412 protein-coding genes, 8 tRNA genes, 3 rRNA genes, 1 other RNA gene, 9 pseudogenes and 1 riboswitch (2 of these 434 only partly in view) are annotated in these 456560 nt (G+C 59.8%); of the genes and pseudogenes, 226 read left to right on the forward strand and 207 right to left on the reverse strand.

What is annotated here, in order from left to right; genetic code table 11:
• Positions 1-2750, reverse strand: the 5' portion of a protein-coding gene (locus tag ABIA48_RS17920) for an Lhr family helicase (RefSeq protein ID WP_429490303.1). Its footprint begins 1567 nt before the window's first position; only the first 2750 of its 4317 coding nucleotides appear in the window; it begins with the start codon at positions 2748-2750; its stop codon lies beyond the left edge, outside the window.
• 306 nt (positions 2751-3056) lie between these two features.
• Between ABIA48_RS17920 and ABIA48_RS17925 the strand changes: the two genes are divergently transcribed.
• A complete protein-coding gene (locus ABIA48_RS17925) occupies positions 3057-3941 on the forward strand; it encodes a sugar nucleotide-binding protein (RefSeq protein WP_007984441.1) in 885 nt (294 codons plus the stop codon).
• Positions 3934-4863, forward strand: a complete 930-nt coding sequence (locus ABIA48_RS17930) for an NAD-dependent epimerase/dehydratase family protein (RefSeq protein ID WP_429490305.1) — start codon at positions 3934-3936, stop codon at positions 4861-4863. The genes ABIA48_RS17925 and ABIA48_RS17930 overlap by 8 nt, the downstream gene beginning before the upstream one ends.
• A gap of 186 nt (positions 4864-5049) precedes the next feature.
• Here the strand turns inward: ABIA48_RS17930 and ABIA48_RS17935 are convergent, their stop codons facing one another.
• The 5 genes from ABIA48_RS17935 to ABIA48_RS17955 form a co-directional block, all read right to left on the reverse strand.
• Positions 5050-5748, reverse strand: coding sequence for an OmpW/AlkL family protein (locus ABIA48_RS17935; protein WP_429490307.1), 699 nt, complete (start codon positions 5746-5748; stop codon positions 5050-5052).
• A gap of 233 nt (positions 5749-5981) precedes the next feature.
• Positions 5982-6500, reverse strand: coding sequence for a DUF3299 domain-containing protein (locus tag ABIA48_RS17940; protein WP_429490309.1), 519 nt, complete (start codon positions 6498-6500; stop codon positions 5982-5984).
• Positions 6501-6511: 11 nt separating this feature from the next.
• Complete coding sequence (locus ABIA48_RS17945) at positions 6512-7777, reverse strand: ABC transporter permease (RefSeq protein WP_429490311.1); 1266 nt, start codon at positions 7775-7777, stop codon at positions 6512-6514.
• Between the two features lies 1 nt (position 7778).
• A complete protein-coding gene (locus ABIA48_RS17950; RefSeq protein ID WP_429490313.1) occupies positions 7779-8489 on the reverse strand; it encodes an ABC transporter ATP-binding protein in 711 nt (236 codons plus the stop codon).
• A 135-nt stretch (positions 8490-8624) separates the two neighbouring features.
• Positions 8625-9215, reverse strand: coding sequence for a DUF2796 domain-containing protein (locus ABIA48_RS17955; protein ID WP_429490315.1), 591 nt, complete (start codon positions 9213-9215; stop codon positions 8625-8627).
• Positions 9216-9350: 135 nt separating this feature from the next.
• Between ABIA48_RS17955 and ABIA48_RS17960 the strand changes: the two genes are divergently transcribed.
• Positions 9351-9692 (forward strand): hypothetical protein, encoded by a 342-nt coding sequence (locus ABIA48_RS17960; protein ID WP_429490317.1) that lies wholly within the window; start codon positions 9351-9353, stop codon positions 9690-9692.
• 93 nt (positions 9693-9785) lie between these two features.
• Here ABIA48_RS17960 and trxA read toward each other — a convergent pair whose 3' ends face one another.
• From trxA to ABIA48_RS17975, 3 genes are all read right to left on the reverse strand, one after another.
• Positions 9786-10658 carry a thioredoxin gene (gene trxA / locus ABIA48_RS17965; protein WP_429490319.1) on the reverse strand — a complete coding sequence of 291 codons (873 nt, stop codon included), beginning with the start codon at positions 10656-10658 and terminating at the stop codon, positions 9786-9788.
• A 173-nt stretch (positions 10659-10831) separates the two neighbouring features.
• Positions 10832-11485, reverse strand: a complete 654-nt coding sequence (locus tag ABIA48_RS17970) for a class I SAM-dependent methyltransferase (RefSeq protein ID WP_095941938.1) — start codon at positions 11483-11485, stop codon at positions 10832-10834.
• Positions 11482-11946: a YbaY family lipoprotein gene (locus ABIA48_RS17975; protein ID WP_277532158.1), complete on the reverse strand. Its 465-nt coding sequence runs from the start codon at positions 11944-11946 to the stop codon at positions 11482-11484. The genes ABIA48_RS17970 and ABIA48_RS17975 overlap by 4 nt, the downstream gene beginning before the upstream one ends.
• Before the next feature lie 127 nt (positions 11947-12073).
• On the opposite strand from ABIA48_RS17975, the gene nrdR reads away from it, so the two are divergent.
• From nrdR to ABIA48_RS18035, 12 genes are all read left to right on the forward strand, one after another.
• Positions 12074-12538: a transcriptional regulator NrdR gene (nrdR, locus tag ABIA48_RS17980; RefSeq protein WP_003228656.1), complete on the forward strand. Its 465-nt coding sequence runs from the start codon at positions 12074-12076 to the stop codon at positions 12536-12538.
• Entirely contained in the window at positions 12535-13668 is a 1134-nt protein-coding gene (gene ribD, locus ABIA48_RS17985) for a bifunctional diaminohydroxyphosphoribosylaminopyrimidine deaminase/5-amino-6-(5-phosphoribosylamino)uracil reductase RibD (protein WP_429490322.1), read from the forward strand. Before nrdR ends, ribD begins: the two co-directional genes overlap by 4 nt.
• A gap of 47 nt (positions 13669-13715) precedes the next feature.
• Positions 13716-14381, forward strand: a complete 666-nt coding sequence (locus ABIA48_RS17990) for a riboflavin synthase (protein WP_104451298.1) — start codon at positions 13716-13718, stop codon at positions 14379-14381.
• Positions 14382-14397: 16 nt separating this feature from the next.
• Positions 14398-15489 (forward strand): bifunctional 3,4-dihydroxy-2-butanone-4-phosphate synthase/GTP cyclohydrolase II, encoded by a 1092-nt coding sequence (gene ribBA, locus ABIA48_RS17995; protein WP_007984459.1) that lies wholly within the window; start codon positions 14398-14400, stop codon positions 15487-15489.
• Between the two features lie 91 nt (positions 15490-15580).
• A complete protein-coding gene (ribH, locus tag ABIA48_RS18000) occupies positions 15581-16057 on the forward strand; it encodes a 6,7-dimethyl-8-ribityllumazine synthase (protein WP_003228649.1) in 477 nt (158 codons plus the stop codon).
• A complete protein-coding gene (gene nusB, locus ABIA48_RS18005) occupies positions 16054-16554 on the forward strand; it encodes a transcription antitermination factor NusB (protein WP_007970164.1) in 501 nt (166 codons plus the stop codon). Before ribH ends, nusB begins: the two co-directional genes overlap by 4 nt.
• A 21-nt stretch (positions 16555-16575) precedes the next feature.
• The gene (gene thiL / locus ABIA48_RS18010; RefSeq protein ID WP_429490325.1) at positions 16576-17541 is read left to right on the forward strand and encodes a thiamine-phosphate kinase; all 966 of its coding nucleotides are present in this window, start codon (positions 16576-16578) and stop codon (positions 17539-17541) included.
• Positions 17538-18041: a phosphatidylglycerophosphatase A family protein gene (locus ABIA48_RS18015; RefSeq protein ID WP_007984461.1), complete on the forward strand. Its 504-nt coding sequence runs from the start codon at positions 17538-17540 to the stop codon at positions 18039-18041. The genes thiL and ABIA48_RS18015 overlap by 4 nt, the downstream gene beginning before the upstream one ends.
• Before the next feature lie 38 nt (positions 18042-18079).
• A complete protein-coding gene (locus tag ABIA48_RS18020) occupies positions 18080-18817 on the forward strand; it encodes a substrate-binding periplasmic protein (RefSeq protein WP_429492882.1) in 738 nt (245 codons plus the stop codon).
• 251 nt (positions 18818-19068) lie between these two features.
• Positions 19069-19686: a GTP cyclohydrolase II gene (gene ribA, locus ABIA48_RS18025; RefSeq protein ID WP_007984463.1), complete on the forward strand. Its 618-nt coding sequence runs from the start codon at positions 19069-19071 to the stop codon at positions 19684-19686.
• Positions 19683-20102: an MFS transporter gene (locus ABIA48_RS18030; protein WP_429490327.1), complete on the forward strand. Its 420-nt coding sequence runs from the start codon at positions 19683-19685 to the stop codon at positions 20100-20102. The genes ribA and ABIA48_RS18030 overlap by 4 nt, the downstream gene beginning before the upstream one ends.
• Positions 20102-20902 carry a cobalamin-binding protein gene (locus tag ABIA48_RS18035; protein ID WP_429490328.1) on the forward strand — a complete coding sequence of 267 codons (801 nt, stop codon included), beginning with the start codon at positions 20102-20104 and terminating at the stop codon, positions 20900-20902. The genes ABIA48_RS18030 and ABIA48_RS18035 overlap by 1 nt, the downstream gene beginning before the upstream one ends.
• A gap of 108 nt (positions 20903-21010) precedes the next feature.
• On the opposite strand, the pseudogene ABIA48_RS18040 reads toward ABIA48_RS18035, so the two are convergent.
• The 4 genes and pseudogenes from ABIA48_RS18040 to ABIA48_RS18055 form a co-directional block, all read right to left on the reverse strand.
• Positions 21011-21494, reverse strand: a pseudogene (locus ABIA48_RS18040) (TonB-dependent receptor domain-containing protein); the annotation flags it as partial.
• A 164-nt stretch (positions 21495-21658) separates the two neighbouring features.
• Positions 21659-23557 carry a 1-deoxy-D-xylulose-5-phosphate synthase gene (gene dxs / locus ABIA48_RS18045; protein WP_429490329.1) on the reverse strand — a complete coding sequence of 633 codons (1899 nt, stop codon included), beginning with the start codon at positions 23555-23557 and terminating at the stop codon, positions 21659-21661.
• Between the two features lie 91 nt (positions 23558-23648).
• Positions 23649-24536, reverse strand: a complete 888-nt coding sequence (gene ispA / locus ABIA48_RS18050; protein WP_007984469.1) for a (2E,6E)-farnesyl diphosphate synthase — start codon at positions 24534-24536, stop codon at positions 23649-23651.
• Positions 24533-24775: an exodeoxyribonuclease VII small subunit gene (locus tag ABIA48_RS18055; protein ID WP_007970180.1), complete on the reverse strand. Its 243-nt coding sequence runs from the start codon at positions 24773-24775 to the stop codon at positions 24533-24535. Before ABIA48_RS18055 ends, ispA begins: the two co-directional genes overlap by 4 nt.
• A gap of 369 nt (positions 24776-25144) precedes the next feature.
• Between ABIA48_RS18055 and ABIA48_RS18060 the strand changes: the two genes are divergently transcribed.
• The 7 genes from ABIA48_RS18060 to ABIA48_RS18090 all read left to right on the forward strand — a co-directional run bounded on the left by ABIA48_RS18060 (position 25145) and on the right by ABIA48_RS18090 (position 36579).
• Positions 25145-25936 (forward strand): YfaP family protein, encoded by a 792-nt coding sequence (locus ABIA48_RS18060; protein ID WP_429490332.1) that lies wholly within the window; start codon positions 25145-25147, stop codon positions 25934-25936.
• A gap of 39 nt (positions 25937-25975) precedes the next feature.
• Positions 25976-27688 carry a DUF2138 domain-containing protein gene (locus ABIA48_RS18065; protein WP_429490334.1) on the forward strand — a complete coding sequence of 571 codons (1713 nt, stop codon included), beginning with the start codon at positions 25976-25978 and terminating at the stop codon, positions 27686-27688.
• A complete protein-coding gene (locus ABIA48_RS18070; RefSeq protein WP_204933522.1) occupies positions 27685-28323 on the forward strand; it encodes a DUF1175 family protein in 639 nt (212 codons plus the stop codon). The genes ABIA48_RS18065 and ABIA48_RS18070 overlap by 4 nt, the downstream gene beginning before the upstream one ends.
• Positions 28320-32879, forward strand: a complete 4560-nt coding sequence (locus tag ABIA48_RS18075) for an alpha-2-macroglobulin family protein (RefSeq protein ID WP_429490336.1) — start codon at positions 28320-28322, stop codon at positions 32877-32879. The genes ABIA48_RS18070 and ABIA48_RS18075 overlap by 4 nt, the downstream gene beginning before the upstream one ends.
• A gap of 1 nt (position 32880) precedes the next feature.
• The gene (locus ABIA48_RS18080) at positions 32881-34497 is read left to right on the forward strand and encodes a DUF2300 domain-containing protein (protein ID WP_429490338.1); all 1617 of its coding nucleotides are present in this window, start codon (positions 32881-32883) and stop codon (positions 34495-34497) included.
• Positions 34498-34500: 3 nt separating this feature from the next.
• The gene (locus ABIA48_RS18085; RefSeq protein ID WP_429490340.1) at positions 34501-35313 is read left to right on the forward strand and encodes a YfaP family protein; all 813 of its coding nucleotides are present in this window, start codon (positions 34501-34503) and stop codon (positions 35311-35313) included.
• Positions 35314-35565: 252 nt separating this feature from the next.
• Positions 35566-36579: a PDDEXK nuclease domain-containing protein gene (locus ABIA48_RS18090; RefSeq protein WP_310061274.1), complete on the forward strand. Its 1014-nt coding sequence runs from the start codon at positions 35566-35568 to the stop codon at positions 36577-36579.
• A gap of 282 nt (positions 36580-36861) precedes the next feature.
• Here the strand turns inward: ABIA48_RS18090 and ABIA48_RS18095 are convergent, their stop codons facing one another.
• The 9 genes from ABIA48_RS18095 to exaC all read right to left on the reverse strand — a co-directional run bounded on the left by ABIA48_RS18095 (position 36862) and on the right by exaC (position 46443).
• Positions 36862-37608, reverse strand: a complete 747-nt coding sequence (locus ABIA48_RS18095) for a LexA family transcriptional regulator (RefSeq protein WP_429490342.1) — start codon at positions 37606-37608, stop codon at positions 36862-36864.
• A gap of 230 nt (positions 37609-37838) precedes the next feature.
• On the reverse strand, positions 37839-38366 hold the full coding sequence (gene ppa, locus ABIA48_RS18100; RefSeq protein ID WP_204933516.1) for an inorganic diphosphatase: 528 nt from the start codon (positions 38364-38366) through the stop codon (positions 37839-37841).
• Positions 38367-38479: 113 nt separating this feature from the next.
• The gene (locus ABIA48_RS18105; protein ID WP_429490344.1) at positions 38480-39292 is read right to left on the reverse strand and encodes a zinc-dependent peptidase; all 813 of its coding nucleotides are present in this window, start codon (positions 39290-39292) and stop codon (positions 38480-38482) included.
• A 4-nt stretch (positions 39293-39296) separates the two neighbouring features.
• On the reverse strand, positions 39297-39953 hold the full coding sequence (locus ABIA48_RS18110) for a DedA family protein (protein ID WP_429490346.1): 657 nt from the start codon (positions 39951-39953) through the stop codon (positions 39297-39299).
• Positions 39954-40280: 327 nt separating this feature from the next.
• Positions 40281-40742, reverse strand: a complete 462-nt coding sequence (locus tag ABIA48_RS18115) for a GNAT family N-acetyltransferase (RefSeq protein WP_007990572.1) — start codon at positions 40740-40742, stop codon at positions 40281-40283.
• 114 nt (positions 40743-40856) lie between these two features.
• A complete protein-coding gene (gene eutC, locus ABIA48_RS18120) occupies positions 40857-41690 on the reverse strand; it encodes an ethanolamine ammonia-lyase subunit EutC (RefSeq protein WP_429490348.1) in 834 nt (277 codons plus the stop codon).
• Positions 41687-43081: an ethanolamine ammonia-lyase subunit EutB gene (locus ABIA48_RS18125; protein ID WP_429490350.1), complete on the reverse strand. Its 1395-nt coding sequence runs from the start codon at positions 43079-43081 to the stop codon at positions 41687-41689. Before ABIA48_RS18125 ends, eutC begins: the two co-directional genes overlap by 4 nt.
• Before the next feature lie 191 nt (positions 43082-43272).
• On the reverse strand, positions 43273-44646 hold the full coding sequence (gene eat / locus ABIA48_RS18130) for an ethanolamine permease (RefSeq protein WP_429490352.1): 1374 nt from the start codon (positions 44644-44646) through the stop codon (positions 43273-43275).
• Between the two features lie 276 nt (positions 44647-44922).
• Positions 44923-46443 carry an acetaldehyde dehydrogenase ExaC gene (gene exaC, locus ABIA48_RS18135; protein ID WP_277532115.1) on the reverse strand — a complete coding sequence of 507 codons (1521 nt, stop codon included), beginning with the start codon at positions 46441-46443 and terminating at the stop codon, positions 44923-44925.
• A gap of 432 nt (positions 46444-46875) precedes the next feature.
• On the opposite strand from exaC, the gene ABIA48_RS18140 reads away from it, so the two are divergent.
• The 4 genes from ABIA48_RS18140 to ABIA48_RS18155 all read left to right on the forward strand — a co-directional run bounded on the left by ABIA48_RS18140 (position 46876) and on the right by ABIA48_RS18155 (position 51233).
• Positions 46876-48789, forward strand: a complete 1914-nt coding sequence (locus tag ABIA48_RS18140; protein WP_429490354.1) for a sigma-54-dependent Fis family transcriptional regulator — start codon at positions 46876-46878, stop codon at positions 48787-48789.
• 188 nt (positions 48790-48977) lie between these two features.
• Positions 48978-50327: a UDP-N-acetylmuramate:L-alanyl-gamma-D-glutamyl-meso-diaminopimelate ligase gene (mpl, locus tag ABIA48_RS18145; protein ID WP_204933509.1), complete on the forward strand. Its 1350-nt coding sequence runs from the start codon at positions 48978-48980 to the stop codon at positions 50325-50327.
• Positions 50324-50956: a flavin prenyltransferase UbiX gene (ubiX, locus tag ABIA48_RS18150; protein ID WP_429490357.1), complete on the forward strand. Its 633-nt coding sequence runs from the start codon at positions 50324-50326 to the stop codon at positions 50954-50956. The genes mpl and ubiX overlap by 4 nt, the downstream gene beginning before the upstream one ends.
• On the forward strand, positions 50949-51233 hold the full coding sequence (locus ABIA48_RS18155; RefSeq protein WP_429490359.1) for a YceK/YidQ family lipoprotein: 285 nt from the start codon (positions 50949-50951) through the stop codon (positions 51231-51233). Before ubiX ends, ABIA48_RS18155 begins: the two co-directional genes overlap by 8 nt.
• Positions 51234-51385: 152 nt before the next feature.
• On the opposite strand, the gene ABIA48_RS18160 is transcribed toward ABIA48_RS18155, so the two are convergent.
• The 3 genes from ABIA48_RS18160 to ABIA48_RS18170 all read right to left on the reverse strand — a co-directional run bounded on the left by ABIA48_RS18160 (position 51386) and on the right by ABIA48_RS18170 (position 54343).
• A complete protein-coding gene (locus ABIA48_RS18160) occupies positions 51386-52027 on the reverse strand; it encodes an oxidoreductase (RefSeq protein ID WP_429490361.1) in 642 nt (213 codons plus the stop codon).
• Between the two features lie 27 nt (positions 52028-52054).
• Positions 52055-53773, reverse strand: a complete 1719-nt coding sequence (locus ABIA48_RS18165; RefSeq protein WP_429490363.1) for a C13 family peptidase — start codon at positions 53771-53773, stop codon at positions 52055-52057.
• Between the two features lie 114 nt (positions 53774-53887).
• Positions 53888-54343 carry a MaoC family dehydratase gene (locus tag ABIA48_RS18170; protein ID WP_429490365.1) on the reverse strand — a complete coding sequence of 152 codons (456 nt, stop codon included), beginning with the start codon at positions 54341-54343 and terminating at the stop codon, positions 53888-53890.
• A gap of 193 nt (positions 54344-54536) precedes the next feature.
• On the opposite strand from ABIA48_RS18170, the gene ABIA48_RS18175 reads away from it, so the two are divergent.
• The 3 genes from ABIA48_RS18175 to ABIA48_RS18185 are packed head-to-tail and all read left to right on the forward strand — an operon-like array spanning position 54537 to position 56213.
• A complete protein-coding gene (locus tag ABIA48_RS18175; protein ID WP_150726950.1) occupies positions 54537-54899 on the forward strand; it encodes a CidA/LrgA family protein in 363 nt (120 codons plus the stop codon).
• Positions 54896-55612, forward strand: a complete 717-nt coding sequence (locus ABIA48_RS18180) for an LrgB family protein (protein ID WP_204933504.1) — start codon at positions 54896-54898, stop codon at positions 55610-55612. The genes ABIA48_RS18175 and ABIA48_RS18180 overlap by 4 nt, the downstream gene beginning before the upstream one ends.
• A 10-nt stretch (positions 55613-55622) precedes the next feature.
• On the forward strand, positions 55623-56213 hold the full coding sequence (locus ABIA48_RS18185; RefSeq protein WP_429490368.1) for an LON peptidase substrate-binding domain-containing protein: 591 nt from the start codon (positions 55623-55625) through the stop codon (positions 56211-56213).
• Positions 56214-56225: 12 nt separating this feature from the next.
• On the opposite strand, the gene ABIA48_RS18190 is transcribed toward ABIA48_RS18185, so the two are convergent.
• Complete coding sequence (locus ABIA48_RS18190; protein WP_429490370.1) at positions 56226-57542, reverse strand: bifunctional DedA family/phosphatase PAP2 family protein; 1317 nt, start codon at positions 57540-57542, stop codon at positions 56226-56228.
• 191 nt (positions 57543-57733) lie between these two features.
• A complete protein-coding gene (locus ABIA48_RS18195) occupies positions 57734-58432 on the reverse strand; it encodes a DNA-3-methyladenine glycosylase (RefSeq protein WP_429490372.1) in 699 nt (232 codons plus the stop codon).
• A gap of 189 nt (positions 58433-58621) precedes the next feature.
• Here ABIA48_RS18195 and ABIA48_RS18200 point away from each other — a divergent pair, with 189 nt between their 5' ends.
• The 13 genes and pseudogenes from ABIA48_RS18200 to ABIA48_RS18260 all read left to right on the forward strand — a co-directional run bounded on the left by ABIA48_RS18200 (position 58622) and on the right by ABIA48_RS18260 (position 71208).
• Positions 58622-59893, forward strand: a complete 1272-nt coding sequence (locus ABIA48_RS18200) for a glutamate-5-semialdehyde dehydrogenase (RefSeq protein WP_007990600.1) — start codon at positions 58622-58624, stop codon at positions 59891-59893.
• Position 59894: 1 nt separating this feature from the next.
• Positions 59895-60584 (forward strand): nicotinate-nucleotide adenylyltransferase, encoded by a 690-nt coding sequence (nadD, locus tag ABIA48_RS18205; protein ID WP_429490374.1) that lies wholly within the window; start codon positions 59895-59897, stop codon positions 60582-60584.
• A 71-nt stretch (positions 60585-60655) separates the two neighbouring features.
• A complete protein-coding gene (gene rsfS, locus ABIA48_RS18210) occupies positions 60656-61150 on the forward strand; it encodes a ribosome silencing factor (RefSeq protein ID WP_007975896.1) in 495 nt (164 codons plus the stop codon).
• A 9-nt stretch (positions 61151-61159) separates the two neighbouring features.
• On the forward strand, positions 61160-61627 hold the full coding sequence (rlmH, locus tag ABIA48_RS18215) for a 23S rRNA (pseudouridine(1915)-N(3))-methyltransferase RlmH (RefSeq protein WP_003185785.1): 468 nt from the start codon (positions 61160-61162) through the stop codon (positions 61625-61627).
• 12 nt (positions 61628-61639) lie between these two features.
• Positions 61640-63537, forward strand: a pseudogene (gene mrdA, locus ABIA48_RS18220) (penicillin-binding protein 2).
• A gap of 31 nt (positions 63538-63568) precedes the next feature.
• Positions 63569-64672: a rod shape-determining protein RodA gene (gene rodA, locus ABIA48_RS18225; protein WP_429492884.1), complete on the forward strand. Its 1104-nt coding sequence runs from the start codon at positions 63569-63571 to the stop codon at positions 64670-64672.
• Positions 64673-64689: 17 nt separating this feature from the next.
• On the forward strand, positions 64690-65700 hold the full coding sequence (gene mltB / locus ABIA48_RS18230; protein WP_429490376.1) for a lytic murein transglycosylase B: 1011 nt from the start codon (positions 64690-64692) through the stop codon (positions 65698-65700).
• On the forward strand, positions 65700-66707 hold the full coding sequence (locus ABIA48_RS18235; RefSeq protein WP_429490378.1) for a septal ring lytic transglycosylase RlpA family protein: 1008 nt from the start codon (positions 65700-65702) through the stop codon (positions 66705-66707). The genes mltB and ABIA48_RS18235 overlap by 1 nt, the downstream gene beginning before the upstream one ends.
• A gap of 185 nt (positions 66708-66892) precedes the next feature.
• Complete coding sequence (locus ABIA48_RS18240) at positions 66893-68050, forward strand: D-alanyl-D-alanine carboxypeptidase family protein (protein ID WP_108231160.1); 1158 nt, start codon at positions 66893-66895, stop codon at positions 68048-68050.
• An 87-nt stretch (positions 68051-68137) separates the two neighbouring features.
• Positions 68138-68413, forward strand: a complete 276-nt coding sequence (locus ABIA48_RS18245; protein ID WP_007990615.1) for a DUF493 domain-containing protein — start codon at positions 68138-68140, stop codon at positions 68411-68413.
• On the forward strand, positions 68413-69060 hold the full coding sequence (lipB, locus tag ABIA48_RS18250) for a lipoyl(octanoyl) transferase LipB (protein ID WP_204933497.1): 648 nt from the start codon (positions 68413-68415) through the stop codon (positions 69058-69060). The genes ABIA48_RS18245 and lipB overlap by 1 nt, the downstream gene beginning before the upstream one ends.
• Positions 69061-69085: 25 nt before the next feature.
• Positions 69086-70084 (forward strand): lipoyl synthase, encoded by a 999-nt coding sequence (gene lipA / locus ABIA48_RS18255; RefSeq protein WP_162130289.1) that lies wholly within the window; start codon positions 69086-69088, stop codon positions 70082-70084.
• Between the two features lie 173 nt (positions 70085-70257).
• The gene (locus ABIA48_RS18260) at positions 70258-71208 is read left to right on the forward strand and encodes a S66 peptidase family protein (RefSeq protein WP_429490381.1); all 951 of its coding nucleotides are present in this window, start codon (positions 70258-70260) and stop codon (positions 71206-71208) included.
• 129 nt (positions 71209-71337) lie between these two features.
• On the opposite strand, the gene ABIA48_RS18265 is transcribed toward ABIA48_RS18260, so the two are convergent.
• From ABIA48_RS18265 to leuS, 5 genes are all read right to left on the reverse strand, one after another.
• Positions 71338-72660 (reverse strand): lytic murein transglycosylase, encoded by a 1323-nt coding sequence (locus ABIA48_RS18265; RefSeq protein WP_429490383.1) that lies wholly within the window; start codon positions 72658-72660, stop codon positions 71338-71340.
• Positions 72661-72721: 61 nt separating this feature from the next.
• Positions 72722-72886, reverse strand: a complete 165-nt coding sequence (gene arfA / locus ABIA48_RS18270) for an alternative ribosome rescue factor ArfA (RefSeq protein ID WP_007990624.1) — start codon at positions 72884-72886, stop codon at positions 72722-72724.
• A 140-nt stretch (positions 72887-73026) separates the two neighbouring features.
• On the reverse strand, positions 73027-74064 hold the full coding sequence (gene holA, locus ABIA48_RS18275; RefSeq protein ID WP_429490385.1) for a DNA polymerase III subunit delta: 1038 nt from the start codon (positions 74062-74064) through the stop codon (positions 73027-73029).
• Between the two features lie 39 nt (positions 74065-74103).
• The gene (gene lptE, locus ABIA48_RS18280) at positions 74104-74709 is read right to left on the reverse strand and encodes an LPS assembly lipoprotein LptE (RefSeq protein ID WP_204933493.1); all 606 of its coding nucleotides are present in this window, start codon (positions 74707-74709) and stop codon (positions 74104-74106) included.
• Positions 74710-74796: 87 nt separating this feature from the next.
• Positions 74797-77403, reverse strand: coding sequence for a leucine--tRNA ligase (gene leuS / locus ABIA48_RS18285; protein ID WP_429490387.1), 2607 nt, complete (start codon positions 77401-77403; stop codon positions 74797-74799).
• Between the two features lie 281 nt (positions 77404-77684).
• Here leuS and ABIA48_RS18290 point away from each other — a divergent pair, with 281 nt between their 5' ends.
• Both ABIA48_RS18290 and ABIA48_RS18295 read left to right on the forward strand, forming a co-directional pair.
• Positions 77685-78005, forward strand: coding sequence for a hypothetical protein (locus ABIA48_RS18290; RefSeq protein WP_103396538.1), 321 nt, complete (start codon positions 77685-77687; stop codon positions 78003-78005).
• Positions 78006-78109: 104 nt separating this feature from the next.
• Complete coding sequence (locus tag ABIA48_RS18295) at positions 78110-78868, forward strand: YdcF family protein (protein WP_429490390.1); 759 nt, start codon at positions 78110-78112, stop codon at positions 78866-78868.
• A 140-nt stretch (positions 78869-79008) separates the two neighbouring features.
• Here ABIA48_RS18295 and lnt read toward each other — a convergent pair whose 3' ends face one another.
• The 5 genes from lnt to miaB all read right to left on the reverse strand — a co-directional run bounded on the left by lnt (position 79009) and on the right by miaB (position 84424).
• Positions 79009-80532 (reverse strand): apolipoprotein N-acyltransferase, encoded by a 1524-nt coding sequence (lnt, locus tag ABIA48_RS18300; protein ID WP_429490392.1) that lies wholly within the window; start codon positions 80530-80532, stop codon positions 79009-79011.
• Between the two features lie 8 nt (positions 80533-80540).
• Positions 80541-81380, reverse strand: coding sequence for an HlyC/CorC family transporter (locus tag ABIA48_RS18305; RefSeq protein WP_429490394.1), 840 nt, complete (start codon positions 81378-81380; stop codon positions 80541-80543).
• A 5-nt stretch (positions 81381-81385) separates the two neighbouring features.
• Entirely contained in the window at positions 81386-81880 is a 495-nt protein-coding gene (gene ybeY, locus ABIA48_RS18310) for an rRNA maturation RNase YbeY (RefSeq protein WP_429490396.1), read from the reverse strand.
• Entirely contained in the window at positions 81873-82880 is a 1008-nt protein-coding gene (locus tag ABIA48_RS18315; RefSeq protein ID WP_007993992.1) for a PhoH family protein, read from the reverse strand. The genes ybeY and ABIA48_RS18315 overlap by 8 nt, the downstream gene beginning before the upstream one ends.
• Positions 82881-83095: 215 nt before the next feature.
• On the reverse strand, positions 83096-84424 hold the full coding sequence (miaB, locus tag ABIA48_RS18320) for a tRNA (N6-isopentenyl adenosine(37)-C2)-methylthiotransferase MiaB (RefSeq protein ID WP_429490398.1): 1329 nt from the start codon (positions 84422-84424) through the stop codon (positions 83096-83098).
• 133 nt (positions 84425-84557) lie between these two features.
• Between miaB and ABIA48_RS18325 the strand changes: the two genes are divergently transcribed.
• Entirely contained in the window at positions 84558-84887 is a 330-nt protein-coding gene (locus tag ABIA48_RS18325; RefSeq protein ID WP_003185742.1) for a DUF1820 family protein, read from the forward strand.
• Between the two features lie 171 nt (positions 84888-85058).
• On the opposite strand, the gene ABIA48_RS18330 is transcribed toward ABIA48_RS18325, so the two are convergent.
• From ABIA48_RS18330 to ABIA48_RS18345, 4 genes are all read right to left on the reverse strand, one after another.
• Positions 85059-85613 carry a tetratricopeptide repeat protein gene (locus ABIA48_RS18330; protein ID WP_429490400.1) on the reverse strand — a complete coding sequence of 185 codons (555 nt, stop codon included), beginning with the start codon at positions 85611-85613 and terminating at the stop codon, positions 85059-85061.
• Between the two features lie 224 nt (positions 85614-85837).
• Positions 85838-87121 (reverse strand): glutamate-1-semialdehyde 2,1-aminomutase, encoded by a 1284-nt coding sequence (hemL, locus tag ABIA48_RS18335; RefSeq protein ID WP_429490402.1) that lies wholly within the window; start codon positions 87119-87121, stop codon positions 85838-85840.
• A gap of 10 nt (positions 87122-87131) precedes the next feature.
• Positions 87132-87755 (reverse strand): thiamine phosphate synthase, encoded by a 624-nt coding sequence (gene thiE / locus ABIA48_RS18340; protein ID WP_429490404.1) that lies wholly within the window; start codon positions 87753-87755, stop codon positions 87132-87134.
• Positions 87756-87786: 31 nt separating this feature from the next.
• Complete coding sequence (locus ABIA48_RS18345) at positions 87787-88584, reverse strand: hydroxymethylpyrimidine/phosphomethylpyrimidine kinase (RefSeq protein WP_057713171.1); 798 nt, start codon at positions 88582-88584, stop codon at positions 87787-87789.
• 282 nt (positions 88585-88866) lie between these two features.
• Here ABIA48_RS18345 and ABIA48_RS18350 point away from each other — a divergent pair, with 282 nt between their 5' ends.
• The 4 genes from ABIA48_RS18350 (at position 88867) to ABIA48_RS18365 (ending at position 95360) form a co-directional block, all read left to right on the forward strand.
• The gene (locus ABIA48_RS18350) at positions 88867-91251 is read left to right on the forward strand and encodes a 7TM diverse intracellular signaling domain-containing protein (RefSeq protein ID WP_429490406.1); all 2385 of its coding nucleotides are present in this window, start codon (positions 88867-88869) and stop codon (positions 91249-91251) included.
• A gap of 74 nt (positions 91252-91325) precedes the next feature.
• On the forward strand, positions 91326-92975 hold the full coding sequence (locus ABIA48_RS18355; RefSeq protein ID WP_429490408.1) for an acyl-CoA dehydrogenase family protein: 1650 nt from the start codon (positions 91326-91328) through the stop codon (positions 92973-92975).
• A 175-nt stretch (positions 92976-93150) separates the two neighbouring features.
• Positions 93151-94650 carry an AMP nucleosidase gene (gene amn, locus ABIA48_RS18360; RefSeq protein WP_177318985.1) on the forward strand — a complete coding sequence of 500 codons (1500 nt, stop codon included), beginning with the start codon at positions 93151-93153 and terminating at the stop codon, positions 94648-94650.
• Between the two features lie 71 nt (positions 94651-94721).
• A complete protein-coding gene (locus tag ABIA48_RS18365; protein ID WP_007990660.1) occupies positions 94722-95360 on the forward strand; it encodes a pseudouridine synthase in 639 nt (212 codons plus the stop codon).
• Here the strand turns inward: ABIA48_RS18365 and ABIA48_RS18370 are convergent.
• Positions 95355-95564, reverse strand: a complete 210-nt coding sequence (locus ABIA48_RS18370) for a DUF2788 domain-containing protein (RefSeq protein ID WP_007975837.1) — start codon at positions 95562-95564, stop codon at positions 95355-95357. The two genes, ABIA48_RS18365 and ABIA48_RS18370, sit on opposite strands and share 6 nt — an antisense overlap.
• Positions 95565-95764: 200 nt before the next feature.
• Positions 95765-96244, reverse strand: coding sequence for an Lrp/AsnC family transcriptional regulator (locus ABIA48_RS18375; protein WP_007937367.1), 480 nt, complete (start codon positions 96242-96244; stop codon positions 95765-95767).
• Between the two features lie 436 nt (positions 96245-96680).
• On the opposite strand from ABIA48_RS18375, the gene ABIA48_RS18380 reads away from it, so the two are divergent.
• A complete protein-coding gene (locus ABIA48_RS18380) occupies positions 96681-97724 on the forward strand; it encodes a DUF6515 family protein (RefSeq protein ID WP_429490411.1) in 1044 nt (347 codons plus the stop codon).
• On the opposite strand, the gene ABIA48_RS18385 is transcribed toward ABIA48_RS18380, so the two are convergent.
• Both ABIA48_RS18385 and ABIA48_RS18390 read right to left on the reverse strand, forming a co-directional pair.
• The gene (locus ABIA48_RS18385) at positions 97718-98614 is read right to left on the reverse strand and encodes a cation diffusion facilitator family transporter (protein ID WP_108231178.1); all 897 of its coding nucleotides are present in this window, start codon (positions 98612-98614) and stop codon (positions 97718-97720) included. The two genes, ABIA48_RS18380 and ABIA48_RS18385, sit on opposite strands and share 7 nt — an antisense overlap.
• A gap of 40 nt (positions 98615-98654) precedes the next feature.
• Positions 98655-99074 (reverse strand): hypothetical protein, encoded by a 420-nt coding sequence (locus ABIA48_RS18390; RefSeq protein WP_008022979.1) that lies wholly within the window; start codon positions 99072-99074, stop codon positions 98655-98657.
• 109 nt (positions 99075-99183) lie between these two features.
• Here ABIA48_RS18390 and hrpB point away from each other — a divergent pair, with 109 nt between their 5' ends.
• Positions 99184-101700: an ATP-dependent helicase HrpB gene (hrpB, locus tag ABIA48_RS18395; protein ID WP_429490414.1), complete on the forward strand. Its 2517-nt coding sequence runs from the start codon at positions 99184-99186 to the stop codon at positions 101698-101700.
• Positions 101701-101857: 157 nt separating this feature from the next.
• On the opposite strand, the gene ABIA48_RS18400 is transcribed toward hrpB, so the two are convergent.
• Complete coding sequence (locus ABIA48_RS18400) at positions 101858-102778, reverse strand: LysR substrate-binding domain-containing protein (RefSeq protein WP_429490415.1); 921 nt, start codon at positions 102776-102778, stop codon at positions 101858-101860.
• Between the two features lie 226 nt (positions 102779-103004).
• On the opposite strand from ABIA48_RS18400, the gene ABIA48_RS18405 reads away from it, so the two are divergent.
• The 5 genes from ABIA48_RS18405 to ABIA48_RS18425 all read left to right on the forward strand — a co-directional run bounded on the left by ABIA48_RS18405 (position 103005) and on the right by ABIA48_RS18425 (position 108883).
• The gene (locus tag ABIA48_RS18405) at positions 103005-104495 is read left to right on the forward strand and encodes an aldehyde dehydrogenase (protein ID WP_429490417.1); all 1491 of its coding nucleotides are present in this window, start codon (positions 103005-103007) and stop codon (positions 104493-104495) included.
• 21 nt (positions 104496-104516) lie between these two features.
• The gene (locus ABIA48_RS18410) at positions 104517-105887 is read left to right on the forward strand and encodes an aspartate aminotransferase family protein (protein WP_204933475.1); all 1371 of its coding nucleotides are present in this window, start codon (positions 104517-104519) and stop codon (positions 105885-105887) included.
• A gap of 375 nt (positions 105888-106262) precedes the next feature.
• Positions 106263-107249, forward strand: coding sequence for an ABC transporter substrate-binding protein (locus tag ABIA48_RS18415; protein ID WP_310061439.1), 987 nt, complete (start codon positions 106263-106265; stop codon positions 107247-107249).
• 9 nt (positions 107250-107258) lie between these two features.
• Positions 107259-108062, forward strand: a complete 804-nt coding sequence (locus ABIA48_RS18420) for an ABC transporter permease (RefSeq protein ID WP_007990681.1) — start codon at positions 107259-107261, stop codon at positions 108060-108062.
• Entirely contained in the window at positions 108050-108883 is an 834-nt protein-coding gene (locus ABIA48_RS18425) for an ABC transporter ATP-binding protein (RefSeq protein ID WP_007990682.1), read from the forward strand. Before ABIA48_RS18420 ends, ABIA48_RS18425 begins: the two co-directional genes overlap by 13 nt.
• A gap of 130 nt (positions 108884-109013) precedes the next feature.
• On the opposite strand, the gene ABIA48_RS18430 is transcribed toward ABIA48_RS18425, so the two are convergent.
• Positions 109014-110093 carry an endonuclease/exonuclease/phosphatase family protein gene (locus ABIA48_RS18430; RefSeq protein ID WP_429490420.1) on the reverse strand — a complete coding sequence of 360 codons (1080 nt, stop codon included), beginning with the start codon at positions 110091-110093 and terminating at the stop codon, positions 109014-109016.
• A 66-nt stretch (positions 110094-110159) separates the two neighbouring features.
• Entirely contained in the window at positions 110160-110834 is a 675-nt protein-coding gene (locus ABIA48_RS18435; RefSeq protein WP_277532014.1) for a YciC family protein, read from the reverse strand.
• A gap of 178 nt (positions 110835-111012) precedes the next feature.
• Here ABIA48_RS18435 and ABIA48_RS18440 point away from each other — a divergent pair, with 178 nt between their 5' ends.
• The 3 genes from ABIA48_RS18440 (at position 111013) to ABIA48_RS18450 (ending at position 113022) form a co-directional block, all read left to right on the forward strand.
• On the forward strand, positions 111013-111789 hold the full coding sequence (locus ABIA48_RS18440; protein WP_429490423.1) for a DUF2076 domain-containing protein: 777 nt from the start codon (positions 111013-111015) through the stop codon (positions 111787-111789).
• Between the two features lie 125 nt (positions 111790-111914).
• On the forward strand, positions 111915-112394 hold the full coding sequence (locus ABIA48_RS18445) for an NYN domain-containing protein (protein ID WP_429490425.1): 480 nt from the start codon (positions 111915-111917) through the stop codon (positions 112392-112394).
• Positions 112395-112416: 22 nt separating this feature from the next.
• Positions 112417-113022: a 3'-5' exonuclease gene (locus ABIA48_RS18450; protein ID WP_429490426.1), complete on the forward strand. Its 606-nt coding sequence runs from the start codon at positions 112417-112419 to the stop codon at positions 113020-113022.
• A gap of 136 nt (positions 113023-113158) precedes the next feature.
• Here ABIA48_RS18450 and ABIA48_RS18455 read toward each other — a convergent pair whose 3' ends face one another.
• Complete coding sequence (locus ABIA48_RS18455; RefSeq protein WP_007990688.1) at positions 113159-113611, reverse strand: Lrp/AsnC family transcriptional regulator; 453 nt, start codon at positions 113609-113611, stop codon at positions 113159-113161.
• A gap of 163 nt (positions 113612-113774) precedes the next feature.
• Between ABIA48_RS18455 and yedA the strand changes: the two genes are divergently transcribed.
• Together yedA and ABIA48_RS18465 are read left to right on the forward strand one after the other, a co-directional pair.
• Positions 113775-114707, forward strand: a complete 933-nt coding sequence (gene yedA, locus ABIA48_RS18460) for a drug/metabolite exporter YedA (RefSeq protein WP_429490429.1) — start codon at positions 113775-113777, stop codon at positions 114705-114707.
• A 63-nt stretch (positions 114708-114770) separates the two neighbouring features.
• Positions 114771-116111: a DEAD/DEAH box helicase gene (locus ABIA48_RS18465; RefSeq protein ID WP_015096940.1), complete on the forward strand. Its 1341-nt coding sequence runs from the start codon at positions 114771-114773 to the stop codon at positions 116109-116111.
• Positions 116112-116228: 117 nt separating this feature from the next.
• On the opposite strand, the gene ABIA48_RS18470 is transcribed toward ABIA48_RS18465, so the two are convergent.
• Together ABIA48_RS18470 and ABIA48_RS18475 are read right to left on the reverse strand one after the other, a co-directional pair.
• Complete coding sequence (locus ABIA48_RS18470; RefSeq protein WP_429490431.1) at positions 116229-117470, reverse strand: TIGR03862 family flavoprotein; 1242 nt, start codon at positions 117468-117470, stop codon at positions 116229-116231.
• Positions 117471-117752: 282 nt separating this feature from the next.
• The gene (locus tag ABIA48_RS18475; RefSeq protein WP_429490433.1) at positions 117753-118673 is read right to left on the reverse strand and encodes a histone deacetylase family protein; all 921 of its coding nucleotides are present in this window, start codon (positions 118671-118673) and stop codon (positions 117753-117755) included.
• 90 nt (positions 118674-118763) lie between these two features.
• Here ABIA48_RS18475 and ABIA48_RS18480 point away from each other — a divergent pair, with 90 nt between their 5' ends.
• From ABIA48_RS18480 to ABIA48_RS18490, 3 genes are all read left to right on the forward strand, one after another.
• Positions 118764-119333 (forward strand): GNAT family N-acetyltransferase, encoded by a 570-nt coding sequence (locus tag ABIA48_RS18480; protein ID WP_429490435.1) that lies wholly within the window; start codon positions 118764-118766, stop codon positions 119331-119333.
• A gap of 106 nt (positions 119334-119439) precedes the next feature.
• Positions 119440-120309 carry an acyl-CoA thioesterase II gene (tesB, locus tag ABIA48_RS18485; protein WP_429490437.1) on the forward strand — a complete coding sequence of 290 codons (870 nt, stop codon included), beginning with the start codon at positions 119440-119442 and terminating at the stop codon, positions 120307-120309.
• Entirely contained in the window at positions 120306-120899 is a 594-nt protein-coding gene (locus tag ABIA48_RS18490; protein WP_310061477.1) for an HAD family hydrolase, read from the forward strand. The genes tesB and ABIA48_RS18490 overlap by 4 nt, the downstream gene beginning before the upstream one ends.
• A 121-nt stretch (positions 120900-121020) precedes the next feature.
• Here ABIA48_RS18490 and ABIA48_RS18495 read toward each other — a convergent pair whose 3' ends face one another.
• Both ABIA48_RS18495 and ypfJ read right to left on the reverse strand, forming a co-directional pair.
• Complete coding sequence (locus ABIA48_RS18495; protein WP_429490439.1) at positions 121021-121980, reverse strand: alpha/beta fold hydrolase; 960 nt, start codon at positions 121978-121980, stop codon at positions 121021-121023.
• Positions 121981-122874: a KPN_02809 family neutral zinc metallopeptidase gene (gene ypfJ, locus ABIA48_RS18500; RefSeq protein ID WP_429490441.1), complete on the reverse strand. Its 894-nt coding sequence runs from the start codon at positions 122872-122874 to the stop codon at positions 121981-121983.
• Positions 122875-123040: 166 nt separating this feature from the next.
• Between ypfJ and ABIA48_RS18505 the strand changes: the two genes are divergently transcribed.
• On the forward strand, positions 123041-123817 hold the full coding sequence (locus tag ABIA48_RS18505) for an IclR family transcriptional regulator (protein WP_007990707.1): 777 nt from the start codon (positions 123041-123043) through the stop codon (positions 123815-123817).
• A gap of 125 nt (positions 123818-123942) precedes the next feature.
• The gene (locus ABIA48_RS18510) at positions 123943-124827 is read left to right on the forward strand and encodes a DMT family transporter (RefSeq protein ID WP_429490443.1); all 885 of its coding nucleotides are present in this window, start codon (positions 123943-123945) and stop codon (positions 124825-124827) included.
• 262 nt (positions 124828-125089) lie between these two features.
• Here the strand turns inward: ABIA48_RS18510 and ABIA48_RS18515 are convergent, their stop codons facing one another.
• Positions 125090-126427, reverse strand: coding sequence for an MFS transporter (locus ABIA48_RS18515; protein WP_429490445.1), 1338 nt, complete (start codon positions 126425-126427; stop codon positions 125090-125092).
• Positions 126428-126695: 268 nt separating this feature from the next.
• Here ABIA48_RS18515 and quiC point away from each other — a divergent pair, with 268 nt between their 5' ends.
• Positions 126696-128594, forward strand: coding sequence for a 3-dehydroshikimate dehydratase QuiC (gene quiC, locus ABIA48_RS18520; RefSeq protein ID WP_429490447.1), 1899 nt, complete (start codon positions 126696-126698; stop codon positions 128592-128594).
• A gap of 102 nt (positions 128595-128696) precedes the next feature.
• On the forward strand, positions 128697-129374 hold the full coding sequence (locus ABIA48_RS18525) for a TetR/AcrR family transcriptional regulator (protein WP_429490449.1): 678 nt from the start codon (positions 128697-128699) through the stop codon (positions 129372-129374).
• Positions 129375-129406: 32 nt separating this feature from the next.
• Here the strand turns inward: ABIA48_RS18525 and ABIA48_RS18530 are convergent, their stop codons facing one another.
• From ABIA48_RS18530 to ABIA48_RS18540, 3 genes are all read right to left on the reverse strand, one after another.
• Positions 129407-130261 carry a shikimate dehydrogenase gene (locus tag ABIA48_RS18530; protein ID WP_429490451.1) on the reverse strand — a complete coding sequence of 285 codons (855 nt, stop codon included), beginning with the start codon at positions 130259-130261 and terminating at the stop codon, positions 129407-129409.
• A 5-nt stretch (positions 130262-130266) separates the two neighbouring features.
• Positions 130267-130707 (reverse strand): type II 3-dehydroquinate dehydratase, encoded by a 441-nt coding sequence (gene aroQ, locus ABIA48_RS18535; protein WP_007990916.1) that lies wholly within the window; start codon positions 130705-130707, stop codon positions 130267-130269.
• 140 nt (positions 130708-130847) lie between these two features.
• Complete coding sequence (locus ABIA48_RS18540; RefSeq protein ID WP_429490453.1) at positions 130848-131759, reverse strand: LysR substrate-binding domain-containing protein; 912 nt, start codon at positions 131757-131759, stop codon at positions 130848-130850.
• A 226-nt stretch (positions 131760-131985) separates the two neighbouring features.
• Here ABIA48_RS18540 and ABIA48_RS18545 point away from each other — a divergent pair, with 226 nt between their 5' ends.
• Entirely contained in the window at positions 131986-132414 is a 429-nt protein-coding gene (locus tag ABIA48_RS18545; RefSeq protein ID WP_429490455.1) for a DUF4160 domain-containing protein, read from the forward strand.
• Positions 132411-132857, forward strand: coding sequence for a DUF2442 domain-containing protein (locus ABIA48_RS18550; protein ID WP_429490457.1), 447 nt, complete (start codon positions 132411-132413; stop codon positions 132855-132857). The genes ABIA48_RS18545 and ABIA48_RS18550 overlap by 4 nt, the downstream gene beginning before the upstream one ends.
• Positions 132858-132914: 57 nt before the next feature.
• On the opposite strand, the gene trmA is transcribed toward ABIA48_RS18550, so the two are convergent.
• Positions 132915-133994, reverse strand: a complete 1080-nt coding sequence (trmA, locus tag ABIA48_RS18555) for a tRNA (uridine(54)-C5)-methyltransferase TrmA (RefSeq protein ID WP_429490459.1) — start codon at positions 133992-133994, stop codon at positions 132915-132917.
• Positions 133991-135286 carry an NCS2 family permease gene (locus tag ABIA48_RS18560; protein WP_429490461.1) on the reverse strand — a complete coding sequence of 432 codons (1296 nt, stop codon included), beginning with the start codon at positions 135284-135286 and terminating at the stop codon, positions 133991-133993. The genes trmA and ABIA48_RS18560 overlap by 4 nt, the downstream gene beginning before the upstream one ends.
• A 221-nt stretch (positions 135287-135507) precedes the next feature.
• Between ABIA48_RS18560 and ABIA48_RS18565 the strand changes: the two genes are divergently transcribed.
• Together ABIA48_RS18565 and ABIA48_RS18570 are read left to right on the forward strand one after the other, a co-directional pair.
• The gene (locus ABIA48_RS18565; RefSeq protein WP_429490463.1) at positions 135508-135954 is read left to right on the forward strand and encodes a DUF4879 domain-containing protein; all 447 of its coding nucleotides are present in this window, start codon (positions 135508-135510) and stop codon (positions 135952-135954) included.
• 68 nt (positions 135955-136022) lie between these two features.
• The gene (locus ABIA48_RS18570) at positions 136023-136574 is read left to right on the forward strand and encodes a DJ-1 family glyoxalase III (protein ID WP_429490465.1); all 552 of its coding nucleotides are present in this window, start codon (positions 136023-136025) and stop codon (positions 136572-136574) included.
• Between the two features lie 5 nt (positions 136575-136579).
• On the opposite strand, the gene ABIA48_RS18575 is transcribed toward ABIA48_RS18570, so the two are convergent.
• The 3 genes from ABIA48_RS18575 to ABIA48_RS18585 all read right to left on the reverse strand — a co-directional run bounded on the left by ABIA48_RS18575 (position 136580) and on the right by ABIA48_RS18585 (position 138494).
• On the reverse strand, positions 136580-136867 hold the full coding sequence (locus ABIA48_RS18575; protein WP_007990901.1) for a HigA family addiction module antitoxin: 288 nt from the start codon (positions 136865-136867) through the stop codon (positions 136580-136582).
• A 13-nt stretch (positions 136868-136880) separates the two neighbouring features.
• Entirely contained in the window at positions 136881-137159 is a 279-nt protein-coding gene (locus tag ABIA48_RS18580; RefSeq protein ID WP_429490467.1) for a type II toxin-antitoxin system RelE/ParE family toxin, read from the reverse strand.
• Between the two features lie 84 nt (positions 137160-137243).
• The gene (locus ABIA48_RS18585; RefSeq protein WP_429490469.1) at positions 137244-138494 is read right to left on the reverse strand and encodes an MFS transporter; all 1251 of its coding nucleotides are present in this window, start codon (positions 138492-138494) and stop codon (positions 137244-137246) included.
• A 470-nt stretch (positions 138495-138964) separates the two neighbouring features.
• Between ABIA48_RS18585 and ABIA48_RS18590 the strand changes: the two genes are divergently transcribed.
• The 3 genes from ABIA48_RS18590 (at position 138965) to ABIA48_RS18600 (ending at position 141675) form a co-directional block, all read left to right on the forward strand.
• Positions 138965-140401, forward strand: a complete 1437-nt coding sequence (locus ABIA48_RS18590; RefSeq protein ID WP_310061527.1) for a cytochrome ubiquinol oxidase subunit I — start codon at positions 138965-138967, stop codon at positions 140399-140401.
• 3 nt (positions 140402-140404) lie between these two features.
• Complete coding sequence (cydB, locus tag ABIA48_RS18595) at positions 140405-141412, forward strand: cytochrome d ubiquinol oxidase subunit II (RefSeq protein ID WP_429490472.1); 1008 nt, start codon at positions 140405-140407, stop codon at positions 141410-141412.
• Positions 141413-141507: 95 nt separating this feature from the next.
• A complete protein-coding gene (locus ABIA48_RS18600) occupies positions 141508-141675 on the forward strand; it encodes a DUF2474 domain-containing protein (protein WP_007975773.1) in 168 nt (55 codons plus the stop codon).
• 64 nt (positions 141676-141739) lie between these two features.
• Here ABIA48_RS18600 and ABIA48_RS18605 read toward each other — a convergent pair whose 3' ends face one another.
• Both ABIA48_RS18605 and ABIA48_RS18610 read right to left on the reverse strand, forming a co-directional pair.
• Positions 141740-142864 (reverse strand): methyltransferase, encoded by a 1125-nt coding sequence (locus ABIA48_RS18605; RefSeq protein ID WP_429490474.1) that lies wholly within the window; start codon positions 142862-142864, stop codon positions 141740-141742.
• Positions 142865-143039: 175 nt separating this feature from the next.
• On the reverse strand, positions 143040-143753 hold the full coding sequence (locus ABIA48_RS18610; RefSeq protein WP_429490476.1) for an autoinducer binding domain-containing protein: 714 nt from the start codon (positions 143751-143753) through the stop codon (positions 143040-143042).
• A 294-nt stretch (positions 143754-144047) separates the two neighbouring features.
• Between ABIA48_RS18610 and ABIA48_RS18615 the strand changes: the two genes are divergently transcribed.
• Positions 144048-144824, forward strand: a complete 777-nt coding sequence (locus tag ABIA48_RS18615) for a ferredoxin--NADP reductase (protein WP_429490478.1) — start codon at positions 144048-144050, stop codon at positions 144822-144824.
• 42 nt (positions 144825-144866) lie between these two features.
• Here ABIA48_RS18615 and mscL read toward each other — a convergent pair whose 3' ends face one another.
• Complete coding sequence (gene mscL, locus ABIA48_RS18620) at positions 144867-145280, reverse strand: large-conductance mechanosensitive channel protein MscL (protein WP_108231214.1); 414 nt, start codon at positions 145278-145280, stop codon at positions 144867-144869.
• 641 nt (positions 145281-145921) lie between these two features.
• On the opposite strand from mscL, the gene radA reads away from it, so the two are divergent.
• Entirely contained in the window at positions 145922-147289 is a 1368-nt protein-coding gene (gene radA, locus ABIA48_RS18625) for a DNA repair protein RadA (RefSeq protein ID WP_204934943.1), read from the forward strand.
• Positions 147290-147417: 128 nt separating this feature from the next.
• On the opposite strand, the gene ABIA48_RS18630 is transcribed toward radA, so the two are convergent.
• Complete coding sequence (locus ABIA48_RS18630; RefSeq protein WP_429490481.1) at positions 147418-147786, reverse strand: PilZ domain-containing protein; 369 nt, start codon at positions 147784-147786, stop codon at positions 147418-147420.
• Positions 147787-147947: 161 nt separating this feature from the next.
• On the opposite strand from ABIA48_RS18630, the gene ABIA48_RS18635 reads away from it, so the two are divergent.
• The 3 genes from ABIA48_RS18635 (at position 147948) to yjiA (ending at position 151361) form a co-directional block, all read left to right on the forward strand.
• Positions 147948-150014, forward strand: coding sequence for a carbon starvation CstA family protein (locus tag ABIA48_RS18635; protein WP_429490483.1), 2067 nt, complete (start codon positions 147948-147950; stop codon positions 150012-150014).
• A 15-nt stretch (positions 150015-150029) separates the two neighbouring features.
• On the forward strand, positions 150030-150227 hold the full coding sequence (locus ABIA48_RS18640) for a YbdD/YjiX family protein (RefSeq protein ID WP_007895266.1): 198 nt from the start codon (positions 150030-150032) through the stop codon (positions 150225-150227).
• 162 nt (positions 150228-150389) lie between these two features.
• Entirely contained in the window at positions 150390-151361 is a 972-nt protein-coding gene (yjiA, locus tag ABIA48_RS18645) for a GTPase (protein WP_429490485.1), read from the forward strand.
• Positions 151362-151482: 121 nt separating this feature from the next.
• Here yjiA and ABIA48_RS18650 read toward each other — a convergent pair whose 3' ends face one another.
• The 5 genes from ABIA48_RS18650 to ABIA48_RS18670 all read right to left on the reverse strand — a co-directional run bounded on the left by ABIA48_RS18650 (position 151483) and on the right by ABIA48_RS18670 (position 159901).
• On the reverse strand, positions 151483-152193 hold the full coding sequence (locus ABIA48_RS18650) for a GntR family transcriptional regulator (protein ID WP_429490487.1): 711 nt from the start codon (positions 152191-152193) through the stop codon (positions 151483-151485).
• A gap of 25 nt (positions 152194-152218) precedes the next feature.
• Positions 152219-152923 carry a FadR/GntR family transcriptional regulator gene (locus tag ABIA48_RS18655; protein WP_204934949.1) on the reverse strand — a complete coding sequence of 235 codons (705 nt, stop codon included), beginning with the start codon at positions 152921-152923 and terminating at the stop codon, positions 152219-152221.
• 66 nt (positions 152924-152989) lie between these two features.
• On the reverse strand, positions 152990-154303 hold the full coding sequence (locus tag ABIA48_RS18660) for a C4-dicarboxylate transporter DctA (protein WP_429490489.1): 1314 nt from the start codon (positions 154301-154303) through the stop codon (positions 152990-152992).
• 272 nt (positions 154304-154575) lie between these two features.
• Entirely contained in the window at positions 154576-155829 is a 1254-nt protein-coding gene (glyA, locus tag ABIA48_RS18665) for a serine hydroxymethyltransferase (RefSeq protein ID WP_007990482.1), read from the reverse strand.
• Positions 155830-156052: 223 nt separating this feature from the next.
• Complete coding sequence (locus ABIA48_RS18670; RefSeq protein ID WP_429490492.1) at positions 156053-159901, reverse strand: sensor domain-containing protein; 3849 nt, start codon at positions 159899-159901, stop codon at positions 156053-156055.
• A gap of 283 nt (positions 159902-160184) precedes the next feature.
• Between ABIA48_RS18670 and ettA the strand changes: the two genes are divergently transcribed.
• Together ettA and gdhA are read left to right on the forward strand one after the other, a co-directional pair.
• Entirely contained in the window at positions 160185-161849 is a 1665-nt protein-coding gene (ettA, locus tag ABIA48_RS18675) for an energy-dependent translational throttle protein EttA (protein WP_429490494.1), read from the forward strand.
• 370 nt (positions 161850-162219) lie between these two features.
• Positions 162220-163557, forward strand: coding sequence for an NADP-specific glutamate dehydrogenase (gene gdhA, locus ABIA48_RS18680; RefSeq protein WP_429490496.1), 1338 nt, complete (start codon positions 162220-162222; stop codon positions 163555-163557).
• Here the strand turns inward: gdhA and ABIA48_RS18685 are convergent.
• The 3 genes from ABIA48_RS18685 to ABIA48_RS18695 all read right to left on the reverse strand — a co-directional run bounded on the left by ABIA48_RS18685 (position 163554) and on the right by ABIA48_RS18695 (position 166960).
• Positions 163554-164048 (reverse strand): GreA/GreB family elongation factor, encoded by a 495-nt coding sequence (locus ABIA48_RS18685; RefSeq protein WP_429490498.1) that lies wholly within the window; start codon positions 164046-164048, stop codon positions 163554-163556. The two genes, gdhA and ABIA48_RS18685, sit on opposite strands and share 4 nt — an antisense overlap.
• Positions 164049-164369: 321 nt before the next feature.
• Positions 164370-166223, reverse strand: coding sequence for a DUF4105 domain-containing protein (locus tag ABIA48_RS18690; protein ID WP_429490500.1), 1854 nt, complete (start codon positions 166221-166223; stop codon positions 164370-164372).
• Positions 166224-166471: 248 nt separating this feature from the next.
• A complete protein-coding gene (locus tag ABIA48_RS18695; RefSeq protein WP_007990470.1) occupies positions 166472-166960 on the reverse strand; it encodes a DUF3015 domain-containing protein in 489 nt (162 codons plus the stop codon).
• A 278-nt stretch (positions 166961-167238) separates the two neighbouring features.
• Between ABIA48_RS18695 and ABIA48_RS18700 the strand changes: the two genes are divergently transcribed.
• Both ABIA48_RS18700 and ABIA48_RS18705 read left to right on the forward strand, forming a co-directional pair.
• A complete protein-coding gene (locus ABIA48_RS18700) occupies positions 167239-169677 on the forward strand; it encodes a Lon protease family protein (RefSeq protein WP_429490502.1) in 2439 nt (812 codons plus the stop codon).
• 302 nt (positions 169678-169979) lie between these two features.
• Complete coding sequence (locus ABIA48_RS18705) at positions 169980-170321, forward strand: hypothetical protein (protein ID WP_007990466.1); 342 nt, start codon at positions 169980-169982, stop codon at positions 170319-170321.
• Between the two features lie 6 nt (positions 170322-170327).
• On the opposite strand, the gene ABIA48_RS18710 is transcribed toward ABIA48_RS18705, so the two are convergent.
• The gene (locus tag ABIA48_RS18710) at positions 170328-172157 is read right to left on the reverse strand and encodes a hypothetical protein (protein ID WP_429490504.1); all 1830 of its coding nucleotides are present in this window, start codon (positions 172155-172157) and stop codon (positions 170328-170330) included.
• A gap of 171 nt (positions 172158-172328) precedes the next feature.
• Between ABIA48_RS18710 and ABIA48_RS18715 the strand changes: the two genes are divergently transcribed.
• The 3 genes from ABIA48_RS18715 (at position 172329) to ABIA48_RS18725 (ending at position 174050) form a co-directional block, all read left to right on the forward strand.
• Positions 172329-172817: a TIGR00645 family protein gene (locus ABIA48_RS18715; RefSeq protein WP_429490506.1), complete on the forward strand. Its 489-nt coding sequence runs from the start codon at positions 172329-172331 to the stop codon at positions 172815-172817.
• Between the two features lie 203 nt (positions 172818-173020).
• On the forward strand, positions 173021-173311 hold the full coding sequence (locus ABIA48_RS18720) for a DUF6482 family protein (protein ID WP_310061589.1): 291 nt from the start codon (positions 173021-173023) through the stop codon (positions 173309-173311).
• A gap of 121 nt (positions 173312-173432) precedes the next feature.
• Positions 173433-174050, forward strand: a complete 618-nt coding sequence (locus ABIA48_RS18725) for an FKBP-type peptidyl-prolyl cis-trans isomerase (protein ID WP_007970907.1) — start codon at positions 173433-173435, stop codon at positions 174048-174050.
• A gap of 135 nt (positions 174051-174185) precedes the next feature.
• On the opposite strand, the gene ABIA48_RS18730 is transcribed toward ABIA48_RS18725, so the two are convergent.
• The 3 genes from ABIA48_RS18730 to ABIA48_RS18740 form a co-directional block, all read right to left on the reverse strand.
• Entirely contained in the window at positions 174186-174443 is a 258-nt protein-coding gene (locus tag ABIA48_RS18730) for a PA4570 family protein (RefSeq protein WP_007996439.1), read from the reverse strand.
• 205 nt (positions 174444-174648) lie between these two features.
• Positions 174649-174990: a zinc ribbon domain-containing protein YjdM gene (locus tag ABIA48_RS18735; RefSeq protein WP_008028840.1), complete on the reverse strand. Its 342-nt coding sequence runs from the start codon at positions 174988-174990 to the stop codon at positions 174649-174651.
• 184 nt (positions 174991-175174) lie between these two features.
• Positions 175175-176143: a polyprenyl synthetase family protein gene (locus ABIA48_RS18740; RefSeq protein WP_007990455.1), complete on the reverse strand. Its 969-nt coding sequence runs from the start codon at positions 176141-176143 to the stop codon at positions 175175-175177.
• A 239-nt stretch (positions 176144-176382) separates the two neighbouring features.
• Between ABIA48_RS18740 and rplU the strand changes: the two genes are divergently transcribed.
• From rplU to ABIA48_RS18765, 5 genes are all read left to right on the forward strand, one after another.
• Positions 176383-176697 (forward strand): 50S ribosomal protein L21, encoded by a 315-nt coding sequence (gene rplU, locus ABIA48_RS18745; RefSeq protein WP_007950961.1) that lies wholly within the window; start codon positions 176383-176385, stop codon positions 176695-176697.
• A gap of 35 nt (positions 176698-176732) precedes the next feature.
• Positions 176733-176990, forward strand: coding sequence for a 50S ribosomal protein L27 (gene rpmA / locus ABIA48_RS18750; RefSeq protein WP_003281574.1), 258 nt, complete (start codon positions 176733-176735; stop codon positions 176988-176990).
• 195 nt (positions 176991-177185) lie between these two features.
• Entirely contained in the window at positions 177186-178409 is a 1224-nt protein-coding gene (gene cgtA / locus ABIA48_RS18755) for an Obg family GTPase CgtA (protein WP_007970919.1), read from the forward strand.
• A 137-nt stretch (positions 178410-178546) separates the two neighbouring features.
• Positions 178547-179665 (forward strand): glutamate 5-kinase, encoded by a 1119-nt coding sequence (gene proB / locus ABIA48_RS18760; RefSeq protein WP_429492886.1) that lies wholly within the window; start codon positions 178547-178549, stop codon positions 179663-179665.
• 12 nt (positions 179666-179677) lie between these two features.
• Entirely contained in the window at positions 179678-180142 is a 465-nt protein-coding gene (locus tag ABIA48_RS18765) for a CreA family protein (protein WP_204934251.1), read from the forward strand.
• A gap of 183 nt (positions 180143-180325) precedes the next feature.
• Here ABIA48_RS18765 and rpsT read toward each other — a convergent pair whose 3' ends face one another.
• Entirely contained in the window at positions 180326-180604 is a 279-nt protein-coding gene (gene rpsT / locus ABIA48_RS18770; protein WP_007970922.1) for a 30S ribosomal protein S20, read from the reverse strand.
• Positions 180605-180856: 252 nt separating this feature from the next.
• On the opposite strand from rpsT, the gene murJ reads away from it, so the two are divergent.
• The 6 genes from murJ (at position 180857) to ispH (ending at position 188375) form a co-directional block, all read left to right on the forward strand.
• The gene (gene murJ, locus ABIA48_RS18775; RefSeq protein ID WP_429490510.1) at positions 180857-182395 is read left to right on the forward strand and encodes a murein biosynthesis integral membrane protein MurJ; all 1539 of its coding nucleotides are present in this window, start codon (positions 180857-180859) and stop codon (positions 182393-182395) included.
• Positions 182396-182525: 130 nt separating this feature from the next.
• On the forward strand, positions 182526-183464 hold the full coding sequence (ribF, locus tag ABIA48_RS18780; RefSeq protein WP_429490511.1) for a bifunctional riboflavin kinase/FAD synthetase: 939 nt from the start codon (positions 182526-182528) through the stop codon (positions 183462-183464).
• A gap of 13 nt (positions 183465-183477) precedes the next feature.
• Complete coding sequence (ileS, locus tag ABIA48_RS18785) at positions 183478-186309, forward strand: isoleucine--tRNA ligase (protein WP_429490513.1); 2832 nt, start codon at positions 183478-183480, stop codon at positions 186307-186309.
• A complete protein-coding gene (gene lspA / locus ABIA48_RS18790) occupies positions 186302-186814 on the forward strand; it encodes a signal peptidase II (protein WP_007970932.1) in 513 nt (170 codons plus the stop codon). The genes ileS and lspA overlap by 8 nt, the downstream gene beginning before the upstream one ends.
• Positions 186815-186821: 7 nt before the next feature.
• Entirely contained in the window at positions 186822-187259 is a 438-nt protein-coding gene (fkpB, locus tag ABIA48_RS18795) for an FKBP-type peptidyl-prolyl cis-trans isomerase (RefSeq protein ID WP_172435403.1), read from the forward strand.
• A gap of 168 nt (positions 187260-187427) precedes the next feature.
• Positions 187428-188375, forward strand: coding sequence for a 4-hydroxy-3-methylbut-2-enyl diphosphate reductase (ispH, locus tag ABIA48_RS18800; protein ID WP_102701727.1), 948 nt, complete (start codon positions 187428-187430; stop codon positions 188373-188375).
• Here the strand turns inward: ispH and ABIA48_RS18805 are convergent.
• Complete coding sequence (locus tag ABIA48_RS18805) at positions 188344-188883, reverse strand: GspH/FimT family pseudopilin (RefSeq protein ID WP_429490516.1); 540 nt, start codon at positions 188881-188883, stop codon at positions 188344-188346. The two genes, ispH and ABIA48_RS18805, sit on opposite strands and share 32 nt — an antisense overlap.
• Before the next feature lie 130 nt (positions 188884-189013).
• Here ABIA48_RS18805 and ABIA48_RS18810 point away from each other — a divergent pair, with 130 nt between their 5' ends.
• From ABIA48_RS18810 to thiO, 7 genes are read left to right on the forward strand one after another with little or no spacing between them, the layout of a single operon-like run.
• Positions 189014-189487: a GspH/FimT family pseudopilin gene (locus ABIA48_RS18810; protein WP_429490518.1), complete on the forward strand. Its 474-nt coding sequence runs from the start codon at positions 189014-189016 to the stop codon at positions 189485-189487.
• Entirely contained in the window at positions 189484-189933 is a 450-nt protein-coding gene (pilV, locus tag ABIA48_RS18815; RefSeq protein ID WP_429490520.1) for a type IV pilus modification protein PilV, read from the forward strand. Before ABIA48_RS18810 ends, pilV begins: the two co-directional genes overlap by 4 nt.
• The gene (locus ABIA48_RS18820; RefSeq protein WP_429490522.1) at positions 189930-190637 is read left to right on the forward strand and encodes a PilW family protein; all 708 of its coding nucleotides are present in this window, start codon (positions 189930-189932) and stop codon (positions 190635-190637) included. Before pilV ends, ABIA48_RS18820 begins: the two co-directional genes overlap by 4 nt.
• A gap of 10 nt (positions 190638-190647) precedes the next feature.
• On the forward strand, positions 190648-191127 hold the full coding sequence (locus tag ABIA48_RS18825) for a pilus assembly PilX family protein (RefSeq protein WP_429490524.1): 480 nt from the start codon (positions 190648-190650) through the stop codon (positions 191125-191127).
• Positions 191114-191527, forward strand: coding sequence for a hypothetical protein (locus tag ABIA48_RS18830; protein WP_429490526.1), 414 nt, complete (start codon positions 191114-191116; stop codon positions 191525-191527). The genes ABIA48_RS18825 and ABIA48_RS18830 overlap by 14 nt, the downstream gene beginning before the upstream one ends.
• Before the next feature lie 14 nt (positions 191528-191541).
• Complete coding sequence (locus ABIA48_RS18835) at positions 191542-191943, forward strand: type IV pilin protein (protein WP_204934262.1); 402 nt, start codon at positions 191542-191544, stop codon at positions 191941-191943.
• 56 nt (positions 191944-191999) lie between these two features.
• Entirely contained in the window at positions 192000-193100 is a 1101-nt protein-coding gene (gene thiO / locus ABIA48_RS18840) for a glycine oxidase ThiO (RefSeq protein ID WP_429490528.1), read from the forward strand.
• Positions 193101-193195: 95 nt separating this feature from the next.
• Here the strand turns inward: thiO and ABIA48_RS18845 are convergent, their stop codons facing one another.
• From ABIA48_RS18845 to ABIA48_RS18860, 4 genes and pseudogenes are all read right to left on the reverse strand, one after another.
• Positions 193196-194530, reverse strand: a complete 1335-nt coding sequence (locus ABIA48_RS18845; protein WP_429490529.1) for a sigma-54-dependent transcriptional regulator — start codon at positions 194528-194530, stop codon at positions 193196-193198.
• Positions 194527-194829: pseudogene (locus ABIA48_RS18850) on the reverse strand (hypothetical protein); the annotation flags it as partial. The pseudogene ABIA48_RS18850 and the gene ABIA48_RS18845, both read right to left, overlap by 4 nt.
• A 46-nt stretch (positions 194830-194875) precedes the next feature.
• Entirely contained in the window at positions 194876-195109 is a 234-nt protein-coding gene (locus ABIA48_RS18855; protein ID WP_429490531.1) for a PP0621 family protein, read from the reverse strand.
• Between the two features lie 125 nt (positions 195110-195234).
• Positions 195235-196257, reverse strand: a complete 1023-nt coding sequence (locus tag ABIA48_RS18860) for an outer membrane protein assembly factor BamD (protein ID WP_429490533.1) — start codon at positions 196255-196257, stop codon at positions 195235-195237.
• A 151-nt stretch (positions 196258-196408) separates the two neighbouring features.
• On the opposite strand from ABIA48_RS18860, the gene rluD reads away from it, so the two are divergent.
• The 7 genes from rluD (at position 196409) to ABIA48_RS18895 (ending at position 201503) form a co-directional block, all read left to right on the forward strand.
• Positions 196409-197371, forward strand: a complete 963-nt coding sequence (gene rluD / locus ABIA48_RS18865; RefSeq protein WP_007990414.1) for a 23S rRNA pseudouridine(1911/1915/1917) synthase RluD — start codon at positions 196409-196411, stop codon at positions 197369-197371.
• Positions 197368-198093, forward strand: coding sequence for a peptidoglycan editing factor PgeF (gene pgeF, locus ABIA48_RS18870; RefSeq protein WP_429490535.1), 726 nt, complete (start codon positions 197368-197370; stop codon positions 198091-198093). The genes rluD and pgeF overlap by 4 nt, the downstream gene beginning before the upstream one ends.
• A 130-nt stretch (positions 198094-198223) precedes the next feature.
• Entirely contained in the window at positions 198224-200788 is a 2565-nt protein-coding gene (gene clpB / locus ABIA48_RS18875; protein ID WP_429490537.1) for an ATP-dependent chaperone ClpB, read from the forward strand.
• Positions 200789-201088: 300 nt separating this feature from the next.
• A tRNA-Asn gene (locus ABIA48_RS18880) sits at positions 201089-201164 on the forward strand.
• A gap of 9 nt (positions 201165-201173) precedes the next feature.
• Positions 201174-201250: transfer RNA gene (locus ABIA48_RS18885), tRNA-Pro, on the forward strand.
• Positions 201251-201255: 5 nt separating this feature from the next.
• Positions 201256-201331: transfer RNA gene (locus tag ABIA48_RS18890), tRNA-Lys, on the forward strand.
• Positions 201332-201426: 95 nt separating this feature from the next.
• Positions 201427-201503 (forward strand) — tRNA-Pro (locus ABIA48_RS18895).
• Positions 201504-201677: 174 nt separating this feature from the next.
• On the opposite strand, the gene ABIA48_RS18900 is transcribed toward ABIA48_RS18895, so the two are convergent.
• The 3 genes from ABIA48_RS18900 to ABIA48_RS18910 form a co-directional block, all read right to left on the reverse strand.
• A complete protein-coding gene (locus ABIA48_RS18900; protein WP_429490539.1) occupies positions 201678-202976 on the reverse strand; it encodes an NAD(P)/FAD-dependent oxidoreductase in 1299 nt (432 codons plus the stop codon).
• A gap of 60 nt (positions 202977-203036) precedes the next feature.
• Positions 203037-203210, reverse strand: a complete 174-nt coding sequence (locus ABIA48_RS18905) for a DUF3094 domain-containing protein (protein WP_429490541.1) — start codon at positions 203208-203210, stop codon at positions 203037-203039.
• A gap of 104 nt (positions 203211-203314) precedes the next feature.
• Positions 203315-203941, reverse strand: a complete 627-nt coding sequence (locus ABIA48_RS18910) for a DUF1780 domain-containing protein (protein WP_007970534.1) — start codon at positions 203939-203941, stop codon at positions 203315-203317.
• Between the two features lie 219 nt (positions 203942-204160).
• Between ABIA48_RS18910 and ABIA48_RS18915 the strand changes: the two genes are divergently transcribed.
• The 3 genes from ABIA48_RS18915 to ABIA48_RS18925 are packed head-to-tail and all read left to right on the forward strand — an operon-like array spanning position 204161 to position 208013.
• Positions 204161-205504, forward strand: coding sequence for an aromatic acid/H+ symport family MFS transporter (locus ABIA48_RS18915; protein WP_429490543.1), 1344 nt, complete (start codon positions 204161-204163; stop codon positions 205502-205504).
• 3 nt (positions 205505-205507) lie between these two features.
• Positions 205508-206728, forward strand: coding sequence for a benzoate/H(+) symporter BenE family transporter (locus ABIA48_RS18920; protein WP_429490545.1), 1221 nt, complete (start codon positions 205508-205510; stop codon positions 206726-206728).
• A 16-nt stretch (positions 206729-206744) separates the two neighbouring features.
• Positions 206745-208013 (forward strand): OprD family porin, encoded by a 1269-nt coding sequence (locus ABIA48_RS18925; protein ID WP_429490547.1) that lies wholly within the window; start codon positions 206745-206747, stop codon positions 208011-208013.
• Between the two features lie 8 nt (positions 208014-208021).
• Here ABIA48_RS18925 and ABIA48_RS18930 read toward each other — a convergent pair whose 3' ends face one another.
• Positions 208022-208264: a DUF2790 domain-containing protein gene (locus tag ABIA48_RS18930; RefSeq protein WP_007990398.1), complete on the reverse strand. Its 243-nt coding sequence runs from the start codon at positions 208262-208264 to the stop codon at positions 208022-208024.
• 121 nt (positions 208265-208385) lie between these two features.
• On the opposite strand from ABIA48_RS18930, the gene ABIA48_RS18935 reads away from it, so the two are divergent.
• On the forward strand, positions 208386-209318 hold the full coding sequence (locus tag ABIA48_RS18935) for a LysR family transcriptional regulator (RefSeq protein ID WP_429490549.1): 933 nt from the start codon (positions 208386-208388) through the stop codon (positions 209316-209318).
• A 71-nt stretch (positions 209319-209389) separates the two neighbouring features.
• The gene (locus ABIA48_RS18940) at positions 209390-210079 is read left to right on the forward strand and encodes an energy-coupling factor ABC transporter permease (RefSeq protein ID WP_429490551.1); all 690 of its coding nucleotides are present in this window, start codon (positions 209390-209392) and stop codon (positions 210077-210079) included.
• Between the two features lie 35 nt (positions 210080-210114).
• Here the strand turns inward: ABIA48_RS18940 and yacG are convergent, their stop codons facing one another.
• Genes yacG through ABIA48_RS18960 form a run of 4 tightly spaced genes read right to left on the reverse strand, consistent with a single transcriptional unit; the run spans position 210115 to position 213023 of the window.
• Positions 210115-210315, reverse strand: a complete 201-nt coding sequence (yacG, locus tag ABIA48_RS18945) for a DNA gyrase inhibitor YacG (RefSeq protein ID WP_218432541.1) — start codon at positions 210313-210315, stop codon at positions 210115-210117.
• Positions 210312-210935 (reverse strand): dephospho-CoA kinase, encoded by a 624-nt coding sequence (gene coaE, locus ABIA48_RS18950; protein WP_429490553.1) that lies wholly within the window; start codon positions 210933-210935, stop codon positions 210312-210314. Before coaE ends, yacG begins: the two co-directional genes overlap by 4 nt.
• Positions 210932-211804, reverse strand: a complete 873-nt coding sequence (locus ABIA48_RS18955) for a prepilin peptidase (protein ID WP_429490555.1) — start codon at positions 211802-211804, stop codon at positions 210932-210934. The genes coaE and ABIA48_RS18955 overlap by 4 nt, the downstream gene beginning before the upstream one ends.
• A 1-nt stretch (position 211805) precedes the next feature.
• Positions 211806-213023 carry a type II secretion system F family protein gene (locus ABIA48_RS18960; protein WP_429490557.1) on the reverse strand — a complete coding sequence of 406 codons (1218 nt, stop codon included), beginning with the start codon at positions 213021-213023 and terminating at the stop codon, positions 211806-211808.
• Positions 213024-213250: 227 nt separating this feature from the next.
• On the opposite strand from ABIA48_RS18960, the gene ABIA48_RS18965 reads away from it, so the two are divergent.
• Complete coding sequence (locus ABIA48_RS18965; RefSeq protein ID WP_429490559.1) at positions 213251-213673, forward strand: pilin; 423 nt, start codon at positions 213251-213253, stop codon at positions 213671-213673.
• A gap of 366 nt (positions 213674-214039) precedes the next feature.
• Positions 214040-214396 (forward strand): BON domain-containing protein, encoded by a 357-nt coding sequence (locus tag ABIA48_RS18970; protein ID WP_007990383.1) that lies wholly within the window; start codon positions 214040-214042, stop codon positions 214394-214396.
• A 223-nt stretch (positions 214397-214619) separates the two neighbouring features.
• On the opposite strand, the gene ABIA48_RS18975 is transcribed toward ABIA48_RS18970, so the two are convergent.
• The 17 genes from ABIA48_RS18975 to dksA all read right to left on the reverse strand — a co-directional run bounded on the left by ABIA48_RS18975 (position 214620) and on the right by dksA (position 235792).
• Positions 214620-214913, reverse strand: coding sequence for a DUF2845 domain-containing protein (locus ABIA48_RS18975; RefSeq protein ID WP_429490561.1), 294 nt, complete (start codon positions 214911-214913; stop codon positions 214620-214622).
• A complete protein-coding gene (locus tag ABIA48_RS18980) occupies positions 214913-217873 on the reverse strand; it encodes a DUF748 domain-containing protein (RefSeq protein ID WP_429490563.1) in 2961 nt (986 codons plus the stop codon). The genes ABIA48_RS18975 and ABIA48_RS18980 overlap by 1 nt, the downstream gene beginning before the upstream one ends.
• Before the next feature lie 93 nt (positions 217874-217966).
• Positions 217967-218983, reverse strand: coding sequence for a class I SAM-dependent rRNA methyltransferase (locus ABIA48_RS18985; protein ID WP_429490565.1), 1017 nt, complete (start codon positions 218981-218983; stop codon positions 217967-217969).
• Positions 218984-219166: 183 nt separating this feature from the next.
• The gene (locus tag ABIA48_RS18990) at positions 219167-220036 is read right to left on the reverse strand and encodes an oxygenase MpaB family protein (RefSeq protein WP_429490567.1); all 870 of its coding nucleotides are present in this window, start codon (positions 220034-220036) and stop codon (positions 219167-219169) included.
• A 144-nt stretch (positions 220037-220180) separates the two neighbouring features.
• Positions 220181-222118, reverse strand: coding sequence for an acetate--CoA ligase (gene acs / locus ABIA48_RS18995; protein WP_429490569.1), 1938 nt, complete (start codon positions 222116-222118; stop codon positions 220181-220183).
• A gap of 230 nt (positions 222119-222348) precedes the next feature.
• Positions 222349-224013, reverse strand: coding sequence for a glucose-6-phosphate isomerase (gene pgi / locus ABIA48_RS19000; RefSeq protein ID WP_429490571.1), 1665 nt, complete (start codon positions 224011-224013; stop codon positions 222349-222351).
• Positions 224014-224237: 224 nt separating this feature from the next.
• On the reverse strand, positions 224238-224618 hold the full coding sequence (panD, locus tag ABIA48_RS19005) for an aspartate 1-decarboxylase (RefSeq protein WP_108216463.1): 381 nt from the start codon (positions 224616-224618) through the stop codon (positions 224238-224240).
• 196 nt (positions 224619-224814) lie between these two features.
• Positions 224815-225675, reverse strand: a complete 861-nt coding sequence (gene panC, locus ABIA48_RS19010) for a pantoate--beta-alanine ligase (RefSeq protein ID WP_429490573.1) — start codon at positions 225673-225675, stop codon at positions 224815-224817.
• Positions 225672-226472 carry a 3-methyl-2-oxobutanoate hydroxymethyltransferase gene (panB, locus tag ABIA48_RS19015; protein WP_429490575.1) on the reverse strand — a complete coding sequence of 267 codons (801 nt, stop codon included), beginning with the start codon at positions 226470-226472 and terminating at the stop codon, positions 225672-225674. Before panB ends, panC begins: the two co-directional genes overlap by 4 nt.
• Positions 226473-226836: 364 nt before the next feature.
• Entirely contained in the window at positions 226837-227322 is a 486-nt protein-coding gene (folK, locus tag ABIA48_RS19020; RefSeq protein ID WP_007990944.1) for a 2-amino-4-hydroxy-6-hydroxymethyldihydropteridine diphosphokinase, read from the reverse strand.
• 3 nt (positions 227323-227325) lie between these two features.
• On the reverse strand, positions 227326-228726 hold the full coding sequence (locus tag ABIA48_RS19025) for a polynucleotide adenylyltransferase PcnB (RefSeq protein ID WP_007990946.1): 1401 nt from the start codon (positions 228724-228726) through the stop codon (positions 227326-227328).
• Between the two features lie 72 nt (positions 228727-228798).
• Entirely contained in the window at positions 228799-229143 is a 345-nt protein-coding gene (locus tag ABIA48_RS19030; protein ID WP_429490578.1) for a hypothetical protein, read from the reverse strand.
• A gap of 455 nt (positions 229144-229598) precedes the next feature.
• Positions 229599-231038, reverse strand: coding sequence for a sigma-54-dependent transcriptional regulator (locus tag ABIA48_RS19035; RefSeq protein ID WP_429490580.1), 1440 nt, complete (start codon positions 231036-231038; stop codon positions 229599-229601).
• Positions 231039-231060: 22 nt separating this feature from the next.
• On the reverse strand, positions 231061-234015 hold the full coding sequence (locus ABIA48_RS19040; RefSeq protein WP_007990065.1) for a sensor histidine kinase: 2955 nt from the start codon (positions 234013-234015) through the stop codon (positions 231061-231063).
• Positions 233999-234175 (reverse strand): hypothetical protein, encoded by a 177-nt coding sequence (locus ABIA48_RS19045; protein ID WP_003176118.1) that lies wholly within the window; start codon positions 234173-234175, stop codon positions 233999-234001. Before ABIA48_RS19045 ends, ABIA48_RS19040 begins: the two co-directional genes overlap by 17 nt.
• Before the next feature lie 77 nt (positions 234176-234252).
• A complete protein-coding gene (gene gluQRS / locus ABIA48_RS19050; protein ID WP_429490582.1) occupies positions 234253-235149 on the reverse strand; it encodes a tRNA glutamyl-Q(34) synthetase GluQRS in 897 nt (298 codons plus the stop codon).
• Positions 235150-235351: 202 nt separating this feature from the next.
• Complete coding sequence (dksA, locus tag ABIA48_RS19055; RefSeq protein ID WP_007995322.1) at positions 235352-235792, reverse strand: RNA polymerase-binding protein DksA; 441 nt, start codon at positions 235790-235792, stop codon at positions 235352-235354.
• 332 nt (positions 235793-236124) lie between these two features.
• On the opposite strand from dksA, the gene ABIA48_RS19060 reads away from it, so the two are divergent.
• Positions 236125-237297 (forward strand): pyridoxal phosphate-dependent aminotransferase, encoded by a 1173-nt coding sequence (locus ABIA48_RS19060; RefSeq protein WP_429490584.1) that lies wholly within the window; start codon positions 236125-236127, stop codon positions 237295-237297.
• Positions 237297-238010, forward strand: coding sequence for a DNA/RNA nuclease SfsA (gene sfsA, locus ABIA48_RS19065; RefSeq protein WP_429490586.1), 714 nt, complete (start codon positions 237297-237299; stop codon positions 238008-238010). The genes ABIA48_RS19060 and sfsA overlap by 1 nt, the downstream gene beginning before the upstream one ends.
• Here sfsA and ABIA48_RS19070 read toward each other — a convergent pair.
• The 4 genes from ABIA48_RS19070 to ABIA48_RS19085 form a co-directional block, all read right to left on the reverse strand.
• Positions 238007-238324 carry a Rieske (2Fe-2S) protein gene (locus ABIA48_RS19070; protein ID WP_429490588.1) on the reverse strand — a complete coding sequence of 106 codons (318 nt, stop codon included), beginning with the start codon at positions 238322-238324 and terminating at the stop codon, positions 238007-238009. The genes sfsA and ABIA48_RS19070 overlap by 4 nt on opposite strands.
• Positions 238325-238704: 380 nt before the next feature.
• Positions 238705-238977, reverse strand: coding sequence for a TfoX/Sxy family protein (locus tag ABIA48_RS19075; RefSeq protein ID WP_007971093.1), 273 nt, complete (start codon positions 238975-238977; stop codon positions 238705-238707).
• Positions 238978-239222: 245 nt separating this feature from the next.
• On the reverse strand, positions 239223-239567 hold the full coding sequence (locus ABIA48_RS19080; protein WP_007990076.1) for a pentapeptide repeat-containing protein: 345 nt from the start codon (positions 239565-239567) through the stop codon (positions 239223-239225).
• Between the two features lie 91 nt (positions 239568-239658).
• Positions 239659-241215: an AAA family ATPase gene (locus ABIA48_RS19085; protein ID WP_429490590.1), complete on the reverse strand. Its 1557-nt coding sequence runs from the start codon at positions 241213-241215 to the stop codon at positions 239659-239661.
• Positions 241216-241330: 115 nt separating this feature from the next.
• Between ABIA48_RS19085 and mrcB the strand changes: the two genes are divergently transcribed.
• The 17 genes and pseudogenes from mrcB (at position 241331) to ABIA48_RS19170 (ending at position 260603) form a co-directional block, all read left to right on the forward strand.
• Complete coding sequence (mrcB, locus tag ABIA48_RS19090) at positions 241331-243649, forward strand: penicillin-binding protein 1B (RefSeq protein WP_429490592.1); 2319 nt, start codon at positions 241331-241333, stop codon at positions 243647-243649.
• 16 nt (positions 243650-243665) lie between these two features.
• The gene (locus ABIA48_RS19095; protein ID WP_429490594.1) at positions 243666-244403 is read left to right on the forward strand and encodes a tetratricopeptide repeat protein; all 738 of its coding nucleotides are present in this window, start codon (positions 243666-243668) and stop codon (positions 244401-244403) included.
• Positions 244403-244738 (forward strand): YqcC family protein, encoded by a 336-nt coding sequence (locus tag ABIA48_RS19100; RefSeq protein WP_429490596.1) that lies wholly within the window; start codon positions 244403-244405, stop codon positions 244736-244738. Before ABIA48_RS19095 ends, ABIA48_RS19100 begins: the two co-directional genes overlap by 1 nt.
• 483 nt (positions 244739-245221) lie before the next feature.
• Positions 245222-246946: an acetolactate synthase 3 large subunit gene (locus tag ABIA48_RS19105; RefSeq protein ID WP_108232442.1), complete on the forward strand. Its 1725-nt coding sequence runs from the start codon at positions 245222-245224 to the stop codon at positions 246944-246946.
• Positions 246947-246948: 2 nt separating this feature from the next.
• Positions 246949-247440: an acetolactate synthase small subunit gene (ilvN, locus tag ABIA48_RS19110; protein ID WP_003205610.1), complete on the forward strand. Its 492-nt coding sequence runs from the start codon at positions 246949-246951 to the stop codon at positions 247438-247440.
• A 45-nt stretch (positions 247441-247485) separates the two neighbouring features.
• Positions 247486-248502, forward strand: coding sequence for a ketol-acid reductoisomerase (gene ilvC / locus ABIA48_RS19115; protein WP_003228216.1), 1017 nt, complete (start codon positions 247486-247488; stop codon positions 248500-248502).
• Between the two features lie 144 nt (positions 248503-248646).
• Positions 248647-249501 carry a CDP-diacylglycerol--serine O-phosphatidyltransferase gene (gene pssA, locus ABIA48_RS19120; protein ID WP_007990089.1) on the forward strand — a complete coding sequence of 285 codons (855 nt, stop codon included), beginning with the start codon at positions 248647-248649 and terminating at the stop codon, positions 249499-249501.
• 58 nt (positions 249502-249559) lie between these two features.
• Positions 249560-250573 (forward strand): protein-methionine-sulfoxide reductase catalytic subunit MsrP, encoded by a 1014-nt coding sequence (gene msrP / locus ABIA48_RS19125; protein WP_429490599.1) that lies wholly within the window; start codon positions 249560-249562, stop codon positions 250571-250573.
• Positions 250573-251193, forward strand: a complete 621-nt coding sequence (gene msrQ, locus ABIA48_RS19130; RefSeq protein WP_429490601.1) for a protein-methionine-sulfoxide reductase heme-binding subunit MsrQ — start codon at positions 250573-250575, stop codon at positions 251191-251193. The genes msrP and msrQ overlap by 1 nt, the downstream gene beginning before the upstream one ends.
• Before the next feature lie 487 nt (positions 251194-251680).
• Positions 251681-253217, forward strand: a 16S ribosomal RNA gene (locus tag ABIA48_RS19135).
• Between the two features lie 81 nt (positions 253218-253298).
• A tRNA-Ile gene (locus ABIA48_RS19140) sits at positions 253299-253375 on the forward strand.
• Between the two features lie 30 nt (positions 253376-253405).
• Positions 253406-253481: transfer RNA gene (locus ABIA48_RS19145), tRNA-Ala, on the forward strand.
• Positions 253482-253726: 245 nt separating this feature from the next.
• A 23S ribosomal RNA gene (locus tag ABIA48_RS19150) occupies positions 253727-256618 on the forward strand.
• A 156-nt stretch (positions 256619-256774) separates the two neighbouring features.
• Positions 256775-256890, forward strand: a 5S ribosomal RNA gene (gene rrf, locus ABIA48_RS19155).
• Together the 16S, 23S and 5S rRNA genes with 2 tRNA genes alongside form the textbook arrangement of a ribosomal RNA operon.
• Before the next feature lie 145 nt (positions 256891-257035).
• A complete protein-coding gene (locus ABIA48_RS19160; protein WP_429490603.1) occupies positions 257036-257695 on the forward strand; it encodes a paraquat-inducible protein A in 660 nt (219 codons plus the stop codon).
• Positions 257682-258307, forward strand: a pseudogene (locus ABIA48_RS19165) (paraquat-inducible protein A). The gene ABIA48_RS19160 and the pseudogene ABIA48_RS19165 overlap by 14 nt, the downstream one beginning before the upstream one ends.
• Positions 258300-260603, forward strand: a complete 2304-nt coding sequence (locus ABIA48_RS19170) for an intermembrane transport protein PqiB (protein ID WP_429490605.1) — start codon at positions 258300-258302, stop codon at positions 260601-260603. The pseudogene ABIA48_RS19165 and the gene ABIA48_RS19170 overlap by 8 nt, the downstream one beginning before the upstream one ends.
• Positions 260604-260812: 209 nt before the next feature.
• Here ABIA48_RS19170 and mksF read toward each other — a convergent pair whose 3' ends face one another.
• From mksF to mksB, 3 genes are read right to left on the reverse strand one after another with little or no spacing between them, the layout of a single operon-like run.
• On the reverse strand, positions 260813-263653 hold the full coding sequence (gene mksF, locus ABIA48_RS19175; RefSeq protein WP_204931926.1) for an Mks condensin complex protein MksF: 2841 nt from the start codon (positions 263651-263653) through the stop codon (positions 260813-260815).
• Positions 263650-264351, reverse strand: coding sequence for an Mks condensin complex protein MksE (gene mksE, locus ABIA48_RS19180; protein WP_007981789.1), 702 nt, complete (start codon positions 264349-264351; stop codon positions 263650-263652). Before mksE ends, mksF begins: the two co-directional genes overlap by 4 nt.
• Complete coding sequence (gene mksB, locus ABIA48_RS19185) at positions 264341-265615, reverse strand: Mks condensin complex protein MksB (protein WP_429490608.1); 1275 nt, start codon at positions 265613-265615, stop codon at positions 264341-264343. Before mksB ends, mksE begins: the two co-directional genes overlap by 11 nt.
• A gap of 236 nt (positions 265616-265851) precedes the next feature.
• Here mksB and ABIA48_RS19190 point away from each other — a divergent pair, with 236 nt between their 5' ends.
• Complete coding sequence (locus ABIA48_RS19190; RefSeq protein ID WP_429492888.1) at positions 265852-266598, forward strand: energy transducer TonB; 747 nt, start codon at positions 265852-265854, stop codon at positions 266596-266598.
• Positions 266591-267043, forward strand: coding sequence for a ribosomal protein S18-alanine N-acetyltransferase (gene rimI, locus ABIA48_RS19195; protein ID WP_007981794.1), 453 nt, complete (start codon positions 266591-266593; stop codon positions 267041-267043). Before ABIA48_RS19190 ends, rimI begins: the two co-directional genes overlap by 8 nt.
• A 101-nt stretch (positions 267044-267144) precedes the next feature.
• Here the strand turns inward: rimI and ABIA48_RS19200 are convergent, their stop codons facing one another.
• On the reverse strand, positions 267145-267549 hold the full coding sequence (locus ABIA48_RS19200; protein ID WP_429490610.1) for a serine kinase/phosphatase: 405 nt from the start codon (positions 267547-267549) through the stop codon (positions 267145-267147).
• A gap of 169 nt (positions 267550-267718) precedes the next feature.
• On the opposite strand from ABIA48_RS19200, the gene can reads away from it, so the two are divergent.
• Positions 267719-268363 (forward strand): carbonate dehydratase, encoded by a 645-nt coding sequence (gene can / locus ABIA48_RS19205; protein WP_007981797.1) that lies wholly within the window; start codon positions 267719-267721, stop codon positions 268361-268363.
• Between the two features lie 6 nt (positions 268364-268369).
• Here can and ABIA48_RS19210 read toward each other — a convergent pair whose 3' ends face one another.
• From ABIA48_RS19210 to ABIA48_RS19220, 3 genes are all read right to left on the reverse strand, one after another.
• Entirely contained in the window at positions 268370-268894 is a 525-nt protein-coding gene (locus ABIA48_RS19210) for a lysine methyltransferase (protein WP_429490612.1), read from the reverse strand.
• A 144-nt stretch (positions 268895-269038) separates the two neighbouring features.
• The gene (locus ABIA48_RS19215; protein WP_429490614.1) at positions 269039-270211 is read right to left on the reverse strand and encodes a hypothetical protein; all 1173 of its coding nucleotides are present in this window, start codon (positions 270209-270211) and stop codon (positions 269039-269041) included.
• A gap of 190 nt (positions 270212-270401) precedes the next feature.
• Positions 270402-271820, reverse strand: coding sequence for a short-chain fatty acid transporter (locus ABIA48_RS19220; protein WP_310053866.1), 1419 nt, complete (start codon positions 271818-271820; stop codon positions 270402-270404).
• Between the two features lie 200 nt (positions 271821-272020).
• Between ABIA48_RS19220 and ABIA48_RS19225 the strand changes: the two genes are divergently transcribed.
• The 5 genes and pseudogenes from ABIA48_RS19225 (at position 272021) to ddlA (ending at position 276665) form a co-directional block, all read left to right on the forward strand.
• Positions 272021-273334 (forward strand): MFS transporter, encoded by a 1314-nt coding sequence (locus ABIA48_RS19225; RefSeq protein ID WP_429490615.1) that lies wholly within the window; start codon positions 272021-272023, stop codon positions 273332-273334.
• 208 nt (positions 273335-273542) lie between these two features.
• A pseudogene (locus ABIA48_RS19230) lies at positions 273543-274181 on the forward strand (PAS domain-containing protein); the annotation flags it as partial.
• Positions 274182-274334: 153 nt separating this feature from the next.
• Positions 274335-274769, forward strand: a pseudogene (locus tag ABIA48_RS19235) (methyl-accepting chemotaxis protein); the annotation flags it as partial.
• Positions 274770-274923: 154 nt separating this feature from the next.
• Complete coding sequence (locus ABIA48_RS19240) at positions 274924-275523, forward strand: flavin reductase family protein (RefSeq protein WP_429490616.1); 600 nt, start codon at positions 274924-274926, stop codon at positions 275521-275523.
• A gap of 47 nt (positions 275524-275570) precedes the next feature.
• A complete protein-coding gene (gene ddlA, locus ABIA48_RS19245; protein ID WP_429490617.1) occupies positions 275571-276665 on the forward strand; it encodes a D-alanine--D-alanine ligase in 1095 nt (364 codons plus the stop codon).
• 60 nt (positions 276666-276725) lie between these two features.
• Here the strand turns inward: ddlA and ABIA48_RS19250 are convergent, their stop codons facing one another.
• The 3 genes from ABIA48_RS19250 to ggt form a co-directional block, all read right to left on the reverse strand.
• Entirely contained in the window at positions 276726-277097 is a 372-nt protein-coding gene (locus tag ABIA48_RS19250; protein WP_204931949.1) for a helix-turn-helix domain-containing protein, read from the reverse strand.
• Positions 277098-277100: 3 nt separating this feature from the next.
• Positions 277101-277403 (reverse strand): type II toxin-antitoxin system HigB family toxin, encoded by a 303-nt coding sequence (locus tag ABIA48_RS19255; RefSeq protein ID WP_310053881.1) that lies wholly within the window; start codon positions 277401-277403, stop codon positions 277101-277103.
• A gap of 175 nt (positions 277404-277578) precedes the next feature.
• Positions 277579-279411 (reverse strand): gamma-glutamyltransferase, encoded by a 1833-nt coding sequence (ggt, locus tag ABIA48_RS19260; RefSeq protein ID WP_429490618.1) that lies wholly within the window; start codon positions 279409-279411, stop codon positions 277579-277581.
• Between the two features lie 166 nt (positions 279412-279577).
• Between ggt and ABIA48_RS19265 the strand changes: the two genes are divergently transcribed.
• Positions 279578-280687 carry a DUF2817 domain-containing protein gene (locus tag ABIA48_RS19265; RefSeq protein ID WP_429490620.1) on the forward strand — a complete coding sequence of 370 codons (1110 nt, stop codon included), beginning with the start codon at positions 279578-279580 and terminating at the stop codon, positions 280685-280687.
• 110 nt (positions 280688-280797) lie between these two features.
• Here the strand turns inward: ABIA48_RS19265 and ABIA48_RS19270 are convergent.
• From ABIA48_RS19270 to ABIA48_RS19295, 6 genes are all read right to left on the reverse strand, one after another.
• Positions 280798-280874 (reverse strand) — tRNA-Met (locus ABIA48_RS19270).
• Positions 280875-280961: 87 nt separating this feature from the next.
• Entirely contained in the window at positions 280962-282416 is a 1455-nt protein-coding gene (locus tag ABIA48_RS19275; RefSeq protein ID WP_429490622.1) for an amidase, read from the reverse strand.
• Between the two features lie 62 nt (positions 282417-282478).
• Entirely contained in the window at positions 282479-283525 is a 1047-nt protein-coding gene (locus ABIA48_RS19280; protein WP_429490624.1) for an extracellular solute-binding protein, read from the reverse strand.
• A 27-nt stretch (positions 283526-283552) separates the two neighbouring features.
• Complete coding sequence (locus tag ABIA48_RS19285; protein WP_007981818.1) at positions 283553-284359, reverse strand: ABC transporter permease; 807 nt, start codon at positions 284357-284359, stop codon at positions 283553-283555.
• A complete protein-coding gene (locus tag ABIA48_RS19290; RefSeq protein ID WP_429490626.1) occupies positions 284359-285282 on the reverse strand; it encodes an ABC transporter permease in 924 nt (307 codons plus the stop codon). The genes ABIA48_RS19285 and ABIA48_RS19290 overlap by 1 nt, the downstream gene beginning before the upstream one ends.
• A gap of 15 nt (positions 285283-285297) precedes the next feature.
• Complete coding sequence (locus tag ABIA48_RS19295; RefSeq protein ID WP_429490628.1) at positions 285298-286416, reverse strand: ABC transporter ATP-binding protein; 1119 nt, start codon at positions 286414-286416, stop codon at positions 285298-285300.
• Positions 286417-286642: 226 nt separating this feature from the next.
• Here ABIA48_RS19295 and ABIA48_RS19300 point away from each other — a divergent pair, with 226 nt between their 5' ends.
• Positions 286643-287548 carry a LysR substrate-binding domain-containing protein gene (locus ABIA48_RS19300; protein WP_429490630.1) on the forward strand — a complete coding sequence of 302 codons (906 nt, stop codon included), beginning with the start codon at positions 286643-286645 and terminating at the stop codon, positions 287546-287548.
• Between the two features lie 15 nt (positions 287549-287563).
• On the opposite strand, the gene ABIA48_RS19305 is transcribed toward ABIA48_RS19300, so the two are convergent.
• On the reverse strand, positions 287564-289621 hold the full coding sequence (locus ABIA48_RS19305; protein ID WP_429490632.1) for a methyl-accepting chemotaxis protein: 2058 nt from the start codon (positions 289619-289621) through the stop codon (positions 287564-287566).
• Between the two features lie 333 nt (positions 289622-289954).
• Here ABIA48_RS19305 and ABIA48_RS19310 point away from each other — a divergent pair, with 333 nt between their 5' ends.
• Entirely contained in the window at positions 289955-291172 is a 1218-nt protein-coding gene (locus tag ABIA48_RS19310; protein WP_429490634.1) for an MFS transporter, read from the forward strand.
• Positions 291173-291356: 184 nt separating this feature from the next.
• Here ABIA48_RS19310 and ychF read toward each other — a convergent pair whose 3' ends face one another.
• The 8 genes from ychF to ABIA48_RS19350 all read right to left on the reverse strand — a co-directional run bounded on the left by ychF (position 291357) and on the right by ABIA48_RS19350 (position 298274).
• Positions 291357-292457: a redox-regulated ATPase YchF gene (gene ychF, locus ABIA48_RS19315; protein ID WP_096509090.1), complete on the reverse strand. Its 1101-nt coding sequence runs from the start codon at positions 292455-292457 to the stop codon at positions 291357-291359.
• A gap of 22 nt (positions 292458-292479) precedes the next feature.
• Positions 292480-293064, reverse strand: a complete 585-nt coding sequence (pth, locus tag ABIA48_RS19320; RefSeq protein WP_007973893.1) for an aminoacyl-tRNA hydrolase — start codon at positions 293062-293064, stop codon at positions 292480-292482.
• Between the two features lie 169 nt (positions 293065-293233).
• The gene (locus ABIA48_RS19325) at positions 293234-293833 is read right to left on the reverse strand and encodes a 50S ribosomal protein L25/general stress protein Ctc (RefSeq protein WP_429490637.1); all 600 of its coding nucleotides are present in this window, start codon (positions 293831-293833) and stop codon (positions 293234-293236) included.
• A gap of 142 nt (positions 293834-293975) precedes the next feature.
• Positions 293976-294917 carry a ribose-phosphate pyrophosphokinase gene (locus tag ABIA48_RS19330; RefSeq protein ID WP_003171603.1) on the reverse strand — a complete coding sequence of 314 codons (942 nt, stop codon included), beginning with the start codon at positions 294915-294917 and terminating at the stop codon, positions 293976-293978.
• A gap of 46 nt (positions 294918-294963) precedes the next feature.
• A tRNA-Gln gene (locus ABIA48_RS19335) sits at positions 294964-295038 on the reverse strand.
• 36 nt (positions 295039-295074) lie between these two features.
• Entirely contained in the window at positions 295075-295926 is an 852-nt protein-coding gene (gene ispE / locus ABIA48_RS19340; protein ID WP_429490639.1) for a 4-(cytidine 5'-diphospho)-2-C-methyl-D-erythritol kinase, read from the reverse strand.
• 1 nt (position 295927) lies between these two features.
• The gene (lolB, locus tag ABIA48_RS19345; RefSeq protein WP_429490641.1) at positions 295928-296545 is read right to left on the reverse strand and encodes a lipoprotein insertase outer membrane protein LolB; all 618 of its coding nucleotides are present in this window, start codon (positions 296543-296545) and stop codon (positions 295928-295930) included.
• Positions 296546-296549: 4 nt separating this feature from the next.
• The gene (locus ABIA48_RS19350) at positions 296550-298274 is read right to left on the reverse strand and encodes a tetratricopeptide repeat protein (protein WP_429490643.1); all 1725 of its coding nucleotides are present in this window, start codon (positions 298272-298274) and stop codon (positions 296550-296552) included.
• A gap of 234 nt (positions 298275-298508) precedes the next feature.
• Between ABIA48_RS19350 and hemA the strand changes: the two genes are divergently transcribed.
• The 6 genes from hemA to ABIA48_RS19380 all read left to right on the forward strand — a co-directional run bounded on the left by hemA (position 298509) and on the right by ABIA48_RS19380 (position 303884).
• The gene (hemA, locus tag ABIA48_RS19355) at positions 298509-299798 is read left to right on the forward strand and encodes a glutamyl-tRNA reductase (protein ID WP_429490645.1); all 1290 of its coding nucleotides are present in this window, start codon (positions 298509-298511) and stop codon (positions 299796-299798) included.
• Positions 299795-300877 (forward strand): peptide chain release factor 1, encoded by a 1083-nt coding sequence (prfA, locus tag ABIA48_RS19360; RefSeq protein ID WP_007981853.1) that lies wholly within the window; start codon positions 299795-299797, stop codon positions 300875-300877. The genes hemA and prfA overlap by 4 nt, the downstream gene beginning before the upstream one ends.
• A complete protein-coding gene (gene prmC, locus ABIA48_RS19365) occupies positions 300878-301708 on the forward strand; it encodes a peptide chain release factor N(5)-glutamine methyltransferase (protein WP_429490647.1) in 831 nt (276 codons plus the stop codon).
• Positions 301702-302457 (forward strand): molybdopterin-synthase adenylyltransferase MoeB, encoded by a 756-nt coding sequence (locus ABIA48_RS19370; protein ID WP_429490649.1) that lies wholly within the window; start codon positions 301702-301704, stop codon positions 302455-302457. Before prmC ends, ABIA48_RS19370 begins: the two co-directional genes overlap by 7 nt.
• On the forward strand, positions 302450-303241 hold the full coding sequence (gene murI, locus ABIA48_RS19375) for a glutamate racemase (protein WP_429490651.1): 792 nt from the start codon (positions 302450-302452) through the stop codon (positions 303239-303241). Before ABIA48_RS19370 ends, murI begins: the two co-directional genes overlap by 8 nt.
• Positions 303242-303365: 124 nt before the next feature.
• Complete coding sequence (locus ABIA48_RS19380) at positions 303366-303884, forward strand: acyloxyacyl hydrolase (protein WP_277531721.1); 519 nt, start codon at positions 303366-303368, stop codon at positions 303882-303884.
• A gap of 143 nt (positions 303885-304027) precedes the next feature.
• On the opposite strand, the gene ABIA48_RS19385 is transcribed toward ABIA48_RS19380, so the two are convergent.
• The 7 genes and pseudogenes from ABIA48_RS19385 to ABIA48_RS19415 form a co-directional block, all read right to left on the reverse strand.
• On the reverse strand, positions 304028-304333 hold the full coding sequence (locus ABIA48_RS19385; protein WP_007981864.1) for a YkgJ family cysteine cluster protein: 306 nt from the start codon (positions 304331-304333) through the stop codon (positions 304028-304030).
• 105 nt (positions 304334-304438) lie between these two features.
• Positions 304439-305215 (reverse strand): SDR family NAD(P)-dependent oxidoreductase, encoded by a 777-nt coding sequence (locus tag ABIA48_RS19390; protein WP_429490654.1) that lies wholly within the window; start codon positions 305213-305215, stop codon positions 304439-304441.
• Positions 305212-305310 (reverse strand): annotated as a pseudogene (locus ABIA48_RS19395) (nuclear transport factor 2 family protein); the annotation flags it as partial. The gene ABIA48_RS19390 and the pseudogene ABIA48_RS19395, both read right to left, overlap by 4 nt.
• Positions 305311-305312: 2 nt before the next feature.
• Positions 305313-306776, reverse strand: a complete 1464-nt coding sequence (gene phrB / locus ABIA48_RS19400; protein ID WP_429490656.1) for a deoxyribodipyrimidine photo-lyase — start codon at positions 306774-306776, stop codon at positions 305313-305315.
• Complete coding sequence (locus ABIA48_RS19405; protein ID WP_429490658.1) at positions 306777-307718, reverse strand: MerR family transcriptional regulator; 942 nt, start codon at positions 307716-307718, stop codon at positions 306777-306779. It lies immediately after the preceding gene.
• Positions 307718-308251, reverse strand: a pseudogene (locus ABIA48_RS19410) (YbgA family protein); the annotation flags it as partial. The gene ABIA48_RS19405 and the pseudogene ABIA48_RS19410, both read right to left, overlap by 1 nt.
• Positions 308252-308456: 205 nt before the next feature.
• Positions 308457-309443, reverse strand: coding sequence for an NAD(P)/FAD-dependent oxidoreductase (locus ABIA48_RS19415; protein ID WP_429490660.1), 987 nt, complete (start codon positions 309441-309443; stop codon positions 308457-308459).
• Positions 309444-309639: 196 nt separating this feature from the next.
• On the opposite strand from ABIA48_RS19415, the gene ABIA48_RS19420 reads away from it, so the two are divergent.
• Both ABIA48_RS19420 and hemH read left to right on the forward strand, forming a co-directional pair.
• On the forward strand, positions 309640-310542 hold the full coding sequence (locus ABIA48_RS19420; RefSeq protein ID WP_429490662.1) for a TIGR01777 family oxidoreductase: 903 nt from the start codon (positions 309640-309642) through the stop codon (positions 310540-310542).
• 13 nt (positions 310543-310555) lie between these two features.
• Complete coding sequence (gene hemH / locus ABIA48_RS19425) at positions 310556-311578, forward strand: ferrochelatase (RefSeq protein WP_204932001.1); 1023 nt, start codon at positions 310556-310558, stop codon at positions 311576-311578.
• A gap of 103 nt (positions 311579-311681) precedes the next feature.
• Here hemH and ABIA48_RS19430 read toward each other — a convergent pair whose 3' ends face one another.
• Together ABIA48_RS19430 and upp are read right to left on the reverse strand one after the other, a co-directional pair.
• Positions 311682-312956: a uracil-xanthine permease family protein gene (locus ABIA48_RS19430; protein WP_204932003.1), complete on the reverse strand. Its 1275-nt coding sequence runs from the start codon at positions 312954-312956 to the stop codon at positions 311682-311684.
• 2 nt (positions 312957-312958) lie between these two features.
• Complete coding sequence (upp, locus tag ABIA48_RS19435; RefSeq protein ID WP_429490665.1) at positions 312959-313597, reverse strand: uracil phosphoribosyltransferase; 639 nt, start codon at positions 313595-313597, stop codon at positions 312959-312961.
• A 164-nt stretch (positions 313598-313761) separates the two neighbouring features.
• On the opposite strand from upp, the gene ABIA48_RS19440 reads away from it, so the two are divergent.
• The 4 genes from ABIA48_RS19440 (at position 313762) to ABIA48_RS19455 (ending at position 315803) form a co-directional block, all read left to right on the forward strand.
• Positions 313762-314319: a hypoxanthine-guanine phosphoribosyltransferase gene (locus tag ABIA48_RS19440; RefSeq protein ID WP_007981338.1), complete on the forward strand. Its 558-nt coding sequence runs from the start codon at positions 313762-313764 to the stop codon at positions 314317-314319.
• 3 nt (positions 314320-314322) lie between these two features.
• Complete coding sequence (locus ABIA48_RS19445) at positions 314323-314796, forward strand: WbuC family cupin fold metalloprotein (protein ID WP_429490667.1); 474 nt, start codon at positions 314323-314325, stop codon at positions 314794-314796.
• 170 nt (positions 314797-314966) lie between these two features.
• Entirely contained in the window at positions 314967-315452 is a 486-nt protein-coding gene (locus tag ABIA48_RS19450) for a hypothetical protein (RefSeq protein WP_007981334.1), read from the forward strand.
• 63 nt (positions 315453-315515) lie between these two features.
• The gene (locus ABIA48_RS19455) at positions 315516-315803 is read left to right on the forward strand and encodes a PA4642 family protein (protein ID WP_204932007.1); all 288 of its coding nucleotides are present in this window, start codon (positions 315516-315518) and stop codon (positions 315801-315803) included.
• A 155-nt stretch (positions 315804-315958) separates the two neighbouring features.
• On the opposite strand, the gene mqo is transcribed toward ABIA48_RS19455, so the two are convergent.
• Together mqo and ABIA48_RS19465 are read right to left on the reverse strand one after the other, a co-directional pair.
• On the reverse strand, positions 315959-317467 hold the full coding sequence (mqo, locus tag ABIA48_RS19460) for a malate dehydrogenase (quinone) (protein WP_429490669.1): 1509 nt from the start codon (positions 317465-317467) through the stop codon (positions 315959-315961).
• Between the two features lie 737 nt (positions 317468-318204).
• Complete coding sequence (locus ABIA48_RS19465) at positions 318205-318444, reverse strand: hypothetical protein (RefSeq protein WP_429490671.1); 240 nt, start codon at positions 318442-318444, stop codon at positions 318205-318207.
• Between the two features lie 202 nt (positions 318445-318646).
• On the opposite strand from ABIA48_RS19465, the gene ABIA48_RS19470 reads away from it, so the two are divergent.
• Positions 318647-319231 carry a YajG family lipoprotein gene (locus ABIA48_RS19470; RefSeq protein WP_007981326.1) on the forward strand — a complete coding sequence of 195 codons (585 nt, stop codon included), beginning with the start codon at positions 318647-318649 and terminating at the stop codon, positions 319229-319231.
• Positions 319232-319424: 193 nt separating this feature from the next.
• Here ABIA48_RS19470 and ABIA48_RS19475 read toward each other — a convergent pair whose 3' ends face one another.
• Positions 319425-319631 carry a hypothetical protein gene (locus ABIA48_RS19475; RefSeq protein ID WP_277538037.1) on the reverse strand — a complete coding sequence of 69 codons (207 nt, stop codon included), beginning with the start codon at positions 319629-319631 and terminating at the stop codon, positions 319425-319427.
• A 192-nt stretch (positions 319632-319823) separates the two neighbouring features.
• Between ABIA48_RS19475 and ABIA48_RS19480 the strand changes: the two genes are divergently transcribed.
• The gene (locus tag ABIA48_RS19480) at positions 319824-320102 is read left to right on the forward strand and encodes a hypothetical protein (RefSeq protein ID WP_429490673.1); all 279 of its coding nucleotides are present in this window, start codon (positions 319824-319826) and stop codon (positions 320100-320102) included.
• 159 nt (positions 320103-320261) lie between these two features.
• Here the strand turns inward: ABIA48_RS19480 and ABIA48_RS19485 are convergent, their stop codons facing one another.
• The gene (locus ABIA48_RS19485) at positions 320262-321425 is read right to left on the reverse strand and encodes a 1-acyl-sn-glycerol-3-phosphate acyltransferase (RefSeq protein WP_429490675.1); all 1164 of its coding nucleotides are present in this window, start codon (positions 321423-321425) and stop codon (positions 320262-320264) included.
• A gap of 142 nt (positions 321426-321567) precedes the next feature.
• On the opposite strand from ABIA48_RS19485, the gene ABIA48_RS19490 reads away from it, so the two are divergent.
• The 3 genes from ABIA48_RS19490 to ABIA48_RS19500 are packed head-to-tail and all read left to right on the forward strand — an operon-like array spanning position 321568 to position 322679.
• On the forward strand, positions 321568-321750 hold the full coding sequence (locus ABIA48_RS19490; protein WP_007981317.1) for a CPXCG motif-containing cysteine-rich protein: 183 nt from the start codon (positions 321568-321570) through the stop codon (positions 321748-321750).
• A gap of 9 nt (positions 321751-321759) precedes the next feature.
• A complete protein-coding gene (locus ABIA48_RS19495) occupies positions 321760-322020 on the forward strand; it encodes a putative signal transducing protein (protein ID WP_310053940.1) in 261 nt (86 codons plus the stop codon).
• 35 nt (positions 322021-322055) lie between these two features.
• A complete protein-coding gene (locus tag ABIA48_RS19500) occupies positions 322056-322679 on the forward strand; it encodes an SOS response-associated peptidase (RefSeq protein WP_007981312.1) in 624 nt (207 codons plus the stop codon).
• Positions 322680-322792: 113 nt separating this feature from the next.
• On the opposite strand, the gene ABIA48_RS19505 is transcribed toward ABIA48_RS19500, so the two are convergent.
• Positions 322793-323635, reverse strand: a complete 843-nt coding sequence (locus ABIA48_RS19505) for a methyl-accepting chemotaxis protein (RefSeq protein WP_429492890.1) — start codon at positions 323633-323635, stop codon at positions 322793-322795.
• A 12-nt stretch (positions 323636-323647) separates the two neighbouring features.
• Positions 323648-324934 (reverse strand): annotated as a pseudogene (locus ABIA48_RS19510) (HAMP domain-containing protein); the annotation flags it as partial.
• Between the two features lie 272 nt (positions 324935-325206).
• On the opposite strand from ABIA48_RS19510, the gene ABIA48_RS19515 reads away from it, so the two are divergent.
• Positions 325207-326025, forward strand: a complete 819-nt coding sequence (locus ABIA48_RS19515; RefSeq protein WP_429490678.1) for a M48 family metalloprotease — start codon at positions 325207-325209, stop codon at positions 326023-326025.
• 132 nt (positions 326026-326157) lie between these two features.
• On the opposite strand, the gene ABIA48_RS19520 is transcribed toward ABIA48_RS19515, so the two are convergent.
• From ABIA48_RS19520 to ABIA48_RS19530, 3 genes are all read right to left on the reverse strand, one after another.
• Positions 326158-326742 carry a TMEM165/GDT1 family protein gene (locus ABIA48_RS19520; protein ID WP_008016665.1) on the reverse strand — a complete coding sequence of 195 codons (585 nt, stop codon included), beginning with the start codon at positions 326740-326742 and terminating at the stop codon, positions 326158-326160.
• Between the two features lie 89 nt (positions 326743-326831).
• Positions 326832-326955, reverse strand: a riboswitch (yybP-ykoY riboswitch).
• Between the two features lie 51 nt (positions 326956-327006).
• The gene (locus tag ABIA48_RS19525; protein WP_429490680.1) at positions 327007-328005 is read right to left on the reverse strand and encodes a methyltransferase; all 999 of its coding nucleotides are present in this window, start codon (positions 328003-328005) and stop codon (positions 327007-327009) included.
• 33 nt (positions 328006-328038) lie between these two features.
• The gene (locus ABIA48_RS19530; RefSeq protein WP_429490682.1) at positions 328039-329004 is read right to left on the reverse strand and encodes a 2-hydroxyacid dehydrogenase; all 966 of its coding nucleotides are present in this window, start codon (positions 329002-329004) and stop codon (positions 328039-328041) included.
• Between the two features lie 91 nt (positions 329005-329095).
• Between ABIA48_RS19530 and ABIA48_RS19535 the strand changes: the two genes are divergently transcribed.
• From ABIA48_RS19535 to ABIA48_RS19565, 7 genes are all read left to right on the forward strand, one after another.
• Complete coding sequence (locus ABIA48_RS19535) at positions 329096-329725, forward strand: LysE family translocator (RefSeq protein ID WP_429490685.1); 630 nt, start codon at positions 329096-329098, stop codon at positions 329723-329725.
• Between the two features lie 161 nt (positions 329726-329886).
• Positions 329887-331569 (forward strand): fatty acid--CoA ligase, encoded by a 1683-nt coding sequence (locus ABIA48_RS19540; RefSeq protein WP_429490687.1) that lies wholly within the window; start codon positions 329887-329889, stop codon positions 331567-331569.
• Between the two features lie 338 nt (positions 331570-331907).
• Positions 331908-333809, forward strand: a complete 1902-nt coding sequence (locus tag ABIA48_RS19545) for a DUF1302 domain-containing protein (protein WP_429490689.1) — start codon at positions 331908-331910, stop codon at positions 333807-333809.
• Positions 333810-333837: 28 nt separating this feature from the next.
• A complete protein-coding gene (locus tag ABIA48_RS19550) occupies positions 333838-335202 on the forward strand; it encodes a DUF1329 domain-containing protein (RefSeq protein WP_429490691.1) in 1365 nt (454 codons plus the stop codon).
• Positions 335203-335378: 176 nt separating this feature from the next.
• On the forward strand, positions 335379-338117 hold the full coding sequence (locus ABIA48_RS19555) for a LuxR C-terminal-related transcriptional regulator (RefSeq protein ID WP_429490692.1): 2739 nt from the start codon (positions 335379-335381) through the stop codon (positions 338115-338117).
• Positions 338118-338203: 86 nt separating this feature from the next.
• Entirely contained in the window at positions 338204-338845 is a 642-nt protein-coding gene (locus tag ABIA48_RS19560; RefSeq protein WP_429490694.1) for an MBL fold metallo-hydrolase, read from the forward strand.
• A gap of 103 nt (positions 338846-338948) precedes the next feature.
• On the forward strand, positions 338949-339689 hold the full coding sequence (locus tag ABIA48_RS19565) for an OmpA family lipoprotein (RefSeq protein WP_007989831.1): 741 nt from the start codon (positions 338949-338951) through the stop codon (positions 339687-339689).
• Positions 339690-339934: 245 nt separating this feature from the next.
• Here ABIA48_RS19565 and ABIA48_RS19570 read toward each other — a convergent pair whose 3' ends face one another.
• The gene (locus ABIA48_RS19570; protein ID WP_429490696.1) at positions 339935-340369 is read right to left on the reverse strand and encodes a YhcB family protein; all 435 of its coding nucleotides are present in this window, start codon (positions 340367-340369) and stop codon (positions 339935-339937) included.
• A 144-nt stretch (positions 340370-340513) separates the two neighbouring features.
• Here ABIA48_RS19570 and ABIA48_RS19575 point away from each other — a divergent pair, with 144 nt between their 5' ends.
• From ABIA48_RS19575 to ABIA48_RS19590, 4 genes are all read left to right on the forward strand, one after another.
• Positions 340514-341143 carry an alpha/beta hydrolase gene (locus ABIA48_RS19575; RefSeq protein WP_429490698.1) on the forward strand — a complete coding sequence of 210 codons (630 nt, stop codon included), beginning with the start codon at positions 340514-340516 and terminating at the stop codon, positions 341141-341143.
• Positions 341144-341167: 24 nt separating this feature from the next.
• On the forward strand, positions 341168-342523 hold the full coding sequence (locus ABIA48_RS19580; protein WP_429490700.1) for a tryptophan--tRNA ligase: 1356 nt from the start codon (positions 341168-341170) through the stop codon (positions 342521-342523).
• 90 nt (positions 342524-342613) lie between these two features.
• The gene (gene zapE, locus ABIA48_RS19585; RefSeq protein ID WP_007998226.1) at positions 342614-343708 is read left to right on the forward strand and encodes a cell division protein ZapE; all 1095 of its coding nucleotides are present in this window, start codon (positions 342614-342616) and stop codon (positions 343706-343708) included.
• A 436-nt stretch (positions 343709-344144) separates the two neighbouring features.
• A complete protein-coding gene (locus ABIA48_RS19590) occupies positions 344145-345062 on the forward strand; it encodes an IS110 family transposase (protein ID WP_429487394.1) in 918 nt (305 codons plus the stop codon).
• Between the two features lie 140 nt (positions 345063-345202).
• Here the strand turns inward: ABIA48_RS19590 and ABIA48_RS19595 are convergent, their stop codons facing one another.
• From ABIA48_RS19595 to ABIA48_RS19615, 5 genes are all read right to left on the reverse strand, one after another.
• Complete coding sequence (locus ABIA48_RS19595) at positions 345203-346198, reverse strand: asparaginase (RefSeq protein WP_429490703.1); 996 nt, start codon at positions 346196-346198, stop codon at positions 345203-345205.
• Between the two features lie 78 nt (positions 346199-346276).
• Positions 346277-347479, reverse strand: a complete 1203-nt coding sequence (locus ABIA48_RS19600) for a hypothetical protein (protein WP_429490705.1) — start codon at positions 347477-347479, stop codon at positions 346277-346279.
• Between the two features lie 16 nt (positions 347480-347495).
• Positions 347496-348383, reverse strand: a complete 888-nt coding sequence (locus ABIA48_RS19605) for a nitrilase family protein (protein WP_429490707.1) — start codon at positions 348381-348383, stop codon at positions 347496-347498.
• 204 nt (positions 348384-348587) lie between these two features.
• On the reverse strand, positions 348588-350537 hold the full coding sequence (locus ABIA48_RS19610) for a flavin monoamine oxidase family protein (protein ID WP_429490709.1): 1950 nt from the start codon (positions 350535-350537) through the stop codon (positions 348588-348590).
• 175 nt (positions 350538-350712) lie between these two features.
• Positions 350713-351633 carry a GlxA family transcriptional regulator gene (locus ABIA48_RS19615; protein ID WP_178120848.1) on the reverse strand — a complete coding sequence of 307 codons (921 nt, stop codon included), beginning with the start codon at positions 351631-351633 and terminating at the stop codon, positions 350713-350715.
• 221 nt (positions 351634-351854) lie between these two features.
• On the opposite strand from ABIA48_RS19615, the gene ABIA48_RS19620 reads away from it, so the two are divergent.
• On the forward strand, positions 351855-352991 hold the full coding sequence (locus tag ABIA48_RS19620; protein ID WP_429490711.1) for an acyl-CoA dehydrogenase family protein: 1137 nt from the start codon (positions 351855-351857) through the stop codon (positions 352989-352991).
• A 105-nt stretch (positions 352992-353096) separates the two neighbouring features.
• On the opposite strand, the gene ABIA48_RS19625 is transcribed toward ABIA48_RS19620, so the two are convergent.
• The gene (locus tag ABIA48_RS19625) at positions 353097-354137 is read right to left on the reverse strand and encodes an NADP(H)-dependent aldo-keto reductase (RefSeq protein WP_007989856.1); all 1041 of its coding nucleotides are present in this window, start codon (positions 354135-354137) and stop codon (positions 353097-353099) included.
• A gap of 245 nt (positions 354138-354382) precedes the next feature.
• On the opposite strand from ABIA48_RS19625, the gene rplM reads away from it, so the two are divergent.
• The 7 genes from rplM to ABIA48_RS19660 all read left to right on the forward strand — a co-directional run bounded on the left by rplM (position 354383) and on the right by ABIA48_RS19660 (position 359271).
• Positions 354383-354811 (forward strand): 50S ribosomal protein L13, encoded by a 429-nt coding sequence (rplM, locus tag ABIA48_RS19630; protein WP_003228062.1) that lies wholly within the window; start codon positions 354383-354385, stop codon positions 354809-354811.
• A gap of 14 nt (positions 354812-354825) precedes the next feature.
• Complete coding sequence (gene rpsI, locus ABIA48_RS19635; protein ID WP_003228056.1) at positions 354826-355218, forward strand: 30S ribosomal protein S9; 393 nt, start codon at positions 354826-354828, stop codon at positions 355216-355218.
• 268 nt (positions 355219-355486) lie between these two features.
• Positions 355487-356080 (forward strand): ubiquinol-cytochrome c reductase iron-sulfur subunit, encoded by a 594-nt coding sequence (gene petA, locus ABIA48_RS19640; RefSeq protein ID WP_277531659.1) that lies wholly within the window; start codon positions 355487-355489, stop codon positions 356078-356080.
• A complete protein-coding gene (locus ABIA48_RS19645; RefSeq protein WP_007989860.1) occupies positions 356080-357291 on the forward strand; it encodes a cytochrome b in 1212 nt (403 codons plus the stop codon). The genes petA and ABIA48_RS19645 overlap by 1 nt, the downstream gene beginning before the upstream one ends.
• Complete coding sequence (locus ABIA48_RS19650; RefSeq protein ID WP_007989862.1) at positions 357291-358073, forward strand: cytochrome c1; 783 nt, start codon at positions 357291-357293, stop codon at positions 358071-358073. Before ABIA48_RS19645 ends, ABIA48_RS19650 begins: the two co-directional genes overlap by 1 nt.
• Positions 358074-358223: 150 nt before the next feature.
• Positions 358224-358841, forward strand: a complete 618-nt coding sequence (locus ABIA48_RS19655) for a glutathione S-transferase N-terminal domain-containing protein (protein ID WP_007989864.1) — start codon at positions 358224-358226, stop codon at positions 358839-358841.
• Positions 358842-358857: 16 nt separating this feature from the next.
• Positions 358858-359271 (forward strand): ClpXP protease specificity-enhancing factor, encoded by a 414-nt coding sequence (locus ABIA48_RS19660; RefSeq protein ID WP_007989866.1) that lies wholly within the window; start codon positions 358858-358860, stop codon positions 359269-359271.
• Positions 359272-359322: 51 nt separating this feature from the next.
• On the opposite strand, the gene ABIA48_RS19665 is transcribed toward ABIA48_RS19660, so the two are convergent.
• The 4 genes from ABIA48_RS19665 to ABIA48_RS19680 form a co-directional block, all read right to left on the reverse strand.
• Complete coding sequence (locus ABIA48_RS19665) at positions 359323-359901, reverse strand: BON domain-containing protein (protein WP_007989868.1); 579 nt, start codon at positions 359899-359901, stop codon at positions 359323-359325.
• Entirely contained in the window at positions 359898-360491 is a 594-nt protein-coding gene (locus ABIA48_RS19670) for a phosphoheptose isomerase (protein ID WP_007972584.1), read from the reverse strand. The genes ABIA48_RS19665 and ABIA48_RS19670 overlap by 4 nt, the downstream gene beginning before the upstream one ends.
• A gap of 104 nt (positions 360492-360595) precedes the next feature.
• Positions 360596-360958 carry a YraN family protein gene (locus ABIA48_RS19675; RefSeq protein ID WP_204932062.1) on the reverse strand — a complete coding sequence of 121 codons (363 nt, stop codon included), beginning with the start codon at positions 360956-360958 and terminating at the stop codon, positions 360596-360598.
• Positions 360958-362769: a penicillin-binding protein activator gene (locus ABIA48_RS19680; protein ID WP_429490716.1), complete on the reverse strand. Its 1812-nt coding sequence runs from the start codon at positions 362767-362769 to the stop codon at positions 360958-360960. Before ABIA48_RS19680 ends, ABIA48_RS19675 begins: the two co-directional genes overlap by 1 nt.
• Before the next feature lie 177 nt (positions 362770-362946).
• Between ABIA48_RS19680 and rsmI the strand changes: the two genes are divergently transcribed.
• From rsmI to lpxC, 18 genes are all read left to right on the forward strand, one after another.
• Positions 362947-363852, forward strand: coding sequence for a 16S rRNA (cytidine(1402)-2'-O)-methyltransferase (rsmI, locus tag ABIA48_RS19685; RefSeq protein ID WP_429490718.1), 906 nt, complete (start codon positions 362947-362949; stop codon positions 363850-363852).
• A gap of 75 nt (positions 363853-363927) precedes the next feature.
• Positions 363928-364281, forward strand: an RNA gene (rnpB, locus tag ABIA48_RS19690) — RNase P RNA component class A.
• Positions 364282-364637: 356 nt separating this feature from the next.
• Positions 364638-365093, forward strand: a complete 456-nt coding sequence (mraZ, locus tag ABIA48_RS19695; RefSeq protein ID WP_007989875.1) for a division/cell wall cluster transcriptional repressor MraZ — start codon at positions 364638-364640, stop codon at positions 365091-365093.
• Complete coding sequence (gene rsmH, locus ABIA48_RS19700) at positions 365090-366037, forward strand: 16S rRNA (cytosine(1402)-N(4))-methyltransferase RsmH (protein WP_007989877.1); 948 nt, start codon at positions 365090-365092, stop codon at positions 366035-366037. The genes mraZ and rsmH overlap by 4 nt, the downstream gene beginning before the upstream one ends.
• A complete protein-coding gene (gene ftsL / locus ABIA48_RS19705) occupies positions 366034-366327 on the forward strand; it encodes a cell division protein FtsL (RefSeq protein WP_007989879.1) in 294 nt (97 codons plus the stop codon). Before rsmH ends, ftsL begins: the two co-directional genes overlap by 4 nt.
• The gene (locus ABIA48_RS19710; RefSeq protein WP_177318981.1) at positions 366327-368066 is read left to right on the forward strand and encodes a peptidoglycan D,D-transpeptidase FtsI family protein; all 1740 of its coding nucleotides are present in this window, start codon (positions 366327-366329) and stop codon (positions 368064-368066) included. The genes ftsL and ABIA48_RS19710 overlap by 1 nt, the downstream gene beginning before the upstream one ends.
• A complete protein-coding gene (locus ABIA48_RS19715) occupies positions 368066-369529 on the forward strand; it encodes a UDP-N-acetylmuramoyl-L-alanyl-D-glutamate--2,6-diaminopimelate ligase (protein ID WP_429490721.1) in 1464 nt (487 codons plus the stop codon). The genes ABIA48_RS19710 and ABIA48_RS19715 overlap by 1 nt, the downstream gene beginning before the upstream one ends.
• On the forward strand, positions 369522-370889 hold the full coding sequence (locus tag ABIA48_RS19720; RefSeq protein ID WP_429490723.1) for a UDP-N-acetylmuramoyl-tripeptide--D-alanyl-D-alanine ligase: 1368 nt from the start codon (positions 369522-369524) through the stop codon (positions 370887-370889). Before ABIA48_RS19715 ends, ABIA48_RS19720 begins: the two co-directional genes overlap by 8 nt.
• Positions 370889-371971: a phospho-N-acetylmuramoyl-pentapeptide-transferase gene (mraY, locus tag ABIA48_RS19725; protein ID WP_429490725.1), complete on the forward strand. Its 1083-nt coding sequence runs from the start codon at positions 370889-370891 to the stop codon at positions 371969-371971. The genes ABIA48_RS19720 and mraY overlap by 1 nt, the downstream gene beginning before the upstream one ends.
• Positions 371972-371977: 6 nt before the next feature.
• Positions 371978-373324, forward strand: coding sequence for a UDP-N-acetylmuramoyl-L-alanine--D-glutamate ligase (gene murD, locus ABIA48_RS19730; RefSeq protein WP_429490727.1), 1347 nt, complete (start codon positions 371978-371980; stop codon positions 373322-373324).
• Positions 373321-374538 carry a putative lipid II flippase FtsW gene (gene ftsW / locus ABIA48_RS19735; protein ID WP_007989890.1) on the forward strand — a complete coding sequence of 406 codons (1218 nt, stop codon included), beginning with the start codon at positions 373321-373323 and terminating at the stop codon, positions 374536-374538. The genes murD and ftsW overlap by 4 nt, the downstream gene beginning before the upstream one ends.
• Positions 374528-375598 (forward strand): undecaprenyldiphospho-muramoylpentapeptide beta-N-acetylglucosaminyltransferase, encoded by a 1071-nt coding sequence (gene murG / locus ABIA48_RS19740; RefSeq protein WP_429490729.1) that lies wholly within the window; start codon positions 374528-374530, stop codon positions 375596-375598. Before ftsW ends, murG begins: the two co-directional genes overlap by 11 nt.
• Positions 375591-377051, forward strand: coding sequence for a UDP-N-acetylmuramate--L-alanine ligase (gene murC, locus ABIA48_RS19745; RefSeq protein WP_429490731.1), 1461 nt, complete (start codon positions 375591-375593; stop codon positions 377049-377051). The genes murG and murC overlap by 8 nt, the downstream gene beginning before the upstream one ends.
• Positions 377048-378031: a D-alanine--D-alanine ligase gene (locus tag ABIA48_RS19750; RefSeq protein WP_007989896.1), complete on the forward strand. Its 984-nt coding sequence runs from the start codon at positions 377048-377050 to the stop codon at positions 378029-378031. Before murC ends, ABIA48_RS19750 begins: the two co-directional genes overlap by 4 nt.
• 4 nt (positions 378032-378035) lie before the next feature.
• Positions 378036-378905, forward strand: coding sequence for a cell division protein FtsQ/DivIB (locus ABIA48_RS19755; protein WP_429490733.1), 870 nt, complete (start codon positions 378036-378038; stop codon positions 378903-378905).
• 15 nt (positions 378906-378920) lie between these two features.
• Positions 378921-380180, forward strand: coding sequence for a cell division protein FtsA (ftsA, locus tag ABIA48_RS19760; protein WP_007989901.1), 1260 nt, complete (start codon positions 378921-378923; stop codon positions 380178-380180).
• 73 nt (positions 380181-380253) lie between these two features.
• Positions 380254-381447 carry a cell division protein FtsZ gene (gene ftsZ / locus ABIA48_RS19765; RefSeq protein ID WP_007989903.1) on the forward strand — a complete coding sequence of 398 codons (1194 nt, stop codon included), beginning with the start codon at positions 380254-380256 and terminating at the stop codon, positions 381445-381447.
• Between the two features lie 112 nt (positions 381448-381559).
• Entirely contained in the window at positions 381560-382471 is a 912-nt protein-coding gene (lpxC, locus tag ABIA48_RS19770; RefSeq protein ID WP_007939852.1) for a UDP-3-O-acyl-N-acetylglucosamine deacetylase, read from the forward strand.
• 177 nt (positions 382472-382648) lie between these two features.
• Here lpxC and ABIA48_RS19775 read toward each other — a convergent pair whose 3' ends face one another.
• From ABIA48_RS19775 to ABIA48_RS19805, 7 genes are all read right to left on the reverse strand, one after another.
• Positions 382649-384151, reverse strand: coding sequence for a GGDEF domain-containing protein (locus ABIA48_RS19775; RefSeq protein ID WP_429490735.1), 1503 nt, complete (start codon positions 384149-384151; stop codon positions 382649-382651).
• Between the two features lie 246 nt (positions 384152-384397).
• Positions 384398-384622 carry a hypothetical protein gene (locus ABIA48_RS19780; RefSeq protein ID WP_429490737.1) on the reverse strand — a complete coding sequence of 75 codons (225 nt, stop codon included), beginning with the start codon at positions 384620-384622 and terminating at the stop codon, positions 384398-384400.
• A gap of 249 nt (positions 384623-384871) precedes the next feature.
• Entirely contained in the window at positions 384872-386236 is a 1365-nt protein-coding gene (locus tag ABIA48_RS19785) for a heavy metal sensor histidine kinase (protein WP_429490739.1), read from the reverse strand.
• Positions 386226-386903 carry a heavy metal response regulator transcription factor gene (locus ABIA48_RS19790; RefSeq protein WP_007989910.1) on the reverse strand — a complete coding sequence of 226 codons (678 nt, stop codon included), beginning with the start codon at positions 386901-386903 and terminating at the stop codon, positions 386226-386228. Before ABIA48_RS19790 ends, ABIA48_RS19785 begins: the two co-directional genes overlap by 11 nt.
• 9 nt (positions 386904-386912) lie before the next feature.
• Entirely contained in the window at positions 386913-390014 is a 3102-nt protein-coding gene (locus ABIA48_RS19795; protein ID WP_429490742.1) for a multidrug efflux RND transporter permease subunit, read from the reverse strand.
• Positions 390011-391171, reverse strand: coding sequence for an efflux RND transporter periplasmic adaptor subunit (locus ABIA48_RS19800; RefSeq protein WP_429490744.1), 1161 nt, complete (start codon positions 391169-391171; stop codon positions 390011-390013). The genes ABIA48_RS19795 and ABIA48_RS19800 overlap by 4 nt, the downstream gene beginning before the upstream one ends.
• A 597-nt stretch (positions 391172-391768) precedes the next feature.
• A complete protein-coding gene (locus ABIA48_RS19805; protein WP_007972623.1) occupies positions 391769-392737 on the reverse strand; it encodes a LysR family transcriptional regulator in 969 nt (322 codons plus the stop codon).
• Positions 392738-393067: 330 nt separating this feature from the next.
• On the opposite strand from ABIA48_RS19805, the gene ABIA48_RS19810 reads away from it, so the two are divergent.
• From ABIA48_RS19810 to ABIA48_RS19825, 4 genes are all read left to right on the forward strand, one after another.
• On the forward strand, positions 393068-394567 hold the full coding sequence (locus ABIA48_RS19810; RefSeq protein ID WP_429490746.1) for an efflux transporter outer membrane subunit: 1500 nt from the start codon (positions 393068-393070) through the stop codon (positions 394565-394567).
• Between the two features lie 139 nt (positions 394568-394706).
• Positions 394707-396899 carry an FUSC family protein gene (locus ABIA48_RS19815; protein ID WP_429490748.1) on the forward strand — a complete coding sequence of 731 codons (2193 nt, stop codon included), beginning with the start codon at positions 394707-394709 and terminating at the stop codon, positions 396897-396899.
• A complete protein-coding gene (locus ABIA48_RS19820) occupies positions 396889-397089 on the forward strand; it encodes a DUF1656 domain-containing protein (RefSeq protein WP_015096751.1) in 201 nt (66 codons plus the stop codon). The genes ABIA48_RS19815 and ABIA48_RS19820 overlap by 11 nt, the downstream gene beginning before the upstream one ends.
• Positions 397090-397113: 24 nt before the next feature.
• Entirely contained in the window at positions 397114-397977 is an 864-nt protein-coding gene (locus ABIA48_RS19825; RefSeq protein WP_429490751.1) for an efflux RND transporter periplasmic adaptor subunit, read from the forward strand.
• 226 nt (positions 397978-398203) lie between these two features.
• Here the strand turns inward: ABIA48_RS19825 and ABIA48_RS19830 are convergent, their stop codons facing one another.
• The 4 genes from ABIA48_RS19830 to ABIA48_RS19845 all read right to left on the reverse strand — a co-directional run bounded on the left by ABIA48_RS19830 (position 398204) and on the right by ABIA48_RS19845 (position 401700).
• Positions 398204-399688 (reverse strand): hypothetical protein, encoded by a 1485-nt coding sequence (locus ABIA48_RS19830; RefSeq protein WP_429490753.1) that lies wholly within the window; start codon positions 399686-399688, stop codon positions 398204-398206.
• Positions 399689-399840: 152 nt separating this feature from the next.
• Positions 399841-400239 (reverse strand): DUF4440 domain-containing protein, encoded by a 399-nt coding sequence (locus tag ABIA48_RS19835; protein WP_429490755.1) that lies wholly within the window; start codon positions 400237-400239, stop codon positions 399841-399843.
• Positions 400240-400376: 137 nt separating this feature from the next.
• Positions 400377-401201 (reverse strand): SDR family oxidoreductase, encoded by an 825-nt coding sequence (locus ABIA48_RS19840; protein WP_429490756.1) that lies wholly within the window; start codon positions 401199-401201, stop codon positions 400377-400379.
• Between the two features lie 34 nt (positions 401202-401235).
• Positions 401236-401700, reverse strand: coding sequence for a multidrug transporter (locus ABIA48_RS19845; RefSeq protein ID WP_310054032.1), 465 nt, complete (start codon positions 401698-401700; stop codon positions 401236-401238).
• A gap of 251 nt (positions 401701-401951) precedes the next feature.
• Here ABIA48_RS19845 and ABIA48_RS19850 point away from each other — a divergent pair, with 251 nt between their 5' ends.
• Entirely contained in the window at positions 401952-404666 is a 2715-nt protein-coding gene (locus tag ABIA48_RS19850; protein ID WP_429490759.1) for an RHS repeat domain-containing protein, read from the forward strand.
• Positions 404667-404744: 78 nt separating this feature from the next.
• Complete coding sequence (locus ABIA48_RS19855; RefSeq protein WP_429490761.1) at positions 404745-407456, forward strand: RHS repeat domain-containing protein; 2712 nt, start codon at positions 404745-404747, stop codon at positions 407454-407456.
• A gap of 73 nt (positions 407457-407529) precedes the next feature.
• On the opposite strand, the gene ABIA48_RS19860 is transcribed toward ABIA48_RS19855, so the two are convergent.
• The 13 genes from ABIA48_RS19860 to yaaA all read right to left on the reverse strand — a co-directional run bounded on the left by ABIA48_RS19860 (position 407530) and on the right by yaaA (position 425730).
• The gene (locus tag ABIA48_RS19860) at positions 407530-408981 is read right to left on the reverse strand and encodes a mannose-1-phosphate guanylyltransferase/mannose-6-phosphate isomerase (protein WP_429490763.1); all 1452 of its coding nucleotides are present in this window, start codon (positions 408979-408981) and stop codon (positions 407530-407532) included.
• A gap of 213 nt (positions 408982-409194) precedes the next feature.
• Positions 409195-409851 (reverse strand): alginate O-acetyltransferase AlgF, encoded by a 657-nt coding sequence (locus ABIA48_RS19865; RefSeq protein ID WP_310054037.1) that lies wholly within the window; start codon positions 409849-409851, stop codon positions 409195-409197.
• A 14-nt stretch (positions 409852-409865) separates the two neighbouring features.
• On the reverse strand, positions 409866-411041 hold the full coding sequence (locus ABIA48_RS19870; RefSeq protein WP_429490765.1) for an alginate O-acetyltransferase: 1176 nt from the start codon (positions 411039-411041) through the stop codon (positions 409866-409868).
• Positions 411042-411052: 11 nt separating this feature from the next.
• The gene (locus ABIA48_RS19875) at positions 411053-412618 is read right to left on the reverse strand and encodes an MBOAT family O-acyltransferase (RefSeq protein WP_429490767.1); all 1566 of its coding nucleotides are present in this window, start codon (positions 412616-412618) and stop codon (positions 411053-411055) included.
• 216 nt (positions 412619-412834) lie between these two features.
• Positions 412835-413956, reverse strand: coding sequence for a mannuronate-specific alginate lyase (locus tag ABIA48_RS19880; protein ID WP_429490768.1), 1122 nt, complete (start codon positions 413954-413956; stop codon positions 412835-412837).
• Positions 413957-413964: 8 nt separating this feature from the next.
• Positions 413965-415413 (reverse strand): alginate O-acetyltransferase, encoded by a 1449-nt coding sequence (locus tag ABIA48_RS19885; protein WP_429490770.1) that lies wholly within the window; start codon positions 415411-415413, stop codon positions 413965-413967.
• Between the two features lie 10 nt (positions 415414-415423).
• Positions 415424-417013: a mannuronan 5-epimerase AlgG gene (gene algG / locus ABIA48_RS19890; protein ID WP_429490772.1), complete on the reverse strand. Its 1590-nt coding sequence runs from the start codon at positions 417011-417013 to the stop codon at positions 415424-415426.
• Between the two features lie 26 nt (positions 417014-417039).
• A complete protein-coding gene (locus ABIA48_RS19895) occupies positions 417040-418521 on the reverse strand; it encodes an alginate export family protein (RefSeq protein WP_429490774.1) in 1482 nt (493 codons plus the stop codon).
• Positions 418518-420023 carry an alginate biosynthesis TPR repeat lipoprotein AlgK gene (gene algK, locus ABIA48_RS19900; RefSeq protein ID WP_429490776.1) on the reverse strand — a complete coding sequence of 502 codons (1506 nt, stop codon included), beginning with the start codon at positions 420021-420023 and terminating at the stop codon, positions 418518-418520. The genes ABIA48_RS19895 and algK overlap by 4 nt, the downstream gene beginning before the upstream one ends.
• Positions 420024-420038: 15 nt before the next feature.
• Positions 420039-421208, reverse strand: coding sequence for a PilZ domain-containing protein (locus tag ABIA48_RS19905; protein ID WP_429490778.1), 1170 nt, complete (start codon positions 421206-421208; stop codon positions 420039-420041).
• Positions 421209-421244: 36 nt separating this feature from the next.
• Positions 421245-422726, reverse strand: a complete 1482-nt coding sequence (alg8, locus tag ABIA48_RS19910) for a mannuronan synthase (RefSeq protein WP_007994047.1) — start codon at positions 422724-422726, stop codon at positions 421245-421247.
• 95 nt (positions 422727-422821) lie between these two features.
• On the reverse strand, positions 422822-424138 hold the full coding sequence (locus ABIA48_RS19915; protein WP_108228519.1) for a nucleotide sugar dehydrogenase: 1317 nt from the start codon (positions 424136-424138) through the stop codon (positions 422822-422824).
• 812 nt (positions 424139-424950) lie between these two features.
• Positions 424951-425730: a peroxide stress protein YaaA gene (gene yaaA / locus ABIA48_RS19920; RefSeq protein WP_429490781.1), complete on the reverse strand. Its 780-nt coding sequence runs from the start codon at positions 425728-425730 to the stop codon at positions 424951-424953.
• 267 nt (positions 425731-425997) lie between these two features.
• Between yaaA and ABIA48_RS19925 the strand changes: the two genes are divergently transcribed.
• Together ABIA48_RS19925 and ABIA48_RS19930 are read left to right on the forward strand one after the other, a co-directional pair.
• Positions 425998-427122, forward strand: coding sequence for a polysaccharide deacetylase family protein (locus ABIA48_RS19925; RefSeq protein WP_429490783.1), 1125 nt, complete (start codon positions 425998-426000; stop codon positions 427120-427122).
• Between the two features lie 337 nt (positions 427123-427459).
• Positions 427460-428854, forward strand: coding sequence for a PhoH family protein (locus tag ABIA48_RS19930; RefSeq protein WP_007989953.1), 1395 nt, complete (start codon positions 427460-427462; stop codon positions 428852-428854).
• A gap of 124 nt (positions 428855-428978) precedes the next feature.
• On the opposite strand, the gene ABIA48_RS19935 is transcribed toward ABIA48_RS19930, so the two are convergent.
• Together ABIA48_RS19935 and ABIA48_RS19940 are read right to left on the reverse strand one after the other, a co-directional pair.
• Positions 428979-430202 (reverse strand): MFS transporter, encoded by a 1224-nt coding sequence (locus ABIA48_RS19935; protein WP_429490785.1) that lies wholly within the window; start codon positions 430200-430202, stop codon positions 428979-428981.
• Between the two features lie 170 nt (positions 430203-430372).
• Positions 430373-430816 carry an HIT family protein gene (locus ABIA48_RS19940; RefSeq protein WP_429490787.1) on the reverse strand — a complete coding sequence of 148 codons (444 nt, stop codon included), beginning with the start codon at positions 430814-430816 and terminating at the stop codon, positions 430373-430375.
• A gap of 739 nt (positions 430817-431555) precedes the next feature.
• Between ABIA48_RS19940 and moaC the strand changes: the two genes are divergently transcribed.
• The 4 genes from moaC (at position 431556) to ABIA48_RS19960 (ending at position 433788) form a co-directional block, all read left to right on the forward strand.
• Positions 431556-432029, forward strand: a complete 474-nt coding sequence (gene moaC, locus ABIA48_RS19945; RefSeq protein WP_007972660.1) for a cyclic pyranopterin monophosphate synthase MoaC — start codon at positions 431556-431558, stop codon at positions 432027-432029.
• Positions 432026-432268: a molybdopterin converting factor subunit 1 gene (gene moaD, locus ABIA48_RS19950; RefSeq protein WP_075945584.1), complete on the forward strand. Its 243-nt coding sequence runs from the start codon at positions 432026-432028 to the stop codon at positions 432266-432268. Before moaC ends, moaD begins: the two co-directional genes overlap by 4 nt.
• Before the next feature lie 3 nt (positions 432269-432271).
• Complete coding sequence (gene moaE / locus ABIA48_RS19955) at positions 432272-432724, forward strand: molybdopterin synthase catalytic subunit MoaE (RefSeq protein ID WP_429490790.1); 453 nt, start codon at positions 432272-432274, stop codon at positions 432722-432724.
• A 287-nt stretch (positions 432725-433011) separates the two neighbouring features.
• Complete coding sequence (locus ABIA48_RS19960; RefSeq protein ID WP_429490792.1) at positions 433012-433788, forward strand: ABC transporter substrate-binding protein; 777 nt, start codon at positions 433012-433014, stop codon at positions 433786-433788.
• A 116-nt stretch (positions 433789-433904) separates the two neighbouring features.
• Here ABIA48_RS19960 and ABIA48_RS19965 read toward each other — a convergent pair whose 3' ends face one another.
• The 5 genes from ABIA48_RS19965 to ABIA48_RS19985 all read right to left on the reverse strand — a co-directional run bounded on the left by ABIA48_RS19965 (position 433905) and on the right by ABIA48_RS19985 (position 439224).
• Complete coding sequence (locus ABIA48_RS19965; protein WP_007989964.1) at positions 433905-434546, reverse strand: helix-turn-helix transcriptional regulator; 642 nt, start codon at positions 434544-434546, stop codon at positions 433905-433907.
• Positions 434547-434636: 90 nt separating this feature from the next.
• Positions 434637-435764: an NAD(P)/FAD-dependent oxidoreductase gene (locus ABIA48_RS19970; RefSeq protein WP_429490794.1), complete on the reverse strand. Its 1128-nt coding sequence runs from the start codon at positions 435762-435764 to the stop codon at positions 434637-434639.
• A gap of 146 nt (positions 435765-435910) precedes the next feature.
• A complete protein-coding gene (locus tag ABIA48_RS19975; protein ID WP_429490796.1) occupies positions 435911-436855 on the reverse strand; it encodes an ornithine cyclodeaminase family protein in 945 nt (314 codons plus the stop codon).
• Between the two features lie 123 nt (positions 436856-436978).
• Complete coding sequence (rhlB, locus tag ABIA48_RS19980; protein WP_429490798.1) at positions 436979-438469, reverse strand: ATP-dependent RNA helicase RhlB; 1491 nt, start codon at positions 438467-438469, stop codon at positions 436979-436981.
• 98 nt (positions 438470-438567) lie between these two features.
• Positions 438568-439224, reverse strand: coding sequence for an alpha/beta hydrolase (locus ABIA48_RS19985; protein WP_429490800.1), 657 nt, complete (start codon positions 439222-439224; stop codon positions 438568-438570).
• Positions 439225-439691: 467 nt separating this feature from the next.
• Here ABIA48_RS19985 and ABIA48_RS19990 point away from each other — a divergent pair, with 467 nt between their 5' ends.
• The 4 genes from ABIA48_RS19990 (at position 439692) to ABIA48_RS20005 (ending at position 443871) form a co-directional block, all read left to right on the forward strand.
• The gene (locus tag ABIA48_RS19990; protein ID WP_310054074.1) at positions 439692-440723 is read left to right on the forward strand and encodes an amino acid ABC transporter substrate-binding protein; all 1032 of its coding nucleotides are present in this window, start codon (positions 439692-439694) and stop codon (positions 440721-440723) included.
• 65 nt (positions 440724-440788) lie between these two features.
• Positions 440789-441970, forward strand: a complete 1182-nt coding sequence (locus tag ABIA48_RS19995) for an amino acid ABC transporter permease (RefSeq protein ID WP_429490803.1) — start codon at positions 440789-440791, stop codon at positions 441968-441970.
• Positions 441971-441980: 10 nt separating this feature from the next.
• On the forward strand, positions 441981-443078 hold the full coding sequence (locus ABIA48_RS20000) for an amino acid ABC transporter permease (RefSeq protein ID WP_429490805.1): 1098 nt from the start codon (positions 441981-441983) through the stop codon (positions 443076-443078).
• A gap of 28 nt (positions 443079-443106) precedes the next feature.
• Positions 443107-443871, forward strand: a complete 765-nt coding sequence (locus ABIA48_RS20005; RefSeq protein WP_007989979.1) for an amino acid ABC transporter ATP-binding protein — start codon at positions 443107-443109, stop codon at positions 443869-443871.
• A 64-nt stretch (positions 443872-443935) separates the two neighbouring features.
• Here ABIA48_RS20005 and ABIA48_RS20010 read toward each other — a convergent pair whose 3' ends face one another.
• Positions 443936-444418 (reverse strand): type II toxin-antitoxin system MqsA family antitoxin, encoded by a 483-nt coding sequence (locus ABIA48_RS20010; RefSeq protein ID WP_429490808.1) that lies wholly within the window; start codon positions 444416-444418, stop codon positions 443936-443938.
• Positions 444415-444726: a type II toxin-antitoxin system MqsR family toxin gene (locus ABIA48_RS20015; protein ID WP_429490810.1), complete on the reverse strand. Its 312-nt coding sequence runs from the start codon at positions 444724-444726 to the stop codon at positions 444415-444417. Before ABIA48_RS20015 ends, ABIA48_RS20010 begins: the two co-directional genes overlap by 4 nt.
• Positions 444727-444892: 166 nt before the next feature.
• Between ABIA48_RS20015 and ABIA48_RS20020 the strand changes: the two genes are divergently transcribed.
• Entirely contained in the window at positions 444893-445552 is a 660-nt protein-coding gene (locus ABIA48_RS20020; protein WP_310054084.1) for a FadR/GntR family transcriptional regulator, read from the forward strand.
• A complete protein-coding gene (locus ABIA48_RS20025) occupies positions 445542-446846 on the forward strand; it encodes a CynX/NimT family MFS transporter (RefSeq protein ID WP_429490812.1) in 1305 nt (434 codons plus the stop codon). The genes ABIA48_RS20020 and ABIA48_RS20025 overlap by 11 nt, the downstream gene beginning before the upstream one ends.
• Before the next feature lie 16 nt (positions 446847-446862).
• On the opposite strand, the gene ABIA48_RS20030 is transcribed toward ABIA48_RS20025, so the two are convergent.
• The 5 genes from ABIA48_RS20030 to ABIA48_RS20050 all read right to left on the reverse strand — a co-directional run bounded on the left by ABIA48_RS20030 (position 446863) and on the right by ABIA48_RS20050 (position 452797).
• Positions 446863-447513, reverse strand: coding sequence for a DUF1120 domain-containing protein (locus ABIA48_RS20030; RefSeq protein WP_429490814.1), 651 nt, complete (start codon positions 447511-447513; stop codon positions 446863-446865).
• An 82-nt stretch (positions 447514-447595) separates the two neighbouring features.
• Positions 447596-448210, reverse strand: a complete 615-nt coding sequence (locus ABIA48_RS20035; RefSeq protein ID WP_429490816.1) for a DUF1120 domain-containing protein — start codon at positions 448208-448210, stop codon at positions 447596-447598.
• Between the two features lie 85 nt (positions 448211-448295).
• Positions 448296-449438, reverse strand: a complete 1143-nt coding sequence (locus tag ABIA48_RS20040) for a DUF1120 domain-containing protein (RefSeq protein WP_429490818.1) — start codon at positions 449436-449438, stop codon at positions 448296-448298.
• 10 nt (positions 449439-449448) lie between these two features.
• Positions 449449-451929: a fimbria/pilus outer membrane usher protein gene (locus ABIA48_RS20045; protein WP_429490820.1), complete on the reverse strand. Its 2481-nt coding sequence runs from the start codon at positions 451927-451929 to the stop codon at positions 449449-449451.
• Positions 451930-452068: 139 nt separating this feature from the next.
• The gene (locus ABIA48_RS20050) at positions 452069-452797 is read right to left on the reverse strand and encodes a fimbria/pilus chaperone family protein (protein WP_429490822.1); all 729 of its coding nucleotides are present in this window, start codon (positions 452795-452797) and stop codon (positions 452069-452071) included.
• A gap of 473 nt (positions 452798-453270) precedes the next feature.
• Here ABIA48_RS20050 and ABIA48_RS20055 point away from each other — a divergent pair, with 473 nt between their 5' ends.
• The 4 genes from ABIA48_RS20055 (at position 453271) to ABIA48_RS20070 (ending at position 455833) form a co-directional block, all read left to right on the forward strand.
• Complete coding sequence (locus ABIA48_RS20055) at positions 453271-453897, forward strand: response regulator (RefSeq protein WP_429490824.1); 627 nt, start codon at positions 453271-453273, stop codon at positions 453895-453897.
• Positions 453898-454017: 120 nt separating this feature from the next.
• Positions 454018-454488: a nuclear transport factor 2 family protein gene (locus ABIA48_RS20060; RefSeq protein WP_429490826.1), complete on the forward strand. Its 471-nt coding sequence runs from the start codon at positions 454018-454020 to the stop codon at positions 454486-454488.
• Positions 454489-454528: 40 nt separating this feature from the next.
• A complete protein-coding gene (locus ABIA48_RS20065) occupies positions 454529-454813 on the forward strand; it encodes a GIY-YIG nuclease family protein (protein WP_007990002.1) in 285 nt (94 codons plus the stop codon).
• An 84-nt stretch (positions 454814-454897) separates the two neighbouring features.
• Positions 454898-455833, forward strand: a complete 936-nt coding sequence (locus ABIA48_RS20070) for a glutathione S-transferase family protein (RefSeq protein ID WP_429490828.1) — start codon at positions 454898-454900, stop codon at positions 455831-455833.
• A gap of 65 nt (positions 455834-455898) precedes the next feature.
• Here the strand turns inward: ABIA48_RS20070 and ABIA48_RS20075 are convergent, their stop codons facing one another.
• Together ABIA48_RS20075 and yejK are read right to left on the reverse strand one after the other, a co-directional pair.
• Complete coding sequence (locus tag ABIA48_RS20075; RefSeq protein WP_429490830.1) at positions 455899-456249, reverse strand: glutaredoxin family protein; 351 nt, start codon at positions 456247-456249, stop codon at positions 455899-455901.
• A protein-coding gene (gene yejK, locus ABIA48_RS20080; RefSeq protein ID WP_007990009.1) for a nucleoid-associated protein YejK crosses the window boundary here: on the reverse strand, positions 456249-456560 show its 3' portion. The gene runs 693 nt beyond the window's last position; the window shows 312 of its 1005 coding nt (coding positions 694-1005); the start codon falls outside the window, past its right edge; its stop codon occupies positions 456249-456251. Before yejK ends, ABIA48_RS20075 begins: the two co-directional genes overlap by 1 nt.

A 456560-nucleotide genomic window follows, 5' to 3' on the forward strand; every position in this document is an offset into this window, starting at 1 on the left:
GCCTCGATATCGGTGATGCACGCCAGGCTCATCAACGCTTCGTGCATTTCATCGACACCGGAGGGCGCTGGCCAGGCTTCGTCGCGCACGGCGGCAATCGCCTCGGCGTCCAGCGCACCGAGATCATCGGTGGATTGCGGGTCGCTCCAGCGGCGATTGAGCACCGCTTGGGTGCGGCGTTCCTCCAGCGGTGCATCGTCGAGGAAGGTGTAGGGGCGGGCGCTGAGAATTTCCGCCGCCAGCGGCGAAGGCGCCGGCAAGTCGCGGCTGATCAGGCGAATGTCGCCGCGTTCCATACGCCGCAACAGTGCCAGCCAACCTTGGGTGTCCATGGCATCGTGCAGGCAATCGTCGAGGGTCTGCTCCACCAGTGGATGGTCGGGAATCTCCCGTTCGCCGGCGAGGTTTTCCACGCAGGCGATCTGATCGGGAAACACGCTGGCGATCAGGTCTTCGCTTTTCATCCGCTGGATTTGCGGCGGGACTTTGCGCCCGCCGCTGTAGCGCGGCAGGGCCAGGGCCACGCCGGCATTCCAGCGCCAGCGCACGCCGAACAGCGGCGCGTCGAGCACGGCTTGAATCAGGATGTGCTCGGCGCTGTTGCTGTGCAGGTAGCGCCAGACTTCGTCCAGTTCAAAGCTGTGGCTGGTGGACAGCGACAGCACGATGGCGTCTTCGCTGGCGGCGGCCTGCAATTCGAAGTTGAAGGTGCGACAGAAACGCTTGCGCAGGGCCAGGCCCCAGGCGCGGTTGATGCGGCTGCCGAACGGTGTGTGAATGACCAGTTGCGTGCCGCCTGACTCGTCGAAAAAACGCTCCATCAACAGCGTGTCTTGCGACGGCAGGGCACCCAGCGTTTGTCGCGCACGGGCCAGGTAATCCACCAGTTGTTCGGCGCCGGCGACGTTCAGGCCCAGGGTCTCGGTCAGCCAGTCGAGTGCTGGCTGCAAGTTGCCTGGCGCAGCACCCAGCAAGTCGTCGAGTTGTGCCTGCAAGCGCGCCACCGCCGAAGACAATTCGGCACTGCGCCCCGGTGCTTCCCCGAGCCAGAACGGAATGGTCGGCGGCTGACCCTGGGCATCCTCGACCCGGACCTTGCCGGTTTCCACGCGCAGGATTCGATAGGAGGTATTGCCCAACTGGAAGACATCCCCGGCAATGCTTTCCACCGCGAAGTCTTCGTTGATGGTGCCAATGTTCAGCCCTTGAGGCTCCAGCAGCACGCTGTAGTCGGCATTGTCCGGAATGGTCCCGCCACTGGTCACTGCGGTCAGTTTCGCGCCACGGCGCCCGCGCAGGGTGCGGCTCACGGCGTCGCGGTGCAGGTAGGCACTGCGGATGCCCTGACGCCCGTTGTAACCCTCGGCGAGCATCTGCAGCAGCGCCTGGTAGTGTTTGTCGTCGAGCCCGGCGTAGGGCGAGGCACGGCGCAACATCTCTAGCAGCGCTTGCTCCGGCCACTCCTGGCAACTGACCTCGGCGATGATCTGCTGTGCCAGCACGTCCAGCGGCGCTTGCGGGATCAACAAGGTGTCGAGTTCACCCCGGCGCACGCAGTCGAGCAGGGCGGCGCATTCGATCAAGTCGTCGCGGGTGGTGGCGAACAAGCGGCCCTTGGGCGTGCCGCCGACCTGGTGCCCGGAACGGCCGACCCGTTGCAGAAAACCGGCAATCGAACGCGGCGAGGCGATCTGGCACACCAGGTCGACGTCGCCGATGTCGATCCCCAGTTCCAGCGATGCCGTGGCGATCAGTACTTGCAGGTCGCCGCGCTTGAGCCGCTGCTCGGCGTCCAGGCGAAATTCCTTGGCCAGGCTGCCGTGGTGGGCCGCGACGGCGTCCTTGCCCAGGCGTTCGCTCAGGTGCCGGCTCAGGCGTTCGGCCAGGCGCCGGGTGTTGACGAAAATCAGCGTGGTCCGGTGCTCGCGGGCGAGGGCGGCGAGGCGGTCGTAAACCAGTTCCCAGACATCGTTGGCCATCACGGCCGACAGCGGCACGGGCGGCACTTCGATGTCCAGGTCGCGGGGGCGGGCGTGGCCGATGTCGATGATCTCGCACGGACGGTCGCGACCGACCAGGAAGCGCGACACCGCTTCGATGGGCTTTTGCGTGGCCGACAGGCCGATGCGCAGAAGCGGTTCCGGGCAGAGTGCTTGCAGGCGTTCGAGGCTCAAGGCCAGATGACTGCCGCGTTTGCTGGCGGCCATGGCATGGATCTCGTCGACGATCACCGTTTGTGTGGTGCCGAGCATCTGCCGGCCGGAATCAGAACCGAGCAGCACGTACAGGGATTCCGGGGTGGTCACCAGAATGTGCGGCGCCGTCTTGCGCATCGCCGAACGGTCTTTTTGTGGCGTGTCACCGGTGCGTACTGCGGTGGTGATCTGCAATTCGGGCAGGCCCATCACGCGCAATTGCCCGGTAATGCCGGCCAGCGGGTTTTGCAGGTTGATCTGGATGTCGTTGGACAGCGCCTTGAGCGGCGAGACGTAGACCACCAGGGTTGCGTCGGGCAGGCCTTCGGCGGATTCCAGGCCGCGGTGCACCAGGTCGTCGATGACGGCGAGAAAGGCCGTGAGGGTCTTGCCGGAGCCGGTGGGCGCGGCGATCAGGGTCGAGCGGCGCTGGCGGATCAACGGCCACGCCCGGGCCTGGGCGGCGGTGAGCGCTGGGAATGTGTGGCTGAACCAGGCGCTGACGGCAGGGTGAAAGCCGCTCAGGGCACTGTCTGCGGGGATGGGCAGGTTCATGCAGCAAGTTATGCGGGTGGGGGCTGAAGATGCAAGTACCGCTCGGGGATCTCTGTTGACTGACAGGGCCCCATCGCGAGCAAGCTCGCTCCCACAGGGGGGCGGTGTTCACAAAACCATTGTGGGAGCGAGCTTGCTCGCGATGAGGCCAGTGGCAGCACCACAAATCCCGGACATCTACACTTTACGGATGACGGTTGCGCACTAAACCCGCAAAATGCAACGATTCCGGCAATTACCAACGACATCGCCTGGGCGCGGTGTCGATAAAGCCATTGTTCCAATCAGACTGGGCCTGCTGACTCTATGCGAATGCGCCTTATGTTACTGGGCGGCGGAAATGCCCTTGGGCAGGCGCTGATTCGCCTCGGTGCGGAGGAAGACATCGGTTTCCTCGCACCCCGCCCGCCCGAAAACGGCTGGGACGCCGCGAGCCTGACACAACTGCTCGACGACACCCGTCCCGATGCGTTGATCAACCTTGCCTACTACTTCGACTGGTTCCAGGCCGAAGCAGTCAGCGAACAGCGCCTGGCCGGGCAAGAGCGTGCGATCGAGCGCCTGGCGGAACTGTGCCAGCACCACAACATCGTTCTGCTGCAACCTTCGAGCTATCGAGTATTCGATGGCTCCCGCGCCACCGCCTACAGCGAAAAAGACGAACCGGTGCCCCTGGGCCTGCGCGGCCAGGCCTTGTGGCGGATCGAGCAAAGCGTTCGCGCCACCTGCCCGCAACACGTGCTGCTGCGTTTCGGCTGGTTGCTGGATGACAGCCCGGACGGCACCCTTGGGCGCTTCCTCGCCCGCGCCGAACAACCCGAAGAACTGCTGATGGCCGATGACCGGCGCGGCAATCCGACACCGGTCGACGATGCTGCCCGCGTGATCATTTCAGTGCTCAAGCAACTCGATTGCGCCGCGCCGCTGTGGGGCACCTACCACTATGCCGGGCATGAGGCGACCACGCCGCTGGCGCTGGGGCAGGCGATACTGACCGAAGCCCGCAGCCTGCATCCGCTGGCCATCGAAGCCCCGACCGCCCAGGCCCACGCCGCGTGTCCGGATGCTGCGCAAGAGCCGCAACACGCGGTATTGGCCTGCAAAAAAATTCTGCACACCTTCGGAATCAAACCGCGCGCCTGGCGTGCGGCGCTTCCCGCTCTACTGGACAGGTTCTATCGCCATGGCTGACGGTCCCGTTTTGATCACCGGCGGTGCCGGTTTCATTGGTTCGCACCTGACTGACGCCCTGCTTGCCAAGGGCCATGCGGTGCGGATTCTCGATGACCTGTCCACCGGCAAGCGCAGCAATCTGCCGCTGGATAATCCGAAGGTCGAACTGATCGTCGGCGACGTGGCCGATGCGGCTGTGGTCGCCCAGGCGATGACCGGTTGCAGCGCCGTGGCGCATCTGGCCGCCGTGGCTTCGGTGCAGGCCTCGGTGGACGATCCGGTGCGCACGCACCAGAGCAACTTCATCGGCACGCTGAACGTCTGCGAAGCCATGCGCCAGGCCGGGGTCAAGCGCGTACTGTTTGCTTCCAGCGCGGCGGTGTATGGCAACAATGGCGAAGGTGAGTCGATCGACGAAGACACGCCCAAGGCACCCTTGACGCCTTATGCGGCGGACAAACTGGCCGGTGAACATTACTTCGATTTCTACCGCCGCCAGCATGGGCTGGAGCCGGTGATTTTCCGCTTCTTCAACATCTACGGCCCACGCCAGGATCCGTCCTCGCCGTACTCCGGGGTGATCAGCATTTTCAGCGAGCGCGCGCAAAAGGGCCTGCCGATCACCGTGTTCGGAGATGGCGAGCAGACCCGGGATTTTGTCTACGTCGAAGACCTGGTCGACTTGCTGGTGCAGGCCATCGAAAAGCCCCGGGTCGAAGTCGGTGCGGTCAACGTTGGCTGGAACCAGGCGACGACCCTCAAGCAGATGCTCGAAGCGCTCGAAGCCGTGGTTGGTCAGCTGCCATCAGTGAGCTACGGTCCGGCGCGCTCCGGTGACATCCGCCATTCCCGGGCGAATAACCGGCGTCTGCTGGAGCGCTTTCACACCTCCTCGCAAACACCGATGAGCGTGGGGCTGGCGCGGTTGCTGGGGCGATAGATCGCTCCCCCGCGGACATGAAAAAGGCGCCTTTTTACAGGCGCCTTTTTCACGGCCGGAATTTACGTTAAAGCGGGTAGATTCCCTGTGGCGAGGGGGCTCGCCCCCGTTCGACTGCGCAGCAGTCGTCGTCATTTTTAAGTCTAATCAACACCAAGCCTCATTCACCACCACGTGAACGTTCTATCAGAACTTGTAGCCCAGACCGACCATGTACACAAACGGATCGACATCGACGTTGACCTTGGCGCGGGTGCCCGGTGCAATTGAGTTGTTTTCAACGGTGGCGCGGGTGTCGATGTCGATGTAGCGCACCTGGGCGTTGAGCAAAATGTTGTCGGTCAGCATGTAGTCGGCACCGACCTGCCAGGCCAGGCCCCAGGAGTTCTTCGCCTTGAAGTTGCTGAAGCCGGCGGACTTGGCTTCGCTGCTGAGGCTTTCGTCGTAGATCCAGGTGTAGTTGATGCCACCGCCGACGTACGGCTGGAAAGCTGACTTCGAATCCAGCGGGTAATAGACCACGCTCAGGGTTGGCGGCAGGTGTTTCAGTGAGCCGAGTTTGCCGTTGGCAGCCGGCAGGGCAGTGCCTTTGAGTTTCACATCATGCTCGAACGGAGTGGCGGCGAGCAGTTCGATCCCCCAGTTGTTGGTAAGCATGTAGGCGAAGTTCAGGCCCAGCTGCGTGTCGCTGTCCATGGTCGCCTTGCCGCCCAGATTGGTACCGGCCAGCGGACCCTGATCGACCTTCACGCTGGAGCTGTCGGCCTTTGGATTAACGGTGATGGCGCCCGCACGAAGGATGATGTCACCGGCCTCGTGGGCGTAGGCGAGCGGGGCTGCGAGCGCGAGGGCAACCAGCGTGGCGCTGAGCATGGACTTGTTCATGGGGGCTCCAGAGGACGTTAAAAATGTTCGATGTCCAATGGTAAGGTGCCTAACGAATCGGTCTTTTGATGCAGCTCAATGAATGTGGGAAGGGAGTGGTTTTTGTGGTGTTGCTGATGGCCTCATCGCGAGCAAGCTCGCTCCCACAGGGGATTTGAGTCGAGACACAGATCAAGTGTGGGAGCGAGCTTGCTCGCGATGACTGACTTTCAAGCAACCCATGACTACCGGATTCACTCCGGCAATTCATACAGGTAAATCTTGTCCGCCTCCATCTGATACCCGGCATCCGCCAACTCGCTGGTGGACGCCTTGACCTGCAGCGCACCTTCGATCCAGTACGGCTGATACAACTCGTCGAGCTTCACGCCGACTTCGCTTTTGACGTGCACGATCTGGTTCGACGGCGGTGGCGGTACGTGGATGCAGGCGCCGAAATACGGCACCAGCAGAAACTCGGTGGTGCGTCCTTCCTCGCTCACTTCCAGCGGCACGATGTAGCCCGGCAGGCGAATGTTCTGGCCATCGAGGGCCTTGACCACCGGTGCATTGGGCATGTCCTGCCTGGCGGCGGGTGCCGACTCGGCCGACAGCGCATTACTCATCTGCGACAGGTCGTGCAACGGCGTCATGTTCGGTATTTCTTTCGGCGCATCCGGCGGAATCATCTCCGCCCAGGTCAGGTCTTTTGGCTGGGCCGCCCACAGGGGCAGGGCGACCAGCATCAACAGCGCAAGTACAGCGCGGGGCATTTTCAACGTCCTCATAAGCGGATCGACAGGCCATCGGCCAGGGATTGGCGATAGGCGCGCCAGGCCGGCACGCTGCCCATCAGCAGCGCGGCGATCAGGATGCCACCGAGCAGTGTCCATTCATATTCGCTGGGCCAGGACAGTGGCAGGTACAGACCGTAATTGGCCTGCACATAACCCTGGGCCGCCGCGATGCACACATACAGCAACGCCACACCGGCGATCACACCCGACAGCGCCAAGGCAAAGGCTTCCAGCACCAACAGCGTTGCGATGTGCCACGGTCGTGCGCCTACCGAACGCAGGATCGCCATCTCCCGGCGTCGCTCGTTGAGGCTGGTGAGAATGGCCGTGAGCATGCCGATCAACCCTGTCAGCACCACAAACAGCGAGACCACGAACAAGGCTTTTTCTGCCGTGCCCATCAAGCTCCACAGCTCTTGCAACGCCACGCCCGGCAGGATCGCCAGCATCGGCTCGCCGCGGAATTCGTTGATTTCGCGCTGCAGGGCAAAGGTTGAAATCTTGTTGTTGAGGCCGAGCATGAACGCGGTGATCGCTTGCGGCGTCAGGTCCATGTTGCGCGCCTGATCGGCCGTGATGCGACCCTCGCCCCGGGCCGGCACGCCGTTGTGCCAGTCGATGTGAATCGCTTCCATGCCGCCGAGGCTGATGTGCAGCGTGCGGTCCACCGGGGTGCCGGTGCGCTTGAGAATGCCGACCACGGTGAACGGCTTGTCGTCGTGCTTGACCAGGCTGATCGCCGCCACGCCGTGGGCCAGCACCAGTTTGTCGCCGAGTTTGTAGTGCAGCGCATCCGCCACTTCGGCGCCGAGCACCACTTCGAACGGGTCGGTGGCGAAGGCCCGGCCATCGGCCAGTTCCAGGTGTTGCTGGCGGCCGTACTGGTAATGCTCGAAGTAGGCTTCGGTGGTGCCCATCACTCGGTAGCCGCGATGGGAATCGCCGAGGGACATCGGGATCGCCCACTGCACTTTCGGGTTGTTGGCGAAGTGTTCGAAGCTGTCCCAGCGAATATTGTTGGTGGCGTTGCCGATGCGGAATACCGAGTACAGCAACAGGTTCACCGAGCCTGAGCGGGCACCGACAATCAGGTCGGTGCCGCTGATGGTGCTGGCGAAACTGGCCTTGGCTTCGGTGCGCACGCGCTCCACCGCCAGCAGCAGGCACACCGACAGGGCGATGGCGAACGCCGTGAGGATCGCGGTGAAACGGCGGTTAGCCAGGCTGGCCATGGCTAGACGAAACAAATACATCTCAAACCTCGGACAGGATGGCGGCGCGATTGAGTTCGGCCAGCGACAGGTTGTGATCGAACAGCGGCGCCAGGCTCTGGTCATGGCTGACGAACAACAGGCTCGACCCGGCTTCGCGGCACTCGGCGAACAGCAGGCGAATGAAGTTTTCGCGGGCGTCGTAATCGAGGGCCGAGGTCGGCTCGTCGGCGATCACCAGTTCCGGTTGACCGATCAGCGCGCGGGCGGCGGCGACCCGTTGCTGCTGGCCGATGGACAGCGAGTCGGCGCGTCGAGCGAGGATGTTTTCATCTTTCAAACCCAGGTGGGCGAGCAGCGTCGCGGCCGCTTTGTCGACGCTGCCGTGACGCTGTTTCGCCCGTTCGGCACGCAGTTTCGAGAAGTGGCAGGGCAGTTCGACGTTTTCACGCACCGACAGAAACGGCAGCAGGTTGAACTGCTGGAAGATGTAGCCGGTGTGATCGACGCGGAAGTGATCACGGGCGCCGGCCGACAGTTGCGTCAGCTCCTGGCCGAGCAGGCGGATGCTGCCGCGATCGGGCTTTTGCACGCCGCCGAGCAGACCGAGCAGGGTGGTCTTGCCGCTGCCGCTGGGGCCTTTGAGAAACAGGGTTTCTCCGCGCTCCAGGCGAAACGCCGGGATGTCCAGCAGTGGCGGGTGACCGGGCCAACTGAAGCCCAGGTTGGACAGTTCGATGAGTGCTTGGGTCATGTGAAACCGGTCAGGTTGGTGGTGAACCCCTGTGGGAGCGGGCTTGCTCGCGAATGCGGTGTGTCAGAGACATTGATGCAAACTGATACGGCGCCTTCGCGAGCAAGCCCGCTCCCACATTTGATTTGCGGTGGATCAGAATTTCAGGGTGGCCGACTTGGCCGTCACTTCAACCCCTTGCTGTCCGCTCGGGCCGATCAGTTGTACCTGAACTTTCCGGGTGGCCGGGAACGTGTTGAAAATGTTCGCCAGGTCCAGGGTCTTCAACGCGTCTGGCGTGGCGCAGGTGAACTGATAGCGGGCGTGGATTTCGCTGTGATCATGGTGATGTTCGTGGCCGTCTTCGTCCTTGGCGTCTTCATCAGGGTCATCGTCGGCATCGGGCTGGTCACCGAACAACGGGCTTTCCAGTTCCTGGTTTTCCACCACGCAACCGGCGGCTTTCGGCAGGTTGAACAGGGTCAGGGGTTGCTCAAGCCGGGTACGTACGGCGACGACTTTGGCTTTGTCTGCATCGCTGGTGGCGACATGCTCGAAACCCACCAGGTTCATGGCCGGACTTTCCAGCTCCAGCTCCAGGGTCTTGCCGTCCAGCACAGCATTCAGGCGCCCCACGCCATGTTCGTGGGCACCCAGGCTGCCATGCTCATGATCGTGTTCGTCGGCAGCATGGGCGACAACCAGCGGCAACATGGCAAACGGCAGAGCGAGAAGCAGACGGCGCATGGCGAGTCTCCGAAAAGTAAAATGAATAAATTGTTATGTAATCTTATAACGTAAGTGCGGAGAGTTTGACTGCCTGCTTGGCGTTGCACAAGTCCCATGGGAGCATGCAGGGAAGAAATGTGCGGGAGCAGACCTATGTTGCGAATTCGCGGAAGCATCGGCGACTGGCCGGTGGATTTGAGCCTGGAAATGGACGATGCGGACTGGGCGCGACTAGGGGCGCAGTTGCAGGTGGAAAAATCCGCAGTCAGCGCGCCGGCGGCGAAACCGCTGAATCAGGATGATGCGCTGTGGCAGATCGCCCGGGATTTGTTGCGCAAGGCAGGGCAACTCAGCGGGCCGGATCTGCTCGATCAACTCGAAGGCCTGACCGGCAGCGCGGCGGCGGGCAAACGCCTGCTGGTGCGTTTGCGCCATTGTGCGGATGTGAAAGTGGAAAGCGGCGGCGATACACCGTTGTACCGCTGGTTGTTGTAGGAGCGAGCTTGCTCGCGAAAGCGTCGTGTCAGTCCAGGATAATGTGACTGATATACCGCCATCGCGAGCAAGCTCGCTCCTACAAGGTGGCGCTTAGTACAACGCAGCAAACAACTTGCGACGGTACGTGCTCACCAGCGGATGATCGTTGCCCAGCAACTCGAACACCTGCAGCAAAGTCTTGTGCGGCAAGCCTTCGCTGTAGCTGCGGTTGCGGACGAACAGCTTGAGCAGTGCATCCAGAGCGGCGTCGTACTGCTGACGGGCCAGTTGCTGGATCGCCAATTGATAAACTGCTTCATCGTCCTGGGGATTTTTCGCCAGCCGGGCCTTCAGGTCGGCGGCATCCGGCAAGTCTCTGGCCAAACCGAGAAACTTGATCTGCGCCTTGGCACCGGCCAGCGCGGCCTTGTGTTCGTCGCTCTTGACCGCATCCAGCACGGCTTGCGCTTCGCCCAGTTCACCGCGCTCGGTCAGGCAGCGGGCGTACAGGATCAGCGCCTTGGCGTTGGTGTTGTCTTCACCCAGCAGCACTTTGAGCAAGGCTTCGGCATCGGCAAAGCGGCTTTCATCGAACAGCGCCTGGGCCTGTTCGAACGGATCGGCGGCGGCCGGTGGCGGCATCTGCACATGGGGTTCGAGCAGGGCGCGCACGGCGGATTCCGGTTGTGCACCGGCAAAGCCGTCGACAGGCTGGCCGTCCTTGAACAGCACCACGGTCGGCAAGCTGCGGATGCCGAAGCGGGCGACGATGTCTTGCTCGATGTCGCAGTTGACCTTGGCCAGCAGTAACTCACCCTGATAGCTCTCGGCAATGCTCTGCAACATCGGCATCAGCACTTTGCAGGGCGCGCACCATTCGGCCCAGAAGTCCACCAGCACCGGCTTGTGGAAAGAGTTCTCGATCACCGACTGGTCGAAATCGGCAGTCGTGGCGTCGAAGATGTACGGCGTTTCCTGACTCATGGGCAATCTCGTAGAAGCGTGAATGGGGCAACTATACGGCTTGGTGGGGGCACGCCGAAAGCGGGGTAGTCGTGAGAGGTATGTTGCCTGACCGGACGCCTTCGCGAGCAAGCCCGCTCCCACAAGCAGAACGCATTCCAATGTGGGAGCGGGCTTGCTCGCGAAGCTTTTAGCTAGCGCTGCGCGTGGTACAAGCTCACATGCCGAAACTCGTGGGGCTCGGCCAGATCCGGCAGGGTCATGGCCTCAAGCATTTCGATGCGCCGGTACAACGGATGGCGAAAATCCCGCACTCGAGAGTCCGCCACCAGCGCCTCTCGGCCGCGACTGAGGAACTGGTCGAGCAGCGGCAGGTTCGCCCGGTCGTACAACACGTCCGCCACCAGAATCAGATCGAAGCGATCGGCCTCGGCGAAAAAGTCCGTCGAGTAGTTGAGCTGCACGTCGTTGAGCTCGGCATTCGCCCGGCACGCGGCAATCGCCAGCGGGTCGAGGTCGCAGGCCAGCACTTCCAGCGCGCCGGCCTTGGCAGCGGCAATCCCCGCGACGCCGGAACCCGCGCCGAAATCCAGTACCCGCTTGCCTTTGACCCAATGTGGGTTTGCGGCCAGATAACGGGCCACGGCCAGACCGCTGGCCCAGCAGAAACTCCAGTACGGTGGTTCATGCAGGATGCGCCGGGTTTCTTCCGGGCTGAAGGCGCGGTCCATGTTGTCGCCGTCGATCAGCCACAGTTGCAAATCTGTTTCCGGCAACGGGCAGGCTACCAGTTGTGCATCGCCGAGCAATTCAGCCAGGGCCCGTTGCAGGTCGAGCGGTGCACTCATGGGGCTTTGACGAATTGCAGTTGGCCCAGGGCCTGGGTGGTCGGCTGGGTAATCAACTGCGACGGCAGGTGCAGGATCAACTGGCCGGACTGACTGGCGCGGCCTCGCAGTTCAACGCGGGCACCGACCGGGAAGGATTCCGGATTGAAGCGCAGGTGAAACGGCAGCGCCTGGTTGTTGCCGATCAGGCTGGAACTGGCGAGTAATTGTTGCGGGCGGTCTTTTTCGTCGATCACCAGCAGCGCCAGCTCGACTTCAGCGCCGGCCGGCACACCTAGCAAGGTGCCGCTCAATTCGCGCTGATACGCGGGCAGCGGGCCAAGTTCGGCAGCCTCCCGGGCCTTCTTCTGTGCTTGCTGCGGCGCCGGGCCTGGCGTTGGCGGCTGGGGCTTGGGTGCATCGCTGCCGCAAGCCACCAGCAGGCTGAAAACACTGAGCAAAATGAGCGGGCGTAACGACATTGGTGGCTCCATAAAGCTGAATTCCATGGATCAAGTGATCATCCCGTCTGTATACCGCAAACCCTATGGCTTGTCTTGCCACGGGGATGCGCTACCATGGCCCTCCCTTTTTTTGTTGCCTGCCACCATGCACTGTCCCTTCTGCGGTGCCAACGACACCAAAGTCATCGACTCGCGTCTGGTCGCCGAGGGCGAACAGGTGCGCCGCCGGCGTGAATGCCTGGCCTGCGGCGAGCGTTTCACGACGTTCGAGACGGCTGAACTGGTGTTGCCGCGCCTGATCAAAACCGACGGCAGTCGCCAGCCGTTCGACGAAGAAAAACTCCGCGCCGGCATGCAGCGTGCGCTGGAAAAGCGCCCGGTGAGCGTCGAGCGCCTCGAATCGTCGCTGGTGCACATCAAACACAAACTGCGTGCCACCGGCGAACGCGAGGTCAAATCCCTCGTGGTCGGCGAACTGGTGATGGCCGAGCTGCAGAAGCTCGACGAAGTCGCCTACATCCGCTTTGCCTCGGTCTATCGCCGTTTCCAGGACCTCAACGAGTTCCGCGAAGAGATCGATCGCCTGGCCCGTGAACCGGTGAAAGAATGACCACGCCCGCAGAACTTGCCATCCTCGACGCTCATTTCATGGCCCGTGCCCTGGAACTGGCGCGCAAGGGGCATTACACGACGCACCCCAATCCGCGTGTAGGTTGCGTGATCGTGCAGGGCGGGCAGATTGTCGGTGAAGGCTGGCACGAGCGCGCCGGCGAGCCTCACGCCGAAGTCCATGCCCTGCGCGCCGCCGGTGAGCAGGCGCGTGGCGCTACCGCTTATGTGACGCTTGAACCTTGCAGCCACCACGGTCGTACGCCGCCCTGCGCCGATGCGCTGGTGAATGCCGGTGTGGCCCGCGTGGTCGCGGCGATGCAGGACCCGAATCCGGAAGTCGCCGGTCGTGGCCTGCAACGCTTGGAACAGGCCGGCATCGTCACCGAAAGCGGCGTGCTGGAGGGCGAGGCGCGCAAGCTCAACCAAGGCTTCCTCAAGCGCATGGAGCACGGCTTGCCGTTCGTGCGGGTCAAGCTGGCCATGAGCCTCGACGGGCGTACGGCGATGGAAAGTGGCGAAAGCCAGTGGATCACCGGCCCGGCTGCACGTTCGGCGGTGCAACGCCTGCGCGCCCAGGCCAGCGTGGTGCTGACCGGCGCCGACACGGTGTTGGCGGACAACGCACGCTTGACCGTGCGTGCCGATGAGCTCGGACTGGACGCCGAACAAACAGCACTGGCCATGAGCCGGCCGCCGTTGCGCGTGCTGGTCGACGGTCGCCTGCGGGTGCCGCTGGATGCACCGTTCTTCAAGGCCGGCCCGGCGCTGGTTGCCACCTGCGTGGCGGTGGAAGAGCAATACGCCAACGGCCCGGAATGCCTGATCGTGCCCGGTTACGATGGCCAGGTCGACCTGCGTCAGCTGCTCGTCGAACTCGCCGCCCGTGGCGCCAATGAGGTGTTGGTCGAGGCCGGTCCGCGTCTGGCGGGTGCTTTCGCTCAGCTCGGGCTGGTGGACGAGTTCCAGATTTTCATCGCCGGCAAGTTTTTGGGCTCTTCGGCGCGGCCGCTGCTGGACTGGCCGCTCGCGCAAATGAAGGATGCGCCGGAACTCAAAATCACCGAAATTCGTGCAGTTGGCGATGACTGGCGAGTCATCGCCATCCCAGTGCCAGCAGCAAGCGTATAATTTCCGGCCATCGCTATAGCGCTGGCTTTGTTCTCGAGGAGAACCTCATGTTTACCGGCATCATCGAATCCATCGGCAGTATTCGTGCATTGACCCCAAAGGGCGGTGATGTGCGGGTTCATGTCGAAACCGGCAAGCTCGACCTGAGCGACGTCAAGCTGGGCGACAGCATCGCGGTCAACGGCGTATGCCTGACCGCCGTTGAGTTGCCGGGCAACGGCTTCGCCGCCGACGTCAGTCGCGAAACCCTCGACTGCACCGCCATGAACGACCTGAAAAGCGGCAGCCCGGTCAATCTGGAAAAAGCCCTGACCCCGACCACTCGCCTCGGCGGGCACCTGGTCAGCGGTCACGTCGATGGCGTGGGCGAAGTGGTTGCCCGTACCGAAAACGCGCGCGCCGTGGAATTCCGCATTCGTGCGCCCAAGGACCTGGCCAAGTACATCGCCCATAAAGGCTCGATCACCGTCGACGGCACCAGCCTGACCGTGAACGCGGTCGATGGCGCCGAGTTCCTGCTGACCATCATTCCGCACACCCTGAGCGAAACCATCATGGCGTCGTACCAGCCTGGCCGCCGGGTGAACCTGGAAGTGGATTTGCTGGCCCGTTACCTGGAGCGCCTGTTGCTGGGCGACAAGGCCGCAGAGCCTACAAAATCCGGAAACATCACTGAAAGCTTTCTGGCCGCCAACGGCTACCTCAAATCCTGACTCAAGGGGGTGCCTTGTGGCGCTCAATAGCATCGAAGAACTGGTTGAAGACATCCGCCAAGGCAAGATGGTCATCCTCATGGATGACGAAGACCGCGAGAACGAAGGCGACCTGATCATGGCCGCCGAGTGCTGCAAGCCCGAGCACATCAACTTCATGGCCAAGCACGCCCGTGGCCTGATCTGCATGCCGATGAGCCGCGAGCGCTGCGAGCTGCTCAAGCTGCCGTTGATGGCACCGCGCAACGGCTCCGGTTTCGGCACCAAGTTCACCGTGTCCATCGAAGCCGCCACCGGCGTGACCACCGGCATTTCCGCCGCCGACCGTGCGCGCACCGTGCAGGCTGCTGCCGCCCGTGATGCCAAGGCTGAAGACATCGTCAGCCCGGGTCACATCTTCCCGCTGATGGCCCAGGCTGGTGGCACCCTGGCCCGCGCCGGTCACACCGAAGCGGCCTGCGACCTGGCGCGCATGGCCGGTTTCGAACCGAGCGGCGTGATCTGCGAAGTGATGAACGACGACGGCACCATGTCCCGTCGCGCCGAGCTGGAAGCTTTTGCCGCCGAACACGACATCAAGATCGGCACCATCGCCGACCTGATTCACTACCGGATGATCCACGAACGTACCGTTCAGCGGATTGCCGAGCAGCCACTGGACAGCGAACTGGGCCAATTCAACCTGGTGACCTATCGTGACTCGGTGGAAGGCGACGTGCACATGGCACTGACCCTGGGCAATGTCTGCGCCGAAGAGCCGACCCTGGTTCGCGTGCACAACATGGACCCGCTGCGCGACCTGCTGATGGTCAAGCAACCGGGCCGCTGGAGCCTGCGCGCCGCCATGGCCACGGTTGCCGAGGCCGGCAGCGGCGTGGTGTTGTTGCTCGGTCACCCGCTCGATGGCGACGTGTTGCTGGCGCATATCCGCGAAACCGCCGATCACGCAGCGGTGAAAAAACCGACCACCTACAGCACTGTGGGTGCCGGTTCGCAGATTCTGCGGGACCTGGGCGTGCGCAAAATGCGCCTGATGTCGGCACCGATGAAATTTAATGCGATATCCGGTTTCGATCTGGAAGTTGTAGAATACGTGCCCTCCGAATAATGACCGGTTGTTTCCGGCCCTGAATTCGCGGCAAATAAATCACTGAGGGGCGCGTAGAAGACGCGTCCCGGCTCTTTAAGAGATCTAACGAATGACCCTGAAGACCATCGAAGGTACCTTCATCGCCCCTAAAGGCCGCTACGCTCTGGTAGTGGGCCGTTTCAACAGCTTCGTCGTTGAAAGCCTGGTCAGCGGTGCAGTTGATGCCCTGGTTCGCCACGGCGTAAGCGAAAGCGACATCACCATCATCCGCGCACCTGGCGCCTTCGAAATTCCGCTGGTTGCACAGAAAGTCGCTCAAAAGGGCGAGTTCGCGGCAATCATCGCCCTGGGCGCAGTCATTCGTGGCGGCACTCCGCATTTCGAATACGTGGCTGGCGAATGCACCAAGGGTCTGGCCCAGGTGTCCATGGAGTTCGGTGTACCGGTTGCATTCGGCGTGCTGACCGTTGACTCCATCGAGCAAGCCATCGAGCGTTCCGGCACCAAGGCCGGCAACAAAGGTGCTGAAGCTGCCCTGTCCGCTCTGGAAATGGTCAGCCTGCTGGCGCAGTTGGAGGCCAAGTGATTAGCGACGATAGCGATCGTTTCAACCCGCGCGATCCAAAGCCTGCGGATGCCGGCAAGCCATCGAAAAGCGCCAAGCGCCGCGAAGCCCGTCAGCTCGCGACTCAGGCGCTGTACCAATGGCACATGGCCAAGCAGTCGCTGAACGAGATCGAAGCGCAGTTCCGGGTCGATAACGATTTCAGCGATGTCGACGGCGCGTATTTCCGCGAAATCCTGCACGGGGTTCCGCAGTTCAAGACCGAAATCGACACTGCACTCAAGCCATGCCTGGACTTGACCATCGAAGAGCTGGACCCGGTTGAACTGGCGGTTCTGCGCCTGTCCACCTGGGAGCTGCTCAAGCGCGTCGATGTGCCGTACCGCGTTGTGATCAACGAAGGTATCGAACTGGCCAAGGTCTTCGGTTCCACCGATGGCCACAAGTTCGTCAACGGTGTGCTCGACAAGCTGGCCCCGCGTCTGCGTGAAGCTGAAGTGAAGGCGTTCAAGCGCTGACCGGCGCTTGAGTTGCTGCCAATGGGCGAGTTTGAGCTGATCCGCAATTTCTTTGCCGCCGCGCCTTGTGCGCAAGGCGGCGAAGGCGTTGCCCTCGGGATCGGCGATGACTGCGCCTTGCTGGCTGTTCCTCCCGGGGAACAGTTGGCGATTTCTACCGATACGCTGGTGGCCGGCGTGCATTTCGCCGATCCCTGCGATCCCTTTCTGCTCGGTCAGCGTTCGCTGGCCGTGGCCGTCAGCGACCTGGCTGCCATGGGCGCCACTCCGGTTGCCTTTACCCTTGCCCTGACCTTGCCGACGGTAACCGCCGATTGGCTGCATGCTTTTGCCCGTGGTTTGAACCAGATGGCGCAAAGCTGCGGCGTGGCGCTGGTGGGCGGTGATACGACCCGTGGGCCGCTGAGCCTGACCATGACCGTGTTCGGGCGTGTACCGGGCGGTCTGGCGTTGACCCGCAGCGGTGCACAACCGGGTGATCTGCTGTGTGTCGGTGGCGACCTGGGCAATGCCGCCGGCGCCTTGCCATTGGTGCTTGGCCAGTGCACGGCCGACGCGAGCATTGCCGGGCCGTTGCTGGCGCATTACTGGTCGCCGCAACCGCAGCTCGGATTGGGGCAGGCGCTGCGGGGCAGGGCCACTTCGGCAATGGATATCTCCGACGGTCTACTCGCGGATTGCGGGCATATCGCGCTGGCCTCGAAGGTCGGTATCGAAGTCGAGCAGGAGCGTTTACCGCTGTCGCAAAGCCTGGTCGACTTTCTCGGTCAAGCGGATGCACAGGTGGCGGCCCTGAGCGGAGGCGACGACTACGTCCTGGTTTTCACCTTACCGTCCGTCGAGTTACCACTATTGCTGGCCGACGGCTGGCCGATCCATGTGATTGGGCAGGTGGTGACGGGGCAGGGCGTGAGGCTGCTGGACGCCGATGGCCAAGACATCACCCCGCAAACCCGGGGCTATCAACATTTTCGGGAGTCACTGTGACAGATCATCCCAAACAGGTCCCGGCGGAATTCGTACCGCCGTCGGTCTGGCGTAATCCGTGGCATTTCCTGGCGTTCGGCTTCGGCTCGGGCACCTTGCCAAAGGCGCCCGGCACTTGGGGGTCGTTAGTTGCACTGCCGTTTATTCCGTTGTGGCAGATGCTGCCCGACTGGGGTTACTGGCTGATGCTCGGCATCACCATGCTGTTCGGCTTCTGGCTGTGCGGCAAAGTGGCCGACGATTTACGGGTACACGACCATGAAGGCATCGTCTGGGACGAAATGGTCGGCATGTGGATCACCCTGTGGCTGGTGCCGGAAGGTTGGCAATGGTTGCTCGCGGGCTTCTTGATGTTCCGCTTCTTCGACATCCTCAAGCCGTGGCCGATTCGCTGGATTGACCGGCACGTACACGGTGGCGTCGGCATCATGCTGGATGATGTGCTGGCTGGGGTGTTTGCCTGGTTGGGGATGCAGGGACTGGTGTGGTTTTTCGCCTGACCGGAGAGGTTATGAGGCGTAAATCGGGAGAACTGGGGATGGCTCGACGCGGGTTGATGGTGCTGGTGTTCGCCTTGTTTTGCTCACTCGTCCAGGCGGGTGAGGTCGCGACGACGCCGTCCGTGATCCGTCTGGCCAGCGAAGACTGGGAAGACTACACCGCGGCTGACGGTCATGGGTTGGGTTGGGACGTGCTACGGCAAGTGTTTGAGCCGGCGGGCGTCAAGCTAGACATTCGCACCGGGCCCTACTTGCGCTCCCTGGGTCTGGCCGAACGGGGTGAGGTCGATGCCTGCGTCGGTTCCTATCGTGACCAATCCGAGGACGTGCTTTATCCCCATTGGCGCTTCGACACTGATCACATCTATGCCTTGGGCCTGGCCAGCAGCCCGGTACCTACCCCGGAAACACTGGGCAATTATCGGCTGGCCTGGGTCCGCGGCTACGATTACCAGCATTACTTGCCCAATGTGCGCCACTTCGACGAAGTGATACGGCGTACCGGCATCGTGTCGATGCTGACCCACAACCGCGTCGACTTCTATATCGATGCCCTGACCGAAGTCGATTACGTCCTCAACCGCGCCAAGGATCCGTCCCAGCTGCGGCGCACCCATATCGCAGAGTTGCCGCTGTATCTGTGTTTCGCCAAGACCGCAAAGGCCCGGAGCCTGATGGCTTTGTTCGATCAGCGCATGGAGCAACTGGTGAAAAACGGCGAGCTGAAACCCATTTTCGAGCGCTGGAAACAGCCTTATCCGTTTGATTCGAACTGACCCGGTTCTTACGGCTGATGATGTACCCATTGTGGGAGCGGGCTTGCTCGCGAAAGCGGTGGGTCATGCAACATTGATGTCGACGGACACACCGCCTTCGCGAGCAAGCCCGCTCCCACATTGATTGCAGTGCGGCGTATATCAAACATTTTGATAGTTATCGCCGATAATTCAGCCTAAGCGTCCTCCGGAACCTGCTGTTACAATGCCGGCTCTGCGAATCTTCAGACTTTTAGATCAGGAGCACACCGGTGCCTGTCGTTTTTGTCGCCGCTTCCAAGCTGCCAACGCCTTTTGCGCAATTCACCATGCACGGCTTTCTCGATGAGGCCACCGGCCGCGAGCACGTTGTGCTGAGCCTGGGTGAGTTCGCCGACGGTGCCCCGGTACTCGGCCGGTTGCACTCCGAATGCCTGACGGGCGATGCCTTGTTCAGCCAGCGTTGCGACTGCGGCTCGCAACTGGAGGCCGCCTTGCAGGCCATCGCCCGCGAAGGTCGTGGTGTTTTGCTCTACCTGCGTCAGGAAGGCCGGGGCATTGGCCTGCTGAACAAGATCCGCGCCTATGAGCTGCAGGACGGTGGCGCCGATACCGTTGAAGCCAACGAGCGCCTGGGTTTTGCCGCCGATCAGCGTGACTATGCCATGTGCCTGCCAATGCTGGAGCACCTGGGCGTGAAGTCACTGCGCCTGATGACCAACAACCCGCGCAAGGTCAAAGCCCTGACCGACATGGGGATCGCGGTCGCCGAGCGCGTGCCGCTGCACACCGGCCACAACCCGCATAACCGACTCTATCTGGCGACCAAGGCCAGCAAGCTCGACCACATGATGGGCAATGAGCATCAGGGCGAGGTAGACCGGGCGTGACCCGCGGTCAGGTGCGGCGGCGACTGTCCGTCAACTGGTGGCAATACCTGGCACTGGCCTTGTTGCCGCTGTTTTTGATCAACGCGGTGTTCGGCCAGACCGAAGCCATCCTGCCGGTGCTGGCGATGCCGTTGTTCATCGCCGGTGTAGCCTCGATGTTTGTCAGCCTGAAGTTTTTCGGCGCCTACAAACACGCGCTGATCGCCACCCAGAAAGCCCTCGATACCCCTGAAGAACCGGCCGCCTGGGTCAGTCTTGCAGCCAAGCGTCGCACGGCATTCCTTGCCGCCGGTCTGCCGGCCTGGATCGCTGCCCTGGCAGTGTTCGTCGGTCTCGAAGCGGTGCCGCTGATGCTGCTGGCGCTGTCGACCGTCGTGCTGTTCTACCTCTACCGTATTCCGCGTCAACTCGGTTGATGCGTGCGGTCTGGCTGGCGCTGTTGCTGCTGGCCGCCAGCGGCTCGGCAGTCGCGGTCGAGCGGGTTGTCAGCCTTGCGCCATCGCTCTCTGAAATTGTCGTTGAACTGGGTTCCGCCGACCTCCTGGCCGGTGTGCTGGACGCCGGTGAACGCCCCGCCGAACTCAAGAACCTGCCGTCCGTTGGCCGCTATGGCCAGTTGGACATGGAGCGCCTGCTCAGCCTGAAACCCGATCTGTTGCTGCTATGGCCCGGCAGCGTCGGCCCGGCCCAGCGTGATCAGCTCGAGCGCCTGAATATTCCCACTTTCGTCGCCGAACCCCACAGCCTGGACCAGCTCGCCGCGCAGATCGAGGCCATTGCCGCTCAGCTCGGTCGGCCTGAACGCGGAATTTCATTGGCCACCGATTTACGTCGGCGGCTGGATGAATTGCGCCAACGCTATCGGCGGGATCAGCCATTACGGGTGTTCTATCAGGTGTGGGATCGACCGCTGTACACCGTCGGCGGCGAACAGATCATCAGCGATGCGCTGGAAGTCTGCGGCGCACACAACGTGTTTGCCGACCTGAGGCTGCCAGCACCGCAAGTCAGTGTGGAGGCCGTGTTGCAGCGTAATCCCGAGGTGATTCTGGCCAGCGATCAGGCGCAACTTGATGCGTGGAAAGCCTGGCCACAGGTGGCGGCGGTAACACAAGGGCAATTGCGCCTGGTCACGGACAAGGGGTTGGAACGGCCGAGTGGGCAGATGATCGAGGCGACTGCAAAGCTTTGTCATTTGATTGCGCCAGACCGCTGAGGCCGAGGTGCCTTCATCGCGAGCAAGCCCGCTCCCACAGGATCGCGCTAAACCTGTGGGAGCGGGCTTGCTCGCGAAGAGGTCGGCCCAGACAGTACAAGGTCCGGATCAGATCTCCGGCGTCCACGTCACCCCGAACATCCACGCCCGACCTTCCTCGCGGTTACCTTGGTAGCTGTACAACGCCCGGCTGTAACCGTTGTCCAGCAGGTTATCGACCTTCAGTTGCAGCCTGATTTCACGATGTGTCGCGATCCCGCGGGTCGATGATCGCCACGCCAAGGTTGCTCTGCCAGCCAGACAATTCCTGCTTCAATACCGCTTCAAAACCGTTGATCCGCGCCGAGGCAACGTTCTCTGGGCGCGAGTTGCTGCCGAAGATAATCGCGTCTTCAAGGTCGGTGCGATACAGCGAAGCCTCCAGACGACTGCTCTCGGTCAACTGGCTGCGCCATTGCAGTTCATAGCTTTTCGAGGTTTCAGGCTTCAGGTCCGGGTTGCTGAAGTCGGGGTAGTACAGATCGTTGAACGTCGGCGCGCGGAAGCCTTCGCTGTAGGTCAGCAGCTGGCCAGCCGGCAGCAGAGCCAGCGTCAGGGCCAGGGGGGAGAGTTTCATTGGCAGTCCGTTGGTGCTTCGTGGCGCACACAAATCAAATGTGGGAGCGGGCTTGCTCGCGAAGGCGGAGTATCAGTCAACTTTCCGGTTGAATGATCCGACGCTTTCGCGAGCAAGCCCGCTCCCACAGGGTATTGCGATTAAATGTTAAGTAGTTGCAGGCGCTCGCGGATCGAAGCCTCGATCCCGGCTTCATCCAGCCCACACTCGGCCAGCATTTGCGCAGGCTTGGCGTGTTCGACGTAAATGTCCGGCAAGCCCAGGTGCAGCATCGACTTGAGGATGTTTTCCCGGGCGAGGAATTCGCTGACTGCGCCACCGGCACCGCCCATGATCGCGTTTTCTTCGACGGTCACCAGTAGCTCGTGGCTACCGGCGATTTCGCGAACCAGCTCTTCATCCAGCGGCTTGACGAAACGCATGTCGACCACCGTCGCATCCAGCGTTTCGGCGACTTTCAGGGCTTCGGCCAGTTGCACGCCGAACACCAGCAGGGCGACTTTGCTGCCCTGGCGGCGAATCACACCCTTGCCGATCTCGATCGGTTCGAGGTCTTTCTCGATGGTCGCGTTCGGGCCATTGCCGCGTGGATAACGCACAGCCGCCGGGCCTTCGTACAGGTGACCGGTGGTGAGCATTTTGCGCAGCTCGTTTTCATCGCTCGGGGTCATCACCAGCATGCCCGGGATGCAACGCAGGAACGACAGGTCGAAGCTGCCCGCATGGGTCGGACCGTCTTCGCCCACCAGACCGGCGCGGTCGATGGCGAACAGTACGTCGAGATTCTGCACGGCGACGTCATGTACCAACTGGTCGTAGCCGCGCTGCAGGAAGGTCGAATAGATGGCCACTACCGGTTTGGCGCCTTCGCAGGCCATGCCGGCCGCGAGGGTGACGGCGTGCTGCTCGGCAATGGCCACGTCGAAATAGCGCAGCGGGAAACGTTCGCTGAACGCGACCAGGTCTGAGCCTTCCTTCATCGCCGGGGTAATCCCGACCAGGCGCGGATCGGCAGCCGCCATGTCGCACAACCATTCGCCGAACACACCGGAGTATTTCGGCCCGCTGGCCTTTTTCGGCGCAGCGGCCGGGGCGTCCAGCGGTTCGAGTTTGGTGATGGCGTGGTAACCGATCGGGTCGACTTCCGCCGGGGCGAAGCCTTTGCCTTTCTTGGTGACGACGTGCAGGAACTGCGGGCCTTTCAGATCGCGCATGTTGCGCAGGGTGGCGATCAGGGTCGGCAGGTCGTGGCCATCGATGGGGCCAATGTAGTTCCAGCCCAGCTCTTCGAACAGCGTGCCGGGAACCAGCATGCCTTTGGCATATTCTTCGGTCCGGCGAGCGATTTCCCAGGCACCGGGCAGGCGCGACAGCACTTTCTTGCTGCCTTCGCGCATGCTCGCGTAGGTGCGGCTGGAAAGGATTTTCGCCAGATAGTTCGACAAGCCGCCGACGTTGCGCGAGATCGACATGTCGTTGTCGTTGAGGATCACCAGCATGTTGGCGTCCACTTCCGGCGCATGGTTCAGCGCCTCGAACGCCATGCCCGCGGTCAGCGCGCCGTCGCCGATCACCGCAATGGCCTTGCGATCACTGTTCTGCAGGCGGGCGGCGATCGCCATGCCCAGCGCCGCACTGATCGACGTGCTGGAGTGACCGACGCCAAAGGTGTCGTACTCGCTCTCGGAGCGGCGCGGGAAGGCCGCGACGCCGTCCTTTTGGCGCAGGGTGCCCATGCGCTCGCGACGACCGGTGAGGATCTTGTGCGGATAAGCCTGATGACCCACGTCCCACACCAACCGGTCGTCCGGGGTGTCGAAGACGTAATGCAGCGCGATGGTCAGCTCGATCACACCCAGGCCGGCACCGAAATGCCCACCGGTCTGGCCGACCGTGTAGAGCAATTCCAGGCGCAACTCATCGGCCAGGGTTTCCAGCTCGGCTTCGCCTAACCGGCGCAGGCCGTCCGGCGTGTTCGCGCGGTCGAGCAGGGGCGTGGTTGGGCGTTTGCGGGGAATCTCATGAAACGTCGTGGGCATCAGGCGAATCGTTATAGGTATAAAAGATGCGGCAGTTTACCTGATGCTTCGTCCCCTGCCCACGCGTTGGTTTTTTTTGGCGGATACGCCGTCAACTGCGGCGATCGACGATATACCGGGCCAGATCACGCAACGGCTCGGCCGCCGCGTCAAACGGTCGCAGTGCATGCAGGGCCTGGTCGCGCAACTCCAGGGCATAGGCCTTGGCGGCGTCGAGGCCGAGCAGGGCCGGGTAGGTCGGTTTGTCCCGGGCAATGTCGGCGCCCTGGCGTTTGCCGAGGGTTTCGGTATCGCTTTCGACGTCGAGAATGTCGTCCTGGACCTGGAATGCCAGGCCGATGGCCTGTGCATAAGTCTGCAGGGACTTGAGTTCGTCCTTCTCGGCACGGCCGCTGGCCAATGCGCCGAGTTTAACGCTGACCTCGATCAACGCGCCGGTCTTGTGCCGATGCATGTATTCCAGGGCTTTCTGGTCGAGCTTCAGGCCGACCGAACCGAGGTCGATGGCCTGACCGCCGACCATGCCCGCCGGGCCTGCCGCCAGTGCCAGGGCGCTGACCATTTGCAGGCGGATTTCGGCCTCCGAAGTGCTCAGGCGTGGGTCGAGCAGGGCGCTGAAGGCCAGGCTCTGCAAGCCGTCGCCGGCGAGGATCGCGCAGGCTTCATCGAATTTCTTGTGGGTGGTTGGCTGGCCGCGACGCAGATCGTCATCGTCCATGGCCGGCAAGTCGTCATGCACCAGCGAGTAGGCGTGGATCAGTTCCACCGCACAGGCCGCGCCGTTGGCTTGCTCGGGTTTGCCGCCCAACGCTTCGCACGCGGCGTAGGCCAACAGTGGGCGCACGCGTTTGCCGCCATTCATTACGCTGTAGCGCATGGCCTCGTACAGCCGCGCCAGCTCTGGGCTCGGTGCCGTGAACAGGGTTTCCAGGGCCGCATTGACGCGGGCCTGGCTGGTTGCCGAGTACGCTGCAATCATTCTGGCTGATCCGCGTCGAAGGGTTCCTCGGCCAACTCGCCATCACGCTCGAGCAGCACCTGAACCTTTTGTTCGGCCTGGGCCAGCGCCGCCTGGCAATCGCGGGTCAGACCGATGCCTTGCTCGAAAGCGGCCAGCGAGTCTTCCAGCGACAATTCGCCATTCTCCAGACGCTCCACCAGCGTTTGCAGGTCGGCGAGGGACTGTTCGAAATCCAGTGCAGCTTTTTTGCGGGCCATGGCGGCGATTTCCGGTTGACGTTAAACCGGCGCGACACTAGCAGATAGGGGGTTCATGGGCAAATGAGCGGGGTGATTGGAGCTGTGATTTGCGGCGAGCCACAAAGTTAGTGGTCCTCAAGTGTACTGAGGACTATTCGGCTCACTTTATGAGCCGAATAACATCGCTATTCGGCTCACCGTTCCCGCTTCCGTGATTCTCACCGCAATTTCAGAGCCATCCGATTGTTAAAAAATAACCAACTGGCTAACCTTCGCGCCATCTACGACCCAACGATCACGGGTCTTTCAGACGAAACGCAGTATCCACATCTGTAACGCGCCGAGGATCAGGCGCAAGGTTTCGTCATGCATGGCAGGAGGCGTCACATGCGCTCGTTTCTTTTGCTGCTGGTCGGGTTGGCTATCGCGCCGGTGATTCTGGCCGCGCCGGGTGCCGAGTTGTCGGAGCCGGTGGGTGGCTGGCGTTACAACGGTTTGCCGGACCGCAGTGAAACCCCGCAAGTCGCCTATCCCACGCCGCCGATTGACCGAGGCGTACAGCGCAATCGCACGATGATCGAAGGCGAGCTCAAGGCCCTCGGCACTCAACGCGGACCGCACACCTTGGCGGTCAACGGCAATCCGCTGAACCTCTACACCGATGAGCAAGGGCGCTTCGCCCGGCCGTATGCGTTTGGTGCCGGCTCCAACAGCGTCGAAATCCGCAGCGCCGAAGGTCAGTCCCTCAAGCGTGTGCAATTCTATGAAGCCAACAACCTGCGCACACCGGCAAGGATTCGCGTGGTGCTGGGTTGGGACGATCCGAAGGCCGAACTCGACCTGCACATCATCACGCCGGACGGCCAGCATGCCTTCTGGGCGCACTCGGCCTTGACCAACGGTGGCGGCCTCGACCCTGACGGCGTCGATGGCCCGGGTCCGGAAATGTTCACCATGACCGCACCGCTGCACGGCACCTATCTGGTTTACGTGAACTATTGGGGCAACTTCGGCAGCGGCGGCTATAACTTCGATGAGACCGGCAACCAGAATGAGGTGATTACCTCGCAGATCAACCTGGTGCTCAACGAAAACACCGTCGATGAAAAGCGCGAAACGTTCATCGTGCCCCTGCGCGCAATCGGCGACCTGCTGCTGGTCAAGACTTTCAACTACTAAGCATCCCCGCTCCACGGATGAACATCGGGTTTTGTGAACATGAGTGAAAACACCGTTTCCCCGGCCGCCAACGCACCCGTGGCCAAACCTTCCCGGCGTTGGCCGGCGCTGCTGGCCGGGTTGTGTCTGGTGGCGGGTGTGGCGGGTGGCCTGGGGTGGTTCATGCATAAGTCCAGGGCCCCCGTCATCGTGCTGGCCAGCGACAAGCTCGGGATGAGCCGGCCCGATGGCCTGCTGGAAACCCGTTCCCTGAGCCAATTGCCCAAGGACCTGCTGGCAGTGCCGTTCCTCAAGGAAACCCTGACCGAAGATTTCGTCTTCTATTACGAAACCCACGCCGATCGCCTGGGTTTGATCGGCAGTCTGCGGCGGATCATCTACGAACATGACCTGAAGTGGCAGGACACCCTGATCGAGCAACTGTTCGATCAGCCTGCCGACGTAGCGTTGTGGCGCGGGGCGGATGGGCGGCTCAAGGATTTCCTGCTGGTGATGGATCGCGGCGGGTTGGCCAAGGTGCTGGAACCGCTGGCCAAAGTGGCGCTGGACGACTCGCAATTGAGCAAAGTCGCTGACGTGAAAGTCGGTACCGACGACGTGACGCTCTATCAACTCAGTTACAACGCGAGCAAGGCGCTGCTGTTTGCGTCCCATGGCGACAAACTGGTGGTGCTGTCCAATCCGGCGAAACTCTACGACCCGCAAAGTGGTGCTGCACAGGAAAGCGGCAGCGTTTCGACCCAAGCCATCGCAGCCCTGCTCAATGGCGACCAACTGTTCCCCGAAGCCTTCGGCCTGCCACCGCGTGTGCCGCAGGTGAAGCAACGCCTGTCGGTGAACGCCAGTGTGCTGGCCATGGGGTACCAGCGTTTCATTCCGAACTTTGTCGGTCTGCGCTTTGACATGGACGACACGGGCTGGCGCAGCTTTCTGGCCATGGATGAACTGGAAAATCAGCCGGACTTCGATTTCAAACCGATCTGGCAAGCCATGCCCATGGGGGCCAGCGCTTGCGTGGCGTTGCCGCTGGCTGCCGAACAACAGAAACCGCTGCTGGTGAAACTCGGTGCCGAAGAGAAGGTGGCCCAGGCGCTGACGGAGCACATGGCTGGCGCGGCGGGCCTGTGCTGGTATGCCGATTCGCGGTTGTACACACCCTTGCTGGTGGCCAGCCTCAACGATGACGACAGCGGCAAACTCGATGGGGATTTGGGCAACCTGTTCGGCTCGATGGTCGGCGCCTACGAGAACAACGTCGAAGACGGTGCCTTCCCGGTGGTGGAAAAACAGGAAGGCCGAAGCCACCAGTGGCAACGTCAGGTCAGTTCCAGTTTCGGTCCCTATGCGGCCAAGGAGGCTGTAGACCCTGACGCCATCAGCGGCAAGGCGTTCATGAAAGTCAGCCTGGCGCGCCATGGTTCAACGCTGCTGTTTTCCCTCGACGACAAGCTGGTGGACAAGGCCCTCGGCACCCTCGATAAACGCTTCCCGCCGATGGCCGACGTGGTGCCCAAAGACCTGTTGATGCCGGTCTATTTCGGCCCGGACTCCATGGCGCAACTGATGCAGCAGGAAACCCTCGACAGCCTGCCCCAGGACATGGAACCGGTGTTCTACAACGCTGCGCAAACCTACCTGATCCCGAAACTTCGCAAGCTCGGCGGCTACGGCAAATATGCCCTGACCTTGCCCGAAGGCAGCGAGCCCGACGGCCACTGGCAGTGGCTGCCGCTGGAGTGGAAAGCGCTGTGACAGCATTGATCCGCAGTCTCGGCCTGTTGGCGTTGTTGCTGAGCACGGGCGCCCGCGCTGTCGAGACACCGCCGCTCGACCCGCAGCAATCCCAGGTGTTCCGCGCCTGGTTCGTGCGCATCGCCCAGGAACAATTGAGCCAGGGCCCGAGCCCGCGCTGGTATCAGCAGGATTGCGCCGGACTGGTGCGCTTCGCCGCCAATGAAGCGCTGAAAGTCCATGACGACAAATGGCTGCGCAGCAATGGCCTGTCCAATCGTTACCTGCCGCCGGAGCTGCCGTTGAGCGATGCCCAGCGCGGTCTTGCCCAGCAGTGGCAACAGGGCGGCGGCAAGGTCGGGCCCTACGTCAATGCGATCAAATTGATCCAGTTCAACAGCCACCTGGTCAGCCGCGATGTGTCACAGGCGCGACCGGGCGACCTGATGTTTTTCGATCAGGGCGACGACCAGCACCTGATGATCTGGATGGGCCGCTACATCGCCTATCACACCGGCACCACCACACCCACCGACAACGGCATGCGTTCGGCAAGCCTGCAGCAACTCATGACATGGAAGGACACCCGATGGATACCCGACGCAGCCAACCCCAACTTCATCGGCGTCTATCGACTGAATTTTCTCTCCCAATGACCGGTGTCCGCATGCTGCGTTTTCTGTCTTTGATGTTGGTATTGGTGTTGCCTTTCTCGGCGGTCAACGCCGAAGATTCGGTCCCGTCCAGCGGCTATGCGCCAGTGGCCGGCGAGAGTTTTTTCCTGCTGGCCGACAGCAGTTTTGCCAGCGATGAACAGGCGATGGTGCGCCTCGAAGCACCGGGTCGCGACTATCGCCGGTTTCGCATGGAACCCTACGGCGGCGCCGATATCCGGGTGTATCGCATCGACAAACCGCTGGATTTCCTCAAGCGCCAGAAGAACCTGCATCGGGTGGTCAGCGATGGTCAGTTCAAGGGTGAAGGCCTGTCCAACACCCTCGCGTACCTGTGGGACAACTGGTATCGCAAATCCCGTCGGGTGATGCAGCGGGCGTTTTCCTACGAGTCGCGTAAACAAGTCACCGAGGAAGTGCCGGAACTGAAGATGGGCAATGCGATGGCCGCGCCAACGCCCTACGATGCGCAGCCGCAATTCGCGCTGATACCGGGTCTGCCGGTGGTCAGCCAGTTCCGTTATCCGTTGTGGCAGGCCAAGCCGATCCAGCCACCGACAGGGGTGAATCTGGCCGGGTCTTCCAGCGAGTTCGTCAGCGTTGCGCCGGGCAACGTGTACATCCCGTTGGGCAATCTCAAACCGGGTCTTTATCTGGTGGAAGCACTGATCGGCAAGTACCGCGCGACCACCATGGTGTTCGTCTCCAACACCGTGGCGGTGAGCAAGATTGCCGGTGACGAATTGCTGGTGTGGGCTGCACGCAAACACGAAGGCAGCCCGGTGCCGAAGGTCAATGTGTTGTGGACCGATGGCCTCGGCGTAATGAGTAGCGGCGCCACGGATAGCGACGGCTTGCTGCGCCTGAAACACGTCAGCCCCGAGCGTTCGTTCGTGATCGGCGAGGACGAAGAGGGCGGAGTGTTCGTCTCGGAAAACTTCTACTACGACAGCGAAATCTACGACACCAAACTCTATGCCTTCACCGATCGGCCGCTGTATCGGCCGGGGGATTGGGTGTCGCTGAAAATCGTCGGACGCGAATTCAAGAATGCCCGGGACTCGGTGCAGCCAAGCGCTGCCGACGTCAACGTGACTGTGCTGGATGCGACTGGCACGGCACTGCAATCCCTTAATCTGAAACTCGACTCAAAGGCCGGCACCCAAGGCCGGTTCCAGTTGCCGGACAACGCCGTGGCCGGTGGTTATGAACTGCGTTTCAACTACAAGGAGCAGGCTTACAGCAGCGCCTTCCGCGTCGCCGAATACATCAAGCCGCACTTCGAAATTTCGCTCAATCTGGCCAGGCAGGATTACCGCACGGGCGAGCCGGTCAAGGGTAATCTGGTGCTGCTGTACCCGGACGGCAAACCGGTGGCCAATGCGAAATTGAGCCTGAGCCTGCGCGCCCAACAGCTGTCGATGGTCGACAACGAACTGCAATACCTCGGGCAATTCCCGGTGGAGCTGACCAGTACCGAACTGACCACCGACGCCAAGGGCAGCGCGTCCCTCGAATTGCCGGCCGCCGACAAACCGAGTCGCTACATGCTCACCGTGTTCGCCAGCGACGGCGCGGCGTATCGCGTGAAAACCACCAAGGAAATCCTTATCGACCGCGGTGCGGCGAATTTCCGTTTGAGCGCGCCCCGGCGCTTCAGCGCGGTGGGTGAAAAGGTTGCGTTCAGCTACGCCCGCGAAGGCGAGCAGGCCGACGTCGTTACGCCAGGCAGCTACGGCTGGGTACGTCTGGAAGACCAGAGCACCGGCGAAGGCAAACTCACGGCAACCGACAAAAGCTTCACACTGGCCTTCGACCGGCCGGGCACCTACAACCTGACGCTCAAGGATGACCACGGTCGCGTGGTCGGCGCCACTGGGCATTCGGTCACCGGTGAAGGTGTCAAAGCCGTACCCGGCACCGTGGAAATCGTCCTCGACAAGCCCGAATACATCGCAGGCGATGAAGCGCTGGCGCTGATCACTTTCCCGGAACCCGTGAGCGATGCGCTGCTATCTCTGGAGCGCGACAAGGTCGAAACCACCGCGTTACTTTCCAGAGGCGGCGACTGGCTGAAGATGGAAAAACTCAGCGATACCCAATACCGCGCGCGCATTCCGGTGAAGGACGGTTTCGCGCCGAACCTGACCTTCTCGGTGCTGTACACCAAGGGCGGCCAGTACAGTTTCCAGAACGCCGGCATCAAGGTGATCACGCCACAGATCGACGTGGCCATCGTCACCGATAAAGAAGCCTACCAGCCGGGTGAAACCGTCTCGGTGGACCTGAGTACCCGGTTCGCCGGCAAGCCGATTCCCGCGCATCTGACGGTCAGCGTGGTCGATGAAATGGTCTACGCCTTGCAACCTGAGGTCGCGCCGAGCATCGACCAGTTCTTCTATCACCCGCGACGCAACAATGTGCGCACCAGCGCCAGTTTGTCGTTCATCAGTTATGACGTTGCCTTGCCGGGCAGCCCTGGTGCACCAGGCAAAGCCAATCGCAGCGAGCGCGGCGTGAAAGTGCTGGAGCGGCCGCGTCGCGAGGATGTCGACACGGCTGCCTGGCAACCTGAATTGCTGACTGACGCCAACGGCAAAACCCGTTTCACCTTCAAGATGCCCGACTCCCTGACCCGCTGGCGCATCACCGCCAGGGCCATCGCCGATGACGGTCAGGTCGGGCAGAAGAAGCAATTCGTGCGCTCGGAAAAACCGCTGTACCTGAAGTGGAGCGGCCCGACCCGATTCCGCGCTCGCGACAAACCGGACCTCGGTGTGTTCGCCTTCAGTCAGGCCGAGAAACCGGTCAAGGCCGAACTGGTGACCCGTTACGCCGGCAACGAACAGCGCGTGCCTGTGACCCTGAACAGCGGCATCAACTACATTCCGTTGCCAACCATTGAACTGGTCAATGGCGAGTGGAGCGCCGAGCTGGTGCAGGACGGCAAAACCGCTGACGCCCTGGCGGTGCGCCTGAGCGCGACCGGTGAAGGCTGGCAGGTGACTCAAACCCGGAGCCTTGATGTGGCTGAGGGCGATACGCCGCTGACATTGCCGACAGACGCCAGCGATATCCGCCTGCGTCTGGACGACAGTCCACAAGCGTTGTTCCGTTCTGCACTCGACGATCTGTTGAGCTACCCCTACGGCGGCGTCGAACAGACCGCCAGTCGTCTGTTGCCGTTGAGCATCGCCTACCCGACGCTGGCGGCGAATCCGCAGATCCGCGATCGCTTGCGCCTGATCATGCAAAACAGTCGCCTGCGCCTGGTGCAAATGGCCGGTCCTTCGGCGTGTTTCACTTGGTGGGGCATGGACGGCGAGCCGGATGCGTTCCTCACCGCTTACGCCTATTACGCCGACTGGCACGCCAGCCGGGTGCTGGAACTGAGCCTGCCGCCAGAGCATTGGCAGCGGGTGCTGGAGGTCTACGCCAAACAGGCGAATAACACACCGCTGTTGCAGCGGGCGCTGATTCTGTCGTTCGCCAAACAGATGCAGTTGCCGGTCAACACCTTGCTCAGTGGCTTGCTGGAAGACCTGGCGAAAGCAGGCGAGGGCGCTGCCGCGAACCTGATGGAGGACGGCGAAGACAGCCTCATCATGAGCGATCCGGATTCAGTCTTGGGGCTGGCTGCTGCACGAGTGCTGACGGCATCGCTGGCCAGGCAATCGAAGGTCGTTTTGCCGGACGCGTTCAATCGGCAACTGGCCGACGCGCAGCAACGACTGGCCGTCAGTTCCCAGCCGTTTGCCGAAGCGCTGAACCTGTCGTTGCAACCCTTCGATCAGGCTCACGCCCAGGCCTTGCTGCAACGCTTGCTGCCACAGCAATCGACACTGGAACGGGCGCTGGCGTTGATCTGGCTGCAACGCAGTATCGAGCAGGCATCGCCCACTATTGCATTGGCGCCGGGTGAAGGCTGGAAGAAACAGTACGGGGTTTCTGGCGAGATGTATTGGACGTGGCAGGGGCCTGCGCCAGTGCCGACGGTATTGACGCTGACCGGCGCGCAAGAGCGTCCGCTGCGCGCTGCGTTGAGCTACCGCAGCCAGCAGCCGGTGGTCGATCCGATGGCCGTGACCATCACCCGTCGTCTGTCGCGACTGGTGCCGGGGGATGAAGCCTTCATCTTCAAACTCGAAGCGGTCGGTAACGCGCCGCTTTCGAGCGACAACCTCTATCTCGACGAAGTGATCATCACCAGTAAAGCCGCCAGACCGTTGCGCTACGGCATGCTTGAAGTGCCGTTGCCCCCCGGCGCCGATGTCGAGCGCACCACCTGGGGCATCAAGCTCATGGGCAAGGCCGGCACCGAGCCGACGGCGCTGGAGAAGGCCCGTTTCGAACCGGGGCAAATGGCTTATGCCATTCCGGTCGATGCCTTGAGCGGCGAATTGCGTCTGCGGCATTTGGTGCGTTTCTCGCAGAAGGGGCAATTCAACTTGCCGCCGGTGCGTTTCACTCAGGTTTATGCGCCGCAGCATCAGGCACTGGAACAAAAGGCAGCCCTTGGCCAGGTCACGGTTCACTGACGTGCACAGGCTGCTGGGGTGGCTGCTGTGTTTGATTCCTGTGCTGGCAACGGCGCAGGACGAACCGCTGCGCCTGGCTTTCAACGGCGATTTGTCGTCGCTGAGCCGAACGCAGGTGATCGCCCGCGAGCCGTTGCCGCCGACGTTGCAGACGCCGCTGGGCAGTGTGTGGAAGTTGTTCGTCTACGCCTGGCTGGTCGATACCGGCGCACGTGAGCCGGCTTATGAATGTCGCGGCCAGTCGAAGGAAGAGGTTTATTGCTGCACGGCGGGCGGCAGGATCGAGCGTGATCAGGCGTTGGTGAAGTCATGCGGTTTGTATTTCGAACCCGCGCGGCTGGGCATCAGCGATGCAGGTTGGCGGGCGTATTGGCAGGCGCATCAAGCACCGCAATGGCTGCTGGATTTACCGTCGTTGCAACCGGCTACACGGGTTTCGGTGGCAGAACTGTTGAAGGTGTTGGCCGTGTTGCCGGCGCAGGATCAGGCCCGGCGTGTGCTGCTCGACGTTGTAATTAATGCCGCCGATGGCAACGTCGTCGGCGAACTCGGTAGCCGTCTGCGCGTGAAGACCTGGAGCTGGTCAGCGGATCAGGATGCCGCGTCGCGCCAAGGCGGGTTTGCCGGCTGGACGGCGGACGGTACACCGATCTGGGCCGGAGGACGGGGCACCAGTCAGCGGGTACTGCGTGATTACGCGCAGGCATTGTCTACGGTGATTTCTGTTGCATGGCCTGCGGATGCAGGGAAATGTGTAGAGGTCGGCCTGTTTTCCCGCTATCCACTCAAGCGCGTGCTGTCAGAGGGTCGTGTGGTGTCCTCCGGGGCGTTACGGGGTGACTACCGCGTCGAATTCGCCAATGGTAATGCGCTGGATATTCACAGCGACGGCGAAGTATTTCTGCTGAACGACAAGCTTGTGGCTCGTCTCGATCGCGAAGAGTACGTCGCCCGTGTGCTCCAGCGCGAAGCCAGTGCAGAACCGGTCGAGGCCGCCAAAGCCCTGGCCGTGGCCATCCGCACGTACCTGCTGCAAAACGCCACGCGCAGTGGTGACTGCCTGAGCATCGACGACAGCAGCAGCCGTCAGCGGGTCGCACCACGTCCGGCGTCGCCCGAGTCTCGCGACATTGCCGCGTGGACCGGCGACCTGATTCTGGCTGGCAGCACCGTCACCTACCATTCCGATCAACCCGGCCCGGACAAAATGTCCTGGCAGCAAGCCGTCGAACAGGCCCGTGCCGGCCAGCGCTACGACGCTATCCTGCTGCACGCCTACCCACGCGCCAGTCTCAGTCGCTGGGACAACCCGGTCGCGTCCTGCGAAGCGTTGCCCGTCGCGCAAGACTGGCTGCAGAAACAACGACGCGGCTGGCGTGCGCGGTTGGAAAGCGAGGTCGGCTACAACGAGGTCAGCACCTTCGCCGTATGCCGCCTGGCCTTCGGTCGCCCCTATGTCGACCGCGAACGCCAGCGTATCTACGTGCGCGGCGCGCAGACGCTGCAAGACCGTCTCGACCTGACCCACGAATACCTGCACCTGGCCTTCGAAGCACACCCCAACGGCCAGGATGAAACCTACATCGAAGGGCTCGCCCGCCACCTCTTGCTGGAATAGGCCATGAAACTCCGTTATCCACAGGTCTTGCTGTTTCTCCTTTCGCTGACGGCATTGCCGTGGGCGATGGCTTTGGACAGCGTCAAACTCGACACCCCTGCAGGTGGCTGGCGCACCGGCGCGGCTGAAGGCGAAGGGGAAAACTTCCGGCAGACCGTCAACTACCCGGCCTCCTCGGTGAACACCCCGACAGGGCAGGCCAACACGGCACGCATCAGCGGCCAGATCAAAGCCACAGCCAAATCCGCAGAACCCGGCCGGCTGATCGTCAACGGGGTGAGCATGCCGCTGAAAGTCGACCCGGCCGGCCGCTTCGATCGCCCGTTCTCATTCCCCAACGGCAGCAACAGTGTCGAAGTGCGCAGCCCTGATGGCCAACAACGTCATCGCACACAATTGCTCAACCGCAGCGGCGGTGCGACCCCGGCCAAATTGCGCGTATTACTGTCGTGGGACAGCGACAACACCGACCTCGACCTGCACCTGATCACCCCTGACGGCGCGCACATCTGGTACGGCGACCGCGTCGCCCCCAACGGCGCGGCGCTCGACGTCGACGTCACCACCGGCTACGGCCCGGAAATCTTCGCCATGCCCGCGCCGATCAAGGGGCAATATCTGGTCTATGTGAACTACTTCGGCGGCGGCTACAGCAGTGATGAAGAGGGGCAGGAAGACGCTGTACAAGCGCTGACCACGGCACAGGTGACGGTGATTACCGAAGAGGGCACGCCGAGCGAGAAGATGGAGACGTTTCTGGTGCCGATGCGGGCGGTGGGGGAGTTGACGTTGGTGAAGTCGTTCAGCTATCCGTGATCCTTGGCACCATACCGTAGGGGGCCGTTGAGCTTGAAAGCGAAGTCCGCCCGGCAGGGCTTCTTCCGGGGTAAAGATAGCGGTGTTTGGACGGGGTGGATTTGGCATCGGCCGTTTTGGCCTGGCAAGTGTTCTATGAGCGGGATGAAGGCTCGTCAGCGTTGTTTCATGCAGACATACATTGTGAGTGTTCCTGCGTCGATATCCGGAGTACTTGAAAGGACTCGCCCACTGACATGGAAATGCCCCGCCGTGAATGATCTCAGTAGCAATACTTCCCTCGACTCAGCTTTCAGCGAAATTACCCAACTGATTGTGACCGCGCGACATCGCGCCATGCAGGCGGTCAACACAGAGCTGATTGAACTGCACTGGCAGGTTGGAGCCTACATCAGTCGCAAAATTGAAGCGGCGGAGTGGGGTGATGGGGTGGTGGCTCAATTGGCCACTCACCTCGCTCATACTCAGCCCGGACTGCGGGGCTTTACCCGGCCTAACTTGTTTCGTATGCGTCAATTTTTCGAAGCGTACAGGCATGACGTAAAAGTCTCAGCACTGCTGAGACAATTGCCTTGGACACACAACATGATCATCCTCAACCAGAGCAAACGCCCGGAGGAACGTGAGTTTTACCTGCGCATGGCGATCCAGGAAAAATGGTCAAGCCGGGAGCTTGAGCGTCAGTTCAAGGCTGCACTGTTTGAACGCTCGGTGGTCAGCCCGGCAAAAGTATCAGCACCGCTGCGACAAATTCATCCCCAGGCCCTGGACGTGTTCAAGGACGCCTACGTGGTCGAGTTTCTGGCGTTGGAGCGTGGTCATGCAGAGACGGATTTGCATGGAGGTCTGCTGCACAAGCTCAGGGACTTTCTGATCGAACTGGGCAGGGACTTCTGCTTTGTTGGTTCGCAGTATCCCTTGCAGGTAGGTGGGCGTGACTTTGCGCTGGATCTGTTGTTTTTCCACCGTGGGCTGAACTGCCTGGTGGCGATTGAACTCAAGGTTGGGCGCTTTGAACCGGAATATTTGGGGAAGATGGATTTTTATCTTGAAGCGTTGGACCGCAATGTCCGCAAGCCGCACGAAAATCCGGCACTCGGCGTATTGTTATGTGCGTGCAAAGAGGACGAAATCGTCGAGTACGCCCTGAACCGCTCGCTGTCTCCGGCCTTGATCGCGGAGTACCACACCCAATTACCAGACAAGAAACTGTTGCAAGCCAAGTTGCAGGAGTTTTATGCGCTGAACACTGAAGAAATTGAGTGATTGTTGTCGTTGATCACTTTCTTTGAGGCATTAAAAAGCCGGCTTGTGGCCGGCTTCTCGGGGACTGGCTTGGATCATTTTTGGTAAACCGCGCCAGCCTTCAAAACGTACATCCGGATCTTGCGTCCGGCTGTGGGACTCGGCGAGAAAATCATCTGCCTTGTCGGTGCGATCTGAGCCGCGGGGCGGGTCGATGCGCAAATGTGGGGCGCAGCATACTGATTTTTTTGAAGAATTCCCAGCTTGGTGTGCGGGGTAAAGGTATTACGGTGATCTGGATCACTACAGAAATGGTACTTCCGGCCTGCGCTTGTTCAGCGTCGACCACCAGAACACCCAACCCAATACTCGGATGTTCTGTTCCTCGATTTGTGCAGCCCTGAAGATTTCGTCCGGGTGCTCGGCGCTGTTGTGGCTGCGCATGCGCAACGCGTTACCGGGGACTCGATGCAGGTATTTGATTCGTAACATGCCGTCGTGCTCGATTGCATAGATTTCGCCATCGATAATTTGCGTTAGTCCGCGATCAATGGCGAGCATTGAACCGTCTTCAATTTTCTCGGCCATGCTGTTGCCAATCATATGGGCGCAGATGGCGTCGGCGTGGTTGATTTCCAGGGAGTCGAGGTGGCTGCGGGGCAATCGGATGGATTGGCCAGGATCTTCGACGACGTGGGTTTTGTTGGAGCCTGGGGCCGTGGCGGTTTCTTTGAAAAGGGGCAATTCGACGTCGGTGGGCTCGATGACCGTGTAGACACCGCGGATGGCCTGGGCGTCGAAAGTGTTGCCAGTCTCGTCGAGCAGGCGCAGGTGTCTGGCGTCTTTCGGACCTTCACCGGTTTTCAGCCATTCACTGTTCACGGAGAGTCGCATGGCGACTTCTTCCATGCAGTGGGCGGGCACACCGCGGGTGTACCAGTTATGGACATTTTGCGGCGCCGTGTTCAAAAATTCGGCAAAACCTGATGTCGTGATGTTGGCAAGTCGAAGGAGCGCTCGAAAGCGTGGGCCGCTAGTGTTCTTTTTCATAAACACGAGTCTACGGAGGCGGAATAAGGCTTTGAATAAACGAGCTGTTCAAATTCGAGGGAAATTTAAGACTTGATGTAAGACGTAAACGGCGAAAATTAAACAAGAAAAAACCAAACCAGAGGTTCTTTAAACACAATGTTTAAGTGGTGCTTTCCAAACGCCCACAAAAAACCCCGGATCGCCCGGGGTTTTTCTTGCCGCTTGCCGCTAAAAGCTTGCAGCTGCTCTTAGCCTTTATAGGCAGCAACCGACTTGGTGATCGCTTCGCGGGCGGCGTCTGCACCGTCCCAGCCTTCAATTTTCACCCATTTGCCTTTTTCGAGATCTTTGTAGTTCGCGAAGAAGTGCTCGATCTGCTGGATCAGCAGCGCTGGCAGATCGGTGTATTCCTTCACATCGACGTACAGCTGGGACAGCTTGTCGTGTGGGACTGCGATGACTTTGGCATCGCCGCCGCCGTCGTCGGTCATGTTCAGGATGCCGACTGGACGCGCGCGGATCACCGAACCTGGAGCAACCGGGTAAGGGGTTACAACCAGCACGTCGAGGGGATCACCGTCGTCAGCCAGGGTGTTCGGGATGTAACCGTAGTTGGCCGGGTAGAACATTGGGGTGGCCATGAAACGGTCAACGAACAGGCAATCGCTGTCTTTGTCGATTTCGTATTTGATCGGCGCGTGGTTGGCCGGAATCTCGATCGCGACGTAGATGTCGTTCGGCAGGTCTTTGCCAGCCGGAATCTTGCTGTAGCTCATTGGGCGTTGCCCCCGTTAGTTGACCAAAAACACTTGGCCGGATTGGCCAAAAAGTGGCGGCGATTATAGGCATATTCCTGGATCGACGCCATGTACCAGAAGTCGTATGGCGCTCACTGGTGTGCCTGATAGACAGGGTCTTGCGCCTGAAGTTGCTTCAACCTCGCCAGCGGGTCCTGGCGATAGAACAGCTTCAACTGCTGGTACACCTGTGGATAAGCCTCGTGCAGCAAATCCGGGGCGCTGAAGAAGTATTCGCTGGTGACGGCGAAGAATTCGCCGGGGTTTTCCGCGGCGTACGGGTCGATGGCGGTTTCGGCATCGGGATTGCGGTCCAGTTGCCGGTTGAGGTCTTCGTAGGCCGCTTGCATGACGCTGGCCCATTCGCTGACCCGCATGTCAGGGTGCAGCGGCGGCAGGCCGTTGGCATCACCGTTGAGCATGTCGAGTTTGTGCGCCAGTTCGTGGATCACCAGGTTGTAGCCCTCCCAGCCACCGCTGGACATTACGCCGGGCCAGGCGAGGATGATCGGGCCTTGCTGCCAGGCCTCACCGCTGTGTTCACCGTCCCATTCGTGTTCGACGCCGCTGGCATCGCGATGGCGCTGGGGGCTGAGGAAGTCGTCGGGATAGAGAATGATTTCGTGGAAGCCCTGATACCAGTTCAGGTCGCCGAGGTGCAGCAGCGGTAGTTGCGCCTGGGCGGCGAGCAACAGGCGTTGTTCCTGATGCAGTTCGACACCGGGCAGGGCAGTCAGGTGCTTGTCTTCGAGGAACAGTACGCAGGCTTCGCGCAGCCATTGGTCTTCGGCGGCGCTGATGCCATCGAGAAAACTCAGGTGATGGCGCACCCGTTGCCACATGTCATCGGCAATCGGGTGCCTGGCCAGGATGCGCCGGCGACGCCAGGCGCTCAGGGACCACATCGTGTCAGCGCGATTCGGCTTTGGAGCTCGAACCCGCCAGGCGGTTACGCACGATGCTTATGATCATTGGCAGCAGCGACACCAGGATGATGCCGACTACCAGAAGCGACAGGTTCTTCTTGATGAACGGCACGTTGCCGAAGAAATAGCCGAGCGTCACCAGACCGCCGACCCACAGGACAGTGCCGAAGACACTGAAGGCAAAGAAACGCGGATACGGCATTTTCCCCACACCGGCGACGAATGGTGCAAAGGTGCGGATGATGGGCAGGAAACGCGCCAGGGTCACGGTTTTGCCGCCATGTTTGTCGTAGAAATCGTGGGTTTGTTGCAGGTAATCACGACGGAAGATCTTCGAGTCCGGATTGCTGAACAGTTTTTCACCCGCCGTTCGTCCAATGATGTAGTTGGTGCTATCACCCAGAATCGCCGCCAGCATCAGCAGACCGCCAAGCAGTACCGGGTCCATGCCGCCACCGGCCGCCACGGCACCGGCGATGAACAGCAGCGAGTCGCCCGGCAGGAAGGGTGTAACCACCAGGCCGGTTTCACAGAAGATCACCATAAACAGAATGGCGTAGATCCATGCCCCGTAGTTGGTTACAAGCATGTCGAGGTAGACGTCGAGATGCAGGACAATGTCGATTGGGTTGAAATCCATGGAAAGCACCTGTGGTAATGGCCCGACTCAGCAGGCCTGTGCGGATGACTTTGAGTAAGACTACAGATAAGGGTAGTTTTTCTTACAAGCCGGGAAGATCGGGATTATACGAGGCGAGAGGTGAAAATCGCGTCGAGATTGTAGCGAGGGATGTCGTGGTTTTTTACCGTGGCGCAAAATATTGTGGCGAGGGGGCTTGCCCCCGTTGGGTTGCGAAGCAGCCCTAATATCACTTATGCCGATTCCCCAGGCTAGCGATTGCGACTGCTTCGCAGCCGAACGGGGGCAAGCCCCCTCGCCACAGAGGCTCGTCCCGCTGCTGCAACCTTACAGTTCGTCGCTGATCGGCAGCACATAGTTCTTGAATTCGGTGTCTTCCTTGAATCCGATGGACTCGTAGGTTTTCTGCGCGACTTCGTTGTTGCTGCTGGTGGAAACACGCATGCGCACGGCATTGGTTTCCTTGGCCATTTTTTTTGCGGTGCGGATCAGGTTATCGGCCACCAACTGACGGCGGGCGTCTTCGGCGACATAGATGTCGTTGAGGATCCACACGCGTTTGAGTGAAAGCGATGAAAAGCTTGGATACAACTGGCAGAAGCCCATCAGTTTGTTGCTGTCGTCATCGGATAGCGCCAGGTAGATCACCGATTCCTTGCGACGCAGACGTTTCTCGAGGAACGCCCGGGACGAGTCCGGATACGGCAGGGAACCATAAAACTCGCGATATTTGACGAACAATGGGGTCAGCAGGTCCAGGTGTTCGAGGGTCGCTTGAATAATCCGCATGGTAGGTCTCGTCTTCAAGTGGCTGTCTTACGTCTCTGACGGCGATGGGAAACCCTTGGCGGCCGCGCCACGATCCTGCCTGAAACTGGTACGAATGTGCAATGCGCAAGCGGTTCAGGCACTCGGCGGGCCGAGCAGGAAATTACCTTTCATGTCAGTTCCCGCGTCTGACTCCAGTGTCTGAATCTGCGCCTCGTCCTTCAGATTGACCCCTGACAACTGCCGCCGGCAGGCTTCGCGCATTAAATACAGCAAACGGTGTGCCGCCATGCTGTAGCTCAGCCCTTCGAGCCGGACATTGGAGATGCAATTGCGCCAGGCATCCGTCAGGCCGACCTTTGGATTGTAGGTGAAATATAAACCCAGGCTGTCCGGGGAACTGAGGCCAGGGCGTTCGCCGATGAGGATCACGGTCATTTTTGCGCCAAGTAACTCACCGATCTCGTCGGCGACCGCCACCCGGCCCTGTTCCACGAGTATGACGGGCGCGATGGTCCAGTCGTCTGCCATTTGCTCTTCGAAGCGCGCCAGAAACGGCAGGGTGTGGCGATGGACGGCCAGTGCCGACAGGCCGTCGGCGACCACAATCACCAGATCCACGCCACCCGGATGGGTCGCCGCGTAATCACGCAGGGTCTGCGCCGATGCATCACTGAGTTTTCGCCCCAGGTCGGGGCGTTGCAGGTACATGTTGCGATCCGTCGCCGCGCTGTGCAGCAACAGGCTTTCGCGTCCGCGTTCGGCCAATTGCGAGTTGAGTGCTGCATGATCGAATGGCAGATGCACCGCATCCCGCGCCTGAGCATGGGCGTACTGGAAGTCCAGTTGTGCGTGGGTGGGAATGCTGGTGCCGGTTCGGCCCAAGGCAATCCGCGCTGGGGTCAGACGCCGTAGTTCCAGCCATGGGTTGTGGGGATCGAAGGGTAGTTTATCCATGTCATTGCTCATCCCAATTGCGCCAAGGCCTGCCGAAAGGCTGGCGGCAGGCTGTCGCCGAAGAGAATCCGGCCGTCCGCTTGAGTGAAAATGCCCATTTTCGCCAGCCATTGTTCGAACTCCGGTGCAGGCTTCAGGCCCAGAGTCTGGCGGGCATAGAGCGCGTCGTGGAACGAAGTGGTCTGGTAGTTGAGCATGATGTCGTCGGAGCCCGGGATACCCATGATGAAGTTGATCCCCGCCACGCCCAGCAGGGTCAGCAGGGTGTCCATGTCGTCCTGGTCGGCTTCGGCGTGGTTGGTGTAGCAGATGTCGCAGCCCATGGGCACACCCAAAAGCTTGCCGCAGAAGTGGTCTTCGAGGCCGGCGCGGATGATCTGTTTGCCGTTGTACAGGTATTCCGGGCCGATGAAGCCGACGACGGTGTTGACCAGAAACGGTTTGAAATGTCGTGCCACGGCGTAGGCGCGGGTTTCGCAGGTTTGTTGATCGACGCCGTGATGGGCGTTGGCCGACAGCGCGCTGCCCTGGCCGGTTTCGAAATACATCAGGTTTTGCCCGAGTGTGCCGCGATTGAGGCTCAATCCTGCGTCGTAACCTTCCTGCAATAGGTTGAGGTTGATGCCGAAACTGGCGTTGGCCGCCTCGGTGCCGGCAATCGACTGGAACACCAGGTCCAGCGGCACGCCGCGATTGACCGCTTCAATCGAGGTGGTGACGTGGGTCAGCACGCACGCCTGGGTCGGAATCTCATAGCGCTGGATGATCGCGTCGAGCATTTCCAGCATGGCGCAGATCGAGGCGATGCTGTCGGTGGCCGGGTTGATGCCGATCATTGCATCGCCGTTGCCGTGCAGCAGGCCGTCGAGAATGCTTGCGGCAATGCCGGCCGGCTCGTCGGTGGGGTGGTTGGGTTGCAGGCGCGTGGACAGGCGCCCGCGCAGCCCCAGGGTACCGCGAAACTTCGTGACCACGCGGATCTTCTGCGCCACCAGTACCAGATCCTGCACGCGCATGATCTTCGACACGGCGGCGACCATTTCCGGAGTCAGGCCGGGAGCCAGCGCGCGCAGGCTGTGTTCGTCGGCCGCGTCACTGAGCAGCCAGTCGCGAAAACCGCCGACGGTGAGGTGACTGACGACCGCGAAGGCTTGTTTGTCATGGGTGTCGATGATCAGTCGGGTGACTTCATCGGACTCATAGGGGATCAACACTTCCTGCAGGAAGTGGGTGAGCGGGATGTCGGCCAGGGTCATTTGAGCGGCCACGCGCTCGCCATCATTAAGGGCCGCAACGCCGGCCAGAAAATCCCCGGAGCGCGCCGGACTGGCCTTGGCCATCACTTCCTTGAGGCTGTCGAAGCGATAGGTCCGGGCGCCGACGGTATGGGCGAATGCAGCCATGGGGCGGTGTCCTCCAAAAAATACTGCAATCTGCTTTTCCTGTGGGAGCGGGCTTGCTCGCGAATACGGTGTGTCATTCAAAATAAATGTCGACCGACACGACGCCTTCGCGAGCAAGCCCGCTCCCACACGGGAATTGTGTGCACTTCAATAATGCAGGCGCCGGGCAGTGGGCCCGGCGCCGGTGCATTTCATATACCTTCGAGCATAGCGTCTGCCGGTGCCTCGGAACGTTGCTTGGCGGTCAGCTGGAAATACAGGTAACCGGCAACCATGAAACCGAGGAAAATCAGGCCGATCAAGGTGTTGAACCACGCCATTGCCACCAGGCACACCACTGCCAGAAACAGTGCGATCCCCGGCACGATCGGATACCCCGGGGCGCGGAAGGTGCGTTCCAGGTTCGGCTCGGTTTTACGCAGTTTGAACAGGCTCAGCATACTGATGATGTACATCACGATGGCGCCGAATACCGACATGGTGATCATTGCCGCCGTCAGGGTCATGCCTTGCAGGTTGACCAGGCCATCGCTGTAGATCGCCGCAATGCCGATCACACCGCCGGCCAGAATGGCCCGGTGTGGCGTCTGGAAACGCGAAAGTTTGGCCAGGCCTTTGGGCAGGTAACCGGCGCGAGCCAGGGCGAAGAACTGCCGGGAATAGCCAAGAATGATTCCGTGGAAACTCGCCACCAGGCCGAACAGGCCGATCCATACCAGCATGTGCATCCAGGTCGAATTATTGCCAACCACGGCTTTCATCGCCTGGGGCAGCGGATCGTTGATGTTCGACAGTTGACGCCAGTCGCCAACGCCGCCCGCCATCACCATCACGCCGATGGCCAGGAACACCAGGGTCAGAATGCCGCTGACGTAGGCCTTGGGGATGGTGCGTTTCGGGTCCTTGGCTTCTTCGGCGGCCATGGCTGCGCCTTCGATGGCGAGAAAGAACCAGATTGCGAAGGGAATGGCGGCGAAAATGCCGGGAATCGAAGCCATCGTGAATTCGTTGGCGCCTGACCAGCCATTGAGCACAAAGTTGCTAAAGCTGAAGCCCGGTGCGACCACGCCCATGAACACCAGCAGTTCAGCGACGGCCAGCACGGTGACCACAAGTTCGAAGGTGGCCGCGATGCTGACGCCGAGGATGTTCAAGCCCATGAACACGAAATAGGCGCCAACGGCGGCGATCTTCGGGTCCAGTTCCGGGTATTGCACGTTGAGGTAGGCGCCGATGGCCATGGCGATGGCCGGTGGTGCAAAGACGAATTCGATCAGGGTGGCGATGCCGGCGATCAACCCGCCTTTTTCACCAAAGGCCCGGCGGCTGTAGGCAAATGGCCCGCCAGCGTGGGGAATCGCAGTCGTCAGTTCAGTGAAGCTGAAGATGAAGCAGGTGTACATCGTCGCCACCATCAGTGCGGTGACGAGAAAACCCAGCGTGCCTGCGGTGCCCCAGCCGTAACTCCAGCCGAAATACTCGCCGGAGATCACCAGGCCGACAGCAATCCCCCATAAATGCAGGGTGCCGAGTGTGGGTTTGAGCTGTGTGGAAGAAGTAGTCATAAGTCCTCTCTATTTTTTTATTCTTCGATCTTTTGGACTTTCGGGTACGAAGGTTTGGGTGGAACGCTGAATAACGGGTACGCAAGGCCCGTGCCAGAGCGGCCAGGCTTTGGGTGTCGTGTGTTATCAATGACGCTTTCGCGAGCAAGCCCGCTCCCACAGAGGACTTGGTTCGCTCCACATTGCTCAAATGAGCACAAATCCAATGTGGGAGCGGGCTTGCTCGCGAAGGCGGTAGAAAGGGCGACACAGAAACACCTGTGTCGCCCCGGTCTTTTAGAAGAAGCCCAACGGATTGATGTCGTAGCTCACCAGCAGGTTTTTGGTCTGCTGATAGTGGTCGAGCATCATCTTGTGGGTTTCACGGCCGACGCCGGACTTCTTGTACCCGCCGAACGCGGCGTGCGCCGGGTACAGGTGGTAGCAGTTGGTCCACACGCGACCGGCCTTGATGGCACGGCCCATGCGGTAGGCGCGGTTGATGTCGCGGGTCCAGAGGCCGGCACCCAGGCCGAACTCGGTGTCGTTGGCGATGGCCAGGGCTTCGGCTTCGTCCTTGAAGGTGGTGATGCTCACCACCGGGCCGAAGATTTCTTCCTGGAACACGCGCATTTTGTTGGTGCCTTTGAGCAGGGTCGGCTGGATGTAATACCCGCTCGCCAGGTTGCCCTCGAGTTTTTCCACCTTGCCGCCGGTCAGCAGTTCGGCGCCTTCGCCCTTGGCAATTTCCAGGTACGAAAGGATTTTGTCGAATTGCTGCTCGGACGCCTGGGCGCCGACCATGGTCTCGGTGTCCAGCGGGTCGCCACGTTTGATTTGCAGGACCTTCTTCATCACCACTTGCATGAATTCGTCGTAGATCGACTCCTGCACCAGGGCACGGGAAGGGCAGGTGCAGACTTCGCCCTGGTTGAAGAACGCCAGCACCAGGCCTTCGGCGGCTTTCTCGATGAAGGACGGTTCGGCCTTCATGATGTCTTCGAAGAAGATGTTCGGCGACTTGCCACCCAGCTCCACGGTGGACGGAATGATGTTTTCCGCCGCGCATTTCATGATGTGCGAGCCGACCGGGGTCGAGCCGGTGAAGGCAATCTTGGCAATGCGCTTGCTGGTGGCCAGCGCTTCGCCGGCTTCTTTGCCGAAGCCTTGCACGATGTTCAGCACGCCCGGTGGCAGCAGGTCGCCGATCAGTTCGACCAGCACGGTAATGCCCAGCGGGGTTTGTTCGGCAGGCTTGAGGACCACACAGTTACCGGCCGCCAGAGCCGGAGCGAGTTTCCAGGCGGCCATCAGGATCGGGAAGTTCCACGGGATGATCTGCCCGACCACGCCCAGCGGTTCATGGATGTGATAAGCCACGGTGTTGCCGTCGATTTCGGCAGCGCTGCCTTCCTGGGCACGCAGGCAACCGGCGAAGTAGCGGAAGTGGTCGGCGGCCAGCGGGATGTCGGCGTTGAGGGTTTCACGCACGGCCTTGCCGTTGTCCCAGGACTCGGTGATTGCCAGGGTTTCCAGATTCTGCTCGATGCGGTCGGCGATTTTCAGCAGCACCAGCGAGCGCGCCTGGGCGGAGGTGGCACCCCATGCATCGGCAGCGGCGTGGGCGGCGTCCAGGGCCTTGTCGATGTCTTCGGCCGTGGAACGGGGGAATTCGGCAATCGGTTGGCCATTTACTGGCGAGGTATTGGTGAAGTACTGACCTTTGACAGGCGCGACGAACTCGCCGCCGATGTAGTTACCGTATTTGCTCTTGAACGAAACGATAGCGCCTTCAGTACCGGGGTGAGCGTAACGCATGGTGGTCTCTCCTTGCTTTTGTGCTTATAGGGAGTCGCGCATGTGCGCTTGCTTTAAGCGTAGAGCAAGGGCCGGGCCAGTGCCGTGCATGTCAGGCAAATCAAGGCCTTGCGTAGTTTTTGTCGGACGGCCGGGTGGCACCTGTGACGCTTTCGGTACGGCTCCCCGTGACACTTTGTACCGTTTTTGGCACGGTGTGTGACCGAGCGGTCTTGCCGGCATTGCAATGCGGGCCGGGCTGGAGGATGCTCGGCATCACATAACGCAATGCACATGTAGCATCTGCCGAAGGCTGCGTTCGAGGGCGAAGCACTCGCTTCGGTTCGGCAATGCAATCCGGGACACAGGTTTACGACCGCTCCGCGCCCGAACGCAGCCTGCGGCAGCTGCTACATGGAGGCGAGCCAGATCTTTCTGGGAGAATAATAAGAAATGCACGACAACCACTTGAGTCGCCATGCCCAGCAAGTATTGACCGTGACCCAGGGCAAGGCCCACCTGCACGGCCCCGGCAGCGATCCGTCCATCGCCCGTTCCTGGCTGCGCTGCCTTGAGGACTATCACCTCGATCCGGCCCTGAGCATCGCACCGACGGTGCTGGAACATGGCCGTGTCCTCGAAAGCCGCGAACGCTTGCAGCAAGTGCTGCACATCGCCGGCAATGAAATGACCAGCCTGCACCAGCAACTCTCCGGCGCCGGCCATGCGGTCTTGCTGACCGACGCCCGCGGCGTGATCCTCAACTGCGTCACCGCGCCCGCCGAACGGCAGATTTTCGAACGTGCCGGGCTCTGGCTCGGCGCCGACTGGAGCGAGGCCTGCGAAGGTACCAACGGCATCGGCACCTGCCTGGTGGAGCGTCAGTCGCTGACCATCCATCAGGACGAACACTTTCGCGGCCGCCACACCGGCCTGACCTGCTCGGCGAGCCCGGTCTTCGATCCCCATGGCGAATTGCTGGCGGTGCTCGACGTGTCGTCGGCGCGGCGTGATGCGTCGCGGCAAAGTCAGTTCCACACCATGGCGCTGGTCAACCTGTCGGCGAAGATGATCGAGAGCTGCTACTTCCTGCGCTGCTTCGACAACCAATGGTTGCTGCGTTTTCACTTGCAGGCCGAGTCCGTCGGCTTGTTCAGCGAAGGGTTGCTGGCGTTCGATGGCGAAGGGCGCATTTGCGCGGTCAATCAAAGTGCGCTGAACCTGCTGGGGCATATTCGCGGCGGCTTGCTGGGTAAACCGGTGGAGGCGTTTTTCGATTGTTCGCTCGATGAGTTGTTGGGGCGCGCGAGCATTAATGCCGCGGCCAGTTGGCCGTTGCGCACCCGTGATGGTCGCAAGCTGTTCGCGGTATTGCGCGGTGAGGCGCGGCGGCCGCTGCCGACTCCGGCGGTGCCTGCTCCCACGGTTGCACAAGCACCGCGCCTGTCGGGCATTTGCCTGGACGATGCGGCGTTGCAGGCGGACTTCCGCAAGGCCTTGCGCGTCTACGAGCGCGACGTGCCGTTGCTGATCAATGGCGAAACCGGTTCCGGCAAAGAAGCCTTCGCGAAAGCGGTGCACCACGCCAGCCAGCGGGCGGAAAAAGCTTTCGTCGCCCTCAACTGCGCGGCCATTCCCGAAAGCCTGATTGAAAGCGAGCTGTTTGGTTATCGCGGCGGCAGCTTTACCGGTGCGCGCAAGGAAGGCATGCGCGGCAAGTTGCAGCAGGCCGACGGCGGGACATTGTTCCTCGATGAAATCGGTGACATGCCACTGGCCCTGCAGACGCGGTTGCTGAGGGTGCTGGAAGACCGGCAAGTGGTGCCGATCGGTGGCGAGCCGGAATCGGTGAATGTGCGGATCATCAGTGCCACTCACCGCAACTTGCTGGATCGTGTGCAGGACGGCAGCTTCCGTGAGGATTTGTATTACCGGCTCAACGGGCTGGAAGTTGCATTGCCGGCCTTGCGTGAGCGCAGTGACAAATCCCGGTTACTCGATTTTCTGCTGGCCGAGGAAGCGGGCGGAGAAACCGTGTTGATCGACGGGCCGGCGCGGGAGGCTCTGCTGGGCTTTGCCTGGCCGGGCAACGTGCGGCAATTGCGCAATGTGCTGCGTACGTTGGCAGCGCTGTGTGAAGACGGGCGGATCGGTCTGGAAGATTTGCCGGCGATGATTCGACAGGCGCGGCCGGTGGTGTCGACGATTGAAGAGGTGTCGGAGCATCCGCTGGAAGATGCCGAGCGGCTGGCGTTGCTCACGGCGCTGGGGCAGACGCGCTGGCATATGACGCATACGGCGGAGCAGCTTGGGGTCAGTCGCAATACCCTGTATCGCAAGCTGCGTAAGCACGGTATCGCCCGGTAAACCGTGTCGCGGCCATTCGCGAGCAAGCCCGCTCCCACATTGGTTTTATAGTGAACACAACTTTGTGAACACCTCCGAGCAAAATGTGGGAGCGGGCTTGCTCGCGAAGGCGTCTTCAGATCTGAAACATCAGGTGCGATTTTTCCAACCCTACGCTAACCTGCGGCCATGTTTTAAGAGGTCGACTAATGCACATTCATATTCTGGGTATCTGCGGGACTTTCATGGGCTCGATGGCGGTTCTGGCCAAAGAGCTGGGCCATCACGTGACCGGCTCCGATGCCAACGTCTATCCGCCGATGAGTACTCAACTGCAAGCCCAGGGCATCGAGCTGACCCAAGGCTACGACCCGGCGCAACTTGATCCGGCCCCCGATCTGGTGGTGATCGGCAACGCCATGTCGCGGGGCAACCCGGCCGTGGAGTACGTGCTGAACAAAGGCCTGCCTTACGTCTCCGGCCCGCAATGGCTGGCCGATCACGTGCTGCAAGGTCGCTGGGTGCTGGCGGTTGCCGGTACGCACGGCAAGACCACCACCAGCAGCATGCTGGCCTGGGTGCTGGAGTATGCGGGCATGGCCCCGGGCTTCCTGATCGGCGGCGTACCGCAAAATTTCTCGGTGTCGGCACGCCTGGGCGATACACCGTTCTTCGTCATCGAAGCCGATGAATACGACAGCGCATTCTTCGACAAGCGCTCCAAGTTCGTGCACTACCGTCCGCGCACCGCGATCCTGAACAATCTGGAATTCGATCACGCGGACATCTTCCCGGACCTGCCGGCCATCGAGCGGCAGTTCCATCACCTGGTGCGGACCATCCCGAGCGAGGGCCTGGTGATTCATCCGACCACTGAGCCAGCCTTGTTGCGCGTCATCGAAATGGGTTGCTGGACCCCGGTGCAAACCACCGGTGCCGGCGGTCAGTGGCAGGTCAAGCTGCTCAGTGAAGATGGCTCGAAGTTCGAAGTGATGTTCGACGGTGTTGCCCAGGGTGTGGTCGAGTGGGACATGACTGGCCAGCACAATGTCGCCAACGCCCTGGCAACCCTTGCTGCCGCACGCCACGTCGGTGTGGTGCCGTCCATGGGCATCGCCGCGTTGAGTGCCTTCAAAAGCGTGAAGCGCCGGATGGAGAAAGTCGCGGAAGTCCGTGGCATCACCATTTATGACGACTTCGCTCACCACCCGACCGCTATTGCCACCACCCTCGACGGCCTGCGCAAGCGCATCGGCGATGCACCGCTGATGGCGATCATCGAGCCGCGTTCCAACTCGATGAAGCTCGGCGCGCACCGTGACGGTTTGCCGGAAAGCGTGGTCGATGCCGATCAGGTGATCTGGTACGCACCGGCCAACCTCGGCTGGGACCTGGCGGGCACTGCGGCGCTGTGCACTGTGCCGTCGATTGTCAGTGATTCCCTGGAAGGCATCATCGAGCGCGTGAAGAGCCAGGCCCAACCCGGTACTCACGTGGTGATCATGAGCAACGGCGGCTTCGGTGGCCTGCACGGCAAACTCGCCGAGGCGCTGAAATGAACAACGGCCCGGACCGCATCACCCTGGCGATGACCGGCGCTTCCGGCGCCCAATATGGTCTGCGCCTGCTCGACTGTCTGGTGCGGGAAGATCGTGAAGTGCACTTCCTGATTTCCAAGGCTGCGCAACTGGTGATGGCCACCGAAACCGACGTCACGCTGCCGGCCAAACCGCAGATGATGCAGGCTTTCCTCACTGAATACACCGGCGCTGCCGCCGGGCAGATTCGGGTGTACGGCAAGGAAGACTGGATGGCGCCGGTGGCTTCGGGTTCCGGCGCGCCAGCGGCGATGGTGGTGGTGCCGTGTTCCACGGGCACGTTGTCGGCCATCGCCACCGGCGCCTGCAACAACCTGATCGAACGGGCCGCCGACGTGACACTGAAAGAGCGTCGGCAGTTGATCCTGGTGCCCCGTGAAGCGCCGTATTCGAGCATTCATCTGGAGCACATGCTCAAGTTGTCGAACATGGGCGTGACAATCCTGCCGGCATCACCGGGCTTTTATCATCAGCCGCAAACCATCGACGACCTGATCGATTTCGTCGTGGCACGGATCCTTAACCAGCTGAATATTCCTCAGGACATGTTGCCGCGCTGGGGCGAGCATCATCTGAACAGCGATGAATAAGTGGCTGGTGGTTGTGCTGGCGCTGCAATTGGCCGGGTGCGCGACGGCGCGCACGCTCGATGCGGCCAAGCCGGGTGCGCCGGTGGTGTACTCGGGGACTCGCCTGGATTTGTACGCGATGAACGGTGGGTGCTGCGCCAAGGACCGTTTCGGAGCCGAAGCACCGAGCTACCCGGGTGTCGATCTACCGGCGAGTGCGTTGCTGGACACGCTGTTATTGCCGTTGTCGTTGTTGACGGTGATTGGGGTGAACTTTCAGGCGACGGGTGGGATGTAGGGGAGTGTTGTGGCGAGGGGGCTTGCCCCCGTTCGGCTGCGCAGCAGTCGTAAATCCTGTGCACGCGGAGCAACAGATAAATCGAGTTGACTGGTTTTGGGGGCTGCTTCGCAGCCGAACGGGGGCAAGCCCCCTCGCCACAGGTCCGCGGCTTATTTGCCTAACTTCCTGAGTTCATCCGACTCGACAATCCGCACGCCATCCTGCTCTTCAAGCGCCAGGCGCCACATTGCGCGGGCCAGCTGGCACGCTTCGATGCCGTGGTATTTGCCAGGAATCAGTCGTGACAACGGCCCTGCGACTTTTTCGGCCAGGCGCGGCTCAGCGCGATCTCCCAGCAACAGCGAAGGGCGGCAAATAGTCAGCTGCGGCCAGTTCTGCGCGCGCAATGCGTACTCCATCTCGCCTTTGACCCGGTTGTAGAAAATCGGGGATCTGCGATCGGCTCCCAGAGCACTGATCACGATCAGGTGCCGTGCGCCCATCTCCCGTGCGCGTTTGGCAAAGGCCACAACCATGTCCAGGTCCACCGCACGGAACGCTTCTTCCGAGCCCGCCTGTTTGATGGTGGTGCCCAGGCAGCAGTAGGCGATGTCGACACGACCGTTCAGCTGCGGCAGAAACACCGCCGGGTCGCCGACCGGGTTTTCAAGGTGGGGATGCTTGGCCAAAGGCCGGCGTGACGGCGCCAGTACCCGCGAAATCGTTGGCTCGTTAAGCAGGCGATCAAGCAGATGTTCACCCGTCAAACCGGTGGCTCCGGCGATCAGCACATGCTGTGGCGTCAAGTACATAGTGTTTCTCCCTTGATACTGTTCAGCTTAGTTGCTGTTTGCATCCTTGCTTTCCATAGATGCACTTTGCAGTGCTTTTCGTGCCTGCTGTTTACGCAAAAGTTGCCAATGCGAGAGGACGGTTCTCGGTGCCCAGATCTGTGGTTCGGACGCCTCGAAACCGTCTGCCAGTTCACGTTCGGCGACAGTGGCCTTGGCCAGTTTGAAGGCTTGTTCAAGATCATCGGTCTGGTTCAGGGCCTGGGCGAACAGGGCATCGCCGAAGTAGGTGAAGTTGGCTTCCTCCGAGCAGCCGAAGGACACCCGGTCGCCCCGCGAGGCCGTTATGATCAGGGTCCGTTCATCCTTGAGGGCGGGGATGAAACCGCCGGAGTAGCAGGACGAAATCACGATGATCTTGTCGCGGTTTTTCAATGGGGCGAGCACGGCGGCCATTTCGTCGGCAGGCAGATCCGCCAGCTCCATGCGCGGCTGGTCAAGCACCAGCTCGTGTTCGCTGGTGCCATGGCTGGACAGGTAAATGAAAATCAGGTCTTCCGGCCCGCTGCGTTCGGCCAGCGTCAGGGCGGCCCGGCGCAGGTTTTCCCGGGTAGCCATCGGGCGGTCGGCGAGGTGGTCTCGATGGTTTACCAGGCGAATCTGGCCGAAGGTGCCGAAACGGGTGGTGAGCATATTGGCGACGTAGTCGGATTCGCGCAGAAACACGCTTTGCTTGCCATCACCGCCCAGGGTCAGCGAATACAGTTCCACCGCCGGGGTCGAGGGCGGAACGTTGGCCAGCGCTGCGTCGAGCAAGCGCCCCTGTGCCAGCAGGCCGAGTTCCAGTGTGTCTGGCAACAATTTGCCGTCGGCGTCGCGCACGCGCTGGCCGTTGATCCAGGTGCCGCTGAGCACGGTGCCATCGGTCAACACCAACGTACCGCGCCCTTGATAACTGTCGTTGTCGAACTGGCCGGTGTAAAAGCTGCCGTCGGGCAGGTTCAGTCGGCCCTGGCCGGAAAAGCGCCAGTCGTTGAACTGGCCGATGTAGTGGCTGCCGTCAGTACCGATCAACTCGCCCTTGCCATTCAGCGAGCCTTCCTTGAACTGACCCAGCCAGACATCGCCGTCGGCGTTTTCGTAGCGGCCCTTGCCGTGCAGTTGATTGTTCTTGAAGCTGCCGACATAGATGTCGCCGTCGGCGCTGTTGAAAGTCCCGTTGCCTTCGAGCTGGCCGTCGACGAAATGCCCGGTGAACTGATTGCCGTTGCCGTCGCCGCGCTGGCCTTCGCCATTGGGTTTGCCGTGGGCGAACTGGCCCTGATAGGAACTGCCGTCTTCGAGCTCGAGGCGACCCAGACCGGCGTATTGATCGGCCTTGAACTCGCCGCGATAGCTCATGCCGTTTTCTTTGAGGGTGCCTTCGCCGTCGCGCCGGCCGGCCTTGAAACCGCCGCTGTAGTTGCTGGCGTTGGTGGTCAGTGCCCCCTGGCCGTCGAACAGTCCCTGCTTGAACTGCCCGCGATAGACTTCGCCATTACTGCCATGCCATTCGCCCTGGCCGTGCCACTGGCCTTTATCGAATTCGCCGGCGTACCAGCTGCCGTTCGGATAGTCGATACGCCCCTTGCCTTGCAGCAAGCCATTGACCAGGTCGCCGCGATAACGTCCGCCGTCCGGCAGGCGCGCGTCGGGGGGCAAAGGCGATTCGCCGTTGCCGCAAGCGGTGAGCATCAGGGTCAAGGCAAGGAGTGCAAGTGGGCGCATAGCGGATTCCGGGCAATTAGGCGAGGGAGTATGCCGCAGCCATGTGTCCTTATATAGGGCGAGGTACCGCGAGAGGGCGCGAAACAGCATGAGCTGCTTCGCATCCAGGAGGGGTTACACGAAGCACAGGGACAGTGGTTCGGCGATATACGCCGGTTTGTCCGAACCTTCGATTTCCAGGGTGGCGGTGGCCTTGAGCAGCCATTGGCCGGGTTTCTTCTCGGTGACTTCGGTCAGGTCGACCTTCAGGCGCACTTTCGAATTGACCTTGACCGGCTGGATGAATCGCACACTGTCGAGGCCGTAGTTGACCACCATCTTCAAGCCTTCGGGCATGACGAGGATGTCTTCCATCAGTTTCGGGATCAGCGACAGCGACAGAAAGCCGTGAGCGATGGTGCTGCCAAATGGCGTTTGCGCGGCTTTGACCGGGTCGACGTGGATGAACTGAAAATCTCCTGTGGCTTCGGCGAACAGGTTGATGCGGTCCTGGTCGATGGTGAGCCATTCGGAACGTCCAAGTTCCTTGCCGACATAATCTTTGAGCTCTGCAACTGGAACATAGGGCATTGAGACTCTCCTTGGGTTCATCGGTTTTATAGTTTTGAGATGGGGGAGGTTGACCTCCCGGATTACCAATGTAGATCAACATGGCCAAACGCTCCGGTCAACTGACCATGCTTTTGGCGAATGCCGATCTATAGCGCGAGCATGCTTATAATGCCCGGCCAATGCGAATGACGGATTTTGCAGGAGATCAACAATGTTGTTACGGGGCCTGACGTGGCTGGTGTTGTTCCAATTGCTCGGCACTGCGATCAATCATTTGTTTTTGCCGGTGCTGCCGGGGCCGATTGTGGGGTTGCTGCTGTTGCTGGTGTACCTCATCTGCAGGGGCCAGGTCGGCGAGCCGCTGAACCTGGCGGCCAGCAGCCTGTTGCGCTACCTGCCGCTATTGCTGGTGCCACCGGCCGTGGGCGTGATGGTTTATGCCGCTGACATTGCGGCTGACTTCTGGGCTATCGTTGGGGCGCTGGTGTTGTCGCTGCTGCTTTCGATGGCCTTCGCCGGGGTGCTGATGCAGCGCATGGTCAAGCGTCACGCTCAGCCAGAGGACGGCCAATGATCTTCGACTGGCACGGCGCCTGGACGTCAGTGATTCACCATCCGTTGTTCGGCATCGGCATTACCCTTGGCGCCTATCAACTCGTGCTGGCGGCGTTCGAGAAAACCCGCTGGATCTTTTTGCAGCCGGTGCTGGTCTCCATGTTACTGGTGATCGGCGTGCTGCTGGGCTGCGGCCTCACCTACGCCGAGTACCGCAAGAGCACCGAGATTCTCAGCATCCTGCTCGGCCCGGCCACGGTTGCATTGGCGGTGCCGCTTTACCTCAACCTGCGTCGGATTCGGCAGTTGTTCTGGCCGATATTTACTACGCTGGTGATAGGTGGTGTCGTGGCCACCGGCATGGGCGTGTTGCTGGGCTGGTGGTTCGGTGCCGAGCACATGATCCTGATGACCATGGCGCCGAAGTCGGTGACCTCGCCGATTGCGATGCTGGTGGCTGAGCAAATCGGTGGCGTCGCGGCGCTGGCGGCGGTGTTCGTGTTGATTACAGGCGTGATCGGCGCGATCTTCGGCCCGAGCCTGTTGACCCGCCTCGGTGTCCACAGTTCCGAGGCTCGCGGCATGGCGCTAGGCATGACCGCCCACGCGGTCGGCACGGCAGTGGCGATGCAGGAAAATGAAGAGTGCGGCGCCTTCGCGGCGCTGGCGATGAGTCTGATGGGCGTGGCCACGGCGGTGTTGCTGCCGTTGGCGGTGTCGATGGTGGTGTAAGGAAATGTCTATGAGTCTGCCGCTTTTTCCGCTCAACACAGTGCTGTTTCCCGGTTGCATCCTCGACTTGCAGATTTTCGAGGCGCGTTACCTGGACATGATCGGCCGCTGCATGAAACAGGGCGGCGGTTTCGGCGTGGTGTGCATCCTTGACGGCGAAGAAGTCGGGATCGCCCCCGCCGGTTACGCCCTGGTCGGGTGCGAGGCGCTGATTACCGATTTCAAACAGCAGGACAACGGCCTGCTGGGGATCCGGGTGAAGGGCGGCCGGCGCTTTCACGTTTTGCGTACCGAAGTGCAGCGCGATCAGTTGACCGTGGCCGAGGTCGAGTGGCTGGAAGATGAGCCGGAGCAACCGCTGCAGGACGAGGACGCCGATCTGGTGGCGTTGCTCAAGGCCCTGGCTGAACACCCGATGGTCGAAGCCTTGAACATGGGCACCGAAGCGACCGGGCAGCAGTCGCTGGCCAATCAGTTGGCGTACCTGTTGCCATTTGCCGAACTGGACAAGATCGACCTGCTGCAACTCGATGATCCGCAGCAACGACTGGATGCCATACAGGCGTTGCTGGACGAGTTGCAGGGAGAGTTGTTTGCCTGACGAGCGTTTTTGCTAATACGCATACCGCAACATCGTGTGCGGCAAATGCCGCAATACGAAGAAGCCGAACAATGCCACCAGTGCCGGCAACACCAGCCACCAGACCCTGGGTGGCAGGGCGTTGAGCGGCTCCTTGCGCTGAACCAGCCACAGGCTGGCTGCACAGACACACGCCGCCAGCATCGCGCCGGCCATGACATCGGTCGGCCAGTGCGCGCCGAGGTACACCCGCGACAAAGCAATCGCCATGGCCGGCAAACAGGCCACCAGCAACCAGGTCAGGCGCATTCGTGGCGGCTGTCCGCGGCCGGCCAGTACGGCGAGCGTCAGGAACAGCGCAAAAGAACCCGATGCATGGCCACTGGGCATGCTGTAGCTGGTCAGCGGATCGCTCAGCACTTCGGGGCGCACGCGAGCAAAGAACTGTTTGGTCGCGGTATTCGCCAAGGCAGTGCAGAGCAGGGTGCTTGCGGCAAACAACGCGGGGCGCCATTGGCGCATCAGCAGCAGCAAAGCAGTCAACAGCGCGCTGAGCAGCAGCATGTTGCGGAACTCGCCGATCAGCGTGAAGACCACCGCGACCTCATCGAGCATCGGGCTGCGATGTTCTTGCACCAGCGTCATCACCCCTTGATCGAGGGCGCTCAGGTGCGGAAAGCCGATAAACAGCGCCACCAGAATCAGGCAACTCATGCCGGCAATCAGTGCTGTAGCCCGGCGATGCTGGCGCAGGCTGCTGGTGGCACTCAGCCCCACCATCACGGCAATGCTGCCGACAACGATTCCGGCCTGAGGCCAGAAACCTTCAGGTAGCGGCAAGCGAATCGCCGCGCCGGTGGCCCAGCCAGGCAGCAGATAGGCCACCGACCACCCTGCACCGGCCAGCAGGCTGACGGCGATGAACCGCGGGAAAGGCATGTCGCACATGCCGGCGACCATTGGCAGCATTGGCCGCAACGGTCCGATAAAGCGGCCGACCAGCAGGCTGGCGATGCCATAGCGCTGGAAATAAGTCTCGGCCCCGGCAATCCATTCCGGGTGATGGCGCAAACCGGGCAGGCGCCGGATGTTCTGGTGAAAGTGCCGTCCAAGGAAATACGAAACCATGTCACCCAACACACCGGCGAGGAAGCCCAGCAGCAAGGTTTCACTCAGCGGCAACGCACCGCTACCGGCAAGCACCGCAACGGTGAACAGTAAAACCGTGCCGGGGACGATCAGCCCGGCAATCGCCAGGCATTCCACAAAGGCCACCAGAAATATTGCCGCCGCCAGCCATTGCGGGTTGACCGTCAACCAACCGGTTACGCTATCGAGCCATTGGCCCATACAAACCACTCCATTGAAATCAATTGATCCTGCTGATCGAACGCAATCTTCAAAACACCACTAACCCCTGTGGGAGCGGGCTTGCTCGCGAAGGTGGTCTTCCAGCCAACATTGATGCTGCCTGATACGCCGCCTTCGCGAGCAAGCCCGCTCCCACATTGGGTCCGGTTTATTTCAAGACCTGACAAGTGTCATGACAGTACAAAATAATCGCGACCTTCGACCTGGCCCCGTCGTAGCGGGTTTCGCGTGCAATAAGCCGTGTAGGCACCGTCGACGAAGCGGTACATCAAGTGCTCGTCGCGCCCGTGGGGGATGCCCAGACGCGTGGTCTGGATGATGTGGGCGGGCGACTGGCCGACGTCTTCCACCAGCAACACCTCATGGTCGAAACGCTTGGCGTCCCAGACCGGCACTTTCAAGCCCATTGCCTTGCAGAGCAGGGTTTGCCCGGCACAGAGCTTTTGTGACGGGCGAGGGTGTCCCTGGGCATCGGGATTGTTCAATAGCATCTGTGCCAGGCTGGCCGACCCGCTCAATTCATCGACCCACGGATAGGCGGACTTGATCAGCACGGCGTTACCGGGCCCCTGGGCGCTGAAGTTCAGGGAATCGCCGCCCCGGGCGTAATACATATAGATGTGGCCGCCATCCAGAAACAAAGCCTTACGTTTTTCTGTGTAGCCGAGGGAGGCGTGGCTGCCTTTTTCTGCGCAGTAATAGGCTTCGGTTTCGATGATCCGGGCGCTGAGCCACAGGTCGCCCACTCGATGGCGAATGACTTTGCCCAGTAAGTCCCGGGCCAGAATTTGCGCGTCGCGGTCGAAAAACGCGTCGGGGAGACCCTTGGGCAGGCTCGCAGCGGACGCTCGAACAGTCAGATTGGACATGATGACCGGTGTTTGTCAGGGCTGAATGAGTCGTGATGATAACAATTTGCGGCTTAATCCCGGCTGAACGTCGGCAAATACTCATCGATTTCGACCATCCGCCCGTCACCGCTGTTAGTCCCGGGACGCGACAGCTATAATCTGCCGCTTTACTCTTTACCAAGACCTTATCAAAGACCACGCCAGACCATGACTGAGTCCGTTCTTGATTACATGACCCGTTTGGGTTGCGCTGCCCGCGAAGCTTCCCGCGTGATCGGCCGCGCCAGCACGGCGCAGAAAAACCGCGCCCTGCAGGCTGCCGCCAATGCGCTGGACGCTGCCCGCGCCGAGCTGACGGCGGCCAATGAACTGGATTTGGCCGCCGGTCGCGCCAGTGGCCTTGAGCCGGCGCTGCTCGAACGACTGGCGCTGACCCCGGCGCGTATCGACGGCATGATCGTTGGCCTGCGCCAGGTTGCGGCACTGCCGGACCCGGTTGGCGCGATTCGCGACATGAGCTTCCGCCCGTCCGGTATCCAGGTCGGCAAGATGCGCGTGCCATTGGGTGTGATCGGAATCATCTACGAGTCGCGGCCGAACGTGACCATCGATGCCGCGAGCCTGTGCCTGAAGTCCGGTAACGCGACCATCCTGCGTGGCGGTTCCGAAGCCATTCATTCCAATCGAGCCATCGCGGCCTGCATTCAGCGTGGCCTGGCCGAAGCCGGTCTGCCGGCCGCCGTGGTGCAAGTGGTCGAAACCACGGATCGCGCTGCCGTCGGCGCGCTCATTACCATGCCTGAATACGTCGATGTCATCGTGCCGCGCGGCGGCCGCGGCCTGATCGAACGTGTCAGCCGTGACGCCCGCGTCCCGGTGATCAAGCACCTGGACGGCATTTGCCACGTTTACGTGAGTGAGCATGCCGATCTGGCCAAGGCCCAGCGCATTGCGTTCAACGCCAAGACTTACCGTTATGGCATCTGCGGTGCCATGGAAACGCTGTTGGTGGATCAAACCGTTGCCAGGGATTTCCTGCCGGCGATGGCGGCACAGTTCCGCGAAAAAGGCGTCGAACTGCGCGGTTGCGAGCGTACCCGGGCAATCATCGATGCCGTGGCCGCTACCGAAGAAGACTGGAGCACCGAATACCTGGCGCCGATTTTGTCGATCCGGGTGGTCGACGGACTGGACCAGGCCATCGAGCACATCAATCATTACGGTTCCCATCACACCGATTCGATTGTCAGCGAACACCAGGGCGACACCCGGCGTTTCGTGGCTGAAGTCGACTCCTCGTCGGTGATGATCAATACCCCGACATGCTTCGCCGATGGTTTCGAATACGGATTGGGTGCCGAGATCGGCATTTCTACTGATAAGCTGCACGCCCGCGGCCCGGTGGGCCTCGAAGGACTGACCTGCGAGAAGTACATCGTGGTCGGCGACGGGCAGTTGCGCGGACAGGAGCCGGCCTGACTTGGGCGACTTCGACCCGTCAGCCCCGGTCACCGCCAGCGAGCCAGCCCCTCGCCGCATTGGCGTGCTGGGCGGAACGTTCGACCCGGTGCACATCGGCCATTTGCGCGGTGCGCTGGAAGTCGCCGAAACCCTGGCGCTCGATGAGCTGCGACTGACACCCAGTGCCAGGCCGCCCCATCGGGATACGCCGCAGGTGTCGGCCAAAGACCGTCTGGCGATGGTCGAGTGCGCGGTGGCCGGTGTGGCACCGTTGGTGGTGGATGCCCGCGAATTGCAGCGGAACAAACCGTCCTACACCATTGATACCCTGGAACTGATGCGCGCCGAACTGACCGTATCCGACCAGGTTTTTCTGCTTTTGGGCTGGGACGCTTTTTGCGGCCTGCCCACTTGGCACCGCTGGGAAGAGTTGCTCCAGCATTGCCATATCCTGGTGTTGCAACGCCCGGATGCCGACAGCGAACCGCCGGATGCCTTGCGCAACCTGCTGGCAGCGCGCTCGGTGAGCGACCCGCTGGCCCTCAAGGGGCCGAGCGGACAGATTGCATTCGTCTGGCAGACACCGCTCGCGGTATCCGCCACCCAGATCCGTCAACTGCTGGCCAGCGGTAAGTCGGTACGTTTCCTGGTGCCCGACGCGGTCCTGGCCTACATCGATGCGCACGGACTTTACCGTGCGTCGAACTGAATAGGAGTGCTTCAAGGCACGTGGCAACAACGTGTATCGAAGCCCCGAACTACGAGCAAAACGAGTTTTATATGACGAGCAACAACGAAAGCAAAGTAAAACGCAAAGGCACATTCAAGAGTGCCCCGCTGCCGGAAAAAGTCCTCGCCGCCGAGCCGCCTAAAGGCGACGAGCTGGTCAAGATCGCCGTAGCCGCCCTGGAAGACGTCAAGGCCCAGGACGTGCTGGTGATCGATGTTCGCGACAAGCAGAGCATCACTGACTACATGATCATCGCCACCGGTACCTCCAACCGCCAGATCGGCGCGATGCTGGACAAGGTTCGCGAGGCCGTCAAAGCCCTGGGCATCAAGCCGCTGGGTGAAGAAGGCAAGGGCGACAGCGACTGGGTTCTGCTGGACATGGACGACGTGATCGTCCACATGATGACTTCCAACGCCCGTCAGTTCTACGACCTGGAGCGCCTGTGGAAAGGTGCCGAGCAGAGCCGTGCGGCCGATGGCAAGCACCACAGCCCTGAAGTTGGTCACGAGCACTTCAACAAGCTCAACAAAGACCAGGAATAAGGGACCGCTGTGCGACTGCGACTGATCGCCGTCGGTTCACGCATGCCCAAATGGGTGGAAGAAGGCTGGCATGAATATGCCAAGCGTCTTCCGTCCGAGCTGGCGCTGGAACTGGTGGAAATACCGCTCAACACCCGTGGCAAGAACGCCGACGTGGCCCGTTTCATCCGTCAGGAAGGCGAAGCCATGCTGGCCAAGGTCGGGCCGAACGAGCGGATTGTCACTCTCGAAGTCCATGGCAAACCCTGGAGCACCGAGCAACTGGCGGTCGAACTCGATCGCTGGCGGCTGGACTCGCGTACGGTCAACTTCATGGTCGGCGGCCCCGAAGGGCTGGCACCGGAAGTCTGTGCCCGGGCTGACCAGCGCTGGTCGCTCTCACCGTTGACGTTGCCACACCCGCTGGTGCGGATCCTGATCGGCGAACAGCTGTATCGTGCCTGGACCGTGTTGTCCGGCCACCCTTATCACAAGTAGTTCTGCGCTCTCATGACCCAGCCGATCCGCATCAAGGACCACGAAAAAGACGCCCGCCTGGTGCGTGGCCGCGTCGTGTTCGGGGCCATTGCAGTGGTGGCGCTGATTGGCGTGTTGATCGCGCGCCTGTATTTCCTGCAGGTGATCCAGTACGACTACCACTCGACCCTGTCGGAAAACAACCGCGTCCATGTGCAGCCGATTCCGCCGACTCGCGGCTTGATCTTCGACCGCAATGGCGTAGTGATTGCCGACAACCGGCCGAGTTTCAGCCTGAGCATGACCCGCGAGCGTTCCGGCGACTGGCAGCAGGTGCTCGACGTGATCGTCGAAGTGCTGGAGCTGACGCCCGAGGACCGGGTGATTTTCGAGAAGCGCATGCGTCAGGGGCGCCGGCCGTTCGAGCCGGTGCCGATCCTGTTTGAGCTGACCGAGGAGCAGATCGCCCGGATCGCCGTGAACCAGTTCCGCCTGCCGGGCGTGGAAGTGGTCGCGCAACTGGTTCGTCACTACCCGCAGGGTGCACATTTTGCGCACTCGGTGGGCTACATGGGGCGGATCAACGAGAAAGAGCTCAAGTCTCTGGACCCGGTCAGTTACAGCGGCACCCATCAAATCGGCAAGACCGGCATCGAGCGCTTCTACGAGCCGGAGCTGCACGGTCAGGTGGGTTACGAGGAGGTCGAAACCAACGCTCGGGGCCGTGTATTGCGGGTGCTCAAGCGTACCGAACCGATTTCCGGCAAGGACATCGTCCTGAGCCTGGACATCAAATTGCAGGAAGCCGCCGAAGCCGCGCTCGGTGGTCGTCGTGGTGCGGTGGTGGCCCTTGATCCGAAAACCGGCGAGGTGCTGGCGATGGTCAGCCAGCCGAGTTTCGACCCGAACCTGTTCGTCACCGGCATCAGCTCCAAGGCCTATTCCGAGCTGCGCGACTCCATTGACCGGCCGCTGTTCAACCGCGTATTGCGCGGTCTGTATCCGCCGGGCTCGACCATCAAGCCGGCGGTAGCGATTGCCGGCCTGGATTCCGGCGTGGTGACCGCGTCGACCCGGGTGTTCGACCCCGGCTACTACATGCTGCCCAACTACGATCACAAGTACCGTAACTGGAACCGCACCGGCGATGGGGTTTTGTCGACCTCGACACGGCGATCATGCGTTCCAACGACACCTACTTCTATGACCTGGCGCACAAGCTGGGGATCGATCGGTTGTCGTCGTACCTGTCCAAGTTCGGCATCGGTCAGAAGGTTTCTCTGGACATGTTCGAGGAGTCGCCGGGTCTGATGCCGACCCGCGAATGGAAGCGCGCGACCCGCCGCCAGGCATGGTTCCCGGGTGAAACGCTGATTCTCGGTATCGGTCAGGGCTACATGCAGTCGACCCCCCTGCAGCTGGCCCAGGCCACCGCGCTGGTGGCCAACAAAGGCATCTGGAACCGTCCACACCTGGCCAAGACCATCGAAGGCGAGAAGCCGGTGGATCAGAATCCGATGCCGGACATCATCCTGCGTGATCCGTCTGACTGGACCAAGGTCAACCACGGTATGCAGCAGGTGATGCACGGGGCTCGTGGTACGGCGCGCAAGGCCTCGATTGGTGCGCAATACCGGATCGCCGGCAAGAGCGGTACGGCCCAGGTGGTTGCGATCAAACAGGGCGAGAAGTACGACCGCTCCAAAGTTCAGGAGCGCCACCGCGACCACGCCTTGTTCGTCGGCTTCGCGCCGGCCGACGACCCGAAAATCGTGGTGTCGGTGATGGTCGAGAACGGCGAGTCCGGCTCCGGCGTCGCCGCGCCGGTAGTGCGTCAAGTCATGGACGCCTGGCTCCTGGGCGAGGACGGCCGATTGAAGCCCGAATACGCCAGCCCTATCAGTGCAGAGGCAACCGCCCGTGATGAATAATTTTGATCGCATGCTCTCCAGCGAGGATGTGATGCGTCGTCGTGCGACGCTGCTGCAACGCCTGCACATCGATGGCCCGCTGCTGATCCTGTTGCTGACCCTCGCTGCCGGCAGCCTGTTCGTGTTGTATTCGGCCAGTGGCAAGAGCTGGGACTTGCTGGCCAAACAGGCCACCTCGTTCGGCATCGGTCTGGTGTCGATGATCGTCATCGCTCAGTTCGAACCGCGCTTCATGGCCCGCTGGGTGCCGATCGGCTATGTGATCGGCGTGCTCTTGCTGGTCGTGGTGGATGTCATGGGTCACAACGCCATGGGCGCCACGCGCTGGATCAATATTCCCGGCGTGATTCGCTTCCAGCCCTCGGAATTCATGAAGATCCTGATGCCGGCAACCATCGCCTGGTACCTGTCCAAGCGCACCTTGCCGCCGCAGCTCAAGCATGTCGGCATCAGTCTGATACTGATCGGCATCCCGTTCATTCTCATCGTGCGCCAACCGGACCTCGGCACTTCGCTGCTGATCCTGGCCGGCGGCGCTTTCGTGCTGTTCATGGGCGGTTTGCGCTGGCGCTGGATCCTCAGCGTGCTGGCTGCGGCCGTTCCCGTGGCGGTTGCCATGTGGTTCTTCATCATGCACGACTACCAGAAGCAGCGAATCCTGACATTCCTCGACCCGGAGAGCGATCCGCTCGGTACCGGTTGGAACATCATCCAGTCCAAGGCCGCCATCGGCTCCGGCGGTGTGTTCGGCAAGGGCTGGTTGCTGGGCACCCAGTCGCACCTGGACTTCCTGCCGGAAAGCCATACCGACTTCATCATTGCCGTAATGGGTGAAGAGTTCGGCCTGGTGGGGATCTGCGCGCTGTTGATGATCTACCTGCTATTGATCGGCCGCGGCCTGGTGATTACCGCCCAGGCACAGACATTGTTCGGCAAGTTGCTCGCGGGCAGCCTGACCATGACGTTTTTTGTTTATGTTTTCGTCAACATCGGTATGGTCAGTGGCCTGTTGCCGGTGGTGGGGGTGCCGTTGCCGTTCATTAGCTACGGAGGAACTTCGCTGGTGACGCTGCTGTCAGCGTTTGGGGTTTTGATGTCGATCCATACCCATCGCAAGTGGATCGCGCAGGTTTGAATAAGGTGAAATTTTCAATGCAAGTAATGCGTGGCTGGGCGACTCGATACGCGCCATGGGTCGGCCTGGTAAGCATCCTTGGCACCGTGCAGGAAGCGTTGGCCAGCGACTACGAAGGCTCACCCCAGGTGGCCGAATTCGTCGGTGAAATGACCCGCGACTACGGTTTCGCCGGTGAACAATTGATGGGCGTGTTCCGCGAAGCCGAGCGCAAGCAGTCGATTCTGGACGCCATCTCGAAACCCGCCGAACGGGTCAAGCAGTGGAGCGAATATCGCCCGATGTTCATCACCGATGCGCGCATTGCCCGGGGTGTGGACTTCTGGCGTCAGCACGAGGCGGTGTTGGCCCGTGCCGAGCAGGAATACGGCGTGCCAGCCCAGGTGATTGTCTCGATCATCGGCGTTGAAACCTTTTTCGGCCGCAATACCGGAAATTTCCGGGTGATCGATGCCTTGTCGACCCTGGGTTTCGACTATCCTCCCCGTGCCGAGTTTTTCCGCAAGGAATTGCGTGAGTTCCTGCTGCTGGCCCGCGAAGAGCAGGTTGATCCGTTGACGCTCAAAGGCTCCTACGCCGGCGCAATGGGATTGCCGCAATTCATGCCGAGCAGTTTCCGCGCCTATGCGGTGGATTTCGACGGTGATGGCCATATCAACATCTGGACCAATCCGGACGACGCCATTGGCAGTGTCGCCAGTTACTTCAAACGTCATGGCTGGGTCGCCGGCGAACCGGTGGTCAGCCGCGCCGACATCCGTGGCGAGCAGGTCGACGAAGGTTTGACCACTGGAATCGAGCCGACGAAAACCGTCGGGGAGTTGCGAGCCCTGGGGTGGTCAAGTCATGATGCGCTGCGCGATGATATGCCGGTTACCGCATTCCGCCTGGAAGGCGACAATGGCCCCGAATACTGGATGGGCCTGAAGAATTTTTACGCGATCACGCGTTATAACCGCAGCGTGATGTACGCCATGGCCGTACATCAACTGTCTGAACAGCTGGTCCAAGCACGGGGCGTCAAGTAATGCGGGCATTGCCTATGAGTAAACCCCTGAAGCTGCTGGCATTCGCCGCGTTGGCAGCGCTGGTTGCCAGTTGTTCGACCAGCCGCGCCCCGGCGCAGAAATCATCCACCGCCGTGCGCTCGGCGCCGGGGCTGGACATCAACCGCGCCCACAAGGATGGCGCGCCATGGTGGGATGTCGATGTGTCGCGCATCCCGGACGCCACGCCGACCCTGCACACCGGCCCGTACAAGGCCAACCCGTACACCGTGCTGGGCAAGACTTACTTCCCGTTGCAAGAGTCCAGGACCTACGTGCAGTCGGGTACGGCGTCCTGGTACGGCACCAAGTTTCACGGTCAGAACACCGCCAACGGCGAAGTGTATGACCTGTACGGCATGAGTGCCGCGCACAAGACATTGCCACTGCCGAGTTACGTTCGGGTGACCAACCTGGACAACAACAAGAGCGTGATCCTGCGAGTCAACGACCGCGGGCCGTTCTACTCGGACCGGATCATCGACCTGTCCTACGCCGCGGCCAAGAAGCTCGGTTATGCCGAAACCGGCACCGCGCGGGTCAAGGTCGAAGGCATCGACCCGCAGGCGTATTGGGCGGCCAAAGGCCGTCCGGCACCATTAATGCTCAATGAACCGAAAGTCGCGCAGAATAGCGCCCCGGTGATCACGGCCTCGGCCGGCACCGTCGAGCAATGGACACCGCCGCCGCAGCAACACGCTGCCGCGGTCGTGCCGGTGCAGCTTGATGCAAAAAAAAACGCTTCTGTACCAGCCTCTGGCCAGTATCTGCAGGTGGGCGCGTTCGCCAACCCGGACGCTGCAGAACTCCTGAGATCGAAGCTCAGCGGGATGGTGAGCGCTCCGGTGTTCATCAGTTCGATCGTGCGCAATCAGCAGACCCTGCATCGGGTTCGCCTGGGCCCGATCGGATCGCCGGGTGAAATCCAGCAGGTGCAGAACAGTGTGCGCCTGGCCAATCTCGGTTCGCCGAGTGTGGTCACGGAATAAGCAACACGTAGAACTTGATTGACGATTCACCAGCGATTGGGGGGTGAATCAGGTTGTTGGCTCGTTGAAGAACAAAAGCCCGGCAAGGGTTACAGAGTGAGCAACTGAACACGCGATGACTCGTTAGAAAGTCATCTGATTAGTTTTGCCCTTGGGCAGTTTCCATTAGCGATTTCGAGAGACGGATGAACATCACCACCTTTGCCAAACGCCTGTTCCTGCTAGTCCCGCTGCTCCTCTCACCTGCCGCGTTCGCGGTCGAGATGATGCCGTCGCCACCGCAACTGGCCGCCAAGGCCTACGTGCTCATGGATGCCAGCAGCGGTAATGTGCTGGTCGAGAACAACGGTGACCAGCGTCTGCCACCGGCCAGCTTGACCAAGCTGATGACCGCGTACATCGCGACCCTGGAAATCCGTCGTGGCCAGATTGGCGAAAACGATCCGGTGACCGTCAGCGAAAACGCCTGGCGTACCGGCGGTTCGCGGATGTTCATCAAGGTCGGCTCGCAGGTCACCGTCAGCGACTTGCTGCACGGCATCATCATCCAGTCGGGTAACGACGCCAGTGTCGCGCTCTCCGAGCACATCGCCGGCAGCGAAGACGCCTTCGCCGACCTGATGAACAAGACCGTCGCCGACCTGGGCATGACCAACACCCACTTCATGAACCCGACCGGCCTGCCGAACCCGGAGCACTACTCGTCGGCTCACGACATGGCTGTGCTGGCGCGCGCGATCATCCACGAAGACCCGGCTCACTACGCGATCTACTCGCAGAAAGAGTTCTTCTGGAACGGCATCAAGCAACCCAACCGTAACCTGCTGCTGTGGCGCGACAAGACTGTCGACGGTCTGAAAACCGGCCACACCGACGAAGCAGGCTACTGCATGGTGTCTTCGGCTGTACGTGATGGCATGCGCCTGATCGCCGTGGTGTTCGGCACCAACAGCGAAGTGGCTCGTGCCGCAGAAACCCAGAAACTGCTGACCTACGGTTTCCGCTTCTTCGAAACCCAGACCTTCTATCAGAAGGGTGCCGAGCTGGCCCAGGCGCCTGTCTGGAAAGGCTCCACCAATCAAGTCAAGGCCGGCCTGGCCGAAGACCTGACCATGACCTTGCCGAAAGGCCAGCTGAAAAAGCTCGCTGCCAGCATGACCATGAACCCGCAACTGATCGCGCCAATCGCCAAGGGCGACGTGATCGGTAAAGTCGAAGTGAAACTGGACGACAAGGTGGTGCACAGCGCTGACCTGATCGCTCTGGACGCTGTCGAGGAAGGTGGTATCTTCCGCCGCATGTGGGATAGCATCCGTCTATTCTTCTACGGCTTGTTCAACTGAATTTAGTGTGCACCTGCATGGCCCCGTGCTGATCCAGTACGGGGCCATGCCCGTCGCCACGGCTTACGCTCAAGAGGCCGTTACGCCATGACCGATACCGAAGTAAAGGCGCCAAAGATCGAATTCCCGGTCACTGACTATCCCGTTAAGGTAATCAGCGATACCGGTGTGGGCAACAAGGACAAGATCATCAAGATCGTCGAGAAACACGCCAAGATCAACGATGAGCGTGTTGACGAGCGCCAGAGCAGCAACGGCAAATACACCACCATTCAGTTGCACATCGTCGCGACCGACCAGGACCAGCTGTACAACATCAACAGCGAACTGCGGGCCACCGGTTTCGTACACATGGTGCTGTGATGTCTGGCACGCTGGGCTTTCGCGAGCTTGGCCAGATGGCTTACGAGCCGGTCTGGCATGCCATGCAACGCTTTACCAACGAGCGCGGCAGCGATGCCGCCGACGAAATCTGGCTGGTGGAACACCCCCCGGTGTTCACCCAGGGCCAGGCGGGCAAGGCCGAGCATCTGCTGCTTCCCGGTGATATTCCGGTGGTGCAGGTCGACCGTGGTGGTCAGGTGACCTACCACGGCCCCGGCCAACTGGTGGCATATCTGCTGCTGGACGTACGCAAGCTCGGTTTTGGTGTGCGCGATCTGGTCACCCGGATGGAGCAATGCCTGATCGAGCTGCTCGCCAGTTACGGCGTGACCGCTGCAGCCAAGCCTGATGCACCGGGTGTTTACGTCGACGGGGCGAAAATCGCTTCCCTGGGTCTGCGGATCCGCCACGGTTGTTCCTTTCATGGCCTGGCCTTGAACGTGGACATGAACCTGGAACCGTTTCGACGGATTAATCCCTGCGGCTACGCCGGGCTGGCGATGACCCAGCTGAGCGATCACGCAGGATCGATTGAATTTGCCGAGGTAAGTGCCCGGCTGCGCGCGCAGCTCGTCAAACACCTCGACTATGCTGAGCAGACGACCCTGACGGGCGGAATCGACTGATATGACTACTGATGCAGTGCAAACCATGATCCCGACGCTTGATGTCACCGAGCGCCCGGCCCCGCGTCCCAAGGTTGAAGCCGGCGTCAAGCTGCGCGGCGCCGAGAAGGTTGCACGCATCCCGGTGAAGATCATTCCGACCACCGAACTGCCGAAGAAACCTGACTGGATTCGTGTACGCATCCCGGTTTCGCCGGAAGTCGACCGCATCAAGGCCTTGCTGCGCAAACACAAGCTGCACAGCGTCTGTGAAGAAGCGTCCTGCCCGAACCTGGGCGAGTGCTTCTCCGGTGGCACCGCGACTTTCATGATCATGGGTGACATCTGCACCCGTCGTTGCCCGTTCTGCGACGTCGGCCACGGCCGTCCGAAGCCACTGGACGTCAACGAGCCGGAAAGCCTGGCCATCGCCATCGCCGACCTGCGCCTGAAGTACGTGGTGATCACCTCGGTGGACCGTGATGACCTGCGCGACGGCGGTGCCCAGCACTTTGCCGACTGCATCCGTGAAATCCGCAAGCTGTCGCCGAACGTGCAGCTCGAAACCCTGGTTCCGGACTACCGTGGCCGCATGGACATCGCGCTGGAAATCACTGCTGCCGAGCCACCGGATGTGTTCAACCACAACCTGGAAACCGTGCCGCGCCTGTACAAGGCTGCGCGTCCGGGTTCGGACTACCAGTGGTCGCTGACCTTGTTGCAACGCTTCAAGCAGATGATGCCGCACATTCCGACCAAGTCCGGCTTGATGCTGGGCCTGGGCGAAACCGACGAAGAAGTCATCGAAGTCATGAAGCGCATGCGCGAACACGACATCGACATGCTGACCCTGGGCCAGTACCTGCAACCGTCCCGCAGCCACTTGCCGGTGCAGCGCTTCGTGCACCCGGACACCTTCGCCTGGTTCGCCGAGGAAGGCTACAAGATGGGCTTCAAGAACGTTGCTTCGGGTCCGTTGGTACGCTCCTCGTATCACGCCGACGAGCAGGCCAAGCTGGTCAAGGCCGAGCTGATGTCGTCCTGATCGACGGTGAAACATAAAACGCCCGCAAGGTTTCAAAGCCTTGCGGGCGTTTTTTTGCCTGGCCTGTGGCACTGGCCGTATTTTTCTGCAACTTGCGGGGCGACGGACCCTCTTCTGTTTGTCCCCGTTCCTGACTACTGTGTGCTGAAGTTTTCACGCAGGGAGATTCACGGATGACCGCTCGACCGATCCACAGCCTTTGCCCTCAAGCTCTCGTCCCGGCACTGCCGTCGGAAGGCATGATCGGCGTTATTGCACCTGCCGGTCCCGCGGCGCTGGACACCGACAAGGCGCTACGATGGATGCGTGCCCGGGGTTATTCACTGAAAGTGTTTCCCGGGGTCTACGAGAAAGACGGCTATCTGGCCGGCAGTGATGATGTGCGCCTGAACGATTTGCACGCCGCGTTCGCGGATCGTGACGTCGATGCCATCATTTGTCTGCGCGGCGGATACGGCACGCCCCGGCTGCTCGATCGTATCGATTTCAAGTTGTTGCGTGACAACGCCAAGCCGTTCGTCGGCTACAGCGACATTACTGCGCTGCATTTGGCAATCAGCCGATATGCAGGCTTCGTGACGTTTCATGGGCCGATGCTCAATGCCGACCTGCTGGGTGACAAGCAACAACCTACAGAGTCTTCCTTCTTCAACATGTTGCGAGGGCAGGTGACGGCGGGCACAGTGCTGGCGCACCCGGTGGCCTACCCGCTGACCACGATCGAGCCGGGCGTTGCCCATGGACGCTTGCTCGGCGGCAATCTGGCCATGATTACCGCAACCATGGGCACGCCTTATGAGATGGATGCCGAGGGCGTCATTCTGTTGATCGAGGACATCAACGAGCCGCTGTATCGCATCGACCGGTTGCTGACCCAGCTACGGCTGGCAGGTACGTTGCACAAGCTGCGCGGCGTGTTGGTCGGGGATGTGGCGGGTGTCGAGGTGAGCGCGCTGGAGCGGTTGCTCAAGCAGACCTTCGAGGCATTGAAGATACCGGTACTGTCCGGATGGCGCAGCGGCCATTGCGACCCGAACCTGACGTTGCCCATGGGGGCGTTGGTGCGGTTGGATGCGGGGAACAAGGAGTTGGTGCTGGAGCAGGACGTGGTGGTCAGGCGCTAGATTTTCGCTGTCTGTCAGTCAGTCTTCGCGAGCAAGCCCGCTCCCACATTCGACCGTATTCCCATGCAGGAACGCGGTTAAATGTGGGAGCGGGCTTGCTCGCGAAAGCGGTTTCAGCCGTACAGTTAACTAGCGGCTACGCAAACCTTCCAGCAACTTGTGCGTCGGATAGCCATCCGCCGGCCAGCCAAACGACTGCTGGGCGCTGCGGATCGCCTTGCGGGTATTGGCGCCAATGATCCCGTCGGCGGTGCCGGCGTCGTAGTTTTGCGCGCTCAACAGGTTTTGCAGTTCGATCCGCTCGGTACGGCTCAGTGGCAGGTCATCTTTTGGCCACATGCCGCTGATCAAGCCTGCGCCATTGAAGCGTTCGGACAACAGGCTCACCCCCAAGGCGTAGGACGACGAGTTGTTGTACTTGAGAATCGCACGGAAGTTATCAAGCACCAGGAACGCCGGGCCACGATAGCCGGCCGGCAACAGCAGTGCTGCGGACAGTTGCTCCGAGCCGGCTGGGACCTGGCCGCCGTTGGGCAGCGTAATGCCCAGTTGCCGCCATTCGGCGACACTCTTGCGAATCGTGCCATCGGCCAGTACATAGTTGAAGCCGCTCGGCAGCTGGACTTCAAAGCCCCACGGCTGACCTCGCTGCCAGCCTGAGCTTTGCAGGTAGTGCGCGGTCGAGGCCAGGGCGTCGGCCGAGCTGCCCCAGATATCGCGGCGCCCGTCACCATCGAAGTCCACGGCATGGGTGTTGTAGGTGGTCGGGATGAATTGGGTCTGGCCCATGGCGCCGGCCCAGGATCCGAGCATCTTCTCGGGTTCGATATCGCCTTGTTGCAGGATTTGCAGGGCGGCAATCAATTGCGCGTGGGCGAAACCGGGGCGACGGCCTTCGTAGGCCAGGGTCGCCAGCGAGTTGATCACCGACTTGCTGCCCTGGAACTGGCCAAAGTTGCTTTCCATTCCCCACACGGCTACCAGCGCCTGACGGTCAACGCCGTAACGCTGCTCGATGCTTTGCAGGATGTCAGCGTACTGGTTGATCAGCGACTGGCCTTTATGGACCCGCAGCGGCGACAAGGCGCCATCGAGGTATTCCCACACCGGTTTTGCGAACTCCGGTTGGCTGCGATCGGCACGAATCACACTGGGGTCGAAACTGACATTGGCGAAAGCGCGATCAAACAGATCGGCACGGATACCGGCGGCCAGGGCATCATTGCGGAAACCCGCCTGCCATTCGGCAAAGGTCTGGGTTGGCTGGATGTCGAGGTTCTCACCCGTCGGAACCACAGGCGGAACAACCGCCGGGGCGGTGGCGACAGGGAGCGTCTGAAGCGGCTGAGCGTCGGCTGCGGTCGGTTTTTCCGCACAGGCGACAAGCAAAACAAGGCTGGATGCAGCGATCAATTGGCGTAAGTGCCAACGACGGAGGAGACAAAGGGGCATGCACGGGTCCAGGGAGTACGAATCAGGTACAGACCTTACCATGTCAAAGGGGTGTTCTGCTTTACGCAGCCAGAAAGTAAGAAGCCTCCCAGCTGTCAGACTGGAAGGCTTCGCGGCGGTAACTGCCTTTGCCCTTGGCGGGGCGTTCCTGGCGGCTGCGGAACAGTGGCTGGGCGATGATGGATTTGGCCTTGTTGGGGCCGTGTTTTGACGGCTTTTTGCTCATGATCGGATCTCACGGGAAGGTGGGTTTTGCGGGGGAAATAATCTGCCGAAGTCGGGGTTCTGTCTATAGCGCGGATGGATCAGTGTTTTGCAGAAAGCATCTGTAGCAGCAGGCTTCGCCAGCTGCTACAGAAAGTGCGATTACTCTGCAGGCAGCGACAATTTTTGTCCGGCCATCAACAGCGTCAGTCGACTCAGGCTCATCCACGGCGAACCGGCCGCCTGGCCCTTGATCTGCGCGTCGATGCGCTGTGCTTCGAGCAGCAGTTGCCCCCAGCGTTGCGCCGAGTAGCGTTGCAGCGCTTTGCTCATCAACGGTTTGCGTTTGTCCCAGATCGGAGGTTTGGCCTGGCTGAAGGCCTTGTCCAGCGGCGTCCCCTGGCTGTATTGCAGCGAAATATTGGCCAGCAGGCGCAACTCCCGGGCCAGGGCCCAGAGAATCACCGGCGGCTCGACGCCTTCGCCGCGCAAGCCTTCGAGCATGCGCAAGGCATGGGCCGCTTCGCCATTGAGCACCGCATCGGTCAGGCCGAAGACGTCGAAGCGCGCACTGTCGGCCACCGCAGCCTGCACGGTTTCAACGGTGATCTGACCCCCTTCGGCCATCAGTTTGAGCTTTTCGATTTCCTGGGCCGCGGCCAGCAAGTTGCCCTCGACCCGCGCTGCGATCAGCTCAACGGCGTCCTGGCTGGCGGAAAGCCCGGCCTGGGACAGGCGTTGGCGAATCCAGCTCGGCAGCTGGCCGACATCGACGGGCCAGATCTGCACGAACTGGGTCTGCTGTCCTTCGACCAGCGCTTTGCCCCACTTGGTCTTCTGCGCGCTGCCATCGAGTTTCGGCAAGCTGATCAGCAGCACGGTGTCGTCGGCCGGGCGCGAGCAGTATTCGATAAGCGCGGCAGCACCTTTGTCGCCGGGTTTGCCGGAAGGCAGGCGCAGTTCCAGCAGGCGTTTTTCGGCGAACAGCGACATGCTGGCACCGGCTTGCAGCAACGTCCCCCAGTCGAAACTGGCGTCGGCGGCAAACACCTGGCGTTCATCGAATCCCTGCTGACGGGCGGCTGCGCGAATAGCGTCGGCTGCTTCCTGGCACAGCAGCGGGTCATCGCCGCTGATGATGTAGACCGGCGCAAGGGCGCCTTGCAGGTGTTTGGCGAGTTGGGCGGGGGCGAGCTTCATAAGAGAGGGCGAACGGGGCGCCTGAGCGCCCCGTACGTCTTACTGCTGCGGCAGTTCGACAGGCGACTGACGCGGGGTTTCCGCTTCAGCCTTCTTTGCCGCTTCCAGTGCCGCGGCATCAGCCTTGGCCCTGGCTTCGGCAGTCTGTTGCAACTGATCCAGTTGGCCAGGGTTCAGTTGTTGCAGGCGCAGCATCATGCGTTGAACCAGCTCGCGGCGGGCCTCTGTCCGGGCCGTTGCGGCTTCCTGGTCGGAACCCACCAGGTTGTTGCCGTCGTGCATGTAGATTTTCTGCACTTCAAGCTTGTCGCTCATCAGTGGCAGGTCACCGCGACCACGGATGTCGTAGTTCAACACGGTGGTCACCTGGTACTCGCCAGCACGACCGGCACCGGCGTAGCTGAGGATGCGTTGGCTTTCCTGCTCATTGGTCAGCACCAGTTTGTAAGGTGCGCCGTTATAGACCTTGACGCCGCTGCCTATCAGTACCTGACGCAATTGGGTCACGGTTTCGCCATAGGCGTTGCGGGCACTCAGGTCGAGTTCCTTGATCGCCAGTTCGTCGGTGCCGGTGCCGCGCAGCTGGAAACCGCAGGCGCTCAACAGAACCGCGAGGCCCATCACCAGCAGATTGCGTTTGATCATCTTGTTGCTCCCCTTGAAACCATGTGGGCCGATCAAGCGGCCCGAAAGGTTTTACTCGGCGCCAGGCTCACCTGGCGCCTGATCCAATTAGCTGGCGACGATATTGACCAGTTTCCCGGGCACTACGATCACTTTCCGAATGGTCAGACCGTCGACGAAACGCAGGACGTTCTCGTTGGCACGGGCGGCGGCTTCGACTTCTTCACGGCTGGCACTGGCCGGCATTTCGATCTGGCCACGCAGTTTGCCGTTGACCTGGATGACAAGCGTCAGGCTGTCCTGCACCAGTGCGCTGTCGTCCTGCACCGGCCAACCGGCGTCGATCACAGGATCAGCGTGACCCAGTTGATTCCACAGCTCGTGGCTGATGTGCGGCGTGATCGGAGCCAGCAGCAGAGTCACGGTTTCCAGGCCTTCGTGAATCAGTGCGCGATCCTGTTCGGTGCTTTGCGCGGCTTTTTCCAGCACGTTCATCAGCGTCATGACCTGAGCAATGGCGGTGTTGAACTTGTGGTTCTGGCCGACGTCCTGGCTGGCCTGCTTGATGGCCAGGTGGATCGAGCGACGAACGGCTTTCTGCTCGTCATTCAGGCTGGCGACGTCCAGTTTGCCCGGCAGGCCCTGAGTGACGTGCGCTTGAGCCAGACGCCAGACGCGCTTGAGGAAACGGTGCGAACCTTCTACGCCGGAGTCAGACCATTCCGCGCTCATGTCAGGTGGCGAGGCGAACATCATGAACAGGCGGCAGGTGTCTGCACCGAACTGGTCAATCATCGACTGTGGGTCGACGCCGTTGTTCTTTGACTTGGCCATTTTCTCGGTGCCACCGATTTCCACCGGCAAACCGTCAGCTTTCAATTTTGCGCTGATAACCTTGGCTTTGCTGTCACGCTCGAGTTCGACGTCGGCCGGGTTGAACCAGGTGTAAGCGCCATTGGCTTCGCGGCGATAGTAAGTCTCGGCGATCACCATGCCCTGGGTCAGCAGGTTCTTGAACGGCTCGTTGGAGCTCACCAGGCCTTCGTCGCGCATCAGCTTGTGGAAGAAACGTGCGTAGAGCAGGTGAAGGATCGCGTGTTCGATACCGCCGATGTACTGGTCAACCGGCAGCCAGTGGTCGGCCGCCGATTTTTCTACCAGGCCACCTTCATAGTGCGGCGAGGCGTAACGGGCGTAGTACCACGAGGACTCGACGAAGGTGTCCATGGTGTCGGTTTCACGCTTGGCCGGCGCGCCGCATTTAGGGCAGCTGCACTCGTAGAACTCGGGCATGCGCGCCAGTGGCGAACCGGCGCCATCCGGCACCACGTCTTCCGGCAGCACGACAGGCAGTTGATCTTCCGGCACCGGCACGTCACCGCAAGTGCCGCAGTGGATGATCGGGATCGGGCAACCCCAGTAACGCTGGCGGCTGATGCCCCAGTCGCGCAGGCGGAACTGGGTACGCGAGGCGCCCAGTTCTTTCTTGATCAGCGCGACTTCGATGGCGTCGAAGGCACCCGCGAAGTCGAGGCCATCGAACTCGCCGGAATTGATCAGCGTGCCGTACTCGCCGTAGGCGTCTTGCCATGGTGCCGGGTTGCTGTCACCGGAACTGGTGCGCACGACCGATTTAACCGGCAGGTTGTACTTGTGGGCGAATTCGAAATCGCGTTCGTCGTGGGCCGGAACCGCCATCACCGCACCGTCGCCGTAGTGCATCAGCACATAGTTGGCGACCCATACCGGCAGTTTCTCGCCGGTCAGCGGGTGCTCGACGAACAGGCCGGTTGGCAGGCCTTTTTTCTCCTGGGTGGCGACGTCGGCTTCGGCCACGCTGCCGCCCTTGCATTCAGCGATGAACGCTTGCAGCTCAGGATTGTTCTGCGCGGCCAGGGTCGCCAGGTGGTGTTCGGCGGCCACGGCAACGTAGGTTGCGCCCATCAGGGTGTCCGGACGGGTGGTAAAGACTTTCAGTGCGCCGGTTTCGCCGATGGAATCGACGTTGTACGGGAACTGCACTTCCATGCCGCGGGACTTGCCGATCCAGTTGCGCTGCATGGTCTTGACCTGTTCAGGCCAGCCAGTCAGTTCGTCGAGGCTCTCCAGCAGCTCATCCGCGTAGGCGGTGATCTTGAAGTAATACATCGGGATTTCGCGCTTTTCGATCAGCGCGCCGGAACGCCAGCCGCGACCGTCGATCACCTGTTCGTTGGCCAGGACGGTCTGGTCGACCGGGTCCCAGTTCACGGTGCCGCTTTTTTTGTAGATCACACCTTTTTCGAACAGACGGGTGAACAGCCATTGTTCCCAGCGGTAGTAATCCGGCTTACAGGTGGTCACTTCGCGCGACCAGTCCACCGCCAGGCCCAGGCTGCGCAGCTGGCTTTTCATGTAGGCGATGTTTTCGTAGGTCCACTTGGCGGGCGCTACATTGTTCTTCATCGCGGCGTTTTCCGCCGGCATGCCGAAGGCGTCCCAACCCATTGGTTGCAGAACATTCTTGCCTTGCATGCGCTGGTAGCGGGAGATCACGTCGCCGATGGTGTAGTTGCGCACGTGCCCCATGTGTAGCTTGCCGCTGGGGTAAGGGAACATCGACAGGCAGTAGTAAGTCTCCTTGCCTGGCTGTTCACTGACTTCAAAGGACTTTTGCTCGTCCCAGAACGACTGGGCGGCGGCTTCGATTTCACGGGGCTGATATTGTTCGTGCATGGCTACTTTTGAACTGAATAGGGGTGGCCTAATCCTCTTCAATGCAACGCTGGACGCTGATCTCGCCACATTGGCGTTTTCGATGCCCAGCCGAGCTGGAAGTGGAGTTACAGGAAGCGCCGTAGCATACATGACCGCGCTCTGCCGAGGGAAACCCTGATTGCTGCCGCACGTCCTGCAAAAACCGCTGCGAGGGCCGTTGGTCGCGGCGTTCAGCCGGTTTGTTCATGGAAGCTAAGCTCTAACTGGGGAGTAGGTCTTATCTTCCAATGAGGTGAGGGATGGTTGAGTCACAGCAAAAAGCTACAAAACCGGAGCTATACGAAAGGCTGATCGATCGTTTGGCCTTGGCCCTGGATGCGGCAAAAACCGCTAGCCGGTTGCGCGACGAACGCCCTCTGGAACTGGAACTGCGTGGCCTGAGCCCCGCAGAGTTTGCACTGGTCAAGGCGTATCTGGATCGCAGTGAACGTGAGACGCACGGATGCTTGTCTGAGGCGGTAAAGCAGCTCGATGCACCACGTTCAGCCAAGATCATCTGGCTCAAGGACAAGGTTCCCGGCAGAGACGCGGTAAAGGTCCGGTCTTTGCAGTTCAAATAGGGCACAGAGCCATGCTCCATGATTTTTTGAAGCATAGTCCCTCTGTATTGATTGTCGCATTGCGCTAACCCACTTAGGCTTCGGGCATCTCCGGGAGATGCTCGATGCTTTTTCGTTATTTCGTAAAACAACTTCTTTTGCCACCTGGCGTTCTTTTGCTGCTGCTTTTGCTTGCCTGGTGGTTGCGCCGCTCAAGGCCAAGGCTTGCCGGTGCGTGCTTTGCTCTGGGGCTGGGTGGTTTCTGGCTGATGAGCCTGCCGGTGGTGGTGCAGTGGAGTGCCGGCCTGCTTGAACGTGAGCCACCGCTGGCCCGCGATGAATGGACAGTCATGGGGCAACGCGCGGACGCGATCGTGATCCTCGGTTCGGGGCGCGAGCGCGGTGACGTGGCCTGGGGCGCCGACCAGCCCACGGGTGTTGGCCTGGAGCGCCAGCGCTTTGCCGCGCGACTGGCCAAGGCTTCCGGCCTGCCGGTACTGACCAGCGGCGGCTTGCATTACGGCACGCCACCCAGCGAGGCGCAGATGATGGCTGACTCCTTGCGTGATGATTTTGGCGTGACCGTGCGCTGGCAGGAAGGGCGCAGCCGCACGACCTGGGAAAATGCGCAGTTCAGCGCCGAAGTGTTGCTTCCACAGGGTATCAAGCGTGTGGTGCTGGTGACTCACGCCTGGCATATGCCGCGAGCGGCCTGGAGTTTCCGCAAGGCCGGATTTGAGGTGGTGCCGGCGCCAGTAGGATTTCTGGGTGGCGACAACGCGCGGCCACTGGGTGGCTGGATGCCGGAGTTCAAGGCGATCTGGCAGAACGGGCAGTTGATGAACGAGGCGGTGGGGCAGATCGGTTATTCGTTGTTCTATTGAGGTGATGTCGGCACTGATTGATGCGGTGCCTGTGATGCCGCCTTCGCGAGCAAGCCCGCTCCCACACTGGGATCTAAGTCGGTCACAGTATTTGTGTACGACGCCGATCAAATGTGGGAGCGGGCTTGCTCGCGAAGCTCTTAAACGGTTTTGGCCATCCGGCTCGCAATCAGCGCCCAGCCAAACAACAACACGCAGACTATGAGCAATGGCCACGAGCGCCATTCCAGGTACGGCGTGAGATTGTGCATCGGCACCACTTCGCCATACAGGATGCCGCGTTCGAACTGCGGGATCTGATCGGTAATCTGACCGAACGGGTTGATCAGGCCGGACACGCCATTGTTGGTGGCACGGATCATCCAGCGGCCGGCCTCCAGTGCACGCATCTGCGCCATCTGCAGGTGTTGCAGCGGACCGATGGAGGTGCCGAACCAGGTGTCGTTGCTGATGGTCAGCAACAGGTCGCTACGGGCGGCAAGGCTGGCGGCGAATTCCGGGTAGACCACTTCATAGCAGATGAACGGCGCGATCTGATAACCCTTGGCCTGCAGCAGAGGCTGATCGGCCGGGCCGCGGGCAAAGTCCGACATCGGCAGGTCGAAGAAGGCGATCAGCCCGCGCAGCACATCCTGCAGCGGAACATACTCACCAAACGGCACCAGTTTTTGCTTGAGATAAGTGCCGTCGCCTTCACCGGTAACGGTGATGCCATTGAAGAAGCGCTTTTCGTGGTGTACTTCCATGCGGACCGGGACACCGGTGATCAGCGCCGATTTACGCTCGGCCGCGAAGCTGCCCATCATGTTCAGGTAGCCCTCGGCGGACTCCTTGAGCACCGGGATCGCCGTTTCTGGCCAGATGAGCAAATCGACGCGTTTGGAGCTGAAGCTCATGTCGCGGTACAGCGCCAGTTGCGCGTTGAGCTGCGCCGGGTCCCACTTCATGCTTTGTTCGATGTTGCCCTGAATGGCGGCAACGCTCAGTGGCGGGCCTGAGGGGCTGGTCCAGGCGTGGTGCTTGAGTGCCATCCCGACCAGCCAGGGGCCGGCCAGCAGCAATATACCGGCAACGATAAAGCCTTTGCGCCCCGTGCGAACCAGGCGCAGGCCGTTGTAGATCAACGCCGCAGTCAGGGCCAGGGTGAACGAAATCAGCCACATCCCGCCGATGGGCGCGAGCCCGGCCAGCGGGCCGTCGAGCTGGCTGTAACCGGAATACAGCCACGGGAAACCCGTCAGGAACCAGCCGCGGAAGGCTTCCTGGGCGACCCACAGCGCAGCGAAGGCCAGGGCGTCGGCCAGCGGCGCCTCATTGCGGCGCAGCCAGCGCGTCCAAATCCAGGCGGGCAGCGCAAAGAACCAGGCAATCGCCGCCGTGAAGATCAACATCAGGAAACCGGCCAGCAACACCGAGGCGCCGCCGAAATGGTGAATGCTGTAGTAGATCCAGCTGGTGCCGGCACCGAACAGGCCGAAACCGAAACACCAGCCGCGACCCAGTGCCTGGCGTGGGCTCAGCTCGCGCAATCCGGCATAGAACAGGCCGACGGCGAGCAGTGCCAGTGGCCAGATATCGAACGGCGCCAGGGCCAGGGTGGTGATTGCACCGGCCGCCACGGCCAGCAGGTTACCGGGCCAGCCGGGGCGGGTTGTCCAGCGCATTTCAATCCTTAGCGAGCAATGGGCGTCAGGCGAAGCAAGTGAATCCGACGGCTGTCGGCGTTCAGGATGCGGAAACGGTACGGGCCGATTTCAGTGATTTCGTTCCGTTTTGGCAAATGCCCGAACGCGCTCATCACCAGGCCACCAACGGTATCGAACTCGTCGTCGGAGAATTCACTGTCGAAAAACTCGTTGAAGTTCTCGATCGGTGTCAGGGCCTTGATCAGGAAATCACCGCTGGGCAGCGGCTTGATGTAGCTGTCTTCTTCGACGTCGTGTTCGTCTTCGATATCGCCGACGATTTGTTCCAGCACGTCTTCGATGGTTACCAGGCCGGCCACGCCGCCGTACTCGTCGATGACGATGGCCATGTGGTTGTGGTTGGCGCGAAATTCACGCAGTAGCACGTTAAGGCGCTTGGACTCCGGCACGAAGGTGGCCGGGCGCAGCAGGTCCTTGATGTTGAAGCTCTCGCCGTTCTCCTTGAGGATCAACGGCAGCAAGTCTTTGGCCAGCAACACGCCCATCACGTCATCGTGGCTTTCGCCGATGACCGGGTAACGGGAGTGGGCCGATTCGACCACGGCCGGCAGAAACTCGCGGGGTGTCTGGGTCGCCTTGATGCTGACCATTTGCGAGCGCGGGACCATGATGTCCCGGACCTGCAAGTCAGCCACCTGGATGGCGCCTTCGACGATGGCCAGCGCTTCGCTGTCCAGCAGTTTGTTCTGGTGTGCATCGCGCAGCAGCTCCAGCAGCTCCTGGCGGTTTTTCGGCTCGTGGGCAAAAGCCTGGGTGAGCTTACCCAGCCATGACTTCTGCCCGTTGCTCGATCGATCTTCGCTCATAGCGATTACTCTGAATCCTTTGTTGTTTCGGTAGGGGATAAATCGGTTTCGTCGTCCGCGTACGGATCGGGAAAGCCCAATTCTGCAAGCAACGTTCGTTCCAGTGCTTCCATCTCTTCGGCTTCGTCGTCATCAATATGGTCGTAACCGAGCAGATGCAAGCAGCCGTGAATCACCAGGTGCGCCCAATGGGCCTTGAGTTGCTTGCCCTGTTCGGCGGCTTCACGCTCGACCACGGCTACGCAGATCACCAGATCGCCCAGCAGCGGGATGTCGAGGAACTCATCCGGCACATCGGCCGGGAATGACAAGACGTTAGTTGCGTAATCCTTTTGCCGCCAGGTGTGGTTCAACTCGCGGCCTTCGGCTTCGTCGACCAGACGAATGGTCATCTCCGAATCGGCGGTACGCTGGCGCAGCGCCAGTTCGCACCATTGGCGGAACTCGGCTTCGCTGGGGGCGCTGGCTTCGGTGGCGATTTGCAGGTCAAGCTCAAGCATCGCGGCGGCTATCCTTGGCGGCTGCATCATCGGTCGCATGGTTTTCGAAACGCTCGTAGGCTTCGACGATGCGCTGCACCAGCGGATGGCGCACGACGTCCTTGGGCTGGAAGTGGGTGAAGCTGATGCCCGGCACATCCTTGAGCACTTCGATCACGTGGCGCAGGCCGGACTTGGTGCCGCGTGGCAGGTCGACCTGGGTGATGTCCCCGGTGATGACGGCCGTGGAGCCGAAGCCGATCCGGGTCAGGAACATCTTCATTTGTTCGACCGTGGTGTTCTGGCTTTCGTCGAGAATGATGAAGCTGTTGTTCAGCGTACGACCACGCATGTACGCCAATGGTGCGACTTCAATCACTTGGCGTTCGATCAGCTTGGCGACGTATTCGAAGCCGAGCATTTCGTAGAGCGCGTCATAGAGCGGGCGCAGGTACGGGTCGATCTTTTGGGCGAGATCGCCGGGCAGGAAACCGAGCTTTTCACCTGCTTCGACCGCCGGACGAACCAGAAGGATGCGGCGAATCTGCTCGCGCTCCAGCGCATCGACCGCGCAGGCGACGGCCAGGTAGGTCTTGCCGGTACCGGCCGGACCGATACCGAAGTTGATGTCGTTACCGAGGATTTCCTTCACATAGCGTATTTGATTCAAGCCACGGGGGCGAATCATGCCTTTCTTGGTGCGAAGGGCCACGGACGGTTCGGCGGGGGAGTGGTTGTCCAGCTCTTCGACGGCCGATTCCTGCAGGAACAGGTGAACCATGTCCGGCGACAGCTCGGTACCCTTGGTTTCCCGGTACAGGCGGCGCAGGAGGTTTTCCGCGGAGGTGGTGTGTTTGGGTTCGCCGATCAGCTCGAACTGGTTTCCGCGATTGCGGATCTCGATGGTCAGGCGCTGTTCGATCAAGCGCAAATGCTCGTCGAATTGCCCGCACAGATTGGCGAAGCGGCGAGCTTCAAAAGGCTCGAGGATGAAACGATGTGGTTCTATGGGTGCGTTCAAGGTCGTATTTAGCCGCCCTGGGGCAATTGGGATGAAATCAAGGATAACGCCAGTGGCGTGGGTGCGAAAGCTCTTAAATGAGGCAACCCGATTCCCGTCTCTGACGCTGTACCTGTGGGAGCGGGCTTGCTCGCGAAGGGGGAGTGTCAGTCGACATTAATGGTGCTGACAGACCGCCTTCGCGAGCAAGCCCGCTCCCACAGGGATATTCGATGTTACTGGATCAGCGAACCCCGCAGTGAGTGCGGCTGTGCGGCATCGATGTGCACGTCGGCGAACTGGCCGATCAGGGTCGGATTGTCGCAGCGGAAGTTGACGATACGGTTATTCTCGGTCCGGCCTTGCAGCTCGCCGGGGTCTTTTTTCGAGTAATCGGTCACCAGGATCCGCTGGATCGAACCGACCATTTGTCGGCTGATCTCGAAGCCTTGCTGGTTCAGGCGATGTTGCAGGGCGTTCAGGCGTTCTTTTTTCAGTTCTTCCGGGGTTTCATCGGCCAGGTCGGCGGCCGGTGTGCCCGGGCGCTGGCTGTAGACGAATGAGTAGGAAAAGTCGAAACCGACGTCGGCAATCAGCTTCATGGTTTGTTCGAAGTCTTTTTCGGTCTCGCCCGGGAAGCCAACGATGAAGTCCGAACTGATGCAGATCCCCGGCACGGCGGCGCGCAGCTTGCGCAGTTTGGATTTGTATTCCAGTGCGGTGTGGTTGCGCTTCATCGCCGCGAGGATGCGGTCCGAGCCCGATTGCACCGGCAAGTGCAGGTGCTTGACCAGCTCCGGCACGTCGGCATGGGCCTGGATCAGGCTGTCGGAGAATTCCAGTGGATGCGACGTGGTGTAACGGATGCGGTCGATGCCATCGACAGCGGCGACCACGCGGATCAGCTCGGCCAGATCAGCCAGGCGCCCGTCATGGGTGAGGCCGCGATAGCCGTTGACGTTCTGTCCCAGCAGCGTCACTTCGCGCACGCCGTTTTCGGCCAGGTGAATGATCTCGGCAATCACGTCGTCGAACGGCCGGCTGACCTCTTCGCCGCGGGTGTAGGGCACCACGCAGAACGTGCAGTACTTGCTGCAACCTTCCATGACCGACACGTAAGCGCTCGGGCCGTCGATGCGCGGCTCGGGCAAATGGTCGAATTTTTCGATTTCCGGGAACGAGACGTCGACTTGCGGCAGCTTGCTGATGCGCGCGGCGTTGATCATTTCCGGCAGGCGATGCAGGGTCTGCGGGCCGAAGACCACGTCGACATATGGCGCGCGGTCACGGATGGCTGCGCCTTCCTGGCTGGCCACGCAACCGCCGACGGCGATCACCATGTCCGGATTGGCCAGTTTCAGTTCGCGCCAGCGTCCGAGTTGGGAATAGACGCGGTCCTGTGCACGTTCGCGGATCGAGCAGGTGTTGAGCAGGATCACGTCGGCGTCTTCAGCGCGGGCGGTGACTTCCAGGGCCTGATGTTCGCCCAGCAGATCGACCATGCGCGAGCTGTCGTACTCGTTCATCTGGCAACCGTGGGTTTCGATGTAAAGCTTCTTGGCCATGGAAAGAGTCATCACCTGATTCAAAGAACCGCGCATTATAGGGAACATGTCCCGAGGTTCCTACCGTTGCGCGTCCGACGGCTGTGCTATAGTTCGCGCCCTCATTTTTACCCCGATTTGTTACCCGCCCACCATGACCAAACGTGAAGCTCCAATCTACAAGGTGATTTTCCTCAACCAGGGCCAGGTGTTCGAAATGTACGCCAAGCAGATCTATCAAAGTGATCTGTGGGGCTTTCTGGAAGTGGAAGAGTTCGTCTTTGGCGAGCGCACGCAAGTGGTCGTCGATCCGAGCGAAGAAAAGCTCAAGGCTCAGTTCGAGGGCGTGGTGCGCAGTTTTGTGCCGATGCATTCGATCGTGCGTATCGACGAAGTCGAGCGTCTGGGGACACCGAAAATCAGCGAAGCCCGTGGCGCGGTCGGCAATGTCATGCCGTTTCCGATGCCGATGCCTGAGAAGTAAGGCTCTGTGGTGTGGTGAGCATTGTGGCGAGGGGGCTTGCCCCCGTTGGGTCGCGAAGCGGCCCCAAATCCGGCCACAGCATTCTTCCAGGCATACTGCATTTTTCGATTTTACGACTGCTGCGCAGCCGAACGGGGGCAAGCCCCCTCGCCACAGGGGGCCGAGTTGCTGTCAGGGCAGTGGCGCGAAAGGCGTGCGCCCGTCAGCGCTTTGCAATTCCATCAGGTATTTACGGAAAATTTGCCCGAGCACCTGGGTAGCAAGCTCCAGCTCTTCGCGGGGCATTTTTTCGGTGACTTCGTCGGCGGTATCCAGGGCATCTTCGGCGCCATTGACCGCCGCCATCTTCAGCAGGATATAAGCCTGGACGTTATTGGCCTGCACGCCTTCACCGTGGAAGAACATGGTGCCGAGCTTGAATTGCGCCTGGGCATGGCCTTGCAATGAAGCCTTTTCGAAATAGCTCAGGGCTTGATTGAGGTCGCGTGGCGCGTTTTTACCTTCGTAGTAGAACTCACCCAACTCGTATTGCGCTTGCGCATCCCCTTCATCCGACGCTTTCCGGCAGGCGGCGAGCGCCTGTTCCAGATCTTGCGGCTGGGTATTGAGGGTGCAGCGACCCATCGCTGGGATTAACAACGAGTTGCCGCCTGCTTGTGCGTGCGCGAGCAGGGGCTGAAGAAGCAACAGGCAGCCCAGTGCAAGGGTGCGGCCGGTGCGGTTCATGGGAATCGACTTACCTCTGAAGGGCGCGCGGACCCATCGAGGGATCCAATAAGCGCGCATTATGAAATAAGCAGGGGCAACCTTACAAAGTCTTTACTCGTTTTTCTGCTGCGCGGGAAATTTATCGCCCACTTTGCGGAGGATTATTTGCAGGTGGGTAGGAAAAGACGCGGGAATGTAGGCGAAAGCTGACGCTGGCAATGGCCAACGTCAGCCATTCAGCGTTACTTCAAGGCCGCGAAGGCGCGCTCGGCGGCATCCAGGGTCAGCTTCAGTTCAGCTTCGCCATGGGCGATCGAGGTGAAGCCGGCTTCGAATGCGCTCGGTGCCAGGTAGACGCCACCCTCCAGCATCAGGTGGAAGAAACGTCCGAACAACGCTGCGTCGCTGGCCATCACGTCATCGAAAGTAACGATGTCGTCGGCGCCGCTGAAGTACAGGCCGAACATGCCGCCGGCCTGAGTGGTCACGAACGGAATGCCGGCCGCATCGGCGCGCTGTTGCAGGCCGTCGAGCAGGCGCGCGGTGTAGTCGGTCAGCTCGGCGTGGAAGCCCGGACGGCTGATCAGGCGCAGGGTGGTCAGGCCGGCGGCCATCGCCAGCGGGTTACCGGACAGCGTACCGGCCTGATAGACCGGGCCCAGCGGGGCGATGCGCTGCATGATTTCACGCTTGCCACCGAAGCAGCCGACCGGCATGCCGCCACCGATGATTTTGCCGAAGGTGGTCAGGTCCGGGGTTACGCCGTAATAAGCCTGGGCACCGCCGAGGGCGACACGGAAACCGGTCATCACTTCGTCGAAAATCAGCACCACGCCGTGTTTGTCGCACAGGGTCCGCAGGCCTTCGAGGAAGCCCGGTGCCGGCGGCACGCAGTTCATGTTGCCAGCCACTGGCTCGACGATGATGCAGGCTACATCCTGACCCACTTCGGCGAGCATGTTCTCAACGGCATCGATGTCGTTGAACGGCAAGGTCAGGGTGTGTTTGGCGAATGCCGCCGGTACACCGGCCGAGCTCGGTACGCCTTGGGTCAGTGCGCCGGAACCGGCCTTGACCAGCAGGCTGTCGGAGTGACCGTGGTAGCAGCCTTCGAATTTGATGATGCTGTCGCGGCCGGTGAAGCCTCGGGCCAGGCGGATAGCACTCATGGTCGCTTCGGTGCCGGAACTGACCATGCGCACCATTTCCATCGACGGCACGAGCGAGCAGACCAGGTCGGCCATCTGCGTTTCCATCTCGGTCGGGGCGCCGTAGGACAAGCCGTGCTCAAGCTGCTTGCGCACCGCGTCCAGCACGTCCGGATGGCTGTGGCCGAGGATCATCGGGCCCCAGGAGCCGACGTAATCCACATAGCGCTTGTTGTCTTCGTCGGTGACGTAGGCGCCTTCGGCGTGTTTGAAGAACAACGGCGTGCCGCCGACGCTCTTGAACGCGCGAACCGGTGAGTTCACGCCACCGGGAATGTGTTTCTGGGCATTGGCAAACAGCGTTTCGGAACGAGACATGATCGGGCTCTCAGATTTTAAGTAATTCGTTAAAAGCGCGGGCACGGCGGGTGACTTCAGCCGTGCTCTCGGCGCCGAACAGGCCATGCACCACGGCCAGCAGATCGACCCCATGGGCCACCAACGGGGCGGCGTTGTCCAGGGTGATGCCGCCGATCGCGCAGATCGGCAAGTGCAGTTGCTGGCGGGCCTGATCGAGCAGTTCGAGGCTGCAGGTCGGTGCGCCAGGCTTGGTATTGGAATTGAAGAAGCGACCGAAGGCGACATAACTGGCGCCTTCTTTGGCGGCCTGTTCGGCAAGTCCCACTTGCGCGTGGCAGGTCGAGCCAATGATCGCATCGCGCCCCAGCAAGGCACGAGTCGGCGACAACGGACCATCGGTCTGGCCCAGGTGCACGCCGACGTTCAGGCGTGCCGCCAGTTCGGCGTCGTCGTTGATGATCAACTGGGTCTTGTAGCGTTCGCACAAGTCGCGCAGGGCTTCGGCTTCACGCAGGCGGCGGGCCTCGTCGCTGCTTTTGTCGCGGTATTGCAGCAGGGTGACGCCGCCTTCCAGCGCCGCCTCCACGTACGAAAGAAATTTACCGGCCAGCAACTGGCTATCGGTAATGGCGTACAGGCCACGTAGTTTCATCGGACAAGCCTCACCGCATTACAAATAGAAGTTACGAACAGAAATCCAGTGGCAAACGGCGCGGCACGAACTGGCCTTTGCCCAACTGTTCGGCATCACGCAGGGTGCGCCATGTGTAGTTAAGCGCGGTCTGCACGGCGCTGGCGAGGTTTTCGCCCTGGGCCAGACGACCGGCCAGTGCACTGGCCAGGGTGCAACCGGAACCGTGATAACTGCCCGGCAGGCGCTGGCAGGTAAAGGTTTCACGCAAGCCGTCGCGGCTGTACAGGCGATTGTGGATTTCGGTTTCGTCGCCATGGCCACCGGTGATCAGCAGGTGTTTGACGAACGGCAAGAGTTTTTCAGCGCACTCGTCCGCAGTGCCTTCGGGCAGTTCGGCGAGGATACGGGCTTCAGGAAGGTTAGGGGTTGCAATGATCGACAAGGGCAGCAGGCGTTCGCGCATGGCGTAGCCGACTTCGTCCTTGCCCAGGCGTCCGCCGCCGCCGGCACGCAGCACCGGATCGCAGACCACTGGCAAATGCGGATGCGCTGAAAGCAGTTCGACCACGGTGTCGACCATTTCCAGGGAACCGAGCATGCCCAGTTTGACCGCCGCGACTTCGGAGTCGTTGAGCACGGCGTTGGCCTGGGCCAATACCCACTCACGGTCGAGGACGCGGAAGTCAGTGACATTGACGGTGTCTTGCACGGTCAGGGCGGTGACGGCCGGAGCCGCATGGCAACCCTGAGCGAGCAGGGCTTCGATATCTGCCTGCAAGCCGGCGCCACCACTTGGGTCGTGGCCGGAGAGACAGAGGACAACGGGGCGAGAGCTGTAGATATTCATGGTGCGCGAGCTTACCACCAAACGTCGATTTTCGGGTGTGGTGACATCCAGTCTGCCTGTTCCATTGTGGCAGTGATTTCCTTGCCGCTGGTTATGTTCTGGTAGTGTCGCTGTAACGCCCGTTCTAGAGCCTTTGTAGGAAAAATTTCAATGGTGTTTAATCGCCGCCAACGGCTATGCTAGAGTGGATCCAAACCAATAACAGGTGATACCGGTTTTACGTCTACTCAAAAGGAATGGGGGGCTTCCTGACAGAACCGGACAGGCCACGCTGGGGCTTCAATGCGCTATTTGCTGATGTTGCTGTTGTGTTTGCCCCTCCTGGCAAACGCCGTCGAGTTCGACGAGTTCACTCAAAGCCTCCCCTTGGGCCGAACCCTGCAAGTCTATGAGGACGCAGGTGGCCAGGCGACCATCGCGGATATCCGTGCGCAAGCGGCAGCCGGCAACTTCAAAGCGCATCACAAGGACACGCTCAACGCCGGGTATTCGCGTTCAGTGTTCTGGCTGAAAATCGATCTGCATTACCGCCCGACCAATCCGGCGGCGCAACGGACCTGGCTGTTGGAGCTGGCCTATCCGCCCCTCGATCGTCTTGATCTCTATTTACCTGATGCTGCCGGTCACTATCAGTTGATCAGGCAGACCGGCGATGCCTTGCCGTTCGCCAGTCGCGAGATCCGTCAGAACAACTATTTGTTCGACCTCACCTTCAAGCCTGATCAAGCCGAAACCGTATTCCTGCGCTTGCAAAGCGAAGGCTCGATCCAGGCGCCTGTGACCTTGTGGTCGAGCACCGCGTACCTCGAAGAGCAGCCCGTGCGCCTTTACGTACTGGGATTGATCTACGGCGTGTTGCTGGGGATGCTGGTCTACAACCTGTTCATCTACCTCAGCGTGCGTGACACCAGTTACCTCTACTACATCTTCTATATCGCCTCGTTCGGCTTGTATCAGCTGTCGGTAAACGGTGCGGCCGTGCAGTATTTCTGGTCGGACAACCCTTGGTGGGCCAACGCCGCGACGCCGTTTTTCATTGGCTGTGCGGGACTGTTCGGCAGTCAGTTCGCCCGTAGTTTCTTGCAGATGGCCACCCACAGTCGCTGGCTCGACCGCTTGTTGCTGGCGCTGGTCGCCTTTAGCGCGCTGGTGGTCGGCCTGTCATTGATGACCGGTTACGCCCTGGCCCTGCGCCTGGCCACGACCCTGGCACTGACGTTCACCGTAGTGATTTTTTCCGCGGGGATCTTTGCCTGGCTGCGGGGCCTGCGGGTGGCGCGGTATTTCATCATTGCCTGGTCGGCGTTTTTGCTCGGCGGCATCGTCAATACGCTGATGGTGCTGGGATACCTGCCAAACGTGTTCCTGACCATGTATTCCAGCCAGATCGGCTCGGCCATCGAAGTGGCGTTACTGTCCCTGGCACTGGCCGACCGCATTAACGACATGCGCGAGCAGCAGGCGCAAACGCTATTCGACGCCAGCCAGAAGCTTGAAGTCCTCAACCAGCAACTGGCTCGCAGTAACAAGCTCAAGGACGAATTCCTGGCCACCCTGACCCATGAACTGCGCACGCCCATGAACGGTGTGATCGGTTCGCTGGAACTGATGCAGACGGTCGAAATGGACCCTGAGCTGGAGCAGTATCAGCAGACGGCTGCGGGATCGGCCCGGGACATGATGCGCATGGTCAACGGCATCCTGACCCTCACCGAATTGCAGGCCGGCAAGCTCAAGGCCTCGGCCGACACCTTCAGTTTGCGCGGTATGGTCGAGGCCCTGCGCATGCAGTTCGAGGGCAACGCATCGAGCAAATCGCTGGACTTCAAGGTCGATGTCGCGCCAGGTGTGCCGGATCGCTTGCACGGCGACAACGTCAAGATCGCGCAGTGCCTGGAGTGTCTGCTGGATAACGCCATCAAGTTCACCCGCATCGGTGGCCTGGCCCTGCGGGTGACCGCCAAGACCATCGAGCCCGATCGGCTGGCGTTGACCTTTGCGGTGATCGACACGGGCATTGGTTTCACTGATTTGGGTGAGGCCACGATGTATCAACGGTTCTTCCAGCTCGATGGCTCGATGACCCGTGAGTACGGTGGCCTGGGCGTTGGCCTGGCGATTTGCCGACAATTGATTGAGTTGCTGGGTGGACGCCTGACGTATCGCACCGAGCCAGGACGCGGCAGCCGGTTTCAGCTTGATGTTGAGGTCGGGCTGTCGGTGGCCGAACGTCCGGTGACGCCGTTGATGCCCCGGGATTTTCCGCGCCTGCGCTTGCCTCAGGATTGTGCCGTGCTGTTGGTGGATGACAACGGCATCAGCCAGTTGGTGATGCGCGGCATGTTGCTCAAGCTGGGTTTTCGCGTACGCACCGCCGACAGCGCCGACGTCGCGCTCGATCTCTTGCAGCGCGAAGGGTTTGACGCGGTGCTGGTCGATTGTCAGTTGCCGCTTCAGGACGGTGTGTCGGTGTGCTGTCAGATCCGAGCGTTACCCGCTTATGCCGAGCTGCCACTGTTCATGATCGCCATGGGCCGTGACTGTGAGCGCTGCCCGACCGGCGCGTTGATTGATTACTTGAGCAAACCGGTGAAATTCGAAGACTTGCAGGCCGCGCTCTACCGCCACGTGCTCTGCTCGCAACAGGGCGAAAGCGCCGGCAGTTAGGCGTGTATGACACTTTGTTCGGCCGTGGGGCGGTGCTTAACTGAAGTCCCTTGGCCGACCAAAGGAGCCCTGTCATGAACCTGCATCAGTTCGCCGAAACCCACGAAGTCACTAATCAGCCACCGTCACTGGATGGTGCCAACCTGTACCGCATCGACTTGCCGTTGCAGGAATGGTCGCGACGGTTCGGGGCTGGTTGGGCCGAATCGCGGATCGACGCCTACGGCGCGCTGGCCGGTGGCCCGTTGATGGAAGCCGGGTTCCTGGCCAATCAGAACAAGCCGGTGTTCAACAGCCATGACCGGTTTGGTCATCGCATCGATCTGGTGGAGTTTCATCCGGCCTATCACCAGTTGATGCGCACGGCGGTCGAGCACGGCCTGACCTCGCTGCCCTGGGCGCACCCGCAGAATGGCGCGCATGTCGCCCGCGCTTGCATGTCGTATCTGCACAGCCAGGCCGAAGCCGGCAGTGGCTGCCCGTTGACCATGACCTTCGCCAGTGTCCCGGCCATGCGTCTGCAACCGGATCTGGCGGAAAAATGGCTGCCGAAAATCCTCGCCACCGAATACGACCCGCGCAACGTCGCAATGGCCCACAAGGCCGGGGTCACCATTGGCATGGCCATGACCGAGAAGCAGGGCGGCACCGATGTCCGGGCCAACACCACCAAGGCGTATCCGGTCGGCGCCAGCGGTCCTGGCCAGGCCTATGAACTGGTCGGCCACAAATGGTTCTGTTCGGCGCCGATGTGCGACGCCTTCCTGACACTGGCGCAGACCGACAAGGGCCTGACCTGCTTCCTGTTGCCGCGCCATCGTCCGGACGATACGCGTAATCAGTTCTACATCCAGCGCCTGAAGAACAAGCTCGGCAATTGCTCCAACGCCTCCAGTGAAGTGGAGTTTCGTGGCGCACTGGCGTGGATGATCGGTGAGGAGGGCCGTGGCGTTCCGACGATCATCGAGATGGTCGCCATGACCCGCTTCGATTGCATGGTCGGTTCCAGTGCGCTGATGCGTCAGGCATTGACCCAGGCCAGCCATCACTGCGCCCACCGTTCGGTCGGCGGCAAGCTGCTCAGCGAACAGCCCTTGATGCAGAACGTGCTGGCGGATCTGGCGCTGGAAAGCGAAGCTGCCCTGGCCTTGAGCCTGCGCATGGGCCAGGCGCTGGATCATCTGGATGATTCGCAGGAAGCCAAATTCGCCCGGCTGGTGACGGCGGTGGGCAAGTACTGGATCTGCAAACGGGCGCCGGCGATGATCAACGAAGCCGCCGAATGCATGGGCGGCGCGGGTTATGTCGAAGAAAGCATCCTGCCAAGGCTTTACCGCGAGGCGCCGGTGAATTCGACGTGGGAAGGTTCCGGCAACGTGCAATGCCTCGACGTGCTGCGTGCCCTGTCGAAGGAGCCGGGCGTGCTCGATGCGCTGTTCAGCGAGCTGGGCGATGGCCAAGGTGACAAGCGCCTGGCTGCGCACATCCATCAATTGCAGGCGGCCTTCAAGGACACCCGTGACATTCAATACCGCGCCCGGCAATTGACCGAGGACATCGCGCTGGGGCTGCAGGCCAGGTTGTTGCTGGAGGCGGGTAACTCCGCCGTCAGTGATGCCTTCATCGCCAGCCGCCTGAATGGTGGCGGCCGCGTGTACGGCGCGTTACCGCGTGGGCTGGATGTGGAAGCCATTGTCGCTCGCTCGACTCCGCAGGGTTTCTGACCACGATTAACCTGGCACCGCAAACCCCTGTGGGAGCGAGCTTGCTCGCGATGACGGATTAACATTCAATAATGATGTTGACTGATACGCCGCTATCGCGAGCAAGCTCGCTCCCACAGTTGTTCTCTGTTTACAGTCAATGCCACTGTTCCCGTGAAGCAACGATGCAGGCAAGATGAAGGTCTGCAAGTCAGAACACAGGATGCTGATCGTGACCGAAGCTTTTATCGTCGTTCAAACTGCCGAGCAAGCCGTGGATCGGCTTGCGTTCTTGCACAATCGTGCAACCACCGCGTTGAGCCAGGCGCTCAAGCGTTACCTCAAGGATCGCGTCGAGCCTGATGCCGAGCAGCGAGCGTTGTTCCGTTATCCCGAGCTGCGTCTGACCTACCATTGTCAGGGTGAAGTCCCGCAGACCACCCGTGCCTACGCCAAGGTCCAGCTGCCGGGCACCTACAGCGTCACCGTCACCCATCCGTCGGCATTCCGTAAATACCTGCTGGAACAACTCGTGCCCTTGATGCACGACTTCACCGTGACCGTGGAAGTCGGTGTCAGCCAGCAGAACATCCCGTATCCGTATGTGGTCGAGCAGGGTGATGAACTGGCGGGTTCCGGCGTCACCGCTGCCGTGCTGGCGCGGGTGTTCCCGAGCACCGACCTGTCGGCCGCGACCGACGGCATCGCCGACGGTTTGTACGATTGGGAAAACACCGATCCGCTGCCCCTGGCCCTGTTCGATGCCGCACGGGTGGATTTCTCCCTGCGCCGGCTGGTGCATTACACCGGCAGCGACTGGCGTCATGTGCAGCCGTGGATTCTGCTGACCAACTATCACCGCTACGTCGACCAGTTCATCGTCCATGGTCTGGAGCAACTGCGCAAAGACCCGCGTTTCGTGCGCATGGTGTTGCCGGGCAACGTGATCATCGAAAAGAGCATGGATCACGGCGAGGCTTCGGCAATCGCCGCGGGCGTGGTCTGGCACCGCTACCAGATGCCGGCCTACCACCTGATCGCCAGCGATGGCCACGGCGTGACGCTGGTGAATATCGGTGTCGGCCCGTCCAACGCCAAGAACATCACCGATCACCTCGCCGTTTTGCGCCCGCATTGCTGGCTGATGATCGGCCACTGCGGCGGCCTGCGTCAGTCGCAAACCATTGGCGACTACGTGCTGGCCCACGCTTACATGCGCCGCGACGGCATTCTCGACCGGGTGGTGCCGCCGAACATTCCGATTCCGGCCTTGGCCGAGGTGCAGCTTGCGCTGCAGCAGGCGGCGGCCAATATCACTGGCGAGAGGGGCGACGAGCTGAAGAAACGCCTGCGTACCGGTACCGTGTTGACCTACGACGACCGTAACTGGGAATTGCGCTGGGCCCAGGAACGTCCGCTGATCAACCTGTCCCGCGCCGTGGCGGTGGACATGGAAAGCGGCACCATCGCAGCCCAGGGTTATCGTTTGCGGGTGCCGTACGGCACGTTGCTGTGTGTATCGGACAAGCCGCTGCACAGTGAAATCAAGCTGCCGGGTTCGGCCAACGCGTTCTATGAGCGCGCGGTCAGCCAGCACTTGAAGATCGGTATCGAGGCGGTGGACCTGTTGCGCACCGAACTCAACTCGTTGCACTCGCGCAAACTGCGCAGCTTCGACGAGCCGCCGTTCCGCTAACGGTTGTCATGGTCATTTGGCGGTCAGGGCACTAGCATTAGCAGCCCTGACCGTTAGATGTTTCCTTTCTCATGTCTCGTCCTCCTCAACGTCCCGTTTCCCGCCGCCCTGGCACGAAACCGTCGCCTGCAGCCCCGCGCCGTGTTGCCAAGGCACCACCGGCCGAGCCGAAGCTGATCCTGTTCAACAAACCCTTCGATGTGCTGACGCAATTCAGTGACGGCGAAGGGCGCGCAACGCTCAAGGACTACATCGATGTACCGGGAATTTATCCGGCGGGGCGGCTGGACCGCGACAGCGAAGGTTTGTTGCTGCTGACCAACGACGGTCAACTTCAGGCGCGAATTGCCGACCCGAAGCACAAACTGGCCAAGACCTATTGGGTGCAGGTCGAGGGCGAGCCGAGCACCGAGCAGTTGCAGCGCCTGCGTGACGGCGTCGAATTGAATGACGGCATGACCTTGCCCGCCGAGGCGCGGCAATTGGACGAGCCCGAGCTGTGGCCGCGCAATCCGCCGGTGCGCTTTCGCAAAAGCGTGCCGACCAGTTGGCTGGAGTTGGTGATTCGCGAAGGGCGCAACCGGCAGGTGCGGCGCATGACCGCTGCGGTCGGGTTGCCGACCTTGCGCCTGGTGCGGGTCAGAATCGGTGACTGGACAATCGAAGGGCTCGATCAGGGCCAGTGGAAAGAAGTACCGGCGCGCTTATAGGGCGCCGGATTCGATCAGGCCGATCACCACGCTCTTGATGATGAACGCCGCCACGCCCAGGCCCAGCACGAAGAACAGGATGAACGAGCCAAAGCGCCCGGCCTTGGACTTCTTCGCCAGATCCCAGACGATGAAACCCATGAAAATGATCAGGATCGTGACCAGTCCGGTCATCATCCATTCTTCAAAAACTGCAGGATCCATCGAACATCTCCAGCGCGGGCGAGGCTAAAAGGGCGCGGCGATTATACGCCTCGCTGGCTGCGTGCAGTATTGACCTGCGTCGGTGTGTCGCAGTCATTCGTCGCCTGTGCCGGCCTCTTCGCGAGCAAGCCCGCTCCCACATTGGATCTTCTGACCGATAGAGATCAACTGTGGGAGCGGGCTTGCTCGCGAAGGCGTTCTCAGCTGCGCAGATGAGTCAGCGGCAACTCAGTGCTGTTGAGCACCTGGTTCAGCACAAAACTCGAGCGCACGCTGGTCACCCCTTCAATCCGGGTCAGATGCCCGAGCAGCAGTTTCTGGTAGTGATCCATGTCCGGCACCACGACCTTGAGTTGATAGTCGGCATCCATCCCGGTCACCAGGCTGCATTCGAGCACTTGGGGCAGGGTACGAATGGCTGCTTCAAAGTTTTCGAAACGCTCCGGTGTGTGACGGTCCATGCCGATCAGCACATAGGCCGTCAGGCTCAGGCCGAGCATTTTGCGGTCGAGCAGGGCGACCTGACGGGAAATGTAGCCGTCGTCTTCCAGTTGCTTGACCCGCCGCGAGCACGGCGAAGGCGACAGGCCGATGCGCTCGGCCAACTCCTGATTGGAGATGCGTGCGTCTCGCTGCAATTCCGCCAAAATACTCAGGTCGTAACGGTCGAGTTTGCTCATCAATCTGTCCTTTGTCGTAACTATTGCGACAGATTATCTATCCAGGGTTAAAAATTGCGCAAGTGATGTTTAATTCAGCAATCTTCGCAATCTTCTGCCGGCGCTCCCGGCCTATTCTTATCACCAGAATCACTGCTCGGACAAACAGTCCAGTGCGACTCGCCCAATCAGGCCAGTCGCGGCCGCCACCCCCACCGGGGATGTGCCGGCCCCCGAGCTACACACTGTCCAGAAGACGGCGTGAGGTGAGCCGACGTCAAAAGCGTTGAGCCAGGACGAAGTTCTCCAAGGGGAGGCCGACGGGTCTCCCCTTTTTCTTGCCTGAGATTTGTTGCCGGCTCTCAATAAATAAGTTGCGCGACTGATAACCTGATGCAGAACCGGCCTGAGGTTTTCCAGTCTTACGTACAGGCCCTAACCCATCGTGAGGAAAAGCATGAAGTCGCGCATCTGGCGTTTAGCCGGTGTCGGTTTGCTGTGTGCCAGCGTCGCTGCGCAAACGCTGGCCGATGAACAGCAAAACCGTGGTCATGATGGCGAACAACATGGCCAGGATGGTCGTCAGGGCAACAATCAGGGCCATGGCGGCAACAACCAGCCGTCGCCGCAAAACAGCCAGCAGCAGAATCAGCCCCGTGCGCAGAATAACGACAACCGCCACAGCGAGCACAATGGCCAGAACCAGCATCAGAACAATGGCCAGTGGCAGCCCCGTCCAGCGCCGGATTTCAACAGCCCGGTTCGCTCGCCACCTCCACCGCCGCAGTTGCCGGCCACTGACATGCCGATCCAGCCCCGTCCCGACACTGTGCGCCAGACCCAGCAGCCGCAGCGCGGTTACTACCAGGATCAGCCGCGTCGCAACAATTACAACCAGCACTGGAGTGGCTACACAAACGCACCCTCCTATGACAATCACTGGCAGGGGCGCTCGAGTGGCTATGGTAACGGCTGGGGGGCAGGCCCCAGATATCGCCCCGGCCAAGTGATCGACCGGTTCCCCGAGCGCCACTTCCGCGTACCTTACCGTGGCATGGATTACTACTATTCCGGTGGCTACTGGTATCGCCCGCTGGGCCCGCGTTATGAGGTGGTACAGCCACCGCGCGGGATTCGCGTCAGATACCTGCCCGATTACGCCCAGCAGGTATGGATTGGCGGGACGCTGCTGTTCCTCGCGGCCGGTTCGTATTACGCCTACCAGGAGAGCACTCAGGACTACGTCGTGGTCGAGCCGCCAGTTGGCCAATCGCAACCGCCAGCCGGCAGCAATGGTTATGACGTGGAGGCGTATCCGGCCAACGGTCAGTCGCCGGAGCAGGTCGGTCGGGATGGCTACGAGTGTTATCAATACGCGGTGCAACAGAGTGGTTTCGATCCACGAACCGCCACCTACCAGCCAGACCCGTCGGTGGTGCAAGCCTACCGACAGGCCCAGGGCAACTGCCTGAGCAGTCGTGGTTATCAGGTGAATTACTGAGTGCGGGCGGCTTTCACCACTTCCCGCGGGTCGGCGTGCACCAGCACTTCGGCGCGCGGGTAGGCGCTGTGAATGGCCGCGGCAGCCTGATCGCTGATGCCGTGGGCGACTGACAGCGTCAGTTCCCCCGGCAACTCCAGATGCAACTGCACAAACCACTGGTTGCCGGAGATCCGTGTACGCAGGTCATGCGCCCCCAACACACCGGGCACGCTGCACGCCAGTTCCAGCATGTGCTGGCTGACATCCGGCGGCAGTTCTTCATCCATCAACACCGCAAAGCTCTCCCGGGCGATCCGCACCGCGCTCCATAGAATGTAGGCGGCGATGCCCAGGCCAAACCAGGCGTCGACCTGATACCAGCCAAACCCGGCCAGTACCAGTGCCAGCAGAATGCTGCCGTTGAGCAGCATGTCCGAACGGTAATGCAGCGAGTCGGCACGCACGGCGTTGGAGCCGGTAGCCTTGATCACCCGATGTTGCAACATCAGCAAGGCCAGGGTCAGGGCGAGCGAGAACACAATCACACCGATGCTGATCAATGGCGCGCCGATCGGTTCGGGATGTTTCAGCCGATCGTAGGCCTGCAATGCAATCAGTACCGAACTGCCGCCAATGAACAACGCCTGGGCCATGCCCGCCAATGACTCGGCCTTGCCGTGCCCGTAGCGATGATCATCGTCGGCGGGGCGCAGGGCGTAATGCACCGCCAGCAGGTTGAGCAATGACGTGACGCCGTCGAGTGCCGAGTCGGTGAGCCCGGCGAGCATGCTCACCGAGCCGCTCAGCCACCAGGCGATGGCTTTGGCGACGATCAACGTGCACGCCACCGCCACCGAGGCACGGGTCGCCAGCCGCAGCAGGCGGCCATGTTCGGAGCTGGAGGTCATAGTGGCCATCGTTTCTTGAGAATCCTTTCGCGTGTAGGGATTACGCAGCGGGTTGCAGGCCGAACATCGCCAATTGCTGGGCGCTGCCCTTGCTCTGGATCAGACGTGGATCGTCCAGCGGGAAGCTGCGGCCCAGTTCGCTTTCCAGAATAGTCTGCAACTTGCGGTTATCGACTTTGCCGTCGGGGCCGATGGCGTCTTTGAGTTTTTGCGGGTCGACCTGGGCGGTCTTGCCCGGCTCGAAATAAATCGCGCCGGTGGCGAAGTCCACGGCAAACGCGATCAGGCCGGGGATGATGTAGAACAGCAGGCCCACGGCGTCGAGCGCGGCGATGGCCGGGTCGATCTTGCCTTCGATCTGGCCACGACGATCGGGGTAGAAGATCGAACCGCAGGCGGTCACTTGAGTCAGCAAGGTTGCGACCAGAACACCGCCAATCAGGCGAAAGGGAGCACGCATATGAAATCTCCTGGGTAATCTCGAAACGAAACATCGTCGGTATGAATTAAGACCCTGACGAACGCCTTGCAGTTCGCCGTTATACTCGGCCCTCTGTTTTGGAGCCAGCATGATTTCTTTGCCGATTGATGAAGTTTTACCCGCCCTGCGTGAAGCCCTTACTACACGCCACGAAGCCGTGCTTGAAGCTCCGCCCGGCGCCGGTAAAACCACCCGCGTGCCTTTGGCCCTGCTCAACGAACCGTGGCTGGCCGGGCAGACCATCCTGATGCTCGAACCCCGCCGGTTGGCCGCACGCGCAGCGGCGGAACGGCTGGCCAGTGAGCTGGGAGAGAAGGTCGGTGAAACCGTGGGTTATCGCATTCGGCTCGATAGCAAAGTCGGCCCCAAAACCCGCATCGAAGTGGTCACCGAAGGCATTCTCACCCGGCGCTTGCAGGATGATCCGGCGCTGGAAGGCGTGGGCCTGCTGATCTTCGACGAATTTCACGAGCGCAGCCTCGACGCTGACCTGGCCTTGGCCCTGAGCCTTAATGGTCGCGAGCTGTTCCGGGACGATCAGCCACTGAAAATCCTCTTGATGTCCGCCACACTTGAAGGCGAACGCTTGGCCGGGTTGCTCGACGACGCACCGATCCTGCGCAGCGAAGGGCGCATGTTCCCGGTGGCGATGCGCTGGGGCCGGCCGTTCCAGTCTGGTGAATTCATCGAGCCGCGGCTGGTGCAGACCATCCTTGAAGCTTTGAACGACGAGACCGGCAGCGTGCTGGTGTTCCTGCCGGGGCAAGCGGAAATCCGTCGCGTGCATCAGCAGTTGGCCGATGCGTTGGGCGATAACCCACAGTTTTTACTGTGTCCATTGCACGGTGAACTGGACCTGGCCGCACAACGGGCCGCGATCGATCCGGCACCGGCGGGCAAGCGCAAAGTGGTGCTGGCGACCAACATCGCCGAAACCAGTTTGACCATCGACGGCGTGCGCGTGGTGATTGATGCCGGTCTGGCGCGGGTGCCGCGTTTCGACCCCGGCAGCGGCATGACCCGCCTCGATACCCAGCGCATCTCGAAGGCTAGCGCCACCCAGCGCGCGGGCCGGGCCGGGCGCCTGGAACCGGGCGTGTGTTATCGCTTGTGGTCACAGGATCAGCACGAGCAGCTGGCGGCCTACGGCAGCGCGGAAATTCTCTCGGCGGATCTTGCCGGACTGGCCTTGCAGCTGGGGCGCTGGGGTGTGACGCCGGGGCAACTGGTGTGGCTTGATGTGCCGCCCGCCGCCGCGTATGCGCAGGCCCAGGATTTGCTCGAACGCTTGGGTGCACTGGAGGGCGAAGCGTTGACCCGTCACGGTCAGGCCATGGCCGAACTGCCGGCGCATCCACGCATCGCGCATTTGCTGTTACGCGGCCAGGCACTGGGTCTGGCGGACATGGCTTGCGACGTCGCGGCACTGCTCGGCGAGCGCGATATCTTGCGTGGCGGCGGGGCGGACTTGCACAGCCGACTGGTGCTGCTGTCTGGCGAAGAGCGCGCCGCACGCGGTGCCCAAGGGGGCGTGCAGCGCGCACGGCAACTGGCGCGGCAATATCGTGGTTACCTGCGCGGCAAAGCCGCGGAGCCGGTCAGCGATCCGGATCACCCGCGTTGGCTCGGTGCCTTGCTGGCGCTGGCCTATCCCGACCGCGTTGCCCAGCAGCGGCGGGCCGGTGGCGCGGAATATCGCTTGGCCAACGGGCGTGCCGCACTGTTTGCCGAGGCCGACAGCCTGATGAAGCAGCCGTGGCTGGTGATCGCCGATCTGGGCAGTCGTCAGGGCCAGCGTGAAGAGCGGATTTATCTGGCGACGGACTTCGACCCGACGCTCTTCGATTCAGTGCTGGCCGAGCAGGTGCGTTGCGTCGATCAACTGGATTGGGATGAGCGCGAAGGTGTGCTGCGGGCCGAGCGTCAGCGCAAGGTCGGTGAACTGATCCTCAGCCGCGAGCCGCTCACCGGCCTCGACGAAAGCGCCCGCAGCCAGGCGCTGGTGAATCTGGTGCGGCGCAAAGGTCTGGAGCTGTTGCCATGGACCCCGGAGCTGCGTCAGTGGCAGGCACGAGTGGCGTTGTTGCGGCAACTGGACCTCGCCGGCAAGGGCGAGAGTGAGTGGCCGGATGTCAGCGATGCAGCGTTGCTCAAAAGCCTGGAACACTGGCTGATGCCGTATCTGGGCAAGGTTTCGCGGCTCAGTCACTTCGCCAATCTCGACCTGTCGAGCATCGTCCACAACCTGCTGCCCTGGCCGTTACCGCAACGGCTGGACGAGCTGGCGCCGCATCATTTGATCGTGCCGTCGGGCTCGTCGATTCGCCTGGATTACAGCGAACAGCCGCCGATCCTGGCGGTGCGTCTGCAGGAGTTGTTCGGCCTGGCCGAAACCCCGCGCATCGCCGGAGGGCGGCAAGTGGTCAAGCTGCATCTGTTGTCCCCGGCGCGGCGGCCGGTGCAGGTGACACAGGATCTGGCGAACTTCTGGCGTAGCACCTACGCCGAGGTGAAGAAGGATTTGAAGGGGCGCTATCCGAAACATTATTGGCCGGATGATCCGCTGGTGGCCGAAGCGACTGCGCGGATCAAACCCCGGAAATAATATCGAAGGCTTGGCTTGAAACTGTGGCGAGGGGGCTTGCCCCCGTTGGGTCGCGGAGCGGCCCCAAATGCTGCTACAGAGTTGTGTCAGACTCACTGCATGTAATGGATTGCGACTGCTTCGCAGCCGAACGGGTCAAGCCCCCTCGTCACAGAAGTTACTGTGATCGTTCGGACTTGGCGGTCAGTTGTTCGCGGCAATAGTCAGCGAACAACTGCGCCGGTTTGGTCAGTTGCCCGCGCTTGAGCCAGGCCGCCACCAGTCCGGAACCGGTGACGTCTTCGGCGATGTCCACGCACATCACTTTCTGCCCGTCGTAGGTGCACTCCGAATGTGGTTTGGTCACCAGGATCGAGAAGCCGAATCCTTGTCCAACCATGCCGCGCACCATCTCGATCGATGGCGAGCTGAAGGCAATGCGCGGGGTCAGGTCCAGCTCTTCGAACAGGCTGACGAAATAGGTCCGGCTCGGTTGCACGTCCAAAAGAATCATCGGTTCCAGGCACAGGTCCCGCAGTGAGACTTGTGCCTGCTGGGCAAAACGGTGATCGGCCGGCAGCAGCGCGTAAGGCCGTTGCGCCGGCATCAAGGGTTCGGTTGCGATGGTGCCGTCGAGGTCATGTTCATAGAGGATCGCCAAATCGAACGCGCCGGACGTCAGGCCTTGCACCAGCTCTTGCTGCTCGCCGTCGCGAATGCGGATTTCCACCCCCGGATACAACGCCGAAAACCCGGCGATCAATTGCGGCAGGTACAGCGGCGCGACGGTTTCGAAACAGCCGATATCGATCTGCCCGGACACCACGTCATTGTCGGCCAGGGCGTTCTGTTCGAACTCCTTGGCCATGCGCAGCAGTTCCTGGGCCTTGCGGTAAAAGCGTGCACCGCTGGGGGTCAACGATACGCCCTGAGCGTGATGGCGAATCAGCAGTTGCACACCGAAGCTGTCTTCCAGCCCTTTGATGGCCGTGGAGATCGACGGCTGGGCGATGTACAGCTTGCGCGAGGCCTCGGCGACGCTGCCGCATTCGACGGTGGTGATGAAGTATTTCAGTTGACGCAGATTGTAGGCAGCCACAGCAAACCTCGGGGGAGAACGGATCAGGCATCCTGGCAATTTGCGCGCCACCCCTATCCGCTCGGGTAGCGATTTGTTGTGGTTGAACAATAACTACATGCTGCGCCAGAAGGGAGATTGGCTACGTAGTTTTTTCTTGGCCTGCGAACACATTTTTACTGGTTTTCCACCGCTTGGGCCTGAGCGACTATCCAATACACAAGAATGTCCTCTGGAGCATCTGAACGTGTTCGAGCTTGAGTATTGGCAACGCAAGGCCGCTTCCCTGCGGTTTCCCGACCAGGCTGTGATCGATGGCCAGCGCCGTGCGGCGCAGTCGGGGCAGACTTTCGCTGCGATTAACCCCGCCACCGGGCAATGCCTGGCCAATGTCGCGGCCTGTGGCGAGGAAGACGTGAACGCGGCGGTGCGCAATGCGCGGCAGGTGTTTGAAGCCGGCACCTGGTCGGCACGTTCGCCGACCGAACGTAAACAAGTGCTGTTGCGCCTGGCCGACTTGATCCTTGAAAACCGTGAAGAACTGGCGCTGCTCGATTCGCTGAACATGGGCAAGCCCGTCGCGGACGCCTATAACATCGACGTGCCGGGTGCCGCCGGGGTGTTCCGCTGGTACGCCGAGAGCCTCGACAAACTCTACGATCAGGTCGCGCCGAGTGCGCAGAACGTATTGGCGACCATTACTCGCGAAGCCCTCGGCGTGGTCGCTGCCGTGGTGCCGTGGAATTTCCCTCTGGACATGGCGGCGTGGAAACTCGCCCCGGCTCTTGCCTCCGGGAATTCGGTCATTCTCAAACCGGCCGAGCAGTCGCCGTTTTCCGCCTTGCGTCTGGCTGAGCTGGCGCTGGAGGCGGGTATTCCGGCCGGTGTACTCAACGTGCTGCCGGGCCTCGGCGAACAGACCGGCAAGGCCCTCGGCCTGCACCCGGATGTCGATTGCCTGGTGTTCACCGGCTCCACCGAAGTCGGTAAATATTTCATGCAGTACTCGGCGCAATCGAACCTCAAGCAGGTATGGCTGGAGTGCGGCGGCAAGAGCGCCAACCTGGTGTTCGCCGATTGTCAGGACCTGGATCTGGCCGCCGAGAAAGCCGCGTTCGGCATCTTCTTCAATCAGGGCGAAGTCTGTTCGGCCAACTCGCGATTGCTGGTGCAGCGTTCGATTCATGACGAGTTCGTCGAACGCCTCAAGGCCCAGGCCGAGCGCTGGCAGCCGGGCGATCCGCTGGACCCGTCGAGCGCCGCCGGGGCCATCGTCGACAGCCGTCAGACCGAGCGCATCATGAAGTTCATCCAACAGGCCGAACAGCACGGCGCGAGCAAAGTGTGTGGCGGTCGGCAGTCGATCTTCAACGGCTCGGACAACTTCATTCAGCCGACGATTTTCACCGGCGTGACGCCGGACATGCCGCTGTTTCGCGATGAAGTATTCGGCCCGGTGCTGGCCGTCACAGTGTTCGACGACGAGGCCCATGCGTTGCAATTGGCCAACGATAGCGTCTACGGTCTGGCGGCCTCGCTGTGGACCGACGACCTCAACCGCGCCCACCGCGTGGCGCGACAATTGCGAGCGGGCACGGTGTCGGTCAACAGCGTCGATGCGCTGGACGTGACCGTACCTTTTGGCGGTGGCAAGCAGTCGGGTTTCGGCCGCGACCTGTCCCTGCATTCATTCGATAAATACACCCAGTTGAAGACCACCTGGTTTCAATTGCGCTGATAACAAAACGGAGAACTGGCGATGACCACACCACGTGAAACCCGCGACTACCAGGCCGCCGACGCTGCGCACCACATCCATGCGTTCGTCGATCAGAAAGCCCTCAACGACGAGGGACCACGGGTGATGGTCCGTGGCGAGCGCCTGCATCTGTGGGACAACGACGGCCGGCGTTACCTCGACGGCATGTCCGGGTTGTGGTGCACCAACCTCGGTTACGGGCGCAAGGACCTGGCGGCCGCGGCGAGCCAGCAACTGGAACAGCTGCCGTACTACAACATGTTTTTCCACACCACCCACCCGCAGGTGATCGAGCTGTCCGAGCTACTGTTCAGCCTGCTGCCGGGGCACTACAGCCACGCGATCTACACTAACTCCGGCTCCGAAGCCAACGAGGTGTTGATCCGCACGGTGCGTCGTTACTGGCAGGTGCTCGGCAAGCCCGAGAAGAAAATCATGATCGGCCGCTGGAACGGATACCACGGTTCGACCCTGGCCGCGACGGCATTGGGCGGCATGAAGTTCATGCACGAAATGGGCGGCATGATTCCGCACATCGAGCACATCGACGAGCCGTACTTCTTCGCTCACGAGGGCAACCTGACGCCAGCCGAATTCGGTTTGCGCGCGGCACAGCAACTGGAAGCGAAGATTCTCGAACTGGGTGCGGACAAGGTCGCAGGCTTCATCGCCGAACCGTTCCAGGGCGCTGGCGGGATGATCTTCCCGCCGGAAAGCTACTGGCCGGAAATCCAGCGCATCTGCCGCAAGTACGACGTGCTGCTGTGTGCCGATGAAGTGATCGGCGGCTTCGGTCGTACCGGCGAATGGTTCGCCCACGAGTACTTCGGTTTCGAGCCGGACACCCTGTCCATCGCCAAGGGGCTGACCTCGGGTTACATCCCCATGGGCGGCTTGATACTGTCGAAGAAAATGGCCTCGGTGCTGGTGGAGCAGGGCGGCGTGTTTGCCCACGGCCTGACCTATTCCGGACACCCGGTGGCGGCGGCGGTGGCGATTGCCAACCTCAAGGCGCTGCGCGATGAAGGCGTGGTGACGCGGGTCAAGGATGACATCGGCCCGTACCTGCAACAGTGCCTGCGCGAAGTGTTCGGCAAGCACCCGCTGGTGGGCGATATCCAGGGCACCGGCATGGTCGCGGCGCTGCAATTGGCTGAAGACAAAAACAGTCGCAAGCGTTTTGCCAACGAGAACGATATCGCCTGGCGTTGCCGCACGATTGGCTTCGAGGAAGGGGTGATCATTCGCTCGACATTGGGCCGGATGATCATGGCGCCGGCGTTGATTGCCAGTCGTGAAGAGATTGACGAACTGATCGCCAAGACCTTGAAAGCGCTGGATCGAACGGCGCAGGAATACGGCCGGCTCTGATCGTGTAGCGTTCTTTCGGGCCTCTTCGCGAGCAAGCCCGCTCCCACATTGGATTTGTGTCTGACACCGATCCCCTGTGGGAGCGGGCTTGCTCGCGAATGCTATGGCCCATTCAACATAGTTCCAGCACCTTGCACTCACCCCGTGCATCCCCGCCGACAGCGCCCTTTCGCAGTGCGCGCTAACGAGTTTTTTCATCGTTCGCATCCACATATTTCCTCATTTTCCTAATCCCGCCCTTGGGCCAACATCGATCTCGCCAGCCCGCCGAATGCTGCCCGCCGAAGGGTCCCTCAGAGACCACAGGCAGCAGCCGATTCAGGGCTCGCCGTACTGCCCATGACAAAACTAAATCAACAGCTTTGGGAGTGCTCCATGATCAAGTCCTTGCTTACCCGCGTTGCCCATCCACTGGCGATCACCGCCATCGCCGCGACGGTCGCCACCAGCGCCCAGGCCGGCACCCTGTCCATCGGTCATACCACCTGGGTCGGCTACGGCACCCTGTACCTGGCCCAGGACCTTGGCTACTTCAAGGAAAACGGTTTGACCGTCGAGTTGCCAGTGGTCGAAGAAGCGGCGATGTACATGGCCGCACAAGCTTCCGGCGAGTTGTCCGGCTCGGCGTCGACCATCGACGAGGTGCTCAAGTACCGTCCGCAATTCTGCTTCAAGGCCGTGGCCGCGCTGGACGACAGCCATGGTGGCGACGGCGTGCTGGTGGGCAAGGACGTCAAGAGCCTGCAAGAACTCAAGGGCCAGGCCGTGGCGGTGAACGAAGGGTCGACCTCGCAGTTCTGGTTGTCGTATCTGCTGAAAAAGAACGGCATGAAAATGAGCGACATCACCGTGCAGAACATGACGGCCGACGATGCCGCCACCGCGTTCATCGCCGGTCGCGTACCCGCCGCCGTGACCTGGGAGCCGCACCTGTCGATGGTGCGCGACAAGAAACAGGGCAAGGTGCTGATCGACAGCAGCAGCACGCCGGGGGTGATTGTCGACGTGGTGGCATTGAACTGCACCGTCATCGAAAAACAGCCGGAAGACGTCAAGGCACTGGTGGCCGGTTTGTACAAAGCCGTGCAGTACACCAAGGATCATCCACAGGAAGCCTACAAAATCATGGCCAAGGGTGTCGGCGGTTACCTGGCCGATCCGAAGGAACTCGAAGCGGCCGCCCAAGGCGTGCGTTTCTATGATCAGGCCATGAGCGAAAAACTGTTGGGCGCGCCGGGCAAGCCGGGTGACAGCGCACCGCTGATCAAACTGGCCAACGAGACCGCCAGCGAGCTGCAAGGCAAGCCCTACAACGTCAGCAATGACGATCTGATCGACAACCGTTTCGTCACCCCCCTCTAGGAGGTTTGCATGTTCAAGCGCAATTCATGGCTGAGCCGCTGCATCACGCCCAAGACCGGCCTGCCGGTCTCGGTGATCTGGAGCGCGAGCGGTCTGGCCTGGGTGCTGCTGGTCGGCCTGTGGGCTGGCTTGTCTTACGGTGGCGTGGTGCCGGGCATGTTCCTGCCGACGCCGGGCGCGGTGGTCGAAGCCGCCGTACGTCTCGGTCGCGACGGCACCCTCGGCCAGCATGTGTGGGCCAGCGTCGAAGTGGTGATGGTCGGTTTCATTGTGTCGTCCCTGGTGGCGGTGCCGCTGGGATTGTTGATGGGCAGTTTCCGCATCGTCCAGGCCTTCCTTGAGCCGCTGGTGAACTTCATTCGCTACCTGCCGGTGACCTCGTTCGTGCCGCTGTTCATCCTGTGGATCGGCATCGGCCTGGAGCAGCGGGTATCGGTGATCATCTTCGGTGTGTTCTTCCAGCAACTGGTGATGATCGCGGACGTGTCCAAAGGCATCTCCAAGGACCTGATCAACGCCTCCTATACCCTCGGTTCCAATCGCCGCGATGCGGTGCTGCACGTGATCGCCCCCGCTTCCCTGCCAGGCGTGCTCGACACCCTGCGCGTGACCATGGGCTGGGCCTGGACTTACCTGGTGGTCGCCGAACTGGTCGCCGCGTCCAGTGGCCTGGGTTACCTGAGCCTCAAGGCCATGCGCGGCTTTCAGGTGGATGTGATCTTCCTGGCCATCGCGATCATCGGCCTGCTGGGCCTGGTCACCGATCAACTGTTCCGTTTTCTCCGTCTGAGGATCACCGCATGGGCTCAGTAACCGCCGCCACTCATCGTTTTGTCGCCCCCCAGGCTGCCCCGGTGAACGCGCCTCGGCTGCAAGTGGACAAGGTCAGTCTGAGTTACAGGAAACCCGATGGCGGCACGTTCACTGCGTTGCAGGAGGTGTCGTTCGAAGTGCCGGACCAGCAGTTCGCCGTACTGGTAGGACCCTCGGGTTGTGGCAAGTCGAGTCTGCTGTATCTCACTGCCGGTCTGGCCGAACCGACCTCCGGCGAGATTTACGTCGGCGGCCAACAGGTGGAAGGCCCCGGCGCGGATCGCGGCATGGTGTTCCAGAGTTACACGCTGTTCCCGTGGCTGACCGTGCGGCAGAACGTCGAGTTCGGCCTCAAGCGTCGTGGCATGCCAGCGGCGCAACGCAAGGATATCGTCGACTACTACGTCAACGAAGTGGGCCTGAGCGGTTTTGCCGACAACTACGCCAAGCAGTTGTCCGGCGGGATGATGCAACGCGTCGCCATTGCACGCGCGCTGGCCAATGACCCGCAAATCCTGCTGATGGACGAACCCTTCGGCGCCCTCGACAGCCAGACGCGCCTGCAAATGCAGCAGTTGTTGCTGCGGGTGTGGGGCAACAGCAAGAAGACCGTGTTGTTCGTGACCCACGACATCGACGAGGCGATTCTGCTCGGCGACCGGGTCTACGTCATGGGCGCCAGGCCTGGGCGGATCAAGCAGATCCTCGATGTACCGATCGAACGTCCACGCAACCTGGACATGGTCATGGAGCGCTCGTTCATCGAGATGAAACGCGAGATCTTCGGGCTGCTGCATGATGATCTGGAAGAGGTGCATTAAGTCTGGTTTGCACAGCTCTGTGTGGGAGCGGGCTTGCTCGCGAAGAGGGCGTGTCAGTCGACTTCCCAGGTAGCTGATACACCGCCTTCGCGAGCAAGCCCGCTCCCACAGGTATTGTGTTGACTCGGGGTCAGGGCGCAGCCGGCAACAGGAACCGGGCAATCACCGGCAAGTGATCGGAGATACGCAACGTATCGTCTTGCCTCACCATGGCTTCGACCCGTTTGAGCCGCGGACTGTAGAACAGGTAGTCGACGGTCCGGTCGGGGCCGTTCAGCTGCGGGTCGTTCGGGTAGTGGGTCAGCCAGCGCTCGCGGTCGATACCACTGGCTTCGTTGTTGGTCGGGATCATCGGGTACTTGTCCCACAGCACATGCAACGCACTGTCGGCGGAGTAGGGTGTGCGTTGTGCATCGGGCAGGCGTCGATACTGGCCCAACGGCAACAGGTTGAAATCCCCGCCGATCAGCCACGGCGTGCCACGGCTTTCGAATTTATCGAGGGCCCTGGCCACGGCGTTCACCTGGTCTTGCAAGGCATTGTCGGCTTGGGTGGCGCGGTCCAGATGGGTATTGAGCACCGCCAACTGCCCGCCATCACTCAATGGCAAGTAGCTCACCAGCAAGGCGTCTCTGGGTTTGAATTGGCGGCTGACCGGATTGCCCGGATCGACGGGCAGTTGCAGGCGTTCGGCATGTTCGATCTGGTAGCGGCTCAGGGTCGCCAGTTGCCGGCCGACGCTGCCGAAAATGTGTGGGTTCGGCACGAAGTCGGCCTTCCAGTCGAAGGCGCTGGTGCCACACGGATACAAATCGGCGAGCCGTTCCTGCAGCAGTTTGAGCTGGTGCTGGTAATTGCTGGCTTTGGCGCCGTCGTCCAGCTCCTGCAACAGTACGATGTCCGGTTGTTCGTCGCGAATCACCCGCGCCACTTCGTCGAGGCTGAAGGCCATGTCTTCCGGTGTGGGGCGTTCGTCGGTGCCGGCGGCCAGGTCGTTCCAGAACACGTAACGCTTGCCGGCCAGGTACTGGACGTTCCAGGTCATTACCTTCAGCGCCTGCCCGGGGACCAGGGTGGGAGCCTGGGCACTGCAACTGACGGGCAATACTTCTTTGGCGTCGGGGCGCCAGGTCAGGCTGTAGATCATCACGGCGATCAGGCCGATCACGACCAACAGGCCCAGCAGGGTGTAGCGCAGTAGACGGGTCATGGCTCGGCTTATTAGCGTTACAAAATTGTTCCCGAGCATACCCGAGAGCGATGGCTGCGCCCAAGGTCAGAGCGAGCTGTCATTGCTCTCAGGCAACGGGTTGATCAGCATGAACAGACGGAACAGCACCACGCTGGTGAACAGCTGCAGGAAACTGTGGGCGCTGTCGATCAACAGCAAGATCACCGGGTTTTGCGGTTCCGGATACGCCGCCAGGGTTACCCCCTTGAGCAGCCACAACGGTCCCATCACACACAAAATGCACAGCAGGATGCGCAGAAAGTGACCTTGGGTCATGCGCAGGCTTTCCTTCATGGCTGCCAGCGGCGCCAGGCCCCGCAACACCAGCAGGTATTCACCAAACGCCAGGGTCACCATCAGGTAGATGCCCGGCAGAAAGTACAGCGACAGGCCAAGCAGAATCAGCACGGTATTGAGCGCCGTCAGCAGGGCGAAGCGTGGCCACAGGCTTGCCGCCATCGCCAGCAGGTCGCGGTTGCGCGGCGACTCGCCTCGGCTGCGGGCGTTGAGAAACAGAATCAGCGCGGCGGTGTACAGCGGGTACACCAGCAGGCCGACGATCACGCTGATACCGGGGAAACTGTCCGGCTCGGTGGAGTGGCCGACCACTTGTTGCAGCAGCGCCTCAAGCATCACCAGCGGCAGGCACAGCTGCACGATCTGGTTCAGATTGCGCTTGAAGAAATACAGCGAGTCACGCAGGACATCTAACGGATTCATCAGTTGGTATCGCAGGTTGGACGCAGTGGCTCACTTTAACCGATCAAGCACTCGGGGACGCAAACGTAAACGTTCGGTAAAGGTCATTGAAACATATTGTTTCAGCCTCCATTAAGGTTGAGCACCTTATCCTCAGTGGATAAAGGCAACGATTTCCCCGGCAATCTACGAGGTCGCCATGAACAGCGAAGAACAAACCCTGATCGATGGACTGTTTTCCCGGCTGCAACAGGCCGAAACGGACGCAGCCCCGCGCGATGCCCAGGCCGAGGCGCGAATCAAGGAACACCTGACGCGCCAGCCAGCGGCAGGTTATTTCATGACCCAGGCGATTCTGGTGCAAGAGGCGGCGATCAAGAGCCTCGATGAACAGAACAGGCAACTGACCCAGCAAGTTCAGCAATTGCAGGCCGAGCTGCAACAGGCCAAGGCTCAGGCAACCCCGGCTCCGGCAGCGGGTAGCGGTGGATTTTTGTCGAGCATCTTTGGCGGCAGCTCTCGTGAGCCACAGCCGGCGCCCACCCAGAGCGCACCCCCATCAAGCGGTGGCTGGCGTGAGCCGGGGCGTTCGTCGTTTGGCGCGCCACCGCCCCAGCAGAACTTCGGCTCCCCGCAGCAAAACTTTCCACAGCAAGGCTATGCGCCGCAACAGCAGGCCCCGGCAGCGGCCGGCAGCAGTTTCCTCGGTGGCGCATTGAAAACCGCGGCCGGTGTCGCCGGCGGCGTGATGCTGGCCCAAGGCATCAGCAGTCTGTTCCATCACAATCAGCAACCGGAAATCGTTGAGGTCATCAAGGAAGAGCCGGCCCAGGTCAACGACCAGGGCAACAACGGCTGGGGCGATGACCAGCGCATGGCCGGTAATGATTCCTATGGCAACGATCAGGGTGGCTTCAGCGACGCTGACTACAGCGATGACTCGTTATTCGGCGGCGACGACGATTCCTTCGTCTGAAACATCTGTGGCGAGGGAGCAAGCTCCCTCGCCACATAGCCGATTATTCGCGGAACAATCCTTCGGGCTGGCATACTGGGCGACTTTTCGGGCCTGGTGCCTGATTCAGCCTTTGAGGAATACCGGTGAAAAAAATCGCAGTGTTCGCCGACGTCCAAAACCTCTATTACACCGTGCGTCAGGCCTATGGTTGCCATTTCAACTATGCCGCGCTGTGGGCTGATATCAGCAAACAGGGCGAGATCGTCGAAGCCTACGCCTACGCCATCGACCGTGGCGACAGCAAACAGCAGCAGTTCCAGCAGATCCTGCGCAACCTCGGTTTCATCGTGAAGCTCAAGCCTTACATCCAGCGCAGTGATGGTTCGGCCAAGGGCGACTGGGACGTGGGCATCACCCTCGACATCATGGATGCCGCCGACCATGTCGACGAAATCGTGCTGGCCTCCGGCGATGGCGACTTTGACATGCTGCTCGAACGCATCATCAGCAAACATGGCGTGCAAGCGGTGGCCTACGGCGTACCGGGCCTGACCGCCAACTCGCTGATCCGCGCCGCCAGCCGCTACGTGCCGATCGAAGGCGCGTTGCTGCTCAAGAATTGATTTTTACGGAGTTGAACCAGGTTTGGAACGCATAGCAGTCATCGACTTTGAAACCACCGGGATCTCCCCGAGCAGCAGCTGCCGGGCCACGGAAATTGCCGTGGTGATCCTTGAGCAGGGGCGCATCGTCGAGCGTTACCAAAGCCTGATGAACGCCGGCGTGCGCGTCCCGGCTTTCATCGAGCAGCTCACCGGCATCAGCAACGCCATGCTGCGCACCGCGCCATCGGCGGAGCAGGTGATGAACGAGGTTAATGAATTCGTCGGCTGCACTCCGTTGCTCGCGCACAACGCGGCATTCGACCAGAAGTTCTGGGACTTCGAACTGGGGCGAATCAAACGCACCCGATTGCAGAACTTTGCCTGTTCGCTGCTTTTGGCCCGGCGCCTGATGCCCGCCGCGCCGAACCACAAACTCGGCACCCTCACCACGTTTGCCAACCTGCCCCACACCGGCAAGGCCCACCGGGCCATGGCCGATGCCGAGATGGCGGCCAACCTGATGGCGCACCTGGAGAAAGAGTTGCTCCACAAGCATGGCTTGCGCGAGCTGTCCCATGACTTGCTGTGCACGTTGCAGAAGGTCCCGGCGGCGAAAGTGGGCGAACACCTCAAGCGCTATCGCTGATCCCGAACTCACCACAAATCCCCTGTGGGAGCGGGCTTGCTCGCGAAGGCTTTTTTTCATTCAACATTGCTGTCGACGGATACACCGCTTTCGCGAGCAAGCCCGCTCCCACATTTGTTCTTCAGTGGTCTTGGGGTTATTTGCCATTCCCTTCGATATGCCCCAGCGGCACCCGCTTCTCTATCGCACTCGACAGCACTATCGACGTCTTGCTGAACCCGAACGTGGCAATCCGGTTAATCAACTCTTCCAGCTCCGGCATCGAGCCCACCGCCGCTTGCATGATCACGCAGGGATCGCCGGTTACCCGATGGCATTCGGTCAATTGCGGGATTTTGATCAGGTCGTCGTAGGCTTTCTGGTTGCCGTGCTGGTTCAGGCGCAGTTCGATCACGCACTGGATCGGCAGGCCGAGCTTGGCCATGTCGACTTTTGCCTGATAACCGGTGATCACGCCGCTGGCTTCCAGTTTGGCCACGCGCTCGGCCACGGCCGGGGCTGACAGGTTGACCTTGCGCGCCAGGTCCGCGTAGGACGCGCGACCGTTTTCCAGCAGGGCGCTGAGCAGCATGCGGTCGTATTTGTCCATGGGACGACTCCTGAAAATGGCTGACTTTCGAAAGCACGGTTTATTGCAAGAATCTCCGTGTTTTGAAAAGTGTACCGGTGCGATAAACAGGTTTTGTAACTTATTTTCCGCCGTTGGCCTTTCTAGAATAGCCGTTCACTTGTCTTGCCTGCGAGCTGCCCCCATGCCTGGCCCACGTCGCTTTCCCTTACCGCTGATCGCTGCCTTCTTCGCGCTGTACGTGATTTGGGGCTCGACCTATCTGGTGATTCGCATCGGTGTGGAATATTGGCCGCCGCTGCTGCTCGCCGGGATCCGTTTCGTCATCGCCGGGACCATGATGTACGCCTTCCTGCGCTGGCGCGGGGCGCCGGCACCGACCTGGGCGCAGTGGAAAGCGGCCGGGGTCATCGGCATTTTGCTGTTGGCGTGTGGCAACGGCGCGGTCAGCGTGGCTGAACACACCGGCGTCGCTTCGGGTGTGGCGGCGCTGGCGGTGGCGACGGTGCCGCTGTTTACCTTGCTCTGTGGATATTTCTGGGGCGCGCGTAATACCCGTCTCGAATGGGCCGGGATTGTGCTCGGGCTGATCGGTATTGCCATGCTCAATCTCGGCTCTAACCTGCAATCGAGCCCGTTGGGCGCGGCGTTGCTGATATTCGCGGCGGCAACCTGGACCTTTGGCTCGGTGTGGAGCAAACACCTGCCGCTGCCTCAAGGGGCAATGGCCAGTGCCGTGGAAATGCTGGTGGGCGGCGTAGTCCTGCTGATCGGCAGTGCGGTCAGCGGTGAACATCTGGAAAAGGTGCCGCCAATCGAAGGCTGGGCAGCCTTGGCGTACTTGACCGTGTTCGGTTCGATCATCGCCTTCAACGCCTACATGTACCTGTTGAAGCATGTGCGTCCGGCGGCGGCCACCAGTTATGCCTACGTCAATCCTGCGGTGGCGGTGTTGCTGGGGATTGTGTTTGTCGGCGAGACCATCGGCATCGAAGAAGCGCTGGCCATGCTGGTGATCATCAGTGCGGTGGTGCTGATTGGCCTGCCGCAGTGGCGGCGCAAGCCGGAACGGCCAGTAGTGGCGGCGGTGCCGACGACAGAATCCGGTGTGAATTAGGGTAAACTGCGCGCCATTGCACACTCGTTGCACAACCGCGCTGATTTTTCCTACGGTACTCTCATGACTTTCGCCACCCTTGGCCTGATCGAACCCTTGCTGCGCTCCCTCGAGACGCTCGGCTACCAGACTCCGACGCCGGTTCAGGCGCAAGCCATTCCGGCGGTGCTGGCCGGTCGCGACCTGATGGCCGCCGCCCAGACCGGCACCGGCAAGACCGCCGGTTTCGCCCTGCCGCTGTTGCAACTGCTGGCGATGGAAGGGCCGAAAGTCACCGCCAACTCGGTACGTGCGCTGATCCTGGTGCCGACCCGCGAACTGGCCGAGCAGGTTCACGAAGCCGTGCGCCAGTACGCCGAGAACCTGCCGTTGCGCACCTACGCGGTGTACGGCGGCGTCAGCATCAACCCGCAAATGATGAAGCTGCGTAGCGGTGTCGACCTGCTGGTGGCGACCCCGGGCCGTCTGCTCGACCTGTTCCGCCAGAACGCTTTGAAGTTCAACCAGCTGCAAACCCTGGTGCTGGACGAAGCCGACCGCATGCTCGACCTGGGCTTTTCCGAGGAGCTGGCGAACATTTACCGCGCGCTGCCGAAGAAACGTCAGACGCTGTTGTTCTCCGCGACCTTCTCCGATGACATTCGCCTGCTGGCCGGGCAAATGCTCAACGATCCGCTGAGCATCGAAGTCAGCCCGCGCAACGTGGCAGCCAACACCGTCAAGCAATGGATTGTGACGGTGGACAAGAAGCGCAAGCCGGAGTTGTTCGTGCACCTGATGCGCAAGGGCAAGTGGAAGCAGGTGCTGGTGTTCGCCAAGACCCGCAACGGCGTCGATGCGCTGGTGGAAAAACTCCAGGGCCTGGGCATCAATGCCGACGGCATCCACGGCGACAAACCCCAGGCGACCCGTCAGCGCGCACTGGACCGTTTCAAGGCGAGTGAAGTGCAGATCCTGGTCGCCACCGACGTGGCCGCCCGTGGTCTGGACATCGAAGACTTGCCGTTGGTGGTCAACTTCGACCTGCCAATCGTGGCCGAGGACTACATCCATCGCATCGGTCGTACCGGCCGCGCGGGTTCGACCGGCGAAGCGATTTCCCTGGTGTGCGCCGATGAAGTGAATCTGCTGTCGGCCATCGAGATGCTGACCCGCCAGACGCTGAAGCGGCAGAACGAACCGGATTTCGAGCCAGAGCACCGAGTGCCTGACACCGATGCCAGTGGTCAGGTCGTCAAGAAACCGAAAAAACCGAAGAAGCCGAAGGCTTCCGGCGGTGGCGGTGGTAAACGCAATCTGGGCAAATGGGTGGATAGCGGAGAGGTTGCGCCGGCGGAGCCTTCGATCAAGCCTGTGCGCAAAGTGCCGGTGTTCAATACTGGTCCGCGTAAGCGTAAGCCTTGATTACACGCAGCGTCTGTTAGGCCGCCTTCGCGAGCAAGCCCGCTCCCACAGGGGATTTGTGCACGACACAGATCCAGTGTGGGAGCGGGCTTGCTCGCGAAGGGCGCGCCTCGGTCTTCAAACCTGGCGCTGCAACCACTCCACCATCCCCAACCCCGCCGCTCGCCCACTGGCGAAACACGCAGTCAGCAGATAGCCGCCCGTCGGCGCTTCCCAATCAAGCATTTCCCCGGCGCAAAACACGCCAGGCATTTGCTTGAGCATCAATCGCTCATCCATCGCCTCGAACAGCACACCGCCAGCGCTGCTGATGGCCTCGTCCAGTGGACGGGTTTTCACCAGTGTCAGGGGCAATGCCTTGATCGCGTTTGCCAGCAAGGCCATATCGGCAAAGCACTCGACACTGGTCAGTTCACGCAACAGCGCCGCTTTTACCCCATCGATGCCCAACTGACTGTGCAGGTGTTTGGCCATGGAGCGTGACCCCCGGGGTTTGCTCAATGCCGCCTGAATTTTATCCACAGGCCGGCCGGGCAGCAGGTCCAGATGAATCGTTGCCGAACCGTGCTGGTTGATCGCCTCGCGGATCGGCGCCGACAAGGCGTAGATCAAACTGCCCTCGATCCCGGTGGCGGTGATCACGCATTCGCCGAGCCGGGGCACGTCATCGTTGAGACCGATGGCGATATTTTTCAGCGGCGCGCCGGCAAATTTGCTGACCATCAATTCGCTCCAGGCCTGCACCTCGAAGCCGCAATTGCTCGGTTGCAACGGCGCCAGTCCTACGCCGTGTTGCTCCAGTGGCAGCATCCATGCACCGTCCGAGCCCAAGCGCGACCAACTGCCGCCACCGAGGGCGAGCAGGGTGGCCTCGGCTTGAACGGTTTTTTCGCCGTCCGGGCTGTCGATGCGCAAACCGCCACGCTCGTCCCAGCCGAGCCAGCGGTGGCGGGTGTGGATAACTACACCGCTGTCGCGCAGGCGCTTGAGCCAGGCGCGCAGCAGCGGAGCGGCTTTCATATCGGTGGGGAACACCCGGCCGGAGCTGCCGATAAAGGTTTCGATGCCCAGGTTGTGAATCCACTGGCACAACGCATCGGCACCGAAGCTGCGCAGCAGCGGCGCGATCTGCGGGGCACGTTCGGCGTAGCGCGAGAGAAACGCCGGGTAGGCTTCGGAGTGAGTGATGTTCATACCGCCGACACCGGCCAGCAGGAATTTTCGCCCAACCGAAGGCATTCCGTCGTACAGGTCGACCTTGATCCCGGCCTGGCTCAACACTTCAGCGGCCATCAAACCGGCAGGGCCGCCGCCGATGATGGCGACATTATGGGAGAGGGCTGACGAGGATTGAGTCATGGAGTGCGCTGCGGTCTGACGGGACAAGTCGGGCATTCTATCAGCACAGCCCCATGTGGGAGCGGGCTTGCTCGCGAAAGCGGCGTGTCAGCCAACATCAATTTTGACTGACAGATTGCATTCGCGAGCAAGCCCGCTCCCACATTTGAGTTGTGGTGTGATTAAGGTCTGGTTAAAAAACAACCATCACTCGGAAGCCTATACGTAGTGTGCGCTGTAGGCCCTTTCACTCAGGTTATCCACAGGCAGTTCCACAGGCATTGTGGGTAAAGCATCCACAACTCAGTGACAACCTGATGACTGCCAGACGCGCTGGGCACTGTGATGAAGGATGCCGTGACGGCGGGCCAGGGCCTGGCGGTCCTTGCTGTAGCCGCCGCCGATCACCCCGACCACCGGGATGTCGCGGCCCAGGCAATGGCGCATCACGCTTTCATCGCGGGCGGCGACGCCTTCGTCTGTCAGCTTCAGATAACCCAGGGCGTCGTCCTTATGCACATCGACCCCGGCGTCATACAGCACCAGGTCCGGTTGGTAGAGCGGCAGCAGGTAGTTGAGCGCATCGTCCACCACTTTCAGGTAATCGGTATCACCCATGCCGTTGGGCAGCGGAATGTCCCAGTCACTTTCAGCCTTGCGTGCGGGAAAGTTCTTCTCGCAGTGCAGGGAAACGGTCACCGCTTCCGGGGTGTTGTGCAGAATCCGTGCGGTCCCGTCGCCCTGATGCACGTCGCAATCGAAGATCAGCACCCGATTCACCCGGCCGCTTTCCAGCAGGTAATGGCTGATCACTGCCAGGTCATTGAAGATGCAGAACCCGGCCGGGTAGTCGTAGTGCGCGTGGTGGGTGCCCCCAGCCAGGTGACAGGCCAGGCCATGTTCCAGCGCCTGCTCGGCCGCCAGCAGCGAACCGCCGACTGCGCGCACCGTGCGCCGGGCCAGGGCTTCGCTCCAGGGCAGGCCGAGGCGGCGCTGGTCTTCGCGGGACAATTCGCCACTCATGTAGCGTTCGATATACGAAGGGTCATGGGCGAGGGCGAGAATGTCTGCGGGACACAGATCAGGGCGCATCAAGTCGACGTCACGGGTCAAGCCGCTGTCCACCAGGTGATCGCGCAGCAGGCGAAACTTGTCCATGGGGAAGCGATGATCCGCCGGAAATTCGGGGCTGTAGTCTTCGTGGTAGATCAGGGGCAGGGGCATGACTGATTTATCTGGAAAGCATCCGGGAATGAGAGAAGGATCCTACCAGCGTTGTAGACTGGCGACATTGAAATGGAGGGGCGGCGCACGATGGAGCCAATTCTGGAACTTGAAAGTGCACGACTGCTGTTGCGCCAGTGGCGTGACGAGGATTTGCCGGAGTTTGCGGCGATGTGTGCCGATGCGCAGGTGATGCGCTACTTCCCGGCGATCATGAGCCGGCTGGAAAGCGCATCATTGATCGGGCGAATCCGTGGTCATTTCGCCGAGCATGGTTTTGGTCTCTGGGCCTTGCAGCGAAAAGATTCCGGCCAGTTCATCGGGTTTACCGGGCTCAGCGTGGTCGGATTCGACGCACCATTCACCCCCGCCACAGAAATCGGCTGGCGCCTGGCCCGCGAACACTGGGGCCTCGGTTATGCCAGTGAAGCGGCGTGGACCGCTCTGCGCTGCGGCTTCGACCGCTTGCCGCTGAAAGAGGTCGTGGCCTTCACGACGCAAACCAATCTGCCGTCGGAGAAAGTCATGCAGGCCATCGGCATGCACCATGATCCGGCGGATGACTTCGACCACCCGCGTCTCGACGCCGGTCACCCATTGCGTCGGCATGTGCTGTACCGCATCAGCCGTGAGCAATGGCTGCAAACCTTGCATGGATAAGCTGGCACGGACGTTTACAATGGCGACTATCTTGGCCGGTGCCAGAAACTGAATCGACCGTTGCAGCCAAGACTGCACGGCATTGTTTTGCGTGAGGAGAGTCTGAATGAGCCAAGTGTTGGATGATCTGGTCGACCTGCTGAGTCTGGAACCGATCGAAGAAAACCTGTTCCGCGGTCGCAGCCAGGACCTGGGTTTTCGCCAGCTGTTTGGCGGCCAGGTGCTCGGCCAATCGCTGTCGGCGGCCAGCCAGACGGTTGAAGAGGCGCGCCATGTGCACTCGATGCACGGCTACTTTTTGCGTCCGGGCGATGCCAAGTTGCCGGTGGTTTACTCCGTTGACCGCGTGCGCGATGGCGGCAGCTTCAGTACGCGCCGGGTGACGGCGATCCAGAAGGGCCACCCGATCTTCACTTGCAGCGCCTCGTTCCAGTACGACGAAGAAGGCTTCCAGCACCAGACCGAGATGCCGAAGGTGGTCGGCCCGGAGAACCTGCCGTCGGAGCTGGAACTGACCCAGCAACGTGCACACCTGATCCCCGAGCACATGCGTGAAAAGCTGCTGTGTCCGAAGCCGATCGAATTCCGCCCGGTGACCGAGAAAGATCCGTACAACCCGCTGCCCTCCGACCCGATCAAGTACGTCTGGTTTCGCGCCGATGGTGCCTTGGCCGACTCGCCGGCGCTGCACAAGTATTTGCTGGCCTACGCATCGGACTTTGGCTTGTTGACCACCTCGATGCAGCCCCACGGCAAATCGGTGTGGCACAAGGACATGCAGGTCGCCAGCCTCGATCACGCACTGTGGTTCCACCAGGACTTGCGCGCCGATGACTGGTTGCTCTATGCGATGGACAGTCCGTGGGCCGGCAACTCCCGCGGGTTCTCCCGTGGCAGCGTGTTCAACCGCGCCGGGCAACTGCTGGCATCGGTCACCCAGGAAGGCTTGATCCGTCACCGCAAGGATTGGGCATGAGCCTGGCCGACGTGCATCACTGGGTGTTCGACATGGACGGCACCCTGACGGTGGCCGTGCACGATTTCGCGGCGATTCGCGTAGCCTTGGCGATTCCTGCCGAAGCCGACATCCTGACCCATCTCGCCGCACTGCCGGCCGATGAAGCCGCTGCCAAGCATGCGTGGCTGCTGGAGCACGAGCGGGACCTGGCCCTCGGTTCGCAACCGGCGCCGGGAGCCGTGGAGCTGGTGCGTGAGCTGGCCGGGCGCGGTTATCGCCTGGGCATTCTCACGCGCAATGCCCGGGAGCTGGCGCATGTCACGCTGGAGGCCATTGGCCTGGCCGACTGCTTCGCGGTCGAGGACGTGCTGGGCCGTGATGAAGCACCGCCGAAGCCGCATCCGGGCGGTTTGCTGAAACTGGCAGAGGCCTGGAACGTGCCGGCGAGCGAGATGGTGATGGTGGGCGACTACCGCTTCGATCTCGATTGCGGGCGAGCGGCGGGAGCGCGGACTGTGCTGGTGAACCTGCCGGATAATCCTTGGCCGGAATTGACCGATTGGCATGCGGCGGATTGTGTCGAGTTGCGGCAGATGCTGTTGGCTTGAGGAAGTGCTTGGCTGAACTGACGCCTTCGCGAGCAAGCCCGCTCCCACAATTTTTGAACGACACAGATCCAGTGTGGGAGCGGGCTTGCTCGCGAAGGGGCAGGCCCAGGCATTACAAGAGTCATTGCCCAAACAACGCCTTCTGCCCCTCCGGCGACGTAAACATCCCGTCCCCGTTATGCCCGACTCCGGGCACTTCAATCAGTTGCTGATTCAACCCTTGCGGTTGCAGCCGCTTCAGATAGTCAAAGTAAAAACGCCCGCGGGCCAATCGATAAGGTCCCTGCGCCTTGGCCTCGCAGCTTTTATCCAGCGCCGGATGATTCGGGTCGGTGTCCTGCTGGCCCAGTAGGTAAACGATGTCACGCTTGAGGTACTTTTCCTGCAGTTGAGCGGGAGTTTGTCCTTCGGCGTAAGCGGGCAAATCCGTCAGCCCATATTTCCAGCGATTGAATTGCGGGCAACCCGCGTGGCTGAACGCCACCGGCCGACGCTCATCGAAATAAGCATAGGAAGACGGGTTGGCAATCACGTATCGCACCTGCACGCCGGACGCTTCGAGGGCTGGCTGATCATGACCGAGCAACGCATAGCGCTGTACCACCTGCGCGCCGCCGGAGTGACCGGCGATGACGATTTGCTTCACATCCGGAAACTGTTGGCGGTCGCCCAGGCGGGCGATGATTTCGTCCAGCGCCTGGTAGGAGCTCAGGCGAAACGGCGCGGTGGATTCGCCGCCGGCCATCCACTCGTTGCCCTGCCAGCGTAAAACCGTGTCCGCCACCGGTTGCAGCGCAACGTCGGTTTCATTGAGAAATTGCGGTGCGATCACCAGGGTCGTTGCACTTTGCCCGGCCAGTTCGGTCGCGTGTTCTCCGCTCTGGAGATAGGTTTGCGCGTTACGCAAGCGACCGTGGAGGATGATCAGCACCCGTTCGATTTTTGCCGGGGCGGGGCTGATGCCCACCGCGATTTCACCTGATTTCAACAGCAGGCGTCCGGGACTGATCTCCTTGACCCCATGCTCGGCGGCCTGGGACGTTGCGCATGTAAACAGAACAACCAAAAACCACTTCTTCATTTACAGATTTTTCGCCGCAAAGGTATCGCACTGGCCAGCCTGGCCTTGGGCGAAACCGGTTTTGAACCAGCGCACCCGTTGCGCTGACGTACCGTGGGTGAAGGAGTCCGGCACCACGCGGCCCTGACCTTGTTGTTGCAAGCGATCATCGCCGATGGCGTTCGCTGCGTTCAGGGCTTCTTCGATGTCACCGGGCTCCAGCCAGTTCAGGCGTTTCTGCGCATTGTTGGCCCAGACGCCGGCCAGGCAATCGGCTTGCAGTTCCTGACGGACCAGCAATCCACCGTCGCCTTCCATCTGCCGGCCTTGTTGGCGTGCTGCCTGAATTTTCGCGGAAACCCCAAGAAGGGTCTGCACATGGTGTCCGACCTCGTGAGCGATCACGTAGGCCTGAGCGAAGTCGCCCGCAGCGGAAAAGCGTTGGGACATTTCCTGGAAAAACGCCATGTCCAGATAGACCTTCTGGTCCGTCGGGCAATAGAACGGGCCGGTCGCCGACGTGGCCAGACCGCAGGCCGAATTCACGCGGTTGCTGAACAGAACCAGGGTCGGGTCTTTGTATTGACGGCCGGCCTGCTGGAAAATTGCACCCCAGGTGTCCTCGGTATCGCCGAGGATCGAACGGACGAATTCGGCCCCTTCATCATTGGCCGGTGGCGCCTTGCGAGTCTGGTTGGTAGCGGGCGCCGATTGCTGTTCCATTTGCCCGGTCAGTTGCCCGAGGATTTGCAGTGGGTCCTGGCCGGTGATCCAGCCGATGCCGACGATCAGGAGGATCGCCGTCAGGCTCAAGCCCTTGCCGCCGCCAAAACGCATGCCGCCGCCACCGCCGCCCATGTCATCACCACGGGCATCGACAACGTTGTCGCTGCGTCGGCCTTTTCTCCATAGCATGTGGGAATCCTCTTCTGTTCCGGGTAAAGCTCCGTGCGATGAGTGTTGCTGCCAAGTGGGAGCGGCGCCAGTCCGGTCGTCAGACTACCGGTTGTGCAAGTGGTTCCGAATTTTGCTTCGTGGGGCTTCTCTTCTAGAATCAGCCAAACTTTGTTTGGGACCTACCATGGCTGGCAGTCAGATCGAACGTGTCTTCAGCGTGCTGGAAAGCCTGACCGGTGAACCCCAGGGTTTGCCGATGCAGACGTTGGCCGATCAATTGGATATTCCTAAAAGCGCAACTCACCGGATGCTCGCCGAACTGATCCGCCTGGGGTATGTGCGGCAGAATCCGGACAACCTGCGCTATCACTTGTCGACCAAACTGGTGGCCATGGGCTTTCGATATCTGTCTGGCAGCGGTGCGGATATCGTTCAGCCGGTGCTCGATCGTCTGGCTGGGGAAACCGGTGAACTGGTGCGTCTGGGGGTGATCCAGGGTGAGCGACAAGTCTGGATCGCCAAGTCCCAGGGGGCGCGCTCGGGCCTGCGCTATGACCCCGACATGGGCCGGGATGCGCCTCTGTTCTACACGGCTTCCGGGCATGCGTGGCTGGCTTGCATGAGTGATGCCGAGGCGCTGTCACTGGTTGAGCGGCAAGGGACCGGGTTACCTCAAGACGTCGGGCCGAATGCGCCGCGTTCGAACATTGAGCTTCTGGAGCGGTTACGCCTGGCGCGCGAGCAAGGCTACGCGTGGGTCGAGGAAAGTTCGGCGGTGGGCACCTCGGCAATTGCCGCCGTGGTGCGTCATCCACTGGATGGTCGGGTCATCGGTGTGCTCAGCATTGCCGGGCCGAGCGCACGAATGCCCGGCGCGCGATTGCATGAGTTGGCGCCGACCTTGTTGAAGTATGCCGAAGAGCTTTCACTGGCGAGCCAGGCGTCAGAGTTGTTTAGTTGAACGCGATGTCTGCTTGAATAAACAGTGTGCGGTATTCGCACACTTTGTTATGTCGTTGATGTCATAAAATGGAACCGGGTTCTAAATTGATTGCGTCTCGCCTCATTCCATAAAAGGACCTCGTCTTGTCGTCGCCCAGCAGCACTCCGCTTTCCGGCGTCAATCAGCCCTTCAAAGGGATCCTGCTGATCGTTGTCGCAACCTTCCTGTTTTCCAGCCACGACGCCTTCTCCAAATACCTCTCCGGTTTCTATCCCATCGTTATGGTGGTCTGGGCGCGTTACGTGGTTCACACCTTACTGATGGCGGGGATTTTCCTGCCGCAATCCGGGCTGCGGGTCCTGCGTACCAAACGGCCATTGCTTCAGTTGATCCGGGCGCTGTGCCTGCTGGGCACCAGCCTGTTCTTCACCACGGGTTTGCAGTACATCCCGCTGGCCGAAGCCACGGCGGTCAACTTTCTTGCGCCAGTGCTGGTGACGGCGCTTTCGGTACCGTTGCTGAAGGAGCGGGTGACGCGTGGTCAGTGGATCGCGGTGATTTGCGGATTCATCGGGGTGCTGATCATCGTTCACCCCGGGGGAGATCTGTTTACCCCGGCGGTGTTGCTGCCGTTCTGCTCGGCGCTGTTTTTCTGCTTTTATCAACTGCTGACGCGCAAGCTCAGCGAGATTGACAGCCCGACTACCAGCAACTTCTTCGCCGGCTTGTGCAACACGCTGGTGATGAGTGCGCTGGTGCCGTTCTTCTGGCAGACGCCGAACCTGGTGCATGGCGCGATGATGCTGGCGCTGGGGGCCTGCGGGATGACGGCACACCTGTTCCTGACCCAGGCTTTCCGCCTCGCGGCACCGGCGCTGCTGGCACCGTTCAGCTATTGCCAGATCATTTTCGCCGGCCTGCTGGGCTGGTTGCTGTTTTCCCATACACCGACGTTGACCACCGTGATCGGCATCGCCGTGATTTGCTGCAGCGGTTTGGCGGCTGCGTGGCAGCAAAGCCGTCGCTGAAAGAGAGGCGTCAGGCCTAATGTCAGTCAGTAAAGCGCTAACGCGATCTGTAGCAGCTGCCGAGCCTGCGAGGCGGCGTTCGGCTGCGAAGCAGTCGTGAGTCCAGCTGACGCGGTCTGTCTGACGTACCGCAATGACTGATTTTACGACTGCTTCGCAGCCGAACGCAGCCTCGCGGGCTCGGCAGCTGCTACAAAGGGTGTCGCGGTTTGACTGGCATTAGGCGTCAGGCCTGAAATCAGGCCTGACGTGGTAGGGCGTATTACTCAGTGACGGTCGGAATTTTGCGCGGTGCCATGAAGTACATCCAGGTCAGCGCGATGAAGTACATCGCCGGAATCAGGGTGAACAGCACGGTGTAATTGTTGTTGGTGACGGTCAGGATGTGGCCGACCAACTGGGTCATGAACATCCCGCCAATCGCTGCGCACATGCCGCCGAAGCCGAATACCGTGCTCATCATGTGTTTGGGCGTGTAGTCCATCACCAGGCTCCAGATGTTGGCGGTCCAGGCCTGGTGTGCGCCGATGGCCAGGGAGATGGCAAACACCGCGACCCACAGGTTGCTGGAGCCGGCGGCCATGATCACGCCGATGATGCAGCAGGCGAACAGCAGCATCGACATCAGCCGCGCCTTGATCGGGTTGATCCCGCGGCCGATCAGGAACGAGGAGAGGATGCCGCCGCCCACGCTACCGAAGTCGGCAGTGAGGTAAATGATGATCAGCGGAATACCCATCTGGGTCACGTTGATGCCCAGGTTGTATTGCTGATTGAGGAACGGCGGCAGCCAGTACAGGTAGAACCAGAACACCGGCGCGGTCATCGAGTAGGCGAGGGCGAAGGCCCAGGTGCCACGCATGCGCAGGATTTTTGAGAACGGCACGCGGGATTGTTCCGGTTCGACTTCATTCTGGATGTAGTCCAGTTCCGACTGTTTGACGCTCGGGTGGTCTTCCGGGTTGAAGTACTTCAGGCCCCAGAACAGCAGCCAGACCCCGCCCAGCGCCGACATGCACAGGAACGCGGCCTGCCAGCCCCAGACGTGCAGGATCAGTGGCAGCAGCATCGGCGTGAACATCGCGCCGACGTTGGTGCCGGCATTGAAAATACCGGTGGCTACAGCACGCTCGCCAGCCGGGAACCACAGCCGCGTGGTTTTCACGCAAGCCGGGTAGTTGGCGGCTTCGGTCAAGCCGAGGATGAAGCGGCAAACCATGAAGCCGACCGCCGAAGTGGCCAGGCCGTGGGCGCCGGTCGCCAGGCTCCAGAGCAGTACGGCGCAGAAGAACACACGCTTGACGCCGACCCGGTCGATCAAGCGGCCCTGCAGCACGAAGCCGATCGCGTAACCGACCTGGAACCAGAAGTTGATGTTGGCGTAGTCCATCGCCGTCCAGCTCATTTCCTTGGCCAGGATGGGCTGCATCACACCCAGGGCGGCGCGGTCGATGTAGTTCAGGGTGGTGGCGAAAAACACCAGCGCCAGCATGCCCCAACGGGTTTTGCCGACTGCCATGGCGCCGCGAATCTTGTTGCCGATGCCACCGGCAGTGACGTTCATGGCCGGAGCCATGGGTGAGCTTTGGGAAGGAATCATGTGTACCACCCGTTTTTTGAATTTGTTATTTGGTGTTTTGGACATCGCGGCCGGTGCTGCGTGTCCGGACTCAATGTGGTGTCGATGTTGGGCAGTGGACAAAAAATCGTCAATTCGCCAACCACCATTGTGTTCGATAATCGAACACAAAACTAACCGGGTAGTACACTTTGAATTGCCCAATGAAAAGCCCGGCTCAATAATCCGCTCACTCTTTTAAAAGCGGCGCAAATTCCCTGTAGCCGAAGCCTCCACCGGGAGTCGAAATATGCAGCGTTCCATTGCCACCGTGTCCTTGAGCGGCACCCTGCCGGAAAAGCTCGAAGCCATTGCCGCCGCGGGATTCGACGGCGTCGAGATTTTCGAGAACGACCTTCTCTACTACGACGGCAGCCCGCGGGAAATTAAACAGATGTGCGCCGATCTCGGGATCGCCATCACCCTGTTTCAACCGTTCCGCGATTTCGAAGGCTGTCGGCGTGATCGTCTGCCGCGCAATCTGGAGCGCGCCGAACGCAAGTTCGACCTGATGCAGGAGTTGGGCACTGACCTGGTGCTGGTGTGCAGCAACGCCTCGGCCGAGTCCATCGGTGATGAACGGATTCTGGTCGACGACTTGCGGTTGCTGGCCGAGCACGCCGGGGCTCGTGGTCTGCGCATCGGTTACGAAGCGCTGGCCTGGGGCCGGCATGTGAACACGTATCAACAGGTGTGGAACATCGTGCGTCAGGCCGATCACCCAAGCCTTGGCGTGTTGCTGGACAGCTTTCACACCTTGTCGCTCAAGGGCGACCCAGGTGCTATCGCCGAGATTCCCGGCGACAAGATTTTCTTCGTGCAAATGGCTGACGCGCCGATCCTGGCCATGGATGTGCTGGAGTGGAGCCGGCATTTTCGCTGCTTCCCGGGCCAGGGTGAATTCGATCTGCCAGGGTTCCTCGCGCCGATCATCAAGAGCGGGTACACCGGGCCATTGTCGCTGGAAATCTTCAATGATGGTTTCCGCGCCGCGCCGCCACGGGCCAACGCTGCCGACGGCTTGCGCTCGTTGTTGTACCTGGAAGAGAAAACCCGCGAGCGTCTGGCGCAGCAAGACAAGCCTGCGCCCAACCCCGGGATTCTGTTCGAAACGCCCAAGGCCAGCGAGTACAACGGCATTGAGTTTCTGGAGTTTGCCGTGGACGAAAGCCTCGGCGCCAAGCTCTCCCATTGGCTGGAGCGGTTGGGTTTCGTCAAGGCCGGGCAGCATCGCTCCAAGAGCGTGAGCCTGATGCGCCAGGGCGATATCAACCTGATCCTCAACTCCGAACCGTACTCCTTCGGCCACAGCTTTTTCGAGGCCCACGGCCCTTCGTTGTGCGCCACCGCCGTACGGGTCAAGGACAGCGCCAGCGCACTGGCCCGAGCCGTGGCCTACAAGGGCCAGCCCTATCGCGGACTGGTCGGCCCCAATGAACTGGAACTGGCGGCGGTGCGTGCGCCGGATGGCAGCCTGATCTATCTGGTGGATCAGCACGCCGATGTTTATGGCACTGACTTCAATCTGTACCCGGCGGCGGCCGGCGGCGGTCTCAAGCGCATCGACCACATGGCCATGGCGTTGCCGGCCGACAGCCTCGATAGCTGGGTGCTGTTCTATAAAAGCCTGCTGGATTTCGAAGCGGACGATGAAGTCGTGCTGCCGGATCCCTATGGTCTGGTCAAGAGCCGTGCGTTGCGCAGCCGCGACAGTTCTATCCGCTTGCCACTGAACATTTCCGAGAACCGTAACACCGCGATCTCACACGCGCTGTCGAGTTATCGCGGCTCCGGTGTGCATCACATCGCCTTTGATTGCGATGACATCTTTGCCCAGGTCAGCGGTGCAAAAGAGGCGGGCGTGCCGCTGTTGGATATCCCGCTCAACTACTACGATGACCTGGCGGCACGGTTCGATTTCGACGACGAGTTCCTCAGCGAACTGGCCTACTACAACGTGTTGTACGACCGCGACACCCAGGGCGGTGAGCTGTTTCATGTGTACACCGAGCCGTTCGAGGGGCGATTCTTCTTTGAGATCATCCAGCGTAAAAACGGTTATGCCGGCTACGGTGCGGCCAACGTCGCGGTGCGCCTGGCGGCCATGGCCAAATCCCGGAGCGGCGCACTGCGTCAGGCGAAGTTGTAGGAAATTCGTAAACGCGGGATTAAACGTGGGCTGCGTGGCTTCCTTCACCGTGTTGCGCAGCCCATAATCGCCAGCCTGTGCAGTGATGGCCGTGAGCCCGCAATGACAATGAACTCAGAACTCCCCGCAGCCTCCGTCGAATCGGGTGTCGAGCCGCGCAAGAGTCGCAAGAACAACCCGGAAAAGACCCGCGAAAACATCCTGCAGGAAGCGATTGTCGAATTCGTCCAGCAGGGGCTTTCCGGGGCTCGTGTCGATGCCATCGCCGAGCGTATCCACACCTCCAAGCGCATGATCTATTACTACTTCGGCAGTAAGGAGCAACTTTACGTCGAGGTTCTGGAAAAACTTTACGGCGACATTCGCCGCACGGAAAACCGCCTGCACCTGGTCGAACTGGCGCCGGTGGAAGCGATCCGGCGTCTGGTGGAATTCACTTTCGATCACCATGACCGCAACGTCGATTTCGTGCGCATCGTCAGTATCGAGAACATTCACAACGCCGAGTACGTGAAGCGCTCCGATACGATCAAGGCGATGAACAACACCATCCTCGATTCACTGGGCGAGATTCTGCGTCGCGGTGTCGGGCAAGGGCTGTTTCGTGCCGGTCTTGATCCGCTGGATGTACATCTGTTGATCAGTTCGTTCTGCTTCTATCGCGTCTCGAACCGCCACACAATTGGTGAGATTTTTCAGATCGACCTGCCGGACGAACGCATCAAACAGCGTCATCGCGAGATGATTTGCGAATCGGTGCTGCGCTACCTGCAGGCCTGATGCGGGGTGAGGGGATTGCCCCCTCACTTCATTCAGCCGTTCATGCTCTGGAAATGCTCAAGCATCCGTTGGGCATCCGGCACCACGCCGCTGAACAATTCGAACGCCTTCACCGCCTGAAACACCGCCATGTTGCCGCCGTCCAGTGTCCGGCAACCCAGTGCACGGGCGTTTCGCAGCAATTCGGTTTCCAGCGGGAAGTAGACGATTTCCGCCACCCACAATTCGGCCCGCAGCAGCTCGACCGGCACCGGCGTGCCTGGCAGTTTTTTCATGCCCATCGGCGTGGTGTTCACCAAACCGTCAGCCTGGGCCATGGCGCTGGGCAGGTCATACCCGGCCACCGCTCGAGCGATGTCGAAATGCTGATTGAGATTGTCGGCCAAATCCTGGGCGCGACGGATGTCCACGTCAAAAATGCTCAGCTGTTGTACGCCTTCTCTCAACAACGCGTGGGCCACCGCCGCACCTGCACCGCCGGCGCCCATTTGTACGACACGTTCAACGGCAACGCCTTGCAAGCCCCGGCGAAAACCCTCGGCAAAGCCCAGGCAATCGGTGTTGTGGCCGATGCGTTTGCCGTCCTTGAGCACCACCGTGTTGACCGCGCCGATGCCCTGGGCTTCCGGCGAGAGTTCGTCGAGCAGCGGGATGATCGCCTGCTTGCATGGAAAGGTGATGTTCAGTCCGGTGTAGTTCATCCGCTCGGCAGCCATCAACAGGTCGGGCAGGGCGTTGCTATCGAGCTTCAACTGATCAAGATCAATCAGGCGATAGAGGTAGCGCAGCCCCTGGGCATCGCCTTCGTGCTCGTGCAGCGCCGGAGTGCGGGAAGCCTGGATGCCGGCGCCAATCAGCCCGGCCAGTATCACGTGGTTCTGAGTCACGGCGATCACCCCTTCAAACGTTGACTGAAATGCTCCAGCGCCAGGCGATAGCCATGGCTGCCGAAACCGGCCAGTACGGCGGTGGCAATGCCTGAAACGAAGGAATGGTGGCGGAAGGATTCGCGAGCGTGGACGTTGGACAGGTGGACTTCGATCACCGGCAGTTCACTGGCGACCAAGGCATCGCGGATCGCAACGGAGGTGTGGGTCCACGCGGCAGGATTGATGACGATCCCGGCGCAGCGACCGCGGGCGGCGTGAATCCAGTCGAGCAATTCGCCTTCATGGTTGGTCTGGCGAAACTCCACTGCCAGGCCGAACTCTTCGGCGGCACGTCCGCACAGGGCCGAAATGTCTGCCAGGGTTTCGTGGCCGTAAGTCGCCGGTTCACGGGTGCCGAGCAGGTTCAGGTTCGGGCCGTTAAGCACCAGAACGATAGGGGACATCGGAATCTCTCCACTTATTATTTTTGGAGTCGGCCGAGGGTTTCAGCCGGTGGAGATAAATTGTACCAACTGGTTAATTCGGTCAATTGAAGAGAAGGCACCCTGGCTGTTTGTGGGCGGTGATCGGACACTTTCGCAGGTCAGCGCGGCAGGTGCTCCACGAGGAAATCGATAAACGCCCTCAATCGCAGTGGCACATGACGACTTTGCGGGTACAGCAAGGTAAACGGCCGCGAGCGCCCACCATAGGGCTTGAGCACTTCCACCAGCGAACCGTCGGCCAGTTCCTTTTCAACGATAAAACGATAGGTTTGAAACAACCCCGCCCCGTGTTTGGCCAGGGTCACACCGCCCAGTACATCGTCGGAACAACTGAGGCTGCCTTCGGCCAGAATCTCCCGGGGTACGCCTTCTTCGTTGAACAACCAGGCAATACGCCGGCCGCTGCTGGGCAGTTCGTACTGAATGCATTCGTGGTTTTCGAGGTCGTCGAGGGTTTGTGGAATGCCGGCCCGCTTCAGGTAGTCGGGGCTGGCGATCATCACCAGGGCGGCATCTTCCAACTGTCGGGCGATCAGGCCGGAATCCGGGATGGCTCGCACACGAATCGCCATGTCGTAGCCTTCGCCGACGAAATCGATGTTGCGATTGCTGATGTGCGACTCGACCTTCACTCCCGGATATCGCGTGCGGAACTCGGGCAGCAGCGGCAGGATTCGATGATGTGCGTAAGTGGTCGGAATACTGATGCGCAAGGTGCCGGACGGCACTTGCTGCTGGCCCATGACCTCGCGCTGGGCCTCGACCAGTTGCGCAAGGGCCTGGCGACATTCTTCGTGATAACGGCGACCGCTGTCGGTCAACTTCACACTGCGCGTGGTACGCGCGAACAGGCGCACGCCCAGGCGTTCTTCCATGCGCGACACCGAGCGGCTCACCGCGGCAGGCGTTACTCCCGCCACCAGCGCAGCGGCGGTAAAGCTGCCAGCCTCGGCTGCGAGACAAAACAGCTCGATGCTGCCCAACTGAAGATCGTCGAATTGTCGCTGCATGATTGATGACACCGGGGATCAAATGAAGAAACTGGATCAGTATTTATCAGGTGCCAGCGTCGTAATGAAAGGATTTCTTACCAATTCGCGTGGTGTTCCGCAGGCCCGGGAAGCGCCCGGACGCTAGCCTGTGGACGGAAGAAAGGATTCGACTGCCAATGCCAACGGTCGGATTTTCCAGGGAATGCCGGATCCTCGGATTCATAAACCTAACGGATGGGTTAGCATGAAGGTATGCAGTTACAAAGGACTGTCGGTGGTGATCATGTTGCGGGACGAGCATTGCCCGCCTCATGCGCATGTGGAAGCAGATACGTGGAGTGCGAGATTCAGGTTCAGCTTCTGGCACAACGGTGTCGAGCTTTGGGATGTTGTTCCGCTTTCGCATCGACCACCGTTGGCGGTGCTTGAGGGGTTGCGCCAATCGCTCAAGCAACCTGCCCATTTACGGCGCGCCCGTGGCATCTGGTGGCGAAAATTACAAACGGCTTGTCTTGATAATCAATTGTGGGACTGGCAAAGCAACGAAGTCGTTGTGGTGAAAAGGGTTGTAAGTACCACCAATATGATTGGATCGGCTTGCTACGAACCGGAATCGAACAAGACGTTGCTGTCCCTGATAGGTGCACAGGAAAGTGTGGAGATCGAGTTATGAAAACGATAAAAGCCAAGGTTCAGGCCGATAACCCCGTAACGGAAAGTAGCCTGGGCAGAGCCATTGAACGTGGCGAATTACGTAGAAAAAACAGCCTGCAAGCGATAGCGGTTACCTACCTGGCCCCCTGTCTGGCCGTCAGCTTCGAAGACGGCAGCGGCGTATTGTTGCCCGTGGCCAACTATCCGGAGTTCGATGATTTCGAAATCGGTGATTTCGCCAGCCTGACCGTCGGCCATGCGGGTACTGCACTGTGCCATGACGGCAAGGACCTGCATGTATCTATCGCCGGGATGATTTCTGCGAGCAAGCCGCTGATGACCATGGCGGCCTCGGTCGTCGCTTCGCGCAATGGTCGCCAGAGTAGCGCCGCAAAGTCTGAAGCCGCACGGGCCAACGGCAGGAAAGGCGGGCGCCCGCGCAAGGTCGATGTTGTCTTGTAAGTGCCAGGCACAAAAAAGCCGTCGTGAAGACGGCTATTTTGTGCCTGGCACTCGCCATCAACGCCGGGTCAACAACACCCCGGATTCCATGTGATGGGTCCACGGGAACTGGTCGAACATTGCGCATCGGGTGATGCGGTGGGTGTCGTGCAGTTGGGCGATGTTGGCTGCCAGGGTCTCCGGATTGCAGGAGATGTACAGGATGTTATCGAAGCGCCGGGTCAGCTCGCAGGTGTCCGGGTCCATGCCGGCGCGAGGTGGATCGACGAACACGCTACCGAACTCGTAGCTCTTGAGGTCGATGCCGTGCAGGCGACGGAATGGACGCACTTCATTCAGGGCTTCAGTCAACTCTTCGGCGGACAAGCGCACGAGAGTGACGTTATCCACAGCGTTTTCGCTCAGGTTGCTCAATGCTGCATTGACTGAGGTCTTGCTGATTTCAGTGGCCAGCACTTTGCGCACGCGGGTGGCGAGCGGCAGGGTGAAGTTGCCGTTACCGCAATACAACTCCAGCAAATCATCGGAGCGATCCCCGAGCGCATCGTACGCCCAGTTGAGCATCTTCTGGTTCACCGTGCCGTTAGGCTGAGTGAACGCGCCTTCCGGCTGGCGGTAGCTGAAGGTCCCGCCGCCGACGTCCAGCTGCTCGACTACGTAATCGTGGCCGATGACTTCGCGCTTGCCCTTGGAGCGGCCAATGATGCTGACGTTCAGGTCCGCGGCCAGTTTCGAAGCCGCGGCGTGCCAATGCTCATCCAGCGGGCGGTGATAACACAGGGTAATCATCGCATCGCCGGCCAGGGTGGTCAGGAACTCGACCTGAAACAGCTTGTGGCTCAGGGCGGCGCTGGCTTGCCATGCAGCCTTGAGCTGCGGCATCAACTGGTTGATGCGCAGGCTGGCAATCGGGAACTCTTCGATCAGGATTGGCGTGCGCTTGTCTTCCTGGGAAAACATCGCGTAATGACGCTCGCCGGCTTCGCGCCACAGGCGGAACTCGGCGCGCAGGCGGAAGTTTTGCAGCGGTGAATCGAAAACGGCTGGCTCCGGTGCATCGAACGGGGCCAGCAGGTCACGCAAGCGCTGGACCTTGTCTTCGAGCTGAACGGCATAGGCCTGGGAATCGAAAGTCATGCGTTGAACCAACCCAGCTTGATCACGAACAGAATCGACAGGATCACCAGCGCCGGGTTCAGCTCACGGCCACGACCGGACATCAGCTTGATGGCGGTCCAGGAAATGAAACCGAAGGCGATGCCATTGGCGATGGAATAAGTGAACGGCATTGCCAGCGCGGTGATCACCACCGGCGCGGCGACGGTGATGTCGTCCCAGTCTATTTCGGCCAGGCCGGATGTCATCAGCACGGCGACGAACAGCAAGGCCGGTGCAGTGGCGAAGGCTGGAACGCTGGCGGCCAGTGGCGAGAAGAACAGCGCCAGCAGGAACAGGATCGCGACAACGACGGCGGTCAGGCCGGTGCGGCCACCGGCACTCACACCGGCGGCGGATTCGATGTAGCTGGTGGTGGTCGAGGTACCCAGCAGCGAACCGGCCATGGCCGCGGTGCTGTCGGCGATCAGGGCACGGCCCATTTTCGGCATGTGACCGTCTTTGCGCATCAGGCCCGCGCGCTTGGCGACGCCGATCAGCGTGCCGGAGTTATCGAACAGGTCGACGAACAGGAAGGCGAAGATCACGCTGACCAGACCGATATCCAGCGCGCCCTTGATGTCCAGTTGCAGGAAGGTCGGGGCCAGCGACGGTGGCATCGACATCACGCCGCCGAACGGGGTGAAGCCCACCACGATCGAAACGATGGTCACCACCAGAATGCCGATCAGCACCGCGCCGCGCACGGCGAGTGCTTCAAGTGCGACGATCAGGGCAAAACCGAGGGTGGCGAGGATCGGAGCCGGTTGTTTCAGGTCACCGAGGCCGACCATGGTCGCCGGGTTGCTGACCACAATACCGGCGTTATGCAGGGCGATCAGCGCCAGGAACAGGCCGATACCGGCAGCAATGGCCGAACGCAGTGGCAGCGGGATGCTGTTGATGATCCATTCACGGATGCGGAAGATCGACAGCAGGAAGAAGCACACCGCCGAGATGAACACCGCGCCCAGTGCCACTTGCCAGGTATGGCCCATGTGCAGGACCACGGTGTAGGTGAAGAAGGCGTTCAGGCCCATGCCCGGCGCGAGGGCGATCGGGTAGTTGGCGATCAAGCCCATGGTCGTGGAGCCGATGGCGGCTGCCAGGCAGGTGGCGACGAACACCGCGCCCTTGTCCATGCCGGTTTCGCCGAGGATGCTCGGGTTGACGAACAGAATGTAGGCCATGGCCAAAAAGGTCGTGAGGCCCGCCAGAATCTCGGTCCGCACGTTGGTGTTGTGTGCCTTGAGTTGAAACAGCCTTTCCAGCATGTCTGCTCCCCGTGGCGCGCCGGGCGCCGTGAATGTATCGACCTCAACAGCAAAGCACAGGCAGCAGAACGCGCCTGGAAATTACTGTGGGCCGGAAAAAGCCGCGCATCATACCAGTAGCTTGGGAATATGGCTGCTTATGGCGGTGATCGTCGTCGATGTTTTGCGACAAAGCCAAGTGCGCCATACTGCGCGCTGGTTTTTTGGGGGATGGGTCCTGCATGAAAAAGCGTCTGGTTGTCGCCTTCGCCGTATGGATGGCGTTGTTTCTCGGGGCTCAAGCGGCAGTGGCAGCTTCGGCTGCGCCACTGACGCAATTGAAAGTACTCAAAGTCGCGTCGCCGTCCTGTGGCGTTGAAAATATCGACGAAGGGCAAACCCGGACGCGCTGCGATCACAATGGTCCGAACATCATGGTGTACGTGCTGGAAGTGGGTTACGGGCGTGAAGCCCATGTCGCCCTCGACGGTTTCGAGGTGAACGGCACGCGGACGCCGGTTTGCGCGTTCAAGAACGGCAACCTGACCAGCTGCACCCCCGGGGAAAAAACCGTCGGCTATTTGTATGCCCTCGATCTGGCGGGCAAGCAGGAAGGCACTCTGACCTTCAGCAATACCTCGATCAACGCCCCCGGCAACACGATGTCGACGCAACTTTACATCAAGTAACCGCAAGCCTCGAACAAGGGTCAGGAAAGCTGACTACGCTTTAAAGATCACTCTGCGGACAGTACCTGATGACCTTTCGAGCCTTGATTGCCCTCGCCGAGGGCACCGACGACCTGCAAACCGTGACCCTGATCGACGTGTTGCGCCGTGCCAAAATAGAAGTGGTGGTGGCCAGCATCGAAGGGCGGCGCATGCTCACCTGCGCCCGCGGCACTCGCCTGACCAGCGATGCCATGCTGGTGGATTTGCTGGCGCAACCGTTCGACCTGATTGCCCTGCCGGGTGGCGCCGTGGGCTCGCAGCATTTGGCAGCACATCAACCTCTGCAACAATTGATCAAGGATCAGGCGGCAGCCGGTCGCCTGTTCGCCGGCATCGCCGAAGCGCCTGCCGTGGCGCTTCAGGCCTTTGGTGTGTTGCGTCAACGACGCATGACTTGCCTGCCCTCGGCCAGCCATCAACTGTTGGGCTGTAACTTCGTCGATCAACCGATAGTGATCGATGGCAATTGCATCACCGCCCAGGGCTCGGCTGGCGCATTGGCATTTGCCCTGGCGCTGGTGGAGCAACTCTGCGGAAAAGCCACACGTGCGGCGGTGGCAGGGGAGTTGTTGGTTTAGAAGACTCAGGCGTGCGTGGCGATAGGTTTGATATTCGGCTGTTCACGCTGTTCCGCTTGCCAGAGATCGTAGTCGGTCTGGACCCCAAGCCACATCCGCGCTTTACCGATTCCAGCCCTTTCCAGTCGCACCGCCAGGTCCGGGCTGATCGGCGCATGGCCGTGCAGGACCCGGGAAAGATGCGGGCGAGCAAAACCCAAATGGCGGGCCAACTCAGCGACGCTGATACCTAACCCGGGTAACACATCCAACAATAGTGTTTCACCAGGGTGGGGCGGGTTGTGCAAGGGCATGTCCTGCCTCCTGTCAGTGGTAGTCCAGATAGTCGACAAGTTCGATATCGGAACCGATGAAACGAAAAACAATACGCCAGTTCCCTGAATCGCTCAGTGACCAGTAATTGAACAACTCACCCTTGAGCGGGTGTAAGCGCCATCCCGGAAGGTCGAGGTCGCCAGGTGCAGTCGCGCGGTCCATAAACTGCAACATCCGCGACAGACGCTTCGCATGATCTGCACGAATCCCACGAGTCGAACCTGTTTCATAGAAGCCCCGAAGGCCCTTGTGCTGAAAGGATTTGATCATGGGTGGAGTGTAAGGCGATACATTACACTTTATGCGTTAACTATGTATTGCACCTTGTCAGCCAATTTGTGCCTGAGAGTTGTTTCAGGCTTTCGCCTCTTCCTTCTCTTCATCTTTAGCCACGTGCATGCGATCGCGGCGGGCCAGTGTCGGGAACAGTTTGACCCACGCTCCGGTCACCACCAGCGTACCGATCCCGCCCATGACCACGGCTGGCACGGTACCGAACCAGTGGGCGGTCAGACCCGATTCGAATTCACCCAACTGGTTCGAAGCACCTATGAACAAGCCGTTCACGGCGCTGACCCGGCCGCGCATTTCATCCGGGGTTTCCAGTTGTACGAAAGACGCGCGAATGACCATGCTGATCATGTCTGCCGCGCCCAGTACCACCAGCACCGCCAGGGAGAACCAGAACGAGGTCGACAGGCCGAAGGCGATGGTTGCCACGCCGAAGATGCCCACGGCGGTGAACATCACCCGCCCGACGTTGCGCTCCACGGCAAAACGCGCCAGGAACAGCGACATCAACAGCGCGCCCACCGCCGGTGCCGAGCGCAACAGGCCGAGCCCCCACGGGCCGGTCAGGAGGATGTCCTTGGCGAACACCGGCAGCAGCGCCGTGGCGCCCCCCAAGAGCACCGCGAACAGATCGAGGGAGATCGCCCCGAGAATGTCCGGACGACTGCGAATGAAGCGGATGCCTGCCAGCAGTGAATCCAGAGTGGCTTTGCCCTTGTTCAGTGGCGTTTGCCGGGCCGGCAGGTTGAGCATCAGCGAACAGGCGATGACGTACAAAAGCACCGTCGGGCCATACACCCAGACGCTGCCGAAGGCGTAGAGCAAACCGCCGAGGGCCGGGGCGACGATGGTGGCCGATTGCTGGGCCGATTGGGCGGCGGCCACAGCGCGGGGAAACAGCGCACTGGGCACGATGCTTGGCAGCAGGGCCTGGGTGGTCGGCATTTCAAAGGAGCGAGCGGCACCGAGCAGGAAGGCGAGGATAAAGATCATCTCCCGGGTGACATGCTCGGTCGCGCTGCCGATGGCCAGCGACAGGGCAATCAGTGCCTGCAAGGACTGGCAAATCGCCGCAACCTTGCGCCGGTCATAGCGGTCGGCGACGTGCCCGGTGTGCAGCATGAACAGCACGCGTGGGGCGAACTCGACCAGGCCAACCAGACCCAGGTCGAGCACGTTGCCGGTTAATTGATACAGGTTCCAGCCGATGGCCACAGTGAGCATCTGGAAGCCGCTGGCGGTAAATACCCGGGCCAGCCAGAACGCAAGAAAAGGGCGATGGTGACGTAACAGCACGGGCTCTTGGCTGGGCATCTGCGGGAAAATCTGGGGTGAGGGGAAAAGCGAGGTTATCACCAACCTGTAACAGAAAGTTGCCATGACAAAAAATTTAGTTAGCAAGACATCGATTTTCCTGTGGGAGCGGGCTTGCTCGCGAAGGCTGAGTGTCAGTCAACATTGATGTTGAAGCTGATGCCCCCTTCGCGAGCAAGCCCGCTCCCACAGGAAATGTATTTCAGCTCGTGACCAAGGCCGTGAGGCAACTTGTCACGCGGCAAAAGACCACGCGGTTCATCCCCGAAATTGGGACTACTCTTTCAACGTTGATTGATCCAGATCAAAACCCACAAAAGGAATTGATCCGGCGGCCGCAAGGCCAGACTCCCTGCGTTGTGATGCGTGCAAAAAAAAGAACAAACAGAGATTCGCCACACTCCATTTCCGTGGGGGCCGTGGGTGCAGGCTTCCAGCCAGCAGCCGTACTACCTGACAGAGGAAGACTTATGTTCGGTTTAGAGGCACTTGATCTCGCCCGAATTCAGTTCGCGTTCACCATCTCGTTCCACATCCTGTTTCCGGCCATCACCATCGGCCTGGCGAGTTACCTGGCGGTACTCGAAGGCCTGTGGCTGAAAACCCATAACGACACTTACCGTGACCTCTACCATTTCTGGTCGAAGATCTTTGCCGTCAACTTCGGCATGGGGGTGGTTTCCGGTCTGGTGATGGCCTATCAGTTCGGCACCAACTGGAGTCGCTTCTCGGACTTCGCCGGTTCCGTGACGGGGCCGTTGCTGACCTATGAAGTGCTCACGGCGTTCTTCCTCGAAGCCGGATTCCTCGGCGTCATGCTGTTTGGCTGGAACAAGGTCGGGCGCAAGCTGCACTTCTTTGCCACGGTCATGGTCGCCATCGGCACACTGATCTCGACGTTCTGGATCCTGGCCTCCAACAGCTGGATGCAGACTCCGCAGGGTTTCGAAATCGTCAATGGTCAGGTCATACCCACAGACTGGCTGGCGGTGATCTTCAACCCGTCGTTCCCGTACCGCCTGATGCACATGGCCACGGCGGCATTCGTGGCGACGGCGTTCTTCGTCGGCTCCTCGGCGGCCTGGCATTTGCTGCGCGGCAAGGACAACCCGGCGATCCGCAAAATGTTGTCGATGGCCATGTGGATGGCCCTGATCGTCGCGCCGATCCAGGCAGTCATCGGTGACTTCCACGGCCTGAATACGCTTGAGCATCAGCCGGCAAAGATCGCCGCAATCGAGGGACACTGGGAAAACAAGGGCAATGAGGCGACTCCACTGATCCTGTTCGGCTGGCCGGACATGAAGGAAGAAAAAACCAAATTCGCCGTCGAAATCCCGTACCTCGGTAGCCTGATCCTCACGCACTCCCTGGACAAACAGGTACCGGCGCTCAAGGAGTTCCCGCCTGAAGACCGACCAAACTCAACCATTGTGTTCTGGTCGTTCCGGATCATGGTCGGCCTGGGCATGCTGATGATTTTCACCGGTTTGTGGAGCCTGTGGCTGCGCAAGCGCGACACGCTCTACACCTCGCGGCCGTTCCTGTACCTGGCGTTGTGGATGGGGCCGTCCGGCCTGATCGCGATCCTCGCCGGCTGGTTCACCACGGAAATCGGCCGTCAGCCGTGGGTGGTCTACGGCTTGATGCGTACGGCGGATGCGTCGTCCAACCATAGCTTCATGCAGATGAGCATCACCCTGATCCTGTTTGTCGTGGTTTATTTCGCGCTGTTTGGCGCCGGTCTTGGCTACATGATGCGCCTGGTGCGCAAGGGGCCGAAGACCGACGAAGGCAAAGAAACCAACGACGGCGGCCCCGGCCAGAAACGCACACCGGCCCGTCCGTTGTCCGCCGCCGACGACGATCACGCCGATGCCGGCCACAGCCTGACCAAGGAGATTTGAATCATGGGTATTGATCTTCCGCTGATCTGGGCCGTGATCATCATCTTCGGCATCATGATGTACGTGGTCATGGACGGTTTCGACCTGGGCATCGGCATTCTCTTCCCGTTCATCAAGGGCAAGACCGACCGCGATGTGATGATGAACACCGTCGCCCCGGTCTGGGATGGCAACGAGACCTGGCTGGTGTTGGGGGGCGCGGCGTTGTTCGGCGCATTTCCGCTGGCCTATTCGGTGGTGCTTTCGGCGTTGTACCTGCCGCTGATCCTGATGTTGGTCGGGTTGATTTTCCGCGGTGTGGCCTTCGAGTTCCGCTTCAAGGCCCGGGACGACAAGCGCCATCTGTGGGACAAGGCGTTCATCGGCGGTTCGCTCACTGCGACCTTCTTCCAGGGCGTTGCGCTCGGAGCGTTCATCGATGGCTTGCCGGTGGTCAACCGGCAATTCGCCGGTGACTCACTCGACTGGCTGACACCGTTCACGATGTTCTGTGGTGCGGCGCTGGTGGTGGCCTATGCGTTGCTCGGATGCACCTGGCTGATCATGAAGACCGAAGGCAAGTTGCAGGAACAGATGCATGACCTGGCACGGCCATTGGCCTTCGTGCTGCTGGCGGTGATTGGCATCGTCAGCATCTGGACCCCGCTGGCCCATGCAGAAATCGCCGCACGCTGGTTCACCCTGCCGAATCTGTTCTGGTTCATGCCGGTGCCGATTCTGGTGCTGGTCACGATGTATGGCCTGATCCGCGCCGTGGCCCGCAATGCGCACTACACGCCGTTCCTGCTGACCCTGGTGCTGATCTTCCTCGGTTACAGCGGGTTGGGCATTAGCCTGTGGCCGAACATCATCCCGCCGTCGATTTCGATCTGGGATGCCGCCGCGCCGCCGCAAAGCCAGGGCTTCATGCTGGTGGGCACGCTGTTCATCATCCCGTTCATCCTGGGCTACACCTTCTGGAGCTACTACGTGTTCCGCGGCAAGGTCACCCATGAACACGGTTACCACTAGCCTTATAGAAAACCTGTAGGAGCGAGCTTGATCCGGGCGGCGCTCCGATGATGGCGTCGGATGCGACGCCATCAATCTTGAAGAGGATTGACGTTATGGCCGCCAAACATTCCCTGCACGACATTGAAGAAGCCGAAAAAAAGCCACTGTGGCAGCGGCTCGGCTGGCTGGCCCTGATCTGGGTCGGCAGCGTGGGCGCATTGTTCATCGTCGCCAGCCTGATGCGCCTGTTCATGAACGCGGCGGGCCTGACCACGCACTGACATCCCTCCCGTGGCCTCAGGGCACGGTTTTACAACCCTCCGACCGGAGGGTTTTTTTTGCCTGTTACTTGCGCGCCTTGAGGATCACGAATTTCGGATTGGCCGCCACTTGCTCGACGCCACGGAACAACCGCGCCAGCTTGCTGTGATAACCCAGGTGACGATTGCCGACGATGTACAGCGCGCCGCCCACGACCAGCGCTTCGCGCGCTTGCTGGAACATCCGCCAGGCCAGGAAGTCGCCCACGACTTGTTGCTGGTGAAACGGTGGATTGCACAGCACGACGTCAAGCGATTGCGGTTCCTGGCCGGCCAGGCCATCGCCGGCACGCACGATCACTTCCCGCCCGGCCAACGCAGCGCGCCAGTTTTCGGCGGCCGATTGCACGGCCATGAACGACTCGTCCACCAGCGTGTAGTGGGCCTCGGGGTTTTGCAGGGCGCAGGCGATGGCCAGAACGCCGTTGCCGCAACCAAGATCGGCGACCCGCGCCGAGCCGAGGTTTTTTGGCAGGTGTGGCAAAAACGCCCGGGTGCCGATATCGAGGCCTTCGCGACAAAACACGTTCGCGTGGTTGATCAGTTCGATGGCCGGTTCGTCGAGTTGATAGCGGGTCGGGAAGGGGGATATGGCGGGCACTTTGTTTTCAGCGGTTGCGATCAACAACCGGGCCTTCTTCACCGCCAGCGAGGCTTGCACTGGTCCGATGTAACGCTCCAGCAAATCCCCCGCCGCCCGGGGCAGATGCTTGATCATGGCCGCGGCAACCACTTGGGCGCCGGGAGCCAGTTGGCCTTGCAGGCGGATCAGTTGTTCTTCCAGCAGCGCCAGGGTCTTCGGAACACGAATGAGCACCCGGTCGAACGGCCCGACAGGGGCTTCGCTGGCGGGCACACTTGCCACCGCATCAAACGCCAGGCCGTTGCGCATCAGGTTCTTTTCCAGGCCCTGGAAGGCCAGGAACGAGTCACCGCTGCTGACCACCTGCACCTTGCCCGCCAGGCTGGCCGCCAACGCACCGAAACTGTCATTGAGCACCAGTACCCGGATGTCCGACGTCGGCTGCTGTTCGGCCAGATGATTGAGCAGGTATTCATCGGCCGCATCGAAAGCCTGCAGCGGTTCGTTCTGCTGTTCGGGCTGGCGGATCAGGTCGAGGCTGGCGAAGGGTGTTTCGAGCAAAGGCATGGGGCGGGGCTCTGGGTAATCAACGGATGTCCCGCTGCCCGAAGGCGTTGGAGCGGGCGGAGCCGTCCGAGTGCACTGCGTCGTGCAAGTCTGCACGCGATCACTCAGGAAGGACCGCAAATGGTACGTTTTTTTTGACTGGATTACCCGCAGGTTTTCCCGGAATCGGGTGCTTTCAGATGGCCCCGGACCGGGTTGCGGCGATGACTGCCGCAATCTTGTTGTTGACGCCGAGCTTCTCGATAGCCCTGTGCACATGAAAGTTGACGGTGCGCTCACTCAGATTGAGGATCCTGGAAATTTCATAGGCCGTCTTGCCATCGGCAGACAGTTTCAATACTTCGAGTTCCCGCCGTGACAAGGAAGGAGCCTGAGGGCGAGCCGGTCTTTTCGGCTGCATCCCGGTCGCCAGAGCGTGCAGATGGCGACTGATGAACACCGCGAATCCAAGGTTCTCGTACAGCTCATAGGCTGAAATCGGGCAGTGGCTTCTGGCCAGACTGAAAATACTGTTCAGACCGGTTTTCTCATCGTGGATCGCATGGGACCAGCCATGCTGCAAGCCTTGTTGCTGCAGCAACTGCCATAGCCATGGCGTCTTGAAAAAAAGCTCTTCACTCCAGAGAACCGGCAACATTGAGTGATTGCAGTGCGCCACTATTGGGTCTATTTGCGTGGCGTTGCTTTTTTTATATTGGAAATTCCACTCATGGGGAAAATTGTTCAGGTTTACCGTACTGGCTTCGGCCCCGACTGAGTTCGAGGTAATTGAAAAGCCACAAAATTTATACCCAAGGTTTCTAGCGAAGTTGAGTGCGATTTGATAGGCAGTATTGATCTCTTGCGTGTGTGACAATTGTTTGAGCTGTGACTCCTTCCAGATTTCCATACAATGATCTCCATTCGTATGTGTTTCGAGTGCGTGTTGGATCCAAAATTCGGCACGTCACGGAGTGTAGGACAGTTCCTACGGTGATGCTTCGACAATTTTGCTCTTTTGACTGTTGGAAAAGTGTGTTCCAGGTTCTTAGGTACTGGATCAGTTATAAAATGCCATGTGTCATTTTATACTTGCAGCTGTGTGTCGCATTTAATCATCGATCATTAATATCACTACAAATTGTCGGTGTTTACGCTGCTTTCTTTGCGGGACACTGGAGGTATCTTTTGATTGGAGCCTGCCATGTCCGTCAGTGAAGAAAAATTTACGCGCCAGACCTTGTTTGAGGTTCATCCGCTGACCCCGAACCTGTTTACCCTGCGTGCTACCCGGGATGCAGGGTTTCGTTTTCGATCGGGGCAGTTTGCCCGATTGGGCGTCACCAAGGCTGACGGCAGCACGGTGTGGCGTGCCTACTCCATGGTGTCCTCGCCCTTTGACGAATTCCTCGAGTTCTTTTCCATTGTCGTACCGGGCGGTGAGTTCACCAGCGAGCTCAGCCGGCTGGGTGTTGGCGATGCATTGCTGGTCGACCGCCAGGCCTTCGGCTACCTGACACTGGACCGTTTTGCCGATGGGCGCGATCTGTGGTTGTTATCCACAGGCACGGGCGTGGCGCCGTTCCTGTCGATACTCCAGGACTTCGAAGTCTGGGAGAAATTCGAGCGGATCATCCTGGTCTACAGTGTTCGCGAAGCCCGGGAACTGGCTTATCAGGAGCTGATCGCGGGGTTGACCCAACGTGAGTATCTGGCGGAGTACGCACACAAACTGCAATTCATTGCCACAATCACTCGTGAACAGCATCCTGGTGCATTGAACGGGCGGATCACCACGCTGATTGAAACCGGCGAGCTGGAGCGCGAAGCGGGTGTTGAGCTGACGTCCGAACATTCACGGGTCATGCTGTGCGGCAATCCGCAGATGATCGATGACACGCGCAAGCTGCTTAAGCAGCGTGGCATGCACTTGAGCCTCAGTCGGCGACCTGGCCAGGTGGCAGTGGAAAACTTCTGGTAAGAAAAACGGCGCCTCAAAGCGCCGTGTCTTTCACTAATGCGGTCAAGGCCTGTTGTTTTGGGTCTTTAGCAAGTCACGGATCTCGCCCAGCAACTCTTCTTCCTTGGTTGGAACCGGTGGCAGGCTAGGGGCCACGGCCTCTTCGCGCTTCAGGCGGTTGATGGCTTTGACGCCCATGAAGATTGCGAAGGCGACGATGACGAAGTCGATGATGGTCTGGATGAATTTGCCATAAGCCAGCACCACCGCTGGAGTGGCGCCCTCCGCTGCCTTGAGCGTTATGGCCAGATCACTGAAGTCCACGCCCCCGATCAGCATCCCGATTGGCGGCATGATCAAGTCACCGACAAACGACGTAACGATCTTGCCGAAGGCCGCACCGATGATGATGCCGACAGCCATGTCGACCACGTTGCCTTTGACCGCGAAGGCCTTGAACTCATTTAGCACGCCCATAGGTTATTTCCTTGTTACAGATGAGGTTGGTGATCGCAGTGTAAATCAGCAAATCGAATCTTGCTCAAGTCAACCGCCGGCCGTGCTTGTCCGCAATCGATCCGGGCGGTGTTGAAAAAATCACCGATTGATCTCATCCATGGGCTGGCCCGCTCTTCTGCGGCTATTCGCATAAGGTTTTTACAGCGGTATGGTTCACTTGCGTAAGTGAACCAAGGTCGAGATACCATCCTTGAATCGAGATGTTGAAGTTAATCGGGTAGTGGGTGGGCAAGAGCCTGAACTGAAAGTTAATTGCAGTATGGCAATATGAACTGTTTCGTTAATTGAGAGTTTGTGTAGGAAATTTTATGTCTCTCAGAGTTAATGGCTGCGTTTTGTGTGAATGTTGTCTGGGTTGTGCATTAAGTATGTTGGTGAATAAGGTTTGTACAGGTTTTAAGCCGGGCGGTGAGATATGCCCCTAGAGTTTGTTGGATGTGTTCAATAAAAACTTATACAAGCTTTTTGTATGGCAGGCATATGTTGGTAACTCTGAGTTTAATGAAGCTATTTGAAATGTCCAAAGGGGTTGCAAAATATCTGGCCGCACTCCTGCGCCTCGGCTGAGCTATCATCGCGTTTTTTTGCCGGGAGTTCCGATGGCCAAGGCCAAGCGCATGTACGGCTGCACCGAGTGCGGCTCAACCTTCCCCAAATGGGCCGGCCAGTGCGGTGAGTGCGGGGCCTGGAACACGCTCACCGAAACCATGGTGGAAAGTGGCGGGGCCGCTGCCCCCAGCGGGCGTACCGGCTGGGCCGGCCAACAGGCGCAGATCAAGACCCTGGCCGAAGTCAGTGTCGAAGAAATTCCGCGTTTCTCCACTGCTTCCAGTGAGCTGGACCGGGTTCTGGGTGGCGGTCTGGTGGATGGCTCGGTGGTGCTGATAGGCGGCGACCCGGGCATCGGCAAGTCGACCATTCTGTTGCAAACCTTGTGCAACCTCGCCAAGAGCATGCCGGCGCTGTACGTCACCGGTGAGGAATCCCAGCAGCAAGTGGCCATGCGTGCGCGGCGCCTGGGGTTGCCTCAGGATCAACTGCGGGTCATGACCGAAACCTGCATCGAAACCATCATTGCCACGGCCCGTCAGGAAAAGCCCAAGGTGATGGTGATTGACTCGATCCAGACGATCTTTACCGAGCAACTGCAATCGGCACCGGGCGGCGTATCCCAGGTGCGTGAAAGCGCGGCACTGCTGGTGCGTTATGCCAAACAGAGCGGTACGGCGATTTTCCTGGTGGGCCACGTCACCAAGGAAGGCGCGCTGGCCGGCCCTCGGGTGCTGGAGCACATGGTCGACACCGTGCTGTATTTCGAAGGCGAGTCCGACGGGCGCCTGCGTCTGCTGCGGGCGGTGAAGAACCGTTTCGGCGCAGTCAATGAACTGGGCGTCTTCGGCATGACCGACAAGGGCCTGAAGGAAGTCTCCAACCCATCGGCGATTTTTCTGACCCGCGCCCAAGAGGAAGTCCCGGGCAGTGTGGTGATGGCGACGTGGGAAGGTACGCGTCCGATGCTGGTAGAGGTTCAGGCGCTGGTGGACGATAGTCACCTGGCCAACCCGCGTCGGGTCACGCTGGGGCTGGACCAGAACCGGCTGGCGATGTTGCTGGCGGTGCTGCACCGTCATGGTGGCATTCCGACCCACGATCAGGACGTATTTCTCAACGTAGTCGGAGGGGTCAAGGTGCTGGAAACGGCGTCCGACCTGGCGTTGATGGCGGCGGTGATGTCCAGTTTGCGCAATCGGCCGCTCCCTCACGATCTGCTGGTGTTCGGTGAAGTCGGGCTTTCCGGTGAGGTGCGTCCAGTGCCGAGCGGTCAGGAGCGTTTGAAAGAAGCCGCCAAGCACGGCTTCAAGCGGGCCATCGTGCCCAAGGGCAATGCGCCGAAAGAGGCACCGGCGGGGTTGCAGATTATTGCCGTCACTCGCCTGGAACAGGCACTCGATGCATTGTTCGAATAGTTTCGGGTTAATACACAATCCTGTGGGAGCGGGCTTGCTCGCGAAAGCGGTGTGTCAGTCAACAGAGATGCTGAATCTAATGGCCTCTTCGCGAGCAAGCCCGCTCCCACAATGATTTTCGCTGATGGCTAGATCTCGATCAGGGCACCGAGTTCTCGCTCCAGCTCCTGCGGATCAGCGAGGTTGAGCTCGATCAATCGCCGCAGGCGCTCGATGGACTCCAGGCTGATGTGCAGGCAGACAAAGCCGAGTTGGCCATGGTCGTCGTGGGCCAGTTGCACATCCATGCAGATGTCGACCTCTTCGCTCAGATGAATGTCGACTAGAAATTTCTGCTGCGGATTGCCCAACCATGGATCGGGTCGCTCGATCAGCAACCCCTTGAGCGACAGATCAATCAATTTCACCGGCCAGATGGATTCGCCCTGACTCAGCTCGGTTCGGGCATCGAACGCAATACGTTTGAAGCGGCGACGTTCGGCAGGGTGCTCGCTCATGGCGCGATCCTCGGAAATGTACGCTGACTATAGACTTGCATTATCAATGGCTGCCACTGCGCGCAGGTGTCTAGACCAATGTGGGGGTATGGCCTTTGCCGTCAGGAGAGCTAAACTCGGGGGTGATGGTCTTTCTTGTCCACTCTGGCTGGAATCATAAAATGAAAAATAATAATAGCCCGCTACGCCATTTGCCTTGGCTGATGCTGGCAATCGTAGGTGCGTGCGCCCTGGGCGTCGTGGCATTGCGCCGAGGCGAGGCAATCAACGCCTTATGGATTGTGGTCGCTGCCGTGGCCATCTATCTGGTCGCCTACCGCTATTACAGTCTGTTCATCGCTAACAATGTCATGCAACTCGATGCGCGACGGGCCACTCCCGCTGTGCTCAACAATGACGGTCTGGACTACGTGCCGACCAACAAGCACATTCTTTTTGGTCACCACTTCGCGGCCATCGCCGGTGCAGGGCCGCTGGTCGGCCCGGTGCTCGCGGCGCAGATGGGCTATCTGCCCGGCACGTTGTGGCTGATCGCTGGCGTGGTGCTGGCCGGTGCCGTTCAGGACTTCATGGTCCTGTTCATGTCCACCCGCCGCAACGGCCGTTCCCTCGGCGACATGGTCCGCGAGGAAATGGGTCGCATCCCCGGCACCATCGCGCTGTTCGGCTGCTTCCTGATCATGATCATCATCCTCGCAGTGCTGGCGCTGATCGTGGTGAAAGCCCTGGCCGAAAGCCCTTGGGGCATTTTCACGGTGATGGCGACCATCCCGATCGCGATGTTCATGGGCATCTACATGCGCTACATCCGCCCGGGCCGCATCGGTGAAATCTCCGTTATTGGCGTGCTGTTGCTGCTCGGTTCGATCTGGCTCGGCGGGCAGATTGCCGCGGATCCGGTGTGGGCCAAGGCGTTCAGCTTCACCGGCGTACAAATCACCTGGATGCTGATCGGCTACGGTTTCGTCGCGGCGGTACTGCCGGTGTGGCTGATCCTGGCGCCGCGTGACTACCTGTCGACCTTCCTGAAAATCGGCACCATCGTCGCCCTGGCCATCGGCATCCTGATCACCATGCCCGAGCTGAAAATGCCGGCGCTGACCCAGTTCATCGATGGCACCGGTCCGGTGTGGAAGGGCGGGCTGTTCCCGTTCCTGTTCATCACCATCGCCTGCGGTGCCGTGTCGGGTTTCCACGCGCTGATTGCTTCCGGCACCACGCCGAAGCTGCTGGATAACGAAACCAACGCCCGCTACATCGGTTACGGCGGCATGCTGATGGAGTCGTTCGTGGCGATCATGGCCATGGTCGCCGCCTCGGTGATCGAACCAGGCGTGTACTTCGCCATGAACAGCCCGGCGGCGGTCGTCGGTGGGGATGTGGTGGCGGTAGCGACAGCGGTCAGCAACTGGGGCTTTGCCATCACCCCGGACGCTCTGCAAGCGGTGGCCCATGACATCGGTGAAATCACCATCCTGGCCCGTGCCGGTGGTGCGCCAACCCTGGCGGTCGGGATCGCACAGATCCTGCACAGTGTTCTGCCGGGTGAAAACACCATGGCGTTCTGGTACCACTTCGCGATCCTGTTCGAGGCGCTGTTCATCCTGACCGCGGTCGACGCCGGTACCCGTGCCGGGCGCTTCATGCTCCAGGACTTGCTCGGCTCGTTCGTGCCGGCCCTGCGCCGCACCGAATCCTGGACCGCCAACCTGATCGCCACCGCCGGTTGCGTGGCCATGTGGGGCTGGTTGCTGTACCAAGGGGTGATCGACCCGTTGGGTGGCATCAACACCTTGTGGCCGCTGTTTGGTATCTCCAACCAGATGCTGGCCGGTATCGCGCTGATGCTCGGCACCGTGGTGCTGATCAAGATGAAACGCCAGCGCTATGTCTGGGTCACCATGTTGCCGGCGGTATGGCTGCTGATTTGCACCTCCACGGCCGGCTTCATCAAGCTGTTCGATGCCAACCCGGCGATCGGCTTCCTGTCGCTGGCCAGGAAATACAGCGATGCGCTGGCCAACGGTCAGATCCTCGCCCCGGCCAAGGACATCACGCAGATGCAGCACGTGATCTTCAACGCCTACACCAACGCAACGCTGACTGCGCTGTTCCTGTTCGTGGTGTTCAGCATCCTGTTCTATGCGCTCAAGATCGGTATCTCCGCCTGGGGCAGCAAAGAACGTACGGATAAAGAATCGCCATTCCAGGCGCTGCCGGAAGCGTGATCGAGGATTTGCAGCATGTTCAATGACTTGAGTCGCCTCGGTAAATACCTCGGTCAGGCTGCGCGCCTGATGGTCGGCATGCCCGACTACGACAATTACGTCGAGCATATGCAGACCAAACACCCGGACAAACCGGTGATGAGCTATGAGATGTTCTTTCGGGAGCGTCAGGAAGCCCGTTACGGTGGCAAGGGTGGGCCGAAGTGCTGTTGATCCGGTTGTCGGATTAACAGCAATCCCTGTGGGAGCGGGCTTGCTCGCGAAAGCGATGTGTCATTCAACATTCATGTCGACTGACACAACCTCTTCGCGAGCAAGCCCGCTCCCACATTTGTTTTGTGTTGTGTTTTCATCTTGTGAAAAAGGAGATCCAGTTTGTCCTCTCCCATCCCGGTCACGATCCTCAGCGGCTTCCTCGGCGCCGGCAAGACCACCCTGTTGCGCTATCTGCTCAAAGCCGAGCATGGCCTGAAAATCGCCGTGATCGAGAACGAATTCAGCGACGCCGGCATCGACACCCAGTTGTTGGGTGATGAACCGGTGCAAGTGATGACGCTGTCCAATGGCTGCGTCTGCTGCACCATCCATACGGACCTGACCAAGGCCCTCTATCTGTTGCTCGAGCGTCTGGACCGGGGCGACATCGCCTTCGACCGCCTGGTGATCGAGTGCACGGGGCTGGCTGACCCGGCACCCGTGGCGCAAACCTTTTTCATTGATGAGGAGTTGCGCGAGCGCTATATCCTCGATGGCATCATTACCTTGGTGGACGCGGCCCACGCCGAACTGCACCTGACCCAGACCATCGCCCAGGCGCAAATCGGTTTTGCCGACCGCTTGCTGGTGAGCAAGCGCGATCTGGTGGACGAGCCGACCTTCACGGCGTTGAGCGAGCGCCTGACCCGCATCAACCGTCGCGCCCCGATTCGCGTGGTTGACCACGGCAGGATCGACCTCGCCGAACTGCTCGATGTACGCGGCTTCAACCTCAATGCCGACCTCGGTGGCGGTGTGAGTTTGCGACCAGTCAGCCAGGCACCGTCCATCGACCGTATTTCCAGCCTGGTGCTGCGCACGGACAAGGCACTGGATATCGACAAGCTCAGCGAGTTCATGAACGAACTGCTGGAGGAGCATGGCAAGCAGTTGCTGCGCTATAAGGGCGTGTTGAACATCCTGGGCGAGCCGCGGCGGATGGTGTTTCAGGGTGTCCTGAAGTTGTACGGATTCGATTGGGACACGGAGTGGGCTGACGATGAATCGCGTGAAAGCGTGATCGTGTTTATTGCTGACGATTTGCCGGAAGAGAAGATTCGTGAGGGGTTTGCACGGGTTGCAGCGGAGTAAGGCTGGTGTTTTTCAGTTTCTGAAAGGGCCTCTTCGCGAGCAAGCCCGCTCCCACAGTTGACCGCGATTGTCCTGAATGAGCTCGGTCAACTGTGGGAGCGGGCTTGCTCGCGAAGGTGATCTAACTAGTAACACGATGTTGGACTTGCACAGGTTTCAGGCTTAACAATATTTCTTCCAGACAATCCAGATGCCGGTTCAGCAAGGCTTGCGCCTTTGCTGCATCTCCACACTCCAGCGCATCCAGCATCTGGGTATGCATCTGCCACGCGCAATAATCCTCTATTTGTCCATCAAACTGCGCAAGTGCTAGCGCGGTCATTGGAACCAGGCTGCCGAGAAAATGCGCCAACGGTGCATTCTCCGCCATGGCTGCCAATCGCAGGTGGAACTCACCGGACAACCGAAGCACTGCGCCACGCTGGCCGAAGTCCAGGCATTGACGTTGCTGATCAATTATTTCGCGAAGAGGCTTCAAATCCAGAGGTCGCTGACTGGCCAGATGCACCAGCATGATTTCGGTCAACCGCCGGGCATGCAGCGTCTGCCGGATTTGCTCGATATCCGATACCGCGACCCGAGGGCGGTGATGGGGGCGAAGGACGATGATCTGCTGATGGGCCAGGCGCGTCAGCACGCTACGAATTTCACTTCGGCGGGCACCGAACATCTGCCCCAGACTGTCTTCGGTAAAGCGGCTGCCCGGCAGGAGGCGCCGTTCAAGAATGGCGTCGAAGATCTGTGAATAAAGATCGTCCGCCAACGGCTTCCCGAAGCTTTGTCGAGGGAAGGGCAGGGCAGTGAGTGATTGCGCTGTGGCGAAGCTGTTCATGGCCAATCTCCAGTTCGAAGAGGTTTCAACTGCCGAGGTTGTCTTCCGGGATGTTCAGTTCGATGCCCATGCGCTGGCCTTCGCGCAAAATGTGCCGACGCATCTCGGCGCTGGCCTGGGCGCTGTTCTTGCTGCGGATCGCGCGCACCACGGCTTCGTTTTCTTCAAGGCGTTCGGCCAGGTGCTCCGGGGAGTTGCGCAACACTTCGGCGCTTTGCTTGAGGGCATTGCTGGTTTGCTGGACCACGCTCTGGAAGATAGGGTTCGACGTCAGGGTGAACAGCTCTTCGTGGAACGCGATGTAGGCGTTTACGCCGGCTTCACTATCATTGGCCTCCAGGGCTTCGCGCATGTCCATCAGGGTAAGGCGCAGTTGCCCGACTTCCTTGCTGCTGATGGACTGTGCCACGAGGCCGACGATGAACGGCTCCAGGGTGTAGCGTAGTTGCAGCACGTCTTCCAGGCTCGCTGCCGCCACTGCGCTGTCATGCACCTGGCTGTCGGCGAGATTGGTCTCAAGCACCACCACGCCTTTACCCGGCATCGAGCGCACCAGTCCGAGGGTTTCCAGAACGATGACGGCCTCACGCAGGCTCGGACGGCTGATACCCAGTTGTTCGGCCAGTTCACGTTGCCCCGGCAGCATGTCGCCGGAGCGCCACTGACCGCGGGCCAGCGCGGCCCGAAGTTTTTCTACGACTGAATTTACAACGGTCGACGAGGTAATCACTGTTCGCTCCATGAGCATTAAAAAGTGGTGAAGGTGTGCCGACAAGGCCGCCGGCACACCGTTGATTCAGAAATCCTGCTGATGGGCCGGTGCCACCGGTTTTCGCGGCTGGAAGGTATAACCCGCCTGACCGGAAAGTACTTTGTTCGCCCGCTGCACATCGATGTCCTTTTCCCAGCGAGCGATGGCCACGGTGGCGACGCAATTGCCGATCAGGTTGGTCAACGCCCGGCCAATGCCCATGAACCAGTCCACGGCCAGAACCAGGACCAGACCCACGACCGGAATCGCCGGGATCGCTGTCAGGGTGGCCGCCAGGATCACCAGCGCCGAGCCCGGAATACCGTGCGCTCCCTTGGAGGTGATCAGCGACACCAGCAAAATGGTCAGCAGGTCGGTCATCGCCAGTGGCGTACCGGTGGCATTGGCGATGAACACGATGGCCAATGTCAGGTAGATCGAGAAGCCGTCGAGGTTGAACGAGTAGCCGGTAGGAATCACCAGCCCGACTGTCGAACTGCCGATGCCCAAGTGTTCAAGCTTGCGCATGATTTGTGGCAACACGGCATCGGATGAGGCGGTGCCCATGACGATCAACAGTTCTTCACGCAGGTACTTGAGCAACGGCCACATCCGCAGCCCGGAAAGGCGCATCACCAGGCCGAGAATCAGCGCCACGAAGGCTGCGCAGGTCAGGTAAAACAGGCCGACCAGGCTGCCCAAATGCTGCAGTGAATCCAGGCCATATTTGCTGGTAGTGAAGGCGATGGCACCGAACACGCCGATCGGTGCCAGGCGCACGATCATGCCCATGATGCGGAAAATCACGTGGCTGAGTTCATTGATCAGCCGCGAAATACCCGACGCGGCCTCGCCCACCAGATTCAGCGCACTGCCGAACAGCACGGAGAACAACAGGACCTGCAGGATGTTGTTATCGGCAAAGGCGCCGATCACAGACGTCGGAATCAGGTCCATCAGGAACTGCGTGGTGGTGTGCATATGCTGCCCGCGCTGGGCGATATCGCCGATGTCGGCGGTGGAAAGCTGCTCCAGATGAATGTTCGCGCCGCTGCCGATGCCGGTGCTGAAGGCGAACACCAGGCCGATCACCAGAGCGATGGTGGTCAGCACTTCAAAGTAGATCACCGATTTCAGGCCGATACGGCCAACCTTCTTCAGGTCGCCGGCACCACTGATGCCGCTGACCACCACGCAAAACACGATCAGGCCAATGAGCATTTTGATCAGCTTGATAAAGCCGTCACCGAGTGGTTTGAGCTGAGCGGAGTATTCGGGAAGGGTCAGCCCGCAGACGATGCCGAGCACCAGTCCGAGAACCACTTGGAGGAAGATTGAACGCGAGCACCATCTGAGCATGGGAGGAATCCTGGTCGGTGTCCTGGCTGCCGTACGCTGCGCGTATCAGCTTCAGGGCTTAATTATTGTGGTCTTACCGGTATGTCCAGTGCAGGCGCAGTCTAGGCGCTGTTTTTGGGTGTTCGCAAGCAAAAATTAAGAAATTGGCATGACCGGTCTTACCAGTTGATTGAAATCCCCGGATTAGAGCCTTTTGCCGATTTAAAAAATACGGACGAAAAAAAACCGGCCATCACTGGCCGGTTTTTCATGACTGCGGTCTAGCCGGCTGATTAAGCGCCGTACACCGGCAGCTTCTTGCAGATAGCCTTGACCTTCTCACGAACGGCATCGATCACCGCTTCGTTGTTCAGGTCAGCCAGGATGTCGCAGATCCAGCCAGCCAGTTCCTTGCACTCTGCTTCCTTGAAGCCACGAGTGGTCACAGCCGGAGTGCCGAAGCGCAGGCCGGAGGTGACGAACGGGGAGCGAGGGTCGTTTGGCACCGAGTTCTTGTTCACGGTGATGAACGCTTTGCCCAGAGCGGCGTCGGCGTCTTTACCGGAGATTTCCTGCTTGATCAGCGACAGCAGGAACAGATGGTTTTCAGTACCGCCGGAAACCACGTCGAAACCGCGCTCGATGAACACGCTGGCCATGGCCTGGGCGTTTTTCACCACTTGTTGCTGGTAAGCCTTGAACTCAGGCTGCAGCGCTTCCTTGAAGCAAATCGCCTTGGCTGCGATCACGTGCTCCAGCGGGCCACCCTGGGCGCCCGGGAATACCGCGGAGTTCAGCTTTTTCTCGATGTCGGCGTTGGCGCGAGCCAGGATCAGGCCGCCACGCGGACCGCGCAGGGTCTTGTGGGTGGTGGTGGTCACGACGTCAGCGAATGGAACCGGGTTCGGGTAGACGCCAGCGGCGACCAGACCGGCCACGTGGGCCATGTCGACGAACAGGTAGGCACCTACCTTGTCGGCGATTGCACGGAAGCGCGGGAAGTCGAGGATCTGCGAGTAGGCAGAGAAACCGGCCACGATCATTTTTGGCTTGTGCTCTACGGCCAGGCGCTCGACTTCGTCGTAGTCGATCAGGCCGTTGCCGTCGATACCGTACTGGATGGCGTTGTACAGCTTGCCGGAGGACGAAACGCTGGCGCCGTGGGTCAGGTGACCACCGTGGGCCAGGCTCATGCCCAGGATGGTGTCGCCAGCAGACAGCAGGGCCAGGTAAACGGCGCTGTTGGCTTGCGAGCCGGCGTGCGGTTGAACGTTGGCGTAGTCGGCGCCGAACAGCTCCTTGGCACGGTCGATAGCCAGCTGCTCGACGATGTCTACGTACTCGCAACCACCGTAGTAGCGCTTGCCCGGGTAGCCTTCGGCGTACTTGTTGGTCAGTACCGAGCCTTGAGCTTCCATCACCGCAGGGCTGGTGTAGTTTTCCGAAGCGATCAGCTCAATGTGCTCTTCCTGGCGCTGAGCTTCTTGCTCCATGGCGGCAAAGAGATCGGCGTCGTACTTGGCAATAGTCAAATCACGGCTGAACATGGCGGTCCTCAGGGATCGGGGGCGGAAAAGGGGGGCATTCTAACCCAATGGGTTTTAGATGGCATATGAAACGACATCATGTCGCAGACAAGCGGGCTTCATGACGGGATCAGTGGTGACTGTGCGGGCCTCTTCGCGAGCAAGCCCGCTCCCACATTTGGAATGCGTTCCCCTGTGGGAGCGGGCTTGCTCGCGAAGGGGCCGCCCGCATCACCGCAAGGCTTCAGTCGAACATGAACAGCGCATCATTGCTGAACTGCCCTTCGAACTTGTTGGCCGGCATGGGTCGCCCGAACAGGTAACCCTGCACCTCATCGCAACCATGCTCACGCAGGAAATCCAGCTGCTCGTGGGTTTCCACACCTTCGGCGATCACCGCCAGGTTAAGGCTGTGGGCCATGGCGATGATTGCCCGGGCGATCTGCGCATCCTGCTCGCCCGATGGCAGGCCGTCGACGAAGGTGCGGTCGATTTTCAGCACGTCGATAGGGAACTGCTTGAGGTAGTTGAGCGATGAGTAGCCGGTGCCGAAATCGTCAACCGCAATGCTCAGTCCGAGGTTTTTCAGACCATCGAGGATCTGCATCGCCTCGCTGACTTCGCGCATCAGGATACTTTCGGTCAGTTCCAGTTCCAGGCACGCCGGCGGCAGGCCGGTTTCCTTGAGGATGGTGGCGATCCGGGTGCCGAGTTGGCCGTCGGAGAACTGCCGCGCGGAGATGTTCACCGACACTTTCGGCACCCGCACCCTGGCCTGATGCCAGGCCTTGAGTTGACGGCAGGCCTCGCTGATCACCCAGTCGCCGACATCCACCACCAACCCGAGCTCTTCGAGTACCGGTATGAAATCCCCCGGCGGCACCAGCCCGCGACGCGGGTGACGCCAGCGCAACAGCGCCTCGGCACCGGTCAGGCGTTTGCCGTCGCCGCTGAACTGCGGCTGGTAATACAGCACGAACTCGTTCTGTTCCAGGGCATGGCGCAAGTCGCTTTCCAGTTCCAGTCGCTCCAGGGCGCTGGCGTTCATGTCTGCCTGATAGAACTGAAAGTTGTTCTTGCCGCGCTCCTTGGCGTGGTACATCGCGGTGTCGGCGTTCTTCATCAACTGGCTGAGCTCGTTGCCGTCCTGCGGGCTCAGGGCGATGCCGATACTGGCCGTGACAAAGAACTCACGGCCTTCGAGCACGAACGGTGTCACCAGGCTGGCAAGAATCTGCTCGGCCACATGAATCGCCCGGTTCAAGGCGATTTCACGGTTGGCCCGCGGTTGCAGGAGCAAGGTGAATTCGTCGCCACCCATGCGCGCCACCGTGTCGTCATCGTCAACGCAACCCAGCAGGCGCGTGGCCATTTCCTTGAGCATGCGGTCGCCGGCGGCGTGACCCAGGGAGTCGTTGATCGGTTTGAAGCGGTCGAGGTCGAGGAACATCAGCACCACCCACGACTTCTGCCGTTCGGCCGATTGCAGTGCCGTGTGCAGGCGATCCTGGAACAGCGATCGATTGGGCAGGTGCGTCAGGGCGTCGTAGTAGGCGAGGCGGTGAATCCGCTGCTCGCTGGCCTTGCGCTCGCTGATGTCGCTGAAGAAACACACATAACTGGCCAGGTCGCCTTCGTCGTCGAGCACGGCGGTGATCCCGACCCAGGCCGGGTAATGCTCGCCATTACGGCGTTTGAGCCAGACTTCGCCTTCCCAGGTGCTGTGCTGGCTCAATTGCTTGAGCACATACCGCAGGTGGGCTTCCTGCTGCTCGTCGACGGTCAGAATGTTCGGCAACTGGTCGAGCACCTGCTCCACGGCATAGCCGCTGACACGACTGAAGGCTTCGTTGGCCTGGACGATGTAGCCGGCCGGGTCGGTGATCAGGATCGCCGAGGTCGAGTGTTCGAATACCGTGGCGGCCATGCGCAAGTCTTTCTCGGCCCGGCGTTGCTGGCTGATGTCGCGGCCGACGCCCAGCACGCCTTCGAAACCACCGTGCTCGTCCCAGACCAATACCAGGCGCAGTTCTATCGGGATCTTGCGCCCGTCGGCCCGCAGGCAATCGAACAGAAACAGTTGGGTTTGCACCTGGCTGCGCAACAGCGTCAGTTGGTCCGGTTTATCCAGCGCTTTGCTGACCCGCTCCATCAGGTGATAGATGCCGGTCAGTTGTTGCGGGTTGGCGATGGTCGATTGCCAGCCGTTCTGGAAAATCCACTCGGCGTCGTAACCCAGCACGGCTTGTACCGAAGGGCTGACGTAATTGAGGTTCAGGCGGCTGTCGGTGGAGAAGATCACGTCGCTGATGCTTTCGGCGAGCATGCGGTAGCGCTGCTCGCTGTCGCGCAGGGATTCGCTGGCTTCGATCTGGTCGGTAATGTCCTTGGCCACGCCGATGATCCGCGTGACCTGGTCCTCGTTGTCCCGCGCCAGTGCCTGCTCGCGAATCTCGAAGCGTCGCCACTGGCCGTCCCGGTGACGGAAGCGCAACTGGCACTGCATCAACTGGTGATAACCGGCCTGGCGCTGGACCTGGCGGGAGCGATGGTAATAGTTGGCGTCTTCGGGATGCAGGAGGATTTCCCAGAAGTATTCGCCCATCTGTTGCAGTTCGGTGCGGTTGTAACCCAGCGTCTGGCCCAGATGGTGGTTGCTGTAGATCATGCGCTGGCTGATCACATCTTGCACATACAGGTGATCCGGTACCGTGCGCACTACGTCCGACCAAAACCCTTCGCGCTCCTGCAGTGACAGTTCGATGAGCTTGCGGCTGGTGATATCAGTGATGCTCAGGATCACTGCTTTATAGTCGTCCTGGGTTTGCGGCAGACGCAGCACCAGCCACAGGTGCTGGTCGCGACCGCTGGCGTCCTGGATTTTTATTTCCAGCTCAAGCTGTTGCTGCTGGTTGAGCACCGCGTCGAGCACCTGGTTGCCGATGGCGGTGCCGTCCTGCGGATGGCCGTCGATCAGCAATTTCCAGGCTTTGTCGGCGCTATCGACATTCAGTAGTTGCAGCGCGACCTGGTTGACCTCGGTGATCCGCAGTTCCTGCAGCAGTTGCTGGCGTTGTTGCGCAATCGCCAGCCACGCGTGCAGTTGTTCGCTGCCCTGCCATTGTGCCTTGTCGAAAAAAACCTTGAGCCCGGATATGTCGAGGACGCAAAGGGCCACGCCGGTGCCTTCGAAAATGTCCTGGTAACGTCGGCGGCCTTCATTCAACTGGCGCTGACCCCGGCGCGTGTTTAGCAAGGCGACGAACGGCAGCATGGAAAACGCCAGGCCCAGCAGGCATTTGCCGATGAACGCCGGTAACAGTTCTTCCAGCACTCGCTGGCGGTCGAACAGCCCGCGCAGTTGCCAATCGCTGTTGCTCAACGGAACGGTCAGCACGCTGTTGGCAATATCGTCGGTGGTCAGTGTCCCCCGATTGACGGAGGGCAGCACTTCGTCGCGGCTGACGATCTGGTGATTGATGCGGTTTTCCACCAGCCACAACGGGCGACCGCCGGCATCGCTTTGCTTGGTCAAGGACGAAAAGAAGGTGGGCGCCAGGCGCAAGGCCCAGTAGCCGCGGGAACTGCCGCTGGCCTGATGTAACAGTAAATGCACGACAGAACCGTCGGTGGCATTGCTGAAGTAGTGCGCCTGGGCGTGGCTGCGGCGTATCAGTTCACCCAGGTAGTCGCTGTCATCGCTGTCGGGGGCGCTGTCACGGATGACTTTTCCCGAGGGGCTGAGCAAAGCCAGGCTGCGCAAATCAGGCAGCGACTGTTGCAGTTTGCGTAGCAGCGCCTGCAGTTCATCGGCGTCTTGCGGTTGCTCGACGATCGGCAACAGGTTGAGGGCGATCTGCGCGTTGAGCGCCATGTTCAGACTGACCTGCGCGGCCAGATCGGCGGTGTAGTCGATGGTGTACTGACGCTGGTTCTTCTGGGTTTCGCGCAATTGATCGAGCAACTGCCAGAACAGTAGTGCCAGCAGCAATAATACGAGTGTCGCCAAGGCGCCCTTCAAGGTCCCGCGCAGGGGGGAGCCGGGCGCTGTGGCCGGCGCGCTGGAAATCAGGGGCGGAGGGACATTGGACAAGCTGTAATCCTGCGGTTTGGCTGGACTGGCGCGACGTGCACTATAAGCCGGACGCCCGAAGGGCGGCTAGCATGCCTTGAGTTGTGGCTAAGTGCCAGTCCCTGCCCGTCGGCTGGACTGCCATCGGTCATTAAGGTAGCTTTGCCGGTTACGCGGGAGCGTTCCAGCTCCTAGGCTTTTTCAGCGCGCCTGCATTGAAAACTCTCAATCGGACGACGCGCACAGCCTGGCCAGGCATCGCCTGTACCCTATTCATTCATCAGTCACTGACCCTAGGTTCTCCATGGCTCAATACGTATTCACCATGCATCGGCTGGGCAAAGTTGTTCCGCCGAAGCGGGAAATCCTGAAAAACATTTCTCTGTCGTTCTTCCCCGGCGCCAAGATCGGCGTGCTCGGCCTCAACGGTTCGGGCAAGTCCACGCTGCTGAAAATCATGGCTGGCGTCGACACCGAGTTCGAAGGCGAAGCCCGCCCGATGCCGGAACTGAACATCGGCTACCTGCCGCAGGAACCCCAACTGGATCCGGCCAAGACCGTGCGTGAAGTGGTCGAGGAAGCGGTCAGCGTGATCAAGGACGCCCAGGCCCGCCTGGACGAGGTCTATGCGGCCTATGCCGATCCGGATGCCGACTTCGACAAGCTGGCCGCCGAACAGGCCAAGCTCGAAGCGATCCTGCAAGCCAGCGACGGCCACAACCTGGAGCGTCAGCTGGAAGTCGCCGCCGATGCGCTGCGTCTGCCGGCCTGGGATGCCAAGGTCGAACACCTGTCCGGTGGTGAAAAGCGTCGTGTGGCCCTGTGCCGTCTGCTGCTGTCCGCACCGGACATGCTGCTGCTCGACGAACCGACCAACCACCTGGACGCCGACTCCGTTGCATGGCTCGAGCACTTCCTGCACGACTTCCCGGGTACCGTGGTTGCTATCACGCACGACCGTTACTTCCTGGACAACGTTGCCGGCTGGATTCTGGAACTCGACCGCGGCGCGGGCATTCCTTACGAGGGCAACTATTCGGGTTGGCTTGAAGCCAAGTCCGATCGTCTGGCTGCCGAATCCAAGCAGCAGTCGGCCCACGAAAAAGCCATGAAGGAAGAGCTGGAGTGGGTGCGCAAAGGCGCCAAGGCCCGCCAGTCGAAATCCAAGGCTCGTCTGCAACGCTTCGAAGAAATGCAATCGCAGGAATTCCAGAAGCGCAGCGAGACCAACGAGATCTACATCCCGGCCGGTCCACGCCTGGGCGACAAGGTCATCGAATTCAAGAACGTCACCAAGGGCTACGGCGACCGCGTACTGATCGACAACCTGTCGTTCTCCATGCCTAAAGGCGCCATCGTCGGCGTGATCGGCGGTAACGGTGCCGGTAAGTCGACCCTGTTCCGCATGCTGATGGGCAAGGAAACTCCGGATTCGGGCAGCATCGAAGTCGGCGAAACCGTGCAACTGGCTTGCGTGGATCAGAGCCGCGAAGACCTCGACGGCAGCAAGACCGTGTTCCAGCAGATTTCCGACGGTTCCGACCAGATCCGCATCGGCAACTACGAGATCCCGTCGCGGACCTACGTCGGTCGCTTCAACTTCAAGGGCGGCGATCAACAGAAGTTCGTCAAGGACCTGTCCGGTGGTGAGCGCGGTCGCTTGCACCTGGCCCTGACCCTGAAGGAGGGCGGCAACGTCCTGCTGCTCGACGAACCGTCCAACGACCTCGACGTTGAAACCCTGCGTTCCCTGGAAGAAGCCCTGCTGGACTTCCCGGGCGCCGCCATTGTGATCTCCCACGACCGGTGGTTCCTTGACCGCGTCGCGACTCACATCCTGGCGTACGAAGACGACTCGCAAGCGGTGTTCTTCGAAGGCAACTACACCGAGTACGAAGCCGACCGTAGAAAGCGTCTCGGCGAAGCGGCTGCCCAGCCACACCGGGTGCGGTACAAAAAGCTGGCCTGATTTCGGGTTGGTTGCAAAGAGCGGGGCCTTCGGGCTCCGTTTTTTTTTTGCGTTTTTTCAGTGAGACCGAGCAGCGGCCTTCGCGAGCAAGCCCACTCCCACAGGGTTTTGTGAAAGGCACACCCCTCAATTCAACACCGACCTCCTGTGGGAGCGGGCTTGCCCGCGAAGGCGGTACTCCTGATGGTGCAGGAATTGAATTGTGAATCCCCATTCAGGTGCAATATCACGCTAAAAAGCGGTCTGTTTTATATCGTGTGCACCATTTAATTTCATAAATGCGACATTTCGCTCTGTTCTTGTGCGCGAATCGTTTGTTACAGTCCGGCTCAATTTCTTCCAACGACAATAAATTTGCCGAGACTTTTCCATGATCGAATCCGTCGAATCCTTCCTTACCCGCCTGAAAAAACGCGATCCGGACCAGCCTGAATTTCATCAGGCCGTGGAAGAAGTACTACGCAGTCTGTGGCCATTTCTTGAGGCCAATCCGCATTACCTGACCTCGGGCATTCTGGAGCGCATCTGCGAGCCGGAGCGGGCGGTGGTGTTTCGGGTTTCCTGGGTCGACGATCAGGGCAAGGTCCAGGTCAATCGCGGTTTCCGCATCCAGATGAACAGCGCGATCGGCCCGTACAAGGGGGGCCTGCGTTTCCATCCCTCGGTGAACCTTGGCGTGCTGAAGTTCCTTGCGTTCGAGCAGACGTTCAAGAACTCGCTGACCTCGTTGCCCATGGGCGGCGGCAAGGGTGGTTCGGACTTCGACCCCAAAGGCAAAAGCGACGCGGAAGTCATGCGCTTCTGCCAGGCCTTCATGAGCGAGTTGTACCGCCACATTGGTGCGGACGTTGACGTGCCGGCCGGCGACATCGGCGTGGGGGCTCGCGAGATTGGTTTCCTGTTCGGTCAGTACAAGCGGCTGAGCAACCAGTTCACCAGTGTGCTGACCGGCAAGGGGCCGAGCTATGGCGGCAGCCTGATTCGCCCGGAAGCCACCGGTTTCGGTTGTGTGTACTTCGCCGAAGAAATGCTTAAGCGCCGTGGCCTGGCGGTCGAGGGCAAGCGCGTGGCGATTTCCGGTTCCGGTAACGTCGCGCAATACGCGGCGCGCAAGGTCATGGACCTGGGGGGCAAGGTGATCTCACTGTCCGACTCCGAGGGTACGCTGTACTGCGAGAGCGGTTTGACCGAGGAGCAATGGCTGGCGGTGCTGGAGCTGAAAAACGTACAGCGCGGGCGGATTCGTGAGCTGGCTGGCCGTTTTGGCCTGGAGTTCCGCGCCGGTCAACTGCCATGGAGCCTTGGCTGCGATATCGCGTTGCCATGCGCGACGCAAAACGAACTGGACGCCGAAGCCGCTCGCACCTTGTTGCGCAATGGCTGCATCTGTGTGGCTGAGGGCGCGAACATGCCGACCACCCTTGAGGCGGTGGACCTGTTCATCGAGGCGGACATTCTGTTCGCGCCGGGCAAGGCGTCCAATGCCGGTGGTGTGGCGGTGAGCGGGTTGGAGATGTCGCAGAACGCCATGCGCCTGGCGTGGACCGCTGGCGAAGTGGACAGCAAACTGCACGCGATCATGCAGTCGATTCACCACGCCTGCGTGCATTACGGCGAAGAGAACGGCCAGGTCAACTACGTCAAGGGCGCGAACATTGCCGGCTTCGTGAAGGTCGCCGATGCCATGCTGGCCCAGGGCGTGGTTTAAGTCGGTTCGATACGGATCACTTCAATCATTTGATCCCCGGCCGGGCGCTGCCACAGCACTTCGTCGTTGAGTCGTGCACCGAGCAGTGCCCGACCCAGCGGCGAACCCCAATTGATCAGGCCGTGGGCGGCATCGGCCTGATCTTCACCCACCAGTTGTACCCGACGTTCGGTGGCGTGTTCATCGGCGTAGGTCACCCAACTGCCGATCTGCACTTTTTCGGTCGAGGTCGCGGCGGGTACCACCTGAGCACTCCCCAAGCGCTGCTTGAAGTAACGCAAATCACGCTCGAGATCGGCCAGGCGCTGCTTGTCGGCCTGCTCGCCTTTTGCCGATTGTTCGGCATGCAGGGCTTGCAGTTCGGCGACTTTGCCCTGCAACAGGCTCAGGCCTTGTGGCGTTACGTAATTGGGCTGCGCGCTGACCTGTCGTTCGACAGGCTGATCGGCTTGCGCAGCGGCGTTATCTTCATTGACGAAGGCACGGCTCATGAAACTCTCCCGGTATAGGGTTTTGGCCATGGTCGCAGGCATTTGGTTTCACTGGATGTCTGAAAGCGACTTACGGCGAGTGATAAGCCCGGGCAGCGTCCTGGTCCTTCTGCTGCCAGGCCAATACGCGGTTTATAAGGAAAGTCTAGAAGTGGATGCGCTGGGTGTTTGTGAAAGGCGTGCGATCAATCCGTCGGCAAACGACGATTCCCTGTGGGAGCGAGCTTGCTCGCGATGAGGGACTGACATTCAACAAGTGTGTTGGCTGAACGGCCGCTATCGCGAGCAAGCTCGCTCCCACAGGGTGAGTGGTGTGTCAGGTCAGTAGTGATACCACTTCAGCTCAAGCATCACTTCGTTCTCGGCCGTCGCCAAATGGCTGAATTCGCGTTGGGCGCTCAAGCGCAGCCCCAGATTGCGGGAAACTTCCCATTGCTGATTCAGGCTCAGGCTACGGCGCACTTCACCATTGGTGAAGTAATCGCCCTTGGCTTCGAGGCTCAAATTGCCCAGCGGGTTTTTCCACAGCACACCACTGTTGAAACCGGCGGCCGGCGCAATAAATGCGGCGAAGTCGTTGTTGTGCTCGATACGCACGGTGCCCAATGCAAAGCCGAGCAAATCGTCGTCCAGTTGCCAGGTACCGCCGCCACCACCGTTGACGTGGCTGACCAGGGTTTGGTCATCGTACTTGCCCGGCACCCGTTCCAGACCACCGGTAACTTGCCATGACAGCGGTTGCAGCAACTCGTTACGCGGGGTCAGGGAGCGGATGGTCGCCAGGTCCAGTCGCTGCACTTGCCAGTCATTGCCTTCGTACTGGCGCAGTTTCAATTGCAGGATTTCAATCTGCGCGCCAAGGGGAAAGCTTTCGCTGTTGTCATTGAGGTCGTGATAAGCCATGCGCAAGCCGTACTCGCCAAAGGCTCTATCTCCACGAGTGCCAAGGCCCAGCTGCCAGGTGCGGGACTCGTGGCCGTCTTCCGGCAGGCCGGGTTGCGGGATATCCAGCTCTGGTGCCGGGTTCTGGTTGATCGCCCGCAGCAGTTCGAAGCTACGCTGGGCGCGCGCCGGGTCGCGTTCCTGGCCATTGGCGCGGTAACGCTCCAGACGATAGGCCGCGTCGATGATCAGCGCCTGGCGTTCGCGGGGTTGTGCCTTGAACGCCGGGTCCTGCAATTGTTTCTGATCGGCGCTGACTTTCAGCACCCATTGCTGCTCTTCGGGGTTCAACGGCTTGGCGCGACTGAGCAACTCGCGTTCCCGGGACGGGCGATACTGGAAGGACTCCACCAGTCCGGCATTTTTCACGGCTTTGACGGTGTCGGTCGGAATGGCTGTGAGCGGGAATTGCTCGGTCAGGCGCAGACTCGGGCGGGCTACTTGCAGCAGTTCCAGCAAGCGGTATGAGCAGTTTTCGTCGAAGAAGAAATAGTCGAATTTGATCTGTTTAAGCTCCCAGACGTGCTCGACCATGCGCGCGGTTTCCTGCCGGGTCAGGTTCAGGCGGTATTCCCACAGGTCGCGGTTTTCCAGGCTGCGGTATTCCGAGAGTTTTTCCTGATAGGGCACCAGCGCGAACAGGCCTGGATAGCCGCCCATCAGGCCTTTCCAGGCATAGAGGATGCTGTTGTCCGAGCCCTCGATGTAGGCGCCGAAGTTGATGGCGTAGCTGAGCAGCGAAGTCTTGTCGCTCTTTACATCGGCCTGGTCGATGCGCAGCAGGGTGTGGCCGAACATCGAGGACGGGCTGTTCAGGTAAGCCGCCGGGAAGATCATCACCGCACTGTCGGGTGAGACGTCCTTGAACCATTGCTTGAACCCGGCGCAGTCCGGCGTCGGCAGGCCGGTCAGGCCGAGTTGTTCTTTCAGCCAGCGGGTGCGGGCCGGGTAGACACATTGCGCGTGTTGTTCACCGGCACTGGCCGGGGCGTACAAGGCTTGTACGGTCGCCGCCAGTTCATGGTCCGGATGTTCATTGCCATCGGCGGCGAGGAAGAATTTCCTGTCACTGACATAGCTGCGCCAGCCACCGAGCTTGGCGGTTTCGTAATGGCCCAGGGATATCCAGAAAGGGTCGTTGGCCAGTTGCTGCAAACGTTGTGGATCGATGTGAGGCGCGGCGGACAGCGGGGCGCAGGCACACAGCGCCAGCCAGGCAAGGCGTTTGAACATAGATGGCAACTTAATCGATAGAAACCGAGCCCCGAACAGGGTATCGCCAGTCAGTCAAACCCATTCCATGTGGGAGCGGGCTTGCTCGCGAAAGCGGTGGGTCAGTCAACATCATCGTCAATTGATACACCGCATTCGCGAGCAAGCCCGCTCCCACAGGTTTTGCATCTTGACTCACCGACGCGCCCAAAAAGGGGCAGATCCAAAAAACAAAACCCGCTTCCCGAAAGAAGCGGGGCGGGTCGAGCTTATGCCGGTGTGGCGTACTTGGCCAGACGAGGGTCGGCTTTGAGCACGGCCAGGGTGTTGGTATGCACGTCTTCGGCAGTCACGTCAGCCTTGCTGAAGATCTGCTGGAAGTGCTCGTGAGTGACGGCGGCGAAGTGCGCACGGTCTTCCGGCGCCACGCCCAGTACCACGGCGTAGGTGGTCAGCGCTTCGCCCTGCCCCTTGGCCATGTCCTCGGACAGCTCGTTCATCATGCCATTCATGGCAAACCAGGATTTGCCGCCATAGGTCAGCGACGCATTGGTTGCACAACCGTTGGTGCCGGAGGTCATGCCGAAAGTTGCGTTGCCGGAAGTGCCGTTGGTGGTGGATGCCAGGAAGTGAGCCGGAGTACCACGCTGACCTTCGAACAGCATGTTGCCCCAACCGCAATCCGGGCCGCCCGGGGCCTGAGCCATGGCGTTAATGGATACAGCGGCGAAGAGAGTACCAAGAAGAATCCGTTTCATAGCTTTGTTCTCTTTTATGTGCGTACCAATAGACAAAGGGTCTGGCCCGTCTGGTGCCAGTGGGCCGGGCAATAGTCCAGCCGCGCAGTCTGGAGTTTAGGCACGATCATGGGGTTCCGTGATTTTTTGCAAAACATTCATGGGAAACCGCGGCGCAAGCCCGGTCCGCCTGGGGTTGGCGGATTGTCTATGCACAGGCCTGCGGCACTCCTTGCCAGTCGGGCATGGGCAGCGCCAGAATGCTGCCATCTGCCCCGCCTGATTGTTAAGGAAGCCCGATGCCTGATCCTGTTGCTGCCAGCTTGCGTCTAGCGCCCGAAGCGCTGACCCGTCCGTTTTCCGCTGAACAGTTCAGCTTCTCTACCACCAATGATCTGGAGCCCTTTCGCGGTGTGCTTGGCCAGGAACGTGCGGTCGAAGCCTTGCAGTTCGGTGTGGCCATGCCACGCCCCGGTTACAACGTGTTCGTCATGGGCGAGCCCGGCACTGGCCGGTTCTCTTTCGTCAAACGCTACCTCAAGGCCGAAGGCAAGCGCCTGCAGACTCCGGCGGACTGGGTCTACGTCAACAATTTCGACGAGCCTCGCGAGCCGCGCGCTCTGGAACTGCCGTCGGGCAGCGCCGGCGCCTTCATCGGTGACATCAACGGTTTGATCGACAACCTGCTGGCGACGTTTCCTGCAGTCTTCGAGCATCCGTCCTATCAGCAGAAGAAAAGCGCCATCGACCGCGCCTTCAACCAGCGCTACGACAAGGCCCTGGACGTCATCGAGCGTCTGGCACTGGAAAAGGACGTCGCGCTCTACCGCGACGCCAGCAATATCGCCTTCACCCCAATGGGCGATGGCAAGGCGTTGGACGAAGCTGAGTTCGCACAACTGCCGGAAGCCGAGCGCGAGCGTTTTCACGAGGATATTTCCGCGCTGGAGGAGCGTCTGAACGAGGAGCTCGCCAGCCTGCCGCAATGGAAGCGTGAGTCGAGCAATCAGCTGCGCCACCTCAACGAAGAAACCATCACCCTGGCGTTGCAGCCATTGTTGTCACCCTTGTCGGAGAAGTACGCCGAGAACGCCGCGGTGTGCGGTTATCTGCAAGCCATGCAGGTGTATTTGCTCAAGACCGTAGTCGAGCAATTGGTGGATGACAGCAAGACCGACGCTGTCGCCCGCAAGTTGCTGGAAGAACAATACGCACCGAGCCTGGTGGTCGGTCACTCGGCCAGCGGCGGCGCGCCGGTGGTGTTCGAGCCGCACCCGACCTACGAAAACCTCTTCGGTCGTATCGAATACAGCACCGATCAAGGCGCGTTGTACACCACCTACCGCCAGTTGCGGCCGGGTGCGCTGCACCGGGCCAACGGCGGTTTCCTGATCCTTGAAGCGGACAAAATGCTTAGCGAGCCCTTCGTGTGGGATGCGCTGAAACGCGCCCTGCAATCGCGCAAGCTGAAAATGGAATCGCCGCTCGGTGAACTGGGCCGCCTGGCCACCGTGACCCTGACGCCGCAACATATTCCATTGCAGGTCAAAGTCGTCATCATCGGTGCCCGTCAGCTGTATTACACGCTGCAAGACCTCGATCCGGACTTCCAGGAGATGTTCCGCGTCCTGGTGGATTTCGATGAGGACATCCCGATGGTCGACGAGAGCCTGGAGCAGTTCGCCCAGTTGCTCAAAACCCGTACTTCCGAAGAAGGCATGGCACCGCTGACCGCCGATGCGGTGGCGCGCCTGGCGACTTACAGTGCGCGTCTGGCCGAGCACCAGGGGCGCTTGTCGGCGCGTATCGGTGATTTGTTCCAACTGGTCAGCGAGGCAGATTTCATCCGCCATCTGGCCGGCGATGTAATGACCGACGCCGGGCACATCGAACGGGCGCTCAAGGCCAAGGCCACGCGGACCGGGCGGGTTTCGGCGCGGATTCTCGATGACATGCTGGCCGGGATCATCCTGATCGACACCGCGGGTGCGGCGGTCGGCAAGTGCAACGGCTTGACGGTGCTGGAAGTCGGCGACTCGGCCTTTGGTATACCGGCGCGGATTTCCGCCACGGTGTACCCGGGCGGCAGCGGCATCGTCGACATCGAGCGCGAGGTCAACCTCGGCCAGCCGATTCACTCCAAAGGCGTGATGATCCTTACCGGTTATCTGGGCAGCCGTTACGCCCAGGAGTTTCCGCTGGCGATTTCCGCGAGCATTGCCCTGGAGCAATCCTACGGTTATGTCGATGGCGACAGTGCTTCCCTGGGCGAAGCCTGCACCCTGATTTCGGCCTTGTCGAAAACCCCGCTCAAGCAGTGCTTCGCCATCACCGGTTCGATCAACCAGTTCGGCGAAGTGCAGGCGGTGGGCGGGGTCAACGAGAAGATCGAGGGCTTCTTCCGTCTGTGCGAAGCCCGCGGGTTGACCGGCGAGCAGGGGGCGATCATTCCGCACGCCAACGTCGCCACGTTGATGCTCGACGAAAAAGTACTGGCCGCGGTGCGTGCCGGGCAGTTCCACGTTTATGCGGTACGCCAGGCTGACGAAGCCTTGAGTTTGCTGGTTGGCGAACCGGCCGGCGCGCCGGACGAGAATGGCGAATTCCCTGAAGGCAGCGTGAACGCACGGGTGGTGGAACGCCTGCGGGTTATCGCGGAAATGATCAGCGAGGATGATCTCAAGGAAGCCGAGAAGGAGTTGGCGCAAGAAGCGTTGGCAGAAACCAAGCCTGCGTGATGCAGTAACCCATGTGGGAGCGGGCTTGCTCGCGAAAGCGGCGTATCAGTCAACATAAATGTTGAATGAAAAGACGCCTTCGCGAGCAAGCCCGCTCCCACATTTTGTATATGGAATGCCCCAAAAGCGTCGTCGAAATGACGTCAACATTCACACTATGACCATTCGGCGCCTTTCGGTTTCGTCCGGCCTGCAAGCCGGACTTTTCTTCTATTCTCAGCTCAGGGATGTCGACAGTAATCACAGGATCGAAACAGCCTTCCCATGGGGGCTGAATACCGGATCTACCGAGGGTCGCCGCCATGTCGCGCAACCTCTGCCTCACCCGTCAATGCCTGGGCCTTGTGACCCGTATCGAGTGTTCCATCCGTCCATTGGCGGGAGATACGGGCATGTGGACTCTGCTGTTCGCCGCCGGAATGGCCGGTGAACAACCTTCGGCCATCAAGGCCCAAGGACCTTTTCATGGCCCGTTCGTGGCTGAATCGATCCTCGATACCATCGTTGAAAGCCTGACCTTGCATGGCTATGAACTGGCCGATGACCCGCAAATCTGGTGCCTGCACCTGCAAGCCCAATTGCGGGAAATCAATGGCGGTCGCTGCCGTAACGTGGGGGGCTTCGAGTTTCAACCCGAGCACTGAGTCGCACTATTGATCAAGGCGAGACACGTCGGCCTTGTCGAGTTTGACCTCGAAACCATACTGCACGGTGTCGAGGTCAGTGCGTTGATAGGTTTCCAGGCGCGTAGGCTGCCCGTAGAAGTAATGCACGGCAAACTGCGCCCGGCCCTGTGCGCTCGTGTCATGGCTGACCGATAGAATCTCCTTCAAGTAATTGCCGCTGTCGTCCTTGGCGAAAAAGCGCCAGTCCTGGGCGGGAAACGCCTTCAGGTCCACCACCAGCGCATTGTCTTTGAGCTCGAGTCCCTTGGGCAGTTGACGGGCATCGACGGTTTGTTTGTCGACCGTGGCCAGGAACAGCGGCATCGAGCCCACTGCATAGGCCGGCGTTTCCGGAAACAGATTCAGATCGTAAGTGATGGTGCCGCGCAGGGGATCGATCTGGTACGCCTCAGGCGGCAGCTCGATCGGCTCGTCGCGTTTGCCACCCGCGTCTTCGGTAAAGAAACTCACCGGGCTTTCACCGGGGTTGAAGGATGTGCCGAGCAGTTCATCGTTGAAGCTGCGCAGATGAGTGAATTCGATTCGCGCAGCGCTGGGGTCGTCGACCGACTGACTGATGCTGACGTTCTTTTTCAGCTGCTCTTCACTCAGCGTTGCCCCTTTGAGCCACTCTGCCGCCTGGTCGTCATAGACCACCACGGGCAGGTTCAAAGGCTGGATGGACTTGTCCGTGGTAATGGCATCGAAGCGCCGGACCGGCAGGTCCAGATTCTTGCGGGTGACCGTGACGGCGGAAAAATCCAGCATGCTGACTTCAAGGGTTTCGATCGTCCCGTTGAAGTACACCTTGGAATAACGGCGGGCCTGCTGTTTCTCAAAGGTGCGCTGTTCTTCGTCGAGCTGTTTTTCCAATGCCTCGCTCCAGCTCTTTTGTTGCTGCATTTTCGTCAGCTGTTTTTGATAGAAGGCAATTTGCGCCGCCGTTTCGTTGATGGAACCCGAGCGTGAGATGAATTGCCCTGTGCTGTCCCTGGCCTGGACAATAAGCGGGTTCAACGGTGTTTCTGCGACTTCCGGGGCCAGCGGCCTACTGTTGTTGTATTCGATTTCCGCGAAGTTGTTTTCAAGCTTGAGCAGGGTAACGCTGAGGTTGTCGTTGGTGCGGGTCTGGCCCACATCCTTCTTCGTCAGGTTGAAGCTGTAGAGCCGGCGTGGCGCGATGACTTCGACTTTACCTTGCAGGCTCACCGGTTGCGGCTGCTGCTTTTTGTCGATGTCGAGGCCTTCGATGAAGGGGTAGGCCACGGTCAGGTCATCGGGGTTGGTCAGGTTGGAACTTGATGGGCTCAACTGGATGCCAGGGTCGGTTTCCGACCATTCCGGCTGGAACGCAATCACTCGTTTGTTGCTCAGCGTAACCGACTGCCATTCCAGGCCATGGGGAAACAAAAACGCGGCAGGAACGCTGAACGTGAAGGGGAACACCGGTTGCAGGTCGGTCAAGTAGTCGGAGCTGGAGTCCTTTTGCAGTACGAACAACCCGTTGATGTAGGTGTCAACCAGGGCTTGTGGCGTGGGATAGTGCTTGAGCATGGCGAGGGCGTCTTCGCCGTATTCGGTTTCCACCGGTTTGCTGTCGAGCTTGAGTTGCGCGCGTTCGAGTAGCAGCAGCGAGCCGCCCAGTTCCGACACGGCATCCTTGAGCTTCGGATCCTGGATGGCGTCCAGCGACTTTTCGAACTGCGCGGTTTTTTCTTCGAGGCTGACCTGGCGTTTTTCATCGCTGGGTGAGCAGCCGCTTAGCAGCAGCGCCAGGCAAATTCCGGCACTCGTCAAAGGCAATCGCACATCCATTCCCAGTCTTCCTGTCCGATATCACTGAACGGTCAATGATTTGGACACTAGCAGAAAAACTTTGATACACAGGCGCAGGTGGCGGATTTTTCGACGGTTTCTGGCTGCTTCTAGGTATAGACGGGCGGCTGTTATACTCGCGGCCATTTTTAAGTCCGCCTGTGAGATTCAATGGAACGCTTTATCGAAAATACAATGTACGCCTCGCGCTGGCTGCTGGCGCCGATCTATTTCGGCCTGTCCCTCGGGCTGCTGGCGCTGGCACTGAAATTCTTCCAGGAAGTCTTTCACGTTATCCCGAACGTGTTTTCGATGGTTGAATCGGACTTGATCCTGGTGCTGTTGTCGCTGATCGACATGGCGCTGGTGGGCGGTTTGCTGGTGATGGTGATGATTTCCGGCTACGAGAACTTCGTTTCGCAACTGGACATCGACGACAGCAAGGAGAAACTCAACTGGCTGGGCACCATGGACTCTTCATCGCTGAAGATGAAAGTGGCCGCGTCGATCGTGGCGATTTCGTCCATTCACCTGCTGCGCATCTTCATGGACGCCAAGAACGTCGATCCTGAGCATCTGCAGTGGTACGTGATCATCCACATGACTTTCGTGGTATCGGCATTCGCCATGGGTTACCTGGATAAAGTCACCAAGCACTGATTTCAACTTCCATTGTGGGAGCGTGGCTTGCCCGCGATGGCATCACCTCGGTCTAACGATGAACCGCAGTGATGCCATCGCGGGCAAGCCACGCTCCCACAGGGTTGCAAAACAGACGGGCGGCGTCGTTTGTGGCTTGTGCTTTGATGCGCCGAGGCCTATCCCTGTAACTATGTTGGCTCGCCGCTGTGTGAGGTGCGTTCATGACCCTGCAAGAGTTGAATGCGTATGCCGTCGCCGGGAAGGTCGATGAGCTGAACCTGATCTCCATGGAGGGGGGCATCTACCTGCTGGAAGCAAGGATGCATGGCGCGGCGTACCCCCTGAGCGATACGCACGGCCATATGATGAGCCTGCGCTCGGTGGAGCATGCCCGTGATGTGCTGCGCTCCTTTCCCAAGTTGCATTTCAACCTTGTGCACACGGTCGTGCATGACGAAATGTGCGGGTTGGTTGCCGATGTGGAAGAAAATCTGAAGGTTCCGATCGCCTGACGTCCCTCATCAATGGCATGACATCTGTGCTAGTCTGCTGGCCCTTTTGGTTCCGGGCGCTCCGGGACGCGCTGTGCACGCATGGCAAGTTCCCGAGCCGTCCGCACAGCGGAGCAGTGTCATGTCCGAAGTAAATCTGTCCACCGACGAAACCCGCGTCAGCTACGGTATTGGCCGTCAGCTGGGCGATCAACTGCGCGACAACCCGCCACCGGGCGTAAGCCTGGATGCGATCCTGGCAGGTCTGACCGACGCATTCGCCGGCAAGCCAAGCCGTGTGGGTCAGGAAGAAATGTCCGCCAGCTTCAAAGTCATCCGCGAAATCATGCAGGCCGAAGCTGCAGCCAAGGCTGAAGCGGCCGCTGGTGAAGGCCTGGCTTTCCTGGCTGAAAACGCCAAGCGTGAAGGCATCACCACGCTGGCTTCCGGCCTGCAGTTCGAAGTTCTGACCGCTGGCGAAGGCGCCAAGCCATCCCGTGAAGACACCGTGCGTACTCACTACCACGGCACCCTGATCGACGGCACTGTGTTCGACAGCTCCTACGAGCGCGGCCAACCTGCAGAATTCCCGGTTGGCGGCGTGATCGCCGGCTGGACCGAAGCCCTGCAACTGATGAACGCCGGCAGCAAATGGCGCCTGTACGTGCCGAGCGAACTGGCTTACGGCGCTCAAGGCGTTGGCGGCATCCCGCCGCACAGCGTACTGGTGTTCGACGTCGAACTGCTCGACGTTCTGTAAGACCTGGCCCGATATAGCGTCGGGCTAATGTGGGAGCGGGCTTGCTCGCGAAGGCGTCCTTTCAGGCGACAAACAGTTTGCCTGACCTACCGCTTTCGCGAGCACGCCCGCTCCCACAGTTTTTTGCGGTGATTTTCATATTTCGATCTTGTGGTGCAGTTCACTGTGCGGGCGCAACGCCCGGGCATAGCAGAACAGAAACAGATTACGCACCAGTTCCTTGAGCACCACCGGTTCGCTGGAACTCAGGCTGCTGACGTCCAGGTCACCCTGATCCTGCAGCTCGTTCAAGGCTTCCTCTTCAAGCACGGCACAGACTTCCCCGGTTTCCCGATGCAGGATCCTGAGGTAAGGGTGTGGTCGGTCCAGCCAGGCATCGATCAAATAAGTCATGGTTCTCATCTCCACTGAGGGTTTTATGAGAATAATTCTTATTCATCAAATAGCAAGGGCCTATTGGCGGTTTGCACTTTTTTCCAGGTAAAGATTGCGGCAGGTCAAAACGACTGGCGTTTGGCAATTGCGCGGATTTACTGGGTGAAGCGGGGGGAGGGTGGGGCACCATCCCACGCCGGGCGCGGGATGGAATACAGCAGGTTCAGACTTTTCTGACGAACTCGGACTTGAGTTTCATCGGGCCGATGCCGTCGATCTTGCAATCGATGTCGTGATCGCCATCGCACAGGCGGATGTTCTTGACCTTGGTGCCGACCTTGACCACCAAAGACGTGCCCTTGACCTTGAGGTCCTTGATTACGGTGATGGTGTCGCCGTCCTGCAGGACATTGCCGACCGAATCCTTTTTCACTGCGTCATCGGACGCCGCTTCGGCTTCACCGCTGGCAGACCATTCGTGGGCGCACTCCGGGCAGATCAGCTGGGCGCCGTCTTCATAGGTGTATTCGGAATTGCATTTTGGGCAGGGTGGCAACGTGCTCACTAAGGCTCCTTGGATTCAGGATCGCTAAAAAGCGCACATTATATAGGGTTTCTGGCAGGAGGGGGCAACGCTGAAAAACCTGTGGAAGCGGGCTTGCTCGCGAAAGCGGTGTGCCAGGCAACTTGTTGGTTGACTGAAGAAACGCATTCGCGAGCAAGCTCGCTCCCACAAGGGATATTCGTTGTCAGTGCGTACGCGCGACCGCGAATTCGCTCAGTTCAACCAGTGCATCGCGGTATTCGCTGGCGGGCAATGCTTCGAGGCACTTGATGGCGCGGGCCACATAATCGCGGGCCAGTTGCGCGGTGTACTCAAGCGAGCCCGAGGCTTCCACGGCTTCGCGGATGCTTTCCAGGTCTTCGATCCCACCTTTCTGGATCGCTTTGCGCACCAGGGCGGCCTGTTCCGGCGTACCTTCACGCATGGTGTAGATCAGCGGCAGGGTCGGCTTGCCTTCGGCCAGATCGTCACCGACGTTCTTGCCCAGGGTTTCGGCGTCGCCTTTGTAATCGAGCAGGTCATCGACCAATTGGAAGGCCACGCCCAGGTGGTCGCCGAATGTGCGCAGGGCTTCGGCCTGTTCCGGCGTGGCTTCGCACAGGGCCGCAGCACTGTGGGTCGAAGCTTCGAAGAGCATCGCGGTCTTGCCGCGGATGACTTCCATGTAGGTTTCTTCGGTGGTACTGGCGTCACGCACCTTCGACAGCTGCAACACTTCGCCTTCGGCGATGATGCGCGTGGCTTGCGAAAGGATCTTCATCACCTGCATCGAGCCCAGCTCGACCATCATTTCGAAGGAGCGCGAGTACAGGAAGTCACCCACCAGCACACTTGGCGCGTTGCCCCACATGGCGTTGGCGGTCGAGCGGCCACGGCGCATGCCGGACATGTCGACCACGTCGTCATGCAGCAGGGTAGCGGTGTGCAGGAACTCAATGGTGGCGGCCAGCAGGCGCAATTGGTCGCCTTCGCGGCCAAGGGCCTTGCCACACAGCAACACCAATAAAGGACGCAGGCGTTTGCCGCCGGCCGAGGTGATGTAATCGCCGATTTTCGATACCAGCGGCACTCGGGAAGTCAGCTGCTTCTTGATGATGCCGTCGACGGCGCTAAAATCGTCCGCCACCGCGCGGTAGAAAGCTTGGGGTTGCATCAGCGACAGTTGCTCCAGAAGGGTTGCGCGGCATGCTAGGACCCACGCCTGCAGGTGTCAAGGCACGATGGACGGCCCCTTGCAAGGCGCTCGTGCCTTGCGTACAATCGCGCACCCTGAACTTCCTGGGCAGCACCTGCCTTACGCAATTGCAAGCGGGCCTCCAGCCCCATGCAGCCATGCCAGCCAATACCTCTTCTTATAAAGAGCTGGGTGAGCAGGATTATCGGAGAAATACCATGTCTTATGCAGTAATCGTTACTGGCGGCAAGCAGTACAAAGTCGCCCCAGGTGAATACCTGAAGATCGAAAAACTGGAAGTCGCTACCGGCGAATCCGTTACCTTTGATCGCGTTCTGTTGGTTGCCAACGGTGACGACGTGAATATCGGCGCTCCAGTTGTTGCTGGCGCTACCGTTGTGGCTGAAGTGATCTCCCAAGGTCGTCACGATAAAGTCCGCATCATCAAGTTCCGTCGCCGTAAGCACCACATGAAGCGTATGGGCCACCGCCAGTGGTACACCGAGATCAAAATCACCGGTATTCAGGCTTAATTTCAGCCTAATTCCTCACTAGGAGAATTGAACTCATGGCACACAAAAAAGCTGGTGGTAGTACCCGTAACGGTCGCGACTCAGAAGCCAAACGCCTTGGCGTGAAGATGTATGGCGGCCAGGCTATCAAGGCAGGCAACATCATCGTGCGTCAGCGCGGCACCCAATTCCACGCTGGCTACGGCGTTGGCATGGGTAAAGATCACACCCTCTTCGCTAAAGTCGAAGGCGTGATCAAGTTCGAAGTAAAAGGCGCCTTCGGTCGTCGTTACGTGAGCGTAGTCGCAGCTTAATTGCGCGATCGCTGGAAAAGCCCTGTCTCGCGACGGGGCTTTTTCGTTTGTGGGGTGAGTCTCTTGCAAAGCTGTTTGTATGGGCTGTCGGCGTACGATGTAGGTATCGTGGTTTGGGGTCGCTGCGCTCATTTTTGCAAGAGTCTTATGTCTTGATTGTTTTTCGGCTCGTCCGTATGGCGAGAGGCGTTTGTTATGAAGTTTGTTGATGAAGTATCGATTCGAGTAAAGGCCGGTGACGGCGGCAATGGCTGCATGAGTTTCCGTCGCGAAAAATTCATCGAAAACGGCGGTCCGAACGGTGGTGATGGTGGTGACGGCGGTTCCATCTACATGATGGCCGACGAAAACCTCAACACCCTGGTGGACTACCGTTACACCCGGCACTTCGATGCCGAGCGTGGCTCCAACGGTGGCAGCACCGACTGCACCGGTAAAAAGGGTGAGGATCTGATCCTGCGTGTACCGGTTGGTACTACGGTGATCGACTCGGCCACTCAGGAAGTGATCGGCGACCTGACCAAGGCTGGCCAGAAGTTGCTGGTGGCGCACGGCGGCTGGCACGGCCTGGGCAACACCCGTTTCAAATCCAGTACCAACCGTGCGCCACGCCAGACCACGCCAGGCAAGCCGGGCGAGCAGCGTGACCTGAAACTGGAAATGAAAGTGCTGGCGGACGTGGGTCTGCTGGGCTTGCCGAATGCTGGCAAAAGTACCTTTATCCGTTCGGTGTCGGCCGCCAAGCCGAAAGTCGCTGACTATCCGTTCACCACGCTGGTGCCGAACCTGGGTGTGGTCAGTGTCGATCGCTGGAAGAGCTTCGTGGTCGCGGACATTCCGGGTCTGATCGAAGGTGCTTCCGATGGCGCGGGCCTGGGGATTCGCTTCCTCAAGCACTTGTCGCGTACTCGCCTGCTGTTGCATCTCGTCGACATGGCGCCGCTGGATGAAACCAGTGCCCCGGACGCCGCTGAAGTTATCGTCAGTGAATTGACCAAGTTCAGCCCGTCTCTGGCGGAGCGCGATCGCTGGCTGATCCTGAACAAGTGTGACCAGATCCTTGATGAAGAGCACGATGCTCGCGTCAAGGAAATCGTTGATCGCCTGGAATGGACGGGGCCGGTTTATGTGATCTCGGCGATTGCCAAGCAGAACACCGAGCGCCTGTGCCACGACATCATGCGTTATCTGGAAGATCGTGCCGATCGCCTGGCCAACGATCCGGCCTACAAGGAAGAGTTGGCTGAGCTCGATCAGCGCATCGAAGATGAAGCCCGTGCCCAGTTGCAGGCGCTGGACGACCAGCGTGCCCTGCGCCGCAGTGGTGTGAAGTCGGTTCACGACATCGGCGACGATGATTGGGACGAAGAAGATGTGGATGACGAAGACGGTCCGGAAATCATTTACGTGCGTGACTGATTCGTTGCGATAAACTTAAGCGCCGCTCAATCGAGCGGCGTTTTGGTATCTGGAAATCGATTGTTGGTCACGAATAACCACGAATAACGTCACGGGCAGTGCCAGGTCGCGCTGCCCTCAAGCTAAGGTTGAAGATGATGCGGAGCAAGGTGACAGGTGCGCAGCGTTGGGTCGTGAAGATCGGCAGCGCTTTGCTGACGGCGGACGGCAAGGGCCTGGATCGCGCGGCAATGGGTGTCTGGGTTGAGCAGATGGTGGCCTTGCATGAGGCGGGTGTCGAGCTGGTGCTGGTGTCCTCCGGGGCGGTGGCGGCTGGCATGAGCCGTTTGGGCTGGACCTCGCGACCCAGTGCGATGCACGAGCTTCAGGCCGCCGCTGCAATCGGCCAGATGGGGCTGGTGCAGGCCTGGGAGTCGAGCTTTGCCAAGCATGGCCGGCATACCGCACAGATTCTCCTGACCCATGACGACCTGTCCGACCGCAAGCGCTACCTGAATGCCCGCAGTACCTTGCGCGCATTGGTCGAGCTCAAGGTCATTCCGGTGATCAACGAGAACGACACCGTGGTCACCGACGAAATCCGCTTCGGCGACAACGACACCCTGGCGGCGCTGGTGGCGAACCTGGTCGAGGCGGACTTGCTGGTGATCCTCACGGATCGCGATGGCATGTTCGATGCTGATCCGCGCAACAATCCGGATGCCCAACTGATCTACGAGGCGCGCGCCGATGATCCGGCCCTGGATGCGGTCGCCGGTGGTACGGGTGGTGCGCTGGGGCGTGGCGGCATGCAGACCAAGTTGCGTGCTGCGCGTCTCGCGGCGCGTTCTGGTGCTCATACCATCATCGTCGGTGGGCGCATTGAACGCGTACTGGATCGCCTCAAGGCCGGCGAGCGCATCGGCACCTTGCTTTCGCCAGAGCGCGGCATGCTGGCGGCGCGCAAACAGTGGCTGGCCGGGCATCTGCAAACCCGTGGCACTCTGGTGCTGGATGCGGGGGCGGTGACTGCATTGTCCCAGGGTAACAAGAGCTTGCTGCCGGTTGGGGTCAAATTGGTGCAGGGCAGCTTCCGCCGCGGTGAGATGGTGGTCTGCGTGGCGCCGGACGGTCGCGAGATTGCTCGGGGCCTGGCCAACTACAGTGCCCTGGAGGCACAAAAAATCATCGGTCAATCGTCTGAGGCGATTGTCGGTCTGTTGGGTTATATGGCGGAGCCGGAACTGGTTCACCGCGATAACCTGATTCTGGTTTGAAGGAATACCTGAATGCGCATGGCAAAAGGATTATTGGGGTTGCTGCTGGCAATGCCGCTGCTGGCTTCGGCCGAGGAAATTGGCCAGGTGTCGACGGTGTTCAAGTTCGTCGGGCCGAATGATCGGATCGTGGTCGAGGCTTTTGATGATCCCAAGGTCGAGGGTGTGACCTGTTATCTCTCTCGCGCCAAGACGGGTGGGGTGAAAGGTGGGCTTGGGTTGGCCGAGGATCGTGCCGAGGCGTCTATTGCTTGCCGGCAGGTCGGGCCGATCAGCTTCAAGGGCGAGCTCAAGGATGGTGAAGAGGTGTTCAAGGAGCGCACGTCCCTGGTGTTCAAGACCATGCAGGTGGTGCGCTTCCTCGACAAGAAGCGCAATACGCTGGTGTATCTGGTGTACAGCGATCGCTTGATCGAAGGTAGCCCGCAGAATGCGGTGACGGCAATTCCGATTTTGCCGTGGGCGCACGCCCAATAATTTGACGCAAAACAAACTGTGGGAGCGGGCTTGCTCGCGAAGGGGTCGTGTCAGCCGACATTTATGCTGAATGACACAGCGCCTTCGCGAGCAAGCCCGCTCCCACATTTTTTTTGTGGTGCCTGCTAAATCACAGGCAATAAAAAACCGACCCTGAGGTCGGTTTTTTAATGAACGAGTCGCTTAGGCAGCAGCGGCAACGTTCAGGGCCTTGACGTGGCCATTCAGGCGGCTCTTATGACGAGCGGCCTTGTTCTTGTGGATGATGCCTTTATCGGCCATACGGTCGATAACTGGCACAGCCAGAACGTAAGCGGCTTGAGCTTTGGCAGCGTCTTTTGCGTCGATGGCTTTAACTACATTCTTGATGTAGGTACGAACCATGGAACGCAGGCTGGCGTTGTGGCTGCGACGCTTCTCAGCCTGTTTTGCACGTTTTTTGGCGGAAGGTGAGTTGGCCACCGTCGAGCTCCTCGAAAGACTTTTTAGGAAATAGCAAACAAAATAGGCCGCGAATCATGCCGATGAGTTGAAGTCTTGTCAAGGGCGCTTGAAACGTTCCGCTAAGTGGTAGGCGTGGTGCGACGGGATATTTCTTTCCGGCGTGTGACCTGTAAACTCGCGAGCTTTGGCTCTGTGCTGTTGCGGCGCGGAGTATCGCACAAGTAGGCGCGTAGTTCGCCTGCTGTTTATCGACAGGCACAAACTCTTTCCATGAATCTGCTCAAATCGTTGGCCGCCGTCAGCTCTATCACGATGCTTTCCCGTATTCTCGGGTTTGTTCGTGACACCCTCATTGCGCGCACATTTGGCGCGGGAATGGCGACCGACGCCTTCTTTATCGCCTTCAAATTGCCCAATCTGCTGCGGCGGATCTTTGCCGAAGGAGCGTTTTCCCAAGCGTTCGTGCCGATCCTTGCCGAATATAAAAGCCAGCAGGGTGAAGAGGCGACCCGAACCTTCATTGCCTATGTCTCGGGTCTGCTGACGCTGGTGCTGGCACTGGTCACGGTGTTGGGCATGATCGCTGCACCGTGGGTGATCTGGGTGACGGCACCGGGTTTCACCAATACCCCGGAAAAATTCGAACTGACATCAAGCCTCTTGCGGGTGACCTTTCCCTACATCCTGCTGATTTCCCTGTCGTCGTTGGCCGGAGCGATCCTCAACACCTGGAACCGCTTTTCGGTGCCGGCCTTTGTGCCGACCCTGCTCAACGTCAGCATGATCATATTTGCGGTGTTTCTGACGCCGTACTTCGATCCGCCGGTGATGGCACTCGGCTGGGCGGTTCTGGCGGGTGGCCTGGCGCAGCTTCTCTATCAACTGCCGCACCTGAAAAAGATCGGCATGTTGGTGCTGCCTCGCCTGAATCTGCGTGACACGGGCGTCTGGCGGGTAATGAAGCAGATGTTGCCGGCCATTCTCGGGGTGTCGGTGAGCCAGATTTCGCTGATCATCAACACCATTTTTGCCTCGTTCCTGGTGGCCGGTTCCGTTTCGTGGATGTATTACGCCGACCGTTTGATGGAGCTGCCGTCCGGCGTGTTGGGCGTGGCGCTGGGGACGATTCTGCTGCCGACCCTGGCCAAGACCTATGCCAACAAGGATCGTCACGAGTATTCGCGCATCCTCGACTGGGGCCTGCGCCTCTGCTTCGTATTGGTGTTGCCTTGCTCGCTGGCATTGGGGATTCTGGCGGAACCGCTGACGGTTTCACTGTTCCAGTACGGGCAGTTCAATGCGTTTGATGCATTGATGACCCAGCGTGCCCTGATCGCGTATTCGGTCGGATTGCTCGGGATTATTGTGATCAAAGTGCTGGCGCCCGGCTTTTATGCGCAACAAAACATCCGCACACCGGTGAAAATCGCGATTTTCACCCTGGTGGTCACCCAGCTGTTCAACTTGATGCTGATCGGGCCGCTGGCTCACGCGGGCCTGGCCTTGGCGATCAGTGCCGGCGCCTGTCTCAATGCCGGGTTGTTGTTCTATCAACTGCGTAAGCAGCAGATGTACCAGCCGCAACCGGGCTGGGCAAAGTTCGGTTTCAAGTTGCTGGTCGCGGTGGCCGTGATGTCCGCGGTACTGTTGGGTGTGATGCACTTCATGCCAGCCTGGGACCAGGGGCACATGCTCGAGCGCTTCTTGCGACTGGGGGTGTTGGTAGCCGCGGGTGTGGTGGCTTATTTCGGCATGTTAGTGTTGATGGGGTTCCGTTTGCGCGACTTCAATCGCAAGGCGCTGGAATAGAGGTTCGGGCCTTGATAAACATGGGCGGGCCGGCGGTTTTGTCGGCTCGATCACTTTGGGTTACGGTGTTGCCTGTCGTCGGCCGCCGGGTGTGGTTATAATCGACCACTTTATGAGCAAGAAGCGCGTTATGCAGCTGGTTCGAGGCCTCCACAATCTGCGCCCCCAGCATCGGGGCTGTGTCGCCACTATTGGCAACTTTGACGGTGTACACCGTGGCCACCAGGCTATCCTGGCGCGGCTGCGTGAACGTGCGCTCGAGTTGGGCGTGCCCAGTTGCGTGGTGATTTTCGAGCCGCAACCGCGCGAGTTCTTCGCTCCGGAGACCGCACCGGCCCGCCTGGCCCGTCTGCGGGACAAGCTGCAGCTGCTGGCGGCAGAAGGTGTCGACCGGGTTCTGTGCCTGGCGTTCAACCAGCGCCTGAGCAAGCTCAGCGCCAGCGAGTTCGTCGACACCATTCTGGTGGATGGCCTTGGCGTCCAGCACCTGGAGGTCGGGGATGACTTCCGTTTCGGCTGTGACCGCGCGGGAGATTTCGATTTCCTGCAACAGGCCGGCATCGTTCAGGGCTTTACCGTCGAGGCGGCGCAAACCGTCGAGCTGGACGGTATTCGCGTCAGCAGCACTCAGGTCCGCAATGCCCTGGCCGCAGCTGATTTTGCCTTGGCCGAGCGACTGCTAGGTCGGCCGTTCCAGATTACCGGGCGGGTGCTGCACGGCCAGAAGCTGGCTCGCCAGTTGGGTACGCCTACGGCCAACATACAACTCAAGCGCCGTCGCGTTCCGCTTTCCGGGGTTTACCTGGTCAATGTCGACATCGACGGCAAGACCTGGCCAGGCGTCGCCAACATCGGCGTACGGCCAACGGTACAAGGTGATGGCAAGGCCCACCTCGAAATACATCTTTTAGATTTTGCCGGCGATCTGTATGACCGGCGTTTAACGGTGGTTTTCCACCACAAGCTGCGTGAAGAGCAGCGTTTCGCCTCTCTGGAGGCGCTGAAAACGGCGATCAACGCGGATGTCGCCGCCGCCCGTGCACTAGCCGCACCTAGCGCCCATCGCTAATGAAGAGCCTTAAATGACCGACTATAAAGCCACGCTAAACCTTCCGGACACCGCCTTCCCAATGAAGGCCGGCCTGCCACAGCGCGAACCGCAGATCCTGCAGCGCTGGGACAGTATTGGCCTGTACGGAAAGTTGCGCGAGATTGGCAAGGATCGTCCGAAGTTCGTCCTGCACGACGGCCCTCCCTACGCCAACGGTTCGATTCACATCGGTCATGCGCTGAACAAGATTCTCAAGGACATGATCATCCGCTCGAAGACCCTGTCGGGTTTCGACGCGCCTTATGTTCCGGGCTGGGACTGCCACGGCCTGCCGATCGAACACAAAGTCGAAGTGACCCACGGCAAGAACCTGGGCGCGGACAAAACCCGCGAACTGTGCCGGGCCTACGCCACCGAGCAGATCGAAGGCCAGAAGTCCGAGTTCATCCGCCTGGGCGTGCTGGGTGACTTCGCCAATCCGTACAAGACCATGGATTTCAAGAACGAGGCCGGTGAAATCCGTGCCCTCGCCGAAATCGTCAAGGGCGGTTTCGTGTTCAAGGGCTTGAAGCCTGTGAACTGGTGCTTCGATTGCGGTTCGGCCCTGGCCGAAGCGGAAGTCGAGTACGAAAACAAGAAATCCTCGACCATCGACGTGGCCTTCCCGATTGCCGACGAAGTCAAACTGGCTGCCGCCTTCGGTCTGCCAACCCTGGGCAAACCGGCTTCGATCGTGATCTGGACCACCACCCCGTGGACCATCCCGGCCAACCAGGCGCTGAACGTCCATCCGGAATTCAACTACGCCCTGGTCGACGTCGGCGACAAGTTGCTGGTCCTGGCTGAAGAACTGGTCGAATCGTGCCTGGCGCGCTACTCGCTGGAAGGCTCGGTCATCGCTACCGCCACCGGTTCCGCGCTGGAACTGATCAACTTCCGTCACCCGTTCTACGACCGTCTGTCCCCGGTTTACCTGGCCGACTACGTTGAACTGGGCGCCGGCACCGGCGTGGTTCACTCCTCGCCAGCCTACGGCGTGGACGACTTCGTGACCTGCAAGAAGTACGGCATGGTCAACGACGATATCCTCAACCCGGTCCAGAGCAACGGTGTCTACGTGCCGTCGCTGGAGTTCTTCGGCGGCCAGTTCATCTGGAAGGCCAACCCGGCCATCGTCGACAAGCTGACCGAAGTCGGTGCGCTGCTGCACACCACCGTCATCGAACACAGCTACATGCACTGCTGGCGCCACAAGACCCCGCTGATCTATCGCGCCACCGCGCAGTGGTTCATCGGTATGGACAAGCAGCCGACTACCGGCGACACCCTGCGCGTGCGTTCGCTCAAAGCCATCGAAGACACCAGGTTTGTCCCGGCCTGGGGCCAGGCGCGCCTGCACTCGATGATCGCCAACCGTCCGGACTGGTGCATTTCCCGTCAGCGCAACTGGGGTGTGCCGATCCCGTTCTTCCTGAACAAGGAAAGCGGCGAACTGCACCCGCGCACCGTCGAACTGATGGAAGAAGTTGCCAAGCGCGTCGAAGTCGAAGGCATCGAGGCCTGGTTCAAGCTGGACGCCGCCGAACTGCTGGGTGATGAAGCGCCGCAGTACGACAAGATCAGCGACACCCTGGACGTCTGGTTCGACTCGGGCACAACGCACTGGCACGTCCTGCGCGGTTCGCACCCGATGGGCCACGAAACCGGTCCACGCGCCGATCTGTACCTGGAAGGCTCGGACCAACACCGTGGCTGGTTCCACTCGTCGCTACTGACCGGTTGTGCCATCGACAACCACGCACCGTATCGTGAACTGCTGACCCACGGCTTCACGGTCGACGAGTCCGGCCGCAAGATGTCCAAGTCTTTGGGCAACGTGATTGCGCCACAGAAAGTCAACGACACCCTGGGCGCCGACATCATGCGTCTGTGGGTTGCCTCTACCGATTACTCGGGTGAAATGGCGGTTTCCGAGCAGATCCTGCAACGCAGTGCGGATGCCTACCGGCGTATCCGTAACACCGCGCGCTTCCTGCTTTCCAACCTGACCGGCTTCAACCCGGCCACCGACCTGCTACCGGCCGAAGAAATGCTGGCGCTGGACCGTTGGGCCGTGGACCGTACTCTGCTGCTGCAGCGTGAACTGCAAGAGCACTACGGCGAATACCGCTTCTGGAACGTGTACTCGAAGATCCACAACTTCTGCGTGCAGGAGCTGGGCGGTTTCTACCTCGACATCATCAAGGACCGCCAGTACACCACTGGCGCCGACAGCAAGGCCCGTCGCTCCTGCCAGACTGCGTTGTTCCACATCAGCGAAGCGCTGGTGCGCTGGATCGCGCCGATCCTGGCGTTCACCGCTGACGAACTGTGGCAGTATCTGCCGGGCGAACGTAACGAGTCCGTCATGCTCAACACCTGGTACGAAGGCCTGAGTGAACTGCCGGAAGGCTTTGAGCTGGGTCGCGCCTACTGGGACCGCATCATGGAAGTGAAGGTCGCGGTCAACAAAGAGATGGAAATCCAGCGTGCAGCCAAGGCTGTCGGAGGCAACCTGCAAGCCGAAGTGACGCTGTTCGCCGAAGACGCGCTGACCGCCGACCTGGCCAAGCTGAGCAACGAATTGCGTTTCGTGCTGATCACTTCGACCGCCAGTGTCGCGCCATTGGCGCAGGCACCGGCCGATGCCGTGGTCACCGAAGTCAGCGGCCTGAAGCTGAAGATCGTCAAGTCGAGCTACGCCAAGTGCGCTCGTTGCTGGCACTGCCGTGAAGACGTCGGCGTGAACCCGGAGCATCCGGAAATCTGCGGTCGTTGCGTCGACAACATCAGCGGCGCTGGCGAGGTTCGCCACTATGCCTAATGCCGTTGGCCGTTTCGGACGGCTGAGCTGGCTCTGGTTGAGCTTGCTGGTCCTGGTCATCGACCAGGCCAGCAAGTTCTATTTCGAAGGCAAGCTCCAGATGTACCAGCAGATCGTAATCATCCCCGATTACTTCAGCTGGACCCTGGCCTACAACACTGGCGCGGCCTTCAGCTTTCTGGCTGACAGCTCCGGCTGGCAGCGGTGGCTGTTCGCGCTGATCGCGGTTGTGGTCAGTGCGGTACTGGTGGTGTGGCTCAAGCGTCTGGGGCGCAACGAAACCTGGCTGGCGGTCGCGCTGGCCCTGGTGCTCGGTGGCGCGCTGGGCAACCTGTATGACCGCATTGCCCTGGGCCATGTGATCGATTTCATCCTGGTGCATTGGCAGAACCGCTGGTATTTCCCTGCGTTCAACTTTGCCGACAGCGCAATTACCGTTGGTGCGGTGATGCTGGCACTGGATATGTTCAAAAGTAAAAAGACCGGAGAAACCGTTCATGACTGAACAGGTATTGGCTGAGCAACGCATCGGCCAGAACACGGAAGTCACCTTGCATTTCGCATTGCGCCTGGAGAACGGCGACACGGTGGACAGCACCTTCGACAAGGCCCCTGCGACCTTCAAGGTCGGTGATGGCAACCTGTTGCCAGGTTTCGAAGCGGCCCTGTTCGGTTTCAAGGCCGGTGACAAGCGGACGCTGAGCATCGAGCCGGAAAACGCCTTCGGCCAGCCCAACCCGCAAAACGTGCAGATCATCCCGCGCTCGCAGTTCCAGGACATGGAACTGTCGCCAGGTTTGCTGGTGATCTTCAACGATGCGGCCAATACTGAATTGCCGGGCGTGGTTAAAGAGTTCGACGACGCGCAAGTGACCATCGACTTCAACCACCCGCTGGCAGGCAAGACGCTGACCTTTGACGTGGAAATCATTTCCGTCAAAGCACTGTAAGGCATCATGGGGCAGCTTCTGTTGCCACCTGACCCTGTGGGAGCGAGCTTGCTCGCGATGAGTGCCTGACATTCAATATTGATATTGACTGACACTCCGCCATCGCGAGCAAGCTCGCTCCCACAGTTAGTTTTTCATTGTTTTCGCGCGCAAGACACGAGGCACAGCATGCAAATCAAACTCGCCAATCCCCGTGGCTTCTGTGCCGGTGTGGACCGGGCGATCGAAATCGTCAACCGCGCCCTGGAAGTCTTCGGGCCGCCGATCTACGTGCGTCACGAAGTGGTCCACAACAAGTTCGTGGTCGAAGACCTGCGCTCCCGTGGCGCGATCTTCGTCGAAGAGCTGGATCAGGTGCCGGACGACGTCATCGTGATCTTCAGTGCTCACGGCGTTTCCCAAGCCGTGCGCAGCGAAGCGGCTGGCCGTGGGCTGAAAGTGTTCGACGCCACGTGCCCGCTGGTGACCAAAGTTCACATCGAAGTGGCGCGTTACAGCCGTGACGGCCGTGAGTGCATTCTCATCGGCCACGCCGGTCACCCGGAAGTCGAAGGCACCATGGGCCAGTACGACGGCAGCAATGGCGGCGCAATCTACCTGGTCGAAGATGAGAAAGATGTCGCGGCGTTGCAGGTGAACAACCCTGAAAAACTCGCGTTCGTGACCCAGACCACACTCTCGATGGACGATACCAGCCGCGTCATCGACGCCCTGCGTTCACGCTTTCCGGCCATCGGCGGACCGCGCAAGGACGACATTTGCTACGCCACGCAAAACCGTCAGGACGCGGTCAAGCAACTGGCCGACGAGTGCGACGTGGTGCTGGTGGTCGGCAGCCCGAACAGCTCCAACTCCAATCGCTTGCGCGAATTGGCAGAACGCATGTCCACTCCCGCCTACCTGATCGACGGTGCCGAAGACCTGCAAAAAAGCTGGTTCGACGGTGTCGAGCGTATCGGCATCACCGCTGGCGCATCCGCCCCGGAAGTCCTGGTGCGCGGCGTGATCCAGCAGTTGCAGGCCTGGGGTGCCACCGGTGCCGATGAACTGGCCGGTCGCGAGGAGAACATCACGTTCTCGATGCCTAAAGAGCTGCGCGTTCGTTCATTGCTCTGAGTTTTTTCCTTTCTTCGCATAACGCCTGTTCAGCCTCATCGCTGCGCAGGCTGACGCGGCCGGTCCGTGCCAACACCACTTGATGTTGGCTTACCGGTTTGCGAACTGCGCAAATATGTAATGTCCCTCCAAACAGTGGCTCGCCCTGGCCACTGAATCGTACGAAACGATCGATCGGACCGTTCCCCGCAATCGGCACTCGTGTGCCGCTCCGACGTTCGGCCAACAGTAGATTGTTACTGTCCTTATCGCCCTTGCCGCTGATATCCAGAATGATCCGCCAGCCCTGGCTCCAGTCGCCATCGATGGCGTGAATCACCACGGCCTGGTTACGGACGATGGCTTCGGTTCGGGCGGTGCGAATACCACTGAAAAGAGCCTGCGCCGCCTGCTCCCTTTGGTTCGACTCGATCAGCGTTGCGAACGCCGGAGTGACCAGATGCAGAACAATTCCTGTAATTGCCAGTCCCATGAGCAGTTCGATCAGGCTGAAGCCTTGTTGCCGCATGACATCTCCCTCCGTGGCGTGCTGTGGCTCGCGCAATCCCTGCGCGATAAATGGCAACGCAAACGCACTGCATCGCTCGGATGTTGTGCCGCGTAAAAGCAGGTATAGCCGAAGGAAACAGAAGGCCCCGATGGATCATCGTACAAAAGGTTTCACGCTGATCGAGTTGCTGGTCGCGATCACGATCCTGCTGATTCTGCTGACTCTGGCTGTCCCGGCGTTTACCCGCTCGATGCAAACAACCAGGGCCGATACCGAAATCGTTGACCTGCAACGAGCCCTGAATTTTGCCCGGCTCGAAGCCATTGAGCGGGGCAATACCACACGGGTGCGCCCGACAGCCGGTGGGGATGTCTGGAGTGGGGAACTGACGGTTTACGACAGTACTGGCGCTTTGGCCAATGTATTACGGGTTGTTCCAGCGTTGAGCCGCGGCGCAACTCTGGCGCTAACCTCAGGTGTGACTGCCATCGATTTCAACAGTATGGGCGGGTTGTCATCACCGTCCTCAGAGGTGGTGATCAGCTATGGACGGGGCGCGCAAAGCAGGACGCTGACAGTGTGTTTGAACGGACGAATTCTATTGGGTGGGAGTTGCGGATGAAGGCATGGAGCAACCGCACGCAGGAGGGCATGACGCTGGTCGAAATCCTGGTGGCGTTAGTCATTCTGGGAGTGGGGTTACTGGGGGCAGCGGCGTTTCAGCTCAATGCGCTGAAGTACACGGACAGCGCGCGTATGACCAGTCAGGCCAGTTTTATCGCCTACGACATGCTGGACCGCATTCGCGCCAACGCCGTTGCGGACTACACCATTGCGCCACCGGCTTCGGGCAATCCAGGCGTTACCCGGGATCAGGACCTGTTTGACTTCAAATCCAACATAGTCAGCTCACTCGGTGCCACCGCGACGGGCAGTGTCACCGTCAATCAGCAGGTGTACACCATCACGATTTTCTGGGACGACTCACGGGCTGCGAATGTTGCCGACTCGCGGCGCAGTTTTGTCCTGAGCAGCCGCGCTGCCATCGACCCGGTGGTGACTCCTTGAGCCGTTGTAGCAAAGGCTTTGGCCTGGTCGAGATGCTGATCGCCCTGGCATTGAGCCTGATTGTGGTGCTGGGCGTGGTACAGGTTTTCATCGCGGCGAAGAACACTTATCTCAGCCAGAATGCTGCCGCGAACATGCAAGAGGACGCACGTTTCGTGTTGAGCAAAATGATTCAGGAAATCCGCATGGTCGGGATGTTCGGTTGTCTGGAAACGATCACCGATTCAAGTAAGAAAGGTGATTTCCATGCCAGCCAGCTAACGCCGATCCGTTGGGACAATGGCAGTCGCAAGTTGACTCTGGTTACGGCGGATGTCGGCGGCAATGGTGGCAAGCCGGACTGGACCGTGCTTTCCGACTGTCTAGACAATTCGACGGCTTACAGCGACGGTCCGACTCCAGTGGCAGGGCAACTGGCATTTCCGATACGGCGGCTGATTTACAGCTTCAGCAAAAACCAACTGTTTATGAAGGGCGGGGACGCACCATCGCAGGTATTGGTGAACAACGTAGGTGCTTTTGACGTGAGCTTTGGCTTGGCCAGCACGGCCACTGATCTGGCTGCTTCTCGCTACAGCAGCAACCCGCCGGACTCCGCGCTGATTCGTAGCGTTCGTCTGAGTCTGACCCTCTTCGATCCGAACCACCGGGTGAGCGATCAAACCTTCAACGTCGTGGCCGCTCTGCGCAACCGCTTGCCATGAGAGGGAGCCAATGAATCGTTCTGTCATGAAGTATTACACCCAGCGCGGCATGGCACTGCTGGTCAGTCTGGTGTTCTTGCTCCTGCTGACGCTGATTGGTCTTTCATCGATGCAGAGCGCCACCCTGCAGGAAAAAATGGCCGGTAGCGTCGCCTTGCGCAACCAGTCGTTTCAAGGCGCTGAAGCGGCATTGCGGGTGGGGGAGAGTGCAGTGCAACGGGACAGTTACGCACTGCCGGTTTGCAGCGGTATCGTTCAATGTGCACCACCGTCCGAGTCTTCGACGATTACTGCTGCCGGCTTCAGCGCCACTTCCGGCGTGACCTGGATTGCATCGGGCAATGGCTTTTATGGCGTGCAGAACATCGGTGTCAGTCGAAATGCGGTGAATGTGCCCATCAATACCCCGGCGACGTTGTATCGGGTAACGGCGGTAGGCATCGCGGGCCATTCGCGCAGCGTGGTGGAGAGCATCTATGCGAAGTACTGAGCGACCGGTCAGATTGTGGTCACGACTGTTTGGGGGCGTGGTCGCGCTTAGCTTGCCAGTGTTGGCGCATGGCGCCACGCTATCGGATTTGCCGGCGCTGAACCGGCCAACCTGTCTGGCAAATGGCAATTGGTACGGTTTCTACCACAGCAATCAGAGGTTGAAAGCCGTCTGCCTGAAGCTGCCCGCTGCGATCGGCGTTAAGATGCTCGACAGCAACGACGATGGCGTGGTCGACAACATGGACGCGCTATCCGATGGCGTGGTCTTTATCGGAGAGCATTCGACCCAGGAGGCCAGCGACAATGGCGGGGTTGTGAACGATTCCACTGGCGACGATACGCCGGGGATGGAAAAATCCGGCGGCAGCCGTCGCATCATGTGGCGACAAATACAGTAAGTGAGAGTTGAGGCATGCGTAGTTCCAACCGCGGTTTTACCCTGATCGAAATCATGATCGTGATTGCGATCATCGGGATTGTCATGACCTTTGCCGCCCCGAGCTTCACCGAGTACCTGAACAAGGGTCGCCGCGCAGAAGTGGCCGGCCTGCTCTCGGAGCAGGCACAGCTCCTGGAACGCTTCTACTCGCAGAAAAATGCCTACACCGATGCGACGGGCCTCAGTGCCGGCAATGATTACTACACCATCACACCGACCCTGGCTGACCAGACCTTCCTGCTGACGGCTGTGCGTAAGGCTGGCACGAGCATGGCCACTGACAAGTGCGGTGATCTGACCATCACCAACACCGGTGTCCTCGGCATGGTCAACGCAAAAACCGGCCTGACCAGCAAAGACTGCTGGGGGCGCTGAATTTCTTTTCGGGTGCCTTTTGCACCCCCCTGTCTATTTAACGGTTGGATCAGAACATGACCAGGCAACAGCAAGTGGTGATTGTCGGCGGCGGTGTGATTGGTTTGCTGACGGCCTTCAATCTCGCGTCAGAAGTGCAAAGCGTTGTGCTGCTGGATCGCTCGAACGTCGGCCAGGAATCGTCCTGGGCCGGTGGGGGCATCGTTTCGCCGCTTTACCCGTGGCGCTACAGCCCGGCAGTCACCGCGTTGGCTCACTGGTCCCAGGATTTTTATCCACAGTTGGGTGAGCGGCTGTTTGCCGCTACCGGTATTGATCCTGAAGTGCACACCACAGGTCTGTACTGGCTGGACCTGGACGATGAAGCCGAAGCGCTGGCGTGGGCTGCCCGGGAAAATCGTCCGCTTGGCGCGGTGGATATTTGCGCAGTACACGACGCCGTGCCGGTGCTGGGCAGTGGTTTTTCCCGGGCGATCTACATGGCTGATGTTGCCAACGTGCGTAATCCGCGACTGGTGAAGTCACTCAAGGCTGCGTTGCTGGCGCTGCCGAACGTGACAATCCATGAGCAGTGCGAAGTCAGCGGGTTTGTTCGTGACGGCGACAAAGTAGTCGGCGTGCAGACCTCCACAGGTACTGTTCTGGGCGATCAAGTTGTCCTGACGGCGGGCGCCTGGAGCGGTGACTTGCTCAAGCTCCTGGATCTGACGCTGCCGGTCGAACCGGTGAAAGGCCAAATGATTCTCTACAAGTGCGCGGCAGATTTTTTGCCGAGCATGGTTCTGGCCAAAGGCCGATATGCGATACCCCGGCGCGATGGGCACATCCTGATCGGCAGCACGCTGGAACATGAAGGCTATGACAAGACGCCAACCGGGTCGGCTCTGGAGAGCCTCAAGGCCTCTGCGGTGGAATTGATTCCGGCACTGGCCGATGCTGAAGTGGTCGGGCATTGGGCCGGTTTACGTCCGGGTTCACCCGAAGGCATTCCTTACATCGGTCGGGTGCCAGGGTTTGAAGGGCTGTGGCTCAACTGCGGGCACTACCGTAACGGATTGGTGCTGGCGCCCGCATCGTGCCAGTTGTTTGCCGATGTGATGCTGGGCCGGACGCCGATCATTGATCCGGCACCTTATGCGCCTGCCGGAAGACTTTGAAACAGGCACAAAAGATCGCAGCCTGCGGCAGCTCCTACAGGAGGCGCGCTCCCATCATGTAGGAGCTGCCGCAGGCTGCGATCTTTTTTAAAGTCTCAATCCAGTCCCAACTTCTTGAGCCGGTAACGCATTGACCTGAATGAAAGATTCAACCGCTGAGCCGCCGCCGTGCGGTTCCAGCGGGTTTCTTCCAGGGCCTGGAGCAGCAGCTGGCGTTCGACGTTTTCCAGGTAAGTTTCCAGATTGTCGATCTGTGTCAGGTCCGGTACGCCACCCTCAACCCCACAGTTGCCTTCAGCCAGACGCAAGTCGCCGGCTTCGATCTGGTTGTTCTCGCACAACGTGTGTGCCCGTTCGAGCATGTTTTCCAGTTCCCGCACGTTGCCCGGGAAACGGTAGCTTTTCAATGCATCAAGGGCTTGCGGATGGAGTATTGCCGCGGGTTGGCCAGTGCCGGCGACCAAGCGCTTGAGCATGTGGCTGGCCAGTGTTTCGATGTCGTCGCGGCGCTCGCGCAAGGGCGGGACCCGCAACTCGATCACGTTCAAACGGTAGTACAGGTCCTGGCGGAAGCGTTCGGCGGTGACTTCGGCGTCAAGGTCCTTGTGCGTGGCGCAGAGAATGCGCACATCGACCAGCACTTCCTGTTGCCCGCCGACGCTGCGCACGGCTTTTTCCTGAATGGCGCGCAGCAACTTGACCTGCATCGCCAGCGGCAAATCAGCCACTTCGTCCAGGAACAGGGTGCCACCATGGGCGGCCTGGAACAGGCCGGGCTTGTCCTCGATGGCGCCGCTGAAACTGCCTTTGCGATGGCCGAAAAACTCGCTCTCCATCAGTTCGGAAGGAATCGCACCGCAGTTGATCGGTATGAATGGCCGGTTGGCGCGGGGGCCTTGATCATGGATCAGCCGCGCGACCAACTCCTTGCCGCTACCGGATTCGCCACTGATATACACCGGCGCCTGGCTGCGGGCCAGTTTGGCGATGTGCTTGCGCAGATTGCGCATGGGCAGTGAATCGCCCAGCAAGCGGCGCTCGAGGGCGACGCTGGAAGCCGGAAGCAGGGCGCTGGTGACCAGTTCGCGCAGGCGCGTAAGGTCCACCGGTTTGGTCAGGAAGTCGAATGCCCCGGCCTTGAGCACATTGATCGCGGTTTCGAGGCTGGCATAGGCGGTGATCATCGCCACTTGGACCCGAGGGTGACGTTGCTGGATGTGCTGCACCAGCTCCAGGCCGGTACCGTCCGACAACTGCATGTCAGTCAGGCATAGATCGAAGGTTTCGCGATTTAGCAGGGATTGCGCTTCGCCGACGTTGCGGGCGTTAAACGTCTCCAGTTTCATCCTTCCCAGGGTGATTTCCAGGAGTTCGCGAATGTCCGGTTCGTCATCGACGATCAAGACTTTTTGTCGTGGTCTCGTGTTCAACGTGGGGGCCGTCCGTGAGCAAAGGTAACGCAAAAGCAGCCGCTTTCCTGGCGTGCCTTGAAGTCTAGGCGGGACAGAGTGCTTTCGCCCGGCTGGCCGGACGGATAAAGCCCCAAGCCCCTGATATGGGGGGCTGGGGCTTCGTTATCGAGTATTTCCAGTGGTTTCAGGTCGAGCCGTGGCAGCGACATTTGCTCGCGGCGCCGCAGTTGCAGGACGTTTTTGATTACCCGGTTCATTCGCAGAGTGTGGTCTTGAATAATCTGCGTCAGACGTCGATCGACGCCTTTGAGTTCCTTGGGTATGCGCGATAGTGCTCAATCAGTCGCCAGTTCGGGTGGCATGTCAGCGGCCACTGGAGCCCTTGTCTTGCTCGAGATGAGCCTGGCTGCAATACCACCGTTGGTCGAGGCTCAGCGCACGGTCACGGGGCAGGTGAACGCCGCAATGGGCGCAGCGGACCATGGGCGCCGCTTCCCGTTCGTCGGGGGACCTGGGGGTGGAAGCCTGACCCTTTAATTTGCGCCAGAACCATACTGCAGCGGCAATCAGGGCGATCCAGAACAATAAACGAAGCATGATGAGCTGCTATTCGAATGATGATCCGGCAGTTTAGCCAAGGACCTGTCAGGCGCACAGTGTAATAAATCAATGAAATAAAAAAGGGAGACTCGAAAGTCTCCCTTTTTACACAACCCGAGGTGTCAGTCGAACACGCCGAAGGTCATGTAGCTGAACCACGAACGGTCGCTGTTGTTGCCTTGCGCTTCGTGATCTTCTTCTTCGACCGCGTCGCCATTGCCGTCTTTAGGCTTGAGCTCGCTCGGGATCGCGTCCTTGGCGTCCTGGAACTGCCGCTGTACGTCCTGGTTGGCGCGGGTTTCGCCCGGTGGCAGCGGCGGACGGGATTCGATCAGGCCCAGGGTCGCCTTGCTCAGCCACGAACGGTTGTCGGCTTCGGCCACGGTCGGTACGAATTGACCGTCCACCAGCGTCGGGTGGTTCGGGTAGTTGAGCTTCAGGGTTTCCAGGCTGGTGGCCGCCAATTCGTCCAGGTGCAGGCGCTGGTAGGACTCGGTCATCACCGCCAGGCCGTCGCCGACCGAAGGGGTTTCCTGGAAGTTTTCCACCACGTAACGACCGCGGTTCGCAGCGGCGACATAGGCCTGACGGGTCAGGTAATAGTCGGCCACGTGAATTTCGTAGGCCGCCAGCAGGTTGCGCAGATAAATCATGCGCTGCTTGGCGTCTGGCGCGTAGCGGCTGTTCGGGAAGCGGCTGGTCAGTTGGGCGAATTCGTTATAGGAGTCGCGGGCGGCGCCCGGGTCACGCTTGGTCATGTCCAGCGGCAGGAAACGCGCCAGGAGGCCAACATCCTGGTCGAAAGAAGTCAGGCCCTTGAGGTAGTAGGCATAATCGACGTTCGGATGCTGTGGGTGCAGGCGAATGAAACGCTCAGCAGCGGACTTGGCCGCTTCTGGCTCGGTATTCTTGTAGTTGGCGTAGATGAGCTCGAGTTGCGCCTGGTCGGCATAACGACCGAACGGATAACGCGATTCCAGAGCCTTCAGCTTGGCGATGGCACTGGTGTAGCTACTGTTGTCCAGGTCTTTTTGAGCCTGTTGGTACAGCTCGACTTCACTGAGGTTTTCGTCTACGACTTCCTTCGATGAGCAAGCAGCGGTCAATGCGAGGATGGCGATCAGCAGCAGGTGTTTCACTTGCATGGCGGCTTGCGTCCCTATGACGGCCGCTGTCTTGGGCGTGGCCGTCCTGTTATGATGAGCGCCCCGTTGTATAGCCTCGGGGCAAAAGACGCCGTATTTAACCACAAGCGCGCAGCCGAAACCAAAGGCTGTGCCGACGCCTAGTCTGAGCATGTCCGATAAAATTGAACTTCGCGCAGAGGTGCCGTCCGAATTGGGCGGCCAACGCCTCGATCAAGTCGCCGCACAACTATTCGCTGAGCACTCGCGCTCGCGCCTTTCCGCCTGGATCAAAGACGGCCGCCTGACTGTGGATGGGGCGGTTATCCGCCCGCGAGACATCGTTCACGGTGGCGCCATCCTTGAGCTGACTGCCGAGCAGGAAGCTCAGGGCGAATGGGTCGCTCAAGACATTGCCCTGGACATCGTCTACGAAGACGACGACATCCTGGTGATCAACAAGCCTGCGGGCCTGGTGGTGCACCCGGCTGCCGGTCACGCCGATGGCACCTTGCTCAACGCGTTGCTGCACCACGTGCCGGACATCATCAATGTGCCCCGCGCCGGTATCGTGCATCGCCTGGACAAGGACACCACCGGTCTGATGGTGGTGGCCAAGACCATTCAAGCGCAGACGCAGCTGGTTACACAGTTGCAGAGCCGCAGCGTCAGCCGGATCTACGAGTGCATCGTGATTGGTGTGGTGACCGCTGGCGGCAAGATCAATGCGCCGATCGGTCGTCACGGCCAGCAACGCCAGCGCATGGCCGTGATGGAAGGTGGCAAGCAAGCCGTCAGCCATTACCGCGTGCTCGAGCGTTTCCGCTCCCACACCCATGTGCGGGTGAAGCTGGAAACCGGTCGTACACACCAGATTCGTGTGCACATGGCGCACATCAACTACCCGTTGGTCGGAGATCCTGCTTACGGTGGTCGTTTCCGTATCCCGCCGGCCGCCAACCCGACCATGGTCGAGTCGTTGAAAAACTTCCCGCGTCAGGCCTTGCATGCACGGTTCCTGGAGCTGGATCACCCGACGACCGGTAAGCGCATGAGCTGGGAATCGCCGTTGCCGGAAGATTTCGTCTGGTTGCTGACCCTGCTCAAGCAAGACCGCGAGGCGTTCATCGGATGAGTGACTGGCTGATTCCTGACTGGCCCGCGCCGGCCGGGGTAAAAGCCTGTGTGACCACCCGTGCGGGCGGCGTTAGTGTGGCGCCGTTCGACAGCCTCAACCTCGGCGATCACGTCGACGACAACCCTGAAGCGGTTGCCGAGAATCGCCGTCGTTTGACCGATCATTTCTCCATTCAACCGGCCTGGCTGCAGCAGGTCCACGGCATCGTCGTGGCCCATGCCGACCCGAACCAGGTGATCACCGCCGACGCCAGTTGGACATCGACCCCCGGCATCGCCTGTGCGGCAATGACCGCCGATTGCCTGCCGGCATTGTTTTGCGATCGCGCCGGAACTCGCGTTGCGGCAGCCCATGCCGGTTGGCGCGGGCTGGCGGCGGGTGTGCTGGAAGCGACCCTCGACAGTCTGGCCGCACCTCCCGACGAGGTGCTGGTCTGGCTCGGCCCGGCCATTGGCCCGCAAGCCTTTGAAGTCGGGCCGGAAGTGCGTGAGATCTTCGTTCAGCAGTTGCCGCAAGCGGCGGAAGCTTTTGTCCCGAGCCAAAACGCCGGCAAGTTCATGGCCGACATCTATTGGCTGGCACGTCTGCGTCTCGCGGCTCGTGGTGTAACGGCCGTCTACGGCGGCGGTTTCTGCACCGTAACCGACCCACGCTTCTTTTCTTACCGCCGCAGTCCTCGCACTGGTCGGTTTGCCTCCTTGGTTTGGCTCGAACGCTAGACTTGTCTGACCTGCATCAACGTCACGACGCTTGAAACTCCCAGAATCGACCACATCTATTGTGGTATCTGGCAGGTTTCTTCATTCAGGATGTTTTATAGGTCCGGCCTGCTCAAAAGGAAGGTGACCCATGCGTATAGACCGTTTAACCAGCAAACTGCAGTTAGCGTTGTCCGATGCCCAATCCCTGGCTGTCGGCCACGATCATCCGGCCATTGAACCGGCGCACTTGATGCAAGCCTTGCTCGAGCAGCAGGGCGGCTCGATCAAGCCCCTGCTGATGCAGGTGGGCTTCGACGTCAACAGCTTGCGTAAAGAGCTGACCAAAGAGCTCGACCAGCTACCGAAAATCCAGAATCCGACCGGCGATGTGAACATGTCGCAGGATCTGGCGCGCCTGCTCAATCAGGCCGATCGTCTGGCCCAGCAGAAAGGCGACCAGTTCATCTCCAGCGAGTTGGTGTTGCTCGCCGCCATGGACGAAAACAGCAAGCTCGGCAAACTGTTGCTCGGCCAGGGCGTGAGCAAGAAAGCCCTGGAAAATGCGATCAACAACCTGCGCGGTGGCGAGGCCGTCAACGACCCTAACCACGAAGAAGCACGACAGGCACTGGATAAATACACCATCGACCTGACCAAGCGCGCCGAAGACGGCAAGCTCGATCCGGTGATCGGCCGAGACGATGAAATTCGCCGGACCATCCAGGTGCTGCAACGTCGCACCAAGAACAACCCGGTGCTGATCGGTGAGCCTGGCGTGGGTAAAACCGCCATCGCCGAAGGCCTGGCCCAGCGCATCATCAATGGTGAAGTGCCGGATGGCCTCAAGGGCAAGCGCCTGTTGTCCCTGGACATGGGGGCGTTGATTGCCGGTGCCAAGTATCGCGGTGAGTTCGAAGAACGGCTCAAGGCGTTGCTCAATGAGCTGTCGAAGCAGGAAGGGCAGATCATCCTGTTTATCGACGAACTGCACACCATGGTCGGCGCCGGTAAGGGCGAAGGTTCGATGGATGCGGGCAACATGCTCAAGCCGGCACTGGCCCGCGGTGAACTGCACTGCGTGGGCGCCACCACGCTCAACGAGTACCGCCAATACATAGAGAAGGACGCCGCGCTCGAGCGACGTTTCCAGAAAGTGCTGGTGGACGAGCCGAGCGAAGAAGACACCATCGCCATCCTGCGTGGCCTCAAAGAGCGTTATGAGGTTCACCACAAGGTGGCGATCACCGACGGCGCGATCATTGCCGCAGCCAAGCTCAGTCATCGTTACATCACGGACCGGCAGCTACCGGACAAGGCCATCGACCTGATCGATGAAGCCGCCAGCCGTATCCGCATGGAGATTGACTCCAAGCCGGAAGTGCTGGACCGCCTGGAGCGTCGTCTGATTCAGCTGAAGGTGGAATCCCAGGCGCTGAAGAAAGAAAGCGACGACGCGGCGAAGAAGCGTCTGGAAAAACTGCAGGAAGAAATTGCTCGTCATGAGCGTGAGTACTCGGATCTCGAAGAAATCTGGAACTCGGAAAAAGCCGAGGTACAGGGTTCGGCGCAGATCCAGCAGAAGATCGAGCAGTCCCGTCAGGAACTGGAAGCGGCCCGCCGCAAGGGCGACCTGAACCGCATGGCCGAGTTGCAGTACGGGGTGATCCCGGACCTTGAGCGCAGCCTGCAAATGGTCGACCAGCATGGCAAACCCGAAAACCAGTTGCTGCGCAGCAAGGTGACCGAAGAAGAAATCGCCGAAGTCGTGTCGAAGTGGACCGGTATTCCAGTGTCGAAAATGCTCGAAGGCGAGCGCGAAAAACTGATGAAGATGGAAAGCCTGTTGCACCAGCGTGTGATCGGCCAGGATGAAGCGGTGGTGGCGGTTTCCAACGCAGTGCGGCGCTCCCGCGCCGGGTTATCCGACCCGAATCGCCCGAGCGGCTCGTTCATGTTCCTCGGCCCGACCGGTGTCGGTAAAACCGAGCTGTGCAAGGCGCTGGCCGAATTCCTCTTCGATACCGAAGAGGCGATGGTGCGGATCGACATGTCCGAGTTCATGGAGAAACATTCCGTGGCTCGCTTGATTGGTGCTCCTCCAGGCTATGTAGGCTATGAGGAGGGCGGTTATTTGACTGAGGCGGTGCGTCGCAAGCCTTACTCGGTGATCCTGCTGGACGAGGTCGAGAAGGCGCACCCGGATGTGTTCAACATCCTGTTGCAAGTGCTGGAAGATGGCCGTCTGACCGACAGCCATGGCCGTACGGTGGATTTCAAGAACACCGTGATTGTCATGACGTCCAACCTGGGCTCGGTGCAGATTCAGGAATTGATCGGCGATCGTGAGGCGCAGCGTGCGGCAGTGATGGATGCGATTTCCAGCCACTTCCGGCCGGAGTTCATCAACCGGGTCGACGAAGTGGTGATCTTCGAGCCATTGGCGCGGGATCAGATCGCCGGCATTACCGAGATCCAGTTGGGTCGTCTGCGTAGCCGCCTGACCGAGCGCGAGCTGAAGCTTGAGCTCAGCCCTGAAGCCATGGACAAGCTGATCGCGGTCGGTTACGACCCAGTGTATGGCGCACGGCCGCTCAAACGAGCGATCCAGCGCTGGATCGAGAACCCGCTGGCGCAGCTGATTCTCTCCGGTCGATTCATGCCGGGCGATACAGCTCACGGTGTGGTGGAAAACGACGAAATCGTCTTCGTCTGATCCATAACGGCAACAAAATCGAAAAGGCCTCGCATTGCGAGGCCTTTTTTTCGTTAGGCTGTTGAACTCAAAGGAAAAGGCTTGTAAAGTGCGCCCCGCAGTAAGTCACCCGTCAGGGTTTCTGCTCCCCAAGCAGGAATCCAAAATAAGTTGCAAATCATTAACTTGAAAGCAATTTAGGGGGTTGACAGAGGTTCTGAAGATTGTAGAATAGCGCGCCTCAGACACACGAACGCAGCGATGCGAACGGGTTGAAGGGAACGCTGTAAAGCTTCAAAGTTGTAAATTGAAATGTGTAGTTCCGTGATAGCTCAGTCGGTAGAGCAAATGACTGTTAATCATTGGGTCCCAGGTTCGAGTCCTGGTCACGGAGCCAATTTCAAACCGGGGTATAGCGCAGTCCGGTAGCGCGCCTGCTTTGGGAGCAGGATGTCAGGAGTTCGAATCCCCTTACCCCGACCATTTTTGGGTCGTTAGCTCAGTTGGTAGAGCAGTTGGCTTTTAACCAATTGGTCGTAGGTTCGAATCCCACACGACCCACCATTTTTGAAACCAGTTAGCGCTGGAATCGAATCTTAAGATCAGACGCCAAAAGCTCTGTTCGCAGGAGGCGCCTTTAAAAGGTGCCTTTTTTTTACCGGGGTATAGCGCAGTCCGGTAGCGCGCCTGCTTTGGGAGCAGGATGTCAGGAGTTCGAATCCCCTTACCCCGACCATATTAAAAATCCTCGTATCGAAAGATACGGGGATTTTTTTTGCTTTCAAAAATACTGGGCGTGCCGCAAAACCCTGTGGGAGCGGGCTTGCTCGCGATGACGGTGTATCAGGCGACATTGATATCGACAGAAAGGACGCCATCGCGAGCAAGCCCGCTCCCACAGGGGGTTGTTTTAGTGCAGCTTCAGGCGAGGCTCGGTGCCGCGTCCGATCTTGCTGCCGAGCATCAGCATTGCCGTGCGGAACGGTCCGTACAGCGCCATCTGGTGCATACGGTACAGCGACACGTAGAACATCCGCGCCAGCCAGCCTTCGAGCATCACGCTGCCGGTGAGGTTGCCCATCAGGTTACCCACAGCCGAAAAACGCGACAGCGAGATCAGCGAGCCGTAGTCGGTGTACTTGTACTCCGGCAGTGCCTTGCCTTCGATGCGCAGTTTCAACGATTTGGCCAGCAACGAAGCCTGTTGGTGAGCGGCCTGGGCGCGTGGCGGCACATTGCGGTCGCTGCCCGGTTGCGGGCAGGCGGCGCAGTCACCGAACGCGAAGATGTTCTCGTCACGGGTGGTTTGCAGGGTTGGCAGCACTTGCAGCTGATTGATGCGGTTGGTTTCCAGGCCATCGATGTCCTTGAGGAAACCCGGTGCGCGAATCCCCGCGGCCCAGACTTTCAGGCTGGCCTTGATCACGTTGCCATCGGCAGTAAGCAGGCTGTCTGCCGTCACTTCGCTGACCGCGGCATTGGTCATGACGTTGACCCCGAGTTTCTCCAGGGTTTTATGCACAGGCCCGCCAATTCGCTCCGGCAGCGCCGGCAGTACCCGTGGACCGGCTTCGATCAGGGTGATGTGCATGTTTTCCGGTTTGATCCGGTCCAGGCCATAGGCTGCCAATTCATGGGCGGCGTTGTGCAGTTCGGCGGCCAGCTCGACCCCGGTGGCACCGGCGCCGACGATGGCCACGCTGATTTGCTCGACCACGTCGGTTTGCCCTGCGTGCGCGCGCAAATAGTGATTGAGCAGTTGCTGGTGGAAACGCTCGGCCTGTTTGCGGGTGTCGAGGAACAGGCAGTGTTGCGCCGCGCCCTGGGTGCCGAAATCGTTGGTGGTGCTGCCGACGGAGATCACCAGCGAGTCGTAAGGCACTTCGCGCGCCGGTACCAGTTCCAGGCCGGCTTCGTCATAGGTGGCGGCCAGCTGGATTTTTTTCTTCGCGCGATCGAGCCCGCTCATGCGTCCCAGCTGGAACTCGAAGTGGTTCCATTTGGCCTGGGCCACATAGTTGAGTTCGTCTTCGGAAGAGTTCAGGGAACCGGCCGCCACTTCGTGCAACAACGGTTTCCAGATGTGGGTCAGGTTCGCGTCGACCAGCATCACACTGGCCGTGCCGCGCTTGCCCAGAGTCTTACCCAGACGGGTAGCCAACTCCAGACCGCCGGCGCCGCCGCCAACGATGACAATACGATGAGTCATGGGGATATCTCGCAAGGCTAAAAGAAATCGGTGCAGTCAACCGCGCGAGCGCAAGGCAGCTCATAGCGTCAGGTAACTGATAAGTCGGCTCAACAGGCCCAGACCAATGGTCACTGCCAATACCAGTACAAGGAGCATCCACGGCCGGAAAGGCCGGCGATCGACTTGGTGCTGGGACAACTGCAGGTACTCTTCGACATGCTTTTGGTCGTCGGGGTTCAGGCGGCTGGTCATATCGGGCCTCGTCAGGGGTAGACGTTGCTGAATGTGTAGAAGCTACAGGGAAATTATTCAGCTGTGAACGGAGCTTAGCTGCTGACCGGGGAAAGGCTCGAGGCTCACAGGCTGATCCCGACGTCGAACACAATGCTGCGCCCCAGGTTGCTGCGCAAGAAGTCCGGTGCATCCGGGTGGGCGAACAGCACGCGGGCGAATGTCGGCCCGACCAATGACAGCGAGCGCCAGCCCTGGCGCAGGTATTCGGTCGGCGGCGGGAAATGGCTGTTGAGGTCCAGCACTTCGCGTTTCAGGCTGGCGAAGGCAATGATATCCAGCTCACCCAGATCCATGCCGCGTTCTTTGTAGTTGTGCGCTTTTTTGCGCAAGGTCGGCGCCAATCGCAGCAAGAACTCATTGGCAGGGATACGTCGTGGCTTGGCCTCGCGGCGCACCAGTTGGCTCAGGGAAAACGCGCTGCGTCGGCGTTGCAGTTCGTCGCGCCATTCATCGTTGAGTCGCCGGCCCTCGTCGAGCACGAAGAACACCTCGAAACTGGCATCGCGAAACAACACGTCCGGCGGCTCTCCGGCGGGGGCGAACTCATCGGCGCGATAGGGAATGTTCAAGCCTTGCAGCAGGCGCTGGCAAACCCAACGCTCACGCTCCCACTTGCGGGCATTGGACAGGAACGCGTTGGCCTGCTCAGCCGCGATGGTCAGCAGGCGTAAATAATCTGAGTCATCCATAGGCCCAAGCTTAGCGTTCAAATGTGATCGCAAAGAAGACAATTTGTCGGAGTGGCTCTATGCCTTCCGTTCCCATGCCCGTTTCAGGGCCCTGCACAAAATGGATAGTGATCTGCGCGCACTGGCTATTGCCACGTATCGGGCGGCTCTACCCTCGGCTGTACGGACGTAAGCCGTGTTACCGCCGCTCTAAAAAAACAACAACAAGAGATAGATGCCATGCGCAAGATCGACGTACATGAGGTTATCGACAACGCTCGTTTCAACCGCTTTCACTGGATGGTGCTGTTCTGGTGTGCCCTGATCATCATCTTCGACGGTTACGATCTGGTGATCTACGGCGTGGTCTTGCCGATGCTGATGAAAGAGTGGGGGCTCAGTCCTCTGCAGGCCGGTGCATTGGGCAGCTATGCACTGTTCGGCATGATGTTCGGCGCGCTGTTCTTCGGACCGCTGTCGGACAGGATTGGCCGCAAAAAAGCCATCACGGTCTGCGTGATGCTCTTCAGTGGCTTCACCGTGCTCAATGGATTCGCCCGCAACCCCACCGAGTTCGGCCTCTGTCGCTTCATTGCCGGGCTCGGCATTGGCGGCGTGATGCCTAACGTCGTGGCACTGATGAACGAGTACGCGCCGAAAAAAATCCGCAGCACTCTGGTCGCGATCATGTTCAGCGGTTACTCGGTGGGCGGCATGCTGTCTGCCGGGCTGGGCATTGTGCTGATCCCGGGTTTCGGCTGGCAGTCGGTGTTTTACGTGGCGGTCCTGCCGTTGCTGTTGTTGCCGCTGATCATGTATTTCCTGCCCGAATCGGTGGGCTTCATGTTGCGTCAGGGGCGTCATGAAGAGGCGCGCAATATTCTTCAGCGGATTGATCCGGCCTACGTCGCGCAAGTGTCTGATCAATTGCACATGGCCGAAGTGAAAGGCACGGGCACCCCGGTGTTGCAGTTGTTCCGTGAAGGCCGTGCACTGCGCACGCTGATGCTGTGGCTGGCGTTTTTCTGCTGCCTGTTGATGGTGTACGCGCTGAGTTCCTGGCTGCCGAAACTGATGGCCAACGCCGGTTACAGCCTGGGTTCGAGCCTGTCGTTCCTGCTGGTGTTGAATTTCGGGGCGATCTTCGGCGCGGTCGGTGGCGGGGTGCTGGGCGACAAACATAATCTGCCGAAAGTGCTGGCGGTGTTTTTCGCCATGGCGGCGGTGTCGATCACGCTGTTGGGCTTCAACAGCCCGACGCCGGTGTTGTACCTGCTGATCGCCATTGCGGGTGCCACCACCATTGGCTCGCAGATTCTCTTGTACGCCTGCGCCGCGCAGTTTTATTCCATGACGATTCGTTCTACCGGTCTGGGCTGGGCGTCGGGCATTGGGCGCAACGGGGCCATCGTCGGTCCGCTGCTGGGTGGTGCCTTGCTCGGGATCAGCCTGCCCCTGCAACTGAATTTCATGGCGTTTGCCGTGCCCGGTGCGGTGGCGGCCCTGGCCATGACCGTGTTCGCCATCAGCAGCCGACGCAGCGCTGCAGGTGTCAATCCTGCGTTGTCAGCGACCGGTGCCTGAATCATGAAAGCGTTTTTCCAGGACTTCTCGCTGTCAGCCGCCGTGGCTGGATTCATTGCCACGGTGATTTCCTATGCCGGTCCATTGGTGATCATCTTTCAGGCAGCAGAGGCGGCGCATCTTTCGCGGGAAGTGTTGTCGTCCTGGATCTGGGCGATCTCCATTGGCAGCGCCGTGCTCGGTATCGGCTTGAGCCTGCGCTACCGCGTTCCGGTGATCATCGCCTGGTCGGCGCCGGGCTCGGCGTTGCTGGTGACGCTGTTGCCGGACATCTCCATGGCAGAGGCGGTGGGGGCTTATCTGGTCAGCAGCCTGATCATTTTCCTGGTTGGCATCTCGGGGGCTTTCGACCGGATCATCAGCAAGCTGCCCGCCGCCATCTCGGCGGCGATGCTGGCGGGGATCCTGTTCAGTTTCGGTACCGGTTTGTTCGTGTCGATGCAGCACAAGCCGGTGCTGGTCCTGGCGATGTTTGCCAGCTACCTGATCTGCAAGCGTGTGGTGCCGCGTTATGCGGTGATGATGGTGCTGCTGGTGGGGTGTTCGATTGCCGCGTTCACCGGTGATTTGCATCGTGAAGCGCTGGTGATCGGCCTGGCCACGCCAGTGTGGATCACGCCCGAGTTCAGCCTGGGCGCGATCCTGAACATCGCCCTGCCGCTGGTGATGGTGGCGCTGACCGGTCAGTTCGTGCCCGGCATGGCGGTGCTGCGCGCCAGCGGTTATCCGACGCCAGCGAGCCCGATCGTCGCCAGTAGCGCGCTGGGCACGGCATTGCTGGCGCCGTTTGGTTGCCATGGACTGAATCTGGCGGCGATCACCGCGGCGATCTGCACCGGTCGCGAAGCCCACGAAGATCCTCGCAAACGCTACGTGGCCGGGGTCGTCGGCGGCCTGTGTTACCTGCTGTTGGGAATCTTCGGCGCCACGCTGGTCTCGCTGTTTTCAGCGTTCCCCAAAGAGTTGATCGCGGCGTTGGCCGGGCTGGCCTTGTTCGCCGCCATTGCCGGCGCGTTGACGGGCGCAATGGCGGTGCCGAGCGATCGCGAAGCCGCGCTGGTGACCTTTCTGGTCACGGCTTCGGGCATGTCGTTGTTCGGTTTGTCCGCGGCGTTCTGGGGGCTGATTTTCGGCATGCTCACCCATGTGCTGTTGAGCGTCCGTCGTCCCGTTCCCTGTCGCAAATCCTCTGCAACTGAAGTCCTTCAACCAGTCGATCAATAACAATAAGAGAAAAACGATGAAACAGATTCTCCCAACAACCGGTTCGGCGTTGTCCCTGGCTGTCGTCTCGAGTTTTTCCACGGGTGCAATGGCGGCTGAAACCGGCTTTGTCGAAGACACCACCGCGACGTTGCAGGCGCGCAATTACTACTTCAGCCGCGACTATTCCGACATCGTTGGCGCCAACCAGCAATCGAAGGCTGAAGAGTGGGCCCAGGGTTTCATCCTCAACGTGAAGTCCGGATACACCCAGGGCACCGTCGGGTTTGGGGTGGATGTCATCGGCTTGCTCGGCCTCAAGCTCGACAGCGCCCCGGACCGGACCAATACCGGTTTGCTGCCGGTGCAGGACGACGGCCGCGCGGCGGACAACTACAGCCGTCTGGAAGGCGCGTTGAAGATGCGCTACTCCAAAACCGAGCTGAAAGTCGGTGAACTGCAACCCAATCTGCCGGTGTTGGCGTTCAGCGATATTCGCCTGCTGCCGCCGAGTTATCAGGGCGCAAGCATCACCTCCAGCGAGATCAATGGCCTGACGGTGCAGGGTGGTCACTTGAGTTCAACCAGCCTGCGCAACGAGGCAGGCGACGAAAAGATGCAAGCGATGCTGGGGCACGTGCCGCAGCGCCAGGTCAGCAGTGACGGTTTCAATTTTGCCGGCGCTGATTATGCTTTCAACGACAAGCGCAGTTCGGTCAGCGCCTGGTACGGGCAACTGGAAGATATCTACAACCAGCGTTTTCTGGGTTTAAAGCACAGTGAGCCGGTGGGCAACTGGATCCTCGGCGCCAACCTCGGTTACTACGATTCGCGCGAGGACGGCAAAAAACTGCTGGGCAACATCGACAACCAGGCGTTCTTCTCGTTGCTGTCGGCCAAGCGTGGCGGCCATACGTTTTACGTCGGCTATCAGGGCATGTTCGGTGACAGTGCGTTCCCACGGGTGTTTGCCAACATCTCGCCGCTGGGCAACGAAGTACCGACCTATGAGTTCGCCTTCACCGATGAACGTTCCTGGCAGGCGCGCTACGACTACGACTTCGCGGCGCTCGGCGTACCGGGGCTGACCAGTACGGTGCGCTACATCAGCGGCAACAATGTCGATACCGGCAAGGGCTTTGAAGGCAAGGATCGCGAGCGTGACCTGGACATCGGCTATGTGCTGCAGAGCGGCAGCCTCAAAGGTTTGGGCATTCGCGTGCGCAATGCGATGGCACGTTCAAACTACCGCAGTGATATCGACGAGAACCGCTTGATCCTCAGCTACACGTGGACCTTGCTATGAGCCACTGATCACAGGTCGCTGGTGCAATCACCGATGACGTCGTAGGTCACGCGGTGGGTCTGGCCCTGATGATCGACGTACACCATGGTTGCCGGGACAACCCCGCACGCGGTCGCGGTGTTCGACACAGAAACCACGCTGGCGATGTCCAGTGGCTGCGCCGGGTTGTACAGGACTGCGAGGGGTTCGTTGCCAGCGGCCATGGCCGAGGTGGCGATGACGGTCAGCAACAGGCTGATCAACGTTTTCATGTTGGCGTGCTCCGTGTCGGTTCTGATGTTTGAATTTTAGTCTTTGCCACCGATGGATAAAGGAGCGAACGCCGGATGCAGCCTTACATAAAACGTAACAGTCATCGCCCGAGGGGGGCTTATGGATGTGCTTAACAACTTGCGCGTGTTCATCCGGGTGGTGGATTGCGCCAGTTTCACCGGGGCTGCCGATACGCTGGATCTGTCGACCGCGCAGGTATCCCGATTGGTGGCGGATCTGGAGGAACATGTACAGGCGCGTCTGCTGCAACGCACCACGCGGCGCTTGGGCCTGACCGACGCCGGCGAGCGTTTCCTGCTGCGCAGCCGGCAAATCGTCGAGGCCATGGATGAGGCAACGGCCGAGGCCCGTGGCGCGCATATCAGTCCGGCCGGACGCCTGCGGGTGCACAGCATGAACGGCCTGGGTGTGCTGCTTACGCCGTTGATCGCCCGCTACAGCGAGCTATATCCCGATGTGGTGTTCGAGCTGACCTTGTCGCAGCGCAATCCCGATCCGCTGGAGGAGGGTCACGATGTGGTGATTTCGATAGCGCCCGAACTGGCCGACTCGCAAATGGTTGCGCAGGCCGTCGGGCAAATCTATAGCGTGCCCTGTGCCTCCCCGGACTATCTGCACCGTCGGGGCGTGCCGCAGCAGCCGCTGGCGCTGAGCGATCATCAATGCCTGCGCATGCTCGACCCGTTGTACAGCGATCAATGGCTTTTCCAGGACGAGCACGGCGAGCACGCCGTCAGCCCGGCCAAGACCTTTCAGTGCAATGTTGCCGAGTCGATGGTCAAGGCTTCGGAGGCGGGCATGGGCATCAGCCTGCTGCCGTTCTACACCGCGACGCGGCCCTTGAGCGACGGCACTTTGCTGCGCGTGTTACCTGCATGGCGCCTGCGCGAACGCAATGTGTATGCGCTGTATCCTTCGCGACGCTTTCTCGATGCCAAGGTGCGCACCTGGGTGGACTTTCTCAAGTCAGAGCTACCGAAGCTGTTTGCCGACCATGACGCGGTGATGAACGATCCGCGGCATTGGGCGTGAAGTCGAAGGGCAGGCGAGCGGCGGTGTAGACTGAGGGGCCGTTGTTCTTCGCCCAGGAGGCGCGCGTAGCCATGATCGGTGCAGAGTTGCTGTCATCGCAAACCCTTGCGGCCGGCTGGCTGATCTATGTGCCGGTGTTGATCTGGGCGATCTGTCGTGCACCGTGGGTTGAACTGTTTACCGACAGCCGTCGTCAGCATCTGCTGTTTGGAACGGTGTTTGCGCTGTTTCTGTTGTGGCTGGTGCGGCGCGACTTTGATACCGGCGTGTCGTACCACTTCATCGGCATGACAGCGGTGACGCTACTGCTGGACTGGCCGCTGGCGCTGCTCGGCGGGTTGGTTGCACAAACGGGGCTGGTGCTGCTCGGCCGACAGGATCTGGCGGCGGTCGGGGTCAATGGCGCGCTGTTGATTGCGCTGCCGGTGCTGGTCACCGAGTGTTGCGCGATTCTGGTGGAGCGTGCTCAGCCGCGAAATCCCTTTGTGTATATCTTCGTGTCCGGCTTCTTTGCGGCGGCGCTGTCGGCGTTGCTGTGCCTGCTGCTGGCGCTTTGGTTGTTATGGTTCGACGAGCGTTTTGCCATGCCGTACTGGCTGGAAGATTTTGTCGGATATCTGTGGCTGATCATTTTTCCCGAAGCGTTTATCAACGGCATGATCGTCAGTGCGCTGGTCGTGTTTTGTCCGGAGTGGCTCGAGACGTTCAACCGCACTCGCTACCTATCGGCTCCCTGGAAGGACGACGATCCCAAGTCCTGATCCACATCAAAACCTGGAATCGTCCATTCGATGGATCAGTGGCGCGGGTCGAAGTCGCCGCTGAACATCTCATCCTCGGCATCGGGGGGCACTGGAATCTTGTGTTCTTCGGACGCCCAGGCGCCCAGGTCGATCAGTTTGCAGCGATCGGAGCAGAATGGCCGGAATTTGCTCTCGGCGGTCCATTCCACGGGGGCGCCGCAGGTTGGGCATTCGACGGTTGTTGGTTGGCTCATGACTGGCCTCCACGCAAAGAAAGATAAAAGTGATGCAGGCGTTCGACCTCGCTGTGCAGCCAGGCAAGGTCGCGGTCATTGACCACGACGTCGTCGGCATGGCTCACGCGATCCTGACGGCTGGACTGGGCCTTGAGGATCGCCTGGACTTGCTGCTCGCTGGTCTGGTCACGTTGCAGGGTACGTTCGATCTGCAACTGTTCGGGCGCATCGATCACCAGCACCCGTTGGGTCATGGCGTATTGCCCGGACTCGATCAGCAGCGGTGAAACCAGAATCGCATAAGGCGATTTTGCCAGCGCCAGGTGATGAGCGATTTCCTCGCCGATCAGTGGATGCAGGAGGGCCTCCAGCCAGCGGCGTTCTTCAGGTACCTCGAAGATCAACTTGCGAAGCGCAGCGCGGTCCAGTTGTCCGTCGGTCTGCAACACACCGGGACCGAAGTGAGCGGCGATTTGTGCCAGTGCCGGGCGGCCAGGTTCAACTACCCAGCGAGCGGCATGATCGGCATCGACCACATGCACGCCCAGATCGATGAAGTGTTGGGCAGCCGCACTTTTACCGCTGCCGATGCCGCCGGTCAGGCCGAGAATCCAGGGTTTTTCCACAGGGGTATTCATTTCAAACCGACAAACTGCCAATAGAGGTCGGTTATTTGACCACCCCAGAGCAAGGCAATCCAGCCGGCAATGGCCAGATAGGGACCGAAAGGGATCGGCGTCGAGGTTTTTGCATTGCGCAAGCGCAGGGTTATCAGCCCGATAATGGCCCCTACCAGCGAGGACAGGAGGATGGTCAGCGGCAAAATCTGCCAGCCACCCCAGGCGCCCAGCATCGCCAGCAGCTTGAAATCACCGTGACCCATGCCGTCCTTGCCGGTGATCAGCTTGAACAGCCAGAACACCGACCACAGCACGCTGTAGCCGGCTATCGCCCCCCACAGCGCCTGGTGCAACGACACGAACAGGCCGAAGCTGTTGACGACCAACCCCAGCCACATCAATGGCAGCACCAGCACGTCCGGCAATATCTGATGTTCGGCGTCGATCAGGCTCATCGCCAGCAACCCCCAGCTCAGGACCAGCACCAGGCAGGCCGGCCAACCGAAGCCGAAGTGCCAGGCAACAAACGCCGACAACAGGCCGCAGGCCAATTCAGTCAACGGATAGCGCGGGCTGATCGCCGCCGCGCAGGCTGAACAACGACCGCGCAAAAACACATAACTGAGCAGCGGGATGTTTTCCCAGGCGCGGATCCGGTGACCGCAGTGCGGGCACTGGGAGTGGGGCAGCATCAGGTTGTAGGTCGGCAGTGGCGTTTCGCCGGGCAGCCCGAGGATGTCATGGGCCTGCTCACGCCAGTCGCGTTCGAGCATTTTCGGCAGGCGCCAGATCACGACATTGAGGAAACTGCCGACCAGCAGGCCGGTGATGCCTGCGAGAAGGACAAAGGCCAGCGGATAGTGAATCAGGATTTCATTCAAGGGCATGTCAGATCGCTGAGCCGAGTTGGAAGATGGGCAGGTACATCGCAACTACCAGGCCGCCGACGATAACACCCAGCACCACCATGATGAACGGCTCCATCAGGCTGGTGAGGCTATCGACCATGTTATCGACTTCGTCTTCGTAGAACCCCGCGACTTTGTCGAGCATAGCGTCCAGCGTACCGGACTCTTCGCCGATGGCGGTCATCTGTATCGCCATGTTCGGAAAGATACCGGACGTACGCATGGCGAAATTCAATTGCATGCCGGTCGAGACGTCCTGCCGGATGCGCAATACCGCACGCTTGAACACGATATTGCCGGTTGCGCCGGCCACCGATTCCAGTGCTTCCACCAGCGGCACGCCGGCAGCGAAAGTGGTCGACAGCGTGCGGGCAAATCGGGCTACGGCGGACTTGTACATCAACCTGCCCACCAGCGGCAGTTTCAAGAGCCAGGTGTCCATCCGGTCGCGAAAGGCCGGGGATGTCCTGGAGGCGTGGCGCACACCGAAGATCACCGCGATCAGCACGCCGAGAACCGCCCACCACCAGGCCTGCATGAATTGCGACAGGCCAATGACCATCACGGTGAAGGCCGGCAGTTCGGCGCCAAAGCCCTTGAACACCGACTCGAACTGCGGCACGACGTTGACTAGCAGAATCCCGGTGACAACCGCCGCGACGAACACCACCACCAGCGGATAGGTCATGGCTTTCTTGATCCTGGCCTTGAGGCTTTCGCTTTTTTCCTTGTAGGTCGCGACCCGCTCCAAAAGGGTGTCGAGGGCACCGGCCTGCTCGCCGGCATCCACCAGGTTGCAATACAGTTCATCGAAATACTGCGGCTTCTTGCGCAGGGAGGCAGCGAAGCTGTTGCCTGCCGCGACTTCCTGTTTCAGATCGTCCACCAGCTTGCGCATGGCCGGATTGTCGAAGCCCTCGCCGATGATGTCGAACGACTGCAACAACGGCACGCCAGCCTTCATCATTGTCGCCATTTGCCGGGTGAACAGGGCGATGTCCCGGGCCGTGATGCGCTTGCCCATGTTGAACAGCGAATGTTTTTTTTTGCGAACCTTGCCGGGACTGATGCCTTGCTTGCGCAGTTTCGCCTTGATCAGCGCCGGGTTTTGAGCGCTGAGCTCGCCGTTTACCTTTGTGCCTTTGCGGTCGATGCCTTCCCATGCATACACGCTGATTTTCGCTGCCTTGACCGCCATGTTCAGTCCTGGGTAATTCGGTTGAATTGCTCTTATAGCCTAGTCAAACGACAGAGCCAAACCAGTAAGGGTGAGGTGACAAAAAACGTCAGATAGTGCTGATCCTGATGGTAGGAAAGGGCTTTGCGGCTGCCACGGTCCCTGCCAACAGGGGCTTTTGGCCTTGGCACAGGCTGTGCTGCCATGGGGCAGATCATGAGCTTTCGACTCATGCATGGAGGCTGAATATGCACCAACAAAAAGGTTTTACCCTGATCGAGTTGCTTATCGTGGTGGCGATCATCGGGACCCTGGCAACACTGGGTCTGCCGATGTATTCCAAATACCAGACGCGGGCCAAAGTCACGGCAGCACTGGCCGAGCTGACTGCAATGAAGGTGCCGTTCGAGGATGTGATCAATCAGGGGGACACCCCGACAATTGCCAACGTGGCGCCCGCCGGCGCGACATCGACTAACAACTGCGCCCTGTCTGTGACGTCTCCAACGCCTGAAGGAGAGGGATCAATCGTTTGTACGTTGCGGAATGCCCCGGGGGTGGTCCTGGGCAAAACCGTCACCCTGACACGGGACGAAACCAAAGGCTGGTCGTGTAAAAGCACCGTCTCCCAGGATTACTTGCCTAAAGGGTGTTCCGGTTCTGCGTCATGAATCCCCGCCATCGCGTAATGCCGATCAGTTAAGCCACAACGCAATCCGTAGCAGCCGGACGCAGCCTTCGGCAGCTGCTACAAGGAAGGCGTAGCGGTACCGCCATTGCGGGTTTTTTTGTTTGTCGGCTGTTGTCAAAAGCTCAGAAATTCAGGGCGTTAGGAACTTTCCATAAACCCGCAACTTGCATGCAGCGTTTCTGCTTGTCGTGCATTTTGCATGATTCCGGGAATTGGATGATCTTGTAACGTATTGATTTTAAAGGTTTTATCTCTTCTTCAAAGTTGGCACAACGTTCGCAATATCCTTGGTAACCCTGCCGACAAGACACCCGGCAGACTTTCCAGAAAAACAGGAGTTACTCGTATGAAGAAGTTCGCTATCGCTGCCGCTACTGCTACCGCGCTGACCCTGACCATGGCAAACGCGGCATTCGCCCAGACTACTCAAGCCACCCAGGCTCCCATGACCCTGGCGGCGGGTGAAATGACCAAGGCTACAGAAGCTACTTCCGATACCTGGATCACCACCAAAGTCAAAGCCGACCTGATGACCGAAAAAGGCATTCCAGGTAGCGACATCAAGGTTGAAACCAACAAAGGCGTGGTATCGCTGTCGTCGACCACCGCCGTGACCGAAATGCAAAAAGACACGGCTGTGGCCATCACCAAGAAAATCAAGGGCGTCAAGGCGGTCTCCGCTGACGGCCTGAAAGCCGAGTAAGGCAAGACTTCTCGCCTGGACCGGGAGAAGGCGCGACAGACGGGCCGAGTCATACGTCTGTTGCAACCTGAGCGTTCATGCGAAGGGCCCCGCGCATTTTTGCCGGGGCCAAATCAATTGTGGGAGCGGGCTTGCTCGCGAAAGCGGTTTTTCATTCAACGTCTGTGTTGAATGTCAGTCCGCCTTCGCGAGCAAGCCCGCTCCCACATTGAGTCGTGGTTAATTAATTGCCGCGTTTACTGGTGATCTGCTTCAGCCGATTACCTTCGAACCGCAAGTATTGATACATCCCGCCATTGGGTCCGTAGGTCCATTCCTCGACCTGAAACTCCTCGCGCCGATCGGCACTGCGCTTGTAACCCAGCAAGTCGCGGCTGACCGGCTCGCCGCATTTCTGCAGGACTTCACTCGAGCGATCACCGACGCTGATCAATTGGCTGCCACAGCGCAGGGTATCGTCCGCCCAGGCCTGACTGGCGGATAGCACCAGAACCAGGCAAGCCAGCCGCCATATCATCACTCGGCATCCAGATGCATCGGCGTCACCACGCGGCCGTCACTTTGCGCCTCGCCCAGATTGGCATCGATGAAGTACACACGGTTATCTTCCAGCTGGGCCTTGTCGACCAGATAATCCTTGATGCTGCTGGCGCGTTCCTGGCCCAGTTGACGTAACAGCACGTCGCTGGAACTCCAGAACTTGATCACCTCGGCACGCATTTTCGCGGTGCGCTCTTCCTTGCCCAGGTCCTTCCATTCGGCAGGGGGCTGGGTTTTCAGGCGGGTGCGGTAGATGCCTTCGAGCAGCGGGCCTTTTTCCCCGTCCGGTACTTCCAGCAACGAAGCCTGGGCCGGGACCTTGTCGCCACGACGCTGGAGCATTTTGTAGTAGTTGTACTGGTATTCACGCTCCAGGCGTTGTTCGGCGATCAGCGGGCCATCGCTGCTCTGGGCGGCGGTGCCTTCGATTTCCAGGCGCAGGGCCGGGCGTTCCTTGAGCGCTTTTGACAGTTTGTCCAGGGCGCCTTCAGCGTCCTTGCCCAATTCACTGGAACCGGCTGCGAATGAAACGCTGCCCAGGTCTTCCGAGCCACCACCGTTGACCAGCCCGCCAATGAGTTTGAACGGCGCTGCCGCGGCTTTGACGATCAGGTTGCGCAGGGTCTGCCAGATAATCGGCATGACGCTGAACTGAGGGTTGTTCAGGTCGCCGCTGACCGGCAGTTCGATGGAGATCTTGCCGTCGACATCCTTGAGCAAGGCAATGGCCAGTTTCAACGGCAGGCTCACGGCATCCGGGCTGTCGACTTTTTCACCCAGTTGCAGTTGTTCGACCACCACTTTGTTCTCAGCTTTGAGCAGACCCTTGGTGACCTGGTAATGCAGGTCGAGATTGAGCCGGCCTTTGCGGATACGGTAGCCGGCGAACTTGCCGGAATAGGGCGTCAGCGTGGTCAGTTCCACACGTTTGAAGCTGGTGGCGATGTCGAGACTGGCCATCGGGTCGAACGGATTGACCGCGCCCTTGATGGTCACCGGCGCGTAGCGGTCGACCTTGCCCTTGACGTCGACACTGGCCGGTTTCGGCTGGCGGCTGTCGATGGTGCCAATTTGCCCGTTGAGCTGCTGGATGGCGGTGGCGAAATTCGGCGTCAGGCTGAAGTCGGCGAAGTTGGCCGAGCCATCATTGATGAAAATGCCGCCGATGTGGATGCCCAACGGCTTTTCGTTGCTGGCCGGTTTGCTCGCCGCCGGTTTTGCCCCGGAGTCCGCCGGTTGCGGAATCAGCAGGTCATCGATGTTGGTGGTGCGATCATCGTTGATCATGAAGCGCACATAGGGCTGGAACAGGTTGATCTTGTCGATCGACAGGCTGTCCCCATGCTGATAGTTCAGGCCTTCGACCACGACCTGTTGCCACTTGAGGAAGTCGCGGGTTTTCAGGGTGTCCAGGGTATGCAACTGATCGACCTGGGCGCGGCCGGTGACGCTGAAGGCCAAGGGCTCGGTGCTTTTCAGGTCGACCGCCAGATCGCTGCCGAGCATGCCGCTGCGCAGTTCCAGGCGAATGAACGGCGTGATGTAGGACTGGGCAACCCGCAGGTCGATGTCCTTGGTCTGCACCTTCAGCCTGGCGCTGACCGGCGCCAGGTTGACCTCGCCGTCGGCCAGGATCTTGCCTTGCTTGCCCACGCCGGTATCGAGCTTGAGGGTAAAGGGTGAACCGTTGAGGCTGTCGAAGTTCTGCAGGTCAAGGTTCAGCGGGCCCAGTTCCAGGGCGACGGCGGGTTGGGCCTTGCGGTCGGCCAGATGCACCTGGTAGTCGCGCAACTGCACATCCTTGAGCAGCACCTGCCAGGGTTTGCCTGGTGCGGCCGGCTCAGGTTTCGGTGAGTCTGCCGCCGCCGGAGTGCTGGCCGGTTCTGCGTCCGCCTTGGCTTTGGCGGCGGCGGGTTTGGACGGCTGGCTGGCGAACAGTTTCTGCCAGTCGAGTTGGCCGTCTGATTCCAGCGCCGCCCAGGTTTCCAGTTTGTTGCTGCGGATCTTGCCGACCACCACTTGCTGCTTTGCCAGGTCCACGGTGGTTTCGCTGACGTCCAGGCGCTCAAGCTTCACCAGCGGCCGGCCATCCGGGGCCTTGATCGCGAAGGGGGCGATGTTGACCGCTACGTTGCTCAGTAGCAGTTCGGTTTCCTTGGCCAGACTGAATTTGTAATCGGTACTGATGCTCATGACGCCGTTTTCGAGGTCCAGGGGCACGGCATCGCGCACATAAGGCCAAAAGGCTTTCATCTTGCCATCGGTGATTTTCAGCTTACCTTCGGAGGCGATCGGGATCAGGCTGAAGTTGCCGGTCCAGTCGATCTGTCCGCCATTGGGGCCGACGGCCACCAAGGTCATGTCGGCACTGTCATCGGGCAGGGTGCTGAGGTTCTTCAGCTCGAAATCGAGTGTGTCGTAGATAAATTCGATGGGCTCGCTGGGCCGGGCATCTTCAAAGTGCACGGCGCCGCCGGCCAGTTTGATCCGCTCGATGCGCAGCGGAAACGGCTTGGCATCCGGGTCGGCCGGTGTGGGTTCGCTCGCTGGCAGCTTGAACAGCCCCAGCAGATTGAGTTGGCCGTCCTTGCTGAACAGGATTTCGGTCTTGGGCTTGTCCAGTTCGACATCGGACAGGTGCACCGCCTTGGTCCACAGGCTGTCGAATTGCAGATTGGCGTACAGGCGTTCGAAAGCGACCTGCTCCTTGCCGGGCTCGCCGATGTTCAAGCCCCAAAGGGTCAGTTCAAGGCTGAACGGATTGAACTCGATCCGCTGGATCGTGGCGGGTGTGGTGGCGTAGTTGGCCAGTTGCTGGTTGGCAACGCGCAACGCGACACCCGGTAAAATCAGAAAACCCAGCAAGCTGTAGAGGGCCAGAGCAGTCAACAAGGCGCCGATGGCGCGAATCAATCCTTTGTACATGTGCGGCTTCATCTGTCTGGATCGGAGTGCCTTGGAGTATGGCACGCGTTTCCGGTTCCCAAGTGATTGGCCTGATCAGGAAGTTTCAGATTTCTCCCACAGCGGTCAGAGCTGCAGGATCAGGGTTTTCAGCGGTGGTTGCTGATCCATCGACGGGAAGTCGGCGCCTGGCTTCATCACGCTCCACTCACGCACCGGCCGCCCGGCCTTCTCTGCGCAACGCAAGACCTGGTCGCGCCAGTCGTCCATGCTGACTTTCGCCAGGTTGTTGCAACAGATCAGCACGCCATTGTCGGCGGTGGTTAGCAGGGCCGGCTTGAGCAGGCTCTGGTAGTCACGCAGCAGGTCGACGGTGCCGAATGCGCTCTTGGCCCAGGCCGGTGGGTCCAGCAGTACCAAATCGTACTGACGCTGTTCCAGGCGCTGATAGCTCGGCAGTTTTTGCCCGCGGCGCTGGCTGATCGGCAGGCCGGCCAGTTGGCGAATGGCCGGGAAGTAGTCGGACTGGATAAATTCCATGGCCGGCAACTGCGGGTTGAGTTGGCCGTTCTCCCGGCCAACCGCCAGATTGCCTTCGGCGAAGTCCAGGTTGCAGACCTCGCGTGCGCCACCGGCGGCGGCACTGAGGCCGACACCACAGGTGTAGGCGAACAGGTTCAGCACGCTTTTGTTCTTGCTGTGATCCTTGACCCAGCCGCGGGTATTGCGCAGGTCGAGGAACAGCAGCGGGTCTTGTCCGGCGTGGCGACCCCGTACCCGATAGTTCAGGCCCCATTCATGGCCGACCAGGTCTTGCAGCGCGGCTTCGTCGGCGCGGTAGACGGTGTCTTCGCGATCGATACGCGAGTTGCCACGGGAACGGTCGTTGTAGACCAGCAGGGTGTCAAAACCCAGGTGTTGGTTGATCGCATCGTGCAGTTGCAGCAGCGCCTCGCGCTCCAGCGGCTGGTGGAAACTCTGTACCAGCAATTGCGGGCCGTAGCGATCGATGGTCAGGCCACCGGCACCTTCCTGGCTGCCGTGGAACAGGCGATAGCAATCGGTGCCTTGCTGGTGCAGTTCGGCGAGCAGGTCCTGGCGTTGATCGAGGGCGGCGCGCAGCGCCTGATTCAAGGAAGACATGCTGGGCGCCTTGCAGGAGAGAATTGGGCGCGGGAGTTTAACAGTTTTGGTGCGGGACCGAGGCGCGGCCTTCGCGAGCAAGCCCGCTCCCACATCGGATTTTCTGTGAACATAAAACTTGCATTCGACATAGATCCAATGTGGGAGCGGGCTTGCTCGCGAAGCTTTTGATCTTTGTTCTTTCTAAGTAATCCCCATCCGCCGCTTCGCCCGCTGCACCGATCCGTTACGCACCGCCCAGCGCAGCATCGGCGCGCTGCGATTGACGCTGGCGCGGATCAGCGTGCGTTGCAGCGGGCTCTGGCTGACGCCGAGCATATCGCTGGCCCAGTCAGGCAGCAGATCGATCCCGGCCTGCATCATCAATCCGCCGAAAGGCTTGGCCAGGCGGCTGGGGGAGGGCGCGTTCAACAACAGGCGCAGGACTTCGCGACTGCGTTCATCGCACAGCAACTGTGGACGCATGCGCTCAAGGTAGTCGGCAATTTCCTGTCGCGAACGGGGCACATTCCGGGCCCCGAGGCGTTCGGCGATCAGGGCAATTTCAGCGTAGTAGCGATCCTGGTCGACCGGGGACAGGTGCGGATTGCGATAGCGCAAATGCGCGGCCAGGAAGTTGCTGACTTCCGCCACGTGCACCCACGTCAGCAATTCGGGATCGCTGGCAGCGTAGGCGCGTCCATCCGGCGCCGTGCCTGTGATCTGCAAATGAATGGTGCGGACTTTTTCGATCAGCCAGTCGGCGTCCTGTCGAGAACCGAAGGTGGTGCCGGAGATGAACTGCCCGGTGCGGCGTAAACGGCCGAGCATGTCTTCACGAAAATTCGAATGGTCCCAAACCCCGGCCAATGCCAGAGGATGCAGGGCTTGCAGCATCAGGGCGCTGATGCCACCGATCAGCATGCTGCTGAAGTCGCCATGGACTTGCCAGCTCACCGAGTCTGGCCCGAACAGGCCGGGGTCGCCCTTGGGGTTTTCCAGGTCGAGTTTACCCAGGGACAAACCGCTCAGGCTCATGATCTGGGTTTCGATGCGGGTGCGGATGAATTCCATGACGACTCTGTAATTTTCTGTGGGAGCGAGCCGGCTCCGGGCGGCGTTCCGACGATGGACTTCAACGGTAACGCGTTTCTCCTGAATGTACGCGGCGCACTTGAGTTCATCGCGAGCAGGCTCGCTCCTGCAAAGGCCGGTACGTTATTGATTCAGGCGTTTATCGATCAGCCCTTGCACCACGCTCGGATCGGCCAGGGTCGAAGTATCACCCAGATTGTCCAGTTCATTGCAGGCAATCTTGCGCAGAATGCGCCGCATGATCTTGCCCGAGCGGGTTTTCGGCAAGGCCGGCGCCCACTGGATCAAGTCCGGTTTGGCGAAACTGCCGATTTCCTGGCTGACGAGGGCCAGCAGTTCTTTTTTCAACTCGTCGTTGGTTTCGACGCCGTTCATGGGCGTGACGAAGACATAGATGCCCTGGCCCTTGATGTCGTGTGGGTAACCGACCGCAGCGGCCTCGGCGATGCTCTCGTGCAGTACCAGGGCGCTTTCCACCTCGGCGGTGCCGATACGGTGGCCGGACACGTTGATCACATCGTCGATGCGCCCGGTGATCCAATAGTCGCCATCCTCATCGCGCCGCGCGCCATCGCCGGTGAAGTAGTAGCCGGGGTAGGGTTTGAAGTAGGTGTCGACCATGCGCTGCGGGTCGCGATAGACGCTGCGGATCTGCGCCGGCCAGCTGGACTTTATGACCAGTACGCCGCTGCCGGCGCCTTTGATTTCCTTGCCATGTTCGTCGAGCAACACCGGTTGCACACCGAACATCGGTTGCGTGGCGCAACCGGGCTTGATCCGCTGGGCGCTGACCAGCGGGCTGAGCATGATGCCGCCGGTTTCGGTCTGCCACCAGGTATCGACGATCGGGCAGCGCTCTTCGCCGACCTCATGGAAGTACCACTCCCACGCTTCCGGGTTGATCGGCTCGCCGACCGTACCGAGTAGTCTGACGCTGGCGCGGGATGTTTGCTTCAACGGTCCGGGGCCTTCGCGCATCAGTGCGCGCAGGGCTGTCGGGGCGGTGTAGAAAATGTTCACCTTGTGCTTGTCGATCACCTGCCAGAAACGCGAGGTACTCGGGTAGCTCGGCACGCCTTCGAAGATCAGCGTGGTCGCACCGTTGGCCAGCGGACCGTAGACGATGTAGCTGTGACCGGTGACCCAACCGATATCGGCGGTGCACCAGAAGACCTCGCCGTCGCGGTAGTCCAGCACGTACTTGAAGGTCATCGCTGCTTGCAGCAGGTAGCCACCGGTGGTGTGCAGCACGCCCTTGGGTTTGCCGGTGCTGCCGGAGGTGTAGAGGATGAACAGCGGGGCTTCGGCGTCCATCGGCTCGGGCGGGCAATCGGCGCTGGCATCGCGCAGGGCCTGCTGATACTGGATGTCCCGCCCTTCGACCCGGTTCACTTGTCCTTTACTGCGCTCGACCACCAGCACGGTGCTCACGTCCGGGCAGCTTTGCAGCGCCTTGTCGACGTTTTGCTTGAGTGGCACGACCTTGCCGCCACGCACGCCTTCGTCCGCGGTAATCACGGTGCGGCAGTCGGCGTCGAGAATACGGTCACGCAACGAATCCGGGGAGAAGCCGCCGAACACCACCGAGTGCACCGCGCCAATGCGGGTACAGGCAAGCATGGCGTAGGCCGCCTCGGGAATCATCGGCATGTAGATGCACACGCGGTCGCCTTTTTTCACGCCACGGCTTTTCAGCACGTTGGCCAGGCGGCAGACGTTTTCATGCAGTTTTTTGTAGGTAATGGTGGTGGAGTCGGCAGGGTCGTCGCCTTCCCAGATGATGGCGACCTGATCGCCGCGTTTTTCCAGGTGTCGGTCGATGCAGTTGTAGCTGACGTTCAATTGCGCACCGGCAAACCAGCTGGCTTCACCGGTTTTCAGGTTGTAGCGCTGGACGGTTTCCCAGGGCGCGATCCAGTCGAGAAAACGCGTGGCCTGTTCGGCCCAGAAGGTGCTGGGGTGTTCGACGGATTGGCGGTACAGGCGCTGATAGTCGTCTTGACTCAATTGTGCAGCCCGGCGGACGGCATCGGCTTTGGGGAACGTGCTGATATCGAACATGACGGTTCCTTATGCTTGTTTTGCGACAAGGATAAAGATGCGCCGAGAGGTCAATGGGTTCAAGTCGGATGCAAAACAACTGTGGGAGCGGGCTTGCTCGCGAAGAGGGCGGTACATTCAACATTCTGGTTGACTGAACCACCGTCTTCGCGAGCAAGCCCGCTCCCACATTGGATATTCATTGCCCACAGAGTTTGTGCTCAACACACACTTTGTGGGCTGGCTTCAAATCAACCGCGGTGACGACCACGGAAGTAATTGATCAGCCCTTGGGTCGAGGCGTCCTCGGCCGGGGTTTCTTCGCTGCCGACCAGGCGGTTGTAGACGCCTTTGCCCAGCTCTTTGCCCAGCTCCACGCCCCACTGGTCGAAGGCATTGATGCCCCAGATCACACTTTGCACAAAGACTTTGTGTTCGTACATTGCCACCAGAGCGCCGAGGCGACGCGGGCTGATGCGTTCGACCACCAGGGTGTTGCTCGGACGGTTGCCCGGGATCACCTTGTGCGGCGCGAGTTTGTGCACCTCTGCCTCACTCATGCCTTTGTCACGCAGCTCGGTTTCAGCCTCGGCAAGGGTCTTGCCGAGCATCAGCGCCTGGCTCTGCGACAGGCAGTTGGCGTACAGCCACTGGTGGTGGTCGGACACCGGGTTGAAGCTGACGATCGGCACGATGAAGTCGGCCGGGATCAGTTGGGTGCCCTGGTGCAGCAACTGGTGATAGGCGTGCTGACCGTTGCAGCCGACGCCACCCCAGATCACCGGTCCGGTGTCGGTTGAAACTGGTTTGCCGTCCTGGCGCACGCTCTTGCCGTTGGATTCCATATCCAGCTGTTGCAGGTGCTTGGTGATGTTACGCAGGTAGTGATCGTATGGCAGGATCGCGTGGCTTTGCGCGCCCCAGAAGTTGCCGTACCACACGCCGAGCAAGGCCAGCAGCACCGGCATGTTCTGTTCGAACGGTGCGCTCTGGAAGTGCTGGTCCATGGTGTAGGCACCGGACAGCAACTCCTTGAAGTTGGACATGCCGATGGCCAGGGCAATCGGCAAACCGATGGCCGACCACAGCGAGTAGCGCCCGCCAACCCAGTCCCACATCGGGAAGATGTTCTCTTCGCGGATGCCGAACGCTACCGCAGCGGCGTTGTTGCTCGATACCGCGATGAAGTGGCGATACAGCTCGGCTTCCGAACCACCCTGGGCCAGGTACCAGGCACGGGCGGCCTGGGCGTTTTTCAGCGTTTCGAGGGTGTTGAACGATTTCGACGAGACGATGAACAGCGTGGTCTCGGCGCGCAGCTTCATGGTCAGTTCGTGGAACTCGCTGCCGTCGATGTTCGCCAGGTAATGGCAACGCACGCCTTTCTGGGCGTAGGACAGTAAGGCTTCGGACACCAGCTCCGGGCCGAGGAAGGAGCCGCCGATGCCGATGTTGACCACGTCGGTGATCGGCTTCTCGGTGTAACCGCGCCACAAACCGTCGTGGATACGGCCGACGAGATCGGTGATCTGGTTCAGTACCTTGTGCACTTCCGGCATCACGTTGACGCCGTTGACCGACAGCTTGTCGCCAACCGGGCGGCGCAGGGCGGTATGCAAGGCTGGACGGCCTTCGGAAGAGTTGACGATTTCGCCGTCGAACAGCGACTTGATCGCGCCCTTGAGGTCGACTTCGTTGGCCAGGCCCACCAGCAGATTGCGGGTCTCGGCGTTGATCAGGTTCTTCGAGTAGTCGAGAAACAGGCCGCAACTGCTGAGGGTGAATTGGGTAAAACGCTGCGGATCGGCATTGAAGGCTTCGCGCATGCTGAAATCCTGCATGGCTTGGCGGTGTTCATTCAACGCTTGCCAGGCGGGCAGAGCGGTCACGTCATGAGGAGTGCGGTAATACGCCATCGCTGCGGGTTTCCTTTTTACTTGAACGGCCTTTAGAACACTAAAAATCCCGGGGCGCTATGGATGGGCGTTCCGGTCAACTGCGTCGACACGATTTCATGGCGCAGGGCGAATACAGTAAACCCCGCGCAATGATCTGTCTTGACTTTGTCTGACCTGCTTTCTGTACTTTTTTAACATCGAAATCAGGAACGGTCCGACAAACGGAAGAGACAGGACTCGGATCAGGCGACCTGAACCGGAATGGCGTTGCTGGTGTGGCTCAGTTCATTGCCCGGCGCCATGTAGAGCATGCGCGGCTTGAAGTTGAGCAGCTCGGCTTCGCTGTAATGGGCGTAAGCGCAGATGATCACGCGATCGCCAACCTTGGCCTTGTGCGCGGCGGCACCGTTGACCGAGATCATGCGTGAACCTTCTTCACCCCGGATGGCGTAGGTGGTGAAGCGCTCGCCGTTGTCGACGTTGTAGATCTGGATCTGTTCGTACTCATGGATGCCGGACAGGTCCAGCCATTCACCGTCGATGGCACAGGAGCCTTCGTAATCGAGTACAGCGTGGGTGACTTCGGCGCGATGCAGCTTGGCTTTGAGCATGATGGCGTGCATGAGTGTTTCCCAGGTCGGAATCGAACGGCGGGCAGTTTGCCCGAAGGCTTAAGAGGCAGCAATACAGTCTGTTTGGGCGCAGAAGCCCCACTGTGGGAGCGAGCTTGCTCGCGAAAGCGGTGGGTCAGTCAACATCTATGCTGAATAACAAACCGTATTCGCGAGCAAGCCCGCTCCCACATTTGTTTTGTGGTGTTCAGGCTGGGGTGTCGAGGTTCAGGTGCAGATTGTCGATCAACCGTGTCGTACCGAGGAACGCCGCCACCAGAATCACCAGGTCGCGATCCTGCGCCGTCGCCGGGCGCAGGGTCCGTGCATGGCGGATTTCCAGATAATCAGGACGCAGGCCAGCCGTTTCGAGCTGTTTGATCTGCGTGTCGATCAGCGCCGGGTAATCGCGTTCGCCCTGCTTGATCGCCTCACCGATCGCATTCAGCGTGCGGTAGACCACCGGTGCTACAGCACGTTGCTCTTCGCTGAGGAAACCGTTGCGCGACGACAGCGCCAGGCCATCGGTTGCGCGAACAGTGGGCTCGCCGATGATCTGGATCGGCATGTTCAGGTCATGTACCAGCGCGCGAATCACCGCCAGTTGCTGAAAGTCTTTCTCGCCGAAAATCGCCAAGTCCGGCTGGACCATGTTGAACAGCTTGCTGACCACCGTCGCCACGCCTTCGAAATGCCCCGGACGGCTGGCGCCGCACAGACCTTCGGACAATTGCGGGACACTGACGCGGGTCTGGCCGGCCATGCCATCGGGATACATCTCCTCGACGGTTGGCGCGAACAACAAATGACAACCGGCCTGGAGCAGTTTCTCCTGGTCGGCGGCGAGGGTGCGCGGGTACTTGTCGAGGTCTTCGCCAGCACCGAATTGCAGCGGATTGACGAAAACGCTCGCGACCACGAAGTCCGCCCGTTGGGAGGCTTTGGTCACCAGTGCAACGTGGCCGCTGTGCAGGTTGCCCATGGTCGGCACAAAGGCAATGCGCTTGCCTTCGCTACGGGCACGGGCCACGGCGGCCCGCAGTTCGCGTACGGTTTTTACGGTGTTCATGCAGAGAATCCGTGTTCGATCCCAGGGAAAGTCGCCGCCTTGACTTCAGTCACGTAGGCATTCAGTGCAGCTTCAATGCCGGTCTGGCCAGCCATGAAGTTTTTCACGAATTTTGGCACGCGGCCAGTAATGGACAGCCCCAGCATGTCGTGCAGAACCAGCACCTGGCCATCGGTGCGATTGCCGGCGCCAATGCCAATCACCGGAATCTTCACCGCCTGGGTGATTTCTTCTGCCAATTCACTGGGGACGCATTCGAGCAGCAACATGGCCGCGCCCGCCTGTTCCAGGGAAATCGCGTCGGCACGCATCTGCCGCGCCTGGTTTTCATTGCGACCCTGGACCTTGTAGCCACCAAGGATGTTCACCGATTGCGGCGTCAGGCCCATATGCGCGCATACTGGGACGCCGCGCTCGGCCAGCAGGCGAATCGAATCGGCCAGCCACAACGCCCCTTCAACCTTGACCATGTGCGCGCCGGCCTGCATCAACAGGGCGCTGTTGGTCATGGCTTGTTCGGTGGTGGCGTAGGCCATGAAAGGCAGGTCGGCGAGGATCAGGGCATCGCTGTTACCGCGTTTGACGGCGGCCACGTGATACGCCATTTCTGCGGTGGTGACAGGCAAGGTGCTGTCGTGGCCCTGCAAAACCATGCCGAGGGAGTCGCCCACCAGCAGCACTTCGACGCCGGCCTGATTGCAGGCATGGGCGAAGGTCGCGTCGTAGCAGGTCAGCATGGTGATCTTTTCACCTTTTTGCTTCAGACCTTGCAGGGTGGTCAGGGTGATGGCTGGCATGAAAAGTTCCTCATTCAGGCGCTGTGGAAACTACTGCGAGTAACGCGCGTGATTCTTCGTTAAATACAGGCGCACGTTCTTTTGTCGTGCTTTTAAGGCCTGGATTGCGCCCTTAAACGCCGTGTTGGCGGCAGCGGGACGCCTATAGTCGTGAGGAGAACGAGGGAAGTCAATTGCGTGTGTTACCGCATTGTTACGGGTGGGGTGTTACCGGGGTAACTGATGCGATTCAGCAGCAGATCTTGTGCTCGACACAAACCCAATGTGGGAGCGGGCTTGCTCGCGAAAGCGGTGTTTCAGCCAACATTGATTCTGGATGACACACCGCTTTCGCGAGCAAGCCCGCTCCCACAGGGGATTTCGGTCAATTTTGGGGCAGGCGTTCCAGGCCGACGAACGGGCATGCCTTGAGCAGTTCGGCCAAGGTCCGGCCATCGGCCAGTCGCAGGTCCGCAGGTGCCAATTCCGCGAGCGGATACAACACGAAGGCTCGCTCCTGCATGTGGTAATGGGGAACCTTGAGGCGCGGTTCGTCGATCAGGCGGTCACCGAACAGCAAAATGTCGAGATCCAGCGTTCGCGGTCCCCAGCGCTCAAGGCGCTCGCGACCCTGGCCGTTTTCGATGGCCTGCAAGGCATCGAGCAAGTCCAGCGCTGCCAGCGTGCTGTCGAGAGCGGCCACCGCATTGGTGTAGCGCGGTTGGCCAGGTAGCAGCGAGTCACTTTGATAAAACGCGGACACCCCGACCAGCTCCGATTGCGGCAACTGCGCCAGCGCCTCGACGGCACTGCGCAATTGTTCGGCGGGGTCAGCCAGATTGCTGCCCATGCCGATGTAGATGCGTTCCATGGATTACTCGCCCGTGGTGCTCGAAGCGCCAGCGGCGCGTTTGCGCTTGGAACCACCGCTGCGGCGACGCTTGCGCGGCGCGCCGGTGCCTTCGTCCTTGCCGCTGAGGTCGCGAATCATGTCACGGCGCTCACTGTCGTTGGCGTCCTGATAGTCCGTCCACCATTCGCCCAGGCCATCGGTCTGCTCGCCAGCGCTTTCGCGCAGCAGCAGGAAGTCGTAGCCGGCGCGGAAACGTGGATTGTCCAGCAGCAGATCGGCACGCTTGCCGCTGCGGCGCGGCAGGCGCTCCTGCATGTCCCAGATCTCGCGGATCGGCATGGTGAAGCGTTTCGGAATCGCAATCCGCTGGCACTGTTCGGCGATCAGTTCGTGCGCCGCTTCCTGCATCGCCGGAATCGGCGGCATGCCACGCTCCTGCAGGCGCAAGACGCGGGCTGGCAGGGCGGGCCAGAGCAGGGCTGCAAACAGGAACGCCGGGGTGACCGGTTTGTTCTGCTTGATCCGCAGGTCGGTATTGATCAGAGCTTCGCTGATCAGGGTGTGGGTGTACGTCGGGTTGTATTCCAGTGCTTCGGCGCTGGCCGGGAACAGTGGATCGAACAACTGCAAGTCGACCAGCATTTCAAACGTATCCGCGGCATGGCCGGAGAGGAACAGCTTGAGCACTTCTTCGAACAGGCGAGCCGACGGGATCTCGCGCAGCATTGGCGCCAGGTCGCGGATCGGCAGGGCACTGTGTTTTTCGATACCGAAGTTCAGCTTGGCAGCGAAACGCACGGCCCGCAGCATGCGTACCGGGTCTTCCTGGTAGCGTTGCTTCGGATCGCCGATCAGGCGGATCAGGTGATTGCGGATGTCGTGTACGCCGTTGGCGTAGTCGAGGATGCGTTCGCTGACCGGATCGTAATACAAGGCATTGATAGTGAAGTCGCGACGTTGCGCGTCTTCCTCCAGGGTGCCATAGACGTTATCGCGCAAGATGCGCCCGCTTTCGTTGCGGGAAGACTGGTTGCTGTCTTCCTCGTCTTCGTTTTGCGGGTGATTGGCGCGGAAGGTCGCAACTTCGATGATTTCGCGGCCGAAGTGGATGTGCACCAGTTTGAATCGGCGCCCAATGATCCGTGCGTTACGGAATTCGGCCCGCACCTGCTCGGGTGTGGCGCTGGTGGCAACGTCGAAATCTTTCGGTGTGATGCCCAGCAGCATGTCGCGCACGCAACCGCCAACCAGGTAAGCCTGATAACCGGCGCTCTGCAGGCGTTCAACGATATTCACCGCGTAACGGCTGAATTGCGCCTTTTGCAGCGAATGTTGGCCGCTGTTGAGCACTTCAGGCGTGCTGCGAATGTGTTGCGTAGGACGCTTGGGAGAACGGAATGACTGGAACAGCTTCTTCAGCATGGGATGCACTGTTTGAAGGAATGTTCGGCCATAACAGAAGAATGACCGCATGATGGGCGGGGATTCTAGCATTTAGTCGGGGGATGGTGTAGGAAGCTGCGCAAGCGCGTGAAGGACGTCTCTTAACGACATAAATGGCTGCCTGTAGCAGCTGTCGAGCAGCGCGAGGCGGCGTTCGGCGGCGAAGCCGTCGTGAAACCTGAATTTGCGGTGTGTCAGAAGGAACGAGTTGCCTGGATTTACGACGGCTTCGCCGCCGAACGCAGCCTCGCAGGCTCGGCAGCTGCTACATGCCAAACGCCAGAAACCACAAGGGGAGCCGAAGCTCCCCAAGAAGTAGTTGCATGCTCTATTTTTATTTTTGGTTTCGGGCTTCTTGTTTTTGTTGAGTGCCCTCGCCATGAAGCTTTCCTTCATGACCCTCCCAATCGGGAGCCAAGAGCAAACGGATTGCTTTGGTCGCTGAATTGCAGTGATCTTTCGATCCAACCAGTACAGGCTCTGTCTTAAGACAGTTTTTTGTTGTTCTCAGCCTGGTCGTGGGGCTAGCCCCAAATACAACGCCTCTCCAAAAGAATCAGTTAGCTGCGCCTCTCGCCGTCTTGTTTTTATTGTGCGTGAGTCGATTCGTCTTATTTTTATTGTTTTGTGCATTGCTTGTTATTGTTCTTGTACCAAACATATAGCAGGGTGCGTGCCAACTTTTTCAAAACCCAATAAAACAAGGGGTTAGGCCGATTGCCAGGTATTTCAAGGGCCAAAAAAAGCCGGGGCTTCGTTACCGTAAGCCCCGGCTTCTGTTACGTGAAAAAACTGAGGTAACAGTTTTTTCCACAAAGTCATGTGTTACCCGCACATGAGACAGGTGCGGTTCAGCTTTCGCTGGCCACCCCGGTCTTGCGACGCGGGATGCCCAGGCGCTGACGGCGCTCCCACAGGCATTTGCGGCTGACTCCGAGTTTGCGGGCCAGTTCGGTTTCGGTCATGTGGTCCTGATGCTCGAGGACGAAATGCTGGAAATAGTCTTCCAGGGAGAGGTCTTCGGTCGGTTCGTGGTTGTTGTTACTGGCACTGCCGTTGCCCTGTTGTGGGGGCAGGCCAATGAACTCATCGTCTTCCAGGTCGCCCAGCTCGATGTCGATGCCCAGCAGGTCGGCGGAAATTTCCGGGCTTTCGCACAGGATAACGGCGCGCTCGACGGCGTTTTCCAGTTCACGAACGTTGCCCGGCCAGGAGTAGTGGCGAATGGCTTGCTCGGCATCCGCGGCGAACTTCAGGTCGGTGCGGTTGATTCGCGCACTTTGCCGCGCCAGGAAGGCATTGGCGATTTCGTTGACGTCGGCACCGCGCTCGCGCAGGGCTGGCAGCTTCAGCGCGATAACGTGGAGGCGGTAATACAAGTCTTCCCGGAACTGGCCGATTTTCGCCAGGCTCTTGAGGTCGCGGTGAGTCGCGGCGATCAGGCGCACATCGACTTTTTGCGACTGCACCGAGCCCACCCGGCGAATTTCACCTTCCTGCAATACGCGCAGCAAGCGAGCCTGGGCTTCCAGCGGCAGTTCACCGATTTCGTCGAGGAACAAGGTGCCGCCGTCCGCCGCTTCTACCAGGCCGGCGCGCCCGGCGCTGGCGCCAGTGAATGCGCCTTTCTCGTGGCCGAACAATTCGGATTCGATCAGGCTTTCCGGAATAGCCGCGCAGTTCACCGAAATCATCGGCGCCTTGGCGCGTTTGGACAGGTTGTGCAGGGCGCGCGCCACCAACTCTTTACCGGTACCGGATTCGCCCTGGACCAGAACGTTGGAATCGGTCGGTGCCACTTTGCGGATCTTGCCGTACAGGTCCTGCATCGGCGGGCACGAGCCGATAATGCCGATTTCACCGTTGCTGTTGTCGGCACCGGATTTCGCCGAACCATTGGCGGCTTTGCCGGCAACGGCTTCACCGCCGGCCTGTACCGTTTGCCGGTCACGCAGGATTCGCGCGGCGGCTTGCAGCATTTCGTCGTGGTCGAACGGCTTGGCAATGTAATCGACAGCGCCCATTTTCATCGAGTCGACTGCCGAGCGCAGGCTCGCATAGCTGGTCATGATCAGCACTGGCGTGCCTTGGGCGAGCTTGATCAACTCCGTGCCAGGCGCGCCCGGCAGGCGCAGGTCACTGACGATCAGGTCGAACGAGGGAATGGTGAAGCGTTCTTGTGCTTCCTGCACTGAACCGGCTTCGCTGACCTGGTACTGGTTACGTTCCAGCAGGCGGCGCAAGGCGGAGCGGATAATGGTTTCGTCTTCGACGATCAAAATGTGCGGCATTGATTCGATACTCTCGACGGTCTCAGTTCACAGCGGACGTCGCTTCGACATGACGCGGCAAGGTAACCCTGATTCGGGTGCCGCGTTGGCTTTGAACATCAGCCGGGCTGTCGATGGTGATTTGTCCATAATGCTCTTCAACGATGGAATAGACCAGTGCAAGGCCCAGACCGGTGCCTTCGCCAGGGTCTTTGGTGGTGAAGAATGGTTCGAACAATCGGTCCATGATGCTCGACGGAATACCGCTGCCTTCGTCCTCCACGATCAGATCGACCGTGTGTTCGCCGGCTTCGCTCTTGACCCGTACCGCACTGCCGGGAGGCGAGGCGTCACGGGCGTTTGAGAGCAGGTTGATCAATACCTGGGCCAGCCGCTGCGGGTCGCCTTCGACCCAGTGTTCGGGGTCGCACAGGTTGTAGAACTGCACCTCGAAATTGCGCCGGTTCAGGGCCAGCAGGCCGATGGCATCCTGGGCCACTTCGGCCAGACAGACGGGCTCGTCGCTGTGCTGATGGCTGCCGGCATGGGCAAAGCTCATCAGCGACTGGACAATGCGTGATACGCGTTTGGTTTGCTCGAGGATCTGCCCGCTGATTTCCTTCAGCTCACCGTCTTCTTCACGTTCTTCGCGCAGGTTCTGCGCCAGGCACGCGATACCGGTGATCGGATTGCCGATTTCATGGGCCACGCCAGCCGCCAGTCGACCGATGCTCGCCAGGCGCTCGGAATGCACCAGTTTGTCCTCGAGCATCTGGGTTTCGGTCAAGTCTTCCACCAGCAACACCAGGCCACTGTTACCCGGTGCGAGCGGTTCGTCGATCGCCGCTTTGTGCAGGTTCAGCCAGCGAGTCTGGCCGTCGAGGGCCAGGTGCTGCTTGTGCAGGTGTTCGTCCGGCAGATTGATGAAACCTTGCAGCAACTCCTTCCATGGGTCGGCAATGGTGCTCAGGCGCGAACCGACCACACGCTGTGCGGCGATGCCGGTAAGCTCCTCCATGGCTTTGTTCCACATGAGGATTTCCTGATCCTTGGCCAGCGAGCACACGCCCATCGGCAATTCCTGCAGCGTCTGGCGGTGATAGCGGCGCAGGGCATCGAGTTCGGCGGCCAGGCCGGTCAGGCGCGAGTGGTAGTCCTCGAGGCGACTTTCGATGAAGTGGATGTCTTCGGTGACGTAGTTTTCGCCGCCAGCCTTGTACGGCAGGAAGGTTTCGACCATGTCCTGGGCCACGCTCGGCCCCATCAGGCCGGAGAGGTTGGCTTCGATGCGGTCACGCAAGCGACGCAGGGCATACGGCCGGCGTTCGTCGAATGGCAGATAAAGGTCGCGCAGGGCCTGTTCCACTTCTTTCTGTGCCGCTTTTGCACCCAATGGTTTTGCAAGCTGTGTGGCAAATTCCTGGGGCGAGGCGGCGTGCAGTTCGCGGCGCTGCGGGCGACGCACGTTGTCCACGGCACAGGCTTCGGCGGCGCTGGCCTCTTCGGTGCTGGCGTTGGTGAACAGCGAAATCAGGGTAAACATCAGCACGTTGGCTGCCAGCGAGGCAATCGCCGCCATGTGCCAACTGGTGTCGTCCAGCACGTAGATCATGTTCAGCAACGGAATGTAGAAACCTTGCAGGTTGCCGACCAGCGGCAACAGCATGGTCACCAGCCACACCAGAATTCCCGCCAGCAAGCCGGCGATGAAGCCGCGACGGTTGGCGGTCGGCCAATACAGGACCGACAGCACGCCCGGCAGGAACTGCAGCGTGGCGACGAACGCGACAATGCCGAGGTTGGCCAGGTCCTGTTCGGCACCGAGCATCAGGTAGAAGCCGTAGCCGGCCATGATGATCGCGACAATCAGCGCCCGGCGGGTCCACTTCAGCCAGCGGTAGATGTTGCCTTCGGCCGGAGGCTGATACAGCGGCAGCACCAGATGGTTCAAGGCCATCCCGGACAGCGCCAGCGTGGTGACGATGATCAGGCCACTGGCGGCGGATAGCCCGCCGACATACGCCAGTAATGCCAAAGCCTTGCTGTTGGCGGCGATGCCGATGCCCAGGGTGAAGTATTCCGGATTGGTGGTAGCACCCAGTTTCAGGCCGGCCCAGAGAATCAGCGGCACCGCCAGGCTCATCAGCAGCAGGAACAGCGGCAAGCCCCAGCTCGCACTGACCAGCGAGCGCGGGTTGAGGTTTTCAGTAAAGGTCATGTGATACATGTGCGGCATCACGATCGCCGAGGCGAAGAACACCAGCAACAGCGTACGCCACGGGCCTTCCTGCAAAGGCGTGTGCAGGGCAGCGAGCGCGGTCTGGTTTTGCAGCAGCCAAAGCTCAAGCTGTTGCGGGCCATCGAACACGCCGTAAAGCGCATACAGCCCGACACCGCCGAGGGCGATCAGCTTGATTACCGATTCGAAGGCAATCGCGAACACCAGGCCTTCATGCTTTTCGCGGGTGGCGATGTGGCGGGAGCCGAAGAAAATCGTGAACAGCGTAATCAATGCGCAGAAGCTCAGGGCCACGCGGTGCTGGACCGGCTCGCGGGTGAGGATGCCGATGGAGTCGGCGACCGCCTGAATCTGCAAGGCCAGCAACGGCAATACGCCGACCAGCATGAAAATCGTGGTCAGCGCACCGGCCCAGGTGCTGCGAAAGCGGAAGGCAAACAGGTCCGCCAACGACGACAGTTGATAGGTGCGGGTGATCTTCAGTATCGGATAAAGCAGCACCGGCGCCAGCAGAAAGGCCCCGGAGACACCCAGGTAGCTGGACAGAAAGCCATAGCCGTACTGATAGGCCAGGCCCACGGTGCCGTAAAACGCCCAGGCGCTGGCGTAGACGCCCAGTGACAGGGTGTAAGTCAGCGGGTGGCGAATGATCGCCCGGGGGATCATGCCCCGTTCACTGATCCAGGCCACACCGAACAGCACCGCCAGGTACGCGGCGCTGATCAGGATCATCTGGGTCAGGCTAAAGCTCATCGGCATCTTTTTGACTCTGCAGGATGAAGGTCACGACGATCAGAATCAGCCAGAGCAGATAAGGGCGATACCAGGCGCCAGTGGCGTCGATCCACCAATCCATGATGGCTGGGGAAAACAGGTAAATCCCCACTACCAAAAGCAGGACCAAGCGATAGATGTACATCCCGGCCTCTCTTTTTTATGCACGTGCCCGAAAACGTGCGGCGATGGTAACGGATGGGCGCGCCACTGCAAGTGCGATCACAACAGCTGTGCCTCGGGCAGGCTCAGTGTGCGCGGGATCAACGAGGCATCCCAGTGGGCAATGCCCCAATTCAGCACTTCCCGTGGCGTGGCATCAATCAGTTCGGTTCCCGGGTTCTGTCCCAGTGCGCGTAGCGCCCGCAATAACAGCGGCGTTGCCTGATCCTCGGTCAGCGGCGGCGAACGGTAGGATTTACCGAGTTTGTTGCCATCTGGCTGGGTAATCAGCGGGATATGCAGATAACGCGGTTGAGGCAGGCCGAGCAGTTCCTGCAGGTAGAGCTGGCGGGGCGTGGAGTCCAGCAGGTCGGCACCGCGAACGATGTCGGTGATGCCCTGCCAGGCATCGTCCAGGACCACGGCCAATTGATAGGCATAGAGCCCGTCGCGGCGGCGGATCACGAAATCGCCGACTTCCCGGCCCAGATGTTGGCGGTACTCGCCCTGCACCCGGTCGATGAAATGGTATTCCAGTTCCGGCACGCGCAGGCGGATGGCAGCATTGTCAGTGCCATGACCGGCATTGCGGCACAGGCCCGGGTAAATGCCGTGATACGGCTCCAGCTGTTTGCGTGAGCAAGTGCAGGCGTAGGCCAGGCCGTGATTGAACAGGCGATCGAGTACCTCGGCGTAGGCATCGTGCCGCTCGCTTTGGCGAACCAGGTCGCCATCCCACTCGAAACCGTAGCTTTCCAGTGCCTTGAGAATGGCCATCTGGGCGCCGGGTTCCTCGCGGGGCGGGTCAAGGTCCTCCATGCGCATCAGCCAGCGTCCGCCCACCGAGCGCGCATCAAGGTAGGAGGCTAGCGCTGCGACCAGTGAACCGAAATGCAGGTGGCCACTGGGCGTGGGGGCGAAGCGACCGATGTAAGTGGGGGAGGCGATGGCAGTCATGGGGGCAATATTACGTTGTCCTGGCTTGCGCAAATCACCTGTGGGAGCGGGCTTGCTCGCGAAAGCGGTAGGTCGGGCGGCATTAATGTTGAAGCTGATGGCCCCTTCGCGAGCGAGCCCGCTCCCACAGGTTTGCTGCTGAGGAGAATTTTAGAAACAAAAACGGAGCGTTCGCACGCTCCGTTCTTCGTTCAAGTCGCCATTACTTGCCGACTTGCTTTTCCTTGATTTCCGCCAGGGTCTTGCAGTCGATGCACAGGTCGGCGGTAGGGCGCGCTTCGAGGCGCTTGACGCCGATCTCGATGCCGCAGGACTCGCACCAGCCGTACTCTTCGTCTTCGATCAGTTGAAGTGTCTTGTCGATCTTCTTGATCAACTTGCGTTCACGATCGCGGGCACGCAGTTCGAGGGCGAATTCCTCTTCCTGGCTGGCACGGTCTGCCGGATCAGGAAAGTTGGCCGCTTCGTCCTTCATGTGGTCCACGGTCTTGTCGACACCTTCCATCAGCTCTTTTTTCCACTGATTCAGAACCTTGGTGAAGTGCTTGCGCATGGGCTCGCCCATGTACTCTTCGCCGGCTTTCTGAACATAGGGCTCGAAGCCGCTGATCGTCTGGTTTTGCTGCTTTGCTTGGGTGGACATGAAATAGACCGCCTCTACTCTTGTAATCCATCTGCGCAGGATTGCTCCATCACCGGCACCTGCCGGCCCTGCGGCTGCAAGCGGGCGAACTTACCAGATCAACTCGGGCCGCGCTACTCCCGGATGTCGAGCTCGCGGCACAGGGTGCTTGCCAATGATGACAAACTGTTGTCTGGTAGCTCTGGAGCCTGCTCAATTATTGATTTTAGTCAAACCTTGCGCTCGCGCTTGAGTCGTTTGTGACTGGGGTTACAAGGCCTCTGACCGCTTTAGGTTCTCGCTCGTTCCTGCGCTTGGGTAGAATCGTTTTTTTTTCCGTTGAAGGAAGGCCAATGGCTCAGTCCTACAGTGCCCGCAGTCGCGCGATCGAACCTTTCCATGTCATGGCGCTGTTGGCGCGGGCCAACGAATTGCAGGCGGCCGGCCATGACGTGATCCACCTGGAAATCGGTGAGCCGGACTTCACCACCGCCGAACCGATCATCCAGGCCGGCCAGGCTGCTCTGGCGGCAGGGCGGACCCGTTACACCGCCGCACGCGGCATTCCAGAGCTGCGTGAGGCCATTTCGGGCTTTTACCAGCAACGTTATGGTTTGAACATCGACCCGCGGCGGATCCTCATCACACCCGGCGGGTCCGGAGCGCTGCTGCTGGCCAGCGCTTTGCTGGTAGACCCCGGTAAACACTGGCTGCTGGCGGACCCTGGCTACCCCTGTAACCGGCACTTCCTGCGATTGGTCGAAGGTGCGGCGCAACTGGTGCCAGTCGGTCCGGATGTGCGTTATCAGTTGACACCTGGCCTGATCGAACGTCATTGGGACCATGACAGCGTCGGTGCATTGGTGGCGTCGCCAGCCAATCCGACCGGCACGATCCTGACCCGCGACGAGTTGGCGAAGCTGTCTGTCGCGATCAAGGAGCGCCACGGCCATCTGGTGGTCGACGAGATTTATCACGGCCTGACCTATGGCACCGATGCGGCCAGTGTGCTGGAAGTTGACGACAGTGCATTCGTTCTGAATAGTTTTTCGAAGTATTTCGGGATGACCGGTTGGCGACTCGGATGGCTGGTGGCCCCCGACGCTGCCGTCGGAGAGCTGGAAAAACTCGCCCAGAATCTCTACATCAGTGCTCCGAGCATGGCGCAGCACGCTGCGCTGGCCTGTTTCGAGCCGGCAACCATCAGCATTCTCGAAGAGCGTCGCGCCGAGTTTGGCCGGCGTCGGGATTACCTGCTGCCGGCCTTGCGTGAAATGGGTTTTGGCATTGCCGTGGAGCCGGAAGGGGCGTTCTACTTGTACGCCGATATCAGCAAGTTCGGCGGCGATGCCTTCGCGTTCTGTAAACATTTTCTCGAAACCGAACATGTGGCGTTCACCCCAGGGCTGGATTTCGGGCGTTATCAGGCCGGGCATCACGTGCGCTTCGCCTATACGCAAAATCTTCAGCGGTTGCAGGAGGCGGTCGAGCGCATCGCTCGTGGATTGCGGAGCTGGCAAGGCTGATGCGTTTTCATCCTCCCCTCGAAGAGGGTCGCCTGATCCGTCGTTACAAGCGTTTTCTCGCCGACATCGAAACCGTTGACGGCGAGTTGCTGACCATTCACTGCCCGAACACGGGCTCGATGCTCAATTGTCAGGTCGAGGGCGGGCAGGTCTGGTTCAGCCGCTCCAACGACCCGAAACGCAAGTTGCCTGGCACTTGGGAGATTGGTGAAACCCCGCAAGGGCGGCTGTTTTGCGTGAACACTGCCCGCGCCAATGGTTTGATCGAAGAGGCGCTGCGAGCGGGCGTCATCACAGAACTGAACGGCTTTACCGGGCTCAAGCGCGAAGTGGCTTACGGTCAGGAAAACAGTCGCATCGATTTCCGCCTCGATTATCCCGACGGGCCGGCCTACATCGAAGTCAAAAGCGTGACCCTGGGTTTCGACGGTACGGCGGTGGCGGCGTTTCCCGATGCGGTCACCCAGCGTGGCGCCAAGCATCTGCGGGAGCTGGCCCATCTGGCCAGGGACGGTATTCGCGCGGTGCAGCTGTACTGTGTCTGCCTGACCGATATCGAGGCCGTGCGCCCGGCGCAGGAAATCGATGCGGCTTATGCGCAAGCCTTGCGTGAAGCTGTGGCCTGTGGGGTTGAGGTATTGGCTTACGGTGTGCGGTTGAGCCACGAAGAAATGCGGGTCGACCGGCGTCTGGACGTGTTACCGGGTGGCTAAAGGCTGATCCAGATCCCTTGTTCATCCTCGCGACAGCTCACGCCGGTCAAGGCTTGCCCCGCGCAGGGGCCGGCGACGCATTCACCGTCTTCGATCAGAAACAGTGCGCCATGGGTGGCGCACTGGATCAGGCTGTTGCTGGGGTCGAGAAACTGGTCGGGATGCCACTCCAGGCCGACGCCCCGGTGCGGACAGCGATTGATATAGACATAAACCTGTCCACTACGGCGCACCGCAAAAAACTTTTGGCCATCAATGTCGAACCCGCGACTGCTGTCATTGGCCAGTTCGGCACCTGCGCAAAGCAACTTCATGTCTATCCTCGGTCCTGCGGCTCGTGACCGGACATGTCCGAGCTTAAGTATTGAATGCTATCAAATGGCTGACTTGCCCGTGGAATCCTTGGAAGGAAGCTACGCCTGACCCTGTCGGTACTTTTCAACAGGCAAAAAAAGACCCGGCAAGAGCCGGGTCAAATAACCGTGATTAGCCTGATGAGGAGATAATCCGAGAGTCCGAACCAAGGGCTTTTCAGAATATCGACCAGTCTCGCGACCAGTTGTGATAATCATATCGATTCTCATTACCAAGTCAACCGCTGTTTTTTGATTTCTTTGCGATTCGTCGAATTTACTTCTACAGGCCCTGTAATCATTGAGTTTCCGGTTGAAAAGCTTCAGAAATATTTACCGGATCAGTTCTTGTGGCGTGAAGAGATAGCTTCCAGTTGTTTGTTCAACGCTTCCTTGCGCTCGGCAGGAATGTCATTCCAGTGAACGTCCATCAGGGCACCTTCAATTGCGTACAACAACACCTTGGACGCCCGAAAACCGCGCGTGCGCACGGCCCGATAAGCATCCACCGCCCCGAGGCGACGCAAGTCCGACGCGCTATGGATGCCCACGGCATGCAGCCATTGCGCTGACGTCTTGCCAAGATTCTTCAGGTGTTGCAGTTCATCATTCATCAAGCCTCCTTGCGATGGCCGAATGGAGAGCGTGGGCAATCTTCTGAGGAGTGTAGCCATCAGTAGGAAACGCGTGATTGTTTGCTGGTTTTCGGCGCAAATGCTTCTAAGAGGCGAGTATTGGCAGAGTGTGAAAAATCCGCGAACACGGAAGGAAAAGGCGGGGAATGATCATGAATTACGGGTGAGCATCCCCGTAGTCCAGCGCTGCGAGGGGCGCTGGACGTATCAGTCCGCGACGTTGATCAGCGGGTGCGATAGCGCAAACGTGTGCCGAAGTTCATCGACATCAGGATTTCGTCGGCACTGAGCTCCACTGGAAAGTAGGCGCCGGAGATTTGCGCATGGGCCAGGCTCGCGCCTTCCAGGTTCGCTTTGCTGAAGTCGATGCCGCGCAAGTCGGCGGAACGGAAGTAAGCGTTGCTGAAATCCACACCGTCGGCATTCAACTCGCGCAGGTCCAGCCCCCGGAAGTCTCCACCCGCCATGTCGATGGGGCCATCCTTGGGGCGCTCACTGTTGAAGCCTCTGATGTCGTCTTTGTGCAGCAGGGCATAAAGCGGTGTGTCGAGAAGTTTCGGCTGGCTCATGTCGCATCACCTGATGGTTTTATGACGCCAGTATAGTGCCACTATTTGACAGTCGTGAAGCCAGCGCGGGCCTCACGACTGAAATAGTTTCTTACAGACCCGGAAGACGCTGGCGAATTTGCGCGACAACGGTATCGAGCGTCCCGCTTTCATTGGTCTGGACGCGCTTGCTGCAGAGGATTTCTGCGGGGGTCAGCGCTTCACGGCTGGCTTGTTGGGCTGCGATAACGGCCAGGGTGGCATCGGACGGGTCCTTTTTGTCTGCCTGGCGCAAGGCCAGCCAGCTTTCGATCACGGCCTGTGGCGCATTGCAGTCGAGGATCAGGAACGGTGCGCCCGTGGCCTCGGCAACCTTCGCAGCACTGTCGCGCTGATCACGCTTGAGGTAAGTGGCGTCGACCACCACCGGGAAACCCGCGCGCAGAATGACGTCGGCGATTTCGTGTAGACGGGCATAGGTGGCGGTGCTGGCGTCGGCACTGTAGATGCCGGCCTGTACGTCATTCTCGACGGTTTGCTCGCCGAACAGGCGCTTGCGCTCGACATCGGAGCGCAGGCGAATCGCGCCCAGGGCTTCGACCAAACGCATGGCGACATGGCTCTTGCCGACAGCGGAAACACCGTGGGTAATGGCCATGAAGCGCGAAGGAATAGTGCTGTAGCTTTCCGCCAGGTTGGCGTAGTTGCGGTACTGGCGCAGGGTCGTGGCGCGCTGCACCGCAGTCGCTTCTGCCGGCATGCTGAACAGGGCGACCTTGGCGCGAACCAGTGCGCGGTAAGCTTTATAGAAATTCAGCAGTTCGAGACCGCGATAGTCGCCGGTCAGCTCCAGGTACTGGCTGATGAAACGCCGCGCCAGGCACTTCAGTCCGCGATCTTCCAGGTCCATCGCCAGGAAGCCGGTGTCGGCATAAACGTCGGTAAAGCGAAACGGTTCGTTGAACTCGATGCAGTCGAAGATCACGACCTTGCCGTCGATCACGGTGGCGTTGCCCAGGTGGATATCACCATGGCATTCACGAATGAAACCTTCGGCCTTGCGCTGGGCGAACAGCGGTTTGAGGCGCTCGAAGCTGCTTTCGGCCCAGGCTTGCAGGGCGTCGAGTTGCAACAGGTCAACTTTATCGCTGAGGAACGGACGGATCTGTTCGAAGTTCTGCCGCACCGGTGCCATGACGCTGTCCGGTGTGCCTGCTTCGTGTCCGGCCGGCACTTTTGGTGCGCTGAGGTGGAAGCGAGCGATTTGCTCAGCCATCTCGTCGATGTGCGCGGTAGTCAGTTCGCCATTGGCTTGAAGGGTGCTCAGTAATCCGTTTTGCGGGAACTGGCGCATTTTCAGTACATATTCGATGGCCGGGCCTTCGCCACCCAATTGCGGAGCCTCGGCGCTGCCGGTGACGGGCAGCACTTCCAGGTACAAATCGTCGGTCAGGCGCTGGTTCAGGCGCAGCTCTTCAGCGCAAAAATGTTCGCGAGCCTCAAGGCCGGTAAAGTCGAGAAAACCGAAGTTGACCGGTTTCTTCACTTTATAAGCGAAGGGGCCGGTGAGAATGACCCAGGAGATATGGGTTTCGATGACCTGGAATCCTTCTACCGGGTGCGGGTAGAGGGCAGGGTTTTGCAGGGCAGCGATCAAGGTCTGGCTCACAGGCGATCCTTCAGAGTCTGGAAAATCAAGGCCGTCATTATGGCTGCAAGTCCGCTTGACGCAAACCTCGGAGCGCTCCTGTTGAGTATGAATAAAGTGCGTATAATCCGCCGCCATGACTCGTACTCGAACTCCCCGTACCCCAAAAAAACCACCCTCCAGGGGCCTGCGCCCGTGGCTGGGCTGGGCCATTAAACTCAGTCTGGTTGGCCTGGTAGTGCTGGCCGGATTCGCCGTTTACCTTGATGCAATCGTCCAGGAGAAGTTCTCCGGCAAGCGCTGGACGATTCCGGCCAAGGTTTACGCACGTCCGCTCGAGCTGTTCGTCGGACAAAAGCTGAGCCGGGATGATTTCCTGACCGAGCTCGATGCCCTGGGTTATCGCCGTGAAAGCGTGGCCAACGGTCCGGGCGCGGCGTCGGTCAACGGCAATACCGTTGACCTGAACACCCGTGGCTTCCAGTTCTATGAAGGCATGGAGCAGGCACAACCGGTGCGGGTGCGCTTCTCCGGCGATTACGTGGCCGAGTTGTCGGGCGCAAAAGGTTCGAAACTTTCGGTGGTGCGCCTGGAGCCGCTGCTGATCGGCGGTCTGTACCCGAAAAACCTCGAGGACCGGATCCTGATCAAGATCGATCAGGTGCCGCCGTATTTGCTCGACACCCTGGTGGCGGTCGAGGATCGCGATTTTTACCATCACTTTGGTGTTTCGCCGAAGTCGATCGCCCGGGCGATCTGGGTCAATGGCTCGTCCGGGCGCATGCGCCAGGGCGGCAGTACCCTGACTCAGCAGTTGGTCAAGAACTTCTATCTGACCAACGAGCGCAGCCTGAGCCGCAAGCTCACCGAAGCGATGATGGCGCTGCTGCTTGAACTGCATTACGACAAGCGCGAAATCCTTGAGGCTTACCTCAACGAAGTGTTTATCGGGCAGGACGGCCAGCGCGCGGTGCATGGTTTCGGTCTGGCCAGTCAGTTCTTCTTCAGCCAGCCGCTGGCCGAACTCAAGTTGCATCAGGTGGCGTTGCTGGTGGGCATGGTCAAGGGGCCATCCTCCTACAATCCGCGCCGTAATCCGGAGCGCGCCCTTGAGCGGCGTAACCTGGTACTCGATGTGCTGCAGGAGCAGGGCGTCGCGACTGCCGAGCAGGTTGAGGCGGCGAAGAAAATGCCGCTGGGCGTGACCAAGCGCGGCAGTCTGGCGGACAGCTCGTTCCCCGGCTTTCTGGATCTGGTCAAGCGTCAGTTGCGTGAAGACTATCGCGACGAAGACTTGACCGAGGAAGGGCTGCGGATCTTCACCAGTTTCGACCCGATCCTGCAGATGAAGGCTGAGGCCTCGGTCAACGACACCTTCAAGCGTCTGTCGGGGCGCAAGGGTTCCGATGACGTCGAAGCGGCAATGGTCGTGACCAATCCGGAGACCGGTGAAGTGCAGGCCATGATCGGCAGTCGCCAGGCCAGTTTTGCCGGGTTCAACCGGGCGCTGGATGCTGTGCGGCCGATTGGCTCGCTGATCAAGCCGGCGGTTTATCTGACGGCGCTGGAGAAGCCGAGCCAGTACACATTGACCAGTTGGCTGTCGGACGAGTCCTTCTCGGTCAAGGGCGCCGATGGTCAGGTCTGGAAACCGCAGAACTACGATCGTCGTTCTCACGGTACGGTCTTCCTCTATCAAGGTCTGGCGCATTCCTACAACCTGTCGACCGCGCGTCTCGGTTTGGCGGTCGGTGTGCCGAACGTCCTGAAAACGCTGGCGCGCCTGGGGGTGTCTCGTGAATTCCCGGCCTTCCCGTCGATGTTGCTCGGCGCTGGCGGGATGACGCCGATCGAAGTGGCGACCATGTACCAGACTCTCGCCAACGGCGGCTTCAATACGCCGATGCGCGGGATTCGTAGCGTGCTGACTGCCGAGGGCGAGCCGCTCAAGCGTTATCCGTTCCAGATTCAGCAGCGATTCGATCCGGCCTCCATTTACCTGATCCAGAGCGCCATGCAGCGTGTGATGCGTGAAGGTACCGGCAGCTCGGTTTACAACGTGTTGCCAAGGACCCTGACCCTGGCGGGTAAAACCGGTACCAGTAACGACTCGCGAGACAGTTGGTTTGCCGGTTTCAGTCAGGACTTGCTGGCGGTGGTCTGGCTGGGGCGCGATGACAACGGCAAGACGCCTTTTACCGGCGCCACCGGAGCCTTGCAGGTCTGGACCAGCTTCATGCGCAAGGCCGACCCGTTGCCGCTGGACATGCCGCAGCCGGATAATATTGTTCAGGCCTGGGTCGATTCCCGTACCGGGCAAGGTTCTGACGCCGGTTGCCCAGGTGCCGTGCAGATGCCGTATATTCGCGGCAGCGAACCGCCTCCCGGCGTCGCTTGCGGTGGTGAAAACCCTGCTGAGTCGGTGATGGATTGGGTCAAGGGCTGGATGAATTAAGCAAAGAGGGTTTCAAGTGAACAAGTGGTTGATTCCAGCGGTTGCCGCCGTAGCTTTGCTCAGCGGTTGCTCCACCGTACAACGTGGCTCGATCCCGGTCGTGGACTCCGGCACCGCCGTGTCCAACAGTGAGCGGATCTCGGCCAATGGCGGCTTCCGCCAGACGACCGTCAAGCGCCCTGCACAGGGACAGTCCCGGACACAGGCGATTCCGCAAGGTGACAGCGGTGTAGTGGTAATGGTGCCAGGCGCGGCAACGACTTCAACGCCGATCAGCACCACGCCGATAACCCCGGGTCCGATCACGCCGGGGCCGATTGACACGTCGCCGATTCAATCGACGCCGATCAATCAGGGCAGCTACAACATGCCGTCGTCGCCGAGCGGGATTCCATCGGCCAGTTCGGGCGGACTTTCTGCGGACGAGCAACTGGACGGCCCGGTATTGGCCTTGCTGACCACCGCTCAACAGCAACAGGCGAGCGGTGATCTCAATGGCGCCTCCTCCAGCCTCGAACGCGCCCAGCGCGTTGCCCCGCGTGAGCCGCAGGTGCTTTATCGCCTGGCGCAGGTGCGGATGGCTCAAGGCGATGCGGCGCAAGCCGAGCAGTTCGCTCGCCGTGGGTTGACCTTTGCCAATGGCCGTCCGGCCCTTCAGGCCAACTTGTGGGAACTGATTGGTCAGGCGCGTGAAAAACAGGGTGACTCCCAGGGCGCGGCATTGGCTCGTCAGAAGGCCAAGGTAACGGGGTGATGGACGCGCGTTTTCTAAAAATCGCCGATCAACTGTTGTTGATCGAGCGCGAGTTGCGGGTGCAAGGATGGTGGGATGAAGTCTCGCCATCCGCTGAAGCGCTTTCCAGTGTCGAGCCGTTTTCGGTCGATACACTGGATTTCGAGCAATGGCTGCAATGGATCTTCCTGCCACGCATGAAGATGATCCTTGAACAGGATTTGCCGCTACCCAACGCTTCGGGCATTCAGGACATGGCTGAAATGGTCTTTGCCGGACGCAATGTCCAGGGCAAGGACCGGCAGTTGCAAGTGTTGCTCAAACAGTTTGATCAGTTGATCACAGCGTCTCGCTGAGCCAGAAGCTGCCAGCGTCCGCTGGCAGTTGTTCACAATATCTCTTTATTTTGTCGGCCGCTGCAGGGGAAGTGCATGCGCGTGCCAATTTTTTGCCAAAAGTTGCGCAATCGAAGCTAACACAGGGCTGATTTACGGGTTTTTTCTTGCGTTCTCATGTGCTTAGTAGAATAAAGCACATAGACGACTTGACTTGCGAAGGACGAAACAGAAGAATCCAAAGTCCGCTGTACAGGGACTGCCAGAAGCAGACCCTCTCAGCAGATCATGAGGCGCATATCCGCGTCGACCTGTTACACCCGCAACGCGTTACCTCGCGCTGGGTGGGAAAGGCCCGCAACACTTGGGACGATCCCAATACTTGCTCAGTCAGTGCTGACGTAGTCGGCGACCACCGTCGCTCATGCTCTGCCGAGAAGTAAACCTATTAAGACCCGTCCCATTTTTCGTGGGCGGTATTCTGGCGTTTTAGAGGTGAGCAACGTGGAGCTTTTATCTGGCGGTGAGATGCTCGTCCGCTTTTTGCGCGACGAAGGCGTCAAATATATCTACGGGTACCCGGGTGGTGCTCTTCTTCATGTTTACGATGCCCTGTTCAAAGAACCGGAAGTGACCCACATCCTGGTTCGTCACGAACAAGCGGCTACCCATATGGCTGACGGCTACGCCCGTGCCACCGGTAAAGCCGGTGTGGTACTGGTGACTTCCGGGCCTGGCGCGACAAACGCCATCACCGGTATTGCCACGGCCTACATGGACTCCATTCCGATGGTGGTCATTTCCGGCCAGGTGCCGAGCACCATGGTCGGCACCGATGCGTTCCAGGAAACCGACATGATCGGTATCTCCCGACCGATCGTGAAGCACAGCTTCATGATCAAGCACGCGTCGGAAATCCCGGAAGTCATGAAGAAAGCCTTCTACCTGGCGCAATCCGGTCGTCCTGGTCCGGTCGTTGTCGATATCCCGAAAGACATGACCAACCCGGCCGAGAAGTTCGAATACGTCTTCCCGAAAAAAGCCAAGCTGCGTTCCTACAGCCCGGCTGTTCGCGGTCACTCCGGTCAAATCCGCAAGGCGGCAGAAATGCTCCTGGCGGCCAAGCGCCCTGTGTTGTACTCGGGCGGCGGCGTGATCCTTGGTGGCGGTTCCGCACCACTGACCGAACTGGCGAAGATGCTCAATCTGCCAGTGACCAATACCCTGATGGGCCTCGGTGGCTACCCTGGCACCGACCGTCAGTTCATCGGCATGCTCGGCATGCACGGCAGCTACACCGCCAACCTGGCGATGCACCATGCTGACGTGATCCTCGCTGTCGGCGCGCGTTTCGACGACCGTGTCATCAACGGTGCGTCGAAGTTCTGCCCGAACGCCAAGATCATTCACATCGACATCGACCCGGCTTCGATCTCCAAGACCATCAAGGCCGACGTGCCTATCGTTGGTCCGGTTGAGAGCGTCCTGACTGAAATGGTCGCGATCCTCAAGGAAATCGGCGAGACCCCGAACAAGGAGTCCGTTGCCAGCTGGTGGAAGCAGGTTGACGAGTGGCGCGGTGATCGCGGCCTGTTCCCGTATGACAAGGGCGACGGCAGCAAGATCAAGCCGCAAACAGTGATCGAAACCCTGTGCGAAGTGACCAAGGGCGACGCCTTTGTGACCTCCGACGTTGGTCAGCACCAAATGTTCGCCGCGCAGTACTACAAGTTCAACAAGCCGAATCGCTGGATCAACTCTGGTGGCCTCGGCACCATGGGCTTCGGTTTCCCTGCGGCCATGGGCATTCAGTTGAGCTTCCCGGATGCGGACGTCGCCTGTGTAACGGGCGAAGGCAGCATCCAGATGAACATTCAGGAACTGTCCACCTGCCTGCAATACGGTTTGCCGGTAAAAATCGTCATCCTGAACAACGGCGTGCTGGGCATGGTTCGGCAGTGGCAGGACATGAGCTATGGCAGCCGTCACTCGCACTCCTACATGGAGTCGTTGCCTGACTTCGTCAAGCTGGCTGAGGCCTATGGTCACGTCGGCGTACGCATCACTGAATCGAAAGATTTGAAGTCGAAGATGGAAGAGGCGTTCGCCATGAAAGATCGCCTGGTAGTGATCGATATTTCGGTCGATACCAGCGAGCACGTCTACCCGATGCAAATCAAAGACGGCTCCATGCGCGATATGTGGCTGAGCAAGACGGAGCGTACCTAATCATGCGGCACATTATTTCCTTGCTTCTGGAAAACGAACCTGGCGCTCTGTCTCGTGTGGTTGGTCTGTTCTCGCAGCGCAACTACAACATCGAAAGCCTGACCGTTGCGCCGACCGAAGACCCGACCTTGTCGCGTCTGACGCTGACCACAGTTGGCCACGATGAAATCATCGAGCAGATCACCAAGAACCTGAACAAGCTGATCGAAGTGGTAAAACTGGTCGACCTGTCGGAGAGTGCTCACATCGAGCGCGAACTGATGCTGGTCAAGGTCAAGGCCACCGGCGCCCAGCGCGCCGAGATCAAACGCACTACCGATATTTACCGTGGACAGATCGTCGATGTCAGCGCCAGCGTGTATACCGTTCAACTGACCGGTACCAGCGACAAGCTCGACAGCTTCATTCAGTCCATTGGCACCGCCTCGATTCTGGAAACCGTCCGTAGTGGCGTGACCGGCATTGCCCGCGGCGACAAAGTACTCAGCATCTAAACCAAATTAGCGAACGGCCTGAACGGCCTGATATAGGGGAAATTCATGAAAGTTTTCTACGATAAAGACTGCGACCTGTCGATCATCCAGGGCAAGAAAGTTGCCATCATCGGTTACGGTTCCCAGGGTCACGCTCAAGCGTGCAACCTGAAAGACTCCGGCGTTGACGTGACTGTTGGCCTGCGTAAAGGTTCGGCTACCGTTGCCAAGGCTGAAGCCCACGGCCTGAAAGTGACCGACGTTGCTTCCGCTGTCGCGGCTGCCGACCTGGTCATGATCCTGACCCCGGACGAATTCCAGTCCTCCCTGTACAAGAACGAAATCGAGCCAAACATCAAGAAAGGCGCCACCCTGGCCTTCTCCCACGGCTTCGCGATCCACTACAACCAGGTTGTGCCGCGCGCAGACCTCGACGTGATCATGATCGCGCCGAAGGCCCCAGGCCACACCGTACGTTCCGAGTTCGTGAAGGGCGGCGGTATCCCTGACCTGATCGCTATCTATCAGGACGCCTCGGGCAACGCCAAGAACGTCGCTCTGTCCTACGCGGCCGGCGTTGGCGGCGGTCGTACCGGCATCATCGAAACCACCTTCAAGGACGAGACTGAAACCGACCTGTTCGGCGAGCAAGCCGTTCTGTGCGGCGGTACCGTTGAACTGGTCAAAGCCGGTTTCGAAACTCTGGTCGAAGCTGGCTACGCGCCGGAAATGGCCTACTTCGAGTGCCTGCACGAACTGAAGTTGATCGTTGACCTCATGTACGAAGGCGGCATCGCCAACATGAACTACTCGATCTCCAACAACGCCGAATACGGCGAGTACGTGACCGGCCCGGAAGTCATCAACGCCGAATCCCGTCAGGCCATGCGCAACGCCCTGAAACGTATTCAGGACGGCGAATACGCCAAGATGTTCATCAGCGAAGGCGCTACCGGCTATCCTTCGATGACCGCCAAGCGTCGTAACAACGCCGCTCACGGTATCGAAATCATCGGCGAGCAACTGCGCTCCATGATGCCGTGGATCGGTGCCAACAAGATCGTCGACAAAGCCAAAAACTAAGTCACGCACTTGTACGAAAAAACGCGGCCCAGGCCGCGTTTTTCGTTTGGGAGGCCGGTTCTGGTATAAAGCTGCATCGTTTGCGGCCGAACCGTCGTCCCAGACACCTGTCCAAACTTTCCACCCCGTTGCAAGGTAATGTCCATGAGCGAACGCCCCGAAGAGCCAAACCAGGCTTCTGACGCCGAAAGCCTGCTGCCCATCGATGAACATGTCGAGGAAGGGCATGACGCTGAAGGTCGTAAAGTCCGGCATCGTGGTATCTATCTTCTGCCGAATCTGTTCACCACTGCGAACCTGTTCGCGGGGTTCTATTCCATCATCAACTCGATGAGTGCCCAGGCTGCCTTGAGCGCCGGCGACTCGGTCAATGCGAGCAAGTACTTTGCTTTTGCAGCCATCGCGATTTTCGTTGCCATGGTGCTCGATGGCCTCGATGGTCGCGTCGCTCGCATGACCAATACCCAGAGTGCCTTCGGCGCCGAATATGATTCGCTGTCGGACATGGTTGCCTTTGGCGTTGCGCCGGCATTGCTGGCCTTTGGTTGGGCCTTGGGTGACATGGGCAAGGTTGGCTGGATGGTCGCCTTCATTTATGTCGCGGGTGCGGCGTTGCGTCTTGCACGCTTCAATACTCAGGTCGGTACGGCGGACAAGCGCTACTTCATCGGTCTGGCCAGCCCGGCAGCTGCGGGTGTTGTTGCAGGCATTGTCTGGGCGTTCAGCGATTACGGCATCCAGGGTTCCAAAATGTCTTTCCTGGTTGCGTTGATGGTGGCTGCGGCCGGCATGCTGATGGTCAGCAACATCAAGTACAACAGCTTCAAGGAGCTGGACCTGAAGGGGCGGGTGCCATTCGTTGCGATACTCGCGGTGGTACTGGTGTTCGCGGTCGTGTTCAGTGATCCGCCGCGCATCCTGTTGCTGGTGTTTCTCGCCTATGCAGCCTCCGGCCCGTTTCAATACCTGTTACGTCTTCGTCGTAACAAGAGCGTGTAATTTCCCTCATACTCCGCAGTCTATGGGTGCATCTGTCCTCCAGAGCTGCGGAGTAACCATGCTGATCAAAGTCTCCAAAGCGTCCGACTGCCATGAGTCGGACGTCACGCCTGAATCCCTCTATCTATCTCGGCGCAATGTGCTCAGTGCCACGGTTGCCGGCTTCGCTTTGGGCAGCCTGCCCCAATGGGCCAGCGCTGGCGATGCTGCGCGTTACCCGGATGTTGATCCCGGCAAGGCGCCTTCCTGGTTCAGCGAAAAGCTTCCGGCTACCCGGTGGGGCGCGGTCAACGTCAAGGATGAGGCGATCACGCCTTTCAAGGATGCGACTCATTACAACAACTTCTACGAGTTCGGCACCGACAAGGGGGATCCTGCTGCCAATGCCGTCACGCTGAAGACGGAGCCGTGGTCGGTGGTAGTGGACGGGGAGGTGGGCAAGCCGGGGCGGTATGCGCTGGAAGACTTCATGAAACCGTATCAGTTGGAAGAGCGAATCTACCGCCTGCGCTGTGTGGAAGCTTGGTCGATGGTCCTTCCCTGGATCGGTTTTCCCCTCTCGGCGTTGCTCAAGGAAGTCGAGCCGACCTCGAAAGCCAGATTCATCCGTTTCGAAACCCTGCTGGATCCCAAAAGCATGCCGGGCCAGCGTTCCGGTTTTGCCTTGATCGACTGGCCATATATAGAAGGGCTGCGTCTGGATGAGGCGATGAATCCGTTGGCGATTCTTGCCGTTGGAATGTACGGGCGTGAGTTGCCTAATCAGAACGGTGCGCCGCTGCGTTTGGTAGTGCCTTGGAAATATGGCTTCAAGAGCATCAAATCCATTGTCCGCATCAGTCTGGTCAGCGAGCAGCCGAAAACGACCTGGCAGAGCATTGCTTCGGATGAATATGGCTTTTATGCGAATGTGAACCCCGCTGTTGATCATCCTCGCTGGACTCAGGCTCGTGAACGCCGTCTGCCCAGCGGTTTGTTCAAGCCCAATGTACGCGACACGCAAATGTTCAACGGCTATTCAGAAGAAGTCGCTTCTCTATATACGGGGCTCGACCTGAGGAAGAATTACTGATGCGTCATCCGTTTTGGCGTATCGGCGTCTTTGTCGTGGCGCTGGTGTGGCCGCTGCTGTGGTTGTACCAGGCTTGGGAAGAACTCCTCGGGCCGGATCCAGGCAAGGTGCTGGTGGACCGATTGGGTTTGGGGGCGCTTGTTCTGCTGCTTGTAACGTTGAGCATGACGCCTTTGCAGACGCTCACCGGTTGGTCGGGGTGGTTTGCTGTACGGCGACAGTTGGGGTTGTGGTGTTTTGCCTATGTGCTGCTCCACCTCAGTAGTTATTGCGCATTCATTCTTGGTTTTGACTGGTCGCAGCTGGGTGTCGAGTTGCGCAAGCGGCCTTACATTATTGTCGGGGCGCTGGGCTTTCTTGGTTTGCTGGCATTGGCGGTGACGTCCAATCGATATAGTCAGCGACGATTGCGGGCGAGTTGGAAGAGGTTGCATCGTCTGGCTTATGTAATTCTTGGACTCGGATTGCTGCATATGCTCTGGATTGTGCGTGCGGATCTGAAAGAGTGGGCGATCTATGCATGTATAGGTGCGCTGCTGTCAGTGCTGCGGCTACCGCCTTTAGCCCGTCGAATCCCGCGTTTAATGGCTAAAAAGGCCTCTTCTGCCAAAAAGGCGTAAATAGGTGTTGACGGCAGATCTCAGGTGTCTATAATTCGCCCCACTTCCGGCGCAGTCGAAACGGAAAACTCCTTGGTAAACAAAGAGTTACGCAGTTTTCGGCAGTCAGTTGCTTCAGGTCATCGAAGCCGAAAGGAAGTTGAAAAAGAGGTGTTGACAGCAGCGAGTAACGCTGTAGAATTCGCCTCCCGCTGACGAGAGATCGGAAGCGCAAGTGGTTGAAGTTACAAAGGAAACTTTGAAAACTTCGGAAAATAATCACTTGACAGCAAATGAGGCTGCTGTAGAATGCGCGCCTCGGTTGAGACGAAAAGCTCTTAACCAACCGCTCTTTAACAACTGAATCAAGCAATTCGTGTGGGTGCTTGTGGAGTCAGACTGCTAGTCAACAGATTATCAGCATCACAAGTTACTCCGCGAGAAATCAAAGATGTAACCAACGATTGCTGAGCCAAGTTTAGGGTTTTCTCAAAACCCAAAGATGTTTGAACTGAAGAGTTTGATCATGGCTCAGATTGAACGCTGGCGGCAGGCCTAACACATGCAAGTCGAGCGGATGAGAGGAGCTTGCTCCTTGATTCAGCGGCGGACGGGTGAGTAATGCCTAGGAATCTGCCTGGTAGTGGGGGACAACGTTTCGAAAGGAACGCTAATACCGCATACGTCCTACGGGAGAAAGCAGGGGACCTTCGGGCCTTGCGCTATCAGATGAGCCTAGGTCGGATTAGCTAGTTGGTGAGGTAATGGCTCACCAAGGCGACGATCCGTAACTGGTCTGAGAGGATGATCAGTCACACTGGAACTGAGACACGGTCCAGACTCCTACGGGAGGCAGCAGTGGGGAATATTGGACAATGGGCGAAAGCCTGATCCAGCCATGCCGCGTGTGTGAAGAAGGTCTTCGGATTGTAAAGCACTTTAAGTTGGGAGGAAGGGCATTAACCTAATACGTTAGTGTTTTGACGTTACCGACAGAATAAGCACCGGCTAACTCTGTGCCAGCAGCCGCGGTAATACAGAGGGTGCAAGCGTTAATCGGAATTACTGGGCGTAAAGCGCGCGTAGGTGGTTTGTTAAGTTGGATGTGAAAGCCCCGGGCTCAACCTGGGAACTGCATTCAAAACTGACAAGCTAGAGTATGGTAGAGGGTGGTGGAATTTCCTGTGTAGCGGTGAAATGCGTAGATATAGGAAGGAACACCAGTGGCGAAGGCGACCACCTGGACTGATACTGACACTGAGGTGCGAAAGCGTGGGGAGCAAACAGGATTAGATACCCTGGTAGTCCACGCCGTAAACGATGTCAACTAGCCGTTGGGAGCCTTGAGCTCTTAGTGGCGCAGCTAACGCATTAAGTTGACCGCCTGGGGAGTACGGCCGCAAGGTTAAAACTCAAATGAATTGACGGGGGCCCGCACAAGCGGTGGAGCATGTGGTTTAATTCGAAGCAACGCGAAGAACCTTACCAGGCCTTGACATCCAATGAACTTTCCAGAGATGGATTGGTGCCTTCGGGAGCATTGAGACAGGTGCTGCATGGCTGTCGTCAGCTCGTGTCGTGAGATGTTGGGTTAAGTCCCGTAACGAGCGCAACCCTTGTCCTTAGTTACCAGCACGTTATGGTGGGCACTCTAAGGAGACTGCCGGTGACAAACCGGAGGAAGGTGGGGATGACGTCAAGTCATCATGGCCCTTACGGCCTGGGCTACACACGTGCTACAATGGTCGGTACAGAGGGTTGCCAAGCCGCGAGGTGGAGCTAATCCCACAAAACCGATCGTAGTCCGGATCGCAGTCTGCAACTCGACTGCGTGAAGTCGGAATCGCTAGTAATCGCGAATCAGAATGTCGCGGTGAATACGTTCCCGGGCCTTGTACACACCGCCCGTCACACCATGGGAGTGGGTTGCACCAGAAGTAGCTAGTCTAACCTTCGGGAGGACGGTTACCACGGTGTGATTCATGACTGGGGTGAAGTCGTAACAAGGTAGCCGTAGGGGAACCTGCGGCTGGATCACCTCCTTAATCGACGACTCAGCTGCTCCATGAGCTCCCACACGAATTGCTTGATTCATTGAAGAAGACGATAAGAAGCAGCCCGAAATTGGGTCTGTAGCTCAGTTGGTTAGAGCGCACCCCTGATAAGGGTGAGGTCGGCAGTTCGAATCTGCCCAGACCCACCAATTTTGTGTGGGAAACGCCTGTAGAAATACGGGGCCATAGCTCAGCTGGGAGAGCGCCTGCCTTGCACGCAGGAGGTCAACGGTTCGATCCCGTTTGGCTCCACCACTACTGCTTCTGTTGTAAAAGCTTAGAAATGAGCATTCCATCGAGACGATGATGAATGTTGATTTCTAGTCTTTGACTAGTTCGTTCTTTAAAAATTTGGGTATGTGATAGAAAGATAGACTGAACGTTACTTTCACTGGTAACGGATCAGGCTAAGGTAAAATTTGTGAGTGGCTCTTAGGAGCGCAATCGAATTTTCGGCGAATGTCGTCTTCACAGTATAACCAGATTGCTTGGGGTTATATGGTCAAGTGAAGAAGCGCATACGGTGGATGCCTTGGCAGTCAGAGGCGATGAAAGACGTGGTAGCCTGCGAAAAGCTTCGGGGAGTCGGCAAACAGACTTTGATCCGGAGATGTCTGAATGGGGGAACCCAGCCATCATAAGATGGTTATCTTGTACTGAATACATAGGTGCAAGAGGCGAACCAGGGGAACTGAAACATCTAAGTACCCTGAGGAAAAGAAATCAACCGAGATTCCCTTAGTAGTGGCGAGCGAACGGGGACTAGCCCTTAAGTGGCTTTGAGATTAGCGGAACGCTCTGGAAAGTGCGGCCATAGTGGGTGATAGCCCTGTACGCGAAAATCTCTTGGTCATGAAATCGAGTAGGACGGAGCACGAGAAACTTTGTCTGAATATGGGGGGACCATCCTCCAAGGCTAAATACTACTGACTGACCGATAGTGAACTAGTACCGTGAGGGAAAGGCGAAAAGAACCCCGGAGAGGGGAGTGAAATAGATCCTGAAACCGTATGCGTACAAGCAGTGGGAGCCCACTTTGTTGGGTGACTGCGTACCTTTTGTATAATGGGTCAGCGACTTATTTTCAGTGGCGAGCTTAACCGAATAGGGGAGGCGTAGCGAAAGCGAGTCTTAATAGGGCGTCTAGTCGCTGGGAATAGACCCGAAACCGGGCGATCTATCCATGGGCAGGTTGAAGGTTAGGTAACACTGACTGGAGGACCGAACCGACTACCGTTGAAAAGTTAGCGGATGACCTGTGGATCGGAGTGAAAGGCTAATCAAGCTCGGAGATAGCTGGTTCTCCTCGAAAGCTATTTAGGTAGCGCCTCATGTATCACTGTAGGGGGTAGAGCACTGTTTCGGCTAGGGGGTCATCCCGACTTACCAAACCGATGCAAACTCCGAATACCTACAAGTGCCGAGCATGGGAGACACACGGCGGGTGCTAACGTCCGTCGTGAAAAGGGAAACAACCCAGACCGTCAGCTAAGGTCCCAAAGTTATGGTTAAGTGGGAAACGATGTGGGAAGGCTTAGACAGCTAGGAGGTTGGCTTAGAAGCAGCCACCCTTTAAAGAAAGCGTAATAGCTCACTAGTCGAGTCGGCCTGCGCGGAAGATGTAACGGGGCTCAAACCATACACCGAAGCTACGGGTATCACTTAGGTGATGCGGTAGAGGAGCGTTCTGTAAGCCTGTGAAGGTGAGTTGAGAAGCTTGCTGGAGGTATCAGAAGTGCGAATGCTGACATGAGTAACGACAATGGGTGTGAAAAACACCCACGCCGAAAGACCAAGGTTTCCTGCGCAACGTTAATCGACGCAGGGTTAGTCGGTCCCTAAGGCGAGGCTGAAAAGCGTAGTCGATGGAAAACAGGTTAATATTCCTGTACTTCTGGTTATTGCGATGGAGGGACGGAGAAGGCTAGGCCAGCTTGGCGTTGGTTGTCCAAGTTTAAGGTGGTAGGCTGAGATCTTAGGTAAATCCGGGATCTTAAGGCCGAGAGCTGATGACGAGTTACCCTCTGGGTGACGAAGTGGTTGATGCCATGCTTCCAAGAAAAGCTTCTAAGCTTCAGGTAACCAGGAACCGTACCCCAAACCGACACAGGTGGTTGGGTAGAGAATACCAAGGCGCTTGAGAGAACTCGGGTGAAGGAACTAGGCAAAATGGCACCGTAACTTCGGGAGAAGGTGCGCCGGTGAGGGTGAAGCATTTACTGCGTAAGCCCACGCCGGTCGAAGATACCAGGCCGCTGCGACTGTTTATTAAAAACACAGCACTCTGCAAACACGAAAGTGGACGTATAGGGTGTGACGCCTGCCCGGTGCCGGAAGGTTAATTGATGGGGTTAGCTAACGCGAAGCTCTTGATCGAAGCCCCGGTAAACGGCGGCCGTAACTATAACGGTCCTAAGGTAGCGAAATTCCTTGTCGGGTAAGTTCCGACCTGCACGAATGGCGTAACGATGGCGGCGCTGTCTCCACCCGAGACTCAGTGAAATTGAAATCGCTGTGAAGATGCAGTGTATCCGCGGCTAGACGGAAAGACCCCGTGAACCTTTACTATAGCTTTGCACTGGACTTTGAATTTGCTTGTGTAGGATAGGTGGGAGGCTTTGAAGCGTGGACGCCAGTTCGCGTGGAGCCATCCTTGAAATACCACCCTGGCAACTTTGAGGTTCTAACTCAGGTCCGTTATCCGGATCGAGGACAGTGTATGGTGGGTAGTTTGACTGGGGCGGTCTCCTCCTAAAGAGTAACGGAGGAGTACGAAGGTGCGCTCAGACCGGTCGGAAATCGGTCGTAGAGTATAAAGGCAAAAGCGCGCTTGACTGCGAGACAGACACGTCGAGCAGGTACGAAAGTAGGTCTTAGTGATCCGGTGGTTCTGTATGGAAGGGCCATCGCTCAACGGATAAAAGGTACTCCGGGGATAACAGGCTGATACCGCCCAAGAGTTCATATCGACGGCGGTGTTTGGCACCTCGATGTCGGCTCATCACATCCTGGGGCTGAAGCCGGTCCCAAGGGTATGGCTGTTCGCCATTTAAAGTGGTACGCGAGCTGGGTTTAGAACGTCGTGAGACAGTTCGGTCCCTATCTGCCGTGGACGTTTGAGATTTGAGAGGGGCTGCTCCTAGTACGAGAGGACCGGAGTGGACGAACCTCTGGTGTTCCGGTTGTCACGCCAGTGGCATTGCCGGGTAGCTATGTTCGGGAAAGATAACCGCTGAAAGCATCTAAGCGGGAAACTTGCCTCAAGATGAGATCTCACTGGAACCTTGAGTTCCCTGAAGGGCCGTCGAAGACTACGACGTTGATAGGTTGGGTGTGTAAGCGCTGTGAGGCGTTGAGCTAACCAATACTAATTGCCCGTGAGGCTTGACCATATAACACCCAAGCAATTTGCGAACTCGGAAGAGGCCAGATTGCGGTGTGTGAAGACGCAATGAACCGAAAGTTCGAGATGCTCACAAAACACCAAACTATCACCTACCCAATTTGCTGAAGCGAGGCCAGCCGGTCACGACTCAGTACCCGAATTTCTTGACGACCATAGAGCATTGGAACCACCTGATCCCATCCCGAACTCAGCAGTGAAACGATGCATCGCCGATGGTAGTGTGGGGTTTCCCCATGTGAGAGTAGGTCATCGTCAAGATCAAATTCCGAAACCCCAATTGCGCAAGCAGTTGGGGTTTTGTTTTTGTGCGTGAAAAAACAGCGCTGACCGTTGCACATTTTGCACAGTTATTTTCAGCCCATGGCACTAGAATAGGCCCAACTTCTTCAGAGTCAGAGCCTTTATGCCGGATCCGGTTGACGCCCCAGGGCTGTCAGAATTACCGCTAGACAATCTGGTTGCCTGTCATGAGTGCGACCTGCTGATGCGCAAACCCGTACTCGCCCACGGCGAAAAAGCCCTGTGCCCGCGCTGTGGCTACGAGCTTTATGCCCATCGCTACAACGTCGTACAGCGCAGCCTTGCCTTGGTCATCGCCGCCTTGATGTTGTTTATTCCGGCGAACTTTTTACCCATCATGCAACTCAATCTGCTCGGGCAATCTTCGCAAGACACTGTCTGGAGCGGTGTTGTCGCCCTTTTTGATACAGGCATGCAAAGCGTTTCAGTGGTCGTGTTCCTGTGCAGCATGGGGATCCCGCTGCTCAAGCTACTGTGCCAATTGGCCGTATTGTTGAGTATCCGTTTTGATGTCGGACGCAGCTACGGCTTGTTGCTCTATCGGATTTATCACCACATACGCGAATGGGGGATGCTCGAGGTTTACTTCATGGGCGTGCTGGTGGCGATCGTCAAGCTGGCAGATATGGCAGCAATCACCGTGGGCCTCGGCCTGGCGTGCTTCATTGGTTTGTTGCTGATTCAAGTCTGGCTGGAGGTCGTGATGTCGCCTCACCAGATCTGGCAAGCGTTATCAGGAGAGGATGCCCATGCGGGCGATTGATGCAGGCATTCTGATTTGCAAGGAATGTCATGAATTGAACAGGCAGGAAGCTGATACCGAGATGAGCAAGTCTGTACACGCTGCGGAGCGTTGGTGCATGCCCGCAGCCCGAATAGCCTGGTGCGAACCTGGGCATTGCTGATTACAGCCGCCATTCTTTACATACCGGCCAATTTGTTGCCGATCATGACCGTGAACTCCCTGGGCAAAGGTGCGCCCAGCACGATCATGGCCGGTGTGATCGAGTTGATGCACTACGGAATGTTCCCCATTGCGGCCGTGGTGTTTATCGCCAGTATCGTGGTGCCCACGTTCAAGCTGGTGGGCATCGCTCTGCTGCTGTTTTCCGTGCAGCGTCGTCAGCCCCTTTCGGCTCGCCAGCGTATCTGGATGTACCGTTTCATTGAATTCATCGGCCGCTGGTCGATGCTCGATATCTTTGTGATCGCCATCCTCGTGGCGGTCGTGAATTTTGGGCGGCTTGCCAGCATCGAAGCCAATCTTGGCGCCATCGCTTTCGCCACAGTGGTGATTCTGACGATGCTTGCCGCAGTAACTTTCGATCCCCGACTGATTTGGGATAACACGGAGTCGGACGACGACCATGACTGATTTGCCTGTAGCGAAAACCCGACCGGCCTCGAACTGGTCTGCCATTTGGGTGTTGCCCCTGATCGCCTTGATCATCGGGGGCTGGCTTGGCTGGCGTGCCTATAACGAGACCGGTATCGAGATTCAGGTGCGTTTTGAGAGTGGCGAAGGCATTCAGGCCAACAAGACCGAAGTTGTCTATAAAGGCATGCCGGTCGGCAAGGTCAAAAGCCTGAAGCTCGATGACGAGGGCAGTTCCAAAGGTGTGATCGCCAGCATCGAAATGAACAAGGATGTGGAGCAATACCTGCGAACCAGCACGCGTTTCTGGCTTGTGAAGCCGAGCGTGACTCTGGCTGGTATTACTGGCCTCGAGACGCTGGTTTCGGGCAACTACGTTGCGATCAGTCCGGGTGAGGGTGAACCGGTTCGCAAGTTCAAGGCCCTGGTTCAGGAGCCACCGCTCTCCGATGCCCAGCCGGGTCTGCACCTGACCATCAAGGCCGATCGCCTGGGTTCGCTGAACCGTGGCAGTCCAGTGTTCTACAAACAGATCAAGGTGGGGCAGATCAAGAGCTACGTGCTCTCCGAAGATCAGAGCACTGTCGAGCTCAAGGTCTTCATCGAGCCGACCTACGCCAAACTGGTGCGTAAACACACGCGTTTCTGGAATGCCAGTGGCATCAGCATCGACGCCAATCTGTCCGGTGTGAAAGTGCGCAGCGAGTCCCTGGCCAGCATCGTCGCCGGTGGTATTGCGTTCGCTACGCCTGAAAACCGCAAGGACAGCCCGCCGACCGACCCAAGCCTGCCGTTCAGACTCTATGAAGATTTCGATGCGGCGGCAGCCGGTATCCGGGTGAAGGTCAAGCTCAGCGACTTTGAAGGCTTGCAGGCCGGTCGTACGCCGGTGATGTACAAAGGCATTCAGGTCGGCAATCTCAAGGCGCTGAAGGTCGATCCTGACCTGTCCGGGGCCACCGCCGAGTTGACGATGGACCCGTTGGCCGAGGATTACCTGGTCGAAGGCACACAATTCTGGGTGGTCAAACCGTCGATTTCTCTGGCGGGGATTACCGGCCTTGAGGCGTTGGTCAAAGGCAACTACATCGCTGTGCGACCTGGCGACAAGGGGTCGGCACCACAACGGGAGTTTGTGGCGCGAGCCAAGGCGCCGCCGCTGGATCTGCGTGCGCCCGGCCTGCATTTGGTGTTGTTCACGGAAAATCTCGGCTCGCTGGAAGTCGGCAGCCCGGTTCTCTACAAACAAGTTAAAGTCGGCTCCGTGCAGAGCTATCAGTTCTCACGCACCAAAAAACAACTGATCATTGGTGTGCACATCGAGAAGGAATACGAAGGCCTGGTCAACGCCTCGACGCGCTTCTGGAACGCCAGTGGCATCACCCTCACGGGCGGGCTGACCGGTGGGGTCCAGATTAAAAGTGAATCGTTGCAGAGCTTGATGGCCGGCGGCATTGCCTTCGAGACCCCACGAGACAAAGCCCCGTTGCAAAAGCGTGTGCCACGTTTCCGTCTGTTCGCCAACCATGAAGAGGCCACGCAGAAAGGCGAAGTCATCACGATCAAGCTGGATCGCGCTGATGGCTTGCGTACCGGCACTCCGATTCGTTTCAAAGGTCTGGATGTCGGCAAGGTGGAAGGCGTTGATCTCAGCGAGGATCTGCAATCGGTGCTGCTGACCGCACGGATTACCGAAGTGCCGGAGCGCATCGCCCGGGTCGGTAGTCAGTTCTGGGTGGTCAAGCCTGAACTGGGCCTGATCAAGACGTCCAACCTCGAAACCCTGGTAACCGGGCAATACATCGAGGTGCAGCCGGCGCCGAAGAATCTGGGACCGCAGAAGAACTTTGTCGCTTTGGTCACTGCGCCGGAAACGGCCAAGCAGGAAGCGGGACTGAGTCTGGTGCTGAGCGCCGCTCGTCGAGGTTCGCTGAAGGCCGGCGTGCCGGTGACCTATCGCGAAATAACAGTGGGCAAGGTGACTGGTTATGAACTGGGAGAGACCGCTGATCGTGTGTTGATCCATATTCTGATCGAGCCGAAATACGCGCCACTGGTACGCAGCGGTACGCGGTTCTGGAACACCAGCGGTTTCGACTTCGATGTCGGCCTGTTCAAAGGCGCAACGGTGCGAACTGAATCCCTGGAAACGATGATTCAGGGCGGTGTCGCCTTCGCCACGCCGGATGGCGAGCGCATGGGTAGCCCGGCAAGACCGGAGCAGACGTTCGCACTGTTCGACAAATTTGAAGAGGAATGGCTGGGCTGGGCGCCGAAGATTAGCCTTGGTAAATAACAGGGATTTGATTGGGCGTCTGTGATGACGCCTTCGCGGGCAAGCCCGCTCCCACAGGGGCTGGGTGGTTCCTGAAGAAATGCGATCAAATGTGGGAGCGGGCTTGCTCGCGAAGAGGCCCTTGAACTCACTGAAAATCTGATTCAGCGCCCATAAAAAAGGCCGCGATCCATTGGATCGCGGCCTTTTTACTGCCTTCGATTCAAGCCTCAGACCGCGTCCAGCTCCGGTTCATCCGCTTGTTCGTTGACCGTTGCCTTGACCTGGTCGTGACGACGGATGTACTTCCAGTCCGCCTCGTCGATGTAGATGCCGGCCGGGCCGCTGCCGCCTTCCAGGTCGATGGCGACACTGGCGCAGACCTGCGGCTTCACGCTCGCCAGAATCGGCACGAAGCCCAGTTGCAGGCTGGTTTCCAGCAAGGCGGCCTGGTTCTTCTCATCGATGTCCGCCGCCTCGTCAAGGTAGTACGGCAGGCGTACGCGACCGGCCTGGTCACGGTCCATCAAGTGCAGCAACAAATACATGTTGGTCAGCGCCTTGATGGTCATGGTGGTGCCGTTGGAGGCGGCGCCGTCGATGTCGGTGTGGATCACCGGTTGGCCGTTGACCTTGGTGATCTCGAACGCCAGCTCGAACAAGTCCTTGAGGCCGAGCTGGTTGTGGTTGGCCGCCACCAGTCGCGCCAGGTATTCCTTGGCTTCTTCGTTCTTGTTGTCCTGCTCGGCGCTTTGGCTGAGGTCGAAGACCGACAGGGTTTCGCCTTCCTCGTACTGGCCGGCACTGTGGATGATCTGGTCGATGTGCTTGAGCGCTTCCTTGTTCGGTGCAAGCACGATGCGGAAGCTTTGCAGGTTGGAGACCTGGCGTTTGTTGATCTCGCGGTTGAACAGTGCCAGTTGGTGCTCGAGGCTGTCGTAATCGCTACGGATGTTGCGCAGGGTCCGGGCGATGTCCGTCACGGCGGCACGGCGAGCCTTGCCCAGGGTCAGGGCTTCGTCGGTGCGGTGCGCATAGGCGTTGATCAACAGTTGCAGGCGACGCTCCATATCGTCTTCGCTGTCGAACTTGGCCACGCCTTTGAGGCGCACCTGAGCGTACAGCGCTTCGATCTGGCCATCGGCCCGCAGCAGGCCTTGCCAACTGTCCTGATAGTCATTGAGCAGCGGCAGCAGGTTGTCCATGGAATCGTCGACCGGGTCCATGAATGGCGTGCCGAAAGGCAGGTCTGCCGGCAACAGCTGACGGCGGCGCAGGGCGTCGTCGAGGGTGCGTTGCTTGGCTTCCATGTCGCCGATCTGCCGGCCAACCAGTTGCAGCTTGGCCGACAGTTGCTGGACGCGCTCGGTGAAGGCATCGCTGGAACGCTTCAATTCGTCTTGGGCGGCTTCCATCTGCGCCAGTTGTTCCAGCTTGTCGCCTTCCTCGGCGCTCAGGGTTTGCGCGCGGCGGAAATCTTCCAGGGCTTTCTGTGCATCGAGCACTTGCTGGTACAGGGCCTCGGTCTGGGTTTTGCTCGCGGCGCGGTCGGCAGCCACGGCTTGCTGGGTTTTCAGTTGCTTGAGTTCTTTTTCCAGACGTTCTTTCTGGTCGCGCAGGGCCGCTCGGTCAGCCAGGGCCTGCAATGCCGGTGGTTCGATGTGCGAAATGTCGATCGACAGGCCCGGCACCTCGAAACGTTCGCCTTTGAAACCGTCGAGGATCAGCTCTACGGATTTGACCCACTCGCCATCGTCGTCAAGGGTGATGCCGTGTTCGCCCAGCGGCAGGCTGAACAGTGCGCTGTTGAACAGGCGCATCAGGCGTTCGACGTCTTGCTGCGAGAATTCTTCGCGCAGGCGGGCGTAGCTGTTGTTGTCTGCGTGGTCGAGTTGCTGCTTGACCGACTTCAGGCGTTTTTCCAGGTCGCGCAGACGCTCTTCCAGGTCCTCGGCGCTGAACTGGCGGGATTGCGCCAACGCACCGGCGAGTTCGTCGTGGGCATCCTTGGCCGCGAGCAGTTGCTGCTCCAGCACCTTGACGTCATCGATCAGGGCAAAGCGATGCTTGAGCACCGACAGTTCGCCGAGCCAGCGCTGGATGCCGGTGATTTCCCGCTCCAGGCGCATCAGTTCCTGAGTGCCACCGCGCTGGTCGTTTTGCAGGGCGTCCTGTTCGTTGCGGTAGTGCTCGGCCTGAATGGTCAGCTCTTCCTTGCGCGCACTGGCGTAGTCCGACCAGGTGCCCAGCAGCGAATCGAGCAACGGCGAGATCCGGTGCAGTTTGCCGCGCAGGACGTCGCGTTGCTTCACGCCGTTGGCCAGGGCTTCGACCAGTGGGCCGGCGGCGACCAGCGAGTTGTAGTCCTGTTCCATGCGTCGCACATCGCGGAACGCTTCTTCGCACGCGGCGATGTAGTCGACGCTGCCGGAACGCAGGCTGTGTTCGAACGCATCAAGGAATAACTGCTTGAGCTTGGCCGCAGTGATTTCGCGCATGTGCAGCAGGTTGATGAACAGCGCGCGGAAGGTCTTCAGGCTCTGCTCGCTGGTGGAGCGCAATGGAATCAGCGTCAGGTCCAGCGGAATCGAGGTGTGGCCACCGACCAGCAAACGGCGCAGTTCGTCCGGCTTGAGTTCATAGGCTTTCAGGCCTTCGCGTTCAAGGTTGGTGAACAGTTCTTTCTGGCGCAGGCAGGTGTCGTTCTTCTGGTAGTGGGCCAGGTCCAGTTTGCCGGCATAGGCAAAGAACTGGTGACCAAAACCGCCGCCCGGGCCGCGGCCGACCACACCGATCACGTGTGGACCGTGGGGCAGGTTCACTTCCACCAGGATGTAACTGGTGTCCGAGGCGAAGTAGAAGCGCCGGGATTGTTCCAGGCTGTACTTGCCGAAGCTCATGTCCGACATGCGTGCCAGGATCGGGAACTGCAAGGCGTTGATCGAGGCGGATTTACCGAGGTTGTTCGCGCCGTACACCGACAGTGGCTCTTCCAGCGGGAACAGGCCGAGGCTGTAGCCGGCGGTGTTCAAAAGGGCAAAGCGGCGGATGCCGTAACGTTCCTTGCTCATGCGTCGAGCTCCTGTTCTTCGGCAATGGCGCGGGCCAGGGCGTCTTCTTCGCTCTCGTCCGCAAACTCAGCGAGGTCGAGCGGGTCGTCGGTCTGCAGCAGTTTTTCGTCACTGTCTTCGTCGATCAGCACCGGCACCGGCAACGGCAGGACGCTGTGCAGGCTGGCGGCCAGATCGCGGTCCTGCTGCACCGACAGGCAGACGTCGAGGAAGCGGTGCATCGGCGGCAGGAAGCGGTAGATGCCGTTTTCTTCGCTGGCGAAACCGAGCTGGGTCATGCGGCGCATGATCTTTTCTTCCAGCTCGTCCTGGGTCTGCACTTCGGCCTGGATGAACAGGTCGCGGTATTTTTCCAGCAGCGACGGCAACTCATCGCGCCCCAGGCTGCCACCGTCGAGCACGGCGATCGGGTCTCGGCCCTGATCGGCCAGATGCTCGACGAGGATGAAGGTGAACAGCGCCAGACGCTGGGCGGTCTTGTTCACCGCTGCCGCCGCGAGGTCCGGCACGAAGTAGTAGAAGCCGCGGGTGTCGCAGACCAGTTCAAAGCCCAGGGCCTTGAATAACGTGCGGTACTGGTCCTGGAAGTTCGACAATTGTGCGTACAGCTCCGGATCACGGCGGCTGACGTGGTAACCCTTGAACAGCTCGCGAAAGATCGGTGCCAGTTGGGACAGTTCGGAAAGATCAAGATGCATAGTGGGTGCTCGCAGAATCCTCGGCGGTGTCGCTGACCGAGAGCAGGGCGAAGGAGCGCAGGCTGACCTGGTGCTCGTGAGTATGGTATTCGCGACGTTCCAGACGCTCGCGCTTGAAGCGTTTTTCTCGCGACAGGCGCGAGAACCAGTAGAGCAATTCGTCGGTGGCGCCGTCCGGTTCCTGCTCCAGCAGCCAGGTCATCAGGTCCGGCATCGGCAGAGCGTCTTCGCAGCGTTCGAGCATTTCCCGAACCGTGCGTGGCGCCCGTGGGGCTTCGCCTTTTTGCGTTTTGTGGGCCTTGGGGAAACGCGCCGGTTTCGGTTCGAAACGCGCCAGGGCATAAACATAGGCTTCGACCTGGCTGGCGCTGCCGAGGAAAGTGCTTTGCGGGCGGGTGAACATCGGCATCGCCGCCTGCGGTACGGCGTCGATGCCCTTGCGGCGGATCATCGACAGGGCCAGCGCCGCACCACGGGTCACGGCGTTGTGCCGGCGGGCTTCTTCACGCAGTGGCAACAGCAGCTCGCGGGCATGACGCAGGGTCAGTTGAGCGCTGGTCTGCATTTCGAGGATGCGCGCATGAGTGCGCAGCAGCATGTCGTCGTCGACCAGGTGGCCGAGGCGTTGCTGCTCGGAGAGCATCTTCAGCAGGACGGTTTCGACCTTGCGCACGCCTTGTTCGAAGGCGCCGTCGGCGTTCACCAGATCAATCATCGGCTCGACGTATTCGTCCCAGGTCGCCAGCACTTCCGCGTAACGCTGGCGCAACGGAATCTGCCGGTCGCTGGTTTTCGCCCGTTCGGCGACGGCCACCAGTGCCTGTTCGTCGTTATCGAGTTTTTTCAGCACGTCACGCACGCGCATGTCGAGCAAGCGCAACTGTCGCGCCAGGTCGTTGCCATCGCGGATCTCGAAGGCGTCCTGGATGTAGCCGGCCAGGCGCTCAAGGTGGCGCAGGTAGGCTTCGATCTCCAGGCACAGGCCCAGACGGTGTTCACGGCGCAGATAGGCGAGGAAGTCGTGAATCTGCGCATTGAGCTCGAAACGGTTCGGGCTTTTGGCCACGGGAACCAGGATGTCGAGGCGAATCCACACATCCAGCAGGCTGGTAATGTCCTGCGGCGTACTGTCCAGTTGCTGGGCGGCCAGTTGCGTGCGCAGTTCGTTCAGGCTCAGTGTGCCTTGGTCGAAGTGCTCGCACAGTGGCTCCAGAAGTGCCCAGTGTTCAGCGAGGGCGCGCAAGACGCGCTTGGGTTCGATCATCGGAATGGCCGGCTGGTTGGCGATTAAAAGCCGCGATTGTACTGCATCGGGGGCAATGCGATTCACTCTCGGGACGGGCTGTCGCCATTTTTCATAGGTGGAAAGACTATCGGTGAAGTCTATCGATCAACTGCGGGCGATCTTGTGCGAACGGCGGTAGAATCAGCGCACTTTAGTTATCCACAAGTGGCCGACCTTTGCTTATCGAGTCCCGTCGTCGCGCTTATCTGGCCGCCATGCAGGTGGTCAACTGGCTGCCGCGCACCGAATTGCCCTTTGCTGCGCCTTCCCGGCCCGAGCTGCTGGAGATGCCCGAGCCGGTTGTGGTCGCGCCTGTCGTGTCCGCTGTCGTGGCTGAAACGCCCGTGGCGCCGGCGGTCAAACCGGCCGAGCGGGTGAAGATCGAGGTGCCGCGGCCGTCGCTGGCGAGCACGCGCACCGGTGCCAAACCGGTGGAAGAGGCCGAAGAGGCGCCCGTCGCGGTCAAGGCGCCGATCGTGCCGCCCCCGCGTTTCGCCCTGCAATTGCTGCGGGCCGGGCGTTGCCTGCTACTGGTGGAGTTACCCACAGGCGAACCCTTCCAGACTCGCGATCCTGCTTACCTGCTGCTTAAAGACATGCTGCGCGCTGCCGGTCTGCCGGACAGCCCGCAGATCGTCGGCGAGCCGGTACGCTGGCCGTTGCTGGTGCGTGGCACGATGGATCAAGGCCCGGAAGCGGCCCGCGACTTCGTGCAAGGTTTTCTCTCGGTGCGCATGGAAGAAACGCCATGCGCCTGCTTGTGGCTGATCGGCTTGCCCGCCGTGCGATTTGCCGGCGAAGCGGATGCCGGGGCGTTCAATCGCGAGTTGCAGATCGAAGGGCTGGGCTCGGCCTGGGCGGTGCCGGGCCTGGAATTATTAATGGAAGAGCCACAGCGTAAGGCTGATGTCTGGCAAGCCATGCGTCGGCTGATGGCGCGCTGGAAAGAATCGAATGAGTGACGCTGTATCGTTTCGCCCGATGACCGAGGCGGACCTGGAAGCCGTACTGAAAATCGAATACGCGGCCTACAGCCACCCCTGGACTCGCGGGATTTTTCTCGATGGCCTGGGCAAGTATCAGATCTGGCTGATGTTCGAAGGTCAGCAACAGGTAGGCCACGGTGTGGTGCAGATCATCCTCGACGAGGCGCACCTGCTGAATATTACGGTCAAGCCGGAAAACCAGGGTCGTGGCCTGGGGCTGACATTGCTTGAGCATTTGATGTCGATTGCCTACAAGGCCGACGCCCGGGAGTGTTTCCTGGAAGTGCGCGACAGCAATACTGCGGCGTTCAAGCTGTATGAGCGCTACGGTTTCAACGAGATCGGCCGGCGTCGGGATTACTACCCGGCGGTGGGCGGGCGCGAAGATGCGGTGGTCATGGCCTGCACTTTGGTGGATTGAGCTTAGAAAGCTTCGCGAGCAAGCCCGCTCCCACATTTGGAATGCATTCCCCCTGTGGGAGCGGGCTTGCTCGCGAAGGCGGCTGAACAGGCACTAAAAAACTATCGCTTGCCGTCCATCGGATCGCGCAGCGCCAGTTCCGCTTCATCCAGGCCACTGCCACCGCCAATTTCGTCCTCGTCGACGATGCTCAGGTCCCAATCCGCACGACGATCATTGCCCGCCTCATGGGCATCCCGGGCGCCGTCTTCACGGATCAGGGTTTCCGGGCTCAGGTCATCGTCGGTAGGTTGATGGTCATCGGTCGAGGCACCGGTCAGGCCCGCTTCACGTATGCGCTGGCGTGGCATCAGCTGCTCGCGCTCTTTTTCCGGCAGTTCGTCACCGATTCTGGCGCCGGGTTCTTCGGTATCGAAATCCAGCTCATGCACCGAGCCCATGCGGTCTTCGTCGTCATCGATGGGTTCCGGTTGCACCGCATCGTACGGACGTCGTGAATCATTCATGGCAATTCCTCATACTGTAGGCCCTACTACGGTTGACCCACGTGGCGACCGAGAATTCCACCGGCATGGAGCCCCGTGTTCCGGATCAGGAGAGCATCTGCATTTTCGCGCGTGACCCCGACGGGCGGTCGTCTGTCAAAGCAGCGCATCATTCTCGAGGCTTCATTGCATGAACGAATTACAAGATCTGATTGATAACAACGAGCGTTGGGCCGCTGCGATCAAGGAGGAAGATCCTGACTTCTTCGCCAAGCTGGCCCGCCAACAGACACCGGAGTTCCTGTGGATCGGCTGTTCCGACGCCCGGGTGCCGGCCAACGAGATCGTCGGCATGTTGCCGGGCGATCTGTTCGTCCACCGTAATGTGGCCAACGTCGTGCTGCACACCGACCTGAACTGCCTGTCGGTGATTCAGTACGCAGTCGATGTGCTCAAGGTCAAACACATTCTCGTCACCGGTCATTATGGCTGCGGTGGTGTGCGCGCCGCGATGCAGGATCGCCAGTTCGGTTTGATCGACGGCTGGCTGCGTTCGATTCGAGACCTCTACTACGAGAAGCGCGAAGAGCTGGCCAAACTGGCCACCGAAGAGGAGCAGGTCGACCGCCTCTGCGAACTCAACGTGATTCAGCAAGTGGCCAACGTCGCTCATACCAGCATTGTGCAAAATGCCTGGCACCGCGGGCAGAGCCTGTCGGTCCACGGTTGCATCTACGGCATCAAGGACGGTCGCTGGAAAAGCCTGAACACCACCATCAGCGGATTCGAGCAATTGCCGCCGCAATACCGCCTGCGGCCGGTCGACTCGCAATAAAGTCCGTCAATTGTGGCTTTGCCGACGCCAGCATTGCAGAAACCGCTGGCCGTCGGCGTTTGGCGACTCATCGTAACCGGTGATCCAGCCCCGACAGTTATACGAACCGCAGCGACAGGCAAACTGGCGCAGCAGTTTGTCTTCAGTGGCGGCGTAGTCCATCGACAGCCAATCGCCCTTTTGCAGGTCTTTCAACGCCCACAGCCACAGTTCACTCATGTCCAGAAAGACATTCGGGTCGCAGGAGTGTCGCAGCAGCCCACAGAAGCGCGGGTCGTAGACATGCACACCAGGCGCCAGTTGCCGTGTATGCCGGCAGCGATAGGGCAGCAAATGCCCCGATACCCGGCAGACTCGGCTGATACGGGGGAATTCGCGTAGCGCCACGGCGGCCTTTGCCGTGCCTTTGTCGTTGGTGAGGATTTCAAAATCGTCCAGAGACGGAAATCCGAGGTGAAGGGGGAGCTCCGCGAAGGGATAAACACCCGCGGGTGGCGGTGCGAGAGACTTGCGCAATGCATTGGCTTTCATAACGATCCTTGTCTGCTCGGTGCTGCGACTTCCTTGCGCCGACGGTCCTGTCAGCGCTGCAGCACATGGGTTCAGCCCAAGCCTCTCGCAGATACTACGGGCGGTCTACTGTCATAAGTGACAGATTGATAGCCGTTCATCGGGCTACAACGGCGGAGCAGGTTTCGCAGTGGCTGGCGCCGGTGCCTTGAGTTGTTTGAGCTGGGACGCGATCGAAGCTGTCGCGCATTTACCCACTGCCTGTTGGGGCGTCAGATTGCGGATCGAGGTGTAGAACAGCTCGCAGGTTTTTTCTTTCCGGGCCACTTGCCAGGTTTGCGTGCAGGTATTGAGCTCGACGTCTGGATTGCTGTCCGGCTGGCGGCCCATGGCGGCCTGCCAGCACGCAGCACTCAAATCCTGGCCCATGACCTTCAGGCCTGCCGCATCGGCCTTGGCTTGGGCATCACTGCCGGTATAGTTTGCCGGATCGGCGGCATACCAAATGTAACTCGGGTGGTTGGAGCCCAACACGGGTACGTTCACGCCATTTTCCGGGTTGATTTGGACCAGGCCCAACACGTTCACCGTCGGCCCGTATTGCTCTTTGATCCAGTTACGCACCGGCGCGCCGAAGGCGACCATCGGCAATGCTGCGCCGCTGGCGTTCAGGCTGACTTCCTTGACCATGGTGGTTTGGTAATCCTTGAAGTAGCCGTAGACGCCCTCCAGGTCCTTGCCTGCGTTGGATGGGGCGGCGATAGGGGCGATGTCGACAATGGTCTGAAAACCTGGCGTCTGCTCGGGCGGGATGCCATTGGCGGTCAGCAGCGTGGCCCAGCGATCCGTGGTGGCGGACCTCAGGTAATCCTGGGCCTGGGTCAGCGAATAGTCTGGCGGGAAGTGCAGCAGTTCGACGCTTTTGCGGTTTTCCAGGGCCATGCCCAATGGCAGGAACAGGTACCAGCTATATGCCCACTTGCCATCGGCATTCAGTTTACTGGCGCCGTTGTAGGCCAGATCACCGGCGTCGAGCAGTGCGGCCAGGGGCTTTTCATAGCCGTTGGGTACGCCACTGATTTCTGCATGGAGCTGATTGTTATCGGTCTTGACCAGTACCTTCGCCCCGCTATAGCCATCACGCTCCACGCTTTGGGTCAGGTAATGCTCGACGGTTTGTTCAAGCGTCCAGTTGCGAAAGCAGATCACGTTGCAGTTGTTGGGATAGGCGAAGAGACGGGTAACGCGTTCGGTACTACCCAGTTTCAGGGCGACATCGGCGTGGGCAGCGGCACTCAGGGTGAGGGCCGCGAGGGTGAGTCCTGCAAGTTTCAACATGCTCAGATCCTTGTCAGCGTGGGTTCCCGGTAGCGGGGTACTAAGTACTGAAACCGCTGGTGGCACCTTTCAAATGTGGGAACGGGCTTGCTCGCGAATGCATTGGATCAATCACCTCCACGTTGATTGACACACCGCCTTCGCGAGCAAGCCCGCTCCCACATGTATTTCCGTAGGTTGTAAATTCAGGCTATGGCATCACCGGCGGCGTATAGGCCAGCGTCGTCCCCAACACCCAGAGTAGCAGCAGCACCAGCGGCGTGTGCACCAGCAACTGCACGAACGAGAAGCCGATCAGGTCCCGCGCCTTCAGCCCCAGCACACCGAGCAACGGTAGCATGTAGAACGGGTTGATCAGGTTCGGCAAGGCTTCGGCGGCGTTGTAGATCTGTACGGCCCACCCCAGGTGATAGTTCAGGTCATTGGCCACCTGCATGACGTATGGCGCTTCGATGATCCACTTGCCGCCACCGGACGGAATGAAGAAACCGAGGATCGCCGAGTACACGCCCATCAGCAGGGCATAGGTGTCATGGGAGGCAATACTGACGAAAAAGGTCGAGATGTGGTGCGCCAGGGTCTGCGCATCGGCGCCTTTGACCGTGGTCATCAATGCAGCGATCGAGCCGTACAGCGGGAACTGGATCAACACGCCAGTGGTGGTCGGCACCGCGCGGGACACAGCGTCCAGTAAGCTGCGCGGACGCCAGTGCAACAGGGCACCCAGCATGATGAACAGGAAGTTGTAGGTGTTCAGCCCGGAAATCGCACTGATGGCCGGTTTGGTCGAAAACTCATGGAACAGCCACCCGGCTGCCAGCAACACCAGCAGAATTGTCAGCAACGGGCTGTATTCCAGCCATTCGCCGGGGCGGGTGCGCGGTTGCAACGGTGGCAGGTTGAAACTCGGGTCGACGCCGCAGGCCTTGGCGTCTCGCGCCGAGTTTGGGCCCGGGGCGGTGGCATAGGCGATGATCAGGGAAATCACGATCAATGCCAGCAACATGACACCGGACTGCCAGAGGAAAATTGTCTGAGTGAACGGGATCACCCCGGTGATCGACAGAATCGATGGCGGCAAGCTGGCCGGGTTGGCCTGAAGTTGCGCCGCGGACGACGACAGGCCCAATGCCCACACGGCACCCAGGCCCAGGTACGCGGCGGCACCGGCGGCGCGGTAGTCCATTTTCAAATCGGTGCGACGGGCCAGGGCGCGCACCAGCAATCCGCCGAACACCAGGGACAAGCCCCAGTTCAGCAACGACGCGACCATGGAAATCAGGGCGACCCAGGCGACAGCAGAGCGGCCGTTTTTCGGGATTTTCGCCAGACGGTCGATCAGTTTCACTGCCGGTGGCGAACTGGCGACCACATAACCGCCGATCACCACGAAGGCCATCTGCATGGTGAATGGAATCAGGCTCCAGAATCCGTCACCGAACGCCATGGCAGCGTCGGTGGGTTTGGCTCCCATCGCCATGGTGGCCAGGGCCACGATAATCACTGCCAGGGCAGCAAACACCCAGGAGTCAGGAAACCAGCGTTCGGCAAAACTTGAGCAGCGCAGGGCAAAGCGGGCGGAGCGGCTATCTTCGATATCAGCGGCCACGGAGGTACCTCGGATTTTTATGTTTGTTGTGGTCTTCGGGGCAGTAGCGGCCCGTCTGGACAGACGCCAACATTAATTCAACCCGAGGATTTTTGCGGGGCTGTTTTGTGGCTATGGGACTTTGGTCTAACGGGTTGTTCGCCAGCGCGTTTGCGTAGACCATGGGCGCCTTGGTTTTTGCCTGTGCCAGAGTTCTTTACATGACTGCCAACACCGATTCGCGCCCGGCGCCGTTCAGCCGCTCGGACTACAAGACCCTTGGGCTCGCCGCCCTCGGCGGGGCGCTGGAAATCTACGACTTCATCATTTTCGTGTTTTTCGCCCTGACCCTCAGCCAGTTGTTCTTCCCGCCGGAAATGCCCGAGTGGCTGCGCCTGCTGCAAAGCTTCGGGATTTTCGTCACCGGTTATCTGGCGCGACCGTTGGGCGGCATCCTGATGGCGCACTTCGCCGATCGTCTGGGGCGCAAGAAAGTCTTCAGCCTGAGCATCCTGATGATGGCGTTGCCGTGCCTGCTGATCGGGATCATGCCGACCTACGCGCAAATCGGATATTTCGCACCGTTGCTGCTGTTGGCTCTGCGCATCCTCCAGGGCGCGGCGGTGGGTGGCGAAGTGCCGAGTGCCTGGGTATTCGTCGCCGAGCACGCGCCCGTCGCCCATCGCGGCTATGCCCTGGGTTTCCTGCAGGCGGGGCTGACCTTCGGCTATTTGATCGGTGCATTGACCGCAACCTTCCTGGCGCAGGCATTCACTGCAGCGGAAATTCTCGATTACGCCTGGCGTTACCCGTTTCTGCTGGGCGGCGTGTTTGGCGTGATTGGCGTCTGGCTGCGTCGCTGGCTCAGCGAAACCCCGGTGTTCACGGCCATGCAGGCGCAACGCGAGGCAGCCGCCGAACTGCCGCTGCGCACAGTCTTGCGCGAGCATCGCCTGGCCATTTTGCCGGCGATGATTCTCACCTGTGTACTGACCTCGGCGGTGGTGGTGTTCGTGGTCATCACCCCGACCATGATGCAGAAGACCTTTGGCATGACCGCCAGCCGTACCTTCGCCTTGAGCGCACTGGGCATCGTGTTCTTGAATATCGGCTGCGTGCTCGCCGGGCTGCTGGTCGACCGCATCGGTGCCTGGCGCACGGTGATGCTCTATAGCCTGCTGCTGCCGCTGGGCATCGGTACGCTGTATGCCTGCCTGATCATGGGCGGCGACTGGATCGGTCTGGCCTACGCCGTGGCGGGGCTGGCCTGCGGGGTGGTCGGCGCGGTGCCATCGGTGATGGTCAGCCTGTTCCCGGCGCGGATTCGCGTCTCGGGCATCTCGTTCACCTACAACATTGCCTACGCGGCGTGGGCAAGTGTCACGCCGTTGTTGTTGATCGGCCTGATGCCGTGGAGTCCATGGATCTGTGTGATGTTCAGTGCAGTGATGGGAGCAGTGGGCGTGGGCAGTGCGGCGTATTTCGGTACGCGGATGCCGAGAATCGCAGGCTGTTCTGCCGCGAGCGCGCATTGATTGTGCGACTTGGAAATATTTTTTGTAGGACAAGCCTGAAGCACGCTTAAGAAAATGTTTCCAAGGCCGATGGTTAGGCTGCATATCGCTTTCTACCCCAGTCCATCGGTGCTTTCCCATGTTCAATAAACGCTTGAAGCAGGAGCTGTCGGCTCTTCGTGAAGAACTCTCCAGCCTCCAGCAAGTGAAGGACAGTCTGGAAAGCGAGATGCTGGTGCTGACCCTCGACAGCGATGGACGGGTTCAGTCGGTCAATCAGAACTTCCTTGGCGAAATGCATTACAAGAGCGCCGACCTGATTGGCCGACACATCGACGACTTCGTCCCGGATCACGTCAAATCCGACGAATTCCAGCTGCGTTTCAAGAACGCGCTGACCCGTGGCGAGCACTTCGCCGGTGCGGTGCGCCTGTTGCGCGGCACGGGTCAGGAAGCGTGGTTGCGCTCGATCCTGCAACCGGTGCGCTCGGCGGATGGGCGGATCAAGCAATTTTCGATTTTCTCCAGCGACCTGACCCGCACCATCGAGACCTCCCGCGAACACGAGAACCTGATCGGTGCGCTGGTTCGCTCCACGGCGGTGATCGAATTCGACCTCAACGGCAACGTGCTGACCGCCAACGACCGCTTCCTCAACGGTATGGGCTACAGCCTGGCGCAGATCAAGGGCAAGCATCACCGTAGCTTCTGCCTGCCGGAGGAATACAACAGTGCCGAGTACCAGAACTTCTGGCGCCGCCTGAACACGGGCGAGTACGTGGCCGACCGTTTCAAACGTGTCGACAGCCATGGTCGGACGGTCTGGCTGGAGGCGTCCTACAACCCGGTGGCCGATGCCAACAATAATCTCTACAAGGTGGTGAAGTTCGCCACGGTGATTACCGATCAGGTCAATCAGGAACAAGCCGTCGCCGAGGCCGCCAACATCGCCTACGGCACCTCGCAACAAACCGACCGAAGCGCCCAGCGCGGTAATGCCGTGGTGACCCAGGCCGTGGACGTGATGCGTGATCTGGCCAAACATATGCAAACCGCCGGCGATGGCATCGAAGCCCTGAACGAGCAGTCGCTGGTGATCGGTACCATCGTCAAAACCATCAGCGGCATTGCCGAGCAGACCAACCTGCTGGCGCTCAATGCGGCCATCGAAGCGGCGCGTGCGGGCGAGCAGGGGCGGGGGTTCGCCGTGGTGGCGGATGAAGTCCGGCAACTGGCTTCGCGCACCAGCCAGGCTACCGACGAAATCGTCCTCGTGGTGCGGCAAAACCAGGACATGGCGCGCAATGCCGTGGCGCTGATGGCCGATGGCAAGCTTCAGGCCGAACAGGGCCTGGCGCTTGCGGCGGAAGCGGGTACGGTGATTGTCGAGATCCAGGACGGCGCGCAGAAAGTGGTCAATGCGGTGGGGCAGTTTGCCAATCAACTGACTAACTGACCTGCGATCAGCTCTTGGTGGGAGCGGGCTTGCTCGCGAAAGCGGTGTGTCATTCAACGCAACTGTGACTGAACTGACGCCTTCGCGAGCAAGCCCGCTCCCACAGGGTTACGTGGGCGCTACAATCGGCTCTTTTCCCCTGGAGCAGACTTCCATGAGCGTTTCCCACCGCCGTCCGGTTCCCTTGTCCAAGGCTTATCGTCTGCTCAATCATGGCCCGACCGTGCTGGTCAGCGCCGCCCACGGTGGCCAGCGCAATATCATGGCGGCAGCCTGGGCCATGCCGCTGGATTTCGAACCACCGAAAATTGCCGTGGTGCTCGACAAGTCCACCTGGACTCGCCAGTTGCTGGAAGCCTCGGGCACGTTTGTGTTGAACGTTCCTTGCGCTGCCCAGGCCGACATTGTGCAGACCGTCGGTTCGACCTCCGGCCTGGAGTTGACCCAGGATCAGGGGCGCGACAAGTTTTCGACCTACGACTTGCAGACCTTCACCGGTGAATCGGTCGATGCGCCGATGCTCGAAGGCTGCGTGGCCTGGCTGGAATGTCGCCTGTTGCCGGAGCCGAACAACCACCAGCAATACGATCTGTTCCTGGCCGAAGTGATTGCCGCCCAGGCCGACGAGCGCGTGTTCAGCGAAGGCCGCTGGCACTTTGAAGGGCAAGATGCCTTGCGCACCTTGCACCACGTGGCGGGCGGGCACTTCCTGACCATTGGTGAGCCGGTGGACGGCAAGACCTTGCAGCCGTAAGGTTTCGACTATTCAAGCGGTAAGCACACTCACCAAGAGGCCAGGCGATGAGAAAACTGCGTGTAGGGATAATCTTTGGCGGGCGTTCGGCAGAGCACGAAGTATCGTTGCAGTCGGCGAAGAATATTGTCGACGCCCTCGATCGTTCACGCTTCGAACCGGTGCTGATCGGCATCGACAAACAAGGCCACTGGCACCTCAACGACCCTTCCAACTTTTTGCTGAATCAGGAAAACCCGGCGCTGATCGCCCTCAATCAGTCCAATCGCGAACTGGCTGTCGTACCGGGTAAAGCCAGCCAGCAACTGGTGGAAACTTCCGGCCAGGAGTTGCTCGGCCATGTCGATGTGATCTTCCCGATTGTCCACGGCACTCTCGGTGAAGACGGTTGCCTGCAGGGTTTGCTGCGCATGGCCGATCTGCCGTTTGTCGGCTCCGATGTGCTCGGTTCGGCTGTCTGCATGGACAAGGACATCAGCAAGCGCCTGCTGCGCGATGCCGGCCTGGCCGTGACGCCGTTCGTGACATTGACCCGCGCCACGGCGGCGCGCACCGGGTTTGCCGAGGTTCAGTCCCGGCTCGGTTTGCCGCTGTTCGTCAAACCGGCGAATCAGGGCTCTTCCGTGGGCGTGAGCAAGGTTACCGACGAGGCCGAATACGCCTCGGCGGTGGAACTGGCCTTGAGTTTCGATACCAAGGTGTTGATCGAATCTGCCGTCAGCGGCCGCGAGATCGAATGCGCGGTTCTCGGCAATGAAGAGGCCGTCGCCAGTGGCTGCGGCGAGATCGTGGTGCACAGCGGGTTCTATTCCTACGACAGCAAATACATCGACGACACAGCCGCTGAAGTGGTGGTGCCGGCCAATATCAGCGTCGAGGCCAGCGAACGCATTCGCGCCCTGGCCGTCGAGGCATTTCAGGTGCTGGGTTGCTCCGGACTGGCCCGCGTCGATGTGTTCCTGACCGACAGCGGCGAAGTGCTGATCAACGAAATCAATTCGCTGCCCGGCTTCACCCGCATCAGCATGTACCCGAAACTGTGGCAGGCCACCGGCATGACCTACAGCGAACTGGTGACGCGATTGATCGAGCTGGCGCTGGAAAAGCACCAGGTTCGGCGGGGGTTGAAGATCAGTCGGTGAGCGGAGTGCTGCGTCGAGGGTCTTGTCTGTAGGCGTGATTGCAAGAGCGGCTGACGCTGATCAAACGGGCTTAACCGGTTTGATCAGGCTCTGCGCGGGTATCCCGAATAGCTCGTGCAGTTTCCAGATCATTGGAAGCGTCAACGCTCGCTTGCCATTGAGTACTTCATAAACACGATTTGTGCGACCGATAGCGGGTGCAAGATCGGCGGCGGAAAGGCCGGACTGCTCCATACGGAACTTGATGGCATCGATCGGATTGGGTAAGTCGACCGGGAAGTGCTTCGACTCATACGATTCGATCAGCGTAATCATGATGTCAAAGTAATCTCCCTCGGGAGTGCCAATCTCTGGTTCATTATCAAACAATGCAGACACACTCTTGAGGGCGGCGCGGTAATCCTCTTCGGTGTGAATCGGGCGAATGTTCATGGGTTACTCCATTTCGACGTTATCGGCGTCGACCGTGTCGTACTGCTTGTGAGTGCCGACGAATTTTATGTACACGGCACCGAAGCGATAAGCCACGGCGACTACCAGCCTGAAGTCGTTACCCTTGATGTTGAACACGACTCTGCGACTTTTGAGGATACTGGCTGTAGCGAAGTGCAGCTTTATGTCAGCAGGCGCTTTCCAGACTGCATTTCTTACCTCATCAATCCAGGCCAATAAGGGTTGCTCCGCGCTCGGGTATCTCTCCCAAAATTGCTTCAGTTGATTGATGGCGATGATTCTCATGGCATGATCCTAGTCCCGTTGTGGGACTGATGCAAGTCTGTGGAGGCGCAGAAACTCTAACCAAGCTGCCGTTATTTGCGGGTAGGAAAAGGCTGCATGAGTGAGGCGACCTGGACTCTTTACCTATAAAAAGGGCCTACCACCCGGTAAGCCCTTTCTCATTCCTGCGTGCGATTCAATCCCCCAGCGCTTGCCCCTCACGCCGCGGGTCGGCACCTCCCGTGAGTGACGCTTTCCCCTGGGCGTCCTTCACCCGAACGATCGCCTGGGTTCCGCTGGTCATGTCGATCTCGCTCACGTTGTGACCTTTGTCTTTCAGCGCCTGAATCAGTGTCGGGCTGAATTGTCCCTGTTCCAGTTCGGTCGGGCCATTGCGGCTGCCGAAGTTGGGCAGGTTGATGGCGGCTTGCGCATCGAGGTTCCAGTCGAGCAGGCCGATGGTGGATTTGGCCACGTATTCGATGATTTGCGAGCCGCCGGGGGAGCCGACGGTGGCGAGGAACTCGCCGCTCTGGCGGTCGAAGATCAGGGTCGGGGCCATGGATGAGCGCGGGCGTTTGCCGGGTTCGACGCGGTTGGCGACTTTCTGCCCGTTTTCCTCGGGGATGAACGAGAAGTCGGTCATCTCATTGTTGAGCAGGAAACCCTGAACCATGATGTGAGAGCCGAACGCCGACTCGATGGTGGTGGTCATCGACACGGCGCCACCTGCGTCATCGACGGCCACCACTTGCGAGGTGGAAATCCGCAGCGGCGAACGGTCTGGCGCGTAGGCCACCTGGATGCCCGGCGGGGTGCCGGGCTTGGCCGTGCCCATGCTGCGTTCGCCGACCAGGGCGGCGCGGCTGGCCAGGTAAGCCGGATCGACCAGACCCTTGACCGGCACGGGGACAAAGTCGGTATCGGCGACGTATTGAGCGCGGTCGGCGTAGGCCAGGCGTTCGGCTTCGGAGATCAGGTGCACGGCTTGCGGGTCGGGTTCTATGCCGGCCGGTGCCGTGGTCTTGAGCGGTTTCAGCGGTGCCAGCGCCAGGCGCTTGTCGCGAGTCTCCAGGGCCTGCAGCGTGCCGAGGATTTGCGCCACGGCGATGCCGCCCGACGACGGCGGTGGCATGCCGCAGACCTGCCAGCGCTTGTAGTCGGTACACAGTGGTGCGCGTTCCTTGGCCTGATAGTTGGCGAGGTCGCTCACGGACAAGCTGCCGGGATTGGCGTGGCCCTGAACCTTGGTCACGATCTCTTGGGCGACCGGGCCTTTGTACAAGGCATCCGGGCCTTCATGGGCGATGCGTTGGAACACGGCGGCCAGTGCCGGGTTCTTCAGCCTGGTGCCGACGGCTTTAGGGCTGCCATCGGCATTGCGCAAGTAAGCCATCATTTCCGGCGAGCGTGACATGGACGAATCCGCAGCGATCAACTGGTGCAGGCGTGGCGAAATGGCGAAGCCTTGTTCGGCGAGCTGGATGGCCGGTTCAAATAGCTGCGCCCAAGGCAGGCGTCCGTGTTTTTGATGGGCCAGTTCGAGGGCGCGCAGCACGCCGGGGGTACCCACCGAGCGACCACCGATTTGCGCCTGGGTGAACCCCATCGGTTGTCCGTTGGCTTGCAGGAAAAGTTTCTCGGTGGCGCCGGCCGGGGCGGTTTCACGGCCGTCGTAAGTGCGCACGGCTTTACCATCCCAAAGTACGATCAAGGCGCCGCCACCGATGCCCGAAGACTGTGGCTCGACCAGCGTCAACACCGCTTGCATCGCAATCGCGGCATCGATGGCCGAGCCGCCCCGACGCAGCATTTCCCGCCCGGCTTCGGCCGCCAGCGGGTTGGCCGCCGCGGCCATGTATTTCTCGGCATGTTGAGTTTTCAGGTCGGTGCGAAAGCCCGAAGCGCTTTCCGGAGCGAGCGGAAGCGTCGGCACTGAAGCGTTGTTGCACGCGGTCAGGGTCAAGGCGCCGGCGAGCAGAACCAGGGCTGGCAAGTGAAAGCGGCGTAAAGGGAAGTTTGAGAACACGTGGGGTACTCCGTCCATTGGATCTACGATCAATGGACTTTATCGGCCGACCGGGAGGGACGCAAACCAGGTCCCACGGCAGCGACGTTTTTGTCCTTCATCAATGGCAGGATTTTCTGTAGGGTCGTTGCCAACAGACAGGCCAGAAAATCAACAAGAGGCAGACATGCAAACCGAGTTTCCAGCGCAACCCGGCTATCGCACCCAGCGTGAACAGTTCCTGGCCGCCGCGACCACGGCAGGCGCAACGCTGACGGAATATCCACACCCGCTCACAGGGCCGTTCGGCGAATCGCTGAGTACCGATGTGGCGGTGCTCGGTGATCCGGGCGCCAAGCGCCTGTTGATTGCGCTGAGCGGCACTCACGGGGTTGAAGGCTTCTATGGCTCGGGCTGCCAGATCAAATGGCTGCAGGAGTTGGGCAAGCGTTCCCTGCCAACGGATGTCGCCGTGGTCATGATCCATGCCATCAACCCCTGGGGCATGGCGTGGTTGCGCCGGGTCAATGAAGACAACATCGACCTGAACCGCAATCACCTGGATTTCCAGCGACCGCTGCCAGACAACCAGGCCTACAACGCCTTGCACGAAATCTATGCCTGCCCGCAGTTGCACGGCCCCGCGCGAGATCGCGCCGATGCCATGCTCGACGAGCAGATTCGCCAGCACGGCTGGACGGCGGTGATGTCGATTGTCGAGGGCGGTCAGCATGCTCATCCCGATGGTCTGTTTTTCGGCGGGCTGGCACCGAGCTGGTCGAACCGCACGCTGCACCGGATCCTGCAACAGCACGTGGCCCATGCCGAAGTTGCAATGTGTTTCGATTTGCACACCGGTGCGGGTGAATACGGTCATCCGATGTTGTTGACCATCACTGAGTCCGCTTATCCGGCACTGCCAGATGCACAGGCGATCTACGGGCCGTGGCTCTACAGCCTGCAAACCGGCGCCAATACCGTGAGCGAAACCGGCGTGGCGGCGACGGCCACCGGCTACACCTCGCAGGCGTTGATCGATGCGCTGCCGCAGGTGCGCTTGATGCCTTTCGTCATCGAGTGCGGGACGTATCCGGGGCCGGACGTTCACCGCCATTTGCGTGATGACCACTGGCTGCATCTGCACGGCAATCCGAGTGATGCAGTAGGGCGCGGGATCAAGCTGAACCTGCTGGAGCAGTTCTATCCGGCCGACAGTGATTGGCAGGCGATGGTCTGGTTACGGACGTGGCAGATCTGGGAGCGGGCGCTGTCCGCATTGCCGACGGTTCGTAGCTGATACGACGTGACGGGGTGAGTGCATGCGGTGCAGGATTTCCTGACACCGCAGTGGGCTTTTCTCGAGGCATAAAAAAACGGCCTACCTTTCGGTAAGCCGTTTTTAGTACTTGGTGGCTACACAGGGACTTGAACCCCGGACCCCAGCATTATGAATGCTATGCTCTAACCAACTGAGCTATGTAGCCAAGTGGCGCGCATTATTCACCGGTAACGGGGATGCGTCAAGCACAAATCTAAAATATTTCTCTGCGCTTTCAACCGTTTATCAAAATCTACCTTCCAAGCAGTGGTGAAGGGCAGCGCTGGAACCAGCGGCTGGCCTGTTCATAGGCGTGCGCCAATTGCAGGACAGCGAAGTCGGCCTGGTGTCTGCCGATGATTTGCAGGCCCATGGGCAGACCGTTCTGGTTGAAGCCCACTTGCACGTTAGCCACCGGGCAACCGGACAAGGTGCCGGGAATCACCACCTCCATCCAGCGGTGATAGGTGTCCATCGTCACGCCTTCGATGGAGGTGGGCCACGGTTGAGTCTTATCGAACGCAAACACCTGAGCGCTGGGCAACAACAGGTAGTCGTATTGTTCGAATAGCCTGGAGATCGCCCGATACCAGTCGCTGCGCGTCACCGAGGCGGCAAACACATCGGTGGCCGAGAGTTTCAGGCCGTTCTCCACTTCCCAGCAGGCTTCCGGTTTCAACAGTGCACGTTTTTGCGGGTCGGCATAAGCCGCGCCCAACGAGCCGGCGACCATCCAGTGGCGCAACGTCCGCCAACTGCTCCACAGCTTCTCTGGCGCGAATTCGGACTGTACGGGCTCGATATGGCAACCCAGGCTTTCGAAATCGCCAAAGGCCTTTTCGCACAGCGAGAGGATGCCTTTTTCCATTGGCAGGTAGCCGTTGAAATCGCCGAGCCAGCCCAAACGGGTGCCTTTGAAGTCCCGATCCAGCGGCGCCGCAAATGCGCTGCCGGACTCGGCAATCGACAGCGGCGCCCGCGCATCGGCCCCGGCCTGCACCGACAACAGCAACGCCGCATCGCGCACGCTGCGGGCCATGGGTCCTTCGTAGCCGAGTTGATCGATAAACAGATCGGCACTGTCATCGAACGGCACACGGCCCTGGGACGGACGGAAACCGAAGATGTTGTTGAAGGCGGCCGGGTTGCGCAGCGAGCCCATCATGTCGCTGCCATCGGCCACCGGCACCAGGTGCATGGCCAGCGCCGCCGCCGCGCCGCCGCTGCTGCCGCCAGCGGTTTTGCTCGGGTCATAGGCGCAGCCGGTGGCGCCAAACAGCGGGTTATAGCTTTGCGAGCCGAGACCGAATTCCGGCGTGTTGCTCTTGCCGATGATGATCGCGCCGGCGGCTTTGATCCGTTCGACCATGATGCCGTCGCGCTCGGGAATGAAGTCCTTGAACAGCGGCGAGCCGAAGGTGGTACGGATACCGCGGGTCAGGGACAGGTCCTTGATCGCGTGTGGCAGGCCGTGCATCCAGCCGCGATACTCGCCACGGGCCAGTTCGGCGTCGCGCTGATCGGCCTGGGCCAGCAGGTCTTCCGGCGCTTGCAGGCTCACCAGTGCGTTGACCTGCGGGTTGAAGCGTTCGATATGGGCAAGATAAGTCTGCATCACTTCCCGGCAGGAAACCTGGCGCAGGCGGATGCGTTCGGCGAGTTCATGGGCCTGCAACAGGACCAGTTCGCTGATGTTGTTAGAAGTCATTGCAAGCGGCCTTTCAGACGGCTGGAAAAACGCCCCGTCATTGTGCGCCGGGGCGGCAGGGATCAACGCATCAGGTTGGTCCAGAGACGGTCGGCCAGGCGGATCGCGCCTTCGCCGCAGGTCTTGCTGAACACCACCTGGGTGCCTTCGGGAATGTGCAGTTCCGGAGCGTCTTTCAGTCCGGCGTCGAGGAACGGTTCCACACCTTTGATTGGGCTCTGGTGCTTGAGGAAGTTCTGGGTCATTGCGGCGTTTTCAGGCTGGCTGAGGAACGCGATGAAGACCTTGGCGTTCGCCGGGTTCTTGCTGCCAGTCGGGATGACCATGTTGTCGACCCAGGCCAGCACGCCTTCTTTCGGGTACAGGTACTTCAGGCCCGGCTTCATCTCCCGGGCGCGCATCGACGAACCGCCCCAGAAGGTCGACATGTCGATTTCACCCGAGGCGAGGTTTTCGCGGATCGAGCCAGCCTTGGAGCTGTAGGTTTTGACGAACGGTTTCTGCGCCTTGAGCAGGGTCAAAATCTGCTGCATCTGTTTCGGGTCTTCGCTGCACAAAGGAATGTTCAGGTACAGGCTGGCCATGTCCACTACATCGCTGACCGAATCGAACATGTTGATCCGCCCTTGCAGCTCGGCTGGCGGCTCGTAAAGCACTTTGTAGCTGTCGGCAGGGCCTTTGTAGCGCCCGGTGTCGAGCACCACGCTGGTGGTGCCCCAGATGAACGGCACGGAATAGGCGCCTTCCGGGTCCCAGGTCGGTTTTTTCAGGTTGTCGACGACGCCGGCGTAGTAGGGTTCGTTGACCGGATCGAAACGCTCCAGCAGTTTTTCCTTGATCAGGATCGGAATGAACTGGTGCGACGGGATCGCCACGTCGTATCCGGCACCGCCCTGTTTCAATTTGGCCAACAGGGTTTCGTTGGAGTCGTAGGAGTCGACGGTGACTTCGATGCCGGTCTGCTTCTGGAATTTGGCGAGAATTTCCGGCGAAAAGTAACCGCTCCAGCTCACCACGTTGAGTTTCTCCGCGGCTTGAGCGCTGCCAGCCATGGTCAGCGGTAAAGTCAGGAACAACGAAGTGCCGATGCTTTTAATCCACTTGCTCATGCTATTTCCCCACAGTACGTAGAAGGTTCAGGATTTCTTTTTTCCCAGCAGATAAGAGAGCGTGACGAACAGCACCGAGACGCCCAGGATCAGCGTTGAGACGGCGTTGACGTCGGGTGTCACGCCCATGCGCAACAGGCCGAAGATGAAGATCGGCAAGGTCGTGGTGCCGGCCTGGGAGACCATCATCGAGATCACGAAGTTATCCAGCGACACGATGAAGGCCAGCATCAGCCCGGAGAAAATCCCCGGCATCAGCAGCGGCAGGGTGACCTTGCGGAAGGTCCGCCATGGGCCGGCATACAGGTCGGCCGAGGCTTGTTCCAGGGACAGGTCCATGTCGTTCAGGCGTGCCCGTATCGGCAGAAAGGCAAACGGAATACAGAACACCGTGTGCGCGATGATCAAGTTGCCGTAGCCCAGGGACAGACCGATGGTGGAGAACAGCGCGAGGGTAGCGACGCCGACCACGATTTCCGGCAGCACCAGGGGCAACATGATCGCGCCCATGGACAGTTGCAGGCCCTTGAACTTCGCCCCCCGGGAAGTGCCGAGGGCGGCGAGGGTGGCGATGGCCGTGGCGACCATGCTGGCGCAAACAGCGATCAACAGGCTGTTGCCGGCCGCCTGGCGCAGGGCCTGGTTGGCGAACGCCGCGCGATACCAGTCGAGGCTGAACCCGGTCCACACTGTGGCCGACTGGTTGGCGTTGAACGAGAACACCACCAGCACCACGATCGGCGCGTAGAGGTACAGGTAGAACAGGAAGCTGAAGCCGCCGAAGCCCGGGAAGTCCTGCACACCCAGCGTATTACGTTTGAACAGGCCGATCATCACGCACCTCCTTTGGCGATGCGCTGGCGTTCGGCACGCAGGGCATAGACCGTCAGTACCAACATCACCGCCGCCATCAACACCAGCGACAGCGCTGCGCCGAATGGCCAGTTACGCGCATCGCTGAACTGCCGGAAGATCAGGTTGCCGAGCATCATTCGCGTGCCGCCACCGAGCAGTTCCGGGGCGATCATCGCGCCCAGGCAAGGCACGAACGTGAGGATGGCGCCGGCAAGAATTCCCGGTTTGGCGATCGGCAACACCACTTTGCGCAGGGTGCGCACACGGCCGGCGTAGAGGTCCTGAGCGGCTTCAAGCAGGCGGATGTCCATTTTTTCCAGGGTGGCGTAGATCGGCAGCACGACGAAGGGCGCGTAGGTGTAAACCAGCCCCAGCCGCAGCACCGCGCCGTCGGTATAGAGCAGTTGCAACGGCTGGTCGATGACCCCGAGCCCCATCAGGCTGTTATTGATCACCCCGGTGTTACGCAGCAGCAGAATCCAGGCGTAGGTGCGAATCAGCAGGTTGGCCCAGAACGGCACGGTGATCAGGAAGATCAGCAAGCCACGGCGATGGGCCGGTTGCATGGCCAGCCACACAGCCACCGGAAAACCGATCAACAGGGTGATAAGCGTGGTCAGCCCGGCGATGCCGATGGAGCGCAAGGCGATGATCAGATAGGAGTCGGCGAAGGCCAGGCTGTCGTCCAGTTGCCGCTCGAACAACAGCGAGGTGTAGGCGTCGCTGCTGAACACTTTGTTCACCCCGCCGTAGGGGTTGGCCTCCATCAATGAGTAACCGATGACGATCAGGATCGGCACGATCAGAAACAGGCCGATGGCGATCAGCGCCGGGCTGACCCCGAGAAAACTCTGGAAGGCCCGCCGACGTTCCAGCGTGTTGGCAATCGGTAAAGCGTGCATGGCAATTCCTCGTGCTCAATCGTGCAGGACGCTGGCGCTACCCCGGTCGAACAACAGACCGGCCTGGCTGCCGACGGCGAAGCGCTTGCTTTGGTCGACGCAGTTAGGCGTGCGCACGGTGAGGCGCGAGCCGTCGCTCAGGCTGACCTGGTATTGCAGGTCGGTGCCGAGGTAGATCTGCGCTTCGATCCGGCACGGCAGAGCGTTTTCAGTGGTGGCTGGCACCAGATGCAAACGCTCGGGTCGCACGGACAATGCGACGCTGGCACCGACGCGCACATCGCTGCATGGCTGCGCAGGCAGCGGATGACCGGCGGGGCCGGCGAACCAGGCCAGGCCGTCTTCGATGCGGGTGACCGTACCTTCGATGAAGTTGGTTTCGCCGATGAAGTCGGCGACAAAGCGATTGCGCGGGCGTTCGTAGATGTCTTGCGGACGACCGACCTGTTGCACTTCGCCTTCGGACAGCACGGCGATGCGGTCGGACATGGTCAGTGCTTCTTCCTGGTCGTGGGTGACGAAGATGAAGGTGATCCCGGTTCGCGCCTGGATGGTTTTCAGCTCTTCGCGCATGGCCTGGCGCAGCTTGAGGTCCAGCGCCGAGAGCGGTTCGTCGAGCAGCAAGACTTTGGGATGCGGCGCCAGTGCGCGAGCGAGGGCGACGCGCTGTTGCTGGCCGCCGGAGAGTTGCGCTGGCTTGCGGTTGGCGAAGCGTTCCATCTGCACCAGGGCGAGCATCTCGCGCACCCGTTCGGCCATTTGCGTTTTGTTCAGGACTTTGCCCATCGGGTGGGATTCAAGACCGAAGGCCAGGTTCTCGGCGATGGTCATGTGCGGGAACAGCGCGTAATGCTGGAACACGGTGTTGACCGGACGCTGGAAGGGCGGGCGGTCGGCGATGTTTTCGCCGTAGAGCAGAATCTCGCCTTCGGTGGGAAATTCGAACCCGGCGATCATCCGTAAGAGCGTGGTCTTGCCGCAGCCCGAAGGGCCGAGAAGGGTGAAGAATTCGTTGTCGCGAATGTCCAGGTCGATGCTTTTCAGTGCCACCGGACCGGTGCGTGGATCACCGTAGACTTTACGCACTGAGCGGATGGACACCGCCAGTGTTTGCAGCGAATGCAGGGCATTCATGCGTTACCTCCGATTCCCCCATCGTCCGCGAGTGCTGTAAACAGCCGGGCCGTCGGACCATGGATATTATTTTTCTGGGCAGGATCGAGATTGCGTTCGAGTGTTGTAACCAGCTGTTTTTTTATTCTGCTGTGGATTGATTATCGGTGAGGGGTTGCGGGGGCGAAACTTCAATTTTAACATAGGGGCTGTTAAAAAATTTAACAGCAAAAGGCGCCCGGAAACCATGCCTGACCACCGTTTGCCGCCGCTCAATGCGGTGCGTGCCTTTGATGCCGCTGCCCGGTTGGGCAGCTATGTCGAAGCCTCCAAAGCCCTGCACGTGACCCAACCAGCCATCGGCCGCCATGTGAAGTTGCTGGAGGACTGGCTGGGAATCCAATTGTTCGAACGCACGTCTCGCGGGGTCAACCTGACAGTGGCGGGGGAGAAGTATCACCGCAAGATCGCCGCGGCCTTGCAACTGATCATCGAAGCCGGAAAAGAGGCGCAGCCCAAACACGCCGAGCGCTGGCTGCGCATCATGGTGGTGCCGGGGTTCGCCAAGCGTTGGCTGATGCCGCGCATCGAGGCCATGCGTCACCTGCGACCGGGTTTGAAGTTCGCCATCGAACCCAATTCAACCTTCACCGAAGTGGACGGCAAAAGCGCTGACCTGGGCATTGTCTACGGGGTGGATGGCCAATATGCCCACTCCCGCACCAGTCTGATTTGTCCTCGGGTGTTTCCGATCTGTTCCCCCGAATATCTGGCCGGCGTCGCGCCCATCCGCAGCCCCGCGGACCTGGTGCAACACAACCTGATTCATGTCGATGACGGCGAGTGGTGGAACCTGTGGTTCGCCGCCAATGACCTCGACATCCACCTCAATTCGGACATGCTCTACGTCAACAATGATCACGCATTATCGGTGGCCGAGAGCGGGCAGGGCATTGCGCTGGCCAACGAAGTGCTGGTGCGCGAAGAACTCAATAGCGGCAAGCTGGTGCGGGTGGTGGACGCGCAAGTGAAGCTGGAAAGCTATCGGGTGCTGACGCCATCCGCCGAGCTCTCGGCGGACGTGGCATGGTTTATCGATTGGCTCAAGACCGAGCTGGAGCAGGACTTCCCGGAAGCGGTCATCCACGCCTGAGAAGCACTGCCGGACTCAACTCAAACGGAAGCGCCCGGTGTTGTCGCTGAGGGCCTTGCTGCCGTGGCTCAAGGTGTCCGCTGCCTGGTTCACCGCACGGGCACCTTCGAGCAGACGCAGCGCCGCCTGATCGACCTGCTGGATATTGCCGCTGACCTCGTCGGCGGTACTGGCCTGTTCCTCCACCGCCGTGGCGATTTGCGCCAGGGTATCGGTGACACTCTGCACCGCATTGGCGATTTCCCCGAGTCGTTCACCGAGGCCGGTGACCGCTTGTGCATCGGATTCAGCCTGACTGCACGCGGCTTCCATCAGGCCGACGGCCTCATTCACGGTGTTTCGGAGGCTGTCGACCGTGCCGGCAATCTGTGCGGTCGACGATTGCGTGCGCTGCGACAGGCTGCGCACTTCATCGGCCACCACCGCGAAGCCGCGCCCTTGCTCACCCGCCCGGGCGGCCTCGATGGCGGCATTGAGTGCCAGCAGGTTGGTCTGCTCGGCGACGCCTCGAATGGTGTCGACCACCAGTTGAATCTGCTGTCCCTGCTCGCTGACCCGGCCCAGTGCCGCCGCTGTCTCGTTCAGGCGTTGATTGAGTTGCTGGATGCTCGCGGTGGTGCGCTGGCTGTCACGGCTGCTGTCGGCGGCAATGCGCCGGGTGTGCTGGGCGCTACCGGACGCCTGTTCGCAACTGTGGGCCACCCCTTGTGAGGTGGCGGCCAATTGCGTCGCTGCCGCGGCAATCTGGCTGATCTGCAACTGCTGGGCTTCGACTTCGCCCAAGGCCTCACTGGAGTGATGGTTGAGGGCTTGCACCGCGTTGCTCAATTGCAGGGTTTCGTGATCCACCCCTTGCAGGCTGGTGCGCAGTTGCACCACGGCGACGTTCAGCGCGGTGCTGATCAGCGCCAGTTCGTCCCGCCCCTGAACCGGCACTTGCACACTCAGATTGCCGTCGCGCAAGGCTTCGGCCAGTACCGTGATGCCGCTGGCGCTACGGCGAATCGAAGCCTGCAAACAGATGAACAGATACAGCGCGGCCAGCAACAGGCAACCCAACACGGCGGCGACCACGATGAACTGGCGGATCGCCGAGCCGTGGTAGTGATCCAGGCGTTGATCCAGCGATACCAGCGACTGCTGGCGCAGTGAGGCGAGGTCGGAGAGCAGGGCGTCGAGACTGCGCTCGAAATCATCCGGCTTGAGGTTGATGCTGCCACCGAACACGCCGTCATCCAGCACCTTCAGGCCGGCGTCCAGGTGCTTGAGGCTGTCATGGTATTGCCCGGCCCAGGTTTGCAGGGCGCTGGGCAAGCGCGCTTCGAGCAAGCCTGCGGTTTTCACAAGCTGTTCTCGCGCGTCGCCGATGCGGCTGCGCAAGTCGCGCAGTTGCAGACGGCTTTGCAGGGTGAACTGTCCGGACACCACCGAGGCCTGGCCCACTGCGGCCAGGCGACCGACTCGCTCGATCAGGTCCGGCGCGTGTTGGGTGGAAATCTGCGTCAGCAAATAAGTCTCCAGCCACGGCGCCAGCGTCAGGCGATTGTCCATGGCGATTTGCTCGCGCAAGGCTTGCAGGGCACTCAAGGCGTTAGTGAAGCGATCGTAGCCATCCGGCCACCAGCCGACACTGCTCAGGCTTTTTGAGTCGAGGCCATCGAGAGCGGTTTGCAGGGCCTGGTAACGCGTCAGGCTTTCGCCCTCGGCGCCTTCTTTTTGCAGGGCATTGCCCAGCTCGGACGTGGCCTGGCTGATGGCGGGTTGAACTGCATCGAAGGCGGCCATCGCAGCGAGGGTGGCTGGTGTCGGCTGGCGATTGGTTTCTGTCGCGCGCCACCGGGCGGCGCGATCACGCTGGGCGGCGAGCAGGTCATCCAGCGCATCAAGAGCCAGCAGTTGCCGCACCCCGGCACGTTCGCCGGAGATCAGGCTGAGTTTGTCGCGATAGTCCTGGCCGATCATCCACAGGCTGCCAGCCAACGGCAGGATAAACAGCAAAAACAACAGCTGGAATTTGCGTGCAAAACCGAAACGCCCCAGCAGTCCGATCCCCGGTGATAAAAAAGCCTGCATGCCCCATGACTCCTCTGGACACCACGCACCATTGGCGTGCGTCGAAGGTTGTTGCACCCCCGACTCGTGCCCTCTTAAAAGGCCTCGAAAGTTCACCCTTGTCTGCTCTGTAGGCCGACTCTGTGGTGAAACTTCCCATTCTCGGTCCCCTTTGTAAGGGGGCCGCGTTGAAGCGGATAAGCAAGGCAAGATTCAGACCATGGCTTTGCGCTATCACTTTTCCCCGATGGAAATCGATTTCGTTAGCTGGCTAAGGGGATGGCGCAGTCGCACCGAAAAATGGCACATTGACGCACCAGCCCGTTTGCACCCACCTGTTTTACGGAAAACCCCATGGCTATCAGCAACGCCCAGACCGGCTCAGTGCCGGCGTCCGCTACGCCCCAAAGCAGTCCCCTGGTGATGCGCATCATCGGCGCGGTGGCGCTGGCGCACTTGATCAACGACTTGATCCAGTCGGTGCTGCCGTCGATCTACCCGATGCTCAAGGCCAACTATGGCCTGAGCTTCACCCAGGTCGGCCTGATCACCCTGACGTTCCAGTTGACGGCCTCGCTGCTGCAGCCGTGGGTCGGTTACTACACCGATCGCCATCCCAAGCCGTGGCTGTTGCCGGCCGGTACGGTCTGCACCTTGGTCGGGATTCTGATGATGTCGATGGTTGGTAGCTTTCCGTTGATTCTGCTGGCGGCGGGCTTGATCGGCATCGGTTCTTCGACCTTTCACCCGGAAGCATCCCGCGTGGCGCGCCTGGCTTCGGGCGGGCGCTTCGGGCTGGCGCAATCGACCTTCCAGGTCGGCGGCAACGCGGGATCGGCATTCGGCCCGTTGCTGGCGGCAGCGATCATCATTCCCTACGGCCAGGGGCACGTGGCGTGGTTCGGCCTGTTCGCGGTGTTTGCGCTGTTCGTGCTCTACCGGATCAGCCGCTGGTACGCCAACCACTTGAACCTGTTCAAGCTCAAGCAAGGTCAGGCCGCGACCCACGGCCTGTCCAAGGGGCGGGTGATCAGTGCCCTGGTGGTGCTCGGGCTGCTGGTGTTCTCCAAGTACTTCTACATGTCCAGCCTCACCAGTTACTTCACGTTCTACCTGATCGAGAAGTTCGACCTGTCGGTGGCCAGTTCGCAGTTGCATCTGTTCCTGTTTCTCGGCGCAGTCGCGGCAGGGACATTCTTTGGCGGGCCGATCGGCGACAGGATCGGGCGTAAGGCGGTGATCTGGTTCTCGATTCTCGGCGTTGCGCCGTTCACCTTGCTGCTGCCGCATGTCGATCTGTTCTGGACCAGCATTCTCAGCGTGGTCATCGGCTTCATTCTCGCCTCGGCGTTTTCGGCCATCGTGGTGTACGCCCAGGAACTGGTGCCGGGCAATGTCGGGATGATCGCCGGGGTGTTCTTCGGTTTGATGTTCGGCTTCGGCGGTATCGGCGCGGCATTGCTCGGGCACCTGGCGGACATTCACGGCATCGAATACGTGTACTACCTGTGTTCGTTCCTGCCGTTGTTCGGGGTGTTGGCGATCTTCCTGCCGCGAACCAAAAAGACCTGAATCAACACAAATCCCTGTGGGAGCGGGCTTGCTCGCGAAGAGGGTGTGTCAGTCAGTACAACTGCAAATGACACATCGCATTCGCGAGCAAGCCCGCTCCCACAATGGGTCGGTGGCGTATCTGGCAAAAATTTCAGGCACAAAAAAGCCGCGTATCAAACGCGGCTTTTTCTTGATGTGTGGCTTACACGTTGAAGCGGAAGTGCATCACGTCGCCGTCTTTAACGATGTAATCCTTGCCTTCCAGGCGCCATTTACCGGCTTCCTTGGTACCGGCTTCGCCCTTGTACTGGATGAAGTCGTTGTAGGCGATCACTTCGGCGCGGATGAAGCCCTTCTCGAAGTCGGTGTGGATCACGCCAGCGGCTTGAGGTGCGGTGGCACCGACGCGGACGGTCCAGGCGCGGACTTCTTCGACACCGGCGGTGAAGTAGGTCTGCAGGTGCAGCATTTCGTAGCCGGCGCGGATCACGCGGTTCAGGCCAGGCTCTTCGAGGCCCAGGGCTTCGAGGAACATGTCTTTCTCTTCGCCGTCATCGAGCTCGGCGATTTCCGCTTCGATCTTGTTGCACACCGGTACAACCACGGCGCCTTCTTCTTCGGCGATGGCCTTGACCACGTCCAGGTGCGGGTTGTTCTCGAAACCGTCTTCAGCGACGTTGGCGATGTACATGACCGGCTTGGTGGTCAGCAGGTGGAAGCCCTTGATCACCGCTTTCTCGTCGGTGCCCATGTTCTTCATCAGGCTGCGCGCCGGCTTGCCTTCGGTGAAGTGAGCGATCAATTGCTCCAGCAGACCTTTCTGGACCACGGCGTCCTTGTCACCACCCTTGGCGTTGCGCGCGACTTTCTGCAGTTGCTTCTCGCAGCTGTCGAGGTCGGCGAAGATCAGTTCCAGGTCGATGATTTCGATGTCGCGTTTCGGGTCGACGCTGTTGGAGACGTGAATCACGTTCTCGTCTTCGAAGCAGCGGACCACGTGGGCGATGGCATCGGTTTCACGGATGTTGGCCAAAAACTTGTTGCCCAGGCCTTCGCCTTTCGATGCGCCGGCAACCAGGCCTGCGATGTCGACGAATTCCATGGTGGTCGGCAGGATGCGCTTTGGATTGACGATGGCCGCCAGGGCTTCCAGACGCGGATCCGGCATCGGCACGATACCGCTGTTCGGTTCGATGGTGCAGAAGGGGAAGTTCTCGGCCGCGATCCCGGATTTGGTCAGGGCGTTGAACAGGGTGGACTTGCCGACGTTAGGCAGACCGACGATGCCGCAATTGAATCCCATGGTGTTTTCCCCGAGGAGTGAGTCAGGCCTTCTGGCTGTGCAGGTTTTTCATCGCGCGGTTCCATTCCCCGGCGAGGATATCCGGCAGCACGCCGAGGGCAAAGTCGATGCTGGCATCGAGTTTTTCCTGTTCGGCGCGTGGCGCACGACCCAGGACGAAATTTGAAACCATACTGGCAACGCCCGGGTGGCCAATGCCAAGCCGCAAGCGATGAAAGGTATTCTGATTACCCAGTTGCGCAATGATGTCGCGCAACCCGTTGTGACCGCCGTGGCCGCCGCCCACTTTGAGCTTGGCAACGCCCGGAGGCAGGTCGAGTTCGTCGTGCGCCACGAGGATTTCTTCGGGCTTGATGCGGAAGAAACCGGCGAGTGCCGCCACGGCCTGGCCGCTGCGGTTCATGTACGTGGTGGGGATCAGCAGACGAACATCCTGACCCTGATGCGAATAACGCCCGGTCAGGCCGAAATATTTGCGGTCCGCCACAAGGTTTACGCCTTGTGCGTTCGCGATGCGCTCAACAAAAAGGGCCCCTGCGTTATGCCGGGTCTGTTCGTATTCAGCGCCTGGATTACCCAGGCCAACGATCAGTTTGATGGCAGTCACGATAGGGGCCCTTCATTGGAGTGGTGGATAACATCGCCGCAATCAGTGAGAGCGGCGAAAGTGGACGAAAGTTGCTCATTTACCATGATGTAAACTCCGCGTTCTCGCCCGCTTTCTCGCTATGCTCTAGTCCGCGATGTTTCCGGTCACTCCGGCGTACAGAGTAAAATTACTCTGCAGCGCCTTCTGCAGCTTCTGGAGCAACACGTGGAGCGTGGACGTTGGCAACAGCCTTGTCATCGCCGTGTGCCAGGGCCACGAACTCAACGCCTTTAGGAGCCTTGAGGTCCGACAGGTGAACGATCGAACCGATTTCAGCGTTAGCCAGGTCGACTTCGATGAACTCAGGCAGATCTTTCGGCAGGCAGGAAACTTCGATCTCGGCAACAACGTGCGAGATTTCGCCGCCTTTCTTGGTCGGTGCTTCTTCGTTGATGAAGTGCACTGGAACGATAGCGGTCAGTTTCTGGCCAGCGACTACGCGTACGAAGTCAGCGTGCATCACGTGGCCTTTGGCCGGGTGACGTTGCAGAGCTTTGATCACGACGTTCTGCTTGGTGCCACCAACGTTCAGCTCGATGATGTGGCTGTAAGCCGCTTCGTTTTCGAGCAGTTTGGCAACTTCTTTGGCCAGCATGCTGATGGATTCAGGGGCTTTGTCGCCACCGTAAACTACAGCTGGAACCAGGCTTGCGAGACGACGCAGGCGGCGGCTCGCACCTTTCCCCAGGTCGGAACGCACTTCAGCATTCAGAGTAAAATCGTTCATGTTGTATCTCCAAAATAACCACACTCGCCCCAGCGTTTGCGACCAGCGCTAAAGGCGATATGGGCAAAAAAGCCCCGCCCCGACAGGAATGCCGGGGCGGGGCGCTTTTCGTCAACGAGACATTTCGAGAAGGGCAGGGCCCTTAGCGGAACATCGCGCTGATCGATTCTTCATTGCTGATGCGGCGGACCGCCTCGGCAACTACCGGTGCGATATCCAGTTGGCGGATACGCGCACAGGCTTGTGCTGCAGCGGACAGCGGGATGGTGTTGGTCACCACCAGCTCGTCCAGCACGGAATTTTCAATGTTTTCGATCGCCCGACCCGACAGCACAGGGTGCGTGCAGTAGGCGAAAACCTTGGCAGCGCCATGCTCTTTCAAGGCCTTGGCCGCGTGGCACAGGGTGCCGGCGGTATCGACCATGTCATCGACCAGAATACAGGTGCGCCCTTCGACATCACCGATGATATGCATCACTTCAGAGTGATTGGCTTTCTCACGGCGTTTGTCGATGATCCCGAGATCCACGCCCAGGGATTTGGCAACGGCACGTGCACGCACGACGCCACCAATGTCCGGGGACACGATCATCAGGTTTTCGAAGCGCTGATCTTCGATGTCATCCACCAGAACCGGGGAGCCGTAGATGTTATCTACCGGAATATCGAAGAAACCCTGGATTTGGTCAGCATGCAGATCAACCGTGAGAACACGGTCGATGCCGACTACGGTAAGCATGTCAGCCACGACTTTCGCGCTGATAGCCACACGTGCGGAACGCGGACGGCGATCCTGACGGGCATAACCAAAGTAAGGAATAACAGCAGTGATACGAGTAGCCGAGGAGCGGCGGAAGGCATCAGCCATCACTACCAGTTCCATCAGGTTATCGTTGGTCGGAGCGCAAGTCGGCTGAATAATGAAGACGTCTTTACCGCGGACGTTTTCATTGATCTCGGCTGTGATTTCGCCGTCGGAGAACTTACCGACAGAAATGTCACCGAGAGGGATATGCAGCTGACGTACGACACGCCGAGCCAGATCGGGGTTAGCGTTCCCCGTAAAGACCATCATCTTGGACACGCGCAGTACCTGAAGGCTGAGGGTAACCTGGATGAGTATAGGAAAATGGCAGGGGCGGCTGGATTCGAACCAACGCATGGCAGGATCAAAACCTGCTGCCTTACCGCTTGGCGACGCCCCTGTATTTGTTGCAACGATTACCCGGTAATCGGTTCCTTTAGAGCAGACTTTTAAGCTTGCGATGCAACATCGAAACGTTGCTTCCTTTTGCTACAAAACCTGTAAGGGTCTCTGTCAGAAGGGCCGAGACTTTATCAGCTTCAGCTTTGCTTGGGAAGCCCCCAAACACACAACTTCCAGTTCCGGTGAGTTTTGCTTCGGTAAATTTACCTAACAAATTCAAAGCGTTACGTACCTCTGGATAACGCCTTGTTACCACCGGCAAGCAGTCATTTCGACTGTTTCCCTTGGGAACGGGGCGCACTTTAATGGGAGGAGTGTTACGTGTCAACAACGGATCTGAAAAAATTTCTGCCGTACTTACAGAGACTTGCGGCACCAGCACGAGATACCACGGTTCTTCAGGGTCGACAGGGGTCAGTTTCTCCCCCACGCCCTCGGCGAAAGCTGCGTGACCACGAACGAAAACCGGGACGTCGGCGCCCAGCGTCAACCCCAGGCCAGCCAGGCGATCTTCATCCCAGTCCAATTGCCACAGATGATTGAGTCCAAGCAACGTTGTTGCGGCGTTCGAGCTACCGCCACCGATGCCGCCGCCCATGGGCAGGATCTTGTCGATCCAGATATCGACACCCAGCGAGCAGGCGGATTGCTCCTGAAGTTTTTTTGCCGCCTTGACGATCAGGTTGCTGTCGTGGGGCACGCCTGCGAATTCGGTGTGCAGTTGAATGACACCGTCATCGCGCAGGGCATAGGTGATTTCGTCGCCGTAATCGAGGAACTGAAACATCGTCTGCAACTCGTGGTAGCCGTCTTCGCGGCGACCCAGAATGTGCAGCATCAAATTGAGTTTGGCCGGCGATGGCAACGTCAGGCGATTGTCTGGCATGTCATGACCCCAGTTTGCGTGGTTGCCAGGCCTTGATCACCAGGGTGACGTCAAGGTCGGTGCCATGCAGCTTGATGCGCTCGGGCAGCCAGTAACCGTTTTGCTGGGTGTAGTCGGTGTATTCGACCTGCCAGCCATCCTGCTCGAGGTTGGCCAGGCGACTGTCGGCATCCAGTGTGAGGCGACTTTTACTGTCCGGAGCCGGGAGCCCGCGTACCCACCAGGCCAGATTGGACACCGGCAGCTTCCAGCCCAGCTGTTCTTCGAGCAGCACTTCCGGGGTCGGCGCGTCGTAGCGTCCCTGGTTGGCGACTTCCAGCGACACCTTGCCCGGGCGTCCGGTCAGGCGAGCCGCGCCGCGGCCCAGTGGTCCGGACAGACGAATGTCGTAGTAATCCTGGCGTTGTAACCAGAACAGCGTGCCGCTGCCCGAGTCTTTCGGTGCTCGAATGCCGATCTTGCCGTCGATCTGCCAGCCGTCAAGGCCGGTCAATTGCTCTTTGTGCTCACGCCATTGGGCGGGGTTGCCGTGCCCCTCGACCGATTCGCGGGGACCCAGACCCGCGCAACCGGCGAGCAGGGCGATAAAACTGAAAACGATGAAATGGCGCAAAAACATAATCTTAAAGAGTCTCTGATCCGGTCAGGCGTTTGATGGTGCCGCGCAGGGTCGGGCTGTCGGGTTGTTCCTTGAGGAACTTGCCCCAGACTTGTTTGGCTTCACGCTGTTTGCCGTTGGTCCACAGGACTTCGCCCAGGTGAGCGGCGACTTCCTGATCGGGGAAGCGTTCCAGGGCCTGACGCAGCAGGCGCTCGGCTTCGTCGAGATTGCCCATGCGGTAATTCACCCAGCCAAGGCTGTCGAGTACCGCCGGGTCTTCCGGACTGATCTGGTGCGCCTGTTCGATCAGGGCCTTGGCTTCGGCGTAGCGCGTGGTGCGGTCAGACAGGGTGTAGCCGAGGGCGTTCAACGCCATGGCGTTGTCCGGGTCGCGCTTGATGATCGTGCGCAGGTCTTTTTCCATCTGCGCCAGGTCATTGCGTTTTTCCGCCTGCATGGCGCGGGTGTAGAGCAGGTTCAAGTCGTCCGGGTATTTCTGCAAGGCCTGTTGCAGAACATTCCAGGCTTTGTCGGCCTGATTGTTGGCGGACAGGGTTTCGACTTCGATCAGGTACAACTGGATGGCGTAATCCGGCTGTTCATCGCGCTCTGCCGCCAGCTTGCGTTGCGCTTCGGCGGTCTTGCCGTTATTGATCAGGATGTCGGCCTGACGCAATTGCGCCGGCAGGAAGTCGTTGCCCGGGCCAACCCTGGCATATTCGATCAGTGCGCCTTGCGGGTCGTTTTGTTCTTCGGCGATGCGGCCGAGGTTCAGGTGCGCCGAGTCGACATGGCTTTCCCGAGCGATCAGGTCTTCAAGATGACCCTTGGCTTCCTTCCAGTCCTTGGCTTCCAGGCAGACCAGCGCCAGGGAGTAACGCAGCTCGTCGTCTTCCGGGTATTGCTGGACCAGGCTCGAGAACTCGGACTTGGCGTCTTCCATGCGGTCCTGTTCAACCAGCATGCGTGCGTAGGTCAGGCGCAGGCGCTTGTCGTCCGGGTACTTCTTGATACTTTTCTGCAGCAGCGGCAGGGCTTCGTCGCCGCGAGCCAGGTTTTGCAGCAGGCGTGCGCGCAGCAGGATTGGCGCGATTTCGCCGTCGTCGGGTGGATTGTCTTCCAGCAGCTTCAGCGCGCCTTTGGCATCGCCATCCTGTTGCATCAGCAAGGCCTTGCCGAAAATCAGCTGGCCGTTGTCCGGATGACGTTGCAGCAAGCGGTCGAAGCTTTTCATCAAGCCGTTGCGGGTGTCCTGGTCGGTGTCGGCCGCAGACAGCGCAAGGAAGTCGAAATGGGTGTCGCCCTTGCCTTGCAGGACTTTCTCCATATAGACCATGGATTCGTCATAACGCCCGGCGCGTGCCAGTTGCACGGCGGCGGCGCGTTGCGCTTCAAGGTCGTTGGGGGCGTTTTTGGCCCAGATCAGCGCGGTGTCCAGGGCTGCCTGATCGGCGCCCAGATATTCGGCGATACGGAATGCCCGCTCGGAGATACCCGGATCCTGAGTGTTGATGGCCTGGGTCACATAGTTGTCCAGGGCAATGTCGAAACGATTGCGCTGGCCAGCCAGTTCGGCGCTCAACAGGCTGAAGATGGTTTCCTCGCTGAATGAGCTGTAGACCTTGGGCTTTTTAGGGGCCGGGGTGCTGTCTTCAACCGGCGACGTACCGTCCGGCGAAACGGGTGCCAAGGCCTGGCAGCCGCTGAGGAAGACAAAAGCGAGGAGCAACGCGGAAGATCTATTCATATAGGAAGAGGACGACTAACCTGCGGTCAGATCATCATGACACAAGCTTTCGGCCAAACATAACCGGCCCGCCAATTTACCCGCGCAGCGGATCCGGCAAAACCTGGAGGCCCTGTAAACGAGAACTGCTCGCAACGTGGGCGTCACCTGGCGGGGCGATAGATATCGAGTAGTTGTTCTGATTCCGTCGAAGTAGGACAATTACCGGCTTCACGTCACCATCAGCGACTTTGAATGGCCTTCCTTGCACTCGGTATTAACCACAAGACTGCTTCAGTAGACGTCCGCGAGCGCGTGGCTTTTACCCCTGAGCAGCTGGTTGAGGCCTTGCAGCAGCTCTGCCGACTCACCGACAGCCGCGAAGCTGCGATCCTCTCCACCTGCAATCGCAGTGAACTCTATATAGAACAGGATCACCTGTCGGCGGACACCGTGCTGCGCTGGCTGGCCGAATATCATCATTTGAGCTACGACGAGCTGCGCGAAAGCGCCTATGTGCATGAAGATGATGCGGCAGTTCGTCACATGATGCGGGTGGCTTCCGGGCTCGACTCGCTGGTGTTGGGCGAACCGCAGATTCTCGGCCAGATGAAGTCGGCCTATGCCGTGGCCCGCGAGGCCGGCACCATCGGGCCATTGCTCGGGCGGTTGTTCCAGGCCACGTTCAATGCGGCCAAGCAGGTACGCACCGACACTGCCATTGGCGAGAATCCGGTGTCGGTGGCGTTTGCCGCGGTGAGTCTGGCCAAGCAGATTTTCAGCGACCTGCAACGCAGCCAGGCGTTGTTGATTGGAGCTGGCGAAACCATCACCCTGGTCGCCCGCCATCTGCATGACCTGGGTGTAAAACGCATCGTGGTTGCCAACCGCACCCTGGAACGTGCCAGCATTCTGGCCGAACAGTTCGGCGCCCATGCGGTGTTGCTGTCGGATATTCCGGCAGAGCTGGTACGCAGCGATATCGTCATCAGTTCCACTGCCAGCCAGTTGCCGATTCTGGGCAAGGGTGCAGTGGAAAGCGCCTTGAAACTGCGCAAGCACAAACCGATCTTCATGGTCGATATCGCCGTTCCGCGCGATATCGAGCCAGAAGTCGGCGAACTGGACGACGTTTACCTCTATAGCGTCGACGATCTCCACGAGGTGGTGGCCGAGAACCTCAAGAGCCGTCAGGGTGCAGCCCAGGCCGCCGAAGAGATGGTCTCGGTCGGTGCCGAAGACTTCATGGTCCGCCTGCGTGAATTGGCGGCGGTGGACGTGCTCAAGGCCTATCGTCAACAGAGCGAACGCCTGCGCGACGAAGAATTGCAAAAGGCCCAGCGCATGCTGGCCAACGGTAGCAGTGCCGAAGAGGTGCTAGTGCAACTGGCTCGCGGGCTGACCAACAAACTGATGCATGCGCCAAGCGTGCAGTTAAAAAAGCTCTCTGCCGAAGGTCGCCTGGATGCGCTGGCGATGGCCCAGGAACTCTTTGCCCTCGGTGAGGGCTCATCGGATAGCTTTTCGGATAAAAAACCGCAATGAAAGCGTCACTGCTCAATAAGCTGGATATCCTCCAGGACCGTTTCGAGGAATTGACCGCCCTGCTGGGCGATGGCGAGGTCATTTCCGATCAGAACAAATTCCGTACCTATTCCAAGGAGTACGCGGAAGTTGAGCCGATCGTGGGCGCCTATAAAGAACTGCTGAAAGTGCAGGATGACCTCGAAGGTGCCCAGGCACTGCTCAAGGACAGCGACCCGGACATGCGTGAAATGGCCGTGGAAGAAGTTCGCGAGGCCAAGGAACGCCTGGTCACGCTCGAAGCCGACCTGCAACGCATGTTGCTGCCCAAAGATCCGAACGACGGGCGCAACGTGTTCCTCGAAATCCGTGCCGGCACCGGCGGCGACGAGGCGGCGATTTTCTCCGGCGACCTGTTCCGCATGTATTCGCGTTACGCCGAGCGTCGTGGCTGGCGGGTGGAGATCCTCTCGGAAAACGAGGGTGAGCACGGCGGTTATAAAGAAGTGATTGCCCGGGTCGAGGGCGACAACGTCTACGGCAAGCTCAAATTCGAATCCGGCGCGCACCGTGTGCAGCGGGTTCCGGCGACCGAATCCCAGGGCCGCATCCACACGTCGGCCTGCACCGTGGCAGTCTTGCCCGAGCCGGACGAACAGGAAGCGATCGAGATCAACCCGGCCGACCTGCGCATCGACACCTATCGCTCCTCCGGCGCCGGTGGCCAGCACGTCAACAAGACCGATTCGGCGATTCGCATTACGCACTTGCCGTCCGGCATCGTGGTCGAATGCCAGGAAGAACGTTCGCAGCACAAGAACCGTGCCCGGGCGATGTCCTGGTTGTCGGCCAAGCTGAACGATCAGCAGACCTCCGCCGCGGCCAACGCCATCGCCAGCGAGCGCAAGTTGCTGGTCGGTTCCGGTGATCGCTCCGAGCGCATCCGCACCTACAATTTTGCCCAGGGCCGGGTCACCGACCACCGGGTCAACCTGACCTTGTATTCCCTCGACGAGATTCTCGCCGGCGGCGTCGAGGCGGTGATCGAGCCGTTGCTGGCCGAGTACCAGGCCGATCAACTGGCAGCGATAGGTGAGTAAATGACGATCATTGCCAGTTTGTTGCGTGCCGCCGATCTGCCCGACTCGCCGACGGCGCGTCTGGATGCCGAATTGCTGCTGGCGGCAGCGTTGGGCAAGTCCCGCAGCTTCCTGCACACCTGGCCGGAGCGTATCGTGCCGAGCGAAGCGGCGCTGACGTTCGCCGAGTATTTGCAGCGCCGCCGCAGCGGTGAGCCGGTGGCCTATATCCTCGGCCAGCAGGGTTTCTGGAAGCTGGATCTGGAAGTCGCGCCACACACACTGATCCCGCGCCCGGACACCGAGCTGCTGGTGGAAGCTGCGCTGGAACTGTTGCCGGCCACACCGGCCAAGGTGCTCGACCTCGGCACCGGCAGTGGCGCGATTGCCCTGGCCCTGGCCAGCGAGCGCCCGGCCTGGAGCGTCACTGCCGTGGATCGCGTGCTGGAAGCCGTGGCCCTGGCCGAGCGCAATCGCCAGCGTCTGCATCTGAACAACGCCAAGGTACTGAGCAGCCATTGGTTCAGCGCCCTGCAAGGTCAGCGCTTTCAACTGATCATCAGCAATCCGCCGTATATCGCAGCAGCCGATCCGCATCTGGTCGAGGGCGATGTGCGCTTCGAACCGGCCAGCGCCCTGGTGGCCGGTGTCGACGGGCTCGACGATCTGCGTCTGATCGTCGCCCAGGCGCCGGATTATCTGGACGCCGCTGGTTGGCTGATGCTCGAGCATGGCTACGATCAGGCCGAGGCAGTCCGCGATTTGCTGCTGACCCGAGGCTTTGAAGAAGTCCACAGCCGCACCGATCTGGGCGGTCATCAACGCATCAGTCTGGGGCGCCTGCCGTGCTGAATGATCAGGAGTTGCTGCGCTACAGCCGGCAGATTCTGCTGCAACACATCGATATCGACGGCCAGTTGCGGCTCAAGCAAAGCCGCGTATTGATCGTCGGTCTTGGCGGCCTTGGCGCGCCAGTGGCGCTGTATCTGGCGGCCGCCGGCATTGGCGAGCTGCACCTGGCGGACTTCGATACGGTCGACCTGACCAACCTGCAACGCCAGATCATTCACGACACCGACAGCGTCGGCATGACCAAGGTCGATTCGGCGCTCAAGCGCCTGACCGCGATCAATCCCGAGATTCAACTGGTCGCCCATCGTGCGGCGCTGGACGAAGATTCCCTGGCCGCCGTGGTGGCCGGGGTAGATCTGGTCCTCGATTGCTCTGACAATTTTTCTACCCGTGAAGCGGTCAATGCCGCTTGCGTGGCGGCCGGCAAACCGCTGGTCAGTGGTGCGGCGATTCGCCTCGAGGGACAACTGTCGGTGTTCGATCCGCGTCGGCCGGAGAGTCCGTGCTACCACTGTTTGTACGGGCACGGCAGCGAAGCCGAACTGACTTGCAGCGAGGCCGGTGTGGTCGGACCGCTGGTGGGGCTGGTTGGCAGTCTGCAAGCCCTCGAAGCGCTGAAGTTGCTGGCCGGATTCGGTGAGCCGCTGGTGGGGCGCCTGCTGTTGATCGATGCCTTGGGTACACGCTTCCGTGAGTTGCGGGTCAAGCGTGATCCAGGCTGCAGCGTTTGCGGGGCGAAACATGCGTGAAGCGCCGATTGGCGTATTCGACTCCGGTGTCGGCGGGCTCTCGGTACTGGCCGAGATCCAGCGTTTGCTGCCCAATGAGTCCCTGTTGTACGTCGCCGACTGCGGGAATGTTCCCTACGGCGAGAAAACCCCGCAGTTTATCCAACAGCGTTGCAGCGTGATGGCTGAATTCTTTCGGCAGCAGGGCGCCAAGGCCCTGGTGTTGGCGTGCAACACAGCGACGGTGGCCGGTGTTGCCGACCTGCGTCGCGACTATCCAGAATGGCCCATCGTTGGCATGGAGCCGGCCGTCAAGCCGGCCGCCGCCGCAACCCGCTCCGGCGTAGTGGGGGTGCTGGCCACCACCGGCACCTTGCAGAGCGCCAAGTTCGCCGCGTTGCTCGACCGCTTCGCCACGGACGTGAACGTGATCACCCAGCCGTGCCCGGGGCTGGTGGAGCTGATTGAAAACGGTGATCTGCGCAGCCCCGAGTTGCGCCAGCTGTTGACTAGGTATGTCAAGCCATTGCTGGCCGCCGGCGCGGACACCCTGATTCTCGGCTGCACCCACTACCCTTTTCTCAAGCCGATGCTCCGGCAGATGATCCCCGAGGGCATCAGCCTGATCGATACCGGTGCCGCCGTCGCGCGGCAACTCCAGCGGCTTTTGGCCGAAGGCGAACTGCTCGCCGATGGGCCTGCCCATGAGGCGCAGTTCTGGACCAGTGCCGATCCGGTTCATTTCAGAAATATCTTGCCGATACTGTGGAATACGGCTGGCATTGTGCGAAGCTTCAACAGGTAAGAAAGTCCCGGGGAATCAAACGAAAAATTGGGGTGAGCTTCTGATAAATTGCCGATTTCTATAGCTTTTCAGGGCTGAGCAACAAAAAAAACCATACGAAATTGTTCGGAAAAGGAAGTTTCTAATGAAGCGACTATTCTGCTTGGCCGCGATTGCGGCCGCACTAATGGGGCACACCTTTACCGCGCAGGCGGCAGGTGTGGAGTTCGCAGTTGGTCAGACCAGCGATTCGACGATGACGTATCGACTGGGCATGCAATTCGATTGGGACCAGAGCTGGTGGCAGAGTGACGTCGGTCGCATGACCGGTTACTGGAGTGGCGCCTACACCTACTGGGAAGGCGACAAGACTTCGAGCAATAACAGCCTGTCGTTCTCCCCGGTATTCGTTTACGAATTTGCCGGCCAGAACGTCAAGCCGTACGTTGAAGCGGGCATTGGCGTGGCGGTGTTCTCCAATACCCGACTTGAAGACAACAACATCGGCAGTGCTTTCCAGTTTGAAGACCGGCTCGGTTTTGGCCTGCGCTTCAATGGCGGTCATGAAGTCGGGGTCCGTGCGACGCATTATTCCAACGCCGGGCTCGCCAGTTCCAACGACGGTGTAGAAAGCTACTCGCTGCACTACACGTTGCCGTTGTAAGCACCACGGTTTCAGCAAGTTGCATATACCCCTGTGGGAGCGAGCTTGCTCGCGATAGCGGTCATGAATTCAACAGTGATGTTGGCTGACACTCCGTCATCGCGAGCAAGCTCGCTCCCACAGGGGGTGCGTTGTTTTCCAGTTCAGCGATACGCCGTCGAAATCCCCTGGCGCTCGTCGATGCACTCCGGTGCGCCCATCTCGAACTCCCGGCAAATCAACGGGCGCTTTTCGTAAATGGTGCACATCATCGTGTTGCGATCCAGCGCGGCACACCAGCCGTCGTCCAGACGCAACATCACTTCCCCGCCCCAGTCATCGGTATCGATGAACCGTTCAGGTACACCTGTATCGGTGATCAGCATGACTTCGAGCTGACAGCAACAGGCTGCGCAGGTCGAGCAGGTGACCGCGGGTTCCGCGATTTGCGTATGGGGGATGGTTTTCATGGCGCGCAGTGTAAGGCAGTCGCCGGATGCTGTGTGAAAGGTCTGACGGACGCTCAAGTATCGAAACGTCCGGGATACCGCTGCCGATGATGACGCTTTTCACGGTCAATCCTTGATCGGTGGCTGGCTGCGCACCATGCGTTTGCCGATCTCCAGTTTCACTCGGTCCGGCCGTTTGGAGAGTGGCCAGAGGGTGGCCATGAACGCTGCCGGGAAAGCAATTTCCGGCGGGCGGTCCCTGAGTTTTTCGAAGATGTACCGCGCGGCTTTCTCCACCGGCCAGCTCAAGGGCATGGGGACGTCGTTTTTCGCTGTCAGTGGCGTTTCGACAAGCCCGGGGCTGATCACCGTGAGTTCTATGCCCTCGGGGGCCAGGTCGATGCGCAGGGATTCGAACAGATAACGCAGCCCGGCTTTAGAGGTGCCGTAGGCTTCTGCCCTGGGCAGCGGCAGGTAAGTCACCGTACTGGCCATGGCCACCATATGCGGTGCGGTGCCGGCCCGCAGCAAGGGCAGGGCTGCGTCGATGCAATAGCTGCTGGCCAACAGGTTGGTGCGCACCACATGCTCGACAATCGACGCATCGAACTGCTTGGCGTCCACGTACTCGCAGGTACCGGCGTTGAGTATCACGGAGTCCAGCGAGCCCCAGTCCTCCGCAATCTGCTCGCCGATTTCGCGCACGGTCTGGCTGTTGGTCAAGTCACCGGCCACTACCAGCACCTGCCCCGGATAGCGTTGTGACAAGACTTTCAACTGCGCTACCGAGCGCGAACTGACGGCCAGGTGCGCACCGCTTTTCAGGATTTCTTCAGCCAGGGCGGCACCAATGCCGCTGCTGGCGCCGGTCAGCCAGTATCGTCGTGCGAGTGTGCGACTCATCCCAATCTCCTTTTCAGCCAGGCAATTGCCCGGCCCAATACGGGTAAATGTGCATAAAACAGAGCCCCGGCATCGAAGTAATCCCGGTAGCGGTAACTCATGACCCAGCGGCGGCGTATGGCCGCGAGGGCAGGTTTTTGAACGCCGTCAACGCGCGCGTACGGGATGTACTCAAGTCGACGATCGGTGACGGATAATCCACAACACCGAACAGGCCGCCGAGATTGGCGGGGTTGTGCACGTCTTTTTTGTCCAGCCCGGCCAGTTCCGGCAGCCAGTGCTTGATGAACAGGCCCTCGGGGTCGAACTTTTCCGACTGGCTCAACGGGTTGAAAATCCGGAAGTAAGGCGCCGAGTCGGTGCCTGTGGAGGAACTCCACTGCCAGCCACCATTGTTCGCCGCCAGGTCGCCATCGATCAGGTGGCGCATGAAAAAGCGCTCGCCTTCGCGCCAGTCAAGCAGCAGGTTTTTGCTCAGGAACATCGCCACCACCATACGCAGGCGATTGTGCATCCAGCCGGTGGCCAGCAGTTGGCGCATGGCGGCGTCGATGATCGGCAAGCCGGTGCGTGCCTGTTGCCAGGCGGCAAGTTCTTCGGGGGCGTTGCGCCAGGCCAGCGCTTCGGTTTCCGGGCGAAACGCGCGGTGCCGGGAAACTCGCGGGTAGCCCACCAGGATGTGTTTGTAGAACTCGCGCCACAGCAGTTCGTTGATCCAGGTGACGGCGCCGGTCTTGCCGCTTTCGAATTCGCCCTGATTGCTGTGCAATGCCGCGTGCAGGCATTGGCGAGCAGAGATCACCCCGGCGGCGAGATAGGCCGAAAGCTGGCTGGTGCCGGGCTTCGCCGGGAAATCTCGTTCGCTTTGGTAGTGGTCGATCTGCGCATCGCTAAAGCGGTCGAGGCGACGCCGGGCACAGGCTTCGCCCGCCGGCCACAGGCTGCGCAGGTGGTCAGCGGGCGTTGCGAAACCGTCGACACTCGAGGGAATTGCATCGCTGGCAATGTTCAGCGGCGCTTGTTTCAGCGGCGCGCGTACCAGACTGGGTAGCGAGTGGTGCAGTCGTTCGTAGCAGACTTTGCGGAACTGGCTGAAAACCTGAAAGTAAGTGCCGGACCGGGTCAGCACGCTACCGGGCTGGAACAGCAACTGATCGAGGTAGCGGCGAACTTCGATGCCTTCGGCTCTTAGCGTCCGGGCGACCGCTGCATCGCGACGGGATTCGTGGATGCCGTACTCTTCGTTGAGGTACAGCGCGTCGACCTGCCACTGTCGGCACAGGTTCAGCAATACCGTTGGAGCGTCATCCCAGCGAGGTGCCTGGCGGATCAGCAGGGGAATGTTCAGTTGCCCCAGTTCGCGGCTCAACTCGCGCAGGTTGCGCAGCCAGAAGTCCACTTTGCAGGGCGCATCGTCGTGTTCCAGCCATTGTCCCGGGCTCAGCAGATACACCGCCACGCACGGGCCGCGAGCCGCAGCGGCCGAGAGGGCGGTGTTGTCATGTAGACGCAAGTCGCTGCGCAGCCAGATCAATTGCTTTTTGCTATCCACGCGATTCATTTAAATCAGCCCGTGCTGAACGAGTGCCTGATGTGCCGACAACGGATCTTCGGCCAAGTACAAATCAGCGATCCCGGTAGTACTTGCGGACAACTCGGCGTGGTGGATGCATACCGTTGGTCCGGCAATCATTTTTGGGCAACTGACGCCTTTGAAAAGTTTCGGCAGTTGCGTCAGGTTCAGGGCTTTGCTTGAGTACAGCAGAACCCCACGGGGTTGCAGAAGTTCAACCGCCAATGCCAGTTCGCCGACAGGCAGCGGCCAGTCGAAGACCTCCACCGGGCAATCGGCGCTGCTGATCAGCCAGGCCGTGAGCCACAGGTGCGGTTCCACGGGCAGGTCCGAGTGGTTGATCAACAGCAGCGGCGCGGTGCGCAACTGACGATTGTTATGGTAGATGCGTGCGCCAAATTTGCTGCGCAGCCAGGCACAAAAAAAGCCGTGCTCCATCTGCGCCCCGAACTGACCTTGCCAGCGGTACTCCAGAGCGGCCAGCAAGGGCATCAGCAATTGTTTGCACAGGGTCCGCGGCGGATACAGCGCCATCGCCTGATTGACGCTGTCATCCAGGGCGCGCTCTTGCAATCCGCTGACCGCGTGCAGCAATACTTGCAGCAAGGTGTGCCAATCGTTGTCGACGGACTCGTTGAAGGTTTGCGGCGCGTCGAGCAATTGTTTGACCTGGCTGACGGCAACGCCACGGTTGAGCCAGGTGAGGATGATCTGGATGCGTTGTATATGGTCGGCCGAAAACAACCGGTGCCCCTTGGGTGTGCGTTGCGGCACGATCAGGCCGTAGCGCCGCTCCCAGGCGCGCAGGGTCACGGCATTGACGCCGGTTAGCCGCGCCACTTCGCGAATCGGCAGCCAGCCTTTGTCCAGCGCTTTTTCAACGTCGTCGCCGAGGTCTTCGCGGGCGCTGGTGTCGAGTGCCTTTTTCATCAGATGGCGTTTCGCAGGCTGAGGTTTTCATGGGGCGGTTGCAGATAGACCTGCTGTGCGATGTACGGATCGGGGTGTTGGCGAAAGTGATGATTGAGCAGCGTCAGCGGCACCGCCAGCGGCACGATGCCCAAGCGGTATTGGCTGATCACGTGTTGCACTTTCTGTTTTTCTTCGCCGCTGATGGCCTGTTTCAGGTAGCCACTGAGGTGTTGCAGGGCGTTGGTGTGAGTGCGGCGGGTGGGGTATTTTTTCAGCGCCGACATCAATTCGCTGAAATAGCGGGGGCCAAGTTCCTGCGGATCGGTATGGCCCATGTTGCCGAGCAGGTGGCCCAGGGTTTTGTACTGCACCGGGTTATGGGCCATCAGCAGGTATTTGTAGCGCGAGTGAAAGTCCGTGAGACCGCGCCGGGTCAGACCTTCCTGGCATAGCTGCTGCCAGGCGCTGTAGGCGTACATGCGGGTTAGGAAATTTTCCCGCAGCACCGGATCATTGAGTCGACCGTCTTCCTCCACCGGCAAGTCCGGGTGCGGCGGGCCGGCGTTGATGGCGATTTTCTGTTTGGTGGGGGCGTGGGGCATCGGAGCACCTCGAATCTGAATCTGTACAGACGATCGAGTCCGTACAAGATAACTTCATCATAGATTCGAAGTTGTACAAGTCAAATGTTGTGTATAAGTTTTTTGCGGGCTGCTGTCCATGGCGACAGCAGCGATGTGCTCGGGTTGATGCCCTTTACTGCAGGTGTTCGTGCAAGCGGCGGGCGGCTTCCTGACCGCTGAGCCAGGCCCCTTCGACGCGTCCGGACAGGCACCAGTCGCCGCAGGCGTACAGCCCCAGGTCGGCATCGGCCAGGGTGCCCCATTCGCGACTGTTGGCGGGGCGCGCATAGAGCCAGCGGTGGGCGAGGCTGAAGCTCGGTGCGGGCATGGAATCGTGCAGCAGTTCGGCGAAGGCGCCATGCAGTTGCTCGATCACAGCCTCCTTGGGCAGGTCGATGTGCTGGCGACTCCAGGTGCTGGTAGCGTGCAGCACCCAAGTGTCGAGGGTGTTGTCGCGCCCGGGTTTGCTACGGTTTCGGGCCAGCCAGTCGAGTGGGCTGTCCTGTACGAAGCAGCCTTCGATGGGCGTTTCCAGGGGCGTTTCGAAGGCCAGGGCGATGGCCCAGGTCGGGTCCATTTTCACCCCGGCGGCGGCCCCGGCGAGTTTCGGCGCTGATGCCAGCAAAGCCGTGGCCTGTGGGGCCGGTGTGGCGATGATCACGTGGCTGAACGGTCCGTGGGTGAAGCCCTCGGCGTCCTGCAGGTGCCAGTGTTCTTCGCCGCGATAGACCTCGGTTATCCGGCAGGCGAAATGCACTTCAAGGTCACCGAGCAGGGCGCGGGTGATGGCGCTCATGCGCGGCGTGCCGACCCAGCGGGTCTGCTCGTCCGGCGACAGGTTGAGCTGGCCGCCATGGTAGGTGTACAGCTGCGGTGTCCACTCGGCGACCCAGCCGTTGTCTTGCCAGCGCTGGACTTCGTTGGCAAAACGCCGCTCACGGGCGGTGAAATACTGCGCACCCATGTCCAGAGCACCCGCATCGCTGCGCTTGCTCGACATGCGCCCGCCGCTGCCGCGGCTTTTATCGAACAGTTGAACCACATGCCCGAGGTCCGTCAGGGCCTGGGCGGCGGAGAGTCCGGCGATGCCGGTGCCAATGATCGCGATAGGTACAGTCATAGGGGCCTCGTTTGCCTTTCTGTACAGACTACGCCGGGGTTCAAACCTGTACAATGTTGTTTTTTGGTATAACTTTTAGCGTTCTCGTTCTGACAGCTTGGCCTATTGTTAAACACAGAGCCTGCTCGATACCAAAGATCCCTGCTTATAAAAATAGACTAATGGACAAGGTAAAACGCCACGCGAGGAAGAAGTCATGCACATATTGCTGACCGGCGGTACTGGTTTGATAGGACGTCAGCTCTGCCGGCACTGGTTGGGCCAGGGACATCGCCTGACAGTCTGGAGTCGTCAGCCTGAAAAAGTCGCAAAAATATGTGGTGCCCAAGCGCGTGGAGTTGCCCGGCTGGAGGATTTGGGGCAGGAGCCGGTGGATGCGATCGTTAACCTTGCCGGAGCGCCGATTGCCGACCGGCCCTGGACGCACAAGCGTAAAGCCTTGTTGTGGGGCAGCCGCATCACGCTCACTGAAACCCTGTTGGCGTGGCTCGAAAATCGCGAGCAGAAACCACGGGTTTTGATTTCGGGGTCGGCTGTCGGCTGGTATGGCGACGGTGGCGAGCGCGAATTGACCGAGAACTCGGGGCCGGTCAGTGAAGATTTCGCCAGCCAGTTATGCATTGCCTGGGAGGAGACTGCACTGCGGGCTGAAGCGCTGGGCATTCGCGTCATCCTCATCCGTACCGGGTTAGTGCTGTCGGCGGAGGGCGGCTTTTTGTCGCGGCTGTTACTGCCGTTCAAACTGGGCCTGGGAGGGGCGATCGGCAACGGCCGGCAGTGGATGCCGTGGATTCATATCAACGATCAAATCGCCCTGATTGATTTTCTTCTGCATCGCAACGAGGCCAGCGGTCCCTATAATGCGTGCGCGCCCAAACCGGTGCGCAACCGCGAGTTTGCCCAGGCGCTGGGTAGCGTGCTGCATCGCCCGGTCTTCATGCCGATGCCGGCCTTTGCATTGAAGGTGGCTCTGGGCGAGTTGTCCTTGCTGTTGCTGGGCGGCCAGCGCGCCACTCCGGTGCGTTTGTTACAGGCCGGTTTCACTTTTCAGTTCACGGATTTGCGCGCGGCTCTGGACGATCTGTCCGGTCGCCTTTGAAATAGGACGTTGCATGACCGATCACGCGTTGCTTCTGGTCAACCTGGGTTCACCTGCATCCACCTCGGTGGCAGATGTGCGCAGCTACCTCAATCAATTTCTGATGGACCCGTACGTGATCGACCTGCCATGGCCGGTGCGACGCCTGCTGGTGTCGCTGATCCTGATCAAGCGTCCCGAGCAGTCGGCCCATGCATATGCTTCGATCTGGTGGGACGAGGGCTCGCCGCTGGTGGTACTCAGCCGTCGCCTGCAGCAAGCCATGAGCGGCCACTGGCAGCATGGCCCGGTCGAGTTGGCGATGCGCTACGGCGAGCCGTCGATTGAATCGACGCTGGTTCGCATGGCTGCGGCGGGGCACAAGCGGATAACCCTGGCACCGCTTTATCCACAGTTTGCCGACAGCACCACCACCACGGTCATAGAGGAAGCCAAGCGGGTCGTACGCGAGAAGAACCTCGACGTGCAGTTGTCGGTGCTCCAGCCGTTCTACGATCAACCTGAATACCTCGATGCGCTGGTGGCCACGACCAAGCCCTATCTGGAGCAGGATTTCGATCATTTGCTGATGAGTTTTCACGGCTTGCCGGAACGGCATCTGAAGAAGCTCAATCCAGGTCACAGCTTCGAGGGCGGCGGTGATTGCTGCGCTGGCGCGCCTCCTGAGGTGGTCGCTACCTGTTATCGCGGTCAATGCCTGCGTACAGCTGCAGAGTTTGCCAAGCGCATGGGGCTGCCGGAGGGGAAGTGGTCGGTGTCGTTCCAGTCGCGTTTGGGGCGTGCCAAATGGATCGAACCCTACACTGAAGCGCGCCTTGATGAACTGGCCAAAAGCGGCGTAAAAAAGATTCTGGTGATGTGCCCGGCATTCGTTGCCGATTGCATCGAGACACTGGAAGAGATCGGTGATCGCGGCAAAGAACAATTCCGCGAGGCGGGGGGCGAGGAGTTGGTGCTGGTGCCGTGCCTCAACGATGACCCGCACTGGGCGCGGGCGTTGAGTGTGTTGTGCGAAAGGGCGCCGTTGGCGCTTTAAAAGCTTCGCGAGCAAGCCCGCTCCCACAGGTTCAGTGCAAAACCTGTGGGAGCGGGCTTGCTCGCGAAGAGGGTCTTACTGTCAGCGAAAAATCCGAATCTGCTTAGATCAGCGGCTCATTCGCCTTCTTGTGCTTCCAGCTGTCATTGCCCGGCAGGATCAGGTTCAAGCCGATCGCCACCACCGCACACAGCGCGATGCCCTTGAGGCCGAAATCGTCCGGCCCGGTGCCGGTGCCGATCAGCACGCCGCCGATCCCGAACACCAGAGTCACCGAAACAATCACCAGATTGCGCGCCTCGCCCAGATCGATCTTGTGGCGAATCAGCGTGTTCATCCCTACCGCCGCAATCGAACCGAACAACAGGCAGAGAATCCCGCCCATCACCGGCACCGGAATGCTTTGCAGCAGTGCGCCGAACTTGCCGATGAACGCCAGGCTGATGGCGAAGATTGCCGCCCAGGTCATGATTTTCGGGTTGTAGTTCTTGGTCAGCATGACCGCGCCGGTCACTTCGGCGTAGGTGGTGTTGGGCGGGCCGCCGAACAGACCGGCCGCCGTGGTGGCAATGCCGTCGCCGAGCAGGGTGCGGTGCAGGCCGGGCTTTTTCAGGTAATCGCGACCGGTCACGCTACCCACGGCAATCACGCCGCCGATGTGTTCGATGGCCGGGGCCAGGGCCACTGGAACGATGAACAGAATCGCCTGCAAGTTGAATTCCGGTGCCGTGAAGTTCGGAATCGCGAACCACGGTGCCGCAGCAATCTTCGCGGTATCAACCACGCCGAAGTAGAACGACATGCCGAAACCGACCAGCACACCGGAGATGATCGGCACCAGGCGGAAGATGCCCTTGCCGAATACCGCGACGATCAGCGTGGTCAGCAGCGCGGGCATCGAGATCATCATCGCCGTCTGGTAATGAATCAGCTCGCTGCCATCGCCGGCCTTGCCCATGGCCATGTTGGCGGCAATCGGCGCCATGGCCAGGCCAATGGAAATGATCACCGGCCCGATGACCACCGGCGGCAGCAGGCGGTCGATGAAACCGGTGCCTTTGATCTTCACCGCGAGGCCGAGGAAGGTGTAGACGAAGCCCGCCGCCATCACACCGCCCATGGTCGCGGCCAGGCCGAACTGGCCCTTGGCGAGAATGATCGGGGTGATGAAGGCAAAACTCGATGCCAGGAACACCGGCACCTGACGCCCGGTGACGATCTGGAACAGGATCGTCCCCAGGCCGGCCGTGAACAGCGCCACGTTCGGGTCGAGACCGGTAATCAGCGGCATCAACACCAGGGCGCCGAAGGCCACGAACAGCATCTGTGCACCCGACAGCACCGTGCGCCAGAGCGGATCGTTGAACTCATCCTGCATGGTCACGCGTCCTTCTGCTTGGTGCCGAAGATCTTGTCACCGGCATCGCCCAGCCCCGGGATGATGTAACCATGTTCGTTCAGTTTTTGATCAATCGATGCGGTGTAGATGATCACGTCCGGGTGAGCCTTCTCTACGGCGGCGATGCCTTCCGGGGCGGCAACCAGCACCATGGCGCGGATGTCGCGGCAACCGGCTTTTTTCAGCAGGTCGATGGTGGCAACCATCGAGCCGCCGGTGGCGAGCATCGGGTCGATGATCATGGCCAGGCGTTCGTCGATTTCCGGTACCAGTTTTTCCAGGTAGGTGTGGGCTTCGAGGGTTTCCTCGTTGCGGGCCACGCCTACGGCGCTGACTTTGGCGCCCGGGATCAGGCTGAGCACGCCTTCGAGCATGCCGATGCCGGCACGCAGGATCGGCACCACGGTGATTTTTTTGCCGGCGATTTTCTCGACCGATACGGTGCCGCACCAGCCTTCGATATCGTAGGCTTCCAGCGGCAGGTCTTTGGTAGCTTCATAGGTCAGCAGGGCGCCGACTTCCTGAGCGAGCTCACGGAAATTCTTCGTGCTGATGTCTGCGCGGCGCATAAGGCCAAGTTTATGACGGATCAGCGGGTGGCGGATCTCATGGATGGGCATGGGGAAAGGCTCCGGCGGCGGGCAAAAAAACCGGCCTAGGTTAATCTATCCGAGGGTGTTGTCCTATAGACATACAGTACGTTAGTCCACAAAGGCTTGATCTGGCCTCGCTTGATGCGTACCTTTGCCCGCTTTTCCGAATCCGTCACCCCCTGGAGAGCGCCATGTCCGCTGATCTCGAGCATATCCGTCAAATCATGCGAGAGGCTGACTGCCTGTACACCGAAGCTGAAGTCGAGGCGGCCATCGCCCGCGTCGGTGCACAAATCAACGAGCAAATGGCCGACAGCAACCCGGTGGTGTTCTGTGTAATGAACGGCGGGCTGATTTTCTCCGGCAAGCTGCTGACCTATCTGCAGTTCCCGCTGGAAGCGTCCTACCTGCACGCCACCCGCTATCGCAACGAAACCAGCGGCGGCGACCTGTTCTGGAAAGCCAAGCCGGAAGTTTCCTTCATCGACCGTGATGTGCTGATCATCGACGACATCCTCGACGAAGGTCACACCCTGGGCGCGATCATCGACTTCTGCAAACACGCCGGCGCACGTAAAGTGCACACCGCCGTGCTGATCGACAAAGACCACGACCGCAAGGCCCGTCCTGACCTCAAGGCCGATTTCGTCGGTCTGCCGTGCATCGACCGCTACATCTTCGGTTACGGCATGGACTACAAAGGTTACTGGCGTAACGCCAACGGGATTTTCGCCGTTAAAGGAATGTAAGACATGGATACGCCGCGTTTTCTGGATCAGACCTTGTTCACCGAGCTGGCCGGGAAAGCCGCGGCCAATCCTCGTGGGCGCCAGCATCACAATTTCCATCAGATGGAAGACGCTTGCCATCGCATGGCGGTGGGGCTGCAGCCGTCCACGTACATCCCGCCTCACCGGCATTTGGGCGACAACAAGGCTGAAACCCTGTTGGTCCTCAAGGGCCGGCTGGGCGTGTTGATCTTTGATGAGACCGGTACGGTACTCAGCAAGACCGTGCTTCAGGCCGGTGGCGACTGCGTTGGCGTGGACCTGCCAACCGGTGTGTTCCACGGTTTGGTGGTGCTGGAGGTCGACAGCCTGATGTTCGAATGCAAGGCCGGTCCTTATCGTCCGGTCGGTGAAGGTGAGCTGGCGCATTGGGCGCCTCGCGAAGGCGAGCCTGGTGTTGCCGAGTATCAGGCCTGGATGCGCGCGCAGTTCGACTGATCTTTGCCCCTGTGGGAGCGGGCTTGCTCGCGAATGCGGTGTGTCAGTTGCAGTGATGTGACTGACACTCCCTCTTCGCGAGCAAGCCCGCTCCCACAGTGGTTTCTGTGCACTTGAACCACTTCCTTCAGCCCATGTTAGAGTGCTCGGCCCCGATTCCGGAGCCTGCCATGAGCCGTTCCATCCGCTGTTGCGCCGCCCTGTTGCTGACCCTCAGCCTGCCCCTTGCCGCCGCGCCGGCGCCCATGCACAGTCAGTTCCTGCCGCCGGACGATCTCACTCTGCGCGATGCTGATCCCGAACAGCAGCAACTGATGCAGGTCACCGATTATTCGGTAGTGGTCGGTGCTCAGCGTCAATCCAATCAACAGCCGATTCCGGTCACGTCGCCGTTGCTGATTCGTCTCAAGGGCAAATCGCTGAACAAGGGCGCTACCATCAGTCAGGTGCTGGTCAACTTCGATGGTGAAAGCAAAAGCCTGAAAAAGCCGGTATACGACGAGCCGAGCAAGACCCTGACGCTCTATTACCCGCTGGCGCAATACCGGGTGGTGATCGATTTGTTGCGCAATGACACGGTGTATTGCCAGTTTCTCAGCTACGCCAATGGTCATGTCTGGGCCGATCTGCACACTGGCAGCACTCGTCCGCGTTGAGCCCTGTGCCTGCGCGGGGGTAAACTGCCCGCCCCGTGTAATGTCTGCGAGCTGGAGTCGGCAATGCGTAAAGATAAAAAACAAGTGATTGGTGACGAAATCGGCGATGAGCAGATCAAGTTGTTCCTCGATTTCGAGCCGGTCGATGCGACTTCTCCGTCCCTGCACAAACTGGTCAAGGCCTACCGTGGCCTGCGTATCGACGATTTCGAGCGTTTCCTGACGTTCTTCGTCGAAGCCGGTTACGACGTGAATGGCAAGGATGAGCACGGCAATGACTTCGTTGCCCTGATCAAGGATCAGCGCAACGCGTCGGATTACATCGAGCTGATCGAGAAGATTCGCGGTTAAGATCAAGAGATCGCAGCCTCGCTTCGCTCGACAGCTCCTACATTGGACCGTCTGTTCCTGTAGGAGCTGTCGAGCGAAGCGAGGCTGCGATCTTTCAAATGCATAAAAAAACGCCCCGCTCTCAGTGAGAACGGGGCGTTTTTCATGCAACCGAATCAAGCGTAGCTTTCGGTCTCGCTGCTGGCTTCAACCAGTTCCAGGGCAACGTTGTTCTGCGTGTTGATCTTGCGATACAACGCAGCGTCGGTTTCCAGAACCTTTTCACGGGCCGGGAAAATTTCGGCCAGTTTGCCAGCCCATTCGCCTTTGGCTTTGCCAGGGAAGCATTTTTCGATCAGTTCCAGCATGATCGAAACGGTCACCGAAGCACCTGGCGAAGCGCCGAGCAGTGCCGCCAGGGAACCGTCCTTGGCCGCGACCAGTTCGGTACCGAATTGCAGGATGCCGCCTTTTTTCGGGTCTTTCTTGATGATCTGCACCCGTTGGCCGGCCACTTCCAGGCGCCAGTCTTCGGCTTTCGCCTCAGGGTAGAAACGACGCAGGGACTCCAGGCGCTGCTCCATCGACTGCATCACTTCGCTGACCAGGTACTTGGTCAGGTCCATGTTGTTTTTCGCCACGGCCAGCATCGGGCCGATGTTGCCGGCACGAACCGACATCGGCAGGTCCATGAAGGAGCCGTGCTTGAGGAACTTGGTAGTGAAACCGGCGTAAGGTCCGAACAGCAGGGACTTCTTGCCATCAACCACGCGGGTGTCCAGGTGCGGCACGGACATTGGCGGCGAACCTACGGCAGCCTGGCTGTACACCTTGGCCTGGTGGTGCTTGACCACTTCCGGGTTGTCGCAGCGCAGCCACTGGCCGCTGATCGGGAAACCGCCGAAACCTTTGCTCTCTTCGATGCCCGAGGCCTGCAGCAGCGGCAGTGCCGCGCCGCCAGCGCCGAGAAAGACGAATTTGGCGTCGACTTCACGGGTGTTGCCGCTGTTGACGTCCTTGATGCTGACGGTCCAGCCGCCGTTGCTGCGCTTGAGGCCGGTCACGCGCTTGCAGTACTTGACCTGGGCATCGGGTGCGCTGGTCAGGTGCTTGAGCAACTGGTTGGTCAGGGCGCCGAAGTTGACGTCAGTGCCATTGATCACGCGGGTCGCGGCGAGGGTTTCGCCAGGATCGCGGCCAGGCATCATCAGCGGCATCCACTCGGCCATTTTGGCCTTGTCTTCGGTGTATTCCATGTCGGCGAAAGCATGGTGCTTGCTCAGCACCTTGAAGCGTTCCTTGAGGAAGGACACGCCGCTGTCGCCCTGCACGAAGCTCAGGTGTGGCACCGGGCTGATGAACGATTTGCACGAGCCGAACGTGCCTTTTTTGGTCAGGTACGACCAGAACTGCTTCGACACTTCGAACTGGGTGTTGATGTGCACGGCTTTCTTGATGTCGACGGCGCCATTGGCTGCCTGCGGCGTGTAGTTGAGCTCACACAGCCCGGCGTGACCGGTACCGGCGTTGTTCCATGGGTTGGAACTCTCCGCGGCACCGGAATCCATCAGCTCGACGACTTCCAGCTTGATCGCGGGGTCGAGCTCTTTGAGCAGTACTGCAAGGGTGGCACTCATGATGCCGGCCCCAACCAGTACTACGTCGACTGCTTCGTTATGCGCCATTTAACGCGTCTCCAAAATCTGCAGCACCAAATTGTCGGCATGGCTGCCAGGCGTTCCGGGGCGTGTCAGTGTTGCCCCAGGTACTCATGGCAGGATCGCCATGTCCGAATCTTCGCAATTTATCGCAACTTCGACGGACGCTACCGGCCGGGCCTATGAGCCATATGAACTCATTTCAGCGCGCGGGAGGCAATTCGACTTATGGTCGATACATCCGTTTGTGCAACCAAATCCGTAGCGGACAGGCTTCAGGCTCCGGTGTTCGAGGAATACTCGGTCCTGTGTCGTTGGGCTGTTGTAGACGCTAATGGTGCATGTTCAGACGCAAAACTATTCATTTGCTCGCCACACTCTTGTGAAGTTGTGAAAACCCGTTTTTTTCACGCTCTTTTGAAGACGTGAACCTCAAAAAGGGCTGTCCCAGCCTGGCACCGTGCCCGGATGGATTGCCGCCATGGGATACAGGGCAGGCAAAACGGGCAAACAGCTCAGTGACCGAGCGTAATGACAGCTCTGCAGATTCGCGAAAAGTGGAGGTTTTGCTCAACAAAACAGCAAGCACGCCAGCTTCACTCGATCTGTGTGGGCGGCTCTCTGTGGGCGGTGCGGGGTGTCAACACAAGCGCATTGACGATGCTGCGAGGCCCGATCAGGAGACGTCCTTATAATCGGGGGGAGATTGTATCTAAGAAACGCAGGGAAATGGTCGTGTTTAATGACTTTTATTAGGTGTTTGGTCAGGTCGTCATCATCTGCTGGGCACGCGAGCGTGGCTGATGCTGTTGCGAAACGATGCGAGCGTCGGCAGGCAGCGGCTGATTCAGCCAGTTCAGGCGGATCTCTTCGATTTCAACCCAGCCATCGCCCATGGGCTGGAGGCTGCACTGCTTGAAGGCCTGGCAGTGGCCGTTGCGGTCGAGCAGGGCGAAGCAGCGATGCAGCGGGCGTGGCGCGAACAGAGAGATCAGATGGCGCATGGTGGAGTACCTTGTTGGTTTTCTGAGGAAAACGATAATCGCAAGCCATTACGTGCAAGTGTATGAGCGGTGACATCTGTGTGACAAGAAGCGCCTTCCGGGGCTTGTCAGAGTTTCATCAATCACTGTGCGGTGCTGGTTCCCCGCAGTAACGCACCGCTATACTGCCAGCCTGTTTGTGCCTGATTCTGGAGAGAAGAGCATGTTGCAACGCCTGTTGTTCGGTTTGATCACTGTGACCAGTTTGACCCTGGTTGGCTGCGCCCACAGCCCGCAACAACTGAGCCCGGAACCCAAGCTGACCGCCCAGTTGGCCCCGGTCGGCCACGGCCAGCCCGTCGTGGTGCGTGTCGTGGACGGTCGTCCGTCGCCGACACTGGGCACCCGTGGTGGCCTGTATCCGGAGACCAGCGCGATTACCGTGCAGGGCGCGCAGATCCTGCCGAAGCTTCAGGCCCAGGCTGAAGCCGCCGTGCGTCTGTTGGGCTTTACCCCGACGAACAATGCCATGAATGCACCGCAACTGACCGTGACCCTGACAGAGTTGAAGTACCAGTCGCCCAAGGAAGGCCTGTACGTGACCGAAGCCACCATCGGCGCGACGTTCCGCTCGGACGTACAGAACGCCAACCGTCGCTACAGCGGCCGTTATGGTTCGTCCCTGGACCAGCGCTTCGGTATGGCGCCGAACCAGGAAACCAACACCAAACTGGTCAGCGATGTGCTCAGCGATGCATTGACCCGCCTGTTCAAGGATCCGACCGTGGGTCAGATTCTCGGTGAATAAACCTCGCCGGATGTGAAAAAGCCCGGTGCCAGCAATGGCCCCGGGCTTTTTCATGAGCGTTGGGTTGAGTCAGATGCACACTGATCAAGTGTGGGAGCGGGCTTGCTCGCGAAGGCGTAGTGTCAGGCCGCATCAATATTGACTGACACACCGTTTTCGCGAGCAAGCCCGCTCCCACAGGGGAATGATTGTGTCAGGCTGCTTCTGAGTAGAAATCCAGCACACTCACACCGGTCAGTAAATCCGTTTCAGGCAAATCCGCATGGTGATGCCCGCCCAAGGCGCAATACACCAGCCAATGGCGGTCCTGAACGTTGAAGGCGAGGCCGTCGACGACGGCTTGTTGTTCTTCGCTGGGAGTGATGAGGTAAAGACGGTCCTGGTTTTCGGCGTGGAGCATGACGTGGTCCCTGTCGGTTTCGAGGCGCACATGGTCGTCGATGCAGATGACGAAGCCGTGACTCAGGACAGCCATTGATCAATTACTTCGTTATTTGTCGGAAACTGAGGGCAGGCGCGAAAGCTTTCGGTAGAATCCGCGCCGCGGTCGCCGGTCCGGCACCAGCCACACCCGTTTTCCCAGAGGTTCGTGATGTCGCTGCACTTGATGACGCTGTTTACCGCCCATCCCGCCAAATTGATCAATCTGCTGGCCTTGCTCTTTGCCTTCCCGGGAGGCTGGTTGCTGCACGCCACCCGTCGTCGCGAACTGCGCGCGATGGCCAGTTTGCAGGCGCAGCGCCAGAGTCGCCCCAATGTAGAACCCACGCTGGAATGGGCGACCTTGCGCACGAACCGGTTTTTCTACATCTTCGGCTTTGCCTGCATGGGCATGGCGTTGCTGGTGTCGTGGATCAGCACTCAGGTTTGAATCTGAAGTAAACCCTGTGGCGAGGGCGCTTGTCGGACCGCCGCACCGCCCCGTTGGGCTGCGAAGCGGCCCGGATGAGCTTGCGACTGCTACGCAGCCGAACGGGGGCAAGCCCCCTCGCCACAAGTCGGCGCCGTTCTCGTATCCGGCCAAAACCGCTTAAAGCGGTAACCCCGCCTTCACCCGGTACTGATTGCGTACCGGCGTCGCATATTGCAGCACCAGGAATGGCCGATGCTCTTCCGGGCAGGCGTCCAGGCGGCGTTGCCATTCTTCCTGGGCCTTGGTCAGTTCTTCGACCGGGAACACGTCGGCGGCCTTCGGCACCTGCAACGCTGGATCTGCATCTTTCCACTGCGCGTAAGCCAGGTAGTGCACCGGGAACAAGCGGTATCCGCTGAGGATTTGCTTGTCCATCTCGACCGCCAATTGCTTGGTGTCTTCGAACAGTTCGGTGATTGGCGCGGCAAAGTTCACGTGCACCCGGCCCTTGTAGCCGGTGATGCCCTTGGCGATGCTCACGTCATCCTCGCCCGGCACCTTGGTGTAGCTGCCAGTGGTGGCGCGGATGTAGAGCTCGCGGGCCTTGGCCTGATCGCACGGGTCGTATTCGTAGCTGATCGACACCGGTGTCAGGTTCAGCGACTGAATGACCTCGCCGAACGGCTCGTCCTTGCGGCTCATGTGGAACATCTTGAGGATCGCCGATTCGGTACGGTCGTCACCGTCCTTGGCACGGCCTTCGGCCTGGGCAATCCAGATCGAGGCGCAATCGTTGCGGATTGAGTGATTGATGTACGCTGACAGCAACTGGTACGCCGCCATTTTCTCCCGGCGACCGCTGATCGAGCGGTGCACGATGAAGCTCTTGTTCAGGCGCATCAGGTCGCTGACGAAGGGCTTTTGCAACAGGTTGTCGCCAATCGCGATGCGCGGAGTCGGCAGGCCGGCGTGGTACACGGCGTAGTTGACGAAGGCCGGGTCCATCACGATGTCGCGGTGGTTGGCGATGAACAGGTAGGCACTGCCGGACTTGAATTGCTCCACACCGGTATAGGTGACACCGTCGGTGGCGCGCTCAATGGTATGGTCGACGTAATGCTCGACTTTGTCCTGCAGCGTGGCCACGGAGGTCACGCCGGCAAACTCACGGCGCAGCCGATGGGCTATAAAAGGTTTGAGTGCCCAGCCTAAAGCGCCGGCAAAACGCGGAAAGCTGAAGTGGGTGAGGATATCTAGAAACGCCTTGTCGCCGAGCAGTCGTGCCAGCACTGCCGGGACTTCACTGTCGTCGTAAGGTCGGATGGCATCGAATTCGCCCATCATGCTCTCTTGTTAGAAACGGCTAGGGTAAGTAAAGGTTTTGATCGAAAACCGGCGGGGCACGGTCTGAAAAAGTAGCCAGACAAAAATAGCCCTGCAAATAGACCGGCGATTATACGCACAAGTCACTTGGGAGACCGCGATGCTGGAAACTGCGCAGTATGAATGTCCGTATTGTGGTGAGGAAGTCGAGACGACGCTGGATTTGTCCGGTGGCGATCAGACCTACATTGAAGACTGCCAGGTGTGCTGCCGGCCGATAACCTTCGTGTTGCAGGTTCATGGAGAGGAATGGCATCTCGAAGTGTTCAGTGAAAACGAATGAGGGGCGTGTATGCAGCGCATCTACGATCCGGAAAACCTGATGGAAGGCGAGTTGCTGCAAGGCATGCTCGCCAGCGAGGGTATCGAGGCGCATCTGGTGGGCCGTGATTTGCTCGGTGGCAGCGGCGAGTTGCCGATCTATGGCCTGCTCGGGCTGTCGGTCGATAACGACCAGGCCGAATACGCCCGCGAGCTGATCACCGCGTACAATGCCGCGCTGCCGCTGTCCGGCGATGAACCGGAGAGCTTTCCCGGCACGCTGGTCTGTTAGGCTGGCGTTCGTTTGATCAAGAGCCGTGTTGCCCCATGTGTGGACGTTATGCCCTGTTTCGCTGGAATCCCGCCTTCGCGGCGCTGCCCGGTTTTCCCGCCGACCAGCAGGCGCAGTGGAACATTTCCCCCAATGATTCGGTGTTGATGCTGCGGGCCGGGCCTGACGGCCAGCGCACGCTGGCCCGTGCCCGCTGGGGCCTGACGCCCCCCTGGCTGACCGATCTGTCCCGCACCCCGGCCCATGCCCGCGCCGAAACCGTTGCCGAACAACCGATGTTTCGCGAAGCCCTGCGCTTGCGTCGTTGCCTGTTGCCGGCCAACGGTTTCTACGAATGGCGCGGTACGACGCGCAAGCGCCCGTACTGGCTGACACCGGGGGAGGGCTCGTCATTGTTTTTTGCCGCGATCTGGGAGGCGTATCCGGTACAGGAGCAGGTTTGGCTGAGTACCGCCGTGATTACCCAACCTGCGGCAAGCCAGCGGCGGCCGTTGATTCTTGATGAGGCGGGGCAGGCCGCGTGGCTGGATCCCGAGACGCCATTGCATGCTTTGCAAGCATTGCTGGCCAGTGAGCCTGCCGCGTTGCGCGAGCGAGTGTTGGCCAACATGGTGAATGACCCGAAGCTCAATGGGCCGGAGTGTCTGACGCCGGGTTGAGTTTTTGGGTGTCGGTGCTGGCCCCTTCGCGAGCAAGCCCGCTCCCACAGGGGATCTGTGGTGTACACAAATCCCCTGTGGGAGCGGGCTTGCTCGCGAAGAGGGCCTGAAGGTCAAACCCTGAACTGATTGATCAACCGCCGCTGCTGTTCCGCCAGCTTGGTCAGATCCGCACTGGCCGCACTCGACTCATCCGCGCCGCCCGCCACTTCATTGGCCACCTGGCCGATATTGATCACGTTGCGGTTGATGTCGTCCGCCACCGCACTTTGTTCCTCGGCCGCACTGGCAATCTGGGTGTTCATGTCGTTGATCACCGACACCGCCTGAGTGATGGTTTCCAGCGCTTCGGCAGCCTTGGAGGCATGCTGCACGCTTTCGTCCGTGCGGTTCTGGCTGTCTTCCATGACTCGCACCACGTCCCGCGTGCCTTGCTGCAGTTGCTGGATCATGGTCTGGATTTCTTCGGTGGCCTTTTGCGTTTTCTGCGCCAGGTTACGCACCTCGTCGGCCACCACGGCAAAACCACGGCCCTGCTCACCGGCACGGGCAGCTTCGATAGCCGCGTTCAGGGCCAGCAGGTTGGTCTGCTCGGCGATCCCGCGAATGGCGGTGAGGATGGCGTTGATGTTTTCGCTGTCCTTGGCCAGGGTTTGCACCACGCTGACGGCCCGGCCGATCTCCACGGCGAGAGCGCCAATTGAGTTCGACGTGTCGCGCACGATCTGCATGCCCTGGCTGGCGGCCTGATCGGCATGGCTGGCGGCCTGTGCAGCCTGGGTCGCGTTGCGCGCCACGTCCTGGGCGGTGGCGGTCATTTCCTGCACGGCGGTGGCCACTTGATCGATCTCGGCCATTTGTTTGTGTACGCCGGTGTTGGTGCGGATGGCGATGTCGGCGGTATGTTCCGACGAATCGCTGACGCTCTGCACCGACGTCACCACTTGGGTGATCATCGCCTGCAACTTGGCCAGGAAGGTGTTGAAGCCTTTGGCGATCGAACCCAGTTCATCGGCTCGGTCGCTGGTCAGGCGCCGGGTCAGGTCACCTTCGCCCTGGGCGATATCGTCGAGCATGGCCACCATCTGCTTGAGCGGACGGGCGATGCCGTGGCCCACCAGCCAGATCACCAGCAAACCGATACCGGCGATCACCAGGCCGACCATTGCCATGCCGAAGGTGTCGGATTTGCGCTGTGCGTTCAGGTCGGCCTGAAGTTTTTGCAGGTCGGCCATGACCGCATTCAGCGGCAATTGCAGCATCAGGGTCCAGCGGGCGTCGGTCTGGCCGATGCCGAAGGGCAGGTACAACTCGATCCGGCCCTGGGCCTTGTCGACGGTGTAGGTGACTTCGCCGCGCTTGAGGTTGGCCATGTTGGCAATCTGCTTGCTGTCGAGGATGTCGCTGACCTTCTCGCCGAATTTGCTCGGGTCCTTGGTGAAGGCGACGATCCGGCCATTGCCACCGATCAGGGCCATTTCACCTGCACCACCGTAGAGCTTCTGGTTGGCGCCCAAGAGCATTTCCTGGATGAAGTTGACCGACAGGTCGGCGCCGACGATGCCCTGGAAGGCACCGTTGAGCATGATCGGTTCAATAAAGGAGGCGAGCATGACGATTTTGTCGCCCACCTTATAAGGCGCCGGATCGATCACGCAGGATTTTCTGGTTTCTTTCGAGCACAGGTAGTACTCGCTGGCGCGCACGCCGGTGGACAGGACTTTCTGGTCGTCGACGTCCACCAGTTTATCCAGGCCGAGGCTGCCGTCGTCATTGCGGAACCACCAGGGCAGGAAACGCCCGTTGCTGGCGTCGATGCCGGTCACCTGGGTGCCGACGTACGCCGCATCGTTGTGATCCAGTGCATCTTTTTCCCAACCGATGTAGGTGCCGAGGATTTTCGGGTTCTTGACCACGTTTTCCTTGATCAGACCGATCAATTGCTCGCGGCTGAGGCTCAGCGCAGGCTGGCCATCGGCACCCGGTGTGCCGATCAGAGTGTTGACCCGCACCAGTGCGCCGGCTATCAGCAGCGGTGCTTCGAGTTCACGCTGGATCTGGCTGACCTGGGTCTGCGCCAGGGACGTCAGGCGTTGTTCGATGACTTGCTCGAATTGTGCCTGGGTCCGTTCCTGGACCATGTCTTGCGTCCGCGCGCCGGAAAACAGTGCGTACACCACCAGCGCTGCCACGACACTAAGGACAATGGCGCCGGCAAGGGCCGCCACGGAAAACTGGATCGACTTGAATTTCATGGTGGCTCCGCACGCGAAAGGACGTCTGCCCAGGTGTATCGGCAGGGTGTCGGGCGGGCATGAGTTCGGGTCGCTGAATTGATTGTTTTTGCGTGCCGGATGTCGCAAATGAATCAATGTGCGGCGTGATGGGCTGCGGCTCGCCCCGGATTGTGAATTTTTTCCTGCACCGGTGAGAGCTTTGTCCGAATTGTGCGTCTTACGTCCGTTGTATCTGGCGCCGATACATTTCCACGCCTAGGATACGCGGCATGTTTTCAGGGAGTTTTTTGATGAACAAGATTTTGGTTGTCAGTGCACTGGGCTCCGCGCTGCTGCTCGCCGGTTGCCAGTCGGTCAACACCACCAGCGGCGGTGCCGTGGGCATTGAGCGCAAGCAGTACATGTTTAGCATGTTGTCCTCGCAAGAGGTCGACCAGATGTACGCCCAGTCCTATCAGAAGACCGTGGGCGAAGCGTCCAGCAAAGGTGTGCTGGACAAGACCAGCAATGAAGCCCGGCGGGTTCAGGCAATTGCCGACCGGCTGATTGCCCAGGCACCGACGTTTCGTCCGGATGCGGCCCAGTGGAAGTGGGAAGTCAACCTGATCAAGAGCGATGAACTCAACGCCAACTGCGGGCCTGGCGGCAAGATCATCTTTTACACCGGGCTGATCGACACCCTGAAACTGACCGATGATGAAATCGCCGCGATCATGGGCCATGAAATCGCCCACGCGCTGCGCGAGCACGGTCGTGAAGCGATGTCCAAGGCTTACGGCATCGAAATGGCCAAGCAGGGCGCCGGTGCCTTGTTGGGGTTGGGGCAGGACACCATGGCCCTGGCCGATACCGTGGCCAACTACGGCATGACCTTGCCCAACAGTCGCGCCAATGAAAACGAGGCGGACCTGATCGGCCTGGAACTGGCCGCCCGCGCCGGCTACAACCCGAATGCCGCAATCACTCTGTGGAACAAGATGAGCAAGGTCTCGGAGGGGGCGCCACCAGAGTTCATGAGCACTCACCCGGCATCGGCGAGTCGTATTGCGGCGTTGCAGGCGGCGATTCCGAAAGTCATGCCTTTGTACGAGCAGGCCAGGAAGTCCTGATCGTCATGCGGTGAGACTGCTGGCCTCTTCGCGAGCAAGCCCGCTCCCACAGGGTTCGGCGTCGAGCACAAAACCAATGTGGGAGCGGGCTTGCTCGCGAAGAACGATAACGCGGTCTACTGCGTTACCTCGTCAAACCCACCCACTGCTCTGCATCGCCTTGTACACCGCGACAATCGCCAGGATGAAGAACGCCGATGCCGCCAGTCGACGGATCAGGGTCAATGGCAATTTATCTGCGGCAAAATTACCGGCCAATACCACGGGCACGTTGGCAATCAGCATGCCGAGGGTGGTGCCGATGATCACCAGCCACAACTCCGGATATTGCGCAGCCAGCATCACGGTCGCGATCTGCGTCTTGTCGCCGATTTCCGCCAGGAAGAACGCGATCAGCGTGGTCAGGAACGGCCCGAACTTGCGGGCGGTGCTGGCTTCGTCGTCGTCCATCTTGTCCGGCACCAGGGTCCACAGTGCGGTCGCGGCGAAGCTCGCGGCGAGGATCCAGTGCAGCATCGTATCCGAGAAGAAACTGCCGACCCAGGCACCGACTGCACCGGCGGCCGCGTGGTTGGCCAGGGTCGCGGCGACGATACCAGCGATGATCGGCCAGGGCTTGCGGAAACGGGCAGCGAGAATGAGCGCGAGCAGTTGCGTCTTGTCGCCGATTTCGGCCAAGGCAACGATTGCGGTAGGTACGAGAAGTGAATCCAGCATCAGGGGTTTTCCTAAGGGGCGGGTCGACACGGCTATGACACGTACAGCCTTCCCGCCCCGGGTAAGGTGTGCGTGTCATAGGTCTTGTCAAACCCTGCGATCCAGCTGATGTGGATGCTTGGGTCGCATGCGCCATGGTCTGAGGACCAAGTATGTTGACGCATGCCGGACGAGCATGGCGCTCGTGGGAGACTACTCCCCTAGGACGGGGCGGATTCTGCCTAGGCAAAATCCTTTCGGCAAGCCTTCTTTTTCAAAGAGGTTTTAGCCGCGTTTGGCCCGGTAGATTCTGAAACCCTGTCCCTCGGCCTTGATTGCACACACGCCCAGATGCTCTTCGATCAGCGGTTGATATTTCAGGAAGCTATTCGCTACCAGGCGAAGTTCGCCACCGTTTTTCAGGTGTTTTGCTGCTTTTCGCAGCAAGTTCTCTGTTGCGAAGTAGTCGGTGTGCACGCCGACATGGAACGGCGGATTGCTCAAAATGGCACTCAAACCCATCGGGGCGGCATCGATTCCGTCACCGGTAATCACCTCGGCATCCAGACCGTTGGCAGCCAGGGTCAGGCGACTACTGGCAGCGGCAAAGGCATCTACGTCCAGCAATGTGACCTGGTTGTGCGGGTAACGACGTTTCACCGCTGCGCCCAACACCCCGGCGCCGCAACCGAAATCGAGCAAGTGACCGCCGGGCAGTTTGTCCAGGTGTTCCAGCAGCAGCGCGCTGCCGCGATCCAGACGACCATGGCTGAACACCCCCGGCAGGCTGATGACCTTCAACGGGCCTTCGGCCAGCGGCAGTTCGTAGGTCTGCGCCAGGCTTTCCAGCGGTTTGGCTTGCGGTGCGTTGGCCACGGTGACCAGCCAGAGCTGGCAGTGTCGCGCGCTGTCGAGTTTGCGTGGCTTGCCGAACGGGTTGAGTTGCTTGGCGGCACCTTCGATGCCGCTTTTTTTCTCGCCGACCAGGTACAGCTCGCGCCCGGCCAGCCGCGAGGCGAGGGCGTTGAGAATGTAATCGGTCAGGTCCTTGGCCTTGGGCAGAAAGACCACGGCGGTATCGAACCCGCGCTCCGGCGCGTTCACGCCAAAATGGCTGCGCTCGGCGAAGCGGGCGTCCAGCGCGGCCTGATCGCCGGCGTGCCAGCACCAGCCATGAGCCTCTGGCAGACGGCCCAGCAAGTCGTCGGCAGGTAAACCGGCCAACAGCACCGAACCCTGGAATAACTCGACCTGACGAAGCAGTACTTCACTGCGCGGATCCATAACTGCTCCCGTGGAAAAAAGTGCCGCAGTTTATCAACTGACGACTCGCAGCGCCTTACCGTTGAAGTATCCCAGTGCGTTTTCGGTCACCTGACCGACGATCCGCTGGCGCGCTTCACGGCTGCCCCAGGCGTTGTGCGGGGTGACGATCAGGCGCGGAATATCGTGGGCCAGCAGCGGATTGCCGTTGATGGGCGGTTCGACGCTCAGCACATCAGTGGCAGCGCCGCCCAAATGCCCGTTGCGCAAGGCGTCGGCCAGCGCCTGTTCGTCGATCAGGCCGCCGCGGGCGGTGTTGACCACGAACGCTTCGGGTTTCATCAAGGCCAGTTCACGGGCACCGATGAAGTGGCGGGTGTGCTCGTTGAGCGGGCAGTGCAGGGTCAGGGCATCGACTTGCGGCAACAGTTCATCGAGTGGCAGGCGGTCCGGCCGGGCGGGGCGTCCGGGAATTTGTCCCAGCAGAACGCGCATGCCGAAGGCTTCAGCCAGCCGTGCGACCGCGCCGCCCAATTCGCCATGACCGAGCAGGCCAAGGGTTTTGCCTTCAAGTTCAACAATTGGGTAGTCCAGCAAACAGAACTGTTTGGCCTGCTGCCAGCGACCTTCGCCGACGGCTTTTTGATAATCGGCCAGGCGCGTGGCCAGGTTGAGCAGCAGCATGATTGTGTGCTGCGCCACCGATGGTGTGCCGTAGCCCTGGCAGTTGCATACGGTAATTCCGTGGGCGCGGGCGGCGGCGAGGTCGACGTTGTTGGTGCCGGTGGCGGTGATCAGGATCAGCTTCAGATCAGGGCTGGCAGCCATGGCGGCGGCGTCGATCAGGATCTTGTTACTGATGGCAACGGTGGCGCCCTTGAGGTGTTCGATGACTTGATCGGGCAAGGTCTGGGCGAACAGCTGCAAATCGCTGAAACAACTGCGCAGCGGGCTGAGATCAAGGTCGCCGAGGTCCAGGGACGGGTGGTCGAGGAAAACGGCGCGGCGAGTGTTCGTCATCAACTGTACCTTTTGTGCATTGAACTGAAGGCGTAATCTGCCGAGCCTACCAGATGAAATAAATAGATACGCTTGGCCTGAAGGAGCCCCCATGTACTGGACAGAGTTCTTGACCGTTGCCCTGATTCACCTGCTGGCCGTGGCCAGTCCCGGCCCGGACTTTGCCGTCGTGGTGCGTGAGAGTGTGACCCACGGTCGCCGCGCAGGCACCTGGACCGCGCTGGGTGTGGGTTCGGCGATTTTCCTGCACGTGGGTTATTCCCTGTTGGGGATCGGCCTGATCGTGTCCCAGTCGATTGTGCTGTTCAATGCCTTGAAATGGGCTGCAGCCGCTTACCTGCTGTACATCGGCTACAAGGCACTGCGCGCGCAACCGGCCAAGCCTGTGGTGGACGATCTGCACAAGGAAGCCGGCGAGCGCACGGCCCGTGGCGCCTTCACCTCGGGTTTCGTCACCAACGGTCTCAACCCGAAAGCCACACTGTTCTTCCTCTCGCTGTTCACCGTGGTCATCAACCCGCATACACCATTGGCCGTGCAGGCCGGTTACGGGGTTTACCTGGCGGCGGCGACAGCAGCCTGGTTCTGCCTGGTGGCGATGCTGTTCAGCCAGCAGCGCGTACGCGCCGGTTTTGCCCGCATGGGCCACTGGTTCGACCGGACCATGGGCGCGGTGCTGATTGCGATTGGCGTGAAGCTGGCATTCACCGAGATGCATTGATTCCGTAGACACTACAGACAGAAAAGACTTGCAGGTGCTGGCTCAATGCTAGCATCTGCAATGCTCTGCAAATCATTCCTTTGGCTGATTTGGCTGGCGTTCAAGGGCACTACAGTGCGTACTTTCAGTCACGACCGTGCAGTCAGATTAAAGGGATTCTTATGTTGCAGACTCGCGTTATCCCCCCGGCCGAAGGCGCTTACCAATACCCGCTATTGATCAAACGGCTGCTGATGTCCGGTGCCCGTTATGAGAAAACCCGCGAGATCATCTACCGCGACAAGTTGCGCTACAGCTACCCGACCCTGATCGAACGGGTGGCCCGCCTGGCCAATGTGCTGACGGCGGCCGGGGTCAAGCCCGGGGATGCTGTGGGTGTGATGGACTGGGACAGCCATCGTTACCTGGAATGCATGTTCGCCATCCCGATGATCGGCGCCGTGATCCACACCATCAACGTGCGGTTGTCGCCGGAGCAGATCCTCTACACCATGAACCACGCCGAGGACCGCTTTGTGCTGGTCAACAGCGAGTTCGTCGGCCTCTACAAGGCAATCGAGGGGCAACTGACCACGGTCGAGAAAACCCTGCTGCTGACTGACCTGCCGGAAAAAACCGCGGAGCTGCCGAACCTCGTCGGCGAATACGAACAACTGCTGGCAGCGGCGAGCCCGCAGTACGACTTTCAGGATTTTGACGAAAACTCGGTCGCGACCACGTTCTATACCACCGGCACGACCGGCAATCCCAAGGGCGTGTACTTCACCCATCGGCAACTGGTGCTGCACACCATGGGTGTGTCGACCATCATGGGCGCGATCGATAGCGTGCGCCTGCTGGGCACCAACGACGTGTACATGCCGATCACTCCAATGTTCCACGTCCACGCCTGGGGCTTGCCGTACGTGGCGACCATGCTCGGGCTCAAACAGGTGTATCCCGGCCGCTATGACCCGGAATACCTGGTGGAGTTGTGGCGCGAGGAGAAGGTCACGTTCTCCCATTGCGTGCCGACCATCCTGCAAATGGTCCTCAATGCCAAGGCCGCGCAGAACGTCGACTTCGGCGGCTGGAAAATCGTCATCGGCGGCAGTGCCCTGAACCGCACGCTGTACGAGGCGGCCAAGGCCAAAGGCATTCAGTTGACCGCGGCGTACGGCATGTCGGAAACCGGGCCGCTGGTGTCGTGCGCGCACCTCAACGACGAATTGATGGCCGGCACCGAAGACGAACGCACCACCTACCGGATCAAGGCCGGCGTGCCCGGGCCGCTGGTGGAGGCGGCGATTGTCGACACCGAGGGCAACTTCCTGCCCGCCGACGGCGAGACCCAGGGCGAACTGGTGTTGCGCGCGCCTTGGCTCACCGAGGGTTATTTCAACGAACCGCAGAAGGGCGCCGAGCTCTGGGCCGGAGGCTGGCTGCACACCGGTGACGTGGCGACCCTGGACAGCATGGGGGTGATCGACATTCGTGACCGCATCAAGGACGTGATCAAGACCGGTGGCGAGTGGATCTCCTCCCTGGATCTGGAAGACCTGATCAGCCGTCATGTGGCGGTACGCGAAGTAGCGGTGGTGGGGATCCCCGATCCGCAGTGGGGCGAGCGGCCGTTTGCCCTGCTGGTGCTCCGTGAGGGACATGCGATTGGGGCCCGTGAACTTAAGGAACACCTCAAGCCGTTTGTGGAACTGGGGCACTTGAGCAAGTGGGCGATCCCGAGCCAGATCGCCCTTGTTACTGAAATTCCCAAGACCAGCGTCGGCAAACTCGACAAGAAGCGCATTCGTGTCGACATCACCGAATGGCAAGCCACCAACAGCACCTTTCTCTCGACGCTTTAAGCGCCTCTCGGCGTGCCCGAAAGGGCACGCCAGCCCCACCAAGCAAGCGCTTGGCTTGTCAAAACGAAATTTTCAGCCATCCTTGCCGGGCCGACGGGTGTCGGACTGGCGAAAGGACTGTTCCAGAGTGGCTGGCAACTGCAAATCACACTTTAGAGGGATCAAGCACTACTACCTGCTGGCTATAGTCCGCTCAAGGATTTTTAAGAACGGGGCAACCGCACGAACCGGAGCGATGCAACTTTGGAATGACTTTGGGATGCCATGGCTCCCGGTTATCCACAGCGTTTTTAGAAGTGCTCATGCCATAAAAATAAAATGCACATGGAGTAGCGTCGATGACATCAGTAAACCAGTTCTGGCGCCGGGCGAAACTGCCCCTGGCTGTCAGTCTTGCCTCTACGCTCGCCGGGCCAGCATTCGGCGTCAGTTTCAACGTTGGTGAAATCGAAGGTCAGTTCGACTCATCCCTGTCGATTGGTGCCAGTTGGTCTACTCAGCAGCCGAACAAGAACCTCATCGGTGTCAACAACGGTGGCCGGGGTCTGTCGCAGACCTCTGATGATGGTCACCTGAACTTCAAGAGCGGCGAAACCTTCTCGAAGATCTTCAAGGGCATCCATGACCTTGAACTGAAATACGGCGATACCGGTGTTTTCGTCCGTGGCAAATACTGGTACGACTTTGAACTGAAAGACGAAAGCCGTCCGTTCAAGGACATCAGTGACGACGGCCGCAAGGAAGGCGCCAAGTCCGCTGGCACTCAACTCCTCGACGCCTTCGTCTACCACAACTACTCCATTGCCGATCAGCCAGGCTCCGTGCGTCTGGGCAAGCAGGTCGTGAGCTGGGGTGAAAGTACCTTCATCGGTGGTGGCATCAACTCGATCAACCCGATCGACGTGTCCGCGTTCCGTCGTCCGGGTGCCGAGATCAAGGAAGGCCTGATCCCGGTCAACATGTTCTATGTGTCCCAGAGCCTGACCGAAAACCTCTCGGCCGAAGCGTTCTACCAAATTGAATGGGACCAGACCGTCGTCGACAACTGCGGCACGTTCTTCTCCCAGCCAGACATCGTTGCCGACGGCTGCGACAACAACCTGCGCGTGCTGAACAAGCGTTCGCAAATTCCGGCCATTGCCCTGGGGCCTTTGGCCGCCAACGGCGTCGACGTCAACGAAGAAGGTGTTCTGGTGCGTCGTGGTCCGGATCGTGATGCCCGCGACAGCGGTCAGTGGGGCGCGTCCTTCAAGTACATGTTCGATCCGCTGGACACCGAGTTCGGCGCCTACTTCATGAACTACCACAGCCGTGCACCGATCTTCAGCGCCACCGGTGCGCCGCAGTCGGTCTACAACACGGCAGCAGGGCTCCCAGGCCCGTTCGCGGCACTCGGGCCACTGCTGGTGGCAGGCAATTCGCAATACTTCATCGAATACCCCGAGGACATTCGCCTGTATGGCTTGAGCTTCTCCACCACCCTGCCTACCGGTACGGCGTGGAGCGGTGAGATCAGCTACCGTCCGAACGCTCCGGTGCAACTCAATACCACCGACATCCTGTTCTCCGGTATACGTCCTTTGGGCAATAACAACCCGAACAATCCGTTGACCAATGCATCGCTGCTGACCGGCGTGCCGGGTCAGGACCTGCACGGTTATCGTCGCAAGGAAGTCACCCAGTTCCAGACCACCCTGACGCACTTCTTTGACCAGGTCATGGGCGCCAGCCGTCTGACCCTGGTGGGTGAAGTGGGCGTGACCCACGTTGGCGGCCTGGAAAGCACTTCCGACGTTCGTTATGGCCGCGATCCGGTCTATGGCCCGGGTGAATTGCCAGCCTCTGGCGCGCTCGATACCTGCGTGACGCTCAACACCAGCACCATCAACGGTGCCGGTCCGGGTACTCCGACCAACAACCGCAGCCGTAACTGCACCAACGAAGGCTTCACCACTCCGACTTCGTGGGGCTACCGCGGTCGCGCCATCTGGGAATACAACGACGTGTTTGCCGGTGTGAACCTCAAGCCGAACGTTGCCTGGTCCCATGACGTGAGCGGTTATTCCCCTGGCCCTGGCGGCAACTTCGAGGAGGGCCGCAAGGCGGTGAGCCTGGGTGTCGACGCCGAATACCAGAACACCTACACCGCGAGCCTGGCTTACACCAACTTCTTCGACGGCAAGTACACCACCGTGGATGACCGCGACTTCGTTGCGCTCAGCCTCGGCGTGAACTTCTAAGCACTGTATTTTCAGGACAAACACGCATATGAAAATAACAAAGAGTCTGTTCCACGCCGGTGTTCTGGGCCTTTCGCTGCTGGCGACCAGCGTCATTGCAGCGGTTCCCCAGGCTGAAGCCGACAAGCTGGGCAAGAGCCTGACCCCGATGGGCGCTGAAATGGCGGGTAACGCCGACGGTTCGATCCCGGCCTGGAAACCACTGGCGAAGAATGCCGGTTCCATCGACAGCAAGGGCTTCCTGTCCGATCCGTACGCGGGTGAAAAACCGCTGTTCACTATCACGGCGCAGAACGTCGAACAGTACAAGGCCAAGCTTGCCCCTGGTCAGTACGCGATGTTCAAGCGTTACCCGGAAACCTTCAAGATGCCGGTGTACCCGTCCCACCGCGGTGCCACCGTGCCGGATGATGTGTTCGCCGCCATCAAGCGCAACGCCACCAACACCAACCTGGTGTCCGGCGGTAACGGTCTGGAGAACTTCGAAACGGCGGTGCCGTTCCCGATTCCAAAAAGCGGCGTGGAAGTCATCTGGAACCACATCACCCGCTATCGCGGGGGCAGCGTGACCCGTCTGGTGACCCAGGCGACACCGCAACCGAATGGCTCATATAGCATGGTGTACTTCCAGGACCAGTTCGTGTTCCGCGACAAAATGAAGGATTACGACCCGAAAAACCCGGGCAATATCCTGTTCTACTTCAAGCAGAAAGTGACCGCGCCGGCACGTCTGGCCGGTGGTGTACTGCTGGTGCACGAAACCCTCGACCAGGTGAAGGAACCGCGTTCGGCGTGGGTCTACAACGCCGGTCAGCGTCGTGTGCGCCGTGCACCCCAAGTGTCCTATGACGGCCCGGGTACCGCGGCCGACGGCCTGCGTACCTCCGATAACCTGGACATGTACAACGGTGCACCGGATCGTTATGACTGGAAGCTCGAAGGCAAGAAAGAGATGTACATCGCCTCCGACAGCTACAAACTCGACTCGCCAACGCTCAAGTACGACGACATCATCAAAGCCGGTCATATCAACCAGGACCTGGCGCGTTACGAGTTGCGTCGTGTGTGGCATGTGGTTGCAACCCTGAAGGAAGGTCAGCGCCACATCTACGCCAAGCGTGACTTCTACATCGACGAAGACACCTGGCAAGCAGCGGTCATCGATCACTACGACGGTCGCGGACAATTGTGGCGCGTCGCCGAGGCCCATGCCGAGAACTACTACGACAAGCAAGTGCCGTGGTATGCCCTCGAAGCCCTGTATGACCTGCAATCGGGTCGTTACCTGGCGTTGGGCATGAAGAACGAAGAGAAGTCGGCCTATGACTTCGGCTTCACTGCCACCACCAGCGACTTCACCCCGGCCGCCTTGCGTCAGGATGGTGTTCGCTGACGTGAACTGAATAGAGGCCGCACCCTCTGAAAAACGCCCCGACTGGTTCGGGGCGTTTTTTTTGTTTGTAGACTTTTTGTAGCCATTTGTAGCAATTACCTTCATTCCCTATCCGTTTACGGCTAGTCTGCGGACATCTGCAACGCCGCCACCCGCAATTCAAACAAGAGCCGGCTATGACTGATTTGTCTACACCCCCAGGTTCTGCAAACGTTGCTGTCGCGACACTCGACGGGCGCTTCTTCCGCCCGCCGTTGCCCGACGGCCATGTGCTGCGCCCACGTTTGTGCGAGCGCCTGAGTGCCGGGCTCGGTGGCAGGTTATTGCTGGTCAGCGCACCGGCAGGGTTCGGCAAGAGTTCGTTGGCGGTGGAGTTTTGTCAGGGGTTGCCGGCGCACTGGCAAAGTCTCTGGCTGGGGTTGAGCCCGCGAGACAGCGACCCTGGACGTTTTCTCGAGCGCCTGCTGGAAGGCCTTCAGGACTACTTTCCACAACTGGGCAGACAATCCCTCGGCCTATTGAAAATGCGCCAGCGCCATCAGCCGTTCGCGTTCGAAGAATGGCTGGACGGCCTGCTCGACGAATTGGCCGGGCACCTGTCCACGGCGACGCCATTGCTGCTGGTGCTGGATGATTACCATCTGGCCCAGGGGCCGGTGCTGGACCGTTGCCTGCAATTTTTCCTCAATCATCTTCCCGATGGTTTGCTGGTGATGGTCACCAGTCGCCAGCGTCCCGACTGGCACCTGGCACGGCTGCGGCTGTCGCGGCAACTGCTTGAGTTGCATGAACAGGATTTACGCCTGACCCACGACGAGGCCTTGAGCCTGCTCGACCGGCACAGCAGTTCCTTGCGCGGCGAGGCACTGGAAAACCTGATCCAGCGCAGCGAAGGCTGGGTCGCGGGGTTGCGCTTCTGGCTGCTGGCTGCCTCGGAGGCGGGCACCGATGGCGCACTGCCGCAATCGTTGCACGGTGGGGAGGGGCTGATCCGCGATTATCTGCTCGAAGAGGTCATCGATTGCCTGCCCGTCGAGGTCCAGTCATTCCTCTACGACACGGCGCCCCAGGAACGTTTTTGCAGTGAGCTGTGCGATGCCGTTCGCGACGCCCATGACAGCGGGGAGATCCTGCGCTTCCTGCTCGCTCACCAGGTGTTCCTGGTGCCGCTGGATGAGCATGGTCATTGGTATCGTTACCACCACCTGTTTTCCGATCTGTTGCGTACGCGGCCGACTTCTCAGTCGATGGTGCCGGCCGCCAGCCTGCACTTGCGCGCCTGCCGCTGGTTCAATGCCCAGGGACTGCTCGATGAGGCCGTGGAGCAGGCCCTGCGTGCCGGTCATCTGGACGTCGCGGCGAACCTGGTGCAGAACCTCTCCGAAGAGCAACTGCTGGCCGAGCAGAACGTCGGCATGTTGCTGCGCTGGAAAATGGACTTGCCTGACAGCTTGCTGATCAGCACACCGCGGCTGATCGTGCTCTATAGCTGGGCGTTGGGGATGGCCTGTCAACTGGATGCGGCCGAGGAGCTGGCCAGCCATTTGAGCCGCTTCCTGCCCGCGCCGTCGGCCACCGCACAGAAGTCCATGCTGGCTCAATGGCTGGCGTTGAGTGGCATCATTGCCCGTGGGCGCGGCAACCGCGAACTGACGCAGTGGTATTGCCGCGAAGCGTTGGACAGTCTTCCGTCCAAGCGTTACGGCCAGCGCCTGATGTGTCTCTCGACCTTGTCCAACCTGGCCATTGCCGACGGTGATTTGTGGCGGGCACGGGGGCTGAACCGCGAGTCGCTGGAGCTGGCACAGCGGGTCGGCAACCCGTTGTTCGAAGCATTGGCACACTACGACCGCGCCCGGGTTCTGCAAGCACGCGGGGAAATCTGTCGGGCGCTGGAAGAGGTCCGTCAGGGGTTGCAGCGCTTGCAGAGCTTGTCTGCGCAACGGCTGTATGCGGTTCGCGCCCGGCTGACCTTGTACGAAGGCTTTTTGCTGGCCCTGCGCATGCAGCCGCAAGCGGCGCGGGTGCGATTGCAGGCCGGTTTGAGCGAGGCGCGCGCCTGTCGCGACATCAGCGTGCTCATCGGCCACTGCGTGATTGCCAGGCTGGAAGGCAGCAGCGGCGAGTTCGCCAAGGCTTTTGCCGAACTGGCCGAAGCCGAACGGCTGATGCACATCTGGGACGTACCGCCGATCTACTACCTGGCGATGATCACCCTGGTCAAATGTGAACTCTGGCTGGCCCAGGGACGCACCGATCTGGCCGAAGCCTGGCTGGCGCGTCTGGGGCAGACCTATAACGGCGAAAACGGCGCGGCACCACCGGAATTCCACCCGCAATTGCCGTTGCATATCGAACTGCAACAAGCCTTGCTGGAAGTCATCCAGGGCCAACCGATGCTGGCCGAAGGACGTTTGAATGCGCTGCTGGAACACGGCCAGCAAAGCGGTCGGCAGATGCTCAGTGCCATGGCGTTGACCCAGAAAGTGATGTTGTTGCTTGGCAGCGGGCGCGAGCCGGAAGCACGCAAGGCACTGGCTCAGGCGCTGGACGCCGCCGGCGGAGGGGTGCTGCAACCCTTTGAGGGCTTGCTGGCCGAGCACCCGGACTGGCTGCGTGGGCAGCTGCAACTCTGTCCGCCAACCCCCGTTTCCCTGAGCCTCAGTGAAAAACTGCCGGCATTGGCTGCCCGTCCCGGGCTGGAGTCCTGTGCGGCCGCGGAACAGCTCAGCACGCGGGAAATGGCGGTCCTGCGATTGATCGCCCAAGGTTGTTCGAACCAGGAAATCAGCGATCAGCTGTTTATCTCCCTGCACACGGTCAAGACCCACGCCAGCCACATCAACAGCAAGCTGGGGGTCGAGCGACGCACGCAGGCCGTGGCGCGGGCCAAGGAGTTGGGAGTACTGGGTTAAGTATTTTTCACGTTACACATCGCGGCCATTGGCTGGATACTCAATTGTGCGAAAATCGCTCGTCCCCGTTTATCGAGCAGGCCCCGATGTCCCAGCAACCCACCCTTATCCGCGAAACTTTCCCCGTCGGCCCTTTGCAGTGCAACTGCACGATCATCGGCGATCCGGTGACGAAAAAGGCCATCGTCGTCGATCCGGGTGGCAATCATGAGCTGATCCTGGCGCGGCTCGATGCCTTGGGGTTGAAAGTGGTCAGCATCATTCACACCCATGCGCACCTCGATCATTTCCTGGCCTCCGGTCAACTCAAGGAGAAAACCGGCGCGACCCTGCATTTGCACAAGGAAGACCAGTTTCTGTGGGACAACCTGGAAATGCAGTGCCAGATGTTCGGCGTCCCTTATACCCCGGTGCCGTCCCCGGACCGCTGGCTGACCGATGATGAAGAACTGGCCTGCGGCTGTGGCGTGGCGCTGCACACGCCGGGCCATACACCGGGTTCCATGAGCTTTTGGTTTTCAGAGGCTAAGCTGCTGATTGCCGGTGATACGTTGTTTCGTCGCGGCGTCGGGCGCACGGATTTGTGGGGTGGCGATCAGGCGACCATCGTGCGCTCGATCAAACAGCGGCTGTACACCCTCGACGAAGACGCGACCGTGGTAACCGGACATGGTCCGGATACCCGGCTGGGCGACGAAATGCGCGAGAATCCGTTTGTTCGGGGCTGATTTGTAACAGTTGGAATTTTTACTGATTAACATGATCCAACGCCCGCAAAGGCTGATGCCTTGGTCCGTTGCACCACAGAATGCAAAAAAGTAGGAGCTTTACATGTTCACCACGCGTCGTTTGATTATTGTCGCTACGGCTGTGGCCGTTTTGTCCGGTTGTGCCTCGCCTAACCCTTACGGCGGTCAAGGCCAGGCTCAGGGCCAGGCGGATAGCGGCTCCGAAGGCATGAGCAAGACCGCGAAATACGGTGGCCTCGGCGCTCTGGCCGGTGCGCTGGCCGGTGCTGCCATCAACCACGATAACCGTGGCAAGGGCGCGCTGATCGGTGCGGCAGTGGTCGGTGCTTCCGCCGCCGGCTACGGCTACTACGCCGATCAGCAAGAGAAAAAGCTGCGCGCCAGCATGGCCAATACCGGGGTTGAAGTGCAGCGCCAGGGCGACCAGATCAAGCTGATCATGCCGGGCAACATCACGTTCGCTACTGATTCGGCGAATATTGCTCCAAGTTTCTACCAGCCGCTGAACAACCTGGCTGGCTCGCTGAAAGAGTTCAACCAGAACCAGATCGAGATCGTCGGCTATACCGACAGCACCGGCAGCCGCCAGCACAACATGGACCTGTCCCAGCGTCGTGCCCAGAGCGTGGCAACCTACCTGACCTCGCAAGGTGTCAGCGGTGCCAACCTGAGCGCTCGCGGCGCCGGTCCGGATAGCCCGGTTGCCAGCAACGGCGACATCAATGGCCGTGCGCAGAACCGCCGTGTAGAGGTCAACCTCAAGGCGATTCCGGGCCAGCAGTACGGTGCCCAGCAGCAAGGTACGGTCCAGCAGTACCCTTGATCGCCTGATTGAACCCCAGGCGTAAAAAAAACCGCCCGATCCTTAACAGGTCGGGCGGTTTTTTTTGTGTTGTCAGATCCGGCCCCTTCGCGAGCAAGCCCGCTCCCACATTTGCACGCATTCCAATGTGGGAGCGGGCTTGCTCGCGAAGAGGCCAGTGTGGGCAACAGTAATATCGAATCAGAAACAAAAAAGCCCCCGGACATGTGATTGTCCAGGGGCTTTTTGCTATGCGCGAAACCTGATTACTTCTTCAGGCCGTAATGCTCATCGAGCATGCCCGGCGCGTTCGGGGCTTTCGGTGCGTAGTCGCGAGGCGGCTCCTGATTGCGTGGTGGCGTCAGGCGTTCACGGGGTGCCTGTGCCGCATCGGCGTGCAGGGAGGCCAACAGGCGTTGGCGAGTCTGTTCGTCCAGGGCCAGGCGGTTGGCGCCCTCGGCGAGATGGTCCTGCACTTCCTGATAGCTCTGAGTCAGTTTCTTGACCAGGGTCGCCGTGCTGTTGAAGTGGGTCACCACCTCGTTCTGATAACTGTCGAAACGTTCCTGAATATCGTCCAGCTGACGCTGCGTGCGGCTGGGCGCGGCATTCGGCGCAAGGCGAGCGATCAGAAACCCAATGGCGACACCCACAACCAGGGCAAGAGTCGGTAACAACCAAACTAAGAGCGAGTGTTCCACGAGTCCTTCCTCTATAAACGGCTTTGCTTTACGTTAACGGCTCGAACCTGCGCTGTATACCGCGATTCACTCGCAATAGACAGTCACAGACAATTTGCTAGACGAGTCGACCCGATTCGAGGTCACGGAGTTCCTTCCTTGCTTATGCGTGAAACCCCTGTAGTGATTGCTGGCCCGGTGGGTCAACTGGAAGCACTGTACCTGGACAACGAGCAGCCTCGTGGCCTGGCGCTGATCTGCCATCCGAACCCGGTACAGGGCGGCACCATGCTCAACAAAGTGGTTTCGACCCTGCAGCGCACCGCGCGAGATGCCGGTTTGATTACCTTGCGTTTCAACTACCGTGGAGTCGGCGCCAGCGAAGGCACCCACGACATGGGCACGGGTGAAGTCGATGATGCCCAGGCTGTGGCCGAGTGGTTCCGGGCCAAACACCCGGAATTGCCGCTGACCCTGTTCGGTTTCTCCTTCGGTGGATTTGTTGCAGCCAGTCTCGGCGGACGCCTTGAGGCCAAGGGTGAGCAGCTCAAGCACCTGTTCATGGTCGCGCCGGCGGTCATGCGCCTGGGGGATCAGGATCAACTGCCGCAGCATGGCGAATTGACCCTGATTCAGCCGGAAACCGACGAAGTGATCGATCCACAAGTCGTTTACCAATGGTCTGACAAGCTCGAACGCCCCCATGAGCTGCTGAAAGTGGCAGAATGCGGACACTTTTTTCATGGCAAGCTGACCGATCTCAAGGATCTGATCCTGCCGCGTCTCTCGAATTGATTGCAGTCTGACAAGCGATTACCCATGACGACTCGTACCCGTATCCTCACCGGCATCACCACCACCGGCACGCCACATCTGGGCAACTATGCCGGTGCCATCCGCCCGGCGATCATTGCCAGCCGCGACAGCAATGCCGACTCGTTCTACTTCCTGGCCGACTACCACGCCTTGATCAAATGCGATGACCCGCTGCGCATCCAGCGCTCGCGTCTGGAAATCGCCGCGACCTGGCTGGCCGGTGGTCTGGATGTCGACCGCGTGACGTTCTACCGCCAGTCCGACATCCCGGAAATTCCCGAGCTGACCTGGCTGCTGACCTGCGTCGCTGCCAAGGGCCTGCTCAATCGCGCCCACGCCTACAAGGCTTCGGTGGACAAGAACGTCGAGACCGGCGAAGACCCGGACGCCGGTATCACCATGGGCCTGTACAGCTATCCGGTGCTGATGGCTGCGGACATCCTGATGTTCAACGCGCACAAGGTGCCGGTCGGTCGCGACCAGATCCAGCACGTGGAAATGGCGCGGGATATCGGCCAGCGCTTCAACCACCTGTTCGGCCAGGGCAAAGAGTTCTTCACCATGCCCGAGGCGTTGATCGAAGAAAGCGTCGCCACATTGCCGGGCCTTGATGGCCGCAAGATGTCGAAGAGCTACGACAACACCATTCCGCTGTTCAGCAGTGCCAAAGAAATGAAGGACGCGATTTCGCGGATCGTCACCGACTCTCGCGCGCCGGGCGAAGCCAAGGATCCGGATAATTCGCACCTGTTCACCCTGTTCCAGGCGTTCGCCACCCCGGCGCAGGCCGACGAGTTCCGCAGCGAACTGTTGCAGGGCCTGGGTTGGGGCGAGGCGAAGAATCGTCTGTTCCAGCTGCTGGACAGCGAGTTGGGCGAATCCCGTGAGCGCTACAACCAGCTGATCGAGCGCCCGGCGGATCTGGAAGACATCCTGCAACACGGCGCGAAAAAGGCCCGTTCGGTAGCGACGCCGTTCCTCAACGAACTGCGTGAAGCGGTGGGCCTGCGCTCCTTCGTTGCCCAGACCCAGGTGGCGACGACCATCAAGAAAAAAGCCGCGAAAGCTGCGCGTTTTGTCAGCTTCCGTGAAGACGACGGCAGTTTCCGCTTCCGTCTGCTGGCCGCCGATGGCGAACAACTGCTGCTGTCGCGCAACTTCGCCGATGGCAAGACCGCCGGTCAGGTGACCAAGCAACTGCAATCGGGTCAGCCACTGGACGTGCGAAATGAAGACCTGAACTTCAGTGTCTGGCTGGAAGGCCAGTGCGTCGCCGACAGTCCGGCCTTTGCTGACAGCGCTGCACGCGACGCGGCCATCGAGGCCTTGCGCATTGCCCTGACGCCGGTTCAGGAATAAACAACGGTTCGGCCCGACCAAGGGCCGATTGCCATTCTTCCGGGCCGTCGCTACAGTGTCGGCCCGTTTTTGTTGCCTTGCTAACGAATTATGACGCCCCTAGAACGATATCAAGCTGATCTGAAACGCCCGGAATTCTTCCATGACGCCGCGCAGGAAACTGCCGTGCGTCATTTGCAGCGCCTGTACGACGACCTGGTCGCGGCCGAGCAAAACAAGCCGGGCCTGCTGGGCAAGTTGTTTGGCAAGAAGGATCAGACCCCGGTCAAGGGCCTTTATTTCTGGGGCGGCGTAGGTCGCGGCAAGACTTACCTGGTGGACACCTTCTTCGAAGCGCTGCCCTTCAAGGAAAAGTCCCGCACTCACTTCCACCGCTTCATGAAGCGTGTGCACGAAGAGATGAAGACCCTGGGTGGCGAGAAAAACCCGCTGACCATCATCGCCAAGCGCTTCGCCACCGAAGCCCGGGTGATCTGCTTCGATGAATTCTTCGTCTCCGACATCACCGACGCCATGATCCTCGGCACCCTGATGGAAGAACTGTTCAAGAACGGTGTGACCCTGGTCGCGACGTCGAACATCGTGCCGGACGGCCTGTACAAGGACGGCCTGCAACGCGCGCGCTTCCTGCCGGCCATTGCGCTGATCAAGCAGAACACCGAGATCGTCAATGTCGACAGCGGCGTCGACTATCGTCTGCGTCACCTCGAACAAGCCGAGTTGTTCCACTATCCGCTCGACGAAGCCGCCAACGAAAGCCTGCGCAAGAGCTTCCGTGCACTGACGCCGGAATGCACGGCAGCGGTCGAAAATGACGTGCTGATGATCGAAAACCGTGAAATTCGTGCCCTGCGCACCTGCGATGACGTGGCCTGGTTCAACTTCCGCGAACTGTGCGATGGCCCGCGCAGCCAGAACGACTACATCGAACTGGGCAAGATCTTCCACGCCGTGCTGCTCAGCGATGTCGAGCAGATGAGCGTCACCACCGACGACATCGCCCGACGCTTCATCAACATGGTCGACGAATTCTACGACCGTAACGTGAAGCTGATCATTTCTGCCGAAGTCGAGCTCAAGGATCTGTACACCGGTGGTCGCTTGAATTTCGAATTCCAGCGCACCTTGAGTCGTCTGCTGGAGATGCAATCTCACGAATTCCTGTCCCGGGCGCACAAGCCGTAGGGCGAGATTCGAAAACTAAAAAGGCCTGCATTGCATAATGCCGATCAGTCAGGCGAACCCGGACGCTACGCCTTCCTTGTAGCAGCCGGACGCAGGCTACGCCAGCTGCTACAGATTGCGTTGTGGCTTAACTTTAAAGGCCCCCTGTGGGAGCGGGCTTGCTCGCGAAGGCGCCGGGTCAGTTGATATTAATTTCACTGAAAATCCGCTATCGCGGGCAAGCCCGCTTGTGTCTAGATCTAGGGATAAGCTCTGGGGTGAGAGAGGTGAATGGCAAGCTGTGAGTCCGCGGTGCTAAAAGCACGTGTGGGAGCCAAGCTGCCATCCACCTTTCCACTCTGGCCCATAAGCCCGAACAGTTGGACGAGCGCCACTCGAATCACAAGCGTGGGCAAGGCCAGAGCACTCTCACTCCTGAGTGTAAGAGGGTTTTGCCATGATTTCCTGGGTCGGCATCGATATCTCCAAATCAAACCTGGTTGTATGGGTTCAACCTCAGGGTGAAGGTTTTGACCTTCCCAATACGTCAGAAGGCTTTGTTGAGCTGATTGAGCGCCTGAGCCAGTACGAGGTTGACCGGGTTCTGCTGGAGGCCACCGGTGGTTACGAATGCAAGGTCATGGCGGCACTGCAGGGCGCCGACTTCAAAGTGCTTAGAATCAATCCCCGCCGGGCCAGAGCCTTCGCCGTGGCCATGGGCAAGAATGCCAAGACCGATCCCATCGACGCGGCCGTGCTGGCGGACTTCGCTGAAGTGCTGCATGCATCCCGCGACAAGATCATTTCGCCGGAACGTGAAGCACTGCGCGAGTTGATCCAGTTGCGCGAGCAGTTTGTTCAGCAACGAGACGACAACAAGCGCCGGCTTCAGCAAGTTCAGTTACCCGCTGTTAGCGAGGCGATCAAAGGCCTTGTTCACTACCTGCAAGTGCAAATCAAGCAGCTCGATAAAACCATCCATCAGAGCATGCATGAGCTGGATGCCGAAAAAGCCGAACGACTCATTTCCGTTAAAGGCATCGGTACGGTGGCCACAGCCAGCTTGCTGGTTTACCTGCCCGAATTGGGCGCGCTTGATCGTCGTGAAGTGGCGGCCTTGGCGGGAATTGCGCCGTACAACGACGACAGCGGCAATCACAGCGGAAAACGTCAAATCTACGGAGGCAGAGCCCGCGTCAGACGTGCGCTTTACATGTCTTGCTGGGTCGTAATCCGTCATCAGCCAAACTTCAAGGCACGCTATGACGCTCTTCGGGAGCGAGGCAAGAGCGCGAAAGTTGCGCTCATCGCCTGCATGCGGATCCTACTTATCCGGCTGAATGCCATGTTGAGGGACGGCACCGAATGGCGGTGACGAGCGGCAGGGGGAAGACAGTTGCGCTCATCGCCTGCATGCGGATCCTACTTATCCGGCTGAATGCCATGTTGAGGGACGGCACCGAATGGCGGTGACGAGCGGCAGGGGGAAGACAGTTGCTCCCACAGGGTTTTGCATCAGGGTTGAAGGTGAGAGTTGTCGTTGAGATAGCGTGCCAATTCATCTTGCCGCTGGCAGCCGAGGAGTAGCCAAAGCAGGATCCTGGCTTTGCGCGGGCAGAGAAAGCCTGCCATCAGTGCGCCCTTGCGAATCAGGTCCAACTCGCTGCCAGCAAACCCGTAGGAATGTTGCGCGGTGGAGCCAGAACCGGTGCGGGTTGCAATGATCACAGGGATTTTCCCGGCGATGACCTCGATCATCGCAGCCCAGCTCTCCGAGACATGCCCGGCACCGAAACCGGCAATCACCAACCCGTCGTAGCCGAGTTTGAGGATGTTTTCCAATAACAGGGTATCGGCAGACAGTGACGCTTCCAGCAAGGCGACCTTATGCGTTGTGTGTTGTGGCAAGGGCAGAACGCTGCGCGGCACCGACGGACACAAATAGCCAACGTGGTTTTCCACCAGCAAGCCAGCGGGGCCGAAGATAGGTGAAGAGAATGCTTGCAGGGCCAGCGAATCGGTTTTGCGTACGCACCTGGCCTGATGAATCTGCCCGTTCATCACTACCTGGACGCCTCGGCGCCTGCTGTTTTCGGCCAGCGCGACACGGCAGGCATCCAGCACATTTGCCGGGCCGTCGGCGCCAGGCTGTTTGGCCGAACGCATGGCGCCCGTCAGGACCAGGGGTTCATCGCAGTCCCATAGATAATCGAAAAACACGGCCGCTTCTTCGAGGGTGTCGGTACCTTGGGTGATGACCACGCCGACGGCACCTTGCTCTACCTGATATTTCGCCCAGGAAAGTACGCTCAGCAGGCACCCGAAGTTCAATGATGCACTGGGCAGCAGGCCCAGGGTTTCAACCGTCACCCGGGCCAGCGTCGTCAATTGCGGTACGGATGCCAGCAGGGCTTCGCCGCTGACCGTCGGAATCACGCCTTCGCCGGCGTTCCTGGCTTGCATGCTCACGGTGCCACCGAGCGCAGCGATGGCCAGTTTGGGTAGGTCCATGTCATACCTCGCTTACTTGCGATGAGGGGTGGCTGTATCCGCTTTTGAGGTCGTGATACAGCCGGTTGGCCGCGTGCTTCAAAGCGCGATCAGGAAGCCGATCAGGGGGATGATCAATGCCGTGCTGACAGCCATGGACAGGACATTGCCGATGTAGCCGTGCATGTCGGTCGGCAATCTGGCGGATATCGCACAGGCCAGGGGTGGCGCGCACAAGGCCCCCAGTACTGCGCTCGAGACGATGACCAGCCAACTGCCGCCATAAGTCAAAAGCGCCGCAGGCACGACGGACACCAGCGGCACGTAGGTCGGGTACCAGCCGCGCAACATCCATTGCCGGCGCCAGAACACGACGCCGATGGCAGAGGTCAGCGCCTGGGCGCCGATCAGTTGTGGCAGCAGGCCTGAGCCGTAAACCGGGCTCATGGGGTTCAAGGTGTAGGCCAGCCATGCACCGGCCAGCAATCCGATGCTTGCCAGTTCATTGCCAAAGAACGGCGCTTCCGAGAAGTCGGCCAGGACCCTGCGCAAGCTCCAGACCACACCGTAATCCGGCGTTTTGGTGGGGGTGGGTGCGGGTGCAAGGTCCGATGGCGTTTCGCATGGGGCGGATTTCACCAGGCTCGGCAGGTAACGACAGAGCAGAAAAGCCAACACGCTGGCGATCGCCATGCCCGAGACATTGCCGATCACCACCGGCAGGCCCAGTGGGTTGCAGACATGGTTGACGATCAGCAAACACATGGGCGTGACGAGTACGGCCCCCATGATCGCGCCGTTGATCGTGACCTTCCAGCCGCCGCCAAACATCAGCACCATCGCCGCTGGCAGCGAGACAAATGCGGCAAACGTGGGTTGCCAGCTCGAGGCTGTCACCGTCCAGCCCCACAGCAGATTGCTGAGCAACAAACCGAGCAGGGAACTGGTGACCAGCCACGGCCACAACCCGGTGCCATAGGAAATGGCGAAGCCTTGCCAGGGTCTTTTCGTGCGATTCGCCCAATACGCCAGATAGGCCCCCGCCAGCAGCCCGATGGAGGCGAACTCGTGTTTGTAGAAAGCCACTTCACTGATGTCTCCCACCACCCAGCGCAACCAGGCGCTCGGCTCGGGCAGGCCCGACAGCATGTCGCTGTAGCTTGGCCAATGAGCGGACCAGAAGGAACGGTTGGTGAATGAAAGCCAGATAATCAGCAATGTCGTGCCGATCATCAGCAAGATGATCGCCGTATCGAAAGGCGTTCGGTGGATAGGGCGGTTTTTGTTGGTTGTGGTTTTCATGAGTGATGTCTCCTGATCAGCGCGGGAGACATGCGTGCTGGGTATAGCCGAGCATTTGGCCGTAGAGGTCGGCTCGACGATCGCGATGCAGGTCGTTCAGGTTGTTCCAGATGGGCGCGCTGCGTGAACTGGTCAGGTCGATGTCGGCAAACAGAATTTCCTGTTTGTCCGCTGAGGCTACCGCGCCAATCGGCCAGCCGTTGGTGCCGGCAATCAGCGAGCAGCCGAGGTAGCGAGCGCCTCGCTCTTCGCCGATCCGGCTCGCCGCCGCGATAAACACATTGTTGACGTGAGCGGCGGTCATCGTCAGATACGACGCCATGCACTTGCCGGCATCGTCGAACAGCGGCGGTGGCGTCCAGACCCAGTTGTTCAGGCTGCAAATGATGTCCGCGCCTTGCTGGCTGAGGATGCGCGGTACTTCCGGAAACCAGATGTCCCAGCAGATCAGCATCCCGATGCGGCCAATGGGTGTATCAAACACCGGGAAACCCAGATCACCCGGTGTGAACCACAATTTCTCCAGATTCCACAAATGGGCTTTGCGGTACTTGCCGATAAAACCGTCCGGCCCGAGCAGGACGCTGGTGTTGAACAAGCGCATGCCGTCACGCTCGGCCAGGCCGGCAACCAGATAAACCTTGTGTTTACCGGCAAACGCTAACCAGCTCTGCACACTTGGCCCTTCGGGAATCAGCTCCGAATGGTCGAAGGCATCCTGCCGGTTGCGGAAAAAATAGCCGCAATTGGAAAGCTCAGGCACGACGATGAGATTCGCCCCGCCGTTGACCGCTTCCAGCGCCAGTTCCAGGCTGCGCCGCAGATTCGCTTCGCGATTCTCCAGGCCGACTTGTGGATCGAATTGCACGACGGCTACACGAACAGGACTTGTTGGCTCGCTCATTACGGATGACCCCTTTTTATTGTTATTCACGTTGTTTAACTGCGTGTTTATAAGAGTTGAATCAGCCGCTGGACGTAAGTCAGCGGCTTCCGATAAGGCTGTAGTCCTTGTCCCAAGATGGAAGATTGAAGGCGTTGACGGGGGCGACAGGCGCGCCGGGGAAAGAGCCAATACACGTCGTGCATGGCTCTGGAGTGAAGGGGATCAGGGGCGGAGCTGGTAGTGCGGATAGTCATTCATGGTGAAGCCACCATTGAAAGTCGCGGCGGTGTTGTTGCAAATGTGAATGACCGCATCGACGGCCCCGCGAAAGCAGGGTTCCGTCCAGCCGGCATCGACTGAAAAGGATTCTCCGGAAAAATACAAACCTGACAGGTGGGCGAAATCCCTGTTGTATCTCATCAAGCCGACGGCGTCGTAATAGGTGCCGGGGCGATACAGCCTGGCGCAACCCAGGGCGTTTTTATCGGTGATCCAGCGTTGGACCACGGCCTGGTCAATGCCAATGTAGGGCGAAATTCGCTCTTGAATATTGGCGCAGTTCATCAGGATACGGTCCAGCTCTTCGACACATTGGGCCACCAGTTCCTTGTCACTCAGCAAACCGAGTTTGGTGGCGTCATCCTCCCAGGTGTAACTCAGGAGAATGCAGTCATCGCTGTAGTGATCGTTGTAGCGGTAGGCATAGACGTCATGGATAAAACTGTCGGTGACGATGGTCTGCGGAATTTTGCCGGGGCTCGACAGGAATGATTTTTTCAAGGGCGCGTAAACTTTGCAGCTGGTTTCCCAGTGCGCCGTTTTATAGGCATTGATCGTCTCGTAAGGCAGCATTTGCTGGGTGAAATGTTCAAGTTTGATTCGGGTTTCAATCAGCCAGGACGGCAGGGTCATGATGACGGAGTCGAAGTCATCGAAGTGTTCCTGGGTGTGCGTGGGTTGGCTGTGTTTCCAGTTGAAGTAAACGCGTGTTTTGCGGTTGGCCAGTTTTCTCAGGCGGGTAACGGATGAGTCTGTGAGAAAGCCGTTGCTTCGTTCACGGCTGTGTTCATAGACGGATTTTCCGGTCTCCTCGATGGCCATGAAGAACAGGCACTCGCTCAGTGAGGCAAGCCCGATGTAGCGCGGCCTGTCGAAGTCGAGGCCCGCCGAGTCATGCACGGCTTCGCTGTGCAAGCAGGGTGAGGCCAGCGGATTACCCTGTGTGTCCACCCGGCCATGGATCAGTTGCAGATGACTGCTGAAGCCGAAAATGGCCGTGCGCAGGGGGTAGAGGGCACATACATCGTAAAAGGCCCCCCAACTGCCATCACCGATGCCGATGGCATAGAAAATGGCCGACTCCTGCGCAGACATTCCCAGCCCGCCAAAGTCTCCGGGCGACCGTTCATCCCAGGCTTGCAGGGCCGGCATGCTGACCAGATTACGGAAGGACACGCTCTCGTATTTGTCGACGATCGCCGCCCACATGGCTTCCCATTTGTCGCTGGCGTACACCGCCGCGACATGCCGGGTCATGCGATCGGCAAAAGTTTTCCACTTGGCATAGACCTTTTGCAGCTCTTCTCCGGGTGGTGGAGTCCGGCCATCCTGGTTTTTCCATACCAGCATCTGCGCAATTGTTCCGCCGCCCATGCTGCCCTCGCGAAGATAGATCCCGGTAGAGCTGACCCACTGGCTTCCGGGGTTGGCAAAGTCTGAAAACGCCAGGTCGAACGCCTTGGCGTAATAAGCCATCAGCGATCTGCCCTCTGTCGGTGATTCGCCTGCCCGGTTGAAAAAAGGCATGCGCATGGCGCCCATTTCAAATGGCGTATGAGTTTGCGCTGGGTGCTGGCTGCCGAGGACGGTCAGGTGCCTGCCGCCGATGCGCCTGGATTGTTCGATGAGGGTGATTTGGGTAAAGCCACAACGATAGAGTTCTCTGGCGGCCGTCAGTCCGGTGACGCCTGCGCCGATGATGCAAATCCGGTGTTGTTGCTCGTTTGCCCGGGCGATGCCGTTGTCCTGTTCAACCAGCGCCCGATAATCGAAGCACAAGTCAGGTGGATTGGGAAAACGCGCGACCCATGGGTTATCAGCCGGGGGCGTTGTTGTGGCGGCGTCTTCTTCGGCAACGGATGAAGGGTAATTGTCGCTTGATCCAATAGTCACTGTTGATCTTCCCTGTCAGCACTGATGGTGAATGCAGGGAGAGAGATTGAAGCGTTGAAGACTTCACGTACATGAGCTCAATCGGGTTCGTTGGCGCTCTTCGTTCCGCTTTTTACGTAGGAAAAAACTACAAAAAAAGGCCTGCGATGCAGGCCTTTCTCAAGGTTCTTTGCTTTCACGCCGCTTGCTGAAATTGCTGGCGATATTGGTTCGGTGACAACTCCGTGTGCTGGCGGAACAGTCGTGCAAAGAAGCTCGCATCGTCATAGCCCACCTCATAGCTGATGGTCTTGATGCTCTTGCGGCTGCCGGACAGCAAGCCCTTGGCGGTTTCGATGCGCAGGCGTTGCAGGTAATGCAGCGGTTTGTCCCCGGTGGCGGTCTGGAAGCGGCGCATGAAGTTGCGGATGCTCATGCCGTGTTCGCGGGCGACGTCTTCGAAACGGAACTTGTCGGCGAAGTGTTCTTCGAGCCAGTGCTGGATCTGCAGGATGATCACATCCTGGTGCAGCTTCTGCCCGCCAAAACCGATGCGTCCCGGCGAGTAACTGCGCTGTACCTCATACAGAATGTCCCGTGCTACGGCCTGGGACACATTGGCGCCACAGAAACGCTCGATCAGGTAAATGTACAGGTCGCACGCCGACGTGGTGCCGCCGGCGCAGTACAGGTTATCGGCGTCGGTCAGGTGTTTGTCCTGATTGAGCTGGACCTGGGGGAAGCGTTCGGCGAAGGCATTGAAGAAGCGCCAGTAGGTGGTCGCTTCCTTGCCGTTGAGCAGCCCGGCTTCGGCCAGCCAGAACACACCGGTGGCCTCGCCGCACAGCACGGCACCGCGTGCATGTTGCTGGCGCAGCCAGGGCAGGACTTGCGGATAACGCTTGCACAGGCTGTCGAAATCGTCCCAGAACGCAGGAAGAACGATGATGTCGGCGTTTTCCAGCCCGCCATCCACCGGAATCATCACATCGCTGAAGGTATTGACCGGTTTGCCGTCGGGGCTGACCAGACGGGTTTCGAACGCCGGTGTCAGGCCCTGGCCCAGCTGTTTGCCGTAGCGCAGGCTGGCGAGGTGGAAGAAGTCCTTGGCTTGCATGAGGGTGGAAGCGAAAACCCGGTCGATGGCCAGGATGCTGACGCGCCGCAGGGGCGTGGAGGCTTGGTTAGACATAATTCAACTTTATTTTTATAGGGGGAAGTGGTCACCAGACGGCTGGATCGTCTTATTTTTTGTCGGATGTGTCCAGTGTCCTGTATCGGAAGCGAGGCTTAGTCTCTGAAGGTCAACCCCTTCTAAAAACAAAGAAAAGGTGCCGCATGATCCCCAGAACCCTGTTCAGCTCCGAGCATGAGCTTTTCCGCGACAGCGTGCGGACGTTCCTCGAAAAAGAGGCGGTGCCATTCCATGGGCAATGGGAAAAACAAGGCTATATCGACCGTAAGCTCTGGAACAAGGCAGGGGAGGCGGGGATGCTCTGCTCGCACCTGCCGGAAGAGTATGGCGGCCTCGGGGCGGACTTTCTCTATAGTGCGGTGGTGATCGAGGAAGTGGGGCGACTTGGCCTGACCGGCATCGGTTTTTCCCTGCATTCGGACATCGTCGCGCCGTACATCCTGCATTACGGCAGTGAAGCGCTGAAGCGCAAGTACCTGCCGAAACTGGTGTCCGGCGAGATGGTTACCGCGATCGCCATGACTGAACCGGGCGCCGGTTCCGATCTGCAAGGGGTGAAAACCACGGCAGTGCTCGAGGGTGACGAGTACGTGATCAACGGCTCCAAGACCTTCATCACCAACGGCTACCTGGCCGACCTGGTGATCGTCGTCGCCAAGACCGATCCGAAGGCCGGCGCGAAGGGCACCAGTCTGTTTCTGGTGGAAGCCAATACGCCAGGTTTCGACAAAGGCAAGCGCCTGGAGAAAGTCGGGATGAAGGCCCAGGACACGTCGGAGCTGTTCTTCCAGGACGTGCGTGTGCCCAGGGAAAACCTGCTGGGCCAGGCCGGGATGGGGTTCGCCTACCTGATGCAGGAATTGCCCCAGGAGCGTCTCACCGTGGCCGTTGGCGGCCTGGCTTCAGCCGAAGCGGCGCTGCAATGGACGCTGGACTACACCCGCGAGCGCAAGGCGTTCGGCAAGTCGATCGCGGACTTCCAGAATACCCGGTTCAAACTGGCGGAGATGGCCACGGAAATCCAGATCGGCCGCGTCTTCGTCGACCGCTGCCTGGAACTGCACCTGCAAGGCAAGCTCGACGTGCCGACGGCGGCAATGGCCAAGTACTGGGGCACTGACCTGCAATGCAAGGTGCTCGATGAATGCGTGCAATTGCACGGTGGCTACGGGTTCATGTGGGAGTACCCGATTGCCCGGGCGTGGGCGGATGCGCGGGTGCAGCGGATCTATGCCGGGACGAACGAGATCATGAAGGAGATCATTGCGCGGTCGCTTTGATCTGAGTTGGGCAGGCCAGATGCCTTCGCGGGCAAGCCCGCTCCCACAGGGACAGCGCAGTCCTTGTGGGAGCGGGCTTGCCCGCGAAGGCTTTATAACTGTCGATCAAGGCGCAGGGTTCGGATGATCCTTGTGAATCGCCTCGATCCCTTCCAGCACTTCCTCCGACAACTTCAAGTCGAAACTGGCGATATTGCTCTCCAGTTGCTCCATCGTGGTCGCGCCAATGATGTTGCTGGTCACGAACGGCTGCTGCGTCACGAACGCCAGGGCCATTTGCGCCGGGTCCAGGCCATGTTCGCGAGCCAGAGCCACGTAACGGCTGCAGGCGGCTTCCGATTGCGCGTTGAAATAGCGGCTGAAGCGGCTATAGAGGCTCAAGCGAGCTTTTGGCGGGCGGGCGCCACCTTCGTACTTGCCTGACAGGAAACCGAACGCCAGCGGCGAGTAGGCGAGCAGGCCGCATTGCTCGCGGATGGCGATTTCCGCCAGGCCGACTTCGAAGCTGCGGTTGAGCAGGTTGTACGGATTCTGGATCGAAACGGCGCGCGGCCAGCCTCGGGCTTCGGCCAGGGCCAGGAAGCGCATGGTGCCCCACGGCGTCTCGTTGGACAGGCCGATGTGGCGGATCTTGCCGGCGCGGACCTGCTCGTCCAGCGCTTCGAGGGTGTCCTCCAGCGGGGTCAGGTTGGCTTCGATCTTGTGCTTGTAGCCGAGCTGGCCGAAGAAGTTGGTGCTGCGCTCCGGCCAGTGCAATTGGTACAGGTCGATGTAATCGGTCTGCAGGCGCTTGAGGCTGGCGTCCACGGCTTCGGTGATGTGCTGTCGATTGTGCCGAAGGTTCTTGTCGCGGATGTAGTCGATGGTGTTGCCGGGGCCGGCGATCTTGCTGGCCAGGATCCAGTCGGAGCGGTCGCCACGGCTTTTGAAGTAATTGCCGATGTAGCGTTCGGTGGTGGCGTAGGTTTCGGCCTTGGGCGGCACCGGGTACATCTCGGCAGTGTCGATGAAGTTGATCCCGGCACTCTTGGCCCGTTCAATCTGGGCGAAGGCGTCTGCCTCGCTGTTTTGCTCGCCCCAGGTCATGGTTCCGAGGCAGAGGGCACTCACGTTCAGATTCGTTCGGCCTAGCTGGCGATAGTCCATCGGGTGCTCCTTGGGCAAAACAATCATAAAAGCAGGTTGAATTATTTTTCGCAATCTGCATAATTGCGCACCTCTTTCTGCAGTGGAAGTGATGCGCCGCCGCCGAAGAATCTTGCCGTTGAACGGACGCGCCGACCCGAGCCCCCGAAAGCGTCTGTATCCGGCTGCCTTTGACTTGTCAAAGTACGCACTATTCAGTAAGATCCGCCGTCTAATTTACAGGGCGGCCCCTGAGGCTATAAAGAATGAAAACTTTTACTGCTAAACCGGAAACAGTAAAGCGCGACTGGTTTGTCGTCGACGCTGCTGGTCAGACCCTGGGTCGTCTGGCCACCGAAATCGCGAGCCGTCTGCGTGGCAAGCACAAGCCTGAGTACACTCCTCACGTTGACACCGGCGACTACATCGTCGTAATCAACGCTGAGCAGATCCGTGTTACCGGTGCTAAAACCACTGACAAAATGTACTACTCCCACTCCGGTTTCCCGGGCGGCATCAAGTCGATCAACTTTGAAAAGCTGATCGCCAAGGCCCCTGAGCGCGTGATCGAGACCGCGGTCAAAGGCATGCTGCCTAAGAACCCGCTGGGTCGCGACATGTACCGTAAGCTGAAAGTCTATGCGGGCGCTGCACACCCTCATACTGCTCAGCAGCCCCAAGAACTGAAGATTTAACGGAATAGTTCATTATGTCGGCGACTCAAAATTACGGCACTGGCCGTCGCAAGACCGCAACCGCACGCGTTTTCCTGCGTCCGGGTACTGGTAACATCTCCATCAACAACCGTTCGCTGGATAATTTCTTCGGCCGCGAAACTGCCCGCATGGTAGTTCGTCAGCCGCTGGAATTGACTGAGACTGTCGAGAAGTTCGACATCTACGTCACCGTGATCGGCGGTGGTGTAAGTGGTCAGGCTGGCGCAATCCGCCACGGCATCACTCGCGCTCTGATGGACTACGACGAGACTCTGCGCAGCGCCCTGCGTAAAGCCGGCTTCGTAACCCGCGATGCTCGTGAAGTTGAACGTAAGAAAGTCGGTCTGCGTAAAGCGCGTAAGCGTCCGCAGTACTCGAAGCGTTAATTCGCTTTCACGTTCAAAAAAGAACGCCCAGTTTCCTCACGGAGCTGGGCGTTTTTTTGTGCCTGCGATTTATCAAAGAATTGCGCTGTGACAACTTGCCACATCCGTAGACGCCCTATACTACAAGGCTTGGGGGTGATGGGTTCCGGTAATTACCTTGTCAGAATTGGGGCTTTTCATTACCATTCGGCAAAATTTTTATAAGTACATAGATTTACTTAGTAGATGCCTGATTTAACAGGCCACAAAGCTGATGGGAGAGGACTGAATGAGCAATGACGGCGTGAATGCAGGCCGGCGTCGCTTCTTGGTAGCAGCCACATCCGTGGTGGGTGCTGCAGGAGCGGTGGGGGCTGCGGTCCCGTTCGTGGGGTCATGGTTTCCCAGTGCCAAGGCGAAAGCCGCAGGTGCACCGGTGAAAGTGAATGTCAGCAAAATCGAGCCAGGCCAGCAGATGATTGCTGAGTGGCGCGGCCAGCCGGTGTTCATCGTCCGCCGTACACCGGAAATCCTGGGGAATCTGAAAAAGATCGAGGGCCAGCTCGTTGACCCGACCTCCAAGAACTCGACACAACCGACTTACGTTGATCCGCAAACCCGTTCGATCAAGCCTGAGGTTCTGCTGCTGATCGGTATCTGCACGCACCTGGGTTGTTCGCCGACGTTCCGTCCCGAAGTGGCACCTGCGGATCTGGGTAAAGACTGGGTAGGCGGTTATTTCTGCCCTTGCCACGGTTCCCACTACGATCTGGCTGGCCGCGTCTACAAGTCGCAACCTGCGCCTTTGAACCTGCCAGTTCCCCCGCATTCCTATGAGACCGACGACATCATTGTCATTGGCGTCGATACGGAGAAAGCGTGATGAGCAAGTTCATGGATTGGGTTGACGCGCGCTTTCCCGCCACCAAGATGTGGGAAGATCATCTCAGCAAGTATTACGCTCCGAAAAACTTCAACTTCTTCTACTTTTTTGGCTCCCTCGCACTGCTCGTTCTGGTCAACCAGATCGTTACCGGTGTCTGGTTGACCATGAGCTACAACCCGTCGGCGGAAGAAGCGTTCGCTTCCGTCGAATACATCATGCGTGACGTCGAGTACGGCTCGATCCTGCGTCTGCTGCACTCCACTGGCGCTTCCGCATTCTTCATCGTGGTCTATCTGCACATGTTCCGTGGCCTGCTCTACGGTTCGTACCAGAAACCGCGTGAACTGGTGTGGGTCTTCGGCATGCTGATCTACCTGGCGCTGATGGCCGAAGCATTCATGGGTTACCTGCTGCCGTGGGGCCAGATGTCCTACTGGGGTGCCCAGGTAATCATCTCGCTGTTTGGTGCGATCCCGGTCATCGGCAACGACCTGACCCAATGGATTCGCGGTGACTACCTGATTTCCGGTATTACCCTGAACCGCTTCTTCGCCCTGCACGTGGTTGCCCTGCCGATCGTTATCCTTGGTCTGGTGGTGCTGCACATCCTGGCGTTGCACGAAGTCGGTTCGAACAACCCGGACGGCGTGGATATCAAGAAGCACAAGGACGAAAACGGCATACCGCTGGACGGCATTGCCTTCCACCCGTACTACACGGTGAAGGATATCGTCGGCGTGGTGGTGTTCCTGTTCATCTTCTGCTCGATCGTGTTCTTCTTCCCGGAAATGGGCGGTTACTTCCTCGAAAAGCCGAACTTTGAAGTGGCGAACGCCTTCAAGACTCCGGAGCACATTGCTCCAGTCTGGTACTTCACCCCGTTCTACGCCATCTTGCGCGCGATTCCGGACAAGCTCTTCGGGGTGATCGCCATGGGTGCGGCCATTGCTGTGCTGTTCGTCCTGCCATGGCTGGACCGTAGCCCGGTCAAGTCGATGCGCTACAAAGGCTGGCTGAGCAAGATCTGGCTCTGGGTGTTCTGCATCGCGTTCGTGATCCTGGGTGTGCTGGGCGTATTGGCCCCAACCCCTGAGCGTACGTTGGTGTCGCAGGTATGTACCTTCCTGTACTTCGCCTACTTCATTCTGATGCCGTTCTACACCCGGCTCGAGAAGACCAAACCGGTTCCGGAAAGGGTGACTGGCTGATGAAAAAACTATTTGCTGTATTGATGCTTGCCGCGCTGCCAGTGTTCGCTTTCGCAGCTGAACACGGTGGCCCCGAGCTGGAAAAAGTCGACATTGACGTTTCCGATAAAGCAGCCATGCAGGACGGCGCGCGTACGTTCGCCAACTACTGCATGGGTTGCCACAGTGCCAAGTTCCAGCGCTATGAGCGTGTTGCCGACGACCTGGGCATTCCCCATGAGTTGATGCTGGAAAAACTGGTGTTCACGGGTGCCAAGATCGGCGACCACATGAGCATCGGCATGCAGCCTGCGGACGCCAAGGCCTGGTTCGGTGCGGCGCCACCGGATCTGACCCTGGTTGCCCGTGTTCGCGGCACTGACTGGCTCTATGGCTACCTGAGATCGTTCTACGAAGATCCTTCGCGCCCATGGGGTGTGAACAACAAGGTTTTCCCGAACGTGGGTATGCCTAACGTCCTGGCTGGCCTGCAAGGTCGCCAGGTCGTCGGTTGCAAGCAGGTTCAGATCGTCGAAGACGGCAAGAAGCAATATGATCCGTTGACCGGTGCGAAGCTGACTCATGAAGCGTGTGATCAACTGACCATCGTGCCGAAAAGCGGTGCTCTGACTGAAGAGCAGTTCGATGAGAAGGTCAAGAATCTGGTAACCTTCCTGGCTTACTCGGCTAACCCGGTTAAGCTGCAACATCAGCGCATCGGTACTTACGTATTGTTGTACCTGGCGTTCTTCTTCGTCTTCGCTTACCTGCTCAAGCGCGAATACTGGAAAGACGTGCACTGATAAAGCTACAAGCTATTGCTGTTAATCGCGCGCGCCCAAGGGCGCCTCTGAAGATGTAGCGAGCCTGGTGAACCAGTCGTTACGGGAGGCGCCCTCTGGGCGCGCTCGTTTTTGAGCTTTCGATAATTTCTACAAGCGAGGAGGATCGCCATGGGCGTGACCAATCGGTTGGCCTGTTACTCCGACCCCGCCGACCACTATTCCCACCGAGTGCGCATCGTACTGGCAGAGAAGGGTGTCAGCGCCGAGATCATTTACGTGGAGGCTGGTCGCCAGCCACCTAAACTGATTGAAGTGAACCCTTACGGCAGCTTGCCTACCCTGGTCGATCGCGACCTGGCGTTGTGGGAGTCGACTGTGGTGATGGAATATCTGGATGAGCGTTACCCGCACCCGCCGCTACTGCCGGTTTATCCGGTGGCGCGTGCCAACAGTCGTCTGCTGATGCACCGCATTCAGCGAGACTGGTGTGGTCTGGTGGACCTGATTCTGGATTCACGGACCAAGGAAGCGGCCCGTGCCGTGGCTCGCAAAGAATTGCGCGAAAGCCTGACGGGTGTGTCGCCACTGTTTGCCGACAAGCCGTTTTTCCTCAGTGAGGAACAAAGTCTGGTGGATTGCTGCCTATTACCAATACTCTGGAGATTGCCGATCCTGGGTATAGAACTGCCGCGGCCGGCCAAGCCGCTGCTTGATTATATGGAGCGCCAGTTTGCGCGTGAGGCTTTCCAGGCGAGTCTGTCTGGTGTCGAACGCGACATGCGCTGAGGCTTAAGGAGCCGCTATGAACTCCAGTCGACCTTATCTGGTCCGCGCGCTCTATGAGTGGATTGTGGACAACGATTGCACCCCGCACATGCTGGTCAATTCCGAGTATCCGTCGGTACAGGTGCCTCAGGGTTTTGCCAGTGACGGGCAGATCGTCCTGAACGTATCGCCACAGGCCGTGCGCCACTTGCACATGGACAACGAGGCGGTCAGTTTCGAGGGGCGCTTTGGTGGCGTGCCGCACACCTTGTACGTGCCTATTGCATCGATCCTGGGTATCTACGCCCGGGAGAATGGCCAAGGCATGGTGTTTGATCTGGAATCGCCGATGGGCGAGGACGAAGAGATCGATCCGGATGACGATCTTCCACCACCTGACAGCGAGCCACCGCGTCCAAGCGGTCGACCCAGTCTGAAAGTGGTGAAGTAATAAAAAAGGCGATCCGCAAGGATCGCCTTTTTTATTACGCAGGATTGCAGATCAATCGATGTACTCAAACAGCTTCACGATCTTCTGCACGCCGGAAACGCCTTGCACCAGGTTGGTCGCCTGCGCAGCTTCCTGTTTGGTCAGCAGGCCCAGCATGTAGACAATGCCGTTTTCAGTGACGACCTTGATGCGCGAGCCGGGGATGTTCGCATCGGCAAGCATCTGGGTCTTGATCTTGGTGGTCAGCCAGGTGTCGTTCTGGCGAGCCAGCAGCGAGGAGGGGGGCAGGATTTGCAGTTCGTTGTGCACCTGCTTCACGCGCTGAACAGCGGCGGCGGCCTGTTCGGCCTTGGCCTTGAGGTCTGCGCGTGGCGTTTGCCCGGCGAGCAGCACAACACCGTTGAAGCTGGTGACAACGATGTGTGAGTCTTTATCCAGGGCCGGGTCGGCCTTGGCGACGTTCACGCCAACCTTGGTGTCGATCAGGGAGTCGTCGATCTTGCTGCCCAGCGTACGAGTACCGCGGTCATCTTCAATCGGTGCTTCACGGCTGGCGGTCACTACCGAGGTGCAGCCGCTGATGCCGAGGCACAGGGTCAAGGCCAGTAGGCCAAGGCGATTAGGGGTCATTCTTCACTCCCGAACAATTGGCTGTCGATCAAGTCGCAAAGGCAATGGATCGCCAGCAGGTGGACTTCTTGAATACGAGCGGTGACGTTGGCCGGTACGCGAATCTCGACGTCCTCGGGCAACAGCAGCGACGCCATGCCGCCGCCATCACGTCCCGTCAATGCTACGACAATCATTTCGCGATCATGTGCGGCCTGGATCGCTTGAATTATGTTGGCCGAGTTGCCGCTGGTGGAGATAGCCAGCAACACGTCGCCCGGTTGGCCGAGTGCACGGATCTGCTTGGAGAAGATTTCGTTGTAGCTGTAGTCGTTGGCGATCGAGGTGATTGTCGAGCTGTCGGTCGTCAGGGCAATGGCCGGCAGGCTCGGGCGCTCGCGCTCAAAGCGATTGAGCAGCTCGGACGAAAAGTGCTGGGCATCACCGGCAGAACCGCCGTTACCACAGGAAAGCATTTTGCCTTCGTTGAGCAGGGCGTTGACCATGACCTGGCTGGCTTGCTCGATGTGCGGTGCAAGTACTTCCATCGCCTGTTGCTTGGTGTCGATACTGGCCTGAAAAAGCTGGCGAATTCGGGATTGCATGTCCATCTGTGTGACCTTAATTAGCGCGGCTGTTCGGCACGTGAATGTGCAGCCCGCAAAGCAAAGAGCAAAAGTGTTGGGTGATAGTGTCCGGTTCGCAATGCCGGCGATCAGCCGTCGAAGGCATTCTGTAGCCAGTTCAACTGATCGAGATTGCTGTCGATGGCGATCACGTCGAAGCGGCAAGGGGAATTGGCCCAGCGCGACTCGCGCTGAAGAAAATATTGCGCGGCGAAAATCAGTTTTTGCCGTTTGCGCTCATCGATGCTATCGAGCGCGCCACCCCATTGAGTGTTTTTTCTGTAGCGGACTTCAACGAATACTACTGTATCGCCATCTAGCATGACCAGATCAAGCTCGCCGCGTTTACACAACCAGTTCTGCGCCAGCAGGCGCAGACCCTGTTGTTGGAGATGCTCGAGCGCATGGCGCTCGGCATCCTTGCCGCTTTGCTGGCGTGACCTGTCAGGCATCAGCGAGAGGTGTCCGGCAGGCGTTGAACCTGGCCGTTGGCGAACTCGGCCCAGGGCAACTGACGCACGACCCGCTGGCTCTGGCTCATGCCAAGGCTGCCCGATTCACCGTCAATTCGGCTGTCTGGCAGGGACTTGAGTTGGCCCAGGCGCGGCGCCAGTCGATAGGCATCCACACCCATCGCATACAGGCGCCCCAGGCTGCCGGCGGCTTGAGGCCATTGGGCGGTGACCTGGCGGCGCAGTGGATCATTGGCATCCAGCAACCATGGCGTCTCGCAGAAGCGAATGCCATTCATGTCGTTGTACTGGTTGATGTCACCGCTGGCGCTGAATACGTGAGAGGTGGCGTATACCGGCACATCGCCTGCGTACTGAAAGTTCAGGGTCGGCTTGATCTGCTGGGCCTGCTGCGGTGTTGCGGCCAGGAAAATGAATTCGATGTCCTGGCGGCGCGACGGCTGGGCGGCTACTTGAGAGCCAACCGTGCTTTGCAGGCTCTTGGCGCGACCTTCGCTCTGGCGCAGCTGGAACATGTCGGCAATTTGCTGGGCCAGCTGGACCGGTTGATCGACGCGTTCGGTGGCAACGATAGTACCGCCATTGGCTTGCCAATCCTGGCTGAACGCCTTGAGCACGCGGTCGCCCCATTCGCCTTTCGGCACCATGATGGCTGCGCGGTGCAGGCCGTCGGCGCGAGCGCGGCGCGACACTTCACGGGCTTCGTCTTCAGCGGCAAGACCGAACTGGAACAACTGCGCCGGGCCTTGATCACCTTCGCTGTAGTTCAACGCCAGGGTGGTGATCGGCAATTGCGGGCGAGTGCTCAACTGTTTGACCAGCGGCTTCTCCAGCGGGCCAATGACCAATTGCACGCCATCGGCCTGGGCCTTGCGGTAGAACTCGTCCATGGAGGTCAGGCGCGAGCTGTCATAAAACTCGATGGCAGGTGGTTTCTGCCCGCCTTGTTGGGCCTGGTAGTAAGCGGCCATGAAGCCGTCGCGCAGCGCTTTGCCGACCGAGGCCAATTGCCCGTCCTGAGGCAGCAGCAGGGCGATCTTGCTCAGGGGCTGGCTGGCCAGTTCCTTGAGCTGGGTCAGTGGCTGCGGCAATTGAATGGCTGCCGGGTGTTTTGGATTGCGCGAGCGCCAGTTGTCGATGGCCGCTTGTTGCTGTTCCAGGGTGCCGGCGGATTTCACCGCCAGTGCCAGGGCCATCCAGCCGCCGAGGTCGTCGGCGGTGTTTGGCTGCAACTGCTCGGTCGGCAGCGAAGCGATCAGGGTCCAGATGGCTTCGTGGTTTTTGCTCGCAGCTTCACCTTTCAGCATTGGCGCGATAAAAATGCGCTCGCGAGCAGCGGCGAGGGTCTGGCCATCGGCCTCAAGTGCCCGGGCGTGAACGGTGCCGGTGCGGACCTGCAGCTCGACGGGCAGTTCGCTCAAGCGTTGCATGCTTGGGTGGCTCAGGGCAGTCAGTGCTGCCTTGGGCTGATTGCGGGTCATGGCCAATTCAGCCGCCAGGGTGTTGGCGAAAACCTGCTGGCCCGGCTTGAGTTGCTCGATGGGCACCTGTTGCAGGATTTGCGCGGACTGGCCGGCATTGCCCTGGTGGTAGGCCAGGTCGGCAGCGCTCAAGCGCAGCAGAGCGGCATCTTCCGGCGATTTGCTTTGGGCGGCCTTCTCAAGCAACTGCTCGATACTGGCGTCCGGTGTCCGTGGAAGTTCGCCAAGGCTGGAGGAGGGCGAGCTGGCGCAAGCCGCCAGCAAGGCAGCGAGGCAGAGGGCAGATAACAGCCGCAGGCAAGCGATCATGTAAGCGTTCCTGATACTCGATCAAATTAGCGTGGAATTGTACCCAAGCACTGGCCGGGGCGCGATGTTACTGGCGTGAATCGATCAATTTAGCTGGTGTAAATGTTGCGCCAGAGCGCAAACGGTCGCCGAAGCCGCGTTTGGTTGCGCGTATCGTGAGTCTCGCTACGCGCTACAATGGCGACTTTTACCGATGATGAGGTGTGCGCTTTGACTGCTCCAGGTGCTTTGAATTCCGCTGCTGGCTCGCTTTATGTGGTGGCGACGCCCATCGGCAACCTGGATGACATCAGTGCGCGGGCGCTGAAGATTCTGCGGGAAGTGGCCTTGATCGCCGCGGAAGATACCCGCCATTCCCAGCGCTTGATGCAACACTTCGGCATTTCGACGCCGTTGGCGGCCTGCCATGAACACAACGAGCGGGATGAAGGTAGTCGCTTTATCACTCGTCTGCTTGCCGGTGACAGCGTGGCGCTGATCTCCGATGCCGGGACACCACTGATTTCCGATCCGGGTTACCACCTGGTGCGGCAGGCCCGGGCTGCGGGTATCAATGTGGTGCCGGTACCGGGGGCCTGCGCGTTGATTGCCGCGTTATCGGCGGCGGGGCTGCCTTCCGACCGTTTCATTTTCGAAGGTTTTCTCCCGGCCAAGGCTGTGGGGAGGCGAGCGCGCCTCGAGCAGGTAAAGGAAGAGCCGCGCACCTTGATCTTCTATGAGGCGCCGCATCGCATCCTTGAATGCCTGCAAGACATGGAGCTGGTGTTTGGCCCCGAGCGTCTGGCGCTACTTGCGCGCGAGCTGACCAAGACGTTTGAAACCCTCAAGGGGTTGCCTCTGGCCGAGCTGCGCGAGTTTGTCGAGTCGGACAGCAATCAGCAGCGCGGCGAGTGCGTGGTATTGGTGGCGGGCTGGTCTGCTCCCGAGGAGGAGGGCGCTGTCAGCAGTGAGGCAATGCGCATCCTCAATTTGTTGCTTGAAGAAATGCCGCTCAAGCGTGCGGCGGCGTTGGCGGCGCAAATCACCGGCGAGCGAAAGAATGTGCTGTACCAGATTGCGCTGGATAAACAGAAAGGGGAGTAAAACCCGACGTACCGGCGCGCTCAAAGGCGCTTAGCGCTTGTTCTTCGGGCGCTCTGCCGGTAACCTTCGCGGTGGAGAGTCGATCGGACAGTCGCTGCCCCCTATGAAAATTAGGGGGGGGAGGAAAGTCCGGGCTCCATAGGGCGAAGTGCCAGGTAATGCCTGGGAGGCGTGAGCCTACGGAAAGTGCCACAGAAAATAACCGCCTAAGTGCTTCGGCGCCGGTAAGGGTGAAAAGGTGCGGTAAGAGCGCACCGCACGTCTGGCAACAGTTCGTGGCTAGGTAAACCCCACTTGGAGCAAGACCAAATAGGGTCCCAAGGCGTGGCCCGCGCTGGGACCGGGTAGGTTGCTAAAGATGTCCAGTGATGGCCATCGTAGACGAATGACTGTTCAAGACAGAACCCGGCTTACAGATCGACTCTCCACCTTTTTCTCCCCTCTGCTTAAATCATTGAGCAAGGGGTGTGGTGATAGCAATTTCCCTCCTTACACATTCATCTGCAGAACCTCTTTTGTAATACCAAAAAAATCTTACTCTTAATAAATTACTTTAACTTCCGAACGCAGCCTTCTGTGCTGATTCAAGTTATCGGACGGTTTCATCTGCCGGATTCTCGTTGCTCCTCCTTTAATGCTCCTAAATCTCAGTTCTGTAAGGGTTTTCCTTTAACCCGCGCCTTGACGGTGTGGTGGGCGCATTCCTATAGTGTGCACAAGTGGCGGAAAGTGGCATGAAGTGGGTTTTTTGAACTCAAAACGCTAAAATTTGGAGAAACGCTGACGTGTTTCGCGGAGCCAACGCTATCAGTCTCGATGCAAAGGGCCGTCTCGCCATGCCGAGCCGGTACCGTGACGAGCTCGTTTCGCGTAGTTCCGGTCAATTGATCGTAACAATTGATGCCGTTGATCCTTGTTTGTGTGTTTACCCGCTCGATGAGTGGGAAATTATTGAAACCAAACTGCGCGCACTGCCTTCGCTTCGCGAAGAGAACCGCCGCCTGCAACGTTTACTGATTGGTAATGCCGTCGACCTCGAGCTCGATGGCAGTGGTCGTTTTCTGGTTCCGCCGCGTCTTCGTGAATATGCCAAGTTGGATAAGCACGCGATGTTGGTAGGCCAACTGAACAAGTTCCAATTGTGGGACGAGGATGCCTGGAACGCGGTTTCTGCCGCTGACCTGGCTGCTATTCAACAACCGGGCGCGATGCCTGATGAACTGCGTGATTTGATCCTGTGACTATTGATAGCGGCTTTAACCACATCACCGTACTGCTTGACGAAGCCGTCGAGGCTCTCGCCGTACGCCCTGATGGCTGCTATCTGGACGGCACGTTCGGGCGCGGCGGGCACAGCCGGTTGATCCTCAGCCAGCTCGGTCCTGATGGTCGCTTGCTCGGATTCGATAAAGATCCACAAGCGATTGCCACCGGGCAGACGCTAGCGGCCGAAGACGGCCGCTTTGTCGTTGTGCAGCGCAGCTTTGCCGAGCTCGGTGCCGAAGTGGCCGAGCGTGGCATGAACGGCAAGGTCAGCGGTGTGTTGCTCGATCTGGGCGTGTCTTCGCCGCAGCTTGACGATCCTGAGCGCGGTTTCAGTTTCCTCAATGACGGTCCGCTGGACATGCGCATGGATCCGTCCCGCGGAATCAGCGCTGCCGAATTCGTCAACACCGCACCCGTGGAAGAAATCGCCCGGGTGTTCAAGGAATACGGCGAAGAGCGTTTTTCCGGTCGTATGGCCCGTGCCGTGGTCGAGCGCCGCGACATCAAGCCATTCGAGCGCACCGGTGACCTGGCGGAAGTCCTGAAAGTCGCCAACCCGGCGTGGGAAAAGGGCAAGAACCCTGCAACCCGTGCATTCCAGGGATTGCGTATTCACGTCAACAACGAACTGGGTGATCTGGAAACCGGCCTCGAAGCCGCGCTGGATTGCCTGGAAGTGGGCGGTCGCCTGGTGGTGATCAGCTTCCACTCGCTGGAAGACCGTATCGTCAAACTGTTCATGCGCAAACTGGTGAAAGGCGAAGCCGACAACCTGCCGCGCAACCTGCCGGTTCGGCATGTCGCCTTCGAACCGAAAATCAAAGTCCATGGCAAAGCGCAGACGGCCTCCGACGCCGAACTCAAAGCCAACCCACGTTCCCGTAGCGCTGTCATGCGTGTGGCGGAGAAGCTGCGGTGAGCAAGCTTTTCGCCAAGCCACTGCCCGGCGGAAGCTTCTTCATGCTGCTGCTGTTTGTCGGCGTGCTCGTGTCGGCCATCGGCGTGTCTTACAGCGCGCACTGGAATCGCCAGTTGCTCAACTCGCTGTACAGCGAGTTGAGCGTGCGCGACAAGGCACAGGCCGAGTGGGGCCGGTTGATTCTGGAACAGAGCACCTGGACGGCCCACAGTCGTATCGAAGTGCTGGCCTCCGAACAATTGAAAATGCACATCCCCGGTGCCGCTGACGTGAAGATGGTGGCGCCATGATGAAACTCGAAGGCGCTCTCTTTCCGTGGCGGTTCCGCGTGGTTCTGGGGTTGCTTGGCATCATGGTGGCCGCGATTGCCTGGCGCATCATCGACCTGCAAGTGGTCGACCGTGACTTCCTTAAAGGTCAGGGCGATGCGCGCAGCGTTCGTCATATTCCGATTCCCGCTCACCGTGGTCTGATCACCGACCGTAACGGCGAGCCTTTGGCCGTCAGTACCCCGGTGACTACGCTGTGGGCCAACGCCAAGGAAATGCAGCTGGAAAAAGACAAGTGGCCAGCATTGGCCGCCGCGCTGGGACAAGATCCCAAAGCCCTGACCGAGCGTCTTGAGGCCCAGGCCAACAAAGAATTCATTTACCTGGTGCGCGGGCTGACGCCTGAGCAGGGTCAGGCCGTGCTTGACCTGAAAGTACCAGGCGTCTACGGCATCGAAGAGTTCCGGCGTTTTTATCCTGCCGGTGAGGTCACCGCCCACATGGTCGGGTTTACCGACATCGACGATCACGGTCGCGAAGGTGTCGAACTGGCCTACGACGAATGGCTGGCCGGGGTTCCTGGCAAGCGTCAGGTGATCAAGGACCGGCGCGGCCGGCTGATCAAGGATGTCCAGGTCACCAAAAACGCCAAGGCCGGCAAGCCCTTGGCGTTGTCCATTGACCTGCGCCTGCAATACCTGGCCAACCGTGAATTGCGCAACGCGATCATCGAGAACGGCGCCAAGGCCGGCAGCCTGGTGATCATGGACGTGAAGACCGGCGAGATTCTCGCGATGGTCAACCAGCCGACCTACAACCCGAACAACCGTCGCAACCTGCAACCGGCGATGATGCGCAACCGCGCGATGATCGACGTGTTCGAACCGGGTTCGACCATGAAAGCGATTTCCATGAGCGCCGCGATTGAAACCGGGCGCTGGAAGCCGAGCGATACCGTCGAGGTGTATCCGGGCAGCTTGCAGATTGGTAAATACACCATCAAGGACGTCTCCAAGACCGAAGGCCCGGTGCTCGACCTGACCGGCATTCTGATCAACTCCAGTAACGTCGGGATGAGCAAGGTCGCATTCGACATCGGCGGTGAAACCATTTTCCGTCTGGCACAGAAGGTCGGCCTCGGCCAGGACACTGGCCTGGGCTTCCCGGGCGAGCGCGTCGGCAACCTGCCGAACTACCGCGAATGGCGCAAGGCAGAAACCGCCACGCTGTCCTACGGCTACGGTATTTCCGTGACTGCGATCCAGTTGGTCCACGCCTTCTCGGCCCTGGCCAACAACGGTCGTCTCGCGCCGCTGACCCTGATCAAGACCGACAAGGCACCGCAAACCACTCAGGTGTTGCCGGAAGCTGTCGCGAAAACCATGCAAGGCATGCTGCAGCAAGTGATCGAGGCCCCGCGCGGTGTGTTCCGTGCGCAGGTGCCGGCGTATCACGTGGGCGGCAAGTCGGGTACTGCACGTAAAACGTCGGTCGGCACCAAGGGATACGCCGAGAACTCGTACCGCTCGCTGTTCGCCGGTTTCGGCCCGATGAGCGATCCGCGCTACGCCATCGTGGTGGTGATCGATGAGCCGACCAAGGCCGGTTACTTCGGCGGCCTGGTTTCCGCGCCGGTGTTCAGTCGCGTGATGTCGGGCACCCTGCGCCTGATGAACATTACGCCGGACAACCTGCCACCCACTCAACAAGCGAACGCAACACCGGTCGTTCCGCTGAAAGCTAATGGAGGGCGCGGCTGATGTCTCTGAGCCTGAACAAGATATTCCCTCACGCCGGTCACGATCTGCTGATTCGCGAACTCGCGCTGGACAGCCGCAATGTGCGCGCGGGCGATCTGTTCCTTGCCGTGCCGGGCGGGAAATTCGATGGGCGCGCGCATATCGCTGACGCCTTGCAACGCGGCGCTGCTGCGGTGGCGTATGAAGTAGAAGGCGCCACGGTCCTGCCGATCACTGAAGTGCCGCTGATTCCGGTCAAAGGTCTGGCCGCGCAACTGTCGGACATCGCCGGGCGTTTTTATGGCGAGCCGAGCCATCACCTGAACCTGGTGGGCGTAACCGGCACCAACGGCAAGACCAGCGTGACCCAATTGGTCGCCCAGGCACTGGACCTGCTCGGCCAGCACTGTGGCCTGGTCGGCACCCTCGGTTCCGGTTTCTACGGCGCACTGGAAAGCGGCCTGCACACCACACCGAACCCGATTGCCGTGCAAGCGACCCTGGCGGACCTGAAAAAGGCCGGGGCCAAAGCCGTGGCGATGGAGGTTTCTTCCCATGGCCTGGACCAGGGCCGCGTGACCGCCTTGGCCTTCGATGTGGCGGTGATGACTAACCTGTCCCGCGATCACCTGGATTACCACGGCACCATGCAGGCTTACGGCGAAGCCAAGGCCCAGCTCTTTGCCTGGAATGATTTGAAATGCCGCGTGGTCAATCTCGACGACAAGTTCGGTCGGCAACTGGCCGCCGATAAGCGCGAGTCGCGGCTGATCACCTATAGCCTGGAAGATTCCAGCGCCTACCTGTATTGCCGCCAGGCACAATTCAACGACGAAGGCGTGCGCGCCACGTTGGTCACGCCGCAGGGCGAGCACCACTTGCGCAGTACCTTGCTCGGTCGCTTCAACCTGAGCAATGTCCTGGCGGCGGTCGGTGCGTTGCTCGGTCTGGATTACGCCCTGGACGAAATCCTCAAGGTGCTGCCGAAACTCGAAGGCCCTGCCGGGCGCATGCAGCGTCTGGGCGGTGGCTCGCAGCCGCTGGTGGTGGTCGACTACGCCCACACCCCGGATGCGCTGGAAAAAGTACTGCTGGCCCTGCGTCCACACGCCAAGGGCCGGTTGCTGTGCCTGTTCGGTTGTGGCGGTGACCGCGATCGCGGCAAGCGTCCGTTGATGGCCGAAGTGGTCGAGCGCCTGGCCGATGGCGTGCTGGTGACCGATGACAACCCGCGTACGGAAGACCCGTCAGTGATTTTCGATGACATCCGCGCCGGTTTCACGGCTGTGGATAAAGTGGAGTTCGTTGCCGGTCGTGGTCAGGCGATTGCCCAGCTGATCGCCAGTGCCTCGGTGGATGACGTGATTGTCCTGGCCGGCAAAGGTCACGAGGACTATCAGGAAATCAACGGCGAGCGTCATGCCTTCTCCGATCTGGTCGAGGCCGATCATGCCTTGACCGCGTGGGAGGTGGCCCATGCTTAAGGCCTTGAAACTGAGCGAACTGACCGGCGCGCTGAACGCTCGCCTGGTGTCCGCCGATGCCAGTTTCGACGGTGTGAGCATCGACAGTCGTGCGATCAAGCCGGGTCAGCTGTTCATTGCCCTGGCCGGGCCACGTTTCGATGGTCATGATTATCTGAATGACGTGGCGGCCAAAGGCGCCGTCGCAGCGCTGGTCGAACGTGAAGTCGCCGACAGTACGCTGCCGCAACTGCTGGTCAAGGACACCCGTCAGGCACTGGGACAACTGGGTGCGTTGAATCGTGCCGCGTTCACCCAACCCGTTGCCGCCGTGACCGGCTCCAGCGGCAAGACCACGGTCAAGGAAATGCTGGCGAGCATCCTGCGCACGCGCGGCGCAGTGCTGGCAACCCGTGGCAACCTGAACAACGACCTCGGCGCACCGCTGACCTTGATCGAACTGGCGCCGGAACACACTGCGGCCGTGATCGAACTGGGCGCCTCGCGCCTGGGCGAAATTGCCTACACCGTCGGCCTGACCAAGCCGCACGTGGCCATTCTCAATAACGCCGGGACCGCCCACGTCGGCGAGTTCGGCGGCCCGGAAAAGATCGTCGAGGCCAAGGGCGAGATTATCGAAGGGCTGGATGCCGATGGTGTCGCCGTTCTCAATCTCGACGACAAGGCATTCGGCATCTGGAAGGCACGCGCCGGGGATCGCAAAGTGCTGACGTTTGCGTTGAGCAACACCAGCGCCGATTTCTACGCCAGTGACCTGGCCACTGATGCTCGCGGCTGCCCGGCGTTCAACCTGCACAGCCCTGAAGGTGTGGAGCGCGTTCAACTGAACTTGCTCGGCACCCATAACGTCGCCAATGCCATGGCCGCCGCCGCTGCCGCCCATGCCCTGGGTGTGTCGCTGTTCGGAATCGCCACCGGCCTTGGCGCGGTGCAACCGGTCAAGGGGCGCACCGTCGCGCAACTGGCCAGCAATGGCATGCGCGTGATCGATGACACTTACAACGCGAACCCCACCTCCATGTGCGCTGCCGTTGATATACTGGCCGGCTTTTCCGGTCGCACCGTCCTGGTGCTCGGGGATATCGGCGAGTTGGGCGAGTGGGCGGAGCAGGGGCACCGCGACGTGGGCGAGTACGCCCGTGGCAAGGTTTCTGCGCTGTACGCCGTCGGGCCAATGATGGCTCATGCCGTGAACGCATTCGGTCCACAGGCTTTTCATTTCAGCACGCAGGCTGAACTGATCAAGGCCTTGGGCGCCGAGCAAGACACAAACACCACCATTTTGATCAAGGGGTCGCGCAGCGCTGCGATGGAAAACGTCGTCGCCGCTTTGTGCGGGTCCAGTCCGGAGAAACATTAATGCTGCTGCTGCTAGCGGAGTATCTGCAACAGTTCTACAAAGGCTTCGCGGTCTTCCAGTACCTGACCCTGCGCGGGATTCTCGGTGTACTGACCGCGCTGGTCTTGTCGCTGTGCTATGGCCCGTGGATGATCCGCACTTTGCAGAACCGTCAGATCGGTCAATCCGTTCGCAATGACGGCCCGCAGTCGCACCTGTCAAAGTCGGGTACACCGACCATGGGCGGCGCGCTGATTCTGTCGTCCATCGGTGTCAGCACCCTGCTTTGGGCTGACCTGACCAACCGTTACGTCTGGGTCGTACTGCTGGTGACCTTGCTGTTCGGCGCCATCGGCTGGGTCGACGACTACCGCAAGGTGATCGAGAAGAACTCCCGTGGCCTGCCAAGCCGCTGGAAGTATTTCTGGCAGTCGGTATTTGGCCTGGGCGCGGCGATCTTTCTGTATGTGACTGCCGCTACTCCGGTGGAGACCACGCTGATCCTGCCGATGCTCAAGGACTACAGCATTGCGCTGGGCGCAGGCTTCGTTGTCCTGACCTATTTCGTGATTGTCGGTTCGAGCAACGCGGTCAACCTGACCGACGGCCTCGACGGCCTGGCGATCATGCCGACGGTGATGGTTGGCGGCGGCCTGGGCATCTTCTGCTACCTGTCGGGTAACGTGAAGTTCGCCGAATACCTGCTGATTCCTTATGTACCGGGCGCTGGTGAACTGATCGTGTTCTGTGGCGCACTGATCGGAGCCGGCCTGGGCTTCCTCTGGTTCAACACCTATCCGGCACAAGTCTTCATGGGTGACGTCGGCGCACTGGCGCTGGGCGCGGCCCTGGGCACCATCGCGGTGATCGTCCGTCAGGAAATCGTCCTGTTCATCATGGGCGGCGTGTTCGTGATGGAAACCCTGTCAGTCGTCATTCAGGTCGCCTCTTTTAAACTGACCGGTCGCCGCGTATTCCGCATGGCGCCGATTCACCACCACTTTGAACTCAAGGGTTGGCCCGAGCCACGTGTGATCGTCCGTTTCTGGATCATCACCGTGATTCTCGTGCTGATCGGCCTTGCCACCCTGAAGCTGAGGTAGAAACTCGTGTCTCTGATCGCTTCTGACCACTTCCGCATCGTTGTCGGCCTCGGCAAGAGCGGCATGTCCCTGGTTCGCTTCCTGGCGAACCAGGGCGTGGCGTTTGCCGTGGCCGATACGCGGGACAATCCACCGGAACTGGCCACGCTCAAGCGTGACTATCCGCACGTGGAAGTGCGTTGTGGCGAGCTGGACGTCGAGTTCCTGTGCCGTGCCGACGAACTCTACGTCAGCCCCGGCCTGGCGCTGGCGACCCCGGCCCTGCAGGCCGCAGCCGCCCGTGGCGTGAAATTGTCCGGTGACATCGAACTGTTCGCGCGTAACGCGAAGGCGCCGATCGTGGCCATCAGCGGTTCCAACGCGAAAAGCACCGTGACCACGCTGGTCGGCGAAATGGCGGCGGCGGCTGGCAAGCGTGTTGCCGTCGGCGGCAACCTCGGTACCCCGGCGCTGGATCTGCTGCGCGACGACGTCGAGTTGTACGTGATGGAGTTGTCGAGTTTCCAGCTGGAAACCACTGATCAACTCAACGCCGAAGTCGCGACCGTGCTCAACATCAGCGAAGACCACATGGACCGTTACAGCGGTCTGCCGGCCTATCACCTGGCCAAGCACCGGATTTTCCGTGGTGCCAAACAGTTCGTGGTCAATCGCCAGGATGCCCTGAGCCGCCCGTTGATGGGCGAGGGCCAGCCGTGCTGGACCTTCGGCCTGAACAAACCCGATTTCAAAGCATTCGGTATCCGTGAAGAAGACGGCGAGAAATACCTGGCCTTCGAATTCCAGAACCTGATGCCGGTGCGCGAATTGAAGATTCGTGGCGCCCACAACCAGTCCAACGCCCTGGCGGCCCTGGCCCTGGGCCATGCGGTTGGCCTGCCGTTCGATGCCATGCTGTCGAGCCTGCGCACTTTCGCCGGTCTCGAGCATCGCTGCCAATGGGTCCGCGACCTCGACGGCGTGGGCTATTACAACGATTCCAAAGCCACCAACGTTGGCGCCGCGCTCGCGGCCATCAAAGGCCTGGGTGCGGACATCGACGGCAAGGTCGTGCTGATCGCCGGTGGCGACGGCAAGGGTGCCGAGTTCAAGGATCTGCGCGATCCAGTGGCGGCCAACTGCCGTGCCGTGATCCTGATGGGCCGCGATTCCGACAAGATCGGCGAGGCCATCGGCGATGCCGTACCGCTGATCCGCGCCGGCACTCTGGTCGAAGCCGTCGAGCAATGCCGCGCCGCTGCCCAGCCGGGCGACGTGGTGCTGCTGTCGCCTGCCTGCGCCAGTTTCGACATGTTCAAGAACTACGAAGACCGTGGTCACCAGTTCGTCCAAGCCGTGGAGGATCTGGCATGAGCCTGAAAGACATCATCAAGCCATACCCTTCGCCGATCATCACCGGGCGCGGTATCGACCTCGATTTCCCGATGCTCGCCGGTTGCCTGACGCTGCTCGGCCTGGGGCTGATCATGATTGCCTCGGCATCGACCGAAGTGGCGGCCGTGCAGTCGGGCAGCGCCCTGTACTACATGATTCGCCACCTTATTTATGTGGTGCTGGGCCTGGGTGCCTGCATCGTCACCATGATGATCCCGATTGCCACCTGGCAACGCCTGGGCTGGTTGATGCTGCTGGGTGCATTCGGCTTGCTGGTGATGGTGATCATTCCGGGGATCGGCCGTGAGGTTAACGGCTCGATGCGCTGGATCGGTTTCAGTTTCTTCAACGTCCAGCCTTCCGAGATCGCCAAGGTGTTCGTGGTGATCTACCTCGCCGGTTATCTGGTGCGCCGGCAGAAAGAAGTGCGCGAAAGCTGGATGGGTTTCTTCAAGCCGTTCATCGTGCTGCTGCCGATGGCGGGCCTGCTGCTGATGGAGCCGGACTTCGGTGCCACCGTCGTGATGATGGGCGCTGCGGCGGCGATGCTGTTCCTTGGTGGCGTCGGGCTGTTCCGTTTTTCCCTGATGGTGGTCCTGGCTGTCGGCGCGGTGGTGCTGTTGATTCAAATGCAGCCCTATCGAATGGCGCGTCTGACCAACTTTGCCGACCCGTGGGCCGACCAGTTCGGTGCCGGCTATCAGTTGTCCCAGGCATTGATCGCTTTCGGTCGCGGCGAATGGCTGGGCGTCGGCCTGGGCAACAGCGTGCAGAAACAGTTCTACCTGCCGGAAGCCCACACTGACTTCGTGTTCTCGGTCCTGGCCGAAGAACTGGGGGCGGTGGGTTCCCTGTGCACCGTGGCACTGTTCGTCTTCGTGTGTATTCGTGGCATGTACATCGGTTTGTGGGCTGAAAAGGCCAAGCAGTTTTTCGCGGCTTATGTTGCCTACGGTTTGTCCTTCCTGTGGATCGGTCAATTCCTGATCAACATCGGTGTGAACGTCGGTCTGCTGCCGACCAAGGGCCTGACGCTGCCGTTCCTCAGTTATGGCGGTAGTTCATTGGTGATTTGCTGTGCCTGTCTCGGCTTGTTGCTGCGCATCGAGTGGGAGAGTCGAACCCACCTGGGCAGTGAGGAGATGGAGTTCCATGAGAGCGACTTCGCCGAGGAGCCGCATCATGGGCGCTAACGTCATGATCATGGCTGGCGGCACCGGTGGCCACGTGTTCCCGGCGCTGGCCTGTGCCCGCGAATTCCAGGCACGCGGCTATACCGTGCACTGGCTCGGCACCCCGCGTGGCATCGAGAACGACCTGGTGCCGGCCGCCGGTATCGAGCTGCATCGGATCAACGCCAGCGGTTTGCGCGGCAAGGGCAAGCTGTCGCTGCTCAAGGCACCGTTCATGCTGCTCAAGTCGGTCTGGCAGGCACGGGCGATCATTCGCCGTCTGCAACCGGTCTGCGTCGTGGGCTTTGGTGGTTATGTGACCGGTCCGGGCGGCGTCGCCGCCAAACTGGCCGGTGTACCGGTGATCGTTCACGAGCAGAACGCGGTGGCCGGTACCGCCAATCGGTTGCTGGTGCCGTTGGCCGCCCGAGTCTGTGAAGCGTTCCCCGACACCTTTACCCTGTCGAGCAGCCGTCGGACCACCGGTAACCCGGTGCGCACCGAACTGTTCCTCGAGACATCGCGACCCGCCCTGGCCGGTCGCAAGGCGCGTTTGCTGATCCTGGGCGGAAGCCTGGGCGCAGAGCCGTTGAACAAGTTGCTGCCTGAAGCCCTGTCGCAAGTCGCTGCCGACTTGCGTCCGGAAGTGCTCCATCAGGCCGGCAAAAACCACGATGAAGTGACTGCAGAGCGCTATCGCGCGGCTGGCGTCGAGGCGCAGGTGCAGCCCTTCATCAAAGACATGGCCCAAGCCTACAGCTGGGCCGACCTGGTGGTATGTCGCGCAGGCGCGCTGACCGTCAGTGAACTGGCCGCTGCCGGTCTGCCCTCGATGCTGGTGCCCTTGCCCCATGCCATCGACGATCACCAGACCCGCAACGCCGAATATTTGGCCCGTGAAGGCGCAGCCTTCCTGATGCCGCAAAGAACGACTGGCGCCGCGGATCTTGCCGCTCGCCTGACAGAGGTCCTGATGCAACCACAACGACTCAACGAAATGGCTACTGCGGCACGCCGCCTGGCCAAACCCGATGCCACCCGTAACGTTGTCGATAGCTGCCTGGAGGTGGCCCATGGTTGAAAGTCAGAAAGCCATGCCACAACCGGAAATGCGCCGCATCCGTCGCATCCACTTCGTCGGTATCGGCGGTGTGGGCATGTGCGGGATTGCCGAAGTGTTGTTGAACCTGGGCTATGAAGTGTCAGGTTCTGACCTGAAAGCTTCGCCGGTCACCGAACGCCTGGAAACGTTCGGCGCGCAGATCTTCATCGGCCACCGCGCCGAGAACGCTGCCGCCGCTGACGTACTGGTGGTGTCGAGCGCCGTGAACACGTCCAACCCGGAAGTCGCTACTGCGCTGGAACGCCGCATTCCGGTGGTACCGCGTGCAGAGATGCTGGCTGAGCTGATGCGTTATCGTCACGGTATCGCCGTTGCCGGTACCCACGGCAAAACCACCACCACCAGCCTGATCGCTTCGGTGTTCGCGGCCGGTGGCCTGGACCCGACGTTCGTGATCGGTGGCCGCCTGAATGCCGCGGGCACCAATGCCCAGCTCGGCACCAGCCGCTACCTGATCGCCGAGGCCGACGAAAGCGACGCCAGCTTCCTGCACTTGCAGCCGCTGGTGGCCGTGGTCACTAACATCGATGCCGATCACATGGCGACCTACGACGGCGACTTCAACAAGCTGAAGAAAACCTTCGTCGAGTTCCTGCACAACCTGCCGTTCTACGGTCTGGCGGTGGTGTGCCTGGACGATCCGGTGGTGCGTGAAATCCTCCCGCAGGTCAAGCGTCCGACCGTTACCTACGGCTTCGGCGAAGACTGCGACGTGCGCGCCATCAACGTGCGCCAGCAAGGCATGCAGACCTTCTTCACCGTGCTGCGCCCTGACCGCGAGCCGCTGGAGGTTTCGGTGAACATGCCGGGCAATCACAACGTATTGAACGCACTGGCGACCATCTGCATCGCCACCGACGAAGGCGTCAGCGATGAAGCCATCGTCCAGGGCCTGTCCGGGTTCCAGGGTGTTGGCCGACGTTTCCAGGTCTACGGCGAACTGCCGGTGGACGGCGGCAACGTGATGCTGGTTGATGACTACGGTCACCACCCGACCGAAGTCGCGGCCGTGATCAAGGCCGTACGCGGTGGCTGGCCGGAGCGCCGCCTGGTGATGGTCTATCAGCCGCACCGTTACAGCCGCACCCGCGACCTGTACGACGATTTCGTCAATGTGCTGGCCGACGCCAACGTGTTGCTGCTGATGGAGGTCTACCCGGCCGGCGAAGAGCCGATTCCGGGGGCCGACAGCCGCAAGTTGTGCAACAGCATCCGTCAGCGTGGCCAGCTCGACCCGATCTACATCGAGCGTGGTGTCGACCTCGCGCCAGTGGTCAAGCCGCTGCTGCGCGCTGGCGACATCCTGCTGTGCCAGGGCGCCGGTGATATCGGCGGTCTCGCACCAAAACTGTTGAAAAGCGAGTTGTTCGCCGGTGCCGTTGCCGCGCCGGAGAAGGGGAAGTTGAAATGACTGCAGCCTACGCCAACCTGGTCTCCACGATCGCGCCGAAAGACTTCGGCCGCGTCGCCGTGCTGTTCGGCGGCAAGAGTGCCGAACGCGAGGTGTCCCTGAAGTCGGGCAACGCGGTTCTCGACGCGCTGCTAAGCGCCGGTGTCGACGCGTTCGGCCTCGACGTGGGTGATGACCTGCTGCAGCGTCTGCAGAGCGAAAAGATCGACCGTGCCTTCATCATCCTCCACGGTCGTGGCGGTGAAGACGGCAGCATGCAGGGCCTGCTCGAATGCCTGGGCATTCCGTACACCGGCAGCGGCATCCTGGCTTCGGCCCTGGCCATGGACAAACTGCGCACCAAGCAGGTCTGGCACAGCCTGGGCATTCCGACGCCACGTCACGCGGTACTGAGCAGCGAGGCCGATTGTATTTCGGCAGCGACGGAACTGGGCTTCCCTTTGATCGTCAAACCGGCCCATGAAGGTTCGAGTATCGGTATGGCCAAAGTGAGTTCCGCGTCCGAATTGATCGACGCCTGGAAAGCGGCCAGTACCTACGATTCGCAAGTGTTGGTCGAGCAATGGATTCACGGTCCGGAGTTCACCATCGCCACCCTGCGTGACCAGGTGTTGCCTCCGATTGCCCTGGGCACGACGCACAGCTTCTACGACTACGACGCCAAGTACATCGCCAACGATACCCAGTACCGCATTCCGTGCGGTCTGGACAGCGCCAAGGAAAAGGAACTCATGGACCTCACGGCGAAAGCCTGTGAAGCGCTGGGTATCGCCGGTTGGGGCAGGGCAGACGTGATGCAGGACGCCGAAGGGCAGTTCTGGTTCCTGGAAGTCAACACCGCACCGGGCATGACCGATCACAGCCTGGTGCCGATGGCGGCGCGTGCCGCCGGTCTGGATTTCCAGCAACTGGTTCTGGCCATTCTGGCCGAGAGCGTTGCCGGCAACACTGCCGGTAACCAAGAGTCGACGAGAGGTTAAGGCCATGCAAGGCGCACAGCTCAGACATCAGCCCTCCGCACCGCCCGGCCGCAAGCCGGTGCCACGGGGTGCCAGCCGAATGGTGGCCAAAGAGCCGATGTCCGTGCGCCTGCCGAAAGCCAACTTCGGTTTTCTCAAAGCGTTGTTCTGGCCAGTGCTGCTGGTGGCTTTGGGGTTCGGTACTTACGAAGGCGCGACACGCTTGTTGCCGTATGCCGACCGGCCGATCACCAAGATCAATGTGCAGGGCGACCTGAGTTACATCAGTCAGCAAGCGGTGCAGCAGCGGATCGCCCCGTACGTGGCGTCGAGCTTCTTCACCATCGACCTGGCGAGCATGCGTACCGAGCTTGAAACGATGCCATGGATTGCCCACGCCGAAGTGCGCAGGGTTTGGCCGGACCAAGTGGTGATCCGCCTGGAGGAACAACTGCCGGTGGCCCGTTGGGGCGACGAATCGCTGTTGAACAACCAGGGCCAGGCCTTCACCCCGCGCGAGCTGGCGAACTATGAACACTTGCCTCAGTTGTTTGGCCCACAGCGGGCCCAGCAGCAGGTGATGCAGCAATACCAGGTGTTGAGTCAGATGCTCCGGCCTCTGGGCTTCTCGATTGCACGCCTGGAGTTGCGTGAACGCGGCAGCTGGTTCCTGACCACCGGACCCGGCAGTGCCGGCCCGGGGATCGAACTGCTGCTCGGACGCGGCAACCTGGTGGAAAAGATGCGCCGCTTCATCGCCATCTATGACAAGACGCTCAAAGAACAGATTACGAACATTGCGCGCATCGATCTGCGCTACGCCAACGGCCTCGCTGTTGGCTGGCGGGAACCTGTAGCGCCCACGGCAGCCCAACCCGCTGTCGCGAAGAATTAAGAAGAGGCAGGACCCATGGCAAACGTGCAAAGCGGCAAAATGATCGTCGGTCTCGATATCGGCACCTCCAAGGTGGTGGCGCTGGTAGGCGAGGTCGCGGACGACGGCACGCTGGAAATCGTCGGGATCGGCACCCATCCGTCCCGAGGCCTGAAAAAAGGCGTGGTGGTGAACATCGAGTCCACCGTGCAATCGATCCAGCGCGCCATCGAAGAAGCGCAGCTGATGGCTGGTTGCCGCATTCACTCGGCGTTCGTCGGTGTGGCTGGCAATCACATCCGCAGCCTGAACTCCCACGGCATCGTGGCGATTCGTGATCGCGAAGTCAGCTCGGCCGACCTTGAGCGTGTACTCGACGCCGCCCAGGCCGTGGCGATCCCGGCTGACCAGCGCGTGCTGCACACCCTGCCGCAGGATTACGTGATCGATAACCAGGAAGGCGTCCGCGAGCCGCTGGGCATGTCCGGCGTGCGTCTGGAAGCCAAGGTCCACGTGGTCACCTGCGCCGTCAATGCCGCACAGAACATTGAAAAATGCGTGCGTCGCTGCGGCCTGGAAATCGACGACATCATTCTCGAACAGCTGGCTTCCGCGTATTCGGTACTGACCGATGACGAGAAAGAGCTGGGCGTGTGCCTGGTGGACATCGGTGGCGGTACCACCGACATCGCGATCTTCACCGAAGGTGCGATCCGTCACACCGCCGTGATCCCGATTGCCGGTGACCAGGTGACCAACGACATCGCCATGGCGTTGCGCACCCCGACCCAGTACGCCGAAGAAATCAAGATTCGCTACGCCTGCGCCTTGGCCAAACTGGCCGGTGCCGGTGAAACCATCAAGGTGCCAAGCGTTGGCGACCGTCCACCGCGCGAGCTGTCCCGCCAGGCCCTGGCCGAAGTGGTCGAACCGCGTTACGACGAGCTGTTCACGCTGATCCAGGCCGAACTGCGCCGCAGCGGCTACGAAGACCTGATCCCGGCCGGCATCGTGCTGACCGGCGGTACGTCGAAGATGGAAGGCGCCACCGAACTGGCCGAAGAAATCTTCCATATGCCGGTGCGCCTGGGCGTGCCGCATGGCGTGAAAGGTCTGGATGACGTGGTACGCAACCCGATCTATTCCACCGGCGTCGGCCTGTTGATGTACGGCCTGCAGAAGCAGTCCGATGGCATCTCGTTCTCGGGCATCGGCAGCCGTGACAGCTACAGCAATGAAGAGCCGCAGGCTCCGCTGCTGGACCGCCTGAAGAAGTGGGTCCAGGGCAACTTCTGAAGATTTACCGCAACACCGTTACACCGAAGCACGCAGTAGGCGAAAAAACTAGAGAATGTAAAGGAGAGGGAAAATGTTCGAACTCGTAGACAACATCCCCGCAAGCCCGGTAATCAAAGTTATCGGTGTCGGCGGTGGCGGCGGCAACGCTGTCAACCACATGGTCAAGAGCAACATCGAAGGCGTCGAATTCATCTGCGCCAACACCGATGCTCAAGCGCTGAAAAACATTGGCGCGCGGACCATCCTGCAACTGGGCACTGGCGTGACCAAGGGCCTGGGCGCTGGCGCCAACCCTGAAGTCGGCCGTCAAGCCGCTCTGGAAGACCGTGAGCGCATTGCCGAAGTGCTGGCCGGTACCAACATGGTGTTCATCACCACTGGCATGGGCGGTGGTACCGGTACCGGTGCTGCGCCGATCATCGCCGAAGTGGCCAAGGAAATGGGCATCCTCACCGTTGCGGTGGTGACCCGTCCGTTCCCGTTCGAAGGCCGCAAGCGTATGCAGATCGCCGACGAAGGCATCCGCATGCTCTCCGAAAGCGTCGACTCGCTGATCACCATTCCCAACGAGAAGTTGCTGACCATCCTCGGTAAAGACGCCAGCCTGCTGTCGGCTTTCGCCAAGGCTGACGATGTACTGGCCGGTGCCGTTCGCGGTATCTCCGACATCATCAAGCGTCCGGGCATGATCAACGTTGACTTCGCCGACGTGCGTACCGTGATGAGCGAAATGGGCATGGCGATGATGGGCACTGGCTGCGCCAGCGGTCCGAACCGTGCACGCGAAGCCACCGAAGCGGCCATTCGCAACCCGTTGCTGGAAGACGTGAACCTGCAAGGCGCTCGCGGCATCCTGGTAAACATTACCGCCGGTCCGGATCTGTCCCTGGGTGAATACTCCGACGTGGGTAGCATCATCGAGGCATTCGCTTCCGAGCACGCGATGGTCAAGGTCGGTACCGTTATCGATCCGGACATGCGCGACGAGCTGCACGTGACTGTCGTCGCTACCGGTCTGGGCGCAAAAATCGAGAAGCCTGTGAAGGTCATCGACAACACCGTCCACACGTCGATGGCTTCGCAGCCACAACAACAGGCCCCTGTTCGTCAGGAAGCTCCAGCGGTGAACTACCGTGACCTGGACCGTCCGACCGTCATGCGCAACCAGGCCCAGGCCGGTGCTGCGACTGCCGCGAAGATGAATCCGCAAGATGACCTGGACTACCTGGACATCCCGGCTTTCCTGCGTCGTCAGGCCGATTGATGAAATGTATCAGGGGTATTCGGGTGATTGGTGTTCAGCAAAGGTCTGGTCTGCTATCATCGCCAGCCTTTGTTGATACCAGTTCGCAATTTGCGCTGAAGCGGCCCATGCCATGATTAAACAACGCACCCTGAAGAATATTATCCGTGCCACAGGTGTCGGCCTGCACTCCGGGGAGAAGGTCTATCTGACCCTCAAGCCAGCGCCTGTCGACACCGGCATTGTGTTTTGTCGCGCCGACCTCGATCCCGTGGTGCAGATTCCTGCCCGCGCGGAAAACGTTGGTGAAACCACTATGTCGACCACGCTCGTTAACGGTGACGTCAAAGTGGACACGGTAGAGCACTTGCTCTCGGCCATGGCAGGCCTGGGCATCGATAACGCCTACGTCGAGCTCTCCGCGTCCGAAGTCCCGATCATGGATGGTAGCGCCGGACCTTTCGTATTCCTGATTCAATCGGCTGGCCTGGAAGAACAGGACGCCGCCAAGAAGTTCATCCGCATCCTGCGTGAAGTGACAGTGGAAGATGGCGACAAGCGCGCTACTTTCGTCCCTTTCGAAGGGTTCAAAGTGAGCTTCGAGATCGATTTCGATCACCCGGTTTTCCGTGACCGCACCCAAAGTGCAAGCGTGGATTTTTCCAGCACTTCGTTCGTAAAAGAAGTCAGCCGCGCCCGTACCTTTGGTTTCATGAGTGACATCGAGTACCTGCGCAAGCACAACCTCGCACTCGGCGGCAGTGTTGAAAACGCAATTGTGGTCGACGCCGATGGCGTACTGAACGAAGACGGCCTTCGCTATGAAGACGAATTCGTGAAGCACAAGATTCTCGATGCAATTGGTGACCTCTACCTGCTGGGCAATAGCCTGATTGGTGAGTTCAAGGGCTTCAAGTCCGGCCACGCACTGAACAACCAGCTGCTGCGCAAGTTGATTGAGCAGACAGATGCCTGGGAAGTCGTGACGTTCGAAGACGCCAGCACTGCACCGATCTCTTACATGCGCCCGGTTGCGGCCGTGTAAGCAAAAAACCTCTCTAGTTTTTTAAAGGCTACCTTCGGGTGGCCTTTTTTTATTTCCTGATTTCTATGTTGGCAGTGAAGGCCCCTTCGCGAGCAAGCCCGCTCCCACAGAGGGGGGACGCGGTCAACTGTGGGAGCGGGCTTGCTCGCGAAGAGGCCAGTCGGTTCAGCATAAAATTCAGCTGGCATACACCACCCGGTTACGCCCCCCTTCCTTGGCCTGATACAGCGCCTTGTCCGCGCTGAACAGCAACTGCTCCAGGTTGATCTCGCTGGTCGCCGTCCAGGTTGCAATACCGATACTCACGCTCATCGGCGACTCATCGGCGTCCACCAGTGGCAGTTCTTGCACCGCCGCCCGGATATGTTCGGCGATCTGCTGCGCGCCTTCACTGCCGGTTTCGGCCAGGATCACCGAAAATTCTTCGCCACCATAGCGAGCCACCAGGTCCGCCGGGCGATGGACATTGGTGCGGATGACCTCGGCCAATGCCTTTAAGGCTTCGTCACCGGCCTGATGCCCGTGCCGATCATTGAAGGCCTTGAAGTGATCGGCATCGATCATCAGCAATGACAATGGCTTGCCGCTACGCTGCGCACGAAACCATTCATGGCGCAGGGCCTGATCAAGGGAGCGGCGGTTGGCTACGCCGGTCAAGGCATCGGTGGCCGCCAGTTGCGCCAATTCCTGTTCGGCACATTGGCGCAGGCGCAGTTCGCGGCAGAGCAGCAAGGTCAGCCACAACAGACCGATGCACAAAACCCCGGTAGCACCGCTGATCACGTAGGCCGTGCGGTTCCAGGTGGCGAACACTTCATCGATGGAAAGGGCCACGATGACGGTCAGCGGCAGATTGCCGACCCGGGAAAAGGTGTACAGGCGCCGTTGATGGTCGACGCTCGACACGCTTTCGAAAGTGCCGTTGCGCTCCTGCAGCATGCGTACGACGTTGGGGCGGCTGGAGAAACTTTTGCCGATGGAGTTTGGTTCCCGGTACGGCTTTTGCGCCAGGAGGATCCCGTCATTGTTGATGATGCCCAGCGTACTGCCGGTGCCGATGTCGAGGCTGTTGAACAACTGATCGAAGTAGCTCATGCGCATCGAGGCTACCGCGACCCCCAGAAACTCACCCGTGGGCGAGGAAATGCGCCGGCTGAAACTGATGCGCCATTCGTCGCGGTCATCACAGTCGCAGCTCGGCTTGAACGGCCGGCTGATAAACATGCCAGCGTCGCGATTGAAGACATGGGCCTGGAAATAATCGCGGTCAGCGAAGTTGCCCGGTTTCGGTTCGATCAGCGATGAGTCGGCCAGCACGTCGCCGTGTTTGTCCAGCAGCAGGATGTCGCCTTTGTAGCGCGCAGTGGTGGAGCGATCGAACAGCACCAGATGGCGGATCTGCGCAGAAACCTGTTTCAGGTCGTCCCGCTGGGCGGCGGCGATCAGGCCCTGCAAGGTCAAGTCATAGAGCTCGACCGTACGCAGGACATCGGCATCGATCAGTTGCGCAATGGTGGTCGCGCTGCGTGTAGCGGTTTGCTGGGCGTAGGCGTGTTCGCGGATCAGCAGAAAAGTGACGATGCACAGGATCGAGATGACAGTCAGGGTGCTGCCGAGGATCACCATGATCTCGGGTCGTCTGGTTTTGCCTGGAAATTGTGGGGTTCGGCTTGCGGTCATAAGACAGACGTCTGCTGGAAGGACTTTGTAAGCGTAGTTCCATAAACGTAACAGCCAAATGATTCGTTCCAGTTGCTCGAACGATTAACAATGGTGCGGGCGGCAGTGACTTGCGTTGCAAAAACCGCAATGAAGGTTGAGTCGCCACTATAAAAAAAGCCGCTGACAGCAGCGGCTTCGAAGACAACTTTTCAAAGGGAAGAGCCAATGAAAAGTGTCGAGGGAAACAGGCGCGAGAGGCGCAGATCAGCTGTCTTTTTCGGCCGGTGACTGGGCCTGAGTGCTGGAGGCTTGCGGGGCTTGGGAGTCTTGCGCAGCCTTGGCCGTCATCTCGATCTGATGCTCTTCGAACGCCGCAGCGCGTGCGGTGTTATGTGTGACGAAAGTTTGCGATTCTTCCGCCATCACTACTGGCGACAGGAACAAAGAGGACAAAACGAAAGCGCTGGCAATACCCATACTGTTGGACATCTTTAAAACCTTCTTGCTTGGCAAGTGCTGTTTGGTGCGGGCAAAGATAAGGACATGAGGCGAGGGGAAAAAGAGCGGATTGATGAAAGGACTGTTGCTGTTATGGCAACAGTTGGTTGGCCGCACATTTGTGTTCAACCCGGAACCAATGTGGGAGCGAGCTTGCTCGCGATAGCATCACCTCGGTTCCGAAGTTGCACCGAGTCGCCTGCATCGCGAGCAAGCTCGCTCCCACAAAGGAAAAGGGGGTCACACGGGAAGATGGATGCCGAAGGTATTCATCCCATGGTCACTGCGCACGAACACATCGCCGCCATGCATTAACGCAATCGCCTTGACGATGGCCAGACCCAAACCGTGATTGTGGCCGCTGTTGCTGCGCGATGCATCGACACGGTAGAAGCGCTCGAACAGCCGTGGCAGGTGTTCACGGGCAATCGGCTCGCCGGGGTTGGCGACGCCGATGCTGACTTGATGCTCCCGGGCTTCGATCCGCACCTGGATCACCTGCCCGGGTGCGGTGTGCTGCACCGCGTTGTTCAGCAGGTTGATCAATGCCCGGCGCAAATGGGCGATCTCGATCCGCACTTGCGCGTCACCACTGACCTCAACCCGGACCTGAGCGTCCTCGAGAATGAAATCCAGATACTCCAGGGTCGTGGCCACTTCATCTGCCAGCGATGTGGACGTCAACTTGGTCGCTTTGCTGCCCTGATCGGCACTGGCGAGGAATAGCATGTCGTTGATGATCGAACGCAGGCGTTCAAGCTCTTCGAGGTTCGATTGCAGCACTTCGAAGTAATGCTCGGCGGAGCGTCCGCGGGTCAATGCGACCTGGGTCTGGCCGATCAGGTTGGTCAGTGGCGAGCGCAGTTCGTGGGCGACGTCGGCATTGAACGATTCAAGGCGTGAGTACGCTTGCTCAACCCGCTCCAGGGTCGAGTTGAACGAGCTGACGAATTGATCGAGTTCCGGCGGCAACGGTGACAATCGCAAGCGCCCCGAGCGCAACGGCGGGGCCAGGCGTTGGGCTTCCTGGGACAGTTTGATCAGCGGCTTGAGCCCGATCCGCGCCACCCAATAACCCAGTGCCGAAGCCAGCAACACGCCGACAATCGCCAGGCTGATCAGCGCGATCAACAGTTGATGCTGAGTCTGGAAAAACGTCTCGGTATCGATGGCGATCATGAAGCGTAGCGGTGGGCGCTGGTCCTTGGCGGGAAATTCGCTGACCAGCACTTTCAGCGGATACGGGTGATCCGGCAGCTGCATGTCGCGCGTGCCCAGCGGCCCTTGGGCAAAGGTACGGATCTGCGGTGTCAGGTGGCCGTATTCGTAGTGCGGATCGCCGCTGATGATCCAGAAACTGATGCGTTTGTCTTCTTCGCTCAGCAGATTGAGCTTGTTGTTGATCTTCACCCAATGCTCGGGCGTACCGTAACGGCCGACCGTGGATTCGAGCACGCTGTAGCGCGCATCCAGCTCGGCTTCGGGCAACAGGCCCAGGCCTTTGTCGACCTGTTGGTACAGCGCCCAGCCAATCAACAAAAATACCAACAGCGCCACCAGTGTGAACATGCCGCTGAGGCGCAGCGCGATCGAGTTACTGGACACCACGGCTCTCCAGCACATAACCCATGCCGCGAATGGTGTGCAGCAGCTTCTCTTCAAACGGTCCGTCGAGCTTGGCCCGCAGGCGTTTGATCGCGACTTCGACGACGTTGGCGTCGCTGTCGAAATTGATGTCCCAGACCATCTCGGCAATGGCGGTTTTCGAGAGGATTTCACCCTGGCGGCGCGCCAATACGCTGAGCAGCGAGAACTCCTTGGCGGTCAGGTCCAGCCGTGCGCCGCCACGCGTCGCCTTGCGGCTGATCAAATCTATCCACAGGTCGGCGATGCTCACTTGCACCGGTTCATGGCCACCGCTGCGTCGGGTCAGCGCTTGCAGGCGTGCCACCAGTTCAAGAAAGGAAAACGGTTTGCCCAGGTAATCATCGGCACCGTCACGCAGGCCTTTGATGCGATCTTCCACACGCTCGCGGGCGGTCAGCATGATCACCGGGGTTTGCTTGCGCGCACGCAGGGCGCGCAGCACGCCGAAGCCGTCGAGGCCCGGCAACATCACGTCGAGGACGATCACCGCGTAGTCGCTTTCCAGCGCCAGGTGCAGGCCTTCGACCCCGTCCCGCGCCAGATCCACGGTGTAACCCTGTTCCGTCAGGCCGCGGTGCAGATAGTCCGCGGTTTTTTCCTCGTCTTCGATAATCAGAACGCGCATGACCCCGCCTCAGTCTGTGGTCGTCAGCGCCCCAACCGGCGCTGGTTTAGGTCGATGGAACAGTCGCTCAAGCCATAAGTATATGACTGGCGTAGTGAACAGCGTCAGCGCCTGGCTTACCAGCAAACCACCGACCACCGCGATCCCCAGGGGCTGGCGCAACTCGGCGCCGGTGCCGTAGCCGAGCATCAGCGGCAGGGCGCCGAGCAGGGCGGCGAGGGTGGTCATGATGATTGGCCGGAAACGCGTAATGCAGGCCTTGAAGATCGCTTCTTCAGGCGACAGCCCGCCATTGCGTTGCGCTTCGAGGGCGAAGTCGATCATCAGGATGCCGTTTTTCTTGACGATACCGATCAACAGCACCAGCCCGATCAGGGCCATGATCGAAAAGTCCTGGCCGCAAATCCACAGCATGATCACCGCACCGAGGCCTGCCGAGGGCAAGGTCGAAATGATCGTCAGCGGGTGCACGAAGCTCTCGTAGAGCACGCCGAGAATGATGTACACCGCCACCAGCGCTGCCAGAATCAGCCATGGCTGGCTGGCCAGCGAGCTCTGGAACGCCTGGGCCGCGCCCTGGAAATTGCCACTGATCGCGGTCGGCATGCCGATGTCGGCCTTGGCCTGGTCGAGCATGATTACCGCATCGCCCAACGCCACGCCGGGCGCCAGGTTGAACGACAGGTTGGCAGCCGGGAACATGCCGTCATGGGCGATGGACAGCGGGCCAATGGTCGGCGCATCGAACCTGGCCAGGGCCGACAGCGGCACCATTTCCCCGCTCAGGGGCGAGCGCAGGTAGAAATAGTTGAGGCTTTCGGCCTTGCCGCGCTGCTTGGTGTCCAGTTCCAGGATCACGTTGTACTGGTTGACTTGGGTCTGGAATTCGTTGATCTGGCGTTGGCCGAAGGCATCGTACAGGGCTTCGTCGACGTCGCTGGCGGTCAGGCCAAAACGCGCTGCGGCGCTGCGGTCGATGCTGATGTGGGTGATGCTGCCGCCCAGTTGCAGGTCGTTGGATATGTCGCGGAACGCCGGGTTGCTCCGCAGTTTTTCCGTGAGGCGCTGGGTCCAGGTACTGAGTGTGCCGCCGTCATTGCTCTTGAGTACGTATTGATACTGGGCACGGCTCGGGCCGGAGCTGAGGTTGATGTCCTGGCCGGCGCGCAAATACAGCACGATGCCCGGGACTTTCATCAGCTGCGGGCGAATCCGGTCGATGAACTCGCTGGCGGAAACATCGCGGTCAGCGCGTTTTTTCAGGGCGATCCAGAAGCGGCCGTTGGCGATGGTCTGGTTGCTGCCGGACACCCCGACCGAGTGCGAGAACGTCTTGACCGCCGGATCAGCGGCGACGATTTCGGCCATCGCCAGGTGTTTTTTCACCATGTCGCCGTAGGAAATGTCCGCAGCTGCTTCGGTGGTGCCGAAGACAAAACCGGTGTCCTGAATCGGGAAGAAGCCCTTGGGGATAAAGATGTAACCGGCGATGGCCAGGCCGAGGGACAGGCCGAACACGCCAATCATCAACTTCTGGTGGGCGAGGGCGTGGCGCAGGCCTTTTTCATAGAGCGCCAGCAGGCGTTCGCCGAAGCCCGGTTTGGCGTGAGCGTGATGCACCGGCGCGCGCATGAACAGGGCAGCGAGGGTCGGCGCCAACGTCAGCGAAACCACCACAGAAATCATGATGGTCGAGGTGGCGGTCAGGGCGAACTCCTTGAACAGTCGCCCGACCACGCCGCCCATGAACAGCAGTGGAATGAACGCTGCCACCAGCGAGAAGCTGATCGACACCACGGTGAAGCCGATTTCCCCGGCGCCTTTGATCGCCGCCTCGCGCATGCCGTCGCCGGCTTCGAGATGGCGGTGGATGTTCTCCACCACCACAATCGCATCATCGACCACAAAGCCCACGGCCACCACGATCGCCACCAGCGTAAGGTTGTTCAGGCTGAAACCCATGACGTACATCAGGGCGAAACTGGCGATCAGCGACACGCCGAGTACCGCCGACACAATCAGGGTCGCCGACAATTGGCGCAGGAACAGTGCCATCACCGCCACCACCAGCATGATCGCAATCAGCAGGGTGATTTCCACTTCATGCAGCGAGGCGCGAATGGTCTGGGTGCGGTCGATCAGCGTCTTGACCTGCACCGAGGCCGGCAGCATCGCTTCCAGCTCCGGCAGGGCGGCCTGGATGCGGTCCACGGTGTCGACGATGTTGGCCCCTGGCTGGCGGAAGATCACCAGGTTCACCCCCGGTTGCGTGCCCGCCCAGGCCTGGACGTAGGCATCTTCCGAGCCATTGACGACTTTGGCCACGTCCTTGAGGTGGACGGGTGCACCGTTCTTGTAGGAAACAATCAACTGACTGTAATCCTCGGGGTGGAACAACTGATCGTTGGTGGACAGGGTTGAAATGCTCGATTCCCCGTACAACGCACCTTTGGCCAGGTTGAGGCTGGTTTGCTGGATCGCCAGGCGGATATCGGCGAGAGTCAGGCCGATGGCCGCAAGTTTGTCCGCCGAGACCTGGACGCGGATCGCTGGACGTTGCTGACCGGTAATGACGACCTGGCCTACGCCGTCGATCTGACTGATCTGACGCGACAGCAGGGTTTCCGTCAGGTCACTGAGTGTCGGGCCGGGCATCAGCGACGAGTTGACGCTAAGAATCAGCACCGGACTGTCAGCCGGGTTGACCTTGCGCCAGGTCGGCAGGTTCGGCATGTCCTTGGGCAGCTTGCCGGCGGCGGTGTTGATCGCGGCCTGCACTTCCTGGGCGGCGGTGTCGATGCTCTTGTCGAGGGTGAATTGCAGGGTCAGGTTGGTCGAACCGAGGGCGCTGCTCGACGTCATCTGGGTCACGCCGGGGATGGCGCTGAACTGCACTTCCAGGGGCGTGGCCACCGACGAGGCCATGGTTTCCGGGCTGGCACCAGGCAGTTGCGCCGCCACCTGAATGGTCGGGAATTCCGCTTGGGGCAAAGGTGCCACCGGCAGGCGCGGAAAGGCGATGGCGCCCAGCAGTACCAGGGCAAACGTCAGCAGGACCGTCGCTACCGGGTGGTCGATGCACCAGGTGGATATCGAACCGTGGCCTTTCATTGCGCAGCCTCCGATTGCACCACTTGCGACGGCTCGGTCAGCACCTGCACCGTCGACCCCGGTTTGAGCCGCGACTGACCATCGCTGACCAGCACATCACCCGGTTTCACGCCTTTGATGATGTCCTGGCCGCTGCTTTGATAGACCATCTGCACTTGCACGGCTTCGACCTTGTCGCCGTTGACCCGGTACACGAAGTGCTGATCGAGGCCGCGTTGTACGACTGTCGGCGGCACCACCAGCGCATCTTTGTCCAGCGCGGTCTGAATCTTTACCGTCACCAGCAGGCCCGGCCAGAGTTTCTGCCCTGGATTGTCGAATTCGGCCTTGGCGCGGATGGTGCCGGTGTTGGCGTTGATCTGGTTGTCGATCAGGGTCAGGTGGCCTTCGCCGAGCAGGTTGCCGGTTTCGCCGTCGGCGTCGGCACCGATGTAAGCCTTGACCAGGGCGTGCTGTGGGTCGTTGATCAGGCCTTGCAGGGTCGGCAGCATTTGCTGCGGCAGGGAGAACTCCACTGAGATGGGGTCGATTTGGGTCACGGTGAACAGACCCTGGGCGTCGTTCATGCGCAGGAAGTTGCCTTCGTCCACAGTGCGAATACCGACACGGCCGCTGACCGGGGAGCGTATTTGTGTGTAGGAAAGTTGTACCTCTGCAGAATCAATCGAGGCCTGGTTGCCTTGGGCGGTGGCCTTGAGTTGGTTGACCAGCGCTTGTTGCTGATCGTAGGTCTGCTTGGACACGCCGTCGTCGACGCTGAGCAGTTTGTAGCGCTTGAGGTTGACCAGCGCCACTTGCAGTTGCGCCTGGCTTTCGCCCAGTTGTGCCCGGGCCTGGTCGAGGCTGGCGCGGATCGACCGGTCGTCGATGGTGGCCAAAAGGTCGCCTTTTTTCACCAGTTGGCCTTCCTTGACCAGCAGTTTGGTGAGGATGCCGTCGATTTGCGGGCGGACCACGACGCTGTGCAGGGACAATACCGAACCGATGCCGCTGACATAGCGGGGCACGTCTTTTTCGGCGACGGCGACCACGCGCACGGGGATGGCGGTAGGGCTGGCGAGTTTGGCCTTGGCCGGTTTGGTTGCATACCACAGGCCCAGCGCTGCCAGGAGGATCAGAAGGGCGACAAGCAGGGCGGTTTTTTTCTGGATTCGCATGCGAGTGAGACGCCGGGGCTGGGTGGTCGGTAGGTGGGTAAGGTAGTTTCCTTTATAAACCTGTTTGCTGGTCAGGAGGGTGACTGCAAACTGACGGCGCTGTCAGTTTGGGGGGACTTGGCGGCCTTTCAGCCGACTATGTTCTTGGTTGATCCAGTACATATCCGTTTCTTCGGTAATGGCGGGTTATGGTTCCGCCCTTACGGCGGGTCACTTTCGAAGAGCGCGAAAGTAACCAAAGCGCTTTGCCCCTGACGTTCGGCCCTTCGCTTAGGCTCAGGGTACCCTCGCTCCGGTCCTGCTCCGTGGGCCCGCCGCCATCGGCCATCCATGGCCGGGGGCGGCTACCTCGGCATCCATGCCGAGGTGCCCACTGCGCAGAACCTCCGCTCGGCCTCCCGAGGGGGCGTGCACCGCAAAAGCAAAAGCGAGGCGGCCTACCGGCCGGCCTGACTGTCTGGTTCGGTGTACACAGTACCTGTGGGAGCGGGCTTGCTCGCGAAGGCGGTGTATCTGCTCACAGTGATGTTGAAGGTGAGAACGCTATCGCGAGCAAGCTCGCTCCCACAAAGGATCAATCTGTGAGCTGAGAGATTTTCAGTTCGCCACCCGAACCCCACCCAGGCTCCCGCTCAATTCATACGCCGCCAATTCCGCCTGATGCGCCGCCAGCAGTTCCGGCAATGATCCGCGCAAATACTCGACCCAGGTCTTGATCTTCGCGTCCAGGTATTGGCGCGAAGGGTAGATCGCATACAGGTTCAGTTCCTGCGAGCGGTATTTGGGCATCACGCGCACCAGCGTGCCATTGCGCAGGCCTTCTATCGCGGCATACAGCGGCAGGACGCCAACGCCCATGCCGCTGATGATCGCGGATTTCATGGCGTCGGCGGAGTTCACCAGAAACGGCGAGCTGTTGATGGTGACCATTTCCTGGCCATCAGGACCGTCGAAGGCCCATTTTTCCAGCGGAATCACCGGGCTCACCAGGCGCAGGCAGGCGTGGTTGAGCAGGTCGCTGGGTTTTTGTGCACAGCCGTTGGCTTTGACGTAGGCCGGTGAGGCGCAAACGATGCTGTAGGTGATGCCCAGGCGCTGGGAGACGAAGCCCGAGTCCGGCAGTTCGCGGGCGAGGACGATGGACACGTCGTAGCCTTCGTCGAGCAGGTCCGGTACGCGGTTGGCCATGGTCAGGTCGAAGGTTACGTCCGGGTGGGTCTTGCGGTAGCGGGCGATGGCGTCGATCACGAAGTGCTGGCCGATGCCGGTCATGGTGTGCACTTTCAGTTGCCCGGCCGGGCGTGCGTGGGCGTCGCTGGCCTCGGCTTCGGCTTCTTCGACGTAGGCCAGGATCTGTTCGCAGCGCAACAGGTAACGCTTGCCGGCTTCGGTCAGGGCGATGCGGCGGGTCGTTCGGTTGAGCAGGCGGGTTTGCAGGTGGGCTTCCAGGTTGGAGACCGCGCGCGAGACGTTGGCCGTGGTGGTGTCCAATTGTACGGCGGCGGCGGTGAAGCTGCCGGCTTCGGCCACGTAACTGAAGGCGCGCATGTTTTGCAAAGTGTCCATGGGGTGCTCTCGGGTGCGATGGCAAATTGTGACACGAAGTTTCGGGGGCGGTGACCCCTACCTACGGATTATCTCGTTAACGGTAACAAAGATTCACAGGAATCCCGGCTTATCGCCCTTCCGGCCGCCCCATAGAATTGCGCAACTTGGGCAACCGGGGCTCGACCCACCGCATAACCTGTGGGAGCGGGCTTGCTCGCGAAGAGGGCATCACATTCAACAGCGATGTTGACTGACAAACCGCCTTCGCGAGCAAGCCCGCTCCCACAAAAGCGGATCTCCGGTTTCCAGAAAATCTCATGCCTCCCCCTATTTCAGGAAATCGCAGCAGTGCCGCGTCGCATCAGCAGAGCGCTTCAGCCGCTCAGTGTTTTGGTTTTAACCCTGGCAATCAGCGGCTGCATCGGAACCGGAGGTATTGCCCCACAGGGCAAGGCGCTGCAGGCCAATTCACTGGCCACCGACGAAGCGATCCAGAGCGCCGCGCAAGATGCGCACTGGCCTGCCGCGCAATGGTGGCAAGCCTATGGCGACCCGCAACTGAATCGCTGGATCGACCTCGCCCTGCAAGGCAGCCCGACCCTGGCCATGGCCGCCGCCCGGGTGCGTCAGGCCAGGTCCATGGCCGGCGTGGCCGAAGCGGCCGAGTCGCTGCAGATCAATGGCGATGCCACCCTCAAGCGCCACAACTGGCCTACCGACCAGTTCTACGGGCCGGGTGAGTTGGCCAACTCCACGACCTGGGACAACAACGCGGCGCTGGGTTTCAGTTATGCCCTCGACCTCTGGGGCCGCGAAAGCAATGCCACCGAGCGCGCCGTGGACATGGCGCACATGACCGTCGCCGAAGCGCGTCAGGCCCAACTCGAATTGCAGGACAACATCGTGCGTGTCTACATCGAGTTGTCGTTGCATTACGCCCAGCGGGACATCGTCGACGCGACCTTGAAGCAGCAACAGCAGATTCTCGAGCTGGCGCAAAAGCGCCTGAACGGTGGCATCGGCACCCATTTCGAAGTCAGCCAGGCCGAGACGCCGCTGCCGGAAACCCATCGCCAGATCGATGCCCTCGACGAAGAAATCGCCTTGAGCCGCAATCAGCTCGCGGCCCTCGCCGGCAAGGGCCCGGGGGAAGGCGCACAGTTGCAGCGGCCAACGCTGTCGCTGGGTGCGCCACTGAAACTGCCGTCTTCGCTGCCGGCGCAATTGCTCGGCCAACGCCCGGACGTGGTCGCCAGTCGCTGGCAAGTGGCAGCACAGGCGCGAGGTATCGATGTTGCCCATGCCGGTTTCTACCCGAACGTCGATCTGCTCGGCAGCCTCGGCTACATGGCCACCGGCGGCGGGGCCCTGGAGTTTTTGACCGGCAAGAAACTCAACTACAGCGTGGGTCCGGCGATTTCGTTGCCGATTTTCGATGGCGGGCGTTTGCGCTCGGAACTGGGTGAAGCCTCGGCCGGGTATGACATCGCCGTAGCCAAGTACAACCAGACCCTGGTCAACGCCCTGAAAAACATCTCCGACCAGTTGATCCGCCGCGAGTCCATGGACAAGCAGCAGGCGTTCGCCGCCGAGTCGGTGGCCACCGCGCAGAAGACCTACGACATCGCGATGATCGCCTACCAGCGTGGCCTGACCGACTACCTCAACGTGCTCAACGCCCAGACCTTGCTGTTCAAGCAGCAGCAAGTGCAGCAGCAGGTGCAGGCGGCGCGTTTGAGCGCCCATGCCGAACTGGTGACGGCGTTGGGCGGTGGCCTCGGTGCCGGCAACGACGTGCCGAAAGACAGCCAGACCCAGGCGCCGAAAACCCCGAGCCTTTTACGTTGAACACAACACCTGTGGGAGCGGGCTTGCTCGCGAAGGCGGTGTGTCTGATGACACTTTTGTTGCCTGACACTCCCTCTTCGCGAGCAAGCCCGCTCCCACAGGTTCCGGGTCTTCACTGAATTTTATTGAGCAGGATTTGATGACTCCCTTGCCCGCACCCTTGCGCTGGTTGTACTCCCTTGAATGGCGCCGGGGTTTCTTTGACTGGGCACGCAGCGATGGCGTGACCTGGGTCTACATTTTCAAGGTGTTGTTCGCGGCATTCCTGACGCTGTGGCTGGCCATGCGCCTGGAGCTGCCGCAACCGCGCACGGCGATGATCACCGTGTTCATTGTCATGCAACCGCAAAGCGGCCAGGTGTTCGCCAAGAGTTTCTATCGTTTTCTCGGCACCCTGGCCGGGTCTGCGGTGATGGTCGCGCTGATCGCCCTGTTTGCACAGAACACTGAACTGTTCCTCGGTTCGCTGGCGATCTGGGTCGGTATCTGCACCGCCGGTGCCGCCCGCTGCCGCAACTTTCGCGCCTACGGTTTCGTACTCGCCGGATACACCGCAGCGATGGTCGGCTTGCCCGCGCTGGCTCATCCGGATGGCGCGTTCATGGCCGCGGTCTGGCGGGTACTGGAAATTTCGTTGGGCATTCTTTGCTCGACACTGATCAGTGCCGCCATCCTCCCGCAATCGGCCAGCGCGGCGATGCGCAATGCGTTGTATCAGCGCTTTGGCGTGTTCGCCTTGTTCGTCACCGACGGATTGCGCGGTCGCAGTCAGCGCGAAGCGTTCGAGGCCGGCAACGTGCGTTTCATCGCCGAAGCCGTCGGCTTGGAAGGCTTGCGCAGCGTCACGGTTTTTGAAGACCCGCACATGCGTCGGCGCAATGGCCGGCTCAGTCGCCTGAACAGCGAATTCATGGGTATCACCACGCGTTTCAACGCCTTGCATCAATTGCTCGAACGTTTGCGCAGCAGCGCGGCGGACCAGGTGGTGGCGGCGATCAAACCGGGCTTGCAGGACCTCGCCGAGTTGCTCGACGGCTTCAGCGGTCGAGCCCTGACCAGTGCCGATGCGGCGCGGCTGGTCGCGGTGCTGAGTGCCTACAAGGAAGGTCTGCCGGCGCGGGTGCGCAGTCTTCGGGCGACGTTCCAGCAGAGCAATCCGGGCGATGCCGGGCAACTGGACTTCCACACCGCCTACGAACTGCTCTATCGCTTCGTCGACGACTTGCACAGTTATGCACAGACCCACGCGTCGCTGGCCGATCACAGTCACGAACGGGAGCGCTGGGACGAGCCGTTCACCCCGCAAACCAACTGGATGGCAGCGGCAGCATCGGGGATACGCGCGGCATTCATTCTGGTGGTATTGGGCAGCTACTGGGTGGCAACCGCCTGGCCGAGCGGCGCGACCATGACCCTGATTGCCGCCGCGACCGTGGGCCTGTCCGCCGCTACCCCAAACCCCAAGCGCATGGCCTTTCAGATGGCGTGCGGGACATTGCTCGGGGCGCTGATCGGCTTTGTCGAGATGTTTTTCATTTTCCCGTGGATCGATGGATTTCCATTGCTGTGCGTGATGCTCGCCCCGGTGATCGTACTCGGCTCGTTCCTGACCTCGCGGCCGCAATACGTGGGCGTCGGCCTGGGCTTGCTGATCTTCTTCAGCACCGGTTCGGTACCGGACAACCTCACGGTCTACAACCCCTACACCTTCATCAACGACTACATCGCCATGGTGCTCGGCATGCTGGTGTGTGCCGCGGCCGGGGCGATCATTCTGCCGCCCAACAGTCGTTGGCTGTGGCGCCGGCTGGAGCAGGATTTGCGCGGTCAGGTGGTGTACGCCATCAGCGGCAAGCTCAAGGGGCTGGCGTCGAGTTTCGAAAGCCGTACCCGCGATCTGGTGCACCAGGCCTACGGCTTTGCGGCGGGGCAACCGCAAGTGCAGCGGGACTTGTTGCGCTGGATGTTCGTGGTGCTGGAAGTCGGCCACGCGATCATCGAGTTACGCAAGGAACAGGCGATTCTGCCGGTGCATCCGGCCTATGCCGAATCCCGGCCATGGCGTCAGGCGATCCGGGTGATGGGGCGCGCACTGGTGCGGTTGTTCCTGCAACCGAACAGCAGCAACCTCGAACGCGCACTGATCGCCGTCGATCACGCGATCAGCCGTGTGCAGTCCACCGACGAACCCTTCGCCCCGCACTTCGATACCTCGGCGTTGCGCCGCGTGAAGAGCTATCTGCACTTCATCCGCACCTCTCTGCTCGATCCGCAATCACCGCTCGCCACCTTCGCAGGCAGCCACCCACAAGGACTTGAACATGCCTCGTGAAATCGCCTTCCACGGCGTGTATATGCCGACCATGACCCTGATGTTTTTCATTGCTGCGGCGCTTGCCTGGGCGCTGGACCGGTTCCTGTCCGGGTTCGACCTGTACCGTTTTTTCTGGCACCCGGCGTTGCTGCGCCTGAGCCTGTTTACCTGTCTGTTCGGCGCCATGGCGCTGACTGTCTACCGTTGACTCTCTATCACTGAGAATGCCCCGATGAAAAAGTTTTTCAGCCTGCTCGCGACCTTGCTGGTGCTGGCCCTTGCGCTGTGGATCGGCCGCTCCTTGTGGGAGCACTACATGAACACGCCGTGGACCCGTGACGGCCGCGTGCGCGCCGACATCATCAACGTCGCCGCCGACGTCACCGGCGAAGTGGTGGACGTGCCGGTGCGTGACAACCAGCTAGTGAAAAAAGGCGATTTGCTGATGCAGATCGACCCCGAGCACTACCGCCTGGCGGTGAAGCAGGCACAAAGCCTGGTTGCCTCGCGCAAGGCGACGTGGGAGATGCGCAAGGTCAACGCCCATCGTCGTGCCGATATGGACAACCTGGTGATCTCCAGGGAAAACCGCGACGACGCCAGCAACCTCGCTGATTCGGCCCTGGCCGATTACCAGCAGGCCCAGGCGCAACTGGAAGCCGCCGAACTCAACCTCAAGCGCACTGAAGTCCGTGCGGCGGTGGACGGTTACGTGACCAACCTCAACGTCCATCGCGGCGATTATGCGCGCATCGGCGAGGCGAAAATGGCCGTGGTCGACATGAACTCGTTCTGGGTCTACGGCTTCTTCGAAGAAACCAAACTGCCCCATGTGCGCGTCGGCGATAAGGCCGACATGCAACTGATGAGTGGCGAAGTGCTCAAGGGCCACGTGGAAAGCATTTCGCGCGGCATCTACGACCGCGACAACCCGGAAAGCCGCGAACTGATCGCCGACGTCAACCCGACCTTCAACTGGGTACGCCTGGCGCAGCGGGTGCCGGTGCGCATTCACATCGATGAAGTGCCGGAGGGTGTGGTGTTGGCGGCGGGGATTACGTGTACGGTGGTGGTGAAGCAGGATGGCGGGGTGTAACCGGTAGATCGGGGCGCTGCATTCGCGAGCAGGCTCGCTATCAAAGGACACCTCTATCCTGGTGGATAGAGGTGTTTTTTATCGCTTGGCGCGGCCAGGCCATGAGATTGGGAAGGCTGCGCAATGCAGGATCCTGCCCCGATGCCGGCGGATAGAGAAGTTGAATGGACACCGGCAAATCCTTGTCCGGTTCCAGCCTGATCCCGAGTTCGCGGCTTAATGTTGATCAGCCCAGATAGGCATAAATATGCCCCAGCGCGCCGCCTATCCCAATGGTGTTGCCGGCCAGCAGAACGCGACCGTTGGCTTGAAGTTGTAGCTGAGCCGGCGTGGTCACCAATGGCGTGTCCTCCTTGATGCTGCCGTGTTGGCCGAAGCTGCGGTCAATCAAGCCATTGGCCTGATAGCGGGCGGTGTACAGGCGCTGGGAGCCGCCGGCGGTGAGGATTTTGCCATCGGCCTGCTTTTCGCCGCAGACCCATTCGTTGCCATGTTCGGGATCGAACAACGTCAACACTGGCCGGCCACCATTGAACGCAGAGTGAGGGTTACCGGATGCGTCCAGGCCCACCAGCAACCCCCAGTTCCTGTACGCGGTACTGGCTTGGCCAATGCCGACAACCTGACCTTCAGCCGTATCAATCAGATCATGAAAGATCACCGTGCCATCGGGTATTTTCAACGTCGAAAAGCCAGGCGTTGCCTGATCGCCAAAGCTGTTGTCCAGTTCGCCATTGATGGAGTAGCGCGCGATATAACCCTGTGTTTCTGAAGTTGGGGTTTTGGCACTTCCGGCGATCAGGATAGTGTTGTCTTTTACTAACAGTGCATTCGCTGAAGTGTCGATAAATGCCGGATGTTTAATTTCGATTCGACCTGTCTTGTTGAAAGTTTTATCCAGGTCGCCACGAGTATTGATGCGCATTGCCACTGCGGTGTAAATATCCTCGTCGAGGTAAGTGGCACTGATGAGGATTCTTCCATCTTCCATTATTTGCAGTGTGCTGGAGTCGCTGACCAGTTCGCCGAGGGAACTGTTTTCGAGCATCACGCAGCCTTGCTGGCCAAAGCTTTGGTCGACTGCACCGTCGTGGTCGAAGCGGGCGATTACCAGGCGTTTGGGGCTGTAGGTGTCTACTTTTCGCGACCAGCCGAGCATCAGGATCCGCCCGTCTGCCTGCATCGCCAGACTGCCGCCGGCCGAGTCATAGCCATTGGCGAAGTTGCCAAGCGCCAGACCGTTGTCGGCGAAGGAGGTGTCTACGCTGCCATCGGGATTGAAACGTGCCAGGCCATAAAGCCCTTTCAGGTTACGGGCGAGCCAGGCTCCGACCAGAATCCTGTCGTCCTCCAGTACTTTGATTCCTTTTACATGCCGGTCGAGATCAAGTTCGTGCTCCAATTTGAATAACGTGATGGCACCTTCGTCGCCAAAGTCCGGATCACGCCCATTGGTAATCGGGAAGTTAAATGAGTTGTGAGTAATAACGTCCATATTATTGCCTTCGTCTAATTTGGTTTTTGGAATTGTTAGTTGTAACCCATTGAATGATGGGTTAGCAGGCAAGTTATAGGGTTGGTTGCTATTTGACGAGAAGGGTTTGTTGCTTGAATGTTTTGGATTGTTGCTATTGTCCTGTGGCGGTGTTGCATACAAAAGTAATCGCCACAGGAGGCTTTGGATACTGTTGGTGGTGGGGGGTTGATGCATGACTTGCAGATCTAGTCGTCTGCTTCGCGAGCAAGCCCGCTCCCACATCTGACCTCCTTCGTGCGCAAATTTTCAGTTCACTGAAGATCCAGTGTGGGAGCGGGCTTGCTCGCGAAGGGGGCGGCGCGGTTAATCAGGCAGGCGTCGGGCATTCACTCCTTGCAAAACGTCTCATGCAGATGCCGCCAGATCACGTGGCCATCGGCGTGTTTTTCAAACACAACCGTGGAGCGGCGATCCGAGTGCAGCCCGGTGGCATCGGTCTGTTGTTCGCGATAACTCACGGTTGCGCCATTGTCATGCAAGGCGATGCCACGCAACTCGCTGAGCTCGATGCGGAACCCGAGCTTCTTGCCGCCCGCCAACGTGAACAATTCGTTCAGCGCATCAAAATCCAGCACCCGACCGAGCGGCGAGACCATGGAAAACTGTGGCGAAAAACGCGTCAGCAGTTTTTCGAGTTCAGACGCGTCGCGCTCCTCGGCCAGCCATTGTTCGATGGCCACGTGGGCCTGGATCACTTCGTCGAAGTATGCGGTGTAGTCGGTCATTGTGCTGTTACCTGAAGTTTTGCAGGGACTGTGGGGGCCTCTTCGCGAGCAAGCCCGCTCCCACATTTGATCTCTTTTGTAGTTCACTGAAGATCCAGTGTGGGTGCGGGCTTGCTCGCGAAGGGAGCGACGCGGTGTCAGAGCTGCCCACGCAACCCGAACCGCTTCATCAGCCCGGATTCGAGCAAACCCTTGGGCAGCAAACTGGCCATCAGCGGCAACGCACGGCTGCCATTGCCCAGGCGCACCAGCCGTGGCGGTTTGGCTTGCTGCACGGCCTTGAGCAATCCGGCGGCAAACTCACTGGCCGGGGTCGGTTTGTCCTGGGAAGCCCTGGCCCGGGCGCGTATGCCTTCACGCAGCGGAAACCATGGCGATTGCTCGCTGATCAATTGCTCGGCTTCGTGGCCGGCATTCTTGGCAAAACTTGAAGCGATGGCTCCCGGCTGGACTTCCATGACCCGTACGCCGAACGGCGCCAGTTCCATGCGCAAGGCATCGCTCAAGGCATGCACGGCGGCTTTCGAGGCGCAGTAGGCCCCGGCGAACGGCGTGACCAGGATGCCGGACACGCTACCGATATTCACCACCAGCCCTTTGGCCCGTCGCAGCACCGGGAACAATGCACGGGTGACGCCGACGATGGCGAACACGTTGGTTTCGAACTGGCGTTGCATGGCCGGTACACCACCATCAAGCAGCGGCCCCATGGCGCCATATCCAGCGTTGTTGATCAGCACATCGAGGCCGCCGGTTTGTTGGTTGATTCGCTCGCTCAAGGCTTCGAGCGCAGCAGCGTCGTTGACATCCAGTTGCACGGCAGTGAACCCCGCGGCGGTGAGTGCCACGACATCTTCGGCCTTGCGGGCACTGGCCCAGACTTCATAGCCAGCACCCTTGAACGCATCGGCAAGGGCACGGCCAATGCCGCTGGAACAACCGGTAATCAACGCAACGGGCATGGCGCATTCCTTGTGCAAAAAAATGGGAGAGGGATCAGTCGGAAAAACTGCCCTGCAATCGCTCGGCGCGAAACTCCAGGGTTTCCGGACGGTAGCCAGGGCGCAGTGGCGGCAGCGGCAAGCAATCTTCCCAGTTGCCACCGGCCTGCAATTCGCCGGGGCCACGATAGCGCGGGGCGGTGTATTGATTGTCGGCCAGGTTCACCGTATCGCCCGGCGCATAGGCCGCGACCCGCCAGCGCAGCTCGGTCAGCGGCACGTCATTACCATTGTTCAGGGTCAATTGCAGTGGCCGGTCGGCAGGACACTGCTGCGGCGCGTAGCTGATGCGCAGCTCAAGGCGTTGCAGTTGCTTGAGTTCGCGGTGGTCCATCCAGATGACCCAGGTGGCGACGAGGCCCAGCCCCACGGCGGCGGCCATGGAAACGGGCAGTGCCTTGGCCGGATAGCGCAGCAACAGGATCAGCCAGGTGATGACCAGCAGGACGCCGATGAACATGAGGTAAATCTCGGGAATAGAGAGGAGCATCCTACCTAAGCGGGAGTGGGGTTGGCGATGGGCAGGGCGTGGCGATGGCGTTTGAGACCGTCGGTCTGAACTGTAATTTCTGACAGTAGGCAGGTGTCTGAGCGGCGGGCTTACATGAGGGGAGCGATTCCGGAGCGGCTATTGTGCCAGCAACCCCTTCAATCCACCGGTACACCCCGAGCCTGACTGCAAGTGACCCTCGTGGGCTGGCGGTGCGTGCCGTGGGTTATTGGCGTGACATCGATGGCGTGTCCCCTCAGGCACGGGTCAACCGCGCGGCCCTTGATTGGGCGGGGCGAGCGATTGCGCAGTGGGATCCGCGATTGTTTCTGGACGCTTCGGCGTCGCCTAATTTGCAAACGATTCATGCCCTGTCGGGCGCCGTATTGTGTACGAACAGCGTCGACGCCGGGCTGCGTGTTGCGCTGTTGGGGGAGGCGGGGCAGTCGGTTCATGTCTGGGATAGCCGGGGTTCGCAGCGCTGGATGCAATACGACGCTTGGTTGCGCCCGGTATCGGTGTTTGAGCAGGCTATGGACGGTGAAGCGGTTTGCGCGGAGCGTTTGAGTTATGGCGCGAGCGATCAGGCTTCTGCCGAGCGCAACCAATGCGGGCAATTGATTCGCCATGATGACCCGGCGGGCACGCAGCGGTTTAGCGAGTTCGGCTTGCACGGCGCGGTGCTGGGGCAGACGCGGCATTTTCTGAGCGCGTTGTCGCTGCCGGACTGGCCCGAGTCGGTAGCGGATCGCGAATTAATGCTGGACGCGGGCGAGGGTGCCACCACCCGCTCACAGGTCAACACATTGGGCGAGGTCTCCCATCAAACCGATGCCAAAGGTAACCGCCAGTTGTTCAGCCAGACCCTCGACGGGCTGTTGCGCGAAGTCCGCCTGCAACTCAACGGCACATCTACCCCGAAAACACTGATCAGCGCCATCGCCTACAACGCCCACGGCCAGACCGAACGGGAAGTCGCCGGCAATGGCGCGATCACTTCGCTGGAATACGATGCGCAGAACGGGCGTCTGACCCGCCTCCAGGCCAAGCGCGGCAATGAAGCCCTGCAAGACCTGCGTTACGAATACGACCCGGTGGGCAATGTGCTGAGCATCGAGGATGCCGCGTTGCCGATTCGCTACTTCGCCAACCAGCGCATCGAACCGGTCAATCGCTATTCCTACGACAGTCTTTCGCAACTGATCGAAGCCACTGGTTGGGAGGCGGGTACCGTCAATAAAGGCCCGCAGTTTTCCACTTTCAATGATCCCGCGCCCCGTGCGAACTATCGCCAGACCTATCACTACGACTTGGCTGGCAATCTGCTGGAACTGACTCACGAAGGCCCGCAAAACCATGGTCATCGACTGGTCGCGGCGATGCACAGCAACCGTTGTTTGTCGGTAATTGAGGGCAAGGAACCGGACGAAGAGGACTTCCGCCGAGGCTTCGATGGCAACGGTAATTTGCTGACGTTGCAACCCGGACAGGCCTTGGCATGGGACCTGCGCAACCAGTTGTGCGAGGTGCGCCCCGTGGTGCGCGACTCGGGTCTCAATGACCGTGAGCGTTATGTCTACAGTGCAGACGGGATGCGCCTGCGCAAAGTCTACGAGACGCTGGCCCATGCCCGGACGTTGGTCGCTGAAACCCGCTATCTGCCGAACCTGGAACTGCGTAATTACAGCGGTACGGGCGAAGTGTTGCAGGTGATCAACGTCCAGGCCGGGCGCAGCAGTGTACGGGTGTTGCACTGGGAATCGGCGCCGTTGAACGACATCGGCAACGATCAATACCGCTACCACCTGAACGACCACTTGGGCTCTTGCACCCTGGAGCTCGATGATGAGGGTGAAGTGATCAGTCAGGAGCGTTATCACCCGTTTGGCAGTACCGCGTGGTTTGCCGGGCGTGGGGAGGTGGAGGCGAGTTACAGAACAGTGCGTTATTCGGGGAAGGAGCGGGATGCGATGGGGCTTTATTATTATGGGTTCAGGTATTACGTGGCGGGGTGGCAGCGGTGGTTGAATCCGGACCCAGCGGGGGACATAGATGGGCTTAATTTTTATCGGATGGTCGGAAATAATCCGCTTGGTTACACAGACGAAAATGGATTGGGGTTAGAGTCCGTCAATAAGGTTAGTGATTATTTTTTTTCGAAGTCTGGTAAAGAAATGGTAGTGGAGGTTGATACTTTTAAAAAATTCTACTTTAGCGCTAAGTTGTCAAAGTCCAGGGTTAAGGTGATGAGTGGGGAGTCAGGGGTATATGAACGTAGTGATGAGTTTGAGATTGTTGAGGTAGGAGTTGGTTCGAGGGAAGAGTTACTTCGGCGAAATAGAAGAGGTGTTGTGGCCAGTGAAGAGGTAAGAGATACCTTGATGAGTTATAGAGAAGGATATGCAAGCTTAAAGGAATTTCCGGCTGGCAGTGGAGATGCTGTGAAACAGAGAAAGAACTTTTTGGTTGGAGAGTATGTGGCCGGTAAGTTCGGAGAATGGTTTGTTCGAGGTGAACAAACTCGCCAGATGCAGGTTGATCTAGGCGAAAGACCAGACGATAGGTTGTTTGCATTAATTAAAAAAACTGATCGAACTGAAGAGCCTGCTGATCGAAAACTGTATGGGCTTACTCTTATTTCTTCGAAGTCTTCTGAATCTAGCGAAGGAGTTTCTAGTAATAAAGTTGATTTAAGTGTTGACTTCACCATTGTTGACCCTGAATCGCAAATAGTTGGTGTGCAACCGCAAATGGGGGAAAGCGAGACTGGAGGAACGCAGGCCACGTTGAGACTCCGTGGCGCGGGAACCTTTTTGACAATGCACGCTTTAAGTCAAGTCATTAAAACTGCGAATGTGAAGAATATTCGTACAAATGCTATTAACCCTCGTTCAGCCGCTATGGCCATGGGGTGGGGAGAAAACTCGCCCTACTGAGTAAAGGCAGCAACTTTCCTGCCCACCGACAGGATCTTTAATTTCCGACGGTATCCAGGACCAGGATGGACAGCGTGGATGAACGCATCGTTCGAGGATGGGTTAAATATGCCTACAGTACTGTCTGTCCATTACCGTACACCGACCCTGACGACGATGGATCCTCGGGGGCTGACGGTGCGTGCTGTGGGTTACTGGCGTGACAACGACGGCGTGCTCCCTCAGAAACGGGTCAACCGCACGGTCCATGATTGGGCGGGGCGAGCGACTGCGCAGTGGGACCCGCGGCTGTTTCTGGACGCTTCGGCACCGGCCAATCTGCAAACGATTCAGGCGCTGTCCGGCGCGGTGTTGAGTACGGACAGCGTCGATGCCGGGTGGCGTGCGGCGTTGTTGGGCGTGGCCGGGCAACCGCTCCACCACTGGGATGGCCGGGGCTCGCAGCGCTGGTTGCGGTACGACACTCAGTTGCGCCCGGTATCGGTGTTCGAGCAGGCGGAGGACGGTGAAGCGCTTTGCACGGAGCGCTTGGGTTACGGCGCGAGTGATCAGGCTGCTGCCGGGCACAACCGATGCGGCCAATTGATCCGCCACGATGACCCGGCGGGGACGCTGCGCTTTAGCGAGTTCGGCTTGCACGGCACGGCGCTGGAGCAGACGCGGCATTTTCTGAACGACCTGACGCTGCCGGACTGGCCCGAGCCGGTAGCGGATCGCGAATTGCTGCTGGAGCCGGGCGAGGGCGCCACCACTCGCTCGCACTTCAACGCGCTGGCTGAGGCGATCGAACAGACCGATGCCAAAGGTCACCACCAGTTGTTCAGCCAGACCCTCGACGGGCAGTTGCGCGAGGTTCGCTTGCAACTCAACGGCGCATCAACCCCGAAAACGCTGGTCAGCGCCATCGCCTACAACGCCCACGGCCAGACCGAGCGGGAAGTCGCCGGCAATGGCGTGATCACCATGCTGGAGTACGACGCGCAGAACGGGCGTCTGACCCGCCTCCAGGCCGAGCGCGGCAACGACCCCCTGCAAGACCTGCGCTACGCCTACGACCCGGTGGGCAATGTGCTGAGCATCGAGGATGCCGCGCAACCGATTTGCTACTTCGCCAACCAGCGGGTCGAAGCGGTCAATCGTTATGCTTACGACAGCCTGTCGCAACTGATCGAAGCCACTGGTTGGGAGGCGAGCAGCCCCAACAAAGGCCCGCAGTTTTCAACCTTCGACGACCCCGCGTCCCGGGCGAATTATCGCCAGCGTTATCGCTACGATGCGGGCGGCAATCTGCTGGAGTTGACCCACGAAGGCCCGCAAAACCAAGGCCATCGACTGGTCGCCGCAGCGCACAGCAACCGTTGTTTGTCGGTAATTGAGGGCAAGGAACCGGACGAAGAGGACTTCCGCCGAGGCTTCGATGGCAACGGTAATTTGCTCACGTTGCAACCGGGGCAAGCCTTGGCTTGGGACCTGCGCAACCAGTTGGGCGAAGTGCGCCCCGTGGTGCGCGATTCCGGTCTCAATGATCGCGAACGTTATGTCTACAGCGCCGACGGCATGCGCCTGCGCAAAGTCCGTGAAACACAATCCAATACCCGGACGCTGGTCGCTGAAACCCGTTATCTGCCGAACCTGGAACTGCGCACTCACAGCGGCACGGGTGAAGTGTTGCGGGTGATCAGCGTCCAGACCGGGCGCAGCAGTGTGCGGGTGTTGCATTGGGAGTCGGCGCCGCCGAAAGGCGTGGGCAATGACCAATACCGCTACCACCTGAATGACCATCTGGGCTCCTGCACCCTGGAACTCGACGACGACGGTGAAGTGATCAGCCAGGAGCGTTATCACCCGTTTGGCACCACCGCGTGGTTCGCCGGACGAGGGGAGGTGGAGGCGAGTTATAGAACAGTGCGTTATTCGGGGAAGGAGCGGGATGCGACGGGGCTTTATTACTATGGATTCAGGTATTACGTATCTTGGCTCCAGAAGTGGCTTAGCGCTGATCCCGCGGGGACAATTGATGGACTGAATCTCTACAGAGTGGTCTGGAACTGCCCGATAGGATATAGAGACGATCAAGGGTTGGCGCCGACCCACTTTGATGAAAAGCCTCAAGATAAAACAATGATGCCTAATGCGGTGCAACAAAAAAATACCCCCATTGGAGGTCAACCGTTCTACTACCGGGTTGATTACTTGAAAAGTCGATTATCGCTGGCCGATGCAGCATCTCAAGGGAGATCGATCCAGGTCGAGGGTAATTTCGAAAATAAGATAAACAGCAGAATTGGATCTGTAGTGACTACTCCGAAAGCAACGACCCTGGAGAAACCCAGTAAGTTCTTTAATATATTTACCCGGAGTGAGTGGGAGTTGAAGAGTAACTATAAATATTCTGATTCTGGCTCCGTTTTTTTGAATGATATAAACAGGCAGCAAATAAGGCTTGTCGCTGATCTGAGTTATCTGCCAAGCGTGATCAGGCGATCTAAAGTGCTCAATGACGTAACGCTGAAAAAAACAGAAGAACTTGCGAGCGGTAGCGAGGAATTGTTCAGGGTTTTTTTCTCTGAAACGCCAAACGGCAAGGCGACGCAAAGGTTGATGGATGAAGTAGGCTTGAAAGCTACAGTTGTAACGAAGGAGGTCACGGGAGGCTATACAGACTTTGTGGTGGCCGTCGTTCCGACGGGGCCCTACGAAACGGTGATTGCCGAAAAACCACCTGAGCGAAGAAGCTTCTTCGCTTCAGTTCTAGCCCGAAGAAATGCCGCATTATCCTTGAACCAGTAAATATAAAGCCCCCACCCAACCCACTGCGGATAGGGACGCAGTGGACTGAATGGGGGCTATTTTTACCAATCGCTTACTGCGCGATAGTCTTCACCGCAACCCCACGCTCAACCGGCGTCGAGCGCCCGTAGATATCTTCAAACCGCTCGATATCGTCCTCACCCAGATAACTCCCCGACTGCACCTCAATGATCTCCAACGGAATCTTCCCCGGATTACGCAGACGATGCACCGAAGCAATCGGAATGTAGGTCGACTGGTTCTCGGTCAGCAGGAACACGTTCTCGTCACAGGTCACCTCGGCCGTGCCACTGACGACGATCCAGTGTTCAGCGCGGTGGTGGTGCATCTGCAGCGACAGGCACGCGCCCGGTTTGACCGAGATGTGCTTGACCTGGAAGCGCCCGCCCATGTCCACCGAGTCGTAGGAGCCCCACGGACGGTAGACCTCGCAATGGTTCTGGGTTTCGCTGCGGCCCTGTTCGTTGAGGGTGTTGACCATCTGTTTCACGCCTTGGACCTTGTCCTTGTGGGCGATCATCATGGCGTCCTTGGTTTCGACCACGACGATGTTTTCCAGGCCGATCACTGACACCAGTTTGCCGTTGCCGTGGATCATGCAGTTGCGGCTGTCCTGGATGACCACGTCGCCCTTGGTGACGTTGCCGTTGGCGTCTTTTGCATTCACTTCCCACAGCGACGACCAGCAACCGACATCGCTCCAGCCGGCGGTCAGCGGCACGACGCAGGCGCGTTGGGTTTTTTCCATCACCGAGTAGTCGATGGAGTTGTCCGGGCAGCAGGCGAAGGTGGCTTCGTCGAAGGTGATGGTGTCGGCGTCCTGGTGGCTGCGTTCCAGGGTCAGCAGGCAGGTGTCGTAGATGTCCGGATCGTGCTTTTTCAGCTCTTCCAGGAAGCGGCTGGCACGGAACAGGAACATGCCGCTGTTCCAGAAGTAACCGCCCGACTGGACGAACTCGGTGGCGCGCTTCACGTCAGGTTTTTCGACGAAGTGCGAGACGCGGCTGACGCCCTCGGGCAGCAGCGAGTCGTTGGTCGACTTGATGTAGCCATAACCGGTTTCAGGCTTGGTGGCCGGTACGCCGAACAGCACCATTTCACCGTTTTCGGCGGCGACGGTGGCCAGGGCCAGGGCGCGTTGCAGGGCTTTCTGGTCTTCCAGTACGTGGTCGGCCGGCAGTACCAGCATCAACTCGTCGCGACCTTCGTTGATAAGCATCATCGCGGTCAGGGCCACGGCCGGCGCGGTGTTGCGCCCGAACGGTTCCATCAGGATGCGTTGAGTTTCCAGTTTGCGCGCGGCCAACTGCTCGTTGACGATGAAACGGTGGTCCTTGTTGCAGACCACGATGGGCGTGTCCATGCCTTCGAACACCAGGCGTTCCAGGGTTTGCTGGAAGAGGGTGTGTTCACCGGTCAAGGCCAGGAACTGTTTAGGGAATTGTTTGCGGGAAAGCGGCCAAAGACGTGAGCCACTACCACCTGACAAGATCACCGGAATCATGTTGTTACTCCTTGAATATCGATTGGTTAGAGCTACTGCGTTCTGTCGTTTCACTCTTGTTTTTGTTTCGTAGCCCGATTGACGCCTCGATCCTTTGTGGGAGCGGGCTTGCTCGCGAAGGCGATGGATCAGTCGACATTGATGTTGAATGTCAGACCGCTTTCGCGAGCAAGCCCGCTCCCACAGGGGGGATGCGTCAGTCAGGCAAATCGTTTAGCGCGTCGATACCGGGCGTTTCACCCAGACCGGCGACAGGCTGCTGCCGCTGCCGGTGACGTACAGCACCGCGGCTTCACCGCGTTCCAGGGCGACCGGTTTCACGTCGCCGACTTTGGTGGTGCCGTCATAGAGCGCCAGGCTGACTTTCACCGGGTTGATTTCACGCTCGCCACGGCCTTTGGCGGCCACGTTCGGCACCACGTCGGTCTTGCCATCGGCGGTCTTCAGGGTCAGCGCCTTGTCGCTGAGGTTTTGCACGCGTACCAAGGACTTCTGCTTGTTCTTGAACGGCGGCTCCTCAATCAGTTGCGGTGCGCCGCTGGCGTTGTTGACCAGGGTGTAATAGTGGTCGCCGGCCAGTTTCACCGGCAGGGACTGGCTGCCGACCTTGGCGCTGTAGTCACCGCCCGGCATGAAGCTGAAATCAGTGCTGGACAGTGGCGCGACATCGCTCAGGTTGGTGCTGCCAACGGTGGCGCTGACTTCGGCGTTGCTGGCGTTGTAGATGCGCACGAAGGTCGAGCCTTTCGGTGCGGTCGGGCCGTACAGGGCGGCGTCGCCACCGGCGAAAGCCTGCACCGACAGCACGCTGAGGCCGGCAACCAGGGCAAAGCGTTTGGCGAGACGACGCGGAGTTGTAGTGAAAGTCATGGTGTACCTCTCTTTCAGTTTTGCGCCCGGTCGGGCGTCTCGGATTTGTTGTTGATGGCTACGTTTTGTTGGCGCGCGCCGGCTTGTTTAAGCTCTGCGACCCACTGCGGGTCGGCGTCGCCGATTTCGTTGTTCACAGGCAGATATCGTTCAGGGAACTCCCAGATCAGCACTTGTGGCGGGCTGTTCTTGAAGGCGTCGCTTTTCAGGTAGCTGAGCATCGGCAGAATCGGGCCGTGGCCGTCTTCGGCGTAATTGACCACGTCGCTGTGCAGCGCCTGCTTGAGCGCACCGACGAAGTTCCAGTTGGGGTTGGCGCTGTAGCTGGTGCCGATCAGGGCCACCGGCACTTCGGTGTTGGCGAACAGGGCATCGTCACCGGCCGGCTGGTCGTTCGCCGCCACGGTGTTGCGTTTTTGCAGTGGCTCTTGCGCCGGCATCAGGTTTTCGAACAGCGGGTCGAGCGGCAGGAACAGCTGCAGGTCACCCTTGTGTGTCACGGTCTCCGCAGGTTCAGTCACGAAGCGCTGCGGTTCGCCACTCAGCGGGTACTGGTCGGCAATGGTTTTGGCCAGGCGGTTGGCGGCGATCTCGGCGCCTTCCGGAGTCCAGTGGGTGTCGGTGCGCAGGAACACTTGCTGGCCGTTCTGTTTGGCCTGTTGCAGCGGGCCGAGCAGGTCCGGGGCCGGAATCCGCTCGGCGGCCAGGCGCTGGTGGAAGTCCTTGTAGAGGTTGGCGTGGATGCTGGCCGGTTTCACTTCACCGAGGTGTTCCGGGTACAGGCGCACCTTGGCCGGCACTATCGCCATCACCAGTTGCACGCCTTTTTCTTTCAGGATTTGGCGCACGCCTTCGACCAGCGCGTAGTTGCCTTGCAGGTTCAGTTCTTCGTTGACCACCGGATGGAACTCTTCATCGCTGTACAACCACTGGTCACGACCGAGCACTACGCCCGGACGACCTTCGTTGAACAGTTTGAAATCCAGTGCGGCCCAAAGATTGGTGCCCAGGCGCTTGATCGGAAACTCGTCGTCGTAGTGGGTTTCCACGGCCTTGGTCCAGCGGCCGTTGAGCACTGTCGCATCGGCGTTGGTACTGAAGCCGAAGAAGCTGCGCACCGACCACAGACCGAGCGCCAGCAGGGTCACCAGGAACAGCGCGATGTAGAAGATGCGTAATGAGCGGGTCATGGTCAGATCCCTCAGAACTGGAAGTAAAGGAACGGCGAGAAGCTTTGCGCCGAGAGTTTGAGAATCGAGGCGATAAACAGCAGCAGCACCAGTGCACGCATGACGTAGCGCGACCAGTTAGCGGTCCAATAAGCCGGTTGCACCTGGGCTTCGACGCCGACGGTGTAGCCAGGTTGATGGATGCTCGCCGGGTTATCCCCAGGCACGGCCTTGATCGTTCCGGTTGTCGCGGCGGCCGGGCCGTCGGCATCGACGTTTACCGCAGGCTTGGTCTTGACCGGAGGCTGATTGGTGTAGAAGTCGCGCAGGCCGAAGAACGCCAGGGTCACGTAGGCCACGATCAGGGTCGCCACTTGCAGGCCGGTGAGGCTGGCCTGGTTGAGTTCCGACAGTGACCAGTCGCCGAAGCTGAACATGGCGCCGTACATGCGCCCGGCGACGTGCAGGTTTTCCGCGCGGAAGATCACCCAGCCCATTACCACCAGCAGGAAGGTCATTACCCAGCGGATCGGGTTGAAGCTGCGTGGCGAAGTATTCAGGCCAATGGCTTTTTCAATTGCCAGCCACATGCCGTGCCACGCGCCCCAGACGATGTAGGTGATGTTTGCGCCGTGCCACAGACCACCGAGCAGCATGGTCAGGAACAGGTTGCGATAGGTCATCAGCGTGCCTTTGCGGTTGCCGCCCAGCGTGATGTACAGATAGTCACGCAGCCAGGTCGACAGGCTGATGTGCCAGCGCCGCCAGAACTCGGTGATCGACTGGCTGACATACGGCTGCTTGAAGTTTTCCATGAAGCGGAAACCCATCATCAAGCCCAGGCCGATGGCCATGTCGCTGTAACCGGAGAAGTCGAAATACAGCTGCGCGGTGTAGGCCAGTGCGCCGAGCCAGGCATCGCCCGTGGTCGGGTTTTGCAGGGCGAAGCAATGGTCGGCCACCACCGCCAGGGTGTCGGCGATGAAGACTTTCTTGATGAAGCCCTGCATGAACCGCGTGCAGCCCTCGGAGAATTTATCGAGGGTGTGGGTGCGGTTGTTGAACTGGTCGGCCAGGTCGCGAAAACGCAAAACCGGGCCTGCGATCAGGTGCGGGAAGATCGCCACGAACGCCGCGAAGTCGATCAGGTTGCGGGTCGCCGGAGTGTCGCCACGGTAGACGTCGATGATGTAGCTGATGGACTCGAAGATGTAGAACGAGATCCCGATCGGCAGCAGCACGTGGGTCAGGATGAATGGTTCCAGGCCCACCGACGTCATCATCGCGTTGATGCTGTCGACGCCGAAGTTGGCGTACTTGAAGTAGCCGAGGATGCACAGGTCGACTGCCACGCCGAGCAGCAGCCAGCGCTGAGCCGGTTTGGTCCTGACCCCGGCGGCACCGACTTTCAGGCCGATCCAGTAGTTCCACAGCGTGACGCCGGCGAACAGCGCGAGGAAGTCCACACGCCACCAGGCGTAGAACACGTAACTGGCAATCAGCAGCAGCAAATTGCGATAGCGTTGCCCGCTCAGGTAGTACAAGCCGAGAAAGATCGGCAAGAACAAAAACAGGAACACGTTGGACGAAAAAACCATCCCGATCTCTCCTTGTTTGAACCAACAGTCAAGGGCCAACGGCCCCCCCAAACCCCCCATGGAAAACCGGGGGGCATCACACATAACTAACGTCTTGCACTGACCCAGTGTGGGAGCGGGCTTGCTCGCGAAAGCGGTGCGTCAGTCGACATTTTTGGTGGATGTCAGACCGCATTCGCGAGCAAGCCCGCTCCCACAGGGGATTTGTGTTTGTCTCTAAGAACCCTTGCCCTTTTCATTGGCCGGGTCGTAGACCTTGGTCAGGTCACCGCCGAGGCGGAAGGTCTTGAACGGTTGCATCTTGTGCTTCTTCGCCAGCACCTCGGGCGAGCAGGTGTAGAGCGAGCAGTACGGTTCGAGCCAGGCGAATTTCATGTCCTCTTTCAAGTCGGTCATGTCCTGTTCCTTGCCGTTCTTTTTCTCGAACTGGTCCGGGTCTTTCACCCCGGACAACACCCGATCACCCAGGCGTTTGAGCGCGGCGTTGTTTTCCTGACGCAGATCCACACCGTTGACCTGGGCGAAACTGGCGATCATTGCCAGCGGCGGCAGGGCGTAGTTGTGGTAGGCCAGTGCCCGTTGCTGACGCTTGAGTTCGTTGGGCAGGTAGCCATCGGCGTCGACCTGATTGGCGCCGACCTTGTATTCCTTGACCGCCCAGTCGAACAGGTCGCGGCGGTTGGTGGCGACGGAAGTGGCCATCACCGACCACGCCGCCCAGTACGAGTGGTTGTTGGTCTGGTCGAGCGGCAGGTTGTCCCAGTCGCTGACCACCTGGTCGGCCATCTTGCTGAACCAGGCTTCGATCACTTGCGCTTGCTGTTGATGGGTGGCCAGCGGGTGGGAGTCGGAAAACTTCAGGCGGATGTACGCCGAAGCCATGCTGCCCAACGCCCATTTGCGCATCGACTTGCCGGTGTGGTTGAAGTCCTTGGACATCAGCGCGTCGGCCTGTGCCCAGGCCGTCAGCCAGCTCAACGTGCATTCCAGCTGTTCCGGGCGACCGTCACGCATGAACTGCATCACGCGCTTGCTGGTGCCGCGCTCGATCTTGGTGATGTCGGCGGTGCTGTCGCGGAAGGCTTTTTCCGACTGCACGTTCAGGGTCGCGCGGGCTTTGTCCGAACCTTCGTACTTGCTGCGAAATTGCAACGAGCCGGTGTACGGCGTCGGCATCGCATCGCAGCCTTCGCTGTTGTCGCCCGTCTTGAATTTATCCACAGGCGCAAAATAGCCCTGGGGTGGACGCAGTGGTGCCGCTGCTTGCGTGGCCCCGGCGAACATCGCCAGGCTCAAGAGCGTCGGTGCCAACAGTGTTGAAAATTTCGGATTGCGCATAGCAGACCTCATTGCCCGACCGAAGCAGTACGCTGTTCGGCGCCCGGGAAAACGTTGCGTTTGCAGATTTTTGCTTCGACTTTCTGTGGCGCGGCACCGGCTTCGGGGCCCTGGACTTCAACGGCCAGCAGGTTCTGCGAGGCCCAGTCTTCGTCCGTGCGCAACTCGAAAGCGAAACGCCCGTCAGTCTCGGAGGTTTCCGGTTTGTCGATCTTGATGTCCTCGTGGCGACCGTTCATGTACCAGAGGGTGGCTTGCAGGGTTTTCACCGAGGTGTCGGCGAAGCGGATGTCGACCTGGTGGCTAGCGTTGCGCAGGTCCATGTTTTTGCTGTTGACCATCAACTCGTTTTTGCCCGGCTTGAGCGTGGCGCTGCCGGACATCTGTGCATCCTTGCCTTCGCAACCGTTGTCCAGCAACGCCATCATCTGGCGGTAGATGGTTTCCTGGTCGAGGCGGTACAGCGGCGAGAATTCCCAGATGAGAATCTTCGGCGGGTTCTTCTGGAACTCGTCGCTGCCCAGGTACTGCAGCATCGAACCTTCGAGGCCGCCGCCGGGGAACGCCACGTTGAGAATGTCGGCGCCGATGGCCTCTTCGAGGAAACCGGCGAAGTTGTAGTTCTTGCCACTGTGGGACGTGCCCACCAAAGTGATCTGCGGATTGCCGGAGTCGCCGAACAGATCGCCGTCACCCGCTTCGCCCTTCGGCTCGGTGGTGAATTGATCCATGTACTGGATCGCGTAGCTGGTGCCACAGAGTTGACCGGCCATGTTGTGCAACGTTCCGGTCTTGCCCATGCGCCCCGACTTTTTGGTCTCGAATTCGCGCTTGGGAATGTCGGCGAACTCCGGCAATTGCTTGACCTTCTCGGCGACGATTTTCGCCGTGCGCTGGGCACCGTACGGTGTCCAGTGCTGGTCGCCACGGAAGTAGAAATCGTGGGCGGGCAGGGTGTCGGGCAACGACTCGTTGGTCAGCGGCGACAGGTCCGGAACGACGTAGCCCATCTGCGCGAAACGGCCCAGCATGGACTTGTAGTTCCTCAGCGCCTTGTCGAAGTCGAAGCTGGCTTTCTCCGCCGGGTTGAGCTTGTTGCGGTTCACCAGGCCACGGGTCGGCTGGTACACGACAACCAGCTCCACACCTTTGCTCTTGAACGCATCGTGCAGTTGCTTCATGCGTTTGTAGCCGGCGGGGGTGGTGTCGAATTCGGTGCGCAAGTCTTCCTGCGTACGGAACAGCCAGTCACCTTGGGCCTGCACCAGCGTGGTGAAGTTCTGCTGATAACGGGTGGTGTAGTTCTTCGGATCATGGGCGGCCGGGCACAGGCTGCAGCATGGCTCGGCGGAGAATTTCGGTGCTTGCACCTCGTCGGCGCGCGCGCCGCCGCTGGCCGCGAGAATGCCGGCGGTCAGGGCCGACAGGCTGAGTAGTTTGATCAAGTGTGGGTGCATAAGATTATCCTCAGTCCCGCATTTCGGTCTGGCGTTCGACAGGGTCGATCAGCACGGCTTTCTGCTGGCGCACCAGCAGGTCGAGAATTTCATCCTGACGATCGCCGAGGATGCCGGTGAAGCTGATGCCGCTGGATTTGGTCGGCGCGAGCATCGACACGCGATACAACTCGACGCTCAGCGGCGAGTCGATGGACAGCGGTCCGCTGCCGTTGGCTGCCAGTTCACCGCCGACCACGATCAGCGACACCTGGGCGTCGAACGGGTCGAGCTTGATGTCACGGTCGGTGTTGCTCAGGTCCTTGATGTGGCCGTAGACGCCGGTCAGGCCGTTGGCCATGGCGACGTTTTCGTACAGGCGAATGTTCACGCTGTTACGAATGCGGATGCCGTGGCGCTTGTTGCTCAGAACGTGATTGCCCCACAGCAGGTTGTCGGCACTCTCGTAGAGGGTGATGCCGTCGGTGTGGTTCTGGTAGATCTCGTTGTGGGCGATCAGGTTGTTCACGCTGTTACGGTCGATCACCAGCCCCGAGAGGTGGTTGTCGTAGCTGCGGTTGTTGAAGATGAAGCTGTCGTTGACCTCACGGGAAATAATGATCCCGTGCTTCTTCTTGGTCCCGTACACCGTGTTGTCGGCAATGATCAGACCGTGGGAACGGTCGTGCGGGTCAATGCCGTAGACGATGTTGTCTTTGTAGGTGTTGCCCTTGACCACGAAGTCGCGGGTTTCATAGCAGTAGAAGCCGTACCACATGTCCGAGAATTCGGAACCGACGATCCAGCCGGTCGGTTCAGGGCGCTTGAGCACCTTGGCCATGTTCGGCGTGTATTGGGAAATACTCACGCCGTAGGACTTACTGTTGGCGTAGCCGAAACTGGTGATCTTGCTGTTGGCGATGTAAGTCTCGGTGCCGCCCCAGGACAGCAGGAACGGACGGAATTCCTTCGGCGAATTGAATGTCGCCGGACCGTTGTCCTTTTCACGCCAGCCAGTGATTTTGGTGTCACGCACGAACAGCTGGCCGTCGTTGACCAGGAACGCACCGGCCTCCTGGGACAGGCGCAGTTCCTGGGTCTGCTTGTCGATTTCGAGGATGCCGTGACGACCGACCACGATCGGCAACCGGGACAGGAACACCCCCGGCGAGGTTTCGCTGAAGTACTGCTTGGGGACTTTTTTCGCCAGGTCCTTGAGGTTCATGTAGCCGTCGTCGACGAAGATCGCCTGGGGGATGCCGTGCTGACGCACCACCCACTCGGCCATCTTGTTGTCACCGCCGATGAAGTCCTTCAGGGCGTCTTCCTGCATCATCCGGCGCAGGCTGATCTTGCCCGGTTTGCTGCGCACGATTTTTGCCGCGATGGCCTCGGCTGTGTAGCCCGAAATGTCCGGCAATTTCGGCTTTTCAAGCTCCAGCGGTGCAATCGGTGCGCTGCTGACGGTGTAGGTCTTGGCCTGTTGCAGTTCCTTGGCGATGGTTGCCGGCTTCGCCGGTTCCGCTTTGGCCGGCTCTACATTGGCGAAGCCAGTCGCACTGGCCAGCAGCATCGCGCCGGCCAACAGGCTGATCGAGCCTTTTCGGGCTGGATGATTCATCTGGGAGACTCCCTTCGCAATGTGCATCAGAAGCGCCAGATCACGTCGATGAACGCACGGTGCATGTACGAATCGACCTGACTGCCATAGGCATCACCCGGCTTGAACACGCCGCCACGGAAGCGCACCAGGGCCGAAGGCTCGTCGATCGACTGGCTCAGTGCCGCGGGCAACAGGCCTTGCTTGAAGTACTTGGTGACCACCAGGTCCATCTCCTGACCGAGGTCTTTTTCGCCATCGTTCAGCGGCAGCGAAGTGCTGGAGAGGATCGCGCCGGTGACGTCGTCGGTGTTGTTCTGGACGGCGTTGATGCCATTGCTGCCGACCGGTTTGTTGCCGTCGACGCGCCAGAATTTGTGGTAGATCAGGCTGGCGTCGTATTCGTCGTTGAGCATCCACGAACCGAACAAAGTTGCGGACTGCATGTTGTTCATTTCACCGCGGAAGGCTTCGCCGAAACGGTGAACTCGCGAGCGCGTGCCGGTGTAGTTCGAGCGGTTGCTTTCCAGGCCGTTCTGTTCGTAATCGGCGCTGGCGCGGGCGTAGGCGGCACCGACTTGCCATTGCGGATCGAGGCGCAAACGCACACCAATATCGGTGGCCCAGCCGTTGAGATCCTCACCGCGCTTGGCTTCAGCCGGTGGCGTGCCATCGGCGTTCAGCGGGTTGACCTTGTCGACGTCGCCGCGCATGCCGGTGATGCTGCCCCAGTAATTGACGGTGTTGGTGTTGCGCCAGTTGTAGGCGTCGCTGTCGGCGGTGAGGCCGAGCCAGCTGATGTCGCCGTTCTGTTTTTTGTCCAGCGAATCAGCCGGCACACCCGGCTCCGGGAAGTCGAGCTTGCCGTTGTCATGGGTGTGATGACCGCGAATGCCGACCCAGTTGCCCGGTGTCCACTGGTACGCGGCATCGGCGTAGGCGTGCAGGCGATCCTTGTCTTGCGGCGACAGCTCCTTGAGGTCGGTGCGGTACTCGCTGAAGCGCTCGGCGATGCCGACGTTGGCGCGCAGCAGGGTGGTGTCGAAGGTCCAGTTCAGGGCTTCGATGTTGGTGTCGCGCCATTGGCCGTCGTCGTTGCGCAGGCGCTGGCGACCGAATTTCAGGATCTCGCCGGGGTAGGGCGTGAAGCCGCTGTAGCCGACCCAGAATTCGCGCATGGCCAGGTAGTTTTTCTTGGTCTCGCGATCACCATTGTCGGTGTTCTCGGCGCCATCGGATTGTTGCAGGGTGTCGGTCTCGATGATGTCGGTGGACGTCACCGCCTGACCCATGGCGTAGGCGCTCCACGCGCCGCTTTCGCCGTAGACCCACGGACGCAGATCGAGGCCGACACCATTGACGTCACCGCCGGGAGCGGTGCCCAGGTCACGGTCGTCTTCGGACTGACCGGTGATTTTCACGTCCAGGCCGAAGTTCTTGGTTTCAGTCATCGCAGCGAGCGTCGGGCAAGACCAGATCAGCGCGAATGTCAGGCCGATGCCGGCCTTCATGAATGGATTCAACTTCATTGGGATTCCTCGCTGACTTCTTCTTGCAGGGTGTGCAGTTCCGGCGTGTTCGGGCTCAGGGCACCGCGCACGGCCTGTTCTTGTTTCAACAGGCGTTGGGCTTCGGCCAACCGGTCGGGCGGCAATTGCGTTTGGATTGTTTGCGCAAGCTCGGTGGCTTGCGGGGTGTTCTGGGCCAGGGCCAATTGGCTGAAGACGTAGGCGTTCAGCGGATCAGGCCTGGTGCCCTTGCCTTGGGAAAACAGTTGGGCAATGGCGAAGTCGGCGCTGTTCTGACCGTTGCGCGCAGCGGTCAACAGATGGTCGAGCGCTTTCTGCGGATAGACCTTGCCCAGGTAGCCACGGCGATAGATCTGGCCGAGGTAGTAATCGGCGGCGACTTCACGGCCGACGGCTTTCTGGAAATGCTCCTCGGCGACCTTGGCGTCGGCCGGCACCAGTTTGCCTTCGAAGTAGAGCTTGCCCAGCAACAGCTCGGCGCGTGGCTGGTCGGCGGCGCGGCCGTTGTCCAGGTACTTCATCATCTGGTCGACGTCGCCGAGTTCCGGGAAGTCGTAGATCAACTGCGCGAGGGTGACCCACGACGCCGGGTAGCCCGGGGCGATCGGTTCGAGCAGCGACTGCGCGGTTTTCTCGTCGGTCTTGCCCAGCGTCGAATCGGCGAGCACACGGGCGACGCTGTCGACGCGCTGCGCCGAAACGCTGCCGCGAGCGTGAGCCGCTTGCATCTGCTTGATCAGCTCTGCCTGCTGCTCTGGCTTGGCCTGTTTCTGGTAGACCGTGGCCAGTTCGACGTAGCAGATGTCGCTGGTGTTGAGCGCGGCTTTGCAGATTTTTTCCACGTCATCCAGATGCTGGTCGTAGGTGCCCTGGGTGCGATAGAGCAGCACCTGCGCCAAACCGGCTTCCGGTTTGTTTTCGGCACGCCATTGGCTGATCTGCTGCTGCGCATTCACGTTGGGAAAACTGTGCGGGTATTGCAGGTACAGCATCGCCAGCGGGATCAGCGTGTTGCCTTCGCCTGCCGCAGCGGCTTTTTTCAACAGGGTTTCGGCTTCGTGGTGCTCGGCTTCAGTGGCGCCGGGCTTGGCCACCAGCAGGCGCCCGAGACGCGCTTGGGCACGCGGCGAAACGCTGGCCGCGGCGCGGTAAGTCGCCTCGGCCTGTTTCATCTGCGCCGGGTCACGGCTGTCGACCTGGATATCGGCCAGGCCGACCTGCGCTTCGCTGTAGCCCAGGTCTGCCAGTTGCCGGTAGTTCGCCGCAGCGGTGGCAGTATCGCCACGCTTGAGGGCTTCGTTGGCCAGGCGCTGGTCGGGGAGGCCGGCGCAACCGGCCAGGCTCACCGCCAATGCCACGGCACACAGAGAGCCCATGTGGGAGCGGGCTTGCTCGCGAAAGCGGTGTGTCAGCGAGCATTGATTCTGAATGTTCAACCGCATTCGCGAGCAAGCCCGCTCCCACAGGGGATGTGGTGTGTTCAGAAAATTTGGAGTCGTCACAGGCATGTCCTCGACTTAAAGACCGACAGCCATGGCTTTGTCGATCAGCCAGTTCAGGTTCGGGCCACGGTCACTGTTGACTTCCACCGGGCGGCCGGCGAGGGAGCTGTCCAGGGTTTCGTCCGGCTGGATCAGCACGCGGATGTCCGACGACAGGTCGGCGCTTTTCAGGCTGGTGCTGCTGACGATCTTGCCGGTGCGGCTCTTGTCCTCGCCGGCGATCTGGAAGCGCACCGAAGTACCCGGGCGCACGTCGCTGAACTGGCGATAGGAGAAGCGCGCTTCAACGTTGGCTTCGCTGTTGCGAGGCACCAGTTGGAAGATCACGTCACCCTTGCTGGCGTACTGACCGTCGGCAACCATTTGCTGGGCCACGGTGCAGTCGCACGGCGAAGTCAGAGTGCCGGTCATTTGCTTGCCGAACAGTTCTGCAACCTTGGCCGGTTGCAGTTGGTCTTCGTCCAGATGGCCCTTGAGTACGTCGAGCATGCTGGTGCTGAAGGTCGCCAGCGGTGCGCCCTTGGCGGCCACGCCGTCGGCTTTCACCAGACTCTGCACGGTACCGTCGCGAGGCATGGTGATGTTCACACCCGGCACGCTGACCAGACCGGCCTGGGCATGGCTGACGAAGTACATGCCGTACACCGATTTGAAAACAAAACCGAAGGCGGCCACACCAACCACGAAGATCCCCAGGCTGAAAGTCACGGCTTTCATGCGCCCGAACGCGGACATGCCGTGGCCGCCGTCCTTGACCTTGCGCGCCTTGGTGAAGTTGTCGCGCTGCAGGGTCGCCAGCATTTCACCCACGCTGACGATGTCGCCGGCCAGGTGCGAGGTGATCAGGTGGCGCAGGGTCGAGATGTCCCGTGGTTCCAGATTCTGGAACTGGCAGCCGGCGCGTCCGGTCTCGCGATCGAAGGAGCGGACCTGCAACTCGACGTCCATGGCCAGGCCGAGGTTGTCGATGACGAATTGCAGGCGAGCCTTGTACACGTCGCCGATCTTCAGTGGCAATTGACCGGCGTTGAACGCCAGGCCACCGGCGGACAGGTCGATCACCCGGGCTTCGACCGGTGTCCGGTCAGGGCCGAAGAAGCGCAACTTGGCCGGGATTTTTACGCGGGCGTGTTGGCGCTGGGCTTCGGATTCGTGCACTACGTTGGCGTTGACGGCGGTATTCATAAAGGCAATTTCCTGGTTAATTCAATAAGGGGGCGGTCAGACCATCAACAGCAGCACGGCGACAAAAATGCTGCCGGCAGAGAAGGTCATGGTCCGAGACGACCAGGTGTTGAACCAACGTTGAAAGCTGGCGAGATCACGGGTCAGGTGGGTGGGCTGGCGGGTCCAGGACTGTTGGTCGAGACGGAAGAACACGTAGATCTTCACCAGTGCGCCGACGATCTGGTTGTAATAAAGAATCGCCGGGTAGGCCGGGCCGATCCGGTGTCCGGAGCACGACAGCAACAAGGTCAGGATGAACCGGGTGATGCCGATCCACAGCAGGTACACCAGGATGAACGCGGTGCCGTACTTGAAGCTGGCGATCAGCGCCACGGTCAGGCCCAGCAGCGAGGTCCACATCGACACGCGCTGGTCGAACAGCACCACCGAAGTGAACACGCCGAGGCGTTTGATCCCCAGGCCCAGGGCCCGGGAGTTCTGCCGCAGGTTGTTGCCGTACCAGCGGAACATCAGTTTGCGGCTGGCCTTGATGAAGCTCTTTTCCGGCGGGTGTTCAACGGTGTTGATCGCCGCGTCCGGCACGTAGAACGTGTCGTAGCCCAGGCGCATCAGGCTGAACCAGCTCGATTTGTCATCGCCGGTAAGGAACTTGAAGCGACCCAGGCGCCAGTGTTGCAGCGAGTCGCTTTCCACGTCGGCGATGAAGTCCGGGTTGGTGACCACGGTGGCGCGGAACACCGACATGCGGCCAGTCATGGTCAGCACGCGCTTGGACAAGGCCATCGAGCACATGTTGATGTGGCGCTGGGCGAACCGCAGCTTGTGCCATTCGCTCATGATGTAGCCGCCGCGCACTTCGCAGAATTCGTTAGTGGTCAGGCCACCGACATTGCCGAACAGCTGGAACCACGGCACGGTCTTGAGCACCACGCCTTCGCCGAGCACGGTGTCGCCATCGATCACTGCAACCACGGCGCGATCATCCGGCAGGTGCCGGGAGATGGCGCGGAAGCCATAGGCCAGGCCATCGCGTTTGCCGGTGCCGGGAATGCGCACGAAGTCGAGCTTCACTCGGGATGGCGGGTTCATCCGGTTCCACAGGCTTTTGACCAGCAGCTCATCGGACATTTCCACGATGGAGCAGACCACAGTGGTCGGCAGGCCGCAGTCGATGGCTTCGCGGATCACCGAGCTGTAGACCTGCGCGGTGGTCAGGGCGTCGATGCGGAAACTGGTGACCATCAGGAACACGTGGGACGGGTCAGCCGCTTTACCCAGCTTGCGCACTTTGCGCCGCAGGTGCGGGTAGACGATGTACAGAAAAATCATGCCGCGCACAAAGTGCGTGGCACCCATCGAATAGCGCCAGATACCCACGGCGCCAATCAGGAAAATGAAGTCCTTCGACTCGGAGTCGAACGTGGACACGGGCAACGCCATGGCGAGGCCCATCAGTAAACTCAGGTAGAACAGCCAACCGGCGGCCTGGAGTAGGCCGTGTTTTAGCCTGTGCATAATCGGAATCCTAAAGTCAGTTGCAAGCCCCAAGCTTCAAGCCCCAAGCGAGGAGCTTTGAACTTGCGGCTTGGAGCTTGAAGCTTGCGGCTGCCTTACCAGCAGATACCTTCGGCCCGGCTATTGGTGCTGGTGGCCTTGGACATGAAGCCAACCAGGTCAATTACCTGCTTGCCGTGTGGAACGTCCTGCACCAGAGCGCGGAACTTCTCGTCGCGGTTGCCGAGGATGATCACGTCGGAGTTGTTGATCACTGCATCGAAGTCGGCGTTGAGCAACGACGAGACGTGAGGGATCTTCGACTCGATGTAGTCCTTGTTGGCACCGTGAACGCGGGCGTACTCGACGTTGCTGTCGTAGATGCTCAGGTCATAGCCTTTGCCGATCAGCATTTCCGCCAGGTCGACCAGCGGGCTTTCGCGCAGGTCGTCGGTGCCGGCCTTGAAGCTCAAGCCCAGCAGGGCGACTTTGCGTTTGTCGTGGCTGGAAACGATGTCGAAAGCGTTCTGCACCTGGGATTCGTTGCTGCGCATCAGCGAGTTGAGCAACGGCGCTTCCACGTCCAGGGAACCGGCGCGGTAGGTCAGGGCACGCACGTCCTTTGGCAGGCACGAGCCGCCGAAGGCAAAGCCCGGGCGCATGTAGTACTGGGACAGGTTGAGGGTCTTGTCCTGGCAGACCACGTCCATCACTTCGCGACCGTCGACGCCGACCGCCTTGGCGATGTTGCCGATTTCGTTGGCGAAAGTGACCTTGGTGGCATGCCACACGTTGCAGGTGTACTTGATCATCTCGGCGACCGCGATGTCCTTGCGGATGATCGGTGCGTCGAGCTCTTCGTACAGCGACTGCAGAACGTCGCCGGACGCTTTGTCGAACTCGCCGATGACGGTCATTGGCGGCTGGTCATAGTCGGCGATGGCGGTGCTTTCGCGCAGGAACTCCGGGTTCACGGCCACGCCGAAATCAACACCGGCCTTCTTGCCGGAGCAGTCTTCGAGAATCGGGATGACCACGTTGGCCACGGTACCCGGCAGCACGGTGCTGCGCACGACGATGGTGTGGCGGGTAGATTTGTCACGCAGGACAAAACCGATTTCGCGGCACACCGCCTCGATGTAGTTCAGCTCCAGATCGCCGTTCTTTTTGCTCGGCGTGCCCACGCAGATCATCGACAGATCGGTGTCGCGAATCGCCTCGGCGAAGTTGGTGGTACCGCGCAGACGACCGGTCTGGATACCCTGGGCCAGAAGTTCGCCCAGGCCCGGTTCAACAATCGGCGATTTGCCGGCATTGATCATATCGATCTTGTCTTTGGCCACATCGACGCCGACGACGTCATGACCCCGTGCAGACAGGCAACCGGCACATACTGCGCCGACGTAACCCAAACCAAAAATGCTGATGCGCATCGCAATTACCTCTGTATTGATCAAGCCAATTAGATGGCCGGAGTTAATGGTGTTCAGCGGTGATAGTGCACTCGAAAGTGCGCCTTACAGGCGCAACGATGCCGTGTGCTGGCATATAAGTTACGAGTGTCTAAATAAATGCACTCAAGGTGTGCGCAACTAGGCCTTGTTATTATGATTTGCCCTGTTATGCAGCCGATCCTCCTTTCAGGGGATGCAGGTGCAAAAAGGTGCTGCACGCTTGATCTCAGGCCGAAAGCCCGTGGATCAAGCGGTTGGGTGCTCGGGTGAGCACGTTTATAGGGGCGCTGCCGTGGCCTTGTAGGGGATAGTCATACCGCGTTATCTCCTGTCCGCTTGCTGTTGTCCAAATCAGTGATTAGTCAGCGCAAGTTAGTATTACAACTTCGCTGCAAGAATCGCTTATCTGCGTAAGTTATCTCGTACACGCTCGGCGAGAATCGTTACGGGTGGTATGAGCGGCGCGTTTGGACATAGTTCCAGTCCGCTCATCGTGAAATCTGAAATTTTTTGAAATATTGAGAAAGATGGCACTGCCCTCAAACTGATAGCACTTGCCGTTTCGCCCTTTATATATAGGCGAATAATTGGAGCGGATAGTTTTTTGCCACTACTGTTAAAAAAAGTCAGTGCCACTACGCAAAAAAAAGATCGAAGTCGAGTGAAACTAAAGTTAGGAAATCGAGTGGTGATTTTTTGGCGCCATAAATATGGCGAAAAGGCGGGGAAGGTTGAAGTGAATCAAGGGTCGGCGCACGAGAGTTGTGGAGGTCGTGCGCCGACTGGATGCATCACTCTGGTGCGTGATCGCGCAGGAACACCAAATTGTCCGGCTTGGACTGCTCGGCGCTGTAACGATAGCCCTGAATGTCGAATTGCTTGAGGGCAGCCGGATCGTTGATGCGTTCTTCGATGACGAAGCGACTCATCAGGCCGCGGGCCTTTTTCGCGTAGAAACTGATGATCTTGTACTGGCCGTTCTTCAGGTCCTTGAACTCGGTATTGATGATGCGTGCGTTCAGGGCGCTGCGTTTGACCGCCGAGAAATACTCGTTGGAGGCCAGGTTGAGCAGTACGTCATCGCCTTGATCGACCAGGGCTTCGTTCAGCCATTCGCTGATGCGTGTGCCCCAGAACGCATACAAGTCCTTGCCCCGGGCGTTGGTCAGCCTGGTGCCCATTTCCAGGCGGTAGGGTTGCATCAAGTCCAGCGGGCGCAGCAGTCCGTACAGGCCGGACAACATGCGCAGATGCTGCTGGGCATAGTCGAAATCGGCCTCGTTGAAGGTTTGTGCATTCAGGCCGGTGTACACGTCGCCCTTGAAGGCCAGCAGTGCCTGCTTGGCGTTTTCCGGGGTGAACGCGGGCGTCCAGCTGCCGAAACGAGCGGCGTTGAGCCCGCCGATCTTGTCGGAGACGTGCATCAATTCGCTGATTTGCGCCGGCGTCAGCTCGCGCAATTGCAGGATCAGTTCCTGGGAGTGGTCGAGGTACTGCGGCTGGGTGAAGCGCTGGGTCGCCGGCGGTGTTTCATAGTCGAGGGTCTTGGCGGGTGAAATCACCATCAGCATGAAGTCGTCTCCTTTAATCGTGGCGGCGATTCTAGGGGGTTGTCGTCGTTGACTCCAGCTATGGCATCCATAGGTGATGGCCGGTGGTCATGCGCTGAACCTGTGGGAGCGGGCTTGCTCGCGAATGCGGTATGACATTCACCAAAAATGTCGACTGATACACCGCTTTCGCGAGCAAGCCCGCTCCCACAGTGGTTCTGTGTTGCTGCGGGAGTTGTGTCTGGATCAGCTATAGTGCCGCGCGGGTTTTGTTATGGAGACATCCCATTGCGTATTGTTTTGCTCATCTCGGCCTGGCTACTGAGCGTCGCTGCCATCGCGGCACCGGGCGATGTGGCGACGCTTGATCGCAGTACCTGGCCAGAAAAACTCGGCAACCCGACGCTGTTCGACGTGGCGTCGAGGGCTGAGATCCTGATGTTTTCCAGTGTCCTGCTGGCCAGCGAGTCGCTGGATGAACCGGCCCTGGCCCAGCGCCTGGGCCTGCGCACGATCAATCTGGAATCGGTCAACCGGGTTCGCCAGCGCATGTGGCAACGGCTGCTGGCCAGTTACAACTTTGCCCAACAGAGTTGCGACCAGGATGCCTCCTTCTGTTTTCTGGTCGAAGACATGCCCACCCTGCGCGAACAGGCCGCCAGGTTCCAGGTCGGTGCAGACAGCTACTACATCAAGTGGGCCGAGCCGAGCCGTGTGTTTCACACCCAGTACCTGGACGAGCAGTTGCGCAAGGCCGCGCTGTTCCCGCAAACCAGCAGCGAAGTCGATCGTTTTGGCGACTATGAGCGCACTGGCGACGAGATGCATGACCGGCTGTTTCTGCTGAGCTTCGACAGTGCTGCCAACGCCGTGCCGGATAACACCGCCTGGGTCACCGAGTACCTGCGCAAGTCGAACATGAGCGGGACGTTCTTCGTCCTCGGCAAGGACATCCAGGCCCGATTGGCCGAGCATTCGGTGAGTGACCTGCAAGCGACCTACTCAACCCAGTGCATCGGCGTACAAGGCTGGGAGTTCCGCTCCCACAGCCACTGGCAGGACTGGCAAGACTCGGTGCGCCGCAGTGCCGAACTGGTCAAAAGCAAACTGCCGGAGAACTATGTGCCGCTGTTCCGTCCGCCTGATGGCCAGCGCCGTTCCGATGCCGAAGTCTTCTTCAAGACTCAGGGTTTGCAGGTAGCGCTGTGGGACATCGACGCCCAGGACGGCGCCGGCAAACTCAAGGGCAACCCGAGTGCGCAACGGGTGCTGACCTTGATGCTGCTGTGGCGGCACGGGGTGATCAATTTCAATGTGAAACAGGATGGGGTGAAAACGGCGTTGCCGTGGCTGGTCACGCAAACGGCGCCGGTCGGGATTGGCTGGGAAGATTGCCAGGATGCGTTTCGCTGAAAACGACGAAAGCCCGTAAACACTGGACTCGGGGCGATTTTTGGCGGGAATTCGATGCAGGTTGACTTCCGACTGTAAACGGGTGATGGCAGTCCGCCAAGTGCTATTGGTCATTCTGAAAAATAAACTTCAAAAAAGCGTCAAAGTACTTTTTTCTGTCACACGTTTTGGAGTATTACGAAGACAGACCGCCGAAACCTGCAACACAGGTGGCGTCTCCCAAGACCCAGCTATGCAGGCAGAACACTTGAGTCCCCGCAGGTGTATTCGGCAGTCACTTCGAGGCGCAGCACCGTCAAGGTATTGCGTCGACTGGCTCCCACAAAGGTGACCGAGTATGGATGATCACGGACGTAGCTCTTCTTCCAACCAGCCAATCCTTTATGTACTCGATACCAACGTATTGATTCACGATCCAAACGCGCTGCTTAACTTCGAAGAACACCACGTCGCGATCCCGATGACCGTGCTTGAGGAGCTCGACAAGCTCAAGAGCGGGCATCACAGCGTTGCTGCCGAATGCCGCCAGGCCATCCGCCTGATCGACAAGACCCTGGGCGATGCCTCACCCGAGGACGTCGAGCAGGGTGTGCCAATCCAGCGTGGCAAAAGCGGACCCAAGGGTTTGCTGTCAATTCTGATGAGCAAGCATGCCGAGCCGAACCTGATTCTGCCCGAGCACCTGAATGACAACAAAATCATCAACCAACTGATCGATCTGCACGCGCGCGACCCGAAGAAGCCCGTGGTGCTGGTCACCAAAGACATCAACATGCGCCTCAAGGCGCGCGCCTGCGGGATCGCAGCCGAGGATTACAGTACCGACCAACTGGTTGACGACGTATCGCTGCTGCCCAACGGTTATCACAACATGACCGGCTCCTTCTGGGATCGTGTGAGGAATGTCGAAACCCGTCAGGACCATGGCCGCACCTGGCACCAGGTGCAGTTGATCGACAACCTGCCGGCGGTGCACATCAACGAGTTCATCATTGATGAACAGGGCTTTGTCGGCTGGATCAAGGAGATCGAAGAGGACCGGTTGCTGATCCTCGACCTGCACCAGGAACCGCTGTTGCACCAGGAAGCCTGGGGCCTGAAGCCGCGTGATATCTATCAGAGCCTGGCGTTATACGCCTTGCTCGACCCGGATATCCACCTGGTCAACCTGTCGGGTGCCGCAGGCTCGGGTAAAACCATTCTGGCGCTGGCCGCTGCGATCGAGCAGACCATGGTCAGCAAGCGTTATCGCCGCATCATCGCCACCCGTAGCGTGCAGGGCCTGGACCAGGAAATCGGCTTCCTGCCCGGCACCGAGGCGGAAAAAATGGAGCCGTGGCTGGGCGCCATCACTGACAACCTCGAAGCCTTGCACATGGATGACGAAAGCACCCATGGCAGCGTCGACTACATCCTCAGCAAAGTGCCGTTACAGTTCAAATCCCTCAACTACATCCGGGGTCGCAGCTTCCAGCAGAGCCTGATTTTGATCGACGAATGCCAGAACCTCACGCCGCACCAGATGAAAACCATCATCACCCGTGCCGGCGCCGGTTCCAAAGTGGTGTGCCTGGGCAACCTGGCACAGATCGACACCCCTTACCTGTCCGCGACCAGCTCCGGGCTGACCTACCTCACTGAACGCTTCAAGGACTTCCCGAACGGGGTGCACATCACCCTGCAAGGGGTACCACGTTCGATCCTGGCCGAATACGCCGAATCGCATCTGTAACTGTCCACCGAAACCGGGCGGCCCAACAGTCGCCCGGTTTTTTGTGGAAGTATGAAAAACCTGTGGGAGCGGGCTTGCTCACGATGGTGTCAACACAGCAACTCTATTATCCAAGACAACCTCGTCATTCATTTAATATGCGAGTTGCCTCTGAAGAGAAATCATCGCGATACCTAAAATATAGAAGTGCCCCGAAGAATACGGCGATACCTCCAGAAAGAATAAAAACACCGCCGATTGAAATAAGTGTCGATAGCCATGCACCAAAAATCGGCCCTGCGATCATAAACAATAATGTTAAGCTGCGTGCGGACGCTGACACTGTCCCTAGATTAGATAAAGGGCAGTATTTCTGCAAGGTTACGCCAAATCCTAAAGATGTAAGCCCATAGTCGAAGCCTGCGATGAAGAAGATAAATATCAAAGTAGCAAGTATCGATACATGTTCTATCATTGGAAGTAGTCCCGCAGTTGCTACCATTAAACCAAATATTAGTAGAGAGGAAGTTGAGCATAGAGAAATTTTACTGGGGTAAACTAATTTGAAGATCAGGCCGGCTAAAATTCCTCCTAGTGCCGTAGAACTAACGATTACTCCAAATACATACGCTTCAAATCCAATGTTTTTCAAGAATATGCTTAGTAACGAGTCGTAGCACCCTAATACGGCAGATTGAATTAATGCACAGATGAAAAATAATTGAGTGGAAGGGCCGCTCCGTAACAGCACCTTCAATGCTTCAAAACTTCCAAATGATCGTTTTTCGGGGTTGTGTATTTTTTTCTCGCGACAATTTAAAGAAAGCAAGGCTACACAGAATATACCGAGTAGTGAAAAAGAAGCGGAGATTAAAAAGCCGTATGCTTTGTCTGCCATGGTCGCAATGATACCTGCTGCGAGAGGTGAGCAGACTTTAATGCACTGATCCATTATTGTTATCAGTGAAATGTTGTTGACGAGATCTTTGTTTGTCAAAAGCTTTCTGGTTAAAATTATTTCTGCTGCTCCGGAGCCTAGATTTGATATTCCTTTGAGGCAGACAAACACCAGGAAGAAAGCTTCAGAGGTTGCTCCAAACAATAGACAGGCAACGATAAAACGGATTAAAAAACTGATGGTTAAGAATTTTAAAGGGCTCGTGTGATCAGCCAGTGTGCCGAAGAATGGCCCTAATAGTAGTGATGGAAGTCCATATAATGCTGCTGCATACCCCAGTATTTGTGGAGATGCATCGAATCCAAATGTAAGCGCCGTAAAAATCAGAACGAAGTCTACCCAAAGTGTTACTGAGCTACTAAATCGTATGCCACATAAGTAGCCATATCCCTTTACATGTGGGGGCTTCACTGTTCTGTCCACTTGATGCGATACATTGATTGATCTACTACGAACATAGATATTTTGTTTTTCAAACAAAAAAGCTCTGCGCGACGTAAGAGCCGCGCCTCAGGGCAGCAATCAGGCGTAATGATGCAGACCCAATACCGATGAGTGTGATTCTGTAAAGCCTGGGGTGTTTACAGAGGTTGCGAAAAATAGCCCTTGAGGGTTTCTGTAAGAATTGATTGAGCCTTCAATACCTCTTGGGTCGGCTCAGGCTGTGAGCTGCTAAACTTTTTTCGTGTCCAGCTGAAAAAGAGGGGGCCATCAATAATACATTCATTGTGTTCCGCCAAATATAACTTGGTCACGGAGGCATACCTGGGAAAAACATGAAAATGCAGTTCAAGATTGAGCTCGGAAATACGCATTATGTATATTCTCTCAGGAGAAAATAGAGTATTTAAGGCTCGCTCCGTAAATGCTAAACCTCTCATCAGCTCTGCACTTTCCGCCGAGCTTAGATCTGCGAGCTTTGAAGTGCGCCGCTTAAGAGAAATAATCATGTAGCCAGGGATGTCACAGTCCCGGCAATGAGAGATTACGATGTGTTTTCCAGAATAAATTGTCCGCGCTGACATGACTGGCCTCCCATGTACTAACCATGGTTAACGTGTAGGGTCTGTCCCGTTGAGCTCCTGCCGGAGGTCAGTAGGAAAGTGAGCGTGTTCATGATTTTTTCAGGAAATCCTGGCTGGTGACTGCCGGAAACTGCACCTGGATCAATGGCGCAGACCGGGATGTTGGATTTACTGAATTCGCGTGTCAAAGACCTTATGTGATACCTCTGTACTGAAGTTTGTAGAGTTGTTGGCTTTGTTGGTCAGTTTTTCTTGAATGAGCAATACGGTCAATCATTCGGTTGTAGGAAACTTCACAGCAGGTAATGGGAGCGGACTTACGGAAAAATCTTACGTCGAAATTTACTTTAAAGTAATCAGTAAATTATCAACTGGTGCGCAAATTAAAATTGTTCGGTGATGTCAAAAAAGCGAATTTCCAGTAGGGTTTTGTTACATTTCTTTCTGTTGGTTGGCATAACTTTTATTGGTGTTTTTAAAATTTAATAAGGAATCGCATCTGTAACTGTCCACCGAAACCGGGCGGCCCAACAGTCGCCCGGTTTTTTGTGGAAGTATGAAAAACCTGTGGGAGCGGGCTTGCTCGCGAAAGCGGAGGATCAGTCACCCATGCATCGACTGACCTGCCACTTTCGCGAGCAAGCCCGCTCCCACATTGGTTTGTGGTGGGCCGACAATCGTGCGTGCGGAAATCTGACCCACAGGTTTACAATCGATGCTCCTGATCAGGAGTAAATCCGTGCTGACTCATCTCGATTCCCAAGGTCGCGCCAACATGGTCGACGTCACCGAAAAAGCCGTGACGTTCCGTGAGGCGACGGCCCAAGCGCTGGTGCGCATGCTGCCCGAAACCCTGCAGATGATCGTCAGCGGCGGCCACCCCAAGGGGGATGTGTTTGCCGTGGCGCGCATTGCCGGCATCCAGGCCGCAAAGAAAACCAGCGATCTGATTCCCCTGTGCCATCCGCTGATGCTGACCGGTGTCAAGGTCGAGCTCAGTGCCGAAGGCGACGATTCAGTGCGCATCGTGGCGCGCTGCAAGCTGTCCGGACAGACCGGCGTCGAGATGGAGGCCCTGACCGCCGCCAGTGTCGCCGCGCTGACAATCTACGACATGTGCAAGGCCGTGGACCGCGGCATGACCATCGAAAGCGTGCGTCTGCTGGAGAAGGTTGGCGGCAAGAGCGGACATTTCCAGGCGGAGCAGCCATGAACGTGACCGTGAAGTTTTTCGCCCGTTATCGTGAAGCGCTGGGGCTGGACTCGGTGAAGGTTGAAGGCAACTTCGCCACCGTCGACGACGTCCGCGCGCTGTTGGCCCAGCGTGACGGTGCCGAGGTGTTGAGCGAGCAAAACCTGATGTGCGCCCGCAACGAAGACTTGTGCCAGCTCGACGAGCCGGTCAGCGAGGGCGATGAAGTGGCGTTCTTTCCGACTGTGACCGGAGGCTGAGCCATGGCCATTCGCGTGCAGTCCACAGCGTTCGATCCGGGTGCTGAAGTCAACGCCATGCACGACGCCAATGTCGGCGTGGGTGCAGTGGTGAGTTTTGTCGGTTACGTGCGCGATTTCAATGACGGCCTGGATGTCGCCGGGATGTTCCTTGAACATTATCCGGGCATGACCGAAAAGGCCCTCGGCAAGATCGCCATCGAGGCTGAACAGCGCTGGCCGTTGCTCAAGCTGAAAGTGTTGCACCGTATTGGCGCTCTGGAACCGGGCGAGCCGATTGTCTTCGTCGGCGCGGCAAGTGCCCATCGTCAGGCGGCATTCGACGCCTGTGCCTTTGTCATGGATTACCTGAAAACCCGCGCACCGTTCTGGAAGAAGGAAAACACCAGCGACGGGCCGCGTTGGGTCGAGGGGCGTGACAGTGATCATGCGGCGGCGGATCGCTGGAAGCAGTAACTCCTGCGGCGTTCTCAAGCCAGCCTTCGCGAGCAAGCCCGCTCCCACAGAGTTCTGTGTCGTACACAAAATCTGTGGGAGCGGGCTTGCTCGCGAAGGGGCCATCTGACTCACCCAATACCTTGCAGAACCACCACCCGACCATCGGCCGGCACGGGCAGCATTTGCCTGATTGACGATCAATACATAAAAGTCCAAGATGGAATTATAAGTACAAAAAAGGTTTCCACCCGTTTCAGCTTTTTCTTCTGTCTTGCCAAACCAACAACAACCGCGAGAAAACGAACATGAAGAAGTTCCCCCTCATCACCGGTCTGGCCTTGAGCCTGTTGGCGTGCAGTTCTGTGTTCGCCGCCGAGAAAACCCTGCGCATTGGCATTGAAGCCGCGTATCCACCGTTCGCTTCTAAAACCGATAAAGGCGAGATCGTCGGTTTCGACTACGACATCGGTAACGCGCTGTGCGCGCAGATGAAGGCCAAGTGTGTGTGGGTCGAAGGCGAGTTCGACGGTCTGATTCCTTCCCTGAAAGTGAAGAAAATCGACATGGCGCTGTCGTCCATGACCATCAATGAAGACCGCAAGAAGTCGGTGGACTTCACCCACAAGTACTATTTCACTTCGTCGCGCCTGGTGATGAAGGATGGCGCGGTGGTGGATGACCAGTACGCCAGCCTCAAGGGCAAGACCGTTGGCGTGCAGCGGGCCACCACCACCGACCGTTACGCCACCGAGGTGTTCGAGCCCAGGGGCATCAACGTCAAGCGCTACAGCAACAACGAAGAAATCTACATGGATCTGGCAGCCGGTCGCCTTGATGCGATTTTTGCCGACACCATTCCACTCAATGACTTCCTGTCGATGCCGCGTGGCCAGGGTTACGCCTTTGTCGGGCCGGAGCTGAAAGATCCGAAGTATGTGGGCGAGGGTGCCGGGATTGCCGTGCGCAAGGGCAACACTGAACTGGTCAGCGAGTTGAACACGGCCATTGATGGCATTCGTGCCAGTGGTGAGTACCAGAAGATTTCCGAGAAGTACTTCAAGTCGGATATCTACGGCGACTGATAGTCCGCTTTCGCGAGCAAGCCCGCTCCCACATTTGATCTCCATAAGTCGAAGATCCAGTGTGGGAGCGGGCTTGCTCGCGAAGAGGCCAGATCAGACAGCACAAGCCTCAGGGCCTAGCCCTTCAATTCCTTCAAATGCTTGTACACCGTCGCCCGCCCCATGTTCAGTACATTGGCTACATAGTTCGACGCACTTTTGCCCTTGAATGCGCCTTCGGCGTGCAACGCCAGCACCAGCTCACGCTTGTGGTCGCGGGTCAGTAGATTCAGGCTCAACTGACGTTCGCGCAGCCAGGCGTGGAGGAAGGTGTTGATCCGTTCCTGCCAGTCATCGCGAAACAGTGAGTCCGGTTGCGGGATCAGCTTGGTCGGCGAAAGGAACAGATCCAGAGCGGCCTTGGCATTCTCGAACAGCGAAATATTCAGGTTGATGCACAGCACCGCCAGCGGATGACCTTCGCTGTCGCGTAGCACCGTGCTGAGGCTGCGAATCTTCTGACCATCCCAGTTGAGCTTTTCGTACGGTCCGATGTTTCGTTCGCTGACATCGTCGCTGAGCATGTCTTCCAGCGCCGAGTCGTCGCCGATTTCCCGCTTGGACAGGTTGTTGGCGATGTAGTCGACCTTTTGCGTGCGCAGGTCGTGCAGCACCACTTCGGCGTGGGGAAAGAACAGCGTGGCGATGGCATCGGCGATCGCCCGGTAGTTATCCAGCGACGTGGTGTCCGGGGCGGAGTCTTTTTCGGGGGCGTTCATACAGTGGAACTCCAGGCAGCGTCAACGCCCCATCAAAGGGGCGCTGAAAGTGTGCCGTAATCGTGGGGGCACGTCACCTGAGGATCAGGATCAGCCGAGGCGGGCGGGGGAGAGCATTTCGGCACTCAGGCCGAAGCGGCCGAGCGACTCGGGCAACGCTGCACCACGTACCAGTGCCGCGCTGGCCTGGCCCATGGCGGGCGAGGTCTGGATGCCATAACCGCCTTGTGCCGCGACCCAGAACAGCCCCGGCACCTGAGGATCGAAGCCGGACAGCAAGTCGCCGTCGCTGACGAAGCTGCGCAGGCCGGCCCAGGTCCGGGTCGGGCGGCGAATGCTCAGGGTAGTGGCTTCTTCGATCTGGTAGATGCCCATGGCAATGTCCAGTTCTTCGGGCTGCACGTCGTGAGGTTCCACCGGGTCGGCGTTGGCCGGCGAGCCGAGGAACATCCCGGCGTCGGGTTTCATATAGAAGGATTCGTCGAGGCTGACCAGCATCGGCCAATGGTGGATGTCCACGCCTTCGGGGCCGGCGAAGATGAACGCGGCACGGCGTTTTGGTTGCAGGCCCAGTGGCTTCGCGCCGGCCAGTTCGCCGATCTTGTCGGCCCAGGCGCCGGCGGCGTTGATGATGATCGGTGCGCTGAACGTCTGGCTGCTGGTCTGGACGTGCCATGTACCTTGGTCATCGCAGCTCAGGCTGACCACTTCGCTGTCGGTATGCACTTCGCCCTGATTGCGGCGGATACCGCGCAAATAGCCTTGGTGCAGGGCATCGGTGTCGATGTCGCTGGCGGTCGGATCGTAGATCGCGCCGTGGACTTTTTCCCGGCGCAGGATCGGCACCCGCTTGCAGGCCTCGTCGGTGCTGAGCAATTGCATCTCCGGCACCGTGGTTTTGGCGCTCTGGTATTGCCTGTTCAGTTCGTCCGGGTCACCGGTGAAGTCCACAGTCATTTCGCCGCGCGGGGTCAGTAGCGGGTGTTCGCAGAAGCCGCTGGGGGGGTTGTCGAAAAAGTCCCGGCTGGCCAGGGTCAACGCCCGCACTTGCGGGGTGCCATAGGCTGCGGTGTACAGCGCGGCCGAACGACCGGTGGAGTGATAGGCCGGATGGGATTCGCGTTCGAGCACGATCACGCGGCCATGCTGCGACAGCCAGAAACCGGTGGAAGCGCCGGCAATCCCGCCGCCGATGATGATGAAATCTGCCTGGCTCATGAACGTCTCCTGTGAGGCGCGATGCTGAAATTGTAGTGATCCCCTGTGGGAGCGGGCTTGCTCGCGAAAGCAGTGTGACAGTCAACATCTCAGGTGAATGTCAGACCCTATTCGCGAGCAAGCCCGCTCCCACAGGTTTCGCGGTATTAGTACTTGAGGTGGTAGATGGCATTGGCTAGCGCAATGTCTTCCAGGCCCAGGCCGATGGAGCGGAAAAACACGTGGCGATCGTAATCCGGGCGCTGGACTTTATCGCTGAGCAGGTCCGGCAGGTCGCCGACAATCGCGCTCCTGTCCCAACCGTGCTGCTCGGCGGCGATCAGCATTTCACCGGCCGAGCCCGGGGTGGTCAGGCGATAGTCGCAGAACACCTGCATGTCGTTGAGGCACTGCGGCGGCACTTCGTGAGCACGCGGTGCGTTGGTGCTGATGGAGGTGATCAGCGCCGGTTTGCGCAAGCTCGACGGATCGATCACCGGACCGGCGGATGAGGTGCAGAGCATGATCACGTCGGCGTCCTGCACGGCAGCTTCGCGACTCTCGACGATGTTCAGGCGTGGCTCGATGTTTTTCAGCAGGCTCACGGTCTCGGCATCTTCGCTCAGGCTCGGCGCGTACAGGTTGATGCTCTGCCAGTCGCGCAGGCCTTTCACGTAATGCAGGTGCGCCTGGGCAACTTTACCGCTGCCGATGATCGCCAGGCGATTGGCGGCAAGCGGCGCGAGGGCATCGACCGCCACGGCGGTGGTCGCGGCGGTGCGTGCGGTGGTCAGTTCACCCGCGTCGCACAGCAACAGTGGCTGGCCGCTCTGCATCGACATCAGCACAGTCCACGCGGTCACCAAAGGTCCCTGCTCACGGACGATGTACGGCGAAGTCTTGATGCCGTACACGCCGTCTTCGGCCAACACACCCAGGTAGTTGATGAAGTCGCCGGCGCCCTGGGGAAATTCCACCAGTTGTTGTGCCGGTTGCACGGCTTGCCCGGCCGCCAGGTCACGGAACATTTTGCGCAGGATCTGCGGCACGTCGACCTGCGCCAGCAACTCGCGAGCCTGGTGTTGGTTGATCACTTGGGGCGTATTGGACATGGTCGGCTCCGGGACTGAAGGTAAACTAATTTGTCCATTATGGACTTTTAGTTGTATCTAACAATATCCGGACGAAAAAAAAGCGCAGTCCGTTTCCGGCTGCGCTTGTCTTTTCAGCGTCGTTTAGTGCGGACGCTTGCGCTCCACCGCCCGCAACAGATGCGTCGGTGGTGTTTCACAGCTGATCTTGCGCCCCAGTTTTTCTTCGATGGACGGTAGCTGGTAGGAGTCGTCTTCACCGGCAAAGCTGATGGACACACCGTCGGCGCCAGCACGACCGGTACGCCCGATGCGGTGCACGTAGTCGTCCGGCACTTCCGGCAGGGTGAAGTTGATCACGTGGCTGATGCCGTCGATGTGGATGCCGCGACCGGCCACGTCGGTAGCGACCAATACGCGGATCTTGCCTTCGCGGAAACCTTCCAGTGTCTTGATGCGCTTGTGCTGCGGCACGTCGCCGGACAATTGCGCGGCGTTGATGCCATCACGCACCAGGCGTTCTTCGATGCGTCGCACTTCATCCTTGCGGTTGGCGAAGACGATGACCCGCTCCCAACCATTGTCGTTGACCAGGTTGTAGAGCAGTTTGTATTTGTCGGCACCGGCCACCGCGTAGATGTGCTGTTCGACGTTTTCGTTGGCCACGTTCTGCGACTCGATCTCGACGATCGACGGGTCGGTGGTCCATTGCTTGGCCAGGTTCATCACGTCTTCGGTGAAGGTCGCGGAGAACAGCAGCGTCTGACGCTCGGCCTTCGGCGGCGTCTGGCGAATGATCTGGCGCACTTGCGGGATGAAGCCCATGTCGAGCATGCGGTCGGCTTCGTCCAGCACCATCACTTCGACCATGTCCAAATGCACGTCGCCGCGCTGGTTGAAGTCCAGCAGGCGGCCCGGTGTGGCTACGAGGATGTCGCAGTGGCGGGCTTCGAGGTGCTTGAGTTGCTTGTCGAAGTCCATGCCGCCGACGAACGTCATGACGTTGAGGCCGGTGTACTTGGTCAGGTCGGCGGCGTCCTTGGCGATCTGCACCACCAGTTCGCGGGTCGGCGCGATGATCAGCGCCCGTGGCTCACCCATGTAGCGCTCTTTCGGCGGCGGGGTTTGCAGCAATTGGGTGATGATCGAGATCAGGAATGCGGCGGTCTTGCCGGTACCGGTCTGGGCGCGGCCGATGGCGTCTTTGCCCGCGAGGGTGAAGCCCAGCACCTGGGCCTGGATCGGCGTGCAATACGGGAAGCCCAGGTCCTGGATGGCGTGCATCAGTTCAGGGGCGAGTTTGAAATCGTGGAAGCGGGTTTTGCCTTCCTGGGGTTCGACGACGAAGTCTTCGAGTTTCCATGGGATGACCGGCGCCTTGGGCTTGGGTTCGCGGCGCGGTTTGGCGGGTTTCGGCGTTTCGCTGTGTGGCTGTTCCGGGGCTGTTACTTCCGCAGGCTGGGCAGCTTTTGCGGTCTTCGGCTCATGCTTGGGTGCAGCAGCGGGGGCGGCCCGTTCAGGCTGATTACCGTCGGTGCGGTGGCTGGGAGCGTGAGACGCAGCGCTGGGAACTGGCGCGAGTTGCTCAGTCTCGCTTTTACCGAACATTTTCTTGAGTGCTTTGAGCACGGTCATCTCATCAATTGGTTAAGGAATGTACGCCGGCCAGTGTAATGCAAGAATCGGGCGCGGCGTAGTGGGATGGATCAAAGGGCGCTTTTAAACAGGAATGCTTAACGCAAGCGCTCGGCGAGCCAGGTGCCGATGTCGCGAATTTCCTCGGGTAACACTTCATGGCCCATTGGGTATTCCTGCCATGTCACGGTGACACCACGCTGTTTCAAATGCTCGTAGGCGCTGCGTCCCATCGAGTTTTGCACCACGTCGTCGTATTGGCCGTGCATCGACAGTACCGGAATGCGCTGCTGGCTGGCGGACAGTTCCAGTTCATTGCTGAAGGTTGGTGCATAAGTAGAAAGGGCAACTACGCCACCCAGTGGTCCCTGCCATTTCAGAAATGCGGTGTGGAACACCACGGCACCACCTTGGGAAAAACCGGCCAGGAAAATCCGCGAGGCGTCTATTCCGCTGGCCTTCTGTGATTCGATTAGTTCGATGATCCAGTTGGCAGACTCTTCCAATTGCTCGCGGTTGATCGCGCGCGCGGGGCTCATGGCCAATATGTCGTACCAGCTCGGCATCTCGTAACCGCCATTGATGGTCACGGCGCGGCTCGGTGCCTGGGGCAAAACGAAGCGGGTGCTCAGCAGGCTTTCCTGTAGCGCTTCGGCCACCGGCAAGAAGTCATAGCGGTCGGCGCCCAGGCCATGCAGCCAGATGACGCAGGCGTCTGCGGTCTTGACGGGTTCAAGAATCAAGGGGTTGGTCATGGCTGCTCCAATGTTGTGCGCGCGCGCTCATTAAGTGCGAGATCCAAGTGCGCGTCTGGTTGATCCGTTAAGAAGATGTCGCAAGGGTACAAGTTTTGCTATTGACCTGCTGCTGAACCGCTTTAGTAGGCGGTGTGGTACGAGCTTTGCTATGGGGAAACGGTGCAACCCATCTCGCGCCCGGCGGTAACACTATCAGTGTACTGCCGACTGTGGGATAGCAATGAATCCGGTGATGGATGTTCGCCAATGGCCGCTACGGGGCTTCGCGAACGTGAAAGGGCTACCGCCCGTTCGGCCGACTGGTGAGAGTGAGTTTTCCATGACGTGGATTTTCTCCTACTAGACTCAAAGCTAACGTCTTACGTCGGTTGACCCCAAAACAAGCCAACACGGGTCAACTACGCCTCAAAAGGGTGCGACAGGACTCACGCTCCGACACAACAAGAGCAAAACTGGAGGTTTGAATGAAGATGTTGAAATCCACCCTGGCTATCGTGACTGCAGCCGCGGTACTCGGTGTCAGCGGGTTTGCCCAGGCGGGCGCAACCCTGGATGCAGTGATGAAGAAAGGTTTCGTGCAGTGTGGCGTCAGCGATGGCCTGCCAGGCTTCTCGGTTCCGGATTCCACCGGCAAAATCGTAGGTATCGATGCTGACTACTGCCGTGCAGTAGCGGCTGCTGTCTTCGGCGACGCGACCAAGGTCAAGTTCAGCCAGTTGAACGCCAAGGAGCGCTTCACCGCGCTGCAATCCGGCGAAATCGACATTCTGTCGCGCAACACCACCATGACCAGCTCCCGTGATGCGGGCATGGGCCTGAAATTTCCTGGTTTCATCACTTATTACGACGGCATCGGCTTCCTGGTAAACAACAAGCTGGGCGTGAAAAGCGCTAAAGAGCTGGACGGCGCGACCATCTGCATCCAGGCCGGTACCACCACCGAACTGAACGTTTCCGACTACTTCCGCGGCAACGGCCTGAAATACACCCCGATCACGTTCGACACCTCCGACGAGAGCGCCAAGTCGCTGGAATCCGGTCGTTGCGACGTACTGACCTCCGACAAGTCCCAGCTGTTCGCCCAGCGCAGCAAGCTGGCTTCGCCGAAGGACTACGTGGTTCTGCCGGAAACCATTTCCAAGGAGCCCCTGGGCCCGGTCGTGCGTAATGGCGACGACGAGTGGCTGGCCATCGTGCGCTGGACTGGCTACGCCATGCTCAACGCTGAGGAAGCCGGCATCACTTCGAAGAACGTAGAAGCCGAAGCCAAGGGCACCAAGAACCCTGACGTTGCCCGTCTGCTCGGCACCGATGGTGAATACGGCAAAGACCTGAAAGTGAAGAAAGACTGGGTCGTGCAGATCGTCAAACAAGTCGGCAACTACGGCGAAGTGTTCGACAAAAACCTCGGCAAGAGCACTCCGCTGGAAATCGACCGCGGGCTGAACGCTCTGTGGAACGCTGGCGGCATTCAATACGCACCACCAGTGCGCTGATGGTTCTATCACCCGGTGGGCCAACCACCGGGTGATGTTCTGTTCCATTATTTCCGGGGCACTTCATGCAAAATTCAATCGGCGCACCAAAGCAGAGGCTCAGCCTCAGCGATCCACGAGTGCGTGCGTGGGTATTCCAGATCATCACGATTATCGGGGTGGTCTCGTTAGGCTGGTTTCTGTTCGACAACACGCAAACCAACCTTCAGCACCGGGGCATTACCTCCGGTTTCGACTTTCTTGAGCGCAGTGCCGGTTTCGGTATCGCCCAGCACCTGATCGACTACACCGAAGCGGACACTTACGCCCGGGTGTTTGTCATCGGCCTGCTCAATACCTTGCTGGTGACCTTCATTGGCGTGATCCTGGCGACGATCCTGGGGTTCATCGTCGGTGTGGCGCGGCTGTCGAAGAACTGGATCATCGCCAAGCTGGCGACGGTGTACGTGGAAGTCTTCCGCAACATCCCGCCGCTGCTGCAGATCCTGTTCTGGTACTTCGCGGTGTTCCTGACCATGCCGGGGCCGCGCAACAGCCATAATTTCGGCGATACCTTCTTCGTCAGCAGCCGTGGCCTGAACATGCCGGCGGCGTTGATGGCGGACGGCTTCTGGCCGTTTGTGATCAGCATCGTCGTGGCCATCGTCGCCATCGTGCTGATGAGCCGCTGGGCCACCAAGCGCTTCGAAGAAACCGGTGTGCCGTTCCACAAGTTCTGGGCCGGCCTGGCGCTGTTCCTGGTGATCCCGGCCTTGTGCGCACTGATCTTTGGTGCACCGCTGCATTGGGAAATGCCGAAGCTGCAAGGCTTCAACTTCATCGGCGGCTGGGTACTGATCCCGGAACTGCTGGCGCTGACCCTGGCACTGACCGTTTACACCGCGGCGTTCATCGCCGAGATCGTGCGTTCGGGCATCAAGTCGGTCAGCCATGGTCAGACCGAAGCGGCGCATTCGCTTGGCCTGCGCAACGGCCCGACCCTGCGCAAGGTGATCATCCCGCAAGCCCTGCGCGTGATCATTCCACCGCTGACCAGTCAATACCTGAACCTGGCGAAGAACTCCTCGCTGGCGGCCGGTATCGGCTATCCGGAAATGGTCTCGCTGTTTGCCGGTACGGTGCTGAACCAGACCGGGCAGGCGATCGAGGTGATTGCCATCACTATGAGCGTGTACCTGGCGATCAGTATCAGCATTTCCATGCTGATGAACTGGTACAACAAGCGCATTGCGCTGATCGAGCGGTAAGGAATAGCGCATGAGTACTCATACTTTCAAACCTGACATGCCTCCACCGGGCCGCAGCATCGGTGTGGTGGCGTGGATGCGCGCGAACATGTTCTCCAGCTGGCTCAACACCCTGCTGACCCTGTTTGCGTTCTACCTCATCTACCTGGTGGTGCCGCCGATTCTGCAATGGGCGATCATCGATGCGAACTGGGTGGGCACGACCCGCGCCGACTGCACGAAGGAGGGCGCCTGCTGGGTGTTCATCCAGCAGCGTTTCGGCCAGTTCATGTATGGCTACTACCCGCCGGAACTGCGCTGGCGCGTGGACCTGACGGTATGGCTGGCGGTCATCGGCGTGGCGCCGTTGTTCATCTCGCGCTTCCACCATAAAGCGGTGCACGGGCTGGGCTTCCTGGTGTTGTACCCGATCATCGCCTACTTCCTGTTGCATGGCGGCATTTTCGGCCTGACCAACGTGGCGACCAGCCAGTGGGGTGGCCTGATGCTGACCCTGGTCATCGCCACCGTCGGTATTGCCGGTGCGCTGCCGCTGGGGATTGTCCTGGCCCTGGGCCGTCGTTCGAACCTGCCGGCGATTCGGGTGGTCTGTGTGACCTTCATCGAGTTCTGGCGCGGCGTGCCGTTGATCACGGTGCTGTTCATGTCCTCGGTGATGCTGCCGCTGTTCCTGCCCGAAGGCATGAACTTCGACAAGCTGCTGCGGGCGCTGATCGGCGTGATCCTGTTCCAGTCGGCCTACGTTGCCGAAGTGGTGCGCGGTGGCCTGCAAGCGATTCCCAAAGGTCAGTACGAAGCGGCGTCAGCGATGGGGCTGGGCTACTGGCGCAGCATGGGGCTGGTGATTCTGCCGCAAGCCCTGAAGCTGGTGATCCCCGGCATCGTTAACACCTTCATCGCGCTGTTCAAGGACACGAGCCTGGTGATCATCATCGGCCTGTTCGACCTGCTCAACAGTGTCAAGCAAGCCGCCGCCGACCCGAAATGGCTGGGCATGGCGACTGAAGGCTATGTGTTCGCCGCCCTGGTGTTCTGGATTTTCTGTTTTGGTATGTCGCGCTATTCCATGCATCTGGAACGCAAGCTCGACACTGGCCACAAGCGCTAAGTCGCTACCTAATTTAGGAAGTTTTGTGATGAGCGAAGCAATCAAACAGCCTGTGAGCCCTGAAGGCATTATTCAGATGCAGGGCGTGAACAAGTGGTACGGCCAGTTTCACGTACTCAAGGACATCAACCTCAACGTCAAGCAGGGCGAGCGAATCGTCCTGTGCGGCCCGTCGGGTTCCGGCAAGTCCACCACCATCCGCTGCCTCAACCGTCTGGAAGAACACCAGCAGGGCCGCATCGTGGTCGACGGCGTGGAACTGACCAACGACCTCAAGCAGATCGAAGCGATCCGTCGTGAAGTCGGCATGGTGTTCCAGCACTTCAACCTGTTCCCGCACCTGACCATTTTGCAGAACTGCACCCTGGCGCCGATGTGGGTGCGCAAGATGCCCAAGCGCAAGGCCGAGGAAATTGCCATGCATTACCTGGAACGCGTACGCATTCCGGAGCAGGCGCATAAGTACCCGGGGCAACTGTCCGGTGGCCAGCAACAGCGTGTGGCGATTGCCCGTGCACTGTGCATGAAGCCGAAAATCATGCTGTTCGACGAACCGACTTCGGCACTCGACCCGGAGATGGTGAAAGAGGTGCTGGACACCATGATCGGCCTGGCCGAAGACGGCATGACCATGCTCTGCGTAACCCACGAAATGGGCTTTGCCCGTACCGTGGCCAACCGCGTGATCTTCATGGACAAGGGCGAAATCGTTGAACAGGCCGCACCAAACGACTTCTTCGACAAACCGCAGAACGAGCGCACCAAGCTGTTCCTGAGCCAGATCCTGCATTGATCTCAGACTGACTCGCAAAAACAGACCCGGCCTCGCGCCGGGTTTGTTTTACTACGTCTGCTATTCAGGAAGCCGTGAGCGTTTCATGCTCTTTGTGCACTGTCGTTTTGAATTGTCTCAAGTCCGCATCTTCACCCAGAATCTTTGCGTCGGTGAGCAAATGCGGGTAACGATCCAGCAGACGCATCAGTAGTATCAATGCCTTTGGTGGAAGTACTTCACCGCTCTCATAGCGAGAAAACGCGTTGTGGCCGCCACCGGAGAGCAGTTGCACAGCGTCTTTTTGCGACAGGTGCAGTTTGCGGCGGATTCTCCTCATCTCGTTGCCGATCATCTGTCTGCCGGCTCTAACCAGTTCATCTCCTGCGTCTGAGAAACGCTGTGAGCACTCGGCGTCGAACTCGACCTCTCCGCACTTCTGGCACTCCCAACCAGACAAATCATCGATTCGACGTTCCATTCCCTTGACGCTCAAGGTTTCGCCCCGTCTCTCGAAATGCAACATGCCTTCCGGAGCTCCGCAACTGAAACACTGCTGTGTATTCATGAGTTTTTCTCCTTGAAGGAGATCACCGGTGGGCGCCCGCCGGGGCGATATGACACCTTGATGTAAATCTCCAGATCATGTGAATTGATGTGATAGACGTCTTGCCAGACTCGGTGATCGTCATAGGTCGTCATCGATTTGTACAACATGTTGCGTTGTAGTTTGAGAATGACTTCTTGCATCCCTGTGAGATCCAGGCCGAGTGCGAAGCCATTCCCTTGGGCAGTGCGTGTGAATGCTCTAGTCCCTAGCCGCATGACATCCTCCTTGATCACCACCAAGTCGTAATGGGGTGTGTTCTTTTCCATAAGAAACCGTGAACCCTATCCCTGAAATTACCCTTAAAGGGTAATTTTGACCAATCGAAAATTCCGCTCCTTTCTCGCCCATTAACCCTAGGCGCTTGTCCTCTCAGACGAAGCTGACTAACATGTCAGAAAATTCATCCGATGATTGGATGAGAGGGCGAATTCAATGTCAGAAATTTCTCCACTGGTTAAACGATCCCTGGTCGATCAGGCCCTGGACCAATTGCGCCTGCGCATCAACCAGGGTGTCTGGGTCGTCGGGCAGCGCTTGCCCACCGAGCCCGAGCTGTCCGCAGAGCTGGGCATCAGTCGCAACACCGTGCGCGAAGCCATGCGTGTGTTGGCGTTTTCCGGGCTGATCGAAATCCGTCAGGGCGACGGCAGTTACCTGCGGGCAGTGATCGATCCGCTGGATACGCTCAAGGCGTTGTCCCGTTGTTCTCTTGAGCAGGCGCGGGAAACCCGGCACATCCTTGAAGTCGAGGCCATCGGTCTGGCTGCATTGCGCCGTACCGATGAGGATCTGGTGGCGTTACGCGAGGCGCTGGGAGTCAGCGGCAGCCATTACCACGGCGATCTCGACACCTACATCGCCTGCGACCTGGTGTTCCACCGCCGTCTGGTGGACGCCGCGCACAACCCAACCCTCAGCGAGTTGTATCGCTATTTCTCCAGCATCGTCGGCGCGCAGTTGCGTCAGACGCTGAACATTGTTCCACGCCGCCAGGAAGTGTTCGACCTGCACATCGAGTTGCTCGATGCGGTCGAACAACGCGACCCGGAGCGGGCCAAAGCCCTGTCGAGGCAGTTGATCAATGAACCTTGAAACCGAGAAGTCCATGCATCGCAGTGATTTATCCACAGCCGCAAAACGCGTGGCAGAGCTGGAAGAATTGCTGATCGACGCCGAGGCCGATGATGAGCAGGTCCAGCAAGTTCACCCGGTTTTGCGCCGGCCATGGTTGTTGCTGCTGGGTCTGATTCTGGTGGCCTTGAACCTGCGACCGGCATTGTCGAGCATGGCGCCGATGCTCAGCGATGTGTCGAAGTCCCTCGGTTTGTCTGCATCCCAGGCCGGTTTGCTGACGACGTTGCCGGTGCTGTGCCTTGGCCTGTTCGCGCCATTGGCGCCGGTGCTGGCGCGCCGCTTTGGCGCCGAGCGAGTCGTGCTGGGGATTCTGCTGACCCTCGCTGGCGGGATCATCCTGCGCAGTTCCTTCGGCGAGATCGGCTTGTTCGCTGGCAGTGTGTTGGCCGGCGCCAGCATCGGCGTGATCGGCGTGTTGCTGCCGGGCATCGTCAAGCGTGATTTCCCGAATCAGGCCGGGACCATGACCGGCGTCTATACCATGGCCCTGTGCCTGGGCGCGGCGATGGCGGCGGGGGCGACCGTGCCCCTCAGCGAGCATTTCGACAAGAACTGGGCAATGGGCCTTGGCTTTTGGGTTATCCCGGCGTTAGCGGCTGCAGTGTTCTGGCTGCCGCAAGTCGGCGAGAAACACGGCGCGCATCATGTCGCCTACCGCGTCCGGGGATTATTGCGTGACCCGCTGGCCTGGCAGGTGACCTTGTACATGGGCCTGCAATCGTCCCTGGCCTACATCGTGTTCGGCTGGTTGCCGTCGATTCTGATCGGTCGCGGCCTGACCCCGACCCAGGCCGGGCTGGTGCTGTCCGGCTCGGTGATCGTGCAACTGGTCAGCTCGCTCGCGGCGCCGTGGCTGGCAACTCGCGACAAGGACCAGCGGCTGGCGATTGTGATTGTGATGGTGCTGACCCTCGGCGGCTTGTTCGGTTGCCTGTATGCGCCGATCGAAGGCTTGTGGGGCTGGGCAATTGTGCTGGGCCTGGGGCAGGGCGCCACGTTCAGCCTGGCGTTGACCCTGATCGTGCTGCGCTCGCGGGACTCCCACGTGGCGGCGAACCTGTCGAGCATGGCTCAGGGTTTCGGTTACACCCTGGCGTCGATGGGGCCGTTCGCGGTCGGTATCGTGCATGACTGGACCGGCGACTGGAACGCCGTTGGCTGGATCTTCGGCGTCATTGGCCTTGGCGCGATCATCGCCGGGCTCGGTGCCGGACGGGCGCGGTATGTGCAGGTCAGCAGCGAGAAAATTTAAATGCAATGGGGGGTGTCTACAAATAGACAACCTCCAGCGTCGCCGAGCCATCGAGTGTTGCATCGTCAGTCAGGTCCAGCGTTGAGGTAGGAGCAATGTACGTAACGAGTGTGACCCGACTGCTCAGACTCTGAATCGCGGCGGGGCCGGCAGTGCTGCCCGCAACATTGGTGAAACCCAGATAGCTCTGGGCGCCAACGGGTATCGCGCTGGACCTGGATGTACTCCATGCCCGCCCTCCTGTGGTGGAATCGGTTCGATACACTTGCGGCCAAGCGTCCACTACGGTGCTGGCGGGATCGAATTGCAGTGAGTACATACCGATCCTGTTGCCGCTGCGGTCGAGCTCAAGGCCGTAGTAGATCTCGCTGTTGACAATGGCCGAGCCGTCTCGGTTGTCGCGCATGATCAATGCGAATCGTGCAGGCATGTTGCAGTTGATGTTGAGGTCGAGTGATTCGTTGCGAAGTCGCGTCCTATTGTCGATGCTCAGGTCTTGCCGGGATATTTTTCCGTAGTCGACGAGGCCATTGCTGGAAAAAGTTGGCGTGCAGGCGGCCGGGGTAATGATGCCGTTGACTGTCAGGTTTGCGGTAGACGCCGCAAGGGCGCAAGTCGCCATGCTCGTCAAAAGCGCTGCGGTCAGGGCTGTGGGGATAAGCTTCATCGGTAAATTCCTTTTTGAGAAGAAGGTATCGGTGCTGAACCGCTCGCTCATTCAGGCAGCGAACGGTCCAGCGCCTTGGCCCTTAGAGGTATTTCACTTCGAACGTCGCGGAGCCATCAATGGTGACTTCGTCGGTCAGGGTCAGTGAGTCGGCGCGAGCGATGTACGTGTCGACCTCAAAATCAAAGGTGACAACTTCTGCATCAACTGGTGTGGTGCCGCCAGTAGTGGCAACGGACAAGAGATATCCCGGTTGAGCATCGGTTGCGCTCACCCAGGTTGATCCGCCGTTGTTTGATTTGATTGCGTCCAGCGCAGTTGCCCCGTCTTTGACTTGCACGACTTTGGGGAAAAAATAGCCCAATTTTTCGCTGTTATCGGTCAGACCAAGGCCAAACCATTCACCAGTTGATGTGCCGTCTCTATTGTCAATTGGATTCAGTGCGAACTTGGCTGGATCACTACAGGATACGACTAGTTGAATTGGATCTGTCCCAACCTTGGTATTGCGGTCTCGATAAAGGTCCTGAGACGAGATCTTGCCCAGATCGATGACACCTCCACTGGACAAGGTCGGCGTGCAAGCGACAGGCGTGATGAGGCCTGTGACCGTCAGGTCGACGTTCGAGGCGGCGATGGCGTAAGGTGCGGCGCCGATCAGTGCCGTTGTAGTGAGTGCTGCGAAGTACTTTTTCATGTTGAAACTTCCTTTCTTTCGTTATTGACCTTGAATGGTCCGGGGCGCGTGAGTGCTCCTCGGGTTCAACAAGGCAGGTTGGGTGTTACGGGTAAAGAATTTCGATGGTCCCCGAGCCGTCGAGGTGAACGGCGCTACTCAAGTCCAGGCTCGTGGTGGGGGCGATCACGGCATCCACCGTCACTGTGGTTGTGAGGTTCTGGATCGAGGCCGGCCCTGAAGTGCTGCCGGCACTGTCGGTAAAACCCAGGTAGCTTTTCTGGGCGAACGGTATGGGGTTCGGACTGGAGGTGCTCCAGGCCACGCCTTGGGTGGTGGAGTCGGTTCGATACAGGCGGGTAAAGCTGTCGGCGCTGGCGTTGGCGGGATCGACATTGAGTGAATACAGGCCGATCTTGTTGCTGCGGTGATCCAGACCCAGCCCGTAGTAAATCTCGCTGTTGACCGTCGCCGAGCCTGAGCGGTTGTCATGCATGACCAAGGCAAATTGTGTCGGGGCGGCGCAGCCAACCCGCAGGGTTAAATCCTTGGGCGACAGCCGTGTGCTCTTGTCGGGGTTCAGGTCGTTTTTCGATAGCCGGCCGAAATCCACCAGGCCGCCATTGGACAGTTCCACGTTGCACGCGGTGGGCGCGAAACTGGCGCGCAGGGTTATCTCCCTTGAGCGGCCCGTAGCGACCCCGTCGAACAGGCCGGTGGTTTCCCAGGTAACGGCGTCACGTACCTGCAACGCTTTTTCCTGCGCCCAGGCTGTCAGTTCCAGTTGCGCCGAAAAACTTTGCCCTTGCGCCGTGACACCGCCCCGAACCGGAACGATGGCCTGCTGCGGTCGCCAAAGCAGACTCGAAGCGGTTGCTTCAGGTACCTGGCCGGCGGCGGAAATCAAGCCCAGTTCCACCGGTTGCCCATCGAGTACGGCGTCACTCATACGCACGGCATAGCTGCCGTCCCCGGTAAAGCGAAAACGCTCGGCGGTCGCGGCCATGGCACGGTAGAACAGGGTCATGTCAGTGGGTTGTGCGCAGTTCAGGTTCAGGCTCAATCGGCGCTCGCCCAAGGTTCGCTCCTGGGGCCCATTGGCGCGTATCGCCCGATTCATTACGCCGTAGTCGAGTACTGTCTGGCTGAGGGTGAGCTTGCATTCATCGGCGAGGGCCGAGGCGTGCGGCGCAAGTCCGCTCAACATCAGCGTGCCGAGTGTCAGCGACAAAGGGTGGGACAGCTTCATAGGGTCATCCTTAAAGTGCTCGACACTGGGCGGGGGCGGTCTCGTAATACACCTGGGTATTGGCCTTGGCCGGCAGTTCGAAACGCAGTTCGCAGCGCTCCAGTCCTGGTGCGGTTATCCACAGGTCGCGAGCAGTCAGGGCGTTGGGCAGAAACACCAATCCACCTTCTTGAGCGAGCGTGATGAACTCTCCGTTTGCGTTGCTTACCGTTGCGCCACGGGGCAGGGGAGCACCGTTGTCCGTGGTGACTTTGAGCAAGGCGCGACGGGTCAGCGTGACCCCGAATTCGACCTTGTCGACGGCACCACGCCCTGCGGAAACCACGGCCAGGCCATTGTTGATATCGAGGTTGCGCGGCAGCGAACGGGTGTCGACCTCAATCGGGCTGCGACCATAGGCGGTCACTTGAGGCACCACGGCCTGGCCTTGCCAATCGGTCCAGACCGGACCGCTGGGGGTCGAGACTTTGATGGCGCTTGCGTCGCCTACCGAGAGCAGCGCAAAGGTGTCCCGCACGGGGTACGGCGACAACGTCAAGCCATTGCCGTGCAGCACGACGCCGCCACGTGCTCCAGCCTGGTAACTGGAGCGCTCGGCATCGGAGCGGGTGTAACTCAAGTCCAGTTGGCTGTAACGCGGCAACAGGGAAACCCCCGCCGAGGACTGCACTTGTTTGTCTCGTGTGTCGTGCTCAACACCGACCCGGTAACTCAACTGGTCATTGACCTGTTCGTTCAAGCCGACACCGCTGCGGTATTCGCCAGCGGAACTGCGAACCCAAGAGCGCACCCGGCGGTTTTCACCCAGAGGAATACTGACGCTCAGATAAACGCTGTCATCGTTGCGCTGTGTACCGCTGACTTGCCTTTGCGCTGTGGCCGAGACGGACACGCCTCTGATGTTGGTGCCCCAGGACGCGAGGACGCGGCTGCTGCTTTGTCCGTCGAATGTCGTTGAGCGATTGAAGCCACTGCTGAACGCGCCAAGCCCGGGAGTCGACCAGGCCACTGACAAGCTGTGCTGATCGCGGTAACGCGACTGGCTGCGTTCCGACTGAGTGTCGAACACCGCCTCCGACAGTTCGCGATAGCCGAAGGTCCGATATGAAGTGCCTGCATTAATCGACCACTGTTCGCCCAAACGTTGCGATACATTCAGATCGGCCTGCAGCCCTCTGTCGGTTTGGCGGGCACGGGTGTCAGTCGTTTGCAGAGTGGTCTGGATCTGCGTGTCGGACCATGGCAGCAAGCCAAGGCCTGCGCCTGCAGCACGGTAGTCGGTGGCTCCCGTGGCGCCGGCGCTGAGCAGGGCATACGGGTTGAGTGCACCGCTCCAGCCACCGCTGATCACCCATGGTTCGCCGCTTTGCGCATCGCCGAGACTGCGCACCTGGCCTGCGGCCAACGAAAAGCCGGGAGCCGGCAGGCCAACGCCGAGCATGGCGACGGGAACCGTAAATTGTTGCTCGCGGCCATCCGCTTCCTTGACGGTCACTTCAACGTCAGAGCGACTGTCGAGCCGACGCACATTGCTCAGGGAAAACGGGCCGGCCGGAACCACTGTCGAGTGGATAAGCGAACCGTTCTGCCGAATTTCGACCTGAGCCTGGCTGTGAGCAATCCCTTCGATGGGAATGCTTTGGCCTTCCACCTGCAGGGCCTGCTCGGTCATGACCTGCACGCCGGTGATCTGCGCACCGGCCAGCACCGGGTTGTAGAGATTGATCTGACCGGCTTGAAGCACCGTCTCATGACTGGCAAAGGTGCGCTGGGCGTAAGCCGCCAGGTGAGCGGTACGGGACACATCGTTCTGCCAGGTCTGCACCTGGCGACTGCGCACAATCCAGTCGCCGGCATTGAAGCCGACCTCGGTGTTGGCTGAGGTGTAGCGATTTGTCTGGCTGCCGTATTGGCTGTAAAGGCTGTTGACGTCGTAGTTGAGCAACCCCGCGATGCCTCCGGTTTGAAAACCGGAGATATCCCGAACAGTCGGACGTATTGCGTTGGTTGGCACTATCAATGACAGGCCGAGGTTGGCCGGGTCCTGTTCGATTCGTGTTTGCGGCCAGGTGGTCAGCACATCGAAACAGCCACTGTCGGTGACCGGGGCTGGTGGCATGCTCAGATTTGCCGCATCAAGCAGGGCACGGTCAAAGCACAAGTCACCTTCCCCATTGAACGTGACGTCCACCCGGCCATGGCGCAGGCCATTGACTGTGAGGGTGATCGGATGTCGGCCAGCGGTGAAGCGCGGGGCGGCCAGCAGCAGGGTTGCGAGGCCAGGGTCGATACCGCGTTGACTCAGCATCGTTTGGTCGAATGGCGTCGATGACGAAACGTCATTGGCATCGCTGGCCAGGGCATCGATTGACACCAGCGCATTGCTCAGCAGCAACACCGCGCCGGCCTGGAGCCGAAGCGGATGAGAAGTGCCGGCAGCCCGAATCGCGGGCATGGCTTCGCCGTCACGGTATTTCGATACTGTGTTCATGGGGGTTCACTTGGGGTTTGCCGGTGGGCTGGGCCAGTCCGCTACCGCTTCAGGCTCACATCCCGCGGCGGATTACAGACCGTCGCTTCGAACAATCAGGCCCACTCTTCCTTGGCGGGTGCTTTCGGTTGTGCCGGTTTCAGGATTTGATCGGCGCGTCATAGGGCGGCACGGCAAAGCCATAAACGGTGGCGGGATGAATGCGCACTTGGGCAGCAGCCTTGGCGGTCACTGCCACGCTGATGTGCTCACCCGGCAGTACGTAGGTTTTTGGCAACATCGCACCGCTCCCGGAAGGCAGCAGTTGTACTTCCTGAGCCAGGCGTACCACGTAAGGCGTTTCGTTGTGTACGGTCAGTTGGCCGTCCTGCAGTGACCATGTCAGGTCGGTCCACGGTGTACGGTTGGGCGCCAGGCCTGCGGGGTGAAGGATGATCGGCAGGTTCTGGCGAACCGTCACACCCACTTGGGCTTTCCCGGTCTCGGCGGCGGGTTTTCCCTGGGGAAGTCCTTCAAAAATCACCCGTTTCAATCGCTGGGTGAGCAGGGGCTTTTCCGATTGCAGGATGAAGCGTACCAACTGCGTCCTGGAGGCCTCGACGCGTGCCAGCGGTGGTGTCACGAACACCAATGGCTCGGTGTCTTCGGGAATGTCTTCGATGGTGACGTGCAGCAGCGCCAGACGGGTGTCGGTATTGGTCACGGATACAGAGGTTTCCCCATTGGCTTCATTGACGATGACCACGGAGGTATCGGGCACCATGCCGTCGGCATGAGTCTGTGTGGTCAATAACAGAGCGCACGCACCGATGCCCGTATGGGTCAAACGGCGCAGATGCCTCAAAAATATCGTCTTGATGTCTCTCATTGAAATTCCCGGATAAAAGACCGTTGGCATGGCTCGGAATACAGGTAACGCAGGGGCTCCGTGAACAGGCGTGCAGTGCGCAGGGTAATTGGTGTCTTGTTCATGTATTCGATAGTCAGGCAAAGAGTGAGCGCAGTTCTGTGCAGGTACGGCCGGACTGCTTGGCAGGCCACAATTTAGCGAGCAAGCGGAGCGGGAGGAATGCAACTAATACGAAAAGGGAGGGGGTGTGTATGAAAGAGTGTTGCGGACTACGGAACGCTTGCTAACGAGGAACCCTTTGGTTGTAGTCCTTCTGCGTAGTCTTAAGCCGCACTGCACTGTAGGAACCATCTATTTGTTAAATAGGCAAAGAGTGATCCCATTGAATACATTGAGGGTGCGAAGTTAGAGGTTTTTTCGGGGCGTTGTGGAAGGGGGAGCAACGGCGCTATTTTCCGCGCCTTTGCGACACAAACAGGAGACGTCCCACAATGAGAGTCGTTATTGCTGACGATCATTCCGTCGTTCGTGTAGGGCTGCGCATACTCATCAACGCCAGCAGACGATGTGTGATCGTCGGCGAGGCCGACAGTGCCGACAGCCTGATGAGTCTGCTTTCAAGCACGCCCTGCGAACTGCTGATCACTGACTTCTCCATGCCGGGAGGGCAGCAGGCCGATGGCTTGAAAATGTTGAGTACGATCCAGCGCCATTACCCGGCCTTGCCGATCATTCTGGTGACGATGTTTACCAGTGTGGCGACGGCAAGGGCCGCGTTGGCCCAAGGGGTGATGGCCATCGTCGCCAAAACCGCCTCGTCGACCGAGTTGCCCCTGGCAATCAACGCGGTGGAGGAAGGGCGTCGCTACCTCAGCGAGTCCCTGCGCACGCTGCTGGCCAACACCCGCAATCAGATGCACGAATCGCCACTGTCAGCCAAGGAACATGAAGTGGTCCGAATGCTCGCCAGTGGTATGACCGTGAGTGAAATCGCCAGTCACTTCAAACGCAGCGTGTCGACCATCAGTAAACAAAAGAACATGGCCATGCACCGGTTAGGCATTTCCACGGACGTTGATCTTTTTTCCTACGCTCGGGACAACGGAATGTCGTACTGAAATGACGGGAGTAATCATTGCGTTATTTTCGTCATGAATGCCGATAGTGTTCGGTGCATTTGCCGACTATCGTGCAGGCAATCTTTCGAAGCCATTATGCAAATCCAGGGGAACCCGCAAATGAGTGAAGCCCATAGCGCCTTGATCACCCGTTTCTACCAGGCTTTCCAGCGCCTGGATGCCGAAGCCATGGCTGCCTGCTACACCGATGATGTGGTGTTCAGTGACCCGGCGTTCGGCGAGCTTCGCGGTCGCGATGCCGGTGACATGTGGCGCATGCTGACCACTCGGGCCAAGGACTTTTCCCTGACGTTTGACCATGTTCGCGCCGACGAGCACACCGGTGGTGCCCATTGGGTTGCGACGTATCTGTTCAGCCAGACCGGCAACACCGTGGTCAACGACATCCAGGCGCGCTTCGTTTTTCGCGATGGCAAGATTTGCGAACATCACGACAGTTTCGATGTGTGGACCTGGTCACGTCAGGCGTTGGGTTTCAAAGGTCTGCTGCTGGGCTGGACGCCACTGGTGCGCAACGCCGTTCGGGCTCAGGCATTGAAGGGGCTGAAGGCATTCCAGGCCGGTCGCTGATAAGATCGCGGCTTGTTTTCTTTCAAGTCTTGATCGTGCCGTGACCACCCCAAGCGAGTCTCCCGTCAGCAAGCCCTGGTTCGTCTACCTCGTTCGCGCCGCCAATGGTTCGCTGTATTGCGGGGTCAGCGATGATCCCGTGCGCCGCTTCGCCAAGCATCAAAGCGGCAAGGGTGCACGGTTCTTTCTTTCCAGCCCGGCCATGGCACTGGTCTACACCGAACTTTGCCGCGATAAAAGCGAAGCGCTGCGCCAGGAACGGCTGATCAAGAAACTGCGCAAAAGCGCCAAGGAATGTCTGGTCGCGTCTTATCAATCTGACTGATCGGTCCCCATCAGGCACATCTGTAGGCTACCAACCGATTGCGCGCTAAGCTGCGGATTCCTTATCTGAGCTGCGGAGCCGAGCATGTCCGAGTTGATTCTTCATCATTACCCGACGTCCCCCTTCGCCGAAAAGGCCCGGCTGCTGCTGGGTTTCAAAGGGTTGTCCTGGCGCTCGGTGAAGATCTCGCCGGTGATGCCAAAACCCGATCTTACGGCCCTGACTGGCGGTTATCGCAAAACGCCGGTGTTGCAAGTCGGTGCAGATATTTATTGCGACACGGCATTGATTGCCCGGCGACTGGAACAGGAAAAAGCCTTGCCGGCGTTTTTCCCGGAAGGTCAGGAAATGATCACCGCGTCGTTTGCCGCTTGGGCCGATTCGGTGGTGTTCCAGCATGCGGTCAGCCTGGTGTTCCAGCCGGAATCGATAGCGGTGCGCTTTGGCAATTTGTCGCCGGAAGCGATCAAGGCGTTTCTGGCCGACCGTGCCGGTTTGTTCAGTGGCGGTAGCGCGACAAAATTGTCCACCGAACAGGCCCAACATCAGTGGCCAACCCTCATGTCGCGTCTGGAGCAACAGTTGCAGCGCGAAGACGGCGATTACCTGTTTGGCGAGCCGTCGATTGCCGACTTCGCCTTGGCTCATTCGCTGTGGTTTCTCAAGGCGACGCCGGTCACGGCTCCCCTGGTCGATGCTTATCCGGCGGTCAGTGCGTGGCATTCAAGGGTGTTGGGGTTCGGCCATGGCGCATCCAGTGAGATGACGTCCGAAGAGGCGCTGGAGGTGGCGCGCAGGTCCACGCCAGCGGCGTTGCCGGATGAGCAGTTCGTCGATCCCAACGGGTTCACGGCGGGTCAGCAGGTGGTGATCGCGGCCACGGACTATGGCGTTGATCCGGTCGCGGGAGAGCTGCTGTTTGCCGGCAGCGAAGAATTGATTGTACGGCGCAAGGACGAGCGTGGCGGTGTGGTGCATGTGCACTTTCCGCGGTTCGGTTTCCGGATCGAAGCCATCTGAAACCGACATACACCTGTGGCGAGGGGCAAGCTCCCTCGCCACAAGGGTTTTGTGAGTCTGATCAGTTACTTCAACGCGGCCAGTATCGCATCCGGGTCATACCCGCGAATCAGGGTTCCGTTGACATCGATGATCGGAATCCCTCCGCCACCCAGGGCCACATAGTCCTTGCGCGCGACGGTATCCTTCTCGATATCGAATTCCTTGTACGGAATGCCTTTCTGATCGAGAAAGCGTCGGGTCAGCTTGCAGTAGCCGCACCATTCGGTGGCGTAGAGCACGACATTGGCCTTGGCCTGCGTCTGCTCAGGCAGTGCTTGCGCTGGATTGAACACCCGCTCGATCTTGCCCCAGTTCTGATAAACCACGACCACCAGCAGGATCAGCAGGAATTTTTTCAGTACGCCGCCGAGCATCAGTTGCGACGCTTCAGCTGATCGGTGAGCGAGGTGGGCAGGCCCTTGATGATCAACGTGCCGGCTTCTTCGTCGTACTCGATCTTCGAACCCAACAGGTGCGCTTCGAAACTGATCGACAGGCCTTCGGCGCGGCCAGTGAATCGGCGGAACTGGTTCAGGGTGCGTTTATCCGCCGGGATTTCCGGCGACAGGCCGTAGTCCTTGTTGCGGATGTGATCGTAGAAGGCTTTCGGGCGTTCTTCGTCGATCAGCCCCGACAACTCTTCCAGGCCCATCGGCTCACCAAGTTTGGCCTGGCTGCTGGCGTA

It is taken from the genome of Pseudomonas sp. S30_BP2TU TE3576 (assembly GCF_050436025.1).
Classification (GTDB): Bacteria; Pseudomonadota; Gammaproteobacteria; order Pseudomonadales; family Pseudomonadaceae; genus Aquipseudomonas.

Excerpts from the sequence above, each read along its gene's own strand:
- ABIA48_RS17925 (WP_007984441.1), top strand. The coding sequence starts at position 3,057 with ATGCGAATGCGCCTTATGTTACTGGGCGGCGGAAATGCCCTTGGGCAG.
- ABIA48_RS17930 (WP_429490305.1), top strand. The coding sequence starts at position 3,934 with ATGGCTGACGGTCCCGTTTTGATCACCGGCGGTGCCGGTTTCATTGGT.
- ABIA48_RS17935 (WP_429490307.1), bottom strand. The coding sequence starts at position 5,748 with ATGAACAAGTCCATGCTCAGCGCCACGCTGGTTGCCCTCGCGCTCGCA.
- ABIA48_RS17940 (WP_429490309.1), bottom strand. The coding sequence starts at position 6,500 with ATGCCCCGCGCTGTACTTGCGCTGTTGATGCTGGTCGCCCTGCCCCTG.
- ABIA48_RS17945 (WP_429490311.1), bottom strand. The coding sequence starts at position 7,777 with ATGTATTTGTTTCGTCTAGCCATGGCCAGCCTGGCTAACCGCCGTTTC.
- ABIA48_RS17950 (WP_429490313.1), bottom strand. The coding sequence starts at position 8,489 with ATGACCCAAGCACTCATCGAACTGTCCAACCTGGGCTTCAGTTGGCCC.
- ABIA48_RS17955 (WP_429490315.1), bottom strand. The coding sequence starts at position 9,215 with ATGCGCCGTCTGCTTCTCGCTCTGCCGTTTGCCATGTTGCCGCTGGTT.
- ABIA48_RS17960 (WP_429490317.1), top strand. The coding sequence starts at position 9,351 with ATGTTGCGAATTCGCGGAAGCATCGGCGACTGGCCGGTGGATTTGAGC.
- trxA (WP_429490319.1), bottom strand. The coding sequence starts at position 10,658 with ATGAGTCAGGAAACGCCGTACATCTTCGACGCCACGACTGCCGATTTC.
- ABIA48_RS17970 (WP_095941938.1), bottom strand. The coding sequence starts at position 11,485 with ATGAGTGCACCGCTCGACCTGCAACGGGCCCTGGCTGAATTGCTCGGC.
- ABIA48_RS17975 (WP_277532158.1), bottom strand. The coding sequence starts at position 11,946 with ATGTCGTTACGCCCGCTCATTTTGCTCAGTGTTTTCAGCCTGCTGGTG.
- nrdR (WP_003228656.1), top strand. The coding sequence starts at position 12,074 with ATGCACTGTCCCTTCTGCGGTGCCAACGACACCAAAGTCATCGACTCG.
- ribD (WP_429490322.1), top strand. The coding sequence starts at position 12,535 with ATGACCACGCCCGCAGAACTTGCCATCCTCGACGCTCATTTCATGGCC.
- ABIA48_RS17990 (WP_104451298.1), top strand. The coding sequence starts at position 13,716 with ATGTTTACCGGCATCATCGAATCCATCGGCAGTATTCGTGCATTGACC.
- ribH (WP_003228649.1), top strand. The coding sequence starts at position 15,581 with ATGACCCTGAAGACCATCGAAGGTACCTTCATCGCCCCTAAAGGCCGC.
- thiL (WP_429490325.1), top strand. The coding sequence starts at position 16,576 with ATGGGCGAGTTTGAGCTGATCCGCAATTTCTTTGCCGCCGCGCCTTGT.
- ABIA48_RS18020 (WP_429492882.1), top strand. The coding sequence starts at position 18,080 with ATGGCTCGACGCGGGTTGATGGTGCTGGTGTTCGCCTTGTTTTGCTCA.
- ABIA48_RS18035 (WP_429490328.1), top strand. The coding sequence starts at position 20,102 with ATGCGTGCGGTCTGGCTGGCGCTGTTGCTGCTGGCCGCCAGCGGCTCG.
- dxs (WP_429490329.1), bottom strand. The coding sequence starts at position 23,557 with ATGCCCACGACGTTTCATGAGATTCCCCGCAAACGCCCAACCACGCCC.
- ispA (WP_007984469.1), bottom strand. The coding sequence starts at position 24,536 with ATGATTGCAGCGTACTCGGCAACCAGCCAGGCCCGCGTCAATGCGGCC.
- ABIA48_RS18055 (WP_007970180.1), bottom strand. The coding sequence starts at position 24,775 with ATGGCCCGCAAAAAAGCTGCACTGGATTTCGAACAGTCCCTCGCCGAC.
- ABIA48_RS18060 (WP_429490332.1), top strand. The coding sequence starts at position 25,145 with ATGCGCTCGTTTCTTTTGCTGCTGGTCGGGTTGGCTATCGCGCCGGTG.
- ABIA48_RS18065 (WP_429490334.1), top strand. The coding sequence starts at position 25,976 with ATGAGTGAAAACACCGTTTCCCCGGCCGCCAACGCACCCGTGGCCAAA.
- ABIA48_RS18075 (WP_429490336.1), top strand. The coding sequence starts at position 28,320 with ATGACCGGTGTCCGCATGCTGCGTTTTCTGTCTTTGATGTTGGTATTG.
- ABIA48_RS18085 (WP_429490340.1), top strand. The coding sequence starts at position 34,501 with ATGAAACTCCGTTATCCACAGGTCTTGCTGTTTCTCCTTTCGCTGACG.
- ABIA48_RS18095 (WP_429490342.1), bottom strand. The coding sequence starts at position 37,608 with ATGAAAAAGAACACTAGCGGCCCACGCTTTCGAGCGCTCCTTCGACTT.
- ppa (WP_204933516.1), bottom strand. The coding sequence starts at position 38,366 with ATGAGCTACAGCAAGATTCCGGCTGGCAAAGACCTGCCGAACGACATC.
- ABIA48_RS18105 (WP_429490344.1), bottom strand. The coding sequence starts at position 39,292 with ATGTGGTCCCTGAGCGCCTGGCGTCGCCGGCGCATCCTGGCCAGGCAC.
- ABIA48_RS18110 (WP_429490346.1), bottom strand. The coding sequence starts at position 39,953 with ATGGATTTCAACCCAATCGACATTGTCCTGCATCTCGACGTCTACCTC.
- ABIA48_RS18115 (WP_007990572.1), bottom strand. The coding sequence starts at position 40,742 with ATGCGGATTATTCAAGCGACCCTCGAACACCTGGACCTGCTGACCCCA.
- eutC (WP_429490348.1), bottom strand. The coding sequence starts at position 41,690 with ATGAGCAATGACATGGATAAACTACCCTTCGATCCCCACAACCCATGG.
- ABIA48_RS18125 (WP_429490350.1), bottom strand. The coding sequence starts at position 43,081 with ATGGCTGCATTCGCCCATACCGTCGGCGCCCGGACCTATCGCTTCGAC.
- eat (WP_429490352.1), bottom strand. The coding sequence starts at position 44,646 with ATGACTACTTCTTCCACACAGCTCAAACCCACACTCGGCACCCTGCAT.
- exaC (WP_277532115.1), bottom strand. The coding sequence starts at position 46,443 with ATGCGTTACGCTCACCCCGGTACTGAAGGCGCTATCGTTTCGTTCAAG.
- ABIA48_RS18140 (WP_429490354.1), top strand. The coding sequence starts at position 46,876 with ATGCACGACAACCACTTGAGTCGCCATGCCCAGCAAGTATTGACCGTG.
- mpl (WP_204933509.1), top strand. The coding sequence starts at position 48,978 with ATGCACATTCATATTCTGGGTATCTGCGGGACTTTCATGGGCTCGATG.
- ubiX (WP_429490357.1), top strand. The coding sequence starts at position 50,324 with ATGAACAACGGCCCGGACCGCATCACCCTGGCGATGACCGGCGCTTCC.
- ABIA48_RS18155 (WP_429490359.1), top strand. The coding sequence starts at position 50,949 with ATGAATAAGTGGCTGGTGGTTGTGCTGGCGCTGCAATTGGCCGGGTGC.
- ABIA48_RS18160 (WP_429490361.1), bottom strand. The coding sequence starts at position 52,027 with ATGTACTTGACGCCACAGCATGTGCTGATCGCCGGAGCCACCGGTTTG.
- ABIA48_RS18165 (WP_429490363.1), bottom strand. The coding sequence starts at position 53,773 with ATGCGCCCACTTGCACTCCTTGCCTTGACCCTGATGCTCACCGCTTGC.
- ABIA48_RS18170 (WP_429490365.1), bottom strand. The coding sequence starts at position 54,343 with ATGCCCTATGTTCCAGTTGCAGAGCTCAAAGATTATGTCGGCAAGGAA.
- ABIA48_RS18175 (WP_150726950.1), top strand. The coding sequence starts at position 54,537 with ATGTTGTTACGGGGCCTGACGTGGCTGGTGTTGTTCCAATTGCTCGGC.
- ABIA48_RS18180 (WP_204933504.1), top strand. The coding sequence starts at position 54,896 with ATGATCTTCGACTGGCACGGCGCCTGGACGTCAGTGATTCACCATCCG.
- ABIA48_RS18185 (WP_429490368.1), top strand. The coding sequence starts at position 55,623 with ATGAGTCTGCCGCTTTTTCCGCTCAACACAGTGCTGTTTCCCGGTTGC.
- ABIA48_RS18190 (WP_429490370.1), bottom strand. The coding sequence starts at position 57,542 with ATGGGCCAATGGCTCGATAGCGTAACCGGTTGGTTGACGGTCAACCCG.
- ABIA48_RS18195 (WP_429490372.1), bottom strand. The coding sequence starts at position 58,432 with ATGTCCAATCTGACTGTTCGAGCGTCCGCTGCGAGCCTGCCCAAGGGT.
- ABIA48_RS18200 (WP_007990600.1), top strand. The coding sequence starts at position 58,622 with ATGACTGAGTCCGTTCTTGATTACATGACCCGTTTGGGTTGCGCTGCC.
- rsfS (WP_007975896.1), top strand. The coding sequence starts at position 60,656 with ATGACGAGCAACAACGAAAGCAAAGTAAAACGCAAAGGCACATTCAAG.
- rodA (WP_429492884.1), top strand. The coding sequence starts at position 63,569 with ATGCGTCGTCGTGCGACGCTGCTGCAACGCCTGCACATCGATGGCCCG.
- mltB (WP_429490376.1), top strand. The coding sequence starts at position 64,690 with ATGCAAGTAATGCGTGGCTGGGCGACTCGATACGCGCCATGGGTCGGC.
- ABIA48_RS18235 (WP_429490378.1), top strand. The coding sequence starts at position 65,700 with ATGCGGGCATTGCCTATGAGTAAACCCCTGAAGCTGCTGGCATTCGCC.
- ABIA48_RS18240 (WP_108231160.1), top strand. The coding sequence starts at position 66,893 with ATGAACATCACCACCTTTGCCAAACGCCTGTTCCTGCTAGTCCCGCTG.
- ABIA48_RS18245 (WP_007990615.1), top strand. The coding sequence starts at position 68,138 with ATGACCGATACCGAAGTAAAGGCGCCAAAGATCGAATTCCCGGTCACT.
- lipB (WP_204933497.1), top strand. The coding sequence starts at position 68,413 with ATGTCTGGCACGCTGGGCTTTCGCGAGCTTGGCCAGATGGCTTACGAG.
- lipA (WP_162130289.1), top strand. The coding sequence starts at position 69,086 with ATGATCCCGACGCTTGATGTCACCGAGCGCCCGGCCCCGCGTCCCAAG.
- ABIA48_RS18260 (WP_429490381.1), top strand. The coding sequence starts at position 70,258 with ATGACCGCTCGACCGATCCACAGCCTTTGCCCTCAAGCTCTCGTCCCG.
- ABIA48_RS18265 (WP_429490383.1), bottom strand. The coding sequence starts at position 72,660 with ATGCCCCTTTGTCTCCTCCGTCGTTGGCACTTACGCCAATTGATCGCT.
- arfA (WP_007990624.1), bottom strand. The coding sequence starts at position 72,886 with ATGAGCAAAAAGCCGTCAAAACACGGCCCCAACAAGGCCAAATCCATC.
- holA (WP_429490385.1), bottom strand. The coding sequence starts at position 74,064 with ATGAAGCTCGCCCCCGCCCAACTCGCCAAACACCTGCAAGGCGCCCTT.
- lptE (WP_204933493.1), bottom strand. The coding sequence starts at position 74,709 with ATGATCAAACGCAATCTGCTGGTGATGGGCCTCGCGGTTCTGTTGAGC.
- leuS (WP_429490387.1), bottom strand. The coding sequence starts at position 77,403 with ATGCACGAACAATATCAGCCCCGTGAAATCGAAGCCGCCGCCCAGTCG.
- ABIA48_RS18290 (WP_103396538.1), top strand. The coding sequence starts at position 77,685 with ATGGTTGAGTCACAGCAAAAAGCTACAAAACCGGAGCTATACGAAAGG.
- ABIA48_RS18295 (WP_429490390.1), top strand. The coding sequence starts at position 78,110 with ATGCTTTTTCGTTATTTCGTAAAACAACTTCTTTTGCCACCTGGCGTT.
- lnt (WP_429490392.1), bottom strand. The coding sequence starts at position 80,532 with ATGCGCTGGACAACCCGCCCCGGCTGGCCCGGTAACCTGCTGGCCGTG.
- ABIA48_RS18305 (WP_429490394.1), bottom strand. The coding sequence starts at position 81,380 with ATGAGCGAAGATCGATCGAGCAACGGGCAGAAGTCATGGCTGGGTAAG.
- ybeY (WP_429490396.1), bottom strand. The coding sequence starts at position 81,880 with ATGCTTGAGCTTGACCTGCAAATCGCCACCGAAGCCAGCGCCCCCAGC.
- miaB (WP_429490398.1), bottom strand. The coding sequence starts at position 84,424 with ATGGCCAAGAAGCTTTACATCGAAACCCACGGTTGCCAGATGAACGAG.
- ABIA48_RS18325 (WP_003185742.1), top strand. The coding sequence starts at position 84,558 with ATGACCAAACGTGAAGCTCCAATCTACAAGGTGATTTTCCTCAACCAG.
- ABIA48_RS18330 (WP_429490400.1), bottom strand. The coding sequence starts at position 85,613 with ATGAACCGCACCGGCCGCACCCTTGCACTGGGCTGCCTGTTGCTTCTT.
- hemL (WP_429490402.1), bottom strand. The coding sequence starts at position 87,121 with ATGTCTCGTTCCGAAACGCTGTTTGCCAATGCCCAGAAACACATTCCC.
- thiE (WP_429490404.1), bottom strand. The coding sequence starts at position 87,755 with ATGAAACTACGTGGCCTGTACGCCATTACCGATAGCCAGTTGCTGGCC.
- ABIA48_RS18345 (WP_057713171.1), bottom strand. The coding sequence starts at position 88,584 with ATGAATATCTACAGCTCTCGCCCCGTTGTCCTCTGTCTCTCCGGCCAC.
- ABIA48_RS18350 (WP_429490406.1), top strand. The coding sequence starts at position 88,867 with ATGCGCTATTTGCTGATGTTGCTGTTGTGTTTGCCCCTCCTGGCAAAC.
- ABIA48_RS18355 (WP_429490408.1), top strand. The coding sequence starts at position 91,326 with ATGAACCTGCATCAGTTCGCCGAAACCCACGAAGTCACTAATCAGCCA.
- amn (WP_177318985.1), top strand. The coding sequence starts at position 93,151 with ATGAAGGTCTGCAAGTCAGAACACAGGATGCTGATCGTGACCGAAGCT.
- ABIA48_RS18365 (WP_007990660.1), top strand. The coding sequence starts at position 94,722 with ATGTCTCGTCCTCCTCAACGTCCCGTTTCCCGCCGCCCTGGCACGAAA.
- ABIA48_RS18370 (WP_007975837.1), bottom strand. The coding sequence starts at position 95,564 with ATGGATCCTGCAGTTTTTGAAGAATGGATGATGACCGGACTGGTCACG.
- ABIA48_RS18375 (WP_007937367.1), bottom strand. The coding sequence starts at position 96,244 with ATGAGCAAACTCGACCGTTACGACCTGAGTATTTTGGCGGAATTGCAG.
- ABIA48_RS18380 (WP_429490411.1), top strand. The coding sequence starts at position 96,681 with ATGAAGTCGCGCATCTGGCGTTTAGCCGGTGTCGGTTTGCTGTGTGCC.
- ABIA48_RS18385 (WP_108231178.1), bottom strand. The coding sequence starts at position 98,614 with ATGACCTCCAGCTCCGAACATGGCCGCCTGCTGCGGCTGGCGACCCGT.
- ABIA48_RS18390 (WP_008022979.1), bottom strand. The coding sequence starts at position 99,074 with ATGCGTGCTCCCTTTCGCCTGATTGGCGGTGTTCTGGTCGCAACCTTG.
- hrpB (WP_429490414.1), top strand. The coding sequence starts at position 99,184 with ATGATTTCTTTGCCGATTGATGAAGTTTTACCCGCCCTGCGTGAAGCC.
- ABIA48_RS18410 (WP_204933475.1), top strand. The coding sequence starts at position 104,517 with ATGACCACACCACGTGAAACCCGCGACTACCAGGCCGCCGACGCTGCG.
- ABIA48_RS18415 (WP_310061439.1), top strand. The coding sequence starts at position 106,263 with ATGATCAAGTCCTTGCTTACCCGCGTTGCCCATCCACTGGCGATCACC.
- ABIA48_RS18420 (WP_007990681.1), top strand. The coding sequence starts at position 107,259 with ATGTTCAAGCGCAATTCATGGCTGAGCCGCTGCATCACGCCCAAGACC.
- ABIA48_RS18425 (WP_007990682.1), top strand. The coding sequence starts at position 108,050 with ATGGGCTCAGTAACCGCCGCCACTCATCGTTTTGTCGCCCCCCAGGCT.
- ABIA48_RS18430 (WP_429490420.1), bottom strand. The coding sequence starts at position 110,093 with ATGACCCGTCTACTGCGCTACACCCTGCTGGGCCTGTTGGTCGTGATC.
- ABIA48_RS18435 (WP_277532014.1), bottom strand. The coding sequence starts at position 110,834 with ATGAATCCGTTAGATGTCCTGCGTGACTCGCTGTATTTCTTCAAGCGC.
- ABIA48_RS18440 (WP_429490423.1), top strand. The coding sequence starts at position 111,013 with ATGAACAGCGAAGAACAAACCCTGATCGATGGACTGTTTTCCCGGCTG.
- ABIA48_RS18455 (WP_007990688.1), bottom strand. The coding sequence starts at position 113,611 with ATGGACAAATACGACCGCATGCTGCTCAGCGCCCTGCTGGAAAACGGT.
- yedA (WP_429490429.1), top strand. The coding sequence starts at position 113,775 with ATGCCTGGCCCACGTCGCTTTCCCTTACCGCTGATCGCTGCCTTCTTC.
- ABIA48_RS18465 (WP_015096940.1), top strand. The coding sequence starts at position 114,771 with ATGACTTTCGCCACCCTTGGCCTGATCGAACCCTTGCTGCGCTCCCTC.
- ABIA48_RS18470 (WP_429490431.1), bottom strand. The coding sequence starts at position 117,470 with ATGACTCAATCCTCGTCAGCCCTCTCCCATAATGTCGCCATCATCGGC.
- ABIA48_RS18475 (WP_429490433.1), bottom strand. The coding sequence starts at position 118,673 with ATGCCCCTGCCCCTGATCTACCACGAAGACTACAGCCCCGAATTTCCG.
- ABIA48_RS18480 (WP_429490435.1), top strand. The coding sequence starts at position 118,764 with ATGGAGCCAATTCTGGAACTTGAAAGTGCACGACTGCTGTTGCGCCAG.
- tesB (WP_429490437.1), top strand. The coding sequence starts at position 119,440 with ATGAGCCAAGTGTTGGATGATCTGGTCGACCTGCTGAGTCTGGAACCG.
- ABIA48_RS18490 (WP_310061477.1), top strand. The coding sequence starts at position 120,306 with ATGAGCCTGGCCGACGTGCATCACTGGGTGTTCGACATGGACGGCACC.
- ABIA48_RS18495 (WP_429490439.1), bottom strand. The coding sequence starts at position 121,980 with ATGAAGAAGTGGTTTTTGGTTGTTCTGTTTACATGCGCAACGTCCCAG.
- ypfJ (WP_429490441.1), bottom strand. The coding sequence starts at position 122,874 with ATGCTATGGAGAAAAGGCCGACGCAGCGACAACGTTGTCGATGCCCGT.
- ABIA48_RS18505 (WP_007990707.1), top strand. The coding sequence starts at position 123,041 with ATGGCTGGCAGTCAGATCGAACGTGTCTTCAGCGTGCTGGAAAGCCTG.
- ABIA48_RS18515 (WP_429490445.1), bottom strand. The coding sequence starts at position 126,427 with ATGATTCCTTCCCAAAGCTCACCCATGGCTCCGGCCATGAACGTCACT.
- quiC (WP_429490447.1), top strand. The coding sequence starts at position 126,696 with ATGCAGCGTTCCATTGCCACCGTGTCCTTGAGCGGCACCCTGCCGGAA.
- ABIA48_RS18525 (WP_429490449.1), top strand. The coding sequence starts at position 128,697 with ATGACAATGAACTCAGAACTCCCCGCAGCCTCCGTCGAATCGGGTGTC.
- aroQ (WP_007990916.1), bottom strand. The coding sequence starts at position 130,707 with ATGTCCCCTATCGTTCTGGTGCTTAACGGCCCGAACCTGAACCTGCTC.
- ABIA48_RS18540 (WP_429490453.1), bottom strand. The coding sequence starts at position 131,759 with ATGCAGCGACAATTCGACGATCTTCAGTTGGGCAGCATCGAGCTGTTT.
- ABIA48_RS18545 (WP_429490455.1), top strand. The coding sequence starts at position 131,986 with ATGAAGGTATGCAGTTACAAAGGACTGTCGGTGGTGATCATGTTGCGG.
- ABIA48_RS18550 (WP_429490457.1), top strand. The coding sequence starts at position 132,411 with ATGAAAACGATAAAAGCCAAGGTTCAGGCCGATAACCCCGTAACGGAA.
- trmA (WP_429490459.1), bottom strand. The coding sequence starts at position 133,994 with ATGACTTTCGATTCCCAGGCCTATGCCGTTCAGCTCGAAGACAAGGTC.
- ABIA48_RS18560 (WP_429490461.1), bottom strand. The coding sequence starts at position 135,286 with ATGCTGGAAAGGCTGTTTCAACTCAAGGCACACAACACCAACGTGCGG.
- ABIA48_RS18565 (WP_429490463.1), top strand. The coding sequence starts at position 135,508 with ATGAAAAAGCGTCTGGTTGTCGCCTTCGCCGTATGGATGGCGTTGTTT.
- ABIA48_RS18570 (WP_429490465.1), top strand. The coding sequence starts at position 136,023 with ATGACCTTTCGAGCCTTGATTGCCCTCGCCGAGGGCACCGACGACCTG.
- ABIA48_RS18575 (WP_007990901.1), bottom strand. The coding sequence starts at position 136,867 with ATGCCCTTGCACAACCCGCCCCACCCTGGTGAAACACTATTGTTGGAT.
- ABIA48_RS18580 (WP_429490467.1), bottom strand. The coding sequence starts at position 137,159 with ATGATCAAATCCTTTCAGCACAAGGGCCTTCGGGGCTTCTATGAAACA.
- ABIA48_RS18585 (WP_429490469.1), bottom strand. The coding sequence starts at position 138,494 with ATGCCCAGCCAAGAGCCCGTGCTGTTACGTCACCATCGCCCTTTTCTT.
- ABIA48_RS18590 (WP_310061527.1), top strand. The coding sequence starts at position 138,965 with ATGTTCGGTTTAGAGGCACTTGATCTCGCCCGAATTCAGTTCGCGTTC.
- cydB (WP_429490472.1), top strand. The coding sequence starts at position 140,405 with ATGGGTATTGATCTTCCGCTGATCTGGGCCGTGATCATCATCTTCGGC.
- ABIA48_RS18600 (WP_007975773.1), top strand. The coding sequence starts at position 141,508 with ATGGCCGCCAAACATTCCCTGCACGACATTGAAGAAGCCGAAAAAAAG.
- ABIA48_RS18605 (WP_429490474.1), bottom strand. The coding sequence starts at position 142,864 with ATGCCTTTGCTCGAAACACCCTTCGCCAGCCTCGACCTGATCCGCCAG.
- ABIA48_RS18610 (WP_429490476.1), bottom strand. The coding sequence starts at position 143,753 with ATGGAAATCTGGAAGGAGTCACAGCTCAAACAATTGTCACACACGCAA.
- ABIA48_RS18615 (WP_429490478.1), top strand. The coding sequence starts at position 144,048 with ATGTCCGTCAGTGAAGAAAAATTTACGCGCCAGACCTTGTTTGAGGTT.
- mscL (WP_108231214.1), bottom strand. The coding sequence starts at position 145,280 with ATGGGCGTGCTAAATGAGTTCAAGGCCTTCGCGGTCAAAGGCAACGTG.
- radA (WP_204934943.1), top strand. The coding sequence starts at position 145,922 with ATGGCCAAGGCCAAGCGCATGTACGGCTGCACCGAGTGCGGCTCAACC.
- ABIA48_RS18630 (WP_429490481.1), bottom strand. The coding sequence starts at position 147,786 with ATGAGCGAGCACCCTGCCGAACGTCGCCGCTTCAAACGTATTGCGTTC.
- ABIA48_RS18635 (WP_429490483.1), top strand. The coding sequence starts at position 147,948 with ATGAAAAATAATAATAGCCCGCTACGCCATTTGCCTTGGCTGATGCTG.
- ABIA48_RS18640 (WP_007895266.1), top strand. The coding sequence starts at position 150,030 with ATGTTCAATGACTTGAGTCGCCTCGGTAAATACCTCGGTCAGGCTGCG.
- ABIA48_RS18650 (WP_429490487.1), bottom strand. The coding sequence starts at position 152,193 with ATGAACAGCTTCGCCACAGCGCAATCACTCACTGCCCTGCCCTTCCCT.
- ABIA48_RS18660 (WP_429490489.1), bottom strand. The coding sequence starts at position 154,303 with ATGCTCAGATGGTGCTCGCGTTCAATCTTCCTCCAAGTGGTTCTCGGA.
- glyA (WP_007990482.1), bottom strand. The coding sequence starts at position 155,829 with ATGTTCAGCCGTGATTTGACTATTGCCAAGTACGACGCCGATCTCTTT.
- ettA (WP_429490494.1), top strand. The coding sequence starts at position 160,185 with ATGGCTCAATACGTATTCACCATGCATCGGCTGGGCAAAGTTGTTCCG.
- gdhA (WP_429490496.1), top strand. The coding sequence starts at position 162,220 with ATGATCGAATCCGTCGAATCCTTCCTTACCCGCCTGAAAAAACGCGAT.
- ABIA48_RS18685 (WP_429490498.1), bottom strand. The coding sequence starts at position 164,048 with ATGAGCCGTGCCTTCGTCAATGAAGATAACGCCGCTGCGCAAGCCGAT.
- ABIA48_RS18690 (WP_429490500.1), bottom strand. The coding sequence starts at position 166,223 with ATGTTCAAACGCCTTGCCTGGCTGGCGCTGTGTGCCTGCGCCCCGCTG.
- ABIA48_RS18695 (WP_007990470.1), bottom strand. The coding sequence starts at position 166,960 with ATGAAACGGATTCTTCTTGGTACTCTCTTCGCCGCTGTATCCATTAAC.
- ABIA48_RS18700 (WP_429490502.1), top strand. The coding sequence starts at position 167,239 with ATGCCTGATCCTGTTGCTGCCAGCTTGCGTCTAGCGCCCGAAGCGCTG.
- ABIA48_RS18705 (WP_007990466.1), top strand. The coding sequence starts at position 169,980 with ATGTCGCGCAACCTCTGCCTCACCCGTCAATGCCTGGGCCTTGTGACC.
- ABIA48_RS18710 (WP_429490504.1), bottom strand. The coding sequence starts at position 172,157 with ATGGATGTGCGATTGCCTTTGACGAGTGCCGGAATTTGCCTGGCGCTG.
- ABIA48_RS18715 (WP_429490506.1), top strand. The coding sequence starts at position 172,329 with ATGGAACGCTTTATCGAAAATACAATGTACGCCTCGCGCTGGCTGCTG.
- ABIA48_RS18720 (WP_310061589.1), top strand. The coding sequence starts at position 173,021 with ATGACCCTGCAAGAGTTGAATGCGTATGCCGTCGCCGGGAAGGTCGAT.
- ABIA48_RS18725 (WP_007970907.1), top strand. The coding sequence starts at position 173,433 with ATGTCCGAAGTAAATCTGTCCACCGACGAAACCCGCGTCAGCTACGGT.
- ABIA48_RS18730 (WP_007996439.1), bottom strand. The coding sequence starts at position 174,443 with ATGACTTATTTGATCGATGCCTGGCTGGACCGACCACACCCTTACCTC.
- ABIA48_RS18740 (WP_007990455.1), bottom strand. The coding sequence starts at position 176,143 with ATGCAACCCCAAGCTTTCTACCGCGCGGTGGCGGACGATTTTAGCGCC.
- rplU (WP_007950961.1), top strand. The coding sequence starts at position 176,383 with ATGTCTTATGCAGTAATCGTTACTGGCGGCAAGCAGTACAAAGTCGCC.
- rpmA (WP_003281574.1), top strand. The coding sequence starts at position 176,733 with ATGGCACACAAAAAAGCTGGTGGTAGTACCCGTAACGGTCGCGACTCA.
- cgtA (WP_007970919.1), top strand. The coding sequence starts at position 177,186 with ATGAAGTTTGTTGATGAAGTATCGATTCGAGTAAAGGCCGGTGACGGC.
- proB (WP_429492886.1), top strand. The coding sequence starts at position 178,547 with ATGCGGAGCAAGGTGACAGGTGCGCAGCGTTGGGTCGTGAAGATCGGC.
- ABIA48_RS18765 (WP_204934251.1), top strand. The coding sequence starts at position 179,678 with ATGCGCATGGCAAAAGGATTATTGGGGTTGCTGCTGGCAATGCCGCTG.
- murJ (WP_429490510.1), top strand. The coding sequence starts at position 180,857 with ATGAATCTGCTCAAATCGTTGGCCGCCGTCAGCTCTATCACGATGCTT.
- ribF (WP_429490511.1), top strand. The coding sequence starts at position 182,526 with ATGCAGCTGGTTCGAGGCCTCCACAATCTGCGCCCCCAGCATCGGGGC.
- ileS (WP_429490513.1), top strand. The coding sequence starts at position 183,478 with ATGACCGACTATAAAGCCACGCTAAACCTTCCGGACACCGCCTTCCCA.
- lspA (WP_007970932.1), top strand. The coding sequence starts at position 186,302 with ATGCCTAATGCCGTTGGCCGTTTCGGACGGCTGAGCTGGCTCTGGTTG.
- ispH (WP_102701727.1), top strand. The coding sequence starts at position 187,428 with ATGCAAATCAAACTCGCCAATCCCCGTGGCTTCTGTGCCGGTGTGGAC.
- ABIA48_RS18805 (WP_429490516.1), bottom strand. The coding sequence starts at position 188,883 with ATGCGGCAACAAGGCTTCAGCCTGATCGAACTGCTCATGGGACTGGCA.
- ABIA48_RS18810 (WP_429490518.1), top strand. The coding sequence starts at position 189,014 with ATGGATCATCGTACAAAAGGTTTCACGCTGATCGAGTTGCTGGTCGCG.
- pilV (WP_429490520.1), top strand. The coding sequence starts at position 189,484 with ATGAAGGCATGGAGCAACCGCACGCAGGAGGGCATGACGCTGGTCGAA.
- ABIA48_RS18825 (WP_429490524.1), top strand. The coding sequence starts at position 190,648 with ATGAATCGTTCTGTCATGAAGTATTACACCCAGCGCGGCATGGCACTG.
- ABIA48_RS18830 (WP_429490526.1), top strand. The coding sequence starts at position 191,114 with ATGCGAAGTACTGAGCGACCGGTCAGATTGTGGTCACGACTGTTTGGG.
- ABIA48_RS18835 (WP_204934262.1), top strand. The coding sequence starts at position 191,542 with ATGCGTAGTTCCAACCGCGGTTTTACCCTGATCGAAATCATGATCGTG.
- thiO (WP_429490528.1), top strand. The coding sequence starts at position 192,000 with ATGACCAGGCAACAGCAAGTGGTGATTGTCGGCGGCGGTGTGATTGGT.
- ABIA48_RS18855 (WP_429490531.1), bottom strand. The coding sequence starts at position 195,109 with ATGCTTCGTTTATTGTTCTGGATCGCCCTGATTGCCGCTGCAGTATGG.
- ABIA48_RS18860 (WP_429490533.1), bottom strand. The coding sequence starts at position 196,257 with ATGCAAGTGAAACACCTGCTGCTGATCGCCATCCTCGCATTGACCGCT.
- rluD (WP_007990414.1), top strand. The coding sequence starts at position 196,409 with ATGTCCGATAAAATTGAACTTCGCGCAGAGGTGCCGTCCGAATTGGGC.
- pgeF (WP_429490535.1), top strand. The coding sequence starts at position 197,368 with ATGAGTGACTGGCTGATTCCTGACTGGCCCGCGCCGGCCGGGGTAAAA.
- clpB (WP_429490537.1), top strand. The coding sequence starts at position 198,224 with ATGCGTATAGACCGTTTAACCAGCAAACTGCAGTTAGCGTTGTCCGAT.
- ABIA48_RS18900 (WP_429490539.1), bottom strand. The coding sequence starts at position 202,976 with ATGACTCATCGTATTGTCATCGTTGGCGGCGGCGCCGGCGGTCTGGAG.
- ABIA48_RS18905 (WP_429490541.1), bottom strand. The coding sequence starts at position 203,210 with ATGACCAGCCGCCTGAACCCCGACGACCAAAAGCATGTCGAAGAGTAC.
- ABIA48_RS18910 (WP_007970534.1), bottom strand. The coding sequence starts at position 203,941 with ATGGATGACTCAGATTATTTACGCCTGCTGACCATCGCGGCTGAGCAG.
- ABIA48_RS18915 (WP_429490543.1), top strand. The coding sequence starts at position 204,161 with ATGCGCAAGATCGACGTACATGAGGTTATCGACAACGCTCGTTTCAAC.
- ABIA48_RS18920 (WP_429490545.1), top strand. The coding sequence starts at position 205,508 with ATGAAAGCGTTTTTCCAGGACTTCTCGCTGTCAGCCGCCGTGGCTGGA.
- ABIA48_RS18925 (WP_429490547.1), top strand. The coding sequence starts at position 206,745 with ATGAAACAGATTCTCCCAACAACCGGTTCGGCGTTGTCCCTGGCTGTC.
- ABIA48_RS18930 (WP_007990398.1), bottom strand. The coding sequence starts at position 208,264 with ATGAAAACGTTGATCAGCCTGTTGCTGACCGTCATCGCCACCTCGGCC.
- ABIA48_RS18935 (WP_429490549.1), top strand. The coding sequence starts at position 208,386 with ATGGATGTGCTTAACAACTTGCGCGTGTTCATCCGGGTGGTGGATTGC.
- ABIA48_RS18940 (WP_429490551.1), top strand. The coding sequence starts at position 209,390 with ATGATCGGTGCAGAGTTGCTGTCATCGCAAACCCTTGCGGCCGGCTGG.
- yacG (WP_218432541.1), bottom strand. The coding sequence starts at position 210,315 with ATGAGCCAACCAACAACCGTCGAATGCCCAACCTGCGGCGCCCCCGTG.
- coaE (WP_429490553.1), bottom strand. The coding sequence starts at position 210,935 with ATGAATACCCCTGTGGAAAAACCCTGGATTCTCGGCCTGACCGGCGGC.
- ABIA48_RS18955 (WP_429490555.1), bottom strand. The coding sequence starts at position 211,804 with ATGCCCTTGAATGAAATCCTGATTCACTATCCGCTGGCCTTTGTCCTT.
- ABIA48_RS18960 (WP_429490557.1), bottom strand. The coding sequence starts at position 213,023 with ATGGCGGTCAAGGCAGCGAAAATCAGCGTGTATGCATGGGAAGGCATC.
- ABIA48_RS18965 (WP_429490559.1), top strand. The coding sequence starts at position 213,251 with ATGCACCAACAAAAAGGTTTTACCCTGATCGAGTTGCTTATCGTGGTG.
- ABIA48_RS18970 (WP_007990383.1), top strand. The coding sequence starts at position 214,040 with ATGAAGAAGTTCGCTATCGCTGCCGCTACTGCTACCGCGCTGACCCTG.
- ABIA48_RS18975 (WP_429490561.1), bottom strand. The coding sequence starts at position 214,913 with ATGATATGGCGGCTGGCTTGCCTGGTTCTGGTGCTATCCGCCAGTCAG.
- ABIA48_RS18980 (WP_429490563.1), bottom strand. The coding sequence starts at position 217,873 with ATGAAGCCGCACATGTACAAAGGATTGATTCGCGCCATCGGCGCCTTG.
- ABIA48_RS18985 (WP_429490565.1), bottom strand. The coding sequence starts at position 218,983 with ATGTCTTCCTTGAATCAGGCGCTGCGCGCCGCCCTCGATCAACGCCAG.
- ABIA48_RS18990 (WP_429490567.1), bottom strand. The coding sequence starts at position 220,036 with ATGGAATTCATCCGCACCCGCATCGAAACCCAGATCATGAGCCTGAGC.
- acs (WP_429490569.1), bottom strand. The coding sequence starts at position 222,118 with ATGTTCGATATCAGCACGTTCCCCAAAGCCGATGCCGTCCGCCGGGCT.
- pgi (WP_429490571.1), bottom strand. The coding sequence starts at position 224,013 with ATGGCGTATTACCGCACTCCTCATGACGTGACCGCTCTGCCCGCCTGG.
- panD (WP_108216463.1), bottom strand. The coding sequence starts at position 224,618 with ATGCACGCCATCATGCTCAAAGCCAAGCTGCATCGCGCCGAAGTCACC.
- panC (WP_429490573.1), bottom strand. The coding sequence starts at position 225,675 with ATGAACACCGTAAAAACCGTACGCGAACTGCGGGCCGCCGTGGCCCGT.
- panB (WP_429490575.1), bottom strand. The coding sequence starts at position 226,472 with ATGCCAGCCATCACCCTGACCACCCTGCAAGGTCTGAAGCAAAAAGGT.
- folK (WP_007990944.1), bottom strand. The coding sequence starts at position 227,322 with ATGGAACGCATCTACATCGGCATGGGCAGCAATCTGGCTGACCCCGCC.
- ABIA48_RS19025 (WP_007990946.1), bottom strand. The coding sequence starts at position 228,726 with ATGCTGAAGAAGCTGTTCCAGTCATTCCGTTCTCCCAAGCGTCCTACG.
- ABIA48_RS19030 (WP_429490578.1), bottom strand. The coding sequence starts at position 229,143 with ATGAAGGAAAGCTTCATGGCGAGGGCACTCAACAAAAACAAGAAGCCC.
- ABIA48_RS19035 (WP_429490580.1), bottom strand. The coding sequence starts at position 231,038 with ATGCCGCACATTTTGATCGTCGAAGACGAAACCATTATCCGCTCCGCC.
- ABIA48_RS19040 (WP_007990065.1), bottom strand. The coding sequence starts at position 234,015 with ATGCCGATGAGCTTTAGCCTGACCCAGATGATCCTGATCAGCGCCGCG.
- ABIA48_RS19045 (WP_003176118.1), bottom strand. The coding sequence starts at position 234,175 with ATGTACATCTATCGCTTGGTCCTGCTTTTGGTAGTGGGGATTTACCTG.
- gluQRS (WP_429490582.1), bottom strand. The coding sequence starts at position 235,149 with ATGACTGCCATCGCCTCCCCCACTTACATCGGTCGCTTCGCCCCCACG.
- dksA (WP_007995322.1), bottom strand. The coding sequence starts at position 235,792 with ATGTCCACCCAAGCAAAGCAGCAAAACCAGACGATCAGCGGCTTCGAG.
- ABIA48_RS19060 (WP_429490584.1), top strand. The coding sequence starts at position 236,125 with ATGGCTCAGTCCTACAGTGCCCGCAGTCGCGCGATCGAACCTTTCCAT.
- sfsA (WP_429490586.1), top strand. The coding sequence starts at position 237,297 with ATGCGTTTTCATCCTCCCCTCGAAGAGGGTCGCCTGATCCGTCGTTAC.
- ABIA48_RS19070 (WP_429490588.1), bottom strand. The coding sequence starts at position 238,324 with ATGAAGTTGCTTTGCGCAGGTGCCGAACTGGCCAATGACAGCAGTCGC.
- ABIA48_RS19075 (WP_007971093.1), bottom strand. The coding sequence starts at position 238,977 with ATGAATGATGAACTGCAACACCTGAAGAATCTTGGCAAGACGTCAGCG.
- ABIA48_RS19080 (WP_007990076.1), bottom strand. The coding sequence starts at position 239,567 with ATGAGCCAGCCGAAACTTCTCGACACACCGCTTTATGCCCTGCTGCAC.
- mrcB (WP_429490592.1), top strand. The coding sequence starts at position 241,331 with ATGACTCGTACTCGAACTCCCCGTACCCCAAAAAAACCACCCTCCAGG.
- ABIA48_RS19100 (WP_429490596.1), top strand. The coding sequence starts at position 244,403 with ATGGACGCGCGTTTTCTAAAAATCGCCGATCAACTGTTGTTGATCGAG.
- ilvN (WP_003205610.1), top strand. The coding sequence starts at position 246,949 with ATGCGGCACATTATTTCCTTGCTTCTGGAAAACGAACCTGGCGCTCTG.
- ilvC (WP_003228216.1), top strand. The coding sequence starts at position 247,486 with ATGAAAGTTTTCTACGATAAAGACTGCGACCTGTCGATCATCCAGGGC.
- pssA (WP_007990089.1), top strand. The coding sequence starts at position 248,647 with ATGAGCGAACGCCCCGAAGAGCCAAACCAGGCTTCTGACGCCGAAAGC.
- msrP (WP_429490599.1), top strand. The coding sequence starts at position 249,560 with ATGCTGATCAAAGTCTCCAAAGCGTCCGACTGCCATGAGTCGGACGTC.
- msrQ (WP_429490601.1), top strand. The coding sequence starts at position 250,573 with ATGCGTCATCCGTTTTGGCGTATCGGCGTCTTTGTCGTGGCGCTGGTG.
- ABIA48_RS19160 (WP_429490603.1), top strand. The coding sequence starts at position 257,036 with ATGCCGGATCCGGTTGACGCCCCAGGGCTGTCAGAATTACCGCTAGAC.
- ABIA48_RS19170 (WP_429490605.1), top strand. The coding sequence starts at position 258,300 with ATGACTGATTTGCCTGTAGCGAAAACCCGACCGGCCTCGAACTGGTCT.
- mksF (WP_204931926.1), bottom strand. The coding sequence starts at position 263,653 with ATGAGCAAGGAACGTTACGGCATCCGCCGCTTTGCCCTTTTGAACACC.
- mksE (WP_007981789.1), bottom strand. The coding sequence starts at position 264,351 with ATGCATCTTGATCTTTCCGAACTGTCCCAACTGGCACCGATCTTTCGC.
- mksB (WP_429490608.1), bottom strand. The coding sequence starts at position 265,615 with ATGATCGAACCCAAGCGCGTCTTGCGCGCCCTCGCTGAACACTGGGCA.
- ABIA48_RS19190 (WP_429492888.1), top strand. The coding sequence starts at position 265,852 with ATGCAGGTGGTCAACTGGCTGCCGCGCACCGAATTGCCCTTTGCTGCG.
- rimI (WP_007981794.1), top strand. The coding sequence starts at position 266,591 with ATGAGTGACGCTGTATCGTTTCGCCCGATGACCGAGGCGGACCTGGAA.
- ABIA48_RS19200 (WP_429490610.1), bottom strand. The coding sequence starts at position 267,549 with ATGAATGATTCACGACGTCCGTACGATGCGGTGCAACCGGAACCCATC.
- can (WP_007981797.1), top strand. The coding sequence starts at position 267,719 with ATGAACGAATTACAAGATCTGATTGATAACAACGAGCGTTGGGCCGCT.
- ABIA48_RS19210 (WP_429490612.1), bottom strand. The coding sequence starts at position 268,894 with ATGAAAGCCAATGCATTGCGCAAGTCTCTCGCACCGCCACCCGCGGGT.
- ABIA48_RS19215 (WP_429490614.1), bottom strand. The coding sequence starts at position 270,211 with ATGTTGAAACTTGCAGGACTCACCCTCGCGGCCCTCACCCTGAGTGCC.
- ABIA48_RS19225 (WP_429490615.1), top strand. The coding sequence starts at position 272,021 with ATGACTGCCAACACCGATTCGCGCCCGGCGCCGTTCAGCCGCTCGGAC.
- ABIA48_RS19240 (WP_429490616.1), top strand. The coding sequence starts at position 274,924 with ATGAGCGTTTCCCACCGCCGTCCGGTTCCCTTGTCCAAGGCTTATCGT.
- ddlA (WP_429490617.1), top strand. The coding sequence starts at position 275,571 with ATGAGAAAACTGCGTGTAGGGATAATCTTTGGCGGGCGTTCGGCAGAG.
- ABIA48_RS19250 (WP_204931949.1), bottom strand. The coding sequence starts at position 277,097 with ATGAACATTCGCCCGATTCACACCGAAGAGGATTACCGCGCCGCCCTC.
- ABIA48_RS19255 (WP_310053881.1), bottom strand. The coding sequence starts at position 277,403 with ATGAGAATCATCGCCATCAATCAACTGAAGCAATTTTGGGAGAGATAC.
- ABIA48_RS19265 (WP_429490620.1), top strand. The coding sequence starts at position 279,578 with ATGCAAACCGAGTTTCCAGCGCAACCCGGCTATCGCACCCAGCGTGAA.
- ABIA48_RS19275 (WP_429490622.1), bottom strand. The coding sequence starts at position 282,416 with ATGACTTCTAACAACATCAGCGAACTGGTCCTGTTGCAGGCCCATGAA.
- ABIA48_RS19280 (WP_429490624.1), bottom strand. The coding sequence starts at position 283,525 with ATGAGCAAGTGGATTAAAAGCATCGGCACTTCGTTGTTCCTGACTTTA.
- ABIA48_RS19285 (WP_007981818.1), bottom strand. The coding sequence starts at position 284,359 with ATGATCGGCCTGTTCAAACGTAATACGCTGGGTGTGCAGGACTTCCCG.
- ABIA48_RS19290 (WP_429490626.1), bottom strand. The coding sequence starts at position 285,282 with ATGCACGCTTTACCGATTGCCAACACGCTGGAACGTCGGCGGGCCTTC.
- ABIA48_RS19295 (WP_429490628.1), bottom strand. The coding sequence starts at position 286,416 with ATGAATGCCCTGCATTCGCTGCAAACACTGGCGGTGTCCATCCGCTCA.
- ABIA48_RS19300 (WP_429490630.1), top strand. The coding sequence starts at position 286,643 with ATGCCTGACCACCGTTTGCCGCCGCTCAATGCGGTGCGTGCCTTTGAT.
- ABIA48_RS19305 (WP_429490632.1), bottom strand. The coding sequence starts at position 289,621 with ATGCAGGCTTTTTTATCACCGGGGATCGGACTGCTGGGGCGTTTCGGT.
- ABIA48_RS19310 (WP_429490634.1), top strand. The coding sequence starts at position 289,955 with ATGGCTATCAGCAACGCCCAGACCGGCTCAGTGCCGGCGTCCGCTACG.
- ychF (WP_096509090.1), bottom strand. The coding sequence starts at position 292,457 with ATGGGATTCAATTGCGGCATCGTCGGTCTGCCTAACGTCGGCAAGTCC.
- ABIA48_RS19325 (WP_429490637.1), bottom strand. The coding sequence starts at position 293,833 with ATGAACGATTTTACTCTGAATGCTGAAGTGCGTTCCGACCTGGGGAAA.
- ispE (WP_429490639.1), bottom strand. The coding sequence starts at position 295,926 with ATGCCAGACAATCGCCTGACGTTGCCATCGCCGGCCAAACTCAATTTG.
- lolB (WP_429490641.1), bottom strand. The coding sequence starts at position 296,545 with ATGTTTTTGCGCCATTTCATCGTTTTCAGTTTTATCGCCCTGCTCGCC.
- ABIA48_RS19350 (WP_429490643.1), bottom strand. The coding sequence starts at position 298,274 with ATGAATAGATCTTCCGCGTTGCTCCTCGCTTTTGTCTTCCTCAGCGGC.
- hemA (WP_429490645.1), top strand. The coding sequence starts at position 298,509 with ATGGCCTTCCTTGCACTCGGTATTAACCACAAGACTGCTTCAGTAGAC.
- prfA (WP_007981853.1), top strand. The coding sequence starts at position 299,795 with ATGAAAGCGTCACTGCTCAATAAGCTGGATATCCTCCAGGACCGTTTC.
- prmC (WP_429490647.1), top strand. The coding sequence starts at position 300,878 with ATGACGATCATTGCCAGTTTGTTGCGTGCCGCCGATCTGCCCGACTCG.
- murI (WP_429490651.1), top strand. The coding sequence starts at position 302,450 with ATGCGTGAAGCGCCGATTGGCGTATTCGACTCCGGTGTCGGCGGGCTC.
- ABIA48_RS19380 (WP_277531721.1), top strand. The coding sequence starts at position 303,366 with ATGAAGCGACTATTCTGCTTGGCCGCGATTGCGGCCGCACTAATGGGG.
- ABIA48_RS19385 (WP_007981864.1), bottom strand. The coding sequence starts at position 304,333 with ATGAAAACCATCCCCCATACGCAAATCGCGGAACCCGCGGTCACCTGC.
- ABIA48_RS19390 (WP_429490654.1), bottom strand. The coding sequence starts at position 305,215 with ATGAGTCGCACACTCGCACGACGATACTGGCTGACCGGCGCCAGCAGC.
- phrB (WP_429490656.1), bottom strand. The coding sequence starts at position 306,776 with ATGAATCGCGTGGATAGCAAAAAGCAATTGATCTGGCTGCGCAGCGAC.
- ABIA48_RS19405 (WP_429490658.1), bottom strand. The coding sequence starts at position 307,718 with ATGAAAAAGGCACTCGACACCAGCGCCCGCGAAGACCTCGGCGACGAC.
- ABIA48_RS19415 (WP_429490660.1), bottom strand. The coding sequence starts at position 309,443 with ATGACTGTACCTATCGCGATCATTGGCACCGGCATCGCCGGACTCTCC.
- ABIA48_RS19420 (WP_429490662.1), top strand. The coding sequence starts at position 309,640 with ATGCACATATTGCTGACCGGCGGTACTGGTTTGATAGGACGTCAGCTC.
- hemH (WP_204932001.1), top strand. The coding sequence starts at position 310,556 with ATGACCGATCACGCGTTGCTTCTGGTCAACCTGGGTTCACCTGCATCC.
- ABIA48_RS19430 (WP_204932003.1), bottom strand. The coding sequence starts at position 312,956 with ATGCAGGATGAGTTCAACGATCCGCTCTGGCGCACGGTGCTGTCGGGT.
- upp (WP_429490665.1), bottom strand. The coding sequence starts at position 313,597 with ATGCCCATCCATGAGATCCGCCACCCGCTGATCCGTCATAAACTTGGC.
- ABIA48_RS19440 (WP_007981338.1), top strand. The coding sequence starts at position 313,762 with ATGTCCGCTGATCTCGAGCATATCCGTCAAATCATGCGAGAGGCTGAC.
- ABIA48_RS19445 (WP_429490667.1), top strand. The coding sequence starts at position 314,323 with ATGGATACGCCGCGTTTTCTGGATCAGACCTTGTTCACCGAGCTGGCC.
- ABIA48_RS19450 (WP_007981334.1), top strand. The coding sequence starts at position 314,967 with ATGAGCCGTTCCATCCGCTGTTGCGCCGCCCTGTTGCTGACCCTCAGC.
- ABIA48_RS19455 (WP_204932007.1), top strand. The coding sequence starts at position 315,516 with ATGCGTAAAGATAAAAAACAAGTGATTGGTGACGAAATCGGCGATGAG.
- mqo (WP_429490669.1), bottom strand. The coding sequence starts at position 317,467 with ATGGCGCATAACGAAGCAGTCGACGTAGTACTGGTTGGGGCCGGCATC.
- ABIA48_RS19465 (WP_429490671.1), bottom strand. The coding sequence starts at position 318,444 with ATGCGCCATCTGATCTCTCTGTTCGCGCCACGCCCGCTGCATCGCTGC.
- ABIA48_RS19470 (WP_007981326.1), top strand. The coding sequence starts at position 318,647 with ATGTTGCAACGCCTGTTGTTCGGTTTGATCACTGTGACCAGTTTGACC.
- ABIA48_RS19475 (WP_277538037.1), bottom strand. The coding sequence starts at position 319,631 with ATGCTCCACGCCGAAAACCAGGACCGTCTTTACCTCATCACTCCCAGC.
- ABIA48_RS19480 (WP_429490673.1), top strand. The coding sequence starts at position 319,824 with ATGTCGCTGCACTTGATGACGCTGTTTACCGCCCATCCCGCCAAATTG.
- ABIA48_RS19485 (WP_429490675.1), bottom strand. The coding sequence starts at position 321,425 with ATGGGCGAATTCGATGCCATCCGACCTTACGACGACAGTGAAGTCCCG.
- ABIA48_RS19490 (WP_007981317.1), top strand. The coding sequence starts at position 321,568 with ATGCTGGAAACTGCGCAGTATGAATGTCCGTATTGTGGTGAGGAAGTC.
- ABIA48_RS19495 (WP_310053940.1), top strand. The coding sequence starts at position 321,760 with ATGCAGCGCATCTACGATCCGGAAAACCTGATGGAAGGCGAGTTGCTG.
- ABIA48_RS19500 (WP_007981312.1), top strand. The coding sequence starts at position 322,056 with ATGTGTGGACGTTATGCCCTGTTTCGCTGGAATCCCGCCTTCGCGGCG.
- ABIA48_RS19505 (WP_429492890.1), bottom strand. The coding sequence starts at position 323,635 with ATGATCACCCAAGTGGTGACGTCGGTGCAGAGCGTCAGCGATTCGTCG.
- ABIA48_RS19515 (WP_429490678.1), top strand. The coding sequence starts at position 325,207 with ATGAACAAGATTTTGGTTGTCAGTGCACTGGGCTCCGCGCTGCTGCTC.
- ABIA48_RS19520 (WP_008016665.1), bottom strand. The coding sequence starts at position 326,742 with ATGCTGGATTCACTTCTCGTACCTACCGCAATCGTTGCCTTGGCCGAA.
- ABIA48_RS19525 (WP_429490680.1), bottom strand. The coding sequence starts at position 328,005 with ATGGATCCGCGCAGTGAAGTACTGCTTCGTCAGGTCGAGTTATTCCAG.
- ABIA48_RS19530 (WP_429490682.1), bottom strand. The coding sequence starts at position 329,004 with ATGACGAACACTCGCCGCGCCGTTTTCCTCGACCACCCGTCCCTGGAC.
- ABIA48_RS19535 (WP_429490685.1), top strand. The coding sequence starts at position 329,096 with ATGTACTGGACAGAGTTCTTGACCGTTGCCCTGATTCACCTGCTGGCC.
- ABIA48_RS19540 (WP_429490687.1), top strand. The coding sequence starts at position 329,887 with ATGTTGCAGACTCGCGTTATCCCCCCGGCCGAAGGCGCTTACCAATAC.
- ABIA48_RS19545 (WP_429490689.1), top strand. The coding sequence starts at position 331,908 with ATGACATCAGTAAACCAGTTCTGGCGCCGGGCGAAACTGCCCCTGGCT.
- ABIA48_RS19550 (WP_429490691.1), top strand. The coding sequence starts at position 333,838 with ATGAAAATAACAAAGAGTCTGTTCCACGCCGGTGTTCTGGGCCTTTCG.
- ABIA48_RS19555 (WP_429490692.1), top strand. The coding sequence starts at position 335,379 with ATGACTGATTTGTCTACACCCCCAGGTTCTGCAAACGTTGCTGTCGCG.
- ABIA48_RS19560 (WP_429490694.1), top strand. The coding sequence starts at position 338,204 with ATGTCCCAGCAACCCACCCTTATCCGCGAAACTTTCCCCGTCGGCCCT.
- ABIA48_RS19565 (WP_007989831.1), top strand. The coding sequence starts at position 338,949 with ATGTTCACCACGCGTCGTTTGATTATTGTCGCTACGGCTGTGGCCGTT.
- ABIA48_RS19575 (WP_429490698.1), top strand. The coding sequence starts at position 340,514 with ATGCGTGAAACCCCTGTAGTGATTGCTGGCCCGGTGGGTCAACTGGAA.
- ABIA48_RS19580 (WP_429490700.1), top strand. The coding sequence starts at position 341,168 with ATGACGACTCGTACCCGTATCCTCACCGGCATCACCACCACCGGCACG.
- zapE (WP_007998226.1), top strand. The coding sequence starts at position 342,614 with ATGACGCCCCTAGAACGATATCAAGCTGATCTGAAACGCCCGGAATTC.
- ABIA48_RS19590 (WP_429487394.1), top strand. The coding sequence starts at position 344,145 with ATGATTTCCTGGGTCGGCATCGATATCTCCAAATCAAACCTGGTTGTA.
- ABIA48_RS19595 (WP_429490703.1), bottom strand. The coding sequence starts at position 346,198 with ATGGACCTACCCAAACTGGCCATCGCTGCGCTCGGTGGCACCGTGAGC.
- ABIA48_RS19600 (WP_429490705.1), bottom strand. The coding sequence starts at position 347,479 with ATGAAAACCACAACCAACAAAAACCGCCCTATCCACCGAACGCCTTTC.
- ABIA48_RS19605 (WP_429490707.1), bottom strand. The coding sequence starts at position 348,383 with ATGAGCGAGCCAACAAGTCCTGTTCGTGTAGCCGTCGTGCAATTCGAT.
- ABIA48_RS19615 (WP_178120848.1), bottom strand. The coding sequence starts at position 351,633 with ATGCAAGCCAAGGACTTCTTCCACCTCGCCAGCCTGCGCTACGGCAAA.
- ABIA48_RS19620 (WP_429490711.1), top strand. The coding sequence starts at position 351,855 with ATGATCCCCAGAACCCTGTTCAGCTCCGAGCATGAGCTTTTCCGCGAC.
- ABIA48_RS19625 (WP_007989856.1), bottom strand. The coding sequence starts at position 354,137 with ATGGACTATCGCCAGCTAGGCCGAACGAATCTGAACGTGAGTGCCCTC.
- rplM (WP_003228062.1), top strand. The coding sequence starts at position 354,383 with ATGAAAACTTTTACTGCTAAACCGGAAACAGTAAAGCGCGACTGGTTT.
- rpsI (WP_003228056.1), top strand. The coding sequence starts at position 354,826 with ATGTCGGCGACTCAAAATTACGGCACTGGCCGTCGCAAGACCGCAACC.
- petA (WP_277531659.1), top strand. The coding sequence starts at position 355,487 with ATGAGCAATGACGGCGTGAATGCAGGCCGGCGTCGCTTCTTGGTAGCA.
- ABIA48_RS19645 (WP_007989860.1), top strand. The coding sequence starts at position 356,080 with ATGAGCAAGTTCATGGATTGGGTTGACGCGCGCTTTCCCGCCACCAAG.
- ABIA48_RS19650 (WP_007989862.1), top strand. The coding sequence starts at position 357,291 with ATGAAAAAACTATTTGCTGTATTGATGCTTGCCGCGCTGCCAGTGTTC.
- ABIA48_RS19655 (WP_007989864.1), top strand. The coding sequence starts at position 358,224 with ATGGGCGTGACCAATCGGTTGGCCTGTTACTCCGACCCCGCCGACCAC.
- ABIA48_RS19660 (WP_007989866.1), top strand. The coding sequence starts at position 358,858 with ATGAACTCCAGTCGACCTTATCTGGTCCGCGCGCTCTATGAGTGGATT.
- ABIA48_RS19665 (WP_007989868.1), bottom strand. The coding sequence starts at position 359,901 with ATGACCCCTAATCGCCTTGGCCTACTGGCCTTGACCCTGTGCCTCGGC.
- ABIA48_RS19670 (WP_007972584.1), bottom strand. The coding sequence starts at position 360,491 with ATGGACATGCAATCCCGAATTCGCCAGCTTTTTCAGGCCAGTATCGAC.
- ABIA48_RS19675 (WP_204932062.1), bottom strand. The coding sequence starts at position 360,958 with ATGCCTGACAGGTCACGCCAGCAAAGCGGCAAGGATGCCGAGCGCCAT.
- ABIA48_RS19680 (WP_429490716.1), bottom strand. The coding sequence starts at position 362,769 with ATGATCGCTTGCCTGCGGCTGTTATCTGCCCTCTGCCTCGCTGCCTTG.
- rsmI (WP_429490718.1), top strand. The coding sequence starts at position 362,947 with ATGGCGACTTTTACCGATGATGAGGTGTGCGCTTTGACTGCTCCAGGT.
- ABIA48_RS19710 (WP_177318981.1), top strand. The coding sequence starts at position 366,327 with ATGAAACTCGAAGGCGCTCTCTTTCCGTGGCGGTTCCGCGTGGTTCTG.
- ABIA48_RS19715 (WP_429490721.1), top strand. The coding sequence starts at position 368,066 with ATGTCTCTGAGCCTGAACAAGATATTCCCTCACGCCGGTCACGATCTG.
- ABIA48_RS19720 (WP_429490723.1), top strand. The coding sequence starts at position 369,522 with ATGCTTAAGGCCTTGAAACTGAGCGAACTGACCGGCGCGCTGAACGCT.
- mraY (WP_429490725.1), top strand. The coding sequence starts at position 370,889 with ATGCTGCTGCTGCTAGCGGAGTATCTGCAACAGTTCTACAAAGGCTTC.
- ftsW (WP_007989890.1), top strand. The coding sequence starts at position 373,321 with ATGAGCCTGAAAGACATCATCAAGCCATACCCTTCGCCGATCATCACC.
- murG (WP_429490729.1), top strand. The coding sequence starts at position 374,528 with ATGGGCGCTAACGTCATGATCATGGCTGGCGGCACCGGTGGCCACGTG.
- murC (WP_429490731.1), top strand. The coding sequence starts at position 375,591 with ATGGTTGAAAGTCAGAAAGCCATGCCACAACCGGAAATGCGCCGCATC.
- ABIA48_RS19750 (WP_007989896.1), top strand. The coding sequence starts at position 377,048 with ATGACTGCAGCCTACGCCAACCTGGTCTCCACGATCGCGCCGAAAGAC.
- ABIA48_RS19755 (WP_429490733.1), top strand. The coding sequence starts at position 378,036 with ATGCAAGGCGCACAGCTCAGACATCAGCCCTCCGCACCGCCCGGCCGC.
- ftsA (WP_007989901.1), top strand. The coding sequence starts at position 378,921 with ATGGCAAACGTGCAAAGCGGCAAAATGATCGTCGGTCTCGATATCGGC.
- ftsZ (WP_007989903.1), top strand. The coding sequence starts at position 380,254 with ATGTTCGAACTCGTAGACAACATCCCCGCAAGCCCGGTAATCAAAGTT.
- lpxC (WP_007939852.1), top strand. The coding sequence starts at position 381,560 with ATGATTAAACAACGCACCCTGAAGAATATTATCCGTGCCACAGGTGTC.
- ABIA48_RS19775 (WP_429490735.1), bottom strand. The coding sequence starts at position 384,151 with ATGACCGCAAGCCGAACCCCACAATTTCCAGGCAAAACCAGACGACCC.
- ABIA48_RS19780 (WP_429490737.1), bottom strand. The coding sequence starts at position 384,622 with ATGTCCAACAGTATGGGTATTGCCAGCGCTTTCGTTTTGTCCTCTTTG.
- ABIA48_RS19790 (WP_007989910.1), bottom strand. The coding sequence starts at position 386,903 with ATGCGCGTTCTGATTATCGAAGACGAGGAAAAAACCGCGGACTATCTG.
- ABIA48_RS19795 (WP_429490742.1), bottom strand. The coding sequence starts at position 390,014 with ATGAAAGGCCACGGTTCGATATCCACCTGGTGCATCGACCACCCGGTA.
- ABIA48_RS19800 (WP_429490744.1), bottom strand. The coding sequence starts at position 391,171 with ATGCGAATCCAGAAAAAAACCGCCCTGCTTGTCGCCCTTCTGATCCTC.
- ABIA48_RS19805 (WP_007972623.1), bottom strand. The coding sequence starts at position 392,737 with ATGGACACTTTGCAAAACATGCGCGCCTTCAGTTACGTGGCCGAAGCC.
- ABIA48_RS19815 (WP_429490748.1), top strand. The coding sequence starts at position 394,707 with ATGACTCCCTTGCCCGCACCCTTGCGCTGGTTGTACTCCCTTGAATGG.
- ABIA48_RS19820 (WP_015096751.1), top strand. The coding sequence starts at position 396,889 with ATGCCTCGTGAAATCGCCTTCCACGGCGTGTATATGCCGACCATGACC.
- ABIA48_RS19825 (WP_429490751.1), top strand. The coding sequence starts at position 397,114 with ATGAAAAAGTTTTTCAGCCTGCTCGCGACCTTGCTGGTGCTGGCCCTT.
- ABIA48_RS19830 (WP_429490753.1), bottom strand. The coding sequence starts at position 399,688 with ATGCATCAACCCCCCACCACCAACAGTATCCAAAGCCTCCTGTGGCGA.
- ABIA48_RS19835 (WP_429490755.1), bottom strand. The coding sequence starts at position 400,239 with ATGACCGACTACACCGCATACTTCGACGAAGTGATCCAGGCCCACGTG.
- ABIA48_RS19840 (WP_429490756.1), bottom strand. The coding sequence starts at position 401,201 with ATGCCCGTTGCGTTGATTACCGGTTGTTCCAGCGGCATTGGCCGTGCC.
- ABIA48_RS19845 (WP_310054032.1), bottom strand. The coding sequence starts at position 401,700 with ATGTTCATCGGCGTCCTGCTGGTCATCACCTGGCTGATCCTGTTGCTG.
- ABIA48_RS19855 (WP_429490761.1), top strand. The coding sequence starts at position 404,745 with ATGAACGCATCGTTCGAGGATGGGTTAAATATGCCTACAGTACTGTCT.
- ABIA48_RS19860 (WP_429490763.1), bottom strand. The coding sequence starts at position 408,981 with ATGATTCCGGTGATCTTGTCAGGTGGTAGTGGCTCACGTCTTTGGCCG.
- ABIA48_RS19865 (WP_310054037.1), bottom strand. The coding sequence starts at position 409,851 with ATGACTTTCACTACAACTCCGCGTCGTCTCGCCAAACGCTTTGCCCTG.
- ABIA48_RS19870 (WP_429490765.1), bottom strand. The coding sequence starts at position 411,041 with ATGACCCGCTCATTACGCATCTTCTACATCGCGCTGTTCCTGGTGACC.
- ABIA48_RS19875 (WP_429490767.1), bottom strand. The coding sequence starts at position 412,618 with ATGGTTTTTTCGTCCAACGTGTTCCTGTTTTTGTTCTTGCCGATCTTT.
- ABIA48_RS19880 (WP_429490768.1), bottom strand. The coding sequence starts at position 413,956 with ATGCGCAATCCGAAATTTTCAACACTGTTGGCACCGACGCTCTTGAGC.
- ABIA48_RS19885 (WP_429490770.1), bottom strand. The coding sequence starts at position 415,413 with ATGCACCCACACTTGATCAAACTACTCAGCCTGTCGGCCCTGACCGCC.
- algG (WP_429490772.1), bottom strand. The coding sequence starts at position 417,013 with ATGAATCATCCAGCCCGAAAAGGCTCGATCAGCCTGTTGGCCGGCGCG.
- ABIA48_RS19895 (WP_429490774.1), bottom strand. The coding sequence starts at position 418,521 with ATGAAGTTGAATCCATTCATGAAGGCCGGCATCGGCCTGACATTCGCG.
- ABIA48_RS19905 (WP_429490778.1), bottom strand. The coding sequence starts at position 421,208 with ATGAATACCGCCGTCAACGCCAACGTAGTGCACGAATCCGAAGCCCAG.
- alg8 (WP_007994047.1), bottom strand. The coding sequence starts at position 422,726 with ATGCACAGGCTAAAACACGGCCTACTCCAGGCCGCCGGTTGGCTGTTC.
- ABIA48_RS19915 (WP_108228519.1), bottom strand. The coding sequence starts at position 424,138 with ATGCGCATCAGCATTTTTGGTTTGGGTTACGTCGGCGCAGTATGTGCC.
- yaaA (WP_429490781.1), bottom strand. The coding sequence starts at position 425,730 with ATGCTGATGGTGATTTCACCCGCCAAGACCCTCGACTATGAAACACCG.
- ABIA48_RS19930 (WP_007989953.1), top strand. The coding sequence starts at position 427,460 with ATGGATGATCACGGACGTAGCTCTTCTTCCAACCAGCCAATCCTTTAT.
- ABIA48_RS19940 (WP_429490787.1), bottom strand. The coding sequence starts at position 430,816 with ATGTCAGCGCGGACAATTTATTCTGGAAAACACATCGTAATCTCTCAT.
- moaD (WP_075945584.1), top strand. The coding sequence starts at position 432,026 with ATGAACGTGACCGTGAAGTTTTTCGCCCGTTATCGTGAAGCGCTGGGG.
- moaE (WP_429490790.1), top strand. The coding sequence starts at position 432,272 with ATGGCCATTCGCGTGCAGTCCACAGCGTTCGATCCGGGTGCTGAAGTC.
- ABIA48_RS19960 (WP_429490792.1), top strand. The coding sequence starts at position 433,012 with ATGAAGAAGTTCCCCCTCATCACCGGTCTGGCCTTGAGCCTGTTGGCG.
- ABIA48_RS19965 (WP_007989964.1), bottom strand. The coding sequence starts at position 434,546 with ATGAACGCCCCCGAAAAAGACTCCGCCCCGGACACCACGTCGCTGGAT.
- ABIA48_RS19970 (WP_429490794.1), bottom strand. The coding sequence starts at position 435,764 with ATGAGCCAGGCAGATTTCATCATCATCGGCGGCGGGATTGCCGGCGCT.
- ABIA48_RS19975 (WP_429490796.1), bottom strand. The coding sequence starts at position 436,855 with ATGTCCAATACGCCCCAAGTGATCAACCAACACCAGGCTCGCGAGTTG.
- rhlB (WP_429490798.1), bottom strand. The coding sequence starts at position 438,469 with ATGACCGTGCTCAAAGCACTCAAGAAAATGTTCGGTAAAAGCGAGACT.
- ABIA48_RS19985 (WP_429490800.1), bottom strand. The coding sequence starts at position 439,224 with ATGACCAACCCCTTGATTCTTGAACCCGTCAAGACCGCAGACGCCTGC.
- ABIA48_RS19990 (WP_310054074.1), top strand. The coding sequence starts at position 439,692 with ATGAAGATGTTGAAATCCACCCTGGCTATCGTGACTGCAGCCGCGGTA.
- ABIA48_RS19995 (WP_429490803.1), top strand. The coding sequence starts at position 440,789 with ATGCAAAATTCAATCGGCGCACCAAAGCAGAGGCTCAGCCTCAGCGAT.
- ABIA48_RS20000 (WP_429490805.1), top strand. The coding sequence starts at position 441,981 with ATGAGTACTCATACTTTCAAACCTGACATGCCTCCACCGGGCCGCAGC.
- ABIA48_RS20005 (WP_007989979.1), top strand. The coding sequence starts at position 443,107 with ATGAGCGAAGCAATCAAACAGCCTGTGAGCCCTGAAGGCATTATTCAG.
- ABIA48_RS20010 (WP_429490808.1), bottom strand. The coding sequence starts at position 444,418 with ATGAATACACAGCAGTGTTTCAGTTGCGGAGCTCCGGAAGGCATGTTG.
- ABIA48_RS20015 (WP_429490810.1), bottom strand. The coding sequence starts at position 444,726 with ATGGAAAAGAACACACCCCATTACGACTTGGTGGTGATCAAGGAGGAT.
- ABIA48_RS20020 (WP_310054084.1), top strand. The coding sequence starts at position 444,893 with ATGTCAGAAATTTCTCCACTGGTTAAACGATCCCTGGTCGATCAGGCC.
- ABIA48_RS20025 (WP_429490812.1), top strand. The coding sequence starts at position 445,542 with ATGAACCTTGAAACCGAGAAGTCCATGCATCGCAGTGATTTATCCACA.
- ABIA48_RS20030 (WP_429490814.1), bottom strand. The coding sequence starts at position 447,513 with ATGAAGCTTATCCCCACAGCCCTGACCGCAGCGCTTTTGACGAGCATG.
- ABIA48_RS20035 (WP_429490816.1), bottom strand. The coding sequence starts at position 448,210 with ATGAAAAAGTACTTCGCAGCACTCACTACAACGGCACTGATCGGCGCC.
- ABIA48_RS20040 (WP_429490818.1), bottom strand. The coding sequence starts at position 449,438 with ATGAAGCTGTCCCACCCTTTGTCGCTGACACTCGGCACGCTGATGTTG.
- ABIA48_RS20045 (WP_429490820.1), bottom strand. The coding sequence starts at position 451,929 with ATGAACACAGTATCGAAATACCGTGACGGCGAAGCCATGCCCGCGATT.
- ABIA48_RS20050 (WP_429490822.1), bottom strand. The coding sequence starts at position 452,797 with ATGAGAGACATCAAGACGATATTTTTGAGGCATCTGCGCCGTTTGACC.
- ABIA48_RS20055 (WP_429490824.1), top strand. The coding sequence starts at position 453,271 with ATGAGAGTCGTTATTGCTGACGATCATTCCGTCGTTCGTGTAGGGCTG.
- ABIA48_RS20060 (WP_429490826.1), top strand. The coding sequence starts at position 454,018 with ATGAGTGAAGCCCATAGCGCCTTGATCACCCGTTTCTACCAGGCTTTC.
- ABIA48_RS20070 (WP_429490828.1), top strand. The coding sequence starts at position 454,898 with ATGTCCGAGTTGATTCTTCATCATTACCCGACGTCCCCCTTCGCCGAA.
- ABIA48_RS20075 (WP_429490830.1), bottom strand. The coding sequence starts at position 456,249 with ATGCTCGGCGGCGTACTGAAAAAATTCCTGCTGATCCTGCTGGTGGTC.